391 protein-coding genes, 5 tRNA genes and 2 riboswitches (2 of these 398 only partly in view) are annotated in these 461,373 nt (G+C 45.7%); of the genes, 174 read left to right on the forward strand and 222 right to left on the reverse strand.

Annotated features, from left to right (window positions below; translation table 11 throughout):
* On the forward strand, positions 1-1,773 hold the 3' portion of the coding sequence (gene ppk1 / locus DP923_RS02920; RefSeq protein ID WP_112304179.1) for a polyphosphate kinase 1. It extends 324 nt beyond the left edge of the window; 1,773 of the gene's 2,097 nt are visible here — the last part of the coding sequence; its start codon lies off the left edge, out of view; its stop codon occupies positions 1,771-1,773.
* A 92-nt stretch (positions 1,774-1,865) separates the two neighbouring features.
* Here the strand turns inward: ppk1 and DP923_RS02925 are convergent, their stop codons facing one another.
* Together DP923_RS02925 and DP923_RS02930 are read right to left on the reverse strand one after the other, a co-directional pair.
* The gene (locus tag DP923_RS02925; RefSeq protein ID WP_112304181.1) at positions 1,866-2,921 is read right to left on the reverse strand and encodes a DUF6268 family outer membrane beta-barrel protein; all 1,056 of its coding nucleotides are present in this window, start codon (positions 2,919-2,921) and stop codon (positions 1,866-1,868) included.
* A gap of 59 nt (positions 2,922-2,980) precedes the next feature.
* Positions 2,981-6,802 carry a BamA/TamA family outer membrane protein gene (locus DP923_RS02930; protein WP_112304182.1) on the reverse strand — a complete coding sequence of 1,274 codons (3,822 nt, stop codon included), beginning with the start codon at positions 6,800-6,802 and terminating at the stop codon, positions 2,981-2,983.
* Positions 6,803-7,111: 309 nt separating this feature from the next.
* Here DP923_RS02930 and DP923_RS02935 point away from each other — a divergent pair, with 309 nt between their 5' ends.
* The 5 genes from DP923_RS02935 (at position 7,112) to DP923_RS02955 (ending at position 10,474) form a co-directional block, all read left to right on the forward strand.
* Complete coding sequence (locus tag DP923_RS02935; protein ID WP_112304184.1) at positions 7,112-8,305, forward strand: Pycsar system effector family protein; 1,194 nt, start codon at positions 7,112-7,114, stop codon at positions 8,303-8,305.
* 186 nt (positions 8,306-8,491) lie between these two features.
* The gene (locus tag DP923_RS02940; protein WP_112304186.1) at positions 8,492-9,106 is read left to right on the forward strand and encodes a hypothetical protein; all 615 of its coding nucleotides are present in this window, start codon (positions 8,492-8,494) and stop codon (positions 9,104-9,106) included.
* A gap of 161 nt (positions 9,107-9,267) precedes the next feature.
* A tRNA-Arg gene (locus tag DP923_RS02945) sits at positions 9,268-9,339 on the forward strand.
* Positions 9,340-9,688: 349 nt separating this feature from the next.
* Positions 9,689-10,078, forward strand: a complete 390-nt coding sequence (locus DP923_RS02950) for a response regulator (protein WP_112304187.1) — start codon at positions 9,689-9,691, stop codon at positions 10,076-10,078.
* A 66-nt stretch (positions 10,079-10,144) separates the two neighbouring features.
* On the forward strand, positions 10,145-10,474 hold the full coding sequence (locus tag DP923_RS02955) for a hypothetical protein (protein ID WP_112304189.1): 330 nt from the start codon (positions 10,145-10,147) through the stop codon (positions 10,472-10,474).
* A gap of 73 nt (positions 10,475-10,547) precedes the next feature.
* On the opposite strand, the gene DP923_RS02960 is transcribed toward DP923_RS02955, so the two are convergent.
* The gene (locus DP923_RS02960; RefSeq protein WP_112304191.1) at positions 10,548-10,928 is read right to left on the reverse strand and encodes a T9SS type A sorting domain-containing protein; all 381 of its coding nucleotides are present in this window, start codon (positions 10,926-10,928) and stop codon (positions 10,548-10,550) included.
* Positions 10,929-11,097: 169 nt separating this feature from the next.
* On the opposite strand from DP923_RS02960, the gene DP923_RS02965 reads away from it, so the two are divergent.
* From DP923_RS02965 to DP923_RS02975, 3 genes are all read left to right on the forward strand, one after another.
* Positions 11,098-12,210, forward strand: a complete 1,113-nt coding sequence (locus DP923_RS02965; RefSeq protein ID WP_112304785.1) for an NAD(P)/FAD-dependent oxidoreductase — start codon at positions 11,098-11,100, stop codon at positions 12,208-12,210.
* A 203-nt stretch (positions 12,211-12,413) separates the two neighbouring features.
* The gene (locus DP923_RS02970; protein ID WP_112304193.1) at positions 12,414-13,541 is read left to right on the forward strand and encodes a type III polyketide synthase; all 1,128 of its coding nucleotides are present in this window, start codon (positions 12,414-12,416) and stop codon (positions 13,539-13,541) included.
* Positions 13,516-14,217 carry a methyltransferase domain-containing protein gene (locus DP923_RS02975; RefSeq protein ID WP_239020915.1) on the forward strand — a complete coding sequence of 234 codons (702 nt, stop codon included), beginning with the start codon at positions 13,516-13,518 and terminating at the stop codon, positions 14,215-14,217. The genes DP923_RS02970 and DP923_RS02975 overlap by 26 nt, the downstream gene beginning before the upstream one ends.
* Before the next feature lie 13 nt (positions 14,218-14,230).
* On the opposite strand, the gene DP923_RS02980 is transcribed toward DP923_RS02975, so the two are convergent.
* Positions 14,231-15,133: a histone deacetylase family protein gene (locus DP923_RS02980; protein ID WP_112304197.1), complete on the reverse strand. Its 903-nt coding sequence runs from the start codon at positions 15,131-15,133 to the stop codon at positions 14,231-14,233.
* A 485-nt stretch (positions 15,134-15,618) separates the two neighbouring features.
* On the opposite strand from DP923_RS02980, the gene DP923_RS02985 reads away from it, so the two are divergent.
* Both DP923_RS02985 and DP923_RS02990 read left to right on the forward strand, forming a co-directional pair.
* Positions 15,619-16,248 (forward strand): porin family protein, encoded by a 630-nt coding sequence (locus DP923_RS02985; protein WP_112304199.1) that lies wholly within the window; start codon positions 15,619-15,621, stop codon positions 16,246-16,248.
* A 190-nt stretch (positions 16,249-16,438) separates the two neighbouring features.
* Positions 16,439-16,987, forward strand: coding sequence for a DUF6992 family protein (locus DP923_RS02990; RefSeq protein ID WP_239020916.1), 549 nt, complete (start codon positions 16,439-16,441; stop codon positions 16,985-16,987).
* A gap of 66 nt (positions 16,988-17,053) precedes the next feature.
* Here DP923_RS02990 and DP923_RS02995 read toward each other — a convergent pair whose 3' ends face one another.
* A complete protein-coding gene (locus tag DP923_RS02995; RefSeq protein ID WP_112304201.1) occupies positions 17,054-17,611 on the reverse strand; it encodes a type 1 glutamine amidotransferase domain-containing protein in 558 nt (185 codons plus the stop codon).
* Positions 17,612-17,889: 278 nt separating this feature from the next.
* Between DP923_RS02995 and DP923_RS03000 the strand changes: the two genes are divergently transcribed.
* The 6 genes from DP923_RS03000 (at position 17,890) to DP923_RS03025 (ending at position 23,950) form a co-directional block, all read left to right on the forward strand.
* Complete coding sequence (locus DP923_RS03000; RefSeq protein ID WP_112304203.1) at positions 17,890-20,307, forward strand: TonB-dependent receptor; 2,418 nt, start codon at positions 17,890-17,892, stop codon at positions 20,305-20,307.
* Between the two features lie 114 nt (positions 20,308-20,421).
* On the forward strand, positions 20,422-21,717 hold the full coding sequence (locus DP923_RS03005) for a PepSY-associated TM helix domain-containing protein (RefSeq protein WP_112304205.1): 1,296 nt from the start codon (positions 20,422-20,424) through the stop codon (positions 21,715-21,717).
* A gap of 57 nt (positions 21,718-21,774) precedes the next feature.
* A complete protein-coding gene (locus DP923_RS03010; RefSeq protein WP_239020917.1) occupies positions 21,775-22,275 on the forward strand; it encodes a TlpA disulfide reductase family protein in 501 nt (166 codons plus the stop codon).
* A 10-nt stretch (positions 22,276-22,285) separates the two neighbouring features.
* A complete protein-coding gene (locus DP923_RS03015) occupies positions 22,286-22,918 on the forward strand; it encodes a thioredoxin family protein (protein WP_112304207.1) in 633 nt (210 codons plus the stop codon).
* 184 nt (positions 22,919-23,102) lie between these two features.
* Complete coding sequence (locus DP923_RS03020; RefSeq protein WP_112304209.1) at positions 23,103-23,528, forward strand: 2-dehydro-3-deoxyphosphooctonate aldolase; 426 nt, start codon at positions 23,103-23,105, stop codon at positions 23,526-23,528.
* Positions 23,529-23,608: 80 nt separating this feature from the next.
* A complete protein-coding gene (locus DP923_RS03025) occupies positions 23,609-23,950 on the forward strand; it encodes a zinc ribbon domain-containing protein YjdM (RefSeq protein ID WP_112304211.1) in 342 nt (113 codons plus the stop codon).
* Positions 23,951-24,204: 254 nt separating this feature from the next.
* Here the strand turns inward: DP923_RS03025 and DP923_RS03030 are convergent, their stop codons facing one another.
* Entirely contained in the window at positions 24,205-24,582 is a 378-nt protein-coding gene (locus DP923_RS03030) for a hypothetical protein (RefSeq protein WP_112304214.1), read from the reverse strand.
* 289 nt (positions 24,583-24,871) lie between these two features.
* On the opposite strand from DP923_RS03030, the gene DP923_RS03035 reads away from it, so the two are divergent.
* The 4 genes from DP923_RS03035 to DP923_RS03050 all read left to right on the forward strand — a co-directional run bounded on the left by DP923_RS03035 (position 24,872) and on the right by DP923_RS03050 (position 27,463).
* Positions 24,872-25,510 carry a C40 family peptidase gene (locus DP923_RS03035; protein WP_112304216.1) on the forward strand — a complete coding sequence of 213 codons (639 nt, stop codon included), beginning with the start codon at positions 24,872-24,874 and terminating at the stop codon, positions 25,508-25,510.
* 183 nt (positions 25,511-25,693) lie between these two features.
* Positions 25,694-26,245: a YkvA family protein gene (locus tag DP923_RS03040; protein ID WP_112304788.1), complete on the forward strand. Its 552-nt coding sequence runs from the start codon at positions 25,694-25,696 to the stop codon at positions 26,243-26,245.
* Between the two features lie 17 nt (positions 26,246-26,262).
* A complete protein-coding gene (locus tag DP923_RS16770) occupies positions 26,263-26,484 on the forward strand; it encodes a hypothetical protein (protein ID WP_207801927.1) in 222 nt (73 codons plus the stop codon).
* Between the two features lie 238 nt (positions 26,485-26,722).
* Positions 26,723-27,463: a M48 family metallopeptidase gene (locus DP923_RS03050; protein WP_112304218.1), complete on the forward strand. Its 741-nt coding sequence runs from the start codon at positions 26,723-26,725 to the stop codon at positions 27,461-27,463.
* Between the two features lie 177 nt (positions 27,464-27,640).
* On the opposite strand, the gene DP923_RS03055 is transcribed toward DP923_RS03050, so the two are convergent.
* The 8 genes from DP923_RS03055 to DP923_RS03090 form a co-directional block, all read right to left on the reverse strand.
* The gene (locus DP923_RS03055; RefSeq protein ID WP_112304220.1) at positions 27,641-27,895 is read right to left on the reverse strand and encodes an acyl carrier protein; all 255 of its coding nucleotides are present in this window, start codon (positions 27,893-27,895) and stop codon (positions 27,641-27,643) included.
* A 4-nt stretch (positions 27,896-27,899) separates the two neighbouring features.
* Positions 27,900-31,313 carry an efflux RND transporter permease subunit gene (locus DP923_RS03060; RefSeq protein ID WP_112304221.1) on the reverse strand — a complete coding sequence of 1,138 codons (3,414 nt, stop codon included), beginning with the start codon at positions 31,311-31,313 and terminating at the stop codon, positions 27,900-27,902.
* 18 nt (positions 31,314-31,331) lie between these two features.
* Positions 31,332-32,483 (reverse strand): efflux RND transporter periplasmic adaptor subunit, encoded by a 1,152-nt coding sequence (locus tag DP923_RS03065; RefSeq protein WP_112304224.1) that lies wholly within the window; start codon positions 32,481-32,483, stop codon positions 31,332-31,334.
* A gap of 21 nt (positions 32,484-32,504) precedes the next feature.
* Positions 32,505-33,974 (reverse strand): TolC family protein, encoded by a 1,470-nt coding sequence (locus tag DP923_RS03070; RefSeq protein WP_112304226.1) that lies wholly within the window; start codon positions 33,972-33,974, stop codon positions 32,505-32,507.
* 29 nt (positions 33,975-34,003) lie between these two features.
* Complete coding sequence (locus DP923_RS03075; protein WP_112304228.1) at positions 34,004-34,636, reverse strand: TetR/AcrR family transcriptional regulator; 633 nt, start codon at positions 34,634-34,636, stop codon at positions 34,004-34,006.
* 237 nt (positions 34,637-34,873) lie between these two features.
* Positions 34,874-35,617, reverse strand: a complete 744-nt coding sequence (locus DP923_RS03080) for a LytR/AlgR family response regulator transcription factor (RefSeq protein WP_112304231.1) — start codon at positions 35,615-35,617, stop codon at positions 34,874-34,876.
* A complete protein-coding gene (locus tag DP923_RS03085; protein WP_112304233.1) occupies positions 35,592-36,635 on the reverse strand; it encodes a sensor histidine kinase in 1,044 nt (347 codons plus the stop codon). The genes DP923_RS03080 and DP923_RS03085 overlap by 26 nt, the downstream gene beginning before the upstream one ends.
* A 14-nt stretch (positions 36,636-36,649) precedes the next feature.
* Positions 36,650-37,459 carry a LiaF transmembrane domain-containing protein gene (locus DP923_RS03090; RefSeq protein WP_112304235.1) on the reverse strand — a complete coding sequence of 270 codons (810 nt, stop codon included), beginning with the start codon at positions 37,457-37,459 and terminating at the stop codon, positions 36,650-36,652.
* A gap of 360 nt (positions 37,460-37,819) precedes the next feature.
* Between DP923_RS03090 and pheS the strand changes: the two genes are divergently transcribed.
* The 4 genes from pheS (at position 37,820) to DP923_RS03110 (ending at position 40,422) form a co-directional block, all read left to right on the forward strand.
* Entirely contained in the window at positions 37,820-38,848 is a 1,029-nt protein-coding gene (pheS, locus tag DP923_RS03095) for a phenylalanine--tRNA ligase subunit alpha (RefSeq protein ID WP_112304789.1), read from the forward strand.
* Between the two features lie 99 nt (positions 38,849-38,947).
* On the forward strand, positions 38,948-39,808 hold the full coding sequence (locus DP923_RS03100; protein ID WP_112304237.1) for a 3-hydroxyacyl-CoA dehydrogenase NAD-binding domain-containing protein: 861 nt from the start codon (positions 38,948-38,950) through the stop codon (positions 39,806-39,808).
* Positions 39,801-40,220: a Rieske (2Fe-2S) protein gene (locus tag DP923_RS03105; RefSeq protein ID WP_239020918.1), complete on the forward strand. Its 420-nt coding sequence runs from the start codon at positions 39,801-39,803 to the stop codon at positions 40,218-40,220. Before DP923_RS03100 ends, DP923_RS03105 begins: the two co-directional genes overlap by 8 nt.
* A 128-nt stretch (positions 40,221-40,348) precedes the next feature.
* Positions 40,349-40,422: transfer RNA gene (locus DP923_RS03110), tRNA-Asn, on the forward strand.
* A gap of 689 nt (positions 40,423-41,111) precedes the next feature.
* Here DP923_RS03110 and DP923_RS03115 read toward each other — a convergent pair.
* The 3 genes from DP923_RS03115 to DP923_RS03125 form a co-directional block, all read right to left on the reverse strand.
* A complete protein-coding gene (locus DP923_RS03115; RefSeq protein ID WP_112304239.1) occupies positions 41,112-42,131 on the reverse strand; it encodes a DUF4365 domain-containing protein in 1,020 nt (339 codons plus the stop codon).
* A 97-nt stretch (positions 42,132-42,228) separates the two neighbouring features.
* A complete protein-coding gene (locus tag DP923_RS03120) occupies positions 42,229-43,344 on the reverse strand; it encodes an SIR2 family protein (protein ID WP_112304242.1) in 1,116 nt (371 codons plus the stop codon).
* A 70-nt stretch (positions 43,345-43,414) separates the two neighbouring features.
* The gene (locus tag DP923_RS03125; protein WP_112304244.1) at positions 43,415-43,909 is read right to left on the reverse strand and encodes a hypothetical protein; all 495 of its coding nucleotides are present in this window, start codon (positions 43,907-43,909) and stop codon (positions 43,415-43,417) included.
* A gap of 521 nt (positions 43,910-44,430) precedes the next feature.
* Between DP923_RS03125 and DP923_RS03130 the strand changes: the two genes are divergently transcribed.
* Genes DP923_RS03130 through DP923_RS03140 form a run of 3 tightly spaced genes read left to right on the forward strand, consistent with a single transcriptional unit; the run spans position 44,431 to position 48,599 of the window.
* Entirely contained in the window at positions 44,431-45,255 is an 825-nt protein-coding gene (locus tag DP923_RS03130; RefSeq protein WP_112304246.1) for a DNA adenine methylase, read from the forward strand.
* 3 nt (positions 45,256-45,258) lie between these two features.
* The gene (locus DP923_RS03135) at positions 45,259-47,253 is read left to right on the forward strand and encodes an ATP-binding protein (RefSeq protein ID WP_207801928.1); all 1,995 of its coding nucleotides are present in this window, start codon (positions 45,259-45,261) and stop codon (positions 47,251-47,253) included.
* A 2-nt stretch (positions 47,254-47,255) separates the two neighbouring features.
* Positions 47,256-48,599: a hypothetical protein gene (locus DP923_RS03140; protein WP_112304248.1), complete on the forward strand. Its 1,344-nt coding sequence runs from the start codon at positions 47,256-47,258 to the stop codon at positions 48,597-48,599.
* 384 nt (positions 48,600-48,983) lie between these two features.
* On the opposite strand, the gene DP923_RS03145 is transcribed toward DP923_RS03140, so the two are convergent.
* Entirely contained in the window at positions 48,984-50,291 is a 1,308-nt protein-coding gene (locus DP923_RS03145; protein ID WP_125047625.1) for a hypothetical protein, read from the reverse strand.
* Positions 50,292-50,437: 146 nt separating this feature from the next.
* Here DP923_RS03145 and DP923_RS03150 point away from each other — a divergent pair, with 146 nt between their 5' ends.
* From DP923_RS03150 to DP923_RS03160, 3 genes are all read left to right on the forward strand, one after another.
* Positions 50,438-51,850, forward strand: a complete 1,413-nt coding sequence (locus DP923_RS03150) for a phospholipase D-like domain-containing protein (RefSeq protein ID WP_112304252.1) — start codon at positions 50,438-50,440, stop codon at positions 51,848-51,850.
* Between the two features lie 821 nt (positions 51,851-52,671).
* Positions 52,672-53,100: a hypothetical protein gene (locus DP923_RS03155; RefSeq protein WP_112304254.1), complete on the forward strand. Its 429-nt coding sequence runs from the start codon at positions 52,672-52,674 to the stop codon at positions 53,098-53,100.
* Positions 53,101-53,153: 53 nt separating this feature from the next.
* On the forward strand, positions 53,154-53,483 hold the full coding sequence (locus DP923_RS03160) for a helix-turn-helix domain-containing protein (protein WP_112304256.1): 330 nt from the start codon (positions 53,154-53,156) through the stop codon (positions 53,481-53,483).
* A gap of 49 nt (positions 53,484-53,532) precedes the next feature.
* Here the strand turns inward: DP923_RS03160 and DP923_RS03165 are convergent, their stop codons facing one another.
* Positions 53,533-54,786 carry a tyrosine-type recombinase/integrase gene (locus DP923_RS03165; RefSeq protein WP_112304792.1) on the reverse strand — a complete coding sequence of 418 codons (1,254 nt, stop codon included), beginning with the start codon at positions 54,784-54,786 and terminating at the stop codon, positions 53,533-53,535.
* 437 nt (positions 54,787-55,223) lie between these two features.
* Here DP923_RS03165 and DP923_RS03170 point away from each other — a divergent pair, with 437 nt between their 5' ends.
* Complete coding sequence (locus tag DP923_RS03170; RefSeq protein ID WP_125047627.1) at positions 55,224-55,637, forward strand: hypothetical protein; 414 nt, start codon at positions 55,224-55,226, stop codon at positions 55,635-55,637.
* Positions 55,638-55,871: 234 nt separating this feature from the next.
* On the opposite strand, the gene DP923_RS03175 is transcribed toward DP923_RS03170, so the two are convergent.
* The 3 genes from DP923_RS03175 to DP923_RS03185 form a co-directional block, all read right to left on the reverse strand.
* Positions 55,872-57,098 (reverse strand): PepSY-associated TM helix domain-containing protein, encoded by a 1,227-nt coding sequence (locus DP923_RS03175; protein ID WP_112304260.1) that lies wholly within the window; start codon positions 57,096-57,098, stop codon positions 55,872-55,874.
* Positions 57,099-57,184: 86 nt separating this feature from the next.
* A complete protein-coding gene (locus DP923_RS03180) occupies positions 57,185-58,405 on the reverse strand; it encodes a DUF4374 domain-containing protein (protein ID WP_112304793.1) in 1,221 nt (406 codons plus the stop codon).
* Positions 58,406-58,435: 30 nt separating this feature from the next.
* Positions 58,436-60,832 carry a TonB-dependent receptor gene (locus DP923_RS03185; protein ID WP_239020919.1) on the reverse strand — a complete coding sequence of 799 codons (2,397 nt, stop codon included), beginning with the start codon at positions 60,830-60,832 and terminating at the stop codon, positions 58,436-58,438.
* Positions 60,833-61,146: 314 nt separating this feature from the next.
* Between DP923_RS03185 and DP923_RS03190 the strand changes: the two genes are divergently transcribed.
* The 3 genes from DP923_RS03190 to DP923_RS03200 all read left to right on the forward strand — a co-directional run bounded on the left by DP923_RS03190 (position 61,147) and on the right by DP923_RS03200 (position 65,518).
* A complete protein-coding gene (locus tag DP923_RS03190) occupies positions 61,147-61,707 on the forward strand; it encodes a PepSY domain-containing protein (RefSeq protein ID WP_239020920.1) in 561 nt (186 codons plus the stop codon).
* 100 nt (positions 61,708-61,807) lie between these two features.
* Complete coding sequence (locus DP923_RS03195; protein WP_112304262.1) at positions 61,808-64,216, forward strand: TonB-dependent receptor; 2,409 nt, start codon at positions 61,808-61,810, stop codon at positions 64,214-64,216.
* 390 nt (positions 64,217-64,606) lie between these two features.
* Positions 64,607-65,518 carry an AraC family transcriptional regulator gene (locus tag DP923_RS03200; protein WP_112304264.1) on the forward strand — a complete coding sequence of 304 codons (912 nt, stop codon included), beginning with the start codon at positions 64,607-64,609 and terminating at the stop codon, positions 65,516-65,518.
* 151 nt (positions 65,519-65,669) lie between these two features.
* On the opposite strand, the gene DP923_RS03205 is transcribed toward DP923_RS03200, so the two are convergent.
* The 4 genes from DP923_RS03205 to DP923_RS03220 all read right to left on the reverse strand — a co-directional run bounded on the left by DP923_RS03205 (position 65,670) and on the right by DP923_RS03220 (position 73,709).
* Positions 65,670-67,268: an amidohydrolase family protein gene (locus tag DP923_RS03205; RefSeq protein WP_112304266.1), complete on the reverse strand. Its 1,599-nt coding sequence runs from the start codon at positions 67,266-67,268 to the stop codon at positions 65,670-65,672.
* 102 nt (positions 67,269-67,370) lie between these two features.
* The gene (locus DP923_RS03210; protein WP_112304268.1) at positions 67,371-68,909 is read right to left on the reverse strand and encodes a S10 family peptidase; all 1,539 of its coding nucleotides are present in this window, start codon (positions 68,907-68,909) and stop codon (positions 67,371-67,373) included.
* A 136-nt stretch (positions 68,910-69,045) separates the two neighbouring features.
* A complete protein-coding gene (locus DP923_RS03215) occupies positions 69,046-70,569 on the reverse strand; it encodes a SusD/RagB family nutrient-binding outer membrane lipoprotein (protein WP_112304270.1) in 1,524 nt (507 codons plus the stop codon).
* A gap of 32 nt (positions 70,570-70,601) precedes the next feature.
* Positions 70,602-73,709 carry a SusC/RagA family TonB-linked outer membrane protein gene (locus tag DP923_RS03220; RefSeq protein ID WP_112304272.1) on the reverse strand — a complete coding sequence of 1,036 codons (3,108 nt, stop codon included), beginning with the start codon at positions 73,707-73,709 and terminating at the stop codon, positions 70,602-70,604.
* 410 nt (positions 73,710-74,119) lie between these two features.
* Here DP923_RS03220 and DP923_RS03225 point away from each other — a divergent pair, with 410 nt between their 5' ends.
* Both DP923_RS03225 and DP923_RS16625 read left to right on the forward strand, forming a co-directional pair.
* Positions 74,120-77,041: a WD40/YVTN/BNR-like repeat-containing protein gene (locus tag DP923_RS03225; RefSeq protein ID WP_112304274.1), complete on the forward strand. Its 2,922-nt coding sequence runs from the start codon at positions 74,120-74,122 to the stop codon at positions 77,039-77,041.
* A gap of 236 nt (positions 77,042-77,277) precedes the next feature.
* Positions 77,278-77,448, forward strand: coding sequence for a hypothetical protein (locus tag DP923_RS16625; protein WP_165838135.1), 171 nt, complete (start codon positions 77,278-77,280; stop codon positions 77,446-77,448).
* 35 nt (positions 77,449-77,483) lie between these two features.
* Here DP923_RS16625 and DP923_RS03230 read toward each other — a convergent pair whose 3' ends face one another.
* From DP923_RS03230 to DP923_RS03250, 5 genes are all read right to left on the reverse strand, one after another.
* On the reverse strand, positions 77,484-78,089 hold the full coding sequence (locus DP923_RS03230) for a sterol desaturase family protein (RefSeq protein WP_112304276.1): 606 nt from the start codon (positions 78,087-78,089) through the stop codon (positions 77,484-77,486).
* Positions 78,090-78,195: 106 nt separating this feature from the next.
* Positions 78,196-78,705, reverse strand: a complete 510-nt coding sequence (locus tag DP923_RS03235) for a shikimate kinase (RefSeq protein ID WP_112304278.1) — start codon at positions 78,703-78,705, stop codon at positions 78,196-78,198.
* A gap of 101 nt (positions 78,706-78,806) precedes the next feature.
* Positions 78,807-79,868 (reverse strand): ABC transporter permease, encoded by a 1,062-nt coding sequence (locus DP923_RS03240; protein WP_112304280.1) that lies wholly within the window; start codon positions 79,866-79,868, stop codon positions 78,807-78,809.
* A gap of 79 nt (positions 79,869-79,947) precedes the next feature.
* Positions 79,948-81,045 carry a BT_3928 family protein gene (locus tag DP923_RS03245; RefSeq protein WP_112304282.1) on the reverse strand — a complete coding sequence of 366 codons (1,098 nt, stop codon included), beginning with the start codon at positions 81,043-81,045 and terminating at the stop codon, positions 79,948-79,950.
* A 186-nt stretch (positions 81,046-81,231) separates the two neighbouring features.
* Positions 81,232-81,774 carry a DUF1599 domain-containing protein gene (locus DP923_RS03250; protein ID WP_112304284.1) on the reverse strand — a complete coding sequence of 181 codons (543 nt, stop codon included), beginning with the start codon at positions 81,772-81,774 and terminating at the stop codon, positions 81,232-81,234.
* A gap of 44 nt (positions 81,775-81,818) precedes the next feature.
* Between DP923_RS03250 and folP the strand changes: the two genes are divergently transcribed.
* Complete coding sequence (gene folP / locus DP923_RS03255) at positions 81,819-82,676, forward strand: dihydropteroate synthase (RefSeq protein ID WP_112304796.1); 858 nt, start codon at positions 81,819-81,821, stop codon at positions 82,674-82,676.
* Positions 82,673-83,512, forward strand: coding sequence for a diadenylate cyclase CdaA (gene cdaA, locus DP923_RS03260; protein WP_112304286.1), 840 nt, complete (start codon positions 82,673-82,675; stop codon positions 83,510-83,512). The genes folP and cdaA overlap by 4 nt, the downstream gene beginning before the upstream one ends.
* Positions 83,513-83,788: 276 nt before the next feature.
* Here the strand turns inward: cdaA and kbl are convergent, their stop codons facing one another.
* Positions 83,789-84,979, reverse strand: a complete 1,191-nt coding sequence (kbl, locus tag DP923_RS03265) for a glycine C-acetyltransferase (RefSeq protein ID WP_112304288.1) — start codon at positions 84,977-84,979, stop codon at positions 83,789-83,791.
* 36 nt (positions 84,980-85,015) lie between these two features.
* The gene (locus DP923_RS03270) at positions 85,016-86,005 is read right to left on the reverse strand and encodes a hypothetical protein (RefSeq protein WP_112304290.1); all 990 of its coding nucleotides are present in this window, start codon (positions 86,003-86,005) and stop codon (positions 85,016-85,018) included.
* A 317-nt stretch (positions 86,006-86,322) separates the two neighbouring features.
* On the opposite strand from DP923_RS03270, the gene DP923_RS03275 reads away from it, so the two are divergent.
* From DP923_RS03275 to DP923_RS03290, 4 genes are all read left to right on the forward strand, one after another.
* Positions 86,323-87,291, forward strand: a complete 969-nt coding sequence (locus DP923_RS03275; RefSeq protein WP_112304292.1) for an NAD-dependent epimerase/dehydratase family protein — start codon at positions 86,323-86,325, stop codon at positions 87,289-87,291.
* Positions 87,292-87,535: 244 nt separating this feature from the next.
* The gene (locus DP923_RS03280; RefSeq protein WP_112304293.1) at positions 87,536-88,180 is read left to right on the forward strand and encodes an outer membrane beta-barrel protein; all 645 of its coding nucleotides are present in this window, start codon (positions 87,536-87,538) and stop codon (positions 88,178-88,180) included.
* Between the two features lie 133 nt (positions 88,181-88,313).
* Positions 88,314-88,631: a thioredoxin family protein gene (locus DP923_RS03285; RefSeq protein WP_112304295.1), complete on the forward strand. Its 318-nt coding sequence runs from the start codon at positions 88,314-88,316 to the stop codon at positions 88,629-88,631.
* A 92-nt stretch (positions 88,632-88,723) separates the two neighbouring features.
* Entirely contained in the window at positions 88,724-90,178 is a 1,455-nt protein-coding gene (locus tag DP923_RS03290; RefSeq protein ID WP_112304298.1) for a DUF4403 family protein, read from the forward strand.
* Between the two features lie 2 nt (positions 90,179-90,180).
* Here DP923_RS03290 and DP923_RS03295 read toward each other — a convergent pair whose 3' ends face one another.
* The gene (locus DP923_RS03295) at positions 90,181-90,933 is read right to left on the reverse strand and encodes a hypothetical protein (protein WP_112304300.1); all 753 of its coding nucleotides are present in this window, start codon (positions 90,931-90,933) and stop codon (positions 90,181-90,183) included.
* Positions 90,934-91,091: 158 nt separating this feature from the next.
* Here DP923_RS03295 and DP923_RS03300 point away from each other — a divergent pair, with 158 nt between their 5' ends.
* Complete coding sequence (locus DP923_RS03300) at positions 91,092-92,060, forward strand: YihY/virulence factor BrkB family protein (RefSeq protein ID WP_112304302.1); 969 nt, start codon at positions 91,092-91,094, stop codon at positions 92,058-92,060.
* Between the two features lie 134 nt (positions 92,061-92,194).
* Here the strand turns inward: DP923_RS03300 and rlmN are convergent, their stop codons facing one another.
* Both rlmN and DP923_RS03310 read right to left on the reverse strand, forming a co-directional pair.
* A complete protein-coding gene (rlmN, locus tag DP923_RS03305; RefSeq protein ID WP_112304304.1) occupies positions 92,195-93,268 on the reverse strand; it encodes a 23S rRNA (adenine(2503)-C(2))-methyltransferase RlmN in 1,074 nt (357 codons plus the stop codon).
* A 21-nt stretch (positions 93,269-93,289) separates the two neighbouring features.
* Entirely contained in the window at positions 93,290-93,718 is a 429-nt protein-coding gene (locus tag DP923_RS03310; protein WP_112304306.1) for an acyl-CoA thioesterase, read from the reverse strand.
* A 159-nt stretch (positions 93,719-93,877) separates the two neighbouring features.
* Here DP923_RS03310 and mnmD point away from each other — a divergent pair, with 159 nt between their 5' ends.
* The 3 genes from mnmD to DP923_RS03325 all read left to right on the forward strand — a co-directional run bounded on the left by mnmD (position 93,878) and on the right by DP923_RS03325 (position 95,968).
* Positions 93,878-94,561 (forward strand): tRNA (5-methylaminomethyl-2-thiouridine)(34)-methyltransferase MnmD, encoded by a 684-nt coding sequence (mnmD, locus tag DP923_RS03315; RefSeq protein WP_112304308.1) that lies wholly within the window; start codon positions 93,878-93,880, stop codon positions 94,559-94,561.
* A 124-nt stretch (positions 94,562-94,685) separates the two neighbouring features.
* Positions 94,686-95,180 (forward strand): glutathione peroxidase, encoded by a 495-nt coding sequence (locus DP923_RS03320; protein WP_112304310.1) that lies wholly within the window; start codon positions 94,686-94,688, stop codon positions 95,178-95,180.
* A 488-nt stretch (positions 95,181-95,668) separates the two neighbouring features.
* Positions 95,669-95,968, forward strand: coding sequence for a hypothetical protein (locus tag DP923_RS03325; protein ID WP_112304312.1), 300 nt, complete (start codon positions 95,669-95,671; stop codon positions 95,966-95,968).
* Positions 95,969-96,031: 63 nt separating this feature from the next.
* Here DP923_RS03325 and DP923_RS03330 read toward each other — a convergent pair whose 3' ends face one another.
* Together DP923_RS03330 and bshC are read right to left on the reverse strand one after the other, a co-directional pair.
* Positions 96,032-96,613, reverse strand: coding sequence for a 5-formyltetrahydrofolate cyclo-ligase (locus tag DP923_RS03330; protein WP_112304314.1), 582 nt, complete (start codon positions 96,611-96,613; stop codon positions 96,032-96,034).
* Positions 96,613-98,175, reverse strand: coding sequence for a bacillithiol biosynthesis cysteine-adding enzyme BshC (gene bshC / locus DP923_RS03335; protein WP_239020921.1), 1,563 nt, complete (start codon positions 98,173-98,175; stop codon positions 96,613-96,615). The genes DP923_RS03330 and bshC overlap by 1 nt, the downstream gene beginning before the upstream one ends.
* Before the next feature lie 193 nt (positions 98,176-98,368).
* Here bshC and DP923_RS03340 point away from each other — a divergent pair, with 193 nt between their 5' ends.
* Positions 98,369-98,749 carry a PH domain-containing protein gene (locus tag DP923_RS03340; protein WP_239020922.1) on the forward strand — a complete coding sequence of 127 codons (381 nt, stop codon included), beginning with the start codon at positions 98,369-98,371 and terminating at the stop codon, positions 98,747-98,749.
* A gap of 3 nt (positions 98,750-98,752) precedes the next feature.
* Here DP923_RS03340 and DP923_RS03345 read toward each other — a convergent pair whose 3' ends face one another.
* The 10 genes from DP923_RS03345 to DP923_RS16630 form a co-directional block, all read right to left on the reverse strand.
* Positions 98,753-99,148, reverse strand: a complete 396-nt coding sequence (locus tag DP923_RS03345; protein WP_112304320.1) for a hypothetical protein — start codon at positions 99,146-99,148, stop codon at positions 98,753-98,755.
* 165 nt (positions 99,149-99,313) lie between these two features.
* Positions 99,314-100,627 carry a 30S ribosomal protein S12 methylthiotransferase RimO gene (gene rimO / locus DP923_RS03350; protein ID WP_112304322.1) on the reverse strand — a complete coding sequence of 438 codons (1,314 nt, stop codon included), beginning with the start codon at positions 100,625-100,627 and terminating at the stop codon, positions 99,314-99,316.
* Between the two features lie 151 nt (positions 100,628-100,778).
* Positions 100,779-105,869 carry an SBBP repeat-containing protein gene (locus DP923_RS03355; protein ID WP_112304324.1) on the reverse strand — a complete coding sequence of 1,697 codons (5,091 nt, stop codon included), beginning with the start codon at positions 105,867-105,869 and terminating at the stop codon, positions 100,779-100,781.
* A 333-nt stretch (positions 105,870-106,202) separates the two neighbouring features.
* A complete protein-coding gene (locus DP923_RS03360; RefSeq protein ID WP_112304326.1) occupies positions 106,203-106,625 on the reverse strand; it encodes a hypothetical protein in 423 nt (140 codons plus the stop codon).
* A gap of 166 nt (positions 106,626-106,791) precedes the next feature.
* Positions 106,792-107,349, reverse strand: a complete 558-nt coding sequence (locus tag DP923_RS03365) for a collagen binding domain-containing protein (RefSeq protein WP_112304328.1) — start codon at positions 107,347-107,349, stop codon at positions 106,792-106,794.
* 14 nt (positions 107,350-107,363) lie between these two features.
* Entirely contained in the window at positions 107,364-108,323 is a 960-nt protein-coding gene (gene ftsY, locus DP923_RS03370; protein WP_112304330.1) for a signal recognition particle-docking protein FtsY, read from the reverse strand.
* 112 nt (positions 108,324-108,435) lie between these two features.
* Entirely contained in the window at positions 108,436-108,588 is a 153-nt protein-coding gene (locus DP923_RS03375; protein WP_112304332.1) for a DUF4295 domain-containing protein, read from the reverse strand.
* A 2-nt stretch (positions 108,589-108,590) separates the two neighbouring features.
* Complete coding sequence (rpmG, locus tag DP923_RS03380) at positions 108,591-108,779, reverse strand: 50S ribosomal protein L33 (RefSeq protein ID WP_112304334.1); 189 nt, start codon at positions 108,777-108,779, stop codon at positions 108,591-108,593.
* 335 nt (positions 108,780-109,114) lie between these two features.
* On the reverse strand, positions 109,115-109,354 hold the full coding sequence (gene rpmB / locus DP923_RS03385) for a 50S ribosomal protein L28 (protein ID WP_112304336.1): 240 nt from the start codon (positions 109,352-109,354) through the stop codon (positions 109,115-109,117).
* 135 nt (positions 109,355-109,489) lie between these two features.
* Positions 109,490-109,666 carry a DUF5522 domain-containing protein gene (locus tag DP923_RS16630; protein WP_165838136.1) on the reverse strand — a complete coding sequence of 59 codons (177 nt, stop codon included), beginning with the start codon at positions 109,664-109,666 and terminating at the stop codon, positions 109,490-109,492.
* 161 nt (positions 109,667-109,827) lie between these two features.
* Here DP923_RS16630 and DP923_RS03390 point away from each other — a divergent pair, with 161 nt between their 5' ends.
* From DP923_RS03390 to DP923_RS03420, 7 genes are all read left to right on the forward strand, one after another.
* Positions 109,828-110,136, forward strand: a complete 309-nt coding sequence (locus DP923_RS03390; RefSeq protein ID WP_112304339.1) for a hypothetical protein — start codon at positions 109,828-109,830, stop codon at positions 110,134-110,136.
* Positions 110,137-110,261: 125 nt separating this feature from the next.
* Complete coding sequence (rocD, locus tag DP923_RS03395) at positions 110,262-111,503, forward strand: ornithine--oxo-acid transaminase (RefSeq protein WP_112304797.1); 1,242 nt, start codon at positions 110,262-110,264, stop codon at positions 111,501-111,503.
* Between the two features lie 168 nt (positions 111,504-111,671).
* Entirely contained in the window at positions 111,672-114,095 is a 2,424-nt protein-coding gene (locus DP923_RS03400) for an outer membrane beta-barrel protein (RefSeq protein ID WP_112304341.1), read from the forward strand.
* A 136-nt stretch (positions 114,096-114,231) separates the two neighbouring features.
* Positions 114,232-115,344 (forward strand): sensor histidine kinase, encoded by a 1,113-nt coding sequence (locus tag DP923_RS03405; protein ID WP_112304343.1) that lies wholly within the window; start codon positions 114,232-114,234, stop codon positions 115,342-115,344.
* A 1-nt stretch (position 115,345) separates the two neighbouring features.
* On the forward strand, positions 115,346-116,086 hold the full coding sequence (locus DP923_RS03410; RefSeq protein WP_112304345.1) for a LytR/AlgR family response regulator transcription factor: 741 nt from the start codon (positions 115,346-115,348) through the stop codon (positions 116,084-116,086).
* Positions 116,087-116,216: 130 nt separating this feature from the next.
* Positions 116,217-117,188: a porphobilinogen synthase gene (hemB, locus tag DP923_RS03415; protein ID WP_207801930.1), complete on the forward strand. Its 972-nt coding sequence runs from the start codon at positions 116,217-116,219 to the stop codon at positions 117,186-117,188.
* A 216-nt stretch (positions 117,189-117,404) separates the two neighbouring features.
* Positions 117,405-121,163: a S8 family serine peptidase gene (locus DP923_RS03420; protein ID WP_112304349.1), complete on the forward strand. Its 3,759-nt coding sequence runs from the start codon at positions 117,405-117,407 to the stop codon at positions 121,161-121,163.
* A gap of 78 nt (positions 121,164-121,241) precedes the next feature.
* Here DP923_RS03420 and DP923_RS03425 read toward each other — a convergent pair whose 3' ends face one another.
* The 3 genes from DP923_RS03425 to DP923_RS03435 form a co-directional block, all read right to left on the reverse strand.
* The gene (locus DP923_RS03425) at positions 121,242-123,749 is read right to left on the reverse strand and encodes a DUF5916 domain-containing protein (protein WP_112304351.1); all 2,508 of its coding nucleotides are present in this window, start codon (positions 123,747-123,749) and stop codon (positions 121,242-121,244) included.
* 305 nt (positions 123,750-124,054) lie between these two features.
* A complete protein-coding gene (locus tag DP923_RS03430; protein WP_112304353.1) occupies positions 124,055-125,254 on the reverse strand; it encodes a homogentisate 1,2-dioxygenase in 1,200 nt (399 codons plus the stop codon).
* 70 nt (positions 125,255-125,324) lie between these two features.
* On the reverse strand, positions 125,325-126,986 hold the full coding sequence (locus tag DP923_RS03435; RefSeq protein WP_239020923.1) for a S41 family peptidase: 1,662 nt from the start codon (positions 126,984-126,986) through the stop codon (positions 125,325-125,327).
* A 326-nt stretch (positions 126,987-127,312) separates the two neighbouring features.
* On the opposite strand from DP923_RS03435, the gene ruvX reads away from it, so the two are divergent.
* Positions 127,313-127,729 (forward strand): Holliday junction resolvase RuvX, encoded by a 417-nt coding sequence (gene ruvX, locus DP923_RS03440; RefSeq protein ID WP_112304356.1) that lies wholly within the window; start codon positions 127,313-127,315, stop codon positions 127,727-127,729.
* Positions 127,726-128,295 carry a peptide deformylase gene (gene def, locus DP923_RS03445; RefSeq protein ID WP_112304358.1) on the forward strand — a complete coding sequence of 190 codons (570 nt, stop codon included), beginning with the start codon at positions 127,726-127,728 and terminating at the stop codon, positions 128,293-128,295. The genes ruvX and def overlap by 4 nt, the downstream gene beginning before the upstream one ends.
* Positions 128,296-128,482: 187 nt before the next feature.
* Here the strand turns inward: def and DP923_RS16635 are convergent, their stop codons facing one another.
* Entirely contained in the window at positions 128,483-128,629 is a 147-nt protein-coding gene (locus DP923_RS16635; protein WP_165838137.1) for a hypothetical protein, read from the reverse strand.
* Between the two features lie 207 nt (positions 128,630-128,836).
* Here DP923_RS16635 and DP923_RS03450 point away from each other — a divergent pair, with 207 nt between their 5' ends.
* Both DP923_RS03450 and DP923_RS03455 read left to right on the forward strand, forming a co-directional pair.
* Positions 128,837-129,808 carry a zinc dependent phospholipase C family protein gene (locus DP923_RS03450; protein WP_112304360.1) on the forward strand — a complete coding sequence of 324 codons (972 nt, stop codon included), beginning with the start codon at positions 128,837-128,839 and terminating at the stop codon, positions 129,806-129,808.
* A 205-nt stretch (positions 129,809-130,013) separates the two neighbouring features.
* Positions 130,014-131,588, forward strand: coding sequence for a serine hydrolase (locus DP923_RS03455; RefSeq protein ID WP_112304362.1), 1,575 nt, complete (start codon positions 130,014-130,016; stop codon positions 131,586-131,588).
* 352 nt (positions 131,589-131,940) lie between these two features.
* Here DP923_RS03455 and ettA read toward each other — a convergent pair whose 3' ends face one another.
* Positions 131,941-133,611 carry an energy-dependent translational throttle protein EttA gene (ettA, locus tag DP923_RS03460; RefSeq protein WP_112304364.1) on the reverse strand — a complete coding sequence of 557 codons (1,671 nt, stop codon included), beginning with the start codon at positions 133,609-133,611 and terminating at the stop codon, positions 131,941-131,943.
* Between the two features lie 246 nt (positions 133,612-133,857).
* Between ettA and DP923_RS03465 the strand changes: the two genes are divergently transcribed.
* From DP923_RS03465 to DP923_RS03475, 3 genes are all read left to right on the forward strand, one after another.
* Positions 133,858-135,168 carry a DUF349 domain-containing protein gene (locus tag DP923_RS03465; protein ID WP_112304366.1) on the forward strand — a complete coding sequence of 437 codons (1,311 nt, stop codon included), beginning with the start codon at positions 133,858-133,860 and terminating at the stop codon, positions 135,166-135,168.
* Between the two features lie 266 nt (positions 135,169-135,434).
* Positions 135,435-135,656, forward strand: a complete 222-nt coding sequence (locus tag DP923_RS03470; RefSeq protein ID WP_025608825.1) for a DUF2795 domain-containing protein — start codon at positions 135,435-135,437, stop codon at positions 135,654-135,656.
* Positions 135,657-135,751: 95 nt separating this feature from the next.
* Positions 135,752-136,477 (forward strand): ABC transporter ATP-binding protein, encoded by a 726-nt coding sequence (locus tag DP923_RS03475; protein WP_112304368.1) that lies wholly within the window; start codon positions 135,752-135,754, stop codon positions 136,475-136,477.
* Position 136,478: 1 nt separating this feature from the next.
* Here the strand turns inward: DP923_RS03475 and DP923_RS03480 are convergent, their stop codons facing one another.
* Entirely contained in the window at positions 136,479-137,159 is a 681-nt protein-coding gene (locus tag DP923_RS03480) for a 2-C-methyl-D-erythritol 4-phosphate cytidylyltransferase (protein ID WP_112304370.1), read from the reverse strand.
* Between the two features lie 319 nt (positions 137,160-137,478).
* Positions 137,479-138,525: a tRNA preQ1(34) S-adenosylmethionine ribosyltransferase-isomerase QueA gene (gene queA, locus DP923_RS03485; protein WP_112304372.1), complete on the reverse strand. Its 1,047-nt coding sequence runs from the start codon at positions 138,523-138,525 to the stop codon at positions 137,479-137,481.
* Positions 138,526-138,723: 198 nt separating this feature from the next.
* Here queA and DP923_RS03490 point away from each other — a divergent pair, with 198 nt between their 5' ends.
* From DP923_RS03490 to uvrA, 3 genes are all read left to right on the forward strand, one after another.
* Complete coding sequence (locus DP923_RS03490) at positions 138,724-139,968, forward strand: ABC transporter permease (protein ID WP_112304799.1); 1,245 nt, start codon at positions 138,724-138,726, stop codon at positions 139,966-139,968.
* 128 nt (positions 139,969-140,096) lie between these two features.
* Complete coding sequence (locus tag DP923_RS03495) at positions 140,097-140,975, forward strand: LOG family protein (protein ID WP_239020924.1); 879 nt, start codon at positions 140,097-140,099, stop codon at positions 140,973-140,975.
* Between the two features lie 259 nt (positions 140,976-141,234).
* Positions 141,235-144,114, forward strand: coding sequence for an excinuclease ABC subunit UvrA (uvrA, locus tag DP923_RS03500; protein WP_112304374.1), 2,880 nt, complete (start codon positions 141,235-141,237; stop codon positions 144,112-144,114).
* Positions 144,115-144,456: 342 nt separating this feature from the next.
* Here uvrA and DP923_RS03505 read toward each other — a convergent pair whose 3' ends face one another.
* A complete protein-coding gene (locus DP923_RS03505; RefSeq protein WP_239020925.1) occupies positions 144,457-145,098 on the reverse strand; it encodes a DUF4142 domain-containing protein in 642 nt (213 codons plus the stop codon).
* A gap of 15 nt (positions 145,099-145,113) precedes the next feature.
* The gene (locus DP923_RS03510; RefSeq protein ID WP_112304376.1) at positions 145,114-145,719 is read right to left on the reverse strand and encodes a DUF4142 domain-containing protein; all 606 of its coding nucleotides are present in this window, start codon (positions 145,717-145,719) and stop codon (positions 145,114-145,116) included.
* A gap of 237 nt (positions 145,720-145,956) precedes the next feature.
* Here DP923_RS03510 and DP923_RS03515 point away from each other — a divergent pair, with 237 nt between their 5' ends.
* A complete protein-coding gene (locus DP923_RS03515) occupies positions 145,957-146,661 on the forward strand; it encodes an ABC transporter ATP-binding protein (RefSeq protein WP_125047630.1) in 705 nt (234 codons plus the stop codon).
* Positions 146,662-146,724: 63 nt separating this feature from the next.
* Here the strand turns inward: DP923_RS03515 and DP923_RS03520 are convergent, their stop codons facing one another.
* The 3 genes from DP923_RS03520 to rpoN form a co-directional block, all read right to left on the reverse strand.
* Positions 146,725-147,507, reverse strand: a complete 783-nt coding sequence (locus DP923_RS03520; protein WP_112304380.1) for an enoyl-CoA hydratase-related protein — start codon at positions 147,505-147,507, stop codon at positions 146,725-146,727.
* Positions 147,508-147,580: 73 nt separating this feature from the next.
* The gene (locus DP923_RS03525) at positions 147,581-148,153 is read right to left on the reverse strand and encodes a hypothetical protein (protein WP_112304383.1); all 573 of its coding nucleotides are present in this window, start codon (positions 148,151-148,153) and stop codon (positions 147,581-147,583) included.
* Between the two features lie 189 nt (positions 148,154-148,342).
* Entirely contained in the window at positions 148,343-149,794 is a 1,452-nt protein-coding gene (gene rpoN, locus DP923_RS03530; RefSeq protein WP_112304385.1) for an RNA polymerase factor sigma-54, read from the reverse strand.
* 256 nt (positions 149,795-150,050) lie between these two features.
* On the opposite strand from rpoN, the gene asnS reads away from it, so the two are divergent.
* Both asnS and DP923_RS03540 read left to right on the forward strand, forming a co-directional pair.
* The gene (asnS, locus tag DP923_RS03535) at positions 150,051-151,490 is read left to right on the forward strand and encodes an asparagine--tRNA ligase (protein ID WP_112304387.1); all 1,440 of its coding nucleotides are present in this window, start codon (positions 150,051-150,053) and stop codon (positions 151,488-151,490) included.
* Between the two features lie 389 nt (positions 151,491-151,879).
* Positions 151,880-153,442, forward strand: coding sequence for a hypothetical protein (locus tag DP923_RS03540; RefSeq protein ID WP_112304389.1), 1,563 nt, complete (start codon positions 151,880-151,882; stop codon positions 153,440-153,442).
* A 118-nt stretch (positions 153,443-153,560) separates the two neighbouring features.
* Here DP923_RS03540 and DP923_RS03545 read toward each other — a convergent pair whose 3' ends face one another.
* The 7 genes from DP923_RS03545 to DP923_RS03575 form a co-directional block, all read right to left on the reverse strand.
* Positions 153,561-154,949 (reverse strand): FAD-dependent oxidoreductase, encoded by a 1,389-nt coding sequence (locus tag DP923_RS03545; protein ID WP_112304391.1) that lies wholly within the window; start codon positions 154,947-154,949, stop codon positions 153,561-153,563.
* Positions 154,950-155,038: 89 nt separating this feature from the next.
* Complete coding sequence (locus DP923_RS03550) at positions 155,039-155,644, reverse strand: alpha-ketoglutarate-dependent dioxygenase AlkB family protein (RefSeq protein ID WP_112304393.1); 606 nt, start codon at positions 155,642-155,644, stop codon at positions 155,039-155,041.
* Between the two features lie 27 nt (positions 155,645-155,671).
* Complete coding sequence (locus DP923_RS03555; RefSeq protein WP_112304395.1) at positions 155,672-156,949, reverse strand: cation:proton antiporter; 1,278 nt, start codon at positions 156,947-156,949, stop codon at positions 155,672-155,674.
* 186 nt (positions 156,950-157,135) lie between these two features.
* A complete protein-coding gene (locus DP923_RS03560) occupies positions 157,136-158,605 on the reverse strand; it encodes a potassium/proton antiporter (RefSeq protein ID WP_112304397.1) in 1,470 nt (489 codons plus the stop codon).
* Positions 158,606-158,818: 213 nt separating this feature from the next.
* Complete coding sequence (kynU, locus tag DP923_RS03565) at positions 158,819-160,090, reverse strand: kynureninase (protein ID WP_112304399.1); 1,272 nt, start codon at positions 160,088-160,090, stop codon at positions 158,819-158,821.
* A 389-nt stretch (positions 160,091-160,479) separates the two neighbouring features.
* Positions 160,480-161,541 (reverse strand): amidohydrolase family protein, encoded by a 1,062-nt coding sequence (locus DP923_RS03570; protein ID WP_207801931.1) that lies wholly within the window; start codon positions 161,539-161,541, stop codon positions 160,480-160,482.
* A 550-nt stretch (positions 161,542-162,091) separates the two neighbouring features.
* The gene (locus DP923_RS03575; RefSeq protein WP_112304401.1) at positions 162,092-162,613 is read right to left on the reverse strand and encodes a 3-hydroxyanthranilate 3,4-dioxygenase; all 522 of its coding nucleotides are present in this window, start codon (positions 162,611-162,613) and stop codon (positions 162,092-162,094) included.
* Positions 162,614-162,733: 120 nt separating this feature from the next.
* On the opposite strand from DP923_RS03575, the gene DP923_RS03580 reads away from it, so the two are divergent.
* The 3 genes from DP923_RS03580 (at position 162,734) to DP923_RS03590 (ending at position 165,564) form a co-directional block, all read left to right on the forward strand.
* Positions 162,734-163,522 (forward strand): SDR family oxidoreductase, encoded by a 789-nt coding sequence (locus tag DP923_RS03580; RefSeq protein WP_112304403.1) that lies wholly within the window; start codon positions 162,734-162,736, stop codon positions 163,520-163,522.
* Positions 163,523-163,599: 77 nt separating this feature from the next.
* Complete coding sequence (locus DP923_RS03585) at positions 163,600-164,100, forward strand: hypothetical protein (protein WP_125047632.1); 501 nt, start codon at positions 163,600-163,602, stop codon at positions 164,098-164,100.
* A gap of 18 nt (positions 164,101-164,118) precedes the next feature.
* On the forward strand, positions 164,119-165,564 hold the full coding sequence (locus tag DP923_RS03590) for an aldehyde dehydrogenase (protein ID WP_112304407.1): 1,446 nt from the start codon (positions 164,119-164,121) through the stop codon (positions 165,562-165,564).
* Between the two features lie 39 nt (positions 165,565-165,603).
* Here the strand turns inward: DP923_RS03590 and DP923_RS16865 are convergent, their stop codons facing one another.
* The 4 genes from DP923_RS16865 to DP923_RS03605 form a co-directional block, all read right to left on the reverse strand.
* Complete coding sequence (locus DP923_RS16865) at positions 165,604-165,735, reverse strand: hypothetical protein (RefSeq protein WP_262510379.1); 132 nt, start codon at positions 165,733-165,735, stop codon at positions 165,604-165,606.
* A 120-nt stretch (positions 165,736-165,855) separates the two neighbouring features.
* Positions 165,856-168,093 carry a S9 family peptidase gene (locus DP923_RS03595; protein ID WP_112304409.1) on the reverse strand — a complete coding sequence of 746 codons (2,238 nt, stop codon included), beginning with the start codon at positions 168,091-168,093 and terminating at the stop codon, positions 165,856-165,858.
* Between the two features lie 170 nt (positions 168,094-168,263).
* Positions 168,264-169,838, reverse strand: coding sequence for an OmpP1/FadL family transporter (locus tag DP923_RS03600; RefSeq protein ID WP_112304411.1), 1,575 nt, complete (start codon positions 169,836-169,838; stop codon positions 168,264-168,266).
* A gap of 21 nt (positions 169,839-169,859) precedes the next feature.
* Positions 169,860-171,023, reverse strand: a complete 1,164-nt coding sequence (locus DP923_RS03605; protein ID WP_112304413.1) for a hypothetical protein — start codon at positions 171,021-171,023, stop codon at positions 169,860-169,862.
* 193 nt (positions 171,024-171,216) lie between these two features.
* On the opposite strand from DP923_RS03605, the gene proS reads away from it, so the two are divergent.
* From proS to DP923_RS03625, 4 genes are all read left to right on the forward strand, one after another.
* A complete protein-coding gene (gene proS / locus DP923_RS03610; protein WP_112304415.1) occupies positions 171,217-172,695 on the forward strand; it encodes a proline--tRNA ligase in 1,479 nt (492 codons plus the stop codon).
* Positions 172,696-172,870: 175 nt separating this feature from the next.
* On the forward strand, positions 172,871-173,344 hold the full coding sequence (locus DP923_RS03615; protein ID WP_112304417.1) for an NfeD family protein: 474 nt from the start codon (positions 172,871-172,873) through the stop codon (positions 173,342-173,344).
* 10 nt (positions 173,345-173,354) lie between these two features.
* Positions 173,355-174,344, forward strand: coding sequence for a flotillin-like protein FloA (gene floA, locus DP923_RS03620; RefSeq protein ID WP_112304419.1), 990 nt, complete (start codon positions 173,355-173,357; stop codon positions 174,342-174,344).
* A gap of 151 nt (positions 174,345-174,495) precedes the next feature.
* Entirely contained in the window at positions 174,496-174,894 is a 399-nt protein-coding gene (locus DP923_RS03625; protein WP_112304421.1) for a hypothetical protein, read from the forward strand.
* 78 nt (positions 174,895-174,972) lie between these two features.
* Here DP923_RS03625 and DP923_RS03630 read toward each other — a convergent pair whose 3' ends face one another.
* Positions 174,973-175,815: a hypothetical protein gene (locus DP923_RS03630; RefSeq protein WP_239020926.1), complete on the reverse strand. Its 843-nt coding sequence runs from the start codon at positions 175,813-175,815 to the stop codon at positions 174,973-174,975.
* Positions 175,816-175,916: 101 nt separating this feature from the next.
* Between DP923_RS03630 and DP923_RS03635 the strand changes: the two genes are divergently transcribed.
* Positions 175,917-176,891 carry an isopenicillin N synthase family dioxygenase gene (locus tag DP923_RS03635; RefSeq protein ID WP_112304423.1) on the forward strand — a complete coding sequence of 325 codons (975 nt, stop codon included), beginning with the start codon at positions 175,917-175,919 and terminating at the stop codon, positions 176,889-176,891.
* Positions 176,892-176,959: 68 nt separating this feature from the next.
* Positions 176,960-178,129: a chromate efflux transporter gene (gene chrA / locus DP923_RS03640; protein WP_112304425.1), complete on the forward strand. Its 1,170-nt coding sequence runs from the start codon at positions 176,960-176,962 to the stop codon at positions 178,127-178,129.
* 83 nt (positions 178,130-178,212) lie between these two features.
* Here chrA and rfbA read toward each other — a convergent pair whose 3' ends face one another.
* From rfbA to prmC, 4 genes are all read right to left on the reverse strand, one after another.
* A complete protein-coding gene (gene rfbA, locus DP923_RS03645; protein WP_112304427.1) occupies positions 178,213-179,073 on the reverse strand; it encodes a glucose-1-phosphate thymidylyltransferase RfbA in 861 nt (286 codons plus the stop codon).
* 52 nt (positions 179,074-179,125) lie between these two features.
* The gene (rfbB, locus tag DP923_RS03650; RefSeq protein WP_112304429.1) at positions 179,126-180,175 is read right to left on the reverse strand and encodes a dTDP-glucose 4,6-dehydratase; all 1,050 of its coding nucleotides are present in this window, start codon (positions 180,173-180,175) and stop codon (positions 179,126-179,128) included.
* Between the two features lie 17 nt (positions 180,176-180,192).
* Positions 180,193-181,215, reverse strand: coding sequence for a UDP-glucose 4-epimerase GalE (gene galE / locus DP923_RS03655; RefSeq protein ID WP_112304431.1), 1,023 nt, complete (start codon positions 181,213-181,215; stop codon positions 180,193-180,195).
* 143 nt (positions 181,216-181,358) lie between these two features.
* On the reverse strand, positions 181,359-182,213 hold the full coding sequence (gene prmC, locus DP923_RS03660; RefSeq protein WP_112304433.1) for a peptide chain release factor N(5)-glutamine methyltransferase: 855 nt from the start codon (positions 182,211-182,213) through the stop codon (positions 181,359-181,361).
* Between the two features lie 129 nt (positions 182,214-182,342).
* Here prmC and ribD point away from each other — a divergent pair, with 129 nt between their 5' ends.
* Both ribD and DP923_RS03670 read left to right on the forward strand, forming a co-directional pair.
* Entirely contained in the window at positions 182,343-183,377 is a 1,035-nt protein-coding gene (ribD, locus tag DP923_RS03665; protein ID WP_112304434.1) for a bifunctional diaminohydroxyphosphoribosylaminopyrimidine deaminase/5-amino-6-(5-phosphoribosylamino)uracil reductase RibD, read from the forward strand.
* Between the two features lie 51 nt (positions 183,378-183,428).
* On the forward strand, positions 183,429-183,911 hold the full coding sequence (locus DP923_RS03670) for a GAF domain-containing protein (protein WP_112304435.1): 483 nt from the start codon (positions 183,429-183,431) through the stop codon (positions 183,909-183,911).
* Between the two features lie 182 nt (positions 183,912-184,093).
* On the opposite strand, the gene DP923_RS03675 is transcribed toward DP923_RS03670, so the two are convergent.
* From DP923_RS03675 to DP923_RS03690, 4 genes are all read right to left on the reverse strand, one after another.
* Positions 184,094-184,777, reverse strand: a complete 684-nt coding sequence (locus DP923_RS03675; RefSeq protein WP_112304436.1) for a phosphatidylserine decarboxylase family protein — start codon at positions 184,775-184,777, stop codon at positions 184,094-184,096.
* A gap of 121 nt (positions 184,778-184,898) precedes the next feature.
* Positions 184,899-186,176, reverse strand: coding sequence for a Glu/Leu/Phe/Val family dehydrogenase (locus DP923_RS03680; protein WP_112304437.1), 1,278 nt, complete (start codon positions 186,174-186,176; stop codon positions 184,899-184,901).
* Between the two features lie 113 nt (positions 186,177-186,289).
* Entirely contained in the window at positions 186,290-187,117 is an 828-nt protein-coding gene (locus DP923_RS03685) for a phosphatidate cytidylyltransferase (RefSeq protein ID WP_165838139.1), read from the reverse strand.
* Between the two features lie 58 nt (positions 187,118-187,175).
* Positions 187,176-188,138 carry a CPBP family intramembrane glutamic endopeptidase gene (locus DP923_RS03690; RefSeq protein WP_112304438.1) on the reverse strand — a complete coding sequence of 321 codons (963 nt, stop codon included), beginning with the start codon at positions 188,136-188,138 and terminating at the stop codon, positions 187,176-187,178.
* 53 nt (positions 188,139-188,191) lie between these two features.
* On the opposite strand from DP923_RS03690, the gene dusB reads away from it, so the two are divergent.
* Positions 188,192-189,208, forward strand: coding sequence for a tRNA dihydrouridine synthase DusB (gene dusB / locus DP923_RS03695; RefSeq protein WP_112304439.1), 1,017 nt, complete (start codon positions 188,192-188,194; stop codon positions 189,206-189,208).
* Positions 189,209-189,712: 504 nt separating this feature from the next.
* Here the strand turns inward: dusB and DP923_RS03700 are convergent.
* Genes DP923_RS03700 through DP923_RS03715 form a run of 4 tightly spaced genes read right to left on the reverse strand, consistent with a single transcriptional unit; the run spans position 189,713 to position 195,351 of the window.
* The gene (locus DP923_RS03700; RefSeq protein WP_112304440.1) at positions 189,713-191,038 is read right to left on the reverse strand and encodes a DUF5074 domain-containing protein; all 1,326 of its coding nucleotides are present in this window, start codon (positions 191,036-191,038) and stop codon (positions 189,713-189,715) included.
* 32 nt (positions 191,039-191,070) lie between these two features.
* A complete protein-coding gene (locus DP923_RS03705; RefSeq protein ID WP_112304441.1) occupies positions 191,071-192,153 on the reverse strand; it encodes a PKD-like domain-containing protein in 1,083 nt (360 codons plus the stop codon).
* A 39-nt stretch (positions 192,154-192,192) separates the two neighbouring features.
* Positions 192,193-193,320 carry a YncE family protein gene (locus DP923_RS03710; protein ID WP_112304442.1) on the reverse strand — a complete coding sequence of 376 codons (1,128 nt, stop codon included), beginning with the start codon at positions 193,318-193,320 and terminating at the stop codon, positions 192,193-192,195.
* A gap of 3 nt (positions 193,321-193,323) precedes the next feature.
* Positions 193,324-195,351, reverse strand: coding sequence for a TonB-dependent receptor (locus DP923_RS03715; protein ID WP_112304443.1), 2,028 nt, complete (start codon positions 195,349-195,351; stop codon positions 193,324-193,326).
* A 104-nt stretch (positions 195,352-195,455) separates the two neighbouring features.
* Positions 195,456-195,643: riboswitch (cobalamin riboswitch) on the reverse strand.
* A 395-nt stretch (positions 195,644-196,038) separates the two neighbouring features.
* On the opposite strand from DP923_RS03715, the gene DP923_RS03720 reads away from it, so the two are divergent.
* A complete protein-coding gene (locus tag DP923_RS03720; protein ID WP_239020927.1) occupies positions 196,039-196,950 on the forward strand; it encodes a DMT family transporter in 912 nt (303 codons plus the stop codon).
* A gap of 190 nt (positions 196,951-197,140) precedes the next feature.
* Here DP923_RS03720 and DP923_RS03725 read toward each other — a convergent pair whose 3' ends face one another.
* From DP923_RS03725 to DP923_RS03735, 3 genes are all read right to left on the reverse strand, one after another.
* Positions 197,141-204,448, reverse strand: coding sequence for a T9SS type A sorting domain-containing protein (locus tag DP923_RS03725; RefSeq protein WP_112304444.1), 7,308 nt, complete (start codon positions 204,446-204,448; stop codon positions 197,141-197,143).
* Positions 204,449-205,075: 627 nt separating this feature from the next.
* Positions 205,076-206,014, reverse strand: coding sequence for a GNAT family N-acetyltransferase (locus tag DP923_RS03730; RefSeq protein ID WP_112304445.1), 939 nt, complete (start codon positions 206,012-206,014; stop codon positions 205,076-205,078).
* Positions 206,015-206,050: 36 nt separating this feature from the next.
* Positions 206,051-207,226, reverse strand: a complete 1,176-nt coding sequence (locus DP923_RS03735) for a sensor histidine kinase (protein ID WP_112304446.1) — start codon at positions 207,224-207,226, stop codon at positions 206,051-206,053.
* A 277-nt stretch (positions 207,227-207,503) separates the two neighbouring features.
* On the opposite strand from DP923_RS03735, the gene hemA reads away from it, so the two are divergent.
* On the forward strand, positions 207,504-208,775 hold the full coding sequence (gene hemA, locus DP923_RS03740; protein ID WP_112304447.1) for a glutamyl-tRNA reductase: 1,272 nt from the start codon (positions 207,504-207,506) through the stop codon (positions 208,773-208,775).
* Positions 208,776-209,133: 358 nt separating this feature from the next.
* Here hemA and DP923_RS03745 read toward each other — a convergent pair whose 3' ends face one another.
* Positions 209,134-209,442: an ArsR/SmtB family transcription factor gene (locus DP923_RS03745; RefSeq protein WP_112304448.1), complete on the reverse strand. Its 309-nt coding sequence runs from the start codon at positions 209,440-209,442 to the stop codon at positions 209,134-209,136.
* Positions 209,443-210,118: 676 nt separating this feature from the next.
* On the opposite strand from DP923_RS03745, the gene DP923_RS03750 reads away from it, so the two are divergent.
* A complete protein-coding gene (locus tag DP923_RS03750; RefSeq protein ID WP_112304449.1) occupies positions 210,119-211,348 on the forward strand; it encodes a Glu/Leu/Phe/Val dehydrogenase dimerization domain-containing protein in 1,230 nt (409 codons plus the stop codon).
* 12 nt (positions 211,349-211,360) lie between these two features.
* Positions 211,361-212,530 carry a mechanosensitive ion channel family protein gene (locus DP923_RS03755; protein WP_112304450.1) on the forward strand — a complete coding sequence of 390 codons (1,170 nt, stop codon included), beginning with the start codon at positions 211,361-211,363 and terminating at the stop codon, positions 212,528-212,530.
* Positions 212,531-212,916: 386 nt separating this feature from the next.
* Here the strand turns inward: DP923_RS03755 and DP923_RS03760 are convergent, their stop codons facing one another.
* Positions 212,917-215,424 carry an AsmA-like C-terminal region-containing protein gene (locus DP923_RS03760; RefSeq protein ID WP_112304806.1) on the reverse strand — a complete coding sequence of 836 codons (2,508 nt, stop codon included), beginning with the start codon at positions 215,422-215,424 and terminating at the stop codon, positions 212,917-212,919.
* Between the two features lie 203 nt (positions 215,425-215,627).
* Between DP923_RS03760 and DP923_RS03765 the strand changes: the two genes are divergently transcribed.
* A tRNA-Val gene (locus tag DP923_RS03765) sits at positions 215,628-215,702 on the forward strand.
* 166 nt (positions 215,703-215,868) lie between these two features.
* Here the strand turns inward: DP923_RS03765 and coaE are convergent.
* The 7 genes from coaE to nusB form a co-directional block, all read right to left on the reverse strand.
* Positions 215,869-216,462: a dephospho-CoA kinase gene (gene coaE, locus DP923_RS03770; RefSeq protein WP_112304451.1), complete on the reverse strand. Its 594-nt coding sequence runs from the start codon at positions 216,460-216,462 to the stop codon at positions 215,869-215,871.
* Between the two features lie 7 nt (positions 216,463-216,469).
* Complete coding sequence (locus DP923_RS03775; RefSeq protein ID WP_112304452.1) at positions 216,470-217,444, reverse strand: YbbR-like domain-containing protein; 975 nt, start codon at positions 217,442-217,444, stop codon at positions 216,470-216,472.
* Positions 217,445-217,456: 12 nt separating this feature from the next.
* Positions 217,457-217,759, reverse strand: coding sequence for a preprotein translocase subunit YajC (gene yajC, locus DP923_RS03780; protein WP_112304453.1), 303 nt, complete (start codon positions 217,757-217,759; stop codon positions 217,457-217,459).
* 39 nt (positions 217,760-217,798) lie between these two features.
* Positions 217,799-218,350: a DUF1573 domain-containing protein gene (locus DP923_RS03785; protein ID WP_112304454.1), complete on the reverse strand. Its 552-nt coding sequence runs from the start codon at positions 218,348-218,350 to the stop codon at positions 217,799-217,801.
* Positions 218,351-218,372: 22 nt separating this feature from the next.
* Positions 218,373-219,371: an isocitrate/isopropylmalate dehydrogenase family protein gene (locus tag DP923_RS03790; RefSeq protein ID WP_112304455.1), complete on the reverse strand. Its 999-nt coding sequence runs from the start codon at positions 219,369-219,371 to the stop codon at positions 218,373-218,375.
* Between the two features lie 2 nt (positions 219,372-219,373).
* Positions 219,374-219,679: a YtxH domain-containing protein gene (locus tag DP923_RS03795; protein WP_112304456.1), complete on the reverse strand. Its 306-nt coding sequence runs from the start codon at positions 219,677-219,679 to the stop codon at positions 219,374-219,376.
* A gap of 81 nt (positions 219,680-219,760) precedes the next feature.
* On the reverse strand, positions 219,761-220,900 hold the full coding sequence (nusB, locus tag DP923_RS03800) for a transcription antitermination factor NusB (protein ID WP_239020928.1): 1,140 nt from the start codon (positions 220,898-220,900) through the stop codon (positions 219,761-219,763).
* A 57-nt stretch (positions 220,901-220,957) separates the two neighbouring features.
* Between nusB and DP923_RS03805 the strand changes: the two genes are divergently transcribed.
* Positions 220,958-221,140, forward strand: a complete 183-nt coding sequence (locus DP923_RS03805; protein ID WP_112304458.1) for a hypothetical protein — start codon at positions 220,958-220,960, stop codon at positions 221,138-221,140.
* Between the two features lie 12 nt (positions 221,141-221,152).
* Here DP923_RS03805 and DP923_RS03810 read toward each other — a convergent pair whose 3' ends face one another.
* Positions 221,153-222,253 (reverse strand): Glu/Leu/Phe/Val family dehydrogenase, encoded by a 1,101-nt coding sequence (locus DP923_RS03810; protein WP_112304459.1) that lies wholly within the window; start codon positions 222,251-222,253, stop codon positions 221,153-221,155.
* A 150-nt stretch (positions 222,254-222,403) separates the two neighbouring features.
* Here DP923_RS03810 and DP923_RS03815 point away from each other — a divergent pair, with 150 nt between their 5' ends.
* Entirely contained in the window at positions 222,404-224,188 is a 1,785-nt protein-coding gene (locus DP923_RS03815) for an ABC transporter ATP-binding protein (RefSeq protein WP_112304460.1), read from the forward strand.
* 133 nt (positions 224,189-224,321) lie between these two features.
* A complete protein-coding gene (locus DP923_RS03820; protein ID WP_112304461.1) occupies positions 224,322-224,735 on the forward strand; it encodes a hypothetical protein in 414 nt (137 codons plus the stop codon).
* On the opposite strand, the gene DP923_RS03825 is transcribed toward DP923_RS03820, so the two are convergent.
* The 6 genes from DP923_RS03825 to DP923_RS03850 form a co-directional block, all read right to left on the reverse strand.
* Positions 224,732-225,352 (reverse strand): TetR/AcrR family transcriptional regulator, encoded by a 621-nt coding sequence (locus DP923_RS03825; RefSeq protein ID WP_112304462.1) that lies wholly within the window; start codon positions 225,350-225,352, stop codon positions 224,732-224,734. The two genes, DP923_RS03820 and DP923_RS03825, sit on opposite strands and share 4 nt — an antisense overlap.
* A 78-nt stretch (positions 225,353-225,430) precedes the next feature.
* Positions 225,431-225,949, reverse strand: coding sequence for a GyrI-like domain-containing protein (locus DP923_RS03830; protein WP_112304463.1), 519 nt, complete (start codon positions 225,947-225,949; stop codon positions 225,431-225,433).
* Complete coding sequence (locus DP923_RS03835; protein WP_112304464.1) at positions 225,946-227,715, reverse strand: ABC transporter ATP-binding protein; 1,770 nt, start codon at positions 227,713-227,715, stop codon at positions 225,946-225,948. Before DP923_RS03835 ends, DP923_RS03830 begins: the two co-directional genes overlap by 4 nt.
* Before the next feature lie 194 nt (positions 227,716-227,909).
* Positions 227,910-229,193: a cystathionine gamma-synthase family protein gene (locus tag DP923_RS03840; RefSeq protein ID WP_112304465.1), complete on the reverse strand. Its 1,284-nt coding sequence runs from the start codon at positions 229,191-229,193 to the stop codon at positions 227,910-227,912.
* Positions 229,194-229,217: 24 nt separating this feature from the next.
* Positions 229,218-229,967, reverse strand: a complete 750-nt coding sequence (truA, locus tag DP923_RS03845) for a tRNA pseudouridine(38-40) synthase TruA (protein WP_112304466.1) — start codon at positions 229,965-229,967, stop codon at positions 229,218-229,220.
* 187 nt (positions 229,968-230,154) lie between these two features.
* Positions 230,155-231,354 carry a thiolase family protein gene (locus DP923_RS03850; protein WP_112304467.1) on the reverse strand — a complete coding sequence of 400 codons (1,200 nt, stop codon included), beginning with the start codon at positions 231,352-231,354 and terminating at the stop codon, positions 230,155-230,157.
* Between the two features lie 64 nt (positions 231,355-231,418).
* Between DP923_RS03850 and DP923_RS03855 the strand changes: the two genes are divergently transcribed.
* On the forward strand, positions 231,419-231,919 hold the full coding sequence (locus DP923_RS03855) for a DUF4293 domain-containing protein (protein WP_112304468.1): 501 nt from the start codon (positions 231,419-231,421) through the stop codon (positions 231,917-231,919).
* Positions 231,920-232,102: 183 nt separating this feature from the next.
* Here the strand turns inward: DP923_RS03855 and DP923_RS03860 are convergent, their stop codons facing one another.
* The 3 genes from DP923_RS03860 to DP923_RS03870 form a co-directional block, all read right to left on the reverse strand.
* Complete coding sequence (locus DP923_RS03860; RefSeq protein ID WP_112304469.1) at positions 232,103-232,864, reverse strand: DUF4476 domain-containing protein; 762 nt, start codon at positions 232,862-232,864, stop codon at positions 232,103-232,105.
* A gap of 91 nt (positions 232,865-232,955) precedes the next feature.
* The gene (locus DP923_RS03865) at positions 232,956-233,651 is read right to left on the reverse strand and encodes a hypothetical protein (protein ID WP_125047634.1); all 696 of its coding nucleotides are present in this window, start codon (positions 233,649-233,651) and stop codon (positions 232,956-232,958) included.
* A 164-nt stretch (positions 233,652-233,815) separates the two neighbouring features.
* Positions 233,816-234,985 carry an AIR synthase related protein gene (locus DP923_RS03870; protein ID WP_112304471.1) on the reverse strand — a complete coding sequence of 390 codons (1,170 nt, stop codon included), beginning with the start codon at positions 234,983-234,985 and terminating at the stop codon, positions 233,816-233,818.
* 145 nt (positions 234,986-235,130) lie between these two features.
* On the opposite strand from DP923_RS03870, the gene DP923_RS03875 reads away from it, so the two are divergent.
* Entirely contained in the window at positions 235,131-235,685 is a 555-nt protein-coding gene (locus DP923_RS03875; protein ID WP_112304472.1) for a porin family protein, read from the forward strand.
* An 86-nt stretch (positions 235,686-235,771) separates the two neighbouring features.
* Here DP923_RS03875 and DP923_RS03880 read toward each other — a convergent pair whose 3' ends face one another.
* The 4 genes from DP923_RS03880 to DP923_RS03895 form a co-directional block, all read right to left on the reverse strand.
* On the reverse strand, positions 235,772-237,721 hold the full coding sequence (locus DP923_RS03880) for an OmpA family protein (RefSeq protein WP_112304473.1): 1,950 nt from the start codon (positions 237,719-237,721) through the stop codon (positions 235,772-235,774).
* Positions 237,722-237,752: 31 nt separating this feature from the next.
* Complete coding sequence (locus DP923_RS03885) at positions 237,753-238,235, reverse strand: hypothetical protein (RefSeq protein WP_112304474.1); 483 nt, start codon at positions 238,233-238,235, stop codon at positions 237,753-237,755.
* A gap of 78 nt (positions 238,236-238,313) precedes the next feature.
* Positions 238,314-239,132, reverse strand: coding sequence for a (Fe-S)-binding protein (locus tag DP923_RS03890; protein WP_239020929.1), 819 nt, complete (start codon positions 239,130-239,132; stop codon positions 238,314-238,316).
* A gap of 105 nt (positions 239,133-239,237) precedes the next feature.
* Complete coding sequence (locus DP923_RS03895; RefSeq protein WP_112304475.1) at positions 239,238-240,614, reverse strand: 4Fe-4S dicluster domain-containing protein; 1,377 nt, start codon at positions 240,612-240,614, stop codon at positions 239,238-239,240.
* A 172-nt stretch (positions 240,615-240,786) separates the two neighbouring features.
* Here DP923_RS03895 and DP923_RS03900 point away from each other — a divergent pair.
* Positions 240,787-240,859, forward strand: a tRNA-Phe gene (locus DP923_RS03900).
* A gap of 282 nt (positions 240,860-241,141) precedes the next feature.
* Positions 241,142-241,657 (forward strand): TlpA family protein disulfide reductase, encoded by a 516-nt coding sequence (locus tag DP923_RS03905; RefSeq protein WP_165838140.1) that lies wholly within the window; start codon positions 241,142-241,144, stop codon positions 241,655-241,657.
* Here DP923_RS03905 and DP923_RS03910 read toward each other — a convergent pair whose 3' ends face one another.
* Positions 241,658-242,752 carry a tetratricopeptide repeat protein gene (locus DP923_RS03910; protein WP_112304477.1) on the reverse strand — a complete coding sequence of 365 codons (1,095 nt, stop codon included), beginning with the start codon at positions 242,750-242,752 and terminating at the stop codon, positions 241,658-241,660.
* Positions 242,753-242,906: 154 nt separating this feature from the next.
* Here DP923_RS03910 and DP923_RS03915 point away from each other — a divergent pair, with 154 nt between their 5' ends.
* The 3 genes from DP923_RS03915 to DP923_RS03925 are packed head-to-tail and all read left to right on the forward strand — an operon-like array spanning position 242,907 to position 244,601.
* Positions 242,907-243,287, forward strand: a complete 381-nt coding sequence (locus DP923_RS03915) for a phage holin family protein (protein ID WP_112304478.1) — start codon at positions 242,907-242,909, stop codon at positions 243,285-243,287.
* Entirely contained in the window at positions 243,284-243,850 is a 567-nt protein-coding gene (locus DP923_RS03920; protein WP_112304479.1) for a hypothetical protein, read from the forward strand. The genes DP923_RS03915 and DP923_RS03920 overlap by 4 nt, the downstream gene beginning before the upstream one ends.
* Positions 243,840-244,601: a geranylgeranylglyceryl/heptaprenylglyceryl phosphate synthase gene (locus DP923_RS03925; protein WP_112304480.1), complete on the forward strand. Its 762-nt coding sequence runs from the start codon at positions 243,840-243,842 to the stop codon at positions 244,599-244,601. Before DP923_RS03920 ends, DP923_RS03925 begins: the two co-directional genes overlap by 11 nt.
* Here the strand turns inward: DP923_RS03925 and DP923_RS03930 are convergent.
* The 7 genes from DP923_RS03930 to panC form a co-directional block, all read right to left on the reverse strand.
* Positions 244,584-245,510: an AraC family transcriptional regulator gene (locus DP923_RS03930; protein WP_112304481.1), complete on the reverse strand. Its 927-nt coding sequence runs from the start codon at positions 245,508-245,510 to the stop codon at positions 244,584-244,586. The two genes, DP923_RS03925 and DP923_RS03930, sit on opposite strands and share 18 nt — an antisense overlap.
* Positions 245,511-245,669: 159 nt before the next feature.
* On the reverse strand, positions 245,670-246,809 hold the full coding sequence (locus DP923_RS03935) for an acyl-CoA dehydrogenase (protein WP_112304482.1): 1,140 nt from the start codon (positions 246,807-246,809) through the stop codon (positions 245,670-245,672).
* A 217-nt stretch (positions 246,810-247,026) separates the two neighbouring features.
* The gene (locus tag DP923_RS03940) at positions 247,027-247,707 is read right to left on the reverse strand and encodes a zinc metallopeptidase (RefSeq protein WP_112304483.1); all 681 of its coding nucleotides are present in this window, start codon (positions 247,705-247,707) and stop codon (positions 247,027-247,029) included.
* Positions 247,708-247,722: 15 nt separating this feature from the next.
* Positions 247,723-248,214: a D-glycero-beta-D-manno-heptose 1-phosphate adenylyltransferase gene (gene rfaE2, locus DP923_RS03945; RefSeq protein WP_112304484.1), complete on the reverse strand. Its 492-nt coding sequence runs from the start codon at positions 248,212-248,214 to the stop codon at positions 247,723-247,725.
* Positions 248,198-249,244: a lysylphosphatidylglycerol synthase transmembrane domain-containing protein gene (locus DP923_RS03950; protein WP_112304485.1), complete on the reverse strand. Its 1,047-nt coding sequence runs from the start codon at positions 249,242-249,244 to the stop codon at positions 248,198-248,200. Before DP923_RS03950 ends, rfaE2 begins: the two co-directional genes overlap by 17 nt.
* 7 nt (positions 249,245-249,251) lie before the next feature.
* Complete coding sequence (gene panD / locus DP923_RS03955; protein ID WP_112304486.1) at positions 249,252-249,599, reverse strand: aspartate 1-decarboxylase; 348 nt, start codon at positions 249,597-249,599, stop codon at positions 249,252-249,254.
* A gap of 102 nt (positions 249,600-249,701) precedes the next feature.
* On the reverse strand, positions 249,702-250,547 hold the full coding sequence (gene panC / locus DP923_RS03960) for a pantoate--beta-alanine ligase (RefSeq protein ID WP_112304487.1): 846 nt from the start codon (positions 250,545-250,547) through the stop codon (positions 249,702-249,704).
* Positions 250,548-250,682: 135 nt separating this feature from the next.
* On the opposite strand from panC, the gene DP923_RS03965 reads away from it, so the two are divergent.
* The 3 genes from DP923_RS03965 to glmS all read left to right on the forward strand — a co-directional run bounded on the left by DP923_RS03965 (position 250,683) and on the right by glmS (position 254,773).
* Positions 250,683-251,495, forward strand: a complete 813-nt coding sequence (locus DP923_RS03965) for a glycogen/starch synthase (protein WP_112304488.1) — start codon at positions 250,683-250,685, stop codon at positions 251,493-251,495.
* A complete protein-coding gene (locus tag DP923_RS03970; protein WP_112304489.1) occupies positions 251,479-252,855 on the forward strand; it encodes a DUF4270 family protein in 1,377 nt (458 codons plus the stop codon). Before DP923_RS03965 ends, DP923_RS03970 begins: the two co-directional genes overlap by 17 nt.
* A gap of 82 nt (positions 252,856-252,937) precedes the next feature.
* On the forward strand, positions 252,938-254,773 hold the full coding sequence (gene glmS / locus DP923_RS03975; protein ID WP_112304490.1) for a glutamine--fructose-6-phosphate transaminase (isomerizing): 1,836 nt from the start codon (positions 252,938-252,940) through the stop codon (positions 254,771-254,773).
* Positions 254,774-255,036: 263 nt separating this feature from the next.
* Here glmS and DP923_RS03980 read toward each other — a convergent pair whose 3' ends face one another.
* Positions 255,037-255,708, reverse strand: coding sequence for a 3-hydroxyacyl-CoA dehydrogenase family protein (locus DP923_RS03980; protein WP_112304491.1), 672 nt, complete (start codon positions 255,706-255,708; stop codon positions 255,037-255,039).
* Between the two features lie 48 nt (positions 255,709-255,756).
* On the opposite strand from DP923_RS03980, the gene DP923_RS03985 reads away from it, so the two are divergent.
* Positions 255,757-256,137, forward strand: coding sequence for a RidA family protein (locus DP923_RS03985; protein ID WP_112304492.1), 381 nt, complete (start codon positions 255,757-255,759; stop codon positions 256,135-256,137).
* Between the two features lie 105 nt (positions 256,138-256,242).
* Here the strand turns inward: DP923_RS03985 and DP923_RS03990 are convergent, their stop codons facing one another.
* Positions 256,243-257,259: a YihY/virulence factor BrkB family protein gene (locus DP923_RS03990; RefSeq protein WP_112304493.1), complete on the reverse strand. Its 1,017-nt coding sequence runs from the start codon at positions 257,257-257,259 to the stop codon at positions 256,243-256,245.
* Positions 257,260-257,402: 143 nt separating this feature from the next.
* On the opposite strand from DP923_RS03990, the gene gltX reads away from it, so the two are divergent.
* From gltX to DP923_RS04015, 4 genes are all read left to right on the forward strand, one after another.
* Positions 257,403-258,944, forward strand: a complete 1,542-nt coding sequence (gltX, locus tag DP923_RS03995) for a glutamate--tRNA ligase (protein WP_112304494.1) — start codon at positions 257,403-257,405, stop codon at positions 258,942-258,944.
* 294 nt (positions 258,945-259,238) lie between these two features.
* A complete protein-coding gene (locus DP923_RS04005; protein WP_112304496.1) occupies positions 259,239-259,595 on the forward strand; it encodes a hypothetical protein in 357 nt (118 codons plus the stop codon).
* A gap of 40 nt (positions 259,596-259,635) precedes the next feature.
* On the forward strand, positions 259,636-260,403 hold the full coding sequence (locus tag DP923_RS04010; protein ID WP_112304497.1) for a TIGR00266 family protein: 768 nt from the start codon (positions 259,636-259,638) through the stop codon (positions 260,401-260,403).
* Positions 260,404-260,516: 113 nt separating this feature from the next.
* Positions 260,517-260,717, forward strand: a complete 201-nt coding sequence (locus DP923_RS04015) for a hypothetical protein (RefSeq protein WP_112304498.1) — start codon at positions 260,517-260,519, stop codon at positions 260,715-260,717.
* Between the two features lie 99 nt (positions 260,718-260,816).
* Here DP923_RS04015 and DP923_RS04020 read toward each other — a convergent pair whose 3' ends face one another.
* The 3 genes from DP923_RS04020 to lptB all read right to left on the reverse strand — a co-directional run bounded on the left by DP923_RS04020 (position 260,817) and on the right by lptB (position 263,855).
* Positions 260,817-262,337 (reverse strand): GH3 auxin-responsive promoter family protein, encoded by a 1,521-nt coding sequence (locus DP923_RS04020; protein ID WP_165838141.1) that lies wholly within the window; start codon positions 262,335-262,337, stop codon positions 260,817-260,819.
* A gap of 138 nt (positions 262,338-262,475) precedes the next feature.
* A complete protein-coding gene (locus tag DP923_RS04025) occupies positions 262,476-263,036 on the reverse strand; it encodes a hypothetical protein (protein ID WP_112304499.1) in 561 nt (186 codons plus the stop codon).
* Positions 263,037-263,123: 87 nt separating this feature from the next.
* Positions 263,124-263,855 (reverse strand): LPS export ABC transporter ATP-binding protein, encoded by a 732-nt coding sequence (gene lptB / locus DP923_RS04030; RefSeq protein ID WP_112304500.1) that lies wholly within the window; start codon positions 263,853-263,855, stop codon positions 263,124-263,126.
* A 188-nt stretch (positions 263,856-264,043) separates the two neighbouring features.
* On the opposite strand from lptB, the gene DP923_RS04035 reads away from it, so the two are divergent.
* Positions 264,044-264,856: a glycoside hydrolase family 25 protein gene (locus DP923_RS04035; RefSeq protein WP_112304501.1), complete on the forward strand. Its 813-nt coding sequence runs from the start codon at positions 264,044-264,046 to the stop codon at positions 264,854-264,856.
* A 48-nt stretch (positions 264,857-264,904) separates the two neighbouring features.
* On the opposite strand, the gene recJ is transcribed toward DP923_RS04035, so the two are convergent.
* From recJ to pdhA, 13 genes are all read right to left on the reverse strand, one after another.
* Positions 264,905-266,611 (reverse strand): single-stranded-DNA-specific exonuclease RecJ, encoded by a 1,707-nt coding sequence (recJ, locus tag DP923_RS04040; protein WP_112304809.1) that lies wholly within the window; start codon positions 266,609-266,611, stop codon positions 264,905-264,907.
* Positions 266,612-266,876: 265 nt separating this feature from the next.
* On the reverse strand, positions 266,877-268,694 hold the full coding sequence (locus tag DP923_RS04045; protein ID WP_239020930.1) for a tetratricopeptide repeat protein: 1,818 nt from the start codon (positions 268,692-268,694) through the stop codon (positions 266,877-266,879).
* A gap of 177 nt (positions 268,695-268,871) precedes the next feature.
* A complete protein-coding gene (locus tag DP923_RS04050; protein WP_112304503.1) occupies positions 268,872-270,983 on the reverse strand; it encodes a peptidylprolyl isomerase in 2,112 nt (703 codons plus the stop codon).
* 63 nt (positions 270,984-271,046) lie between these two features.
* Positions 271,047-272,354, reverse strand: coding sequence for a hemolysin family protein (locus tag DP923_RS04055; RefSeq protein WP_112304504.1), 1,308 nt, complete (start codon positions 272,352-272,354; stop codon positions 271,047-271,049).
* Between the two features lie 18 nt (positions 272,355-272,372).
* The gene (locus DP923_RS16640; RefSeq protein WP_165838142.1) at positions 272,373-272,543 is read right to left on the reverse strand and encodes a hypothetical protein; all 171 of its coding nucleotides are present in this window, start codon (positions 272,541-272,543) and stop codon (positions 272,373-272,375) included.
* Complete coding sequence (gene lptC / locus DP923_RS04060; RefSeq protein ID WP_239020931.1) at positions 272,543-273,079, reverse strand: LPS export ABC transporter periplasmic protein LptC; 537 nt, start codon at positions 273,077-273,079, stop codon at positions 272,543-272,545. Before lptC ends, DP923_RS16640 begins: the two co-directional genes overlap by 1 nt.
* 142 nt (positions 273,080-273,221) lie before the next feature.
* Positions 273,222-274,520 carry an OmpP1/FadL family transporter gene (locus tag DP923_RS04065; RefSeq protein WP_112304506.1) on the reverse strand — a complete coding sequence of 433 codons (1,299 nt, stop codon included), beginning with the start codon at positions 274,518-274,520 and terminating at the stop codon, positions 273,222-273,224.
* Positions 274,521-274,838: 318 nt separating this feature from the next.
* Positions 274,839-276,653, reverse strand: coding sequence for a pseudouridine synthase (locus DP923_RS04075; RefSeq protein ID WP_112304508.1), 1,815 nt, complete (start codon positions 276,651-276,653; stop codon positions 274,839-274,841).
* 86 nt (positions 276,654-276,739) lie between these two features.
* Positions 276,740-277,300: an SMC-Scp complex subunit ScpB gene (gene scpB / locus DP923_RS04080; RefSeq protein ID WP_112304509.1), complete on the reverse strand. Its 561-nt coding sequence runs from the start codon at positions 277,298-277,300 to the stop codon at positions 276,740-276,742.
* Positions 277,301-277,313: 13 nt separating this feature from the next.
* Positions 277,314-277,703, reverse strand: coding sequence for a TraR/DksA family transcriptional regulator (locus DP923_RS04085; RefSeq protein ID WP_112304510.1), 390 nt, complete (start codon positions 277,701-277,703; stop codon positions 277,314-277,316).
* Positions 277,704-277,980: 277 nt separating this feature from the next.
* Positions 277,981-278,457 (reverse strand): 6,7-dimethyl-8-ribityllumazine synthase, encoded by a 477-nt coding sequence (ribH, locus tag DP923_RS04090; RefSeq protein ID WP_112304511.1) that lies wholly within the window; start codon positions 278,455-278,457, stop codon positions 277,981-277,983.
* 150 nt (positions 278,458-278,607) lie between these two features.
* Positions 278,608-279,321 (reverse strand): tetratricopeptide repeat protein, encoded by a 714-nt coding sequence (locus DP923_RS04095; protein ID WP_112304512.1) that lies wholly within the window; start codon positions 279,319-279,321, stop codon positions 278,608-278,610.
* Between the two features lie 117 nt (positions 279,322-279,438).
* Positions 279,439-280,485, reverse strand: coding sequence for a pyruvate dehydrogenase (acetyl-transferring) E1 component subunit alpha (gene pdhA, locus DP923_RS04100; RefSeq protein WP_112304513.1), 1,047 nt, complete (start codon positions 280,483-280,485; stop codon positions 279,439-279,441).
* 127 nt (positions 280,486-280,612) lie between these two features.
* Between pdhA and recF the strand changes: the two genes are divergently transcribed.
* The 7 genes from recF (at position 280,613) to bla (ending at position 285,823) form a co-directional block, all read left to right on the forward strand.
* Positions 280,613-281,719, forward strand: a complete 1,107-nt coding sequence (recF, locus tag DP923_RS04105; RefSeq protein WP_112304514.1) for a DNA replication/repair protein RecF — start codon at positions 280,613-280,615, stop codon at positions 281,717-281,719.
* A gap of 44 nt (positions 281,720-281,763) precedes the next feature.
* Positions 281,764-282,135: an RNA-binding domain-containing protein gene (locus DP923_RS04110; RefSeq protein ID WP_112304515.1), complete on the forward strand. Its 372-nt coding sequence runs from the start codon at positions 281,764-281,766 to the stop codon at positions 282,133-282,135.
* Positions 282,136-282,137: 2 nt separating this feature from the next.
* Positions 282,138-282,539, forward strand: a complete 402-nt coding sequence (locus DP923_RS04115) for a hypothetical protein (RefSeq protein WP_112304516.1) — start codon at positions 282,138-282,140, stop codon at positions 282,537-282,539.
* 71 nt (positions 282,540-282,610) lie between these two features.
* Positions 282,611-282,934 carry a DUF721 domain-containing protein gene (locus tag DP923_RS04120; RefSeq protein WP_112304517.1) on the forward strand — a complete coding sequence of 108 codons (324 nt, stop codon included), beginning with the start codon at positions 282,611-282,613 and terminating at the stop codon, positions 282,932-282,934.
* Positions 282,935-283,044: 110 nt separating this feature from the next.
* Positions 283,045-283,599, forward strand: a complete 555-nt coding sequence (locus DP923_RS04125) for an acyl-CoA thioesterase (protein ID WP_112304518.1) — start codon at positions 283,045-283,047, stop codon at positions 283,597-283,599.
* Positions 283,600-283,700: 101 nt separating this feature from the next.
* On the forward strand, positions 283,701-285,083 hold the full coding sequence (locus DP923_RS04130; RefSeq protein WP_112304519.1) for a M20/M25/M40 family metallo-hydrolase: 1,383 nt from the start codon (positions 283,701-283,703) through the stop codon (positions 285,081-285,083).
* Between the two features lie 14 nt (positions 285,084-285,097).
* Positions 285,098-285,823: a subclass B1 metallo-beta-lactamase gene (bla, locus tag DP923_RS04135; RefSeq protein WP_112304520.1), complete on the forward strand. Its 726-nt coding sequence runs from the start codon at positions 285,098-285,100 to the stop codon at positions 285,821-285,823.
* Between the two features lie 68 nt (positions 285,824-285,891).
* Here bla and DP923_RS04140 read toward each other — a convergent pair whose 3' ends face one another.
* From DP923_RS04140 to DP923_RS04150, 3 genes are all read right to left on the reverse strand, one after another.
* On the reverse strand, positions 285,892-286,617 hold the full coding sequence (locus DP923_RS04140) for a head GIN domain-containing protein (RefSeq protein ID WP_112304521.1): 726 nt from the start codon (positions 286,615-286,617) through the stop codon (positions 285,892-285,894).
* 942 nt (positions 286,618-287,559) lie between these two features.
* Positions 287,560-288,072 carry a hypothetical protein gene (locus tag DP923_RS04145; protein WP_112304522.1) on the reverse strand — a complete coding sequence of 171 codons (513 nt, stop codon included), beginning with the start codon at positions 288,070-288,072 and terminating at the stop codon, positions 287,560-287,562.
* A 14-nt stretch (positions 288,073-288,086) separates the two neighbouring features.
* Complete coding sequence (locus tag DP923_RS04150; RefSeq protein ID WP_112304523.1) at positions 288,087-288,932, reverse strand: energy transducer TonB; 846 nt, start codon at positions 288,930-288,932, stop codon at positions 288,087-288,089.
* 145 nt (positions 288,933-289,077) lie between these two features.
* Between DP923_RS04150 and DP923_RS04155 the strand changes: the two genes are divergently transcribed.
* On the forward strand, positions 289,078-290,931 hold the full coding sequence (locus DP923_RS04155) for an ABC transporter ATP-binding protein (RefSeq protein ID WP_112304524.1): 1,854 nt from the start codon (positions 289,078-289,080) through the stop codon (positions 290,929-290,931).
* 22 nt (positions 290,932-290,953) lie between these two features.
* On the opposite strand, the gene DP923_RS04160 is transcribed toward DP923_RS04155, so the two are convergent.
* The 10 genes from DP923_RS04160 to DP923_RS04200 all read right to left on the reverse strand — a co-directional run bounded on the left by DP923_RS04160 (position 290,954) and on the right by DP923_RS04200 (position 305,347).
* Positions 290,954-291,412, reverse strand: a complete 459-nt coding sequence (locus tag DP923_RS04160) for a fasciclin domain-containing protein (RefSeq protein ID WP_112304525.1) — start codon at positions 291,410-291,412, stop codon at positions 290,954-290,956.
* An 85-nt stretch (positions 291,413-291,497) separates the two neighbouring features.
* Positions 291,498-292,124: a rhomboid family intramembrane serine protease gene (locus tag DP923_RS04165; RefSeq protein WP_112304526.1), complete on the reverse strand. Its 627-nt coding sequence runs from the start codon at positions 292,122-292,124 to the stop codon at positions 291,498-291,500.
* Between the two features lie 491 nt (positions 292,125-292,615).
* On the reverse strand, positions 292,616-293,590 hold the full coding sequence (locus tag DP923_RS04170) for a polyprenyl synthetase family protein (protein ID WP_112304527.1): 975 nt from the start codon (positions 293,588-293,590) through the stop codon (positions 292,616-292,618).
* Between the two features lie 5 nt (positions 293,591-293,595).
* A complete protein-coding gene (gene rnr / locus DP923_RS04175) occupies positions 293,596-295,992 on the reverse strand; it encodes a ribonuclease R (protein WP_112304528.1) in 2,397 nt (798 codons plus the stop codon).
* A gap of 280 nt (positions 295,993-296,272) precedes the next feature.
* A complete protein-coding gene (locus DP923_RS04180) occupies positions 296,273-298,075 on the reverse strand; it encodes an ABC transporter ATP-binding protein (RefSeq protein WP_394341168.1) in 1,803 nt (600 codons plus the stop codon).
* A 51-nt stretch (positions 298,076-298,126) separates the two neighbouring features.
* Positions 298,127-298,891 (reverse strand): hypothetical protein, encoded by a 765-nt coding sequence (locus DP923_RS04185; protein WP_112304530.1) that lies wholly within the window; start codon positions 298,889-298,891, stop codon positions 298,127-298,129.
* Between the two features lie 171 nt (positions 298,892-299,062).
* Entirely contained in the window at positions 299,063-299,692 is a 630-nt protein-coding gene (locus tag DP923_RS04190; protein WP_112304531.1) for a lipoprotein signal peptidase, read from the reverse strand.
* Between the two features lie 101 nt (positions 299,693-299,793).
* A complete protein-coding gene (gene ileS, locus DP923_RS04195; protein ID WP_112304532.1) occupies positions 299,794-303,150 on the reverse strand; it encodes an isoleucine--tRNA ligase in 3,357 nt (1,118 codons plus the stop codon).
* A gap of 228 nt (positions 303,151-303,378) precedes the next feature.
* On the reverse strand, positions 303,379-303,534 hold the full coding sequence (locus DP923_RS16645; protein ID WP_165838143.1) for a hypothetical protein: 156 nt from the start codon (positions 303,532-303,534) through the stop codon (positions 303,379-303,381).
* Between the two features lie 313 nt (positions 303,535-303,847).
* Positions 303,848-305,347: a glycine--tRNA ligase gene (locus DP923_RS04200; protein ID WP_112304533.1), complete on the reverse strand. Its 1,500-nt coding sequence runs from the start codon at positions 305,345-305,347 to the stop codon at positions 303,848-303,850.
* A gap of 207 nt (positions 305,348-305,554) precedes the next feature.
* Between DP923_RS04200 and DP923_RS04205 the strand changes: the two genes are divergently transcribed.
* A complete protein-coding gene (locus DP923_RS04205) occupies positions 305,555-306,694 on the forward strand; it encodes a hypothetical protein (protein ID WP_112304534.1) in 1,140 nt (379 codons plus the stop codon).
* A 93-nt stretch (positions 306,695-306,787) separates the two neighbouring features.
* Here DP923_RS04205 and DP923_RS04210 read toward each other — a convergent pair whose 3' ends face one another.
* The 12 genes from DP923_RS04210 to DP923_RS04265 all read right to left on the reverse strand — a co-directional run bounded on the left by DP923_RS04210 (position 306,788) and on the right by DP923_RS04265 (position 321,319).
* Entirely contained in the window at positions 306,788-307,249 is a 462-nt protein-coding gene (locus DP923_RS04210) for a hypothetical protein (RefSeq protein ID WP_112304535.1), read from the reverse strand.
* A 79-nt stretch (positions 307,250-307,328) separates the two neighbouring features.
* Entirely contained in the window at positions 307,329-307,844 is a 516-nt protein-coding gene (locus DP923_RS04215; protein ID WP_112304536.1) for a DUF4385 domain-containing protein, read from the reverse strand.
* Positions 307,816-309,891: a cation:proton antiporter gene (locus tag DP923_RS04220; protein WP_239020932.1), complete on the reverse strand. Its 2,076-nt coding sequence runs from the start codon at positions 309,889-309,891 to the stop codon at positions 307,816-307,818. The genes DP923_RS04215 and DP923_RS04220 overlap by 29 nt, the downstream gene beginning before the upstream one ends.
* 913 nt (positions 309,892-310,804) lie before the next feature.
* On the reverse strand, positions 310,805-312,421 hold the full coding sequence (locus DP923_RS04225; RefSeq protein WP_112304538.1) for an Ig-like domain-containing domain: 1,617 nt from the start codon (positions 312,419-312,421) through the stop codon (positions 310,805-310,807).
* 71 nt (positions 312,422-312,492) lie between these two features.
* The gene (locus DP923_RS04230) at positions 312,493-313,380 is read right to left on the reverse strand and encodes a class I SAM-dependent methyltransferase (protein ID WP_112304539.1); all 888 of its coding nucleotides are present in this window, start codon (positions 313,378-313,380) and stop codon (positions 312,493-312,495) included.
* Positions 313,381-315,243 (reverse strand): tRNA uridine-5-carboxymethylaminomethyl(34) synthesis enzyme MnmG, encoded by a 1,863-nt coding sequence (gene mnmG, locus DP923_RS04235; RefSeq protein ID WP_112304810.1) that lies wholly within the window; start codon positions 315,241-315,243, stop codon positions 313,381-313,383.
* A 64-nt stretch (positions 315,244-315,307) separates the two neighbouring features.
* The gene (ybeY, locus tag DP923_RS04240; protein ID WP_112304540.1) at positions 315,308-315,736 is read right to left on the reverse strand and encodes an rRNA maturation RNase YbeY; all 429 of its coding nucleotides are present in this window, start codon (positions 315,734-315,736) and stop codon (positions 315,308-315,310) included.
* Positions 315,720-316,145: an ATP-binding protein gene (locus DP923_RS04245; RefSeq protein ID WP_112304541.1), complete on the reverse strand. Its 426-nt coding sequence runs from the start codon at positions 316,143-316,145 to the stop codon at positions 315,720-315,722. The genes ybeY and DP923_RS04245 overlap by 17 nt, the downstream gene beginning before the upstream one ends.
* A gap of 33 nt (positions 316,146-316,178) precedes the next feature.
* Positions 316,179-319,493, reverse strand: a complete 3,315-nt coding sequence (locus DP923_RS04250) for a DUF4175 family protein (protein WP_112304542.1) — start codon at positions 319,491-319,493, stop codon at positions 316,179-316,181.
* Positions 319,494-319,640: 147 nt separating this feature from the next.
* Complete coding sequence (locus tag DP923_RS04255) at positions 319,641-320,402, reverse strand: exodeoxyribonuclease III (protein ID WP_112304543.1); 762 nt, start codon at positions 320,400-320,402, stop codon at positions 319,641-319,643.
* Positions 320,403-320,535: 133 nt separating this feature from the next.
* Positions 320,536-320,880 carry a hypothetical protein gene (locus tag DP923_RS04260; RefSeq protein WP_112304544.1) on the reverse strand — a complete coding sequence of 115 codons (345 nt, stop codon included), beginning with the start codon at positions 320,878-320,880 and terminating at the stop codon, positions 320,536-320,538.
* A gap of 85 nt (positions 320,881-320,965) precedes the next feature.
* Positions 320,966-321,319, reverse strand: a complete 354-nt coding sequence (locus DP923_RS04265) for a carboxymuconolactone decarboxylase family protein (RefSeq protein WP_112304545.1) — start codon at positions 321,317-321,319, stop codon at positions 320,966-320,968.
* 94 nt (positions 321,320-321,413) lie between these two features.
* Between DP923_RS04265 and DP923_RS04270 the strand changes: the two genes are divergently transcribed.
* Positions 321,414-322,100, forward strand: a complete 687-nt coding sequence (locus DP923_RS04270; RefSeq protein ID WP_165838151.1) for a ComF family protein — start codon at positions 321,414-321,416, stop codon at positions 322,098-322,100.
* Positions 322,101-322,142: 42 nt separating this feature from the next.
* On the opposite strand, the gene DP923_RS16775 is transcribed toward DP923_RS04270, so the two are convergent.
* The 4 genes from DP923_RS16775 to DP923_RS04285 all read right to left on the reverse strand — a co-directional run bounded on the left by DP923_RS16775 (position 322,143) and on the right by DP923_RS04285 (position 325,127).
* Entirely contained in the window at positions 322,143-322,445 is a 303-nt protein-coding gene (locus DP923_RS16775; protein ID WP_207801932.1) for a GNAT family N-acetyltransferase, read from the reverse strand.
* A gap of 13 nt (positions 322,446-322,458) precedes the next feature.
* Entirely contained in the window at positions 322,459-322,665 is a 207-nt protein-coding gene (locus DP923_RS16780) for a hypothetical protein (protein WP_207801933.1), read from the reverse strand.
* Positions 322,666-322,807: 142 nt separating this feature from the next.
* Positions 322,808-324,049 carry a gliding motility lipoprotein GldJ gene (gene gldJ / locus DP923_RS04280; RefSeq protein ID WP_112304546.1) on the reverse strand — a complete coding sequence of 414 codons (1,242 nt, stop codon included), beginning with the start codon at positions 324,047-324,049 and terminating at the stop codon, positions 322,808-322,810.
* A 64-nt stretch (positions 324,050-324,113) separates the two neighbouring features.
* The gene (locus DP923_RS04285) at positions 324,114-325,127 is read right to left on the reverse strand and encodes a PorP/SprF family type IX secretion system membrane protein (protein ID WP_112304812.1); all 1,014 of its coding nucleotides are present in this window, start codon (positions 325,125-325,127) and stop codon (positions 324,114-324,116) included.
* Positions 325,128-325,364: 237 nt separating this feature from the next.
* On the opposite strand from DP923_RS04285, the gene DP923_RS04290 reads away from it, so the two are divergent.
* Positions 325,365-328,388, forward strand: a complete 3,024-nt coding sequence (locus DP923_RS04290; protein WP_112304547.1) for an AsmA family protein — start codon at positions 325,365-325,367, stop codon at positions 328,386-328,388.
* Between the two features lie 189 nt (positions 328,389-328,577).
* Here DP923_RS04290 and DP923_RS04295 read toward each other — a convergent pair whose 3' ends face one another.
* The 12 genes from DP923_RS04295 to DP923_RS04350 all read right to left on the reverse strand — a co-directional run bounded on the left by DP923_RS04295 (position 328,578) and on the right by DP923_RS04350 (position 338,943).
* Positions 328,578-329,054, reverse strand: a complete 477-nt coding sequence (locus tag DP923_RS04295; RefSeq protein ID WP_112304548.1) for a DinB family protein — start codon at positions 329,052-329,054, stop codon at positions 328,578-328,580.
* Between the two features lie 129 nt (positions 329,055-329,183).
* Positions 329,184-329,564 carry a diacylglycerol kinase family protein gene (locus DP923_RS04300; protein WP_112304549.1) on the reverse strand — a complete coding sequence of 127 codons (381 nt, stop codon included), beginning with the start codon at positions 329,562-329,564 and terminating at the stop codon, positions 329,184-329,186.
* A 30-nt stretch (positions 329,565-329,594) separates the two neighbouring features.
* Positions 329,595-330,137 carry a peptide-methionine (S)-S-oxide reductase MsrA gene (msrA, locus tag DP923_RS04305; protein ID WP_112304550.1) on the reverse strand — a complete coding sequence of 181 codons (543 nt, stop codon included), beginning with the start codon at positions 330,135-330,137 and terminating at the stop codon, positions 329,595-329,597.
* Between the two features lie 9 nt (positions 330,138-330,146).
* The gene (locus DP923_RS04310; RefSeq protein ID WP_112304551.1) at positions 330,147-330,464 is read right to left on the reverse strand and encodes a peptide-methionine (R)-S-oxide reductase; all 318 of its coding nucleotides are present in this window, start codon (positions 330,462-330,464) and stop codon (positions 330,147-330,149) included.
* An 18-nt stretch (positions 330,465-330,482) separates the two neighbouring features.
* A complete protein-coding gene (locus tag DP923_RS04315) occupies positions 330,483-330,878 on the reverse strand; it encodes a methionine-R-sulfoxide reductase (protein ID WP_112304552.1) in 396 nt (131 codons plus the stop codon).
* A 69-nt stretch (positions 330,879-330,947) separates the two neighbouring features.
* Positions 330,948-331,724, reverse strand: coding sequence for an SDR family NAD(P)-dependent oxidoreductase (locus DP923_RS04320; RefSeq protein ID WP_112304553.1), 777 nt, complete (start codon positions 331,722-331,724; stop codon positions 330,948-330,950).
* Positions 331,725-331,871: 147 nt separating this feature from the next.
* The gene (gene rlmF / locus DP923_RS04325) at positions 331,872-332,837 is read right to left on the reverse strand and encodes a 23S rRNA (adenine(1618)-N(6))-methyltransferase RlmF (RefSeq protein WP_112304554.1); all 966 of its coding nucleotides are present in this window, start codon (positions 332,835-332,837) and stop codon (positions 331,872-331,874) included.
* A 228-nt stretch (positions 332,838-333,065) separates the two neighbouring features.
* Positions 333,066-334,751 carry an ATP-binding protein gene (locus tag DP923_RS04330; protein WP_112304555.1) on the reverse strand — a complete coding sequence of 562 codons (1,686 nt, stop codon included), beginning with the start codon at positions 334,749-334,751 and terminating at the stop codon, positions 333,066-333,068.
* A 153-nt stretch (positions 334,752-334,904) separates the two neighbouring features.
* Entirely contained in the window at positions 334,905-336,299 is a 1,395-nt protein-coding gene (gene fumC / locus DP923_RS04335) for a class II fumarate hydratase (protein WP_112304556.1), read from the reverse strand.
* Between the two features lie 250 nt (positions 336,300-336,549).
* Positions 336,550-337,611 (reverse strand): hypothetical protein, encoded by a 1,062-nt coding sequence (locus tag DP923_RS04340; protein WP_112304557.1) that lies wholly within the window; start codon positions 337,609-337,611, stop codon positions 336,550-336,552.
* Between the two features lie 108 nt (positions 337,612-337,719).
* Complete coding sequence (locus DP923_RS04345; protein WP_112304558.1) at positions 337,720-338,436, reverse strand: hypothetical protein; 717 nt, start codon at positions 338,434-338,436, stop codon at positions 337,720-337,722.
* Between the two features lie 24 nt (positions 338,437-338,460).
* Positions 338,461-338,943, reverse strand: a complete 483-nt coding sequence (locus tag DP923_RS04350) for an Mpo1 family 2-hydroxy fatty acid dioxygenase (protein WP_112304559.1) — start codon at positions 338,941-338,943, stop codon at positions 338,461-338,463.
* A gap of 253 nt (positions 338,944-339,196) precedes the next feature.
* Here DP923_RS04350 and DP923_RS04355 point away from each other — a divergent pair, with 253 nt between their 5' ends.
* From DP923_RS04355 to DP923_RS04375, 5 genes are all read left to right on the forward strand, one after another.
* Positions 339,197-342,124, forward strand: coding sequence for a CHASE domain-containing protein (locus DP923_RS04355; protein ID WP_112304813.1), 2,928 nt, complete (start codon positions 339,197-339,199; stop codon positions 342,122-342,124).
* 83 nt (positions 342,125-342,207) lie between these two features.
* The gene (radA, locus tag DP923_RS04360; protein ID WP_112304560.1) at positions 342,208-343,587 is read left to right on the forward strand and encodes a DNA repair protein RadA; all 1,380 of its coding nucleotides are present in this window, start codon (positions 342,208-342,210) and stop codon (positions 343,585-343,587) included.
* A 319-nt stretch (positions 343,588-343,906) separates the two neighbouring features.
* A complete protein-coding gene (locus DP923_RS04365) occupies positions 343,907-345,094 on the forward strand; it encodes a baeRF3 domain-containing protein (RefSeq protein ID WP_112304561.1) in 1,188 nt (395 codons plus the stop codon).
* Positions 345,095-345,216: 122 nt separating this feature from the next.
* Positions 345,217-346,239, forward strand: a complete 1,023-nt coding sequence (locus tag DP923_RS04370; RefSeq protein WP_112304562.1) for an SPASM domain-containing protein — start codon at positions 345,217-345,219, stop codon at positions 346,237-346,239.
* 17 nt (positions 346,240-346,256) lie between these two features.
* Positions 346,257-347,186, forward strand: coding sequence for a mechanosensitive ion channel family protein (locus DP923_RS04375; RefSeq protein WP_112304563.1), 930 nt, complete (start codon positions 346,257-346,259; stop codon positions 347,184-347,186).
* A gap of 43 nt (positions 347,187-347,229) precedes the next feature.
* Here the strand turns inward: DP923_RS04375 and DP923_RS04380 are convergent, their stop codons facing one another.
* From DP923_RS04380 to DP923_RS04405, 6 genes are all read right to left on the reverse strand, one after another.
* Positions 347,230-347,568, reverse strand: a complete 339-nt coding sequence (locus tag DP923_RS04380; protein ID WP_112304564.1) for a hypothetical protein — start codon at positions 347,566-347,568, stop codon at positions 347,230-347,232.
* Between the two features lie 115 nt (positions 347,569-347,683).
* A complete protein-coding gene (locus DP923_RS04385) occupies positions 347,684-347,863 on the reverse strand; it encodes a FeoB-associated Cys-rich membrane protein (RefSeq protein ID WP_112304565.1) in 180 nt (59 codons plus the stop codon).
* Positions 347,864-347,894: 31 nt separating this feature from the next.
* Positions 347,895-348,698, reverse strand: a complete 804-nt coding sequence (locus tag DP923_RS04390) for an inositol monophosphatase family protein (RefSeq protein ID WP_112304566.1) — start codon at positions 348,696-348,698, stop codon at positions 347,895-347,897.
* On the reverse strand, positions 348,695-349,927 hold the full coding sequence (locus DP923_RS04395) for an Lnb N-terminal periplasmic domain-containing protein (protein WP_112304567.1): 1,233 nt from the start codon (positions 349,925-349,927) through the stop codon (positions 348,695-348,697). The genes DP923_RS04390 and DP923_RS04395 overlap by 4 nt, the downstream gene beginning before the upstream one ends.
* Before the next feature lie 15 nt (positions 349,928-349,942).
* On the reverse strand, positions 349,943-350,650 hold the full coding sequence (gene rsmI / locus DP923_RS04400; protein WP_112304568.1) for a 16S rRNA (cytidine(1402)-2'-O)-methyltransferase: 708 nt from the start codon (positions 350,648-350,650) through the stop codon (positions 349,943-349,945).
* A 229-nt stretch (positions 350,651-350,879) separates the two neighbouring features.
* Positions 350,880-351,128 (reverse strand): 4a-hydroxytetrahydrobiopterin dehydratase, encoded by a 249-nt coding sequence (locus DP923_RS04405; RefSeq protein ID WP_112304814.1) that lies wholly within the window; start codon positions 351,126-351,128, stop codon positions 350,880-350,882.
* Positions 351,129-351,245: 117 nt separating this feature from the next.
* Between DP923_RS04405 and DP923_RS04410 the strand changes: the two genes are divergently transcribed.
* From DP923_RS04410 to rpiB, 8 genes are all read left to right on the forward strand, one after another.
* Entirely contained in the window at positions 351,246-352,106 is an 861-nt protein-coding gene (locus DP923_RS04410) for an SDR family oxidoreductase (protein ID WP_112304569.1), read from the forward strand.
* Between the two features lie 87 nt (positions 352,107-352,193).
* The gene (locus tag DP923_RS04415; RefSeq protein WP_112304570.1) at positions 352,194-352,502 is read left to right on the forward strand and encodes a hypothetical protein; all 309 of its coding nucleotides are present in this window, start codon (positions 352,194-352,196) and stop codon (positions 352,500-352,502) included.
* A gap of 85 nt (positions 352,503-352,587) precedes the next feature.
* Positions 352,588-352,824 carry a hypothetical protein gene (locus DP923_RS04420; protein WP_112304571.1) on the forward strand — a complete coding sequence of 79 codons (237 nt, stop codon included), beginning with the start codon at positions 352,588-352,590 and terminating at the stop codon, positions 352,822-352,824.
* A gap of 90 nt (positions 352,825-352,914) precedes the next feature.
* A complete protein-coding gene (locus DP923_RS04425; protein ID WP_112304572.1) occupies positions 352,915-353,610 on the forward strand; it encodes a metallophosphoesterase family protein in 696 nt (231 codons plus the stop codon).
* Positions 353,611-354,023: 413 nt separating this feature from the next.
* Positions 354,024-356,273 (forward strand): IPT/TIG domain-containing protein, encoded by a 2,250-nt coding sequence (locus tag DP923_RS04430; RefSeq protein ID WP_112304573.1) that lies wholly within the window; start codon positions 354,024-354,026, stop codon positions 356,271-356,273.
* Between the two features lie 184 nt (positions 356,274-356,457).
* The gene (gene glyA / locus DP923_RS04435; protein WP_112304574.1) at positions 356,458-357,732 is read left to right on the forward strand and encodes a serine hydroxymethyltransferase; all 1,275 of its coding nucleotides are present in this window, start codon (positions 356,458-356,460) and stop codon (positions 357,730-357,732) included.
* 99 nt (positions 357,733-357,831) lie between these two features.
* Entirely contained in the window at positions 357,832-358,677 is an 846-nt protein-coding gene (gene tatC, locus DP923_RS04440) for a twin-arginine translocase subunit TatC (RefSeq protein ID WP_112304575.1), read from the forward strand.
* Complete coding sequence (gene rpiB / locus DP923_RS04445) at positions 358,677-359,114, forward strand: ribose 5-phosphate isomerase B (protein ID WP_112304576.1); 438 nt, start codon at positions 358,677-358,679, stop codon at positions 359,112-359,114. Before tatC ends, rpiB begins: the two co-directional genes overlap by 1 nt.
* A 12-nt stretch (positions 359,115-359,126) precedes the next feature.
* On the opposite strand, the gene DP923_RS04450 is transcribed toward rpiB, so the two are convergent.
* Positions 359,127-360,527, reverse strand: coding sequence for a hypothetical protein (locus DP923_RS04450; RefSeq protein ID WP_112304577.1), 1,401 nt, complete (start codon positions 360,525-360,527; stop codon positions 359,127-359,129).
* A gap of 101 nt (positions 360,528-360,628) precedes the next feature.
* Between DP923_RS04450 and rbfA the strand changes: the two genes are divergently transcribed.
* The 8 genes from rbfA to DP923_RS04490 all read left to right on the forward strand — a co-directional run bounded on the left by rbfA (position 360,629) and on the right by DP923_RS04490 (position 370,049).
* Positions 360,629-361,027 (forward strand): 30S ribosome-binding factor RbfA, encoded by a 399-nt coding sequence (gene rbfA, locus DP923_RS04455; protein WP_112304578.1) that lies wholly within the window; start codon positions 360,629-360,631, stop codon positions 361,025-361,027.
* A gap of 21 nt (positions 361,028-361,048) precedes the next feature.
* Positions 361,049-361,858, forward strand: coding sequence for a class I SAM-dependent methyltransferase (locus DP923_RS04460; RefSeq protein WP_112304579.1), 810 nt, complete (start codon positions 361,049-361,051; stop codon positions 361,856-361,858).
* 82 nt (positions 361,859-361,940) lie between these two features.
* Complete coding sequence (locus tag DP923_RS04465) at positions 361,941-363,164, forward strand: ABC transporter permease (protein WP_112304580.1); 1,224 nt, start codon at positions 361,941-361,943, stop codon at positions 363,162-363,164.
* Positions 363,165-363,399: 235 nt separating this feature from the next.
* Positions 363,400-366,327 carry a DEAD/DEAH box helicase gene (locus DP923_RS04470; protein ID WP_112304581.1) on the forward strand — a complete coding sequence of 976 codons (2,928 nt, stop codon included), beginning with the start codon at positions 363,400-363,402 and terminating at the stop codon, positions 366,325-366,327.
* A gap of 316 nt (positions 366,328-366,643) precedes the next feature.
* On the forward strand, positions 366,644-367,084 hold the full coding sequence (locus DP923_RS04475) for an SRPBCC family protein (protein ID WP_112304582.1): 441 nt from the start codon (positions 366,644-366,646) through the stop codon (positions 367,082-367,084).
* A 71-nt stretch (positions 367,085-367,155) separates the two neighbouring features.
* On the forward strand, positions 367,156-368,637 hold the full coding sequence (crtD, locus tag DP923_RS04480) for a 1-hydroxycarotenoid 3,4-desaturase CrtD (protein WP_112304583.1): 1,482 nt from the start codon (positions 367,156-367,158) through the stop codon (positions 368,635-368,637).
* Between the two features lie 8 nt (positions 368,638-368,645).
* Positions 368,646-369,320, forward strand: a complete 675-nt coding sequence (locus DP923_RS04485) for a carotenoid biosynthesis protein (RefSeq protein ID WP_112304584.1) — start codon at positions 368,646-368,648, stop codon at positions 369,318-369,320.
* A gap of 117 nt (positions 369,321-369,437) precedes the next feature.
* Entirely contained in the window at positions 369,438-370,049 is a 612-nt protein-coding gene (locus DP923_RS04490; RefSeq protein ID WP_112304585.1) for a TetR/AcrR family transcriptional regulator, read from the forward strand.
* A gap of 68 nt (positions 370,050-370,117) precedes the next feature.
* Here the strand turns inward: DP923_RS04490 and DP923_RS04495 are convergent, their stop codons facing one another.
* The gene (locus tag DP923_RS04495) at positions 370,118-370,360 is read right to left on the reverse strand and encodes a DUF6952 family protein (protein WP_112304586.1); all 243 of its coding nucleotides are present in this window, start codon (positions 370,358-370,360) and stop codon (positions 370,118-370,120) included.
* 4 nt (positions 370,361-370,364) lie between these two features.
* Positions 370,365-370,685, reverse strand: a complete 321-nt coding sequence (locus DP923_RS04500; RefSeq protein WP_112304587.1) for a thioredoxin family protein — start codon at positions 370,683-370,685, stop codon at positions 370,365-370,367.
* A gap of 290 nt (positions 370,686-370,975) precedes the next feature.
* Here DP923_RS04500 and prfA point away from each other — a divergent pair, with 290 nt between their 5' ends.
* The 3 genes from prfA (at position 370,976) to DP923_RS04515 (ending at position 374,271) form a co-directional block, all read left to right on the forward strand.
* Positions 370,976-372,049 carry a peptide chain release factor 1 gene (prfA, locus tag DP923_RS04505; protein ID WP_112304588.1) on the forward strand — a complete coding sequence of 358 codons (1,074 nt, stop codon included), beginning with the start codon at positions 370,976-370,978 and terminating at the stop codon, positions 372,047-372,049.
* A 406-nt stretch (positions 372,050-372,455) separates the two neighbouring features.
* The gene (locus DP923_RS04510; protein ID WP_112304589.1) at positions 372,456-373,826 is read left to right on the forward strand and encodes a right-handed parallel beta-helix repeat-containing protein; all 1,371 of its coding nucleotides are present in this window, start codon (positions 372,456-372,458) and stop codon (positions 373,824-373,826) included.
* A gap of 22 nt (positions 373,827-373,848) precedes the next feature.
* Positions 373,849-374,271, forward strand: coding sequence for a secondary thiamine-phosphate synthase enzyme YjbQ (locus DP923_RS04515; RefSeq protein ID WP_394341169.1), 423 nt, complete (start codon positions 373,849-373,851; stop codon positions 374,269-374,271).
* A 5-nt stretch (positions 374,272-374,276) separates the two neighbouring features.
* On the opposite strand, the gene DP923_RS04520 is transcribed toward DP923_RS04515, so the two are convergent.
* A complete protein-coding gene (locus DP923_RS04520) occupies positions 374,277-374,858 on the reverse strand; it encodes a hypothetical protein (protein WP_112304590.1) in 582 nt (193 codons plus the stop codon).
* Positions 374,859-374,860: 2 nt separating this feature from the next.
* The gene (gene gpmI, locus DP923_RS04525; RefSeq protein WP_112304816.1) at positions 374,861-376,387 is read right to left on the reverse strand and encodes a 2,3-bisphosphoglycerate-independent phosphoglycerate mutase; all 1,527 of its coding nucleotides are present in this window, start codon (positions 376,385-376,387) and stop codon (positions 374,861-374,863) included.
* A 259-nt stretch (positions 376,388-376,646) separates the two neighbouring features.
* Between gpmI and DP923_RS04530 the strand changes: the two genes are divergently transcribed.
* The 6 genes from DP923_RS04530 to DP923_RS04555 all read left to right on the forward strand — a co-directional run bounded on the left by DP923_RS04530 (position 376,647) and on the right by DP923_RS04555 (position 380,745).
* On the forward strand, positions 376,647-377,060 hold the full coding sequence (locus DP923_RS04530) for a DUF4783 domain-containing protein (protein ID WP_112304817.1): 414 nt from the start codon (positions 376,647-376,649) through the stop codon (positions 377,058-377,060).
* 65 nt (positions 377,061-377,125) lie between these two features.
* Positions 377,126-377,983 (forward strand): carboxylating nicotinate-nucleotide diphosphorylase, encoded by an 858-nt coding sequence (nadC, locus tag DP923_RS04535; RefSeq protein ID WP_112304591.1) that lies wholly within the window; start codon positions 377,126-377,128, stop codon positions 377,981-377,983.
* A 104-nt stretch (positions 377,984-378,087) separates the two neighbouring features.
* On the forward strand, positions 378,088-378,675 hold the full coding sequence (locus DP923_RS04540) for a hypothetical protein (protein ID WP_239020933.1): 588 nt from the start codon (positions 378,088-378,090) through the stop codon (positions 378,673-378,675).
* Positions 378,676-378,773: 98 nt separating this feature from the next.
* Positions 378,774-379,088, forward strand: coding sequence for a hypothetical protein (locus DP923_RS04545; RefSeq protein WP_112304593.1), 315 nt, complete (start codon positions 378,774-378,776; stop codon positions 379,086-379,088).
* Positions 379,089-379,251: 163 nt separating this feature from the next.
* The gene (locus DP923_RS04550; RefSeq protein ID WP_112304594.1) at positions 379,252-379,986 is read left to right on the forward strand and encodes an SAM-dependent methyltransferase; all 735 of its coding nucleotides are present in this window, start codon (positions 379,252-379,254) and stop codon (positions 379,984-379,986) included.
* Positions 379,987-379,995: 9 nt separating this feature from the next.
* Positions 379,996-380,745, forward strand: a complete 750-nt coding sequence (locus tag DP923_RS04555; protein ID WP_112304595.1) for a ZIP family metal transporter — start codon at positions 379,996-379,998, stop codon at positions 380,743-380,745.
* A 292-nt stretch (positions 380,746-381,037) separates the two neighbouring features.
* On the opposite strand, the gene DP923_RS04560 is transcribed toward DP923_RS04555, so the two are convergent.
* From DP923_RS04560 to DP923_RS04585, 6 genes are all read right to left on the reverse strand, one after another.
* Positions 381,038-381,406, reverse strand: coding sequence for a hypothetical protein (locus DP923_RS04560; RefSeq protein WP_112304596.1), 369 nt, complete (start codon positions 381,404-381,406; stop codon positions 381,038-381,040).
* A gap of 167 nt (positions 381,407-381,573) precedes the next feature.
* Entirely contained in the window at positions 381,574-381,990 is a 417-nt protein-coding gene (locus DP923_RS04565; RefSeq protein WP_112304597.1) for a septal ring lytic transglycosylase RlpA family protein, read from the reverse strand.
* Between the two features lie 37 nt (positions 381,991-382,027).
* The gene (locus DP923_RS04570; RefSeq protein ID WP_112304598.1) at positions 382,028-382,723 is read right to left on the reverse strand and encodes an alpha/beta fold hydrolase; all 696 of its coding nucleotides are present in this window, start codon (positions 382,721-382,723) and stop codon (positions 382,028-382,030) included.
* 32 nt (positions 382,724-382,755) lie between these two features.
* The gene (locus DP923_RS04575) at positions 382,756-383,478 is read right to left on the reverse strand and encodes a hypothetical protein (RefSeq protein WP_112304599.1); all 723 of its coding nucleotides are present in this window, start codon (positions 383,476-383,478) and stop codon (positions 382,756-382,758) included.
* 44 nt (positions 383,479-383,522) lie between these two features.
* Entirely contained in the window at positions 383,523-383,828 is a 306-nt protein-coding gene (locus DP923_RS04580; protein WP_112304600.1) for a hypothetical protein, read from the reverse strand.
* 3 nt (positions 383,829-383,831) lie between these two features.
* Entirely contained in the window at positions 383,832-384,266 is a 435-nt protein-coding gene (locus DP923_RS04585; protein WP_112304601.1) for a GNAT family N-acetyltransferase, read from the reverse strand.
* A gap of 361 nt (positions 384,267-384,627) precedes the next feature.
* Between DP923_RS04585 and DP923_RS04590 the strand changes: the two genes are divergently transcribed.
* Positions 384,628-384,804, forward strand: coding sequence for a hypothetical protein (locus DP923_RS04590; RefSeq protein WP_239020934.1), 177 nt, complete (start codon positions 384,628-384,630; stop codon positions 384,802-384,804).
* 161 nt (positions 384,805-384,965) lie between these two features.
* A complete protein-coding gene (locus DP923_RS04595; protein ID WP_112304603.1) occupies positions 384,966-385,223 on the forward strand; it encodes a hypothetical protein in 258 nt (85 codons plus the stop codon).
* A 36-nt stretch (positions 385,224-385,259) separates the two neighbouring features.
* On the opposite strand, the gene DP923_RS04600 is transcribed toward DP923_RS04595, so the two are convergent.
* Entirely contained in the window at positions 385,260-385,646 is a 387-nt protein-coding gene (locus tag DP923_RS04600) for an Hsp20/alpha crystallin family protein (RefSeq protein ID WP_112304604.1), read from the reverse strand.
* Between the two features lie 284 nt (positions 385,647-385,930).
* On the opposite strand from DP923_RS04600, the gene DP923_RS04605 reads away from it, so the two are divergent.
* Positions 385,931-386,578, forward strand: coding sequence for an OmpA family protein (locus tag DP923_RS04605; protein ID WP_239020935.1), 648 nt, complete (start codon positions 385,931-385,933; stop codon positions 386,576-386,578).
* Positions 386,579-386,817: 239 nt separating this feature from the next.
* Here DP923_RS04605 and DP923_RS04610 read toward each other — a convergent pair whose 3' ends face one another.
* From DP923_RS04610 to DP923_RS04625, 4 genes are all read right to left on the reverse strand, one after another.
* Complete coding sequence (locus tag DP923_RS04610; protein WP_112304605.1) at positions 386,818-387,336, reverse strand: transposase; 519 nt, start codon at positions 387,334-387,336, stop codon at positions 386,818-386,820.
* Positions 387,337-387,701: 365 nt separating this feature from the next.
* Positions 387,702-388,496: an abortive infection family protein gene (locus DP923_RS04615; protein WP_165838144.1), complete on the reverse strand. Its 795-nt coding sequence runs from the start codon at positions 388,494-388,496 to the stop codon at positions 387,702-387,704.
* A 160-nt stretch (positions 388,497-388,656) separates the two neighbouring features.
* Entirely contained in the window at positions 388,657-391,038 is a 2,382-nt protein-coding gene (locus DP923_RS04620) for a ribonucleoside-diphosphate reductase subunit alpha (protein ID WP_112304607.1), read from the reverse strand.
* Between the two features lie 279 nt (positions 391,039-391,317).
* A complete protein-coding gene (locus DP923_RS04625) occupies positions 391,318-392,277 on the reverse strand; it encodes a ribonucleoside-diphosphate reductase small subunit (RefSeq protein ID WP_112304608.1) in 960 nt (319 codons plus the stop codon).
* 634 nt (positions 392,278-392,911) lie between these two features.
* Here DP923_RS04625 and rplU point away from each other — a divergent pair.
* From rplU to metF, 4 genes are all read left to right on the forward strand, one after another.
* Positions 392,912-393,223 carry a 50S ribosomal protein L21 gene (rplU, locus tag DP923_RS04630; protein ID WP_112304609.1) on the forward strand — a complete coding sequence of 104 codons (312 nt, stop codon included), beginning with the start codon at positions 392,912-392,914 and terminating at the stop codon, positions 393,221-393,223.
* 67 nt (positions 393,224-393,290) lie between these two features.
* Positions 393,291-393,560: a 50S ribosomal protein L27 gene (gene rpmA, locus DP923_RS04635; protein ID WP_112304610.1), complete on the forward strand. Its 270-nt coding sequence runs from the start codon at positions 393,291-393,293 to the stop codon at positions 393,558-393,560.
* Positions 393,561-393,871: 311 nt separating this feature from the next.
* Positions 393,872-393,977, forward strand: a riboswitch (SAM riboswitch).
* A gap of 76 nt (positions 393,978-394,053) precedes the next feature.
* On the forward strand, positions 394,054-397,767 hold the full coding sequence (metH, locus tag DP923_RS04640) for a methionine synthase (RefSeq protein WP_112304819.1): 3,714 nt from the start codon (positions 394,054-394,056) through the stop codon (positions 397,765-397,767).
* Positions 397,768-398,055: 288 nt separating this feature from the next.
* Positions 398,056-399,009, forward strand: a complete 954-nt coding sequence (gene metF / locus DP923_RS04645) for a methylenetetrahydrofolate reductase [NAD(P)H] (RefSeq protein ID WP_112304611.1) — start codon at positions 398,056-398,058, stop codon at positions 399,007-399,009.
* A gap of 112 nt (positions 399,010-399,121) precedes the next feature.
* On the opposite strand, the gene DP923_RS04650 is transcribed toward metF, so the two are convergent.
* The 3 genes from DP923_RS04650 to hemW form a co-directional block, all read right to left on the reverse strand.
* On the reverse strand, positions 399,122-399,898 hold the full coding sequence (locus DP923_RS04650) for a cyclase family protein (RefSeq protein ID WP_112304612.1): 777 nt from the start codon (positions 399,896-399,898) through the stop codon (positions 399,122-399,124).
* A gap of 25 nt (positions 399,899-399,923) precedes the next feature.
* Positions 399,924-400,343 (reverse strand): hypothetical protein, encoded by a 420-nt coding sequence (locus tag DP923_RS04655; protein WP_112304613.1) that lies wholly within the window; start codon positions 400,341-400,343, stop codon positions 399,924-399,926.
* A gap of 121 nt (positions 400,344-400,464) precedes the next feature.
* Positions 400,465-401,592, reverse strand: a complete 1,128-nt coding sequence (hemW, locus tag DP923_RS04660) for a radical SAM family heme chaperone HemW (protein WP_112304614.1) — start codon at positions 401,590-401,592, stop codon at positions 400,465-400,467.
* A 194-nt stretch (positions 401,593-401,786) separates the two neighbouring features.
* On the opposite strand from hemW, the gene DP923_RS04665 reads away from it, so the two are divergent.
* The 3 genes from DP923_RS04665 to DP923_RS04680 all read left to right on the forward strand — a co-directional run bounded on the left by DP923_RS04665 (position 401,787) and on the right by DP923_RS04680 (position 404,444).
* Positions 401,787-403,556 (forward strand): POTRA domain-containing protein, encoded by a 1,770-nt coding sequence (locus DP923_RS04665; RefSeq protein ID WP_239020936.1) that lies wholly within the window; start codon positions 401,787-401,789, stop codon positions 403,554-403,556.
* Between the two features lie 81 nt (positions 403,557-403,637).
* Positions 403,638-403,710, forward strand: a tRNA-Met gene (locus tag DP923_RS04670).
* A 323-nt stretch (positions 403,711-404,033) separates the two neighbouring features.
* Entirely contained in the window at positions 404,034-404,444 is a 411-nt protein-coding gene (locus tag DP923_RS04680) for a hypothetical protein (RefSeq protein WP_112304616.1), read from the forward strand.
* A 240-nt stretch (positions 404,445-404,684) separates the two neighbouring features.
* Here DP923_RS04680 and DP923_RS04685 read toward each other — a convergent pair whose 3' ends face one another.
* Positions 404,685-405,035, reverse strand: a complete 351-nt coding sequence (locus DP923_RS04685) for a hypothetical protein (protein ID WP_112304617.1) — start codon at positions 405,033-405,035, stop codon at positions 404,685-404,687.
* 484 nt (positions 405,036-405,519) lie between these two features.
* Between DP923_RS04685 and DP923_RS04690 the strand changes: the two genes are divergently transcribed.
* Positions 405,520-406,293 (forward strand): CPBP family intramembrane glutamic endopeptidase, encoded by a 774-nt coding sequence (locus DP923_RS04690; protein WP_112304618.1) that lies wholly within the window; start codon positions 405,520-405,522, stop codon positions 406,291-406,293.
* Between the two features lie 229 nt (positions 406,294-406,522).
* Here the strand turns inward: DP923_RS04690 and DP923_RS04695 are convergent, their stop codons facing one another.
* Together DP923_RS04695 and DP923_RS04700 are read right to left on the reverse strand one after the other, a co-directional pair.
* Complete coding sequence (locus tag DP923_RS04695) at positions 406,523-407,323, reverse strand: hypothetical protein (protein ID WP_112304619.1); 801 nt, start codon at positions 407,321-407,323, stop codon at positions 406,523-406,525.
* 58 nt (positions 407,324-407,381) lie between these two features.
* Complete coding sequence (locus DP923_RS04700) at positions 407,382-409,811, reverse strand: TonB-dependent receptor (protein ID WP_112304620.1); 2,430 nt, start codon at positions 409,809-409,811, stop codon at positions 407,382-407,384.
* Between the two features lie 251 nt (positions 409,812-410,062).
* On the opposite strand from DP923_RS04700, the gene DP923_RS04705 reads away from it, so the two are divergent.
* Positions 410,063-410,458 carry a hypothetical protein gene (locus DP923_RS04705; protein WP_112304621.1) on the forward strand — a complete coding sequence of 132 codons (396 nt, stop codon included), beginning with the start codon at positions 410,063-410,065 and terminating at the stop codon, positions 410,456-410,458.
* A 38-nt stretch (positions 410,459-410,496) separates the two neighbouring features.
* On the opposite strand, the gene DP923_RS04710 is transcribed toward DP923_RS04705, so the two are convergent.
* Positions 410,497-412,752: a cation:proton antiporter gene (locus DP923_RS04710; RefSeq protein WP_112304622.1), complete on the reverse strand. Its 2,256-nt coding sequence runs from the start codon at positions 412,750-412,752 to the stop codon at positions 410,497-410,499.
* Positions 412,753-412,772: 20 nt separating this feature from the next.
* On the reverse strand, positions 412,773-412,985 hold the full coding sequence (locus DP923_RS16570; protein WP_125047637.1) for a hypothetical protein: 213 nt from the start codon (positions 412,983-412,985) through the stop codon (positions 412,773-412,775).
* A 320-nt stretch (positions 412,986-413,305) separates the two neighbouring features.
* Between DP923_RS16570 and DP923_RS04715 the strand changes: the two genes are divergently transcribed.
* The 5 genes from DP923_RS04715 to DP923_RS04735 all read left to right on the forward strand — a co-directional run bounded on the left by DP923_RS04715 (position 413,306) and on the right by DP923_RS04735 (position 427,040).
* On the forward strand, positions 413,306-416,941 hold the full coding sequence (locus DP923_RS04715; RefSeq protein WP_112304623.1) for an Ig-like domain-containing protein: 3,636 nt from the start codon (positions 413,306-413,308) through the stop codon (positions 416,939-416,941).
* Between the two features lie 5 nt (positions 416,942-416,946).
* Positions 416,947-417,906 (forward strand): PorP/SprF family type IX secretion system membrane protein, encoded by a 960-nt coding sequence (locus DP923_RS04720; protein ID WP_112304624.1) that lies wholly within the window; start codon positions 416,947-416,949, stop codon positions 417,904-417,906.
* A 479-nt stretch (positions 417,907-418,385) separates the two neighbouring features.
* On the forward strand, positions 418,386-424,079 hold the full coding sequence (locus tag DP923_RS04725; protein ID WP_112304625.1) for an ice-binding family protein: 5,694 nt from the start codon (positions 418,386-418,388) through the stop codon (positions 424,077-424,079).
* 7 nt (positions 424,080-424,086) lie between these two features.
* Positions 424,087-425,058 (forward strand): PorP/SprF family type IX secretion system membrane protein, encoded by a 972-nt coding sequence (locus tag DP923_RS04730; RefSeq protein ID WP_112304626.1) that lies wholly within the window; start codon positions 424,087-424,089, stop codon positions 425,056-425,058.
* 5 nt (positions 425,059-425,063) lie between these two features.
* Entirely contained in the window at positions 425,064-427,040 is a 1,977-nt protein-coding gene (locus DP923_RS04735) for an OmpA family protein (protein ID WP_239020937.1), read from the forward strand.
* A gap of 180 nt (positions 427,041-427,220) precedes the next feature.
* On the opposite strand, the gene DP923_RS04740 is transcribed toward DP923_RS04735, so the two are convergent.
* The 12 genes from DP923_RS04740 to DP923_RS04795 form a co-directional block, all read right to left on the reverse strand.
* On the reverse strand, positions 427,221-429,026 hold the full coding sequence (locus tag DP923_RS04740) for a hypothetical protein (protein ID WP_112304628.1): 1,806 nt from the start codon (positions 429,024-429,026) through the stop codon (positions 427,221-427,223).
* Positions 429,027-429,053: 27 nt separating this feature from the next.
* The gene (locus tag DP923_RS04745) at positions 429,054-431,234 is read right to left on the reverse strand and encodes a DUF4175 family protein (protein WP_112304629.1); all 2,181 of its coding nucleotides are present in this window, start codon (positions 431,232-431,234) and stop codon (positions 429,054-429,056) included.
* A gap of 5 nt (positions 431,235-431,239) precedes the next feature.
* Positions 431,240-432,715: a BatA domain-containing protein gene (locus tag DP923_RS04750; RefSeq protein WP_165838145.1), complete on the reverse strand. Its 1,476-nt coding sequence runs from the start codon at positions 432,713-432,715 to the stop codon at positions 431,240-431,242.
* Between the two features lie 36 nt (positions 432,716-432,751).
* Positions 432,752-433,486, reverse strand: a complete 735-nt coding sequence (locus DP923_RS04755) for a class I SAM-dependent methyltransferase (protein ID WP_112304631.1) — start codon at positions 433,484-433,486, stop codon at positions 432,752-432,754.
* A 12-nt stretch (positions 433,487-433,498) separates the two neighbouring features.
* A complete protein-coding gene (locus DP923_RS04760; protein WP_112304632.1) occupies positions 433,499-434,392 on the reverse strand; it encodes a DUF58 domain-containing protein in 894 nt (297 codons plus the stop codon).
* 76 nt (positions 434,393-434,468) lie between these two features.
* Positions 434,469-435,134 carry a hypothetical protein gene (locus DP923_RS04765; protein ID WP_112304633.1) on the reverse strand — a complete coding sequence of 222 codons (666 nt, stop codon included), beginning with the start codon at positions 435,132-435,134 and terminating at the stop codon, positions 434,469-434,471.
* Positions 435,135-435,173: 39 nt separating this feature from the next.
* Complete coding sequence (locus DP923_RS04770; protein ID WP_112304634.1) at positions 435,174-435,713, reverse strand: hypothetical protein; 540 nt, start codon at positions 435,711-435,713, stop codon at positions 435,174-435,176.
* A 54-nt stretch (positions 435,714-435,767) separates the two neighbouring features.
* Complete coding sequence (locus tag DP923_RS04775) at positions 435,768-436,763, reverse strand: AAA family ATPase (RefSeq protein WP_112304635.1); 996 nt, start codon at positions 436,761-436,763, stop codon at positions 435,768-435,770.
* Between the two features lie 305 nt (positions 436,764-437,068).
* A complete protein-coding gene (locus DP923_RS04780; protein ID WP_112304636.1) occupies positions 437,069-437,686 on the reverse strand; it encodes a DUF4159 domain-containing protein in 618 nt (205 codons plus the stop codon).
* 110 nt (positions 437,687-437,796) lie between these two features.
* Positions 437,797-439,113 carry a TldD/PmbA family protein gene (locus tag DP923_RS04785; RefSeq protein WP_112304637.1) on the reverse strand — a complete coding sequence of 439 codons (1,317 nt, stop codon included), beginning with the start codon at positions 439,111-439,113 and terminating at the stop codon, positions 437,797-437,799.
* 28 nt (positions 439,114-439,141) lie between these two features.
* On the reverse strand, positions 439,142-440,788 hold the full coding sequence (locus tag DP923_RS04790) for a TldD/PmbA family protein (RefSeq protein ID WP_112304638.1): 1,647 nt from the start codon (positions 440,786-440,788) through the stop codon (positions 439,142-439,144).
* A gap of 307 nt (positions 440,789-441,095) precedes the next feature.
* Positions 441,096-441,734, reverse strand: coding sequence for a septal ring lytic transglycosylase RlpA family protein (locus tag DP923_RS04795; RefSeq protein ID WP_112304639.1), 639 nt, complete (start codon positions 441,732-441,734; stop codon positions 441,096-441,098).
* 335 nt (positions 441,735-442,069) lie between these two features.
* Between DP923_RS04795 and DP923_RS04800 the strand changes: the two genes are divergently transcribed.
* The 8 genes from DP923_RS04800 (at position 442,070) to DP923_RS04835 (ending at position 454,612) form a co-directional block, all read left to right on the forward strand.
* Positions 442,070-442,978, forward strand: a complete 909-nt coding sequence (locus DP923_RS04800) for a DUF72 domain-containing protein (RefSeq protein ID WP_112304640.1) — start codon at positions 442,070-442,072, stop codon at positions 442,976-442,978.
* 544 nt (positions 442,979-443,522) lie between these two features.
* A complete protein-coding gene (locus DP923_RS04805) occupies positions 443,523-443,912 on the forward strand; it encodes a BlaI/MecI/CopY family transcriptional regulator (RefSeq protein WP_112304641.1) in 390 nt (129 codons plus the stop codon).
* The gene (locus DP923_RS04810; protein WP_112304642.1) at positions 443,909-445,927 is read left to right on the forward strand and encodes a M56 family metallopeptidase; all 2,019 of its coding nucleotides are present in this window, start codon (positions 443,909-443,911) and stop codon (positions 445,925-445,927) included. Before DP923_RS04805 ends, DP923_RS04810 begins: the two co-directional genes overlap by 4 nt.
* A gap of 186 nt (positions 445,928-446,113) precedes the next feature.
* Complete coding sequence (locus DP923_RS04815; protein WP_112304643.1) at positions 446,114-448,288, forward strand: T9SS type A sorting domain-containing protein; 2,175 nt, start codon at positions 446,114-446,116, stop codon at positions 448,286-448,288.
* Between the two features lie 165 nt (positions 448,289-448,453).
* Positions 448,454-449,389, forward strand: coding sequence for a DUF3667 domain-containing protein (locus DP923_RS04820; protein ID WP_239020938.1), 936 nt, complete (start codon positions 448,454-448,456; stop codon positions 449,387-449,389).
* 29 nt (positions 449,390-449,418) lie between these two features.
* The gene (dgt, locus tag DP923_RS04825; RefSeq protein WP_112304644.1) at positions 449,419-450,792 is read left to right on the forward strand and encodes a dGTP triphosphohydrolase; all 1,374 of its coding nucleotides are present in this window, start codon (positions 449,419-449,421) and stop codon (positions 450,790-450,792) included.
* Positions 450,793-451,077: 285 nt separating this feature from the next.
* The gene (locus tag DP923_RS04830; RefSeq protein WP_112304645.1) at positions 451,078-452,412 is read left to right on the forward strand and encodes a M16 family metallopeptidase; all 1,335 of its coding nucleotides are present in this window, start codon (positions 451,078-451,080) and stop codon (positions 452,410-452,412) included.
* A 115-nt stretch (positions 452,413-452,527) separates the two neighbouring features.
* On the forward strand, positions 452,528-454,612 hold the full coding sequence (locus tag DP923_RS04835) for a M16 family metallopeptidase (protein WP_112304646.1): 2,085 nt from the start codon (positions 452,528-452,530) through the stop codon (positions 454,610-454,612).
* A 76-nt stretch (positions 454,613-454,688) separates the two neighbouring features.
* On the opposite strand, the gene DP923_RS04840 is transcribed toward DP923_RS04835, so the two are convergent.
* A complete protein-coding gene (locus DP923_RS04840; protein WP_112304647.1) occupies positions 454,689-455,663 on the reverse strand; it encodes a TIGR03885 family FMN-dependent LLM class oxidoreductase in 975 nt (324 codons plus the stop codon).
* Between the two features lie 342 nt (positions 455,664-456,005).
* Between DP923_RS04840 and arfB the strand changes: the two genes are divergently transcribed.
* Entirely contained in the window at positions 456,006-456,422 is a 417-nt protein-coding gene (gene arfB / locus DP923_RS04845; RefSeq protein ID WP_112304648.1) for an alternative ribosome rescue aminoacyl-tRNA hydrolase ArfB, read from the forward strand.
* A 135-nt stretch (positions 456,423-456,557) separates the two neighbouring features.
* Positions 456,558-457,127, forward strand: coding sequence for a hypothetical protein (locus DP923_RS04850; RefSeq protein WP_112304649.1), 570 nt, complete (start codon positions 456,558-456,560; stop codon positions 457,125-457,127).
* A 210-nt stretch (positions 457,128-457,337) separates the two neighbouring features.
* Here DP923_RS04850 and DP923_RS04855 read toward each other — a convergent pair whose 3' ends face one another.
* Positions 457,338-457,517, reverse strand: coding sequence for a hypothetical protein (locus tag DP923_RS04855; protein ID WP_112304650.1), 180 nt, complete (start codon positions 457,515-457,517; stop codon positions 457,338-457,340).
* Between the two features lie 389 nt (positions 457,518-457,906).
* On the opposite strand from DP923_RS04855, the gene DP923_RS04865 reads away from it, so the two are divergent.
* On the forward strand, positions 457,907-458,719 hold the full coding sequence (locus DP923_RS04865) for a cyanophycinase (protein WP_112304652.1): 813 nt from the start codon (positions 457,907-457,909) through the stop codon (positions 458,717-458,719).
* 97 nt (positions 458,720-458,816) lie between these two features.
* On the opposite strand, the gene DP923_RS04870 is transcribed toward DP923_RS04865, so the two are convergent.
* Positions 458,817-459,710, reverse strand: coding sequence for an NAD(P)/FAD-dependent oxidoreductase (locus tag DP923_RS04870; RefSeq protein ID WP_112304653.1), 894 nt, complete (start codon positions 459,708-459,710; stop codon positions 458,817-458,819).
* Between the two features lie 438 nt (positions 459,711-460,148).
* On the opposite strand from DP923_RS04870, the gene DP923_RS04875 reads away from it, so the two are divergent.
* A protein-coding gene (locus tag DP923_RS04875; RefSeq protein ID WP_112304654.1) for an OmpP1/FadL family transporter crosses the window boundary here: on the forward strand, positions 460,149-461,373 show its 5' portion. 5 nt of this gene lie beyond the right edge of the window; 1,225 of the gene's 1,230 nt are visible here — the first part of the coding sequence; it begins with the start codon at positions 460,149-460,151; the stop codon falls past the right edge of the window.

Genomic DNA, 461,373 nt, shown 5'->3' on the forward strand with positions numbered 1-461,373 from the left:
CGCGAAAGTATACTTGCCGACCTGCGCAAAGAGCACATCTATATGCTGACCGAAAACGACCTGAGCCCCGCGCAGCAGGAATGGGTAAAAGCATACTTTGCCGAAACGGTGCAGCCATTGCTCCAGACCATTGTGTTAGATGATACCGAAACCGCGCTCTTCCTGAAGGACCAGACCGTGTACTTAGGCGTGCAACTGCTGGAGCCGGTTACAGACGAATGTAAACCGGTTGGCTATAGTATGATCGAGATCCCGACTAAAAAGCATGGCGGCCGCTTTGTGAAACTGCCCACCGAAGGCGAAGAGCGCTACGTGATGTTTGTGGATGATGTGATCCGGTTTTGCCTGCCGGCCTTGTTTCCGAAGTATAAAAAGTTTGATGCACACGCCGTAAAAGTATCCCGTGATGCCGAACTCGACATTGAAGAAGATGTATCGGATAACTTGATGGCCAAGATTAAAAAAAGCCTGAAGAAACGCGAAAGTGGCTACCCGGCCCGCCTCCTCTACGACCCTGAAACGCCACAGGATTTACTGGATGCGATGATGGCACACACCGGCATTTCGGAAGACGAGCTGGTGGAAGGCAGCAAATACCACAACTTCCGCGATTTTTTCGGATTTCCGGATTTTAACTTGCCCGGCCTGAAGTATGAACCGCAGCCAACCTTAACACACCCGTGGCTGGAGCAGGAACCAAGTATAATTGAGGCCATTAAAACCCGCGATGCGCTGGTGCATTACCCTTACCAGTCATTCGGGTATGTGCTGCGCCTGTTCCGCGAAGCCGCCGAAGACCCTAAAGTACGCGCCATTAGTGTAACCTTGTACCGTGTCGCCGAAGACTCAGCCATTGCCAAAGCCCTTATAAAAGCAGCTAAAAACGGCAAACTGGTTACCGTAATTGTAGAGCTGAAAGCGCGCTTCGACGAAGAATCCAACATTTACTGGGCTGGCAAACTGCAGAAGGCCGGTGCTAACGTCATACTCGGTGCGCCCGACCTGAAAGTACACTCTAAACTTGGGTTGATCACCCGCAGCGATGAAGGCAAACTGGTAAATTATGCCTACTTAAGTACAGGCAATTACAACGAAGACACCTCTGCCATTTACGCCGACCACGCTTTGTTTACAGCCGATCCGCGCCTTACCAAAGATGTGGAACAGGTGTTTAATTTCTTTATTGATCATCAGACCGATAAAAAATTCAAGCACCTGCTGATGGCACCTATTAACATGCGCAAAGGGTTTGAAAGCCTGATAGACCAGGAAATAGAAAATGCGAAGCAAGGACTGCCAGCCAGTATGATCGTGAAGCTGAACGCACTACAGGACGAACGCATGATCCGGAAACTGTACAGCGCCAGCCAGGCCGGTGTTAAAATACAATTACTGGTACGTGGTATCTGTTGCCTGCAACCGGGCGTGGAAGGCATCAGCGAAAACATAACTGTGCGCAGCATTGTAGACCGTTACCTGGAACATGCCCGCGTCTATATTTTCCATAACAACGGCGACGAGCGCTACTACATTGCCTCCGCCGATTGGATGACGCGCAACCTGAACCGCCGCGTGGAAGTAGCTTTCCCGATCTATCAGCCTGAACTTATAAAAGAGCTCCGCCACATCATAGATCTGCAGCTGAGCGATACCACCAAAGCCCGCCACGTTGATAACACCTACGCTACGGATGGCACTGAAAAAGTAAGATCGCAGTACGATACCTATGCTTACCTGAAAGCCATGCTGCCAGCAGACCAGAAGGAAGTATAATCAAAGTATAACGCACAAAAAAGGAGCCTGCTGCAATGTATAGCAGGCTCCTTTTTGCTTTGGGTATAGTATAAACCGGAGTTTATACTATGTTATCTTCTTTTTCGGCTTTTATCCAGCATGGCACGCGGCGGCACAATAAACAGTTCTACGCTCACGTAGCCGGCCCCGGCTATATCATTGATGATCAGCTCGTCCCGGGATCCTATTTCATCGAACACGCGATTGCGGTAGTTCTGCCGGAAGCCGCCTTCCACGCCAAACCACAAAAAGTCATAAATTTCCTGCTCCAGGCGCAGTTGTGCTTTAACATCGGTGCGGCGCAATTCTATATTCCCGAACTGCGAGAGCGGCTCATCCTGCACCGACAGGTTATAGCTGGCACCTTCCAGGCGGTAGCCGGCATATAGCAGCGTTTTATCTGATACATTGTAGCGCACCTTTACGTTTGCCGGGAAGATCGCCTCTACCCCCCATTTATCGTTGTAGGTTCTGTTGTAGATAATGGCCGGGTATATACTGCGTCTGCCAAAGTTATACCCGATCTGGAAGCCAACGCCCCAGGCAAAGTAGGGGCTTTTTTTCCAGCCATACCCTACATCAATGGTCGTTCTGAGGTAGTCTGTTGTGTTGATATTATCGCGGGTATAGTCACCGTTAAGCTCACCTTTCAGGCGCACCAGGTAAAAGTTCTTCTCGTTTAAGGACCGCAGGAACACAACCTGTGCCCCTATACTTTTGAGGTTCTTGTCTTCCAGGTTTTCGTAGAGGCTGTAAGAACCGGAGTTTACGTTTTCAAAGTTATATTCTTCAAACTCGTAATCAAACCCAACTACTACCTTAGTACGAGGCTTGTTTACAACGGGCGCATTCACCTTCAGGAAAAACTGGTTGAAACGCCGCACACGGCTGTTGCCATTTCCTACGGCCGGGTTATCCGATTCGGAATCTATATCAAACTGAGGCAAGCGCTCATACCCGATCACGAGGCCTTTGCCACGGCCGGTGCCTAATACCGACGGGCTGGCATATTCAATTTCGCCTTCATCTATAACCGTTTCTGTAGCTTCTGTTTCAGTTTGCTGCGCACTGGCAACATAGGGAGCCAGTAAACAAAACGCTCCGAGTAAATATATTTTTAGATTCATGTGATGTAGTAAACAATTGATTTTAAAAGTATAAAGTATGATTTTATACTTGCCTGATGTTAAAATAAAAATCCGAATTCCAGCATCCAGAGTTTATCATACTGCCCCACCGCGTAGGTAGCCGATATTACGTTTCGGTTCAGCAGATCAACCCAAACGCCGCCGCCATAGGCTGTATGCAAACTCCGGAAGAAGCTGCCGCTCGGGTCGCTGTCCGTGTATACGCGTCCGGCATCAAATAATCCGAGTATGCCGATTTTGCCCGGCGACAAGTATAAATTATAATCAAAAAGCTGGATGCGCGCCTCCGCGTTGGCGTAGATGGCCGATGTGCCGGCAAAGCGCGTACGGCGGTAACCACGCAGGTTATCCATGCCGCCCAGGGTATTGGCCTGGTAAAAACGATAATCCCCGAAGTTATGCGAAGCGCCTACCCTGCCTGCCCATGTTAGCTGTATCGGGAAGTTAGGACTAAGGTAAAAACTGAAATCAGAAGTGATGTTGGTAAAGCTCAGTCTTTCGGCATCTACCTGCTGGTTGTAGCTGATGCGGTTGTTCATGCGCAGCCCGATGCGTGGGTTGGCCCTGGTGCCGCCGCCAATTACATCGAGGTTGGCGTACGCCACGGCTCCAATGTAATGCTGCGAGTTGAATTCGCCTTTCTCAAAGTTATAGGTGCCAGGTTCTATTCTGCCTTCGCGCGCCTCATTCCGCAGGAACGTTTCTTCATCATCGTTCAGTACTTTAAAGCGGTCGTAAGTCGGCCCGATACCCATTTTCAGGAAATGCGTGACATCCTTGTATATGGTCGCGCTGGCTCCGATGCGCTCGTACCGAACCCGGTAAAAGCTGTCATCGATATCCGCGCCTTGCTCGCTGGTATTGCCCAGGCCATAATAATTCCGTTGGAACTGAGGCCCCTGCACTAACCCATTTAAGGCTAGGTTCCAGTCGTTTATAACGTGTTTCAGATCGCCGGTGTAGCGCACGTTAAAAGAGCTCGACAGGAAAGCATAGTTCGCCTCCAGTAAGTGTTCCGATGCGTACGGCTTCTTCCTGAACTTCTGGGTGCGCAACAGTACGCCTGCTCCTAAAAATACGCCATCATCCACGTTATACTCTAGCGATAACCTCGGCCCTACATAAGGCAGCAGGTAATTATCGCGGTCGTATACGTTCACATCCGGGTAAGGCGATAATTTGAGTTTCGTTTCGGAGCCGGCATGCAGCTCGTTTCCTTCTTCGGTATCATAGAGGATGGTATACTTTTTAAGGCCTTTCACGCTGGAGCTGTCGGTGATCAGGTCTTCGTCGTTGCCACCGATAATGCGCACGATAATCCCTTTGCTCACATCCCCTGAAAGTATAAATTCGTCTTCGCCGCCCAGCCCGTACAGGCGCAGCTCTTTGGTTTCGCTTGTCAGGAAAGTGCGGTCGTATAACAGTTCGCGCACTTCACTTTCTTTCGTGATCTTGTATACCTGTAATTGTGTTTGTTCATCGTTAAGGCGCTGCACTACAAAGCGTTCGTGCTTGTCGCTTCCTGCCACATCTACCATGCGGCTCAGGTGCTCGTAAAACTCCTCGGCGGCGGCAGGCAGCTTATCTCTCCTGGATTTCAGCTTCGCCTTAATTTCCTGCCCGGACATTTCGCGCACGCTTGCCGGGAGTTCGTTTATGGCATCTTCTATCACGGCATCTGTCATGTTGGTCTTGATATCCTGGGCAATCCGTATCCAGTCCTGGCGGGTTACGCTGGAGGCAAAGGTGCGGTCAAGCGTTAAAGCACTTAAGTTCAGGCCAACAATGTCATCAAAATCATACCCAAAGTTTTGGATGTTCCGGACGCCCCATTTGCGGGTAGCCAGCCAGGGCATAATGCCGTCAGCCTTAAAGAAAGCCTGGTCACGGTCTTCGGGCACAGGGATGTAGCGTTTGCTTTTGCCATCTTCCAGGCGTTGCTCAGCCCAGCGCCATTGCCCTTCATGGCGGTCCCAGTCTCCTATCAGCATATCCAGCAGGCGGGCGCGCGCAAATTCCTGTTCATCTACGCGATGGTCGTTATCCTGATGAAGCTCTTCGAGCACTTTATCGGTGCCTACCAGGTTTTTTGCGTTTCCGAGACTGGCTGTTTCTTCGTGGTTTTCGTCGGCATCTTCTTCTAAAAACGCCATGGTGTTGCCAAACTCATCTATGTACTGGCGCAGGTACGGCGTGTTGGGTATGTATACCAGTTTGGGGTTGGCATGGTATACACCGGCGGCATCGGCCAGTTTCGGAATCACCAAAGCGCCATAGGGGTGTTGTGCCGAAATCTGATCCTGTAACAGGGCACGCGCTGCTGTTTCGCGCAGGTAATCGGGTAAGGCCAGGGTCGGGTCTTTGTCTATACTTCGGAGTTTATACTCGGTGGCATCGGGGTTCCGTACTTTAAGCGAAGCCGTTTGTTTACCGCCGCCTTTCTGGTACGGCACCAAGCCGCCAAACTCGTTTTTCATGTCGAGGACAGGTATGGTAACCGGCGTTGCCCACTCCTGGCGGTAATGTTCCCCCAGCAGCAATTTGCGCATACCGGAGGCCGTGTAGTTTTTACTGGCCGCAAGGGTAATGGTACTATCTTCGTAGTTGATATTATCCTGTACCAGCGGTTCTTCGCGGCGCGGCTTTTTGGCGTAGACAGGTGTTTTAAACGTGATCTTTCCGGTAGATCCATCTCCTTCGGGCACCCAGAATTCCGTCCATACTTCGCCGTTCTCATAGTATAACATCTTGGCAAAACCTTTGATGCGCTGCGCGTAAGCCGTTGCTTCGCCACCCGGGTTAATGTACTGGTCTTTGCAGCCGGAGCCACTAACAATGTGCGGCAGGTTGTTTATCTTGAAATACTGCAGGGCGTGCTCGTGGCCGGCAGCGTATACAATGTTATCATACTTGTTAAAGATATTCTGAAGGCCTTTTATATACGCCTGGTAACGTGGGTGTGGTATATCCTGCAGAATGCCGCCATACTTGCGCGCAAAGGGGTAAATAGAACCCACAATTGGCAACGGCAGGTACATCCAGTCGCGCAGCATGGTAAGCGGGAAAAAGTGATCTTTCAGCGTGAAAAAGCCACCATGTGCGCCGCGGCTCATCATCGGGTGGTGGCCTACTACCAGAATATCGCTGCCGCTGTTTTTTTCAATGATATCTTCCAGCTGAATAAGGAAATCGATCTCTGAAACGGCTCCGCAGTTACTGTTTTCGCCGTACGGCCTGTCGAAGGGGTGCAGCCACCATTCCGAGTCTATGGCGATCAGTACCAGGTCGTCGCTTATTTTGACCTCATAGGGGCCGGGACAGCCATTACCGGGTACAAAAAAATCGCCGCCAACTACTATGTTTTCTTCTGTGAGGTAGGAGTTTACGTAATTCTGTTCGCGCAGAATAGCTTCCAGACCACCGCGGCCGCTGTGGTTCCAGTCGTGGTTACCAGGGATCATGTATTTTTCGCCGGCATACCCTTTCAGAATATCGAGCTGGGCGTTGAGTCGTTTTTCGGATATTTCGCGGTCATACTTGCCTGGTTCCGGCAAGCCGTTGTGGTACACGTTATCACCCAGAAAGATGGTTGCACTTTTCTCGCCGGCCTCCTCCATCTGCTTTCGCATTAGGCGCAGCGATGGCTCGCCGGTTTCGAGGTTAGGCGCTCCTACATCTCCTATCAGGAAAACAGTATAAAGCAATTTATTATCCGGTGATACTTCGTTACGCTCCCAGGTAGAGGCCTCCCGGCTATAGTATGGCTCGTACGAGGCGCAGGCTGTTATAACAAAACAAAGGGCTACTTGCCAGAGGGTGCGGGTAAATAACCGCGGCAGGTAAAGTATAATTTTCTTCATAGTAACGGGAACAGTTCAGGCTTGCCGCCACAGCGCTTCATACAATGCGGGTAGATAAAAGATACTACCAATTACGATGTCTTTTATACGCGATAAAAAGGTGCTGCAGGCATGGCAAGGCTGGAATTGATAACGAGATGCGCCAATTTTTAGTTGTTGCCACTACAGCGCATATTTTGAAGCTTATCGGGGCAGGTACACTAACAATAAACTACCTTTTACCGTAACGGCAGATTAACGGGCAAAGCATCCTAAAACCCGCCTGCCATACTTGCTGCCCCGGAGACCGGCCGCAGAAGAAATATCCTTATGAAAGATTCAGAACTAATAACAAAAGCCAGCGCATACGTTTACCAGCTTTTTAAAGAAAGGCTTTCCAGAAAACTGGTATACCACAATTACCGCCATACCCTTGATACCGTAACAGAAGCGCAGAGCCTGGGCCACCTGAGCCAGCTGCCTCCGGACGAAATGGAAGACCTGCTGCTGGCTGCCTGGTTTCATGATACGGGTTATATTAATGCCTACACCGGCCACGAAGAGGAAAGTATACGCTTTGCAGAAGAGTGGCTGAGCCAGCAAAACTTTGACCCGGAGCGCATCAAACGTATTAGCGGGTGCATTGCAGCCACCAGGCATAAAACAGTGCCGCAGGGTTTGTTACAGGAAATTCTGGTAGATGCGGATATCTCCAATATTGGCAAGCCTACTTTTGTTGCAACAGCAGAACTGCTGCGTGTAGAGTGGGAAATTTACCTGGATAAGTTTTTTACTGACCAGGAATGGGCGCAGTTTCAGATCGACTTCCTGCTTTCCACGAGCTTCCATACAACGGCGGCACAGCACAAATTTGCGTCGCAGCTGGGCCTGAACATACAGCACCAGCGCGGCCAGCTGCACCAGGAAGTAAAACAGAAAAAGAAACAGCAGAAAAAAAGCAGGGAGACTTTAGCACAGCCCAAACGCGGCATCGAAACGATGTTCAGGAACACGTACCGTACGCACCTGAACCTGAGCGCCATCGCTGATAATAAAGCCAATATGATGATCAGCTTAAACGCCATCATACTTTCTGTTATTATTACCTACCTGAGCACCAAAACCTCTATAACCGGCGCCGAATTTGCACAGCACCGGTCGTTGCTTATTCCGGTGGGTACTTTGCTGCTGACTACTCTGGTTTCTGTAATTTTTGCCATCATCTCAGCGCAGCCCGAGGTCACTAGCTTATCTTTCAAAAAGAACAAAGCAATCAATACACGCAAAGTAAACCTGTTGTTCTTCGGTAACTTCACCAACCTGCCGCTCGAAGATTTCCAGAGCGGTATGCACGAGATCATGCGCGACAAAAAATCGCTGTACAATAACATGATCACGGATATTTATTATTTAGGCCATGTACTTGACCGTAAGTATAAAATCCTGCGGATTTCCTACACAGTCTTTATGGTAGGGCTGGTCTTAACAGTTATTGCTTTTGGTGTTTCGGTGGCGCTCTATTAATACACAATCTTTTTATAATTATATTTTTCTCAGGGTTAAATATTTCTCTCTACAGAATACAAAAACAGCATTTGGGCTTTTAAAGCAGGTTTCTTTGCATGTAATTGCAGTTTAAGTATATAAAGTTCGCAATTTTACGTAGCAGGATAATGCATTTCCGGTAAGTTTCTATTAAATTAGTGACTTATGGCAACTTTTGAAGAAACTAAAAACCTGCTCGAGGACTCCACTTTTTACTATATCATAGCTACAAATATGGAGGGCAAGTATACCTATATTAATACTTGCTATCGCAAAACTTTTGAGCCTATACATGGCCCTATCGTGGGCGAACCCTACGATATTACGATTCACCCAGACGATACACAGATATGCGAGGAAGTATCGGAGAAATGTTTTACACATCCTGAAAAAACTTTTCCGGCCACTATTCGGAAGCACGATGGCCAGGGAGGCTATGTCATAACCCAATGGGAATATAAAGCGCTATGGGACGAGCATAACCAACCGGCTGGTATCTTTTGCCTTGGCTATGATATAACAGATTACATGGCCTACCACGATGAACTGAAAAATACGCAATCGTTGCTGAGCCAGAAGGAAATTGTGTTGCAGGATATGCTGTTCCAGCAGTCGCATGTTATCCGGAGGCCGCTTGCCAACATTATGGGGCTGGCTAAAATACTGGAGCGGATGGATATAGATAAGAATCTGTACAACATCTGCAAAATGCTGGTTGATAGTTGCAACCAACTGGATGCCGTGATCAAAGAATCGGCAGCAAAAGCAAATAATCAGTAACTTTTTAGCACCTGATGCCCGGCTTTTTTCCAACAACCCAAGCCAGGATTATTACGGTTCTTATATTTTCTGTAGCTTTGCCAGTATAATACGCTATGCTTAAAAGTATAAGCTGATTCGGTTTATTTACTTTCAGCGGCGTTTTACTTGTCTTAAAGTATGGCCTTGTAGTTCAACGGATAGAATAGGAGTTTCCTAAACTTTAGATAGCAGTTCGATTCTGCTCAAGGCCACAAAAAATTAAAAGCAAAATTTTTTATTAAACAAGTACTAAATTTTGCTTTTAATTATACTGTGTATCAACACCTTATATACTCCTGTCTTAAAGTGATCCATTAAATTGATTTTTCGCTTTGCAGTAAAAATCAGAATTCAGCTGAAAGCATTTTGTTAACCGCATATTAGCCATTACCTTTGTGGTACTTTACAGGAAAATAATATAAAGCCTAGCCGCTTTAGTAAATATTTTTAGGTAAAGAATCGCTTCCTCTATTTCCTTTACAAGCTTAATAAAGTATTACTGCGCCGTAACAAGCAGCCAGTTTTTGCCTGCATACACCTTTATTATTTGTTTTACTGAATATGCTTAAGAAGATTTTTGTAGTAGACGATGATGAGATAAGCTTATTTGTAACAGAAATGCTTCTCCAGACTCAGTTAATGCAGGCCAACATTTCTACCTACTTCCAGGCAGAGCAGGCGCTGCAGGAACTGACGAGTTCTATTGAACGCAATACCATTCCCGAGCTTATTTTCCTTGACCTGAACATGCCTTATATGAGCGGGTGGGATTTTCTGGATCTGCTTACGCCGGTGCAGCAGAAACTCGAAAAATTGTGCCGCATTTACATTCTTACTTCAGCGGTAAACGACATCGAAGTAAACAAATCTAAAACGTATGGCCTGGTAGCCGGCTTCCTGAACAAGCCACTAAACGAAGACGTACTCGCAGACATTCTCCTGACACACTAACATATCTATCCGGCAACTTTATTTAACAGGCTGCATATAGCAAAGTATACCTGCGCAACCTGTTACATGAGAAAACAGCTATACCTTATACTTCTGAATGCCCTGCTTGTAGCTACTGGCTGCCAGGATAAAAATCATACTTCAGATACAGCACAAAGTATAAACAGCGAAAAGCTTCCGGATGATGTTATTGCTGCTGTTAAACCTCTTATTCACGGTAACCTGTATGGTACCCCGGATTTTGAGGCCAGCATTATAGCCAGTTATGATACCTTGCAAACGCTGTATATACTGGATGCCTCAGACCCCTTATTTGTAAAAGCCCGCATTAAACAAGATAGCCTCCTGACAGGCTATATACCCAAGGTAATTTTACCGGATTACACCAGGCGCTAACTTTATACTTTTTTTAAAATGAGAAAGGCTGCACTTTAACAAATGCAGCCTTTCTCATTTTAGTTTATTGCAGTTACTTTATCACAACACGCCGGACCACACTGAAGCTATCTGTTTCCAGTTTTACGTAATACAAGCCTTTGGCCTGGCTGTTCAGGTCTACTGTTTTGCTGAACGTATTATCGGTTCTGGTGAGCGTTTCGCGGTAAATCTCGTTCCCGATCACGTTCATGATGCTGAAACGAGCCTGGCGGTCGGTCAGGTTAGCAACCGAAATCGTAAAAACACCGTTGCTTGGGTTGGGGTATATTGTTATCTGCTGTTCGTTGCGGTCGGTGTATAAAGCTTTTTCTTTCTCCTCCTGTTGCAGGCTTCCGGCAGCGGGCTTGCGCTCCTGGCCCTGTACCTGCAGTACAGATAAAGAAATAAAGACAAAGAGTATAATTTTTTTCATAGAATCCGGTTGATTTAACTTCTTAATTTCCGAACAAAAGTCGTTCCATTAATAAAACGGTTTGCCCTATAATTTGTTCTTGTATTTTACACTAAATAAAATGCACTGATTATCAGGCAGTAAAAGTAATGATTGGACAAATTTGATACCTACTTCTAACCCAAAAATTTTGCAGGAAATCGTCATTATCGGAGGAGGGCTAGCCGGCCTGGTAAGTGCCCTGGAGCTAAGCAAAGCTGGCAGGCAGGTTATACTTATCGAGAAAAAAGGATATCCTTTTCATAAGGTTTGCGGCGAGTATGTATCAAACGAAGTGCTGCCTTATTTACACCGTTTAGGCCTGAACCCTTCCGATCTGGGAGCCGCTACTATTCATCAATTCCTGTTATCATCCCCAAAAGGAAATACTCTTACCGCTAACTTAGCAACCGGCGGATTTGGCCTGAGCCGCTATACCTTGGATAACCATTTATATGAAATGGCAAAGGCGGCAGGTGTTAGCTTTAAGCTCCATACTTCGGTTAACCATGTTACATTTGCTGACGATACTTTTACGGTGCAGTTATCGGATGGCGGGCAACTGGAAGCAAAGGTGGTTTTAGGGGCTTATGGCAAGCGCACCAACTTAGACCGCCAGCTGAACCGCCGCTTTTTCCGGATGCGCTCCCCGTATATTGGTGTTAAATACCACATCCGTTACCCCGCCCCTGCCAACCAGATTGCGCTGCACAATTTTAAGGATGGCTATGCCGGTATTTCGGCAGTGGAAGGCGGTACGTACTGTTTGTGTTACCTCACCACGCGCCAGAACTTAAAACAGCATGGTACCATTGCCGCCATGGAACAAGCCATACTATACCAGAACCCACACCTGAAGCATATTTTCGAGACCGCCGAGTTTCTGTTCGAGCAGCCCGAAGTGATAAACGAGATTACCTTTGCCACCAAAACCTGCATCGAAAATCACATACTGATGTGCGGCGACGCAGCCGGTATGATTACGCCTTTATGCGGCAACGGCATGGCCATCGCCATCCATACCGGTAAGCTAGCGGCAGAGCATGTGCAGCATTACTTTAGCAACGGCCATAACCGCCAGCAACTCGAGCAAAACTATGCCCGCTCCTGGAAAAATCAGTTTGAGAACCGCCTGCGTGTAGGCCGTACGGTACAGCGCCTTTTTGGCGCCGAAATCTTATCCGAAGTGGCAGTGGGCACTTTAAAATATATGCCAGCTGCAGTAAAGCTTCTGATCGCGCAAACTCACGGCAAACCTTTTTAAGGGGATTGCGCGCCTGGCTACATCTATTATACTTTTGCTTGCGTAGTGTAGAAATGTGTTTCAGGTGCCGGGCTTTTAGTTTTAAGCTGATCGGACGGTTTCTCTTTCTTCCTTTACAAGAACTATTGGGCCGGTTTCCGGTTTAGCAATTGTTTACTTATCCATGAAGCACAGCATAAAACAAACTACCCAAAACCTACTGCATGAAGAGCTACCTATGCGCCATCGGCACGGCTAACCCGCCGCATAAAATACCCCAGATGCAGATTGCTGACTTTATGGCGACGGCCTTACAATTTGATGAAACGGAAACGCGTAAACTCAAAGCCTTGTACCGGGTTTCCGGTATTGCGCACCGCTACAGCGTACTGCAGGATTACGAACGGCAGAACGGCGATTTTACATTTTACCCTAACCACGTAACCCTCGACCCTTTTCCGACCGTGCAGCAGCGCATGGATGTGTATAAAGAACATGCCGTAAACCTCTCGGAAGAAGCTGTGCGGAATTGCCTGCAGCAAGTGCCCGCCGTTACCTTGGAAGAACTCACCCACCTGATAACAGTAAGCTGTACCGGTATGTATGCGCCCGGCCTGGATATTGAGCTGGTGGAGCGGCTTAATTTAGCACGGAGCGTACAGCGCACTGCCGTAAACTTTATGGGTTGCTATGCTGCTTTCAACGCCTTAAAACTAGCCGATTCTATTTGCCGGGCCAACCCGGAAGCGAAAGTGATGCTGGTGTGTACCGAGCTTTGCACCATCCATTTTCAGAAGTATACACAACCAGACCATCTGGTATCGAATGCGCTTTTCGGGGATGGCGCCGCAGCTGTGCTGATGCAGGGCAAACCATGCCAGGAACTCAGCCTGGAGCTGCAGTCTTTTCATTGTGATCTAGAGCCAGCCGGCAAACGCGAAATGGCCTGGCACATCGGCGATACCGGTTTCGAAATGACGCTTTCCTCTTACGTACCCGACCTCATCAAAAACGGCATCAAACAACTGACCGAACGACTGCTGCAAGGCTTAAAAACAACTGTAGAAGAAATAAAACATTTTGCCATACACCCCGGCGGCAAACGCATACTGGAAGTAATAGAACAGGAACTCAGCCTTACCCGCCACGACAACCGCTATGCCTACCAGGTACTCCGTGATTTTGGAAATATGTCGTCGGCTACGGTATTGTTTGTTCTGAAAGCGATGATGCAGGACCTGACCCTGAAAGATGCGAACGAACCGGTCCTCAGTTTCGCGTTTGGCCCCGGCCTGACCCTGGAATCTATGCTGCTAAAAGTACACTATGCCCCGGCTGACGCATCGCTCTAACGAACCCGAGTTGATGGACGACCTTACCCTTTCGGGGGAGGAACTGCGCCGCAACCTGGACGAGCTGGAAGTAATTAACCACTGGCTGGGCGGGCATAAAGTAGTGCTGGATGCGCTGAACAAACTTCCGCTCAAAAAAGGCCAAACCCTTCGGATGGCAGATATAGGTTGCGGCGGCGGCGATACCCTGAAAAGTATAGCCAAATGGGCGCGGCACAAAAGTATAAAAGTGGAATTGACAGGGATAGATGCGAACGCGTTTATGGTGAATTACGCCCGCCAGAGATGCACCGAATTTCTGGAAATTGCCGTGCAACAGTACGATGTTTTTTCGGAAGATTTTGCCGCACAAAAGTATGATGTGATTGTTTGCAGCCTGTTTTGCCATCATTTTACAGACGAACAATTAACAACTATGTTCCGGCAGTTTTATAGCCAGGCAAGTACAGCTGTTATCATCAACGATTTGCACCGCCACTGGCTGGCGTATTACAGCATCCACTATATCACAGCACTTTTCTCGAAATCATACTTAGTAAAAAACGATGCGCCATTATCAGTTTGGCGGGCCTTCCGAAGAAATGAGTTAAATCAACTGGCAGCGCAGGCCGGCATTACGAAGTATAAACTACGCTGGATGTGGGCTTTCAGGTGGCAGCTTGTCTTTCTGAAGTAATTTATACTTTGCGCTAAAAGAAAATGTGCTGCGCCAGCCTGAACGTATTGGCGTGTGCCTCCACAATATGCGCGATCTGCTGCGAGTAGCCACCTCCCATACTTACCGTTACCGGTATTTTGTTTTTGTGGCAGATTTCCAGTACCAGTTGGTCGCGGGTTTTGCAGCCTGCTATACTCATACCCAGTTTGCCCAGCTTATCGGTTGCTAGCACATCCACCCCCGACTGAAAAAATACGAATTCTGGTTGCTGCTCTTCCAGTAACCGCGGCAACGTACTCTCTAAAATCGTTAAGTACGTCTTGTCATCGGTGCCGTCTGCCAGCTCAATATCCAAATCTGATTTCTCTTTATGGAACGGGTAGTTTTTGCCGCCGTGCATGCTAAATGTAAACACGCGTGGCTCGTTTCGGAAGATCTGCGCCGTACCGTTGCCCTGGTGCACATCCAAATCCACGACCAACACTTTTTTTATACTTTTATACTTTAGCAGGTAGTTGGCCGCAATGGCAATATCATTCAGCAAACAAAAACCTTCCCCCCTATCCGTGAACGCGTGATGCGTGCCGCCGGCTATGTTCATCCCAATACCAGCTTCCAACGCGAAAAGGCTGGCTTGTAACGTACCGTTCATGATGATGACTTCACGGTCGATGAGCTGCCCGGATAAGGGGAACCCCGTTTTGCGAATCTCGGAAGGCGTTAGCTGCAGGTTACGGAGCCGGTGCCAGTACGTTGCATCGTGGGTATCGAGAATATACTTTTCGGCAAGTGGTTCGGGTGCGAACAGGTTTTGAGGTGTGATGGTGCCTTCGTACAAAAGCTGTTCGGGCAGTAATTCATACTTCGCCATCGGGAAGCGGTGCGCTGCGGGCAGGCTATGCGCAAAAACATCAGACCAGGCAATTTTTAACATCATGCAAAGCTAACATAAATACAGATACTGATGTTTTGCAACCGTTCCAAAATAGCTTTTCAGGAGTGCTTGCTTTACAGAAACAGTGCAAAAACTAATGGATTTAGCAGCAATTTAAGCAAAGTGGATAAGTTACCCAAGTATGGAGAAATGAAGCCGTTTAAACCTTTCCGGATGTGGATAAATGTGGACAACTCTGTTTATTAACACTAGTTATCCACTTTTATGTGTTAAGCAACCGTTAATAAACACAAATTTGTGTCAAAAATGGGTAAGAACTCCTGTAATTATCAAATTTTTAGCATGGCATGCTAACAACTTTACTAAACGAAATAAGCTAATGCAGCACATTTAAACATCCAATTTTTAAAAGTGCTTTTCCGTAGCGTGGATGCAGAAATTCGTAAAGTATACTTCCTGTATTTTAACCCGTATAAAAAGATTGCCTCCCTTAAAGGCCGCATCATTTATATAAGCATTAACCTATGAAGAACATTCTACTTATACATTCATTTCTCGCTTTAAACTTAACCGCAGCCGCCCAGATAACCGGACCAACCATGCAGCAACAAGACCATAATGTGTCTAGTTATGCGTTTGCTCCTAATGCCGGCATCGGTATAAAAGGCGGCGTTAACTTTTCGAATATCCGAGGCAGCGACACAGGTAATTTAGGCAACACAAGTGGTCATACTAATTTCCATGCCGGTGTTTTTGCGCAGTTCCCGATCGGCGACCATTTTTCGGTGCAGCCCGAAGTACTTTATTCGCGCAAAGGTTATGAGCTGAACGATGCCATTTTCCGTTTCGATTACCTGGAGCTTCCGGTGCTGGCCGCTTATAATATCACAAACCATATTAGTGTGCACGCAGGCCCGCAGGTGGGCATTATGTTATCGGCGAAAGAGGAAGGTAAAGAAGTAGACCTGGAACCTTACAACACGTTTGATTATGGCGTTGCCGCCGGGATAGAAGGGCACTTCAGCCGTTACAGAATTGGCGCACGCTATAACCTGCATTTCGCAGACCTCCGAAGCCAGGACCTGAATGGCAACAACATTAACGAGGACATCAAACACCGCGTGGCACATATTTACGTGGGTGTCAGCTTCTGAAAGCGTTGTTTATACTTCCGGATTTATACTTTACAAACGCCTGTTTTTATACTTATTTGGCCGCATCGGCAATCATCGCCCTACACTCACATTAACATGGATTTGTTGTTTGCTGATTTATACTTTCAGAAGTAAAGTATGCGAAAAGCGGCCTTGTTACGTTTCAACACCGACACCAAAACAATAGCTTATGAAAAAATTGTTTTGCCTGATGCCTGTTTTATTGATGGGTTTCGCGGCTCATGCGCAAAACGAACCACTGGTATCTTTTAACGCCAGCCAGGCCGAAATTATACGGATCGGGATGCTGGTGCTGGGCGGCTGGGCTATTCTGAATATTGTGATCGGTGGGTTTAAACTAACCAAGGCCAGCAGAAGCAAAAAATTCTTTTTCCAGATGAGCCTGTACTGGAACATCGTTAACCTGTGCATTGCAGGTGCCTCGCTTTATACGTTGCTTTCCGAAGATGTGGCCGTGCGCACGCTGGCAGAAAGTTTACAACAACACGAGTTCTACAAAAAGATCTTATACTTGAATATCGGGTTGGATGTGGCGTACTTTTTCCTGGGCAAATACCTGCAGCAACGCGCCAGCCTGTCGGCTAAAACGGAGCAACTGCAGGGCTGGGGAAGCGCTATTGTATTACAGGGTTTGTTCCTGTTTATACTTGACCTTGTGCTGGTTGTGTTACTCGAGGGACTTGCGCCGCAGCTTTTCAGGTTAGTGGCAGCAAGCTAAATAAGCGTAAAAATAAAAGCCCGTAAGTATAACCTACGGGCTTTTATTTTAAAGTATAAATGGTGCTTAGCTATTATGCTTTCCTTCTGCAAATTCCTCGATCATCTTTTTATTGAATGCCGGGATATCGTCTGGTTTGCGGCTTGTAACTAATCCATTGTCTACTACCACTTCTTCATCTACCCACTCAGCGCCGGCGTTTTTAAGGTCGGTTTGCAAAGTATGGTAGCTGGTCATGCGGCGGCCGTTCAGTTTCCCGGTTTCGATCAGCGTCCAGGGGGCGTGGCAGATGGCGGCTACAGGTTTGCCCGCTTCCATAAAGCTGTTCACAAAAGCTACGGCTTCTTTGTTCACGCGCAGTTTGTCTGGGTTCATAACGCCGCCAGGCAATAATAAACCATCGTAAGTTTCCGGCTGTACCTCGCTTAATTTCTTATCTATTTTAAAGCTGTCACCCCAGTCGGTATGCTGCCAGGCTTTTATTTCGCTGTTCTTGTTAGGTGAGATGATGTGCGCTTCGGCTCCGGCTTCTTTTAGCGCCTCCATCGGCTTGGTAAGCTCTTCCTGCTCAAATCCTTCTTCTACTAATACTGCTATTTTTTTGCCTGCTAGTGTTGCTGCCATGTTAAGTTTGTTTAGGTTAAATGTGTGTATCTACATGAATAAACGAACACAGGTACTTTTAGTTTTGAGGAGGTATCAAAGTATGGCTTCCGGGTAAAGTATGATTTCTGGTAAAATATATTTTTTGAATATTCTTTGGTGTGAACGGAATTAATGCATTAAGTTTGCACTGTTTAGAATAAGTCTAAATAAATTCAGAAGACTAAAAGAGATAACAGCTCCCAGCCATTATCCCTTAAAGCCAGCTACTTATATTATACTAATCACCTGTTTACATCATGATCCGGAAAAGTATACTTCTCTGTTCGCTTACCTTGTCTGTACAATTTGCCTGGGCCCAAACCATCAAAGGCTATGTATTTCAGAAAAACGGCGCGCCCTTAACCTCTGCCAGCGTAGTAATCGAACAGACACCTTACAGCACCATTACCAACGACGAAGGCGCTTTCGAACTGCCTAAATTACCGAAAGGCACCTACAAGGTTAGAGCCATGCTGATGGGGTATGAGAATGTTAGTCAGCAGATCACATTCAACAGCCTACAGGATACGACCCTTACGTTTAAACTTTCCCCGAAAGAGCAGCAGATCAGAGAAGTAGAAGTTTTCGGGGAACGCGATAAGCAACCGGAAAAGCTGGATGCCATTACGCGCCTTCCGCTAAAGCCAAGCGAGCAGATACAAAGCATTTCGGTTATTTCAGAAAAACTGATCGAGCAGCAGGGCGCCCTTACCGTAATTGAAGGCGTACGAAATGTGCCGGGCGTTTATACGTATTCAACCTATGGCGGCGTGCGCGAAAGTATCTCATCCAGAGGTTTCCGGGGCATACCAACGCTTAAGAACGGTGTGCGCGTGCTAACCGATTTCCGTGGCATGGGTTTTTCTACGGATATGCAGGGCGTGGAAAGTATACAGGTTCTGAAAGGTGCTTCGTCTATCACGATGGGTGCGGCTACTGACCTGGGCGGACCAGGCGGTATTGTGAATATCGTAACCAAAACGCCAAAGTTCGAAAACTCGGGTGCAATTTCGTTTCGTGCCGGCAGCTGGGGCCTGATCCGTCCTACGTTTGATGTGCAGCGCGTGCTGGATAAAGACAGTAAAATTGCGGTTCGCTTAAACGGTGCCTACGAAAATGGCGGCAAGTTCCGGGATAACATGGACAACGAATCGTTTTACATCAACCCGTCTGTGGAGTGGCGACCAGATGCCCGCAACACCCTTACCCTGGAGATGGATTACTACAAGGAAGAACAGGCAATTGATGCCGGAACTGTAAACTTATCTGTTGGCAACAAGGAAAATAAGATCTACGACCTGCCGACAAACCGTTTCCTGGGTTTCGAAACAGACAAGACCGACATTAACCATACTACCCTCACGGCTCGTTACAAATATGATATCAACAACAGTTTGTACTTGCGCGCCGCCGTTTTCTATTCTGATTACGATGCAGATGGCATCCGTACCGGTTTGGCAGCAGCCAGAGGAGCAGGCATTAACACCACACAGGTAAACATCTACAACCGCTCTATCGCGCACAACCAGGCCCGCAAAGACCAGAGCACTGTAGCGCAACTAGACTTTGTTGGTAAAAAAGTAAAGACAGGCAGCTTCCTGCATACGTTCCAGTTAGGAGCTGATTACCGCTATATCGACCTGAGCCAACCAGTTTACAATACCATCGCCATCGACCAGATCGATGTACTAAACCCAAATACGGTAACAAACAAACTGCCTGAAAACGTACCGGCTTTCCAGCAGACAGGCGGCACACAATCTTATGACTACCGTTTCGGGGCTACGTTCCAGGATGTGATCCAGCTTACAAAATGGGCGCGTGTGTATGGCGGCGTACGGTACAGCACAAACAAAACCAAAGACAATGGCCAATCAAGTGTTACGTCTGAGTTCTGGAACCCACTGGCGGGCGTTATGTTCTCGCTAAGAGAAGGCCTCAGCGTTTTCGGATCGTACACCAACAGCTCTAACCCACGCTCCGCTTCTGTGGTAGATGCAAACGGCAACCCGCTTGGCTCTGAGCGCATCGACCAGCTGGAAGCAGGTATAAAATCTGAGTGGTTTGCGGACCGCCTTCGCTTTAACCTGACGCTTTTCAAGATTAACAACAAAGACATGAACCTGCAGGCGTTTGAAGTGGATGCCAACGGCATTGTGCAGCCAACCGGTTACTATGTAAAAGGAGGCAACGACGAGCGCAAAGGTATTGAAGTAGAACTGACAGGCCGCATTCTGGATAACCTGGAGGTAATTACGGGCTACTCTTACATTGATGCACAGTTTAAAGACCATACCACTTTTGTACCTGGTTCGGCTCCGAACAATACACCGAAACATACTTTTAACGCCTGGGCTAATTATACCATTGCTACCGGTTTATTTAAAGGCCTGAATGCTGGTTTGGGAGCTTACTACTTAGGCGAGCGCCCTTATAACGACTGGACGCAGGAAGGTGTACAATACCACGCCATCGACCCGAACACAGCGCCCTGGTATAACAAAGCTTACACCATTGTAAATGCACAGCTGGGGTACGAGTTTCAGAAGCAATGGAGCGCGCGTTTACTGCTGAACAATATCTTTGATAAAACAGGCTACGATGCGTACAGAACCAGCTTTATCGATAGAATTCAGCCACGAAATGTATCAGGTGTAGTTACCTATAAATTTTAATTAGAATAATTCTAAATAATTAAAAAAAGCTGCCGATATTTGTTACGGCAGCTTTTTTATTTTCTAAACTTTAGCATCAACCTGTTCAGACCCAAACGTTTAAGATCATCTAACATGAAAAAGAAATTTACTTTCAGAAAACTATTCAACGATATCCACTTGTGGCTGGGTATTGCCAGTGGCCTTGTATTGTTTATTGTTTGCCTGAGCGGTACGGTGTACACGTTCCATACCGAAATAGACGAAGCCCTGAACGCACCCAAGTATACTGTAGCGGCCGCTGCCAACATGCAGCCTTTGTCGCCGGATGTACTGAAAGCGCAACTTGAAAAAGAACTGAAAGGAAAAGTAACTTCTATTGAAATACCTGCTGCCAAAGACAAGCCCTACCGTTTTGGTGTAGCGAAAGCAGAAGGTGGCAAAGGCGAAGACAAACGTGCCCAAGCTGCAGCCGGGCCGGGCAAGGAATCAAAAGGCAAAGAAGGTGGCAAACCGAAAGAAGGCAAAGGAGGCGGCGGACGTGGCACCACGTACCTCGTAAACCCTTACACGGGCCAGGTACAGGGCACAACCGAGAGTGCTACTTCCGAGTTTTTCTCCACCGTTATGAAACTGCACCGCTTCCTGCTGGTAGAAACCGAAAACCCAGAGGAGGTGAACATTGGCAAGATTATCGTGGGCGGCTCTACTATCATCTTTATTTTCCTGATCATTTCGGGCCTGGTAATCTGGGTACCGGCTAAAGCGAAAAACTGGCGACAAGGCCTTAAAATAAAGACCAGCGGCAACTGGAAACGCACAAACCACGACCTGCACAACTCACTTGGCTTCTACTCCTCTATCCTGCTTTTGATTATGGCAATTACCGGCCTTTGCTGGTCTTTTGAGTGGTACCGCGACGGCTTAAGCGCTGTGCTGGGCGAAGAAGTTTTTAAAGGACGCAAAGAAAAGCCGCTTCCGTCTAACTTGCCGGCCAACGGCGATTACGCCACACTCCCGGTAACTGATTTCGTGCAGCGCGCCACAACTATTTTACCTTACGAGGGCAACACCCGCATCTCGCTTCCCGCCGATTCGGCTGCTTCTGTAGTGATCACAAAGTATAAATCAGGCTTCTTTACGCTAACCGCTTCCGATAAAGTACAGCTAGACCAGTACACCGGCGAGCCACTTAAAATAGATATCTTCTCTGAAAAACCATTGAACGTACAGCTCGCGGCTTCTATCAAGCCTTTGCACTTAGGCGATATTTACGGCACGTTCTCCAAGATCATTTATTTTATTGCCTGCTTAATTGCTACCAGCTTACCAATAACCGGTACTATTATCTGGATAAACAAGCTGCGCAAGAAACCGAAGAAACGTAAGTCTCAGAAAGCCGAAAGAGCCGTTAGCGTACAAGGCGTGTAACATTTTTTGTGCAGGCTGGTTTTATACTTCCGAAACGAACTATACGTTATACTTTTTATGATGAAATTACTCGTTAAAAGCATGTTAGGCGCAGCTATGCTGCTGGCAAGTATGGCTGCACCTGCATCGGCACAAAGTATAAAAGCGATTAAATTTGACGGGTTGCAACAGCTCCGCAACCAGCCCCACGATACGCTGTATGTGGTAAACTTCTGGGCGACGTGGTGCAAGCCCTGCATTAAAGAGCTACCTTACTTCGAGGCCGTTACCGAAAAGTATAAAAACCAGCCGGTAAAAGTGATTCTGGTAAGTATGGATGCCGTAGAAGACCTGGATACCCGTGTGAAGAATTTCGTGCAGAAGCGTAACCTGAAATCGAAAGTGGTGTTGCTGGATGAGGTGGATGCCAATGCGTGGATCGATAAACTGGAGCCTAAATGGTCGGGGGCGATACCGGCTACGATGGTTTTTAATAACAAACGGAAGCAGTACGAGTTTGTAGAAAGCGAACTGAGTGCTGAACAGTTAAATGCGCTCATTTTAAAGTATAAACCTTAACTAAAACTGTATGAAAAACGCTAAAATCCCGATGATCTACACGCTGTGCCTGCTGTTTGTGGGCCTGCTGCTGGCAGCTGTGCCACGCTCCGAATCCGGTTATGCGGTAGGCGATACGGCTCGCGATTTCAAGTTGAAAAATGTGGATGGCAAAATGGTTTCGATGGCCGACCAGAAAAATGCGAAAGGCTTTATCGTAACGTTTACCTGCAACACCTGCCCTTATGCTGTGGCTTACGAAGACCGCATCATTGCCCTGCACAACAAGTATGCGCCCAAAGGTTACCCGGTTATCGCCATCAACCCCAACGATGTAAAAGCATCGCCAAAGGACTCTTACAGCGATATGCAGCAACGCGCCAAAGACAAGAAATTCCCGTTTGCTTACGTGTATGACCAAACCCAGGAAATTACAAAAGCCTACGGCGCTACCCGTACGCCACACTTATACATCGTAGAAAAGCAAAAAGACGGCACCTTTAAGGTAGCTTACATTGGCGCGATAGACGACAACTACAAAGACGCCAGCAAGGTAGAAAAGAAGTACGCCGAAGCTGCCCTTGATGAACTGATCACCGGCAAACAGATCGCCCAACCAACCACCAAAGCCATCGGTTGCACCATCAAATGGAAACAATCCTAGCCGTTTAGCTAAAGTATAGAAGCAGTTGTTCGAAGTTCGGGCAGCTGCTTTTTTTTGTTTGAGTGGGTAAGGAATAAAAATCAATGTTCTACATATAAAATGCTAAATATAGATATAGTTGCATTTAAGATTAATACCTATATGTTTGTGTTTTAAACAGATAAAAACTCATCTGAACATATACATGAAAAAAATAATCTATCTGAGTATTTCACTATTACTTTTCTCGTGTTCAACTACAGAAAAGATAGTAAAAACAGAACTTAAAGATAACCGAACCTTCTTATTAACAGAAATTGCAACAGATCCAACGTATGGCTTGTCTAATAAAAATCCAGTTGAAGTTGGTGGGGTAGATAAAGAGATAGGTCCATTAAATGAAAGAAGATTTTTGAATAGCTTAGCTGGACCCAATGGAGAAGCTGTTAGTTATTACAGAGCAGGAAGCTGCTGTCCGGTAAACAGTAAAAATGGGTATATGGGCAAGGCCATGCTGGATAATTACAGAGTAACTTGGGAAGGCTCTAAAGACACAATATCAATCTTTATAAACATGTATGATTATGGCGAATTGAAAGCTCCAGTTGGGTTTACAATAAAGAGGTATTAGTTGATATAATCATGCGAAGCGATAGCAGTTTAATCTAACTGTAAAGTCAATCTTCTCATCTTAAAATATTAAATTGCGCCATGTCTGAAGAAATGAAACAATGCCCGAACTGTAGCTCGCCGTATGGCTACGCTTCAGGAGAAGATACCTACACTTGCCCGGATTGCGGAACCGAGTGGAACCCGGCAGAAGCGACTGAAGAAACCGGCCTGCAAGTGCTGGATGCGAACGGAAACGTATTGCAGAACGGAGATTCGGTAGTGGTCGTAAAAGACCTGCCTGTGAAAGGCGCTCCGAAACCTGTAAAGGCCGGTACCAAAGTAAAAAACATCCGCTTAACAGACGGCGACCACAACATTGATTGCAAAATTGACGGGTTCGGTTCGATGGCCCTGAAATCTGAATTCGTCAGAAAAGCCTGATCAACCTCAAAAGTATAACAAGGCTGGCACGCACGAGTTTCTCTTACAAAACGCTGTTGTATGCCAGCCTTTCCTTTTTATAACCTTCCAGGTTTATACTTCGGATTTATACTTTAAAGCTGTTTAGCGTTTTAGCTTGTCATGGCAAAACCCGCCGTTGTTGGTGTTTTCACCGACAACAATACGTTAGGCCCATAGAGCTTGCTGGTGAAAACACGCAGCAAGGGCAGCGAGAATAATTTCAGTATAAAAAGCTAAACAGCTTCTTTCTCATCTGTGGGCAAAGGCAAACTGCCCGGTTTTATTTCTGGGGAGGTGTCAGCCATGTACCGGAGCTGGTGCAGATGCTTTGTTCCGGCTATCCGGGCTTCCACTTCATACTTGTTATGGTAATAGCCTACGCGCATACTTTCGAGCAGGTACAGCCACAAAAACCTGAAAAAGCCGTGCTCTTTAAACTGCCGGATGTGGCAGAGTTCGTGCGCCACCCAGCCTTCGTCCCGCAAAAAAGTATGGCGGTCTACGCCGCTTAAATGGATGCTTTTGCCCAATACCATCGCCACATTTTTACTTTTTAATACCATCCGGGCAATACGGGCAAATAAAGAACGTTCTACAATTTTATACTCCATTTTTTGCACTCCCTAATTGTACTTTAAATTATCGTTTAAATAGCGTCAGCCTGCTTTTATGCTTTAATACGGCACCACCAGCAAGCAGATCAACACGATACAGGTTAGCCTTAAGTTTGATGGCAAACTTGCTTTTAAAATAATTGCACTTATCTTTGCAACCAGTTAAAGCAAAGCGAATTGCAAAAACGGGCTTCCAGCTTAAATAGTACCATTTCGCTTATCATTCACTAAGTATAAGGTGACCACTGTTTACCCTTTTTACATGGGTAGGAAACACGCTAAACCGATGACAAAAAACATTATCCTGAGCGCGCTTGCATTATTTTCGCTCATTCTTTCTTATTTCTACGATGCTACGCCGGCCCAGTCGGCAACACCCTCAGAAACTGTAGCCGCCACCTTTATTTCTCCTTACGCTATTAACTCGCCCGAGGACATGGTGCTGGCGCTTTCGTTGCCTGCCCCAACCCTGCCGGATGAAGAAACAAAACCTAAAAAAGAAGCTGCCGAAGAGCGTTTCTACTCTAAAAGGTTAGGCCTGTGGTTCGAGACAAGTCAAAACAAATCGCTGGTTAAAACAGCTGCCAAATGGATTGGCACCCCGTACCGCTACGGCAGCAGCTCGAAACGCGGCACTGATTGCTCCGGGTTCGTAACCAGCATTTACCGCGAAGTATACGGCATCGACCTTAGCCGCAGCTCACGTTCCATGTTTGATGATGTGGAGCGCATTAAAAAAGACAGCATGCGCACCGGCGACCTGGTATTTTTTAAGCGCAGCCCCAAGCAACCCATTTTCCATGTGGGCATCTACCTCAAAGAAAATAAATTTATACATTCTGCCACCAATGGCGGCGTCATGGTAAGCTCTTTACGAGAGCCATATTACCGTAAAAACTTTTATGCGGCTGGTCGTGTAAATTAACTTTTAGCCAAACCAGAGAAAGAAGCCCTGCAGCCCATACTGCAGGGCTTTTTGTTTGTACCGGCAACAACAAATTTACAGCTTGTAAGTATAGCAGGTTACCAATTGTTTAAGCAACTTGCACCAGTTTTAAGCGCAGGCAATTCCCGCTTACAAATCCACGACCTATACGTATATAAACACATGAACACACAACGACCAGAAGGAAAGAACATAGCCGACAGCCCGTTTTTTAAACGCATACTCGAGAAGGCAGAAACCTACCTGAAACACCCCAGCAAAGTAGCACAACTGCTGAATGATGCTTTTAAAAAGGCAACTGCTAAAAAAAGCGTAGGCGCCATAGCTGGCGAAGTATGGGAAAACCTGCAGATTCTTTCCAGGATGATAAAGGCCGCCATGGCCGGGGAGTACAAAGGTATTCCTACCTCTACTATAGTGGGCGGCATTGCCGTTATACTTTATTTCCTGATGCCGATAGACCTGATTCCGGATTTTATTCCGGTGCTTGGTTTCCTGGATGATGCCACGTTGATTGCCTGGTTTATGACAAGTATAAAATCAGAGCTCGACAGGTTTACCGATTGGGAAGCAACACAACAGTCGGCACCACAGGCCCCGGAAACCCATCCAACTTCTACTGATATCGTACACAATGCGGACAACTCCTTTGGCACGCCTAAGTACAGCGACCGCGGCCAGGGAACTATTACTGAAACGAACAGCGAATTTTAAACCTAACCAACTACGCTATGGATCAAAATAAAGGAGAATGGAAAATTATTGCACAGGATTCCACGGCAAAGCAAAAAGAGCAGCACACCGCTAACACAACTGGCTCTGCGGACAACACAAGCGCACAGGATCATGCTGCCAAAAGCAAAGAGCCTATTGCGCGCGCCGTTACCACAGACAGTAGCCGTGTACCTAAAAACCCCAACGATGATGTACCTGCCGGCGGCAATATCCGGTAGGCATTTTTAAAGTATAAAAAGGCCCGGATCTTATGGATCCGGGCCTTTTTAGTATATAGCAGTTTTAGCATTTTTCTAATCAAACAGGCATTCCAGGTAAATTAAAGTAGCAAAATATAGTACAATATAAATATCAATTTTTAATAAAAATCTTTCAAAACGGCTTGATACACTAGCTTTTAAATGAAATTATTTTCTATCTTTGATTCGATCATTTTGTACTTTAACATTTAGCCAAGTGTCATCATCTTTCTTAAGACTTAGTTCATTAAATCTCCACATTGATGGCATCGGGAAGGTGCTGATCGAGCGCAGCGACAAGGCCAAACGCCTTAGCATAAGTGTGAGGCCTCTAAAGGGCATACGGGTAGCCGTACCCCCGCATATCAGTTTCGAAAAAGCTGAGCAACTCATTTATACCAAGTCTGACTGGATCCGCGAAAACCAGGAGCGCATGCAGCAGCAGGAAGAGAAGCTTACCATTTACGACGACTCCAAAGAATTTAAGACCAAGTTCCATACGTTGCGCCTGCTAACGCACGCCAAGTATACCATGAGCTGTGTGATCGAGAACGGGTATATCAATGTGTTTTACCCGGCATTTAAGGATGCTTCGGATAGCGAAGTACAAAAGTTTATCCGTAAATCGGTGGAAGAAGCGTACCGCATCGAGGCAAAAGAATACCTGCCGGCGCGTGTGGCCTACTTTGCCAATAAATTTGGTTTCAGTTACCAGAACGTGTTCATCAAAAATGCCAAGGCCAGATGGGGAAGTTGCTCTTATACCAACAACATTAACCTGAACCTGCACCTGATGCGCCTGCCTGATGCACTTTGCGATTACGTGATTCTGCACGAACTGGCCCATACTGTTGAGAAAAACCACGGCCCCGGCTTCTGGACGCTATTGGATAAGATCTGCGGTGATTCTAAAGTCCTCGACAAAAAACTGAAAGCATTCCGGATTTCCATTTACTAAACAGCACGCTATCGCAAAACTCTACTTCTATTTTACTTTTATACTTCAGATAAGCTTATACTTCGTTTTACGAAGGCAGAAAGCCATATACAAAGTATAAACCGACACATATTTTTAACCTGAAAACAGAAAAAGCGAAGAGGTACCTCTTCGCTTTTTCTGTTTTCTACTTTGGTGTTAGCTGGCCTTCCGGATGGTATGGGTGGCTACAAAATCAACAAAGTCCCCTACGGTGTCAATAGGCACTTCATCCGGAATGGTGATATGGAAACTCTTTTCCAGCGCCAGGATGATATCGACCAGGTCGACGGTATCAAAGCCAAAATCACGGTCTAAGCGCTTATCGATCTGCAATCTGTCAGGCTTTATTTCTTTGGCTTTGCTAATGATGCGGATAACCTCCTTTTCAATAGCGGTATTGGTTGTAAGCATGGTTTTAAATCGTGTATTCTCTTACTTTTCCGTTTTTGTGCGGTTCGCTTACTTGTAGTTTCTGCGCCGCACGCTTCTTTTTTCCTATTATGCTGTCTTTCACTTTCTCATTTAGCAGGTACATCACCGGCACGATCAGAAGCGTTACTATGGTTGCAAAACTTAACCCGAAAATAATGGTCCAGGCTAAAGGGCCCCAGAAGGCGGCACTGCTGCCACCCATAAAAAAGTGGGGCTCAAAGGCTGTAAATAAAGTATAAAAGTTAAGGTTTATTCCCAAAGCGAGGGGCACCAATCCCAGAATGGTAGCTGTAGCGGTTAACAGAACAGGGTTCAATCTTGTTTTGCCCGCCTCTACAATAGCATCCTTTAGTTCTTTGCCTTCCGCTAAAAGTACGTCAGTAAACTCCACAATTAATATACCATTTTTAACGACTATGCCGGCCAGCGCAATAATTCCTACGCCTGTCATCACAATGGATACATCCATTCCGAAAATCGCAAACCCGATCAGTACACCTATAATGCTGAACAACACCTCCGAAAGTATAATAAAGGGCTTCGAAACGGAGTTGAACTGTGTTACCAGGATCAGAAAAATAAGCAGGAAGGCTGCCAAAAATGCGACAGTCAAAAACTCAAACGACTCCTGTTGTTCTTCCTGCTGCCCGCCCATTTTTACCTGGTAGCCTTCCGGCGTCTGGAAATTCTGTAACGACTGCTCTATCTGCCCCACAATTTCGTTGGCGTTATACCCTGCCAGCACATTAGACTCCAGGGTAACGACACGCTTCAGGTCTTTGCGTTTAATGCCGCCATAGGTGTTGCCATACGTTATACTTGCCACTGATGAGAGCGGTATCTGGCGAACCAGCCCGGTGTTCATATCGCGGTAAGTAATGCGCATATCCAGCAGGGCATCAATGTTCTCTCTGTACGGCTCGGCGTAGCGCACCTGGATCGGGTACTCGTCTTCTGCTTCTTTAAACTTAGAGGCCTCGGCTCCAAAAATAGCAGTGCGTATTTCCATTCCAATCTGCCCCGTAGATAGCCCTTCGCGGTTTGCCCGTTCCCTGTCAATATTTATCAGGATCTCAGGTTTGCTGTCTTCCAGGTCAGACTTCAGTCCTTCTATACCAGGTATGCCCTGCTGCGCAATGTACTGTTCCACGCTTTTAGATAAACTGATCAGTTCTGTAAAGTCTTCGCCTGCTATTTCGATACTGATCGGCTTGCCCACCGGCGGCCCACTCTGCTCCTGGTCTACGGTAACTTCGGTGCCTGGAATTCCTTTTACCGCTTCCCGAATTTCCGTTAAAACCTGGGCGGAAGATTTCTCTCCGGTCCGGTCCATAAACTCAACAAAGGCAACGGTCACTTTTGCTTTGTGCGATTGCGCCGTTGTGCTGCGGTCGTTCATATCGCCTGCGCCAATGGCCACATTCGAAATAACCGATTCTACATCCGTGTTATCTGTACCTATCACCTTATAAATGCGTTTTTCGATCAGTTTGGTCACCGAGTCAGTTACGGCCTGGTCGGTACCAACTGGTAACTGGATGTAGGTATACACAAAATTCGGGTCGCTTTCCGGGAAAAAAACCACTTTAGGCGACCGTATACCTATTAACATAACGGATACAAAAAGCAGCATAAAAATGCCGATGAAAATGCCAACTGGTTTCCGGCCGGCCAATGCCCAGCGCAACAAGCGCTCGTAACTGTTCATAAAGCGCGGCAGCAAATCATGCTGGAACCTTCGGATCAGGCCGGTCAGGACATACTTGTTCAGCAAGATCAGCAACACAAGTAGCATGATAATGTTTGCAGTACCCCACCAACCCGCTATGTAACAGATAATTGCTATTAGTGTAGCAGCACCTGCTATACTTAAAAACCGCTTGCTGGCTTTGGGCGCCTGTTGGTTTTCAGCATCTTTCTCCATAAAGGAAACCGCAAAAACCGGGTTCATAATAAAGGCTACCAGCAACGAAGCAAACAGGGTAATAATTAAGGTAATGGGCAGGTAAAACATAAACTCGCCTACAATGCCGGGCCAGAAAGCCAGCGGCAGGAAGGGTGCTACCGTGGTAAGCGTGCCTGCCAGAACTGGCAGAAAAACTTCACCGGCCGCTACTTTTGCCGCTTTTGCCACCGGTAAATCAGACTGGTGAAAAATGCGGTGCGTGTTCTCGATTACTACAATGGCGTCATCTACCACTATCCCTAGCGCCAGCAAGAAGGAGAACAGCACGATCATGTTCAGTGAAAACCCAAGCACGGGCAATACAATAAACGCCAGAAACATGGAGATAGGAACCGACAAACCAACGAAAATGGCGTTGGTAGTGCCCATAAAGAACATCAGGATCAGCGTTACCAGCACAAACCCGATGATGATGGTGTTGATCAGATCATTTAAGGTATGGCGCGTATCGGTGGCCTGCTCGCCTGTAACCGTAATTTTCAGGTCCCGGGGAAGCGTGGAGGCCTGCATTTCTGCCAGCAGGTCGTCTATTTTATCGGAAGCTTCGATCAGGTTTTCGCCGCTCCGCTTGATCACGTTCAGGGTAATAACCGGGGCATTATCTAAGCGGGCATAGCTTTCCTGTTCTTCAAAACCTTCTTTTACTTCGGCTATCTCTTTTAACTGGATGTTGGCGCCTGCCGCTGATTGGATCACAATATCGCCGATGCGGTTGGGGTCTGCGTACTGGCCTGCTACGCGCACAGAGCGCTTCATTTCGCCTACGGTTACGTTACCTCCCGATATGGTAATGTTTTCGCGGGCAATGGCTGTCTGGATATCGTTAAACGTAACCTGCGCGGCCTGCATCTTATACATATCCACGTTTACCTGTACTTCCTTATTCAGCGCTCCAATCAGATCCACGCGGGTTATTTCGGGCAGGCTTTCGATGCGGTCCTGTACATCTTCGGCATACTTTTTCAGTTGGTCCAGGCTATACTTTCCAGATACGTTCACGGACATGATCGGAAACTCAGAGAAGTTCATTTCCTGCACGTTCGGGTCCTGGTCCAGGTCGGTGGGCAGGTCGGTGCGGGCTTTATCGACGGCGTCTTTTACCAGTTGCTTGGCTTCCACTACATCCACATCAGTGTTAAATTCGACCGTGATCATCGAGAAATCCTGCATCGAATTGGAGGTGACATCCTTTACACCAGACAGCGCTTTCAACTGCTTTTCGATGGGGCGCGTGATCAGGTTCTCCATATCCGTAGGCGACGTGCCGGGGTGTATCGTACCCACAAAGATCATCGGCACCACAATATCCGGGAAGCTCTCTTTCTGTATCTTGATGTAAGAGAAAATGCCGGCTATGGCTACGATCAGCGTGATGATGTAGATACTGGTCTTGTTATCGATGGACCAGCTGGTCGGTTTAAATTCTTTCATGGCTTTGCGGCTTGGGGTTTACTTGCTCGCTGTACCTAACTGACTTACTACCAATGGCTGGCCTTCGTTCAGGTTCTGATAACCGGCTGTTATCACCTGTTCGTTTACGGCAAGCCCTTTCAGTACTTCTACCTGACCTTTATAGGTCATACCGGTTTCGATCTCTTTCTTGCTGGCTATATAACCGTTACCAGTTTTAGTAGCCACGTACACATACTCCGATTCTTCATCTTTCTGTACCAGGTTAACAGGAAGTATAAGTGTATTCTCCTTTTTGTAATCCTGAATGCGCACCACTGCTACCAGGTTAGGCCGCAACTGAATATCCTTTTGGTTTTTTAAGCTAAGTTCTACCGTAAAGGTGCGGCTGCCGGGGTCTATAAACTGGCTGACTTCCCGTACCGTCGTTTCAATTTCTTTATTCAGATCAGGAAAGAACACCATAGCCGGATCGCCTTTCTTAATTTTGGACAGATAAGCTTCCGATACCTCCGCCACAATTTTGCCACCCTGCGTATTCACCACCCGGATAATACCCACGCCCGGCGCTACGGCCTCTCCTGCATTCGGCATCACATCATCTACCACCCCACTGATCGGGGATTTTACATTGTACTGGTCGCGTTGCTGCTGCAGCGTTGCCAGGCTGCGCTCGAGAGCTTCTTTGTTATTTTTGGCTGTGAGGTATTGCATTTCGGTGCCGATCTTCTGGTTCCAGAGGTTCTGCTGTTTTTCGAACGCGATGCGGGCCAGATCGAGGCGGGTTCTGAGTTCGGCTAAACTTTGCTCCAGCACCTGCGCATCTATAGTAGCCATGGTTTGTCCTTTGCTTACCTTATCGCCACGCGTTACTTTTATACTGGTGAGCACGCCCGGCACTTTAGAACTCACGAGCACGTTCTGGTCAAAATCTGCTCGCCCCTGCATTTCGAGGTAATGCCGGAACGTGTCTGTCTCCATTGTTTCCACCGATACCGGAACCGTTTTCCTTTCTGCTACGGTAGCATTGCCGTCTGCTTTCAGTTCTTTTTCGAGCGCCGCAATCTGGCTTTCAATTTCAGCCTGCTGTTTTTTCAGGGATGTGAGTTGTGTCGCTTTATCGTTACTTTCGCCGCAGGAAGCCACCCCAAAAACCAGGGCAGCTGCTACCATCAGAATTATATTTTTCATGTGTTGCTGCTTTTCTTCGTTTTATTTTGTGAGGAGTTTGCCGGTAGCTTTGTCGAGGTTTACCTTCGCAATTAAGGCATCATACATGGCGGCGTAATAGTTGGTCTGGGCCTGGCGGAGTTCTGTTTCGGCGGTTACTACTTCCAGGTTAGCGCCTACGCCTTCCTGAAACTTGATTTTGGTCACGCGCGCAATTTCCTGGGCAAGGGCGAGGTTTTCCTGCTGCGAATCGAGCACATCCAGGGCGTTGGTGAGTTCGGTGGTTGCTTGCACCAGTTCGAGGTCTATACTTTGCCGGATGGTTTCGAAGCCATACTTTGCATTTTCTACGGCCAGCCTGGCTTGCTGTATCTGGTAATGCTTGCGTAAGCCATCAAAAACAGGCACTTGCAACTGCACGCCCACAAACCCGAAATCGAACCAGTTGCGGTCTATGTTATTATTGGCCCCGGCGCGCACATTCAGCACATCCGACAACGAACTACCCACACCGTTATAGCCATAGCGGGCTGTTAAGTATAATTTGGGCAGGTAACCGGATCGTTTGTTGCGCATATCCAGGTCTGCCAGGTCGCGCTGCGTTTCCAGAATAGAATACTCGATGCGGCTGTTGTAATTAAAATCGTTTGTATTGATTGTGGCAATATCTACCTGTACTTCTGCCAGCTTATCGGTTAGCAAAATGGGCTGGCGTTGCGGCAAGCCCATCTGGAATTTAAGCAGGCTTTCGCTTAAGGCTGCCAGTCGTTCTGCTTTCTGCTTTTCAACTTTCAGGTTATTTAACGATACCTGCAGGCGGTCTACATCCAGTTTTTCGGCTACACCATTCTCAAACATCACTTTTGTCTGGTACAGCAAAGTATCCAGCCGCACCAGGTTTTGGTCGAGCAGCGCCATACGCGCTCCGCTTACCAGCACGCTGTAATAAGCTTTACTTACCTGCTCTGCAATGTCTATTTCGGTTTGGGCGGTTGTTTTGCGGGATAACTCGGTATAGGTTTTGGCGGCTTTCAACCCGATCAGGTACGAGCCATCGAACAACAACTGGCTCCCGTTGATGCCTATACTTCCGGTATAAGGCTGCGTGAAGGTGATAACCTGGAGCGGCGTATTTTCCGGGAGTTCGCGGTCTGAGTAAGCAGGCGTTAAAACGATGGGCTGCTGCCCGTTCAGTTGCTCCGGTGTAATCACAAACGGATCGAGCTCCGGGCCGGCAAAACCGCTGGGGTCGAGCAGGGTTTTCTGTTGTATAAAGTTGTTGCTTACATCGGCTGCAATATCGATCTGCGGCAAGCCCATCGCCCGGATCTCGCCCACACGGGCTTTGGCAATTTTTTCCTCGTTCTGGTTGGCTTTCAGATTTGGCCGGTTTTGGAGGGCGTAGCTTATACTTTGCTGCAGGCTAAACGCTTGCGGTGCCTGCTGCCCGCTTGCCCGGAAGGCTCCTGACAAAGCAAAGCATATGGCCAGCAGGTTTATACTTTTTTTCATGGTTTTATTTTGTGTAGGTAGTGGTCGGGTTATTCGTCTTCGGTGATGTGCTTGTAGTCGTTTATCAGCTTATGGCCTTTTAGCGTGGCCATTCCCATCATGTAGAGTTCTAAAATAGATAGCTGCACCTGGGTTACTTCAAAATCCTGGGGCGGAAAAAGCAGCGGGTTAAAGGGCAGTTCGATCATGATCAGGCGCATACGGGCCAGTACTTCCACGTCCAGGTCTTTTCTGTAAAGCCCTTCGTTTATGCCTCTCTGTATGTTCTGCCGTATCTTTTCGAGTATAAACTGCTCTTTGTGCTGCACCCAAAGCTCCCAACTGGTGCGATGGTACTTCTGCAGATCAAAAAAAATGGACGCGTGCAGGGTAGAAAAAACACGCTTCGTCATGCCGATAACTTGAAGTAGTTCTTCTATGGCGTTGGCTGAGTTCGTGATAAAATCCTCGCATTCCTGCTCTGCTGCCTGCAGGTAGCTGCTGGTGGAGGCGTAAACGATCTGGTCTTTATTGGTGAACCATTTGTAAATCGTTTTTTTGGACATGCCCAGATGCTGCGCAATATCGTCCATGGTTATACTTTTGATGCCTTTCTGGCAAAAGAGGCCAAAAGCCGCAGTTGCTATTTTGTGTTGATGAGTGGTTGGTTCGGTTGTTAGCATGGCTGTAAATTCGCCATAAAACTATGGAAACATTTTTCATACCCAAAGTTTCCTGCGTCATTATTTTGTAAAATCCTTTGAAATTGAATTCTTAAATATTATTGATTTACAGGACCTTACAAAGTACAAAAACGCAGATGGCACAGATTATTTAGTAGATCAACCTAAACATAAGGCAGAGCAGAAGCGCGTTAGAGGCTACCCTCACCATCTGAAAGTATAAACTTTTGCGCCGACTTATAACCCTAACACGGCACGTAGTTTTGTGTAGCCGGCTTTGCTGAGCGGTACACGAACGCCATTTTTAAGCAAAGCGACATGGCTGTCTTTCTCGAAGGGTTCGATGCGGGTAAGTTGCGCCACCGGCATCATAAAAGAACGATGCACCCGAACAAACTGTGCCGGATCCAGGGTTTGCTCGTAATAGCCCATTGTTTTCTTTTTCAGGAACAGGCCGTCTTTGGTATGAATCTTTACATAATCATCGTAGGCTTCAAAGTATAAAACATCCTGCACCGCGATAATACGGATATCGTTTCCGGCTTTCACCACGATGCGGGCACGTTCTTCAGGCTGTTTAGCGGGCGCCTCGTTTAAGGCTGCGGCCTGCTTTTCTATACTTTCCATACTTCGTTTTTCCTGCCACTTTTTAAGTGCGGCATCAAAACGCTCCTGGCTGAAAGGCTTCAGCAGGTAATCGATTGCATTGGTTTCGAACGCTTTCAGGGCATAATTATCGAATGCAGTTGTAAAGATAACGCCCGGCTTCTGGTCCAGCAGTTCCAGCATCTCAAACCCGTTTATTTTCGGCATCTGTATATCCAGGAAAATGAGGTCGGGCTCGTGCTGCTTTATCGCTTTTATACCTTCAAATCCATCGCCGCATTCCTGCAGAATTGTCAGGCTGGGGTGTTGCATCAGATACTCGGCTACGATGCTGCGGGCAAGCGGCTCATCATCTATTATCAGGCATTTTATCATAGTTCTGCGGGATTTTGATTGTGGTTGTAAACTGATTTTCCACTTGCTGGGTGTGTAGCAGATCGTGGCGCGCAAACAGCAAGTATAACCTGCGTTTTACCGAGCTCAGGCCAAAGCCCGTGCCTTCGTTGGTGCGCACCGAATCCGCATCGAACGGGTTCCGGATAAGTATGACCAGGTAATTTTCTTCGGCCTGCGCCTGCACCGTAATGGTGGTATCGCCGGTAGTGCCGTACAAACCGAATTTAATGGCATTCTCAACGAGCGGTTGCAGCAATAAAGCAGGCAGCTGCATGTTTTCAGTGCCCTCACCTACTTCTACAGCTGTTTGCAGCCGATGCCCGAAACGCACTTTTTCTATCTCGAGGTAGAGTTGCAGTTGTACCAATTCATCGGCTAGTGGTACCTGTTGCTGGTTTTCTTTGTGGAGCGTCCCTCTTAAAAAATCTGACAGCTGCTGCACCATCAGGCGGGCTTGTTTGGGCTGCGTCACTACCAGAGCACTGATCGAGTTCAGGCTGTTGAACAGAAAGTGCGGCTGCAATTGCTGCCGTAAGGTATAAAGTTCTGCTTCGCGGGCCAGTTTTTCGGTTGCCGTTTTGCGTTCTTCCAACAGGCGCTGCTCTTTAATGTAGTACCAGAACCAGTTTATCAAAAGCAACACCAGCAGTAGCAGCCAGCCAAAAACCACCCGCATCGGCAACGTATTATCTATAAATGCCAGGTACGCCTGTTCTTTGATGAATTTGCCTACCAGGTAACTGTACACCAGCGTACAAAGACCGGACAACCCCATGCTCCAGCCCAGCAGAAAAGCGCCCTGCCGCAAGTTAGGTTGGTAATAACGCAGACCTGAACCTGCCGCATAACCCGCTATGGTAAGCAATGTATTGTAAAGCAACGCATCTTTTATGGTAAGGTGCAGGTTGTAATGCGCCGGCAAAAGTACCAGCACCAACACCCCCGACCAGAAAGCCGCCCATGCCAGGTATAGCCAGATTACACGCTGTGGAGCCATCAGCAAAGTATAAATTAGTAGCTTTTGATATCGAGGCCGCCAAACAGTGCGGTGCCTTTAATGATAAGCACTTTGCTTGGGTCGTAGCCGCCGGGTAGCATCGTTCGCTTATCTGATACACCACCCATGATAGCCACCACTTCCGATCTTACTTCCCAGTGCGGGGGTACAACCAGCGTGGTGCCGCCAAAAACCTGTGTCGTTTCCAGCACAACCGGGTGCTGCATATCAGCCTGCGATAAATTAAGGTCGTTGCCCCCAAATACACTCACCACTTCGCCACCCTTAAAATTCTTGGAAAATACAGTTCGTTTTACACCACTGAAAATGGCAGTACAGATTAAATAATCGTCGCCTGAGGCAACATTATCACCATAATAGGCACTTTCGGTATAGTCATCGTTTGGGTAGGCGCCTGCGGGCGGCATGGTTGGGGAGCCTTTATAGCTTGGGCTGTGGCTGTGCTTCGGTTTTAGTATCACCCAAAGCCCGATCGCGATAATGACAATCGGCCAGATGTAGTTGCGCAACGAAATGCCCGGCACGAAATCATCAATCAGGAAAATCACACCCAACATCACCGGTAAGATCCAGGCCGGATTCCGGAACGAATGCTTGAAGCCAATATACAGACCAGCCAGTATCGGGATCATCTGCCACGAGAAAACCCAGCGCGGTAAAAAGAAAACATCCATTTTGTGGGCTAGCAGCGCTACACCTATCAGCACGAGCATCATCCCGCCCATAACTCTTCCGTTTCGGTTGTCAGCAGGTCTTTTCCATTTTGCCTGATCTTCGCGGGTACTTAATTCCTGATTTTTCATGGTAGTTACGTTTAAGTTTCTGATCAAATGTACTTCAATCAGCAAGCGGCAGCCATAGCAAATAGGCTGCCCGGGGCAAAAAGTCGGTGAGCCGGGGTATTGTGTCGGTAAACAAAAACAGGTTTATACTTACCGCTGCATCGCAACATAGTAAAGGTGATATATTATAACTAATTCTGAAAATTATACTTTACAATTTTTATTGTGATCAGAATGAGGTTGACAAAAAGTATAAATACCCGGCAGGTTGGTGCTATACTTCTTCTATAACTGGAACTACAACTATGGCTTAGGCCCTTCCCCTGTTTTTAGGGGAAGGTTGGGGTGGGGTAATCCCTCAAATTATTATCTTTGCATATGATGGTTGAGAAGATACAAACTGTAGCACAAGAGATAGAAGCGGCATCGCTGACGAATGCTGCCGAATTGGAGCAATTCCGGATAGCGTACATGGGCCGCAAAGGCCGCATCGCCGATTTGTTTGATAATCTGAAAGAGGTGGCACCGGAGCAGCGCCGCGAGGTGGGCCAGCAACTGAACCAGCTTAAAAACAAAGCACAGGAGCGGTTCGACCAGGCGCAGGAGCAACTTACCCAAAACGCCGGCGCTTCTGCTTCCGAAAATACATTTGATTTCAGTTTGCCGCCGGTGCCTAACACGCTGGGTACGCGCCATCCGCTTTCGTTGGTGCGCAGCGAGATCGTGCGTATTTTTGAGCGTATCGGTTTTAACGTATCCGAAGGCCCGGAAATGGAAGACGACTGGCACAACTTCTCTGCCCTGAACTTCCCTGAAAACCACCCGGCCCGCGAAATGCAGGACACGTTCTTCCTGAGCGAAGACCGCGATAAACTGCTGCGCACTCATACTTCTACAGTGCAGGTGCGCCTCATGGAGAACCAGAAACCACCGCTGCGCAGTATTATGCCCGGCCGTGTGTACCGCAACGAAGCTATTTCGGCACGTGCGCACATGGTATTTCATCAGGTTGAAGGCTTGTACATCGACAAAAACGTAAGCTTCGCGGACCTGAAACAAACCATTTATTACTTTGCCAAAGAGATGTTCGGGCAGGATACTAAAATTCGTTTCCGTCCGTCGTTTTTCCCGTTTACTGAGCCCAGCGCTGAGATTGATATTTCGTGCCTGATCTGTAAAGGAAGTGGCTGTAACATCTGTAAGCAAAGCGGTTGGGTAGAGATTGGCGGTTCCGGTATGGTAGACCCTGCCGTTCTGGAAAGCAGCGGCATCGACCCGGAAGAATACACTGGCTTTGCCTTCGGGATGGGCATTGAGCGTATCACCATGCTCCGTTACCAGATAAAGGATCTGCGCCTGTTTACGGAGAATGATGTGCGCTTTTTAAGACAGTTTGAAGGGGTTTTATAATCACCAGATCAAGTATAAACAAGAGAATGCTTTCCGTGTTTTAAGTAATTAAAGTATGGTAAAGCATTCTTTTTTCGTTTCAGAACAAATACAGAAACAATGAACTTCGAGAACATAAAAACAATAGGCGTTGTAGGTGCCGGTACCATGGGCCAGGGCATAGCCCAGATCTGTGCGCAGGCGGGCTACACCACCATCCTTTTTGATATAAATGCCCAGGTGCTGGAAAAGGCCGAAGCCTTGATCATCAAAAATCTGGATAAAGGCATTGAACGAGGCAAGGGCACCGAAGCCGATAAGCAGGCTACGCTCCGCAACCTTTCTTTTACCGGCGACACCCTGAAACTGCACTGCGACCTGATCATCGAAGCCATTGTAGAGCGCCTCGAGATAAAGCAAACGCTGTTTAAAGAACTTGCCAGCATTAACAACCCTGCTACCATACTTGCTTCCAATACCTCTTCTATTCCGATCACGCAGATTGCGGCGGCCATCCCAAACCCGGAGCGCGTTGTAGGCATGCACTTTTTTAACCCGGCCCACATCATGAAGCTGGTAGAAGTTATTTCCGGCGCGGCCACTATCCCTGAAGTTGCCGAAACCATCCGCCAGCTGGCTCTGAAACTGGACAAGAAACCTGTAATGGCCCAGGATTCGCCGGGCTTTATTGTGAACCGTGTAGCGCGTCATTTTTACGTAGAAAGCCTGAAAATACTGGAAGAAGGCATAGCCGATGTGCAGGGCATTGACAAACTAATGCAGGCAAGCGGTTTTAAAATGGGTCCTTTCGAGCTGATGGATTTGATCGGGGTAGACACCAACTTTTCTGTGACCAGCGCCATGTACGAATCTTTCCACTATGATGCGAAGTTCAGACCGAGCCGTATACAACAACAGAAGGTAGATGCCGGCCATCACGGCCGTAAATCGGGCAAAGGCTTTTATACTTACCATGATTAAACTGTTTTTATACTTCCTGCCACTTGTATGTATACTTGCCGGTTGCAATAACAGCACTGTAAGCCCCAGTATACCCAACGTGGTAGTAAGCGAGCAAATACCGGTAAACAGTCTGCAATACCCGGAACTGCGCCAGGATGGCGGTTATGTATACTTAAACAGTGGGTATAAAGGCATCATCGTTGTGCGCGAAAACGCTAATACGTACCTGGCCTTCGAGCGCGCCTGCCCTTACGACCCAACTGCCAGTTGCGCACTTGTAAAAGTAGACCAGTCCCGGCTCTTTCTGATTGATGAATGCTGCAAGTCTCAGTTCAATTTTCAGGGCAATGTAACGGCTGGGCCTGCTGTTTATGGGCTTAAACGGTACCAGACGGCGCTATCCGGCAACCTGCTTTATATTTCAAACTAAATTTTTGAGTTGATTTACAGGATTTTATACTTTAGTTGAAAATATTTTCACGCCCATACTTGCGCTATATCAAAAACTACAGTAAGTTTGCATTGTAATTCAACGGTAACACTACCACAGAATGACACTCTTCCTTAGCTCAGTCGGTTAGAGCATCTGACTGTTAATCAGAGGGTCCCTGGTTCGAGCCCAGGAGGGAGAGCTTGAAAATCAGCCACTTACAGGTAAAACTGCTAAGTGGCTTTTTTTATGTGCATACAATTTGCATACATCTCCCTGTTATTTCTCTACTTTCGACTCTACAGCCAAGACGATTCAAGTGAATTCTTATGCAACAAGTAAAAATTTAAATTATTGTTGCCTGCCTCTAAAATATGGCTTTATTGAACAATTACGAAGATCCTGCTACTGCTCTAGAGGTTAATAGCAGTTTGCGAGTAGGGTATCACAGGACAAGGAAAAAAAGAGCAGGTGTTGTTGCTCGCTTATCTACGCACTTTAATTTTATTTCCGAGTCAGCACCACAGTGACCCATCTCCATCTGGTTCTAATATCTACAGTGGGTCTTATGTTTTACAGGCTCTAACACAGGAGATGTACATGATAGTATATCTTGAGGCACCTACTTCATAGCTTATAAGTTGCAGAAGGCGTTTATAAAGGCTTAGATGGCATTAGGTTTATTAAATCCAGTATACCATCAAAGGACTACCCAGTCAAGCCAAAGGCGTTTAAAACCGCTTAAACTACCCCACCATTATGTAACTAGGAGCAAGCAGATATGGAATAGATTTTAGGTGATTTGAATGTTATATATATGATACTTTCTTTGCTAATGTGTTCGTGTAAGTAGTAGCAGAGGATGTCGTTTACACAATGTTAGCTGAAGCCTTATACATTTAAATCATCAATTAAATCCCAATCGTCAAAATCTGTAAAATCTTCAAAATATTTGCTTTCGATATTAGTAGTGTCGTTTTCATATTCGTCATAGTAATACCTTGCATACCAATCAGATTCAATAAATGCAAGTGGGCGAAGTTTCAAATGCAAGTGTAAATAAGGGAGCTTTTGGGAGTAATAAGATGAATGATATTTAAGAACTAATAAATTAACTTGTCTAATTGCCTCCCTATAATCACTTATGAAGTAATCAATTATTTCTTTTATTAGTGAAAAATTGAAAGTCGCACTCCTTAATCCACTTACACCATTTTGCATTACCAAATGTTTATCGTACCATTCAGAGAGTTGGACTGATTTCTTTCCAAGAATATATCTAGTTAATAAATTATAGTATCCATAATGCTGAATCAGCATATATTGTATAGTACTCGAACAATATTCTTCATCTTGTTTTCTTTTGCACATTAAAATAAATGGCCCTAAAGAAGTAAAGAGCATTAGAGAATTTTCAATTGCATTTTCCACGGCAGGCCAATACTTCTCCCTATAGTAATTTGATTGGAATTTGATAATGCTATCTAGGTTACGGTCCTGGCTTAAGGACGTATAATATGTATTTGAGGTGCCAATAATTAATTTGTTAGATCTATGGGCTTCTCTAATATTGCACCAGTAAGATTTCTTAGTTTCTAAACAAACTACTACAAAGAATACAGGAACTGGAAGGTTAAGCCAATAATTAATAGTTGAGCGCTTTATAGAATAAAATGTAAATGTTTTATCAGGCTTGAGATCAATTTTTTCTTTTCCTTTAACCTGAAGAGCAATTAAATCACCAGTGACTCTCTTGTCTTTCTTTACAATTTCAATGTACAAGTCAATACCATAATCCCTTTCAGTCATTTCCCGAATAATCCATTCTCTTGGTAGTTGTTTGTTTAGTATATCAATTGCATCGCGCTCTATAATATGTGTTAAATCCCTTATGGGAAAATTATCTTCCATGTTTTCAATTTTGTTTTATTAAGTTTCAGCTAACCTATTGTACAGCCAAGCTTCAAACAAAACAAGGTTAAAACTGCACCCTTTCTAACTGATGTATTTATTTTGAACGTAATCTAACACTTTGCATGATTTCAGGAATCTCTTTCCAATCATTTATCCAAATTGTCTTTACCCCAAAAGATGTTGTATCTGACTCTTCAAACCTTTCAATAATTTCGATTAAAAATCTTACTGTTTCATTAAAATTTAATGCAGCCAGTGACTTATCATTTAATAATTCTTTATTTTCCGTTAGAAGAGTACGAAGACGAACTTGAACATCTTCTTCTTTATGTCTCATCTTAAATATAAAATGGTTCTCTTGAGTCTCGCCACTTTGTTTTTTTGCAATATCAAGTAGCCTTCGAATATTAGGATCTGTAAGAGAAGAACCAATAAATAGACAGTTTGAATCTCTAAATTTGTTGATTTGGACAATATTATTCCAACTATAGATATCAATATATTGCTTATGGTATATGGATTCGCCAAAGGTTATTTGGTTTTGTTCAGTTAATTCTCCCTTTTGTTGCAAATATCCATGAACATGAAAAATAGGTAATTGACCATCTGGATTCATCCCAATACCATAAATAGGCTTATGAGGAACTTGAACACCAACCTTTGAAAGTCTTTGTTCTAATATGTCATCAAAATTGTATGTAATAATACTATCTAAATTAGGGCTCTTGCCTGGTGCCACGCAAAAGTTGATAATTTCATCCATCAATTCTGAAGGTTTATCTATATCAATTTCCTCATAAAGAACCTTGCGTACAGCTTCTTCGAAAGATAGCTTTTTGTCATCATAAAACTTCTGAAGATATCTTCCTGCGATTAATGGGGACGGAGAAAAAACACTAGTAAAAAGTCTTGATAATACTGTTGAAACATTCTGCTCTTTCTCAATAGTGGTTATCATTAATTTTTGCAGTAAAGTATCCCAATTTGGTAGACCAAAACCCATTGAAACACCTGCCCCAAGTACCAATACTAGACTCTCCTTTTCATAACAGCTTATTAATTCACTTATGATTTGTTTTTTTGGTAAAGACTTTGATTTAGGCAGATTATTAATAAACTCAGACTTTGTTCTATTGTTTTTCAAAATCTGTAATGCCTTTTTTATAGTCTCACTAGTTAATTCAGTAAGGACTTCTGATTCTGTATTCATTTATGTTCTTTTAAATTGTAGGTAACAGCCTCGTGCATGAGGCGTGTAACGCTGTCGGCCGAAGCATGACTTACGCACTATGTTGGGCGTTATTATTTCTTGATTTTAATTCCTTAGCTTTTAATCTGCCAGCTAAAACACCAAAGTTCTTTACTTCAATACGTTTCCCAATATTCCACTTACCACCAAGATATGGTCTAACAAAATTTACATTCCTTAACACTCTTAAATCTTTATGATACTCAGAATCTCTTTCGAAGCTTTGAGACAAAATCACTTCTTCCTCATGAACATAAATGTTATTGTAAATCTCTAAAAACAGCTCTTTTTGTCTATCATTTAATATACTAACTGCGTCATCCAACTCATTAAGAACCGGTTTGATGAGAACCTCAATTGTTTGCTTAGTAGCTGTAAATTCATAATCACCTACCTTAAATTTTATTTCTGAAGCATTTAAGATTATCTTTCTAATTAATGGGAATAGCATAATAGCAATAACCATTACTATTATTGGCCATAAAATATTTGCAATAGCTTCTATCAATTTAGGATCAGCTTCCATATAATTTTAATAGTATCCAACTACTGGATTTAAGACAATATACTCTCATTTGCCCAATCTACTTAATTGCTGCAGTCTGCTTTTGAGCTTGCTAGTGGAATGGACTAATGTTATCAGGCACATGATCATATGTGTTTTAGCTAATGTAATAGTTTACTAGAGATTATACAAAGGACTTCTAATCTTATCTGTAACTAGTTACCTACATGTACCGCACACGAAAATGAACTCATATTGCTTCTGTCATGACTATGGTTACTTGCTACTACCAGCTAAAAAAGTGCTGATCATTAATTGGTAACCCTACATGTAAGAGTGAAGCTAAAGGACTAGTCTGCAACTGTATTGCATAAAGCTATAATTTATCTGATTAATAAAATTACAACATTGTATATATCACTAAATGCAAGTTTAGTAATGAGGATAATCCAACTTAGTCCCAAAATTAAGTAACTTAAGATGGAGTCTTCAATGAGGTATTGTTGTATATTAGCACATCGCTGATACACAACAATACCTAATTGAAGACTGATAATACTTTAATACCATTTCTAAAATGGCCAGGGGGTAAACGATGGTTTGTTAAAAAATACTCGAACCTGTTACCTAATACTTATAACCGGTACATTGAACCATTTTTGGGTGGAGGTTCTGTTTTTTTCTACTTACAACCTAAAAAGGCATTGCTTGGCGACATTAACCCTGATGTTATAGCGGCATACCAAGGTTTAAAACAAAATTGGGAGTATATAGATTTAGCTCTTAGATTACATCAACATCAACACTCCTCTAATCACTATTACAAAATACGAGAGAATGAATATGCAAATTTACTAGAGCAAGCTTCTCGTATGATTTATTTGAATCGAACGTGTTTCAATGGTATTTACAGGGTAAATCTTAACGGTAGATTTAATGTTCCATTAGGTACTAAAACAAAAGTTACCCTTGATACAGATGACTTCAGCGCTATTTCTAAACTTCTAAAAAAAGCAAAAATTCATCTATGTGATTTTGAAGTTCTGATCAATAAAGCACAAAGAGATGATCTTCTCTTTGTAGATCCGCCATATACTGTACGCCATAACTTAAATGGCTTTGTTAAATATAATGAAACACTCTTCTCATGGGAAGATCAAGAAAGACTTGCTAGATCCTTGATACGAGCAAGAAATAGAGGAGCTAAAATAGTAGCAACAAACGCAAACCATGAATCAATCCGGGAGCTTTATCAAAATCATGGCTTCTACTTGCAAACTGTCTCTAGATATTCATCCATAGCAGCAGCAGCAGCAAACCGAAAACAATTTGAAGAACTTGTAATCCTTTCACACTTAACTAACTAAACTATGGCTATGCCAAATCTTTCAAGCATAATAAATAATTCTGCTACACAAGGTAATCCTATTGAAGCTCTAAGGATATTCCTTGAAAGAGAGGAAAGAATGGAGACTGCAAAGCAAATAGATAAAATGCGATTTGTAGGCTACGTTCTTGAGTTAGGTTATGATACAGCTAAGATTATTACAAGTGACCCTTACAAACTAGCTGTAGGAGGTATACCTAGAGGATCTTTTCTAATAATGTCCCCAGTAAATACTGCAGCTAAAGCACCTCCACATTTTACCCTTCTTAGGGTAACTGGTGTTTCACCAACTCCGTTAAGTAATCAAGTTCAGCAAACATATTTTGAGTTACACAAAAAGTCTATGCCAGAATTAGATGTGTGGACACAAAGTGAATTACAATGGGGTGCATTAAATTGTGATGTATTAGGTATGTTCTATGCCGATCCAAAAAACATGCAGATACTTGCTTATTCTGGAGATGTTAATAACGTAGTTAGTGCCCACAGATATAAAGTTTTTGCGCCAGATGAACCACTTTTAAAGCTCATAGTTAATGGAATGGTAAATGAGGAATTTAGTTATTCTCTCGGAGAGCTGCGAACAATGGAATGCAGGCTTTTTAGTGATGACTCACCTAATACTGTTCCTGTTAATATATCGATGCGTGACTTCAAAGGAACGCGAACTGCAATGTTCGGTAAAACTAGGTTAGGAAAATCGAACGTGGTTAAGCTTATAGCTCAAGGTATAATAGAAACTACTAAAAACACGAATAAGGTAGGTCAGATTATATTTGATATTAATGGTGAATATGCGAATGATAATCCTCAAAATCTTTCATTAAAATCTGCTTACCCAAATAGATGCCAAGTTTATGCTTTAACACAAAGAGCAGGTACAATATCAAATCCGCTTCGTCTAAATTTTTATGAGCAACCTGATACAATCTTAGATGTACTTGCTTCTTTACTGGACTCAGATAATAGAAAATCTATATACATTACGAGTTTTACTAATGCAAAACTACCTTCAATCGAATCGATAGCTTCTCAACCTGAAAATGAAAAGTGCAGGTCGATCCGGAAAATACAGATATTTTGGGCCATTTTGAAGAAAGCTGGGTTTACATCTGACGAAACAAGATTACGGGCTAAGGGGTTGATCAGTAATAATGCCAGACATTTTGATCCACATTTTGCTGCTGGTTTGAGAACCGCTGCTTATCAAGCAAAAAATTTAAATCTTCCTAATCCACCTAATAGCTTACAAGAATTAGTAAATGAGTTAGAGGTTATCTCTGAATTTAGAAGGGATAATGCAAACAACAGGTTATTTTTAACAGGCAGTGGTAATGCATTATTTGATGCTGATGATATTGCTATGTTAAATTTCTTAAATCCATCTAGCGGATCTGGGCCTACAGTGCTTAGAGCATATTCAAGTTACCACTCATCTGATGCAAGTGACTTTATCAACGATATTGTTAATTTAGTTGATAAAGGGATAACAGTAATATTAGATTTAGGAAATGCAACTGATCAAATTCGTCGCTATTTTGCAGATATGATTTCAAGAGCGGTATTTTCTCATCAAGAGGTGAAATTTGTAAATAATAATTTAGGTGAAAACTTTGTTCAGCTATACTTTGAGGAAGCTCATAACCTTTTTCCTCCGGATAATAAGGACTTGACAGGTATATATGCAAGGTTCGCTAAAGAAGGTGCTAAGTTCCATATAGGCATGGTTTATTCAACTCAGTCACCATCAACTATAAATAAAGAGTTATTAGCTCAGACTGAAAATTTTTTTGTAGGTCACTTATCAAGCCAAGACGAAACCAAATCACTTTCTCGGGTGCAAATTGCTTTTCAAGGTATTGAAGATGATATTATGCGCTCCAAAACACCTGGATTTATGAGAATGCTAACAATGTCGCATCGTTTTGTAATACCAGTACAATCAAGGCTATTTGAAGCAACAACTAATCAAATCTAATCATGCCATACTCACCGGGATCTAGATTACCAGGAGAGACAGCTTCTAAGCTAGGTCATCTTGCAGTTGTTGAAAGCGAATGGGTAAAGTCTCTAATAAAGGATTTTGAAGATTATCAATCAGACTCATCAAATGTTAATGAGGAAATGTGGCAAATATTTGACCCAACCGGTCATGTGCCATTGCGAAATATTTGGGCAGTAGATGGATCTTTCGTTGCTATAAAGACAGATAGCCACCCTCCTAAAGAAGTTTCTTTTGTAAAAACAGCATTATTATCTGTTGATAAGGGTAGGTTAGATTTGATAGACAAAGAGCACCCTCATCCTTTACTTCTACAGGATATTTTAAAAGATAGTGCTGTTTTTCATGCTACCGTATTTCCTTTAAAGAATGTCAAAACTTCATTAGGCAATAACTATGAAGCTATAAGACATATAGTACGAGATTCGATGAAAGTTGACGAAGGAGGCATATTTTACGAAACTTTAAAATGGCTTGCATATCGCAAGTGGGAAACCAATTCCAAATTTTCAAGCCCATCTTTTGAATGCCCTCATTGTCATGAAATACAAACTATAGGTTTAACTTATGATGCTAATGAAGGGAAATGCGAAAAATGTAAAAATGAAGTTTTCTTAACTGATATGATCGGATTCCATCTAGATATGGATGAAGATAGTGCTCCTGACTCTATAGCTTCTGCATACATGTTGATTATGGAAACCTTAATGTTGTTTACTGCTGTAAGGCTTTTATGGATACATAGCGATAAGAGTTTAGTTACCGACACGCTCTTCATCAAAGACGGTCCTTTATCATTAAGAAGCCAATATTCTAAACTTGTTCCCAATATTCGCTCATTTTTAGAATTTGCAAAAATAAAAAATCGCCCGATACATATAATTGGGCAAGAAAAAAGCGGTGCATTCTTTGATCATTTATCTTCAATTTCTAGGCATGTACCACCTCATGAAAGAGGTGCTGGTTTACATTTTGCAGCATTATCTCATCACTATGTTCGCCAAGAGGTATATCGTTCTCCTGATTTAACTAATCCTTATGGTAAGCGGACAAATTGGGGTGAAAAATTATATGTCAAAGTTGATCCAGGTACATTTATGGTTTTGAATTTAACAACCGGAGAATATATAGATGATCCAGAATACCCTACAGCAGATACCCTTATAGGTTTATCACGCATTTTGACTACTATTCCAAGTCTCGTTAGTAGTAGGTTTGAAGGTGCTCTATTTCCTATTGAGTTAGCTAACGGCATAGCTTCAATGTCCAGTTACCCCTCAGCTAGTATCCTACAGAAATTTGTTGAACACCAATCTAAATAATCAAGTTTAACGTAAAAATTAAAAAGGAGAAGCTTAACTAAGCAAGTTAAGCTTCTCCTTTTTTTGTTCTTAAAACTGCAAAAAATTATAAAAAAAATTTACGTGTACCCATGTGTATTTTAAAATGAGCGGGGGGAGGATGGGGAGTAACTCGATACGGGCCCCTGGCCCCGGTAGAATTAACTAGTTTAGATTGTTTTGCACACTTATTCTATCACTTAAGTACCTATAACCTACCATTATAGTACAGTAAATAATAGTTAAGGTAGATATAAATTTAAGTGCATATTTTTAGCTTTAGCACTCAAATTTATATCTCTTTCTTTTCTCCTAAACATCTATACTAATGCTCTTGCTTATCTTAAAAAAAGGTAAGCAAGAGCATTAGTTAAAAAATACATCATAAATTACTTTACTCTTCCGTTTCTTAATTTCCTCACTTGAACTATTAAACTTGAAAGATTTGATATAACCCTGAGTAAGTTTTAAATATTCCTGCTTACTAATTTTGTTACCATCTATTAAACTATCTCTATTAGAGATATTAGATAGTAACCTATGTTTTTCATCGCTTATATAACTTTTTATAAGCTCTAAAGCATGGTGGCTTCCGCTACTGATATAGATATAAAGTAAACCCTTAAAATTTCTTTTAATTTCGTACTTCCTCAAAGTAAGTATAGCATCAGTTTTCTTTAGTTTGTTAAGCGAATTTCCTCTAAAACTACTGTAATCAATAAGCGACCATTGCTTACCTCCTAGAGCTACTGGTATTTCTGAATAATGATCATAAAATGAAAGGCATCCTCTAGTAAAGCTTTTATATATCTCCTCCAAACCACATTGTGAACTTAGCTTTTCAATATTAATATCATATTTGCATAGATAATTATTATTCATGCGTAGCTCTACCCGGTCTATAATCTTACTAACATCTAACCCATTTATTTTATGGTATTGCCTGATATATACTTTATTACTTTTTATTATTTCTTCCGATTTATTATAAATAACTATAGATTTTCCGGTAGCTTTTAGGGCTCCTATTTGAAACATTGCATTGTTGTTGAAAGTCCCAATTTTAGACTTACCAGCATGCTTAAATCGTTCTTTCCCGCAGCTTATAGAGTTAAAGTATAGTTCTTTAAACATCTCATACTTACCATAGCTATCAAATGCTATTTCTACATAAGCTATCTTATAAAATTTTAAATTTAGACATTTTAAAATGTTTAAATAATGCGCATACCAATCTTCTTTATAGAAAACATAGTTTAAAAACTCTAGCTGAATAACTCCTTTTAGATTGTTGCGCTTGTCTTCCAGGTAAAGGTGGCCTATGATTTCATTATTTGAATATATATCTAATACATACCTATAGCCGTTCTTCTTAGGTTTGTATCTATTCCTATAATCATCATCTAGCTTAAATATTAATGTCCCCTCTCTATAAATTATTTTGTTATCCTCTAGAAAGTCTCTTTGTTCAATAAGTAATTTTAAATTTCTACTCTCATCAATAGTTACAAGGTCAATAGATAACCTATCAATATTCAAAGTAAATTTAGGATTGATAAAAAGAAAACTAAGCTTGTTAGATAGCGCTTTGTATTCTTGAACCGGTTTGTTTTGAAACACTTTATTCTCATTTATAATGGGTAGCCATAAGCTACCGGTTATGTCAGGTGCCACTCAAAAACGGTGGCGGTTTCAACAAACTTGTGTGTTTTGAATGAGAAGTGTATGGAATAAAGTAATTTATTTTATTAAAGCTTTAAAAACTCTCTAAGTTGGCTCAACACTATAACTTATATTTGAAAAAGCTACTTTTAAGTATTATGAAGCCAGAAGTCCATTTTGTAAATATCCGTGAAGTTATAATCAGAGAAATAAAGCGATCTGAAGAATCTATCAAAATTGCTATGGCTTGGTTTACTGATAAAGAGCTTTTTGATGCTTTACTTGAAAGATCGAAAAAGAAGAGTATCAAAATAGAGTTAATTCTCAACAATGACGCTATAAATATAAACTCTGAAATCCAGTTTGAACATTTATTTGTTTATGGAGGGAATGTATACTTTCCGACTAATGAAGAGAAATTAATGCATAATAAGTTCTGCATTATTGATAGTAAAAAAGTGCTTAATGGTTCATTTAACTGGACAAATAAAGCAAACTATAATAACGAAAATCTTACAATCTATGATGACGTTGATTTTGCTGCCAAATTTATAAATGAGTTTGAATCTTTAAAGCGAGCGTCCTACAGTATTGAGAAATTGTTAGATATTGAAGAATTACAGCGTTTCAAAGAAGAAGAAATTCTAACTATTAACGAACTTAAGAAAAGAGCTTTTAATAGAAGGGATATAAAAAATCATACTGCTGCCCTAAGAGATTGCATAAGAATTTATGAAGCAGAAGTAAGCTGGGTTAATTACTTAGAAATAGCTCAATGTTATATTGATTTAAAGAAATTGTACGCTGCTATTCAGATATATTCTGAATATCTGGAAGGGCATCAAACTGATGCGAAAATATTTAATTTAAGAGGGTCTATATATTTAGAAACTGACCAGTTAGAATTAGCTATATTCGATTTCACTCAAGCAATTAGCATCAATAACCAAGAACCAGAATATTATGAAAATAGAGCAAAAGCTTATGTAAAACCATTTGACTTTTTTTCTACTAACGATACTTTAAACAGAATGTACCCTGATTATTATCATAATGGTTTTAAGGGTGTTCAAAACTTGTATTCCTACTTCTATAATCTAACATATGATAATAAGATAAAGCCTCTTGAAGAGAAAAAATTGCCATGGATATTAAATTACCCTAGCTGGGATACTTTTGAATCTGCATTAGCAGGTTTTGAAGGGCTCGGAGAACAGGCTCTTAATGATTACCATGCGGCTATTCAATTAAAAAGTATAAATACAGCGACTTTGTATGAAAAGATTGCTCGCTTGCAGGGGATTTTAAGTTATAGTGCGGAACAACAAGTTATAGCTTACTCTAATTGCATTAAATACAACCCTGATAATTTGCACCATTATTTTTGGAGAGGCATATGTTACAAAATTATTAAGAAATATCCTGAAGCACTTCTTGATTTTGAAACAGTACTTAGCGTAAACCCAAATCACTCTTCCTGTACCTCTTTCTATAAGCAAGTTAAAGACCTAATGGAAAAGGAGAAAGAGATTAAAGTCGAAAAAAGTTTTTGGAAAAGCTTCTTCAAATAGAAGTTGTTTAGTGTTTTGAGGTATACAGCTAATAACTGCCCGAGCTGTGTGTTTTCACTAGCAATTACCTCTTGTTTAAAATAAAGTAGTCGATGAAAACACCAATAACGGCAGGTTGAGATATTATAATCTTAAACTCTAAACAGCTTCAGAGCTAAGAAAGCAATATGGATACAAAAGAAAAGGCTAACTTTTAATTGAGTTAGCCTTTTTACTTTATGTTTATTTAAGCTTCTAATGTTCTTTAGAGGTATTGTAAGGCTCGACCTCTTCAATCCTGATGTCTGTGATATCTCTGTTCTCAAGCTTCTTATGCAATTCTAGTGTTTTATCCTGCAAGAACTCATAACGCTCGATAGTAGTTTTGTCTTTGCTTACCTCAATATTAATAATTGTAGTTCTTTAATAGAGCCTCAAGACCATGAATTAACATTAATTGTTCTGCTCTATTAATGTTGCAAATCTTTCTCATATCTCCCATTGGCCATAGGCCAATGTACATTTTAAATTTTTCTTTTTGTACTAAGGCCAAAGACCACAGGTTAAAATAATTTAAAAATTTTACAGAAAACTTGTAACAATTTTCTTCAAAAGATTCCCCTCTTAGTCAGTAACAAATTGCCTAGAACCTAGTATAATAGGTTATATCGATATAAGGGTTGCGCAACCTTCAAAAAATCCAAAATATTTTTTTCACTTAAAACCAATTTTAGCTAATAAATCATCTATTAGCACTAAATCATTATGCATTATCAACAATAAAAAAATTATCATAATCATTATTTAATACAATATTTATAAAAAAATCAACTAATTTAAAAATGAGAAAATTCAATTCTATTACAGATTTATATGTTAAAAATACTGCAAACCATGTTGATATAGTCAGCTTATTAGGTTTCGTCGATATCCTAGAAATAATGGATTTAATAACCACCAAAGGACAGTTTACCGGCTTACACATTCCTTATAAAGGTCTATCAAGCAAGTTTATTAACCTGATTGATGCAGGTTGTTTAGCCAATCCCAAAAAGGTAACCGGAGAAGGTGATATAGACTATGTTTTGTATCACGATATATACTTCAAAGCTCAAGATGAGTCTTACACTAAAGTTCCTATGTCGCTGAAGTCAACTTTTGAAAAAGTATTGATAAATGATCAACCAGATACTGTTTGGATGAAGTCAGAAATGATAATCATTAATCGTGTTACTAGAGCAGCTATTGACGAAGCAATAAAGGCACTATAATTATATTGGGTGGCGCAAACTAGCGCCACCTAAATCTTAAATTAGATCTAAACATGAGTAATCCCTTTGAAGAACTTAGCGAAAGGTTATTAAATATTGAGAAGATATTATTTGAGTTGAATTTTAGAGATAATCTTCAATTTAAATCGTCTAATAGCTCTCACCCCTTAACCGTAAAAGAAGCAGCAGAATTTTTAAATTTAGCTGTTCCTACAATTTATAGTTTGGTCAGCAAAAGAAAACTTCCGGTAAATAAAAGAGGAAACAAGCTCTATTTCTATGAACAAGAGCTATCAGAGTGGGTTAAAACCGGTAGAAAGAAAACTTTACATGAAATAGATAATACTGCATTTTTAACAAAAGGCAAAAGCCAGGTTAGCTAATAACCTAGCTTTTGCCTTTATTATAGTAAAACTTAAAAAGAACAAATTTTTAGCTAAAGTCCATTAACTTATCAGCGATTTCCTGCTTCACACTTTCTTCAAATCCGCCCCAGTAACTAAGAGTAGTCTTAAGATCATTATGCCCCAAGCTCTCTTGAATAAACTCAAGACTAGCTCCATTGCGAACAGCGTTTGTAGCAAATGAGTGTCTAGCCCAATAGGTTGAGATATCCTCAGTTAATTTTACTGATTTAGCCAGATTTTTTATGTGTTGATTAATAAAGCGGGTAAAGTTTTTTATGGCTCTATCCTGCTCATTATGATCCATGTAATTAGTAAGGATTGGGAAAACAAAATTACTTAAACCCTTATCAGCGTTACCGTACTTTTCAATTACTGAAAGTGGAAAAGAAGTTAATGCCACCATTATAGATTTATGATTGGATTTTGAAGTATCAACAGTTTTTGCTCTACTAAATATTAATCTATCTTCTTTGATATCCCTGAATTTGAGATTAGCAATATCTTTTATGTTCATGCCATTACAGGCATAGCTAAAAAACCAAAAATCGCGTGCCTTCTCTTGCTCAGGTATTAGTGCTTGAGCTTTAAAAAGTATTCCTAACTGCTCTTTACTTAAAGCTTTTTTAATGTTTTTCCCAGCCGGTATCTGATACTTTCGCTTACCGAACGGATAAGTATCTTTATGTATATCCCCTGTTTCTATAGCATTATTAAATATGGCTCTTAAAGGTCTCAGATAAATACCTACCGTTGTACGGCTCCTACCCTGCTCCTGCATCCAACGCTCATATCGACTAAGGAAGTCTACTGTGATATTATCAAAATACAAGCTATCAGATGAGATCCGGTTCTTGCTGTTTGCATACGCTAACAAGCTCTTTAAGCTTAAGTGATAGCTGGAAGCAGTAGTAACCTTTCCTCGCTCCTGTAGCCCCTTTATATACTCTTTATAGTGATATGATACATCATTTGCAGCTAGCTTATCCCGAAACAATTCTCTTTCAAATTTTTCTAGAATGAATACTTTTAAACTATCTGCTACGTCAATAGCTCTTTGTTCCAAACCAATGAGTTTCAACTTTAAGTCTTTATGATCTCCTCTAGGTTTTGTGGCCTTATATGATCTTTCGAAATCATCCACTGATAAATCAATACCAAGTGGGTAAAGCTTTTGAGTACGCTGTTTACCCTTACTTAAATATACTCTTAGCTTTACCGGAAACAGGTTATTTGTTTTTGCTTTTCTGGTATCTAAGTAAATACTAATGCTTGGCCTCACCATCGTTGATCAATCTTGATATCTATTTTGAAATTGCATACTATTTGCATACGAATATACGAAATAGATATAAATGAATCTTAATCATCAACACTTAAATATGGATCTAAACGTAAATAAACTAACTTTTATAAAATAACATATACCGAATATTATAACTTCGTTCTGACTGTTAATCAGAGGGTCCCTGGTTCGAGCCCAGGAGGGAGAGCAAAAGCCACTTAGAAATAAGTGGCTTTTTTGTTTTTATATAGTTCGCATACGCTGTTTATCTTCTGGTTCGGAGCTGGCAAAACAGAGGGTGCAACTGGCAATCTCTCCGCTAAAGCAGCGGGCTTATCTACTTTAAGTATAGAAATTCAGCAAGTATAAAGAATACGCATTAAATGCTATATTTAGCATTCAATGCCCTTGATGCCTCATACCGCCTGATAACTATGTTAAAACTTGAGACCATTTTCCATAAAGAAGCGCTTTTAGTACAAGTAGATCCGGATCATAATTTTTTAAAGGCCGTTTGGCTAAAGCAACCTACCAGCAGCGAATTCAGAAAGTATATTTTACTGGTTACAGAATATGCCCTGGCAAGGAACATCAAAATTGCGCTTTTCGATATACGTCGGCGCTCTTACATGGAATACTGCGATCAGAACTGGACCCTGAAGGAAATTTTCCCGTTGTTTGAAGGTAATTTCGTAAAGTTCGCCTACCTGACTAAAATTGAAGGCCTGGACCTGATGGATACACTCCGTTTGCAGGAGGCCCAGGACAATTCTACGCTTCAAAAGACAACTTTCAAGATAGAACACTTCCTGGACGAAGAACAAGCACTGACCTGGTTATTCGAATAGCAAACCAGCCGTACGGTTGTTTAAGGACTGTATTGCTTTGATATTTTCCCCTTAAAAGAAGTATCCCGAACAGCAGCTATCGAAACAAGTTATACTTTCAAAGGCTTCTTAAAATAGGTTAAAACATATTCCTTTCTAAAAGCAAAAACACCGTATCAAGCGACCCTTAACACAGTGCTTTTTGCTATACTTTAATAAAATCTTATCCCGGTTTGGTTAGCCCAATTACCAAGACTAGCTGCTATGCAATGTTTTTGTTGTATAACTTCTGTAAGCCCCTTCCATTGATTTGGTTTTCTTTGTCTTCTTTTTCTTATTCCACCATACCAGAAAACCTGTTATAGGTAAGCTGGCACAAATCAGACTAATAAAGAAAGCAAGCAGTTTACCTGGCAAGCCCCCCACTACTCCGATATGGAGATCATAATTCAGCATCACCAACTGATCTGCCAGACTAGCCTCTGCATATCTATCGCCTTTTACGCGGTAGTGTTCCAACGTATATTGGTCATAATAGTACTCGTTGCGGTTATACCACGAACCATGGTTCTGGTAGGCTGTAATTTCAATGGCGTCTTCCTTGTCATGCAGTTCCGGCGTCATGTAAAAACCTTGCGCATTTGGCTCCTGTGTGAGGGTCTTATACCAGGCCTTGTCCAGCACAGATACTGTATCGTTGGCAAGTAAATGGGCTTTAGAAGTATCGGAATGAGGATGATGATGTTCAGGTCTTTCTTCTCCGCCGGAAGTAACATAATAGAGAGAATCAGCGAACCACTCAAAGCTCCAGACCAGGCCTGTTACTGCCAGCACAAACGCTAAAACCAAACTATAGAAACCTACTACATTGTGCAGGTCATAATTAACGCGTTTAAAGCTACCCTTCCATTTTATCTTAAAGCTCTTATCTCTGTTAGATTTGTTCCATTTTTTTGGCCACCACATCACAAGCCCTGTTAGCAGCAGAATCACAAAAATAAGTGTGGCTACGCCTACAATCGGCCTGCCGATATTATAAGGCAACCATAACGCGCGGTGCCCATCAATAATGAACCGGAAGAAATCGAACTGCCCCTCCCCGATGCTTTCCTGTTTTTGCAAAAACTCGCCGGTATACGGGTTCATGAAGATAGCCGTAAAGGTGCGCTTACCATTCTGTTCGCCTTCAAACCCTACCGCCGCCGCTCCTTCTTTGTTACTGTAGGTTAACCCGGTGGGTTCTGCACCGGGCATGTATACATTGGCAGTATCCAGTAACTGGCTGGGTGGCACAAAGGCTTTATCCTGTACTTCTACAAAACGCCAGGGCTCCAGCGCATCTTTTATTTCCTGCTCAAACGCATAAAAGCACCCCGTAATACTCACAATGAATACCACAAGCCCGGAAGCAAGGCCCAGCCAGAGATGCAGCCAGTCATTTACTTTTCGGAAAACACTATTGTTGCTTTTTTTGCTTTTCATATGCAGCGGAAATAAAATAACGGAACGAAATAATACCAGTCTCACCTGAAATGGGTGAGGCTGGTACCTGAACTCTCTTTACTGATTTATAACTTTGAAAAACCGGCTACAAAGGTTGCCTGCACTTCTGCGCCCTTGGTTGCAGTGTAATTCTGCGTATTTATTTTATAAACAAAAATCGCCTTGTTTTCTGGTATAGTCATGTACACGTTGTTGCCATCCTGCAACGCTGCCAACCTGCGCCCCTGGCCGGCGTGCTCTGGCAATCCTTGGATGTAGTTAATGGTTTTGCTGTTCAGATCAATTACAGCCGACTTTAAAGGGCCATCAGTCCAGCTGGCTTGTTGTGCACGATCTGCTGTGTTAATTTCAACAAATACTTTCCCGTTGCCCAGGTACATCATGTGTGAGATTGTTTTGCCACCGGTAACTGCTGCCACATCAAACAGGTAAGACGGATCAATTACCGTCTGGCCGCTTTTAATGCGCACGATACCGGCTGGTTTTGTTGATTGGCTGAAACCATTGGCCTTGTTAGAATGTGACATGGCATATACATCGCCCTGCTCTGTTTTAATTAAAGCCGTTTTTGTGTTAAATCCACCAATCGGACCTATGCGGGTATCTTCGATAACTTTCTGAAACTCGAGGCCGGGATAGGTAAAAACTGCTATTTGCGCTTTATCAGTGTTTGGTGTAGCAAACGTTTTCGGATCAGCAACATAGTAACCTAAGTATAAATAGCCGTTGCTGATGCTCATTCCGGCATAGAAAGGCGCTTTCAGGTTGGTGATAGCTGAAACCGGGTGCTGTTTAGTAGATTTTACAGTAAGGGTATTGGTGTTGAACGTATGGAACTTGATCACATCTGAGTTGGGAGCCATTTCTACGGCAACCAGTGTGTTTTCATCGGCTTTTACAATGTCAGCAAGGCTGTTGGCAAACGATACATCCCCGATCTGCTTCAGTGCTCCTTTTTCATCTCTGGAAATGCCTACCACGTTCACATCATCCAACCCACCAATACTGTAAATAGTTTTGTCGATCTGTGTGAAGTCATAATAACCTGGTTGTTCTATCCCCTGCCCAACGGCCGAAAGCTTGCCTGTCATTACATCATTAAACGGTACCGTGTAGTAAGTAAAAGTAGCATCGTTGGCTTGCAGGGCAATCGAAACTACAAATTGTTCTTCTCCAGTAGTTGGGGTAGGCTCAGCGCTATCATCGCTGCAGGATGTGATAAAGGCTGCTGCACAAAGGCCAAGCACCGACAGCGTCAGTTTTTTTGTAAGGTTGGTTAAGGTCATAGTGTTCTGTGTTTTAGTAAAATTCATAGTTTAAAGGACGTACCGCAGTTTCAGATAAAAAGCACGCCCGGGCTTCTGCAATAAAAATCTATCGAAGAGCAGCTCATCTGTCAGGTTGCGGCACTCTGCCGAAATATTATACTTCCCGTTAGCCAGGCTCAGCAAAACTTCCAGGTTGTGAGATAATTGCCTGGGGATAACTGCTTTGCCTTCTCTGGTACCGTTTTGGGCCCAGGTATAAAAGTATCTTTCCGCGAAGTTGTAGTAGTAGTTCAGGCCGATAGTTGAATTGGGAGCAACCAGATTTTTAAAGGTGAGCCCGGCATTGGCATTGGCAAACAGGTAAGGCTTATTGGGTTGCCGGAAACCTTTGTTAAAATTTCTGCTCCAGCCGCTGTAATCGTCGTAAAGCGAATCAGCCTGGTCTGTTATATCCTGAAATGTGATATTACCGCCAAGGTTCAGTAGCTCGCGCCAGTTATACCTTATACTTCCTTCTACTCCCAGTGTGCGCACTTCACTCAGGTTGCCGTAAGAGGTATATGGGCTGCTAATTTTAACGTTCTGAAAAATAAGGTCTTTTGATTCGCGGTAGATAAAGCTGCTTTCCAGGTTAATCTCGTGGTCCGGAGCAAGCTTGAAACCATAGGCAGCGCCAAGATTAAAATTATCACTTTGCTCGGGTCCTAAATCCGGATTTGCAAGTATAAACAGGCCATCCCCAAAAACTTCGGAAGGTTCAGGCAAGCGGTAGGTATGCTCGTAAGATGCCTTTAACTGCAACGCAGGAAGCAGAAAATAAGAACTTGCAAAGCCATAACCCACTTTGTTGTTGTTCACCTTCACACCCTCTACCCGGCGTGTTTCCGAACCAAAGCCAACTTCTTTACTTGTTTCGGTTGTAAACAAGTATACTTTACCAAACAGCGTGGTCGTCCATTTTTCAGATAGATCCGCTTTGTAGGCTAGCCCTGCTACCTGCTTGTTCAGGCTTTTCGGGAATCGGTTTTCGGGTTTGTCCGGGTCCTCTTTATCAAATGCCTCTCTTCTGAAATAAGAAAAGGCGTAGTTTAAGGCCAAAGAGTGTTTCGGGTTTATAGTATAGCCTATATTTAACTGGCTGTTAAAATCAGTATCATCTAACGTATTAAATGTTCGCAATACTTCCCCGTTTCTGGAGCCACGCGTATAGGTTGTATCGCCAAACCAGTTATATCTCACGCCGCTTAGCGTATCTATTTTTTCGCTTTTCGTATAGTTAAAGGCCGTATTCAGGCTTACGTTCAGCCCTTTGGTAAATAAATCGTCTTTGCTATACTTGAGGGTAGGCACCACCGACTGGCTGTTGCTTAGAATACCGCCGTACACCGATGACATGGTAGCGCCGGTCTGTACCTGCTGGTCGTTGCCGGATGCGATTAACCCGAACAGCAGGTTATCTGCAAACTTGCGGTTTATCCAGCCAGTTTCCAGCATAAGCGTAGCCGAACGGTACCGGTCGTGGAAGCGCTCGACATCTGCATACGTTTCTACGTTGCCGTTTCGTACAATCGGCACCCGTACTTTATAGTTGTTATCGGAGTAGTTGTAGTTGCCGCTTCCCCTGAAAGTAAAACCACTTGCGGGGTTAGTATAAGCGCCATTCAGCGAGGTGCGGTGCGTATTAAAAGACCCAACCGAGTAGGATGCATCCAGGTAATTGGCTTTTTTGCTGGTGATGATATTAACGGCTCCACCCAAAGCATCCGTGCCCAGCCAGACCGGAACCACGCCTTTGTATACTTCGATCCGCTCAATGGTATTAACCGGTATATCGCTGAGGCGGAGCGAAGATGAGAAGTTATTCATCGGCAGGCCATTCAGGAAGAACTTTACCTGGTCGCCGGAAAATCCGTTCAGGCTAAAACTTGCGTTAGAGCCCAGGCCACCCTCCTCCAGTACCCGTACTCCTGCTACCCGGTTTAATACTTCTTTTGCATCTGATGTGCTGTTCTGCAGCGCTTTTGTCGATATGGCTGTAACGGCATAAGCCTGTTGGTTTACCTGCGTCGTAGCAGATTTACCTACCACTTCAGCACTGTTTATTTCAAAAGCTTTCTCTTGAAGCGTAATAGCAACGGTTAGCTGCTCAGAAGCTTTTACCTGTATTGCTTTTTCCTGCGTTTCGAATCCGATATAACTGAAGCTTAACGTATAGGCGCCAGGTGCAACAGCTGCTAGCGTAAACCGGCCATTTGCATCTGTGCTGGCTCCCAAGCCTGCTTCTTTTAGTACCACCGTAACACCGGTCAGGGGTCCGCCGGAGGCAGCGCTAACTTTCCCGGAAACAACTGCCTGATCTATACTTTGGCCCTGTACTATCGTGCACAAACTGAGCAGAGCCAGCGCAAGGGCAAGTAGCTTCGTGTAGGTAATAGACTGTTGCAACGTTTCTACTATTTAGAATGAATTTAAACTATTGCAAATGTAGAACGAAAATCACCCCAGACAAAACTATTTAGACTATTTCTAAATAGTTTTTAGCATTGGTTATTATTTGTCACGATGCTTCTATTCAAATCACCGGAACCGCTATTAGCTATACTTATCATTTCCTATAATAAATTTATCAATTGAAGTTTAAAATAGGCTTTTAACAGGCTTAACTATTGTAACAGCTGGTATCAGTTGTGCATATCTTGTTTAATTTTTATAGATTGGTTTTGCTGTTGCGCTTGGCAATAACTATTTAACTTAACCCTGTGAGTACATCCCAAACGGCTAAGCAGAAGAAAGATCAACTCGTTGGCAGTCTCCGTAACTACCGCGTGTACCATAAATACCTGGGCCTGGGGTTACTGGTTATGCTCATCATCAGCAGCGCAACCGGCTTATTATTAGGCTGGAAAAAGAATGTGGACTTGCTGCAACCTGCCACACAGGATGGCAGCACCCAAAACCTGGCAGCATGGGTAACGCTGGCAAGTATGGCTACCACCGCCACAGCTGCCCTGGATTCTGCCGCAGGTATAAAAAACAGCCCGATAGACCGCCTCGAAGCCCGCCCGGATAAAGGAATAGTAAAAGTCCTATTTAAAGAGGGTTACTGGGAAGTACAACTGGATGGCGGAACTGGCAAAGTATTATCGGTTGCACGCCGCCACTCTGACTGGATAGAACAGATACATGATGGCTCTATTATAAGTGATCTTTTTAAACTGATCACGATGAATGTGCTGGGGCTCGGCTTGCTGATCTTAACAATTACAGGGTTTACACTTTGGTTTTATCCTAAAAAAATAAGACAGTTAAAAGATAAATAAGAATACATTAAAACGAGATTAAACCTTCTCTGATAACTTTCATCTAAACTCATTATCAGAAAACTATAGTCAGGGCATGCATTATTAACACGGTTACCATATGAGAAAAGGTTTACTCACAGGTTTATTCTTTATAACTACCCTTACAGCTTTTGCACAAAAAATGACGGTGCAGGAGCAGGTAACGCACCAGCCTCTCTCATCGGTAACACTACGCAGCAATACGTCTTCCACAACTATACTGACTGATACCAAAGGCCAGGCCGATATTTCCGCTTTTCAGGAAGCTGATAGTATAACGGTTCGCTTTGTAGGGTACAAAACGGAAGTGCTAAGTTACCAGCAGTTAAAGCAAAAAGGCTTTAAGGTTTTTCTGGCTGAAGACAATATTTCTTTAGATGCTGTGGTGGTATCGTCTACGCGCTGGCAACAGGCTAAAAAGGAAGTACCCGGCCGTATTATCACGATCTCCCCTAAAGAAGTTATACTGCAAAACCCACAAACGGCCGCCGATCTTTTGGCCCAGTCCGGGGAAGTATACATTCAGAAAAGCCAGTTGGGCGGTGGCAGCCCCATGATACGCGGGTTTGCAACAAACAGGGTATTACTAACCGTGGATGGCATCAGAATGAATACCGCCATCTTCAGGAGCGGCAACCTGCAAAATGTGATCTCGCTCGACCCCTTTGCAACTGAAAGAACTGAAATACTTTTTGGGCCGGGCTCTGTAACATATGGTAGCGATGCCATAGCCGGTGTTATGAGCTTTTATACTTTGTCTCCGCAGTTAGCAACCGACGGAAAGCTCACTGTAAAAGGAAATGCTGTTACCCGCTGGTCGTCTGCAAACGCTGAGAAAACCGGCCATTTTGATCTGCACGCAGGTTTTGGCAAATGGGCGTTTGTTACAAGCGCCACCTACACGGATTACGATAACCTGAAGATGGGCTCGAATGGGCCAACCGATTATTTAAGGCCGGAGTATGTCGAAACTACCAACGGTCTAGACAAGACAGTTACTAACGCAGACCCGAAAATCCAGGTAAATACAGGTTATAACCAGGTTAACCTGATGCAGAAAGTACGGTTCGCACCCGGCAAAAACTGGGACCTGAACTATGGCTTCCATTACTCTACCACTTCGGATTACGCCCGCTACGACCGCCTGACACGTTATAAAAATAAAGTACTGCAGGCAGCCGAATGGTATTATGGCCCACAGGAATGGATGATGAACAACCTGATCATTAACCAGACTGCTACTACCCCCGTTTACGATAAACTAAGTATAAAACTGGCGCATCAGTTTTTCAGAGAAAGCCGGCACAACCGCGACTACAACAAGCCTATCCGCTACGACCGGCAGGAAAAGGTAAATGCCTACTCCTTTAATGTTGACTTTGAAAAAACGTTAAGCGAAAAGCACCTGCTCTCGTATGGCGCGGAAGCTATCTACAATAAAGTTAACTCTACCGGCGAAGACGTAAACATCCTGACTGCCGTTACTGTGCCCGGCCCTCCCCGCTACCCCGACGACTCAGACTGGAAATCGTATGCCGCTTTTGTAACGCACCGTTATAAGGCAACCGAAAAGTTAAGTATACAATCCGGCATCCGCTACAACCACTTTATGCTGAATGCTGCATTCGATAATACTTTTTACCCGTTCCCTTTTTCAGAAGCGAATATTAACGCCGGTGCTCTGACAGGCAGTACAGGCATAGTTTACAGCCCAACCTCATCCTGGCAGGTAAGCGCCAATCTTTCCACGGGTTTCCGGACACCGAATATAGACGACATCGGTAAGATTTTCGATTCAGCGCCAGGCATGGTTGTTATTCCTAATCCAGACCTGAAAGCGGAGTACATTTATAACGCGGATTTCGGTATTGCTAAAACCTTCGGCAATTTCCTGAAGTTGGATGCTACCGCTTTTTATTCTTACCTGGATAATGCATTGGTACGGCGCAACTTCTCTTTTAACGACCAGGACAGCATTGTATATGCCGGCGAGTTAAGCCAGGTACAGGCCATTCAGAATGCGGCAAGCGCCCGTGTGTGGGGTATACAGGCAGGCGCTGAACTAAAGCTTCTGTACGGCTTTAATCTTTCGTCGCACTTCAGCTATCAGAAAGGCGAAGAAGAACTGGAAGATGGCAGCATTGCACCACTCCGGCATGCGGCACCCTACTTTGGCAGCACGCACCTTACCTATACCATCAACCGTTTCAGGGCTGATTTATACGGTACTTATAACGGTGAGCTCAGCAACGCAAAACTAGCCCCCGAAGAACAGGATAAAGCCTATTTATATGCTTTAGATGAAAACGGGAAGCCCTACTCGCCGGGGTGGGCTACCTTAAACTTAAAAGCACTTTATAAGATAAATGATTACTTACTGGTAAGCGCCGGGCTCGAGAACATTACTGATAAGCGTTATAAGCCTTATTCATCTGGCATCGCCGCACCTGGCCGTAATTTTATTTTTTCGCTCAGGGCTTCATTTTAGTAGCATATATCTGGAATTCTGTACTTTAGAATAAATTTTTATTTTTTTTAAAGACAGATTATACAAACAAATAGTACTAGTTTTTACCAAAGCAGTCAGCAGGACTCTTCCACATCTCAATATTCTTACCCAGCCCATATTGTTAAGTATAAACCTGACTTTTCTGAAGTATTGACACTGTGCAATGCTTCAGAAAAGCCGCTATTTTTAGTTTTATAACTAACACTATAATAGCGCTTTAAAAGTATATTGGGTAATATTGGGAAAGATTGAGAAATATAAATAAATTCATAAGAATTTGTTAGAGATGTCTTGCCACTCGCTAGTGCCCGTTCCCGTTCAGAAATTTAGTAGCAGAGTTTAATATCAGTAACTATAATTTTTTTAGCTATGAAAGTTATTCCATTCAAAGTTCCAGTAACGCAGGCAGAGTCTGTCACTGTAAATGAGGATATTCTCCCTTTCTTTTATGGCCATGTGCACCGGCACAAAGAAATGCAGCTTACCCTGATCCTGAAAGGAGAAGGCACTCTTATCGTCGGGAATTATACACAGGCCTTTAAGCCGGGCGATATGTATATCATCGGTGCCAACCAACCTCACATTTTCAGGTCTGATGACAGCTATTACCGGGAAGTGGCCGTTGATAATGTACATGCTATCCATATTTTTATTGAGCATGAGAACACGCTGCAGTTCCTGAGCAACTTGCCCGAGATGGAATTCATTAAAAAGCTAATGGATAATACGCTCCCTGGTCTGCAGGTTCCGGACGAATATCTGGCACATGCTTCCCGAATGTTCTTAAAGGTGAACCGGGTATCAGGTTTTAAAAGACTGATCACTTTTATAAAGCTAGTCAGATACCTGACCGAAGAGGTAAAGCATTACAAGTCGCTATCTACGGGCCACGACAATATGCCTTTTAGCGGCCCCGAAGATAACCGCATGAACCAGATCTATGAGTATACCATACAGCATTATTCTGAAAACATTACACTCGAAAGAATTGCTGCAGTGGTACATATTACGCCTCATGCTTTCTGTAAATATTTTAAAAAGCACACCCGCAAAACGTATAAGCACTTCCTGAACGAAGTAAGAATAAATGAAGCCTGCAAAAAAATCATTAACGGCGATTTCGATTGTATCTCTTCTATAGCCTACGCTACCGGTTTTAACAGCCCCATCAACTTTAATAAAGTGTTTAAAAAGATGACGGATAAATCTCCGAGTGAGTACATAAAAGAGTACAAGCACAACTGGGATAACGCCGTCAGGATGCTGAAAGAGCCCGCTTAATTATACTTGATTTATACTTTAAAAAGCCGCCGCATTGATCAGAATTATACTTTAAAATATCACCTCTAAAACTATAAAGACATAAACAAGAAAGGCAAGCTATACGGCTTGCCTTTCTTGTTTATGTAACCTTACAACTTCTTGGTTCTACTTAGTGCTGATGCGGGTCTACGCCGGGTTGTGTTATCTTAAATCCTTTCTTTTCCTTATCGGCAGCTACCATCTTTTTAACCTGAGCCAGCAGCTCTTTTGCATCGTAAATAATTCCGTCTTTGATGGTATACTTTACACCACCTACGCGGGTAACTTTGTTGTTTTCCACGAGCCGGATAGCGCCTGTGCCGTAAAGCACTTTAAAATCTTTCAGCGGGTTTTCTTCTACAATCACAAAGTCGGCCAGCTTCCCAATTTCAACGCTGCCTATTTCCTTTTCCATGCCTAAAAGCTCTGCTCCGTTTAAGGTAGCAGCCTGTATTACTTCCAGTGGGTGAAAACCAGCCTCGCGCAACAACTCCATTTCGCGCGGATAAGCAAAGCCGAACAGCTCGTAAATAAACCCGGAATCAGTGCCAACGGTTACCCTGCCGCCACGGTTCTTAAACTCGTTTACAAAAGCCATCCATAACCTGAAATTTTCGCGCCATTGTACTTCCTGCTCTGTTCCCCAGGCGTGCCAGTATGAGCCGTGTGCATTCCAGCTGGGTTCGTAAAATTTCCAGAGTTCGGGCATGGTATAGTCTTCGTGCCATTCGGCGCGGCGGGCACGCATCAGGTCGCGGTTTGCCTCGTAAATATTAAAAGTAGGGCTCAGGGTAAAATCCAGTGTGATGAGCTCATCCATTACCTTGTTCCATTTCTCTGAGTTGGGCGCAGCTGCCTGCTTCCATAAAGTACCGGCATCACCGAAACGATCCTGTTCGTTTGTGTAGTTATAATCCAGGGAGTAATGCTGAATGGTACGGTCTGTAAACATGGCTTCAGGCAAACCATACCAGTGTTCCAGCGAACTTATTCCTGCCTTTGCGCTGCTTAGCGCGTTCCAGCGTGCTACATCGGTTTGGGCATGGTGTATGGCCGAGCGCAACCCCAGTTTCTTGTTTTGTTCGGCGGCTGCCTGCATAATTTCCGGCGCAGCGCCAAAAAACTTAATGCCATCAGCTCCCGCTTTTGCATTTTGTTTTACCCAGTCACGTGCCTGCTTGGCTGTTGAAATAGGCGTTTTACTTCCCATCCCAAACCGGGTATAGGCTTTGATGCGTGGTGCTGTGATGGTGTTTTTTTCGCTTTTCTTTTTCTGATCCAGGGTCCATTGCAGGCCGTTGCCAGCCGATGGCTCCCGGATGGTGGTAACACCGTGCGCCATCCAAAGTTTGTAAACATAGCTGGCATCTGCTCCGTTGTTTCCGCCGATGTGGGCGTGGGTATCTACAAAGCCAGGCATCAGGTACATGCCGGCCGCATCCAGTTCTTTGCCTCCTGGTTTCAGTTGTGGCCGACGGGAGGCTTCTATGGGCAAGCCTGTGGTACCAACTACCCGGATATCGGTGATGCGGTTATTTTCTACTACAATATCTACCGGCCCAAGCGGAGGTGAACCGGTGCTGTTTACAAGTATAACGCCCCTGATGATCAGTTGCGGCCAGGGGCCTTCGCCTTCCTGCCTGCCCGGCACTTCCGGAATTTGCGCTATACTCCAAAACTGCGTTAGAAAACAGACGAGCAGTAAAATACCGGTTTTATACTTTGTCATAGAAGGATGCATGAAGTGATGTATACTTTAAGGTAAGTATAAAAGCAAAGGCCTTTAAACCTGACAGATCATCAGCATTTAAAGGCCTTCGCTTATTTATACTTATTTCGTTAACTGGCTGGTAGTTGTGCTTCTGTCGCCTGCTCTGCCGCGAATGTACTGGGCCGGCTGGCCTGGCTTCGGAAGCGACTTTTGAATAAACACGCGGATATCTTCGTTTGAAGTAGCCAGGTCTTCGCTGCGCAGGTACATCATGTGCCCGCTGCGGTAAGCTCTAAAACTCATACGGTCTTTCAGTTTTCCGCCTGGGTCCATTTGCCACATGTTATACTTGGCATTAAAGTAATCGCAGGCGCCATCGTAGTAACCGGCCTGTACCATCAAATGTAAATTAGGATTCTGAGCCATGGCCTGACGCAGGTTCTCGCCGGTGTTGTCATCGCTGTTATCCCAGGGGCGAACAGGGCCAAACATGTTATACTTTATATCAGTTTTATACTTGAGGTGCTCCTTAATATACATGTTGATGGCGGGCGTAAATGAGTGCAGCCATGAGGTAAGTTCAGGAGAATAATCCGGGCGTAAGCCAACTTCCTGCTTATCGATACCCAGGTAGCGGGAATCCAATCGGCCAATGGTGTAGCCTTCTTTACGAAGTAGCTCTTTCCAATAGAAAGCAGGTGGCACGTTCAGGTTTTGTTGTAAGATGATATCTTCGGATAAGCCTGAGAAACGGGCCATTTTAGCGGCAATCTCTTTTTTCTTCTGGTCCCCTAAATTCCATCCTCTTGCAATGGCCGGCAGCAGTTCGTTTAAAGTAAATTCTTCTACTTCAGGCAGCATATCGGTGAGGTCTTTTTGCTGCAGGTCCGGGCTTAGCGCTTTGTGGTGCCAGGCAGTTGCGGCATAATATGGCAGCATGTTAGCCATTTCTACAGGTCCTTCGCGTTTAATGCCCAGGTCTGTTGGCGATACCAGTATAACGCCGTTCAGGTACATCCAGTGCGAGTTCTGCAACTCTAAAGCAAGGCCCGATACGCGGGTTGTTCCGTAGCTTTCGCCGATCAGGTACTTAGGAGATGCCCAACGGTTTTTACGGCTTACAAAGGTATTGATCCAGCCGGCCAGGTACTTGATATCGGCATTGATGCCAAAAAACTTCTTCTGGGTGTCTTCTTTAGATAATGTGCTTACTGCTCTCGAAAGGCCTGTGTTTACAGGGTTTATATACACAATATCAGCTACATCAAGTATAGAGTGCGGATTCTCTTTTATGCCATAAGGCTGTAGTGGATAACCTTCATCATCGATATTTAAAAGCCGCGGGCCGGTGTAAGCGATGTGCATCCAAACCGAAGCGGAACCAGGTCCTCCGTTAAAAGAAATGATCAGCGGGCGGTTGGCTTTGTCTTTCACATCTGTGCGCTCATAGTAGGTATAGAACAGGCCTGCTATAGGTTTCCCGTCTTCATCCCAAACCGGCTGCGTACCCGCTGTAGCGGTATAGGAAATGCGCTTGCCTTTAACGGTTACCTGGTGTTTTGTTGTAACCGTTGAGTCGGTTTTAAGGGTAATGCTTTGTGCTGAAAGAGGCAGGCTAAAAACAGCCAATACCAGTAGTAAGGTAAAGAATTGCTTCATGTTAGTTTATCATTTTATCAGACTTAAAAACTACACTGCTCGGGGCAAACTGCAAGGTCCGCTATTACAGTAAGTTATACTTTGCGTTTGAAGTATAAAAGCATTCCCCTGTGCGGGGAATGCTTTTATAAAATAATTATTGACGGGTATCCCAGAAAACTCTCTCCAGCATGGTTTGCTTCTGTTTTGCGTTCGGGTTACTGGTTATTTCCGAAACAGGATAGAACAGCGATCGTGGCAACTCATCGTAAATGGCAACCGGTGTTTTTAACGAAGTAATAGCAGGATACCCTGTTCTTCTCCAGTCGTTCCATGGCTCCATCATCACACCAAAATTAGCGATGTACTTCTCCATAATGATTTGCTCGAGTTGCTGTTGCTGCGAGCCAGCTAACGTACCATTGGCGGTAATATAAGCTTCTGTTTCAGCAGAACTAATACCGGCATCACGCATCGAAGCTCTTATTCCTTCCTGAAAGAAGGTTTGCACAACGCCTGGCGAACCAAAGCGTAACGCAGCTTCGGCTCTTATAAAGTTATACTCTGCAAAGGTCAACAACCGGATCGGGGCATCTCCACCATACAAAATCGCATCGTCTCTTAAGCTGCCATCTGCATTAACCTTTGCTGGGTCCACGGCTGTTGGTGTTCCTTTCAGGAAGCGGTGCAACCTAGACACAGAGGTAGTCGGAGGGCTATCTATACTTTGCCCTTTATAAGTAGGGTTAATTGCATTGTAAGGATATGATACAAAGTATGAAGCGCGTCTTGGGTCAGCCTTTGCGTTCATCATATCTACAATGGTGCGGTTCGGAAACAGTTGGTTCTTAAACTGGCCGCCTTCAATGCTGGTAAGCGGGTTCTGCCGTTGTGGCTGGTTCAGGAACATCATCTCGAAGTTATCGGCTGGTGAGGTCATGAACTCGGCTCCGCTATTTATCAGCGCGTTTATACCCTGTGCTGCAAACGCAGGATCTTTCTCGCTGTAATGCAGGTACATGCGCAGTTTTAAAGTATTAGCAAAACGGGTCCATTTTACTGCTCCTGTTGCCCAGTCCGAAGTCGGGTAGATAGTTGTGTAGCTATTTGGCTCCAGCACAGAAGCTGTTGCATTCAGATCTGCTATTCCTTCATCTATTATCTTAAAAAGAGCCGGGTAAATAGCGGCATCATCATCAAACTTCGGATAAAAATTAGCCTGAAATTTGGATGCTTCTGAAAACGGCACATCACCCCATGCATCCACTGTTACCTGGTAGGTAAAAGCTTTCAGTATTTTGGCAACTCCTGCATAGTGGGGGCTACCCTCCGCACTGGATTTATTAATTACCTGCTCCAGGTCGGCGAGGATAACAGAAAATATCCTGTTCCAGAGGTTATTTACGTCCGAGTTATTAATGTTGTAGCGCTCATACTCCTTAGTGGTACTTGGGTTAGCAGGCCCCTGACCAGAAAACTGCTGCATAATCAGGGCGCTGTAGCGGAGCATATCACTGCCTCCTATAAACCCAATGTTAACTGTAGCGGCAGGCAATACCTCAGAAACACGCGCTTCCCTGATGTTATTTGGATCATCGTTTACATCAAAGAAACTTTCGCAGGAAGTAAACATCAGTCCAACTGATGCTAGTGCTATATATAGTAATTTGTTACGTTTCATGGCGGATAAGTTAAATTAGCTGAATACTTTAATTAAAACGTAGCTCTTAGGCTTGCTCCTACTGTTCTGGCAACCGGCTGTATACCAAATTCCAGACCGCGAGAGTTACTTACACCCAGCAGGTTTTGCTCCGGATCAAGGTCCGGATAGTTAGGTGCATAAGTAATCAGGTTACGTCCGTATATTGATAGCTGCAGCGATTTTACGAAACCTGTTTTGGACAGTAAAGCCTGTGGCAGGTTATAGCTGAGTGTGGCCTCTCTCAGCCTTGCAAACGATGCATCACGCACATAACCTTCCCAGGCAACATACTTGCCTCTGGTGCCCCAATACTGTTGCGCCGTTACCTGGATATCATTTGGTCTGCCATCTTCCAGCACGCCTTCGAATAAATATGGTGTAGTTGGTGTACCGTCTGCATTAAAGCGTGGGTATTCTGCTGTTTCTTCGGCTACGCCATTAATTCTAAGATCGCCTACTGTTCTGGATAAGATGTCTCCTTTATACTTCACATCAACCAGGAAAGACAGGTTAAAGGCTTTGTAAGAGAAATTATTGGTAAGGCCTGCTGTAAATTTAGGGTTAGGGTTACCAATTATGCCAACGCCTCTCGGGTCTACGCGCGGCAAGCCATCCGGACCAATTACCATCTGGCCCTGGTCGTTACGCTGATAGCGGGTAGAGTAAATCAAGCCATACTGCTGGCCAACTACGGCACGTGTATCCGGTGAAGTAAAACCTCCCAGTACAATAGCTGTAACGCCTTCCGTCAGTTCATCAACTTCTGTTCTGAAAGTGGTAAAGTTCAGAGTTGTTTCCCAGCTAAAGTTCTGGCCTTTGATAGGTGTACCGGATAATAATACTTCGAGACCTTTAGTAGATAGTTTACCGGCATTTGTGATAGCACTTGTAAAACCGGATGAACCAGGAACAGGAACAGCAAAGATCAGATCACGGGAATCTCTTCTATAAACAGAAGCATCCAGGAACAAACGATCTCCGAAAAAGCTTAGTTCTGTGCCTAACTCGATCTCACGTGTAAACTCCGGCTTCAGATCGTACTTTCCTGCCGAGTTATCATACGTGTACCCTGCCAGTCCATTAAAAGGGAAGTTTACTAATGTGGAGTTGAAACCATCAGTAGCACTTGCCTGGCCATAGTATGTATAAGTCTGGTAAGGTTGTGCACCCTTGCCTACTTCACCTACGTTAGCTCTGATTTTGGCTGACGTAAGTATATCGCTCTTAAGGCTTGGGAATGCTTCCGTAGGAACAAAGCTCACTGCTACCGCCGGATAAAGGATAGACCGGAATTCTGGTGATAAGGTAGAGGAGTAATCGTTACGGGCTTTCAGGTTTAGTGTCAGGAAGTTTTTGTAATCAATTACAAAATCCCCGAAGTATCCCATCAAACGGCGTCTGGTTATACCTGCCGAAGGGTTGTAAGACAGAAAGTTTTTCAGGTTATCGAAGCCCGGCACTACTATGCCCAGGCCAATAGCCTGCAACGTGTTATCGTAGTTTGTAACAATCTCGTTACCCAGTGTTACGCCTACTTTAAAGTTATCGCCTATATTGCGGTTACCCGTTAAAGTAAAATACGTGTTAATGTCCCGCGACAGTACTTCTCTGTCTCTTATACCACCTTTACCAGCAGAGCTTGTATTACCATTGCCTCTGATGCCTCTGTTATCAAAACCTTTGCTTTTGGTAGAGTATACATCGCCACCCAGTTTCAGGTCCGCACGCAGCCAGTCGGTAAAATCGTAGGCCAGGTTAATGTTACCATAGAATCGGTTTGTTTCTTCATTGTATAACACGTTGTTAATCGCCCAGTATGGGTGATCCTCGGCGGCAAACCATAACTGGTTACCAGACTCGTCCTCATAAGGTAAGCCGGATAAGTTATAACTACGTGGGGTATAAATTCCTCTCCAAAGCGGGTTTGAGCCCTGGTTACCAGCCTGTGATCTTTCTGACTGGTTATTGATATAAGAAAGCGATGTATTGATGGTAAACTTATCGGTAATGCTGGTTCCGGCGTTTACACTGAATGTATTCTTCTTCAGTTCGTTTCCGGGTACCAGTCCGGTCTCGTAGATATTACCATAGGATACTCTGTAGTTGAACTTATCGGTAGCGCCCGAAAAGCTGATCGTATTCTGGGCATACTTGGAGCTCTGCAGAATGTCTCGTACGTTATCCGGATAGGCTTGCAGGGTTTCGTCCTGGCCTAAGAAGTTCTTTACTGTTTGGCCATTAATGCGTGGGCCCCACGAACCGGCATAGTTACTTAAGTAATTACCGGCGTTACCCTGTGCATATTCGTTCTGGAATTCAGGGAAACGGTTAACCGTGCCTACACCATAGTTAGAAGAGAAGGTAATCTGGCTTTTCGTTCCGAATTTTCCTTTTTTTGTCGTGATCAGGATTGCGCCGGAAGCCGCTCTGGACCCATAAAGCACAGTAGCCGCAGCACCTTTCAGTACACTTATACTTTCAATATCATCCGGGTTGATATCGGATGCCCTGTTAGAAGTGGATACACCCGTATTTACCGAGTTATCGCCACCGGCATTATCAATCGGTACACCATCTATTACAAATAGTGGCTGGTTACTACCTGTTATACTTGTAAAACCACGGATGGTAATGTTTGAGCTGGAAAGCCCGCCACCTGTTCCAGATATCTGCACACCTGCCACTTTACCGGCCAGTGCGTTTGTAACATCTGCTACCGGCGATTTGGTTATGGCCTCAGCGCCTACCTGTGTTACACCGTATCCCAATGATTTTTTATCACGCTCAATACCAAACGAGGTTACCACCACTTCCTGGAGTTGCCTGGTGTCCTGGCTGATGGCAATGTTGTACACGTTCTGGGCAGTCACTTTTACCTTCTGCGTTGCAAAGCCGATAAAAGACACAGATAGTGTCGCGCCTTCCGGGGCCTGCAATGTAAAATTGCCTTCCACATCGGTTTGGGTACCCCTTGCGAGGCCCTCTACTACAACTGTTACACCCGGCATCGGGGAGTTATCTTCCTTTGAGGTAACTTTACCTTTGATTTCCTTATCCTGTGCATAAGATATACTATAGATACTTAAGAACAGGAGAAATAAGAGTAGCTTTTTCTTCATAACATTCAGTTTTATTTCCTAATGAAATATACCTATTAAAGTGGTAGGTTGTGAGTGTGTTATCCCGAAAATGGCCCTTATATTAACTTTAGTTTAGTAACAGACAATTTTTATTAACCTGAATACTCTAACTTGAATCCAGATTAGTAATCAACCTATTATCATCGGCCAGAATACCTAATTAGGCGAAACAGGCTGATAAAAAGGAGGTGCCTTTATCTGATGATATTATAGTTATACAGGTGTAATGCAGCAGGAAATGAAGGGTGTTGAAGCAGGTTTATACTTCACTTTTAAAGTATAAAATCAAAAATTAAGCCACTGTAAAACACCCGAACTACTCCTTATATTATATACCGGATTTTTAAACGAATTTTACTTACCACTTATCAAACTAACCTAATCAACATATGCAAAAGCGTATACTATCCGTAGCACTTCTGATGACCCTTGGAGGCACGGCAGCAGTTGCTCAGAAAAAAGTGAAAGAACCAAAAGCAACAGCAGCATCCGAACGGTTACAAGCTTTTGAGAAGCGAAAGCAACTGGAGCAGAAATCTTTGGTGAAGAACCTGAATTTCCGGAATGCCGGCCCTACCATTATGAGCGGCCGTATAACTGATATAGAAGGCTCACCTAAAGACGCAACTACGTTTTATGCCGCTTACGCCTCCGGTGGCCTCTGGAAAACAACAAATAATGGTATCACCTTCGAGCCTATTTTTGATGAGCAGGCCGTAATGACCATCGGCGACATTGCCATCGACTGGAACAACAACGAAACGATCTGGGTCGGAACAGGCGAAAGCAACTCCAGCCGTTCTTCCTATTCGGGTGTGGGAGTTTACAAAAGCACGGATGGCGGTAAAACCTGGCAGCACATGGGCCTGGATGATACGCACCACATCGGCAAGATCATCATCCACCCAACAGACCCGAACACCGTTTGGGTAGCAGCCTTGGGCCATCTTTACTCTCCTAATAAAGACCGCGGCGTTTTTAAAACTACAGACGGTGGCAAAACCTGGAAGAAAACACTTTATATAGATGATAACACCGGCGCCATCGATCTACAGATTGATCCTAAAAACCCGAACAACGTTTATGCAGCCATGTGGCACCGTTCGCGTCGCGCCTGGAATTTTGTAGAGAGCGGGAAAACATCCGGCATTTTCAAATCGACAGATGGCGGCAACAACTGGTCAGATATCAGCACCGCAGCGCACGGCTTCCCGGATACGGAAGGCATTGGCCGTATAGGATTAAGTATTTACCCTGCCAACCCTTCTATCATGTATGCGCTGGTAGATAATTTCGGAGCACGCCCTGCAGCTAACAGCAACCAGCCGAAAAGCTCGCTTACCAAAGAGACATTTGCCGGCATGCAGACTGATAATTTCATGAGCCTGAAAGATGAGGACCTGAACAAGTTCTTTGATGAGAACCGTTTCCCGAGAGAGTACACGGCTGCAAGCGTAAAAGCAATGGTAAAAAGCGGAAAAATAAAGCCCGCTGCCATTAATGAGTACCTCGTCGACCCCACAAACGAACCACTGCCTGATGTAATCAGCTCTGAAATTTACCGTACCGACGATGCCGGCAAAACATGGAAGAAAACCCACGAAGGCTACTTCGACGAACTGTATAATACCATCGGGTATTACCTGGGCGTTATTCGCGTTGCACCCGATAACCCGGATAAAATCTATATGCTGGGCGTGCCCCTTTATACTTCTGATAACGGCGGCAAAACTTTTAAAGAAATTGGTGCCCCTAACGTACACTCCGACCACCAGGCACTCTGGATTAACCCTAACAAACCAGAGCACCTAATCGAAGGAAACGATGGCGGGATTAACATCTCTTATGATGCCGGCGAAAACTGGTCTAAAGTAAATATCCCGTCTGTTGCGCAATTTTATGCTGTAGAAGTGGATATGGCAAAACCATACAATGTATATGGCGGCCTGCAGGATAACGGTACCTGGTTTGGCCCGAGTAACTACAAGTATAGCAACGCCTGGCAGGGCACAGGCTTATACCCGTACCAGCGTTTGGGCGGAGGCGATGGTATGATGGTGCAGGTAGACTGGCGCGACAACAACACGGTTTACCTTGGTTCACAGTACGGTAATTACTCCAGGGTTAACAAACAGACCGGCGAGCGTACTTCTATTAAACCAAGTCATAAATTAGGCGAGCGGCCATTGCGCTTTAACTGGGAATCCCCGATCCACTTGAGCCGCCACAACCAGGATATTATATACCTCGGATCAAACAAACTTCACCGCTCGCTTAAGAAAGGCGATGACATGGAAGCATTATCCGGCGACTTGACAAACGGCGGCCGCAAAGGCGATGTAAGCTACGGGACCCTTACAAGTATAGAAGAGTCTCCGATACGTTTCGGGCTGTTGTACACCGGCTCCGATGATGGCGCTATAAACGTATCAAAAGATGGCGGGTATAACTGGGAACGTATTTCGGATAAGCTGCCGCAAAACCTATGGGTATCCACTTTAGTGGCCTCAGATCATAAAGAAGGACGGGTTTATACATCGCTTAACGGCTACCGTTATGATGATTTCACGCCTTACCTGTATGTATCGGAAAACAATGGCAAGAACTGGGAGCGCTTAGGGAACGGCCTGCCGCAGGAAGCCATCAATGTTGTAAAAGAAGATCCTAAAAACCCGGACCTACTGTATGTTGGTACCGACCATAGCTTGTATATTTCTCTGGACAGAGGAAAGAACTTCATGCGCATGGCCAGCCAGATGCCAGCCGTTGCCGTGCACGACCTGATCGTACACCCACGCGAAAACGACCTGGTAGTAGCCACACACGGCCGTGGTATCTACATCACTAACGTAGAGCACCTGCAGCAGTTAACGCCGGATGTGATCGCTAAGAAACTGCATGTGTTTGCAACGCAGCCAGTGCAGCACAGCCCATCATGGGGCCAGCAGCGTGAGTCCTGGAGACAGGATGCCGCACCGGAAGCCATGATTCCATTCTATACTTCGGCAGCCGGCAACAGCACCATCCGCATTAAAACAGCTAATGGCAAAGTAGTAAAAGAGCTGACCGATAAAAGCGAGCAGGGCCTGAACTACGTAGCCTATGACCTGACCGTAGATGCAGCCAATGCCAAAGCGTACGAAGAAGAACTAAACAGTGCTAACAAGCAGGGTGTAAAAGTAGCGCCAGCCGATAACAAACTAATTTACCTGCAGCCAGGCAAGTATACCATCGAGGTACAGACTGCCAATGGCGCCACGCAAACGCAGGAGCTAGTTGTTAAAGCAGCACAAAGCAGAGCCAGAAGCTAAGTTATACTTTAGTCCATCAGTTAAAGGCGGTAACCGTGTAGGGTTGCCGCCTTTTTATTTTATGTGCATCTAATTGGTTTAGCTTTACTGATTTGTACTAATTCTATACTTGCAGGATTAACCTTTTAAGTATAAATCCAGTATCTAGTTTTATATATGGTAATATTATCATATCCCTGAAGGTAGCTGGCCGGAAATTCCGGAGTGGCAGCCTTCTCACCTTAAACTATAAAACTATGAAAAACATAAGACCATACCTGATGTTTGTATTTGTACTATTAGCTACAACACTAAGTAGTTGTGAGCTGGTAGGAGATATTTTTGAAGCCGGCATGTGGACGGCAGTCATCATCATTGTACTGATTGTGCTGCTGATCGGCTGGTTATTCCGGAAGTTAAGAAGATAGTAAAACAAAAAAGGAGCTCCTCAGAGCTCCTTTTTTTATGACCTTTTCGGCATCGTACCCAGCAAATAATCCCAGAGCGGCGATGATACGCCATAGGCTACATGCGGGTCTTTGTAATGGTGAATGCTGTGGTGTATCCATAACTGCTTCAGGAAGTTTTTAGGAGGCGCATACGCGTGTACCGCATAATGCACACCCAAGTATAAAGCGTAACCAAACAGCAGCCCGGCTACCACGCCAAACACAAACTGCCCGAAAATCAGTTTAAAAACAAAAAAGAACAGCGACGAAATAAGCAAGCTTACTATCGGAGGCATAGCCAGGCGCTCTTTGTCTTTTGGGTAATCGTGGTGGTTGCCATGGAACGTATACTGTATCCGCTCTTTTATCGGCGTATCGGTTTCCATATGGAAAATGAAACGGTGCGCGCAATATTCTATCAGCGAAAAAATAAGCCAGCCAAGCAGGAAATACCCGATCGCTTCCAGCACATTAATAAAGCTATAGGTAAGGCCATAGTATAACAGTCCGATAGCAATCAGGATAAAGATGGAGATGGGCAACGCAATATGCGTTCTCGTTAATCTTTCCAATACAGGATTCTCAAAAATCTGAGCACGGCCTTTATGGTTAGGTTTCATAGTGGTGTATGTGTGTAAATTTCTAAATGGCGGCAATCTACTCTAAAATCGTTTGTTGTCATAACAACAATTTCAAAATATTGTTCTTAAGTTATAACGGATAGCACTAGTTATAGTTGAGTAGTTTTAACAAAGCCTGTACTGTAAAATCAGGGCCATTTAAGGTATAAACTGCCTGTTCGTAGCAGGGTTTTCGGGCGGCTAATGTATTGGTTAAAAACAACCTACGCTCCTCTTCCGTTTTGTTCGCCAACAGTGGCCGCAATGCCAGATTGGAGCCCGATAATCGGGTAAAAATTTCTGAAAGAGGGACATTTAAAAAAATAGATTTCCCCTGCCCATTTATGAAATCCATGTTATTGAAAAAGCAGGGAGTACCGCCGCCCGTCGATATAACGGCCTTGGTGTTTTCTGTTACCACTGCTTCGAGCGCCGCGCGTTCCAGTTCCCGGAAACACTCCTGCCCTTCCTGCTCAAAAATCTGCGCTATACTTTTCCCTTCGCGCTTCTCAATAAAATCATCCAGATCCACGAACGAATAACCCAGCTTGTTTGCCAGTTGCCAGCCCAGCGTGGTTTTGCCAGCGCCCATCATACCTATCAGGAAAATCAGCATCTTTTTAATTACGAATTATAAATTAAGAATTACGAATTGGTGTGATGATGTACAGAAGTATAAAATTAATTCACAATTCGTAATTCTTAATTCGCGCGGTGTTAGTCCAGTTTAACGCGTGGATCGAGGGCAACGTATAGCAGATCGACAAAAATATTGATCAGTACAAAAAGGAAAGCCACAAACAGCGTGGCGCCCATCACCAACGGGAAATCCAGGTTCTGCACACCTTGTATGGTAACAGCTCCCAGGCCTTTCCAGTTAAAAATGTACTCGATAAAAAAGGCGCCTGCCATAAGCGAAGCCATCCAGCCCGAAGCAGCCGTTACAACCGGGTTAAGTGCATTTTTAAGGGCATGGTCTGCAATAACATGGTAGCGGCTCAGGCCTTTGGCGCGCGCCGTCCGGATATAATCCTGCGACATGACATCAAGCATCGAGCTACGCGTAAGCTGCACAATAACCGCCAGCGGCCGTATGCCAAGTGCCACTGCCGGTAACAGCAGGTTGCGCAGCATCAGTTGTTTACCAGTAAATGGATCGATTTCATAAAGTTGCCCGGTCAGGCTAAGCCCGGTCCAGCTGCTCCAGTAAAACCCAAACGTAATCGCAATAAGTATGGCCGCTACAAAAGACGGAACAGAAATACCCAATACAGAACCTGTAACCAAGGTATGATCGAGCCAGCTATGCGGCCTAAGCGAAGCCAGCACCCCGAAAAGTATACCAAATACGGTTGCAATCAGCATAGCAGCCAGCGCCAGCCAGAGCGTACCCGTAAAATGATCGAGCAGGATATCGGTTACGCTTTTGTTGCTTTGGAAGGAGCGCCGCAGATAGGGTGTTTTCCAGACCAGCACGTCTCCGCCAAAATCTGCTATGGTGCTATATTCATACTTCAGTTGGTTGGCTTCCGTATTCTCGTGCACCGATACCGGCGATACATCGTTTACATAGTATAAAAGCTGCGCTGGCAAAGGCTTATCCAGGCCAAGTTCTTTTGTGATGGCATCACGCGTAGATAAGTCGGAGCGCTGGCCGGCCAGTAAGGCCACCGGATCGCCGGGCAGCACATTAAACAGGAAAAACACCGCCACCAGCACTCCCAGCAGTATCAGCAGGCCATGCCCCAGGCGGCTAAGTATAAATCCTAAGAACTTCATGTATTGGTTGTAAAATGATGATCTGAACTATAAAATTGGCGCTGTTTACACTTTAGAAAATATAAAGTATAGATTTTTATTACTTAACCAGCAACTGGTTTACTTCCGCAATTTCCGGAGTGTCGTTGTGGTGCCACATGCCTTTTACAGTGCCGTCCTGCATCAGAATAGTGCCCGGGTTTGAGCGCATCATGGTTTTAAGCAGCGTGCCATCACCAAAAAAGTAAGGCGCAGCTAAGTTTACTTCGTGCCGGAAAGCCTCAAATTCCTGGCTGCTCGCAGAGGTAAGGACAATCGGTTTAATACCTTGTTTTTCGGCGTCGGCTACCAGTTTGTTGATTTCCGCAAAATTGTCGCGGTTGGCTTTGGGTACGTTCTGCACAATGATCAACAGTTTCTTGCCTGTAAGCACTTCCTGTGTAAAGTCGCCTTCATCGTTCCAGACATTAAATTCGGTGATCTTCGGGCCGTCCTCGGGGTTAATGGCGATCATTTCCTTGAACTTGTAGGTAGTGTCGGTTGGGTATTCTTCAAACTCCTGCTCGTTGCCATCTTTCACCATTACATACTTGTAGCGCAACGGCGCCGATGCCTTCATGAGCGTTGGAATATGGTTGCCGATCTTATAAGCCCTGAAATCGATGTAAGGCAAATGCTCGTAGGCATACCAGCCTACCACTACGGCAAGTATGGCGGTTAGCGCTGTAATGGCTGCTCCGGTTTTCTGGGCTATAAACGGTTGTAAATGTCGTCTGGTTAACAGCAGAATCACGATCATCACCAGCAGCACAATGTCTTTAGTAAACGACTCCCAGGGCGTTAGTTTAATTGCATCGCCGAAGCAACCGCAATCCGTTACCTTGTTGAAGTATGCCGAATAAAACGTCAGGAACGTGAAGAAAACCGTCATGGCGAGCAGGGCGGTCAGTACACTTTTCAGTTTCCAGCGCAGCAGCAAGGCCACACCCAACACAATCTCCAACGCACTCAGAAAAATGGAAAGGAAAAGCGCCAGCGGCTTAAACATCAGAAAGAATGGCGCAATATCCGATGAGAAAACCTCAAAATATTCTTCCAGTTTAATCGCCGTACCCACCGGATCGTTTATCTTGATCAGACCCGAGAAGATGAACAACACACCTACAAAAAGCCAGCAAAATTTACTTATATATTTCATCTCAGTTAGAGAGTTAGAATGTTAAAAAGTTGGTTATCTAACTGCCCCCTCCTAAAAACAGGAGGGGGTGTTTTAGAGAGGTTAAATGATATTAAATTTCTTTTCCACTCAACGCAATGTTAGGCACGAAGTGGATATAAATATTCTCTTTACCCCCTCCTGTTTTTAGGAGGGGGCCGGGGGAGGTTATTCTGCCCCCAGCTTTATCAGCGCAAAAACGGCGTAGTTGATCATGTCGCGGTAGTTGGCTTCTACGCCTTCCGAGATCAGGGTCTGGCCTTCGTTATCTTCTATCTGCTTGGTGCGGTAAAGTTTCATCAGAATAATATCCGTGATAGAACTTACCCGCATATCGCGCCAGGCCTCGCCGTAATCGTGGTTTTTGGCGTTCAGCAATTTGATGTTTTCCTCTATCTGTAAAGTATAAAGGCGCTCTACTTCTTCGGCGGGCAGCGTCAGTTCGGTGCTTTCCTGCAGGTCGAGTTGCATCAGCGCAATCACGCAGTAATTGATAATGCCCACAAACTCGTCGCGGATATCATCTTCAACCAGCTGCACGCCTTTTTCCTGGACAGAGCGGATGCGCTGCGCTTTGATGAAGATCTGATCGGTGATGGAAGGCAGCCGCAGAATACGCCATGCGGTGCCGTAATCTATCGTCTTCTTTACAAAGGTTTCCTTGCAGCGGTTTACTACCTGATTATATTCCTGAAGCGTTTGACTAATCAACTTTTTAGCTTTAATTTTAAAATCTACTGACCTGTATGGCTATATTGAAATCGAAAGATAAGCTTTTTCAAAAAAAAAGCACGCTTAACTGCCGCGGAAAAATCCTCTCTTTGGATATGCCCCTCGTGATGGGCATCCTGAACGTAACGCCCGATTCTTTTTATGCCGATAGCCGGCTTGCCTCTTTACAGGAAGTAGTAAAACAGGCAGGCACCATGCTGACTGATGGCGCTGATATACTGGATATTGGAGGTTATTCGTCCAGGCCCGGCGCTGCCGATGTAACCGAAGCCGAAGAACTGGCGCGTGTTGTGCCTGCCATCGAAGCCATACTTGCCGCCTACCCCGATGCTATACTTTCGGTAGATACGTTCCGGGCGGAGGTAGCTGTGCAGGCCGTAAAAGCCGGAGCTGCTATTATAAATGATATTTCGGGCGGCGAACTGGATGCGGCCATGTTCGAAACAGTAGCTAAACTGCAGGTGCCGTACATACTCATGCACATGCGCGGCACACCGCAAACCATGTCCACGCTGACCAATTACGATGATGTGGCGCTGGAAGTATTGGATGAACTGCAGCAAAAAGTAGCAAAACTGAAACAACTTGGCGTACACGATATCATACTTGACCCCGGCTTTGGCTTTGCAAAAACCATCGATCAGAACTTCGAATTGCTGAACCGTTTAAATGAATTGTGTATATTGGAGCTTCCCATACTTGCCGGCATGTCGCGCAAATCGATGGTGTACAAAGCGCTCGGCATACACCAGGCCGATGCCCTGACCGGTACAATAGTCGTTAATACACTGGCGTTGATGAAGGGTGCGGACATTTTGCGGGTGCATGACGTAAAAGAAACTAAACAGACCATAGAACTTTACAAGAAAACCATACTTTGATTCCATTATTTACCATAGGTTTCTTAGATATCGACCTGATCGATATTGTTGACATAGTGCTTGTTACGGTGCTTTTGTATCAGTTGTACAAACTCCTGACAGGTAGTGTGGCACTGAAGATTTTCCTGGGGTTGCTTTCTGTTTATTTGCTTTACCTGGTGGTGCGCGCCGCCGGCATGGAGCTGTTAACGATTATACTTGGCCAGTTTATGGGCGTAGGTGTGTTGGCAGCCATTATTGTTTTCCAGCCCGAAATAAGGCGTTTTTTGCTGATGATCGGAAAAACGACAGCGCTGAACCACGACCGCTTCTGGGGCTTTTCGTGGCGCCGCGACCAAACCGAAAAGCTCAGCCTCACGCCTTTTATCGAAGCAGCCAAATCGCTGGCAGGTAAAAACACAGGGGCTCTTATTGTATTTGCCCGAAGCTCCGAACTAAAGTATTATGCCGAATCCGGGGATCTGATCGATGCCGTTATATCGAAGCGATTACTCATGTCGATCTTCAACAAAACCAGCCCTCTGCACGATGGGGCTGTTATTATTTCGAATAACCGCATCAAAGCTGCCCGCTGCATTCTGCCTGTAACCGAAAACAACGATATTCCGGCCTCGATGGGTTTGCGCCACCGTGCCGCCATCGGCTTAACTGAAGTAACTGATAGTATCGTGTTGGTTGTATCCGAAGAAACCGGCCAGATTGCCCTGGTACGCAACGGCGAAGTATACCGCAACCTTTCTTCCGCAGACCTGCGCGCGCGCCTCAATCAGTTCCTGTTCGATACCGACCAGAAAGCAAGTATAAGCCCCGTAGAAAAGACGATAAATGTGGGGTAACTCCTGCTTTATACTTTAGCACAACATAACTTAAATACCTGCCGCTGGTGCGAGCTTGCAGCTCGTACCTTTCTGCTTTAATTCCGGCTAACTAACTTTCTACCCCTGCTCATACTTTTACAACTCTATACTTAACGCGCATATGAAAGTACGAGCTGCAAGCTCGCACTAGCGGAAGTAACTCCAGATTTGTACTTCAGCAGAACATATTAAAACAGCATAAAAAAGGCCACTCCGGAAATTCCAGGGTGGCCGTTTTTTAAAGTATAGATTTGCTTACTGGATCACGTTCAGCTCTTTGCCAACTTCAATAAATGCATTGATACACTTATCCAGGTGTACGCGGTCATGCACCGCTGATAACTGCACGCGGATACGGGCCTGGCCTTTTGGCACTACCGGGTAATAGAAACCGATCACATAAATGCCTTTATCCAGCATACGCGATGCGAACTCCTGCGCAAGCGGTGCATCGTACAGCATCACCGGTACAATCGGGTGGTCGCCGGGCTTGATGTCAAAACCTGCTGCCTTTATCTGCTCACGGAAATATTTGGTGTTCTGCTCCAGTTTATCGCGCAGCTCTGTAGTAGAACTTAACAGATCAAGCACCGCAATAGAAGCGCCTACAATAGACGGAGCCAGCGAGTTAGAGAACAGGTACGGGCGCGAGCGCTGGCGCAGCATATCAATAATTTCCTTACGGCCGGATGTAAAGCCACCCATAGCACCGCCTAATGCTTTGCCCAACGTGCCGGTAATGATATCGATCTTACCCATTACGTTGTGGTATTCGTGGGTTCCGCGGCCGGTTTTGCCCATAAAGCCCGAGCTATGGCACTCATCGATCATGATCAACGCCTTGTACTTATCAGCCAGCTCCACAATCTTATCCAGCTGCGCTACGGTGCCATCCATCGAGAAAGCACCATCGGTTACAATAATGCGGTGCTTGGCACCCTGGGATTCCTGCAGTTTAGCCTCCAGGTCTTCCATGTTATTGTGCTCGTACCGGAAACGCTGGGCTTTGCACAAACGCACGCCATCAATAATAGAAGCATGGTTCAGGGCATCCGAAATAATAGCTGAATCAGCATCAAAGAGCGGCTCAAATACTCCACCATTCGCATCGAAAGCGGCTGCGTAAAGGATGGTATCTTCTGTTCCTAAAAACTCTGATATTTTACGCTCCAGCTCTTTGTGGATATCCTGTGTGCCGCAGATAAAACGTACCGAGCTCATGCCATACCCGTGCGTATCAATGGCAGCTTTGGCCGCCTCAATTACTTTAGGATGTGCCGAAAGGCCCAGGTAGTTGTTGGCGCAGAAGTTAAGTACATGCGCCTGTTGTGTGGTATCGATATTGGCACCCTGCGGTGTTGTGATGATGCGCTCATTCTTAAACAAGCCGGCTTCCTGTATTTCGGCCAGTTGCTGTTCGAGGTCTGGTTTTAAGGTTTCGTACATAGTTGTTTCTGTATAGTATGATTCGTTTTCTCTGATTTAATTTTCTTCTGTTGCTCCTGCTTCATCCGGCTTGGGCGTTGGCCGCCGCATAACCGGGCGTGGTCTGGGTGGCTTAGGCTTCTCTTGTGCGGGTTCGGTAGCAGGTTGGGTTTCTTCCGAAGCAGCTTTTACTTCAGCTTCGTCAGGTTTTGCGAGTACTACCGGCCTTTTGATAACAGGCCGTTGCCTTGGAGGTTTAGGAGCTTCACTAACCGGTACTTCAGGCGCGACTGCTTCAGGTAGCTTCTCTATACTTTCTTCCGCTGGCTTTTGTAACGCTACCGGCCGTTTGATAACAGGGCGCGGCCTGGCTGGCTTTGGTGCTTCTGGCGCTGTTGTTACTGGTGGCGTTGTTTCTGCTGTGTTTATACTTTGCGTTTCGTCCTGAGTTGGCTTTTGCAGTGCTGCCGGGCGTTTGATAACCGGTCTTGGCCTTGCTGCGGGCTTTGCCGCTTCTTCAGAAACAGTTTTATCCGGATTTATACTTTGATCTTCTGATGTGCTTTCCGCAACTGGCTTTTGTATAACCGGCCTTCTGATTACCGGACGTGGTTTAGCGGATACAGCTTCATCCGGATTTTTCTCAGGTATAGCTTCTTCTGTTGTCGGTTTTGGCAACGCAGCTGGCCTGTTAATAACCGGCCGCGACCTGACTGGCGCAGCAGGTTTTTCAACTGCAACCTCAGGTGTAACCGGTGTTTCCGTTGGCACTTCAGTTGCAGAACCAACCGGCGCAACAGCAACGGGAGCTGCTTTTCTGGCTGCCGGGCGCGGTGCCGCAGCGGGCGCTGCCACTTTAGGTACCTTATCTTCTGCCAAATGATATTTTAGCCGCACCGGGTTAATCACCATTTTAAGCGCTACATAAAAGCTGTTTGGGTGCATCTGGGCATACAGCTGCTCCCAGGCTTTATAGCGAGCCGTATCATCTGCTGCAAATGCAGCTGCATCTATGCGTTTTTTTATCAGGTACTCTTCAAACGTCATGCTTCAGGGCTCACGGCTTTTTCTGTAGGGCAAATTTACGGCTTCCGGTTCAAAATGCGTCATCTTTACCTAAAACCGTTCCGCGTTATCACAAATATAAAAATTACTGCTTTAGCACGCCTATACTTACGCAACACAGTTATACTTGCCGGATTACTATCAGGCTGAAATTTGCAGTTTATACTTTGCAGGTAGTGTATACTTCCGGCAGCTGATTACGTTCTACTCTGACGCTGCGCTTAGGCGGCGTTATTTAATTTATACTTTCAGAATTGCACCGGAATAAGTTACTTTGTGCAAACGATTTTTAGTGAACTATGGCAAATTCAAGTGATACGGTATTGGTGATTGGTGCCTGCGGGCAACTGGGTTCTGAGCTTACAATGGAGCTCCGGAATATGTACGGCGGATCGAATGTGGTGGCAGCAGATATTGCAGCCCCAAAGCAAACCGACCTGCTGGAGTCGGGGCCGTTTGAGACAGTGGATGTACTGGATAAAAATATACTGGCTGAACTTGCCGCAAAGTATAAATTCAAGCAGATCTATCACCTGGCTGCTGTTTTATCGGCTACCGGCGAAAAAAACCCGAAATTTGCCTGGCGCCTGAACATGGACGGCCTTTTTAACGTGCTGGACATGGCCCTGGAATATAAAACCGAGAAAGTATACTGGCCAAGCTCTATTGCTGTGTTCGGACCGGGCACGCCCCGCGAAAATACCCCGCAGCATACCGTCATGGACCCGAACACCGTGTATGGTATCAGTAAACAGGCTGGCGAGCGTTGGTGCGAGTATTACTTCGAAAAGTATGGCCTGGATGTGCGCAGCCTGCGTTACCCTGGCCTGATCGGGTACAAAGCCTTACCGGGCGGCGGCACCACCGATTATGCCGTGGATATTTACCACCAGGCCCTGGAGGCGCAGAAGTATGAGTGTTTCCTGAGCGAGAATACTTACCTGCCGATGATGTACATGCCGGATGCCCTGAAAGCAACATTGGATCTGATGCACGCGCCGGCCGAGCAGGTAAAAGTACGCAGCTCGTATAACCTGAGCGCCATGAGCTTTTCCCCGAAAGAAATTGCAGCCTCCATTCAAAAGCATATTCCTGAGTTTGAAATTTCTTATAAGCCGGATGCCCGCCAGCAGATAGCCGACTCGTGGCCGAAAAGTATAGATGACAGTGCCGCCCAGCAGGACTGGAACTGGAAGCCAGCTTATACCCTGGATACCATGACAGAAGATATGCTCCTGAACCTGAATAAGATGCGAACGACCGTTTAAGCTAACCAGGCACATTAAAGTATAAAAGGCGATGCAACGGTATCGCCTTTTATACTTTAAAACCTTTCCCTAAAAGAACAAAAGTTCAGGATTTGCCCAACTTTTCGCTGTTCTTTCAGTATTACATCGGGATATTAGAACGTAGCAATTACTACATATTGGTTGTATAGCTGATTGGCACTAACCTCATCCTTTTAAAAAATTATATAGTTACCCTTCTCCTAAAACTCAAACTCAAGAAATTATGAAGCGTATTTTTATTGCATTTGCACTTCTGCTGGCAACTGTGTTCTCGGTGCAGGCACAGGATAGCGACAATACTTATTACAAGCCAAACACGGGCGCTTTAACTACCGAAGTGCTCTTTACTGATTTTGCCAGAATCAGCCTGAACAATGGCCTGGTTCGTGGCCGCTACTTTCTAACTGAGCAATCTGCTTTACGCCTCGGCCTGGGCATTGATTACAACTATAACCAGATAAACGACGAAGCACATTCTACATCGGTTGGCATTACGCTGGCACCCGGCATAGAGAAGCACTTTAATGGCACCAACCGCTTATCGCCTTACGTTGGCCTGGAGCTGCCTTTAAGTATAAGAGCATCCAGCTACGATGATGAAGACCTCTCAATTACGGGCGCTACAGATTTTAACGGTGATGGCAGAGGCTATATTGGCGCAGGCTTAAACGCAGTGGCCGGTGTTGATTTCTACTTTGTAAAAAACTTTTATGTTGGCCTTGAGATTGGTGCAGGCATCAACTACAGAAAATTCTCTGACATGGAAATCAGCAGCGACGTAGCCGGCAACTCCAGAAGACAAGGCTTCAGCAACCTCGATTTTTCTCAGTTCGCGAACGGCGGCCTGCGCATAGGTTTCGCTTTCTAACTCCGTAAAACTCAATCATTGAAAGCCTCCGCTACATGGTTTTGTAGCGGAGGCTTTCGGTTTATTTGGCCCTGTGTTTTAAACTGCCATGCCACTTTCCCGTACCATCAGGTAAGTTTTAAACCGGGCCGTGATGACGATAATAGAATCCAACGATACAGAATTAAGGAAACTGATCTTCGAAAAAGATAAGGTAATAGTTAAGTTTACTGCTGAAGATTGCCCTGTCTGCAAAGAGATTTCCCCTGTATTCTTAGCGCTTTCAGCGGAGTTTTCACCTAAAGGAATTACCTTTTTACGAATGAGCGCACATGAGAACCCAGTGTCGCGGAGTGAAGTAAAATTAACGGGTACCCCCTTTTTTGCTACTTACAAGAACGGGACAATTTTGGATTGCGGCATTATAAACTCAGAGCAAGGCCTCCGCAAAATACTGAACCGTTTGCTGTAAAAGTGCCCACCTGGTTAAACTTGTGCCATCTGGCTATAGCTGATATCGAAAAGCCGTTGTAACTTGCGCCGCTTTTAATTACCAGCTTAGCCGTGAGAAAGTTACCCTCCCTGTACTTTGCCCTTTTCCTTTTTGCGCTTACCAGCCTATTTATACTTGCCGGCTGCACCAGCACCGAAAAACTGACGACTGCCGCACCTGCCAGCAAAGCTGCTGCCATACCTGCCTACCAGCCAAAGCTCTCTTCGGTTACGGTGCCGGTTTCGGTTTCGCTGGCCACGATAGAAAACAAGCTTAACCAGGAACTGACCGGTATACTTTACAAAGATGATAACCTGGAAGGCGATGATGTAGCCGTAACAGTGACCAAAAACGGCAGAATGACCATCCGGGCTGAGAAAGACAAAGTATACTTTAGCGTGCCGCTGCACATCTACGCCAAAGGCCGCTGGAAATGGGACCCCTGCAAATACTGCCCGGCCATCGATAAAGCCGAAGACACCAGCTTCGATATGGTTATCAAAACAGAAAGCAAAGTAAACCTGACCGATAACTATACGATAAACACCATTACGAGCGGCGATTTTGAGTGGGGCGCTACCAAACCAGTGCTGGAACTGGGCCCTTTGAAGATTGGATTGGCGCGTTTTGTAGAGCCGGCCATGCGCAAGCAAATGGCTACGCTTACCGCCCAGCTGGATAAAGAACTGCAGAACTACCTGAACGTGCGCAAGTATGCAGCCCAGGCCTGGCAACTGGTGCAGGAACCCGTAAAGCTGAACGACGACATGAACGCCTGGCTTACCATTGTGCCCAAAGATGTACGCATGGCGCCGTTGCAAACAAAAGATGGCATTTTAAGCACCCGCATCGGCATTACTTCTTACCTGGCAGTAACTACCGACGGCAAGCCACAAGTGCAATTCAACAAAAACCTGCCTAAACTTATCATCGACAGCCGCCTGCAGGATGCTATACAGGTCGGGTTAACAGCTACCATTCCGTACGCACATGCCAGCCAGTTGCTGCAGGCGCAGGTTAAAAACCAGACGTATACTTTTGATGAAGGCAAAAGTGAGATTACCGTAAACGATGCCGCCATTACCCCAAGCGGCGAGCAACTGATACTGATGCTGGATATCAACGGCAAATCTAAAACAGGCATGTTCACGAAAAAGATTGTGGGCAAAGTATACCTGCGCGGTACTCCCTACTACGACCCGGAAACAACCTCCATCAAAGTGCGCGACATTGATTACACCCTCGATACCAAAGATAAACTGCTCAGTACGGCCAGCTGGCTCGCCAAAAACAAGTTTAAGGATATGATTCAGCAGCAGGCCAGCATTCCGGTGAAAGCCCAGTTGAACGATACTAAAAAGATGCTGCAGCAAACCCTCGACGCTTCAGGCCGGGTACATGAATCAGTGCTGTTGCGCGGCACGATACAGGATATCGCACCCGAGAACATTTACCTGACACCGGAAGGTATAAAAGCGGTAGTGAACGCAAAAGGCAAGCTCACGCTGCTGGTTGATAAACTGTAGAATTACTTTATACTTGCTTTACTTACCGGGTTGGGGCTGTTAAATACCTTATCCGGAACATTGGCCGGAGCGGCCAGATCAGTCAATTTGAAATCGCTTAGCGGGTTGCTGCGGTCGGAGGCCAGTTTTATGTTTCCGTAGGTTTTGTAATCTGACCAGCGGCGGGTAAAGGTTGGCTCAGCATCAGTGCTGTTGCGGTAAAAAGCCCATTGTGTAATAAGGCCTGTATCTTTTGCTACCCATAGTTTATACTTATTCTGTGGTGTGAGGCCCACGCTTTCAAAGCTCATTCCCAGGATGTCAGCCTTTTCGTTCGCGAGTGTTTCGCCTTCGCCGGCATACTTCAGTTGTACGCCCGGGTCCTGCAATTTAAACGGCATCACAAGCCAGTACGCATTGTTTATCCAGAGCGCGTAGGTGCGTTCGAGCAGTTTCTGCTTTTCTTCTGATTCAGGCATTTCCTGACCGGCTACGTATACTTTCCCGGCTTTCGTTTGTGTATCGATGATCGAAACCAGGCTATCGCGTTCCCACCTGAATTTGTTCTGATGCTTATCCCAGATTTGGTATTGGTTGTTAAAGGTCCAGGCCAGGAAGCGGGTATTGTTCCAGTTCTGCTCCCCGCCCATGCTGTCCATCACTTTTCTGGCCAGCGCAGCCGCTTTTGCATCAGGATTTATACTTTGAGCGATGGCCTTATGGCCTTGCAACGCTACCAGAAACAGCAGCAGGATCAGCAATTTGTTTAGTTTCATACTTATCAGGTTATCAGGTAAATACTATACGGGTTTTCGTTATTCGTGATGCCAGCCACATCAGGAACCAAGAAAGCTAATTTCGATAACTTCTAACCAAAGAATGTTGCTCCCGTATCAGAAAATATCATTTTAACGATAAAAACTACCTGCATTATATGGCTAAATTTACTGTAAAAGAAGTCTGGCCGCTTCTAAAATCTACCTTTACGGGCTTTAATGACAACAATTCGCTTTTACTGGCTGCGGCATTGGCCTTTAATGCTATTTTCTCTATTCCGCCGCTCATGGTTATTATTATCCGGGCTGCCGGGTTTTTCTTTGGCGAAGAAGCTATTTCCGGCGAGCTTTCGAACCAGATATCCGGTGCTATCGGCCCCAATGCTGCTATCGAGATACAGAACATTGTAAAAAACGCTTACAAAGACGAATCGGCCAGCACGTTTGCATTCTGGATCGGGCTAGGCACCCTGATCTTTGCTTCTACCACCTTCTTTGCCACCCTGCAGGAGTCGCTTAACCGCGTCTGGAATCTCAAACCCAAACCAACCAACGGCATCATGAAAATGGTAAAAGTCCGTTTGTTTTCCTTTGGGATTGTGCTGAGCATTGCGCTGCTAATGCTGGTTTCGCTGTTGCTGAGTACCGTTATTGCTATTCTAAGCGATTACCTGACAGAACTCATACCTGATATCGGCGTTTTCTTTATAACCTTAATGGATTTTATACTTTCCATTGGTATTATTTCGGTGCTGTTCTCGCTTATTTTCCGGTTTCTGCCAGACGGCCTCATCCGCTGGAAAGATGTTTGGATCGGTGGTTTGATCACGGCTATCCTTTTCGCCATCGGTAAGATTCTGATCAGTTGGTTTATCGGCACCAGCGATCCGGGCTCGGCTTATGGAGCAGCAGGGTCTATGATTGTTATACTTGTATGGATCTATTATTCGTCGCTGATCGTGTTGTTTGGGGCTGAGTTTACACAGCAGTTTGCCTGTGCCTTCGGTCAGGAGATCAGGCCTAAAGAGCACGCCGTATTTTACCGCGAACAGGAAATACACGACCATCCACACGATAAAAACAGTGGCCGCCCGCCTGCAGAAGGCCGCTTCGACAAGAAAAGCTAACAGCTGGACAAAGGTTGATTTGACAAAAAAACTCTCAGAAACAAAAAGCGCGAGTTCCAGAAACGGAGCTCGCGCTTTTTGTTGATCTTAAATAAATCCTTTATCCTTCTTTGGCTAAGAGTTAAGCAGTTTTTTTAAGCTTCTTTTTGCTCTTTTACGGCTAGCTGGCCACAGGCTGCATCAATGTCTTTACCACGGCTGCGGCGCACGTTTACCTGCACACCACGGTCTGCGAGGTAATACAGGAATTTCTGCCAGCGGTCATCGTTCGTGTTCACGAAATCGGCATTGGCAATGGGGTTATACTCAATTAGGTTTACTTTGCACGGGATGATCTTCGAGAAACGATAAAGTTCTTCGGCATCCTCCAGCGTATCGTTAAAGTTCTCGAACACAATATACTCGTAGGTTACCTTGCGGCCTGTTACTTCGTGGTAATGCGTCAGGGCATCTTTCAGGGCTTCCAGCGAGTTGGTTTCGTTGATCGGCATGATCTCGTTGCGCTTCACATCATTGGCAGCGTGCAACGACAGCGCCAGGTTGGCTTTCACCCCATCATCGGCCATCTTCTTGATCATCTTGGCAATACCAGCTGTACTTACCGTAATGCGGCGAGCAGCCATACCTAAGCCATCGTGGGCGGTAATGCGCTCTATACTTTTCATGACGTTGGCATAGTTCAGCATTGGTTCGCCCATCCCCATGTACACAATGTTGGTAAGCGGAGTGCCGTACTGCCGCAAGCTTTGCTCGTTAATGCGAACTACCTGGTCGTAGATTTCGGCAGCATCAAGGTTGCGGAGACGATCCATGTAGCCGGTCGCGCAGAATTTGCAGGTAAGCGAACAACCTACCTGGCTACTCACGCAGGCTGTTTTGCGCTCGTCGTGCGGTATCAGTACACCTTCTACTATGTTGTTATCGTAAAGTTTGAAAGCAGATTTGATAGTGCCGTCGTTGCTGAGTTGCTCGGTAGCAACCTGCACGGCGTTAATGGCAAAATGCTGCTCCAGTTTTTCGCGCAGGGCCAGGCTCACGTTGTTCATATCCGCGAACGAGTTAGCCGAGTGCTTCCAAAGCCATTCGTATACTTGTTTTGCACGGAACGGCTTCTCGCCCTGCTCCACGAGCCAGGCTTTCAGATCGTCCAGTGAAAACTTACGAATATCCTTTTTATTGATAATGTTGATGTCTGCAATCAAAGTCATACTGCAAAATTACAAAAATACTCAGGCTTTAGTTTCAAAACGTGCCTTAACTTCAGCCGGAAGCGACATTAATTTGCGCTCGGTATAATTAAAGCACAGCATTCCGGTTTTTGCCCTTGCTACTTCTTTGCCGTTTTGGTTCAGTACATGGTAGGTAATATCGAAACCATACTTGCTGAGGTCGTTAATGGCCAGTTTCAGGGTTAGTACATCGCCGTAAAAACCTTCCCCTTTGTAAGCAATTGCTACATCGGCCATAATAAGGCTGGCTCCGCCCAACTCGAGTTCGCTGTAGCCAAAGTGGGCCAGCAGCTGCACACGCGCTTCATGCAGAATAGAAAGCAGGGCATCGTTGCCCAGGTGTGCACCATAGTTCAGGTCTGTGATGCGGATCGGGATCTGGGTTTCGAAATGCGTATGTGCCGGAATTTCTACTTCTATGCGGGCCATATTTTATTGTTGGTTGTTAGTTGTTGGTTGCTGAGACTATATACTTTGCTGACTGGCGCGAAGCTATGCTTTACTGTTATATTAAACGTAAGAATTAGCGTAGCTTCTGTTGCAGGCGGGCCGCTGCTTTGCTTATATTTGCAAAGTAACACAATAAACATGCACCTCGAAATACGACAGACAAAAGACGGCTCCAATACCTTATACTTACCCGACCTGAACGAGCATTACCATTCGGTGCACGGTGCTTTGCAGGAGTCGCAGCATGTGTTTATCAAGCATGGCCTGGAGCATGTGCTGTCCTCTAAAAAAGACATCAAGATTCTGGAAGTTGGCTTCGGTACCGGCTTGAACGCGATCCTGACGTTTCCGTGTGCGCTTGCCCGCCAGTCGTTTATACAGTACGATACGCTCGAGAAGTTTCCGTTGCCAATGGATGTGATCGCGCAGCTGTCGTACGAAAAACTGATTCTGAACCCGGAACTGCTGGATGCTTTTAACCAGATGCACCTGGCCCCCTGGAACGAACCAGTCGAGCTGATCCCATACTTTACGCTGCAGAAAATAAACGAAACGCTGGAAGAATTCTGTCCGCCGGATTCGTATTACGACATTGTATACTTTGATGCCTTTGCGCCGGACAAACAACCCGAACTCTGGACCGATGACATTTTTGCCAAGCTTTACAAAGCTATCCGGCCGGGCGGTTTGCTGGTTACGTATTGCGCCAAAGGCTCTTTTAAGCGCAGCCTGAAAGCGGCTGGTTTTGAAGTAGAAGCCTTACCGGGCCCTCCGGGCAAGCGCGAAATGACCCGTGGCAACAAGCCGCTCGCAGATTTTTAGCACAACTTATACTTTGGGTACGTATTTATAGCACCCTCATTTGGTGTAGTAAACATTTGCGCCAACAGCAGGTTAATAGCTTCTGACTATTACATCAGATCATCTAAAAAATTACGCTGAACATATGGCTGAAAATAAGAAATTTTACGAGCAGGCTGCTACTACGCTGCAAGGCAAGGAAGTAACCATGGACCAGCTCAAAGGCAAGGTAGTAATGGTAGTGAACACAGCCAGCCAATGCGGGTTAACGCCACAATACGAAGGCCTGGAAGAACTTTACCAAAAGTATAAAGACAAAGGTTTGGTTATACTTGGTTTTCCGTGCAACCAGTTTGGCAACCAGGAACCCGGTGATGCGAAGGATATACAGGAAGGCTGCCTGATCAATTATGGCGTGAGTTTCCCGGTTTTTGAGAAGATAGAAGTAAACGGCCCGAACACACACCCGATCTTTAAATACCTGAAATCCGAGCTGGGTGGTTTTCTGGGGAGCCGCATTAAATGGAACTTCACCAAATTTTTGATTGATGCGGACGGCAAACCTTACAAACGCTTCGCTCCTATCACCAAGCCGCAAAGCATCGCCCCCGATATCGAAAAGCTACTGCCAGTTAAGTAGTTTATACTTTCTGTTGCTGCTTTCCAGCATACTTTATAAGTATACAAAACCCGTTCTTGCTGTTGATTTCCTACAGTAAGAACGGGTTTTTGCTTGCTGGTGAAAACACACAGCAAGGGCAGCGATATTTTACTTCGAGCATTGCCAGTGCTTTATAGTTAATTAACTTCCTTTTCTTCTTTATTCAAATCCATCCCCTCCCAAAATTATTTTCCGGATGCGCTGTTATTCAGGAACTTCCTGCTACATGTGTTGGTTCTCAGCGCGAAGCTTCTGATCTTATAATTTTAGAAGATTGGCTTTATTTATACTTTTAACCGCTTCACAAAATATTACTATTCCAAAGTATATTGTAATAGAATAAACAATTTGCGCTTTTAAAGCAAAATAAGCTGAAATTGATCGCTAAAAAGGGATTTAGAGTATGGAAGCTTGAAAATAAACTATTAATTTGTAGAACTTAAATCGCCCTTAACAGAGAATAATATATGAAACGACTGCTACGTAAAATTGACTTTAAAAAAGTTATCAAGCCTTTCCTGCCAAAGTATGAAGTGGTTTGCACCAATTATAACCTGATTCCAGGCTTGCCGGTAAACAAAAACTCTTCGAAACATACGTTCGAGCGTGGCGAAGGACTGGCAGCTAAAGAGTTTTATGCGAAAGTGATTTCTTCTGACGTAACCAGAACAATGGCACCTGTAGAAGTACAACTGCGTAAAATTTACCTGCGTACCACCACCATCGATCAGGCTGAATTTGGCCCGGTAAGCAGCTTTAAAAAATAAGTAACCGCAATTTTAAAGTATAAAAAAGCCCTGCCAACATAATTGGCAGGGCTTTTTTATACTTTAAAGGTTTATTCTCCGCCAAATACCATCCGGCATTACCACTGCATCCAGCGGCACATCAAATGGGTTGGTATCTGCGATAGCCTCTACAGGCGGCACCAGCGACAAACCTACTTTCAGCACATTCGGACGGCAGTCGGCCAGAAAGCGGTCATAGAAGCCTTTGCCGTAGCCCACGCGGTGCCCTGCTTCATCAAACGCCAATAACGGAATCAGTACCATATCCACTTCGGGCGCAAGTATGATCTGTGCATTTTGCGGCTCCGGAATCCCCCATAGGTTATCTACCAGTACAGCCTCATCGGTCAGGTGATGGTGGGTAAGTATGTTTTGCGCCACATCGGTTACGGGTACAGCCACGCGCACTCCCGGGTGTTGCAGCCGCAGCTCATCAATAATAAGCCAGGTGTTAACTTCATTATTTTTGATAATCGGCAGAAAGATATGTACTGTCTGGCCTACCTTTAGCTCAAAATTCCGGAAAAACTGCGTTGCAAGCTGCTGGCTGCGCAGCTGTACTTCCTCTTTCGGAAGTGCCCGGCGCTGTTGCAGCATCAGTTTACGTAGCTCCGCTTTCTGCATTATTCTTCTTCCAGGATGGTAAATTTAAACGCAAACGGATCGAACGCCTCCACCAAAGCTGGTATAAAATCAGGGTTGTTGGTTTGGTACGAAAGCAGGTTATCCTGGCGCTCCTGCAGGCTGTTATTTGGGAACAGTTTATCTCTCAGCGTTTCGAGCTGCTTGAAAGTCTGGTCGTGTTTGGCGTCGCGGGCTTTGGATATCTTCTTTTCCAGCATCTGCAGCGCGTTTACGGCTTTCTGGGTTTCGGCGGCAACGGCTTTTACTAGAGTCGGATCTATACTTTCGGCCAGCTTTTCTACTTCGCTGAACACGGCAGTTATACTTCGGCGCTGTGCTTCCAGGTTTATTTCTTCGTCGTGCAGCCTGGCAGAATAGCTTTTCTTCAATTCCTGGTAATCAGCAAAGAGCTCTTCCGGCTTTAGGCCCAGTTTGTGCATTTTGCCAGCGTTGCTACGGTTTATGTAAAGTGCCGAATTACGCAGCATCAGTACCGGATAGGTAACGTTACAGGCTTCGAACACCTTCTTTAACTGGAACCAGTATACTACCTCCGCGCCACCGCCAATATAAGCCAGGTTCGGAAGTATAAGCTCTTCGTACAACGGCCGAAGTATAACGTTGGGACTAAACTGCTCCGGATGCTTTTCTGCCAGCTCTAGTATTTCTTCTTTGCTGAAGCTGGTATCGGTGTTCAGTACGTTGTAGGTTTCGCCATGCTGCACGATGCGCTCACGCAGGCCGTTATTCAGGTAAAACAAGTTTATTTCTCTGGAGAAAACCTGCGGTTTATATCCTAAGCTTTCCAGTTGTGCATTAGCTTCCGTTACCAGTTTATGTGATAAGTTTTCGGTGAGTTCTTTTTTAACAACGGGCGTTAAGGCTTTTTTTAATTCCGGATGGTCGCCATCTATACTTACCAAGCCATAGGCCCCAAACAGGCTGTGCGTAATGGCCCGGGTGGCATCAGCTAAGGTTTTGCTGTGGCGGTAGGCTTCTTCAAAAACAGGGTACGCTTCCGGTAATTCTGCCAGTACTTGTTCTAACCCTTCGTTGGTAAAGCGGCCTACTGCGCCACTTTGCTCTGTTTCCCAAGTATACTTTTTCCCGAACAGGTTAAAGTGGTTTATCTCTGCAAAATCGTGGTCTTCGGTGGCCATCCAGTAAACGGGCACAAAGTTATAATCCGGGTACTTCTCCTGCAGCTGCTTACACGTATTTATAGCCGTTACAATCTTATAAACAAAGTATAAAGGGCCGGTAAAAATGTTAAGCTGATGCCCTGTGGTGATAGTAAACGTATTGGGTTGTTTCAGCAGTTCGAGGTTTTGCTGTACACTTGGGTTGATATCCGGAACGGAAGTATACTGTTGTTGTAAGGCATTGTAAAGTACCTGGCGTTGCTTCTCGCTGAAGCTTTTTTCCTTTAATTGTGCCTCAAAAGCTGCCACCGTCGGGAAGCGGCTATAGAACGGCTTTAGCTTTTCGTTTTGCGACAGGTAATCGGTTATTGTCTGGGAGAAGGCGCCTGTCGCGGCGTATTCTATCGTTGCTTGTTTCATAGTGGATACTTCCATCAACGTATGCGCTTTTTTGTTTAGCCTCTTTAACAGCTGAATCAGGTTTGGGTTTCGGTTAATTTATACTTTACCGGCCACGCTGCAAAGTACGCTTTTATTTTTTTGTCTGAACCAGGAGAAGCAAGTATAAAGTATAACAAGTATCTTACTTACATAAACCACTAAAAATAAAACTATGGGATTATTAAGCGGACTAATGGGGCATGCCTCCGAAGTATCCATCGAAAAACTAACGACCGAATTCCAACCGATCCTGCTGGACAACGAACACATCGAAAAGGCTTACAAGCTGATCCGGGATATGCTGGTATTTACCAACAAACGCCTCATATTGGTAAACAAGCAGGGCATCACCGCTTCCAAAACCGATTATCAAAGTATACCTTACAGCAGCATCAAAATGTTTTCGAAAGAAACGGCCGGCATGATGGATTTAGATGCTGAACTGAAGATCTGGCTGACAGGCGAATCTACGCCTACCATTAAACAGGATTTCAGGAAAGGTGATAATATAAACGAAGCTTACAAAGTGTTGAGCAAGTATGTACTGAAGTAAAATCTAAAATGATTTAAGCCAGTTTTCGGCATCTTCAAACGTATCGAAGCCTTTCACGATGCCTTTCTGTACAAGTTTGATTGCCTGATCGGTAGATAGCCTGCTGAAGTGGCTTTGCGAATAAATAACAGAATGGTAAACCAGACCGGCTGCTTCGGCACGCGGATACCAGTTATAAGCGCACCACTCTGCCAATTCTGCCCAAAGCCCCTGTACTTCATAATGGTTATCCAGCAGTTTATGGCAATACTCTTTTTTAAGAAAGAACAGGATATCTTCGTAGCCCTGCATAATGGCTTCGTTTGTTAGAGCGCCCTGCCAGTTTGCTAAAATATAATCATCTACTGCATTGTATTCCAGTTTCAGAAAATCAGTGGACAGAAGTTTAATATGTTTCATAAAAAGAGGACGTAAGTGGGCAACGTAGCCTTTTTGCCTAAATGTTACGGTAGTCTTCCGTATGAAATCAATCTTACGCAAAACTTCTGATATGTATAAATATAAACAAAAACTCCTTACCAGTTTTAGCTGATAAGGAGTTTTTAGTTTGATCTGCTTTAATATTTACAGCACTATCTCGCCATACAAATCGAAATCGGTGGAATCTGTGATCTTTACGTTGGCAAAATCGCCTAAACGCACATAGGTATTATCGGCTGGCACCAGCACTTCGTTGTCTACCTCCGGCGAGTCGTATTGCGTACGGCCCACAAAATAGCCACTTTCCTTACGGTCGAAGAGTACTTTATACGTATTGCCTATTTTTGCTTCGTTCAGTTCTACGGATATACTTTGCTGCAGCTCCATAATGGCATCGGCACGCTCCTGTTTTACTTCGTCCGGCACATCATCCACCAACGTATGAGAATGTGTATTTTCCTCGTGTGAGTACGTGAAAATGCCCAGGCGGTCAAATCTTGTTTCAGCAACCCAATCATACAGCTCCTGGAAATCTTTGTCTGTTTCGCCAGGGTGGCCTGCAATTAAGGTTGTTCTTAAAGCGATATCCGGTACGCGTTGGCGGATCTGGTCTACCAGCTCAATGGTACGGCGCTTGCTGATGCCACGGCGCATTGTCTTGAGCATGTTATCTGAAATGTGCTGCAACGGCATATCCAGGTACTTACAGATGTTGTCGCGCTCGTTCATCACATCAAACGCTTCCATCGGGAACTGCGACGGGTACGCATATTGCATTCGTATCCACTCAATACCTGGCACATCAGACAGGTTACGCAGCAGGTCAGCCAGCTTGCGCTCGCCGTAGTGCTGCAATCCGTAATAAGTCAGATCCTGAGCAATAAGTATAAGTTCTTTTGTACCCATACTGGCCAGGTGCTTGGCTTCTTTTACCAGCGATTCTATCGGGCGGTCTACGTGCTTGCCACGCATTAACGGTATCGCACAGAAAGAGCAAGGGCGGTTACAGCCTTCGGCAATTTTAAAGTAGGCGAAGTGCGAAGGCGTCGTGATCAGGCGCTCGCCGATAAGCTCGTGTTTGTAATCGGCCTCCAGCTTTTTAAGCAACTGCGGTAACTCCAAGGTACCAAAGTAAGCATCCACCTGCGGAATTTCAGCCTCAAGGGAGTCTTTGTAGCGCTGCGATAAACAGCCGGTTACATATAATTTATCTATCTGGCCAGCTTCTTTGGCATCAGCGTAGCGCAGAATAGTATCAATGGATTCTTGTTTTGCGTTATCGATAAAGCCACAGGTATTTACAATGATAATGTTGGAATCATCTTTGTCAGACTCGTGCGCCACTTCAATGGCATTGGCCTGCAGCTGCCCCATCAGTACTTCCGAATCCACCAGGTTTTTAGAACAGCCCAGTGTAATTACGTTTACTTTATCCTTCTTTTGGCTTCTTACTTTCACTTTACTATTTCTTATTGTGTTGATCTTGTGTTAATGAGAACTGCTACTGGTAGGCATTAGTTCGTTTTAGGAATGTAGCTGCAAAAGTACGATTAGTTTGTGTAATAAAAGAACAGCCTGCTAGTTGGCAGGCTGTTCTTTTAACTTTATCTTAATTAATCAGTACTTGCTTTGTAATTACTTCTTTATCCATTGTAAACTGAAGTAAATAAACACCTTGGGGCTTATCTTTTACGTTGATGGTTTGCCTAATCTCCCCTGCTACCTCCCCGAATACCTGACTATAAACGGTCTGCCCTTTCGCATTAATTAGTCTTATAGCTAAATTCGTTTTACCTGACAGAGGCAACACAATGTGCAGCGCTTCACTTGTAGGGTTCGGAAATATGGATATTTTCTTAGGGGTTTCGATTTCCTTTATACCTGTACAGGTGGAGACGATTACGTCTTTTGTAGACACTGCTACACAGCCATTCTCGTCTATAAAAGTATAAGTAAGCTTATGTATTCCAACTCCAGCAGTATTTGGATGAAATATGCCTTTGGCAGTAACTGCAGTGCCCGTCCAAGTGCCGCTATCCGGACTAAAGCCAGTTAAGGTATAGGTAGGTATAGTTGAGCAGACTGTTTCATTGATGCCAGCCGTAGCTACAGCCGCCGGTTTTATTATTGCTGTTACGGCAATTCTTGCACTCTCACAACCTTCAGCTGAAACTACAGTTGCATAGTATAGAGTTGATTGTGTAAGCAAAGGAGTTGTAAACACCTGCCCCAAGGCAAGTGGCTCTATGGCGCTTGTTGAAGCATACCACTTGTAAGTGCCGCCTTCAGGCGCACCGGTTGCATAAAAGTTTACACTACTGGTGCCGCACTTAAGACCTGAGAGAACAGTTGGCCCTACTGGAACTCCTGTCTCAATTGATAAAGATTGCCTTTCGCTATATCCACAATGATTATAGGCTGTTACTGTAATTACCCCTGCTTCTGCTCCTGCTTTAACTCTTATCCTGGGAGAATCCTGTCCCTCAAGAATTACCCATCCAAAAGGCACGTTCCACTCATACCCGGCCGCATTACTTACAGCAGGCACTTCATAAATAACTTGAGCGCCGGCGCATGGCTTTGCAACTGAAGCAGAAATACCATTTGGCATATCAGGCTTAGAATTTACGTTTAAAGTTAACTTAATTCGTTCTCCTTCGCAGCCATTGCTAAACCGTATGGAAACATAAAAATTTGTTGTAATACTAACCACTGGTGTATAAAATCTGGACTCCGATTCCGAAGACCGATCTTCCCAAATTGGGTCAGGAGATGTTGCGGATGCATACCAACGGTAAGTTGCACCATATGGCGCCCCACTTGCAACAAAGACTGTATTGCCCGTTCCGCAGGTTTTTTTAGAGAGGTCCCGCACGGTTGGCGCAAAAACATTAGCAGGAGCAACAGCCAGGCTTCTTTTAATTTCCTGCCCACATGCTCCAGGTATTGTAACAGTAACCTCTCCGGCCGATGCCCCTACTCTTACTTTGACTTTATTTGTTCCCTGGCCATCAGTAATTATCCATCCTTCAGGTACTACCCAAGTATAGGAAGTGGCCTGGTAGGCTGATTGAGCTGTATAGGTTACACCTGTTGTACCCGGGCAGGGGTTGGATACACTTGCAATAATTGAAGGAGCAGGCTCAACGGATAAACTGATGTTGGTGCCATTATCAGTACCTGTAATAGCAGGGGCTGAGCTGATAATTTTAATCCGGTAACCATTGCCGCCGTATATATTTGCCGGAATAGTAGCAACGATTTTATTATCTTCACCTGTACCGGTGCCAATAATTTTAGACTCTACAAATGAGCCTTTTTCATCTGAAAGCAGTGCCGTATATGAAGTGCATCCACTATTATTGCCTGTAATAGAAAAGGGTATCTCGATAGTTGAGCCAGGGCATATAGCCGCCCCGGAAACATTACCTGTAACAATTACAGGCAGTTCACCACTCAAAGCGCTCAGTTTAGCAACATAATATTGCTCTGATGCTGAAACACTATTCTTGATTGTATGGCATCCGAAGTTTACGGTTTGATGCGTACCTGTTCTGTTGAACGAACCAACTAAATAGATATTCTGTCTGCTATCAACGCTTATTCCTCTGCTTACTATATCATATAAAGGAGAGGTCGTTGCTTTTTCTGCCCAGACAGCGTTGCCGTTTACATCATATCTGGTTACATAAATGCCATAATCAGTATTCCCGTATTTTGCATTACCAATTACCAACTGCCTGGACCCGAAAATAGCTGTGTAACTAAAAACGCCGGTAATATAAATATTGTCTTTCGGATCGATCGTAAGTCCAGTTGCAAAGGCAAAGATTCCCCCGGTTTCTGTTACCCATTTAAAATTCCCTTCAGTATCATATTTTGCAAAGAAGCCATTCGTACCGGCAATAGACGCTGTAAGTTCAGGACCAGCTTCAAATCTTGTATAATTATTAAACCGGCCTACCAGGTAAACATTTTTGTTCTTATCCACAGCTATCAGGCTGCTTCTGGTTTCGCTATAATCTTCCTGGTTTTGATTAATGAGTTTTGCCCAGTGCAACTGCCCGTTTGGCTGATATTTTGAAACAAAAGTATTGGGGCCTCCTTTACTATTTGTTAATAGCAGGGAGCTAAACTCCAGAGTTCCCACAGAAATTGAACTAGTGATATAAACAGCTCCTTCCACATCTGTAGTCATGCCAATCTCATAGTTTTTACCACTAGATCCTTTGATCGTATTTCCCCATTGCACTTTACCATGCACATCATATTTCACAACAAAAAATGCGTTGTTAGTGCCACTCGAAAGTGTAACATCGCTAAAAGAGGTACTACCGCTGAAGGTACCTGTTATGTATAACTCCCCGGCAGGAGAAGCAGCAATAGCAGCAACGTTATAATGGGATCCATTTGTTTGAGTAGCCCAGATTACATTTCCTGATTCACTATACTTTACCGCAAAGTAATTAGACCCGGTACTCGCAGTCAGTTTATAATCTCCCAGCGTCATCGTGCCGAGAAAAGAACCCATCAAATACAGATTATCTTGCGCATCTACTGCCATATCGACGACATACCCCGGCAACTGCTTCGCCCACAGCACCTGCCCTTCTGCATTATACTTAGCTAAAAAAATTTGCTTGCTGCCATCATTGATCGTGAGTGTAACCGAACCAAGCTTTAAACTTTCTGAAAATTGCCCGGTTGCATAGACATTACCCTTACTGTCAATTACACTAATATCAGCCGAAGAATATCCTGTATTTGTTTCATTTTTAACCCAAGACCACTCGAAAGCACTGCCTGCAACTGGTACTGGTTCTACTCTTACTGTAACAGTAGAAGTACTGCTGCACCCATTTTTTATACCTGTTACCGTATATGTGGTGGTTGCCTGGGGCGATGCAACAGGATCAGCAATATTCGGGTCACTCAAACCTTTAGCCGGGGACCATATATAAACATCTGCGCCCGAAGCATAAAGATTTGTTGAAGAACCCTCTTGTATGGCTCTGGCCGCTGCTGAAGCTATTACTACTGGCGGTTTATTCATGGTGAGGCTTTTCTCATTACTTGTCCCGTTAACTTTAGGGGAAGAGGCTACCACTCTGATTTTATAGCCAGGGCCTGTAGCAAGCCAGGCAGGTATGGTTGCAGCAATTGGGCTTGTGGCACCGCTGCCGATCACTGTAGGATCAGAAAAGGTCCCATAAGAATTTGAGAGTTGTACAGAGAAAATATTATCTGTTCCGAAATCACCATTTGTTGAAAAGGGAACTTCCATAGCTACCCCCGCACATAAGACAGCCGTTTTAAGATCTCCTGTGGTTATGGATGGAACAGGCTTTGGCATAGTCATAGAACTTAGCTTCCCTACCACAATACCTTGCTCCAGTGTACTTGAACCAAATACAGCGGGGCCACTGAAATCACCTGTAAAGTAGATAGTGCCATTCCCGCTTATACTTAGCTTCTTTACAAGGTCCAGTCCAGCGCCCCCGGCTTGTGTGGCGCCCAGTACATCAGCCGTCGGGCTGTACTTTATAAAGAACATGTCGTAAGCACCAGTCGAAACTAAAGCAGTATTATCAAAAGAGACAGATCCTTCAAAATGGCCTGCTATGTATAGATTCCCGTCAATATCTCTGCCTATACTGGCGCTTCTTGCATCTCCGGAGCTTTCCTGCTTTTTTATCCATTGTAAAATACCTGCCGCACTATACTTTGCCAGAAATATATTACCTGTTGCATTGCCTGAAACAGCAGCAGAGCCAAAAGTTGCCCTGTTTTGAAAAAATCCTGATATGTAGCTATTTCCTGTTTCATCTACGACAATACCTGTTCCCACATCGCTGCCCTCTGGGCCTCCGGCCTGTTTTGCCCATAATGCATTTCCATTTGTATCATACCTTGCCACGAAGATATCAGCTGGCCTGGTTACATCGCTGTGGTTAGTTAAGGTGGTGGTACCAAACGCAGCGGTCATCCAAAACTGGCCTGTCAGGTATAAGCTCCCACTCTGATCGGTTGTTATATCATGTGTAAAGCAGCTCCCTAAGCCTCCTGCCATTTTCACCCAGCTTATATCACCCTCACTGGTATACTTTGAAATAAAAAGCTGCTCATTTTTTGTTGCCGTGATAATGACCTCTCCAAACGTAGCTGTTTTAAAGAAATTGCCGGTTACATAAGCGCTACCATTTACATCAACTGCTATGTTAGTACCCCTTACATCTCCATCCGCACTGCCAGCTTTCTTAGCCCATACAACTTTTCCGCTCTGATCGAACTTTGTAACAAAGGCACTTCTATCTTCGGAGCTCGTGAGCGTAAATTTGCCCAGCGTAACAGTTCCTTTAAAATTACCTGTTATGTAAGGATTACCACTGGCATCGACAGCTATATCTGCGCTTTCAACAACCGAAGTGCCTGTAATTGCATTAGCCCATATCATATTTCCATTGCTATCATACTTGGCAATAAATGTATTACCATCCGGGCCGCCTGTAAGGGTTGTGGGGCCAAAAGAAATAGAATTGGCAAAGCCGCCGATAACATAGCTATTCCCATTTACATCTGTTACCATACTTTTGCTCTCATGAGCATGAGTACTTCCAGCTTCTTTTATCCACTGCCAGTCTTGGCTTGCTGCAGGTAACGAGAGAACAATAAAGAACAAAAGAAGTAACTGTTTGAGCATAAGCTTACAGGTATGGGGAAGGATTATCAATAAGTTTTAAAGTTTTTTGATAACAGCGTTTTATTAAGAAGAAGTAATAGCCTGACGTCAAGAAATAATAGTTCTTTTACCCGATAGTAGCTAATACCTAAATTAGCTACTATTATAATTCTTCAAGTATATAAATATACTTATATACTTGAAGAATTAAGTTTTTTAATAAGTTAAGTTGCAGATTGAGCTACATCATTGCAATGCGGGCCTCTGAAATAGCAGGAGGAAATAAGGCATGCGCCTGTGTTAATGCTGGTACACGGCTGTAAAAAACGACGTTGATAGTTTTACCCTTCTGCTTTATCTTATTGCTTCCAGTTTATCCTTACACGAAAACCACTTTTTCGCAGCGGAACGGCTTTCTAGCATACTGATCTCAATTGGTAAGCTGTAACTGGTAATGAGTAGCGAAATAACCTGAAACAGATTATCGTCCCAGAGATAGTCCGGTGATTCCAGTAAAGCGATTTTTCGCAGAGGTGTATGAGGAATATTCTGAATAAAGCAATGAATAACTTCCTCGGTTAGTATACCGCCCGCAGGCATGCCAGAGTCTATAATCAGGTTAGCAACTTCTTTTTCCTGAATGGTGCGGAATAGAAAAGCAACAGTTTGCAAAAACCGGGAAGATTCTACACTTAGCTCATCAGACCATGAAACATTTAACACGTTGCCGGTCTCCTCATATACCAACTCCATTAAGTCATACTTAATTACACTCATTGCAGGCGTAAATTAGGCTTAAAACTATAAAAAATTAAGGTAGTTTGATTTCAGGAGCTATTATACAGCTATGCTGCAGCTGTTAGTTTATGTAGTATGTAAGAAATAAACTGTTTATGCAGGCAACACAGTTTAAAATACAGCCATACTGTTGCTAACGCTTAAATTAGTAAGTGGCGTTGTAATTTATCAAAAACTCGATTCTGGTAACCTGATTCTGCTGCACTTCAACCGGATAAATATTTCCTTCTCCATCCATCAGATTGGCAAAAAGTCCTTCTTCCTCTTTCGTGAAAAGGCTGTACTTGCCAGGCTCCAGCGAAACAGTAAAATTGCCGTTAGCATCTGTAATAACCTGTGTTACCAGTTTAGTTTGAATGTTGGAATAAAAAACACCAGTAGCTTTCGCTTTGGATGTGTTTGTGAGGGTATAAATGTACACGGTGCGCTGTACACCATTTTTGGAGGATCTTCGTGGCGCATCCGGCGAAGGCATTTGGTTCCCTTGCTGCCAGAACACTTGCCCGGCGATGCCCTGTTTTATACTTGGCTGCTGGCTTTCTTTGGTTTGATCTGCACCTACTGAGATAGCTTCTACCGGGGATTGATTCGGCAATTCAGCTATAGGTTCGGTTTCAGAAGCTGGGCTGTCAGGAGCGGCAGGCTTTGAGTTCCGGCAACTGAGCAACAGCAAAACCAGCGGCAATAGCAGCAGCTTTTTCATAGAAAGGCTTCAGGTTACTTACGCGAAAAGAATGACTCTACGAATGCGTTCTTATCGAACAGCTGCAGGTCCTCTATTTTCTCGCCTACTCCAATATACTTCACCGGAATCTTAAACTCATCTGAAATACCGATTACAACACCGCCTTTGGCTGTACCGTCCAGTTTTGTAATGGCCAGGGCCGTTACATCAGTAGCTTTGGTAAATTCGCGTGCCTGCATAATAGCATTCTGACCGGTGCTGCCATCCAGTACCAATAGTACTTCGTGCGGTGCTACCGGAATCACCTTTTCCATTACGCGCTTAATCTTGGAGAGCTCATTCATCAGGCCCACTTTGTTATGCAGTCGGCCAGCCGTATCGATGATCACCACATCAGCACCTAACTCTACTCCTTTTTTAACGGCATCGTAGGCCACAGAAGCCGGGTCAGTATTCATGCCATGCGAGATAACCGGTACACCTACGCGCTCACCCCAGATAATCAGCTGATCAACGGCAGCAGCCCGGAACGTATCCGCAGCGCCTAATACCACTTTTTTACCGGCTTTCTGAAATTGCGAGGCCAGCTTACCAATAGTGGTTGTTTTGCCTACACCGTTCACGCCTACTACCATAATCACGTAAGGTTTGGTATCGGCTGGCAGATCGAAATTAGCACCGTCGCCGGCTCTGTTCTCTTCGAGTAAGGCAGCAATTTCTTCGCGCAGAATGCGGTCCAGTTCGGAGGTGTTCACATACTTATCACGGGCCACACGTTTCTCGATGCGGTCAATGATCTTCACTGTTGTTCCTACTCCTACATCGGCATGTACCAGAATTTCTTCCAGCTCATCCAGCACTTCCACATCAACAGTGGATTTGCCAATAACGGCCTTGCTTAACTGTCCGAAAAAGCTTGACTTGGTTTTTTCAAGGCCCTTGTCCAGCGATTCTTTTTTCTTCTCTTTGCTGAAAAAGTCAAAAATGCCCATACCGGTGTTTTATGTAAGGATGAAAAGGGGTGCAGTGAACTGGTAATATACTAAAAAAGTCCCAATAGTGGGACTTCTTCATGTAATGTATCTATAAGCAGAGTAGGCTTAATTACTTTGCAAGAACGTCCTGTACTTTATCAACAGGCACCATTTCTTCTCTAAAGCTGTAAGCACCAGTCTTAGGCGACTTTACGGCTCTGATTACTTTTGCCCAGTCTTTACCTGTGGCGGTTTTTAGGGTTGCAACTACCTTCTTAGCCATGGTTATTTAATTTCTTTATGAACAGTTACTTTTTTCAATACAGAGTTATACTTCTTAAGCTCTAAACGCTCAGTTGTATTCTTTCTATTCTTGGTAGTGATGTACCTCGAAGTACCAGGCATGCCAGACGCTTTGTGCTCTGTACACTCCATAATCACCTGGATTCTATTACCTTTTGCTTTTTTAGCCATCTCAACAGTAATTTTTTATTTAGGATTGCAAATATAATCGCTTAGATCCTTAACTACAAACAAAGTATAAATTTTATTGTAAACTCCGCAGAACTTTTCCCGGATCTTACACCAATCTGTCACTCACTTATTTACCCTTTACTCAATTTTGCAAAATCGCCTGTTGCTGTTAAGGCTGCACAGATGGTTTTAGTGGCTAAGCAGGGCAAAAACTTAAGCCAAAGTCAAAAAACAGCAACGGAGCGAGCAGGTCTCGCCTGGCTCCCTCCGTTGCTGGTATAATTTTATCTAAAATATCAGATGGCTTACGGCGCTACGCTACCGGATGGCTGTTTTTAGAAAACGATATAGCCCTGCTCTACTGATTTTTTCAATACAGCTGAGATACCGTTTTTGTTGATTGTTCTCAGTGCTGAAGTAGAAACTTTAAGCGTTACCCAAGCATCCTCTTCCGGGATGAAAAAACGCTTTTTCTGAAGGTTAGGGTAAAATCTACGCTTCGTTTTGTTGTTAGCGTGAGATACTTTGTTACCTACCTGTACTCTTTTTCCTGTTAAATCGCAAACTCGTGCCATCTTGTATGTTCTTCTAAATTATTCCAATAGGGGTGCAAATATCTAAATTATAATACACAAAGTCAAAGGATGCGCTAAAGTTTTTCCTTTTTGTGTGTATAAAGCAGGTCAAACGGCCGGTTTTGGGTACAAAATTTATACTTGCCCGCCGGTGTTCCCTGTTTGTTTTCGCTTCTTATTAAACCCATAAGGGCAGTGTTTGCAGCCGTTTTCGCAGCAATAGCCGCGCTTTAAATGATACTTGGCCGTAAACACCAGTAGCCCCTGCTCGTTCAGGTAATAATCTTCTTTTTCTTTTAATGGCTGTCCCAAAACAGTGTTGTTCTAATTTTTCTTCAGGCAAATATACTTGCTTCCACTAAAAGTATTCCTTTCTGCATACCTCCGCCTATGTTTATACGTTTTAGTTCTTTAACAGCCTGCACTGTAGTGTGTACGTTGCGCGTTACCGCTTACCCTAAACCAGAAAGCCTATGCCAAGTTACAGCACTTTACAAGAAGCCATCGCAGCGCTACGCGAACAGGGTTTTACGCATACGTTCATTATTCAGAACAAGCAGATCTTTTGCCCCGACCGTGAGCAGACTATCAACCCTGAACAACTGACCCTACTGGAACGCCATCCTATTGCTGACCCGCAATTGGGCCAACGCGAGTTATATGGTTTCAGAACACACGATGGCGCCCTCGCTCTGATGACAAATACGTATGCTGAGTATGAGCCGGAAGTATTTGAGAATATTTTCAGCAGATGCGTGCATCATACAACACGGCGCGCGTAGGAGTTTATACTTGCATATGTTTTAAAATAGCACCGCTTTCCCTATTTTTACACAACCTGCCCATTTTATACGTTAAGTACAAAGCAAGCTTGCAGCTAACCACATACCAAAAAACACACAAAACTATGAATACCTCAACCATCACGACAAGCCAGGAGGCTATCGATATAGAAGATAAATACGGCGCACACAACTATCATCCGCTGCCGGTTGTACTCACGCGTGGCGAAGGCGTACACCTGTGGGATGTAGAAGGCAAGCAGTATTACGATTTCCTGTCAGCATACAGCGCTGTAAACCAGGGCCACTGCCACCCGCATATCATCAACGCACTTGTAGAGCAGGCGCAGCAGCTTACACTTACGTCGCGTGCTTTTTATAACGATAAGTTGGGCATTGCTGAAAAGTATATCTGCGAGTATTTTAAGTATGACAAAGCCTTATTAATGAACTCAGGTGCCGAAGCGGTAGAAACTGCTTTAAAAATGGCCCGCAAGTGGGGCTACATGAAAAAAGGCATCGCGGCAAACAAAGCGGAGATACTGGTAGTAGAGCATAATTTCCACGGTCGTACAACGGGTATCATCTCATTTTCAACCGACCCGGATTCTACAAAAGGCTTTGGCCCGTACATGCCCGGCTACAAAGTAATTCCTTACAACGATATAGCTGCCCTGGAACTGGCCTTAAAGGAAATGCCAAACCTGTGCGCGTTTATGGTGGAGCCGATACAAGGCGAAGCAGGCGTAATGGTTCCGGACGAAGGCTACCTGGCTAAGGCACACGCGCTTTGCAAAGAGTATGATGTGCTCTTTATTGCAGATGAAATCCAGACAGGTATTGGCCGTACCGGTAAGTTACTGGCCAGCTATTATGATAACGTAAAAGCCGATATACTTATACTTGGCAAAGCATTGTCGGGTGGCGTGTTGCCTATTTCAGTGGCGCTCGCTAACGATGACATCATGCTGTGCATCAAACCAGGCGAGCACGGCTCTACGTTTGGAGGAAACCCGCTGGCCGCTGTAGTAGCCATTGCTGCTTTGGAAGTGATCGAAAACGAAAACCTGACCGAGAATGCTTACAAATTAGGCGATATTTTCCGGGAGCGCATGAACAGTATCAAAGCCAAGCGCCCAGACCTGGTAACACTGGTACGCGGCAAAGGCTTGCTGAATGCCGTTATTATTAAACCAACCGCTGATGGCCGTACTGCCTGGGATGTATGCGTAGCGCTGAAAGACAACGGCCTTTTAGCAAAACCAACGCATGGCGACATCATCCGTTTTGCGCCGCCGCTGGTTATCACAGAAGAGCAGTTGCACGAATGCTGCGATATTATCGAAAAAGTGATCCTGGCTTTCTAAAACCCGGACCTACACAAAGTATAAAAGGCGATGCTGCTACCTGCAGTGTCGCCTTTTTTGTTGCTGCTATCCTTTATTCGTCTATACTTCGAAAAGCGGCACATATACGTCGAAAAAATTTCTGGAAGCGAAAGTGTACTGGTTACTTCGGATTAAAACTGAAGCACCATGAAGCACTTATACATTTTCGGACTTTTCCTTTTCGGGATTTTAAAGGCAAGCCCCATACTTGCACAAACAAAACTTACCGGGCAGGTAACAGATGAGAAAAGTATAAACATAGAATATGCCTCCATATTCCTGTTGCACGCCCGCGATTCGAGCCAGGCAGGCGGTACGGTAACAGATGCAGAAGGCAGGTTTCTATTGGCAGCGGTACAACCCGGCAAGTACCTGCTCCGCTCGTCGTTTATCGGCTATCAGCCTAATTTTCAATCTTTCGAGGTAACAGAATCAAAAGCAGACATTCCGCTCAGGGTTATACTTCAGCCGGCCTTTGCCAGCCTGAAAGAAGCTGTAGTTATTGCCAGTCGCCCCACCATTATACAAAAGCCAGACCGGATGGTGATGAACCTCACCAATACTGTGCTGGCTACAGGGTATAATGCCATCGAAGTACTTGAAAAAGCGCCTGGTATTTACATCGACCCTAAAAGTGAAACTATTTCGCTGAACGGAAAGGGTGCGCTGGTAATTATAGACGGAAAGAAAACCTACCTGGCTGCCGCAGACCTTGCTACTTTTCTCAAAAGTATACAAAGCAGCGATATCCAGGAAGTGGAACTGATCGCGAGCCCGGGCGCAAAGTATGATGCAGAAGGCGTGGGAGGCATCATCAACATCATCACCAAAAAAGGTACACAGGAAGGCACCAAAGGAACGGCAACTATAGGTGGCGGATTTTCCGGGAACAGCAGGCAGAATGCCGGTTTAACTTTAAACCACCAACGCGGAAATGTGGCCCTGACCGGAAGTTATAATTTATCGAACCGCCATATTATTACCAGCAACGAATCCAGAACAGATTACCTGGACGAGGCCGGAACCGTAACCAATACGCACCAGATGGATAACTTTTCCGGGGCAGATGCCACCACGCACAATTACAGGCTGGCAGCAGACTGGAACCTGAATAAAAAGACCAGTTTTAATGCCGTGCTGCGCGGATTTAATTACCACAGAACCGGAATAGCTACCGCCACTACCAAGCTGCTCAGCCAGCATAACCAACCGGATTCTTCCTTGTTCAGCCAGACAAACAAGCGCAACCGAAGCCAGCAGTATGCAGGCACAATCGGATTTAAGCAACGCATCAGCCCTACTAAAACCCTAACCGCCGACCTAGATTTTGCCACTTATACTTCCGAAGAAAGAAATGACATTCTGAATGAATATGGTGGCAACACCGATGAGCAGCAAAATCTTTACCTCCGCAATTTGCTGCCGACTGATATCCGCATACTGGCCGGGCAGGCAGATTATGAGCAAACGCTGGGCAAGGGCAAACTGGAAGCTGGCGCAAAGTATAGCATCGTAGAAACCGGCAATAACGCGAAGTATGAAATCCAGGACGGCGATAATACGTGGGTAAACGATGCAGCCCGCACAAACGATTTTGTCTACAGCGAGCAGATTGCCGCCGCATATATAACTTATAGCAGCAAACTGGCCGGTTTTGATTACCGGCTTGGCCTCCGCACAGAATATACCGATGGCAAAGGCAAGCTCCTGACCACCAACCAGCCCTCCAATCGCTCTTACTTCAATCTTTTTCCGTCGGTGCTTATCAGCCGCAGTTTTGGTAACGACCATTTTGTAAACGCAGCCTTCAGCCGCCGCATCAGCAGGCCAAGCTACCAGAGCCTGAACCCATTTATTTACTTCCAGGATGTGTATACTTACACACAGGGCAACCCGTTCCTGAAGCCTGAATTCACGAGCAGTATAGATGTAACTTATACTTTGAAAAACACTTATACGGCCGTTTTAGGTTATGCTGAAACAACCAATACTACATCGTATGTTACCGAGCGCATCTCCGAACAATCAGTGGTAACCAGAACCCGCGCTGAAAACCTGGATAGCCAGACGCAGTATTACCTCAGCCTTTCAGTGCCTGTGGAGGTAGCGCGCTGGTGGAGTATTCACAACAGCCTCTACGGTTCTTACCTGCGCAACTCGCTGCTATCGGTGGCCAGTGCGCCGCAGCAGCTGCAGGGCTTTTCGGGTGTGTACAGTGTAACCAATACTTTTAAAGTGAAAGGCGACTGGACCCCGAGTTTGTCAGCTTATTTCCAGTCGGGGGCACCGTATGGCGCCGTTAGTTTGAAGCCGCAATACATTGTTAATATCGGTCTTCAGAAGAAATTTATGGATGGCAAATTTACTTTCCGCGGCAGCTACAACGATATCTTAAAAACGTCACGCGCCAAATCTGAAACAAACTTCAGCAACCTGCGCAGCACCGGCATTTACCGCTGGGATTCTCACTTCTTTAACCTATCGCTCAGCTATAATTTCGGAAACCAGAAAGTAAAAACGGCCGCTAAAGACAGACGCGCCGCTTCAGACGAAGAAAACCGAATCAACTAACCAACTTATACTTCTGATTTTGCAGTTGCCGGATTATTCGCGATACTTAATAGCTGAACAGGGCAAAGTTTATACTTCAGATCAGAAGACTTAGCCATACTTTTGAACCTGATTTCAGCGCATTTTACAAAGTTGCATGAACGACATCACCAGTAAACTTTCCGCTATTTTATCCGGTACCAGCCACAACAGTAAAGCGCGCGTCTGGCTGCATGTTATCTTTTGGGCACTGATGTACATCTGGTTCGATCAGCAGGCGCGCTGGTTGGTTGGCAATGTGTTTCCAGCGCTTACACTAGCGGTTGCATCCACCAAAATGAGCCTGGCCATACTTTTGTTTTACCTGGTTTCGGGGATAATTGGCAGCAAACTAAATATTATCTGGAAGTGCCTGGGAATTTGCCTGTTGCTTGTAAGTACGTTTCTGACCTACGGGCTGTTCATTTACCAGGTTTATACTTATTTCAGTATCACAAGCCCCACTACCCCCGAATATATAAGAAATTTAGCAGCCAGCATGTCGGCGCAAGGCCCCTGGACTTTTCTGTATAGTACAGATATCCTGTACTTTCATGTGCAGCAATTGTTAATGGGCATCTTGTTGCCACTTATTATTAAAGGGCTACGGTTAGTTTTTAAGTCGAGGTATAAAAGTATGCTATTAGAGAAAGACAACCTGAAACTGGAGCTCGATTTCCTGCGCTCGCAGATAAACCCGCATTTTTTGTTTAATACGCTTAACAGTGTTTATGCGCTCGTAGAAGATAAAGACCAGACGGCAGCTTCGATCGTTTACTCGCTTTCCAATATCATGCGTTTTGCCTTATATGATTCGAACACAACCGAAGTGGAAGTAGAAAAAGAGCTCGATACCATCCGCCATTACCTTGATATCCAGACGGTACGCCACAGCAAACGCCTGACCATAGACTGGGAAATTTCGGAGCAACTGGGCCAGCAACACATTCCACCACTACTGCTGCTTACTTTTGTGGAGAATGCCATCAAGCACGGCGTAGATAAGTACATCAACCAATCCTGCATCGCCATAAAAGCCTACCGCGATGTAGCCGGCGTTTTTTGCTTTGAGGTAACCAACTCTCTTCCGCCACGCAAACAGGTACTGGCAACCAATGGCATCGGGATCAGCAACACGCGCAGGCGGCTACAATTGTTATATCCTGATAGCCATACGTTGCAGATAAATCAAACTGAAAACATGCACCACGTACTGTTAAAAATCTGGTAAAATGGAAGCTAAAATTACCTGTGTTATATTGGATGATGAGCCGCTGGGCCAGGAACTGCTGAAAAAGTATGTAAGTCGGCTCGATTTTCTGGAGCTGGCAGCGGTGTACGAAAACGCAATTGAAGCGCTTGGTAAAATAAGTGCACTGCGGCCCGATGTTATTTTTCTGGATGTGAACATGCCTGAAATGAACGGCATCGAGTTTATGAACACGTTCAGCAGCAACTACAAACCCTACGTGATCATGACAACGGCTTACTCCGAATATGCGGTGCAGGGCTTTGAGTATGATGTGGCCGATTTCCTCTTAAAGCCTGTTACCTTCGATCGTTTTGTGAAAGCCATCCACAAAGTGCAGGAAAAGATGCGCTACAAAAACCCGGTTTCCGCAAGTATAAATCCGGCTGTTACAACTGACCCAAATAAGCAGTTCCTGCTGGTGAAGGAGAACAAAAAATTCATGAACATTGCCCTGGAAGCTATTATCTGCGTGGAAGGCATGAAAGATTACCTCAAAATCCATACTTTGGGCAAGAGCGTGGTTACCCACATGACCATGACCAAGATCGAAGAACTGCTGACCCGGGATTTTCTGCGCGTTAACCGCTCTTACATCGTCCGGAAATCGGCCATCAAAGCCATACACGGCAACACCATCGAGCTAAGCAACAACACCGAAATACCGGTAGGCACACGCTACCGCGACAGCATCCGGGAAATAATGGAAAGCGGTACCTTATAAGTCTTCCAAAAAAGTATACGAAAGCTGCCATTTATACTTCCGGAACTGTGTTCTGTCTAAAAAGCGTTTCAATTCGTTTGCTTTAGCCGTAACTTTGCAGTAATTAATTTTCTGCCAGAAATTTATACTTATGAACAGAAGACCAAGACGTAACCGCCAGACCGAAGTTATCCGCAATATGGTGCAGGAAACCAGCCTGAGCCTGAACGATTTTATTTACCCGCTTTTTATAATTGAAGGCCAGAACCAGCGCATCGAAGTAAAATCGATGCCGGGCATCAACCGCTTTTCCATCGATACGCTGCTCGAAGAAATTCATACGTGCGTAGAGTTGGGCGTAAAAGCCTTTGCTCCATTCCCAGGCATTGCCGAACAATACAAAGATAAAACGGCCACCGAAAGCTGGAACCCGGACGGCCTCTTCCCGAGAGCCATCCGCGAGATCAAAAAGAATTTCCCGCAGGTAGCGCTTTTCACCGACATCGCCATGGATCCCTACAGCTCGGATGGCCACGACGGCATTGTTGAGAACGGCGAAATTCTGAACGACGAGACACTGGAAGTTTTAGGCAAGATGGCGTTGGTACAGGCGCAGGCCGGTGCCGATGTGGTAGCCCCTTCCGATATGATGGACGGCCGTATCGGGCATATCCGCCGCGTACTCGACGAAAACGGTTTCCATAAAGTGGGCATTATGGCGTACACGGCCAAGTATGCGAGTGCATTCTACGGCCCGTTCCGGGATGCGCTTGATTCTGCACCGAAAGCCGGTGACAAAAAAACGTACCAGATGAACTACGCCAACAGCCGTGAAGCCTTGGTAGAAGCCGAACTCGATACAGCCGAAGGGGCGGATTACCTGATGGTGAAACCTGCCTTATCTTACCTGGATGTGATAAAGTTGCTGCGCGATAACTCGAATTTACCCATAGCAGCTTATAACGTAAGCGGGGAGTATGCCATGGTAAAAGCTGCCGACCAAAAAGGCTGGGTAGACGGTGAAAAGATTATGGTTGAAACCCTGACAAGTATAAAACGCGCCGGTGCCGATATCATACTTTCATACTTTGCAAAAGAGTACGCCCAGTACCTGAAAAAGTAAAAGCCATTTTATACTTGCTGTAAAAGGATTTGCAGGATCTATACTTTTAGATTTCAGCAAATCCTTTTTCGTTTTGCAGGCACTTCTTTGTAAAATCTATGGTCGGCTGAAACGCTGTATATCCTGCTCAAAAAAACTTAGCCTCCATTTGAACATCTTTGCCTATCTTATCCTTTCATAGTATCTCACAGGTTATACACGCTGATTGTTGTTTTTATGAAAAGACGGGGTCTCTGGCTCGTTGCCCTTGCCATTATATTCGCTACCCAAAGTAGGGCGCAGCAGGGCTCTACACCTGTGCGTACCAATGCTACGGCGTTAAGTAAAATTGCCGTTTCCGCTGAAAAAGATTATAAGTTAAATCGTGGCAAAGCACTGGAAATGGCCAGACAAAACGGCTGGGTAGTACAGAAAACGTATGCCGATGGCACGCACATTTCGTTGCAGGGCATTGATACGCGCGGTTTACCAATCTATTACATTACTTATAACAATACGCGCGCTGCCGCCACAACCCGCACAGATCAGCTCTGGGCTGGCGGCGCTTTAGGCCTTAGTTTGAGCGGTAGCAGCTCATCTGTAGCCGAAAAACTGGCCATCTGGGATGGCGGCGCCATACGCGCCACCCACCAGGAACTCCGAAACCGCATCATCCAGAAAGATAACGCAACCGAAATAAACGACCACGCCACACACGTAGCCGGAACAATGGCTGCCAAAGGTGTAAATGCATCGGCTAAGGGCATGGCGCACGGCATTACCAAACTGCAGGCGTATGATTTTGATAACGACGTAAGCGAAATAGCTGCTGCCGCCAAAGACTTGCTTGTATCCAATCACTCCTATGGCTCCATTACCGGCTGGCATTTTAACGATGACCGCAAAGGCACCAAAGAAGACCCCAACTGGGAATGGTGGGGCGATACCGGCATCAGCACAAAAGAAGATTACAAGTTTGGCTATTATGACCAGACAGCCGCCAAATGGGACCAGATCGCTTACAATGCACCTTACCTGCTGATGGTAAAATCGGCGGGCAACAACCGCAGCGAAAATGGCCCCAAGGAAGGCGAACCATACTTTCAGCGGAACGGCTCCGGTAAATTTGAGTTGGTAGCCAGCCGTGGCAAAGACATCAGCAGCAACAACGGGTACGATATAATTTCTACTTACGGTACTGCTAAAAATATCCTGACGGTTGGCGCTGTTGCTTCCATCACGAACGGTTATGCGCAGGCCAGTGATGTGGTAGCTGCAGGATTCAGTAGTTTTGGCCCCACGGATGATGGCCGTATAAAACCAGATCTGGTTGGCAATGGCACGTCTATACTATCTGCGTCTTCGGAAGGGGATAAAATGTACAAGATCACCAGCGGCACTTCTATGTCGGCTCCTAACGTATCGGGTACGCTGCTGCTGTTGCAGGAACATTACGCTAACCTGAACAAAGGAAGTATAATGCGTGCTGCTACGCTGAAAGGCTTGGCTATCCACACCGCCGATGAGGCCGGCCCCGCCCCTGGCCCGGATTACCAGTTTGGCTGGGGACTATTAAATGCGGCGAAAGCAGCTACTTTACTTTCGAACACAAACAAAACGCACCTGCTTCAGGAGAACACGCTGCAACAAGGGCAGGTTTATACGTTAAAAGTGACGGCATCGGGCGCAGGTCCTTTGGTAGCCACCATTTCCTGGACCGATCCGGAAAGTACTGTGCTGGAGGCAAACGCAAGTGTACTGAACAACCGCAGTGCACGCCTTGTAAACGACCTCGACATCAGCATACAAAGAGAAAGCACCACTTACCTGCCCTGGATTTTAGACCCCACCAAACCCGACGCTGCCGCCAAACCTGGCAATAACATACTGGATAATGTGGAGCAGATTTTAGTGTCTGATGCCGTTCCGGGCGAAACCTATACTATAACCATAAAACACAAAGGCACTTTAACCAAAGGGCCGCAAAACTATTCGCTGCTGGTGAGCGGCGTGGGCGGTGCCGCTTATTGCAGCAGCGCGCCAGCTTCAGAAATCGGTGCCAGCATAAAGAAATTAACCCTTGGCGTAAGTATGATTTCGTTTCCGGATGCCTGCGCTACGTACCAAAACTTAACAGCCACTACACTAACCTTAACGCGTGGCCAGGCCAATGCTATGGCGTTGGAACTGGGAAGTTGTGGCGCGGCTGCTTCTAAAATTGCAAAAGTATACGTAGACTGGAACAACGACGGCGATTTTACGGATGCAAATGAAGAAGCCGCTGTATCGGGAGTTATACTTGGCGATGGCACTTTTAACGCAAGTATAACGCCGCCTGCCTCGGTAGCTGTAGGAGACAAAACCCGCATGCGCGTGGTGGTACAGGAAAGTATAAATGCTGCCGATGTTACTTCTTGTGGCACTTACACACGCGGCGAAACCCAGGATTATGTAGTGCAGTTTGCCAAGCCGGCGGTTGATATTGCAGTTAGTACGGTGTCTGCTAACGGTACATCATTATGTGCGAACCCGGCTCAAAAAGTAAAAGTTATACTTCGGAACGAGGGTACGGCTGCCCAGCAAAATATCCCGGTGCAGGTCAGTATCCGCAGAAATGGCCAGGAATTACAAAAGTTGACCGGCACCTTTACCGGAAGCCTTGCTCCCAACGCTCAAACCGAGTTTGTGCTGGATGGCTCGTTTGCGACAACTGCTGGCGAAAAGTATGATCTGGTTGCCACCTCCGGCTTAGTAAACGATGGCTTTACTGCGAATAACCAACAGCAAGCTACCTTTACAGTAAGCGCAAACCTCGCTGCTCCCACTGACGCAACGGCTGTGCGTTGCGGCTCGGCTACAAATTATACTTTAACAGGTGCTGGTGCAGGCACACTTTTCTGGTATACTTCTTTAACCGATACTATGCCCGTGGCGGCAGGAAACCAGGCACAGGTAGCGCTCAGCCAAACAACCGGAAAATTGTATGCTGCTTACAACGATTTCAGGGGAACGATTGGGCCGAAACAAAAGAGCTTTGCAACTGGCGGAGGCTATAACCAATTCACGCCTGCGGTTAAACTTTCGGCGAAGGCACCTATGCTGCTGGAGTCCGCGAGGCTGTATATCGGCAACAGTGGCAACATTAGGTTTACAGTGTATAATGCAGAAGGCGCGCCGGTTTCGGAACGTACCCTGGCTGTAACGGCTACGCGCACCACTGCAGGCCCCGGCGTGCAGCCCAACGACCCGAACGATGCAGGCGCTGTCTATTATTTAGGCCTGGAAATACCGGAAGCCGGCGAATACCAGATTGCCATTGCGTACGAGAATGGCGCTACTATTTTCAGGAACAACGAAGGCGTAAAAGGCTACCCGTTCGGGATACCCAATGTGGTTTCCATTACAGGCAATACTGCCACCGAAACGCCCCTTAACTTTTATTACTATTTCTATGATTTGCAGGTAACGGCACTCGGCTGCAAAAGCGACCGCACCGAAGCGATTATGAAAAGCGGTACGCCGGTGGCAAAACCAGTTATCGCCCACCAGGGCACAACGCTTGTGTCCAGCGCGGCAGAAGGCAATCTGTGGTTCCTGAATAATAAACTGATCGCGAACGCAACCGGCAAAGTATATACACCCACAGAATCCGGTGTTTATACGGTGCTGGTGCAACTGGACGGTTGTATCTCTGACGTGTCGCAGGCATTTAACTTTAACCTGGAATCTTCGGAACGAAACCTGGGCCCGGAACTCATCGCATCGCCTAACCCAAGCACCGGACGCTTCGATCTGCGCCTGGAAACTTCCAGCACAGAAGACATTACCTTTGAAGTATACGATTTGCTGGGGAAAGCCATTTATACCGGCAGCGTAGAGCATAACGGCCAGTACCAGGGCACCATCGACCTCAGTAAAAGAGCCTCTGGCGTATACATGCTGCGTGCAAAACATGGCAGCAAAACTTATAGCCGCAAGCTGGTAGTGCAGCATTAGAAACTGATTTTAAAGTATAAACAAGTATGGCTCCTCTCCGGAGCCATACTTGTTTATACTTTATACTTACTGCTGAACTTATGCTTTTGGTTTGCTCAGTTTATTTTTGATCGTGTTGTAATCAATGTAATAAAGCACTTTAACGGATAACGAGTTTGTTTGCGGCGAAGAGAAGGTGCGGCTGAAATTATCGAAGTAACTCGGGATGGCTTTATCTACATCATCCGAGATCAGGTTTTTCCAGACAATGCTAATTTCGCTACCCGGCGCAAACCACCACGAATACACCATATCCACATTAAAGATATTAAAGTTACGGTCGTGGTTTTCGTTATGCCCATCGGCCAGCAGCTTACCTTCCGGCGTTAAGCTAAAGTATTTTTTATTCACCACTTTCGATAAGTAATGACGCGCCCGCAGCGATAACGACATTTTATTGTTGAAAATATAATTGCCGGTAAGCGTATTTTCTACGGTGTTCACATTCCGTAAGCCGAAAATAATGCGTTCTCCTATTACTTTTTCTGCCTCGTCCTTTATCTCATCTTTATCAGAAAATCCCATGTCATCATAGCGCTCGTTCATGCTGTAGCGATACACAAAATTGAGTTTGTTACTAACACGGTAGCGTGGCGACAGAAAGAAAGAAGTAGTGTGGCGATCGTTCTCGTTAAACTTGCGATACGCTATTTCCACATCGAGTGCAAACTTTTTGCGGTAATCCGAAGACAAGTATATACCCGTGTTGTAGTTAGTCGGGAAAGTATAATACCAGCCCGGCGTGCGGGGCTCAAAGAAATCGTAAGTTACAACAGGCTCCAGGTTACTGAAAAGCACCACTGTCAGGAAGTTTTTAAAGGTCCCTTCTGCCCTGGCATAGATCACGAAATTCTGGAATGTATCAGGCTTATAACGGCGCGAGTAAGTGGCACCCAGGTTAGTACGTGCATTCAGAAACTTCCAGAAAGGCTGGTAAACATTATAACTCAGATCCAGTGTTTCGTCTACTGAGTTGTTGTTGAAAAGTATACCCATATCGTTCGGGTTATAGGTATCCGAGATTACGTTGTGCTCCAGGCTGTACAAAAAGTTGCCACTTACTTTGCCCACGTTTACATTATACGTATAACCCAATGCGGTGCTATCAGAAAAATACTGCTGGCTGAGTGCCGCCTTTCCGTTGATGGCATACTTGTTTTCCTTGTTCGCAAACCTGAAAAGGCCGCCCGTTAAGTTGGCATCGTAGGTGCTGCCCTGGCGCATGACACTGGTGTTTACCAGCGTTACATACGAGTTATTTTTAAGCGATTGATCAAGTACTAAAATGTTATAGTTGGTGAGCGGCTGCGTTTCCTTCCCATACTGCCTGCCTTCGCTGTCTTCGATCGTGGCATACTGGCGGCCTACTACCGCGTTAAATATACCTACACCCAAGCCCGACTGTGTTCTGCCGGAAACTTTGGTACCATTTATCATCTTAGTTTCAAGCGGGTTCTCAATTATTTTATGGTCTTCCGGTACATCAAACTCCTCATTTACAGGTGATCCTCCGATACGCCGCGAGTAAAAGAAACCTCCTTTGTTAAACAGCTCCGTTCCTTCCATAAAGAAGGGCCGGTTCTCGTTATACTGGACTTCGAAAGGCCCCAGGTTCAGTACCTGGTTATCTGATTGTACCTGGCTGAAATCCGGGATCAGCGTCATATCCAATGTAAAGGCATCGTTAATACCATACTTCACATCTAAACCGCCACTAAAGTTGAAGTCTGTTTTGGTGCTTATATCTTCGCTGCCTTCTTTTTTATAAGGAAATGAAGCGGCTGATGCTGCCACATATGGCGAAAGCGAAAGGCGCAACGGGGCTTTGATATCTCTGATGCCTGTTAGTTTGCCCCATTGGTTTGTAAAGCCGTCTTTGGCCGGATCGACGTGGTTCCAGAAGTAGCCTTTTCGCGTAATCTGGCGGTTGCGCATAAAATTAAGGCCCCATAACTGCTCTGGCTTGCTACTGAAACGGATAGCAGAGTATGGAATTTTGAACTCGGCTACCCAATTGGTGCCCTGCATACTTACGTTGCTTTCCCAAACGGCATTCCAGCTCCAGTCTTCGCCGCTGGTAGAGTAGCGTGCATCCTGCTGTACACCGGCTGGCGTTGTAAAAAATCCAAAGCCGTTCAGTTGGTCGTTATAGGTATCGAAAAAAACACCAAAAAAGTCTGTATTGCCCAAGTCGTCGCGGCGGCCCAGTTCACGCAGAATACTGTCCTGCGATACATCGTGCATAATAGCCCCTACATAAATGGCTTCGTCATCATACAGAATGCGTACTTCGGTGGGGTGAGTTTCCAACGGGCCGGGGGTAGGCCTGTTCTGCACAAAGTTAGTAGCAATTTCGGCTTGCTGCCAGATCGCTTCGTTCAGGTCGCCGTCAATTTTAATGGGCTCAGTTATACGTAAAGCTTTTAGTTGTTTCTGGGCAAATGCCGGGTTCTGAGCCTGTGCGGGTAACATTGTACTTGCCAGCAGCAACAGGCAAAAACAGACGCATAAAACAACGGGCTTGCGTGTGTAAAAAATATATTTCATAGAAGTATGGTTACAGCGTGCGTGGCTTCACCCCAGAAAGCTGGAATTGTATCTGTAAAAGATGCGACTGGCTGGCTCAAGGTTGCTTGAAGGTACTTATATTTTCAGAGGGAACTAAAACCACTGGATGAACAGCCCGAAAATGTAGATAAAACCCAAAAAACTATATACAAAGCATTTCACCAGAAAAAAACTACTTCAGGATATGGCAAAGCAAAACGAGCCGGAAAGTATACTTCCCGGCTCGTTCGTGTTGTAAAATAAATCTATGTTTATACTTCAGTTTTATACTTGATAATCTCTAGTTAATCCATCATATCAGCCGGACGTGGGCCGTCGGTTCCGTGGTCTTTCCAGCTCATCGGGTAATTCTGGTCCATCATTTCTACAGCTTCTACTGTTAGGTGCAGCGGCCGGAAAGTATCGATCATCACGGCATACTCATGTGTTTCTTTTTTGCCAATGCTGGCCTCTACCGTACCCGGGTGCGGGCCATGCGGAATACCGCCCGGATGCACGGTAAACGAAGCACGGTCTACGCCTTTGCGGCTCATAAAATCGCCATCCACATAGTATAAAACCTCATCCGAATCCACGTTGGAATGGTTGTAAGGCGCAGGTATAGCCAGAGGGTGATAGTCAAATAAACGCGGTACAAACGAGCAGATTACAAAATTCTGCGCCTCGAAGGTCTGGTGTACGGGAGGTGGCTGGTGCACGCGGCCGGTTATCGGTTCGAAATCATAAATAGAGAACGCATACGGGTAAAAATAGCCATCCCAGCCTACGGCATCAAACGGACTGAACTCATAATAATACTGGTGCAGTTCGCCTTCTTTTTTTATCTGAACGAGGTATTCTCCTTTTCCGGTTTCGAGGTTCAGGTCTACAGGCGGGCGCATGTCGCGCTCACAAAACGGTGCATGCTCCAGCAACTGGCCAAAATGGTTACGGTAACGGCGCGGCGTTTCTATCGGGCTGAACGATTCGGTGATCAGCAAACGTACCTGCCCTTCATCGAACCGGAATTTATGAATGATCGTGCGTGGGATAACCAGGTAATCGCCGGGCTTAAAAGGTACGCGACCCATCTGCGTCAGCAAATCGCCGGTGCCTTCGTGTACAAATACTACTTCGTCGGCCTGGCCGTTTTTGTAGTAATAGCTCATTTCGCGCTCGGTCGGGTTGCAGATACTAATGGCAACATCGGCGTTAAACAACACGGTTTTGCGGGCACTCAGGTAATCAGAGCCGGTTGCAGTAATGCCCAGCGTGCGCAGGTGGTGCGGCGCCAGTTTTATACCTGCTGCTTTTTGCGGTGCAAACGGCACAGGCTCGCCAATGCGGCTAATTTTGGTAGGCGGATTGATGTGATACAAAAGTGATGATACACCACTAAAACCTAAGGTACCCACCAGCTGCTCTGCGTACAAACTGCCATCCGGCTGCCGGAACTGCGTGTGTCTTTTATGAGGAATCTCTCCCAGTTTATAATAGAAAGCCATTTTTTGCTGCTATGGTTATAGTTTGTTAAAATGCCTGTGCTACGCAAATATACACAAGCATCGTTATATTTTAAGCACCGCCTTTTGCCAGCCGCTGTGCTCTGCTAAATTGCCGGAGTGCCTGCTGAAACTCTTCATCAGACTCGTGCAGCACCGGGAAAAAACCTTTGTTACCATATACGCTTCGGGCTACAAATGCTTTCAGGTTATTGCGGAGCAGGTTTTTAGAACGGTTAAATTCGGTGGCGTTATACTTTACTTCTGCGCTTGTTGCCATCTTTACAACATCCTGTAGCATGGCATCGGTTACGTTAAACGACTTGTTAAACTTCTCAAACGTCATTTTCTCGAGTTCTTTGCGGTTGTTTCTGTAATAATCCAACGCATACTCCCGGATAACATTTTTGCTGTACAGCTGGCTCAGGTATTCTGATAATTCGGTGGTATCGCGGGGCACGAACACATCGGGCATAATACCGCCGCCGCCATACACAAAGCGACCACGTGCTGTTTTATACTTCAGCGAATCTACAAACAAGGTACTGTCCGGATGGAAATACTCTCCGTTCTCGAAGCGCTTCATCATGTCTTGCTGGTAATTTTCGGAGCCACCGGTATAAGGTTTCTGGATAGAGCGGCCGCTTGGCGTATAGTACCTGGAAATAGTCAGGCGCAGTTCAGAACCGTCGTTTAATGGAATCGGCATCTGCACCAGGCCCTTGCCAAACGAACGCCGGCCCACAATTAAAGCGCGGTCGTTATCCTGCAGGGCGCCTGCCACAATCTCGGAGGCCGATGCGCTTCCTTCATCCAGCAATACGATGATAGGGCCATTCTCGAAATCGCCTTTGGTGCGCGCATAGGTCTTTGAATCATACTTGTCGCCTTTGCCATCGGTGTACACAATCATCTTATCACCGGATATAAACTCATCGGCCATGCGGGTGGCGTGGTCCATGTAGCCGCCGGGGTTGCCGCGCAGGTCAAGTATAAGCTGCTGCAGCCCTTTTTTCTTCAGGCCTTTGAGAGCGTCGGCAAACTCATCATAAGTTTTGGCCGAGAATCGGCTCACTTTTATATAACCGGTCTTGTCATCTACCATGTAACTAACATCTACTGACGAAGTTGGTATCTTATTGCGGTTTAACGTATAGGTAAGCAGTTTTGGAGCGCCCGGCCGTTTAATGCCCAAGCTTACTTTGGTGCCTTTCGGGCCGCGCAAGCGCTTGAAAACACCTTCGTTGGTAATGCCTACACCCGCAATATTTTCGCCATTTACTTTGATGAGTTTATCGCCGGGTTGTATGCCTGCCGCTTCGGAAGGCCCTCCGCTCAGGGGCGTGATTACGTAGATGGTATCTTTAAAAATATTGAATTCGATGCCAATGCCTTCAAAATCGCCTTCTAGGTATGAGCGTGCCATGGCCATTTCTTCTGCTGGAATATAAGAAGTATGCGGATCCAGTTTTTCCAGCATTTTGGTGATCGCAAAGTCGGATAGTTTCTCGATGTCTACTGTGTCCACGTAATCGCGGTCGATGTAGCTGAGAATATCTCGGAACTTCAGGTAACTACGGGCAGTGCCCTGCGGGTTGGTGCTGGACGGGGAAAACATGTTAGCCCCGATCAGCAGCCCTACTACCAGCGCAGCAGCCATAAAGAGCGGCATTTTTATCTGAAACGGCGTATTCCGGAAACCTTTTCTTTCTTCGCCTTGCTCAAAATTTTCCATGATCTTAAAAAAATAAACACGATTGCACCTGGCATTGGGGCAGCCAGCTTACAAGATAATTAAATATACGACACAGGTATCAGAACTAATAAAGCTACAGCAGATTAAAATGCAGGCTTGTTGTATAGTTACTTTCTTAACAGCAAGAACCTTTAAATAATTTAAAAATTACTTATTTAAAGTATAAAACCAGCATTTGGTAGCAAAATTCCCCTCTACTCGTTTTATCATCGGCCACCAAAGTATAAAGATCGGCCATATTCGGGGAGGGCGGGTATATAAAAGCAATAACTAAAATCTGTACCTTTGCACTTTGTAAGACACACATGGGCAGAATTCTGGCAATTGATTACGGTACAAAGCGGGTAGGTTTAGCAGTTACCGACCCACTCCAGATAATCGCGAACCCACTGGAAACCGTACATGCCAAAGATGTGTTAGCTTATTTAAAGGCCTATGTGCAACGCGAACCGGTAGATGCTATTATTATCGGAATGCCTACCCGGCTTTCGGGCGAGGCAACCGACGCCACGCAGCATGTGGTTGGGTTTGTACGTATCCTGAAAAAAGAATTTCCGGCGCTGCCTGTGCATACCGTAGACGAGCGTTTTACTTCTAAAATGGCGCAGCAGGCCATGCTGGCAGGCGGCCTGAAGAAGAAAGCACGTCAGGACAAAGGCACCGTAGACCGCGTAAGTGCGGCCATTATTTTACAATCGTATTTAGAAAGCAGAACCATATGATTTACCCGATTACCGCTTACGGCGATCCTGTATTAAAAGAGCTTGCCACCGATATTCCGAAAGATTATCCGGGGCTGAATGAGCTGATCGAAGACATGTATACAACCATGTACCACGCGCGCGGCGTAGGTTTGGCCGCTCCCCAGATCAGCAAAAGTATACGTTTGTTTGTGATCGATTCGGAGCCGATGATGGACGATGAAGACGAAGGCAAAGGCGTTAAAAAAGCATTTATCAACCCGGAAATTATTGAAGAAGATGGCGAAGAATGGGGCTTTGAAGAAGGCTGCCTGAGCATACCCGGCGTGCGCGAAATGGTGTACCGCCCCGAGCGCATCGTTATCCGCTACTTCGACCAGGATTGGAACGAGCACACTGATACTTATGATGGCATGACAGCCCGCGTTATCCAGCACGAGTACGATCACATTGAAGGTATCCTGTTTACAGACCACCTGAACGGCCTGAAGAAACGCTTGATCAAAAACAAGCTCACCAAAATATCTAAGGGTGATGTAGATGCAGATTATAAAATGAAATTCCCGGCTCTGTCGAAGAAACGCTAAGGATTTTATACTTTGAAAAAGGCCAGCTATACTTTATAGCTGGCCTTTTTTGGTTTTGGGATAAGTATAGAGTAGAGTGCTTGTATAACCACCTTCGAAAGCTGTTGGCAAAGCCAAGATTTACAGTCGGTACGATCTATTTTTCTGTCTATAAATATAAAAGCAAAGTTAATCCTACTTCTTGCAGTTATTTAGATTCTCCGGGCCTATGTTTGTGGGGTTTCAAATTTGGATGCTTTGGTTGAGTTTCTGGAGTAACACGTCTTCTTTCATCAGGTGTTCCGTCTTGTTTTTTTGGCTTTGGTCCTGGCTTGATTGCTTCAATTGCTTGCATATTTTTATAGGATTTAGGGTGAATATATGTATTTCAGCTTTTGTAATTAGTTAGTATAGCATACAACCAGTGATTAACTGGTTGTATGCTTAGCTTATCAATACAAGATAATAAATCAACAGAATAACCAGAAACCAAACACCTCTATTTTAATATATATTCATCACCTTTAACCACTTATACCGCAAATTCCCGTAAACCGCAAGTATGGCTAACCCTCTAAAAGTCATACTTCTTGTGCTGTTACTGTTCCTGCCTTCGCAGGGCAACAGTTGGGGCTTTTACGCGCATCAACGCATAAACCGCCTGGCCGTATTTGCGCTGCCTCCCGAAATGGTGGGTTTCTACAAAAAGCATATCCGTTACATTACCGAAAATGCTGTTAACCCGGACAAACGCCGCTATGCAGTAGAAGGCGAAGCACCCCGCCACTACATCGACCTGGATGTGTATGGCGACAGTGCCCTGTATAAAATGCCGCGTTACTGGCAACAGGCCGTGGAAAAGTATAGCGAGGATACGCTGCAAACCTATGGCATTGTGCCCTGGCATATTAACCTGATGAAGTACCAGCTCACGCAGGCTTTTAAGGAGCGAAACCTGGAACGTATACTTCGGCTCTCAACGGAAATAGGACACTACATTGCCGATGCCTGTGTACCGCTGCATACAACCCAGAATTATAACGGGCAGCTTACCGGGCAGCGTGGCATACATGGTTTCTGGGAGTCGCGGTTACCGGAAATGTATGCAGGTAACTATGATTTTTTTGTAGGGCAGGCCTTATACCTGGAGCAACCGCAACTCAAAGCCTGGGGCATTGTAAGCAGCGCGCATCTGGCTTTAGATTCGGTTTTATACTTTGAAAAGCAGCTGACGCAGGAGTTTGAAGAGGAAAAAAAGTATAGCTTCGAAGTACGCAACAACCTGACTACCCGTGTTTACTCACGGCCTTTCTCGCTGGCCTACCACAACCAATTGCGCGGGCAGGTAGAGCGCCAGATGCGCCTTGCCATCCATACGATTGCCAGCTTCTGGTACACTGCCTGGGTTGATGCCGGTCAGCCGAGTCTGGGAACCTTAGCCAACACCCTCACACCCGAGCAACTCCATCAGTTAGAATTAGAGAAGAAAGCCTACGAAACCGGAAACCACACGCCACGCGAAGAAGGTAACTGATTTATACTTTGAAGAATTCCCCTCCTTGGAGGGGTTAGGGGTGGGTTTACAATAGCAGGAAAAACACTCTAACTAATCTCAACCTAGAGCAACCAAGGCCAATTCAGGCTAATTTCGCACTAACCCGTCATACTTTGCTGTACCGACACAAGTTTTCGGAAGGTGTTAAAATTAAGTATATTGCGCGACACAAATGCCTTATCCAATGAGCAAACGCTATACTTTACGCGCCTCCTTTTCGTGGTTGTGCTTTATACTTTTCATACTTGCCAAGCCGGTTTCAGCGCAGCAAACCAACACAGCCGCTACCCTTGCTAAACTTGATGCCTATTACCAGAAAGCCCTGAAAGACTGGAATGTACCCGGCATGGCCATCGCGATTGTAAAAAACGACTCCATTATTTTTGCTAAAGGCTACGGCGTACTTAACAACAAAACAGGCGGACAAGTAGATGCCAACACACTTTTCGGGATTGCTTCCAACTCAAAAGCCTATACCGCTGCTGCGCTTGGCATATTGGTTGATGAAGGAAAGATCAAATGGAACGACCCGGTTAAAAAATACATCCCGACGCTGCAGCTTTATAACCCATACGTAACCGAGAACATCACCATTGAAGATTTGCTGAGCCACCGCGCTGGTTTCGGCACATTCAGCGGCGACTTGCTTTGGTATAACACCACTCACAGCCGCCCAGAGATCATCAGCAGAATGCAGCACCTGAAACCTGCTTATGGTTTCAGGAACGGCTATGGTTATTCGAACCTCATGTTTATCACGGCAGGCGAAGTGATCGAGAAAGTATCCGGCACTACGTGGGAAAAATTTATTCAGGAAAGGTTCTTTAAGCCGCTTGGCATGACGCGCTCTTATACGTCGGTAAACGATCTGAAGGGCGTTGCCAACGTAGCGTCGCCACACGGAAATGGCGCAGACGGAAAGCCTTTTGCCACGACGCTAAACCCCTGGGATAACTGGAACCCGGCAGCCGGTATTTTCACCAGCGTAAACCAGGCCGCCAACTGGATGCGTCTGCAACTAAACCACGGTACCTACAACGGCAAAAAGATTTTCAGTGAGGCCGCCAGCCGCAACATGTGGACTGCTCACAATCCTTTTCCGGTATCTAAACAAGCCGAAGAGCAAATTCCATCCACGCACTTTGTGGCAGCAGGTTTAGGTTGGTTTGTAAGCGATTACGAAGGCCGGAAACTGGTATACCACGGCGGCGGCCACGAAGGCATGAACAGCCGCACCGTACTCGCCCCTGAAGAAAAGCTGGGTGTTATCATCCTTACCAACAGCATGAGTAGCATCATGACGCCGGTTACAACGTATACGTTAGACCAGTTTTTTGCCGTAAAAAAACCACGCGACTGGAGCCAGCTAGCGCTCGATAACATCGCCAAAGCAAAACAAGCAGAAGCCGCTGCAAAAGCCAAAACATCCTCCGAAAAGAAAAAGCGCAACAGCAAACCAACCATGCCACTTGCTGCTTATGCCGGCACGTACCACAGCATATTGTATGGCGATGCAACGGTAAAAGTACAGGATGGCAAACTGGTATTTCAGTTGGTACCGGCTCCGCTCCTTGGCGGCACGCTCACCCACTCGCAACACGATATTTTTAATTTGAACTGGCGCACGAAGTATGCGCTGCTAACACCTACCAATGTGCGTTTCCTGGTGGGCGAAGATGGTAAAATAGCAGAGATGCGCCTGGATGCCGATAACCCGGATTTCCATTTTGATGAGCTGGAGTTTAAGAAAGTGAAGTAGCCGAGTACAAATTAACCGGGCCAAACCACCCCCAACCCCTCCTTAGGCAAGGCGGGGAGTTTTACCCCACCCCAACCCTCCCCTAATAACAGGGGAGGAAGCTATACTTTTACATTATACTTAAAGTATAAATCAAAAATGGATTGAATTAGCCATGAAACTTATACTTGAGCTAAAGCAACAACAGACTCCCTGCCTTGGATAAGGAGGGGTTGGGGATGGTCTGAACTGGAATCCATACTTATTTGTACTTTACTCAACGAAAAAGGCCGCTGCAATTACTTGCAGTGGCCTTTTTTATACTTCAGAATTAAAATAATTTGTAATTCTTAACTCGTAATTCGTAATTATATTAAACAAGCTTCTTATAACGGATACGCTTCGGCTCTATATTGCCCATACGTTTCTTCTTGTTCTCTTCGTAATCTGAGTAGTTACCCTCAAACCAATACACCTGCGACTCGCCTTCGAAAGCCAAAATGTGTGTACAGATACGGTCCAGGAACCAGCGGTCGTGCGAAATGATCACGGCGCAACCGGCAAAATTTTCGAGGCCATCTTCCAGCGCACGGATCGCGTTCACGTCTAGGTCGTTGGTCGGCTCATCCAGTAAAAGCAAGTTACCGCCTTCTTTCAGCGTCATGGCCAGGTGCACGCGGTTGCGCTCACCACCCGACAGCTTGTCTACTTTTTTCTCCTGATCGCCACCCGAGAAGTTAAACTTGCTTACATAGGCTCTGGAAACTACCTGGCGTCCGGCCATGATCATGTGCTCTGTTCCGCCGGATATCACTTCAAACACCGATTTAGTTGGGTCGAGGTTAGCGTGTTCCTGGTCTACGTAAGAGATCTGTACCGTAGAACCCACTGCAAACTCACCTGCATCGGGTTTCTCCTGGCCGGTTATCATCTTAAACAGCGTTGTTTTACCAGCACCGTTCGGCCCGATAATACCAACTATACCACCTTGCGGCAAAGCAAAATCCAGGTTTTCGAACAGCAGTTTATCACCATAAGCCTTGCTGATGCCATGCGCCTCAATTACCTGCGCACCTAAACGTGGGCCATCCGGAATGAACAGCTCCAGTTTATCTTCTTTCTGCTTGGCATCTTCGCCGGCCAGTTTATCATACTGGCTGATACGCGCTTTGGATTTGGCATGACGTGCTTTCGGAGCCATCTTCACCCATTCCAACTCGCGCTGTAATGTTTTCTGGCGCTTGCTTTCGGTTTTCTCTTCCTGGGCCAGTCGGTTAGATTTCTGTTCCAGCCAGCTGCTGTAGTTGCCTTTCCACGGAATACCTTCGCCACGATCCAGTTCCAGAATCCAGCCAGCAACGTTATCCAGGAAGTATCTATCGTGGGTAACAGCTATTACGGTTCCTTTGTACTGCTTTAAGTGTTGCTCCAGCCAGTCTACTGATTCAGCATCTAAGTGGTTGGTAGGCTCATCCAGTAACAGTACATCCGGCTCCTGCAACAGCAAACGGCAAAGGGCTACGCGGCGCTTCTCACCACCCGACAGGTTGCCGATAATGGCATCTTCCGGAGGCGTACGCAACGCATCCATGGCACGCTCGAGGCGGTTATCGAGTTCCCAGGCGTTGTGATGGTCCAGTTTTTCCTGCACGTTGCCCTGGCGCTCGATGAGTTTGTTCATCTCATCGTCGGTCATCTCTTCACCGAACTTCATGTTGATCTCGTCGAACTCTTTCAGCAAAGCCACTACTTCGGCCACGCCTTCTTCCACAACTTCGCGCACGGTTTTGGTTGGGTCGAGTTGCGGTTCCTGCTCCAGGTAACCAACCGAGTAGCCCGGGCTCCAGACTACTTCGCCTTGTATCTGCTTATCTACGCCTGCAATAATTTTCAGCAAACTGGATTTACCGGAACCGTTAAGGCCCAGTACGCCAATTTTAGCACCGTAGAAAAAAGACAGGTAAATATTTTTGAGTACTTGTTTCTGAGGCGGGTAAATCTTGCTTACCCCGGCCATCGAGAATATAATGGTTTCGTTGCTCATGTTATTTTCTTATAGTTAACGGCTCACTTACAAGTATAAATACACCAAAACCGGGCTCCGGGCATGGCATATTATTCAAATTCCTTAAAAGAATTACAAATATCGTAAAAATTCATGCATTTGCGCCTTACAAAATTGCGCTGAAATACTTAAACTTGTAAAAACTGTATAGGTAAAGCAGGCTTAAACCAAATTTGCACCAGCCCGCCCTGCCTTTGTACTGACGCATAACCCGATCCAAACTAAATGGAAAACAACGACCTATTGGATAAAGCAAAGCAATACGGCTTTATCCAGGACCAGCAGGTGTGGCTGAAACCTTTCATGAATTACCCTGCCCGGCAGGTAGGAGATGTAAAGGAATCTGAAGACGACTCGCTGGTATACTTTGCCAAGCGTTACGATATGTTCCAGGGTAAGGTGAACAACCTGCTCGAGCGTATTGCAACCTCCGATAACAAAGGCTCTTTTATGATGAAGGTGCTACACATGAAAGAGCAGGTAGGCAATTACGATGCTTTAGGAGATTTTGAGCAGATCTACCACACCCTCACCAAAGCCGAAGAAGAAATAAACGGAACCATTCTGCAGAACCGTGGCAAAAACCTAAGTATAAAAGTTGGGTTGGTGCAGGAAGCCGAAGCCCTGCAAAACAGCATTGAGTGGAAAGAAACCACCGATAAGCTAAAAGAACTGCGCGCCACCTGGATCAAGACCGGTCCGGTAGAAAAAGAGGTGGCCGAAGAATTGGAAGAACGTTTCCGGAATGCGATTGAAGGCTTTTTTGAGCGCAAGCGTGAGTTCTTCGAGGATAAAAAGCAAATGCAGAACCGTACTTACGAAAAGTACAAAGACCTTATATCCAAATCGATTGCGCTGCAGAATTCTGAAGACTGGGAAGGTACCACAGCCAAACTAAAGCAACTCCAGAACCAGTGGAAAGAAGTAGGCGGCAATTTACCGCGCAAGGTAACCAGCCAGCTCTGGACCAACTTCCGGAAAGCCCACAACCACTTTTTTGAGCGCCTGAAGCAGAAAATCACCAACGAGAAAACTGACTCGCGCGAGAAATTCTACGAGGTAAACTACGCCCGCAAACAGGAACTTGCCGGCGAAGCCGAAAATTTACTGCAAAACCACGGCCTGAACGATGCCGTGAAACGCGCCAAAGAACTACAGGCCGAATGGAAAAAAGCCGGTCCTGTGCATCCGTCCGTATCAGACCAGGTATGGGAGCGCTTTATAAAAGCCTGCGATAAGGTGTTTGAAATGAGCAGCCTGGAACATTACATCCGCAAGCGCCAGCAGGCATCCGCAGAAAAAATATCGGAAACCGAGAACCTGCACGCACGCATTAACGCCCTGAAAGAGTTTATAAAATCAGATAAAGCGGAGCTGGAAGTGCTGGAAGACAACCTGGATAAACTGAGCGGTGCCCCGGCCAACGATGCTTTCAAAAGTATGCTGCAAGGCAAGATTCGTAACTTTAACCGCAAGATCAACACCAAACAGGAACTGATCGAAGGGTTTAAAAACCAACTGAGCGTAAACAGCTAACTGATTTATACGTTTATACTTCCCAAAAGAGGTGTTTGCAGCAAAACGGCAGGCACCTCTTTGTTTTAGCGCCAGATGCAAGTATAACTGCCTAAAAATCTTCTGATATTATTGACTTCAGCGCAAACATTTGTAATTTATTTGCGTTGTGTTGGTAAAAACAGACAAAAAAACAATTAATTTTTACTAAAAATTTTTGTTTTTAGTTTTATTCATACTTTTGCAAACCATTTCAAAAAGCACATAAGTTTAAGGAGAAACATACTATGTATTGGACATTAGAATTAGCATCATACCTGGAGGACGCACCCTGGCCGGCAACTAAAGACGAATTAATTGACTTCTCTATCCGCTCGGGCGCGCCAATGGAGGTTGTAGAAAACCTGCAGGCACTGGAAGATGACGGACAGCCTTACGAGAACATCGAAGAGATCTGGCCTGATTATCCTACAAAAGAGGATTTCATGTTCAACGAAGACGAGTACTAAAGGAATTACGAGTTAAGAATTACGAATTAAGAATGGTTGTACTTACCTCTTTATAATTCGTAATTGATAATTCGTAATTCGTAATTATCCAAGGCTTGATTGTTGAAGCAAAGCATGTGGTTGCGGGTTATGGACAGCGTGTCCTGATTCGCAACCTTTCTTTTTCTATACCTGCGCCTGCATTTGTAGCTGTTATCGGGCACAATGGCGCCGGCAAAACCACTTTTTTCAAGGCTTTTCAGCAGCAGGTTGCTTACCAGGGGCAGTTACTTTTACAAGGCCACGACCTTAAAAGTATAGCCAACCCGGCTTCAGAAGGTATTCTCTCCTATCTGCCGCAAAAAAATACGGTTACCTTTCCTATTAAAGTTTCGGATCTGGTGGTGATGGGGCTGTTCCGGAAAAAAACTTTTTTCGAGAACTACACAGCTTCGGATCATCAGCTGGCAGCGGCTGTGCTGGAAGACCTGCAATTAAGCCACCTCGCCGACCATGACTTTACCACACTTTCAGGGGGTGAGCAGCAACTTGTTTGGCTGGCGCAACTTATACTTCAGGATGCCAGCATTTGCCTGCTGGATGAGCCTACCCAGCAGCTGGATGTATACTATAAAAGCAAGGTGTTCAGGCTGCTGCAGGATTGGGTACTTACAAAAAGCAAAACCATACTTTGCATTACCCACGATCTGCAAAACCTGCTTCCATTAAAAGGCTACCTGCTTAATTTATCTAAACCAGCACCTACTTTGGAAGTAATTTCGCCGGAAACAGTGCAGGAGAATCTGCTGTTCCTGGAGTCGGGGCGGCAACCGGTACGCTAGTTTATACTTGCTGCGAGGCAAACGCTTCGGCCAGAATCAGGTCTTCGGGGGTTGTAATTTTGATATTGCGGTAACTGCCTTCCACTAAAACAATCTTTTCGCCCAGCGCTTCTACTACCGAGGCATCATCGGTAAAAAAATCCTGTTCGGGTTGCTCGTACGCATTGCGCAGTATACCTGCCTGAAAACACTGCGGTGTTTGTACCAGTTTATACTTGGTGCGCGGCACAGCCATACTTCCCTCCTCCGTCACTTCCCGGATCGAGTCTTTGGGTGCTACGGCCACCACACCGTTTCCATACTTGGCGGCGGCTTCGTAAGCAGCTTTTATAATAGTGGTTTCTATAAAAGGCCTCACGCCATCATGCACGGCTACCAGGGCCTCTCCTGTAATAACATCGAGTCCGTTTTTAACAGAGCCAAACCGGGTAGCGCCACCTGCCACCACCATATGAAACACCTTGAACGCATGTTCTCGACAAAGCTCCCGCCAGGTGTCCAATTGGCTTTCTGGCAATACCACTACCAGTCTTATCGCAGGGTTATAAGTATAAAACTTGTCTATGGTATGCATCAAAATTGGTTTGCCAGCCACTTCTATAAACTGCTTGGGCAGACTTTGCTGCATCCGGCTGCCCGAGCCGCCGGCTACTATAATTGCATATTCTGGGAGTTGCGCCATGCTGTAAAGTTAGTTTTTTGAGTGCTGAGTTCCGAGTTATGAGTTACGAGTCCAGTATATTATACTTTAATGATGCTTGTATGCTTCGTTATTTTAACAAAAAGCCCGATGCTGGTGCGAGCTTGCAGCTCGTACCCCAATATAATCTGGCAAAAGTGTACCTCTCAGCAAGAAACTACGAGCTGCAAGCTCGCACCAGCATCAGTTTGATTTAGCACTAAAATAAATTATCCCGAAAACACAGTGCTACTTGCTTATAAAGTATAAAAAAGGCCCCGGTTCTTACGAACCGGGGCCTTTTTTATACTTTATAAACTTATCAGATAATCAGCATTACATCGCCGTAGCTAAAGAAACGGTAATTCTCTTTTACAGCTTCTTCGTACGCTTTCATCACCAGGTCATAACCACCAAAAGCGGCTGTCATCATCAGTAACGTAGATTCCGGCATATGGAAGTTAGTTACCAGTGCGTTTGCGATCTTGAAATCATACGGAGGGAAAATGAAACGATCTGTCCAGCCTTCGTTTGATTTTAAGCGGCTGTTAGCCGATACCGATGATTCTAAAGCACGCATGGTAGTAGTACCGATGGCGCAAACACGTTTTTTGCTGTCCAGCGCTTTGTTTACTCTTTCGGCTGTTTCGCCGGGTACCGAGAAGTTCTCAGAATCCATTTTGTGCTTGGTCAGGTCTTCCACATCTACCGGACGGAACGTGCCCAGGCCAACGTGCAAGGTTAACGGCGCAATATCAACTCCTTTAATTTCGAGGCGCTTCAGTACTTCTTTTGTAAAGTGCAGGCCGGCAGTTGGTGCAGCAACAGCACCGATATTTTTGGCATAAACCGTTTGGTAACGCTCTCTGTCTTCAGGCTCAGCTTCGCGCTTGATGTACTTTGGCAGTGGCGTTTCGCCCAGGTCGTTTATGGTTTTGTAGAATTCTTCGTCCGGGCCATCAAATAAAAACTTAATGGTACGGCCACGCGATGTGGTATTGTCGATTACTTCAGCTACTAAATCGCTTTCGCCAAAGTATAACTTGTTGCCAACACGTATTTTACGGGCCGGATCAACGAGCACATCCCACAGGTGAATATCTTTGTTGAGTTCGCGCAGCAGGAAAACTTCAATTTTAGCGCCGGTTTTCTCTTTATTGCCATACAAACGGGCCGGGAATACCTTGGTATCGTTCACCACCATTACATCGCCATCGTCGAAATACTCCAGGATGTCTTTAAAGATGCGGTGTTCAATCTTACCACTATCGCGGTGCAGCACCATCATACGGGCTTCGTCGCGGTTCTCGGCAGGGTGTGTGGCAAGCAGGTTTTCCGGAAGTTCGAATCTAAATTCGGATAATTTCATAAATTTAATATTACGGTATTAAACGCAGTAGCAAGGTGTTAATGACACTTTCAGGCTAAAAACTGAGCTGCAGGCACCTATTAACAAATTGCTGAGTAAAATCAAAAAATCAAAACGCAAATTTACTTAGTTTGGCTGAATTATTATTACTTTTAACAAAATTAGTTGTGCACCACTTCAGCTTACCCTTCCAGCAAGATGATCTACCTGCGTTTAGTAATAGAAAGTTTCCGGTTTGCCTGGCAGGCCCTGCAGTCTAATGTGCTGCGCACTACGCTTTCCTTATTAGGTGTTACGATCGGAATTTTTGCCATTATCTCTGTTTTTACCCTCGTAGACTCGCTGGAGCGTAATGTGCGCGATAGTATGAGCTTTATTGGAGACAAAGTATTGTATGTGGAGAAATGGCCCTGGTCTTTTGGGGGCAGCTATCCGTGGTGGAAATATTTCCAGCGGCCGGAGCCAACCGAATACGAATACAGGCAACTTGCCCGTAATCTGACCAACGATGCCGGTGTTACCATCACATCAACAAAAGGCAGTGCCACTTTAAAGTATAAAAACAACAGTATCTCGGATGCTTCTATCTCCGGGGTAACCTTTGATTATAACAAAGTAATAGAAGTGCCCGTGGAAACCGGCCGTTACTTTGTGCAGCAGGAAACAGACGCTGCCCGCAACGTAGCCATTATTGGTTCTGAGATAGCGACCTCCCTTTTTCCGCAGCAATCCCCGATCGGACAGCAATTTAAAGTAGCCGGTCAGAAATTTACGGTTATCGGGGTGCTAAAAAAACAGGGAGAGAACATGTTTGGCATTACGCTGGATAACCAGGCGCTGGTGCCTTTCGGGGCTTTCTCTAAAATGTATGACACCGGCCCGCAAGGAATTGGAAATCAGATTGCTATAAAAGGCATTGAATCTGACATTGGCCTGCAGGAACTGGAATATGAAGTGCGCGGCACCATGCGTAACATACGTGGTACCCGCCCCCGCGACGACGACAGCTTCGCGATTAACCGCCCGGAAATGGCCACGCAGGCTATCTCGGGTTTCTTTAGCGTGGTGGGCCTGGCCGGCTGGGTAATTGGTGGTTTTGCTATTTTGGTAGGTGGTTTTGGTATTGCCAACATCATGTTCGTGTCGGTAAAAGAGCGTACCAACATCATCGGTATTCAGAAATCGCTGGGCGCTAAAAACTATTTTATCCTTTTCCAGTTCTTGTTCGAGTCTGTTTTCCTGAGTGTGCTGGGCGGCGGCTTCGGCATCCTGCTGGTGTTCCTGCTCACCCTGATTCCGCAGGATGCGATGGAGATAACACTATCGGCAGGTAACATTATACTTGGTCTTGGCGTATCGGCGGTGATAGGTATGCTTTCGGGTATTATACCAGCCGTAATGGCTTCCAATTTAGACCCAGTTGTCGCCATCCGATCCAAATAAACTGCATTTATACGTTACCCTTTTAGTTATAACTTTTGCCTGCTCTTTTAGTATAGCAGGCAGCATTTAAATTTTTACGATGATGTGTGCCTTTACATGAAAGGCACAAAGGAGCTTTACTCCTGCTGATGAAGATGAATATTATGAAGAAATTAAGAAAAACCAGCAAAACCAAACTCAACGACGAGTCTCAGAACACGGGCAGCGGCCAGACCATTATACAGCCTGATATCAACGACAACAAAGCCAAATCTATCACAGATCTGCGCGAAAGCGGCCAGGTAACAGCCCCTCCTGCCTCAGAAGAAGATATTAAGATCAGACAGGCTTTTGTAGACAAAGACTGGAACGAGATCAAGATTGCCGACTCATGGCAGATCTTTAAGGTGATGGCCGAGTTTGTGGATGGCTTCGAGAAGCTAGGTAAAATTGGCCCGTGCGTTTCTATTTTCGGTTCTGCCCGCACCAAAGCAGACAACAATTACTACATCATGGCCGAAGAAATTGCCGCTAAACTGGTACGCCACGGCTATGGCGTTATCACAGGTGGTGGCCCGGGCATTATGGAAGCCGGTAACAAAGGAGCGCACTCCGAAGGCGGTAAATCGGTAGGCCTGAACATACAGTTACCATTCGAGCAGTTCAACAACATTTACATCGATGCCGATAAGCTAATCAACTTCGATTACTTTTTCGTGCGCAAAGTAATGTTTGTGAAGTATGCGCAGGGCTTTATCGTAATGCCAGGTGGTTTCGGTACGCTTGATGAGCTGTTCGAAGCGATCACGCTGATCCAGACACGCAAAATTGGCGCGTTCCCGATTGTGCTGGTAGGCCGCTCGTACTGGGAAGGCTTGTTCAAGTGGATCGAAGACGTGATGCTGAACGTGGAAAACAACATCCACAAAGAAGACTTAGACCTGGTACACATCGTAGACGATGCCACCGAAGCTGTTAAGATCATCGACGACTTTTATGGTAAATACCTGCTGTCTCCAAACTTTTAAGGTATTTATACTTTATACTTCAAAGCAGGCTCTCTATGCAGAGGGCCTGCTTTTTTTGTGTTTATACTTCTTCATCCAGCCTAAAGCCCATATAGCTTTCTTCTTGTTATGCATCTGGCAGTAAGCAGACTTATACTTCAAACAAACTGTATTTACCTAAACCTATTGCTCGAAAAAGCTGTTAAGAAGGGTTGGCACATTACCATCGTAAAGCGCCGGCATTTTTGTACATTTGCTATTTAAAATCAACGCACCCCGGATGGCTTTTAACCAGGCACAAGAGAACAACACAGGCACTGCTATCGCTTCTATGAACGGAGACGTACAACAGATCGAAGTATACGGTGCCCGAGAACATAACTTAAAAAACGTATCACTCACTTTGCCACGCTATAAGCTGGTTGTCTTTACTGGCATCAGTGGGTCGGGCAAATCGTCGCTGGCTTTCGATACCATTTATGCCGAAGGGCAGCGACGCTACATGGAAACTTTCTCGGCTTACGCCCGCTCGTTTATGGGTGGCCTCGAACGGCCCGATGTAGATAAGATCGAAGGACTGTCGCCGGTCATTTCTATCGAGCAGAAAACCACCAGCCGTAACCCGCGTTCTACCGTGGGCACCATCACCGAAATTTATGACTTTATGCGTTTGCTGTGGGCACGTACCGCCGAAGCGTTCAGTTATGAGACCGGCGAAAAAATGGTACGCCAGAGCGACGAGCAGATCGTAAATTTTGTACTGGATAATTTCAACGAAAAGCGCCTGGTTATACTTGCGCCCGTAGTAAAAGGCCGTAAAGGACACTACCGCGAGCTCTTCCAGCAGATACTTAAAATGGGTTTCCTGCGGGCTCGTATAGATGGCGAACTGGTAGAGATAACGCCTAAAATGCAGGTAGACCGCTACAAGATTCACGACATCGAAATTGTGATCGATAAAATTGTAGTGAAAGAAGAAGACCGCTACCGTTTATCAAGCTCTATCCAGAATGCACTGACGCACGGCAAAGGCACTACCCTGATACTGGATGTAGATGCCGACAAAACGCATTTCTTCTCGCGCCACCTCATGGACCCCGCTACCGGTATTGCCTACGATGATCCGGCTCCGAATTCATTTTCTTTTAACTCACCGTATGGTGCCTGCCCGGTTTGTAATGGTTTAGGTGAGATACAGGAAATAAGCGAGGAAAGCATCATCCCGGACAAGAATCTAAGTATACGCCGTGGTGGCATTGCGCCGCTGGGCGAGTACCGCGATATCTGGATTTTCAAGCAGATCGAAGCGTTGTTCAAGCATTTTAAAGTATCGGTTGCGACGCCGCTGAAAGATTTGCCTGCCGAGGTAATGAAGGTGTTACTCTATGGTCTGGAAGAAGACCTGGAAGTGAACACTAAAAAAGGCAACTATATTATCGAATTCGAAGGCATTGTCAACTTCCTGAAAGGCCAGATGGAATCTGATTCGGAAGGCATACGCGCCTGGATAGAAGATTATACCCAAACGACTACCTGCCCCGAGTGCAACGGCTACCGCCTCAAAAAGGAATCGCTTCACTTTAAAATAGACGGCAAAAACATAGGCGAAATTTCGGTACTCGATATTAAAAAACTGGCTACCTGGTTTAACAACCTCGAAGACAGAATAAGCGAACGCCAGAACGTAATCGCCAAAGAACTGCTGAAAGAAATTCGCAAGCGCATTGGTTTCCTGCTGGATGTTGGTTTGGATTACCTGAGTTTGCACCGCCCTGTACGTACGCTTTCGGGTGGCGAAAGCCAGCGCATACGTTTGGCCACGCAGATAGGAACGCAGCTGGTGGGTGTGCTTTACATCATGGATGAACCAAGTATAGGCCTGCACCAGCGCGACAACGAACGTCTCATAAATGCGCTAAAAGAACTCCGCGATCTGGGTAACTCCATTATTGTTGTAGAGCACGACAAGGATATGATCCTACAATCGGATTATGTGGTTGATATTGGCCCGGGTGCAGGTATACACGGTGGAAATGTGGTAACAGCCGGCACACCGGAAGAGATGATGAATGCCGGCACCACCACCGCCGATTTCCTGAGTAACCGACGCGGCATTCAGGTTCCACGTGTAAAGCGCACGGGCACAGGCGAAATACTCCGCTTATCAGGAGCTACAGGCAATAACCTGAAAAATGTGACGCTGGAGATTCCGTTGGGCAAGATGGTGTGTGTAACCGGCGTTTCAGGCAGTGGCAAATCTTCACTCATACACGATACGCTGTATCCTATCCTGAACACCTACTTTTTCCGGGCCAAGCGCGAACCGCTTCCTTACAAAAAAATAGAAGGCCTCGAGAAAATTGATAAAGTGATTGAAGTAGATCAGTCGCCGATTGGCCGCACGCCACGCTCAAACCCAGCCACGTATACCGGCGTTTTCACGGACATTCGTACATTGTTTGCGCAGCTGCCGGAAGCCAAGATCAGGGGGTATACGCCGGGCCGCTTCTCGTTTAACGTGAAAGGTGGCCGCTGCGAAGCGTGCCAGGGAGCCGGTATGCGCACCATCGAAATGAATTTCCTGCCGGATGTTTACGTGCCCTGCGAAGTATGCAAAGGCAAACGCTACAACCGCGAAACGCTGGAAGTACGCTTTAAAGGCAAAAGTATAACCGACGTGTTGGACATGACGGTGGAGCAGGCCGTAGACTTTTTCGAGAGCCAGCCACGTATTCTGCGACGCATCCAGACGTTATTTGAAGTTGGTCTGGGCTATGTAACGCTCGGGCAACAGGCCACTACCTTGTCGGGTGGCGAGGCGCAGCGTGTAAAACTGGCAACCGAGTTATCGAAAAAAGATACTGGTCAGACCTTATACATTCTGGATGAGCCCACAACCGGACTCCATTTCCAGGACATCGAACACCTGACCGAAGTATTGCACAAGCTCACCAATAAAGGTAATACCGTGCTGATCATCGAACACAACCTCGATTTGATCAAAATTGCAGACCATATCATTGATATTGGCCCGGAAGGTGGCGATGCCGGTGGTACAATTGTAGCGCAGGGCACGCCCGAGGAAGTGGCTGCAACAGGCTTAGGTTATACTTCCCGCTTCCTTAAAGAAGAACTGAGTACCAGCCACTACATAGAGTAAGTACTGCATTCTTTATACTTTGAAAAAAGCCGCAACCATACTTTATGGCTGCGGCTTTTTTTTGATTTTGGTGTGCTTTGGATTTGTAATCAGAAAGTATAAACTGTGAAGCTGTTTAGAGTTTTTAAACAAAAAAATTACTGCGGCCCTTGCTGTGTGTTTTCACCAGCAAGCTCCTGTTGGTTAAAGTATAGTTGTCGGTGAAAACACCAACAGCGGCGGATTGAGGCGCTATAATTGAAAACTCTAAACAGCTTCTGTTTTATACTTCATTAAGCTGCAATCAGAAGCGTCAATATTATTTCAAACATAAACCGCTAAAGTATAAAGAATGGCTTTTCTCTAAATGTTGTCGATTGATTCGGCCAGGCGCTCGGAGCTGGCTAAGTGTTGCTCTATAAGCGGAACCTGCCTGGAGGCATACTGTTTTACTTCCATTACCTTGCCGTTAGCCGCCATATCTTTGTACCTGGCCAATAGTTTTTCGTGTTGCTCTACCATCTCTTTGATATAAGCCAGATCAAAGGCAATGCCTGTTTTATCGTTTATATCCTGGTAACTATTCTGCTGGGCGTTGCCAAGGGTGGAAGGCAGCACAAAATCAGCAGTTGAGGCTAATTGCCGCAGTTCTTCCAGCATTTGCAGGTGGGCCTGCTGCATTTGCTGCGACAAGCCTTTTACTTCGGGACTAACCGCTTTTTCAGAAGCTGCCTGTGCCAGTTGTTCCTGCAGCATCAGCACACTGGCTGTTTCAGCTACAAATAAAGCATCGTTTTCCATGCCCTTCACACCGGCCTGCTCAAATTGTTGTACGCTCTGGTCTGCTGCCTCTTGTATGCTGTCGTTAGAACTACAGCCTGCGCTGCCGAGCATTATCCCTAAAAAGAAAGTATAAAGTATAGCTTTTGCCATCATAGATGAGTTTATAAAATTAAAAAAAGCACCTGCAAGTTTATACTTACAGATGCTTTCTATAGTTATCAAAACCTTTTAACAGGCTTAGTTACGTGGTGTGCTGGCGTTATCATTTCCTTTGTTCATCGATTCGTCCAGCTTTTTGGCATGGTCCAAGTGCTGGCGTAAAACTGGCAATGTAGTAGTTGCAAACGTTTTTACTTCAGCATCTTCCTGGTTATTAGAAGCATCCTCGAACAAACTAACCGCTTCTTCGTGCGAACTTACCATCAGGTCTGCATACGATTCGTCGAACTCCGCACCGGTTTTTTCACGAAGATCATTTAATTTCTCCATGTGCTCGTTGCTCATGCTATCCGGCAGTACTACGCTTTTTTTAGCGGCAAGGGCTTTCATATCAGTGCTGGCTTTGGTATGGTCGGCTACCATTTTCTTTCCATAATCCTTCACCTGCTGGCTCATGCCCTTTTCCTGTGCAAGCTTGCCTGCTTCTATTTCGAGCATGCTGCTGCTGGCGGCTCTGGTCATAAAATCCGATTGGTCTATCTTTACATCTTCCATCGGAGTATCTTCGGCCATTTGTTCGTTTGTTTCCTGAGCGTCTTCTACAGCACCCTGATCCTGGTTACAGGCAACGGTTCCAAATAAAAACGCACTAGCTATTATTCCTGTAAATGCAATTCTTTTCATAGTTTTAGTTCTTTGTACTTTTCGACTTTACTTAAATCATACAGATATACGCCTAACTGCACCCGATGTTTTATTTAGTCGCTTATTTATAGTTATTAGCATTCTTTTTAGCGCAGTCATGCAGCAACCAGAAAGTAAAAATGTTTTATTTCATATAAGATGGATTTTTATCTTCAGATTGTTGTTCTGACAAAAATCCTACTTACATTATCGCATATTTTTACACAATCAGTTTTTATGAAAAAAGAGAAATGGATCTTCTGCCTTTTGCTGCTGGTTTTGCCCTGCACGATGGTTCTGGCTCAGGACCAGGATGATGAAGAAGAGACTAGTTATGGCAAGGAGATTTACATCGAAAGAGACCACGACCGCCACCTGAAACTTTACCCTTTACATGCCGGCGAAATACACCTTGGCTATGAAAAAATGCGCGCAGCCCGCGTATCAAACGAGGTGGATGTGGCTTATGTATACCGTAGCTACCTGAAAAGCGATGATTTCTTTCTGCCCGAAGAGAAAAAGGTGAAAGGTATGAGCGTACGGTTAAGCCAGCGTCATTTTACTTCTAAAAAAAGAAGAGGCACTCCCTTCGGGTTTTTCCATGGGCCTATGTTTGGTTACCGCTACCTGGCTTTTGAAGATAATGCATTTGAATTGCCTGAGCTTTCGCCTTCAGACCCCGACTACCGGTATGTGGGCCAGCTTACACAGCACTCCATCGACCTGAGTTACCAGCTGGGATGGCAATTTAAACTGAGCCGCCATTTCACAACAGAGTTATCGCTGGCTATGGGCGCGCGCGCTAAGTATGCAAAAGCGGTTGGCGCCGCCGAGTTGCTTGGAGAGAATATTATCGGCCATGTTTTTAAGGAAGATGATAACTCTGCGATGCTGATCACGCCAGTGCCGCAACTTAAATTTGCTGTAGGATATTCGTTCTGATGCTTTCAAAGTATAAAAAAAGCCGGCATATTAGCCGGCTTTTTTTATATGTACAGTATCTGTTTACTCGCCTTTAAACTGCGGTTTCCTTTTTTCGTTGAAAGCAGTAACTCCTTCTTTATAATCTGCAGAACTTCCGGCTATTTTCTGGCAGTGCGCTTCATAATCCAGCATTTCATCTAAAGTAGAGTTAAACGATTTATTCAGCATCTTCTTCATCAGGCCGATGGCTTTTGTCGGGCTGGCAGCATAGCGGGCAGCTAACTCTGCTACAGCGTTATCCAGTTCTTCGGGGGCTACTACTTTGTTTACTATCCCTAACTCCAGTGCTTCCTGCGCCGATACTTTAGAACCCAGCGTACTCAGCTCAAACGCTTTAAGCGAACCTACTACACGCGGTAAAAAGAACGACGAACCCGAATCCAGCACAAGCCCTACGTTTACAAACACTTCGATCATACTTGCCGCCGAAGAAGCCACGATCAGATCGCAGGCCAGTGCCAACGAACAACCTGCACCGGCCGCTACGCCATTTAGTTTACAGATGATCGGTTTTGGCAGATTACGCATCGCCCGGATGATGGGATTGTAGCGCTTTTCCAATGATTCAGACAGATCGCGTTTCTCAGCGCTCGCAATGGCTTTCAGATCCTGACCGGAACTGAATGCTTTGCCGGCACCGGTAAGTACAACTACACGCACATTGGCATCACGCGCTACCTGTTTCAGGGCATCCTGCAGGTCGTAGCTCTGCTGGTCGTTGAAAGCATTAAATACATCCGGTCTGTTAAGCGTAATGGTGGCCACACCATTCTCTACTGTATATAGTAAGCACTCGTACGTCATGTTTTTCAGGTTTAGTTTGTAATCAAAAGTACTAAATCATGTTTTATCTGCAAGTATGAAACGGCTTCCCGTGCTAAAGTAAACTTACCAATGACGCTGTAACCGAAAGTATAAACCCGCTGAAAAAACCGGTATATACCTGGGCTGGCGTGTGTACATGCAAGGCCAGCCGTGCCGAAAGCACTGCTCCCGATAACAGCATGGTAACCGCAATTGGCAAGATTAGAAAAGCATCCGGAGCAAGGTGGCCTAAAACCAGCAATAAACCTAAACTACCGCCCAACCCAATACCGTGAGCACTCACTTTCCAGAAAAAAGAGATGATATAAGTCAGGAAAACGGAAGCTGCCATAATGCCCATCACAAAGTAAAATATAGCATCGAACCCAGCCTGGCTCCGGAGCAGGTATGCTGTTGTACCGTAACAAAGGCCCGTAAAAAGCAAGGGAGAACTGCGTTGCTCGCGCTTTTCCATCTCCATGGAGTCGAGCTGACCGGCACGCACCATAGCATACGCGCCAATACCTGGTATCAGAAAAGTTGTAAAAAAGATCAGGCCAAGCACCAGCCAGCGGCTTTGCTGCGGCAGCGAGAGCATTGAAGCAGGTAAGTAATAAAGTATAAGCGCAAAAATGTAAGTCGGCATTAGCAACGGGTGAAAAACTACCGACAACAACTGCGCTAGAGAACGATTCACTTTTGAATAATTACGAATTAATAATTACGAATTAATAATTGACTAGAACGAATCTTAAATGGAGTCACAATTGAGTTGCAGGAGTTGAGAAATTTATACTTTAGATTTGTAATTCTTAACTCGTAATTCGTAACTAACTTAAAGTTCTTTCCTTAACCTGGCTACCGGAATATTAAGTTGTTCCCTGTACTTGGCTACGGTGCGGCGGGCAATGTTATAGCCTTTCTCGTTCAGGATCTGCTCTATCTTTTCGTCGGACAACGGTTTGCGCTTGCTTTCGCCTTCTATAATTTCTTTCAGGATATGTTTTACTTCGCGGCTGCTGGCATCTTCGCCGGAGTCGGTGGCAATCCCTTCGGAGAAGAAATACTTGAGCGGGTAAATACCAAACTCGGTTTGTACGGCTTTGCTGTTGGCTACACGGCTTACGGTACTGATGTCCATGCCAATTTCTTCGGCAATGTCTTTCAGGATCATCGGACGTAATTCGCTTTCATCACCTTCCAGGAAAAACGCATGCTGGTACTTTACAATAGCTTCCATGGTGCGCAGCAGTGTGTTCTGCCGTTGGCGAATGGCATCTATAAACCACTTGGCCGCATCCAGTTTCTGCTTTACAAACGTTACCGTTTCCTTCAGCTTCTTATCTTTTTTGTCTGATTTATCATAGGCATCAAACATATCGGCATACGAGCGGCTAATGCGCAGGTCCGGGGCGTTGCGGCCATTCAGAGAGAGTTCTAGCTGGCCGTTATTATTGGTAAGCATAAAATCCGGAATGATGTACTGGATGCGCGTCATGCCGGCGCCGGCGCCACCCGGTTTCGGGTTCAGCTTCACAATCACGTCCACTGCCTTCTTCAGCTCTTCTTCCGTAATATTGAACTTGCTCTGTATTTTTTGGTAATGCTTTTTGGTAAACTCATCGAACGTTTCGGAAATGATGCGCTCGGCTAATATAGTAGTATCATCCTGCTCGCGGCGGTGCAGTTGCAACAACAGGCATTCCGGCAAGTCGCGGGCACCAATACCAGCCGGATCAAAAGTCTGGATCATGTGCAGGATGTCTTCTATCTCCTCTTCCGTGGTTTCTACATTCTGAGAAAAAGCCAGGTCGTTTACAATAGAACTCAGGTCGCGGCGTATGTAGCCATCGCTGTCTATACTTCCGATCAGCTGCATACCAATCGTATACTGCTTATCGTCGAGGCTCAAGAAACCGAGTTGGTCCAGCAACGAATCGGTCAGCGAGGTGGTCATAGCGATTGGCATTTCGCGGTCGTCTTCATCTTCGCCGCCGCGGTCGCCCTGCATTTTGTACCCGCTTATTTCGTCATCGTTCAGGTAATCGTTTATGTCAACATCGTCGTTGCTGCTGCGGTCGTCTTCGCTGTCATAATCGTCCTGGGTGTTGTCTGATGTATCGTCTGAAGTGTTGTCCACGCCTTCTTCCAGCACCGGGTTTATTTCCATTTCCTCTTTTATGCGCATCTCTAATTCGGCGGTCGGGATCTGCAACAGCTTGATGAATTGTATCTGCTGCGGCGACAGCTTCTGGGACAAAAGTTGTTTAAAATCGAGGCGCTGCATAGTAGTTAAATGGTAATAAGTGCTTGTGTGTGCGTATTCAAATTTAGGTTAATTTTACTGGCATTTACAAAAAAGGTTAAAATATCGTTACTTTGGAAGATTCCGGAAACGGGGCAACTACCGCTTTTCAGTTTACACCACGTATAACGCTGCTTGCCATAATTTACATGCACATTACTAGTGTATAGTTTTTTATTTATACTTTTAACTATTAACCAAAGTCTGCTCGGCAGATAAGCGACTATAATTTTTTTACATGCAACGCACAAAGATAAAAGACCTGCTAACGGGTGCCGAAGCAGGCAACCAAGTACTGCTGAAAGGCTGGGTGCGCACCAAGCGCGGCAACAAATTCGTGAACTTTATTGCCGTAAACGATGGCTCTACCATACATAACCTGCAGGTTGTAGCCGAAGCGGATAAGTTCAGCGAAGAAACCCTGAAAGATGTGACCACCGGTGCAGCAGTTGTTGTAACCGGCGAGCTGGTGGCATCGCAAGGCAAAGGGCAGGCATTCGAGATACAGGCAGCAAATATAGAAGTGGTAGGCAAAGCCGATCCGGAAACCTATCCGCTTCAAAAGAAAGCACACTCATTGGAGTACCTCCGCGAAATTGCTCACCTGCGTTTCCGGACGAACACGTTCGGGGCGGTTTTCAGGGTACGTAACACGTTGGCATTTGCGGTGCACAAGTTTTTTAATGAGCGCGGCTTTGTGTACATGCACACGCCTATCATCACAGCTTCTGATGCGGAAGGTGCCGGCGAAACGTTTCAGGTTACCAACTTCGACCTGGATAATATGCCCCGCACCGAGGATGGCAAAATCAATTTCGCTGAAGACTTCTTTGGCAAAGCAACCAACCTGACCGTTTCCGGACAGCTGGAAGGCGAGCTGGCTGCCATGGCCTTCAGTGATATTTATACTTTCGGGCCAACGTTCAGGGCTGAAAACTCGAACACGGCGCGCCACCTGGCCGAGTTCTGGATGATCGAGCCTGAAATGGCGTTCCATGACCTGAAAATGAACGCCGACCTGGCCGAGGCTTTCATCAAGTATATTATCCGCTACGCTTTAGAAAACAACCGCGACGATATCGAGTTCTTAGGCCAGCGTTTAGTAGAAGAAGACAAAGCCAAACCGCAGAACGAGCGCCAGGAAATGACCCTGATCGAAAAGCTGGAGCTTGTAGTGAACAACGACTTTGAGCGCGTAACCTATACTGAGGCCATTGAAATTCTGCTGAACTCTTCGCATTACAAAAAGAAGAAATTCCAGTACGATGTAAGTTGGGGCATTGATTTGCAGAGCGAGCACGAGCGTTACCTGGTAGAAAAGCATTTCAAGAAGCCGGTGATTGTTACTGATTACCCGAAAGATATCAAAGCGTTTTACATGCGTCTGAACGACGATGGCAAAACTGTAGCGGCCATGGATATTCTGGCACCAGGCATCGGCGAGATTGTAGGTGGCTCACAACGCGAAGAACGCTTGGATTTGTTGGTTGAGCGCATGAAAGCCGTTGGCATACACGAAGAAGACTTGTGGTGGTACCTGGATACGCGCCGTTTTGGTGGCTGTCCGCACGCTGGCTTTGGGTTGGGCTTCGAGCGTATGGTCCAGTTTGTAACAGGTATGGGCAACATCCGCGATGTTATTCCTTTCCCGAGAACACCAAAGAACGCAGAGTTTTAATCTCCGGTTTTATACTTTAGAAAAGGCCCGGCTATACTTTAGCCGGGCCTTTTTTATTGGTATGGCTTAAGCATTAAGCTATACTTTACATACATCAATTTTATATTCTGCGGATGCCGCCCTTGCTGCGTGCTTTCACCAGCAAGTATTTCCAGGTTGGGCAAGTATAAATTCATAAATGCAGGTGAAAATACTAACAACGGTGAAAGTATAAATCACTCTAAAATTGTAACCCAACGTGTAGTCCACATTAAACTTAAAAACATATTCCCGGTTCTGGTAAGTAGCTGTTACTTATTTCCAAAATCATACTTTATAGAGGCAATTATGCTATTATTTGGCTGAATTTTTGCTCTTTACAAGTACAAATCATTTAAGAATCTATCTATATGCGTAAGATAATTTTAGCACTATTTTTTCTGGGTTTGTTTGCCACCACAGCCAGTGCCCAGAAAGAATTTGCAAGTATAGAATTGCAGATGCGGAATGCTGAAGATCTGGTTACGGTGGCAGACGATGAAGGCTATGTGTGCGTTTACTTTTTCCAGGGCGGTAACCTTAATTTCAGGCTGCTCTCACCTACTGGTAAACAGATAGCTCAGCATGAAGTACCCTATCGTTTCAGCCAGGACCCACAGATACTGGGCACCCGCGTAACTGATGAGGAGTTTATTTTTTACAGCCGCCACGTTAACGGCCGCCGCGAGTATGTGCGCCCGTTTGCCATTAACCGCCAGACAGGCGCTTTCAGAAGTATACAGGACCAGCTGCTGAAAACAGAACGCAACTTTACCTTTATTGGTGGCTTCGGCGATAAAGAACATTTTTACATGCTCTACACCGACCGTAAGTATAACCTGCACCTCTTCCGGGATTCGGATGCGGAAGTGGCGCAACTGGAGCGCAGAACCTTTGAAGATAAAATGCCTCGTGCCCGCGACCGCGACAGCCGTTTAGCAGACCTGATCTATGTGTACCCGGATATGGAACAATCTGTATTTACGGGCCACCACCGCAGCAAAATCTACGCGCGCGGCGATAAGATTTACATGATCTTTGACGGCTACCAACTGAAAGGCGAAAAAAACAAAGCTACCACCGAGATCCTGACACTGGACTGGAACACAAACCAAACCGACTACCGCACATTACCTTTTATTGAGCAGAAGAATGAGCCGGTTTTCAACTCGTTCCTGTTTGAGAATACGCTTTTCCGGGTGCAGCTGGAAAAAGAGGAGATGAAGTTAATGGCTTTTGATTTTACGACGCTTCAGCCTAAAAAAGAATACAACTACCAGGGCGAAGAAGAGATCACGATTAAAGCCACGCCTGTGCTGCAGCGCGGAGCCAAATCTTTGTTCTCATCAGATAAAACCATTATCGAGAAAACATCCAAGGTAATGAAAAAGCTGGCCAGCGGTGTACCTGCCATTACAGTAGATAATTTCACGGATAACTCGATACAGTTAACAATTGGCTCTTATGAAGCGCCACAACGCAGCAACATGTACAACGATGCAACCCGTATGGTGCAAACACCAACGCGCTATATGCAAACTTCGCGTGGCCTGATGCTGATACCGGGGCGTTGGGTGCCCGCTTACAGTATCCCGAATTATTACCTGAACTCGCCTTACTACAGCCGCTATTTTTATGACCCGTACAGGCGCAACAATACCATGCAGCCTGTTGGCCCGGGAACCAGCACATATTTCAGGGCGGTACTGGATGGTGATAATTTAGAGAAGGTAAGTATAGACAAAGACATGGTGCCGCTGCCCGAACGCATTATGGCTTTTGAAGAAGAACTAAAACCCGAGCCGGACTTTAAGACCATGTACCGTTACGGCGATAAACTGCACTACGCTTACTACGACCGTAAAAACAGAACATTCAGGATTATGGAGTTTGCCTTAGGCGATAAACCGCAGGAGCAGAACCAACAGCAGTAATTTTTATAATGCATTATAAAACGGCCTCACTGGTAAAAACCGGTGAGGCTGTTTTGGTTTTATACTTGATGAAAGTTTATACTTTGCAAAACTTATACAAGTATGATTTTAGAGTTCTTTACACTTCCTGCGCTTTATAGCTTTTCAGTTTTTCCTTTTCTACCAGTTGCTTTTGGAGGAGTTTCTGTACTTCGGGCTTTTCGTAATCTTCTATACTTCGGATGTGCTTCATCACCTTTTTCATGATTTTATCCTGCTGCCGGCCGGCATCGAGTGCATAAGAATAAGGAAGATCAGAGAAAGTAACCATGGAGTAAAGCGGGATCCATTTCTCGGGGTATTGGGCTGAGATTTTAGTTTCGATTTTTTTGCGGAGCAGGAACCGCGGGTCGGCCACTTTATCGCGCATCTCGAAAAAGTTGAGCACTGCCAGGTCGGCAATAGCGTCGGCATCGGGTTTTCGGCGGCGCTCGAATGCTTTAAAAAGTGCTTCCCAGTTCGCATCACCCATACTATCCAGCATCTTGTCGAGCACGGTAATATCCTCGAAACCGGCATTCATGCCCTGTCCGTAAAAAGGCACTACCGCATGGCTGGCATCCCCTATCAGCAACGACTTACCTTCGAAACTCCACGGGAAACATTTAACCGTAACTAATGCACCCACCGGGTTACCAAAATATTCTTCGGCCAGGTCCGGCATCAGCGCCAGTGCATCCGGAAAAGCCTCCTGAAAAAAAGTATGAAGGTCTGTTTCTGATTTGATAGCTGCAAAAGAACGCTCGCCCTCGTAAGGAAAAAACAAAGTACAGGTGAAACTTCCATCCAGGTTAGGCAGCGCAATCATCATGTAGTTTCCTCGCGGCCAAATATGCAGCGCATTTTTTTCGAGTGCCCAGCCACCGTCTTCCGTTGCCGGAATGGTAAGCTCTTTATAGCCATACTCCAGGTAATCCTGCTGGTAATTGTAGCGCTCTGTTTTCTGCATGGCGCCACGCACCGCCGAAAAAGCACCATCGGCCCCAAAAAGCAGATCCGGGATTATACGTTCGAGTTCGCCGGTTTCGGTGTTGCGCAGTTGTATTTTGTTTTCCCGTATATCAACATCAATGGCTTGCCTATTGAAGTGGTAATCTATGTCAGGGTTTGGTTCTGAAATATTCATCAGGGCCTTGTTAAGCCCACCTCTGGATACCGAGTAAATAGACTGCCCCTCTTTGCCATAAGGCAGAAAAGAAAGATTGCCCTGCTCGTCGTGCATCATGCGGCCATGCATGGGGATGGCTACTTCGCGCACCTGTTCTTCGATACCAATACCGCGCAGGGCACGCCAGCCTCTGTCGCTAAGTGCCAGGTTTATGGACCGGCCGCCATCTATTACGGTGGTGCGCATATCGGGCCTGCGCTCGTACAAGTCTACTTTATAGCCGCGTTTAGCCAGGTATAAAGATAGCAGCGAACCTACCAGGCCAGCTCCCATAATGGCGATATTCTTTTTTCCGGTCATAGAATGTGATACTAGCGTGACGCCTCAAATCTGTGTAAAATAACATTATACTTTCGGCTTTCCCAATGGTTTTATCAGGTATCGCTGCATCAGGTTTTTATGTACCGGAAAGTGAGGTTGATGCGTTCGCTAATGGGTTTTGTTGTTTTAGGTAAACTGTGCAGCCAGTTGCGTTGCGTAGCGCCCTGCATTAAAAGTAAACTGCCATTTGTTAAGTTTATACTTAACGGTTTTAGATCTTTGTTGATGCGGTGCCTGAAGCTAAATCTTCGTTCGGCCCCGAAACTGATGCTGGCTATGCCTGGTTGCAACCCCAGTTCCTGTTCATTATCGGAGTGCCAGCCCATGCTATCCTGCCCGGAGCGGTAGCGGTTTAGCAGCACGCTATTATAGTGCTGCCCGGTAATCTTTTCAATTTTTGATTTTAATTGCAGCAATACCGGTGCCCAGGGTTGCGGTTCGTTTTTTAACCCGGAATACGTATAACTTTTATCGCCGTACCAGGCGGTAAGGCGGGGCATGGGCAGATCACGGCCAAACAATTTTATACTTTCCTGTTTCCAGTTTATACTTTGTGAAAGTTCTGCAAAGTATAAATCGCTCTCTTCCGGCGTAAAAAAATCCGGTATAAAGTATACTTCCGCATCGGGCAGTTTGAGTTTATACTTCGTTAAGTCCAGGGATTTCTCAGGCATGGCAACAGGCGGTAAAGCATTTTAAACTCATAACTCTTCTGGTGTCTGGTCGGTCTCCAGTACGGGGCGCCCCTCCTGCTTCCGTTCTTTATCCAGGCCACGGATAGCCCACGATGCTGTTATGCCATGCAAAATGATCGATACCATCACCACAAACCCGACAATAGACCATAACTGGCCGGCTTCTGCAAATTCGGCTTCATCCAGGGCAAAAGAAAGGTAAAAAAATGACCCAATGCCGCGAATACCGAAAAAGCTGATAGCCAGTTTTTCTTTTAAAGTAGAATAAGTACCTAAAAGGCTTGGAAAGGTAGTAAGAGGCCTGATAATAAAAAGGAAAGCCAACCCAACCAAAGCGCCCTGCCAGGTCAGGTACTCGAGTATACCTGTTACAATGCTGCCGCCAAATAACACCAGCAAAATCACCATCAGGATACGCTCGACCTGGTTAATGAAGTCGTGCATCTTGGTATGGTACTCGTGCTCTTCCTCCTGGCTGCTCATGGTAAGAGCCGCTACAAATACAGCGATAAAGCCATAGCCATGCGCCAGTTCAGTTATACCATACGTAACCAGTGTAGCTGATAGTGCCAGAAAGGCATCTGTTGCTTCCGGGAACTTGGTTTTTTTGGGCAGCTTAAAGATCAGGTATGCCAGGATGCGCCCGATCAGATAACCAATCACAACGCCGGCAATTACTTTGTATAACAGGTCATATAAGAACCAATCCTGAAACCAACCTGTACTGCTACCACCGGCCGCAACAGCCAGCACTATAGCAAGCCAGGTAAACGGAAAAGCAGAACCATCGTTCAGGCCAGCTTCTGCTGTAAGCGAAAAACGCACAACGTCTTCTTCTGCATCATCTGGCGGGCCTACCTGCACCTCTTCGGCCAATACAGGGTCTGTTGGGGCAAGTACAGCACCAAGCAAAACAGCAGCAGCCAACGAAAACCCCAATATGCTCCATCCCAGAAAAGCCAGCACTGCTATACACAACAGCATGGTTATACTTACCAGCCGCAACGGAATTCGCCAGTTCTTTAAACTGAACTTGCGCCTTATTTTTAAGCCTGTACCCATCAGGGAAACGATCACGCTCATTTCCGTAAGCCGGACTACGTAACTTTCGCGCCAAAGCGGGTCCGGAGAAGGCAGGTCTACCCTGAACAGGTACAGCAGCATACCCAGCAACAAGTAGACTACGGGATAAGAGATGTATGTTTTTTCCATGATCTTGGGCACCCAGGCCATGGAAAGGGCAGCTATACCTAATACTGTAATTGCAACTATATAATCATCCATTTTATGCTTCCTTTATCAGTATTAAGGCAGTTGCTTTATAGTAAGAACCGATACCTGATAAAAAGCATACTTTTCTACAGCCCCCTTTGTTACACATCTTCCGGATTCATACTTTGTAAAATACAAAAAGCTGGTACCAAGAGGGCCGGCCTTTGTGGTTAGTATAACAAGGGTTACGACAGTTGTTCAGCTCATTTCGTAGCCAAGCACCTGGTTAATGGTATGAAGTTCTTCGTCATTGTCCGTCATTACAAACAGCACATCCCCTGCTTCTAATACGGTAGCTCCGTTTGGCGTCAGAAATTTTTTGTTGCGGTTGATAAGTACGATCAGCGTGCCTTTCGGAAAGTGCAGATCAACCAACGATTTTCCTACAGCTGTACTGTCTGGGTTTACGCGTATCTCTGTCAACTCATTTTTAATGTCGTACTCCATTTCCAGCTCAAACTGGTGCTTCTTCAGTTTCTTATCCTGCTCACTCAGGTTAAGCCATTTGGCTACCAGGGTTAAGGTTGTCCCCTGCAGCATAACAGAAGTAAGTACAATAAAGAACACTACATTAAAGATGGTTCCGGATTTCTCTACACCGGCAATAAGCGGGTAGGTTGCAAACACAATGGGCACAGCACCCCGCAACCCAACCCACGAAATGTATAGTTTATCCTGTAGCGTGTTTCTGAAGAAAGCCATACTTATAAAAACACTTACAGGCCGCGCTATAAAAATCAGGAAAGTAGAGATAAGTACTCCTACACCTATTACAGGCACAATCTCAGACGGGAACACCAGCAGCCCCAATGTAAGGAACATCAGGATCTGCATAAGCCAGGCCAGCGCATCGTAAAAGCGGGTAAGGCTGCGCTTGTGTATAAAGTTGCGGTTACCCAGCATTACGCCTGCAATGTAAATAGCCAGAAAGCCGTTGCCATTTACAAGGGTGGTGAATGCATAAGTAAAAATAACCATCGCCAGCGTAAGTGCCGGATAGAGCCCCTCCTGCTCCAGTTTAATGCGATTGATGGTAAAGGTCATAAGGCGGCCCATTACAATACCGGATAACGCCCCGATACTCATCTGCAAAAAGAACATCGGCACCAGGCTCCACAAACTGGCATCAGCGTTTATAACTAGGTACGTAAAGCTAACGGTCAGGAAATAAGCCATGGGGTCGTTACTCCCGGATTCGAACTCGAGGGTAGGCCGCAGGTTATTTTTAAGACTGATGTTTTTGGAACGAAGTATGGAAAACACAGCTGCCGCATCCGTAGAAGATACAATGGAGCCCAGCAACAGACTTTCCAGCAAAGTTAGGTCTGTGATGTAATACACAAAACTGCCCAGCAGCATCGCCGTGATCAGTACGCCTAACGTGGCAAGTGTAACGCCCCGCCAAAGAATGGGTTTTGTACTTTCCCAGCGGGTATCGAGGCCACCGGAAAAAAGTATAATGATCAGGGCAATGGTACCCAGCGATTGTGCTGACTTGGCATCATCAAAATGGATATTGCCGATACCCTCGGAGCCAGCCAGCATGCCAACGCCCAGAAATAAGAGGAGCGCCGGCACACCAAAACGACCCAGGCTTTTGCTTATAAAAATACTGGCAAAAAGCAGAATCGAAACTCCGAGCAGTATATTATCAAAGGATATATTCATTTGCTTGTCTTATACCTGTAATTTTCCGGCACAACGATAGCAGCCAAGCTAGCCTTGTGCCGGAAGTATACTTACAGCAGACACTTCAGTATAAATCTCCTGTCAGTTTTGTATGCCTGTGTTTACTAGGTAACAGCTTAAACTGTTCAGCTTTACCTTTGGATGATTGAATCGCCAACCGAATGAAAGTATACTTCCAGATTGGAGAACAGCTTACTTCTGCAGGCACTCGTGCAATATCTCGGAGAAGCGGTATACTTCCTCAAAACTATTGTACAAAGGTGTAGGCGCAACGCGTATTACGTTCGGTTCACGGTAATCCACGATAATTCCTGCTTCCATTAATTTGTTAAAAAGCAGTTTGGCATCTTTTTTTACAAGTATGGAAATCTGGGCCCCACGGGCTTTGGGGTCGCGCGGCGTAATCATCTCCATCACCTCGTTGCCTGCATGCACATCATCGATGAGGTACTCCAAATAACCGGTCAGTTTTTCGCTTTTCAGGCGCATATTCTCTATTCCGGCTTCATCAAAAATCTCCAGCGACGCACGGTGTACGGCCATCGGCAAAATCTGTCCGTTGCTTACCTGCCAGCCTTCGGCGCCTGGCATCGGCATAAAGCCTTTGCGCATTTTAAAACGCTCTTTTGCGTCATGTCCCCACCAGCCGGCAAAGCGCGGCAAATCCGGGTTGTTGGCGTGGCGCTCGTGCACAAACACACCCGACGTGCCGCCCGGACCCGAGTTCAAGTATTTATACGTACACCAAACCGCAAAATCCACATCCCAATCGTGCAGCTTTACAGGTATATTTCCGGCAGCATGTGCTAAGTCGAACCCAACTACAGCACCAGCCTCATGCCCGGCTTTGGTAATGGCTTCCATGTCGAATACCTGACCGGTGTAGTAGTTAATACCGCCCATCATGACCAGCGCCAGCTCCTCGGCATTGTCTTTTATACTTTGCAGGATATCTTCGGTGCGCAGCGTGTGTTCGCCTTCTCTGGGGGCAAGTTCAATTACAGCTTCATCCGGGTTGTACCCATGGAAACGGGTTTGTGTCTCGAGGGCATATTGATCGGATGGGAAAGCGCCTGCTTCGGTAATAATCTTATAACGCTTGCCTTCGGGCCTGTAAAAAGACACCAGCATCAGGTGCAGGTTTACGGTCAGTTGGTTCATGATCACTACTTCTTCCGGCTTTGCTCCTACTACGCGCGCCGCACCGCCAGCCAGCAACTCATGGTAGTTAAACCACGGCTCGTTGCCTTTAAAGTGCCCTTCTACTGCCAGGTTTGCCCATTTATACATTTCGTTATCGATGTACATCTGTGCTGACTTTGGCTGCAGCCCAAGCGAGTTTCCACAGAAATAAATAGCGTCCTGTTTGTTTACCTGAGGTGCGTAAAAGCGTTCTTTAAAATAACGTAGCGGGTCCTGCTGATCCTGTTCCTGTGCAAAGGCAAGTGTGTTCTGGTAGTTCATGGTGGTGTTGAGGTTATACTTCAGGCTGCCGGGGCAGCTTAGGTTTAGTTTGTTTTGTGCTGCGAAGTTAAGGTTTTACGGCCCGGATTTTCCGAACCAACAGCTGTAAAAGGCAAAAGTTTATGCTTGTGTTCGTATTGTCGTTTCTTTCTTCCTTAATATTACTACTACTGTTTTATAGTTTACCTTCCCGCTCCAAGCCCGCGAGGGCTCGTCCTTGGGTTGCGTGCTGTGTATTGAAGCTGCCGGGGGTAGGGGCCCTCTTTCGGCTGCGCCTGTAGGCTGCCCTTACGGGCACCGCATCAATACAAGGCACTTAACCCAAGGACTGGGATCAATTTCAATAGTACAAGCTTTTATTATTTTAAAGGAAGTATAATTTACTAATGCTACGCTTTCACGAACTGTTCTTTTTTCAGGTTGAGCCATTCTAAAGCCGTGCCGCTTAACAGGCGTTCTTTTGTAGCCAGGTCGTAAGGCATGGATTCGATAAGTTTGCCGGGTTCGAGTTCGCCAAGCGGAAAAGGATAATCGGTGCCGAGGGCAATGCTGTTGGCGCCAACAAGGTTAACTAAATAATCGAGCGCCTGCGGGTCGTGTACCAGCGAATCAAAATAAAATTTACCTAAATACTCGCGCGGGTTTACGTTATTATCCACAGCACAAAGATCCGGGCGAACTTCAAAACCATGCGCTATGCGGCCAATGGTAGCCGGAAACGAACCGCCTCCATGCGCAAAAGCAACGCGCAGTTTAGGCAAGCGCTCCAGCACACCGCCAAAAATCATGGAGCAAATGGCAACTGTCGTTTCGGCAGGCATGCCCACAAGCCACGGCATCCAGAATTTGTTTGTCCGATCTTTGCCCAGCATATCCCAGGGGTGTATAAAAACGGCAGCGCCTAGTTCCTGGGCAGCTTCAAAAATAGGGAAAAGTCTAGCTTCATCGAGGTTGCAACCGTTAATGTTGGTTCCGATCTGAATGCCGGCCATACCCAGTTCTTTTATGCAACGCTCCAGTTCTTTTATAGCAAGGTCAGTATCCTGCATGGGCAGCGTGCCGAGGCCGATAAAACGATCCGGATAATCAGCTACAATGCCGGCAATGTGGTCGTTCAGTAACTTGGAAAGGTCATAGGTATGTTCGGGTTTGGCCCAGTAGTTAAACATAACCGGCACCGTAGAAAGAACCTGTACACCAACTTTATGCTGCCCGCATTCGTGCATGCGTACTTTCGGGTCCCAGCAGTTGTCCTGTATCTCGCGGAAGAACTTGTCGTCCATCATCATACGGGCGCAGCAGGGTTTGTGATGCTCCAGCCGTACAAAGCCACCGTAGCCATACCGTTCGCGCAGGTTGGGCCAGGTGGCCGGCAAAATGTGCGTGTGTATATCGATCTTCAGCAGGTTGCTGTCAGTAAGTACAGGTGTGGTTGTTGTAAGCTTTTGCATGTAAAGTAAGGGGCCAAACAGGCACCCGAATTGTGTACGACCGGAAAAAGCAATCCAACAATATACACATTTATACTTTCAGTACATACAAGGTTAGTTTGATTGTTGATTTCTGGATTGTTGGATTACTGGATTGTTGAAGTATAAAAACAATTTCTACCGCGAGTTTGAGCGAAGCGGTAACTTGTGGTTGTGCATGATGCAAGCTTTCAACTTGCTTTCTGCGACAGCAGGAAAAGTACTCTTGCAGAAACAGTTATTGAGTTTTGTCATCCTGTTAAGGATCCTGGTAATGAGTTGCAGGTAATTCACAAGATCCTTCCAGGATGACAGGAAGAAAAGCAGTTCTTATACTTTCCACTACCAAGTATATGCTATTGCAGCCATTGCTTCTGCGAAGCAATGAAGTCTCAGACTTCTATTTATATTCTACCACAAGTTACCGCTGCGCTCAAACTTGCGGTAGGTTATCATACTCATCACAGAAATTATAGTTCAGACAAAAAATCCTGAAAATTATTTTTAATCCTGAAAATCCTGATTCAGACAATTATTTCGCAGGTGGCTGCAGCACATCGCCACATTTGTTGCAGGTACGTTTCTGCTCATCTTCCCAGAAGTTGTTCATGATAACCGGGAGTTGCGTTACGATATTGGTTATTTCGGTAAAATCTTCGTGCAGCTTATTTCCGCAATTTTCGCAGAACCACATAAAACCGTCTTTCTCCCCTTCGCGGCGGTAGCGTTCCATTACCAGACCTACCGTATTAGCTGGCCGTTGAGGCGAATGCGGCACGCGGGGCGGCAGCAGGAAAATTTCGCCTTCTTTTATCGGAATATCAACCGGTTTGCCATCCTCAATTATTTTCAGAACGATGTCGCCTTCCAGCTGGTAAAAGAATTCCTCGCCTTCGTCGTAATGGTAATCTTTACGGGCGTTCGGGCCGCCTACGATCATTACAATAAAATCGTCGTTGTCTTTAAACACCTGCTGGTTGCCTACAGGCGGTTTCAGTAAGTGGCGGTGTTCGTCTATCCACTGCTTAAAGTTGAAAGGTCGTTGTATGGCCATTGTTCTGCTGTTTTAAGTTGGTAGCCTGAAAGTACGTAAAAGTGACTAAAGTTGATAGCTCGATTATATACTTCCGGCTTTTTGCGCGTTAAGTTTGTATCGTTTTATGTACTTTTACTTATGGATCTTAACCTGAAAAATAAACGCGCCATGGTGTGCGGAAGCACGCAGGGCATTGGCAAAGCCATCGCTGTTGAACTGGCCCAACTGGGTGCCAGCATTACACTTGTTGCCCGCAACGAAGCTAAACTGAAAGAAACTGCAGAAGAACTGGATACACAAGCCGGACAGCAGCACGAATATATTGTAGCCGATTTCTCGGAACCATACGAGCTTAACATACGCGTACAGGCCTACCTGAAGCAACGCCCTGAAGTACATATTCTGGTAAATAACACCGGCGGCCCTGCTGGCGGACCAATAACAGAAGCCATTTCTGATGAGTTTATCAATGCTTTTAACCAGCACCTGATCGCGAACCACCTGCTGGCAAAAGCAGTAGTGCCTGCCATGAAAGAGGCAAAGTATGGCCGCATCATCAACATCATCAGCACTTCCGTTAAACAACCGTTAAATGGGTTAGGCGTATCGAACACCATTCGCGGAGCAGTGGCCAGCTGGGCTAAAACAATGGCAAATGAGCTGGGTGCGTTTGGCATTACAGTTAATAATGTGTTGCCGGGCTCCACAAAAACAAGCCGTATTTATTCTATTATTGATAGCAAAGCTGCCAAATCCGGCCAGAGCGCAGAAGATGTGCAACAGCAAATGGAAGCCGAAGTACCAGCCCGCCGTTTTGCAGAACCGGAAGAAGTTGCCGCCGCTGCCGCTTTCCTGGCCTCACCTGCTGCTGCTTATATCAATGGTATAAATTTACCGGTTGATGGTGGTAGAACGGGTTCTTTGTAAGTGAGCATATGTTCAATAATATTAAGCGCAACTTTATATTTTTTAAGCACAGAGTTCAATATTTGATATACACTTTTTTGCTTTTAACCCTCTGTACTGCTTGTGATGTCAGAAATGAAGTAAAAAAATCTATATCGGTAGAATATTCTACTTTAGATTCTACTATTGCTGTCATACCCTATGATACAGCATACTATTGGATTTTTAAAGATGCAGAAGCTGCTCATTTAACGAAAGATGATTTTGAGAATATAGAACTTGTTCTTAACGGTTGCATTAAGAAATACAATAGTAAGTATGATAGTGTTGCTAATAGACTAAAGATTGACTACCCATGGTATAAGCTTAAAAAAGAAAAATACTTTATCGAACTTAAAAACTACAAGAGGCAGTATGTAGCTGTCACAAATAGCAATGGACAAAAAGTAGTCTGGGCTAACTTCTTTTGTCACTCATTTCATGATAATTGGCGAGAAAGTATTGTAATGTTTAGCGATGGAGGCAACTGTTACTTTAAGCTCAAAATCAATCTTGCTACAAAAGAATGTTATGAATTGAGAGTAAATGGAGAAGCCTAAAAAAACTTATTAATTGTAATGGAATATATACATAATTATATAAACGGCCAGTTAATAGCTCCTGCAGCAGGGCAGTACATTCATAACTACAACCCGGCTACTGGCGAAGTATATTCCCTGATACCGGATTCGGGTGAGCAGGATGTGGAACTGGCGGTACAAGCTGCACAGGCGGCTTTTCCGGCGTGGGCTAAAACGCCTGCCGAAAAACGCGGGCGTATTCTGATGAAGATAGCCGATCTGATCGAAGAAAACCTCGACCGCCTGGCTGAAGCTGAATCTTTGGACAACGGTAAACCACTAAAACTGGCCCAGACTGTAGATATACCACGTGCCAGCAGCAACATGCGTTTTTACGGTACGGCTATCCAGCATTTCGCTTCGGAAGCGCATTACATGGAAGGTACCGATGCCATTAATTATACCGTGCGCCATCCGCATGGTGTGGTAGGCTGCATCTCGCCCTGGAACCTGCCTTTATACTTGTTTACCTGGAAAATTGCGCCTGCTCTGGCTGCCGGAAATTGCGTGGTCGCCAAGCCATCCGAAGTTACTCCCATGACCGCTTTTCTTCTTTCTGAAATTTGCATGGAAGCTGGTTTGCCTGCCGGTGTACTCAACATCGTGCATGGCTACGGACATAAAGTAGGCGCAGCACTTACAGCACACCCAAAGGTTCCGGTTATTTCGTTTACAGGTGGCACGGCCACGGGCAAAGCCATTGCTGCAACGGCTGCTCCGATGTTCAAGAAGTTATCGCTGGAGCTGGGCGGCAAGAACCCGAACATTATTTTTGCTGACTGCGATTTCAACAACGCACTTTATACTTCCATCCATTCGTCGTTTGCCAACCAGGGACAGATCTGTTTGTGTGGTTCGCGCATTTTTATCGAGCGCCCGCTGTACGAGAAGTTCCGGGATGCATTTGTAGCGAAAGTACAGGCCTTGACTGTTGGCGATCCGTTGGATGAGAACACGAAAATCGGCGCGCTGGTATCGGAACAACACATGCAGAAAGTGCTTTCTTACATTGAGCTGGCCAAACAGGAAGGCGGCACCATACTTACCGGCGGTGAGCAGATTAAAGTTGAAGGCCGTTGCGAGAACGGTTGGTTTGTAGCGCCCACCATCATCGAAGGCTTAACTTACAACTGCCGCACCAACACCGAAGAAATATTCGGCCCGGTAGTTACGCTTATGCCTTTTGATACCGAAGAAGAGGTTATTCTGTACGCTAACTGCACCGATTACGGCCTTTCTGCTACTGTCTGGACACAAAACTTACAGCGCGCGCACCGTGTTTCGCATCAGCTGCATGTAGGCGTGGTTTGGGTTAACACCTGGCTTCTCCGCGATCTGCGTACGCCTTTCGGGGGCATGAAAAATTCGGGTGTTGGCCGCGAAGGTGGTTTTGAGACGCTGCGTTTCTTCACTGAGCCTCAGAATGTTTGCGTGAAGTTGTAAGTATACTATCTGAGTTTATACTTCAGAACTGCTTGGCATTTAAAGGAAACGGTTGTGGTTGCCCTTGCTGCGTGTTTTCACCAGCAAGCACGAACAGGCTAACGTATGATTGTCGGTAAAAACACCAACAAGGGAAGTATACTTTACATATTTATCATGCGACATATTCATCTTATAAAGTATAGCACTCAATTCTATACTTTGCAGTTATAACAAAATCATACTTCCCAAACCAAAAAAGGCCTCCTGTATCTAATCAGGAGGCCTTTTTATAATTTTATACTTTGATTATTACTGGTTCTTTTTAGTTGCCGGAGCATTTATCAGCTTGCGCTCTAAGAAGTCCGTCATCATATTAAAGCGGTGCAGGCTGGTAATGCCGCCGCCCACGCCGTGGTTACGGTTCGGGTAGTAGAAGCTTTCGAATTGCTTGTTGGCACTGATCAGCGCATCCTGCATCGCAACTGCGTTCTGGAAATGCACATTGTCATCGCCGGTGCCGTGGATCAGCAATAATTCGCCCTGCAATTTATCAGCAAAGAAAAGCGGGGAGTTCTCATCATAACCTTTGGCATTATCCTGTGGTTTTTTCAGGAAGCGCTCGGTGTAGATGCTATCATAGTAACGCCAGTTGGTAACCGGCGCAACAGATATACCGGCAGCAAACACGCCTTCACCTTTGGTTAAGCCTAGCAATGCCATGTAACCGCCGAAACTGTGACCCCAAATGCCGATGCGGTTCTTATCTACGTAATTTTGGGTGCCCAGCCATTTTGCAGCTTCTACCTGGTCTTCAATTTCATACTTGCCCAGGTCAGCGTATGTTACTTTTTTGAAGGCCGCGCCGCGTGCGCCGGTACCCCGGTTATCTACGCTCACCACAATCATACCTTTATCGGCCAGCACCTGGTACCATAAATAGTTAGCACCGCCCCAGCTATTAGTTACTGTCTGCGAACCCGGACCACCATAAACAAACATCAGCACCGGGTATTTTTTGTTCGGATCAAAGTCTGTTGGCTTTATCATCCAGCCGTTCAATTGCGTGCCGTCGGCGGTTTTCATGTTAAAGAATTCCTGCTTGGCTATGTTATACTGCGCCAGTGTGCTTTTCAGTTTGGCGTTATCTTCCAGCACTTTTATCAGCTTACCATCTTTGGCCGTGTGTAAACTAACCGTTGCCGGCGTGTTGGCTGCAGAGTGGTAATCTAAGTAGTACTTAAAGTCGTTGCTCATGTTAATATTGTGCGTACCGGCTTTCTCAGTCAGTCGCTTTTTGTTTTTGCCTTTGCTGCTGATGCTGTACAGGTGGCGGTCGAGTGGCGATACTTCGGTCGAGATAAAGTATAAACGGTCGTTTTTCTCATCAAAACCAGTGTAGCTGCTTACTTCCCAGTTGCCTTTTGTGATCTGGCGCACCAGTTTACCATTCAGTTGGTACAGGTAAATATGGTTGAAACCGTCTTTCTCCGAAGTATGAATAAAGTGCTTGCCATCTTTCAGGTAAGTCAGGTCGTCGGTTACATCGATGTAGGCTTTGTCGGTTTCTTTCAGTACTACATTTGCTTTGCCTGTGGTGGCGTTAGCATGCAGAATCTCGAGGGTATTTTGCAGGCGGTTCATTTTCTGGATCGAAAGCAGGTTGCTGTCGTTTGTCCATTTGATGCGCGGAATGTAGATGTCGGTTTCGTTGCCGGTATCCATTTTCACGGTTTTGCCATCGCCCAAAGTATAAACTGATACGGTTACAACCGAATTTGCTTCGCCTGCTTTCGGGTATTTGAACTTGTAATCCTGCGGATAAAGCTCACCCCACATCTGCATGTTGAACTCTGGTACTTTGGTCTCATCAAAGGTATAAAACGCTATTTTAGAACCATCCGGCGCCCAATGGAAGCCCTGCGCAAAGCTGAATTCTTCTTCGTAAACCCAGTCAGAATAACCGTTGATGATGGAGTTGAATTTGCCTGTGTTAGTGATCTGCGTTTCTTTCATCGAGGCCAGATCCACAAAGAACATGTTGCCTTCGCGGGCGAAAGCTACGCGCTTGGCATCCGGCGAAAAAGTAGCGTACAGTTGCTTGCCGCCGTTGCTCAGTTTGGTGAGTTTCTTGGAAGCGATGTCGTAGATGTAAAATTCTGCTTTGGAAGAACGGCGGTAGATCTGCTCAGTTTCTGTAGAGAACAACACCTTTTTTTCGTCTGAAGAGAAGGTATAGCCATCAAATTTAATGACTTTATCGCTGCCTTCGGGCTTCAGGTTCTCGCCTTCGATGATGGTGCTTACCGGCTGGCCGGTGGTTACATTATACTTTACAATATCGGTTACTTTGTTTTTTTCGTCGGGTACCTGCGAGCTGTAAAACTGGCCGTCGTTCATCCAGTTTACGCCATACACCGACTGTGCCCTGAAGGTACCCTTCTGGTAAATATCTTCGAGGGTTATGGCTTTTTTCTGCTGCGCCTGCGCCACAAACGCGAAGCATAAAAGTACGGCAGCTAAAAGCTTTGTCTTGAATTTGAAATACATATAGTTTTGATAGATTAGTTAGCTTCCTTAAAGTTATCAGAATAATATTGTTTCGCCATAGATTATGGTTAAAACCATACTTTTGAACAGCTGCCGTTATACTTTGTAAAGCAAAAGAGCGGCAGCTTCTTCTGAAACTGCCGCTCTTTCTGAAGTATAAAAACCTGGTTCTAGAAATTAAAACCAAATGTTACCGCTACTTTATTCTGCTTCTGATCCAGGCCGATTACGGGCTCGCCGCCACCGCCGCTGAACGTGTAAGGGGAGTATAAACTCTCGCCTTTGCTGCTTACAAATGCTGCATCCAGGTAATAATTCTGTAAACGGATACCAGCTCCTAAACTGTAGCTGGTTACTTTTCCATCAAAATTAGCGTTGCGGTACGGGTCTCCGTTAACCGCATAACCAGCCCTGAAACGGAATACATCGTAACGGCCTTCCGCACCTAAACTATAGTTGATGGCTGATTTGGAAGTGCTGGAAACGGCATTGTTTACATCATCAAAATAGTCGCTTTCAGAAACAAACTCATCGTCCTGCTCCCTGAATTTGGCTTTGCTGTAATTTACATACCCGATATCTGCCGTGATAAAACCATACTTGCTTACGAACACAGCCACACCCCCATTTGCCCTGAACGGAGTAGTTAAGTTGTAAGTAAACTGGCCTGGTAACATCACTTCTGTAATGGTTTCCGGTGAGTTGGTAGCCGGGTTTAACGTTGTAGCAGTTAGTGAAGTCTGGTAATCGTCGGTGAAAGTATAAGCTGTTGGCGTTTGTATACTTACCCCGATCCGTAACGCATCTATCGGCCTTGCGATAACACCCACTCTCAGGTTTATACCTGTACCCCGCGATGTAAACTCATCGCGTAAGCTCAGATTATACTGGCCTTGCAACCCCGGATTGCCATTTGCATCAAACGTAGCTACGTAATTTCCGCTTTCTGAAAACAGATTTTCCTGCTTAAAATAGCTGGTTACAACGCCTACCGATGCGCCCAAGTATAACCTGTCTTTATAACTGGTCCCAACACCAAAATCATACTGGTTCTGTGAGCCTCTGCGCTTTATTTGTTCCTGTTGTTCGCTGATACCAGTAGTATACAATGGTTCTGCATACTGGCCTTGTGCATCTTCAAAAACATCGATCAGGTAAGTGCCATAGGCCAGGCCTTCGTAAGTGGTAAAGCCGCTGTCAAATTCATCGTCCAGGCTTCGGCCCAGTGTTTCGTTTGCTCCTAAAAGTCGTCTGTTGTTAGCCCGGTCGGCAAAATAATCAACTATCGTATTGGGTGCCTGGGATCTGTTCTGATAACTGACCTGCTGATTAAAATTATTGATCTGGCTCAGACTGACACCGAACGTAACACCGCGCCAATCACTTGGATCATCATCGCCTTTACGGTTACTCAATACAAAACCGGCACTCGGAATAGCCAGTGTATTACGATCAGTAGAAAATTTACCTGCTCCGGTGCTGGCATCTGTTGTACCAAACTGTATGGCTGGTGTAAAGCTTGCTTCTGATCTGCGGAACATGCCTAAACCGGCTGGGTTTGCATTCATAGCTGAGATATCGGCGCCTAATGCTGTTTGCGTGCCTCCCATCCCAAGTATACGTGCCGAACCTGTAATACCTAACCGGGAATAACGCAGGGCATCAACTTCGGATTGGGCAAAAGCTGTTCCGCTCCAGCCTAGCAATAGCGCCAGGCTGGCCGAAAGTATCTTCTTATTTATCATGTGGATTTTGCGGATTTACTGTTAATTTCCTCTGCGTGGTCTGCCGCCGCCACTGCTACCAGAGTTGCTGTTGTTACTTGGAGAGTAACTCGGGCTGCTGTCCGAACGGCTAGGTCTGCTTTCGTAGCTTCTGCTTGGCTGGCTTTCCTGTGTTCTGATCTGGCGTTGCGGCTGCTCATAGCGTGGCTGGCTTGGCACACTGCTCTCTTGGCGGCGGGTTCTTCTGGTTTCGCGTGCAGGTGCAGGTGTAGTGCTGCGTTGCTCCTGTGGCTGTACACTTGGCTGCTGCTCATTTACCGAACGCCCCTGGCGGCTACGCGAATCATAGGTTCCGTTTCTGCTTGGCCTTGCCGGCAGCGATTCTTTTCCAACATTTTCGGATGGCGTTACAATTTGTTGCGTCCGGCTTCTGCCGCCACGTTCCGGTCTGCCTCTATCGCCTGCCTGTATGGCTTCGGTACGTTCAGTGCGGGTGCGGTTTGTATTTCTGTCAGATGCTACTGTTCCACCTCGTGTATCGCGTGGGCCATACTGTACACGGCGTTGCTGGCCATACACAATCGGGGCATCGTAATAAAAGTTGTTTCTTCTGTAGTACGGGTTGCCACTGTAAAATCCATCATAGAAACCTCTGTAATACCCGTTGTAAAAATTGTTATGCGGATACCAGGAACTGTAATATGGATTTCGGCCCCAACCCATGTTGTACCCTATGTTAATAGATAAACCGCTTCCCCAATAGCCTCTGCGGCCATATGGATTATAAAAGAATGAATCGCCATAAAAAGGATCGTAGAACGGATCGTTGTAGAAATAGCTGTAACGGCTGCTGTAGCTTGGCACATAATTTCTGCCCCAACTTGGGTCTACGTACGAGTAATTTGGCTGATACCAGTTATCGCGGGCATCATAGGTTCTGCCATCGTAATATTCATCGCCGCTGTAGTTTTGCGTTATAACCTGGCTGTCGTCATATTCTGGATTGGCGTATTGTGTTTCCTGATTTTGCTCAGCCTGGTATTGCTGCTCATCTGCCTGCACTTCAGGCTGGATAAAGACAGTTTTATCAGCTTTGCTGTAATACATATCATCGTACTCCGTGGATTGCATAGCCGTTGGAGTGGCGCATCCTGCTGCCAGTAAAGCCAGCATAGGAGCTATGGTATAGGTTAATATATTTTTCATGGGCTTCCTGGTAAAGATTGGTAAAATGCTCCTCTATCAAAGATAAAAACACAATAGCGCAAAACCTTATTAATAGTATAATATATTAACGTAATTTTGAGGCGGATTGATGTGTCTTCTTATTATTTTGAAGTTGCAAATATTATTCCAAAAACAAGGGTAAGTAGCATTATACAATAACAAATATTTAAACATGAGCAAAGGGTTGCCAAAACGAAGCGAAGATTACTCTTCGTGGTACAACGAGCTGGTAAAAAAAGCAGGCTTAGCCGAAAATTCAGCGGTGCGCGGCTGTATGGTTATCAAGCCATACGGTTATGCCATCTGGGAAAAAATGCAGCGTGTGCTGGATGATATGTTCAAGGCCACCGGCCACTCCAATGCCTATTTCCCGCTGTTTGTGCCCAAGAGCTTATTTGAAGCCGAAGAGCAGAACGCCGAAGGTTTTGCAAAGGAATGTGCCGTTGTAACCCATTACCGTTTACAATCCGACCCGGACAAGCCAGGGAAACTGCGCGTTGACCCAAATGCTAAACTAGAAGAAGAGCTAATTGTTCGGCCAACTTCGGAAGCCATTATCTGGAGCACCTACAAAGGCTGGATCCAAAGCTACCGCGACCTACCTATACTGGTAAACCAGTGGGCTAACGTAGTACGCTGGGAAATGCGCACGCGCCTGTTTTTAAGAACTGCTGAGTTTTTATGGCAGGAAGGCCACACGGCCCACGCAACTTCCGAAGAGGCTATCGCTGAAACAAAACAGATGCTGGAAGTATATGCTACGTTTGCAGAGCAATACATTGCCCTGCCGGTTATACGCGGTGTAAAAACGCAAAACGAACGCTTTGCCGGTGCCCTGGACACCTACTGTATCGAAGGCCTGATGCAGGACGGAAAAGCGTTGCAAGCGGGTACTTCGCACTTTTTAGGGCAGAACTTTGCCAAAGCATTTGATGTAAAATTCGCGACGAAAGACGGCGGACTGGAACACGTTTGGGGCACCTCGTGGGGCGTGAGCACGCGTTTAATGGGTGCGCTAGTAATGGCACATTCAGACGACGAAGGCTTGGTACTTCCTCCGAAGCTCGCACCGATTCAAGTTGTAATCGTGCCGATATACAAGGGCGAAGAGCAACTGGCCCAGATCAGCGAAAAAGTACTGCAACTCAAAAAAGAGCTCGAAGCCAAAGGCATCAGCGTGAAGTTTGATGACCGTGATAGCGAACGCCCGGGCTTTAAATTTGCTGAATGGGAGCTGAAAGGCGTACCAGTACGCATCGCCATCGGTGGCCGCGACCTTGAAAACGGTACCGCCGAAGTAGCCCGTCGTGATACAAAAGAGAAAAGCACGCAGCAGTTTGCCGAGCTTGGCACTTACCTGCCAGCGCTGTTAGACGAGATCCAGGAAAATATTTACAGCAGAGCGCTTAACTACCGTGCCGAGCATACCACCAAAGTAGACAGCTACGAAGAGTTCAAAAACGTACTTGAAAACAAAGGTGGTTTTGTACTGGCGCACTGGGATGGCACTCCAGAAACCGAGGAGCGCATTAAGGAAGAAACAAAAGCGACCATCCGTTGCATTGCCCTGGATACACCTGCAGAAGATGGCGTAGATATGCTGACCGGCAAGCCAAGCAAGCAACGCGTATACTTTGCCAAGGCTTATTAAGACAGTTATTCCCTGCTGATCAATAAGCAGTAATTTATACTGTGGAGCGTCACTTTCTATTCAGAAAGTGGCGCTTTTTTTATACTTCACTTTTGCTTCTCCGGATATAAAACGTGCTTTCAGGCTTATACTTCACATAAAAAATACTATATTTACCTATAACGCCTTGTAACCTATGCTACTCGACTGGATAACTGTTATGCTACTGATCGCTATCGGGCTTGTGCTGATTGTGGTAGAATTAATTTTTGTACCAGGCACTACCTTTGTCGGCATCATCGGGTTTATACTTACTGCAGTTGGTATCTGGCTAGGTTATTCCTCTTTGGGCAATACGGTGGGGCATGTTATACTTGGTTCGTCGGTGCTGGTAGGCGTGGTGTCTGTTTTTTATAGTTTCCGGAGCAATGCTTGGTCCAGGTTCGCGCTGAAAGACCAGATAAACAGCCGCGTGAACGACGAATACAAACACGAGCTTTTCGAAGGCGAAACAGGCCTAACCATTTCAGCACTCCGCCCAGCGGGCACGGCCGTTTTCAGGGAGCGCCAGCACGAAGTACACACCAGCGGTGAGTTTGTAGACGCCAACACACAAGTACGCATCATCAAAATAGAACAAAATAGAATTATTGTAGAAGAAATAAGTTAAACCCCCACAAATGGCTGATTACTCCTTATTGTTTCTGATTGCGGGCGGCATCGTCCTGCTGATCATCTTTTTTTACTTCGTACCGGTTAGTCTCTGGATTACGGCGCAGTTCTCTAATGTGAAGGTGGGCTTGCTCGAGTTGGTGTTCATGCGCATCCGTAAAGTGCCACCCAGCCTTATCGTTAATTCGCTTATCACCTCCACCAAAGCAGGCATCGAGCTTACTACCAGCGACCTGGAAACACACTATTTAGCCGGCGGTAATGTACCGAAGGTGATCAGGGCACTTATCTCGGCTGATAAAGCCAACATCCCGCTTTCGTTTAAGCAAGCCACCGCCATCGACCTGGCCGGCCGCGATGTATTTGAAGCGGTAACCACATCGGTAAACCCGAAAGTGATTAACACGCCAAGCGTAGCAGCGGTAGCGCAGGATGGTATACAGCTAGTTGCCAGAGCACGTGTAACGGTTCGCGCCAATATCATGCGCCTGGTAGGTGGCTCCGGCGAAGAAACCATCCTTGCCCGCGTAGGCGAAGGCATTGTTACTTCTATTGGTTCGTCTGAATCGCATAAAGCCGTATTGCAGAACCCGGACATGATCTCAAAACTGGTGCTGCAGAAAGGGCTTGATGCCGGTACTGCTTTTGAGATTCTCTCTATTGATATTGCTGACATTGATGTTGGCGAGAACATTGGGGCCAAACTACAGATTGACCAGGCGAATGCCGACTTAAAAGTAGCCGAAGCTAAAGCCGAAGAACGCCGCGCCATGGCCATTGCTGTAGAGCAGGAAATGAAAGCCAAAGCCCAGGAAGCACGCGCATATGTAATACAGGCCGAAGTAGAAATTCCGCAGGCCATTGCAGCAGCGTTCCGGAGCGGCAACCTGGGTATTATGGATTACTACAAAATGCAGAACATCCAGTCTGATACCGACATGCGAAACTCTATTGCAACCCCGGATCAGCAAGACCCCGGCAATAAACCACGCGACTAAATATAACCTATACTTTTATCAGAACGGCCATACTTGCAGCAAGTATGGCCGTTCTGGTTTTAGGGTGATCTAAAGTATAAAGTAGAAGCTACTTGATGAATCAGGAACATTTTATACTTTAGAAAGTATAATCCGTTAAGCAGTTACGTGTATGAAGAAACTCTTTTATACTTTACTCGCCTTACTGTTTCTGTTTAAAATTGAAGCCAAGGCTCAGGCTGATAGCTTGCTTGTATTTGTGCATAAGTTTGAGCGTTTTAAAACATCTACGACAGCAAAACAGCACTGGACCGCCTCACCTGATAACCCTAAAAGCATAACGTATAAGATGCCAAACCCGGTAGACGTAACCAAAACATTTATTGTTGACCCAGATTCCGGCTTAAGATATTACCCACATAGCGAGAAAGTAATTGATCCGCAGACAGGATACTCGATTAATTACGATGCCCACCGGTACTTTTTATACCATGTTGATACCAAAGCTGCTAAGATTTACAAAGGCAAAACAGAAGTAAAGATTAAGAAACTGCAACCTATCAAAGAGTAAAATAATCTTTAGCTATAAAGTATAAAAGCCCGCTCTCTTTGCAGAAAGCGGGCTTTTATACTTTATAACCATTTATACTTAAGCAGCTGGCTTCAGGGTAAATGTGCGGGTTACGCTATTAAACGGACCAGGAATCAGATTGCCATTATTATCTACCAGATCAAGCTTAATAGTATTTTCGCCCATTGGCAGGCCTTCGATCATATGCGGCATCCATTTCTCCAGCATAAACTCAGTACCATTAATAGTAGCGCGTACTTTGTTACCACGTGTGCTCAACTCAGTATTTACGAGGTAAAAATCAAGCATGATGCGCTCTGTATCCGGGCCTACATACTCGCCTTTCGGACGGCTGTAGAACATGTGCGGCGCCTTTGTATCAAACTCCATACGCTCTGCAGGGCGGCCAGCCGTTACTACACGCAGGTCGTAAGCGCCCTGGTGCTTTAAGCTCTCGTGGTACGATCTTGATAAGAAAGAAAGCACCACATGGTCGCCTTCTTTCAGGTCTTTCGTGAAAGAGGTTTCGTAATGCGCAGTGTAAGGCTCGTTATCTACAATATTATGAATGTGCTGCCCCTGCTGCGAGTTTGCCATATGGTCGGCATTGGAATGCGGGGTCATGCGGGTAAGCTGGAAATTAGAAACTGAATAATTAAATTCTACAGGTCCTGGCTCTACTACACTGCCAGCTGGCGGTGTATTCAGGCGCAGCTGCGATTCAGGATATTTCTGAGAATCGTCGAACGCAAACACACGCAATCCGTTTTTACTCATAACTGCTCCATCTGGCGTTGGCCCGGTAGCCAATGCTTCAGTAGGGGTTTGGTTTTCAGCCTCCTGCGTCTGGCGAGTGGTATCGCAGGCTGTAAAGCTCAGCGCCAGTGCCGAGGCAAGAAACATGTACGTTTTTTTCATCATTTTATATTTTTGTTATCCAGTGTGGCTAATTTAGCGATTTTATTTTTGCGTATATTGCGCCCCACGATATTAACCTGAAAAAGTATTACAATTATACCTATATGAGCGAGATTTTGTTTGATGAGGTTCCGTCTTTGGACTTGGCGGACTTTACCTCCGGGGATCCTGAAAAAAGAACTCAATTTGTTAAAAAACTCGGCGATGCATACCAGAACATCGGCTTTATTGCCCTGCGTAACCACGGCCTGAGCGATGACCTGACCACCAGGCTATATGCCGCTACCAAAAAGTTTTTTGCCTTGCCCGATGATGTAAAACAAAAGTATGAAATACCTGGCCTGGCCGGACAGCGCGGCTATGTTGGCAAAGGAAAAGAGCACGCCAAAGGCCGCAACACCGGCGACCTGAAAGAGTTTTACCACGTTGGCCAGCACGTAACCGACAACGACCCGATCAAAGAAGAATATCCGGACAATGTGTTCCCGACGGAAATTGAAGAGTTTGAGGAAGTAACCCTGGAAGCGTACCAGAAACTGGAAGCAGCCGGCAAGCAGGTCTTAAAAGCCATTGCCTTGCACCTGGGCCTCAACGAAAATTACTTTGATGATAAAGTACACCATGGCAACAGCATCCTGCGCCCTATCCATTACTTCCCGATCGAAAATTCGGATAGCGTGCCTGCCGATGCTGTACGAGCTGCAGAGCATGGCGATATCAACCTGATCACGTTGCTGATGGGCGCCAGTGCCGATGGCTTACAGGTATTACGCCGCGATGGCAAATGGATTCCGATTACGGCGCTGCCGGAGCAGGTTGTGGTAAATGTAGGCGATATGCTGGCGCGCTTAACAAACAACAAACTCAAGTCTACTATTCACCGCGTAGTTAACCCGCCACGCGAGCTGATGAATACGTCGCGTTACTCGATACCGTTCTTTATGCATCCACGCTCCGAAATGGATTTAACCTGCCTCGAAAGCTGCATAGATGCGCAGAATCCCAAATCTTTCCCGGATGCTACAGCAGGCGAATACCTGAACGAACGCCTGATCGAACTGGGACTTAAAAAAGCATAAATCTGAGTTTACAAAAACTAAATTAAGAGAGATGGCCCACAGGTCATCTCTCTTTTTTATATTTAGGCATGAGTTTGCGCGCCTACATCTTCCTGAAAGACGTATTGCTACTGGCCCTCACTGCATTTGGAGGCCCGCAGGCGCATATTGCCATGATGTTACGGCTACTGGTAAACAAACGGCGCTACCTTACCGAACAGGAACTGATCGAGCTGAATGCGCTTTGCCAGATCCTGCCCGGCCCCAACTCTACCCAGACCATTACAGCGATCGGTTACAAAATAGGCGGACCCAACCTGGCCTACATTACCTTGCTGGTCTGGTTGCTGCCTGCCACCATCATCATGACGGCCGCTGCCATGGGCATCTCATATTTGCAGGAGCAGCATATTTCACTTTCCTTCCTGAAATTTATACTTCCGATGGCAGTTGGGTTTGTAGCCTATGCAGCCTATAGCATCGGTTTAAAAGTTATTCATACCAAAACGGCGGCTACTATTATGGTTGTTTCTGCCGTAATCGCCTACTTCTTTAACTCGCCCTGGGTTTTACCAATATTGTTAATTGCGGGCGGTGCCATTACAGCGCGCCGGTACAGGCAACACCCCATTGAGGAAGGCAAAAAACTGCAGATACAATGGGCCAACTTTATACTTTTTGTACTGGTATTAGTGGTTGCAGCTGTGGTGGGCGGCGCTACACGTAGCTTACCGGTAAGGTTGTTCGAGAACTTTTACCGGAACGGCAGCCTTATTTTTGGCGGGGGCCAGGTGCTGATTCCGCTTATGTATACTGAGTTTGTCGATTTTAAACACTACCTCACCAGCGAAGAGTTTTTATCCGGGTACGCAATTATGCAGGCCTTACCGGGCCCGGTTTTTTCTTTCTGCTCTTACATCGGTACGCTATCCATGCGTAATTTTGGCTTTTGGGGGCAGGTGTTAGGTTCGTTTATGGCGACGGCCGGTATTTTTCTGCCTGGCACGTTTCTTATTTTCTTCGTGATCCGGTTCTGGGATAACCTCAAAAAGTATAGAATCATGAAAGCCTCGCTGGAAGGTATCAGCGCTGTAAGCTCGGGGATGGTAGCAGCTGCCGCCATTCAATTGTATCACCCAATCGATAACACACCGCTTAATTTCGGGATTGTAATAGCCACTTTTTGCCTGCTTTTGTTTACGCGCATTCCGGCACCGCTGCTTATACTTACAGGCTTGGGGCTTGGATTTATACTTTAGAAGTACAGCTTGAAGTATAAAAAGTAAAGCCCGGACAGATGCACTGCCGGGCTTTACTTTTTATACTTTATACTTGATAGGTATTACTTCAGAATATGCAATAAGTAATCACCGTAACCGCTTTTGCGCAGCGGCTCTGCGATACGCTGTAATTGCGCTGCATCAATAAAGCCCATACGGTAGGCTACTTCTTCAATAGAACCGATCTTTAGGCCCTGGCGCTCTTCTATTACCTGTACAAAGGTAGCAGCCTGCATCAGCGATTGGATGGTACCGGTATCGAGCCAGGCAGTACCACGGTCTAGGATGCCAACTTTAAGCTTGCCTTTCTCCAGGTAGTATTTGTTTACGTCCGTAATCTCATACTCACCGCGTGCGCTTGGCTGCAGGTTCTTTGCAATTTCTACCACATCGTTATCATAGAAGTATAAACCCGGCACTGCGTAGTTTGATTTTGGCTGAACGGGTTTTTCCTCAATAGAAATGGCCTTATTCGTATCATCAAACTCTACCACGCCGTAACGCTCCGGATCATTTACGTGGTATGCAAACACCACACCGCCATCCGGATCGTTGTTAGCCTGCAGCAGCTTGCTCATCCCTGATCCGTAGAAAATATTATCGCCTAATACCAGCGCTGCCTTATCGTTGCCGATAAACTGCTCGCCCAGCACAAAGGCCTGCGCTAAACCGTTTGGTACTTCCTGCACAGCATAACTAAAGTTACACCCGATCTGACTGCCATCACCGAGCAGGCGCTCGAACATCGGCAGGTCATGCGGTGTGGAAATGATCAGGATATCCCGGATGCCTGCCAGCATTAAAGTAGACAAAGGGTAATAGATCATGGGCTTATCGTACACCGGCATTAGTTGCTTGCTAACAGCTAAAGTGAGCGGGTGTAAACGTGTTCCGGAACCTCCGGCTAATATGATTCCTTTCATGGAGTTCGTGTTTCGTTTATACTTCTACAGAAGTTTATTTTGAAGTTATACCTTAACGCTGCTCGTATTGCTGTTCGTAGTAGCTCTGGTAGTTGCCTGATGTTACATTATCCAGCCATTCGGTGTTTTGCAGGTACCAGTCTACCGTTTTGCTCAGGCCTTCTTCAAAGGTTACAGATGGGTTCCAGCCCAGTTCGTTTACCAGTTTGGAGGCATCAATGGCATAGCGCATGTCGTGTCCGGCGCGGTCTTTTACAAACGTAATCAGCTTACGCGATTCACCTGCTTCTCTGCCCAGTTTCTCATCCATCACATCGCACAGCATCTTGATCAGGTCCAGGTTTTTCCACTCGTTTATGCCACCAATGTTATAGGTTTCGCCTAGTTTGCCTTCATGGAAAATAGTATCAATGGCACGGGCATGGTCCAGTACATACAGCCAGTCGCGGATGTTATCGCCTTTGCCGTAGACAGGTACCGGGCGGTTATTTTTGATATTGTAGATGGCCAGCGGAATAAGCTTTTCCGGGAAGTGGTTCGGGCCGTAGTTATTGGAGCAGTTCGATAGTTTAACCGGCAAGCCATACGTATGAAAGTAGGCTCGCACAAAATGATCAGAACTTGCTTTAGAAGCGGAATAAGGCGAACGCGGATCATAGGCGGTTTCTTCTGTAAACAAGCCTTCTTCACCTAAAGAGCCATATACTTCATCCGTAGAAATATGGTAGAACAGATGCTCTTTCATGTTATCAGCCCAGTGCTGGCGCGCCGTGTTCAGCAGGTTTACCGTGCCGATCACGTTGGTGTAAACAAAAGCCAGCGGGTCTGTAATCGAGCGGTCTACATGCGACTCGGCGGCCAGGTGTATAACTGCATCAAATTTATACTCTGAAAAAATCCCGTTTATATAAGCTGCATCTGTAATGTCGCCTTTCAGGAAAGTATAGTTTTCGCTGTTTTCGATGTCCGTCAGGTTAGCCAGGTTACCGGCATACGTCAGTTTATCGAGGTTAAAGATCTGGTAGTTCGGGTACTTGGTTACAAACAAACGTACCACATGCGAACCTATAAAGCCGGCCCCGCCTGTAATTAATATCTTCATGATCTATACTTTATACTTTACTTCTGTAGTTGTAATTGCCAGTTCCAGGCGCTCAGCATGGCTTCTTCTAAGGTAGAAGTTGTCCGGAAGCCCAATACTTCGGTTGCCTTGGTTACATCGGCATATATCTTAGGCACATCGCCGGCGCGGCGCGGGCCTACTTTATAATTCAGTTGAATGCCTGAGGCACTTTCGAATGCTTTTATCGCTTCCAGCACGGTGTTGCCGGTGCCGGTGCCGATATTGTAAAACTCGATCGGTTCTGCTTTGCCTTGTAATAACCTATCAATAGCGACTACGTGCGCTTTGGCCAAATCTACTACATGTACATAATCGCGGATGCAGGTGCCGTCCGGCGTGTCATAATCTTCCCCAAAAATGGTGAGCTGCTCGCGTATGCCTGCTGCTGTCTGGGTGATAAACGGAACCAGGTTATTGGGTACGCCAAGCGGCAATTCGCCAATTTTAGCAGACGGATGTGCGCCAACCGGATTAAAATAACGCAAGGCTATACTTCTCACTTCGCTTCCGCTAACAGCCAGGTCCGTTAAAATATCTTCGCATACTTTTTTGGTGTTGCCGTACGGCGAGTTCGCTTTCTGTACAGGCGTTTCTTCGGTTACCGGTAATTGCTCCGGTATACCATACACGGTGCACGACGACGAGAATACCAGGTTTGTTACATTTGTTTCCTGCATTACCTGCAGCAGCGCTACCAGGGAGCCCACGTTGTTGTGGTAATACTTCATCGGCTCTGCCACCGACTCTCCTACTGCCTTAAATGCTGCAAAATGAATAACACCTGCAATGTTTTGTTCCTGCTGAAACACAGTTCGCATGGCCGAGACATCAGTACAATCAATGCGATGGCAGGTAACGCTGCGGCCTAGAATAGATGCAATGCCTTCCAGCGAACGCTCTTCTGTATTCGAGAAATTATCGATAATGATGGGCTCGTATCCCGCCTCAACCAGCTCCACAACGGTATGGGAACCAATATAGCCTGCGCCACCTGTTACTACTATTTTACCTTTTGACACTTCTTATTAAGTTTGATGTTAGCTACTCACTGCGTTTTGCGTCTGATTGGAAAGTATAAAATCAATCGCTCCGCAAAAGTACAATTTTAAAGTATAAATAAATCCAAATCCGGAAAGAGAATACAGTTATAAAGTATAAATAACTACTTCACAGCCCGCACAATACGTTCTTTATCAAACATATCCTGGATGATAACCGCTTCTGCAAACCCTGCCTGCAACAGTGCTGTCCGTACAGCGTCGCCGTAACGCTCGTTAATCTCAAAGTATAATTTCCCGCCTGCGCGCAGTAACCCGAAACCTGCTTTGGCAATTCTGGTGTAATATTTTAGCGGTTCGGTATCGGGCACAAATAGAGCGAGATGCGGCTCAAAATCCAGTACATTTTCGCGCATCAGCTGTTTTTCTTCTTCGAGCACATAAGGCGGGTTGCTGGTGATGATATCTAAAGAGCCCGGATTTATACTTTCAATCGGCTCAAAAACATCCTGCTGCAGCCACGTTACCGGTAATTTATACTTAGCAGCGTTAATTTTGGCTACTTCCAGCGCACCTTCCGATATCTCCAGACCATATACTTCCGAAGTATGCAGGTTAGCCGCCAACGCCAACGGAATACAACCGCTTCCGGTGCAAATATCAAGTATGCGCAGGTTTTGTGCGTGCTTATGTTCTTTGATAACCAGGTGTACCAACTCTTCCGTTTCCGGCCTTGGGATTAGTACGCGTTCGTCTACATACAGCTCGAGGTCATAGAAATGAGCCAGGCCTAAAACATATTGTACCGGTTCGTGTTTCTGCAAACGGCTGATGGCTTTCAGCACCTGTTGTTCCTGCGCGGCTGTTACATCTTTATTTGTATTCAGCGTTAGGTCTATGCGGTTTTGCTGCAGTACTGCTTCCAGTACCAGTTGCGCGATGCTGCCAGCCTCCGGTTCGGGGTAGGCGGTATTTATACTTTGCCGGATGCGTTCCCGCATCTCCTGAACTGTAGCCACGTGTATAGTTGTTTTAGGTATCTTTGCAAAAATAACTCATTTTGAGTTATGAGTTCAGAATTACGAGTTCTGAGTTAAGTATAGTTTAACTTAGCCCTATAGGTTCACTCAAATTAATCTGGAACTGAATTGATAAACGAAATCTACATGCAGCGCGCCTTGGAGCTGGCCATACTTGGTAACGGCTATGCGAACCCGAACCCGATGGTTGGCTGCGTAGTGGTGCACAACGGGCAGATTATTGGCGAAGGTTGGCACAGGCAACACGGCGGTCCGCACGCTGAAGTGAATGCCATTGCCGCCGTTCAGGATAAAAGTTTGTTGCCGGAAAGCAAAGTATATGTTACGCTGGAGCCTTGCTCGCATTTCGGTAAAACACCGCCTTGCGCCGATCTGCTGATAAAGTATGGTGTAAAGGATGTGATCATCTGCAACACAGACCCTAACCCGTTGGTAGCCGGCCGAGGCATTAAAAAACTACAAGACGCTGGCGCAATCGTAAAAACCGGCGTATTGGAGCAGCAAGGCCTGGAGTTAAACAAGCGCTTCTTTTTATTTCATACCCAAAAGCGCCCGTTTATACTTTTGAAATGGGCCGAAACAACCGATGGTTTTGTAGCTGGCCCTGCTTGCGAGCAGGTACAGATCAGCGGGCCTCTGGCGCAACGGCTGGTGCATAAGTGGCGCACCGAAGAACAAGCGATTATGGTGGGTACCCGAACGGCTCAGTTTGATAACCCCAGGTTAACCACGCGGCACTGGAGCGGCAAAAACCCGTTACGCATTGTGATTGACAGGCAACTACAGTTACTGACTAACCTCCACCTGTTCGATAAAAGCCAGCCAACGGTAGTATACAATTACAAAAAGCAGGAAGAGCAGGAAAATTTATACTTTGTAAGACTACAGGAAAACGAACCGCTTTTACCACAGATTTTACAGGACCTCTATCAGCGTAATGTTTTGTCGGTACTCGTGGAGGGCGGGCCTTTTTTGCTGAACAGCTTTATAGAAGCCGGCCTATGGGACGAAGCAATGGTTTTCAAAAGTATAACTAACGCATTAGGGCAAGGCATCGAAGCACCAGTAATGAAAGGCGGAACATTAACACAAACGCAACAACTGGGCAGCGATGTATTATTTCATTATCAAAATAAATCCTAACGCAGCACATATAGACATTTCCTAATTTTCAACTCTTCAAATCATATAATCGTGGCAGAATCACTTATTGTAGACCAAAGCCTCAGCAAAGAGGAAAAGTATAAAACGTTGCTTCCGCAGATTGAAGCACTTGTAACTGGCGAAACAGATTTAATAGCCAACATCTCCAACCTGGTGGCAGCGCTTAAACAAGGCTTCGGTTTTTTTTGGGTGGGCATATACTTTAACAAAGAAGGCCAGTTGGTACTTGGTCCGTTTCAGGGGCCGATTGCCTGTACCCGTATACCGTACCATAAAGGCGTTTGCGGCGCTGCTTATACCCGAAAAGAAACTATTCTGGTGCCGGATGTAGAGCAATTCCCGGGGCACATTGCCTGCGCCAGCGAATCAAAATCAGAAATTGTAGTGCCGGTTATAAAGGACGGCGAAGTAAAACTGGTACTGGATGTAGACAGCGATCAATTAAACGACTTCGACGAGACAGACCAAAAATACCTGGAGCAGTTGATGACGCTGGTTGCCAGCTGGTATTAATTTTTGCGTAGCACGATATGCGTATCACGTAGCATGACTTTTGCGCAATATCTGCAGTTCTTGCTTAAGCTGGTTAATCCGCATTTCATATAATAAAACAGGCTGCTGCAAGTATAAATTGCAGCAGCCTGTTTATTATGAATCTTGATACGTGTGTCGTGATACGAGATACGTCAAAAAAATTACCCAAACAAAGTTGGTGTTGGTGTTTTGAGTTGGGCTATTACCGTAATACCTCCTTTTGTTTTCTGGCCGAGTTCTACTTTGATTTCTGTATCAAGCGGTACAAAAATATCCACACGCGAACCAAACTTGATAAAGCCGAACTCTTCGCCCTGGCTTACTTCATCGCCTTCTTTTACATACCACACAATGCGGCGCGCCATAGCTCCTGCAATCTGTCTGAAAAGTATTTCAGGGCCGGCCGTAGATTCTACTACCACTGTGGTGCGCTCGTTTTGCGTGCTTGATTTCGGGTGCCAGGCTACAAAATAATTGCCCGGGTGGTATTTAAAATATTTAACGATGCCGGCAATCGGGTTACGGGTTACGTGCACGTTAATCGGCGACATGAAAATAGAGATCTGCTTGCGCTTGTCGTTAAAATACTCGGGCTCCTCTACTTCTTCTATCACTACTACTTTGCCATCGGCCGGCGCTACAAGTAAGTCTTCGTGCAGCAGCAGGTTGCGGTACGGGCTTCGGAAAAACTGAAGGATCAACAGGAAAAGAACGACCGAAACGCCTGAGAAGATGCGGTTAAAGGTATTGTTAGCAGCATTAAACTGGTAAAGCACCAGGTTAAGCACTACCAATATCAACAAGGTAAAAAATAATATTCGTCTTCCTTCTTTATGAATCTTCATCCGCTTTCTGGCTTGGCAACAGGTACTTTTAATTTATAATAGCCCATCCAGCTTAATGGATGGGCTATTATCCTGTTTCAAAATTATGGAAACTTTTGATTATTCGTACAAAAATCTTCTGTTAGAAGCCTCCACGATACTTATACGTCATGGCTACTTTATCAATGGCTACAATGTAAGCAGCAATTCGCATTGGTACGTTATACTTCTGCGAGGCAGCATACACACGCTCAAATGCCTCGTTCATGATGCGCTCGGCACGCTCGTTTACGCGCTCCAGCGTCCACTTAAAGCCCATACGGTTTTGTACCCACTCAAAGTATGATACGGTAACACCGCCCGAGTTGGCCAAAATATCCGGCACAACCATAATACCTTTTTCGTTGATGATCTTATCGGCTTTGTAAGAAGTAGGGCCGTTTGCACCTTCTACGATCAGTTTAGCCTGAATTTTATCTACGTTATGGATCGTAATCACGTCTTCCACAGCAGCTGGTATCAACACATCTACTTTAGAGGTCAGCAGGTCGCCTGCATCATCCATCAGTTCTGCGCCTTTGTAACCTTCCAATCGGCCGTTGTGTGCGTTCTTATATTCGATTGCTTCGTCTATATCAATACCTTTTTCGTTCCAATACGCTCCGCTTACATCACTGATGCCCAGAATCTTAACACCGCGCTCAGCCATTAACTTAGCAGCCCAGGCTCCTACGTTACCGAAGCCCTGAATAGCAGCAGTCGTGTTATTTGGGTCCATGCCCAGTTTATCCATGGCAGCCATCGCAGAAACCATCACGCCACGGCCGGTTGCTTCTACGCGGCCCAAAGAACCACCCAGTACAAGCGGCTTGCCTGTAACAACAGCGTGCTCCGTAGAACCTTTCATTTTAGAATACTCGTCCATCAGCCAGGCCATTTCGCGTGGGCCGGTGCCCATATCCGGAGCCGGAATATCACGATCCGGACCAAAGATATCCATCAGCGACTGGGTATAAGCTCTTGTTAAACGCTCAATTTCGCCGGCTGACATGGTAAACGGATCGCAGATGATGCCACCTTTTGCACCGCCATACGGGATATCCACTACAGCACATTTCCAGGTCATCCAGGCTGCAAGTGCTTTTACCTCATCAAGGAACACATCCGGCGCATAACGAATACCGCCTTTAGAGGGGCCAAGGATAGTAGAATGCACTACACGGTAACCCTCAAACACACGCACTTTACCATCATCCATGGTTACAGGTATGTTCACGATAACCTGGCGTGTCGGCGACTTCAGTACATTGTACGTTTCCTCGTCCAGGCCTAATACTTCAGCAGCAATGTTGAAGCGCGACATCATCGACTCGAACGGATTTTCGCGGTCTTTTATGGGTGCAGGCTCTTTATATAACATCATTTACTCTTAAAAATTTAGCGTTTGATTTAAACTAATAGTATTTAATGCGTATCGGCAGCAAAGGTGTGAATTATACCTGCAACCTCCTACGCCCTGAAACAAAAAAGTTTTTAGAAGATTTTAAGGAAAGCCACGATAAACGGGATCGCCATTAAAAGGCTGTCGAAACGGTCTAAAATACCACCGTGGCCGGGCAGTAACGTACCCGAATCTTTCACGCCCAGGTCGCGCTTCAGCAACGACTCTACCAGGTCGCCAAGCACCCCGAAAACTGAAATAATAACGGCCATTCCCAGCCATTGGTATAAGTATAAATCTTTAAAATAATAAGAGAGCCCATACCCTACTGCCAGGGTAAGTATAACACCACCGGCCCAGCCTTCCCAGGTTTTGCCCGGCGAGATGCGCTGAAACAGTTTGTGCTTCCCAAAATTCTTGCCTGCTATGTACGCCCCCGTATCTGATGCCCAAAGCAGCAACATCAAACCAAGTATAGGTTGCCAGCTATATTCTCCTTTCAGGAAACCAAGCAAATGCAACAGCGCAAACGGCACAGCCACATACATAACACCCAGCATAGTAAAAGCAATGTTAGTGAAAGGATGCTCTTTTTTGCGGTACATCTCCAGTATAAACGCCAGAAAAAGTACAGGCACGGCTAAAAGCAATAGCTCAACTGCCAGCATATCTTTTTGCACTAGGAACACAGCCGTATAAAGCAGGAAACCAAGCGCCAGGCCAAGTACAGTATTTGGTTTGATGTTCTGAGCCCCGAGCAGCCGGTAAAATTCTGCTATCCCTAACAGGTTAAGCCCCAGAAAAATAAGAAAATAGGTCCATTCGTTAAACCAGATGGCGCCTATAAAAACTGCGGCACCCAGCACGCCTACTATGATCCGTTGATTAAGATTACTAAGGGAAGATATATTTTGACTCATAAGTAAGAATGCCGCTTTAGAGCAGTAGCAGTTTGTTCGGGTTAAATATAGAAAATTTTTAGAGTTGAGGATTTTGTCCCTGCTCCGCTATACTTACCGTGCGTACAGGTTGCAGCTTAAATTGCCTGTATAAAAAGTATAAAACCGCAGCACTCAGCACCGCCGAAAGCAGCACCGTTGCCCAGGGCATTGCCTCGGTACTTTCCACATCAAAGTCGATGGTTTTGGTTTGCTGCAAGTATAAAAGCAGTACCGTAAAGCCGTTGTTTACAAAGTGAGCGATCATCGGCACAATAATCCGGCCCGACCAGAAGTATAAATACCCGAACAAAGCTCCTAATAAAACGCGCGGCACAAAGCCAAAAAACTGCACGTGTATCGCTGAAAAAAGTATGGCTGCCACCCAAATAGCCAGGTGTGGGTTGCCCCACCAGCGGCGCAGTTGGCGCTGCACAATGCCACGAAAAACGAGTTCTTCTCCGATGCCCGGTATCACGGCTATAACTACCAAACCAACCAGCAATTGCGGCAAGGTGCCAAAGCGGGCCAGTAATTTGGTTAACTCGGCAGCCTGGCTTTCCTGTTCGCGCGCCCATTTCTCGAAACCCTCTAAGGCAGCCGGAAAATCAATGCCTGCATTCCAGTTAATGATAACGGAGTTTAATGGCATAATCAAAACAACCAGTAATCCGCTTAACAGCACCAGCCAAAGTATGGTGTTTTCCTTTCGGTTCAGGTAAGTATCCCAGTCGTAGCCCATCGCTTTTATCAGGGCCAGCGGCGCTACTATAAACATAAAAAACGAAGTCAGGCCCTGGAAAAGCATCAGCGCATTAGCCTGTTCAGGGTGCGCGGAAGGGTTTTGCAGCAGCGTGGATAGCTGTAAAAAGCTCACGCCGGTTATGCCTTCGCCAAGTATCGCATAAAAGAAATAAGCCACAAAAACACCGCCCAGCATAAAAGCCAGCAACAGCATAAACACAACCAGCGGGTGCAAATCTTTGGAGATGAAACCTTTCATAGAGAATTTTAGGTTTAATTGACGTAAATTTACGTGAAAAAACAGATTTAGCTTTGGTAAAGATAGCAAACATAGAGCTTGGCGAGTTTCCGCTGCTGCTGGCCCCCATGGAAGACGTAAGCGATCCGCCTTTCCGGAAGGTATGCAAAGCCAACGGCGCCGACTTAATGTATACGGAGTTTATATCCTCTGAAGGGTTGATACGTGATGCAGCCAAAAGTATACAGAAGCTCGACATTTTTGATTACGAACGCCCCATCGGTATCCAGATCTTTGGTTCCGAAATAGACTCGATGCGCGAAGCCGCCATTGTATCGTCGCAGGCCGGCCCCGACCTGATCGACATCAATTACGGTTGCCCTGTAAAGAACGTAGCCTGCAAAGGTGCCGGTGCCGCTTTGCTCCGCGATATTCCGAAGATGGTGCAGATGACCTCCGAAATTGTAAAAGCCACGCACCTGCCGGTAACTGTTAAAACCCGCCTCGGCTGGGACGAAGACACCAAGAACATTGTGGAAACGGCCGAACGCTTACAGGACATCGGCATTCAGGCCTTAAGTATACACGGCCGCACGCGCGTACAGATGTACAAAGGCGAAGCCAACTGGGAACTGATTGCGGCAGTAAAAAACAACCCGCGCATGAAAATTCCGATCTTTGGCAACGGCGATATCGATACGCCCCAAAAAGCGCTGGAGTATAAAAACAGGTATGGCGTGGATGGCATTATGATCGGCAGGGCAAGTATAGGCCACCCGTGGATCTTTAACGAGGTGAAACATTACATGGCCACCGGCGAAATATTAGCACCGCCTACCCTGGAAGAACGCGTGGAAGTATGCCGCCAGCATTTTACGCACTCTTTGGAGTGGAAAGGCGAAAAACTAGGCATGTTTGAGATGCGCCGCCACTACACCAATTATTTCCGTGGGTTGCCGCACTTTAAGCCGCTGCGTATGCGCCTGGTGCAAACCGAAGATGTGAACGAGATTTACGATATACTTTCTGAGATTTCCCAGACCATGAGCTACGAAGGCGTACTCGGAAGCCCGGAAGAAGTCGAAAATTAATCAAGTATAAAAGTTATTGAAAAAGCCTGCTACCCGTTTTACACCGGCGGCAGGCTTTTCTTTTTCATAGGTTTATGCTGTACTAACGCGCAATTATTGATTAATGTAAGTATGCCGCAAGTTTGAGCGCAGCGGTAACTTGTGGCTGTGTATGATGTATGATGTATGAGTAGAAGTCTGTGACTTCTTTGCTTTGCAAAAGCATGTATAGCAACGGCTTATATTTTGGTAATGACTTTTGAAGCATAAGCTGTTGCCTTTCTTTCTGTCATCCTGTTAAGTCGCAAATCCCGAACTTGATTCCGGGGGATCTTGTGCATTACCTGCAACTCACTCCCAAAATCTTTAACAGGATGACAAAGCTCAATAACCGTTTCTGCAAGCGTAGTTTTTCTGCTCGCGCAGAAAGTAAGTTACAAACTTACATCATGCTTAACCACAAGTTACGCTATCGCTAAACTCGCGGCAGCTATACTTTTCAACTTTCTAACTCCGAGAAGCCGCTTACTGGAAAACAGGCATCGCCGGAAAATAGAACCCTTCGTACGACACAGACTCTTTTAGCGCGCCTGTTGTCGCGTTGTAAAAGTATAGATCATTATACTTTGAGTTTTCGCCATAACCAGGTTTCATGGTTGTTATAACCAGATTATCTGTGCTCTTATCATAGCGAATGGCAGCGCCATAAAACTCCTTGCCTTCCGGAATCGTGATGAACGGAGCCTGCAGCGAACTGTTGTTGCCTGCTACATACTTGTATACTTTACGGGCATCGCCATAATCAGTGCGCGCAATAAATACGGCGTTTTCTTTGGTAGAGGCGGTTAAAGCACCCGCATTCCAGGAAGACCATTCCCAGGATACACCCGCTGTAAAAGGCAAAGCAATTGCCTCGGTAGCGAGCGTGTTTGTGTTGATCTTTAAAAGCGTGTTGCCGCCTGCTGCCCACAATGCGCCATCCGGTGTGCGGGCAAATCCTTCTGATACGCCTGCTACTGTTTTCACGATGCTGTAATCACTGGCTTTTAATACCAGTAGTTCGTCATTAGCTGTTAACGCAAAAATATGAGCGCCTTCTTTGTGCAGAGAGCCTACTTCCACGTTAATACCCGCTACTTTAGTACCAAGTGCCAATGGCTGCAGGTTTACTTCATAAATGCCGTTTGTTGTGCTCAGCAATCCTTTGTTTGCATCCAGCCCTAAAAAGGCGCGGCCACCCGCAGGTAAGTTGGCAATACGGCCTGTTTCTTTTAAGCTATAAGCATCGGTTACTACCAACGGTCCTTCTTTCGATACAAAGTATACCTTGCCGTTGTGTACCGCACCATACTGTGTGGTGATACCCAGCGCTTTGCCTGTGTTTTCTTTGGCAAATACATTCGCTTCCACGGCTTTGGCATCGTACCTGAAAAAGTTAACACTGCCGCCTGCATCGGAACCGAAAAGGCCTTCGTTCAAGATAAAAAAGCCGTTTTCATACTTGCCCCATACTTGTATAGCATACTTGGCAGACGATTCGCCGGCAGGGTTAGATACTTTGTAGGAAACCTCAAAATTACCGCGTTCAGTTGCCGTAAACGTAAAAATCGAATCGGTACTAACCGGCTGTCCGTTCACGAGCCACTGGTAACGGGCCATTACACGGTTGGTCAGTTTTGGGCGTAGTTCCAGGGTTTGGCCGATGTTTATACTTGCCTTGCCATCCTGTAAACCAGTTGAGGTAACAGCAGGTACCGGAATCGAGATCTGGTCTTCATCGTCGGCACACGAAGTAATGCTTGTAACAAGTAAAAGCGACAGAAAGAAGTGTAAAAATTTACTGATTTTCATGTTTATAGAGTAGTTAAAGTAGGATGATCATATTAGTTAAGCAGGCTTAGGTCGGCCACGCCGGCTACTTCAGTAGAGAGTTCGCCCACGGCACCAAGGTCGGCCTGGATGCCGGTTTGTATTCTGATAAAATCAATGCCTGTTAAGGTTACCTTGTTTCCGTTTTCGTCGATGGCGTTGGCAATATCCAGTTCGTCGCCTCCGGGCGTGTTATCGGCGTAACCAAACGCAAACGGTGTACTTGTTCGGGTACCTGTTCCGCTGGAAATGTTGCTGGCTGGCAAAAGCGAACCGGTCAGGGTATAGGTATTGTCCTTGATCCACTCCGGGTAATAGGACTGCGTGTGGTACTCATTTTTCCGGATGATGCCGGTGTTGCCCAGGTTATCGGCCCAGGTTACATTATCTGCCGCGGTTGCGGGCCGCGTGTAAGTAATACTATACTTGCGTTTGTAGCCGGTTTTGCCGTATTCGCTGCCAGCCAGTTCGTACCAGGTATCGTCGGGCTGGCCGTTTTTGTTGGCATCCTGCATCACCCACACCACACCCGGCTCCGCAAAATTGCTCATCGCATTACCATACACGATGATGTCGGGTTTGCCTTCCTGGTTTTTCACCTGGTGGTCGAAGCCAAGTTCTATGTAACCGCCCCAGGCACCCAGGTTCACGAAGCCTTTCTGGCCAAGTATACTTTTGGGGCTTTCCGGGTTGCCCGACGACTGGTTTATATTCTGGCCTGGTGCAGGCACATAAGATATTAGCCTGCTAACATAGGCTGTTGGCACGGCGGCAACAGTTACGATTAGCTGCTGCTCATACTTACCAGATGCGTTGGTGGCAGTATAAAGTATGGTATAGCTGCCTGCTTTATCGGGCGTAAATGTAAAATCTGGTGTTGTGCTGTGTGCTACGCCGTTAATACTCCAGGCATGTTGCACAGCCACGTTATTTTTTACTTCTGCTTTCAGGCTAATGGTCTCCCCCACTGTTGCCTGCATCGTAGCTTCTTTCACAGACAGTTCCACAACAGGTTTTGGATCGGCTTCCTCGTCTTTCTGGCAGGCAGCAAACGAAATGGCCAGCGCAAAAAGCCAGCAGGTAGTCAGTTTTTTCATAGGGATATCAAGTATAAAATTCTTCAGGTAAAGCACAGGTTATTTAATGAAAGCGATGTGTGCGGGTATATCACCGGTGGTAACAGACCATACTTTTTTGCCTTCCTTATTGAAGCAGTACAGTGTGCCGGGCGTTACGTAATCTTTGGCATCGGTCAGGTAAACCGCTTTGGTAACCGGGTCCACGGCAATACCATATGGTTTGCTGATCTCCTTCGCTGCTGCATCTTCTATAAAGCTTTGCGGGAGCAGCTTCTCTTCTTTTATATCAATCAGGCTGTAGCGTATAGTTCGGTTACCTGTTGTTTTATCTTGTACTGTACTTATTATATACCCCAAATCCTCATCTATCCAGAAATTGCCGGCTACATCAAAAGTATGTTTCACTGAAGCCGTTTGTGTGCCGATCACAAAGAGTTTGGCGGTTTCGCCTTTGGAATTGCCGCGGGAAGTTACATACAGGTCGCCATACTTATCGGCTTTGAGGCGGTGCAGGTTATCGGCAACTTCAATGCGATTTGTCTCTTTAAGCGTGTTCAGGTCCACTACAGAAATGGTGCGCTCGAGTTGCTCGGGGTTATAGCCACCTGAGTTTGCCACGTACAATTTCTCGCCAACTATTGCCACGCCTTCGGGCTGCCGGCCTACGGTTACAGTCCGTTCGATGGCAAGTGTGGCTGTATCGATCTGGGCTACAAAGCCGTTAGCTGTACCCGTGCTACCTATATTTGCGTTATAAGAACTCACATAAGCTTTCCCTTGATGGAACGTGATGTAACGGCAATTTTTTATTGAAATCTGCTTTAGCCGCTTGCCTGTGCGCACATCCAGCACCTCCACTTTGCCCGATACATCTACTACCACATACAGCTTGCCGCCATACACCTGCGCATCGTTGCCTACATCGCCCAGCCCAAGCGTTACTTCAGGGTTCGCTTCTTCGTAGATGTTGCGTTTATACTTGCCGGCTTTCGCATCATAAAAATCCAGCGACGCCTTGTTCATGTTCATGTTGCCTTCATTGAGCAAATAAAAGCTGCTGCCCTGCCCCGGCACCTCTTCTACTTCGGCCGGAATCGGTTCTTCGTTTTCGCGGCAAGAGGCAAGTATAAGTATCAGCGCAAAGGCCGACAGGATGGTTTTAAAAGTATGGCGTTGAGATTTCATAACTTAAAAATTTATACTTAACGACACGCGGTACGAACGGCCGGGCATCGGGAAATTCAGGATCACATCGTAGTATTGGTTGAACAGGTTGTTTACTTCTGCGCCTAGTTTATAAGTTAACTTTTGTTGATTTAAAGTATAGGAAGCGGAGAGATCGTGGGTATACCAGGGCTGCACGTAGTTTACCGGGATGTTGGCTTTCTGGCTGTAGCGTTCGCCTGTGTAAATAAAACTGTAGTTAAGGTTCAGGTTTTTCCAGGTGGCGCCGCTCGTAAAAGAGCCGCTGTGCAAGGGCGTGTAGGGTATCTGGTCGCGGTAATTAAAGCTGCCGGGCGTTACATCCAGCGCCTGTTGGAAAGTATAATTCAGGCCGATGTTTAAAAGTATACGCTGCGCCAGTTGCCACTCCGATTGCACCGCCGTTTCCAAACCCCGGATTTCTACTTCATCCAGGTTCAGCATCGTCCAGCGGAACAGGTTAGCCGAGGGCACCGCTACAATTTTATCTTTGATGTAATTCTGGTACGCATCTGTTTGCACCGAAAAGTATCGCAGCGCGCCGTACATGCTTTTAGCGTACGTTACACCGATGTTAAACTGGCGGGTAAATTCGGGGCGCAGGTTACTGGTACCGATGGAAGTATAATAGCGCTCGTTAAACGTAGGCATCCGGAAAATATCCTTGTAAAAAGCGCGCAGCCGCAGATCGTGCTGTTCCGATGGTTGCCACAAAACCGAGAAAGCAGGTGTTATTTTGTGCTGTTGGTCTGAGTTTGGTGCTGCTGTTTCGGAATTTATACTTTCCACCTCATCCGAAATAAAATTACTCAGCAAACTTGCCTGTACTTCCAGTTGGTTGAAATGTAGCTGGGTGGCCAGCGCAACAAGTGCTGTTGTGCGGGTTGGGTTGGCGAAGTTGTAGCTGTTGGCATCGAGGGTATTGTACTGCACATCTCCGGACAAACCCACATCCCAAAAAGAAGTGATTTTATACTTGCCAGCCGCCGAAAAGTATACCTCGCGCTGGGTATAGCGGCTATCCAGTGCACCGGCAATATTGTTGTATTCCGGGTCGAGGTAGCGGGTGTAGTCGTTGGTAAATTTACCGTTCAGCAGCAGCTGGTAACGCTCCCCGAACGTTTTGTTGTAAGACGATTGCACGAAAAAAGTACGGTCCCAGAGGCGCTGGCTGTTTCGGAAACGGTTGGCAACAATAGCGCCCGGCAATCCTCTTTCGGAAGTATAACTATACAATTTTAGTGCCCAGTTACTGCTATCGGGTAGTATACCCTGCAAGCCGGCTTCTACCCTGAATGCATTTATATCGGCGTTGTGGCGGGTGGCAGTGGTATCGTAAACGCCGTTGGTGTACCGGAATTTATACTTGCCGTGCGCCTGCGTCCATTCTGCACTCAGGGTACTGTAAATATGATCGGTGATTTTTTGCTGCCATAAAACGGAAGGGTTGATCAAACCAAACGAGCCTGTCCGGATGCTGGCTTTTCCATGCGTTTTCTCGCCCTCGGCAAAGTGTGGCATCCTGGCTTGCAGGTACAACGCATTGGCCGCCGAAAAGCTTTTGGCCGGTTGCAGCAGGCTGTTCTTATGCCCATTGTAAAGCGAGATTTGTTCCAGGTTATCCAGCGAAAATTTACCCAGATCTACCTGCCCGTTTTGCGCATTGCCTACCTGTACGCCATCCAGAAAAACAGCGGTTTGCTGGCTGCCCATGCTGCGTACGTTCACAGTTTTGAGGCCACCAATTCCGCCGTAATCTTTTAACTGGATGCCGGTAAAATAACGTAATGCATCAGCCACCGAGAGGCTGTTTAATTGCTCGAGTTGTGCGCCCTGCAGGGTTTGTACCGGGTGCGGAGAAGTGTTTTGTTCGGAGAGTCGGTGCGTCCGGATCTCTACTTCGTGCAGACCACCGCCCTGAATTGTATCGGTTTGCTGCGCCCATACCTGCCCCATACCAGTTAAAACCAGTAAGGTGAAAAGTATAAAAGTATAGCGCGCCGTTAATTCCATACATGTAGCAAGTTAACTACACAGCAGGCGGGAGCAGGAAAATTAAAAATGCAAATACACAACGAAGGGTATCTTCATTCTTAGCTTCAATCCCCGAAAGCTATGAATCTTGAGTACTCTGGCAGGTCTTCTGACTTACTCTCCTCGGTTCCGTCTTCCCACTCCGTTTTAGAGCAGTGACAAAAGGGTATGAACCTCGGTTATAGAGCTTACAGCTGCGGGACAGTTCCGGACTTACACCGGATTCCCTTTTAATCGTGCTCGCACACGAACCTAAAGCACTGCAAAGGTAGGAGAAATAAACTACAAAGTATAAAGCGTCCTTTTAATCTTTGATTTGATGAAACGGTAAAGTACCGCAGCTTACGTGTTCATTATAAAGTGTCAACCCACCCCTAACCCCTCCGTTTTTCGAGGGCCCCTTCCCCCGGAGGGGAATTTTAATTCTACCTTTTGTCATCCTGAAAGGATCTTAGTTGAAGGGAGGTTAAACCTATACTACCCGCAACCAGGATTCTTAACAGAATGACAGAAATTAATTTGAATTAAAAGAATAAAACAGTTCTCCTCTTGGGAGGGATTGGGTAAACCGAATTTATACTTCGCGCCTGGAACGGGATTATACTTTGGATTTCTCTGCTTAATTTTGATGTGGCAAACATCACTGCTTCTATCTCCTTTTATACTTTGAAAACAACTACGCCTCCTGCCCCGCTTCCTCAGAAAAACGAAATCCCGGCCATTGCCTGGTTCCTGGTTATTGTACTGGCGCTTATCTGGGGCACCTCGTTTATACTTATCAAAAAGGGACTGGCCGTTTATTCTTCGGATGAGTTGGGTGCGTTGCGCATCACCATTGCCTGCGTTACGCTGTTGCCTTTTGCCCTCAAACACCTCCGGCAGGCATCGCCTACACAATGGAAATTTTTGCTGGGCAGCGGCTTGTTGGGTAACCTGTTTCCGGCGTTCCTGTTTGCTTATGCCGAAACGCGCCTTGCTTCTGGTTTGGCCGGCGTGCTTAACTCGCTTACGGCTTTGTTTACCTTGCTGGTAGGCGCTGTGCTGTTTAACCAATCTATTACCTGGATGCGGATGCTGGGCATTGTGGTGGGTTTGGCGGGTACGGTGGTGCTTATTTTTTCGGGAGACAGCGCGTCTAACTTTCAGAATACGTCTTACGGTTTATACATTGTAATTGCCTGTATCTGCTACGGTGGCAGTGTGAACATTATCAAACATCGCCTGCAAGGCATGAAACCGCTCGTTATGTCGAGTCTGGCGTTGCTTACTGTTGGGCCGGTAGCGTTTATGTACCTGCTTACCACAGATGCGCTTTACAAACTGCAACACGTACCTGGCGCCTGGGAAGCACTTTTATACATTGCCCTGCTTGCCGTTTTCAGTACGGCTATCGGCTTGGTGCTTTTTAACAAACTCATTCATATTTCTACCACGCTTTTTGCCAGCTCTTCTACGTACCTGGTGCCGATTGTAGCCCTGATGTGGGGTGTGCTTGATGGCGAGGCAATCCAGTTGTGGCATATCATCGGAATGGTGATCATACTTGCCGGCGTCTTTATTGTAAACAGGGCCAAATAACAGCATTTCAGCTGCCGCAGCTAGTTAAAACAGAGTTGCTTTTTCGCGGCAGACAGGTAATTCTCTGTAATAGTACAGCGTTTTATACTTTACCTGTGTGGTAGCGTTCGTAAAAAATACTTTCCATAAACAAAAAAGAGCGCCTCTTTGGAAAGCGCTCTTTTTTTATACTTTGTCATACTAACTCTTCTTATCTCCGCATCAGCTTGATTCGGTTTACTTTGCCGTTCAGTTCTACCGTCAGGAAGTAAATGCCTGCCTGTTTAACTGTCTGCATATTCAGAAGAATCGTGCCTGTAGAAGTTACGTTCTCTTTTCTTGTGAAAACCAACTTGCCGACAGCATCGTGCAGGCTAACTGTAGCTGTACCTGTATTTGCATCACTCAGCACTACGAACAGTTCTTCGTCGAATGGGTTAGGGTAAGCCTGGGTTGCAACAGTGGCCTGCGTTTCAAAATCAACTGATTTAGGTCCGTAGTAAGCCTCTGCTCCATCGTTGTCTAGCTGGCGTAACCTGTAGTAACGGGTACCATACTTGTTAGCTTCTTTGTCTGTGAAGCTGTATTGTTGCTTCTGGCTTGAGTTGGCACCTCTACTGTCTACAAACCCAATCGCTCTGAAGCTGATACCGTCTGTTGAAACCTGCACTTCCACTCCTTTGCTGTCAGATTCCATGGCAGTTGCCCATTTCAGTATAGCGTTGTTGCCAGATCTTGTAGCTGTGAAGTAGATCAGCTCAATTGGCAGCGGTGCCATTCTGCCGCCCAGCGTTACCGAACTGAATTTCTGAAATCCTGTAATGGTTACTTCGTTCTGGCTGGTGGCACTTGTCACGTTCCCCGGTGCTAGCAACCAGTTGTCAACGCCATTCTCAGATCTATAGAAAACCAAATCATCTTTGGAGCGCCCATTTAGCTCGTGGTCAAAATAAGTCATACTAACTGTGGCGTTCAGTTGCCCGTTGTTGTCGGCAGGCGTTACGGCAAACTGACGTAACACACTTTTATTTACGATGCCAACATCCTTACCTGTCGTGCGGGTTACAAGCGTGCTTCCGGCTCCGGCTGGCGCTGTGATCTTCAGCCCAAGCCCACCGAAGGCTTGCTCCATATTGGCTGCTACGAAACGGGTTGTTTCTACCAGGCCGGTAACGTAATTATCTTTGTTCTCTACTAAATCTGCAGCAGCACCAAGTATAAACCTGTTATCGCCTGTGTTTATCATTCCATTTGTAAGCCTCAGTTCCTTGGCTACGCTGGCATTGCCTGTCAGTAGTTTGTTCCCACCTCCTGACAATACTATTTTACTGTAGTTTAAACCAGGCATACGCTGCGTTCCGGTTCCGTTAAAATCAACTGTCGTTTCAGTACTTGTAAGGTCAGTTGTGGCCCCGGTTGCAATAAAATCTGCTGCAATACTTGTGGTAGCTGCGAAACGCTTCAAACCAGCATTGCTTAATTTCAGGTGGTAGTAGTTAGTTGGCAACACATCCTGCGCCACGGTGCCGTTATAATCTACAGTTACGCCCGCTGTAGCAGCATTTATACTTGCTCCGACTGTAAGCGTCAAGGCTTCTGCAACGCCAACTGTACCGGCTGCAAGTGTTTTAGTGCCTCCTGTAGTTAAAGCCAGGTTTTTGTAAGGGATAGCCGCCACCTGCTGGTTTCCTGTTCCGTTGTATTCGATAATGGCAGGGGTTACAACCGTTGCGTCCGAAACAGTAAAGTTGCCGGCAATTTTGGCGATGCCTTCTCCAAATGTTTTGATGCCTGCATTCCTGGTTATCAGGTGGCCGTACTGGGTGCTTTCCACTGGTTGGCTCGCACCGTAATATTCAACTGTACTTGCAGGAGCCAACGCATATACATCTAGTTGCGGGATGTTGTTTGTTCCGCCTACTTTCAGGAAGGCGCCATCAGCTACTGTTAAGGTAGTGATTGACTCTTCTTCATCTTCCAGCGTAATTGTTTTTGTTATGGTCATTGTACCCACATCCAGTGTACCAGTTTCCACATGGAGTATCCTTACATCTTCAATGTTGGCTTGTAACGTTACTGATGTTGCAGGGGCGCTTTTAGAAACCCGGAGATTTTCTATACTTACCGTATTAAGAGCGTTAGATGCATTAATGACTGATGCGCCTGTGCCTGTAAAGTTTAGTTCTGATCCATTGGCATCCAGTTCTGCTCCGTTATGGGTCAGATTACCAAGTATGCTTATATTCTTGTTAATACTTATACCGGCATTCGTGCCTATTGTAAGATTCCCAAATGTGGTGTTTCCTGAGCCTTCAATCGTTGCCATTGAAGCAATGTCGTTTGCCCGCCCTGCAGCGTTTGTAAGTATAAAACTACCTCCGGCTCCGTTCAGCACCCCGTTATCTACAATGTTACCACCAATGTTGTAAGTAGTGCCCGGACCAGTTTTAAAGGTGGCCCCAGTATTTACTTTTAAATTACCGCTCAGATTCCAGTTGGTACCCTGGAGCGGTAATGCAGGCGACAGCGACAGTGTTGCTACCCCATTCGGGTGCGTGTTGGCTATTTCGAGGTTATTTAATGACGTCGGCACAACGCCCGCTAATGCTATTGGTAAGTTTCCGCCTATGTAAAGTGTACCCGTACTTTGAAAGGCAGTAGGCAGCAGCCCAAATTTAAGCGGGAAAACCTGTAACCCCTGGCCTAATTGTTCCGGGCTGAAATTTAAGGTTCCGGAGCTAATAATGGTACCACTGTTATCAATAGCCGTCGAGAAGTTATGCGTATAAGGGCCACCATCAAACTTTGCTCCGTTTAACACATAGAAACCTAATTTAACCGTCCAGCCTACGCTTGTACGTATCCCAAGAGGATCTTTATTATCTATAATTACCGTACCAAACGTTGGCTCAGAGCTAGAATTAAAAATTGGTGCTACAGAACCCCTGAACTCTATTGTAACAGGTAGTGGCTCAACCGAAGCCCTTAATGACTCCTGAAGCTGAATCTTTTGCAGGCGGGTGCCGGCAAATGTTGCAATGCCACTGCTTTTTAAGGTAGCTCCCGGTACATTTAAAAAATTACCTTCTATTACTACCTTATGTGTGCCACGGTCTATCTTTCCATTATTGGTTAAATTGCCCCTGATTACCAAGCCAGGCGTTGTTATTACATTGTCCACTTTAATATCAGCGTTTTGTAACAGGTAATCAGCCCCGGTTTCTACCAACAGGTTATTTATAGTTAACGGGTTTCCTGAAAATGTTTTAACAGTTCCTCCGCTATTTGCCAGCACCAGGGTACCCAAAGTATAATCTGTATAGGCCTGGTATATGCCATTGTTGATGAAATTACCGCTCAGGGTTAACACCTGCCCCTCGCCACTTAGCGTAGCGCCGGTTTCTGTTGTGAGGTCTCCTTTTACAGAGGTTGCTCCCTGTAATTTTTTTGCATTCCCTGCCCCATTCCGGAGTATCAGATGACTATAAACAACAGGAGCCACAGCTTGTATACCTGCGCCATTATACACCACTGTACTGTTTGCTTCCAGTGTATTGGTATTAAAATTTGCCGGAAAGTTTGAGGCACCTAGTAGTAGCTTAGCTCCATTACCTACAGTAAATATACCACCTGCGGCGCTACGGTTCATGGTAAAAGTCCCCAGGTTCAGCTCACCGCTTCGTAAGGTTAAACCAGCATTTACAATTACATTACCTGAGGCAGTAAGTGTTGTTCCTGCAGTTTTGGTAATACTCAGGTGGTTAAAAGTGGATGCGCTTATTGTCTGCGGGTTGCTTCCTATAAAATTTACCGTACTTGTGCCCGGAATAAAGCTCCCGCCGCCCGATACATTCCAGTTGCCTTTCACGCTTACAATAGCCCCTCCCGCTTCCAGTGTTCCACCGGTTACATTCACGTTACCATCTACGTTAAGTGTGGCCAGCGCAAACATTTTGGTACCCGCGCCCATCATTGTTAAGTTGCCTGTTACGGATAAGGCTGCGCCGGTAAGTGTTGCCACACCAGATGTTTTATTTGAAGTCAGGTGATGGTATGGCAGCACTGCTACTGCCTGTGCGCCAGTGCCGTTATAAATTACTGTACCTGTACCAGCTGTAAAAGTACCTGTACTTATACCAGGCTTACTATAATTGCCTCCAACTTCAAGTGTACCGTTGGTGCCTAAGTTTACAGCGCTTGTTCCGTTTTGCTCTACATGCCCGGCTACTGCAACTTTTCCAGTCGTCAGGTTTAAGTTGATGCTGTTACCGATACTTCCGTCATTCAGAATCAAGGACCCACCAACCGTAAGGGTTCTGTCATTTACATTTATCTGATGATTGGTAGCAGAACCTGCACCGGTGGTCGATAAATTTCCTCTTACATCAAGTGAGCCTGTATCAAAAATAAGTGTATAAGGTGTACTTCCTTTAAACTGAACAGCCTTTATAGCTCTTGCATCAGTTAACCACGGGTCTCTTGTAAAGGGGCCATTAAATTCCACAATATCCAGTGAACCGGGCACCTGGGAGGCAGGAGAAGTGGTATTGTCTGAATTTACAACAAGCCAGTTTTCTTTTGTTCCCCAAAGATTGCTGACAATACCGTTCCAACGATAAAGACCTGCTGCCTCGGATAGGGTCCAGCTCCCGGATACATCGCCCAGAGCATTCTTACTTACAAAATTATTGGTACTGTTACGCGTTGTAAAGCCGCTCACTGCCCATGGGCCCGCACTTGTGTTAGCTCTGTATAGTTGCAGCCCACCTTCTGAGTTCCCATTCAGATCGGCATCGTTATACTGCAGTTGCATCGTGCCTCCGTATGTGGAGCCCGCCGGTATTGCTTCTATACTTACATCATATCTCCTGTTTATGGCGCCGCTATTTGCGAAAGAGCTTACAATACCGGATGTATTTGTTACAGTTATAGCAGTTATGCCGGTTACGATGGGTAAATTAATTGTATTATACTTTCCTGCAAAAGTATAGTCAGTTGCAGCATTAAAGCTATGCTTGCGCTCGATGGTACCATATACCCAGCCATCACCCGACCTATCGTTGGTAATGGTTATTTTATTGGTTCCTGTTATAAGCGAAGCGGCTGTTGTGAAATCAAGATTAGCGGCTTCTACATTATGGCGTAACGTTACGTTGTTGGCAGCAGCTTTACTTATAACCAGGTTATTGAAAATAGTAGCACCCTCTATGGTTGCATCAGAAGTGCCTGCAAATGTAATATTTCCAGTGCCTGTTCCCTTTGCAAATGTGCCATTGTTTATCCAGTTACCATTTATAGTATGTATCAGATTGTTACCCGCATTGAAGTTAGCCCCATTGTTTATAGTTAGATCGCCATTAACAGTTAAGGCTCCTCCAGCTGTTTTTGGGCCTGCATTGGCGAAAATCAGGTTGTTGTATACACGCCCTAATACCGTCTGAGCAGCAGAAGTATGATTGTAAATTACTGTATTGGGCACATTGGCCGTTACATTCATAGTGCCCGGCGTAGCAAGTGCACCGGCTATACCCATGTTAGCGTTCGCTGCCATGGTCAGGCTTTTTGTAGAAGCAACTGTAACATTAAATAAATCGTGATTACCGGCAAAAGTAGAGGTACCCCCAAATGTAATCGTGCCGTTTGAGGCTGTTAACTTTCCTAAGCCACTAAAATCAGAGTTGATGTTAAAGGAACTGGATGTATTAGTAGGAGCTGCTATATTTAAACCAAACAGCGTTAAAGAGCCGTCAGCATAAATGTTTTTGCCAGCACCTGCCATTGTAACCGTACCTGCTGTAGCAGTAAAGGTTCTACCGCTGTTCGTTGTAAAATCTCCGTTTACAGTAAATACCGCAGTAGAATTGGTTTGGCCGTCAGCAACAAAATTAGAGAGGGTGATATTTAAACCACTCATATCTCTACCTGATCCCGACATTGTTAGCGTACCAGTGCTCTGAGCAAGCGCGCCGTTGCCGGATGTAACCAGGTTACCGCCAATTGTTATGTTCGCCGCTGTTGTTATCGTACCCCCTGTTATGCTCAGGTTATTAAAAGTGGCAGCGCCGGTAGTTCTGTTAATTTGTTTTGCTGCACCGTTAAGTACAACTGTGCTGGCGTTACCTGTAAATGTGGCATTGTCTGTCCAGTTTCCGCCAACGGTATGTGTCCATCCCATCCCTCCGTTAAAATTGGCAGTATTGCTTAATGTAACATCTCCACTTACTGCAATATTTGCCATTGCTGTAAACGATGCTGCACCACTGCCCGTAAAGTTCCCGGCTACGGTCATGGCTGCAGAAGGCATTACTTTGCTCCCGGAACCACTTAAAACCAGGTTACCGTAGAGCGGATTGGCAACAGCTTGGTTTGTACCATAATATTCTACTGTGCTAGTTAGCCCTAAGTTGTTGGAAGCAAAGCCTCCCGGAAAAGTACCTGAGCCGCCAATACGCAGTACAGCTCCATTAGCTACGGTTATTGTACCGCCACCTGCATTTGTACCACCTGTTCTGTCTAATGAGTAAGTTTTAAGATCCAATACCCCTTTCTCGACTATCAACTGCGTTAGTGTTGAACTATTCGCAATAGTAGTAGTGCCAGTTCCGGATAATTCTTTTATGCCTCCTCCGCTGATCTTAAGGATGCCATATACCCTTGGAAGAATTGTTTGTGTAACGCCATCTCCGGCAGCATAATCTATGGTGCTGTTTACGTATAAGGTAGAGGGTTGCCTGGAGTAATTCCCTACGTAGGTGGTAGCTTTTACTTTTATGGTAGCATTGGGATCTACAACAAACCCGCCTAAACCAGCATAGGCATCGCTTTCAGTACTAGGCACACCTGCTGAAGTAGGATCTATCGTAACAAGATGTGTAGCTGGGTCTAAAGTACCTTTAACAAAAAGACCTGAATAGGCATTCGGATCCAGTAGCTTAATTGTTATGGGCGCCAATAAATTGATACTACCGCTTATTACAGCGTAATTAAATGTATTCGTGCCGCTTATTGTTTTGCCCGTTCCGGAAAAATCTATTGTAGGGTAATAATACGTTCTTTTAGACCCGTTACCATTCCCGTTAGTTGTCAGATAAATTTCCTCTCTCAGTATACCATTATTTGTCCAGTTACCGCCAACACGAATATCACCCCCTCTGTTTCTTAGCGTACCATTACTGGTTATGGAAACATCGTTTGCAATTTCAAAAGTATAGGTATCTATAAATAACGAAGCTGTTTTGCTTTCTCCTATTACTAAAGAGTAGCATCCCACATAGCTGGTAGTTTGATTAACCGTAGGCTGGAAACTACCTCTAAAATCAACATCCCCTATAACAACTGCCGTTCCTGCATCAGGTATTCTGCCATCAGACCAATTCGAAGCAGTAGTCCAGTTTGTGCTGGTGCCCCCTCGCCAATAAGCAGTTCTTGTTTGCGCTGTTACCTGCACAGACTGCAGCAAAAGAAACAAGAGCAGGAGCTTAACTGTAAGTGAATTCCTGGTAAGCGTAAAAATTTCCATAAAGGAGTTAGTATAAAATTGACTTATGCATTTCTTATATTATTAAAGCTTTCTGTTAAAAAAACTTTATCACTTTTCTGATTTTACAAATCTTCGGTAATTAACCAAAAATTGCATTTAAGCAATACTACTTATTCAAACCCTTGAATTAGACTTTAGCCAACGCTAATAATTAGTTGCATTATGAAGCATATTTCAATGGTTTTATGATTATTAATATAATTTATACAACCTTTCTAGAGAAAACAAGTAAACTATATTATATAATAAAAATAGTCTAGTATATAATATAAAAAGTTATAAAATTGGGATGATTTTTATAATTAAGGCTTTTTATTATAATTTTATAATCCTAAAATACCTTTCTATAAACGCTTTTATATTAAGAAACCCGAATTGTAACAATAGTAGATTTATAGCAATTAGTATTCTATAAATCAATTAATTACGGAAACCCAGGCATACTTTAGGGTTTCCATTTAATGTTTACACGATGTTGTAATGCTAAGGGATTTTACTGGATGTGTGGGAAAGTAGTATCATGCGTAACCTGATTACAGGAAAAGTTACAAAACGCACAAGGCGCTACCTAAAATTGCACTAAAGATTAGATTAAAGAAAGGAGAATCAAGAAAGGCTCAACGTATAAAAATCATGCACTACCGAGCGGGCACCATAGCTTTCTTTATTCGCAACCAGATTCTCGTTAAGTACCTGCCCCTGCTGTTCCGTTGAAATCCCAAAACTCAAATACTCTTTATGGCAGTATACTGCTGTTAGCAGGTAATGGATCAACATATCCAGGCCTCCGATATCGCGGCCGCGCTGGCTGGTACCAATATACTGGCAATGAGCTACTGCAGGGGTTTCATAAAGCAGAACGCCTGCAAGTATATCCCCTGTTTCAGTAGCCATGTAAAGCTTGATGTTATCAGGAAATGAGGCCGCAAGATTACTGATCTCTGCTGCTGTGTGCACCGGGCTTACCCTATACTTTTGTTGCAGCAATTCCTGCTCCAGTGCCATAAAGGATGCAAAATCTGTGCTCTGGCCAAGGCTGATGTGGTAGCGCTCTGCAGCTTTCAGTTTGCGTTTACGGAGGGTGTTGTAGGCGAGAGGCTGGTTTAAGGCAACTACAGAAGCCAGGTCGCGGCGGCAAAGTATGGCATCGTTCCTGAACAAGGCGTATAGGTCCTCCTCGGCAGGTGCCTGGTGGTAAATAGAAGGTATAGCTTTATAGTGGAGCTTCAGAAAGCCCAGCTTCTGAAAGTATAAACGCAACTGCCCGATTATCTCCAGCATGATGGCAGCTCTCATCTGCCTATCACTTACGATGCCGCCATACGTTAAGCCGCCATGCGACTCGATATGGTTGCCGGCTTCGTTGGCGGGCAGCAGCGCTATCAGTTTGCCTTTGCGGTAAAATAGCAGCGAGTGGTCTGTAAACCGGTCTGCGTGGTAGGCCATGTAATCCCTGAAAAATAAAAAAGTACCGTTCTTAGAGGCGGCCACAAAGGCATCCCATACTTCTTTATGCTCCGGTTTATACTTTACAATTTCTACCACGCGCTCAAATCAACTATCAGCAATCAAACAATTAGGTTACCTGTTCAGTACAATTCTGAAGGTAGTGCCTTTGCCCACTTCAGACCATTTCACGTTTAGCTTGCCATCATGATAATTATCAATAATGCGTTTAGCTAGTGCGAGCCCCAGGCCCCAGCCACGCTTTTTGGTAGTAAAACCCGGCAGAAAAACAGAATCCAGTTTACTTTTCGGAATACCTTTTCCGGTATCTGTTATATCTACGCCAATGTGGCTTTTGCCCAACAGCATAATTTTGATGTTTATACTTCCGCGGCCTTCCATGGCATCAACAGCATTTTTGCAGATGTTCTCTATCACCCAATCGTAAAGCGGCACATTAACTTTGGCCGTAATTTCTGCCGGAAAATCTGAGGTAACCGAAAAAACAACTTTGCTCGAGATGCGGTTTTGCAGATAGTTGATCGCATTTTGCGTAACCTGCAGTATGTTTTCGTCGCGGAGCAGCGGTACAGATCCGATGTTGGAAAAGCGTTCTGTAATGATCTCGAGCCGCCGGATGTCTTTGCCCAGTTCTTCTACAATAGATTCGTTTTCAAATTTCGGGCTTGCTTTCATGTACTCCTGCCACGCCATCAGCGATGATAGCGGTGTACCCAGTTGGTGGGCTGTTTCTTTGGCCAGGCCTACCCATACCCTGTTCTGTTCGGCGCGGCGCGAGTAGCTAAAGGCAAAATAGGCCATCAGGGCAAAACAGGCAATTACTATAAGCTGTATGTAGGGGTAAAAGCGTAGCTGCGAGAGCAAAGCCGAATCTTTATAAAACACGTAATTGACCGAACCTTCGGCCCAGGGCACCTCAATGGGTTGGTGCTGCGCTTTCATCTTTTCTATTTCGCGGCGCAGCAGTTTATTTACACGCTCCTCTGAAATGTTTTCAGGCAGATCAATGTTCTTAGAATCGAGGATATTTTCGTTTTCGTCGGTAAGTATAACCGGCACCGTATGGTTGGAAGACAGGATCTCTTCCTCGATAAATACGATGTTATCATCGCTGGAAGCGTTTATCATGTACCGGAGGCCTTTAGCGTACAATTGTACCAGTTCCTGCTCCCGCTCCGATAACCTGCTGACCAGCACATTAGTATAGGTGATAGTAGCTGCCCCAATAATTAAGGCTATTACAACAACCAGTAGTTTTATCCTGTTCTTTTGGGCGTAGATGGCTATCATGCAGTGTACACGAAATTAATTTAGAATTAGTATGAGAGCCTGTGTAAACTTTATACTTTGATTTACAAAAATGTGTCTTTTAAGCCAGTCAGCAGCCATTTATGTAACAAAAATACTGTTGTTACCCTTAAAATGAGCTTTGAAGGTAGCTCAAATCACGACTTTTTGTATGCAAAAACAAAATTTTTACACACGCTAAAGTAAACATTAACGCCAAGTAAGTTTCTTTTTACAGATATGCGCTTTAAATTTGCGCTTTAGTATTCCATATAATATTATGCTTCAGAATTTTAAAGCAATCAGCCTGTCGTACAAGAAAGCGCCGCTGGATATCAGGGAACTGATTGCCTTAGATGAAACCTCTTGCAGGCAGTTCTTACAGACACTCAAAGGCTTTATACAAGCTTCTGATATTCTTGTTCTGTCGACCTGTAACCGCACAGAAGTATACTATAATGCTGACACCGACCATAGCGGCGCCATCATCAAGTTACTGGGTATCACCAAAGGCATCGATAACATAACACAGTATTTTGATTTTTTCACTATCCTGAACGAGCATAACGATGCTGTAAAGCATTTGTTTGAGGTTTCGATGGGGCTGGAGTCTCAGGTGGTGGGCGATATGCAGATATCAAACCAGGTAAAAGTTGCCTACCAGTGGGCTGCCGATAACGATACGGCCGGTCCGTTTCTGCACCGCCTGATGCACACGATCTTTTACACCAATAAGCGTGTAGTACAGGAAACTTCTTTCAGAGATGGCGCGGCTTCTACTTCTTATGCTGCCATCGAACTGATCAACGAATTAACAGCTGATATAGCAGAACCTAAAATACTGGTGGTTGGCCTTGGCGAAATTGGTGCCGATGTTTGCCGTAACCTGAAAGACAAAGGCTTTAAGAACGTAAAAATCACCAACCGTACCTTAGCCAAAGCAAAAAGTATAGCCGATGAGTGTGAGCTGGAAATGCTCCCTTTCGAGGAAATTGTGCAAGGTCTGAAAGAAGCCGATGTAATTATATCTTCTGTTGCCCGCGAAACACCTTTCTTTACAAAAGAAATGGTAACCCGCCTGAACGTACTGACCTACAAATTCTTTATCGACCTTTCGGTGCCACGCAGTGTGGAGGCAGAAGTAGAGAACATACCGGGTGTATTGGTTTACAACATCGATACGATCCAGAACAAAGCCTCAGAAGCGCTTCAGCGCCGCATAAATGCCATCCCAAAAGTAAAGCAGATCATTGTAGAATCCACGGAGCAGTTTAACGACTGGTCGAAGGAAATGATCGTTTCGCCAACTATTAACCGTTTAAAGAACGCGCTGGAAACTATCCGGCAGGAAGAGCTGGCGCGCTACGTTAAGAAACTGGATACCAAAGAAGCACAACTGGTAGATAATATTACCAAGTCGATGATGCAGAAAGTGATCAAGCTACCGGTGTTGCAACTTAAAGCCGCCTGCAAACGCGGCGAAGCCGAAACGCTGATCGATGTATTAAACGACCTGTTCGACCTCGAAAATCAACCGGTAGACTCGCATTAAGCCACAGTCATACTTTATCAAAATAAAAAAGAGCCGACATTATGCCGGCTCTTTTTATTTTATACTTGCGCAAGTATAAACAGAAGCTGTTTATGCTTTCAGATTTTTTGCCTAAGTCAACAGTTATTAGTGTTCGCACCAACCATTATACTTTCACCTCTGTGTGCTTCCCGGAGGGTAAGAACAGCTAAAACGAGTCAATTAGAAACGCTGAACAGTTACATCGTGCTTGTTTATACTTTAAGCTGCTAAATACCTGATATATTTTAACAGCTACAGCAAAGCCTAAGACTCTCCGGATCATTTAAATCAAAAGGGTCTTAGGCTTAACTATACTAAAATGCGCGAAACCTGTTTCTTAGATATCCAGGCAACACTCTTCCAGGCAATCGATCACATCGATCAGCTTCGGAATAGCCAGCGAGTAATAAATCTTGGTTCCTACTTTAAAGGAAGACAAAACGCCTTTATCTTTTAGGGTAATAAGATGCTGGGAAGCAATTGCCTGCGGAAGGTCCAGGTATTTATAGATCTCGGTAACCGTCATTTTATCTTCTTTCCCAAGCAAGTCCACTATTGCCAGCCTTTTTGGGTGAGCCAGCACTTTAAGCATTGCAGCCGCCTTATCTATCTTTTTCGATTCAATTCTCGATAATAAACTTTTCATAATTTTAAGTAATAATACCTGCTAGGTTTTACATTTCATTTAACATCCCTATTCACAATCATATATATACGGCATCTGCAGTATTTGGCTGACGTTGTATAGAATTATTTTATTTCTTTTTGTATTCTGGTAATAGCTGTTAAAAAACAATGATTGTTGTCATACTCCCCTTAAAATATAACACAAGCTTAACGTACGCAAAAACCGGAAATTGGATATATAATATACTAAATACTCTTTCTATTATATAACTGTAATCTATGGGATGTTCCTTATTTTTACCTTAAGATGCTGTTGAATCACTTTAAAATGGCCTTTTTACTGCTTCAAAAGTTAATTTATACTTTACAGGTACCAATTAATTACAATTAGGCTACTGCCCTGATCAAATTCATCTATACATAATTATATGGCACTTTTGCTATTTTTGTAAATCTTCTTAAAAAACTTCCTAAAACATTTCAACCGATGCCTGTTTGGTTGCTTAACTCCTTATTTTCTGCGTTTCATTTACTCATCTTTTCTCATTTCCGGAAGGCGTGGATTTTATACTTGCTGAGGCAGCCTGAATAAAAGTATGATTACATAGTAGTTATGCAACAGAAATTACGCAGTGGTTCTATGCTACAAGCTAATTGTATACCTTTGCAGTATTAGCTTAACCAACATTACAAACATGAAAGAGTTACTTGAGAAATTTGAGAATAAACGCCCTGAGATAGTTTTTGAGTGGAAAGATGCCGAAACTGAAGCTGAAGGATGGGTTGTTATAAATTCGTTGCGAGGCGGTGCTGCCGGCGGTGGAACACGTATGCGCAAAGGCCTGGATAAACGTGAAGTAGAATCGCTTGCCAAAACCATGGAAGTGAAATTTACTGTGTCTGGCCCAGCCATTGGCGGCGCAAAATCCGGTATCAACTTCGACCCGGCCGACCCAAGAAAACGTGGCGTACTGGAGCGCTGGTACAAAGCGGTTATTCCGTTGCTTAAAAACTACTATGGCACCGGCGGCGACCTGAACGTGGATGAGATTCATGAAGTAATTCCGATCACAGAAGAGTACGGCTTGTGGCACCCGCAGGAAGGTGTGGTGAAAGGCCATTTTAACGCATCTGAGCCCCAGAAAATAAACAAGATCGGGCAGTTGCGCCAGGGTGTTGTTAAAGTAATAGAAGATGCGCATTTCACGCCATCTACCAGCCGCAAGTATACTATTGCAGATATGATAACCGGTTACGGTGTGGCACAGGCTGTTGTGCATTATTATCAACTCTGGAGTAATACTAACCTGGAAGGCAAACGTGCTGTTATACAGGGCTGGGGAAATGTTGGCGCAGCTGCTGCGTATTACCTGTCTTCCAAAGGCGTTAAAATAGTTGGGATCATTGATCGTGCCGGCGGCTTGTTAAACCCGGAAGGTTATACTTTTGAAGAGATCACAGGCTTGTTCCTGAACCGCCAGGGCAACGCGCTAAACCCACAAGGGCTACTTTCTTTTGAGGAAGTGAACAACCGGATCTGGTCTATGGGCGCTGAGATTTTTATTCCGGCGGCTTCCTCCCGTTTGGTAACGCGCGGGCAACTGGAGCAAATGATCGGCAGCGGCCTGGAGGTAATTTCATGCGGCGCAAACGTTCCTTTCCAGGATCCTGAGATTTTCTTTGGCCCTACCGGCGAGTTTGCCGATCAGAACATTGCCATTATCCCTGATTTTATTGCGAACTGTGGCATGGCCCGTGTTTTTGCTTACCTGATGGAGAGCGAAGTAGAGATTACCGACGAAGCCATCTTTACCGATATTTCCAACACCATCCATGCTGCGCTGGAGAAAGCCTATAACAAGAGCTCCCAGAAAACAGAGATCGCTAAAACCAGCTTTGAGATTGCGCTTAGCCAGCTACTTTAACATCAACTGCTTATGCTTTGGAAAGACTTTTTAGCGTATGAGTACCTGGGCAACAGCATCAGCAACTACCTTTGGTTTGCAGGCATTCTGTTGTTTGGCTTTCTTTTTAAAACGATACTCTCCAAACTGCTTTCAGGCATATTATTCAGGGTAGTAAAACACTTTTCGCAGGAAGATAACCTGCCAGCTTTCCGGCGGCTACTGATACAGCCGCTGGAAATGCTGCTTTTCCTGGTGTTTTTATACTTTGCTTTTGAAGTGCTCGAACCGCCTCTTAATCTAACAGAAGCTGCTTCGGCAAAAGAGCCATTCCTGAAACGCCTTGCTTACCGCACCTACCAGATATTTGTGCTGGTAGCTGCCACCTGGGTTATCACGCGCTTCGTTGATTTTTTCGGGTTGATCTTTACGCACCGCGCAAGCAAAACGGCTTCTAAGCTCGATGATCAGCTCATCCCGTTCTTCAAGGATTTCACGAAGGCACTTATCTGGATATTTGCCTTTATGATCATACTTGGTTCTGTGTTTGGTGTAAACGTAGCCGGACTTGTGGCAGGTCTGGGAGTGGGTGGTTTAGCCATTGCTTTCGCCGCCAAAGAGAGCCTTGAAAACCTGCTAGCCTCCTTCACCATTTTCCTGGACCATCCCTTTGTAATAGGCGATTTGGTAGAAGTAAATGGTATAACCGGCGTTATCGAAAAGATTGGCTTTAGAAGTACACGTATCCGGACCCTCGAGAAAACGTTTGTTACCGTACCTAACAAGAACATGATCGATAAGCCGCTCAACAACCTTTCGTTGCGCACGTTCCGGCGGGTAAATTTCGATCTTGACCTGACTTACGATACGACATCAGAACAAATCCGGGCGGTTACCCGCGATGTACAGGCCTTGTTAGATAGCCACCCACGCACAAATCAAGACGGGCGTGTTCGCTTCCATCATCTGGGGCCGCATTCTAAAGTGGTGATGGTGCTATACTTTATAGATACGATGGACTGGAATGAGTACATCGATATCCGTGAGGAGATCACTTACAAATTAGTAGATATTGTAGAGCGGCATGGTGCTTCGTTTGCTTATCCAACCCAATCGCTTGTGCTGCAGCAACCCGGGCAACAGCATACTAATCTCCAAAAGCAACCTATGCCTGCCCCACTGGATAACACAGACCTGAAATAAGTATAAATAAAAAAGCCGGAGAAACTCCGGCTTTTTTTCACCCTTATATTTTTGAAATTTTCTAAAACGTCTTCAGGATCTTGATAAACTACTGTCGTAATATAACCTTATCCGGAATATCATGCTAGAACAAATCTTAATTCCATTAAACTATGCCTTCAATAATTTGTAGTTTTGATTTCTTTAACGCGATAATACAATATCAGTTACATAATAAGTACAAATATTATGATTAAAGTTAAATTTTTTAACGTAAAAGCGTAGTAGGCATCCGTTAACTTTATATATAACTTTGCCGATACAAGATTTATACTTAAAGCTAGGTATGGTCAGAAACCGGAATAGATTCTATTCAATTAAAAGCGCCCAGGTAATGCGTGCACACGTTAATTGCCATCGCCGAAATCAAAATACTCATCTTCTTCCAGCTGAATCTGCTTTTCTTTTGCTTCCGGCTTTTTACCTCTGAAAATATCCCGTATTTCGCGGCCTTCTTTTTTAAGGTCCGTTTTGATTTTCTGGGTTACGCGCTCTTTATCGTAAGCAATTTTAAAGTTATTCTCTTTGCCTTTCAGCGTCAGGAACAGTGAACTGTTTCCGGCGTTCTGATCTTCGGCCACCACGCCGAAAACAGCATCTCTGTCTGGTCGTTTCGAGCTGAACAATGGTAGCTTGATCCTGTAATCCATTGTCTGATCGAATGTATGCGTACCAGATATGGAAACCACAGGCGCCGCCGACAGGTTGGTGCGGATATCCATCTCCGGTATAAAAATGGTGCCTTCCTGTATCCAGAAACTATTGTGCAGCTCTGCAAAGCGCATATTGGCCAGTTCAGAACGCTTCACGAACCGCGACATCTTTTGCATTGGCTCGAAATTGATCAGTTGCCCGTTCCGGATGGTGGCTACTATTTCGGCCTGCAGCAAGTCAGTTTTCGGGTTAAGCTGGCTATCAAAGTATACATCCGAAACAATATTTGCCGTGAGCTGCCCTTTCAGGTGCTTATCCGAAATAAACTGTTGCTGGAAATTTTCGAAAACATAAAACAGGCCGTCTACACTCATGTTATTGAGTTTTGTGGTTGTGCTTACCACCACATGGTTGCGGTTGCGGGCATTGAGGGTACCTTTCACAGCAAAATTACCGCCTATGGCGTTAAAAGAGATGTTAGGACTAGATACCACCTGGTTGCGAAGCGATACTTCTCCTTTTATGTTTTCGCCGGTAAAACGCCTGAATTTTACTTTGCTGATAGAAGCGCTTAACTGAAACGCAATGTTGGGTGCCACAATGAACCTGTAATCCGAATCAGCGCCTTTGCGATCCGCTTCCGGGGTATTTTGCTGCTGGCTCAGAAGCTGATCAAAATTGAGGTAATTGCTTTTAAAATCGGCTTCTACCACCAGGCTCTGCTTACTAAGCAGCAACCAGGATACCACATTCCGAAACATCCCGTTCACCACAAAATCAGATTCTCCCAGCCTGCCTTTAAAATCAGAAACGGCCACATCGTTGCGCTTAAACATGAAGTTACCATTCAGGTTTGTAAACGGCATGGGTACTTCTTTAAAAGCCATGGTTACGTTGTGCAGCGTTACATCTCCGGAGGTTTGCAGGGTACTATTGCCTGGTTTGGCGGTAAACTCTTTTACATTGCCCGCAAAAGCGACCTTCACATCGGCCAGGCCACTGCCGCTTTTTATTTGTTCCAGTTTAGCCAGGCCCAGTACGTACCCGACATCCAGCATACCGCTCACATCAAACGCAATGTAAGGGTTATTAAAATTACGGTACAACAGGTTTCCTTTAAACGCCCGCCCGCTAAGTATACCCGATAAGTTTTTAAGCTCCAGTACCGATGAGTTCGCATTTCGGTTCGCTCCGTTTGTAAAGCTCCCGGCCAGGCTGAGTTTGGTTATTTTCTGTTTTACATCCGGATGATAGAAAGACGCATTACGGCAGCCAAAGCTAACTTGCACAGCAGGGTTCTTTGCCGAAGACATTTCGCCTTTTATAGTGCCGTTAAAGTATATATCGCCTTCGCTACGGTACTCCTTCACTTTCTCTACCATTTCCTGGGGCAACAGCGAGAGCATCGATTGTAATGTGGTATTCTTACCTGTCAGGGTAAGATCTAAGTTTGTAGGGCCGTTATACGCTATTGTTCCGGCCACATCATAGGCGGCCTGCTGTACCTGCACCACTGATGGCTGTAACTGTATCAGGCGCGTATCCCGATTTATACTTAGCGCCGTGCTTAACGTGATGGCTTTGTTCTTGAAATACTCGGCCTCCCCTATTTTCAAAGTATGAATAGTGACTTCTCCGGTAGTCTGGACATCTATTACCGGGCCGTTAATGGCCAAGGCTGCCTTTAACTGGTGGGCAGTGGTCTGATAGGTCTGGTTCAGTTGCTCGTCGGTATACTGGATGGCTACCTGCTTCAGGTTAATTTTCTGGAGGTCGAATGCAAAGTCCTCGTTGCTGGCGGTGGTATCTTCTGCAATGATGTGGTAGTTTACATCGCCGCTTGGCAACACTCTGATGTATACTTCCCCGTTTTCCAGGTGTACCTCTTTTAAAGTATACTTACCACGGATTACATCCAGCAGGTTAAAAGTAAAGTATAGTTTCTGGGTGCGGGCCAGTGATGCTTTGCTGTCCGGAATAGCTTCCAACACATTCACATCCTGCAAGGCAACGGCCACCTGCGGAAATTTATCGAAAAGCGAAAGTGAGATAGTGCCTACTTCTACCTTCGTTTTGATGTGTTTATTAGCTTCTGTTACAAAAAGCTCAATTATTTTATCCTGGTACAAATACACTGCGCCCGCAGCAAGGCTAATAACAGCTACCACCCCGGCTACCAAATAAAATAGTATTTTTTTCACAAGACCTTTCTTCACGGGGCGAAACTTCACATTTATAGTTACTTATAAAAACCTAAAGGTACTGTAGTATTCACATGCACACAATAGACAGCACATCCCGAAAAAAAATATCTAATTTTTTTTTCAAAAGTTTTGCAGTTACAAAAAAACCGCCCATATTTGCATCATCAAACAGGGACAAAAGGTCTCCAAAAGATAAAAAAGGGATGTTAGCTCAGCTGGTTCAGAGCACCTGCCTTACAAGCAGGGGGTCACTGGTTCGAATCCAGTACGTCCCACAAAAGGACAACGTAAAAGTTGTCCTTTTTTTATGTCCATACCTTTTTAAAAAGGTATTTTCCTCTCCTTTTAAATCCCTGATTCTGTTTCATTTATACTTATAAAGCGGGCTGTTTATACTTTACAAGGTGCCATAAAGTATACATTTCAGTAAACTTAGAAGCTTTATACTTTTGAAATGAAATAGGTATGAAGTTCTAAAACCTGCGGTATAAGCAAGGTCTGCTCGTCGTTGTAAATAATATGCTGGGCGCGTTTCATCTTTTCGTCTTCGCTCAGCTGCTTTTCTATAATTGCTTTTATTTCTTCTTCGGAGCGGTGCGCATCGCGTTGCTGCAGCCTTTTCATCCGGACCTCCATTGGCGCGAATACAGTGATGATTTCATCCATCTGTTTCCAGGCGTCAGATTCATACATCAGGGCTGCTTCTTTCAGTATATACGGCTTATTGGTGTGCAACGCTGTCCATACTTCAAAATCGGCACGCACACGCGGGTGCACGATCGCGTTTAACGCTGCCAGGCGTTCGGGGTTATTAAAGACAATGCTGGCCAGGTAGGGCCGGTTTAAATCGCCTTGTGCGGTAAAAGCATCGGGTCCATAAGCTGCTATCAGTTCCTGCCGAAGTATAGCATCGTGATGCATTACCCATTTGGCACGCGCATCAGAGTCATAAACGGGCACACCAAGCAAAGCGAAGATACGGGTAACAATTGTTTTGCCTGTGCCGATTCCGCCGGTAATTCCTATCTTAAGCATACTTGCTTTATTTTAGAATGACCTTTACACGCCCAGGCATCACCGTTACTTTGCGTACACCAGCTGGTTTCCGGATTATGTCTGGTATGATGGTAGAATCTGCAGGATTATACTTGGCGTAATCTAAACCGATATTAAAACTATCACGGTGTAGTGAGGCTGCAGAGTCTTCCAGAAACTGGTAGCGAAGCAATACTGTAGACGGCTGAATGGTTACTTCTTTATCTTCAGGCATATTTACCAGCACAGGTTGTGCCTGGCGTTCTTCCTGTAACAGTCCTTCAATGTTAATAGCCACGATCACTTTCGGCTCATTCACCTGGATCAGCTCTTTAAACTCATATTCGAGAGGTACTTCGATGTTTGCTGAAGCTGTCAGGTTCTGGGTTGGAAGCTTCAGCAGCAGTGGATCAGGAATCTTATTTACCATGGTAGCAGGCCCTACAAAAGTTACGGTGTCCGGCAAAAGGCGAACAGGCGCTACCAGTGCATGCTTTGGGGCTACAAAATTCTGATTTGGCTCTAGTGCTAAAGCAACCGTTCTCCTGACCTTCGTATCGAAATCAAAATGCAGCGTATCGGTTACTACAAACCTGAGTTCCAGGCCATCCATCGCATTTACCAAAGCAGGGCGCAGCGAAGAACCTAACAGATATTTATTCGAAGGCAGGCTGCGGATATAAATTTCGGCAGGTTTTACATCTACGCGCAGGGCTTTGCGGAGTAATTTCCAACCTCTGCCTACAACGTTAATGGATACTTCCTCGGGGAGAGGTTTGGTGGGAATAAGTTGATTTTCGTTGTAAACGAACTTGATCGGGTACGTTGTCTGGGTAGTATAGCTTTTATTGAGCGCATTTAGCAGCCAGAATGTAGAAGCCGCCACGAAACACAGCAATACTACTCTCCAGTATTGCTGTGTTTGCGGCCTTAATGGCTTTACAAACCATGAAATTATATTTTTTACGTTCTCAAATGGCAATGTTTCTTATTTTTACTGCACTTTAGATGTTGCTTCTACTGAGATAGCACTTTTATCAAAGGTGAGCCGGATACCTTTATCTACTTCTATGGTAACTGTGGCATCTTCTATTGCAACAAGTTTGCCATGCAAACCGCCGATTGTTACCACATTCATTCCTTTTGTTAACTCATCTCTGAATTTTTTCTGGTCGCTCGCTTTTTTCTGCTGCGGCCGGATCATAAAGAAGTAAAATACAAGTATGATGGCACCGAACATGAGTACCTGCGGCAGAATGCCACCGTCTCCGGTTGCCTGTAAAAATATAGTTTGCATATAAATAAAAATCTCTGGTAAAGCAGTAGCAACTGCTTATTAGTTAGTACGTAAAGGTCCGTTAGCGTTTGCAGGCACACCGCTTGGCTCTACAGTACCTTTCATCTGAACCTGCATAATATTAGGCTCAGTATTGGCACGTACGGTAATAATTGGCGCCTGCTGGCCTACTTTGCCAGTAGTGTTGAACTGTACCTTAATCTCGCCGGTTTCGCCTGGTGCAATTGGTCCTTCAGGTTTCTGCGGAACTGTACAGCCGCATGTAGCCGATGCACTTTCGATGATAAGTGGTGATTTACCGGTGTTGGTAAACTTGAATGTATGGTCAATTACTTTGCCTTGCGTTACAGAACCAAAATCATACTCTGTTTCTGCAAAAGTGATAACAGGCGCGTTTGGGTTTGCCGGCGTAGTAGCCGATGCATCACCAGATGTTTGTACCACATTCGGGTTTTCCACTACCGGTTGTGTTTGATCTGATGATATTACAGTAGCGTCCGCAGTAGCTTCGCTTTCTGTTGTTTTAGAGTCGCAGCTGGCTGTAAAAACAGCAACCGCCATACTTGCTATGAGGATCAGATTCTTCTTCATTTCTAAATATATTAAATTATAACTATAATTTGGCGATTATATTTTGTGCAAACTCCATTGTGCTTGCTTTTCCGCCTAAATCACCGGTACACTCTGCACTATTGGCAAGTGTAGCTTCCAGCGCTTTTTCTATTCTGTTTGCTTCATCTTTCAGATCGATGTGGTGCAACATCATGATCGCCGAACGCAATAAAGCTGTTGGGTTAGCAATTCCTTTGCCGGCAATATCCGGAGCGGAACCGTGTACGGCTTCAAAAATGGCCATGTTATCGCCAATATTTGCGCCTGCTACTACGCCAAGGCCACCTACTAAACCTGCACAAAGGTCAGAAAGTATATCCCCGAACAGGTTAGTTGTAACCACTACATCAAATTGCTCCGGTTTCATCACCAACTGCATACACATGTTGTCGATGATCTTATCTTCCATCTGGATCTCCGGATAGTCTTTTGCTATCTCGCCGGCTACTTTTAAGAACAGCGCACCTGCACTTTTTAGTATGTTTGCTTTGTGCGCAACCGTTACTTTTTTGCAACCATGCTTTTTAGCGTACTCAAAAGCGGCACGAATAATTTTCTCGCTTCCGGTACGGGTAATGCGTGCAATAGAGTCTGAAATCTGTAAACGCTCATCCCACATTTCCAAGCCTGCATATAAGCCTTCGGTGTTTTCGCGGAACAGCACCAGGTTTACGTTCTCGTAGCGCGAGTTTACGCCTTTGGTGGTTTTGGCAGGGCGCACATTCGAGTACAGATCAAACATCTGGCGCAGCTGCACATTTATACTTTTAAAGCCTTTGCCAACCGGTGTTGTGATCGGGCCTTTTAAAGCTACTTTATTTTTTTCGAGTGAGGCAATAAGTGTGGCAGGAATCAACTCTCCGATAGAATCGAAGGTTGTTTGTCCGGCGTTTTCTTCTTCCCAGGTTACAGGTACGTTAGCGGCGGCAAAAATAGCTTTTACTGCTTCTGTAATTTCCGGCCCAATGCCGTCGCCGGGGATAAGGGTAACTTGTGTCATGCTTATAGTTCTCTTCTGCTGTTTATCTCGTTAATAAGTAAGTCTACATCGCCAAGCAGTTTGTCGGCTTTGTCTTTCGCATCCTGAATAACACGCTGGCCTTCTGATTTTGCAGTAGAGGGCATATTGTCGCGGCTTGCCACTAATTGCTCTGCTAAATCTGATAGGGTATCTCTATACTTTTCTAAGCGGTAGCTTAACCAGCTACGTGTTTCTCTTCCTTTTTCGGGTGCGAATAGCAGACCAGCTACAGCACCAACGGCCGCGCCGGAAACAAAAGCCAGTAAGGTTGTTGTTTTCTTACTCATGGGTTTCTATTTGAAGTTTGTCAGGTACATTTTCCCCCTTTTACGGGTAATTAAGATTCGCGGCCGCTTTATCCAAAAGGCCTATTTGTTATCTATTAAACCTCTGCCCGATTTACGGATCTCGCCTTTATCGGCCAGGTCCTGCGCCATCTTATCCAGCACCCCGTTTATAAACTGTTTACTTTTAGGAGTACTGTATAATTTCGAAATTTCGATGTACTCGTTGATGGTAACTTTAACCGGAATGCTACGGAAGATGTGCATCTCGCAAAGCGCCATCTTCAATATGATCTTATCAAGCAGGGCCACACGTTCTACATCCCAGTTCTTTACACTACCGGATATAAGCGCTTCATACTTCTCGTCTTCCTTGATCGTTTCGCGGTAAAGCTCTTCAAAGAACGCTTTATCATCTTCCCAGTTGGCAGACAGATCCAGCAAAATAGGTTCTTCTTCGGTTTCTTCGCCAAAGATCTTTACCGTCTTGTTTACTAAGCTCCGAACGATGGATTTGTTTTCTACCCAGTTCAGATCCTGCTCTTCAAACAAAGATTGTAAGTTTTTTTCTTTAAAGATAATGTTTTTAAAAATATGTTTCACCACTTCCAGGTCCTCTTCCAGGGTTGGTTCAGCCACATCAAGGTAAGCTAAAAAGGCCTCGTCCTGCTTCAGAATAGCTCTGTACACATTGCGTATCTCACTGATGTCGGAACCCCAGCTGATGTTGCGGCGAATAATGTTATCCTGATAAGATTTACTGTTGAGCAGGCGTTGCACGACACGGTTGCGCAGGAAAAGCTTTACGTTCGGGCCTGTAGACGCGGTAAATCTTTTTTCCTTTTTCTCTTCCTCCTCCTCTATCAGGCTCATGATAACCTGCAGAATTTGAAGGGTGCCCAAATAATGATCGTAGATGCGTTCTACGGCGGCCATCATCTGGTTGTAGTAGTGGTTGTAGTCTTTTTTGAGGGTATTCTGATAGTAGAGAGCTGCTCTGTTTACCGCATCCAGTATCTCTTTATCTGTTTCTTCGGTTTCGAACTGGCGTGTTTCGAACCATTCTTTGAAGAGTAACTGGGAAATCTGCTTTTTGCCTTCCAGCATCTTTTTATCCTGTACTTCCATCGAGTTCAGGTTGGGGGCAAAATCATCGCTGATCTGGTCTAACGCCAGCAGATAATCTGAACCTTCGGCCTGCATATAGGCATAGATTGCTTGCATTGCCTTGATCCGTAGTGTTCTGCGGTTGAGCATATTCTTATTTTAAAGAGCGTGTTGTTGGTAAATCTGAAAACGGCGCTTGGCCAAAGTATAAACAAACGGGTTGCCTGTACGGCAGGGCCGGTTTACTGTTCTTTAAATGCAGGGCAGCTAAAGTATAGTTCCGGTAAGTATAAAATCTGTAAGAACACAAACGCTGCTGTGTTTGGCAGCGCCTGTGTTTTAACAGTAAAGTATTAATTAAGCAAATGCTTAGAAAGTAGATTTTACTTTTCCGATGCTCTGGATACGCTGCTCTGCCATTTTAGTAGCAGCCAGCTGGGTATAAATACCTTCTTTCTCAGCAAGCTCGAAAATATCCAGTGTATAACCGTAGATACGCTCTGTCTGGGCGTAAGCGCTTTCGCGGTTGTAGCCTTGCAGCTCAGAGTATACGTTTATCAAACCACCTGCATTAATCAGGAAATCCGGTGCGTATACAATGCCACGCTCAATTAAAGCTGGTCCGTGTACTGTTTCATCGCGCAACTGGTTGTTAGCACAGCCTGCAATTACCTGGCACTTTAAACGGTTAATGGTGTCGTTGTTGATGGTACCACCCAGCGCGCACGGAGAATAGATATCTACATCTAGGTCGTAGATTTCATCCATGGTTACTGTTTTGGCGCCATACTTTGTAGAGATCTCACGCAGACGGTCTTCGTAAATATCGGTGATAAAGATCTCTGCATTTTCTTTTGCAAGAAGCTCTACCAGGTAACCACCTACGTGGCCAACACCCTGTACCGAAATCTTTTTACCTTCAAGAGAATCAGAGCCATATGCTTTTTTAGCAGCCGCTTTCATACCCATATACGTACCATAAGCTGTTACCGGAGAAGGGTCTCCGCTACCGCCCATAGACTCAGGCAGACCAGACACGTGCTCCGTTTCCATGCGGATATACTCCATGTCTTTTGTAGTCATCCCAACGTCTTCCGCTGTGATGTAAGCACCGTTCAGGTTTTTAACGAAACGACCGAAACGACGCAGCAAGGCTTCATTCTTGTCTTTTTTAGCATCTCCGATAATAACTGCTTTACCACCACCCAGGTTAAGGCCCGAGATAGCAGCTTTATAGGTCATTCCTCTCGAAAGACGCAGCACATCTTCCAACGCCTCGGCGTCTGAAGCGTAAGACCACATACGCGTACCACCCAAAGCTGGGCCAAGTACCGTATTGTGTATACCGATGATGGCCTTTAAGCCTGTTTCCTGGTCGTGACAGAAAACCACTTTCTCATGATTGTATTCTGAAATCTGACCAAAAATCGACTTGTCTTTCTTCAGTTCTACTTCTTTAATTTCGACCATTGATGAAATTGATTAAGGGTTATCCTATATTTGTGAAGGTGAGGCATATTAATCCTCTCCGTTCGAGGCACAAAATTAATTCTTTTTTCGAGTAATTCAATTTGTACTTTGTAAGTCTACGTAAAAGTCTCTTAGCTTTCCGATTCAGCTGTGAAATCATTAAAATATCTTAATAAATATCTGCTCAAGTATAAGTACAGGCTCTTGCTGGGCATTGTATTTACAATCATATCCAACTTCTTCCAGATTTTGCCGGCGCAGGTCGTGCGCCACTCTTTTAATTTAATTAAGGAGGGCATCAGCCTGCACAACCTCTACGAAGGAATGGACCAGCAAAGCCTGGTTTATGATATTTTCGCGAATAGCATCCTGGTGTATGGCGTTGTTATACTTGTAATGGCGCTGCTGCGTGGCGTTTTCCTGTTTTTTGTGCGCCAGACGCTTATCGTGATGAGCCGCCTGATCGAGAACGATCTGAAGAACGAAATCTATACCCATTACCAGAGCCTGCCGCTTAGCTTTTACCGCAAAAACAACACCGGCGACCTCATGTCGCGCATTTCGGAAGACGTGAGCCGCGTGCGTATGTACATTGGCCCGGCTATTATGTATGGCTTAAACCTGGTGGTGCTCTTCCTGATGGTGATCCCCTACATGCTGTCGGTAAACGTGAAACTGACGCTTTATACGTTGATTCCGTTGCCTATACTTGCCATCAGCATTTATTATGTGAACAACATCATCGAGCGCAAATCAGACGAAATACAGCGCAGCCTGTCCGGTATTACCACATTTGTGCAGGAAGCTTTTTCAGGCATACGCGTACTAAAATCTTTTGTGCGCGAAGACGACTCGCACAATAATTTTACTACGGCCAGTAATAACTATAAAGACAAATCGCTGGATCTCAACTTTGTAAATTCGCTGTTCTTCCCGCTGGTTTTATTTCTGGTGGGTCTCAGCACTATTATTACGGTATACATTGGCGGCCAGGAAGTTATCAACGGAAGTATAACTACCGGTAACATTGCCGAGTTTATTATCTACGTGAACATGCTGACCTGGCCGGTTATGTCATTGGGCTGGACGGCAAGTTTAGTACAGCGGGCAGCAGCTTCGCAGGCACGCATCAACGAATTTCTGCACACCAAAAACGATATTATTTCGCAGAAAGACATCCGCAAGCCGATTGAAGGCGACATTACCTTCGAGAACGTGGATTTCGTTTATCCTGACACTAATATTCATGCGTTGCGCAACGTCTCTTTCACGATTAAACACGGCGAAACGCTGGCAGTAATTGGCAATACAGGCTCCGGCAAAAGTACGATCGCTACCCTGCTTCCGCGCATGTATGATGTAAGCAGCGGCCGTATTCTGATTGATGGCATCGATATAAAAGATTATAACATCGAGAGTTTGCGCAGCCAGATCGGTTACGTGCCACAGGATGTATTTTTGTTCTCTGACACGATCCGCAACAACATCGGCTTTGGCTTGCCAAGTATAACCGAGGAACAAATGATCCAATCGGCGAAGGATGCAGATGTGTACGAAAATATCATGCGTTTCCCGGAGCAGTTTGATACTAAATTGGGCGAGCGCGGCATTACACTTTCGGGTGGGCAAAAGCAGCGCGTTTCGATTGCAAGGGCGTTGGTGCGCGAACCAAGTATACTGATCATGGATGATTCGCTGTCGGCGGTGGATACCAAAACCGAAAATGCCATCCTGAACAGTTTGCGCCGCATCATGGCCAACCGTACTTCTATTATTATTTCGCACAGGGTATCGTCTGTAAAACTGGCCGACCGTATTCTGGTGCTGGATGATGGCCTTATTGTGCAGCATGGCAGCCACAGCGAGCTTATCCAGGTAGATGGTTTGTACAAAACTTTGTATGAGCGCCAACTACAAACCGAGGATCAGAATTAAGCACAGGTGTCAAGTATAAATACAATTTAAACTTAGTACTGTTATTAATTTTATAGCTTCTGGAATCTTTTAGGATAGATTGTGTTATAGCACGTATAAGCACTCTAATTATTCACCTTAAAAAATTCTGTATATGGCTATTGACTTACAACAAATCGGCAAAAGATTCAGATTCTATACACACCTGAAAGAAATAGAAATGGACGAGTTGGTATCCCTTACAGGCAGCGACGAACAAACCCTTTCTAATATAATTTCTGGTCAGAATTACTTACTGGATGATTTGGTAGGTATTGTAAAGCACTTTACAGACCTGAACTCGCAATGGCTTATATACGGGGAAGGCAGTATGTTTAAACCGATGGATGAAGATGGCAACTGCCATGATAACCCTAATAAGAACTGCCTGAAAAAAGACCGCTCGGCTTACCTGAAACAAATGCAGAACATGTTGGTAGAACTGGACGCTGCCGAGGTAGCCAAAGGCCACTCGCCTGATGTGGATGCACTGAAAGCTAAATTAGAAGAATACAAAGCGACACTTTAGTCGCTTTTTTCTTTTCGGGCAATGCCGTTCAGGATCAGGTTAACGGTGTAAAGCACGTCTTCCTCTATTTTTTCGAAGTTGATGGAAGGCAGATTATAGAACTGCGCCCGCTCAAACTCCTCGAACTGGATCAGGTCTTTTACCACCATCACAGAGTAACCAACGCGCTCGGCCTCGCAAGGTATAAATACGCCTTTCTCAATGCCTTCTTTTATAACAGCCGCATAATAGTTGGTTTCTTTGGCCCGCGACTCCTTAAACAATTCCTGGAAAAGTATGCGCGTTTCGATCAGTACCTTAATAGAGATGGTGTGTTGCGTTACAATTTCCTGGTAGTACTTTAAAGACGACCGGATATAACGCTGCAAACGCTCGTGTGGGTTGCGCTCTTCTTCGGCAATGCGCTTGATATGCGAGAGGCTTTGCTTCCACTCCTGCGAGAAGGCTTCGATAAAAAGCACTTCTTTGCTTTTGTAGTAATAATACAGCGATGGCTTTTTAAGGCCGATAGCCTGGGCAATATCATCCAGTGTGGCTTTGCTGTAACCCAGCTTGCCAAACACCGATTTCGCTGCAGCCAGAATCAGTTCTTTTTTAGCCTCTGCTTTCTTGCCCAAAAGTATGTGGATGTGGTGTTGGAAGTATAAATATTATCTACCCAAATATAGCTGTTAATTCTATACTTGCAAGGGTGATTACTTCTTAACAGGTACTTCTACAATGCCACGGTTATCAGCAGGAAACCACTCTACATAAAAGTCATCCAGCTTCAGCTTATTCTCCTTGGCGTAATCAAAAACAGCGGTATAGAGTTTTTTGGGAAGTATGGTAATGTTGGCTTCGGTTTCGGCGCGTACTACCTGTCTCCCTCCAGGCACAGTGCGCAATTCATAACCTTCCGGAAGCGTTATACTTGAATCCGGCACTATCACGCCTATAAATGCCCGCAGGCTATCGCCGCTGGTTTCGGGGTTATTGTAATAAATATTGCCCAGCGTGCCTTCCAGTTTTTTGCTTTTCACCAGTTCACCAGCCTTCTGAAAAGCTTCGCCCAGTTGTTTATCCTGCATGGCGCCTTCAAATGGCACACCGGCCACATACATTGTTTTTGAAGTAGTAACCTGCACATCAGAAGCAGAAAAGCCACCGATAAACGTATATGTTACCAGGAAAATAGTCGCCAGCGCAGCCAGCACATACAAGAACTTTCTCATAAATCGATCATATTTTTATACTGCATCTGGTACAGTTGGGCATAATACCCGTTGTGGCGAAGCAGTTCTTCGTGGTTGCCCACTTCTTTTATTTCGCCGCGGTCCATTACAATTATTTTATCAGCTTTCTGGATAGTAGACAAGCGGTGCGCAATCACAATAGACGTACGGCCGTGCATCAACTGGTCAATCGCGTATTGTATCAGTTCTTCCGTTTCGGAATCTACACTGGAAGTGGCCTCATCCAGAATAATAATTTCGGGACTATAAACCATGGCGCGCACAAAAGATATAAGCTGGCGTTGCCCTACTGAAAGTGTTGCGCCCCGCTCCATTACCTGGTAATGCAGGCCACCCGGCAAACGCTCTATAAACTTACGGGCGCCTACCAGGTCGGCGGCGTGCCACATTTGCTCTTCGGTAATGGCTTTATTTCCTAAACTGATGTTGTCGGCTATACTTCCGGAAAACAGGAAAACATCCTGCAAAACCACGCCAATGTGGTGGCGCAGCACACTCAGGTCATACTCTTTCAGGTCGTGGCCGTCGATCAGAATTTGTCCTTTGTTGATTTCGTAGAAGCGGTTGAGCAGGTTAATAACAGATGTTTTTCCGGCGCCGGTGGCTCCTACAAAGGCTATGGTTTCGCCGGCTTTTACCTCGAACGATACATCGCGCAGCACCCATTCTTCGTCGTTGTAAGCAAACCAAACATTCCTGAAGCTCACATCGCCTTTAATTTTTTCCGGCGCATGCGTGCCGTTATCCGGGATCATGTCTTTGCTATCGAGCAGGCGCATTAATCTTTCGGTACTTACCACGCCCAGTTGCAGGGTATTAAAACGATCCGCGATCATGCGTATCGGCCGGAAAAACATCTGGATGTAAAGTATAAACGCCATCAGTGTGCCCAGTGAAGTATCATCATCAATTACACCGTGTGCGCCATACCACACCAGCAAACCTAAACCTGCTGCACCAATAATCTCCGCTACCGGAAAGTATACCGAATAGTAAAGCACCGATTTTACATTAGCCCTAGTATGTTCTTTGTTGATCTCCTTGAATTTTTCCAGTTCGCGTTCTTCGTTGTTGAAGATCTGCACGATGCTCATGCCGGTGATATGCTCCTGCACAAACGAGTTTAATCTTGAGACAGCTGTTCGTACTTCCTGGAAGGTGGCTTTTATCTTTTCCTTGAAAATATAGGTACTCACCAGCATGATCGGGAACGTGGACAAACTGATCAGGGTAAGCTCCCAGTCGATGTAGAACATGAAGCCCACAATAAACACCAGTTGCAGAATATCGCCGATCATGGCAGCCAGTCCTTCGCTGAACACATCCGATAGCGTTTCCACATCCGATACGTTACGGGTTACGAGCGTGCCGATAGGCGTGCGGTCGAAGAACTTAAGGCGCAAATTCAGGATATGGCGGTAGAGCTGAATGCGGATATCACGCACGACGTTCTGGCCGAGCCAACCCGCAAAATACGTATGCAGGTATTGCACCACGGCATGCACGATCAGCAACACGCCCAGTATAACGAACATTTTATTCAGCCCGTCCCAGTCGTTTTTCAGGATCTCGTTATCAACGGTATACTGTATCAGGAAAGGGCGCACCGCAGCCAGTATGGCCGAGGCAAAAGTAAGGAATACGATAAAGTAAAAGATGCGCACATACGGTTTCACAAACGTGAAAAGCCGTTTAAGTACATCTGAGTCAAATACTTTACCTGTTGATTTTGGTTTGTCTTCCAAGGGGTTGCTGCTGCTTCGTAATCGTAAAAAGTATAAACGCAATTTTACCTGTACGCGGTTTTATACTTAACTATCTGTAAAGTTAATAGTTTCGGATTAAGATTTTCAGGTTTTACAGCATGATCTGAAAGTATAAATGAAGTATAAACTCTTGTGTAAAGTGCCTATACTTCATCTAACTTTATACTTCGGAATTATACGTGCGCAAACGCCTGCTCTATATCCGAGATGATATCATCGGGATGCTCTACACCTACCGAAATACGCACCATACCTTCGCCAATGCCCATTACGGCACGGTCGGTTGGGTTGATATCGGAGTGCGTCATCGAAGCCGGATGCTCTGCCAGCGATTCGGTACCGCCCAAGCTAACAGCCAGTTTTATCAGTTTCAGGTTGTTCAGGAACAGGAACGCTTCTTTCTCGCCGCCTTTTATATCAAAGGCAATCATCGATCCTGCTGCGCTGCATTGTTTTTTATAGATCGCTTCCTGCTGCGGATTATCAGAAAGGTCGCCGAGGTAGTACAGTTTTTCTACTTTCGAGTGATTTTTGAGGTAAGCAGCTACCGTTTCGGCTCCACGGGCCTGACACTCCATTCTGATTTTGAGTGTTTCGAGGCTTCGCATCAGCATCCAGCCAGTCCACGGGCTCGCCATCGAACCCATAAACGTACGCATGCCTTTTACTGCTTTGATGATCTCGGCAGAACCGGCACACGCACCAGCAATCAAATCAGAGTGGCCACCGATATACTTGGTAGCAGAATAAATCACCAAATCAGCACCATGCTTTAACGGATGCGAGAATACCGGACCCAGGAAGGTGTTATCAACGGCAACAACTACTTTTTTAGCCTCTGTAGAATGCTTTTTAGCAAGGGTGGCACAAGCTTCGATATCTACGAGGTGGTTGGTTGGGTTGGCTGGCGTTTCGATGAAGATCATAGCCAGTTTCTCGCCGATGCCTTCTTTGTTCACCAGTTCTTCTACTTCTTCGGCGGTAGCGTTTGCCCGGAAGCCCATGCTGCGTATCCCGAATTTCGGAAGTATGTTTTTAATGTAGTAATCAGAACCACCGTAAATAGGCTCGCTGTGCAGGATCACATCGCCGGGCTTTAGCAGCGCTAATAACGAGGTGCTGGTTGCGGCCATACCGCTTGCAAAAACGGCTGCTTCGTCGGCGCCATCCCAGATACGTAAGCGGTTTTCCAGAATTTCGAGGTCCGGGTTGTTCAGGCGGCTGTAGATCAGGCCAAGTTCTTCTTTTTCTTCTTTCTGACGCAGGCCGTAAGCCAGTTCAAAAAAAGCTTTCCCTTCTTCGGCGTTCTTAAAAACAAAGGTAGATGTTTGGTAAATAGGTGCTTTTACAGCCATCTCCGACCACTCGGGATTATAGCCATAACTCATCATTAAACTTTCCGGCCGCAGGTGTTTCCCGTTAAGGTGCGGCCCCAGATGGTCTTCTTCCAGTTGCATAGTGTAGTGTATTAGTTAGTTGTATTAGGTGTTAAGGAACAGGTGCTCCGGATATTCTACCTTGGCTAAGTATAAACCTTCGGATGGTGCTGCGCCGCTGGCTTTGCTCCTGTCCTGGCTGGCAATTATACTTTCGAACTGGATTATACTTAGCTTGCCCCGGCCTACATCCAGCAGCGTTCCTACTATCAGGCGCACCATCCCGCGCAGAAAGCGGTTTGCCCGGATCGTAAAAATCAATTCTTGGCCGTTTTGCTGCCAGCTGGCTTCGTGAATGGTGCAGCGGTAATGTTTGGTATCGCCTTTTACTTTGCTGAAGGTAGTAAAATCTTCGTACTTCAGTAGTATAGCGGCCGCTTCGTTCATCAATTCTACATCCAGCGGTTTGCTTATGTAGGCAGCGTAATGGCGGTTAAAAGGGTTTTTCCGAAGGCTGATATGGTAATGGTAGGTGCGGGCAAAGGCATCAAAGCGGGCATGCGCCTCCTCCGAAACCAGGTATAAATTGTTGGCCGCAATATCGGCGGGCAGCAGGCGGTTAAATTTATAAACAGCCTGCGCGGTATCCAGCTGCTGCGCTACATCGAAATGCACAAACTGCTGGCTGGCATGTACGCCGGTATCGGTGCGTCCGCTACCGGTTGTGGCAATCGGTTGGCGTAGCACTTTGCTCAGGCAATCTTCCAGCACCTCCTGCACACTTAGCGCGTTGGGTTGCACCTGCCACCCATGAAACCGGGTACCGTCGTAGGCTATTTCTAAAAAATACCGCATCCGGCAAAGATAAAAAAATTTACCACCCCCTGCCCCCTCCTAAAAACAAGAGGGGGTGTTATTCAAAATAATACATAAAGAAATAGCCCCAGCAGGTTTCAAAAAGCTAGGGCTTTACTTCATACTTTCAAATAAATCATACATTCTTTACCCCCTCCTGTTTTTAGGAGGGGGCAGGGGGAGGTACTTACATTTTCTCGTAGATGATCGCAACGCCCTGCCCTACACCCACGCACATGGTGGCCAGGCCATACTTTACATCGTTGCGGCGTTTCATTTCGTGGAGCAGTGTAGCCGTGATACGCGCACCACTGGCACCAAGCGGATGACCAATAGCAATGGAACCACCGTTTACGTTTACGATATCCGGGTTAATGCCCAACTGGTGCATACACGGCAATGCCTGCGCAGCAAACGCTTCGTTTATTTCAGCCAGGCCGATGTCATTTATACTTAGGCCGGCACGCTTCAAAGCTTTGAGGGTTGCCGGTACAGGGCCCATGCCCATGTGTGCCGGATCTACACCAGCCACGCCCACTGCAGCTACTCGTGCCAACGGAGTCAGGTTATAGCGTTTCAGAATTTCTTCGCTTACCATTAAAGATGCTGCAGCGCCATCATTAATACCGGAAGCGTTACCAGCCGTTACACTGCCGCCTTTTTTGAAAGCCGGGGCGAGTTGCGCTAATTTCTCTACTGATGATAAACGCGGATGCTCGTCTGTATCAAAAATAATTGGTTCGGCTTTGCGCTGTGGTATACTTACCGGTACGATCTCGTCTTTAAACTTACCGGCTTCGGCGGCTGCTTTATACTTTACCTGCGACTGGTGCGCAAACTCGTCCTGGGCTTCACGTGAAACACCTTCGCGCTCGGCTACATTTTCGGCGGTTTCGCCCATTGTAAACGGGTAGTACAGTTTGGATAAAGTATCGTTGGTAAAGCGCCAGCCAATGGTTGTGTCGTAAATTTCGGGCGTACGGCTGAAGGCAGTTTCTGCTTTGGCCATTACAAAAGGGGCGCGGGTCATACTTTCTACGCCACCGGCAATGTATACATCGCCATCGCCGCAGGTAATTGCACGCGATGCATCCATGATAGCCTGAAGGCCTGATGCACAAAGCCGGTTAACAGTTACGCCACCTATTTCCTCGGGAAGGCCAGCCAGTAACACGGCCATACGCGCTACATTACGGTTGTCTTCGCCGGCCTGGTTGGCCGCACCCAGCACTACATCTTCTATCAAACCCGGATCTAACATTGGGTTTCGGCCCATTAACTCCTTCAGTACATGAGCCGCCAGGTCATCGGGGCGAACAGAACTAAGCGCTCCGGCAAACTTGGCAATCGGCGTTCTAACAATATCAACTATATAGGCAGTATTCATTTATTTTTGTTTTACAGGTCTTTGTCTAATTTTGCATTGCTTTGCAAGTTAAACCAACCACTTTATGATACAAAGAATTCAATCCGTATTTCTATTCCTGTTAGCTGCCGCCATGGTTGCGATGTTGTTCCTGCCGCTTTGGTCTAAGGCAAACCCTGCTACCGGCGAAACACTTGTTTTATCGGCGTGGAACCTAAAAACCGTTATTCTGAGTGCTGAAGGGGACGTGACCGGTGCCGGTTCTATGGCACAACGCGGCACAATCGCGATTGGCCTGCTGGCTATTTTTACCGCTGTAATTGCCGTGTATGAGATATTCCAGTTTAAGAACCGCCTCACCCAAATGAAATTAGGCTTACTGAACACGCTTGTGCTGGCTGCTTTGGCTGGTACTACTGTTTATTACGCTTTATATGTAGGCTCGGCGATGGTGCCGGTAAACAACAACGGCGAATACCAGGCTGGTTTTTACATGCCGCTGCTTGCCCTTTTTGTAAATGCGCTGGCCAACCGCTTCATCCGTAAAGACGAAAACCTGGTGCGCTCTGTAGACAGACTAAGGTAATGTGCTGATTAGTTAATGTTTTAATGTGGTAATTCGTTTTTCAATTAAATAATTAGAACAGCCAAGTATAAACAAAAACTGCCCCGGACCAAGTATGGCCGGGGCAGTTTTGGTATATACTTTAAATAATTTAACAGATTAAGTCGCTTTCATGTAGTATTAGCACATTAAAAAATTAGCATATTACCTTCTGTTTGCGCTGTAACGTTCTAGTTCCTGCACACTGCTATCGTACCGGAACACATCGTAAATATAGTAGAAATGCTCACGGTCGCAGAGGTAATCGTAGGCAAACTTAGCGAACTCTACCTGGGTACTTTCATAGTCGAATTCCTTTATAAGGCGCTTCAGGTCTTCGGCCATGATGCTGCCGTTGCGCACGGCTTCGCGGGCTATACTTAGTTTGGTGCTTTCGAAGTCGCGGGCATCCATGGCTTGCAGTACACGGTCTATTTCGCGGGGAGTTAGCAGGTTGCGGCAGTTATCGTTGTAGCGTGGCTGGTCGCGGTCGTATCGGTCATTATTATATCTCTCATTCTCATACATATCGTCGTTATAGTTGTCGCGTGGGTAATCCGGGTAACGTGGCGTTGGTATAATTACGGGCGGCGCTAACGGTGCTTCACTCATCAACCTTAGGAACGCTTTGCCACTCCGGCCTGCCGTACGCACTATGTAGTTGGCTTCGGTGCCACGGCGCACTTCTACTTTCTGGCCTATGGTATAAACGCCTTGCCTGCTCCTGATCTTAAACTCCACGAAATGCCTGCCCGGCTTCAGGTTAGCGACGCGTACAAAGTTGGAAGCGGCATGGTTTATAGTGCGGCCATCGAGTTTTACCTGAAACAACTCGCCGCGCTCAGCAGTGAAAGTAAGTACAGAAGCTTGCGCCAGTACCGGCAATACCAGCAGCGCAAACAGGAACGGAAGTAGAAGCTTTCTCATCGAAGTATAGGTTTTTGCTTATACTTGCGAGAAACCAATTTTTATGCCAGAAGTTAGAGCTAGATATAAAAGGCGTTTCCTGCTGCTATCTTTAAAGTTTGTAGTTTATCCCAACACCAAGCGATTTATAAAATCGCCGCCCTCTGGAGGCGTACTGTTCCCAGTCATAGTCGAATGAGTTTTTTCCTGTTAAGTTCTGTTTGAAAGCCAGCCACTCTACATAGCCATAAAGCTGCTTACTTACTTTATAGTTAAACCCTATACCTGCTGTTGCAAACAGGTTAATGCCATGCTCCTTTTCATGTTGGGAAGTAGTTACGCCATGCAGCGTTTCACTTAGCTCAGCTTTCGTAGTACCTAAAGCAGTAAGGGCGGTGCCTGTCACATATACCGGGAAACGGTTAAATGCTTTGAGCACGATGACCTGAACGGTCAGGGGAACAGCTACCACATGCGTTTTAGTGGAAATGCTGTATTTTATAGTATCTGTATCCTTATAATTAGGCGACCACTCCAGCTTGTCTTTGCCGCTGCCATAGCCTATACCTGTAAATAATCGAACTCTACTCGTTGCTTCATAACCTAAATTTAAAAACACAGGAGTAAAGTAACCAGACTTCACATCTTTTGGCAACCTGGAATCAGTATAGTAAATATGATAGGTTACAGTTGTAAGCCCAAGTCCAATATATAACCTATCATTTCTACTAAAAGCCGAATCTGCATTTTGCGCCATTACAGTTGATGACAAGCAGAACACCAGCGCGAACAGATAAAAGATTTTCATGGCTCACTTTCTTTTGTTGATTAAGTATCTTGCTTAGCATTATACTTTTAACATAACTAGTATAACCATTTTATTATAAATAATAGCCAACGCGATAACACAATTACAACAAAAAAGCCACAGGCGCTTAACCTGTGGCTCTGAAGTATAAAGTATAATTGTGTTTATCCCTGGTAATAGAACTCGCCATACTTGCTGCGGATGGTGAGTTCGTTTGTTTTGCTGGCTTCCACGCGGCCAATGATCTGGGCATTTACATTAAAGGATTTCGAAATGTCGATCAGACTTTGCGCGTAAGCCTCTGGTACATACATTTCGAGGCGGTGGCCCATATTGAAGACCTTGTACATTTCCTTCCAGTCGGTGTGGCTTTGCTCCTGAATAATACGGAACAACGGCGGCACCGGGAACAGGTTATCTTTGATGATGTGTACGTTCTCAGTGAAGTGCAGTACTTTGGTTTGCGCGCCTCCGCTGCAATGTACCATGCCGTGCAGGTGCTGGCGGTGTTGTTCTAAAATAGCCTTTACAATAGGCGCGTAGGTGCGTGTCGGTGATAAAACCAATTTCCCTATTTCCAGGCCGGTTTCCTCGTTTACGTCTGTTAGCTTGTAATTTCCGGTGTATACCAGATCAGCGGGCAGTTCAGGGTCGTAGCTTTCGGGGTAAGAAGCCGATAAATACTTATGGAACACATCGTGGCGCGCAGAAGTAAGGCCGTTGCTGCCCATGCCGCCGTTATACTCTGTCTCGTACGTTGCCTGCCCCGAAGACTCGAAGCCAACAATTACATCGCCTGCCTGTATGGTGTGGTTTGATATGACCTGGTCGCGGCGCATGCGGGCTGTAACGGTGCTGTCTACAATAATGGTGCGTACCAGATCGCCTACATCAGCAGTTTCGCCGCCGGTGCTGTAAATACCGATGCCGTTATCGCGGAGCATCTGCAGCACTTCTTCGGTGCCGTTGATGATGGCGGCAATCACTTCGCCGGGTATATGGTTTTTGTTACGGCCAATGGTAGAAGAAAGCAGGATATTATCAGTTGCGCCTACGCACAGCAGATCATCCGTATTCATGATCACGGCATCCTGCGCTATGCCTTTCCAAACGCTCAGGTCGCCGGTTTCTTTCCAGTACATGTAGGCCAGCGATGATTTGGTACCTGCCCCATCGGCGTGCATAATAGCACAGTATTCCGGATCGCCGGTTAATATATCAGGAATTATTTTGCAGAAAGCTTTCGGGAAGAGGCCCTTGTCAATGTTTTTGATGGCGTTGTGCACATCTTCTTTTGAGGCTGAAACGCCACGACGCAAATATCTGTTTTCCATAGCCGGGTGATTTGCCTACAAATTTAACAAAGCCCACGGGTTTTGTGCAGAAATAACCTTAATTAAAAATATATTTTACACGACGCCAATGCAACCCTTCTACCTGAAGAGGGCTCCTAAAGTATAGAAACCCATCTGTAACATTATGAAAATCATCACGAAAAAATCCGCCATTTTGGTGCCGGCACTGCTATGCCTTATTCTAAACAGTTACGCCCAGGATGCTCCCACTTCCGAACCCGGAGCCACTGCCCCTTACAAAACAGCCATCGGTTTCCGGACAACCTTTGGCGGTCCTTCCGGACTAACGTCCAATCTTAGCATAAAACACTTTTTCTGGAAAGAAGCTGCGCTTGAGCTACAGGCAGGGCAGACAGGCAACAGAAATACTTACCATACTACGTTATCTTTTATTTGGCAACCACAATTGATCAGTGTCAGCCGTTTGCGTCCTTTTGCCGGTGCCGGAATAGGAGTTGCAGGCACTAACCGTGATGCTTTTGGTGAAAGGCAGAATTTTGAAGTAAGGCCAGTCTTAACAGGAGTTGTAGGCATAGAGTATACTTTCCCGAAGGCTCCAATTTCGATTTCTGCCGATTATCGGTTTCACATACTTGGGGTGAACACCCATAATTACGGAGCTTTCCAGGGTGGCCGGGCCAATGATTTTGGAATAAGCCTTAAATATACTTTTAGATGAGGCTAGTATGATTCCGAAGTTTAAATTCACAAAAAAAGCCTTCGAAAGTATAAATATCGAAGGCTTTTTTATGCACAAGTAAATAATTACTCCTGAATACGGACCACTTTAAACTCGGTGCGGCGGTTGCGCTGGTGCTGTGCTTCGGTTTTGGCATTACGCACCACAGGCCGTGTTTCGCCGTAGCCTTTTGCCGTAATGCGGGCCTTGTCTATACCTTTCGAAATAATATACTTTACAGCCGATTCGGCGCGGCGCTGCGACAGGTCGAGGTTGTAAATATCCTTTCCACGGGCATCGGTATGTGAGCTCAGTTCAATCGAAATGCGTGGATTATCTTTTAAGATCTCTACCAGTTTATCCAGTTCTACAGCGGCATCCGGACGAATAGCAGCCTTATCGAAATCGTAGAATATATTCTCCAGCACAATTGCCTTCTCTTTTACGATCTGGTTCAGAACAAGTGTAGCCGTCAGTCGTATTTCGTTTTGCTGTTGCGGTAACTGGTCTTGCGTTGGGGTTTTGCCAACCGTAGTTATACTTTGGCGCGCCGTAAAGAAGCCGCTTTTCTCTGCTAAAAGCGCGTAAGCAGATGCTGTATCGAGGGCAAATGTAAACTTACCGCTTGCGTCTGTGGCAGTATCACTTAAAATTTCGCCGGTTTGGCTGCGCAGTTCTACACGGTGGTTGGGTACCAGGGTGCGCTGCTTCTCTCCTTCGCGCTGCTGATACAAGGTACCATCCACAAAAAAATTAACCTGCTTGCGCATCGATTTCACAAAGCCATAGAGGTCGTCGCCTCCTTTACCGCCTTCGCGGTTAGAAGCAAAAAAGCCGGTTGTTTCGTCTTTAAAGTATAAACCAAAATCATCGCCGGGCGAGTTTACGGGCGGCCCCATGTTTACAGGCTTCCCATCTTCTATTCTGAACAAATCCAGGTTACCTAAACCCGGCAAGCCATCCGAAGCAACATACAGTGTACCATCCGGCCCAACTGTCACAAAACTTTCGTTGCCAGGCGTGTTGATCTCCATACCTAGCGGCTCCGGAGCAGATAAGCGTCCGTTATCATCTACTGTGGATTTGTAAATATCATTGCCGCCCATACCGCCTCTGCGGTTAGAAGAAAAGTATAACGTCTTGCCATCCGGCGAAAAAGCGGGAGAAGAATCCCAGGCGCGCGGGTCGTTGATGTTGGGAATTAATTTTGGCTCGGTCCAGGCACCGGAGCGGAAATATGAAATGTACAGATCTACGTTCTGGCGGCCTTTGCGTGTGCCTTCGTTGCCGCGGGCAAACACCATGGTATTGCCATTATCGGTAAAGGTAGCCAGCGCCTCGTGCAGGTTTTCGGTGTTTATACCTTCCAGTTTGCGTACAGCGCCGCCCATTTCGGCGTTAGCATCCATCAAAGTAGTCGCAAAAATATTCAGGAAGCCTTCGCCATTGCCCATGTACTCTTTGCCTGGCCCACGTGTAGAGGAGAAAATCAGTTCGTTTTCGCGCACAGAAGGTGCAAACTCGGATGCTTCGGTGTTCAGGGCTTCCAGGTTCTGTATTTTGAAAGGCGCTGTTTTGCGAAGTATGGTGCTGAGGGTGCTGAGGTTTTGTACCTCACTGGCAGCCTGCGTTTTTAGTTGTGGGTTTGTGGCTACCTGCTCAAACTTTTGCAGTTGGTTTAATGCCTCTTCATACTTGCCGTTCGCTTTAAGCGCCAGTCCATAGTTAAAATAGGCATCCTCTCTCCGGAAACCGCCATCCAAAGCTGCTTTAAAGTATAGCTCGGCTTGCGCAATGCGGTTAGACCGGCGGTAGGCTTCTGCAATCTTATAATTTACCTCGGCGGGTTTGGCTGCTTTTGGCAACGCCTGCTTGTAATATTCGATAGCCCGCTCATACTGTTCCTGCTCAAACCGTTTATCGCCTTTGCTCAAGAACTTGCCTGAGCCACATGCCCCAAGTACAAGCATCAGCAGCAAAAGTATACCTGCAATATTAATTTTAGAGGCGGTTGGCTTTTGTAGCGTTAGGTGCATGTACAAGTATAGTTTGAGGTTTGTAGCTCTTTTAGAAATACCGGGACAGCCAGCTGCTTTTGGCCTCGCGTGGCCAGTTTGCCTGCAGGTCTCCGTAATTATTCACTAACGTATCAAAGTATAAGGTGTTTTCGCTTATCTCGCCGCCTGCCACTTTATTTTTCAGTTCCTGCATCGGCACCAGTTCTACTTTGTCGTTTTTCAGAAAAGCGAGTTGAGTACGGTCGAAAAACGAAACGCCAAAGCGGCTTTCCAGCTCACGCACAAAGTTTACTGATTTATCGATTGAACAGCCACTTGCCGAGGACGCGCTCTCGTTATTGGCCAGCACCAGAAACTGATCGTGCAGCAATACTGCTGATGCGTGCAGATCGCGGCCGTGGCTGCTCCAGTCGGCGGCGAAAGCTTTTAACAAAGGTGCCAGTTCTGCCTGCTCGCCTTCTGTTAAAGGCCTGTTTGCCTGGTAAATCCAAAGGCGGGCATGGGGCGGCAATTCATCAAATGCGATATACATAATCTGGTTTTATTTGAGAACGGGTAAGCTGATCTGTAAAGTATACTTGTGTATTCCTCCAGATCAGCCATACAACAATTACTTTGTAAGTCCTTCGGCCTGCGCGATCAGCTCGGCGATATCGAAAATCTTAACGTTTTCTTCCTGGTCTTTATTTTTCACGCCATCGTTCATCATCACCATGCAAAACGGGCAAGCAGTTGCAATAATTCCGTTTCCTGCGCCCAGCGTAGCTAAGGCTTCTTCGGTTCTTTCGATATTCACATCTTTAGTACCTGGCTCTGGCTCTTTAAACATTTGGGCACCACCGGCACCGCAGCAAAGGCCATTGGCGCGGCTACGCTTCATTTCAACTAAGTCGGCATCCAGTGCAGCCAATACCTCGCGCGGCGCTTCGTAAATATCGTTAGCGCGGCCTAAGTAGCAGGAATCGTGGAACGTGATGCGCTTGCCCTTGAACTCGCCGCCCCCCTGAATTTTTACGCGGCCTTCGTTAATAAGCTGCTGTAAAAAAGTAGAATGGTGAATTACTTCGTAGTTACCGCCCAGATTCGGGTATTCGTTTTTGATGGTGTTGAAGCAATGCGGGCAAGCGGTAACAATCTTCTTTACATTGTAAGCATTCAGTACTTCGATGTTGGTAATAGCCTGCATCTGGAAAAGGAACTCGTTGCCGGCACGTTTGGCCGGATCGCCGGTACAGCTTTCTTCTGTACCTAAAACGGCATACTTCACGCCAACATGCTCCAGAATCTGAACAAAGGCGCGGGTTACTCTTTTATAACGGTCGTCGAAAGAACCGGCACAGCCTACCCAAAACAGAATCTCAGGTTCTTCTCCATTGGCCATCATATCTGCCATCGTCGGCACTTTCACTAATCTTTTATTTTCTTCCATCTTGGTATTTGTAAACGACGAAGGACTATTTGACAAATGACAAAGGAATCAAAAATAGCCTTCCCTGTATTTTATCTTTTGTCCTAAGTCTAAAAATTCTTTTATCTAATTTTTACTTGGTACATACAGATCTTCGGCCCAGTTAAAGCGATCTGAAGGCGAGAATGCCCACGGCGCACCATTGTTCTCGATGTTGGTGAACATGGCATTCAGCGAAGCCGGTGCTGCTGATTCTTCCAGTACCAGGAATCGGCGCAGGTCCATGATCGTAGATACCTGGTCGATGTTTACCGGGCAGGCTTCTACGCAGGCGTTGCAGGTGGTACAGGCCCAAAGCTCTTCCGGCGTAATGTAGCCACGCAATAACGTAAGTTCCTCTTCGGCTACTTTTACACGCTCGGTACCGGCATCTTTGCCATACTTGGCCGGGTCGAAAATAGCAGGATGTTCGCCTTTTTCCTCCATGCGGTCGCGGGTATCCATTACTATCTTACGCGGAGAAAGCAGCTTGCCTGTAATGTTGGCCGGACAAACTGAAGTACAACGGCCGCACTCGGTACAAGTATAAGCATCCATCAACTGTTTCCAGCTCAGGTCTTCCACGTCTTTTGCACCAAAACGCTGCACAACCGGGTTTCCTTCAGCATCCATTTCAGGGGCGGGCACTTCGTAAGCCGGGTCCAGCATCGCTTTTATCTCGTGCGTAATAGCCGGGTTGGTGGCAAACTTTCCTTTCGGCTCCAGCTTAGAGTAGTACACGTTCGGGAACGCCATGATAATATGGAAGTGCTTGGAACTAGGCAGGTAGTTCATAAAAGCAAGTATACCAATGATGTGAATCCACCAGCCTACGCGCTCTATGGTATGTAAAGTAGCTTCGTTGCTTCCGAACAGATCCATAAACGCACTACTTACCGGGAAACTACCAGCTACTTCGCGGCCTTGCAACTCGGCCAGCTTCAGGTCGGCGATATTGAAGGCAAACAGCGCAAACATCAACACGATCTCTATAACCAGGATAATGTTGGCATCCATCTTAGGCCAGGCACGCATTTCTACACCAGCAGCCAGGCGTGGCACCTTTGTTACATTACGTCTCCACAGGAACATGGCGCAGGCCACAATTACCAGTGCGGCCAGTATTTCGTTTACAAACATCAGGACATTATACAAAGGCCCCATAAAGCCCAGCACGCGGTGGGTCCCGAAAATACCATCGATCAGGATTTCCAGTACTTCGATATTGATGACTAAAAAGCCGATATAAACAAATAAATGCAGCACGGCCGGTAATGGGCGCTTAAACATTTTCTGCTGTCCGAAGGCCACCAGTAACATCTTATTTACACGCTCCGAAGGGTTATTTGCCAGCTCCAGATCGCGGCCCATGTTTATATTTTTACTGATTTTGCGTATCTGCCACACAAACAGCCCAATGCCAAGGGCAGCTACCAGCAGGAAGATAATATTCTCTAATCCCATCTCAGCAATTTATTCGTTATACATACTAATTTTAATGGAAAGATAGCAGATTAATGGCAATAAATGTACGTGTGCGTATTTTTTAAAACTTTTTTTGCCAGAAAGTTTGCTACTTAAAAGTTACTTGCTACTTTTGCATACCCTTACGGAAAAGGGAGACACAACAAGAGCTGGTGATGTAGCTCAGTTGGTAGAGCAAAGGACTGAAAATCCTTGTGTCGTTGGTTCGATTCCAATCATCACCACAATAAAACCCTCTCCTGCACAGGCGAGGGTTTTTTGTTTTACAGCCTTCCTCTACTACTTTATTCTGGTTGAAAGGTTGTTTTTGAATGGAAGCTCAGGTAACTTAAGTTGCAGATAGGAACAAAATTTTATACTTTACCTAACGCTTTAACTAACCTTAGCAGCCTGACCCCTATGAAAAAGCTGGAATGGAGTGCTGTTTTTGCCGGCATGTCGGCTGGTATCGGAACAGTGTTGCTACTCACTGTTTTATACTTTTATTTCTTTCAGAAAATTCAGTTTTGAGACGCGCAAACAGAAAAAGAACTTTTTGGCTATCGTACCTGGCCGGCTTTCTGGTGGCAAGTATAATTGCTGTATTCTCGGTAAGTATGCTCAACAAGATTGCACCGCAAAAGGTAAACTGGCAAGCCCTACAACTAACCGACCTCAACGGCACACCCATAGTTTTAAGTGATTACAAAGGGAAAATCGTTTTGCTGAATATCTGGGCTACCTGGTCCAAAGCCAGCCTGCAGGAAATGCCCTCGTTACAAAGGCTCCAGCAGCTGCACCCTGATAAAGTTGTTATATTTGCTATTTCTGATGAAGCGACTAATAAAGTAGAGAAATTTATTCAGGCTAACTCCTTTAACCTCCACTTTGTAAAAGCGAACACACCGCTGGCTAGTCAGCATTTAACTATGTACCCGGCTACCTATCTGCTTGCACCCAACGGCGAGCTGGAAAGCATTTACCTGGGCGCCCAAACCTGGGACAGCGAAAAGATGCAAGCCTACCTGCTTAGCATAGATTAACTACCTGCAATTATCCCTAATCTGAAGTATAGCCGCTGAATACCCGAGGTTATAGGCTTTGTAAAGGTGCTGGCAGGCTGAGTCGGGCATTTGTTGCGCCATTTCTGCCCGGCCCAGTAAATAATAGAGCCGGCCGTTTTCTTTCTCCAATGCCAGGCCCATGCGGTAATCGTTTTCCGCAGAAGTATAATTTTGCTGCTTGTAATGCCCGAACCCACGGTAGGTTAAAGCCTCTACTGTAGCTTTTGTACTCTGGGGCCGCTTCAGGAAAGTTGTAAAATCTGCGGTGGCGGCTTTGTATTGCTGCTTATAAAACAGCCGGACTTCCCCTCGCCTTAAATATGCCTCATTCTGGAGACTGTCTAATTCTATAGCCCTGTTCAGATCAGTCTCTGCTGCATCATACTTACCCAACTGTTTGTAACTGTAACCCCGCATAAAGTATAACTTGGCGATCGGCTCTTTAGTTGTTAAGGAAATGGCTTGGTTCAGATCGCTTATAGCGGCATCATAATCTTCGTAAAAATCCAGTTCTATGCTTGCGCGTTGCTGGTAGGCAGCTGCATGGTCAGGTATAAAATGTATAGTTTCCGAAAACATACTATGGGCACTGGTATACTTGCCATGCTTCAGGTAAGTAAGTGCCGTTTTATAGTTATCTTCTCCGGCAATATGATCCATTACATATTTAAAGGCCAAGCTAAATAAAATAACGCCGGCAATAAAGGCAAGCGTTATCAGCCAGTCGCGCACCGAAAATTTTTGATTTTCTCGCTGAATGTTGCGGTAATAGCGCTCAGATACCGGCGCGGGTTCGCGGGTTTGCTGATAGCGCGGGTTGTAGTAAGTCGGCTGGCTTGCCAAACGGCGCTGGGCCAGTTCGTACTGCAGCTGCATATCGTAACGGGCGCGTTTGCCAGGGTTTGATAATACCTGGTAGGCTGCGTTTATTTGCTTGAACTGTTCTTCGGCCCACACGTTGCCAGGGTTGCGGTCGGGGTGGTATTTTAAGGCAAGCTGCTTGTATGCTGTCTTCACCTCCTGCGCGGTTGCAGTAGGGCTTATACTTAGAATAGTGTAATATGTCTGGCTCAAGCAGGAAAACGGTGAAAAAGATTCGTTATAAATTTAACTAAATTCGGCCGGTTTTAGTGCATTCTCCGTACTACAGCTTTAACCGGTTATACTTTGCTATCTTTTTATCAATACTTCGTATACTGGTAAAGCACCAAAAAAGCTTACTAAAACTATGGCATTACAAGACAACGGCTCTAAAGAAAAAAGCACCAATCTAATCGAAAACTTAATGGGGTACATAGATACCCGCATTGATATTATCAGGCTCGAAATTCAGGAAAAGCTGAAGAGCTCTTTTGTAAGCTTGCTACACGCCGTTTTACTTGGGTTTGCAGCCTTTATGTCTCTTATTTTTCTGAGCATCTTCTTAGGCCTGCTTCTTAACCATTTACTCGATAGTTCGTTCTGGGGCTTTGGCATAATAGCCCTCGTTTACATTATCCTGTTAGTTGTATTGCTGGTTGGTTTAGATAAAAAAGTATTTAACAATGTAGCTGATAAGGCTTTCGATAACACACTTTATAAAACAGATAAACGAGAAAAATCAATATGAGCGAGTTAAGCAACCCTTTATTCGATAACCAGCGGGAGTTTTTAGAGCGCCAGAAAGAAGAGTATAAAAATGCCTTGATGGGAGATGTGGAACAGATAAAATCCCAGGGGCAGGAAGTAGGCAAAAAAGTAGCCGTAGCCGGTGGCATCCTGTTAGCTGGTTACCTGATACGCCGCATGTTCGGTGGCAAAAAAAAAGGTAAGGCCGTAAAGGAAAATACTTCCCATACAACTTATGATGCGCCAGTTACTGCAGATGTTAACGCTTACGACTCTTTTGTGCACGAGCAGGAAGACGAATATACTTTAGCATCCGAACGCCAACATCCGATCAAAAAAAAGAAAAAAAGTGCAAAGCAATCTAAAGGCTTTCTGAAATCTGATGCAGCCAAATTCATCAAACAACAAGCTGTGTCTATTCTGTTGGTGTATCTTGCAAAAAAGGCGGAAGAATTGATCAACAGTAACTCCGAAAATAACGATATTGCGGCTTCTCCTGCGCCTGTAGTGGTTACAGAACCAGAGACAACCACGCTTATCGTTCCGGACCCGAATGCCCTTTAAAGATTTCTATAAACAGCAACACGTTTCAGGCAGGAAGTATTTTGCCTTGCTCCTCGACCCGGATAACCTGACAGAGGAGTCCTGCCTGAACCTGCTTACCCTGAGCAAAGCACATCCTATCGATTTCTTTTTTGTTGGCGGCAGCCTCATCACCACCGATAACCAACAGCACATTATCCGGCTTCTGAAAGCAAACGCTGACACCCCGGTCATACTTTTCCCGAGCAACAGCCTGCACATCGATAAGCAAGCTGACGGCATACTTTTACTTTCGCTTATTTCCGGGCGTAACCCCGAGTTCCTGATTGGCCAGCATATACTGGCAGCGCCCATACTTAAAGCAAGCCAACTGGCCGTTTACCCCACCGGCTACATGCTGGTAGATTGCGGCAACCAGACCACTGCCTCTTACATGAGCGGCACCACCCCGTTACCTTACAATAAACCTGAAATTGCTGCCTGTACAGCCATGGCCGGTGAGTTGCTGGGGCTGCGGTATATATATCTGGATGGCGGTAGCGGAGCAGACAAGCCCGTTAGCCCCGAGATGGTTGCAGCTGTGCGTAAATCTGTTGAAGTACCTGTTATTGTGGGCGGCGGAATAAATACAGTAGGCAAGGCCAGAACTATACTTGATGCCGGCGCCGATGTGCTGGTAATAGGGAACCACATAGAAAAAAACCCCGGCTTTCTGGCCGAGGTTTCTGATCTTATAGCTTCGTATAATGTAAGCTTAGGAGTTAACCGCTGATTCGCGACGACGCATTTTGCCGGCTGGTATACCGAACATCATCTTAAAGCGACGGCAGAAGTATGCTGTATCTTTGTAGCCTACATCTTTACCTATCTCACGGATACTCTTCTTAGTAGTACGCAGCAGGAATACGGCACGCTCCATACGCTGGTATTCGATATAATCCTGTGGGTTTATACCTGTCAGCATTTTGAAATACTGGCCTACGTAATCTTCTGATACGTTTGCTACATTCGAAAGCACCTTGTTTGACAGATCGCCACCCAGGTGTTCTTTAATATAGTTGAACAGATCAATGAGGCGTGGATCTTTAAAGTAAGTACTGTTTGTAGCCAACTGCTCCACAAACATTCTGTTACGAAGTATGTGGCGAACAATTTCTACTACAATGTTCTCCGTATAGATATTGATCAGGCGCTCTTTGCCTGGCAGGTCCTGCATGCTTTCCTCTACTACCTTAATTACAAGGTTAGCCAACTTGTTGTTGTTCGAGATCAGGAATGCCGGAAGATCAAGTGATGCAAAGAAGTTAACTGAATCGAAAACTTTTGCTTCAAAGCTCACATAACTGTGGCTCTGCTCGTCATCACCTATCAGGTCAAGATCGTTGTTACTCTTAAAGAACTTATCTCTGTTTGTGATTAAGTCATCATTTGTAATGGTTCTGCCTTCTCCGGCAGGGCCATACGTTATGATTGTGCTACGGCCACCGGGTACGAAAAGCAACTCCCCTTCTTCAACTTCGTGCTCTTCTTCTCCAAAGAAAATGCTGCCTTTGTGCAGCAAAATCAAATTATTGCCTACATCATAGTAATTACGAACCTTAAAAGGCTGCTGCAATACCAGGTTTTTAGACTTGATAAAGCGCACCCCAAGCGATTCAATAATTTTATTGTAATCTTCCATGTGTGATACCAACTAACTTTTATACTATTAACCCTTCAATTTTGGTTTAAAGCTAAGATTAATCTTTGTAAAATTCAAATTATTTTAAAAAATTAATTTTAATTCAAGAAAGACTATTCTTAGCCCAAACCACACAGGAACAAGGTTTTAAGCGGTTTTTTACTTAAGCAATTCTCTCGAAATTACTATTTTTTGTATCTCTGAAGTACCTTCATAGATTTGTGTAATTTTGGCATCGCGCATTAAACGCTCCACATGGTATTCTTTCACGAAACCGTAACCGCCATGTACCTGCACTGCCTCTACCGTTGTTTCCATTGCTACTTTAGATGCAAATAACTTTGCCATTGCCCCTGACTTACCGTAATCCTGGTGCGTATCCTTGTCGTGGGCAGCCTGCAAACAAAGCAGACGTGCCGCCTCGATGTTAGTCGCCATATCAGCCAGTTTAAACTGGATAGCCTGGTGCTTTGCAATCTCCACTCCGAAAGCTTTACGCTCTTTGGCATACTTCACAGCCAGCTCGTAAGCACCTGATGCAATACCTAATGCCTGGGAGGCAATACCAATACGGCCACCTGCCAGCGTAGACATCGCAAACTTAAACCCGAAGCCATCTTCACCAATACGGTTCTCTTTAGGTACTTTTACGTCAGTAAACATTAAAGAGTGCGTATCAGAGCCTCTAATTCCCAGTTTGTTCTCTTTCGGGCCTATTACAAAGCCTTCAGCGCCACGCTCTACAATAAGTGCGTTTATACCTCTGTGGCCTTTTGCAACGTCTGTCTGTGCGATTACAATGTATACAGATGCGGTGCTACCATTCGTGATCCAGTTTTTGGTGCCGTTCAGTAAATAGTAGTCGCCTTTGTCTTCGGCAGTGGTGCGCTGCGAAGTTGCATCAGAACCTGCTTCCGGCTCTGATAAGCAGAATGCACCGATGATTTCGCCGGTAGCCAATCTGGTCAGGTATTTTTGTTTTTGCTCTTCTGTGCCGTACTGCTCAATTCCCCAGCAAACAAGCGAGTTGTTTACAGACATTACTACAGAAGCAGAAGCATCTACTTTAGAGATTTCTTCCATGGCCAGTACATAGGAAACAGCATCCATGCCGCCACCATTATACTTTGGATCTACCATCATGCCCATAAATCCAAGCTCTCCCATCTTCTTGATTTGCTCGGCCGGGAATTTCTGGTGCTCGTCGCGCTCTATTACGCCTGGCAGGAGTTCGTTTTGTGCAAACTCACGGGCGGCAGCCTGTACGGCCAAATGCTCCTCTGTTAATTGAAAGTTCATACTTTTTTTGGTATAGGTATGGTTGATCGATATATTTCCAGTGCAAAATTATAAAATTCACTTGCATTTATTCAACACGGCTTTCTAATAATTATTATGTGTGCCGAATATTTTAATTATTACTAAGGTATACTTTGTTAAAACAAAAGCGCCACCTGCTTTTGCAAACAAGTGGCGCCACATAATGTTACTTATTATCAGAATAAAATACCATTACTTAATCGCGGCGGCCCATTAGGAGCGACACATAGTAAAGTAAGGTTGCCAGAGAACCAAGTGCTGCTACCACATATGTTAAAGCAGCCCATTTAAGTGCATCTTTCGACATGGTAAGTTCCTGAGAAGTTACAATACCACGTGAACTGATCCAGGCCAAGGCGCGCTTACTGGCGTCAAACTCTACAGGCAGTGTTACAAAACTGAATATGGTAGTGAGTGCAAATAATACAACCCCTATTGTTAAGGGCAGCGGTGTGGTCTGCAGCATCAAAATACCAATAATAAGAATCCACTGCATGTAACGTGAGGCTATACTTAGCGCAGGCACCATTGCCGACCTGAACTTGAGGAAGCTATAAGCTCTGGCATGCTGCACCGCGTGGCCACATTCGTGGGCCGCTACGGCCGCTGCTGCTGCGCTGCGTGCTTCGTATACATACTCGCTCAGGTTAACCGTTTTATCAGCCGGGTTGTAATGGTCGGTTAGCTTACCGGCTACAGAGATAACACGTACGTCTGTAATACCATTATCAGCCAGCATCATTTCTGCAATCTCTTTGCCACTTAAGCCAGAGCTTAACGGAACCTGCGAATACTGCTTAAACTTACTTTTTAAACGCCAGCTCACGAGCCAGCTAATCAACATAAATAAAATACCTATTATATATATACCAGCCATGGTTATCTTTAATCTTTAAGTTAACTTAATGTTATTCTCTATCTTTTTTACAATGTTGGTAGTAGAATACCCTTTTACAAGTGGCACCGTTTTAACTTCGCCACCTTTAGCAGTAACAATATCCTGCCCTACAATGTTCTCTACGGAATAATCATCTCCTTTTACTAAAATATCGGGTTGAACAGCCTTTATTAACTCTAACGGTGTGTCTTCGTTAAATAGTACTATGGCATCCACAAACAAAAGCGATGCCATAACCCGGGCCCGTGACATTTCGTCCTGAAGCGGGCGGCTTGGCCCTTTTATACGACTAATAGACGCATCTGTATTAAGTCCAAGTATAAGTTTATCGCCAAGTTGTCGGGCTTTCTCCAGATAATCTACATGCCCGAGGTGCAGGATATCGAAGCAGCCATTGGTAAACACAATTTTACAACCTTGCCCGCGCCATACGTTAAGTTGTTGCTCCAAGGCAGGAAGTGCAAATATTTTATCGTTTGAGTTCATGTGCAGATGCGTGGTTTTGGTAATTTAAGGCAGCGCTATTTTTCTTTTGCTGCAACATACTGATCATAAAGCTAAATACGCCCATTATTACAACGAGCAATGTTTGCGAAGTATGAGCCAGCAAAGCATATGCCATTGCTTCCTCTTTAGGTACGCCATATAAAAGCAACGTAGCCTGTACTACCAAATGGTATACGCCAATACCACCCTGCACGGGCGCCGCCATACCCAGGCTACCTGCCACCAACACCGATAAACCGGCTCCCAAAGGCAAACTCTGTGTAGCAGGCAAGGCGTAAAACACCACCTGGCTCATGCCGTAGTACATTGCCCACACAAATACGGTATGTGCCCAGAAACTAAACTTATTTTCTATTTTGGAGATACTGAAGATGCCTTGCAACATACCCTGCACAAAGCCGACTACCTTTTTGTAGAACCTGTTACTGCGCAGCCTGTTCAGGAATACAACAATAAGTATAACGCCAACAATCAGGAGTGCAAACAGAACAGCGCCAAGGTAATAGAAGGAGTTCAGGCTTTGGGAAATGCTGCTGTACTTATCAGAAAAGAGTCCGAAAAAGAAGTCGCGGATGCGGTTGAACTCTACCAGGAAGGTAAGGCCCGTGATCAGCAACAGCATCACCATATCAATAAACCGCTCAGCTATCACAGTTCCGAAACCTGTATTTACCGGCAGGTTATCGGTTTTTTTGAGTATGCTGCACCTTACCACTTCGCCCATACGCGGCAACACCAGATTGGCTACATAACCTACCATCATGGCATTATATGTATTAAGCAGCGATGGTGTGATGCCGGTTGGCTTTATCTGCATCTGCCAGCGATAAGCCCGGCTTACATAGGCCGCAATACCCAAAACCAGGGATAAAATAACCCAGCCATACTTTGCGCTTTGCAGCTCTGCCCACAATTTCTCGAAATCCAGCTCTTTTAAGGCGTACCACATCAAAAAGGCAGATGCGCCCAGCAACAAGCTATACTTCAGAACCGTGAGCAGGTTTTTCATGCACAGGTTAGATCAGGCGGTTGTGTTGATCCGGGAAGATAACAGTAGGAACGTGTGCTTTTGCGTCTTCGAACTTAATGCTGCAGTAAGAAATCACAATAACGATATCGCCTACCTGCACTTTGCGGGCAGCCGGCCCATTTAAGCAGATAGTGCCGGTACCGCGTTCGCCTTTAATAATATAAGTCTCGAAACGCTCGCCGTTGTTGATATTTACAATGGTTACTTTTTCGTTTTCCACCATATTAGCGGCATCCATCAGATCTTCGTCTATCGTGATGCTGCCTACATAATGTAGTTCGGCCTGTGTTACTTTACAACGGTGAATTTTAGATTTTAAAACCTCAATATACATGGTGCGGGGCTGTAATAAAGCGCAAAGTTAGAAAATAGGAAGGTAAATAACTATCAGAAGCTATGCCTGCCTTTGTTACTGAGCGAAAACAAATTACAGGCTTTATAGATTCACAAGCAAGTTATCGATCAGGCGCACCTCCCCTACAAAAGCTGCTACACAAATAGCTACTTCCTGCTGCGGATTTATACTTTGCAGCGGTTGCAGGGTAAGCACATCTACTATTTCGAAATACTCCACTTCTATTTCATTTATAGCATTTAGGTAAGCTATTGCTTCTTGCTTTATACTTTCTACTGAAGTATGGCTTAGCTGCGAGGCGGCCTGTTGCAAGGCTTTGTATAGATGTATTGCCTGTTGCCGCTGCTCAGGCGTGAGTCGTTTGTTTCTCGATGACATAGCCAACCCGTCTGGTTCGCGTACCGTCGGGAAACAAACCAGTTCCAGGTCAAAACTCAGGCCCTGCACCAACTGCCGCAAGATGGCTACCTGCTGCAGATCTTTCTGGCCAAAATAAGCACGATGCGGCTGCACCAGATGGAAAAGCTTGCTCACTACAGTAGCTACGCCATTAAAATGCCCTGGCCGCTTCTCTCCTTCCATCACGCCCTCTAAGGCGCCAAAACCAAATTGCAACAGCGATGGCTGCGGATACATCTCCGCTGCCGTTGGTGCAAAAAGATAGGTACAGTTTATACTTTCCAGCAAGTCGCTGTCCTGCTCCAGGGTACGCGGGTAAAGGGTATAATCGTCTGGGTTATTAAACTGTGTGGGGTTTACAAAAATACTGCAAACGGTTACATCGTTCTCCCGGCCGGATGCACGCAGAAGCTGCAGATGCCCTTCGTGCAACGCGCCCATGGTGGGCACAAACCCGATCGTTTTGCCGCTACAGCGCAGTTCCTGTACTTTTCGGAGCATTTCCCGGGCCTGCGTAATTACTTCCATACTTTCATTGTTTTGATTTACTCTTAATAAAGGCGTGCGAATGCAAGTTATAACGCATAAAATTGAAAATTAGAATAAAAAATGCTAATTTTGCACGTCCCATTACTGTTGCTTATACATTTTTAATTCCTTATCATGTCTAAATTGCGAATTCTGTACGCTGCCACCGAGATAAATCCTTTCTTACAAACCACTAAAGTAGCTGAGTTTCTGAACACGTTACCACAGGGTATGCAGGAGCGTGGAATGGAAATCCGAATTTTTGTTCCGCGATTTGGTATTATTAATGAGCGTAAAAACCGTTTGCATGAAGTAGTTCGCCTTTCTGGTATTAACATTGCCGTTGGCGAAGACGAAAAACCACTGGTCATTAAGGTAGCTTCTATCCCAAATGCCAAGCTCCAGGTATATTTTATCGATAACGAAGACTATTTCCACAGAAAATCCGTTTTCGTTGACAAGAATAATAAATTTCACGCGGATAACGATGAACGTGCTATCTTTTTCTGCAAAGGCGTGCTGGAAACAGTTAAAAAATTAGGCTGGGCTCCGGACATTGTGCATTGCAACGACTGGATGACAGGCCTGATCCCGATGTATCTGAAAACGACATACAAGAAGGATCCGATCTTTAAAGATGCCAAGTCGATGTTCACGGTTTATAATAACAACTATAAGCATAAATTTGATGGCGACCTGGCTGAGAAAGTAAAGATGCTGGATATTGATGATAGTATGCTGGCGCCTTTACAGTCTGCGGATACCGATGCCTTTATAAAGATTGGTATGGAGTACGCTGACTCGGTGATCAAGACGAATGAAGATTTCAGTGAAAATATCAATGCGCTTTTCAGTGAGTTTATGCAGAAAAAGAACATCAATACTGTAACTCCTGACGATACCCTTTTAGATTCATACTATAACTTATATAATGAGCTCAGCAACTAGAAGACTTCTTCCTTTCTTCTTATCTATCTTCGCACTTGCCTCCTGCGAAGACCCAACTGAAATTGGTATCGAACTGCAGGATGAAAACCTGATAGGCACCACCTATACGGAGTATGAAGTTAAAACGGGAACGGTTCTTTTATCAGATTCAATTCCTGCCTTAAGATCAGTACCGGCACTTTTAGGTAAATTTAACGATCCTGTTTTAGGAAGCAGCGCCGCTACTACCTTTACAGAAGTTGGCCTGAATGCAGCAACTGCCCTTAAATTTGGCGATAACCCGGTTGCTACTTCTTTGGAGCTCACACTGGATTACAGCAACATTTACGGGGACAAGAGTAAGCCGCTTACGATCAATTTATACCAGTTGAAAGAAGGCTTCGATGAAAAAACATCCTACTTTAAAAACAGCAGCCTTCCTTATGAAAAACTGTTGGGTAGCGCAACTATCATCCCTGAGCTTGTAAAGAAAAAAGGTACTGTTAATGACTCTACCATCGCCAAAACTTTTGTAAAGATCCAGCTGAGCCAGGAGTTTACGCAGTCCCTGATCAGCAAATCCGGAACCGGCGACCTTGCCTCGCAACAGGCGTTTAACACATTCCTGAAAGGGTTAGCGATTGTACCTGCAAATGATGCAGCCAGTATGCTGGCACTTAAGCTAACTGCCGACAGCACGAAAATGGTATTGCGCTACATGGATGGCACAACGCCCAAGAAACATACTTTCCTGTTAGGCTCGCAGCGTTATTTTTCTAACATAACCACAAACCGCACAGGTACGGCTGTAGCAGCATTAACTAATAACCGTGATTTTGTTTCTTCTGAAAGCACCGGCGATTTAAGTTATGTGCAAACCAACACCCAGCTATTATCCAAACTGAACTTTCCGGAGCTGGAAAAGCTTAAGGAGAAATTAGGCGATATTATTATTAACAGAGCTGAACTTATACTTCCGGTTCAGAACGGTTCTGATGCTACGTTTACGCCGGTACCGCAATTTGTACTGTATCAGACCAACAATACTAACAGAATTATCAGAAATGCTGCCGGAACAGCTCTTACTGTACAACAAGATGTTGCATATGCATTAAATGGTACAACTTCGCCTGCCACTTTACAGTATAACAGCGAGAAAAAGCAGTATTCCTTAAACATGACCTCGTATATACAGGCTATCTTATTGGGTACCAAACCGAATATGGGCTTGTTATTAGCACCGGCCCGTGTGCAGCAAGAGCAAGGCGGCGGCCTCTCTATCAGCCCAGAACCGTTGCCCTACAGAACTATTCTGAGTAACCCTGCAACCGGCACTACGAAAGCAAAACTGCTGATCTATTATTCGAAAATCGAGAAATAAGAAATTCTAATTAACTATAAATTATTACACGATAGGTGCCTTAACGGGTGCCTATTCTGTTTTACCTGCTAAAACAAACATTATGTGTGGAATTGTTGCATACGTTGGGCATAGAGAGGCTTGCCCGGTTATTCTGAAAGGCCTGAAGCGCCTGGAGTACAGAGGTTATGATAGTGCCGGTATCGCTTTAATGAATAGCGACCTGACTGTATACAAAAAAAAGGGAAAAGTTGCTGATCTGGAAGCGCATTTAGCCGGCCAGGATATAAGCGGAAACATTGGGATGGGCCATACCCGTTGGGCTACCCACGGCGAACCAAACGATGTGAACGCGCACCCCCATTTCTCTACTTCCCGTAACATTGCCATTATTCATAATGGTATTATCGAGAACTATGCAGCCCTTAAAACGCTTCTGGAAGAGAAAGGCCATACTTTCCAGTCCGAGACAGACTCTGAAGTTTTCATTAACCTGATCGAAGATATCCGCATCAATAACAAGTGCTCGCTGGAAGAAGCGGTACGCCTTGCCCTGCACGAAGTAGTAGGAGCTTATGCGATCGTGGTTCTATCGAAAGATGCGCCAAATCAGCTTGTCGCTGCCCGTAAAGGTAGCCCGTTGGTAGTAGGTATCGGCGAAGGAGAGTTTTTCCTGGCGTCTGATGCAACGCCTATCATCGAGTACACAAAAGATGTTGTTTACCTGAACGATTACGAACTGGCAGTTATCAAAGATGGCCAGCTGGATATCCGCACGAAGGAAGACATTAAGCAAACGCCTTATGTGCAGCATCTTGAGATGGAACTTGAGTCTATCGAAAAAGGTGGTTTTGAGCACTTCATGTTAAAAGAAATATACGAGCAGCCACGCTCTATTTTAGATAACATGCGCGGACGTATGGTAGCCGAGAAAGACCATTTAATGATGGGCGGTATCCGTGAGTTCGAAAACAAATTCGTAAATGCAGACCGTATTATCATTGTTGCCTGCGGTACATCATGGCACGCCGGCCTGGTAGCCGAATACCTGATCGAGGACCTGGCCCGTATCCCGGTTGAAGTAGAATATGCATCTGAGTTCCGTTACAGAAACCCGATCGTAAACGAGCGTGATATTGTGATCGCGATCTCTCAATCAGGTGAAACCGCTGATACACTGGCTGCACTGGAACTGGCAAAATCGAAAGGTGCTACTATTTTTGGTATCTGTAACGTGGTAGGTTCATCTATCGCGCGTGCCACCGATGCTGGCGCTTATACCCACGCTGGCCCTGAAATTGGTGTAGCCAGTACAAAAGCGTTTACAGCTCAGGTTACAGTGCTTACCCTTATTGCCATGATCATTGGTAGCAAGCGCGGTACGCTGGAGAACAGCAAGCTTCGCCAGTTAATGGTGGAAATGGAGAACATTCCTGCTAAAGTAGAAGAATGCCTGAAGCTGGATGCCCAGATTCAGCAAATTGCAGCAGTGTTTAAAGATGTAACTAACTTCCTGTACTTAGGCCGTGGTTATAATTTCCCGGTTGCATTGGAAGGTGCACTTAAACTGAAAGAGATCTCTTATATACACGCAGAAGGTTACCCGGCGGCAGAAATGAAGCACGGCCCTATTGCCCTGATTGATGCGCAGATGCCAGTTGTGGTAATTGCCACAAAAGACAGCTCTTACGAGAAAGTAGTTTCTAACATACAGGAAGTGCGCGCCCGTAAAGGACAGGTTATTGCCATTGTTACGCAAGGCGACCAGGTTATCCCATCTATGGCAGATTACGTGATCGAAATTCCGGAGACAAGCGAGCAACTGGTTCCTTTGTTATCGGTTATTCCGTTGCAGTTACTGTCTTACCACATTGCGGTATTGCGCGGTTGCAATGTAGACCAGCCACGTAACCTTGCAAAATCAGTAACAGTAGAGTAAGTACTATACTTTATAAACTAAAAAGAGGAAGCTTAACGGCTTCCTCTTTTTAGTTTATAAAGTATAGTATACCTGGAGGCTGTTTAGCGTTTTAAACAACTAAATTACAGGGGCTTTTGCTGCGTATTTTTACTAGTAAGCTGCTGTCGGTGAAAGTGTAGTTGTCGGTGAAAACACCAACAACGGCAGGTTCAGGTACTATAATTGAAAACGCTAAACGGCTTCTTGGTTTATACGTTGAATTTATACTTCAGAAGCAGAATTTATACTTCAAATGTTTCGCCTTTTAAGTACTTGGTTTTGAGCAACGGGCAGATCTTATAGCGCTCCTCACGGGTATCTTTGTAAACGGCATTCAGCAGTTTATAAACATTTTGTATTCCGATCTGGTTTGCCCACTCAAACGGCCCTTTCGGGTAGTTGGTGCCGAGTTTCATTCCTAAGTCGATGTCGGCTATACTGGCGGTGCCTTCCTGCAACGTGTAACAGGCTTCGTTAATGATCATGCAGATAACGCGTGGCGTCACCATTCCTACACGGTCTTCGACTACCTGGTAATCCGTATTCAAGGCTTTGCATACTTCGGCCATCTTATCCGCATCCTGTGCATCATACATACTTACCTCAAGTATAGTCCTGTTGAAGAACGTAGGCAGCCCATTAAACCCAAACAAAGTACAGGCAGGTTTCTGATTTAAAGTATAAACCAGACTTGCCAGTTGTACAAACGGTGCATTGCAAAACACTACATGGTCAGCTTTGTAAGTTAAAAGGCGTTCGGGTTGCTGATGCAGTAAAAAGTCAAATATAACATCGGCTGTAGCAGCAATTTCCTCATCCGGAACGGACGTATAGGTGATACGATGAATGCCCTCGGAAATTTTCTGACCGAATTCTTCTGCCATTTCCGTACCCGACAAAACAAGTATGTTCATATAATTATGTAATTTGGCCTTAAAGATACAAATTTAAAAGAACCAACTATGGCACATACCATTATCAACTCTCAAAATGCGCCGGCTCCTATCGGGCCTTACAGCCAGGCAACCATGGCAAACGGTACCCTGTATGTTTCGGGCCAGATTCCGTTGCACCCACAAACCGGTGAACTGGTAAGCAGCAGCATCGAAGACGAAACACACCAGGTCATGAAAAACCTGGAAGCTATACTTACCGAAGCGGGCATGGATTTCAGCAACGTATTGAAGTGCAGCATTTTTGTAAAGGATATGAACAACTTCGGCCGCATCAACGAAATTTATGGCAGCTATTTTACCAGCAACCCGCCTGCCCGCGAAACCGTGGAAGTTAGCCGTTTGCCAAAAGATGTGAACGTAGAGATTTCCTGCATCGCTTTTAAATAGGCTTTCCTGAAGGATTCTTGATAAAAGGGCAAAAGAGGAAGGAGTTATACTTTATCTTTTGCCCTTTTATACTTTATTGAGCTTCTGGAGTACCCTTCTCCAGACTCAGATATTTGCTGCATTTGTTTGATCCGGAGCCTGGCCCTTTACTCCATACTCATCACTTCCATAAACCTCTGCTGCATGTTTGCCGGGCTCAGCGTTTACCGCTGATCTGCCCACTTCTACTTCGGTATGCACCACGCGCACCGCGTACTCGGCCGGGTAAATGTTAAAGCCATACTTGCGCGAGTACACAAACGTAAACACCGCCCCGAAAAAGATGATCTGGGAGGTAAAGAAAACCCACGTCAGGATTAACACCACCGAGCCGGCTGCGCCGTAAATAGATGCCATATTGCTGGTGCCCAAGTATAAACCGATAATGCCACGCCCAACAGAAAACAGCAAAGCCGTAACCAGCGCACCTACCCACACATCCCGCCACCTTATTTTGGCATCCGGTAAAAATTTGTAGATACTGGCAAACAGAAACGACATCAACAGCAAACCCGACGCAAAATTGACCAGGTGCAGTACATACACGATCCAGCCTGTGAACTTGGCCGTCAGAAAATCACCGATGTAAACAAGTATGGTATTGGCGAGCAGCGAGATGAGCAGAATAATAGCCAGCACCAGGATCATCCCGAAGGAAAGCAGGCGGTCTAAAAACAGTTTTAAGTACCCATGTTTCGGAACCGGTTTTACGCACCAGATCTCGTTCATAGAATCCTGTAAGGAAATAAATACGCCGGTTGCTGCTATAAAAAGTGTAACTACGCCAAGTATAGTAGCGATGCTGAGGCCGGCAAAGTTATTTATACTTTCTACCATGTCCTGCACTGCCAATGCGCCCTCCGCCCCGATCATATCCCGGATACGAAAGTAGATCTCCCCGGAAATGGCTTTCTGGCCAAAGAAATAACCCGCTGCACTAATAATAATGATCAGCATGGGAGGCAATGCAAATATGGTATAATACGCCAGTGCGGCCCCCTTCTGGAAAGAATTGTTATCGTAAAATTCCAGCCAGGTTTCCTGTAACAGGCACCACGCATCCTTTAACCGCTTACGCACCATGTGCCAACCTTAAATAGAACATACTTAGCAGATACGCATTTCAGGAGTTATGTTTCCTTTCCAGTGTATAAGAGCTGCTATTTCGGTTTACAAAACCATACTTTATTTTGTACCTTTGCCCCACAGATAACCCTAAATCCTACATGGAAAGAGAAGTTAGAGTACGCTTTGCTCCAAGCCCGACCGGGCCTCTTCATATTGGCGGTGTTCGTACGGCCTTATATAATTACCTGCTTGCCCGCAAACTGGGTGGCACCATGATTTTACGTATCGAAGATACCGACCAGAACCGTTTTGTGCCGGGTGCCGAAGACTATATCCGCGAATCGTTGGAGTGGGCTGGCATTGAGCTGGACGAAAGCCCCTGGAAAGGTGGCCCATATGCGCCTTACCGACAGTCGGAGCGCAAGCCGATGTACATGCAGTATGCGCTGCAACTAGTAGAGAGCGGCCACGCCTATTATGCCTTTGATACGGCTGAAGAGCTGGAAGAAATGCGTGAGCGCCTGAAAGCTGCCAAGGTAGCTACACCACAGTATAACGCCATCACGCGTGCCACCATGAAAAACTCGCTGACGCTTCCGGAAGACGAAGTGAAGAAGCGCCTGGCATCCGGAGAAGCGTACGTGATCCGTTTAAAAGTACCGCGCAAAGAAGAGATCCGCCTGAAAGATATGATCCGGGGTTGGGTAATGGTACACTCTTCTTCTATTGATGATAAAGTACTGATGAAATCTGATGGCATGCCGACTTACCACCTGGCAAACATTGTGGATGATCATCTGATGAAAATAACGCACGTAATACGTGGTGAGGAATGGTTGCCATCTGCACCGCTGCACGTGTTGCTGTACCGCTTCCTGGGTTGGGAAGATACCATGCCGGAGTTTGCCCACTTGCCACTGCTGTTAAAGCCAGACGGCAACGGTAAACTAAGCAAGCGCGATGGCGATAAGTTTGGTTTCCCGGTTTTCCCGCTGGAGTGGACCGACCCTATTACAGGCGATAAATCGATGGGTTACCGCGAAAAAGGCTTTATGCCGGAAGCTTTTGTTAACTTCCTGGCATTTTTAGGCTGGAACCCAGGCACGCAGCAAGAATTATTTACGATGCAGGAGCTGATCGAAGCGTTTACAGTAGAGCGCATTGGTAAGTCAGGCACCAAATTCGACTGGCAGAAAGCCCGCTGGTTTAACGAACAATACCTGCGCGCCAAACCAGACGAAGAGCTGGCGCAATACCTTTTAAAAGCCCTGGAAGAACGCAATATTTCCTGCTCGCTGGAGAAAGCAACTAAGATAAGCGGCCTGATGAAGGAGCGTGTAACCTTGCCAAGTGATTTCTGGAACGAGGCGGTATACTTCTTCGAAGCTCCAACAACCTACAGCGAAAAGGTAGCTTCTAAAAAATGGAACAGCCAGGCAGTTGCGGTTTTCACGGCTTTTAAGGATGAGCTTGGCGGCTTAACTGAGTATAACGCTGAAAGTATAAAAGAGCTCCTGAACACGATTCTGGAGCGTAACGCCATGAAGATCGGACAGGTAATGCAGGCGCTTCGCTTAGCTGTTACTGGCCTGGAAGCTGGCCCCGACCTGATGCAGATCATCGAGATAATTGGTGCCGCTGAAACGAAAACGCGCATCGAGCACGCCATCGAAAAGCTTGCGCCTTACGCTGCTGCTTAATCATCATACTTACTAAAGTATAAAAGGCTAACCCGCAACGGTTAGCCTTTTTGTTTGCCCTAAAAGTATGGTTATGTAACCATTTATACTTCTTCCGCTTATACAACATTAAGAGCATGTTTAAAATTTATATTTTACGCTGCAAACTGATCATAAAAGAACCTGACTTCACGTTTTCCTCGCCCCATAGCGCTGCTATGAATCTCAGAAACCGTTTCGCCAGAACCTTTTCTGCCCAATTTTCGCTTGTAAAAATAAAATTTAAATATGCTCTAAGTATAAACCCACACAGCTATGGCAAAGGATAAGAAAGAAAGCGATAAAAGTAAAAAGAAATCGAAGGTGCATAAAGACCTGGAAGGCTTCGAAATAAAAGTAAACCAGCACGGCGAAATCGTTTCCAACTACAGCATCGACCGCATAAACGAGTTTCTGGATGATAACGTGGAAGACAAGAAGCTGGTAAAACGTGACGCTGCCGAGAAAGCCAAACGCGAAGAAGAAGAATTCCATATAGAGGAAGGCGAAGAAGCAGAAGAGACCGACGAGGATTTTGTACGCAACACAAATGCTGTTACCGATAAAGAAGACGACCTGCCGGTAAAACTCCCCGCTAAAAAGGGCAAGCGAAATAAGGATGAAGAAGAGTAAAATCTTATCTTGCTTTTATTAGCAACCTTATCAAAACACTATGAGAAACTCGCATGAAATAGATTACAGGATTTTTGGTAACGACATACAGGTACTCGAAATTGAGCTTGATCCGCAGGAAACCGTTATCGCTGAAGCCGGCGCTATGGTATACATGGAAGAAGGCATCGATTTTGAAACCAAAATGGGCGATGGCTCTAATCCGAACCAGGGCTTTTTTGGGAAGCTGGTATCGGTTGGTTCGCGTATGATAACCGGCGAATCATTGTTTATGACGCATTTTACGCACCGTGGTTATGGCAAAAGTCGTGTTGCTTTTTCGGCGCCTTACCCCGGCACTATTCTTCCGATCGACCTCACAACTATTCGTAACAATAGCATTATAGCGCAGAAAGATGCTTTCCTGGCGGCGGCGCTAGGCACAAAACTCAGCATTCATTTTAACCAGCGTTTAGGGGCCGGTTTTTTTGGCGGCGAAGGTTTTATACTGCAGCGAATACAAGGCGATGGCATGGCGTTTATACATGCAGGCGGCACTGTAGTAGAGAAGCAGTTAAACAACCAGGTATTGCGCGTGGATACGGGTTGCGTTGTGGCGTTTGAAGAGGGAATTGATTTTAGCGTGGAACGTGCCGGTGGCCTTAAATCGATGATTTTTGGTGGCGAAGGAATTTTTCTGGCAACGTTGCGCGGTACTGGCCGGGTGTGGTTACAGTCTATGCCGGTTAAGAAACTGATCGAGGCCTTGATGCCGCATGGACAGAACGCGAGAAAAGAAGGCGGTATGTTCAGCGGCATGCTGGAATAAGGGTCGCTGCGCTCCAAATTAAGAATTACGAATGGGTTATACTTAAAAGTATAAGTATCTCATTTTGAAAGTATAAACAGAACACGTATTTTTAAGTATAAACAACCTGACCAATGACGTTAAAAATTGCGCATATCTGGCACGCTATCAATAAGATCCTGACTCTTATTAATGTGATATTGTTTGGCATCGTAACCGGCAATGTACTTGGGGTTAAAGCTACCCAGGAGAAAAACATTCCTGTTATAGCCAATGTGCTCTTACTGCTAGTTCTGGGGTTAGGCTTGTTTGCTGCAATTTATTCTTTCAGGTAAGGCTTTCTTAGATAGACCAAATAATAAAAAAGCCCCGGCAGTTTATACTTGCCGGGGCTTTTTTACTTTAACTCGTCACTCAGAACGCTTAACTCAGAACTAACTCAGTCCGTTTACCTGCATAATTTCTTCGAGGTACTCTCTGGAGTTGCTTAACCTTGGCACTTTGTTCTGCCCGCCCAGCTTGCCTTTGTGGCGCAGCCAGTTTGTAAACGTGCCTGGCTGTGTGGCGTGCACGATCGGCTCCTGCAGGGCAATATCCTGCTGGCGTTTGGCATCATAATCTGAGTTAATCTCCCGTAAGGTTTCATCTAATACCTGTGTGAAACGGGCCAGGTTATCTGGTGCTTTTTCAAACTCGATCAGCCACTCGTGGCCACCGCGTTTGCCGCTTTCCATAAAAACGGGTGCCGCCGTAAAATTAGTGATGATAGCGCCGGTTTGCTGCGAAGCTCTGGTAATAGCCTCTTCGGCATTCTCAACAATTACTTCTTCGCCAAACGCGTTGATGAAGTGTTTTGTACGTCCGGAAATTTTAATTCTGTAAGGATCTATACTTGTAAACCGGATGGTATCGCCGATTTTGTAGCGCCACAGGCCCGCATTAGTCGAAATAACCAGTGCATAGTTCTTGCCTACTTCTACCTGGTCCAGTGTCAGGGTTGTGGGTTGCTCGGCTTCAAACTGGTCCATGGGGATAAACTCGTAATAAACGCCATAATCCAGCATCAGCAACATTTCATCTTCTGTATCGCGCTGGTCCTGTATCCCGAAAAAGCCTTCGGAAGCATTGTATACTTCCATATAATGCATTTTATCGGTCGGGATAATTTCTTTGAACAGTTGGCGGTACGGGCCAAAAGCTACAGCGCCGTGCGTGAACAACTCCAGGTTAGGCCATACTTCGGTAATGTCTTTTTTGCCTGTAACTTCCAGAATGCGCTTAAACAAAAGGTAGGTCCAGGTGGGTACGCCGCTCATGCTGGTTACATTCTCGTTCACGGTTAGCTCCACCATCTTCTCTATCTTCTCATCCCATTTATCCATGAGCGCCACTTTTAGCGGAGGCGTACGCATGGCTTCGGCCCAGATAGGCAGGTTCTGCATAATTACTGCCGATACATCGCCACAGGACACTTTTGCATTATACTCGCTGGGGCGATGGCTGCCGCCAATAGAAAGGCCTTTGCCCGTAAATAGTTTGGTATCCGGGTAATTATTAACGTAGATCGACAGCATATCTTTGCCGCCTTTGTAATGGCAGTCTTCCAAGGACTCGGGGCTTACCGGAATATACTTGCTGCGCGCATTAGTGGTACCTGATGATTTGGCATACCAGTCTATCTTCGTAGGCCAAAGTATGTTTTGCTCCCCTTTCAGGCCGCGTTCTATGTATGGAAAAAGGTCTTCGTACGTAGAAATGGGCACCCGTTCCTGAAATTCGCGCACAGAAAGGGTATCGCCGTAGCCATACTTTTTACCCCACTCTGTTCCCTTTGCTGTATGCAGCAGGTTCTGAAAAAGCTCCTGCTGTACATCATGCGGGTATTTGCGAAACAGGTCGATGTCGTGGATCCGCTTTTTGATGACCCACGTTACGATTGAGTTTATTATTTCCAATTTGATTGTTGGTTGCTAATTGTTGATTGTTTGAGATTAACTCTTCTGGTTATCGTTCATCAGTTTGATCAGGCTTTTAACCATTTTTAGCAATTTTGTAGTATACAGAGCACTATTAAAAGGAATTATGCATAATTTCTATTCCTCTATCAAGTTGTGAGATTCTATTGTAACAATACCTGCATCTTTGCTTTCTAATTCTTTTATCAAATCCATAAAACATTCAACAGGAGCTGTGCCAAAATCAACAGTAAATTTTAGTATGTTTTTCGACTGCTCAGGAATTGATACACTATGAATTGCTCCCGTTAATCCTTCATTATTCATTTTAAAGGTATCCTCTTCGTCAATCCATCTCTTTGCCCAATCTTCTATATAACTGTAATCTCCTAATTCGTCTTCTATTGTAAATTGGCAACCATGCCAGAATAATGGATAAAGCTCTACTGTAAGTTTACCATTCTCAAACACAACAGGTTCATGATTTATATAAGAATCAGGTGATAGTTCTTCAATCTTCCACTCATCATTTACCCTAATTAAGTAGTCCATTCGTGAGAGGTTAAACAGAAGCCCACTTTCTTCAGTATCAAGTTTTAAAAGAGCCTCCTTAATGCCTTCATCTCTTCCTTCGTAAAATTCTCGTAGTTGTTTAATATATACCTCTCTATGCTTCTCTACTATCTCGTTCAATTCCATTGGTCTTTATTCATTGGTATGAAAGTGTTTTTCCTCATCCGTAAAATCCACCTACGAGAAAAAACAATCAACAACCAGCAATTAGAATCATACTTTGCGTTTGAGCTCAAAATGCTTTCCTAAGTATACGCGGCGTACTTGTTCGTCGGCGGCCAGTTCTTCAGCAGTACCGGATTTCAGAATTTTACCTTCAAAAAGCAGGTAAGCGCGGTCTGTAATCGAAAGCGTTTCGTTTACGTTGTGGTCTGTTATCAGGATGCCGATATTTTTGCTTTTGAGCTTTGCGACGATGCTTTGGATCTCTTCCACGGCAATCGGGTCTACGCCGGCAAAAGGCTCATCCAGAAGTACAAATTTAGGGTCTACGGCCAGTGCGCGGGCTATTTCGGTACGGCGGCGCTCACCTCCCGATAATACAATTCCCTTGTTTTTACGCACATGCGTTAAAGAGAATTCTTCGAGCAATTCTTCTACTTTTTCGTGCTGCGCTTTTTTAGGTAACTTGGTCATTTCGAGCACCGAAAGTATGTTTTCCTCTACGGTAAGCTGTCTGAAAACCGATGCTTCCTGGGCCAGATACCCTACGCCACGCTTGGCACGCTGGTACATTGGCAGCGCCGTAATATCTTCCGTATCCAGGAAAATTTTACCGCTATTTGGTTTTACAAGCCCAACAATCATGTAAAAAGAAGTTGTTTTACCGGCACCATTCGGGCCCAGCAACCCCACTATCTCTCCCTGATTTACTTCCACGCTCACATCGTTTACCACGGAACGCGCTTTATACTTCTTAAATAAATGTTCTGCTCTTAATATCATCGGGGCTAATTTACATATTTAACCTGCATCCTGCAATCACTCGTTTGTGTAGCATTTGTTATGCCAATCAAGTACAATTTTTATATTCTGATAGCATACTTCTACGATTCTGCATAAATGTTGGTAAAAGGCTTGCCTTGAAAAAATTTAATAACTATTTTGTAACTCATTCAATATAAGTTACGTATATGGCGCAATTTCTATCTTCTTTTTCACGCGCTTTGGTTTTATGTAGTGCCGTGTTCACGCTGAGCATAGCAAGTACATCTGTGGTTTCGGCCGGAGGTGCAGGTAATACTCCAAACAATTCTACTGATCTTAAAACAAACACCACAACTACCATCAAGGGCATCGATGTATCCAGGTGGCAAAAAGAAGTGGATTGGGCCTTGGTAAAAGAGGCCGAGATCTCGTTTGCTTTTGTAAAAGCTACCCAAGCCGATTTCAGGCTGGACCCATACTTTGCGCGCAACTGGGAAGAAACAAAACGCCACGGCATTAAACGTGGTGCCTACCATTTTTACAAACCGGAAGCTCCCATACAAGGCCAGATCGACCTTTTCATCAATACGGTATCATTAGAGCCCGGCGATCTACCTCCTGTACTGGATATCGAAGTATTTGATAAAAACATAAGCTCCGAGAAAATGCGCCAGGATATTAAGCTTTGGCTTGAAGCCATTACGGCGCATTATGGCGTTAAACCCATCATTTATACGTATCAGAATTATTACCGCCGCTATTTACAGGGCCACTTCCCGGAGTATCATTTCTGGATAGCGCGTTATAGCCCGGCGCAACCTGAAGTACACCATACTGATAAATGGATGTTCTGGCAATACACTGACAGAGGAACCATAGCAGGCATTAACTCGGCTGTGGATATTAACTTTTTTGCCGGAGATTTGGATAGCCTAGGCCAGCTTTGCCTGCCGGAGTTTACTGCTTCTGATGCATTAAGCCCTTTAAAGCAATTAAAGCACATGCATCCTTTGCAATAGAAAGTATACATCCATAAAAAAAGAGGCTCCCGGTAAAGGGGCCTCTTTTTAGTTTATGCGAATATCTTTTATCCGTAACTGGAGCGTTATGTTGCCCCGGTACACGTTTTCTTCAATGGTATAGCACACATCGAACGGGATGCCTTTAGAGATCGGTTTATAATAATCACTTAGCCCGAAACCAATCGCATCGATGCTGGAAAAGCCATCCTGTGTCAGCCTGAGTTTAAGATGCGAATCTCCTACTACGCGCAACGAGCCTGTATCATACACACACTCCGACACAAATACCGGGCGCATGTTGCCTGGGCCGAAAGGCTCCATCTGCCTTACAATGTTATAAAAATTACGTGTTATCTGGTTTAGTTCGAGATTGCTGTCGATCTCGATCTGGGGTATTTTTTGTTCTTCCGTAATGGTATTGGTTACGTAACTTTCGAAGCGCTCCCTGAACAACGGTACATTCTCTATGGGCAGTGTAAGGCCTGCCGCATACATGTGCCCGCCAAATTGCTCCAGCAGGTCAGAGCAACTCTCGATAGCATTGTGTACGTTAAAGCCATGCACCGAACGGGCAGAGCCCGAGGCTTTCCCATTGGAATGCGTAAGTATAATAGTAGGCCGGTAATACTTTTCGATGCAGCGCGATGCCACAATCCCGATAACGCCTTTGTGCCAGGTTTCTTTGTATAGTACCGTTGAGTTGGCGTTCCGCAGAAAATCATCTGCCTCGATCATCTGCAGCGCTTCCTTGGTAATATCAGAGTCTTTGGTGCGGCGCTCTTTATTTGATTCGTTGATGATATCGGCCATCCGGAAGGCTTCTTCCTTAGTATCGGCCAGCAGCATCCCTACCGAGTTTTTCGCATCGCCCATACGCCCTGCAGCGTTAATGCGCGGCGCAAAACCAAACACGATGCTCGAAATATCCATATCTGTGGTGATGGCTGCCAGTTCGCGTAAGGCCTCCAAACCGGGGCGCATGGGCTGCGGGCTGTTGAGTAAACGCAGGCCATAGTACGCCAGAATGCGGTTTTCGCCGGTTATCGGTACAATATCAGCTGCTATACTTACCACCACTAAATCGAGCAGTTTGTATACCTCCTCCATATTCAGATCATTCTGAATAGAGAACGCCTGCGCCAGTTTAAATCCAACACCGCAACCCGACAGCTCTTTAAACGGATACGGACAATCTATTTGTTTCGGATCCAATACAGCTACTGCTTTCGGAATATCTTCGTCTGGTAAGTGGTGGTCGCAGATAATGAAGTCAATGCCTTTGGTGCTGGCGTATGCAATTTTATCCGCTGATTTAATACCACAATCCAGCGCTACAATCAAACTAAAGCCATGCTCTGCTGCCCAGTCTATCCCTTGTGTGGAAATACCGTAGCCTTCCTTATACCTGTCCGGAATGTAGTATTCGATGCGCTCGGTATGTTGCCGCAGAAAGCTATACATTAATGCTACAGAGGTAGTACCGTCTACATCATAATCACCATACACCAATATCTTTTCAGAAGTATGCAGGGCTTCGTTCAGGCGGTTTACAGCGAGTGCCATGTCCTTCATCAGGAACGGGTCGTGCAGGGCAGTAAGGTCGGGGCGGAAAAAAGCTTTGGCTTCTTCAAAATCACAAACGGAGCGCTGGCAAAGGATGCTGGCTAAGGTAGGGCTAATCTTCAGGCTTGTTGCCAACTGCTCTACCACCTCTGCGGGCGGCGGTTCATTAATTACCCACCTCTTCTCCATATTGCTGTTTTGTTGTGTTATTACCTGCAAAGGTAGCCATTTTAAGAGGACTTTAAATCAAAGCCATACTTGGTGCAGGTTATCCTCGGGGTATTTTTGTAATTTTGTAGGGCTACAACACAACTGAGTATGAAACGATTCAGAGAGATTTTTGAAAAGTATAAAAATTATTCTTTAGACCTGATTATGTACGGGTTCTTCCTCGTATTTATACTTATCCTGTTTATTTTCTTCAGCTGATTTAAAAGTATACTTTATACTTGCTTTAATTGGCTCCATCGCCACGTAGCTTCCGGAAACGCTTGCGGGCTTCGGCTGCAAAAATGCTGCCCTGGTGTTTTACCAGCAATTGGTTATAAAGCTCTTTGGCCTTATCGGGGTTGTTCAGGTTTTCTTCGTAAATAAAAGCTGCTTTGTACAAGGCATCGTCGCTTAAAATATCCTGTTGGGCCTGGATCACTTTCTCAAGCATCGCTACAGCCTGCGTAAAATCGCCGGTACGTTCATAGACGGTTGCTTTCTGAAAGTATATTTCGTCGGTCAGGCTATGGCTAGGGTATTTCTTCAACATCGCATCAAGGGCTTGCAACGCTTTTGGCAAATCATTCTGAAAGATCAACAATTCAATGGCAGCATAATCCTCCATAGCCATTGTAGAGGTATCCAGGCCAGTGTTATCGGTTATCAGTAGGCTCAGGTCCATGGCGTCGTTTGCAATTTCGCGACTGGTAGCCAGTTTCAGTATATCGAGGTGCGCCTGGGCCAGTTCGAAATCTCCTTTAAAATAGCTAAGGCGTGCATTCCGTAGCTTTGCTTCATACCCAATAGGAGTGTCTTTGTTTGTTTTCTCGACCTGCGCATATAGCAGCGTACTTTCCCAGGGTTCTTCTTTCAGCAAATAAATATCACCTAAGGTTAATTTACTTTCTGCTACCAGATCAGGGTTGGCGCGTGGCATAGCAATGGCTTCCTGCAACAGCGTAACAGCCTTTTCTTTATCATTCAGGTAAAAAGCATATAGGTTTGCCATGTGCTGCAGCACTTCCGCCGTTTGCGCCGATCGCCCTACTTCGTTCAGTAAAGCATCATAATCGGCAATCAGCGTCCTTATTTTGGCTACATCCACCGGAAAAGTATGCTGTACCTGTTCTTCGCGGGCGTTTATCAGGCGTTGGCGGGCAATCAGGTAGTATGGCCCTTCGGGATATTCTTTGATGATGTAGTCAAACGCTTCGATAGCGCCCTGGTAATCTTTGTTCTGTGCGCTGATGGTGCCCAGTTCCATGACGCGCGTGCCGCCGCTTCGGGTACGTTTATCTACAGCACGGGCCTGCAGCAAGGCACTGTAAAAATCAAGCTGCTGCACATATAGCCAGATCAGAAGTTCGTTATAGGAAAGTTTATCGGGGTTTTGCTGCACACGAAGTATAAGTTCTTTCTCCAGCGCTTTAAAACCGGTCTCGTCGCGCAGGCTGTTCTGCAGCATATTTTGTACATAGGCCAGTTCCTGTTCATCCTGCTGCAACAGGTTTAAAGCTTCCGGAATAAGGCTGCTGTTTTTCTGGCGATAGGTATAAAGTGCGATTAAGGGGCGGTTATACTCGAGTGGGTTTTTGGTTAGTTCGCGGCTGCGTAAGTATGTTTTTTCAGCATAATCATAGAGCTGGTGCTGCATAAAAACGCTAGCCAGGACAATTGTTTGCTCCGGCTTTAGTTGTACTATCAGTTTATCGAAATGCTTTGCAGCAGCAGCTTCATTGCCGGCAGCCTGGTACACCAAACCCAGATCAACTTCATAGGCTACATTACCGGGGTAGCGCTTTATAGTTTTCTTGACTAATTTTTCGGCTTCTTTGTAATTGCGTTGCGCCAGCAGGGTTTTTAAATACTCGGGGTAAACAGTATCAAACAGCGGTTGCTTCTGTATCAGTTTACCGTAAATATCCTCTGCTTTGCTAAAATCGCCTTTGTTAAAATATTCTCTGGCCAGCTCCAGGTCCTGGGCCTGGGCCACAGCAACAGGTGCCGCCAAAAGTAGCAGAAGCAGCCAGCATACAGTATAAAAGCGTTTTAACGGCATCATAATTCTTTAACGAAAGTATACTTGATTTTGCTATGAAGGATTGGGCAAATGAGCTAAAGAAAGTTAAGTTATACTTTATACTTGCCCAAGCCATACTTTACAAAGGTGCCTTTATAAACCAGAAGCGCCACTCTGGTTAGGGAGTGGCGCTTCTGGTTTATACGTGGTGAGTTTTACTTAAAAGAACTTCACACGGTTATCTTTGATATCAGCTTTTGCTTTGATGGCTTCGAAAGCGTTGTTCTCCGTTTTGGAAGCGCGTGTAGTCAGCATCTGCTCTTTTATACTTTTCAGGTCGCTGGTTACAGGTGCTTTGTTCAGACTCGTAAGCTCTACAACCGTAACACCGCTCTGTCCTTCGAAAGGTGCCGTGCGTGCTCCTGGCTTTAAACCAAACGCTTTACCTACTGCAACCGGCTCCATGCCTACACCCGGAATTACGCCTGATGCTAACGTTACGTTATCAGCTGTTCTGATGATCGCATCCGGGCCATACTTGGCAGCCATCTGCTCTAATGAGCCTGATGCGCCTTTCAGCTTCTGGATGATTTGCTCCGCTTTGATTTCGTTGCGAACAGCAGCTGTCAGTTCTTCTTTGTTATCCTCTATTGTAGCATAGCCTTTTTCGCGCTTGCCGGTAAGTACCGCAACTACAAACTGATTATCGATCTCGAACACAGGAGATACACTTCCTACGTCGGTATCTTTTGCATAAGCCCAGCGCACCAGTTCACGGGCGTTGTTCAGGTTATTTACCAGGATGTTGTTTTTGCCAATGTTTTTTGCTTCTTCTTTTGCAAGTGATTTGTTTTTAGCAACTGCCGCTTTAAACTCTTCCAGGTTACCGCTTGTACCAGAAAGCTCATCTGCTACGCTGTAAGCAGCATCACGCGTTGATTCGCTGGCTTCTACGGCACGTTGCACAGCAGCAATCTTATAGCTTTTCTTGGTCTTAGGCGCTGTAATTTTTACGATATGGAAACCATACTCTGTCTCTACTAAATTTGGCAATAAACCCGTAGAAGCTGCACCAAAAATTGCTTTATCAAAGGAAGCTACCATCTGGCCTTCTTTGAACCAGCCCAGGTCGCCACCTACAGAGGCTGTTCCGTCTGAGCCGTGCTGTGTTGCCAGCTGGGCGAAATCTGCACCGCCTTTAATTTGCGCTAAAATACCTTCTGCTTTCGCTTTGGCAGTGGCTTTTGCTTCCGGCGTGTCGTTTTCAGGCTTGATCAGGATGTGGCTGGCACGTGCTGCGCTGGCACCATCTTCTTTCACATCAATTACTTTGTATAAAGCAACTGCGCCGTTTTCGGTATACGGGCCGTATACTTTGCCTTCTTCTAACGGCATCATACCACGAAGCCTCTCCGGCACCTCGCCCGGTGTGCTGTAAGAACCGTTATAAGGAGCATCAGAGTTGGCGTTTACAAAAGCAGAATCGTTGGTTGCGCTGGCAAATTGCTTGGCAAGCGTAGCCGTTTCCTGCTGGTAATAGGTGCTGTCTTCTTTAGAAGCACTTACCGGAATGGTAACATACTCTATTGAGCGGCCTTCTTCTACTTTGTATAGCTCCTTGTTTTTCTCAAGGTAATCTTTCAGTTGTGCATCCGTTACTTTTATCGCCGAATCAGCAAGAGTAAAGTATGGCACGTATAAAACTTTCATGCTGGCTGTTGCATTTTGCGCATCGTAAAAGCTCTTTGCCTCAGCAGTAGTTACATAAGTTGATTTGTTGAGCAGGTTCGCATACTTGGATTGTACACGTGCCGTCAGGATGCCTTGCTCAAAGTTAGTCCACATCGGACGCGCTTCCGGGCCCATCTGGTCTAAGTTCTGCAGGTACTGCAATACCTGGTTACGATCGAACTGGCCAGTTTGCGGGTTAGTGAAAGCCTGCTGCACGGCCGGGTGGATGTTGTTACCCTGTACCATGTCTGCCAATTCTTCGTCTGTTACTTTTATACCTAAACGGTCATACTCCTTTTGTAAGGCGATCTGGATGATCAGCTGGTTCCAGGCCTGCTCCCGGATCATAGCCATTTCGCTTTCGTTGGCGGCACGGCCGATCTGGTTTTCATAATTAGATTTTGCCTGCTGAAATACAGCATCAAACTCCTGGTAATCTACCTCTTCGCCGGCTATTTCGCCTACTATGTTTGCATCGTTGCCCAGAAGTTTGGAGTTAGGCCCAATCAAGTCACCGCCTACGATAAATACGCCAAGGCCTATAGCAATAACGCCTACTGCCCAACCAGACTTCTCTCTAATCTTATTAATTAATGCCATTCTTCGTTAAACTTATAAAAGGATTGTGCAAAATACGGTTAATCGCGCAAAAATTCAAAATTTTTATATTTCTGTTTTAAGACTGTCATCTACCTGAGAATCTGCCTTTTTAAGTAATTTTACTGCATCGATGCGGTTTTCATCCATTATGATCACCTCAATAATGTAAGGCGGTACTTCCACCTGGTCGCCGGGAAGCGGAATTTCGCCGAAAGCCGACAGAAAAAGGCCACCCAAGGTTTCATAATCGCCTTCAGGCAAACCCAGGCCATACTTTGCGTTCAGGTAATCTATTTCGTGGCGGGCACTAAATAAATAAATGCCTTGCTCAGGAATTACTTTTTCGAGCAACGCCTCGTCCAGATCATACTCATCTTCTATCTCCCCGAAAATTTCTTCTACCACATCTTCTACCGTTACAATGCCGGATGTGCCGCCAAACTCATCTACCACCACAGCCACGCTCCGGTGCTCCGATACAAATTTCACGAACAGCTCACTGGCCAGCATACTTTCGGGCACCAGGCTCACCGGCGATAAGATCTCGTTTATACTTTGCGGCTGCTTAAACATAGCCAACTGGTGGCAGTAGCCAATGATGTTATCAATCGAATCCTGATAAACAAGTATTTTAGAGTGGCCTGTTTCGGTGAATGCCGCACGCAGCGAGTCAATGGATTCATGTACTTCCACGGCTTCTACCTCCATGCGGGGCACCATGCAGTCGCGTACTTTTACAGTCCGGAACTCAAGTACTTTGTTAAATATCAGTTCGTCTACTTCGGGGGTTGCTTCCTGCTCGGGGTGGTAAAGGCGGTTGTTGAGGCTGGTATCCAGGTCGGCGGCAAGTATGGTTTGGTCGGCAAAATCGAGGCGAAAAACCTTTTGCCCCAGCCATCGGCTGCACTTCTCTATTAACCACACTACCGGGAAAAGCAGGTAATAAAAAATCAGTATCGGGATGGCAAGCAAGGCCAGCACGCGGTTGGGGTTAATGGCAAAAAAGCTGCGAGGCAAAAAATCGGCGGTAAAAAGTACGATCAGCCCCGCTATTACCATCTGAATGATTAGGGAAAGCGCATGCGATTGCAGGTATGCGGGCAAGTATAAACCCAGCAACGTATGAAGCAGGGCGGCTATCCCGAAAACGTATAACACCAAAGCCAAGGTGCGGCCAACAAGTGTGGTACTGAACAGGTGTGCCGGCCGTTCCAATAAATGACCGATGATCCGGCCTGACAGGATGCCATTTTTCTCGCTCAGCTCTATCTGAATTTTGTTTGCTGCCATAAAGGCCATCTCAATGCCGGCAAAAAAAACGGACAGCATAAGCCCTGCAAAAAGCAGCAGAAAATGACTGGGGTCTATCATTATAAGTAATTGGCCTGTTTAAGCATCTTTCTTCTTGCGGTATTTATAAAGCGCGTATAAAATAACAGCGATCATAAAAATCCAGTAATTACCGGCAATGTCCTGTTCTTCTATACTTCGGTGAATCCCGATGACGATTGTAACAAATGCCAGTGATAATAGAATGGTATTGAGAAGCTTATGGTTCATTATTCTTTGATGCTGAAGTTACCGGTTACCCTTTTCAAGCTGTATTCCGAAAAATCCTGTTTGGCGCGCAGCCCTTCGCCGGTTATTACTTCTTCGGGCGTCACTACAGTTACAAACTTATCGGTATAGATCTGTGCTTTGCTTTTATCCCAGAAAAGCTCTTCGGTTTTAAGGGTTTCTTTTTTCTGGATGTTGCTTACAATCACGTTGCCGCGCACCATATACACATCCTTGTTTCTATCTTGCTTGCCGTAGTTGGCTTTAATGGTAGTGGTCAGTTGGCCGGGTTCGCCGTAAAACTCCAGGTATAAGCCATCCGGAAAAACACCGTCTCCATTTTCAAATTCCTGCTGCACGGGGGCCGTCAGCTTTATCTGTAACCTGGCCGAATCGCTGAACAAGGTAAGCGCATCTTTATTTTCGATGATTGGCCCTGTGTAGGCTTCTTCCTTAGCTGGGTCTTTCAGGTTATCGTTACAGCCAAGAACCATACTTGCACTACTTATTATAAGTCCGAAAAGCCAGAATTTACGCATGAGCTACTATAACTGTGTAAAGTGAAGATACGAATTTATACTTTAATACGGGCAGGCAAGTATACCTGCTGTATGGCGCAATAAAAGAGGCCGCTCCAGGAACGGCCTCTTTGTAAAGGTTATTTATACTTTGCAGCTAAGCTTAGTCGATTCTGCGTTTCACGAACCAACGGCTGTTTATAGTAAAGCCTATATTAAACTTAAAATAATCTTCTGCAATCAGGCCGTTATCTGTTGTGCCACGGTGCCCATAACCGATCGAAGCGTTTAACTGGTACAGATCATAAATAGTAGAACGGCCTATCGGGAAGCTGAAGCCTGCCGTAACGCCTTTATCTTTTATCTGCTCACCGTTTAATTTATAAGGTGTATTGCCCAGGTAAACACCGCCGCGGTACGTTACGCGCTTGAAATAGCTATTTACTGAGTTTGCATCCGGCGTCCATTCCGCTCCTACCGATACTTTGTAACTATCAGCCAGCTCGGTTTCGTTGCCTCTGTTAAAGTTCTCGAACTTAGACCACTGTTGCATGGCCACATCAGCAGCCACCGTTAAGTTAGAGCCGTTATCCAGACTGATACCTGCCTGCCAGCTTGCCGGTAGCGTTACGTTTCCTTTCAGCGTATCCGGCATAATGTTCTCATCCTTGATATCGTCGTAAATAGTGCGGCGCTCATAAGAAGAAGTGCGTTTGCCGTTAAGCTCTGTTCCGAACGTATAAACACCGCCGGCGCTCATGTTCAGTTTTTCTTTCAGCTCTTTTCTATAGTTGATACCAGCCTTAAAAAGCAGATCGCTGTAACGGGTACGCTCGCTGTAAACAACACGCTCCAGGTTAAGGCCCGAAAGATCTGTATCCTGTACCAGCGATGAAGATTCTTTTGTAATGGTACCAAACAGGTAAGAAGCGCTTGCCCCTACTGTTAAGCCTGGTGTTATCCTGATACCATGTGCGAAATTAAGCTCTGATATGCCGCCTTCACCCTCATATTGCTTTTGCACGATTACACTGGGGCGGCCCCCAATAGCGCCATTATCAGTTATCTGGTAATCTACGGCACTGAAAGGGCGCAGCGTAAGACCAGAGCTCCAGCGTTTAGAAACAGGAACTACCAGCGTAACATTTGCCAGGTTTGCATCGCCATCGCGTTGCGACTGGTTTGCATTCTTGATCGTTTTTACCTGCCCCCTGATACCAATATCGAAAAGCGTGATGCTGTTATAGTATAAAAGAGCCGGGTTAGCTGTATTTGCCTGGTAGCTGTTACCTGCACTAATGCCTGCTCCTGCCATTCCTGCATTGCGTATACTTCCGGTGTTGTCATTTATCTCTCCTAAACCATAACGTGAGTAAGGGGAGTTACCAATATTTTGTGCTGCAGCCTCGTGGGTCAGGCACAGCAGGGCAAAGCCAATCAGTGCTCGGAATGTTTTATGCATTATAAAGTATATTCTATGAAGCCTGATGAAGTATAATTCAGGAAGTACAAAGATGCGTCCTTTTAAGTTACTTTCAAAAAATACAGCCTTTTCTCGGCAAAGTATACGCCGCAGCCTGTTAAATTTTACACCAAAGTATAAATCACAAACTCTTCAGGCTGATTTTGCACTACTAACGTGCTGTTTTCCTCTAAAGTATAAAGCTTTCAAAATCTTATACCCGGGGTTTTATACTTTAATAAAAGGCAAAACCGGTTGCCGCTGCGTTACACAGAAACAACCGGTTTTTAAAGTATAAACTCAGGCATTAACCTACGCTTACATAAAGTATTTCAGACGGATAACTTCTTTCTCTGTCAGGTAGCGCCAGTTGCTGCGTGGCAGATCTTTTTTGGTAAGCGTTGCATACTGTACTCTGTCCAGGCTCACCACATCGTAACCCAGGTGCTCGAAAATACGACGCACAATACGGTTACGCCCGATGTGGATCTCAATTCCTACAAACTTGTTGGATTCGCCTAAAAGCGCCACGTCATCTACATCCGCTTTGCCATCTTCCAGCTCAAGGCCTTCGGCAATCTGGCGGAAATGGTCTTTTGTGAGCGGCTTATCCAACTCTACCTGGTATATTTTTTTTACGTTGTTTGATGGGTGCGTCAGCTTCTGGGCCATTTCGCCATCATTTGTAAATAATAATAAGCCTGTTGTGTTACGGTCTAAGCGGCCAACCGGGAAAATTCGTTCAGTAGAAGCATTTTCTACCAAACTCATTACCGTTTTTCTGCCTTCCGGATCATCTGTTGTCGTGATAAAGTCTTTCGGCTTGTTCAGCAACACATAAACCATTTTCTCGCGGCTTAGTACCTGCTTGCCATACATTACCGTATCGCCTGGGTTTACTTTGTAACCCATTTCAGTTACTACTTCGCCATTCACTTTTATTTCTCCCGATTCGATCAGCACATCGGCTTCACGGCGCGAGCAAACACCTGCATTGGCAATGTAACGGTTCAAACGAAGAGTGCCATCATCTTCTTGTTTGATGTTTGTTTTTTTGATGCGCGGGTTATCGTTGTAACGGCTCAGGTTATAGTTTGGCGTCTCTGGCTTGTCTGCTCCATCTTTAGAACGACGGTCCGAGTTGCTGAACTTGTTTTCTCTGCGCTCTGGACGGAATGTTTTTTTATCGCCAAACTCACGCTTCTCGCCAAAAGATCTGCGCTCGCCACCTTCGCGGTTTTCGCGGTTATACGGGCGGTCGTTGCTTCTTCTGTCGTCTCTGCGATCTGCGTTAAACGAATTCCGTTCGCCGCTTTCTCTGCGATCTCCGCCAAAAGAGCGTTTTTCGCCTCCTTCGCGTCTATCGGAGTTGTACGGGCGTTTTCCGCCGCCTTCATTTCTGTCTGAGTTGAAAGAACGGCGTTCACTACCTTCTCTGTTGCGGTCTGAGTTGAAAGAACGGCGTTCGCCGGTTTCTTCGCGTCGGTCTCCGCCAAATGAGCGGCGCTCACCTGAGTCGCGACGATCCGAATTAAAAGGCTTTCTTTCGCCGTCTTCGCGTCTTGGAGTAAAGCTGCGTTTTTCGCCACCTTCTCTGCGGTCGCCGTCAAAAGAACGTCTTTCGCCTCCTTCGCGGCGGTCATTTCCGAACGAGCGCTTTTCGCCACCCTCTCTTCTATCACCACCAAACGATCTGCGCTCACCACCTTCTCTTCTATCGTTTCCGAAAGAGCGTCTTTCACCACCTTCCGTACGGCTTCCGAATGAGCTGCGGTCGTCGCCTTCTCTGCGATCTCCACCAAATGGCTTGCGGTCGTTGTTAAAGCTGCGTCTTTCTCCGCCTTCGCGTCTGTCTCCACCGAAAGAACGCTTCTCGCTTCCTTCTCTTCTATCTGAATTATATGGGCGGCGCTCGCCACCTTCTCTGCGGTCTCCGCCAAAGCTGCGTCTTTCGTTGCTGCCTTCACGTCGGTCACCTCCAAATGAGCGGCGCTCACCTGAATCACCTTTATCTCTTCTGTTAAACACTTTTTTACCGTCGCGGTCTGTGTTTGGTCTGCCAGTATTTCTGTCAGAATCTCTTCTGCCTTCGCCCGCGTTGCCGCGTGCAGGTCTTTCGTTTTCTATTGCCATTGTCATTAATTTAACGATGCAGTATCGCTACTGTACCTAACGTGCACTATAAGTGATTTTTATACTTTGAAACCGGCTTGCGCAGGTTAATCGGCTATTTCGCCTATCGAATTTTCTTCGGTGGCAAAATCTTTTAGCTGTGGGAGGTCTTTGATGTGGTTGATGCCGAAATAATCCATAAACTTTTGAGACGTGCCGTACAGTACGGGTCTGCCTATGGTTTCAGCTTTACCTTTTATTTCGATCAGTTCTTTTTCTAAAAGTTTGTGGATGGCGTAATCGCAGCCAACCCCGCGTATCTGCTCTACAGCCGATCGGGTGATCGGCTGTTTGTAAGCAATAATGGCCAGCGTCTCTAGGGCAGACGCTGATAGTTTTTTCTTTGATTTCTGTTTGAGGTAGGTGCTCACTGTACCCTGGTATTCAGGTTTGGTCAGGAACTGGTACCCGCCCCCAATGGCGTATATCTGAAACGAAAAACCCGTTTCGCTTAGCTGGCTGTTTATACTTTCTATACTTTCCAGCACATCACTAACGAGTACTTCCAGCCCAAGTGCCTCTTGCAGGCACCGCTGTATTTCCTCTATGCTGACAGGCGACTGCGCACAAAATACGAGCGCCTGGATATGGGTATGCAGAATATTCAAGGAGTAATAAGTACTAGTCTTTGCGCTGCAGTTTTGCTTCGATGGTATGTTGTGTGTGCGGCACGGCGCGTAATCTTTCTTTCGGGATTAGCTTACCGGTTACAATACAAACACCATAGGTACCGTTTTTAATGCGGATCAGGGCATTTTCCAGCTGCTGGATAAACTTCATCTGGCGTGAGGCCAACTGGTTCAGGCTTTCTTTTTCAGCAGTATCTGCGCCATCTTCCAATACTTTAGAAGGAGATGCCGTGTTATCGGTACCTGAATCGTTGCGGCGGCTCAGTGTTTCCTTAATAAACGTTACTTCTTTGCGTGCATTGGTTAGCTTTTCAAGAATGATGTTCTCAAACTCAGCTAATTCTTCCTGTGAGTAACGCTGTCTTTCTTCGTTTGTGCTCATTTTATAGTTTTAGAACTGTAATAACGCCTGTTTAGGATATTTACCAATGGCTTACCATTCCGTTCTGATGCAGTAACAGTACCAATTGATATTAAGTTTATTTAGCGCATTTTTCCTTTAGCTCGGCTCTTGCCTAATAGATTAGGTAGCCTGATTCTGAAGAAAATTTGTGCAAAAATAATAGTAAAATTTATACTTTACTATTATGGTTGTTAATTAAAGATTAATTTATACTTGTTCTAACAAGCTTAACTGCCTGATGTTTACTTTGCAACCGTTAAAAGCTAAGCATGTGGATGGCAGCGGCAGCAGCTTCCACACCTTTATTGCCGTGCTTCCCGCCTGCTCTGTCCAGGGCTTGCTGCATATCATTGGTGGTTACAAGCCCAAAAGAGACAGGCTTGTTATACTTTAACGATACCGTTGTTAAGCCTTGCGCTACGGCATGGTTTATATAATCATCGTGTTTTGTATCGCCTTTTATAACCACGCCAATACAGATCACGGCATCTATCTCTTCCTGCTGTGCCAGAAACTGTGCGCCTAAGGTTAGTTCGTAGCTGCCAGGTACGGTGTTGCGGTAAATGTTTTCTTTTTTAGCGCCATGCTGCAGCAGGGTATCAATAGCGCCCTGGCAAAGCACATCCGTTATTTCGTGGTGCCAGTCGGCTACGATGATGCCAAAATGCTTTTCAGAGATATCTCCGAAAGTGTCTTTTTTATACTCGTTCAGGTTTTTTAATGCGGTGGCCATAGGGTAATGGGCTAATTTTTAAGGTGATCATGTACTGCTTAGCAAGCAAACTAGGTATTTAGTGCCTGCAAAGTTCTATCAAACTAAAAAAGAAGCGCTTTTACCGGGAAGGCAAAAGCGCTTTATACGTAACTTTTGTTAGGTAACTTCTTAGTTAGCTGTACCGGCAAGTGATTCGGCACGGGCTTTATACTTCTTGGCATCATTTACTTCGGCAGCGGCAGCGTAATTTTCTACAATCCTATTGTATACTTCGGCTGCTGCTTTGTAATCGTTGCTGGCTTCGTAGGCAATACCCGCTTTTAACAGGTACTGTGGCGAGAAGAATTCGTTGGCGTTATGGTCGGCTGCTTTTACATATTGAGCCGCAGCTTCATTGTTTTTGCCTTGCTCAGATAAAGCATCTCCTACCAGGCTGTAAGCACGCGCCTGTAACAGGTAATCATCCGAATCAAATTTCTCGAGACGCGCCTGGGCTTCTGCAAATTTTCCTTCTTTCAGGAGCGCAACGCCAGCGTAGAAGTTAGCCAGATTACCTGCTTCTGTTCCCGAGTATTCATCTGCAATCTTCAGCATACCATCATACTGGCCATCGCCGTTAAGAGCTTTGCTCATAGAGTCGGCTTCGAAATGGTAAACAGCCTGAAACATAGCTTCCTGAGCTTCCTGATTTTGCGTGCTGCGGTAATTATAATATAGGAAAGCACCTACTACCACAGCAGCAATTGCTACAAAAATACCGATCAGTGTCGTTTTGTTTTTCTTAACAAAGTCTTCTGACCCTGCAAAACGGTCTGCAAGTGCATCCGGGTTTTCAACAAGCTCTTCAAACTCACTGTGTTTCTTAACTGTCTCTTTTGCCATTAGTTTAATGCGAAGTATAATTTCAAAATTAAAAATTAAAAATGATTCGAGCTAATACTAGCAACCTGTAAACAATCAATTTCTAATATTTAATTCCAGATTTCTGATTTTTATGTATTAATCCATTATGTAAGGATAATCTTTCTCTACATAAATATCAGTGTAGAGCTCAGATGCATCCGGATAAGGGGATTCTTCGGCAAAAGTTACAGATTCGGCTACCTGCTGTTTTATTTTCTCGTCGATTTGCTCCAGTTCTTCTTCTGTAGCCCAGCCTTGCTTTAAGATCGTAGCTTTTACTGCTTCTATAGAGTCACGGCCTTTGTAATCTTCCAGTTCTTCTTTTGTTCTGTACTTAGCCGGGTCCGACATGGAGTGGCCTTTGTAACGGTATGTTCTGAACTCAAGCAAGGTTGGCCCTTCGCCGGCGCGGGCACGCTCAGCGGCTTCTGCCACGGCGTTGTGTACGTTCTCTACGCTCATTGCCTCTACCGGGAAAGAGGGCATGCTGAAGGCAGCACCCAGCTGGTATAGCTCTGTTACATTAGACGTACGCGTTACTGAAGTACCCATCGCATAACCATTGTTCTCGATCACGAAGATAACCGGTAGTTTCCAGGTCATGGCCATGTTCAAGGCCTCATGGAAAGCACCCTGGCGCACAGCACCGTCGCCCATGTAGCAAATGCACAGGTTACCTGTTTTATTATACTTTTCAGCGAAGGCAATACCAGCACCCATCGGCACTTGTGCTCCTACAATGCCGTGGCCGCCCATAAAGTTTACTTCTTTATCGAACATGTGCATCGAGCCGCCTTTGCCTTTAGAGCAACCGGTAATCTTTGCAAACATTTCGGCCATGATAGCATTCGGGCTGGTGCCCAGTGCCAGCGGATGTGCGTGGTCGCGGTAAGCCGTTATCCATTTATCATCTTTGGTAAGCGCAGAAGCAGCTCCGGCCACACAGGCTTCCTGGCCAATATACAGGTGGCAGAAACCTTTTATTTTTTGCTGTCCGTATAACTGACCTGCTTTCTCCTCAAATCGGCGCATCAGTTTCATCGACTCATACCATTGCATGTAGGTTTCCTTTGGAAACGATGGATCAGCCTGTACCTTTGCTTTTGCCGGCTTCGCTTTTGCCTTATCTTTCGTATCAGCCATGAGTAGTTAAGTATTCGTTGTTTTATCTGTTATTCGTTCCGGAGAAAATTACCGGCCCGCACGACAGTTCTGGCGCTAACAGATTTAGCTTGCGAAATTAAGCAAAAAGATAACAAAGTAGAAAAGAATGCTCCTCGAAAATCTAAGTTTACTGTTTTTCAAGAACTACGAAGAAGCTTCGCTCTCTTTTTCGGAGCATATTAATTGCTTTATCGGCGATAACGGAAGTGGTAAAACAAACCTGCTGGATGCCATCCATTACCTTTCACTGACTAAAAGTGCGTTTCCCGGCACCGACCTGCAAAGTATAAAACAGGAGGCCGATTTTTTTATGGTGAAAGGCCGTTTCAGCATCGAAACGGAAAAACATACAGTGCAGGTAAGCTTAAAACAAGGCCAGAAAAAAACGGTAACGCACAACAAAGCGCTTTATGATAAAATGAGCGACCACATCGGGCGTTTCCCGGTGGTGCTGATCTCACCTTACGATACCGACCTGATCCGGGAAGGAAGCGAGGAACGCCGCAAATACTTTGATAGCCTGATCTCGCAGCTTAACCATACTTACCTAGAGCAGCTTATTCAGTATAATTATATCCTGAAGCAACGCAACTCGCTGCTAAAGCAATTTGCCGAGCGCCATACATTTGACCGCGACTACCTGCACATCCTGAACGAGCAACTGGTACCACTTGGCGAGCAGCTGGCGCAGGAACGGCAGGCTTTTCTGGCGGAGTTCGTGCCTGTTTTCCAGAAGCACTACCACCACATTTCCGATAGCTCCGAAACTGTAAGCCTGACCTATAAAGGGCAGCTGGCAGAAGCCGATTTTGCAAAGCAATTGTTGCAAGCCGAACGAAAAGACCTGGCTTTGCAGCGCACGACGGTAGGGCCGCATAAAGATGATTTTATTTTCCTGATGGATGGCAACCCCGTGAAAAACTTCGGCTCGCAGGGGCAACAGAAAAGCTTTGTAATTGCCCTGAAACTGGCGCACTTCGAAGTGATGGTAGACCGCCAGCACCACAAACCGCTTTTGCTTTTAGATGATATCTTCGACCGACTGGATGAGAAACGCATTACCAAACTCATGCAAATGGTAGCCGCTCATACTTTCGGACAGATATTTTTAACTGATACTCATTTGGATAGAACCGATAAAATTCTGGAAGGCCTTTCGGAAAGCATCCATAGGTTTGAAGTAAAAGAAGGGAATGTGAAAGTGATTGTTTAAGGTCCAACTACGTTAATATTTTCTCACAGTCAGCAGTGATAACTATGAAAATCACATTCAAAGAAGAATTTGCAAAATTCCTCACAGAGCCTACAAGAGATAAATTCAAAAACGTTTTGAATGAAAATTTTGGAGAACAAAATAACTTTGACTTTAAGCAGGATTGGATTGAAGACTCTAAACTGAGTAAACATATACTCGCTATAGCTAATTCAGGTGGAGGGGCCATTATAATAGGGATTACTGAATCAAACGATGGTCTGCTTCCTACTGGCATATCTGAAATTTTAGATAAAGCTATTATTCACAAAAGGCTTCACAAGTATTTACCAGATGAATTAGAGTATGAAATAATTGATTTTCAATATAAAGGAAATGAATTTGGCATAATCGACAGAAAAAAATTCAAGTTATAATTGTGAATCAACAGGATAATTTTTTACCGTTCATCTCTAAAAAAGAAGGAAGTTCATTAAGGAAAAACGCAATATATTGCCGTCAAGGGACAAATAGTGAAGAAGCGTCTTACTATGAGTTACAGAAAATTATCAATAGAAGAATTAAAACCGAGTTTAACAATACTTCTGCTATTGAGTTATCAGAACACATTAGTCAACTAAAAGCTTTGTATGGTCAGCTATCGGAGCATCATTTTATAAACAGTCCTTTTGCAGGCTTAGCAGCAAGCTCAGGCATTGCAACTAATTTGATGGGCACAAAAGTACCTAACCCAAATTACCCTAAAGAGGGCTTTGAACCATTCATTTTAAAAATGATTGAAGAGAAGAAAACTATTATTGAAAGAGAATTAAAGAAATGACATTGCCATTTATGTGAAGCTATTCTACTGAAATTGATTCATAATTTACCATCATTTACAACAACCCACTCGTGCGCTATTACAAAAAGAAAGAGGAGATTGATAAACGCAAGGCGGCGATGCAGCCGATCGGGGATAGTATAAAAGCGCTGATCAAAGCGTACCGGCTCGAGGGCAAGTTAAGCGAAGTACACATCACCGAAAGCTGGGCCAAGATCATGGGCAAACCCATCGCCATGAAAACACAGGAATTATACTTTCGCGACCATAAACTGTTTGTACGCCTCACCTCTGCTCCGCTTAAACACGAACTAAACATGTCGAAAAGTAAAGTAATAGAGCTGCTTAACCGCGAAGTAGGCAACGAAGCCGTGCTGGATGTAGTGTTTTTGTAACGTATAAACCTGCTTTTATACGTTAACATTCAGCATTCTAAATAATTTTCTCAAAAATAAGAAGCCGGCTATTTAGCTTGTGTTGCGTATACTTGCCAAAACTATATTGTATGGCAACTATTAACTTCCGACCTGTCTCTTATTCCCGCGTTACCCTCACCGAGCTGATGATCCCGAGTTATGCCAACTTTGGCGGTAAGATACACGGTGGCATTCTACTTTCTTTGATGGATAAAGTGGCGTATGCCTGCGCCTCGAAGCATGCCGGCAATTACTGCGTTACGGTAACAGTGGATGGCGTACATTTTCTGCAACCCGTGGAGGTAGGCGATCTGGTTTCGCTACTGGCTTCTGTAAATTATGTGGGCAATACATCGCTGCTGGTGGGCATAAAAGTAATTGCCGAAAACGTAAAAACCGGCACCGTAAAGCATACCAACACGTCCTACTTTACCATGGTAGCCAAAGGAGACGACGAAAAACCCACCCAGGTACCCGGCCTCACGTTAGAAACCCGCGAAGATGCCCGCCGTTTCCTGGAAGCAATCCGGCGGCGCGACTTATCCAGACGTTACCAAGCCGAAATGGAAAACTCGAAAACCATACTTCAGGTAGAAGACGAATTATACTTACTGCAAAACGAACGCTGCCAGCTGGCTTTTTAACAGCACCGGCAAGTATAAATTTCTATCTCTGAGATGGAGCATAATGATTTTTAAGCGCTAGTGCTTATCTTACTCTCTCAACGCTATTCACCCTAACAAACATGACGCTAAATTTCCGCTTTCCCCGTTTCTTTAAACTGCTGTTCGTAGCCGGGGCTTTCTTAAGTATAAACACGCCAAGTATAGCCCAGGAAGCCATTCCGCAGAATGATGAGATCAGCAAAATGGTAAAGGAAGTATCCGCTAAAAACCTGGAAAGCCTGGTTAAAAAGATGGAAACCTTCGGCACGCGCCACTCGCTAAGCACCACTACCAGCAAAAAAGAAGGCATAGGCGCCGCCCGCGAATGGGTAAAGGCTGAATTTGAACAATATGCCAAAGCCTCCGGTGGCCGCATGACCGTAGAGATGGACCGCTACATTGTAAAAGCAGATGGCCGCCGCATACCGCAGGATACCGAAATGGCAAACCCGATGGCCATTCTGAAAGGCTCTGACCCCACCGACGACCGCGTTATTATTGTGGCAGGCCACCTCGACTCGCGCGTTACCGATGTAATGGATTTTAAAAGCAAAGCGCCGGGGGCGAACGATGATGCCTCCGGTGTTGCTATTGTCATGGAAATGGCCCGTATCATGGCCTCGCGGCAGTTTCCGGCTACCTTGGTGTTTGTCGCTTTCCAGGGCGAGGAACAAGGTTTGAAAGGCTCTACGCACTTAGCCGAGCGCGCCAAAAAGGAAAACTGGAACATTGTAGCTGTACTTAACAACGATATAATCGGCAATTCTTATTCTGCCGAAACCGGCCTGCACGACAATACCCGCGTTCGTGTTTTCAGCGAAGCCACACCATCCAACGAAACCGAAGCAGAAGCACGCCTGCGCCGCACTTTAGGCTCAGAAAACGATGGCCCCAGCCGCAACCTGGCCCGCTACCTGAAAATGGCCGGCGAAAAGTATGTAGACCAGATACAAGTGATGCTGGAGTACCGCCCTGACCGTTTCCTTCGTGGCGGCGACCACACACCGTTTAACCAGCAAGGCTACGCGGCTGTGCGCATGAGCGAGATGAACGAAGATTTTGACCACCAGCACCAGGACCTCCGCAAAGAAAACGGCAAACAGTATGGCGACCTGAGCGAGTTCATGGATTTTGAATACCTGCGCAAAAACACAGCCGTTAACCTGGCAACCATGGCAAGTCTGGGCCTGGCTCCGGCTGCCCCGCAAAAAGTAGCGGTACTTACCTCCGACCTTACCAACAAAACAGACCTGCAATGGGAAGCGCCTGCAAAAGGTAAAAAACCGGCTGGTTATCTTGTACTGATGCGCGAAACCAGCAGCCCGGTCTGGGAAAAGAAATTCTACGTAACAGATACAAAGGCTACACTTAACTACTCCAAAGACAATTACTTTTTTGCAGTGCAAAGTGTAGATGCCGGCGGGCACGCGAGCTTGCCTGTATTGCCAGTTCCTAAACGCTAATTTATACTTTGATTATGCCGTTCCGCCTGCTTTTTATACTTGGTCTGATATTCGGGTTTGCACAGCTTGTGCAGGCGCAGGAAGCGCGTATACAAGTAACCAAGGTAAAGCCCGACCTCTACGTTTATACTTCGTACGGCACATTTAACGGCGAAAAGGTACCAGCCAACGGCCTGATCATCAGCACAACCGATAGCGTGGTGCTGATAGATACACCCTGGGACGATCCGCAGACAGAACAGGTACTGACCTGGGTTGCAAAAAACCTGAAAAAGCCTGTTACACACTGCATTGTTACGCACGCGCACCAGGACAGAATGGGTGGCATTGCAGCTTTGCAAAAACAAAAAGTAAAAGTATGGAGTACTGCGCTAACTTCTAAAAAAGCATTTGAGCAAGGTCTGGGCAACCCAAGCCCTGTTTTACCTCCTACTGATACAACTTTTACGATTGGCAGAACCGAAATAGAAGTATACTTTCCGGGAGCAGGCCATGTACCGGATAACCTGGTGGTATGGCTGCCCGAAACAAAGTTGCTTGCAGGGGGTTGCCTGGTAAAAGCAGAAGATGCCAAAAACCTGGGAAATGTAGCAGAAGCCAACCTTACGGCCTGGCCAGAAGCGATCAGGCATGTGCTATTCAGGTACCCTGATGCCGCCGTTGTGGTACCCGGCCACGGACCGTTAAGCGATAACAAAGCCCTGCATCATACTTTAAAATTACTCTTGCAGCGGAAGTAACTTAACTGCCTAAGCACAAAAAAAGCACAGCCTTCAGGAGCTGTGCTTTTTTGTGGAATAAGTTTGTACTAGTTCATTTTAGAAATTTTAGCAGCCGCTGATGTTTCGGCATCTATTTTCGGGCTGCCTTTGTACGCTACATTCGATGCGCCGGAAGCATTAATATCCAGGTTTTCTTTTGCAAACACTTTTATCTTGCTGCCGCCGCTTGCTTCTATCTTTACATTTTTGGCTTCCAGTTCGGAGGCTTCTACTTTGCTGGCACCGCTCATATCCACTGTTACCTCATTTGCACGACCCGTTAAGGTTACATTGCTGCCTCCGCTCAGGTCGGCTTTCAGAGTTTGTACTTGCAGGGCAAGTATAACTTTAGAACCGCCACTCATATCCAGATCAAATGTTCCGGTTTTAAAAGTGGATTTACCGGTTACTTTCACGCCGCCGCTAATGTCGATATTATTCAGTTCTTTAACGGTCACAAACGCTTTCATGGGCTTGCTCGAGTTCAGGCTCTTATCGTTGTAAATGTGCAGCACGCCGTTTCTAACGTCTGTTTTAATATTGCTGAGCAGGTTTTCTTCCGCCTCCAGCACAACGCCCTCCTTGTTGCCCAATATAACTTCTACTGCAAATCCGCCACTTACATCAATACCTTTAAAGTTGCTCACCGTTCTGCTCTCGGTTTTTACATTCCCGTTACCTCTTAAAGTTTGGCTAAAGGCCGGGATGTGTGCAAAGAAAAAAGCCATGGTAGCTAGCATAATCAGCGATGCGGCGTGTGTTGAGATCTTCATAGTTTTATTTTGTTTTATAGTGTTTACTTAGAGAATGAATCCTGAAAACCGGAATTTAACTAACAGATGCAGTAGCGAACAGAAAGGTTGCTTCTGAAGTATAATATTTTTTCGAAAAGTTATCACACTGGTTATTTTAACCTTTAGCAAGAAATTTACCTTAAGGCCTAAACTTCAACAAGCGCATCCGCCAAAGTATAAACCTTCCCGTTCAGGGGCATTCTACATTTCAGTTCAGCGGTCAGGCAGGAATTTACGGCTGGTGCACCTGGCAATAACGAACACGCGAGAAGCAAACCGCGGCTAGTTTTGGTCTGTTAAGTTTAAGAGTTGGAGTATGCTTCTTTGTGAGGAAGCGTTTCAAGACTGTTTACCCTAGCGCAGACGTTAGTTGGAAGTGCAAGGTAGTTTCAGCAACATATGAACCAGGTAGAAAACAAGAGACGCACTTTATACTTACTGCCCTGGTTTTTAAAAATTTTGCCGAAATTTCAGTTTTATACTTTTAAGATCAGTTTCAGAGGCAGTTTATTTCAGATTTAAGCGCACGTATATAAAGTATAAACGTCTGAATATCAGCAGATCACAAATCAAAAAATAAGCTTAAAAAAAATGTGCAAAAATTTAAAAAAAACATTGCTGTTTTCTTTGGGATTAGAAAACTAAAAATGTAATTTTGCACCCGCAATAAGGGAGGGAATAGTTGGAAATGCTAAAATAGAAAACGCATAATTCATATGCAAATTTCTGTATTATTTTTTTCAGCAAAAAATTAGTCCGCTCTATTTCAGATTGCTTATTGCCCGTATAAAAAAGAGACGACTTGCCTGTTAAGGCATTAATATAAAGTTAGTTAGAAATTAGATTAGTTTAGTTTGTTTTAAGGTGAGAGAAGGCCCAGCTATTTTAGCCGGGCTTTTCTCATTTATAGCCTTTATACTTTTATTTCAGGTATTTCTTCGGAATCGGATTCTTGGGTGTTTCCGGTGTAAAGACAAGGCTTGCTACCCACCAGCGCCCTTTATCAAATACCAGTTGGTAAATATTAACGCCACGGTCCTGTACTTTTCCAGCAGAGCTGCCCAACCGGGTTTCGTAGGTTTGGAAAGCCGTGGCAATGTTGCCGAACTGCTCTACACGCAGTGCCAGTTGATTTTCGTAGAAGCCCATTTCTGCGTAGGCTGGCCCGTTACGGTCAGCAAATTGCTCTACCGTGGTTAAGCGCACAAAGCTGCTGTCGTTTTTAAAGAACACGCCTCCCATTTGGGCATTTGGCAGGAACAGCGCTTTAAACTTCTCCATGTCGCGCGGCTGCCCTTTTGGCCCGGAAATTATACTTAGTGCCGTTTTAGCAAGTGCTTCTACGGTAGCTACTTCCTGTGGCGGCATAGTGGCCTGCGCAAACAGAGTATGGCTAAGCGCAAAAGTGAAACAGATGAGTAACAGCTTTTTCATAAGTGAAGGTTAAGTTAGCGTAACGTGAATTTGAACGGCATGTGGTATAAAACAGCAACTTTTTCGCCTTCCATTTCGCCGGGCTTCCATTTTGGCATTTTATGGGCAACCCGGAGCGCCTCGTTATCCAGGCCTTTGCTTATACTTTGTGAAACATTAAATTTATCGATACTGCCATCCGCCTTCACTATAAAACTAACGATTACAGTGCCGCTCTCTTTCTGGTGCTGGCTTTTAGCCAAGTAGCGCACGTTCTGCGCAATAAAAGCTCCTATTGCCTGCTCGCCTCCCGGAAACTGGGGAAGTACCCGGAACGGAACAAACGCTATTTCTTTACCATCTTCTGCATAACATTTACCGGATACTTGTTTCCCTGCCGCATACATTTCTTCGCGCTTTAGGGCACCACTTGGGTAATAAGATTTTAATTCTCCGTCTGGCTTACCGTTTGTATACGCTATACTATGTTTCAACTTCTTGTTCTCATACCATTCCATATCGAGTAGCAGCTGCCCATTGTCGTATGATTTAATTGTACGCTTGTTACCTTGCCGGAAGTAGGAGACCAATTGCCCATGTGCTTTGCGCGGATGAAAAACAGAAGTATAAGTGCCTTCTTTCAGCAGAATAAAATCACCGGAATCCGGAGGCATCTCATAATAACGAATTGTACCTGCCTGCGCTTCGTCGGTCTGGCGTTCTATTATCTCTATAAATTTTGCTGCGCGCTTATCATCCGTTTCAATTTCATGGGCATCGAAATATTGTACATGCTTTATCTGCGCTTCGGCGGTGTGGCAAAAGCAGGCAGTTAAGTTTAGTGTAAGAAGAACCAAAGCACTTTTAAGAATTGATTTCATTCTGTTATGTGTTTATACTTTAAGGAGATGGAATAAATCAAATATAAGGCAGCAGCTATATCATTTACAACATAGGCACTGAATTAGAAAGACCCGTGGCTATACTTTAAAACATAATCCTGAGCCGGCTGTATACTTCTCTATCATGAAAGAAGCTAAAAAAGGAACACGCTCCGCAATACAGAACCCCAACGATAAAAAAAGCTTTAAAGAGCAAGTAGGCGCACTCAAAAACCTGCCTAAATTTTTCAGGCTGATCTGGCATACCAGCAAAAGCATGACCATCGGCAACATGCTGTTGCGCCTCGTAAAATCGGCTATTCCGCTGGCGATGTTGTATGTGGGCAAGCTGATTATTGATGAAGTGATCCGGCAATACGGGCTGAACGGCGAACGCGAACTAACTTATTTATGGGAACTCGTAGCGCTGGAACTTGGACTGGCAGTACTTTCCGACCTCATTAACCGCGGCATTACGCTGCTCGATAGCCTGCTCGGCGATCTGTTCTCCAACAAAACCTCTGTCACCTTAATAGAACATGCCGCTACGCTGGACCTAGCCCAGTTCGAAGATGCTACTTTTTACGATAAACTGGAGCGGGCACGTAGGCAAACGGTAACGCGAGTGGTGCTGATGTCGCAGGTACTCTCGCAGGTGCAGGATATGGTTACGATTGCTTTCCTGGCCGTTGGCCTTATCGCTTTTAACCCGTGGCTGATCGTTATACTTTTGATTGCGGTAATTCCGTCTTTCCTCGGCGAATCGCATTTTAACGAACGCACCTACTCCTTATCCCGCTCCTGGACGCCCGAACGCCGCGAACTCGATTACCTGCGCTACATTGGTGCCTCCGACGAAACAGCCAAAGAGATCAAAACCTTTAACCTTTCCGGTTTCCTGGCAGATCGTTTCCGGGCACTTTCGGATAGGTATTATAACCTGAACAAGAACCTGATTGTGCGGCGCGCTGTGTGGGGAAGTATACTTTCGGGTATTGGTACGCTGGCGTATTATGGGGCTTACGTGTTTATACTTTTCAGGGCGGTTTCAGGTGCTATTTCTATTGGTGATCTCACGTTTCTGGCGGGTTCCTTTAACAACATGCGCGGGCTGCTGCAGGGCATCATGACACGTTTTTCGCAAATCGCTGAGAGCGCTTTATACTTGCAGGACCTGTTCGATTTCCTGGAATTGAAACCAAACATTACACCTCCGGTTAACCCGCATCTTATTCCGAGGCCGATACAGAAAGGCTTTACCTTTGAGAACGTCGGGTTTAAATACCATAACAGCGAGCGCTGGGCCGTGCGGCACCTCTCTTTCCATCTGCAGGCCGGCGAAAAACTGGCGTTGGTTGGTGAGAACGGCGCTGGCAAAACTACCTTGGTTAAGCTCTTAGCACGCCTTTACGAACCCACAGAAGGCCGCATACTTTTAGATGGAAAAGACCTGCGGGATTATGATCTGAACGATCTGCGGCACCAGGTGGGCATTATTTTCCAGGATTTTGTGCGGTTCCAGATGTCGGCTTCCGATAACATTGCCATTGGCCAGATCAGCAATATTTTAGATAAAGACCGCATCCAAACATCCGCCCATAAAAGTTTAGCCGATCAGGTTATTCAGAAACTACCAGACAAGTATGAGCAGGTGTTAGGCAAGCGCTTTAACAAAGGTGTGGAGCTATCGGGTGGCGAGTGGCAGAAAGTAGCGCTGGCCCGTGCTTACATGCGCGATGCACAGTTGCTTATTTTAGATGAGCCAACCTCAGCTTTGGATGCGCGCGCCGAACACGAGGTTTTCCTTCGTTTCTCTGAACTGATTGCCGGTAAAACTGCCGTGCTTATCTCCCACCGCTTTTCTACGGTACGCATGGCCGATCGGATCTTGTTTCTGGAGAATGGCCAGTTGAAAGAGCTAGGTTCGCATGAAGAGCTTCTGGCGCAAAACGGGAAGTATGCCGAGTTGTTTACACTTCAGGCTAAAGGTTACTTATAGAGATGTTCCACGTGTGGCAAACCTAAATGGCCAGTACATTATCAAGCCCATGAATAACGCCGTTTTTCGCTTTGCTATCGGCTTGTAAGATGCGCACACCATTTACCAGTGTCTGGTCTTTTTTACGGAAGATACTTAGTTTACTGCCAGCTAAGGTGGGTATAGAACTGCCTTCTTTCAGGTCGCTTTGCAAGTAATTTCCTTTCAGGATGTGGGCGGCCAATGTAGCGCGCACCTCTCCTGCTGATGCAGCCTGCAAGGCACGTAAAGCACTTTCCGGTGGAGCAAGGATGGTATAGGTGTTATCGCAGGAAAGCAGTGGCGCATACCCGGCCTTCGTTAAAAGTTCTGCTAGGATGGGCCTTTCCCGCATTACCTGTTCCAGTAAACAAACAGGTTGCTGCCTGGCCGAAGCATTAAATGAGAGAGCCAGTAAAAGTATAAATAGAGAATATTTCAGGATGATTGGGCTGGTGCGCATGGTGTAGGAGCTTATGTAACTCCTTATACGTAGCCTGCTTACAAACAGCCGGTTAGCCTTATGCTGCTTCTGAGTTTATACTTCTTTAAAAAGGCAGACGCCAGTTGCTGATCTGCTGGAAGAAGTTTGGCAGTGCTTGTGGTACAAAAGCAATGCTCAGTACAAACCCGTAAACAGCGCCGTAAAAGTGAGCGTCGTGGTTAATGTTATCACCCATGCGCTTGCCCTGGTAATAAGAGTAGATTAGATACAGCACACCAAGTATAAAACCCGGAATGCAAAGTATAGCATACAGGCAAATATCCTGTGTAGGATAAAAAAGTATACTTGAGAACACAACAGCGGCCACACCACCTGATGCGCCCAATGCGCGGTAACCCGGATCGTTGCGGTGTTTCAGGTAAGTCGGAATATCTGCTACAATAACGCCGCCCAAATAAATCAGCAAATAAATCAGGATGCCGGTTGTACCTCCGAAAAAGGCACCAAACGTCTGCTCCACGGCATTGCCAAAGAAGAACAGCGTAAACATGTTAAAAAGCAGGTGCGTGAAATCGGCGTGCAGAAACCCGGAGGTCAAAAAGCGGTGCCACGAATTATCGCGCTGAATACGGTATGGTTCAAAGATCCAACCAGCCATTAAGCTGTGGTTCTTCCAAGCGTACCACGAAATCCCAACGGTAAGTATAATTAATATAAGAGTAATGCTCATTTTAGGTAACGTGCTGATGTATTAAATTTCTTAATGTGGTAATGTTAATGGCTAAATTGTTGCTTGTTAAGTTGCATGAAAATTTTACTGCCGCGAGTTTGAGCGAAGCGGTAACTTGTGGTAAAGTATGGATAGAAGTTTTCAACTTCTTTGCTTTGCAAAAGCAAGGACTGCAATGGGTTATACTTTGGTAAAGGCTTTAGAAGTATGAGATCGGCCTTTCCCGTTCTGTCGTCCTGTTAAGGGTCTTATGAATTACTTGCGACTCATTACCAGGATTCTTTACAGGATGACAAATAAGCTAACTGTTTCTGTAAGTGTAATTTTTCTGCTGTCGCAGAAAGTAAGTTACAAACTTACATCATGCAAAACCACAAGTTACGCTGCGCTAAACTTGCGGTAGAAGCTATTTTATACTTCAACCATTCAACAATCAAAATCCTGCAATTCCGTTGGCATCCCGAAAATCCTGATTCAGACAATAACGCAACCTAAGCCTCTCGCTCCATTAGTTGCAGGGCAAGGTTGCGTAAGTCGGTTTTCTGATTTTCTGCCACCTCCACAGCGTCTAAATGCTGCATGGCTTTCTGGAAGTATACTTCTATCTGCTGCTCGGTTTGCTGTTTTATCTGGAGTTGGTCATACACTTCTGTTACAGCTTTTACTTTTTCAGCAGTTATACTTTCGTCGGTTTTGTGGCGCCAGGCTTTTATACTTTGGAGTTGCGATTCGTCAGCTTGTTCGAGCGCGGTCAGCATCAAAAACGTTTTCTTATCCGATAGTATATCGCCGCCTACCTGCTTGCCAAATTTCGCTTTATCGCCATACACATCCAACAAATCATCGCGCAGCTGGAAAGCAATACCAATGTTAATACCGAATGCCTGCAGATGTGCCGAATCCGCTTCGGGTGCGCCCTGCAATAGAGCGCCCATCTCTAAACTGAAACCAAGCAGCACTGCTGTCTTCAGGGTGATCATGTGGATGTACTCGGGTATGCTTACCTGCTGGCGTTGCTCAAAATTCATGTCGAGTTGCTGGCCTTCGCATACTTCAGCAGCGGCTTTACTAAACAATTGCAACACCTTTGGAAGTATGGCCGGCTCAATACCCAGTAACAGTTCGTACGCACGCACCAGCATCACATCCCCGGAAAGTATGGCCGTGTTGGCGTTCCACTTTTCGTGTACGGTTTGCTGCCCACGGCGTAGTGGTGCCTTGTCCATGATGTCGTCGTGGAGGAGGGTAAAGTTGTGGAAAACCTCTACTGCCGCAGCTGGCAAAAGTAGGTTTTCCACATCGTCTTTATACATATTTGCGGCCAGCAGCGCCAATAAAGGCCTTATCCGTTTTCCGCCCAACGCCATAATATACCGGATAGGCTCGTAAAGTTCCGGTGGGTTTTCGCCATAGCGAAGGCTGCTTAATGTGTTATTCAGTTTTTCGGAAAGGGTGCTGCTATCCACAGTTTTTAATGTTGTTTCAGGGTCTCTACTAATTCCAGATCGATGGTGCGTTCGGCCAAGTTGGCGCCGGTTACTTCGACCATCACCTCATCGCCAAACGAAATAATACGCTTGTTCTGGCGGCCTATTACACGGTAGTTATCGGCATCCAGTTCGTAATAATCGTCGTTGAGGCTGGAGAGGCGAACCATGCCTTCGCATTTGTTTTCTTCGATCTCCACAAAGATACCCCATTCTGTTACACCAGACACAATCCCTTTGTACTGGTTGCCGATGGTATCTTTCATGAACTCCACCTGCTTGTACTTGATAGAGGCACGCTCGGCATCTGCAGCGCGTTTCTCCATGTCAGAAGAATGCTGGCAACGCTTTTCGAATTCTTCTTTGTCTTCGTTTTTGCCACCATCTAAATAGAACTGCAACAGGCGATGCGCCATCATATCGGGGTAACGACGGATGGGCGATGTAAAGTGAGAATAGTGTGCGAATGCCAGACCAAAGTGGCCTTCGGGCTCGGTGCTATACTTGGCTTTTGCCATCGTGCGTATCGCCAGGTTCTGCAGTACGTTCTGCTCCGGTTTGCCTTCGGTATCTTCTGCCAGCCTGTTTAGCTCATTCGAAATATTTCCTTCCGGATCTACTTTATAGCCAAATTTACGCGCGAAAATAGAGAAGGTGCTCAGTCTGTCCGGGTCCGGGGCGCCGTGGGTACGGTACACCATGGTCGGGCGTTTTTTATCTTTGCCCAGGTTATACACATATTCGGCTACTTTGCGGTTAGCCAGCAACATGAATTCCTCGATCAGTTTATGGGCATCTTTCCGCTCTTTTACATAAATGTATAGCGGCTTGCCGTTCTCATCGAGCTTAAATTTAACTTCGGTTGTTTCGAAACTGATAGCGCCGTTCTTAAAGCGTTTGTCTTTCAGCTTTTTGGCAATCTCGTTTAGCGTGTTGATTTCCTCGGCAAAGTCACCTTCGCCGGTTTCGATGCGCTCCTGTGCTTCTTCGTAGGCAAACCTGCGGTCAGAATAAATAACGGTGCGGCCATACCAGGTATCGTATAACCTGCCGGTATCGTCCAGCTCAAATACAACCGAGAAGGTTAGCTTTTCTTCTTCAGGGCGCAGCGAGCAAAGGCCATTCGAGAGGCGCTCAGGCAACATTGGAATTGTTCTGTCTACTAAGTATACCGACGTAGCTCTGTGGAAGGCTTCTTTCTCGAGGGTGGTGCGCGGCGTTACATAATGCGTTACATCGGCAATATGCACTCCTATTTCCCAGTGGCCGTTCTCTAATTTCTGAATCGAAAGGGCATCGTCAAAATCTTTTGCGTCGGCAGGGTCAATGGTAAAAGTGGTTACGTTGCGGAAGTCGCGGCGCTTGGCAATTTCTTCTTTTGTGATTTCCTCTGATATCGTTTCTGCTTCTTCTTCCACAGACTCCGGAAACTCGAACGGCAACCCGAACTCCGCCATAATAGAATGGATCTCGGCTTCGTGCTCGCCTGCCGGGCCAAACACACGGATTACTTCGCCAATCGGGTTTTTATCTGGTTTGGTGGGCCACTCTACTATTTTAACCAATACCTTATCGCGTGCCTGTGCGCCGTTAAGCCCACGTTCGCCTACAAAAATATCGAAGTATAACTTTTTAGAATCCGGCACTACAAACCCAAAATTTTTGGAAAGCTCCATGATACCTACCAGTTCGGTACGCTTGCGCTCCACCACCTCTACTACAATGCCTTCGGCGCGGCCACCGCTGCGGGTTGGCAGTACTTCTACTTTTACGATGTCGCCATCCATGGCATACTTCAGGTGTTCGCGGTATACCCGTACATCGTCTTCCAATTCTTCTGATACGATGTAGGCATACTTGTTATTAGCCAGATCTACGCGGCCTGTAATAATATCAACACGCAGGTTTAACGTATATTTGCCTTCTGATAGTAGCAGTTTTTTATCCTCTACCAGTAAGTTCAGCATTTCCGAAACCATTTCGCGGCCTTTCTTATCAGTTACACCCATGCGGCGGAACACCTGCTGAATGGTAAAAGGAGTATCGGGGCTATTAGAGAACGACTCCAGCACAATGCTTTTGGCGGCTCTTCGCTCACCATTGCGGCGGTTATCCTGCTTTCTTAAGTATGAATCTTTTCCGGATGGCTGGCCTTTATCAGAAAAACCTCTGCTGGAAGATGACCTGCCTTTGGAGTTACTGTTTCTGCCTGAGGAGGAAGATTTGCCTCTTGCACTTCCAGCTGCTCCTCTTTCTGAAGATGACTTACTTCTTGCACTTGCACCATCTCTTGCGGCTGAAGAACCGTCTTCGGAGCGTGATTTTCTTTTATCGGGGCGGCCGGTATTATCTCTGCCGCCTTTGTCTTGTTTGCTTCTCATGTATCAATAATATCTTTCAATGGGCTATCCAATCGATAGCTGTCAGAGCCATTCGTTAGCTCTACATAATTTTATGCTATACGCCATAGCAGCCGCTTTGGCTGTTATGTAATCTTAATTTCAGGTGAATTTATAGAGAATGTTCTATATAGAGGCTATCCTGACCGGAATAATAAAGTATAAACTCTGTTAGCAGCACAAAGTTCAGGTATATGAATCTTTCGAAATGAACAAAAGTATGGCATCTACTTTAGCTTGAAGCCGACTTTATACTTTGTTTCTAGACTGAACCTGCTTTCATAAGGTCACGTTTCTGTTGGGCTTTTATAATATCTTCGGGTTCGCCCTTCGGGATGGCGTTGATCAGGACGCGGGTATAGTCCTGCTGCGGGTTTAAGTATAACTGGTCGGGGGTGCCGCTTTCTATGATCTGGCCTTTGCTCATTACCAGAATCCGGTCCGACATATACTTGGCAACTGACAGATCGTGGGTAATGAAAATGTAGGTAATCCCGAACTCCTGCTTTAGTTTGTTGAGTAAATTAAGTACCTGCGCCTGCACCGACACATCCAGCGCTGAAACAGATTCATCACAAATTATACATTTTGGTTGTAATGCTAAAGCCCGTGCTATACAGATCCGTTGCCGCTGCCCACCCGAAAACTCATGTGGATAACGCTGGAAATGCTCTCTGGTAAGTCCTACTTTTTCAAGTAGTTGCATGGTGACTTCTTTTCTTTCCTGGTTGCTGTTGTAAAGTTTATGCACATGCATCGGCTCCATAATGGCTTCGCCTACGGTGTGCATCGGGTTAAGCGAAGCATAAGGGTCCTGGAAAATCATCTGAAAATCCCGGCGGCTTTTACGGAGTTCTTCTGCGCTCAGCTTTGCAATATCTACACCATCAAAAAGTATGCTGCCATCTGTTGGCTCTACCAGCCTGAGCAAGGAACGGCCCAGCGTTGTTTTGCCGCAACCAGATTCGCCTACAAGGCCAATGGTTTCGCCGGGCTGTACCGTGAAGCTGACATTATCTACTGCCTTTACATAATCTGTGGTCCGCGCGAAAAAGCCTTTCTTGATCGGGAAGTATACTTTCAGGTTCCTGACTTCGAGTAACGGCTCTGTAGTTTCCTTTAGCTTTATACTTGCTGGCGCAGGCTGTTCCAGTTCTTCAAGTATACTTGACTTCTTTCTCTCGGTGATGTTGCCCTGCGCATCTTCCACCATAAAATCAGACACAGTCGGAAGTATGGATTGGGCTTTGGCCGTTAATTTAGGGCGACAGGCCAGCAACCCTTTTGTGTAGGGGTGTTGCGGGTTGGTGAAAATATCCAACACGCGGCCTTGCTCTACCAGTTTGCCTTTATACATTACCAGAATGCGGTCGGCAATTTCGGCAACAACTCCCAGGTCGTGGGTAATAAACAGAACGGCCGTATTTTCTTTTACTCTGAGTTCATCAATCAACTCCAGCATACGAGCCTGCACCGTTACATCCAAAGCAGTTGTTGGTTCGTCGGCAATCAGTATACTTGGTTCGCAGGCCATAGCCATTGCAATCATGACGCGTTGCTTTTGTCCGCCTGAAATCTCATGTGGATAAGCGTCATAAATTTTCTCTGGTCGAGGTAGTTTTGCTTTCTCAAAAAGGGAAATCGTGCGGTTTCTGGCTTCTTCTTTCGATAAATTAGTATGCAGCAGCAGTACTTCAGCAACTTGTTTTCCACAGGTATAAACCGGGTTCAAAGACGACATCGGCTCCTGGAAAATCATACTTATCTCGTTGCCCCGTACCTGCTGCATCTGCTTTTCAGGTAAGGTAAACAGGTCTACTTCGCCAAACCGCTCCGACTGAAAAATAGCAGTTCCGCCAGCTATTCGGCCCGGCGGCGTATTGATCAGGCGCATCACAGAAAGCGACGTTACCGACTTCCCTGAACCCGACTCTCCTACTATGGCCACTGTCTCGCCTGGGTATACTTCAAACGATACCTTGTCCACGGCTTTGGTAGTGCCGCGGTGCGTCGAGAAAACGGTTTCCAGATCGGTTACTTTAAGGATGGGTTTGGTTGCAGGCAAGGTAATTTGGGTTTAGGCTTCAGGTAAAAATAAGAGTTTTTGCTGTAATCGCTACTCAACTGTTATAGATAAGTTCTTCCCTCTAAAAGTATAGGCATGTATAATTCCTACTCCTTCGCTAATATAAATCCCCTGTACAAAGTCAATCGGGTATTTTTCTGACCTGGGTTCATGCGCTTCCAGGTAAGGTTGTTTGAGGTACAGATGGTATACATTTTTGTGCGTTACACCACCAACAGTTACCTCTGGCAAAAATTCCTGCTTATAGGTTATTCCATCTAACGTGGTAGTTGCTGCATCCGAAAGTATAAAGGTGCGCCTGCTTGTAAAGTTTGTAATTGTGGTTGTTCCGTAAGGCACCGGTTCAGGATAGATATTGGCGTAACCAACTTCAAATTCTACTACATCGTTTACTTCTTCTTTATCATGGATGGCGTTATAACGATCCGGGTCAGCGTCTTTCCTATACTTTGTTTTGATGCTGAAATGCTTTTCACCTGTTATTTGGCTGGTAAACACCTTTTCTTCTGATGTATAATAATTTTTACAGGAATTAGGGTCGAATTTGCCTGTGTAATTGTTCTTTCCGGCCGGTATCACAAGTGTGGCATTTTTAGCTGGCATCTCATACTTCAGTTGCAGCTTGCCACTTTCTGTTGTGGCGTAATAGCTTGCTACGGATGTGGGCTGGGCAGGCAGAAAAGAAACAAGCTCATTTGTAAATTCCAGTTTCCCCAGGTTTACATCTTCGCACTTTTCACAGGCACTTAAGCCAGCAGCTAAAACAAGAACGGCTAATAGTTTAGGTAATTTCATGTGCTAATAAAAGCTTATAATATAGTTACAGGTAAAAGGCACAAAATATAACCCTATGATTTCTGATTACCATCCTGCTTACAGGCTTATATTTTTGAAAACTGATACCCCTAAACAAAAGCGGCTGTTCCTTAATGGAACAGCCGCTTTTGTTATACTTTATACATTAGCTTATAAGCTCTGCTGCAAACCTACCGATTCGGGGTTGTTGCTTTTCTCTTCTTCGTGCTCCCCGAAAAAACGCTTCTGGTTAAACAGAATCAGCAATACGCCAATAAAAATCGCAGAATCGGCTACGTTAAAGATCGGCCACAGCGACATTGGTTTTCCGCCTAACAAGGGCACCCAGTTTGGTACAATACCTTCCCAGATATCCAAATAAAACATATCGATTACCTGCCCATGAAACCACGGCGTTGACGAACCATACGGAGCATTATCAAACCAAACACCATAAAAGGTGCTATCAATTAAGTTACCGATAGCACCGCCCAGTATAAGCGCAATGCACCATATTAACCCAGTAGGGGCATGATGCTTCACTAAGTAATACAGATAGTAACTGATACCAAACATGGCTACCAACCGGAACAGCGTTAAAATAAGCTTACCATATTCGGAGCCCAACTCCACGCCAAAAGCCATACCCGGGTTTAGCGTATAGTGCAGCTTAGCCCAATCGCCGATCAGGTGAATTTCGCCGGGCATGCCCATTTCCATGTTGTAATGCACGATCAGCTTCACAGCCTGGTCTATCAGGATAATAATAAAGGCCGCCAGGTAATATTTCCAGTATTTCATGTTTGCAGTTTAAGCAGTTGCCAGTCAGTAATGGATGGCTGCTGCACGTATAGAAAGTATAAAAGCACCGGCCGCTTATACAGCAACCGGTGCTTTTTGGTTTAAATAGTTGTAACTACTTCGGTTTGGATGCTGATGTACACCTGGAACTCATCCATCTCCAGCAAGGTACCGCCAGCCAGGTTCTCCACCACCGTAAGCGATAACGCCTGCGTTTCGGTGCAGATGGCTTCGCGGAAATTCTCGACAGCTGCGTTTACTTCCGGCGCGGCCTGTTGCATGGTAATATGGATCTTGTCCTGTACTTCGAGGTTAGAATCCTTGCGCAGGTTTTGGATGCGGTTTACCAGGTCACGGGCGATGCCTTCCTGCTTCAGTTCTTCGGTGATGGTTACATCGAGCGCAACCGTCAGTTTGCCTTCGTTCGCTACGAGCCAGCCTGGGATATCTTCCGAAGAAATTTCCACATCATCCGGCGTAAGCACTGCACTTTCATCATCGGCTATCACTACTTCAAAAGCACCTTCACGCTCCAGGGTAGCAATGTTATCCTGGTTCATTTGCTGCACTGCGGCAGCTACCAGTTTCATCTTTGGCCCGAATACCTGACCAAGCTTTTTAAAGTTAGGCTTGATCTTTTTCACCAGGATACCAGATGTATCATCAATGTACTCGATGTGCTTGATGTTTACTTCCGACATGATCAGGTCTTCTACGGCCTGTATCTGCTGGCGTGTATGCGCGTTCAGTACCGGAATAAGGATGCGCTGCAACGGCTGTCGTACTTTGATAAAGTGCTTTTTGCGGAGTGAGTGTACCAGCGACGAAATAGTCTGAGCCAGTTCCATGCGCTCTTCCAGTTCCTTATCCACGGCTGCAGTTACTAATTCCGGGTAATTAGCCAGGTGCACCGATTCTACCTGGTTTCTGCCGCTTACGTTATTCAGGTCACGGAACAGTTGTTCGGTGTAGAATGGCGCAATCGGAGAAGCAAGCTTAGCAATAGTTTCCAAACAAGTATAAAGTGTCTGGTAAGCGGCAATCTTGTCTTCGTTGTACTCCCCTTTCCAGAAACGTTTGCGGTTCAGGCGCACATACCAGTTACTCATGTCATCCACCACAAAATCCTGAATAGCACGGGCAGCTTTGGTTGGATCGTAATCAGCCAGATAACCATCCACATCCTGCACCAGCGTATTCAGCTTCGAGATAATCCAACGGTCGCTTTCTGTTCTGCGCTCCAACGGTACATCGGCTTCAGCATACGTGAAGTTATCCAGGTTGGTATACAGCGCGAAGAAAGAATACGTGTTCTGCAGCGTTCCGAAGAAACGGCGCTGGGTTTCTACAACACCATCGGCGTTGAATTTCAGGTTATCCCAAGGCGGTGCATTTGCGATCATATACCAACGCACGGCATCCGGACCATACTGGCCAATCATTTCGAACGGGTCGATAGCGTTGCCGAGGCGCTTGCTCATCTTGTTTCCGTTCTTATCCAGCACCAGGCCGTTCGCAATTACGTTCTTATAAGCCACGCTATCTTCCAGCATTACAGCCAGCGCATGCAGTGTAAAGAACCAACCACGCGTTTGGTCTACCCCTTCGGCAATATAATCTGCCGGGAAGTTCTGCTCGAATATTTCTTTGTTCTCCAACGGGTAATGCCACTGTGCATAAGGCATCGCACCAGAATCAAACCAAACATCGATAAGGTCTGGCTCTCTGTACATTGGCTTACCAGATGGGCTTGCCAAAATGATGTTATCCACGTAAGGGCGGTGCAGGTCGTGTATCTCAACTGCTGCATCCATGAAGCCTTTTTCCACAGCCACATCTATCTGCTCGCTCAGTTCGGCAATAGAACCGATGCAACGTTCTTCTTCACCATCTTCGGTTCGCCAGATAGGTAATGGCGTTCCCCAGTAGCGCGAGCGCGACAGGTTCCAGTCCACTAAATTCTCGAGCCAGTTACCAAAACGACCAGAGCCCGTAGATTCCGGTTTCCAGTTAATGGTTTTGTTCAGCTCGATCATTCTGTCTTTTACCGCAGTCGTTCTGATGAACCAGCTATCCAATGGGTAGTATAAAACAGGCTTATCGGTTCGCCAGCAATGCGGGTAGGTGTGCTCATACTTTTCAACCTTAAACGCCTTGCCTTCTTCTTTCAGTTTGATGGCAATAAGTACGTCGGTTGGTTTGTAGTCTGCAGCAGATTCGTCCTGGCCATCGTAGTTTTTCACGTACATGCCGGCAAAGTCTGTAATCTCTTTTACAAAGCGGCCCTGCTTATCTACGATCGGCATTGGTTTGCCATTTTCGTCGGTTACCAGCAAGGCAGGTATATCGTTCTGAGCAGCTACTCTAAAGTCGTCGGCACCAAATGTTGGCGAAATATGCACGATACCGGTACCATCTTCTGTTGTCACGAAATCACCGATCACCACTCTGAAAGCTGGCTTGTCCGGCTGCACATATGGCATCAACTGGTGATACTCTACACCATTCAGGTCTGCACCATTAAATTCTTCTACTATTTTAAACGGCACTAGTTTATCGCCTGGGTTATATGCTTCCAGGGCAATGTCCTTGGCTTTCTCGTTAAAGTAGCGGCTCACCAGATCTTTGGCAAGTATAACTGAGATCGGCGCGTAAGTGTAAGGGTTGTACGTTTTAACTTTTACATACTTGATGCCTTTACCCACTGCCAGACCCGTATTGGCCGGAAGCGTCCAGGGCGTTGTAGTCCAGGCCAGGAAGTATACTTGCTCCGCTTCGCTCTCGAACAGGAACATGTTGCGGGTAATCTTCTTGATCTCGAACTGGGCTGCAATGGTGGTATCTTTCACCATTTTGTAGCAACCTGGCTGGTTCAGTTCGTGCGAGCTAAGGCCTGTTCCGGCACCCGGCGAGTAAGGCTGTATGCTGTAGCCTTTGTACAGATAGCCTTTATCATACAACCTGCGCAGCAAGGCCCAGCAAGATTCTATGTAGTCGTTCTCGAATGTGATGTATGGGTTATCCAGGTCTACCCAGTAGCCCATTTTCTCGGTCAGGTCGTCCCATTGGCTTTTGAAACGCATAACTGTTTCGCGGCAACGCTGGTTATACTCTTCTACCGTTATCTTTTTGCCGATGTCTTCTTTGGTAATGCCCAGTTCTTTTTCTACCTGCAATTCTACCGGAAGCCCGTGTGTATCCCAGCCGCCTTTGCGGTTTACCTGGAAGCCTTTAAGCGTTTTGTAACGGCAGAAAATATCTTTTACCGCACGCGCCATTACGTGGTGAATACCGGGCACACCGTTCGCAGACGGCGGGCCTTCGTAAAACACGAACTGCTTGTTTCCTTCTCTTGTCGCTACTGATTTCCCGAAGATGTTATTTGCCTTCCAGAACGCCAGTACGTCTTCGCCAACCTTGGCGTAATTCAGATTTTTGTACTCGTTATACTTTGCCATTACCGGGTTTATACTTTTACTTCCACTGAAACAAGGCTGCAACAGTAGTGCGCTTGTTTTACAGTTTATAGTTAATTTCTTAGTTCTGCAATAATCTGGCAAAGTTAGGCATTTTGCGTCTTCTAATAAAGTGTAAGCTGCTGCATTAAGCGCTTCATTTTACAAAGTATAAGGTTCTTATAAAAAAAGCCCCGTTTAGTGGGGCTTTTTAATGTTGGGTTTCAGGGTTCAGCTTTTCTTTTTTGAGCCTGCTTTATCAGAAGATTTTGCTTCCGGTACACAATTCGGTACCTGTTTTCCATCTTTATCCTTCATGCCTATCTGCTCATATCCTTTCCAGCAAGGGTCTTTTTCTGATGCTTTTCCTTTTGATGATGTTGCCATAGCTTTCATAGTTTAGTGTACTTATCTATACGCTGCAACATTTTATACTTTGGGAGGAATGAGTGATTATTACTGGCGTTTTTTTATACTTTGAAGTATAGATATTGTTGAAAACCTTACGAAAAATGCGTTTATACTTAATTCAAGCTGATTTTTAATTCAGAATTTCCACAGATGCGTGTAGGATTTTTCTTCAGAATTTTATTTACGAACTTAACATAAGTATTACACTTCAATACCTACAAGTACTTTATAAAAGCAAAAAGCCGAAGGTTTATATCCTTCGGCTTTTTACGTTAATTATACTTTATACTTAGGCCAGCTTTTCTAAAATGCTTCTGAAGTTAACGGCTTTATCAATGTAAGTTCTGAGTTCTGAAATCGGCATGCGTACCTGCTCACGGCTGTCGCGGTCTCTTACAGTTACGGTATTATCTTCCAGTGTTTGGTGGTCTACGGCGATACAGAACGGCGTTCCGATCAGGTCCTGGCGGGTGTAACGCTTGCCAATGCTGTCGCGCTCTTCGTAGATCATATTGAAATCAAACTTCAGATCGTTGAAGATCTCAGTTGCTTTTTCCGGCAGGCCATCTTTTTTGGTAAGCGGAAGTATGGCAGCTTTAACCGGGGCAAGTGCCGGATGGAATTTCAGGAACGTACGCGTTTTTACAGCATCGCCTTCTGTAATTTCCTCTTCCTGGTAGGCATTGCAAAGCGTCATCAAAAACAAGCGATCCGCGCCGGCAGATGTTTCGATTACATAAGGAATGTAGTTTCCGTATGGTTTGCCTTCTTCGTTCAGGTCGTTATCAAAGTACTGCTGTTTCTTTTTGCTGAGTTCCTGGTGCTGGGTTAAGTCGAAATCCGTGCGCGAATGGATGCCTTCAATTTCCTTGAAACCAAATGGGAACTGGTACTCGATATCTACAGCGGCGTTGGCGTAATGGGCCAGCTTTTCGTGGTCGTGGTAACGTAGTTTAGCAGCCGGAATGCCAATGGCTTCGTGCCATACTTTGCGGGTTTCTTTCCATTTGTTATACCACTCCATTTCGGTGCCAGGGCGTACAAAGAACTGCATCTCCATTTGCTCAAACTCACGCATCCTGAAAATAAACTGGCGCGCCACAATCTCGTTACGGAACGCTTTACCAATCTGTGCAATACCGAAAGGCACTTTCATGCGGCCGGTTTTCTGCACGTTCAGGAAGTTCACGAATATACCCTGCGCCGTTTCCGGGCGTAAATAAATAGTGCTTGTATCTTCTGCCACAGAACCAACCTGCGTCGAGAACATCAAATTAAACTGGCGTACTTCGGTCCAGTTAGTTGTACCTGAAACCGGGCATTTAATATCTTCACGGATTATCAGCTCACGTACGCCATCCAGGTCTTCAGCTTCCAGCAGGCGGCCCATTTCAGCCAGCAGCGCATCGCAGGCTTCTTTATTTCCTTCGTTTTCGAGTCTGGCAGCTTTTTCTTCGATCAGTACATCGGCACGGTAACGCTTCTTCGAGTCTTTGTTATCGATCATCGGATCGTTAAAGCTATCGATGTGGCCCGATGCTTTCCAGGTAAGCGGGTGCATAAAGATGGCAGCATCCAGGCCAACTACGTTCTGGTTCAGCTGGGTCATGCATTTCCACCAAAGCTGCTTGATGTTGTTTTTCAGTTCTACGCCCATCTGGCCGTAGTCGTAAACGGCCTGCATGCCGTCATAAATTTCGCTCGACGGAAATACGAAGCCATACTCCTTCGCATGCGAAACGATATCTTTCAGTTGTGTATTTTCGAGGGTTTTATCTTGTGTCGCCATAAAGCAAAGATAGCTTTTTAGAGTTTTAGTATGTTAAATCTGCATTACAGTTTTTAGAACTGTGTTATTTTAAATCTTTTTAGAGGATTTTTTAAAGGATTTCCGGAAATTAAAATCGCTTAACCACTGAATTTCTTAACATAGCGTACCTACTACTTTCTATTTTGCGCTAACTTGCAGCGTTTTTAATTTTCATGACCAGCTAAAATGGCCAAAAACAAAAAGAAGAAAGCACATCATGTAGTGCCCGTTCAGCCGCACAAGTTCACAAAAAGAACTAACCTGATTGATAGTGTCTTTCAGAAAGAAAAGAAGTTTTTATACTTCATCGCGATCTCCCTTATACTTGCCGGCGCTTTATATCCTTATCCGGCTATTGCCATGTGGGTAGGTTTTGCGTTTGCTGGTTACTCGGCCATCGCAAACGACAGTATCCAGACCATCGGTACTTTTATCGGCTCCAACGAAGATAAGAAATGGTACTGGCAATGGCTCTTCATGGGCCTGATCTTCGTTTTTACAGTAAGTTACAGCTGGGTTGTTTTTGATGGCGATGTATCTTATCAAAGGTTGGCAACGCCTGGTTTAGATAAAACACCAACCAGCTTTGTATACCTGCAACTGGCCTCCCCGATCATACTTTTGCTGCTTACCAGGTTCCGGATACCGGTTTCTACTACGTTTATGCTCCTGAGCGTTTTTACAGCTACCTCGGGCACTATTCTAAGTATGATCAATAAGAGCTTAACTGGTTATGTAGTGGCGTTTATATCTGCTCTGATTATTTACCTGCTCTTAACCAAGGTAATCAAGCGCTTTATTAAAGGCGAAGCCCATATCCTCTGGACAGTTGCACAATGGGTGATCAGCGGCTTTTTGTGGTACATCTGGCTGGCTCAGGATCTGGCAAATATTGCCGTTTACCTGCCACGCCAACTTAATGTGGTAGAATTTACCGTCTTCACACTCTTTATTTTCTTAGGGTTGGGCGTCCTGTTTTACATGAAAGGTGATAAAATCCAGAACATCATCAATGAGAAATCTGATGTGCGCGATGTAAGAAGTGCCACCATCATTGACCTGGTTTACGCACTCATACTTTATTACTTCAAAGAGTTGAACAACGTACCAATGAGTACGACCTGGGTTTTTGTAGGTTTGCTGGCAGGCCGCGAACTGGGTATGCGTATTCGTGCGCAGGATAGCAGCGATAAATTTGCGAAAACCTTGCGCCTGATCGGTAAAGATGTGCTGTCTGTTGCGCTTGGCCTTATCATATCTGTTATACTTGCTATTGCTATTAACCCGGTTATACAGGAAGAATTGAAGAACTTCTTATTTAAATAAGCTGCCGTTTATACGTTAGATTTACGGAAGTATAAAAACAAAAAATCCCCGCTAACTGCAGAGCTAGCGGGGATTTTTTTGTGGAAGGTGTTTCTACTTTTTATCTGGCCAAACTACTTCTAGGTTATCGTTAATAAAAACGCCGAAGTTTACAGCAATCAGTTGGTCTTCATCAAAGTATAAATCGATCATGTGCTTTTCGTAAGAGATGCGGGTTTCGCCTTCTTCCATCTCTTCCTCCTCCATACCGGTAATGTCGTTATCAGCGAAAAGCTGTTTTACCTGCGCCTGGCTCATTTCAAAAATGCGCTCGCCCCACAGCTGTACTTCGCGGTTGGCAGTTTCGATGCAGCTCAGGCGGTAGTCGTCTTCCTTATCAAAGTATAACGAGTAGCCTTCTTCCCAGTAATTCCAGGCCTGGTGCTCAAACTCATCGTCTTCATCAGACTCTTCTACTTCTTCGGGCTCGCCAATTAGTTTTTCAACTTCGTCTCTTGTCAGGCCAAACTGAATTTTACCCAGTCCGCGGCCCAGTTTTATGTCTTTGTTAATCATATGCAAATTGATTTTCTTTCTACAAATATATAAGATTTAACTAATCTGTAAAGACCGTATAGTTTTCTTATTTAATTTTTTAATCTACTGAGGTCCCGTAGGTTTCCTTGAAGGCGGCCATCTGCTTTACGTATGTTTCGTTCTCTTTTGCCAGGTACCATTTCTCTTTAAAAATAGCGGCAGCTTCAGCTTTTACCGGGTCCATTTCGCGGGGCAATTGCGCTCTGCCATGTGCGCCGCTTTGCCCTTTTTTATCGTCTGGCACAGGCCCGTCATACTTTTTCCCGGACTTGTGGTTAGCATAACGCCTGGCACGTGTATAGCCCATCTGCAAAAATTTGCGCGCCATATCTGCCCCTACAAAATCGTTTGCTGCTACATACTCCAGAAACAACTCATATATTTTCTTTGATGATTCTTTTGCTATCTCGAGCGTGCGGAAGCGCCAGTGCGGTAGTATTTCTGACTTATAGGGCTCTACCAGCAAAACACCCTGCTCGCCTTTGCCCACGCGGTAAAGCTCCGGATTTTTACGGAAGTCGGTTTTGCTAAAGTCTAGGTCGTAGTTAAAACTCTTCCCCTTTTTCTTCGTCATAGGCTTTCGCTACAGGTTTAATGGGCACAGTCTGGTACTGCGGATATTGCTCCGGATAAATAATAATAAAGCTATTATTGCCATAATTTTTAGACAGTTCGCGGGGTATCAGGTCCATGTTATGGTTATAAGATAAAGTACCTTTTCTGGCTGATATTACGACAACCATGTCATCCGGATTCAGATCAGACTGCATGCCACCAAAATCCTGAATCTTATCAAAAGGCACATAGACCGCATCAATTGCTGGTTTTGAATTGTTAACAACAGGTTTCAGTTTATTTAGCGTACGCTGGCGGCCCCTGAAAACCACTTTTGCACCCAGTTGCTGCGCCAATAGTTTCACTGACCTGATCCAGCGTAAATAGCCACGTTCCAGTTCGGCATTCAGAGGTACTGCTACTACAATTCTGGCTGTAGTATTTAACGGCTGTATGATTTTACATACTAGAATCATCTGTTCTGTATTATCAAGCAGGTTATCGAGTACGGTTCCGAAAATACGATCGCGGGTGGTTATTTTTGCGTTCCAGCCCAGCACCACTTCCGTGATCATCAACTCTTTTATACCTCGTAGTATACCACTGGCCACGTTTACATCTATCTTCGAAACCAGCTGTACGTCATTGTCGGTTGCCGAAGCGTGCTTGATGGCTTCCTGTAGCATTTTATGTTTCTTGTAGATTTCTTCCTCGGCATGTTCGTTATCGATTACAACCGCCAACGGGTAAATAGGCTGGTGGTGCTCCGGATTCTGCAACATGATCGAGAGGTCGAGCAGGCTTTCTATTGTTTTCGGGTTTCCGATCGGTACAAGTATGCGGTCTGGTTTATCGCTTAGATTTGGCTTGCGGCGGCTTTCTATAATGGCCATCTTCTTTCCAATTTTTTCGGTAGTGAAAGAGCTTATGATACTCGAAACAAGGATCAGGGCCACAGCACCGTTCAGTTCGCTCTCTCCAAGCAAACCTATTTCATAGCCTGCCAATACCACAGCCAGCGTAGCTGCTGCGTGTGCACTACTTAAACCAAACATTAAATAGCGTTGCGCAATAGTAAATTTAAACAGCTTTTGGCTAATGAAGGCTGCTATATACTTTGTTGCCGGCGATAGTATTACAATACCAATGGCTACCAGTATGGCTGTCTGGTCTGTAAACAAAACTGTCAAATCTACCAGCATACCTGTACTGATCAGGAAGAAAGGGATAAAGATGTTATTTCCTACAAAATCTATCCGGTTCATGAGCGGCGATGCATGCGGAATGAGCGGGTTAAGGGCCAAACCTGCCAGGAATGCTCCTATTATCGCCTCCATGCCTGCCAGCTCCGATAAAAATGCCGCTGCGAAAACAACTGTTAACACAAATATATACTGCGCACCTTTCTCACTTTCCAGCTGCTTGAACATCCATTTCGCCATTTTCGGGAACAGCCAGATCACAACAATTACAAACAGTATCATTTCGATTACCATTTGTATCCAGAACCCGACGCTTGTTTCGCCCTGCGTTGAATTAATAATAATCGCCAGTACAAACAATACAGCTGTGTCAGTTACAAGTGTGCCGCCTATCGTTACTGTTACTGCTTCGTTTTTTGTAAGACCCAACCTGCTGATGATCGGATAAGCTAACAAGGTATGAGGTGCAAACATGCTGGCCAGCAATATGGCAGGCTTCACATCATACCCATATAAATAATAAAAAACGGTTGTACCAATTATACTTGGTATCAGAAAGGTAAGGGCTCCAAATATCAGGCTTCGGGTTTTATACTTCTTGAAATCGATCATATCGATCTCCAGGCCTGCCAGGAACATGATATATAACAAGCCCACTGTGCCGAATAATATTATACTTGCATCGCGCTGTAGTATATTCAATCCATTTGGCCCCACAATCACACCTGCTACAATCAGACCCACTATACCGGGTATCTTAAATCTCCCTAAAATTACCGGGGCGGCAAGTATAATCAGGAGTACGAATGTAAAAATCAAAACCGGATCCTCGAACGGCAGCGCCAGCGACATTAATAATTTCATAGATTTCTTCTGGTATTTTTTATGCGATATGCCCTAAGATACTTATTTTATTTTTTTCTATTCCTGCTTATTCCCTTTGGCTTTTTACTCAATTCTGTTCCTTTATCCACTTTCCCACATTCTTTAATATTTAATTATTTTTTTTAAAGAATTTCTTAAATCAATTTATCTCCCATTATTAAGCCTGTTCATAAGTTGATAAGTCTACGCTTATATGTGTACTGTTTACAAAATGGTTACACATTGCTGTTTATCACCACGTATTCCACAGTTATACTTTTTATATGAATCTGAAATGTAAATAGTTAACCACATTTTCCACTTTTTACATTTGAGTGTGTATTTCTTTCATCTTAGTTACACACAATGTGGGAAAGCCATATTCCCGGATCAATTTATACACCGCTATCCACTTTTTACACTTTTTGTGTAGTGTAAAGCCAGTGTGTAAATGGTGGTGTGTAATAGTTATCCTTATTTACCCACGCTTGTCCACAGTTATACCCATTGCTTTGTTAATTAATGCCAAAGGATTTAATTACGTAGCTTAAGGTAAGTTTAGCTGGATGATTGTTGTATAAACTGGTTTAACCTTTACCAATTTTTGGGAGAATCGGATGGAAATGGGTTTCTGGGAAGGCAGTTTGATTTTGTAAACGACCGCTAAGTTTTATACTTGGTTGTGTATTCTGAAGTGTAGAGTCTCAGATATTCAACGAAGCTATATGTATAACCAAGGCTAACGAATACACAACCGAACTTTATCGCTTAATAACAAGCGTTGCGGTTTTGTTAGGCGACAGGTAACGCTTTGGATTTATACTGCCTACTTGTTTTTATACTTTGGATTATAAAATTTTGTGCATAAAAAAAGGGAAGCCGAAGCTTCCCTTTCTATACTAGAGATTATAATCTAGAATTCTAATTTGTTATCCTGGATTTCCCAGTTGGCTCTTACATCTAATACTTTCTCGAAAATGTAAACACGCTCTGCTAGCCTTTCCAGTTTCGGGTCCGGGCCATCCCAGATGCCATTGTTATTTTCATCTACTAATACCCTGATCTTATACTGGCCAGGCGCCACATTTCTGAAGTTAAATCGTTTCAGATTTTTTTCAGAACGTACGGGTACATTCTTATCATTTAGCAGCTGAATTATATAAGAAGATGAATTTGTAGTTACGATACCACTCACTGATCCTGTTCCTCCGTTTGTGGCCAGCTTAAAGGGTAGCTCCCTAAACTGCAGGTTTTTTCCTTCCAGCGGAAGTATGGCTGTACTGTCAAGTATAAATCCGAACTCCTGCGCTTTGCTATTTAGCTTTGGCAATGTAAAGCTGATCTCGGTGGCTGTTGTATCAAGTTTTATATCTTCCGGAAATCTCAGTTCTGCTTCGGTTATACTATCTGCCATAATCTTAACCGGATTTGCTTTTGAAATCCTGACCGGCGTTTCAAGCTCCAGCGTTATATTCTGGCCTGTGTAAAACGTATTATCATCTTGCTTACCTGTGTTGGTAACTTTTACCTGAGCGCCCTGTACACGTTGCCCGCGCTGGCCTGAAAAGGCTATCTGAATAGTATCTATGGCACTATTACCTGCAGAATCAACTGCTGTAAATATTGTTTTTCCACCGCTGAATCTAGAAGTTTTAAACAACTCTCCTGTTTTGCCATCCGCTAATAATTTAATTGGCAATGTATCTTTTTTAGCCTCGATAGAAGTAACTGTCAGCTTCGAAATGCCCTCGCTGTAGTTTGCCGTAAACCTATCAGAATTAGTTGTCCTGCGTGATAAGATTGGTCGCTTTGTATCAATCCTTACAGTTTGCAATAAGACTGAATCCGTCTGATATGTTACCTGTATCGGGTTAGCGAGGTAGCCTATTTTTTCTTCTTCAGTATCGTAGATAGCGTTCTTGTTCTTATCTAATAAAGCAAAGATGCGGTAGCTGCCTTCTTTGATGTTCTCTAATGTAAAGTTGCCGCTGCCATCTGCCTGTGTTTGGTAATAAGGTCTGTTCTTGCGGATCGTTAATGTATCGTTCGCCTCATATAAAGCAACTATCACATCTTTTTCAGGGCTTTTTGTAAGCAAATCAATTACGCTTCCTGATACCCTACTCGAATCTATAAAAGAACCGGTACTAAACGAAAGCTTTAGATTTTCGGCTTTATTCGGCTTGGTTATATCTTCTATGCCTCCTCTAAAGTTTAACGTATAGGTTGTATTCTTTTCCAGTTCCTTTTCAAACTCAAGCGTAAGACTATTCTTTTTGGTTTGTACTTTATATTTGTTGTTAGTATTGGGCGTGATCAACAATTCTGTTGTCAGGTTCTTTGGCTGGATCTCTTCATCGAATGTTAACGTGATATTTTTAGTTGTAACATTTAAGGCCTGGTCGGCTGGCGTACTGCTGATGAGTTTAGGTGGTGTCAGATCTTCGGGGCCACCTTCTGGGTTATTAACAGTTGCACAACCGTAAATACCTGCAAGTATGACCGTGAAAACGAGGTGTCGCAATTTCATGTTTAGGTTAGTTTATAAAGTAAAATAGGCAAACTTTCGCTTGCCTTTTACCATTTCAAGTATCTATTTATCTACTTCCGCTTTGCCACAAATATCAGGCTGGAGTAATCGTTGCCATGTTTGGCTGCATAGCTGTTAGACTTGTATCCATTCAGTACACTCGTTAACATATTGCCTTTGCCATCTTTTTGTTTTTCGCTTAACAGACTCACATAATAAGCATCAAACTTCATTGGTAACGCTTCTTCTAGTTTCATCTTGTGTTTCTTCAGAAACCGTTTCATGGTTGCCTGCGTGAAATGATACAGATGACGCGGTACATCGTAAGCAGCCCAGTTCTCTTTGTACTGTTGCGCGTCATGCGAATCAGCGTTTGGCACCGCTATAATCAACGTGCCATCTTCCTGCAGTAAAGAAATTAACTCTTCGATCGTCTCATTCAACGTATGGATATGTTCCAGTACATGCCAGAGCGTTATCACTTCAAATTTTTCGCCTTGTATATCTTGCAGGTCTGTAGCTATAATTTCTCCCGTTTCAGAAGAGGCAATGGCTTTCGCTTTTGCGTTTGGCTCCACACCTCTTATTTCCCAGCCATCTTTTTTACAAGCCGCTAAGAATTTTCCGGTACCACATCCATAATCTAGTATACTTCCTTTCGCAAGCGAATACCTGTTGATAAGTTCGACTTTCTGCTTTGTCGTGATAGACCGAACAACATGGTATGCTTTGTTGATAATCCCGTTTGTTGTATTGCTATGCGAAACGTAATCAGCAGACTCGTAGTAGTTTCCTATACTTGCTGAATCGGGTCGCGGGTTTGTGAATTTGAACGTACAGTTCTCACATTCCACAATTACAAAGCTCTCTTTCGATACTGTATTATCTGTTACTACAAGAAAATTCCTGAACTCAGTTTTGTTGCAAACCGGGCAATTTTCTAATCTTTCGTAGCTCATTTATTTTCCGAGGTATACCATTAAAACTGAAATATCAGCTGGCGTTACACCACTGATGCGCGATGCCTGGCCTATTGTTTCCGGATTAACTTTTAAAAGTTTTTCCTTCGCTTCAGCTGACAATGCAGGGATATTCTTGTAATCGATTCGCTCCTTGATAATATAATTCTCCAGTTCGCTCATACGAGTAGCCATATTATTTTCTTTCTCAATATAGCTTTCATACTTGATAGCGATCTCTGCCTGCTCTACACTATCCGGCATAAACTTGCTTAAGTATTCTTTTACGGAAGGAACAGCCGCTGCAATATGCTTAATCTCGATATTCGGCCTCCTGACAAGTTGTGCAGCACGTTGCTTTTCACCAATAGGAGCTGATCCCAGTTCTTCTAATTTACTGTTGATATCTCCTGCCTCAATAGGTTTATTAGTTAAATAAGCGATGATTTCAGCTGATTCAGTGATCTTCTTTTCCACAGCCTTCAAACGGCTTTCATCAGCTAACCCTAGGTCATATCCTTTTCTTGTTAACCTGATATCGGCGTTATCCTGGCGTAAAAGGATGCGGTGCTCTGCACGCGATGTAAACATACGGTATGGCTCTTCTGTACCTTTGTTTACAAGGTCATCAATTAAAACACCAATGTATGCTTCTGATCTTTTAAGTATAAATGGCTCTTTGTTGTTAATCTTGTTGTGCGCATTTATACCAGCCATTAATCCCTGGCAAGCGGCTTCTTCGTAACCGGTTGTACCGTTAATCTGGCCAGCAAAGTATAAATTCTGAACAGGTTTTGTTTCCAGCGTCAGGTTTAGCTGTGTTGGTGGGAAGAAGTCATACTCGATGGCATATCCTGGTCTGAACATTTTCGCGTTCTCAAAGCCTACTATTTTACGAAGTGCCTTTAACTGCACATCTTCTGGCAATGAGCTTGAGAAACCATTTACATATACTTCTACTGTATCCCATCCTTCCGGCTCTACAAAAATCTGATGACGGTCTTTATCAGCAAAGCGGTTTATTTTATCTTCTATACTTGGGCAGTAACGTGGACCTAATCCCTGTATCCGTCCCTGGAACATAGGAGACTTCTCGAAACCGGTTTTAAGAATTTCGTGAACTTCCGGATTAGTATAAGTTATAAAGCAGTTGCGTTGTTTGGCTAACGGTTTGGTATCTGTGTAAGAAAACTTAGATGGATTCTCATCACCAAACTGTTCTTCCATTACTTCATAGTTCAGGCTGCGGCCATCTACACGTGGCGGTGTTCCGGTCTTCATGCGTCCGGCTTCGAAACCCAATTCTACGAGTTGCTCAGTTAATCCTTTTGCTGATTTTTCAGCAGCCCGACCGCCCCCTAACTGGCGTTCGCCGATGTGGATAATACCATTCAAAAACGTACCATTAGTAAGTATAACGGCCTTTGCACGTATAGTTATCCCCAGGCTTGTTACTACTCCAACTGCTTTTCCGTTCTCTACTTCGATGCCCGACACCATCTCTTGCCAGAAATCAATGTTAGCGGTTTGCTCTAAAGTTAAGCGCCAGGCTTCCGCGAAACGCATGCGATCGCTTTGTGCTCGTGGGCTCCACATAGCAGGACCTTTTGATTTGTTCAGCATCCGGAACTGAATCATGGTCTGGTCTGTAATTATCCCGCTCATGCCGCCCAGTGCATCTACTTCCCGTACGATCTGCCCTTTTGCTACGCCACCCATTGCAGGGTTGCACGACATTTGTGCAATCGTGTTCATGTTCATGGTTGCAAGCAACACTTTTGAACCCATCTTCGCGGCAGCGGCAGCAGCCTCACAGCCTGCGTGCCCTGCACCTACTACTATTATATCGTATTCTGGAAACATGTACTTTGAGAATTTCGGATGTTTCACGTGAAACATCTAAGAAGGGTTGGTAATTCCTTTTGCGTTAAAATTTACGCAAAGATAAACAAGATTCTTCTTGTTTTCGCATAGCAGCCTCTTGTTCAGGAGATTTATCCTTGAAGCCTAGTAAATGCAAAACACCATGTATCAGTACACGGTGTAGTTCGTCATCAAAAGAAGTGTTATGATCAATAGCATTATCACGGACGCGATCGATGCTAATAAAAATATCACCTTCTATAACGCCTTCTTCATCGGCATTATCAAAGGTGATAATATCTGTTAGGGTATCGTGGTCTAGGTATTCTATATTTATTTGATGCAGGTATTCATCAGAGCAGAAAACATAAGTGAGAGCGCTAAGCTCCCACTTATGTTGTTCGATAATATCAGCGATCCACGCGGCTACTTTTTCAGAACTTTTTAACTCAAATTCGATGTCTTCTGCAAAGAACTCAATTGGATGTTCCATTCTGTAAATTAATCACCGTAAAAATCATCTGAACTTTCTTTCCTTCATTTAGGAAATTAACTTCATCACAGAGGTTGCGCATTAAAAAGATGCCACGGCCTCCAGGGTTTTCAAGATTTTCTGGAGCGGTCGGGTCTGGCAGGTTGCCATAGTCAAAGCCCGGGCCCTCGTCTTCTACTTCGAAAAGTAGTTTGTTGTCTTCAACCTGAAGAGTAAGGTAAACATTCTTGTCTTTGTCGAACTTGTTGCCATGTCGGATCGCATTGTTCACCGACTCGGTAACGGCAACCATGATGTTGCCATAGATATCGTCTTCAAACTCGAATTCTTCCTTCGAGTTATCTATAAAGCTTTCAATTACCCTGATGTTTTCGATTAAGGAAGGAATCTGAATTTTAACCTGATTCATACTTAGTTTAATATATGTAGCTTAGGTGCCTGATTAGTTATTATTGCTGCTATTCTGAAAATACGCATTCACTTTTTGTTTGTAATATGGTGTAAGTGAAGGAGGTACGGTTTTCAAAATATCAGTTTGCTTTTGTTTTGCTTTAATATACTTATCGAATGCGGGAGGTACTTTACGCGCAATATCCTGAGCTGTTTTTGCCTCGCGCTTATTATCCAGTTCACGCTCCTTCATTGATCTCTCTGCTTCCAGTAACCTGGTCAGGATTTCGCGTTGCCGCATAATAGTTTGTTCAGTCAAACGCTTATTAACGAGATCAGTTTCGGTTTGTTCCATCATCCTGCTAATATTTCCCAGCTGTCCATTACCCCCTGTTTCACCGGGTTTCTGGCCTAGCTGTTTGCTCATTTCTTTCAGCGCGTTCCGGAGAGCCTCCTGCTCAGCAGCCAATTTAGCTAATTCCTGAGAAAGTGCCTTACCTGACTTGCCTCCTTTTTGCAATTCTTCGATTTTTTTATTCAAAGCGTCCTGCATTTGCCCCATATTTCCGGGTTTAGGCTTATTTCCCTTCTGTTTTCCGGCCATACTTCCCTGCTGCATTTTTTGCATGGCTTCCTGCATCTGTTTTAAAACGTCGTTCAGCATCAACGCCAGGTTATTCATACTTGTCATGGCGAGTTGTTGCTGGCCGGTTGCTTTGCGCGTCTGGCGATCGCGTATCGCTTGCATGCTGTTATCCATACGCTGGTTCATTTCGGCTACTTCGCGGGTAACAAATGCCTGTATTTGGAATACCTTTGTAGACAACGCAACTAAGCTGTCTTCAATAACTTTGGCGTTATCGCGCAGGTTTAACTGCTGTTGCGAAAGGGAAATAAACCGTGGGTCGCTTTGGTTTACGCTCCTGAAATCCTTCATCAGTTTTTCCTGGTCAAACGAAAGCTTGATCAGGTTTTCCAGAATGTCACGCAGGTTATCCAGGTTCAGCTGCATACTTTCCATGCCCATGCTGCTTTGCATTTCCTCCATCTTTTTAGCGAGTTGCTTCATTTGCTGGCTGGCTTTCTGCTGGCTTTCGCTGGCTTTCTGGTTCTGCTCTTTCTGCAGCTGTTCCATACTTTGCTGCATCTGCTGTTCTATACTTTTCTGGTCTTGTTGCTGCTCATCCAACTGGTTTGGGTTTTCCAGTTTATCATTCAACTCTTTTAACTGGTCCATTTCCTCTTTCAGGGCATCAAAGTCTTTGTTAAGCTGCTTTTGTTCTTCTGTAAGCGCCGCATTGTTTTCCTGTTTCTGAGCGGTTTTATCTGCCAGTTGCTGTTGTTCTTTGGCAGTTTCTTCGAGTTGGTTGGCAATGTTATCCAGCTTTTGCTCGAACTGTAGTTGCTTAAATAACTCCAGGGCACGCTCCAGTTCACGTTCCATGTTGCGCTCTTTGTTATCGAGCTTGCTTAAAAGCTGTTGCAATTCGGGGTCGTTCTGCTGTTTTTCCTGGAGCAGCTTTTCGAGTTCTTCATACAGCTTTTTCGTTTCCGGGTCCAGGATATCGTTCATCAGCTTCTGCAGTTGCTGTGCTTTTTCGGCCAGTTGCTTGTCTTGCTCGCTCAGCATGTTTTGCTTTTTGTTGAGCTCGTTATACATTTCCTTCATAGCTTCGATGTCCTGCTCCAGCTGCTTTTTCTTCTGCACCATCTCTTCGAACTGCTTTTTATCCTGCCAGGTAAGGTCACGCTTCGTCTTCATCTTGTCTTCAGACTTAGTCAGTTCTTCGTTCAGCTTCGATGATTTCTGGATGGATTTGCTTAGCTGGCTGGCAATAGACTGGACGTTGCTATTGAGTTCTTTCTGCAGATCCTGTTTATCGGGTACCTTTAGCTCAAACGTAGAAGTGCGGGCGCTCTTTGGTCCTCTGATGCCATCGTTGTCCCATACCTGTATAAAATACTCCAGCTTATCGCCGGGCTGCAAATTATAAGCGGCCGTATTCCATTGGTGATAATACGTCTGGCTGGCCTGTTGCCTGGTAACTGGGAAATTAATAGCCTTAAAAGCTGCTGCAGGCTTTTTATCGTTGCTGATGCGGTAATGGAGCGCTAACCTGGATAAGCCGTAATCATCGGAAACATTGCCGCCTAACACCATAAAGCTGTACAAGGCCGTATCCTGAAACTGCTCCAATGTTATCTGAGGCGCGCGGTCCGGGATGGTGGTAAGCTGGTAATTGATCTGGTCTTTGTTAGCGCTATACTTGTTCTGGAGCTGGATGCTGTAGTTTTGGCTCTGGCTTATCTTTTTACTTACGCTGAAATCGTTTTCATCTTTTGTAGCAAGTATAGTCTGGGCCGGCTCATCAAAAGCTAATTTTATACTTTCGGTTTCGGATGTAATGAATTGCCAGGTAACCGTGCTGCCTTCCGGAATGGTGGCGCTGCCGGTGTTCTGAATGGTTTCTGATTTGCGGTTTAGGTAAGCCGGGAACTGTACCTGCATTTCGAAATCCTTTAGGTTAGGCCGAGAGAGCAATTCCAAAGTATAAGCATCCGAAAAAAAGCCCGAACCCTCCAACTGAAAATCAACAGATTCCTGGGGTTGCTTGAAAGTATAGGTATAGCCGTTGCCTTGTTTGGTTAGCTTTTGCCTGCGGCCGTTGTAGTTTATGTATACTTCGTTGGGTATCGCTTTGCCTTCCAGATTCACTTTCAACGTATAATCTTCGCCTTTAAAAGTTTGCAACTTATCATCCGGAAGTATAAACGCGAAAGGCGGCGTAGGCGCATAGTAAGTTTTGTAATTGATGATGCGCTCGGTGCCCTGCACAAATATAGTTGGGTAAACCAAAGCTATCAGTAACGCCACTACAGCCGGAAAAGCAAAGTATTTAAGTAGCGGTTTGTTTTCGCGGTACGCAACGGCATCGCTGAAACGGAAATGCAACAGTTGCCCCGAACGCTGTTCTATACTTGCCGCAATCAGGTCGTTGGTGCGGTCGAAGTTTTTAAGTTGGATGGCGTTAAGCAGTTTGTCCCGAATCTCGGGGTAATGCCCTCCTACCCTTGCAGCGGCCTGCTCATCAGATAAAGCCTGACTCAGATTAGTAAGCGCCCTCACCGGAAGTATGATCCAGCGGGTAAAAGCATACAGCACAAACGCCACAAACGAAAAAAGCAGGAATGCTCGTACGTAATTAGGGAAGTAGAAAACGTACTCGAGCAGGATGTAAATAATGTAAACAGAAAGCAGCAGCCCTGCGGTAAATATACTGCCACGCAACAACAGGTTCAGGTAGAATTTCTTCTTGAACGCTTGTAGTTGCAGCAGCAGTTTATCAAGGGCAGAGTGCTGGTTCATGCTTCTGTTTTAACATTTATACTTGTATGCGGAGAGTGATCATAAGCTTTATACTTATAATCCTGATGTATAGTATACTTAACGAGCAGAATTAAATCGAGGTATAAACGCGCACCAGCTTCATATGTACAGCAACGCGGGAATCACTTAATCAATCTCCAGCAAAACCGGGCAATGGTCTGAGTGTTTAGCTTCGGTAAGTATGGCAGAGCGTTTTAAGCGGCTTTGTAAGTTTTGTGTAGCCATGTTATAATCAATACGCCAGCCTAGGTTTTTAGCCCGGGCACCGGCACGGTAGCTCCACCAGGTATAGTTATGTGGCTCTGTGTTAAAATGCCGGAATGTATCTACAAAACCGCTTTCGATAAACTTGCCCATCCAGGTGCGCTCTTCCGGCAAAAAGCCTGAACTTTTGGCGTTCGACTTTGGATTATGAATGTCGATGGGCTGATGGCAGATGTTATAGTCGCCGCTGATAACCAAACCGGGTAAGGTTTGTTTCAGATCGCCGATGTAGCCTTCGAAATCATCCATCCACTTAAACTTAAAGCCCTGCCGCTCTTCGCCGCTCGAGCCCGATGGCATATACACGCTCATCACCGAAAAATCGTTGTAATCAGCCCGTATCACGCGGCCTTCGTTGTCGTAGCACGAAATACCGCAGCCAACTTCTACGTGGTTTGGTTTATCTTTGGTAAGTATGGCTACGCCGCTGTACCCTTTCTTTACGGCTGGGTGCAGGTATACGTGGTAGCCCATATCTTCAAAAATGGCACGGTCAAATTTGACTTCGCAAGCTTTTATTTCCTGTAGGCACAGCACATCAGGGTTAGCCGCTTTCAACCAATCCTGAAATCCTTTGGAAATAGCAGCACGAATGCCGTTTACATTATAGGTGATGATCTTCATTTCTTCTTATCGTATCACGTATCTCGTATCAGGTAGCACGACTTTTAAATGTTATCATACAAAACAGCTTACTTTAGCTGTATTCATAAGGCAATCGTGATACTTGATACGTGCTACGTGTGTCGCTTTAAAATTAATCCAGTTGGTTGAAATACTCCAGAATGTGCCAGCGCAGCATTTTTTCCTGTTCTTTCAGGTTAGTGAAGGGCAAGGGCTTTACTGACTGGTAATGTGGCCAGCCTTCTTCATCTACATGCATGAGCTCGTAATACCCGGATAAACTGAAAACCTTGCAGGTGGCAATATGCATCAGGTCCTGCTTTTCTTCTTTTGTAAACTCCGTTATGCCTTTGCCTAGTTCCTGAATTCCGATTAAAAAAAGTATGGCGTTCAGGTCGGGCTTCTTTCCGAACTGCTTCATCAGGAAAGCCCGGAGCTGGGTCCAGCGGTGTTCGAAGTTATCTGATTCTTCTATCATCTTACTTGCTGATTGTTTGTTGCTAATTGTTAATTGTGCTTCTATTTCCTTTTTCAGAAAACAATCATCAACCAACAATTAACAACTATTTGGCGCTTCCGCGTTCTTTCAGTTCTTCCCAATACTCCACTGCTCTCCTGAAATGCGGGATTACAATAGAACCACCTACCAGGTTGGCAATAGAGAATACTTCCATTATTTCTTCATCAGTTAAGCCCTCGTCGTAGCATTTGCCTACGTGGTACTTAATGCAATCGTCGCAACGCAACACCATACTGGCTACCAGGCCCAGCATTTCCTTGGTTTTTACATCGAGTGCGCCGGCTGCATATGTATTGGTATCGAGGTTAAAAAAGCGCTTTATTACTTTATTGTCGTAGGTCATGATGCGCTCGTTCATGCGCAGACGATAGTCGTTGAATTCTTCTACTAAGCTCATTGTTGTGTTGTTTTGCTATCGGTTTAGCTTTAAAATTTATACTATAAAGTTAAGAGAAATTAACTACAATTCCTTAAACCAACGGTACTTGCCAATGTTCGAAGACCTGCTTGCTTTATTGTTCCCGGAAACTTGTTATGGCTGCGACAAAGCGCTGGGCAAAGGCGAAAAATGTATCTGTACCGATTGTAGTATAAAGCTGCCTTACACCAATTTCCATCAAAACGACTTGCACGAACTTAACCCGCTGGAGCGCAGGTTCTGGGGGAAAGTGCCCGTAAAGTATGCGTTCTCTTATCTGCATTTTGAATCGAAGGGGCGTGTGCAGCGCTTGTTGCACCGGCTAAAGTATAAAGGTGCGCAGGATCTGGGAGAGCACATCGGCAAACAGTATGGCTACCAGTTAGCCGAACACAAGTATAATTTGCAGTTTGATCTGATCGTGCCGGTACCGCTACACAAAATTAAGTTACGCAAACGCGGTTATAACCAATCCGATTGTTTCGCTACGGGCCTTGCCGAGGCTATGCAACTCCCCTGGAATGCTAAAGCGCTAGCCCGCACAACTTATACCAGCACGCAAACTAGCAAAACCCGCTTCGACCGCTGGCAAAACGTGGAACAGGTGTTCATGGTAAACCTGCCGGATGAGGTAAAAGACAAGCGTGTACTTTTGGTGGATGATGTGCTAACGACCGGTGCTACACTAGAAGCTTGCGCTGTTGCTTTGCTGGATGCAGGTGCGGCAGAGGTAAGTATAGCTACGATTGCAGCGGCTTAACCAGAATCTCATATGACTGGTTTAAAAGTATAAACCAATAATCTAAGAAGTATAAACGGATTTAGTAATTCTCCAATAGATCATTTTCTTATCTCTTGAGATTTCGTTTAAGCCAAGTTTTCTCAGGATTTTGGCAGACGCTATATTATCTATAAGGCATTTCGCTGTTACATCATGTACGCTTTCCTGAGCCATAGCCCAGTTTAGCAGACCCTTCGCTGCTTCAAAACCATAGCCCTTTCCTTGCTTCTTTTCGATTATCGCATACCCAATATCAATAGTATTTCCTGTAGGTTTGCCTTTAAAACCTGCATCTCCGATCACGTACATGCTTTCCCGTTGCACAACCATCCAAGATTCAAATCCTGTTGGCCTGCCTGCCTACTTCTAAATTTAGTATGATTTTTGGCAAGGTTTCCAGTGCCTCTGTATCAGGCCAATCCTCAGAAAGATTCAGGTTAAAGCTTTTGAGGATATCCAAGTTTCCTTTTAAAAGTGAAGTAGCAAGCTCAAGTGTAAAAGGAATGAGAAGGAGCCTATCCGTGATAATATTATCTACAGCCATTATTGGTTTGAAGTATTAAGGTTAAGCTTATACTTTGTGGTATTATCTATTTATAATGTAAGCCAAGTATAAATCACAATCAGCCTAAAACAAAAAAGCCCGGAATCTCTTCCGGGCTTTTTTATACTTCAAAAAGTAATGTCTATTTGTTAGATCCGGCGTTGATCATAGCGCAACGGAAACCGATTGTAGCAGTAGAAGAATCCTGTGCCATGAAACGGCGTGTACCAGGAGATAACCAGTAAGCTACATCTTTCCAGGAGCCACCTTTAAATACGCGAACTTCGTCGTTAATTAAAGAGTGGTAACCTTCGCTTGAGTCGTAGTTAGCAGAATCATCTAAGAAACCATCTCTACGGAAAGGGTTTAAGTCTTCCACATCTTCGTAAGAAAGCGGACGGTAAAGATCCTGTACCCATTCGTTTACGTTACCAGCCATGTTATACAAACCAAAGTCGTTTGGAGGGTAGCTGTAGATATAATCCGTGATCATGGCACCATCGTTTAATGAACCGGCAATACCGGCATAGTCACCACGGCCACGCTTGAAGTTAGCCATAAACTTACCCATTTCACGACCGTACGGGTTACGTACCTGGTGGCCATCCCAAGGGTAAAGTCTTCTGTTGTTCTGGTTTTCGTCGTCAGAATATTGTGTACCGATCATTGCCTGAGCAGCATACTCCCATTCTGCTTCTGTTGGGAGACGATAGTTTGGTAATACGTAACCAGATTCGATCGTTGGCTTGCTTGCTTCAGCAGTAGGTTCGCTGCCACCTTTTCTGCGGCCAAATAAACCTCTTCTTCCACCGCCGTTTCCGTCTCCGGCTTCTAAAGCAAGGTTTTCGTTTACCTTAGCTGTACGCCAAACGCAGAAATCGTTTGCCTGTAACCAGCTTACACCCACCACCGGGAAAAAGCGGAAACCAGGGTAACGCAGGTAATAAGAAATATATGGGTCGTTGAATGATAACTGGCGGGACCAAACAGTTGTATCCGGTAAAGCGGCTGTGTATACTTCCGGAAGAGAATCTTTCTTTAGGTAATGCAGGTACTCCAGCCAGGTAATATTCGATACTTCGGTTTCATCCATGTAGAAAGAAGCCACTGTAACGGTACGCTCAATATTGTCACGGGTCATGGCAACATCTTCTTCCATAGAACCCAGCACTGTACGGCCACCTTCAATAAACACTAAACCCGGGCCTTGCGGAAACTCAGCGTAATCATTTACCTGAAATGATCCTTCTTCTTCGTTGTAAGCTATGCCTGTAGCCGCACTTACATCGCCTGGGTTTGTGCTGGTTGGCTGGCCTCCCCTGTTACAGGAAGTCATCAGGAATCCGCCTACAACTGCAACCGATAAATACTTAATTAATCTCATAAAAGTAGCACCCAATTTTGATAAGGTTCTTGTAACGTAATTTAATGTGCAATTATAACTAAAATTAGAACGCCGGACAAAAAATGTTCCGTTTAATTTTGTGTCCTAAGTTGTTTTCGAAAAATTTTGTCAGAGACAGTTGTTCAAAAACCAGTGAAATTTCTGTTGCGCCACCCACCTGCTTGCTAAACCCCTTTAAACCAACGTCGTGGCTAAAACCGATCCTGAACTGAGAAAGTTGCACACCGGCCATTAAAGCAAGCGTTTGGTCCTGGTTAGCATCGCCGGTAACCGGAACGCCTTTATATATTATGCCTAACGAAACAGGTGTGTAATTAGTGCTAAATCCTACATCAAATCTGTTAAAATTTTGTTGGTGGTGGTACGTAAGTGTTGGCGTAAAGCTAACTTCAAACAATTTGCCCCGCCGCTCATAGGCTTTCGCGTAAAATTTATACCCCGCAATAGCCGTATAATGGATAGAGAGCCTTGATTCTTGTTCAAATCCAGTGGATGGCATATTAAGATGCGCGGCGCTTAAACCTGCCCAGAAACGGTTGGTATAAAGAAGTGTACCAACTTTAAAAGTAAGGTAATTGCTTGGTGTAAAGTTATTTACTTCGGCTGATGTGAGTGAGTGTTGCCCGTTGTCGGCCAGCTGATCTCCGAAAACCAGGTTATCATAATTTACGCGCAACGAGTTGATGCCCGCCTGTAAGCCTGCAGACATCGCCCATTTATCAGTAAGAGGAGTGCTATAACCATACATTACAGCGGCTTCGAGTTTTTGTAATCCTCCTATACCGGCCTTATCTTGCTGCACTATCGCCCCGATTGCACTTTTCTCACCTGGCAACCTGAAATCTGCACTAACCTGTTTGGTTACAAAGGCACCGTTAAGCGAAGGCCACTGGTTGCGGTAAGCGGTAGCCACACTCCAGTCGTGGTTCAAGCCGGTAAAAGCAGGGTTCAGGCTTAACCTGTTAGCGTATTGCTGCGTGAAATAAGTATCCTGGGCTGAAGCGTAGGTACAACCGAACAGGCAAAGTATAATCAGGTATATTTTTTTTATATTCATGCCTGTAAGGAGGTAGTTAAGCGGTTGGTACGAGATAAATGGCACATTATTGGGTATGGCTACTGGCGTAGAAAACAAATATAGGTGTATCTTCTTGGTGTGCTATCAGTTTAACCTAAAGCAGGTCGTTATACAAACAGGGTATTAACTATACTTTGTTAACGCATAGTTTGTACTTAAAAACACATAGTTTAGTTTCTATATTCAACAGAAAAGAATTTATAATTCACCCTTGATATGAAAAAAGTAGCTATAGGCTTTTTTATTTTTCTGGCCCTGCTTTTTGCAGCAGCAGCCCTTGTACCCCTTCTTTTCAAAGATAAAATAAAACTGGCCCTCGATCAGCAGATCGCTAAAAGTATAAATGCAAAAGTACTCTATAATACCGATGATGTGAGTGTGTCGCTTTTCAGGAACTTTCCCAACATCTCGCTTGGCGTAGATAACCTGATGATTATTGGTCAGGATTCTTTCCAGACGGATACGCTTGCTCAAATCCCGGCCTTTGATCTGGGCCTCGACCTGATGAGTGTGATCCGGGGCGATCAGCTTAAAATAAACTCGGTTACATTAGATGAGCCGGTGCTAAGGTTAGTAGTTCTGAAAAGTGGCAAGGCAAACTGGGATATTTTTATTCCGGACTCTGTCGCCGCACCAACCGATACCACCGCTTCTGATTTTAGCATGGCGATAAAAGAATGGAACGTTACCAATGCCACTTTATACTATGATGACCTGAGCATTCCGTTTGGTTTGGCTGGTTATAATGTAAACCACAGCGGCAGCGGCGATTTCGAGAAAGATGTGTTCGATATGGTATCGCAGACTACTGCCGACCGCTTTACCATGACCTATGATGGTATAAACTACATCGAAAATGCGAAACTGAATGCAGGCGTAACGCTGGCCATGGATCTGGCAAAATCACTTTATACTTTTAAAGACAATAACATCAGGGTAAACGATTTTCCGTTTCAGTTTGCCGGAAGTATACTGATGCCCGCCGATGACATTGACCTCGACCTCACATTTAACGCCACCGAAACCGAATTCAAGAATGTGCTGTCGGTAGTGCCGGGCATGTTTACAGAGCAGTTCAACGATATCAAAACAGAAGGCAAACTGAGCTTTGACGGCTATGTAAAAGGCCGCTTCAATGAAACATCCATGCCTGGCTTCGGAACAAACCTGAAAGTAACCGAAGGCATGTTTAAATATCCGGACCTGCCACAGGCTGCCCGCAACATTAACGTGGATATGAGCATCGATAACAAAGATGGTATCGTTAACAACACCAACATAGATGTGCGCAAGTTTCACCTGGACTTGGGCAAGAACCCGGTAGATGCAAAAATGCTGGTGCAAGGCCTCGACCCAATGAAGCTGGATGGTAACGTGAAAGCAAGTATAGATTTAACCGAAATCACAAAAGTTTTTCCGGTAGATGGTATGACGCTGCGTGGCCTGCTGAAAGTAGATGCTGACGCCAAAGGTGTGTATAGCAAAACAAGTATGCCGGTTGTAGATGCCGACATGCGCCTGACAAACGGGTATGTAAAGTCAAAGGATTTTCCGGCGCCTATCCAGAACCTGAATGTGATAGCAAACATCCTGAATAAAACCGGCAACACCGATGATACACGCATCAACATCGAAAACTTTAACATGAACCTGGATGGAGAACCCCTTTCCGGCCGTGCTTTGGTGCAAGGTATAGATAAGCCTGCGTTCGATGTAACCATTAAAGGTATACTTGACCTGACAAAACTGACCAAGATTTTCCCGCAGGAAGGCATGACAGTGGCTGGCCGCATTAACGCCAATGTTTCAGCGAAAGGCAAAATGGTCGATATCGAAGCTGAAAAGTACGATAACATTGTTGCCAGCGGTACGATGGGCATCAGCAACCTGAACTTTGTGAGCACCGATTTGCCGCAAGGCATGAAGATTACCAACGCCAACGCCACCTTTAATAACGAGCGCATCCAGTTGCAGAACATGAACGGCTATCTGGGCAAAAGCGACTTTAAAGCAGATGGCTACATTGCAAATTACATGGGCTACGCGTTTTCAGAAAATCAGTCTTTAAAAGGGAACATTAACCTGAGCACCAACAGCTTTAATGTGAACGAATGGATGGTAGATGAAAATACCGGCCAGACGGTGCCGGCTACAGCTTCGGTGGCAGAACAGGCACAAGGCGTAGTAGAAGTACCAGCTAACCTGGACATTACCCTGAACGTGAACGCCAGGCAGGTAAAGTATGATAACCTGAACCTGAACAATGTAAATGGTAGTGTGAAACTGAAAGACCAGATTGCACGCCTGGATGGTGTAAAGTTTAATACGCTGGGTGGCAGTTTTGTAACCAACGGCAGCTACAATACACAAAATATACAGCAGCCTTTATTTGATTTCGATCTGGATATAAAGAACCTGAAGTTTAAAGAGGCTTTCGATGCATTTAATACCATAAAAGTAATAGCTCCGATTGCCGGCTTGCTCGAAGGCACTTTCTCTACTAAGTTTGATTTTGCCGGTGAGATTGGCCAGGATATGCTGCCCGTGTTCAAGACCCTGACGGGCAACGGAATTATTGATGTGGTGCGTGCCGCCGTACGGGATGTAAAAGTGGTAGAAAGAATCAGTGCGCTGACTCGTTTTGATGAGCTCCGTAACTTTGTAGTAGAAAACCGACGCCTGGATGCGCAGATCGTAAATGGCAGTCTGGTGATCAAACCATTCGATCTGAAAGTTGGCGACATCGAAATGAAAGTGGGTGGTAGCAATAATATTAACGGCCAGATAGATTATGTAACCGCCCTGAACGTGCCGACCGGCAAAGTAGGCCAGGAACTGAACTCACGCCTGGCTGGCTTTATGGGCGGTCAGTTAAAAACAGCTGAGCGCGTTACGCTTAACCTGAACATTGGCGGTACGCTGAGCGAACCGAAAGTGGCTCTGGCAGGCGGCACTGTTAAAGAACAGGCAAAAGACCTGGTAAAAACTGCCGTAGATAATAAACTGAACGAAGCCAAAGCTAACCTGAACCAACGCAAACAACTGGCCGAAGATAGTATCCGGAACGAACTGAACAGACGCAAACTGGAAGCAGAGCAGAAAGCTCGCGCCGAAATTGAAAAGAAACGCCTGGAAGCAGAGCAGCAGATCAAGAAAAAAGCAACCGATAAAGTAGGTGGTTTCCTGAAAGGGCTCCAGAAGCCAGCCGCAAAACCAGACACAGCCACAACCGGGAATTAAAATTCTTGACTAAGGACTATTTGACAAAGGATAAAAGAACTCCAGAACGAAGTATAAAGACAAGTCTTAGACTCATATTATATAAAGTACAGTTGCAGTAATAACAGCGATTAAAAAAGGGAGACTCAGCTGAGTCTCCCTTTTTTTCATTTATCAATAAGTCCTTTGTCTAAAAGTCTTATGTCAAACTTAAAACACCTGGCCCATCAGTTCACGCACATAGGTTACATAATCCGTGTTTGGCGGCGTATGGCCGTTATTGCGCAGGTCGGTTGCCGTTTGCGCACGGTGGTATGTAGCATGGTTAAAAGCGTGCGTCAGGATATCGAGTACGCGGGTGCTGTACTGCTGGCCAAGGCTGTTTGTGTAATCTATCAAACGGTTAAACTCAGTCTCATCGGCGTTGGCTACCAATTCTGCAATCTTGTAAGAAGCAGACTGGTGCAAGGCTTTCAGTTCTTCCAGGTTATGCTCCTGCCATACTTTAACCGGGCTTTGCGTGCCAGTGATACGGGCAATCCAGATGGCTTGTGCGTTAAGTGCATGGCTGAAAAGGCGCGCTGCATTATTCGGTACACTCGGCAAGCTGCTGAAAACATCCAGCATGGTTTGGTTTGCCCAAATATTATATTCTGATAAGTTCTTTAGTACGTCGTTTCCGGTCATGATGGTATGCTAAGCTGATTAATCGTTACGCTCTGTTAAAGTATACTTCCCGGGCCATTCGTTTTGTAAACCCGGGAATCGCCGCAAAGGTAAGTATAATTTGTATTTCCGGAACGGGTTACGGTATACTTATAAGTATGAATCAAGAAACTGCAGCACATAAGGTACAAAAACAACCGCCCCGACAAGGGCAGCCGTGAAAGCCGCAACCAGTACAGCACCAGCTGCCAGGTCTTTTGTTTTGCCGGCCAGTTCGTTCCATTCCGGCGAAACCAGGTTTGTCAGCGTCTCGATGGCGGTATTGATGATCTCTGATACGATAACCAGGCCCATACTTAAAATCAGCAGGCACCACTCCCATCGTGTAATATCAAATAAAAAACCAGCTACCGTTACACCCAATGCCGCTAAAAAATGCAGCCGCATGTGTGGCTCCGACCGGATGGCAGCAGCTATACCCCGGAAAGCAAACCGGAAACTGTTGTAGCGTTTCTTAAAGTATGATTCCAAAGGGAAGTATAAGTAAGTTGATTTATACTTTTAGTTGCTGAATTCCGGCTTCAGTTTATCCTGAAACACTTTCCGGAACTTCTCTACTTTTGGCCGCACCACAAATGCACAATATGCCTGGCTGCCGTTATTTAAGAAATAATTATGATGGTCCTGCTCTGCGGTAGTATAATTGCTGAGTGGTTCTATCAACGTTACAATCGGGTCGTCGAAAGCACCGGAGGTATCTAATGCCAGTTTATACTTTTCGGCCAGCTGCTTTTGTTCATCGTTATGATAAAAAACGACAGAGCGATACTGCGGACCAACATCGTTGCCCTGTCGGTTTAACGTAGTTGGGTCGTGGGTTTCCCAGAATACGCGTAATAGTTCTTCATAAGTAATCTGTTGCGGGTCGTAGGTTATTTGCAGTACTTCGGCGTGGCCGGTTGTGCCGCTGCAAACCTGTTTATAAGTGGGGTTATCTACGTGGCCGCCAGCATAGCCCGGCTCTACTTTATCCACACCTTTTAGTTGTTGAAAAACGGCTTCTGTACACCAGAAGCACCCGTTTCCAAATGTTGCTATTTCCATTCTATCTTATTACAACGTAATGTTTTGATTAAACTCTAGCGCATCTGCATTAATGCAATAACGCAGGTTAGTAGGTGTACGGGCATCCTCAAATAAATGCCCTAAATGTTGGTTGCAACGGCTGCACAAAAGTTGGATGCGGTGCCGGCCGTAAGTAGCCAGTGGGTGCTGTTTTACATGATCCTTTACATGTTGCCAGAAACTCGGGAAACCCGAACCAACACTGAATTTATACTTTGCCGCAAATAAAACCTGGCTGCAGTTGGCGCAAGTATAAACACCCGGCAAATCCTGCGGCAACGGTTTTATTTTTTGATTACGCGGCATAAAGTATAAAAGCGGCTCTTATTTACCCAGCTCGTCTGCCGCTACAAAGTTCATCGAAAGCGAGTTTACACAATGGCGCAGGTTTTTTGGCGTCAGGTATTCGCCTTTAAAAACGTGGCCCAGGTGCGCCTTGCAGTTATTACATACAATTTCGGTGCGGCGGCCATCGGCATCCGGCACCTGTTCTACCGCGCCGGTAATCTCATCATCAAAACTTGGCCAGCCGCAGTTCGACTCAAACTTGTATTCCGAAGTATAAAGTGGCGCGTTGCAGCGTTTGCAGACGTAAACACCCTCGGCTTTGTAGTTGTTATACTTGCCAGTGCCCGGGTATTCGGTGCCTTTGTTTTCGATGATGCGGGACTCTTCTAGGGTAAGGGTATTATATTCGGAAGGATCTTTCGCTATTTTCATAAAGTATAAGCTGTTTAAATTATGCTGTAAATCTACTTACTTGTAGTAACAAATAATACCGGCAAAGTGTTACGCGCCCTGCCCTACATGCTGCGATAATCCGCCATCCATAAAATAACTCGAGCCTGTTACATAATCCGAATCGGAGGAGGCCAGGAAAACAGCTACTTTGGCAATTTCTTCGGGCTTACCGGCGCGTTTCATCGGAATGTTTTTTTCGCTTTTCTGGCGGGCTTCTTTATCATCTACCGCTTCCTGGTTCATCGGCGTCAGGATCATGCCGGGGGCAATGTTGTTTACATTGATGCCATCTTCTGCCAGTTCGAGCGCCATGGTGCGGGCCAGGTTTCGTACGCCAGCCTTAGAAGCGCAATAGTCCGCAGTGCCGGCAGAAACGATCTCTTCGTGCACAGAAGATACATTAATGATCTTGCCTTTGCCGCCTTTTTGCTTGCGGTGCCTGATAAAAGTACGGGAGCAGAAGAAAGTGCCATATAAGTTGGTGCGGATGGTTTTATCGAAAACTTCGGTGCTCATATCGGCCACATGTATGCCAGAACCATTTACAGCGGCGTTGTTTACAAGTATATCCAGGGTGCCGAACTTCTCGAATGCCTGCTCAAATAACTGCGCTACATTTTGTTCATCGCTTATATCCACCTGCAGCACAATGCCTTTCCTGTTCAGCTTTTCAACTTCTTTTAGCGTTTCTTCGGCGCCTTCTTTATCAGAATGGTAGCAAATAACCACATCGGCCCCTTCTTTTGCAAACTCAATTGCGGTTGCCTGCCCAATTCCTGAATCGGAGCCTGTTATTAGGGCCACTTTTCCTTTTAGTTTTTCCATAGCTGTTGTTTGGGTGTTTTAGTAGTAAAGCTTTTCTGATGAACAGAGAAGCCTGCCTAAACATACTGCCATGTAGTGGGAATGGTTATTAGGAGCAGCTTCGGAAGCCGGTTACAGAAGTATAAGAAGTTTGTATGGAGGTGGGCGTTACTTCCATTTCAAGGCAGCCCATTTCTGCTGTTGCTCTTTTGTCAGGAACGTCCAGGCTACGATGCGGCTTATTTTGTTGCCCTGCCCCATAGGGATGGTTTCTACTGCTGTAGCGCCGGCCTGTTTCAAAGTATAAAGTATAGGTTTAAGGTTGGCTTCTTTAGAGACCAGCGTTGTAAACCAGAAACACGACGTAGAAAACTGTCGGCTTTCTGAGATCATGTTTTCTATAAACTTCCGTTCGCCGCCTTCGCACCACAGTTCCGCTTTTTGTCCGCCAAAGTTCAGGGTTGGCTTTGTAGTAGGCTTCTGTTGCAGGTTCTTCAGTTTCCGTATGGTGCCAGCCTGCGCCTCAGCCAGCGAAGTATGAAACGGCGGGTTGCAAAGCGTCAGGTCAAAAAACTCATCTTTCTGGATGATGCCCTGGAATATATTTTTCTGATTTGGCTGTAAGCGCAGTTCTACATTCCCTTTCAGGGAGGGGTTTGCTGTTGCTATTTGGTTGGAAGATGCAACAGAAACCGGGTCAATATCAGCTCCAACAAAAGACCAGCCATACACTTTGTTGCCGATGATCGGGTAAATGCAGCTGGCGCCAACACCTACATCCAGGCATTTTACTTTGTTGCTAACCGGTATTTTCCCGTTGTTGGAGGCTGCTAAAAGATCAGCGGCATAATGTACATAATCGGCCCTGCCCGGTATAGGCGGCGTTAAATAACCCTGTGGAATATCCCAATGCTTGATGTCGTAAAAATGGGTCAGCAACGCTTTATTCAATGTTTTTACCACTCTCGGGTCAAAGAAATCCACAGTCGTATCGTCGTACTCATTCAGCTTTACAAAAGGCTTCAGCTCCGGGCAACTTGCTATCAGTGTGTTAAAATCATACCGCTCCCGGTGGCTGCTGCGTGGGTGCAACGTGGTTTTTTCTTTCGGGTGGGTTTTCTTTTTTTGAGGCATGAAGTTTACTATTTATCCCGCAAGTTTGAGCGCAGCGGAAACTTGTGGGAAGTATGGCAGCAAGTTTTCAACTTGCGAAAGTATAACTATAAATTGTGCTATGGCTAAACTTGCGGAATAGTAGATAAAAGGTTTTGACGTGTTGCTCTTATTATGAGCAAGAGTAAGTTTAGCCATAGTGCAGCAATTGCTAAAGCTAGGCTAATAAAAATGTTTATTAGAATATCTCTAATTGTTTAAAATTTTCTTCATATCAACAACATATATTGGTTTTATATATCCTGAAAGTAAGAGCTTGTGAGTAGAATTAGGGAAGTTTTCATCTTCATCCCAAGCATGTGTTGATATTTCTTCTAATTCAATACCACGTCTATTAAATTCGGTTTGATCTTCCTCGCTTACATTCCAGCATACAACACAATTCATTTCGTCAAACATCTTCCTTTCGTCATTGAAATCCTTCAATATGTTTCTTAAGCGAGATTTGAATTCTATAATAACTTTTTTATGACCCCATTTAGCATACAAATCGTACTTATTTCGATAGCCAGAAGTCAATGGTATAATTTCAGATATTTTGCCATTACCGATACATTCAAAGAATAATGCCGCAACACTTGCTTCTTGATCCTTTGGGTTCTTTTGTAATTTTATTCCTTCAGCATTTAAATCTAACATTGTATCAATTTCTGCAAAAACTTGATCTCTATCCCACTGGGTATCAACTCTTACCTCTCCTGATACGTACTTCGTTATATACTTAAGAAATTGATTGAAGATATCTCTTGAATATTCCTTATAAATACGGGCTTGCATGCCATGAATTGATTTTCTGCCAATATCAAATTTTAGAGCTTTGTCCTCGAAAAGAATGAAAATGTTTGACCAATATCCAGCATATCCTGTAGTTGGGTGATCTATTTTAATCCCTGTTGGCATACCTTTTACTGAAGTATAAATTCCTTCGTTGAGTAAAGCGTAACTAAAGTTATCAAGCCACTTTTCATCCTTTAAATTTTCTTCAGTACATAAATTGAATTGTATAGATAAATCATTCCAAAGTTTTCTTTTAGGAATGAAGAAAGCAGTATATTTTATCTCTCGATTATCAGAGTGTTGGTATTTGCCAATTTTATAGATAATCTTATTCTTCAGTTTGTTTCTTTTTTCAATATCAGTACGATCAGCAGACTTTGCATACTCTACAAAATCATCTAAATCAATTGAATAACTTTTTTCTAACTCTTTTGGAAGATAGAAATATTTAAATGGTACTTCCTCGATATGTTCATTACCATTTTGATCAATAAACTGCACAGTGACTTTGATTTTAGAATCACCAAACCATAAATAATCAGTATTACCAATTGCAGTCCGGCTTCTTAAAATATATTTTATTTGATCAAAGGATAAGTTGAATATAGGAGTATTCCTCACATCTTTTATGAGTACAGTTGTTCCTTGGATATGAGGCTCTATTTCTGTAACTTCTAAATCTATTAGTTCCTCATTTGTACTGTTTTTCCAATTAAATGCGTCTTTAAGGATTCCTTTTGATGAACCATTATTGTTACTAGTAGTTATTTCAAAATAATTAGATGAAAACATGACAAAGGTTAGTCCAACACCTTTCTCTCCAATAGTTATAGAATCATTTCTTTTATTAGTACTGAAAGGCCTAAGAAGAACAGGGAGATCGTTTGGAGAAATTCCTACTCCATTATCTTTGATCTTAATTGATTTGTTGATAGAATCTATTAAAATTTGAATTTCACCACCTGTAATAGACTTCTTAATTGCATCAACTGCATTTTGTGTTAACTCGGCAATTATATCCCAAGCATTATTATAACTGTCATCAATATCAATTATACTTTGTCTAATCTGATTTACTTCAGGTGATAGAAAGCTCATGATCTATAGTTTTTATATTCCTTTAAAGATAAGAAAAGCTTACTTGTTATTTCTAAAGATAAACATAAAAAAGCAGCCCCTTTCAGAGCTGCTTTTATCTATAACACAAGTATAAAATCTTGTGTCTAACGTCTAATATCTAGCGTCTCAAGCTTACTTCAAGCTGCCGATCATATCTTCCGGTTTCACCCACTCGTCGTATTGCTCGTTGGTTAGCAGTTCTAAAGCGATGGCTGCCTGGCGAAGTGTTGTACCTTCTTTGTGGGCTTTCTTCGCGATTTTGGCGGCATTGTCGTAACCGATGTGCGGGTTAAGAGCCGTTACCAGCATCAGCGAGTTCTCCAGGTTTTCTTTGATGCGGGCTGTGTTTGGCTCGATACCTACCGCGCAATGCTTGTCGAACGAGTCGCAGGCGTCTCCGATCAGCTGGGCGCTCATCAGCAGGTTAAAGATCATCACCGGCTTAAACACGTTCAGTTCGAAATGGCCGTTCATGCCACCCACCGAAATCGCTACGTCGTTACCAATTACCTGCGCGCAAACCATGGTCATGGCTTCGGCTTGTGTTGGGTTAACTTTGCCCGGCATGATAGAAGAACCCGGCTCGTTTTCCGGGATCAGGATCTCAGCAATACCGGAACGCGGACCAGAAGCCAGCAAACGGATATCGTTGGCGATCTTCATCAACGAAACAGCCAGTTGCTTTAAGGCGCCAGACGTTTCTACCATCGCATCGTGTGCGGCAAGGGCTTCGAATTTATTAGGAGCCGTACGGAATTCGTGGCCGGCATACTGCGATATTTTCTCAGCAACCAACTCAGCATAACCGGCAGGCGTGTTCAGGCCGGTACCAACCGCAGATCCGCCAAGGGCTAAATCTTTCAGGTGGTCCAGTGTATTACCTAACGCTTTCATGCCATATTCCAGCTGCTTCACGTAACCCGAAAGCTCCTGGCCTAGTGTAAGCGGCGTGGCATCCATCAGGTGCGTACGGCCAATTTTCACTACATCCATGTAGGCTTCAGATTTGCTGTGCAGCGTGTCGCGCAGTTTCTTTACCATTGGCAAGGTATGCTCTACTACTTTTTTGTAAGCAGCAATGTGCATCGCCGTCGGGAAGGTATCGTTCGAAGATTGTGATTTGTTTACATCATCGTTCGGGTGAATCTTCTTTTTCTCGTCCATCAGGTCGCCGCCTAACACCACGTGTGCGCGGTTAGCCACCACTTCGTTCACGTTCATGTTCGATTGCGTACCCGAGCCTGTCTGCCATACAACCAACGGAAACTGATCGGCCAGTTTGCCTTCCAGAATCTCGTCGCATACAGTCGAAATGATGTCTGCTTTATCCTGTGCCAGTACGCCAAGTTGCGCATTTGCCTGTGCAGCAGCTTTCTTAAGTATAGCGAACGCCTCAATCACTTCTTTCGGCATTAGTTGGCCACCGATGGTAAAGTTATCTTTTGAGCGCTGTGTCTGGGCACCCCAGTATTTGTCTGCGGGCACCTCTACAGGTCCCATTGTGTCTTTTTCTACGCGAAACTGCATGTTGATTATCGTTAGTTTAAAGAATCAATTAACTGCGGTAAAACTAATAAAAAGAGTTCAGAGTCTTGAGTGCTGAGTTACGAGTTATACTTTATTTGTTAGTTCCTGCGCTTATGTGAGTATTTTGTTTTGTCATTTCGAACTACGTGAGAAATCTAAACCGGCTTTTATCTGAGCCAGATCTCTCGCCACACTCGGGATGACAAGTATAGTATATCAACTCGCGACTTAGAATTCGGCACTCATAACCTCAGTTTTCTCCGAAAACTGGCATCTGCTTTTGCACAACTTTAACCGGTTTGTGCACCTGTCTATTCTCATACTTCTTTTCCTGCTCGAAGGCTACAACTTTCAGCGTAATATCAAGGCCGGTAACGGTATTGCTGTTCCGGAAAGTGGCGTAAAGGGTTCCGTCCGGTGTTTTAGGCGTTTCGGTAGGCAGCACTTTTTTATAGTCTGAGATAATGCCGGTGCCTTGCGCGAACGGATAATATTTCCAGCCTTCCTCGTCTTTTACATACTTTTCGGCGGAGGTGCGGTTCATGAAATAATAATCTATACTTCCGGAGGCGTTCACTTGCGGTAACGTTGGGATCAGGCCCAGGCCGAAGCCAACCACCGGGCTAACAGTAGCCGATGCAAGTGCAGCCGCACCTTTAGCCGCTATGCCTGTCATGTTCTTCAGCTGCTCCACCGACTCCTGCCCTACGCCTATCCAATACACCCAATGCACCGTATTGGCCGGCAGCTTAAATGGCACCGATACACGGCTGGGGCTTAAATTTGCCATCGAAGCAACCCTGAATGTTTTATCAACTAATACAGCAGGCACCAGCTCGCCTTTCACCAGTACTTTTTCCGTAACAGTGGTCCAGGTGGTATCGGGGCGGTTTTGCCAGGTAACGTTGGCGTTGAAATAGCGGTTTTCTTCTTTGGCGGGTTGGCGCTTCAATAGCAACCTGGCCGTAATAGCCTGCCCCGAAGCCGAGGAAAGTATAAACTGGTAAATGGTTTTCTTCGGAACGGTCAGTTTCAGGTCTTTTACTCTTTTTAAGTTGCTGGCTGCGTACACCACTGCCCCGGAGGCATACTCCTTTATTTCGAGCTGAAAGGTTTGTCCGGTTTTTTCAGGTTCGATGTTCAGCAAAACAACATCACCCATCTGGAAACCATAGTACAGGCCCTCCTGCGGTTGCTGTACCTGTATGGCGGCCGGCACAGTTATACTTCGGTCTGTAACGGTAATGGTATTTTTCTGGGCGATGGCTGTTACGTGGCAGAGTAAGAGCAACAGCAGTAATTTATACTTCATTTTATACTTCTCAAAAATCAGCACAAAGATAAGTAATTGCAGAATACCGGAGATAACTCACTGATCAGTAAGTATAAATTAAGCAATACTTTCAGAAATAAAGGAAGCCTAACGCATTACCCGCTTTCCGGATTGCTGCGCCAGCAGGGCAATAGTTTCGAACTGCACCGGTTTCAGGTATGAAGTGTTCAGGATGGTGCCGTCTGTAAACGTGATGATGTACTCGCCTTCTTTGCCCAGAAACTGGATGCTGCTGATATTGCTATGCTGAAGTGTTTTTTGCTTGAGCGTATAATCCGTGATGGTCATTTGCTGCTTATTGATAGTGATGTGCCAGCGGGTGGCGTACCAAGTAATGGCGCCGGCTATAACCAGCAAAAACAGTAGTATAAACGTATAAGTGCGCTTAGATCGCAGGCCTTCCTGCTGCTGCAGGTATGCCTGGTAAAGCTCTGCATCTTCGCCCAACACGGTATTGCGCGTCCACCAGAGCGGCAGTATGGCGAGTATAAGCCCGATGAGTAAGCCAGGCATAAACATCGCCCTGAAATTGGGGGTAAGCAAGTATAAATGGTCCTGGGAGTTATGCAACCCACTGGCCAGCAACGATAATACGCCCGCACTGAAAACGGCGATCGCGCTGGTAAAGAAAAAGTATAACAGCATCAGTTTCCATTCCTGGCGTTGCATATACTTTACTTCGCTTTCCGTTATGGATTCGTTAGAAACACCGGACGTTACTTTCCGGGTCACAAACCGCACAACAGGCAGCAACACTGCAATTACAAAAAAACTTAACAGCAGGCTTTTTAAGATCTCGAGCATAGGGTCAGGTATAAAACCGTAAAGTTAATACGGTATACCCAATTTTCGGTAAATAAATCCAAGTAACCAGGCCGGTCCGATCATCAGGAACTGCAGGTCCTTAAAAAACGATGGTTTTGCGCCTTCTACTTTATGCCCGTAAAACTGCCCGATCCAGGCAAGTATAAAAATAACCAGGCTGATAAGCCAGACCGGAGTTTCTGTAGCATTGTCCAGCGCATGGATCAGCCACAGCACAAGGCCGCAAACAACCGCCATGCCCGCAAACATAGCAACCGAAATCCGGAGGTAAAAAAGAAGGCCAAGCAGCACCAGTATTGTACCAAAATGGATATAAGGCTGCAGTTGCGCCGGGAAAGGCGCTTTTAAAACACCGGCAGGTATACTTGCCAGCAGCCCGATTACGCTGAAGAAGATAAGCGGAACACAGATCCAGTGGATCAGCTTGTTTGTTTCGTTCTGGTGGCTTTGTCCATATTCATCAAACCATTGCTGCATTGATCTCATATTTACAGGCTATATGTAACGTTGATTTTTATACTTTATAAATGTTGCATGCTTTAAAATCCGTGTTGCCAGGTGAAGTAGCAGGTGTACTAATGCGCAGCAATCGAATTTTTTTTATACTTTTTTTGTAAAGGAACAAAGTGCTTTTTTTAGTACATTTGGGGTAAAAGTGCTTAAGGGGCATTTCCTGTCGCCAGGTATAGCAGCAGCCTCAGCCAACTTGGCTGCCAGCTTCTTCGTTAGTTTTCAACACATGAAATTTAATTATTTAACTTCATTTATACGGGATTACCTTATCGCAATTCTTTCTTTTCTGCTGATTTTTCTGCTGACCATTTTCGTGTACCAGGAAACAAGCAAGAAGGCGGAAGAACGAAGTGCGAAATTATTTGACGTCCGGGCTAACCAGGCCACGGAAGCGATCAAATCCAGAATGTATGATTATATACAAATACTGGTAGGCGCAAAAGCGCTGTTTGTTGCCTCCGATACAGTAGAGCGCAAAGCATGGCGGGAGTATTACAAAAACCTGAACCTGGATGAGAACTACCCGGGCATACAAGGCATTGGCTACACACAAAGTATCAGGCCCGGAGAACTAAGAAAAGTAAAGCAAAACTTAATAGCAGAAGGCTTTCCGGATTTCGTAATAACGCCCCGTGGCAAGCGCCCCGAATATACAGCCATTATTTACCTGGAGCCTTTTAATGCGCGCAACAGGCGTGCTTTTGGGTACGATATGTTTTCGGATCCGGTACGCCAGTCGGCGATGCGTATGGCCCGCGATACCAAACAGGCAACCATGAGTGCAAAGGTACGGCTGGTGCAGGAAACCGGTAAAAACGAGCAGACCGGCTTCCTTATTTACCTGCCTGTTTACCGCAAGAATCTGGACCCGCAATCGATAACTGACCGCCAGAAGTTAATTAAAGGGTACATATACAGCCCGTTCAGGGCAGGCGACCTGATGCGCGCTATTTTAGGGGATGATTTTAATGACCTGGACGTGGAAGTGTATGATGGCGCCAATATCACCAAAAAAGGATTGATCTACAGCACTACGCCTAACCTGCTTTATGGCACCAAGAGCAGAGAATATACTAGGCTTAATACCTTAACAATCGGTAACCATACCTGGCGGCTTTACATAACCGGCAAGCCACGCTTCGATCAGTCAGCAGATTCGGAGTTGCCTTTCTTTATTCTGGTAGGTGGCAGTATCATTAGCCTGCTGATGTTCTTTATTATCTGGTCGCTTTCTAATGTGCGCCGCTCCAACCGCCTGAAACAAACCATTACCGATAATGCCACTGCAGCGCTTTTTATCATTAACTCGAAAGGCTACTGTACCTTTATGAACCCGGCCGCTGAGAAAATGACAGGCTTTACGTTCGAGGAAATGGCAGAAGATACCTTGCACAATAAACTGCATTACAAGTATCCGGACGGGAGGCCGATGCCTGCATCTGATTGCCCGATGTACACAGCACTTACCGTTAGCGGACCTTTGCATAACTACGAAACAGTCTTTTTCCGGAAAGATGGCTCAGCCTTGAATGTATCCTGTGAAGTACAACCGATACTGGAAAGTGGCCGCGAAGCATACGCCATTATCGAAGCGCGGGATATAACGAACGAGAAACGCGCCCAGGAAGCGATTGTAGAAAGCGAAAAGCGTTTCAGGATGATGGCTGATAATGCCCCCGTTATGATCCGGATTACAGATGACCGGAAACAGGTCATGTACGGCAACAAACAATGGATCGATTTTACTGGGCTAACCCTCCACGAAACAAAAACTCAGGGCTGGCAACAGCTTATTCATCCAAAAGACCTTGCAGGGTTTAATGAGATATTCTCGAAGGCAGTGGTAGATAAATCCGCTTTCCGGGTAGAGTACCGCATGCGCCGTCGCGATGGAAAGTATAGATGGGTTGTGGGTACCAACACGCCACGCCTGGGCGCAAATAACGAGTTTCTGGGCCACATCAGTTCGATCATCGATATCACAGAAATAAAGAAGGCCGAACAAAAGATAAAACAGAACGCAGAGTTACTCCAGAAACTCTTCCTGGAGGTACCTGCAGTGGTAGGGCTGGTGCGCGTACCGGATTTCCAGTATGTATTGGCAAACCCGCTTTACAGGCAGCTTTACGGCAACAGGCAACTGGTAGGCAAAACCATACAGGAAGCACACAGCAGAACAGAAATAGGCAAACTAAAGCAACGCCTGGAAAAAGTATACGCCACAGGCGAAGTATTTGTGGGCAACGAAATGCCTGTTACGGTAGAGGATGAAGCTGGCAATGAAGTAATGAGCGGCTTCTTTAACCTGGTGTACCAGCCGCTGCTGGATGTAAAGGGGGGCGTGGAAGCAATTCTTATTTTTGCAGTTGATGTAACCGAGCTTGTTAAGACACGCAAAAACATTGCAATTGCAAATGATGAGCTGAGCGAGAAAAATATAGAACTGCTCCGCATCAACAACGACCTGGACAGCTTTGTGTATACGGCATCGCACGACCTGAAATCGCCGATTGCCAACATGGAAGGCCTGGTTACCCTGCTGCGCGATATACTGCAGGGCAAACTCGAAGAACAGGACGGGCAGGTACTGGATATGGTCGCGAGCTCTATTAACAAATTAAAACGCACCATTGCCGACCTTGCCGAAATAACCAAAGTGCAGAAAGATCTGCAATCGGAAGTGGAACCGCTTAAATTCTCTGCCAAGTTACAGGACGTGCTCACCGATATTGAGCCGCTCGTGCAGGAATCCGGTGCTACCATTGAAACCGATTTTAAAGTAGACCAGATTCTGTATGCCCCTAAAAACCTGCGCAGCATTATTTACAACCTGGTATCCAATGGTATAAAGTATAGATCGTCGGGACGCGTGCCGGTTGTGAAAGTATGTACGTACCAGGAGGATAACTTTATTGTGATGGAGGTGTCTGACAACGGCCTCGGCATTAAAGAAGACCAGCAGCACAAACTGTTCAGCATGTTCAGGCGTTTGCACACGCACGTAGAGGGCACCGGCATTGGCTTGTACATCATCAAGCGCATTATCGAAAACAACGGCGGCCGCATCGAGGTAATCAGTGAGCTGGACAAAGGCACAACTTTTAAAGTATACTTCAAGCAAGAAACCCAGAAACTTAAGCCTGTTGCAAGTTAAGAAGCAAGTATAAAACAGGTTCGTCTTAGCCTCTGAATCATACTTTGCATATTATCCCATTCAAGAATTAGCACACTACCTATATGGCTAAAATAAAAACATCGTACTTCTGCCAGAACTGCGGCGCCCAATCAGCAAAATGGATTGGTAAATGCCCGGCCTGCGGCGAATGGAATACTTATGTAGAAGAGGTAGTGCAGCGCGAAGAAGTAACGCCTACCAGTGCCTGGAAAGTGGGTAGCAGCTCCGCACAGGTATCCAGCAAGCCAAAGCCGATAGCCGACATCAGTTACCAGGAGCAGCAACGCATCATTACCCAGGACCAGGAACTGAACCGCGTACTAGGTGGTGGCATTGTGCCGGGTTCGATGGTACTGATCGGGGGCGAGCCGGGCATCGGCAAATCTACGCTGATGTTACAAATAGCCTTAACCTTGAGCAGTTTACGGGTATTGTATGTGAGCGGCGAGGAAAGCGAGCAGCAGATAAAAATGCGCGCCGAACGCCTTGTAGCCCAAACCTCAGACTGCTTTATACTGACCGAAACCGGCACACAGAATATTTTTAAACAGATAGAACTGCTGCGCCCACAAGTATTGATCATCGACTCGATCCAGACGCTGCATTCTACGTTTATTGAGGCAGGTGCCGGCAGCGTAAGCCAGGTGCGCGAGTGTACCGCCGAATTGCTGAAGTTTGCAAAAGAAAGCGGCACACCTGTTTTCCTGATCGGCCACATTACAAAAGAAGGCAACCTGGCCGGGCCTAAAATTCTGGAACACATGGTAGATACGGTGCTGCAGTTCGAAGGCGACCGCCACATGACCTACCGCATACTTCGTACTACCAAAAACCGCTTCGGCTCTACTTCTGAACTGGGCATTTACGAAATGATGGGCTCCGGCCTGCGCGAAGTAAGCAACCCTTCCGAGATACTGATTACCCAACGCGAAGACGCTTTCAGTGGCATATCCATCGGCGGAACGCTGGAAGGAAACCGGCCTTTACTGATAGAAGTACAAAGTCTGGTTAGCCCTGCTACGTATGGCACACCACAACGCACCAGCACCGGTTTTGATGGCAAACGCCTGAACATGCTGCTGGCCGTACTCGAGAAAAGAGGCGGTTACAAACTGGGCGCACAGGACGTGTTCCTGAACATTGCCGGCGGCTTGAAAGTAGAAGACCCGGCACTGGACCTGGCTGTATGTGTGTCCATACTCTCGTCTTTCGAGGATATAGCCATACCCAGCACCACCTGTTTTGCCGCAGAAGTTGGGTTGGGTGGCGAAGTGCGTGCCGTTAACCGCGTAGAAAACCGCATCACGGAAGCAGAAAAACTGGGCTTTACCGATATCTATATTTCAAAGTATAACAAGAAAGGCGTAGACCTGAGCAAATTCACGATCAGAATCCACGCGTTTGGCAGGCTCGAAGAAGTTTTCGGAAGCTTATTCGGGTAAGTATAAAGTATAAATTAAAGTATAAGAGAAAGCCTCTCATCAGAAACAGAGAAAATCATACTTTAAAAGTATAACTTACTGATACCCATACTTCCGGAAATAGAAAGCGTTAATCAAAGTATAAATCTAAACAGAAAGCCGCCCGGTGCCATAGGCAACAGGCGGCTTTCTGTTTGTTTACCGTTCCGTACGGCATACTACACTATAAAAAACTGTTCTTCGACTAATCCGTACTTTAAATTTACCTATCTACTTCAATTACAGATAGTTTTATAGGATTATTTTAATTGTTAGATATTTAACTAAATCCAGTTTACATATGGCTTTGATAAACAAAACAGACATTGAGAAATTGCTCAATGTACAGACAAGTACGCCGAATGCATTATGTATTTCCATCTACATACCCACGCACCGCGCAGGCCACGAAACACTGAATGGCCAGGATGCTACACTTTTTAAAAACAAGATAAGGGAAGCCAGAACCTTGCTGGAGCGCCACGATGTACCTGAAAACGAAATAGAGACCTACCTGAAACCTGCTGAAGAATTGCTGGACGATACAAATTTCTGGCGCCACCAGGCCGAAGGTTTAGCTGTATTTATTACCAAAGGATTTTCGACGCACTATACTGTGCCCGTAACCATGCCGGATGTAGTGTATGTGCTGGATCAGTTCTATTTTACCCCGCTTTTACCAATTCTGAGCCAGAACGGCCGCTTCTTTATACTTAACCTGTTCCGCGAAAAAGTTAGTTTCTACGAAGCTACAGTAGAGCGTATCCGGGCAATTGATATTGCTGGCTTTGTACCTGATAGTATGAACAAAGCCCTTAAGTTTGATATCAAGGGCAACGACCAGGATTTCCATAACTCAACCACCACTACCAACGGAACAAATATTGTACATGGTGCCGGTAGCACGAAAGGCGATGAAGAGCACGAACGCGTGCGCGAGTTTATGCTGGAAATAGACAACAGCCTGCAGCAAATCTTGCATAACGCAACTGAACCGCTGGTGCTGGCTGGCGTAGATCATTATTGCGCTATTTACCGCAACTTCAGCAAGTATAAACATATTGTACCGGGCAACATCAATGTAAATGAAAGCACAGCAGGCCTTAGCCCGAATGCGCTGCACGAAAAAGCGCTGGAGCTTGTGAAACCAATGATGCACCAGAACCATTCTGACTCGCTTAGCCGCTACGAAAACGTGGCTGGCACCGGCGTAACCTCCGAGGATCTGGCAACTGTAGCTGCAGAAGCCGTGCATGGCCGCGTAGATACCTTATTTATTTCACCAAGCGAGCCAGTTTGGGGCTTATATGATGAGAAAAATGCGACTGCCGTTATTCATGAGGAGTACCAGCGCGGCGACCACGACCTGATTAACCTGGCTGCCATTAAAACCATACAGCAAGGCGGGAAAGTGTTTGTAAGCAGCTACGATGGCATGGCCGAAGTAAGCAACGGCAATGGCAACGTAAAAGCTTTGTTCCGTTACTAAGCCTGGCCTGTTGGCACTTTTAACCAGAACCTGTACTTTAGTGGGGCAGCCGCCATGGCTGCCCCTTTTGCTTTGCAGCAAAAATGCTTTTAGAGCCTTTTTAGTTTTACCTTTGCTGCCCTATGCTACCAAACCTGACAGATGGGTTTAATTTTTTATCCAAACTAACACCGCTACGCGCCTTTAATGCCGTGCAGGTAGTTAGCAGCTATATTGTGTCTAAAGTATCCGGTAAAGCGGTGCACTGGGGCTTGCCTTTAAGTATATCCTTAGAGCCAACTACCTCTTGTAATCTGCGCTGTCCCGAGTGCCCGAGTGGGCTTCGCTCCTTTACGCGCCCTACCGGTATGTTACAGCCTGAGCTGTTCAGACAAACCATAGATGAGCTGCACCGCCGGCTTTTATACCTGGTATTCTATTTTCAGGGAGAGCCTTACTTGCACAAAAACTTTTTGCAGATGGTAAAGTATGCATCGGGCAAAGGCATTTACACAGCTACCTCCACTAACGCACATTACCTCGATGACGAAACAGCACGCCAAACAGTAGAATCCGGGTTAGACAGGCTGATCGTTTCGATTGATGGCACAACCCAGAACACGTATGCCGCTTACCGCGTGGGGGGCAAATTAGATAAGGTATTACAGGGAACCAGAAACGTAGTAAAATGGAAAAAAGAGCTCGGTTCTAAAACGCCGCATATTATGTTTCAGTTTTTGGTAGTAAAACCTAACGAGCACCAGCTGGAAGACGTAAAAAACCTGGCGCAGGAACTGGGCGTGGATGAAGTGGTTTTCAAAACAGCTCAGATCTACGATTACGCGCAGGGTTCTCCCCTGATACCTACCATTGATTATTACAGCCGCTACACTAACAACGGAGATGGCAGTTATAGTATAAAAAATAAACTCCTGAACCACTGCTGGCGTATGTGGCATTCGTGCGTCATTACCTGGGATGGCCTGGTGGTGCCTTGTTGTTTTGATAAGGATGCTGAATACAGGCTGGGCGATCTGAAAGGAACCAGTTTCAGGGATTTGTGGCGCGGCAACAAGTATAAGCAGTTCAGGCAATCAGTTTTGCGTTCCAGAGCCGAAATTGAGATGTGCCGCAACTGTACCGAAGGTACCAAAGTATGGGCCTGATCTTAAAAAAACGTTAGATGAAAGCGATAAACAATGCTTTAGACTTACTGCTGCAAAAGCTGAATAACTGGGGCGAACACCTGGTACTAATGTTACCCAACATCTTTATTGCGCTTGTACTCCTGATCGCGACCTTTTATATCGCGCGTCTCCTCCGCAAATGGATCGAACGGTTTATAAATCGTTTCTCGCACAGCGCTGCCCTTAATAACCTGATTACTACCCTGATCTACATTGCTATATTGCTGGTGGGGTTTTTCTTTGTGCTGAGTGTGCTGCAACTCGATGGAGTAGTTATCTCGTTACTGGCCGGTGTTGGTATCATCGGTTTAGCGTTGGGTTTTGCCTTTCAGGATATTGCTGCCAACTTTATATCAGGCGTTATCATAGCTGTGCAAAAGCCGTTTAGTGTAGGCGATATGATCGAAACAAACGGTTATTTAGGTATGATCGAACGCATTACGCTTCGTACCGTGGATGTCCGGAAAACAACCGGTGAGCTGGTGCGTTTGCCTAACAAGATGGTGTTCGAGAATCCGGTTACCAACTTTTCTTACCAGCATGTGCGCCGCGTAGACCTGGATATGGGTGTATCGTTTGCCGAAGACCTGGAGAAAGTACAGCAGGTAATTATTACTACGTTGCAGGATGTTAAGAACCGCGTAAAAACACGTGATATTGAAGTGATGTACGATGAGTTTGGTGATAGCTCCATCAATCTTGTTGTCCGGTTCTGGGTAACGTATAAAAGGCAGTTTGACTATGTAAGCGCTAAAAGTGATGCTATTATCCGCATAAAAAAGGCGTTCGACAGAGAGGGTATTACGATTCCGTTCCCGATCCGGACAATGGATTTTGCTATGAAAGGCGGAGAAACGCTTAGTGAAGAATTACAGAAAGTTACGAACGGGCAGGCGCAAAACGATAAGCCGCAAGACGGGGAATAAACAGATAACAAAAAAGGCCGGTAAAACTTACCGGCCTTTTTTGTTACTTATCTCTTTTATCGAGGTTCTTACCTAAGTCTTCCACCTGCTTCAGGAAGTTATCTACTTTCTCATCGGCATAAGGGCCATACGAGTTTGAGATAGTGCCTTTCAGGCCGTTATCAGTTTCGATGGCATACAATATAGACATATCATCCGGGTTGCTTTCGCCTTCAAAACGATAAAAATCTACTATGCGCACCTGGCCAACTGAAAACACACTTTTATCATCCATCGTGCAAAGTGTGCCATCTGCATTTACTTTAAAATCATTCTTATAACCGTCTTTACGCAAGCGGTTCAGTACGTTTACAAGTGATCTTTCTTCAACTTTATCTTCCATATCGTTACGTTTTTGATGTTCTGTATTCGAGTATAGAACTATACGCAAAAAAGGATTTAGGATACAGTTAAGGCTTCAAAAAAGTATAAATGCTTACGCAGGAAGTATAAAATGCTTAAAGTGAAGCCGCTTTTTTCTGGTCCAGCTCTTTCTGAATCTTTTTGAAATCGATGGTAGAGCAGCTGCCGCAGCCTTTTGCGCAACCGTCTTTTACATTAAAAGCCCTATAGATAACGCGCCCAACGTAAAACGCCGCTACTAAGAAAACAACGAGAATAAGAAGCTCCTGTATCATAGCTTTAAAACCCTGACTAAGTATAAAAAGTTTACGGTAACTGCTGTTTCCAGTGTTCGGCAATAGTTTCGAGCATTTCCGAATGGATTTTGCCGTTGCTGGCCACAATTTCGCGTCCGAAAATATAGTCGCCGCCTTCGGTAAACTTGGTTACTTTGCCACCGGCTTCCTGCACAATAATGGCGCCTCCGGCCACATCCCAGGGGTTCAGGTTATACTCAAAAAAGCCCTCGAAGCGGCCAATGGCTACATAAACCAGATCCAGCGCGGCAGAGCCCAAGCGGCGCACCCCATGCGACTTACCCATAAAACTGCCCAATACCTGTAAATATTGCTGCGTCAGGCCAAAATCATAATATGGAAAGCCGGTCGCGATCAGGGCATTGCCAAGTTTGGGTGCTTCGGATACTTTAATGGGGGCATCATTGCAAAAGGCGCCGCCGCCTTTGTGCGCCGAAAAGCATTCGTCGCGGTTCGGGTCGTATACTACGCCCACTACCACGTCGTCGCCATCAGTCAGGCCAACGCTTACACAATAATTTGGCAGGCCGTGCGTAAAGTTTGTGGTACCATCCAGCGGGTCGATTATCCAGTTATAGCGTTCGCCTTTGGTATTATCGGTTTCCTCTTCGGTTATAAAACCTGCTTCTGGCAAGAGCTCGCGCAGAGCTTCTACGAGTTGCTTCTCGGCCTCTTTATCCACGTAAGAAACAAGGTTATTAAAGCCCTTCATCTCTACTTTTGCCACGTCGAAGCTTTCGCCTTCGGTTTTAATGAAGTTGCCTACGCGGCGTGCAATTATATTCAGGTTTTGTGAGATCTGCTCTAAGTTCATAGCGTTGTTTGTGTATGGAGTGGTGCTTTTTCTTTGGATGTCTTTTTTGATATCCAGCTAGTATACTCCGCTCGCATCATTAAGGATAGGGCAATTGGGAAAATTGCCGGATGCAGGTTCTGTGGCCCTGCTACAAAGAAGACAAAAAGTATAAGTACCAGTATGGCGGTAAGGTGCAGGTACTTTATAAACCATGCAGGCAAACTGGTTCTTCCCAGTAAAAACGCAGCTACAAGGTGCGTTGGCAACGCCCAGAGCAGGTTAAGGTTATTGGCTGCCGCCTGATGGTCGGTGGCAAACCAAAGCAGGAACAACACCACGCCTAGTAAACCAACCGTTGCGAAAAGTATAACATCCAGTTTGCGGCTGCGCGTTTTGTTTTTTATATCCGAAATGGTGAAAGCAAGTATAACTACAAAGAGCAGCCAGCAGGCAACAACCGGCGTAAAGAAACCATTGCTTGCTGCAACCGGCTCCTGCTCGAACAAGGTAGTGCGCGGTGCTACAAGTGGCGTTACTTTTCCGTTTTGGCTAAGTGTGGCGTTCGCAAACCCTTCCGATAAATAATCCGGCAAAAACATGTACTCGTACGGGGAAGCTTCTCTATCAATAGGCACGCCTAAGGCCAGGTCGATCCCGAAATCAGACCAGGGCTGCGGCACTAAGTATAAATCGATCAGGTTTCGGAAGCTGTAATCCTTATCAAACTTCGCAATGTTAAACGTTACCTGGTTCGGGAAAGAAGCCTCTACCCCATCGCGGATGCGGGTGGCACAGTTATCAAAAAAGAAATCGTACAGGTAAAAGCGATTTTCGGGCAGGTAATTGTTTGTCAGGAAGTTCCAGTATTGTAGTTTTTGCTCCGGCGTAAAGTTAAGCACCTGCTCGTATACCGACCGGTTATCGCGGGAGTAGCTGTACAGGAAATCCTGGAAATGAGCCGCCGATAATTTGTAGTTAAGCTTACCCCGGATAAATTTCAGGTAAAAGCCTGGCTCGTTAAAATCAAACGTACCGTAGTTAAAGATAACATCCATGCCGGTGGCCGGGTCCTGTACGCGTACGGCACTGTGTCCGAAAATAGCATACAGATCAGAGCCGCTGGAGCAGGTAATCAGACTGATTCTGGCATCCGGCGACAGCTGCATCCCCTCGAACTGCGCCCAGCCTCGGAACGAACACAAACAAAGTATAAATACCAGTATGGCTTTTAAAAAGTGATTTTTCATGAGAAGTATTAAACGCTACTCTTTAGATTCTTTTGATGACTTGGCACCCGAAACAACCAGTACAAATTCGCCTTTGATCGCTTTTGTCGTAAATAGTTCGACCAGTTCGGTTAAAGTGCCGTTAATTGTTTCTTCGAACATCTTGGAAATTTCACGTGAAACAGATGCTTGGCGGTCTTCTCCGAAAAATTCTTTGAACTGGGTAAGCGTTTTGAGCAGGCGGTGCGGCGATTCGTAAAAGATCATGGTGCGTTCTTCCTGGGCCAGGCTTTGCAAACGCGTCTGGCGGCCTTTTTTTATCGGCAGAAATCCCTCAAACGTAAAGCGATCGGTACCGAAACCGGACTTGACCAATGCCGGAACAAAAGCCGTGGCACCGGGTAAACATTCTAGCTTCAGGTTGTTTTTAAGGCATTCGCGCACCAGGTAAAAGCCAGGGTCCGAAATGCCGGGTGTGCCTGCATCCGAAATCAGCGCCATCACTTCTCCTGCTTTCATTCTGTCCACTAAATGACTAGTCGCTTTGTGCTCGTTATGCAAATGGTGGCTGTGCATGCGTTTATCAATTCCGTAATGCTGCAGCAACTTGCCACTGGTACGGGTATCTTCTGCCAAAATCACGTCTACTTCTTTCAGAATGCGGATGGCGCGGAGCGTTATATCTTCAAGGTTACCGATAGGCGTCGGTACCAAGTATAAATTTGTTTTTTCCTGTTCCTGCATACCCCAAAGATAACACAAAATGAATTGTTGATGGTTAAATTGCCGGAAGGTTGGTTCTTGATTATTTGTTGTAGGGACAGGTCGCGACCTGTCCAATCGTTCCCGAATAATCATTTCCGGAAATACTGTCTAATTAAATTCTGAACGGTTAGGTTCATGCAGCACAATCAGGACAGGTCGCGACCTGTCCCTACACAACACACAGCAAGCTCCATCCTAACATTCAACGCTATTCGCTCTTCATGCTGTCATAGATCACATCTATCTGGCGGGCCAGTTTGTGGTCACGGTCGGTAATGGTATTACCGGCATCGTGCGTAGTCAGCTCGATTGTGATCTTATTATAAACATTGCTCCACCACGGGTGATGGTCCATTTCTTCGGCTATATCGGCTACGGTGTTCATAAAAGCCATCGCTTGCTTAAAATCTTTAAACGTGAGGTTACGCTTCAGCTTGTTTTCTTCTTCAATCCACATAAAGTATAATTTAAAATTAACTGCCAAGTATAAGCTGCCCATCAGAACAAGGGCATGTGCAAGGCGTATAGGTATAATTCCTGAAACAGGTTAAATCTAAGCTAAACTAACAAAACTATGAAGAACAAACCAGAATCTTTACCAGCCCAGGAGCAGGACCAGCAACCAGGCGATGAGTATAAAATGAACCCAGAGCCGGAAGTGATCAGGGAATCCTATAAAGGAAGCGACAAACTGAAAGATAAAGTAGCGCTTATAACCGGCGGCGACAGTGGTATCGGGCGTGCCGTGGCCGTACATTTTGCTCGCGAAGGTGCTGATGTGGCCATTTTATACTTGAATGAGGACAAAGATGCCAAGGATACCAAAAAGATGGTAGAGAAAGAAGGCCGCAAGTGCCTGATTATAGCCGGTGATATTGGTGATGAAGCCTTCTGCCAGAAAGCCGTAAAAAAAGCGGTGAAGGAGCTCGGCAAACTAAACATACTGGTAAACAACGCAGCAGAGCAGCACGAGCAAACCGACCTGAAAGATATTACCGCTGAGCAACTGCAACGCACCTTCCAGACCAATATTTTCGGCATGTTTTATACGACAAAAGCTGCACTGGAGCACTTGCAGGAAGGAAGCAGCATCATCAACACCACTTCTGTCACCTCGTACCGAGGAAGCGAACACCTGATGGATTATGCCTCTACCAAAGGTGCCATTACGTCGTTTACAAGATCGCTTTCGGGTAACCTTGCCGAGAAAAAAATACGCGTGAATGGCGTAGCACCAGGCCCAATCTGGACACCGCTTATCCCGGCTTCGTTTGATGCGGACAAGGTAAAGGAATTCGGGAAAGATGTACCGTTAAAACGCCCCGGCCAGCCTTCAGAAGTAGCGCCGGCTTATGTTTTCCTGGCTTCCGACGATGCCTCTTACATAACCGGACAGATCATACACATTAACGGCGGTGAGCAGGTGGGCGCTTAACCGGAGCTAAACCAAATCCGGCAAAAAGAAGTAAAACCAACTAATCGGCACAACACACAAGTGCTATACTTCCTAAACATCTAAACTATGACTGAAGATACAAACGATAAACCAAAAGCCTCTTTAAAAGGCGTACCCGGTTCGGAGCGGCCCATCCGCATCGAGCCTAATAATACAGACGAGCAGGAGATGCGCGCCGGCCATATTATACCAGATGCCGACCCCCCGAAAAATGAGCACCAGCGTGGCGGTTTCGGGAACCGCGATGGCAAAGAAGGCTATGGCAGCGACACAGCTGGAAACGGACCATCTGCTATTGGTGTAAATGATTATTCTGATGACGGAACTCCCCCACCAGATAACATGCGCACCGAAGACGAAGGTCGCGGAAGTTGATAAAGTATAAAGTATAAATTCGGGCTGATGTAGCGTAATACAAGCGCATCGCCTATAGTTTTAATTTAAAAAAAAGGAGGAAATCATGCCTTATAAGCACACACAACAAAACGGCGGCGAAAACAAAGGAAATCCATCTGGGCAAGGTCAGGACAAAGCTGCTGGCGGCAAGCCGGTAAACCCGGGCCAGAGCGATGCCGAACACGAAGAGCTTAAAAACAAGTATACCGAAGGAGCCGACGAGGCAGCACAAAATGTGCAGACAAACAACCCGAACCGCAACCTCGATAAACCAGACTTAGATAATAACAAGTATAATTAAACCTGATATACTGAAACAAAAAAAGCACCTGCACTGTACAGGTGCTTTTTTTATATACTTACTCCATCAGGCAGAACACAAAGTATACATATGGCCCGCTACGCAATTACAGACATACACGGCTGTCTCCGGACATTTAAAGCATTGGTTACAGCGCAGCTGCAGTTAAAGAAAAGCGATGAATTATACTTGCTGGGCGATTATGTAAACAAAGGCCCGGATAGCAAAGGGGTAATAGATTTTATACTTCATTTACAGAAGCAAGGCTACCAGGTTATCTGCCTGCGCGGCAACCACGACCAGATGTTATTAAGTGCTGTCGAAAAAGGAGATAAAGTACTTAAACTAACGCCTGCAGAAAAAAAAATGACACTGGCCAGTTTTGGAATCAATACGTTTTCGCACTTATCCGATAAGTATACTTCCTTTTTAGATGGTTTGCTTTATTACCTGGAGTTGCCAGATTGCTTTCTGGTGCACGCCGGCTTCGATTTTAACCAATCTGATATTTTTAAGGATAAAGATGCCATGCTGAACATACGCCAGTACAAAACAGATTGGGCTAGATTAAATAACAAGCGCCTTATCCATGGACACACACCTGTTGCTTTACATAGTATAAAACTGGCAGCAACCACAAAAGTAAAGCAAGTTAACCTGGATGCTGGCTGCGTTTATTACCGCAATGCTTCTTACGGCAACCTCGTCGCGCTTGACCTGGACAGCTACCAGATTTACGTGCAACCCAACCTCGATAAGCCTTATAAAGTGGGAGTTAAGAAATAAATATTTTGTTAAAATGTAATAATTCTTATAAAATATTGTTTGTTAAAACAAGAAGAGGGTTAAGTTTCATATTAAAGCTTGCCCTTATAGGTTGATAGGGTAGCAGAAATTTTTGCACAGATTCAGCGTAGTTTTATTCTAAAATTATTTTATTTTTATCCTTTCTGAATGCTAAAAATGGCATTTAACACTGGTTTTGCTAAATAACTGATATATAAAGTATAGCATGTGCATCATATGTTAATTATCCTATAAATTTTCAGAATTATTTAGTAGGTTAAATAAACTCATGCCCCTACGAAAATAAGTTTAGAAAGTTATCACACTCTGAAGAATATTGACTTATTTTGTGGTTATAATTAACACAACAACAAAGTTATTCAACGCATATCTATTACGTTCAACCGAAAGCCATGATGCAACTCTACACTTTTAACCGTAAGCGGTTATTATCTACTCTGCTTCTGCAGTTTATTTTCCTGTTAGGCTTTGCTGGCCAGAGCTTTGGACAGACTCAGATTTTCAGAGAGACGATGGGAACAGAGGTCTCAGATGACATTACAATACACGAAAATCAAAATCGTTTTGATAATGATAACTTTACAATGTCAGGGAATGCTATTGTTGGATTTGCTTCTCAAGATAATGCTTCTTACCCTAATGCTTCGAAGGGTAATATTATTAGTTTATATCCGGAAGAGTTCTTTCAGATTGATGGAATAAATACAACGAATCTAACGGGGCTAAGCCTCTCTGTAGCTATGTGGAGAGATTCAAATGTTGAAACTGGCTCAGGATTAAGTATACAATTTAGTACAGATGGAAGCAATTGGCAAAACTTTTCATTTGCTAACTTAACCACAGGTTCAACACCTTGGGAGGAACGGGTATTAACTCCTGGCTCTGGCGGATCGATCCCGGCAGTTGCTAATCTAAGACTTCGCTTTAGCAACAATAGTAACGATTTTGTAGCTTATGAAATTGATGACATTAGATTAGTGAATGTTTCTAATGAACCAACAATAACAAGTTTTTCTCCCATTTCCGGGCCAATCAATACAATAATTACTATTCTTGGATCGAATCTGCAAAATGTTAACAGAGCAAGTTTAGGAACTACTCAACTAACAGTTATCTCAAGTAGTGCTACAGAAGTAAAGGTTCAAGTTACCGCAGCACCTTCGCGGGCTTCTCAACCAATTCGATTATTAAACGGGAGTACTCTGCTTGTAACATCATCAGCTAATTTTAATTTTATTAGACCGACTATAACATCTATGTCTCCTATGGGAGCATTGGTAGGAACTGAAATTGTTTTTATAGGAACAGAATTAGGCACCACGTCAGCAGTTCATTTTGCAGCAGGGGCAGATGCGGAAATAACTTTCACAAGCCCTACGGAAATTAGAGCTAAAGTTCCAGCAAATGCTATAAGTGGTCAGGTGCAGATTATTACTGCTATTGGTACGGCAGGCAGTCCTCAAAACTTTACAGTATACCGGCCTATCATTAATTCTATCTCTTCTACAAGTGGCAGAGAAGGCGAGACTGTCATAATTAGAGGTACACGTTTGCTCATAGGAGGAACGCCAACCATCAGATTTGGTGGAAACACTTCGGCTACAATAGTAGGAACACCTTCTTCAACTGATGGTATTGACCAAATTACAGTTACAGTACCGGTTGGAGCCCAGACAGGAGCTATCACGCTAACAACAACTGAAGGAAGCGTTCAGTCAGGAAATTTTACAGTTATCCGACCTGCACTAACATTCACAGGAACGCCTTTAGCAAAGTTTGAAGCATTTTTAAATAATTCTTCAGCAGTACAGCAATATCAAGTCACAGGTTCTAATATGAATAGTGGTTTGTCTATAACTGCGCCTCAGCATTTTGAAATAGCTACAACTAATTCAGAGGTCTCATTTGCTGGTACTGCTTTTATCCCAATGCAGGCTGACAATACAATTGCACTTACAACTATTTTTGTAAGATATAAGCCAACAATTACTGATACACATACTGGAAATATTTCGCATATATCCTCAGGTTTAGTAACAAGCAATGTAATTGTACAAGGAGTAACAATAGCTAAACTCCCAGTAGAACTGATCTCTTTCACAGCAGAGCAGCAGCGTAACAGCACCTTACTGAAATGGGCGACTGCATCAGAAAAAGACAATGCTTACTTTGATGTAGAAATGTCTGACAACGCGGCGGAAGGCTTTACGAAAATTGATAAAGTAGAAAGTAAAGTAGTAAACAGCAACACGCTTACAAAGTATACTTACAAGCACCTGTATGCAGGCAAAGGTGGCACCAGGTATTACCGCTTAAAGCAAAACGACCTGAATGGCATGTTCAAGTACAGCAATGTAGTATCTGTAGAAACTCAGAACGAAGTATCGGGAAACTCGGTAAGAGTAGCACCTAACCCGCTTAACTATAGCTCTAAAGTATACTTTACAGCGGCGGCTTCAGGTAAGGCAACGCTGCGCTTAACGGCTATTGCAGGCAAGCAGGTATACCAGAAAGAAGTTGACGTACAGGCCGGGGAAAACGGAATACAATTGCCGGTATATGATACACTGAAAAACGGTATCTATGTACTAACCATCGAAGTAGAGGGCAAGCGCCAGCAGGTAAAGGTGGTAAAACAATAAGTATAAATACTCTTACAAAAGCCCGGTACAATTCCTGTACCGGGCTTTTGTTTTTTACCGGAGTTAAATTTTATACTTCACCTAAATCTATACCAACCCCTGCTTCCGTAGATTAACCCCCAAAGCATTGGTTTATTGGCACACATGCCTTAATTTTGATTGCTTAAATAAACTAAAATCAGCCATGCAGAAAGATACAGCCATATTTGACCTAATAGCACAAGAAAAGCACCGCCAGTTACACGGCCTCGAACTGATCGCTTCTGAAAACTTTGTTTCGGAACAGGTAATGGAGGCCATGGGCAGCGTAATGACAAACAAGTATGCCGAAGGCCTGCCTGGTAAACGTTATTATGGTGGCTGCGAAATCGTGGATCTGTCAGAGCAACTGGCTATCGACCGTGCAAAAGAGCTTTTTGGTGTGGAGTGGGTTAACGTGCAACCGCATTCTGGTGCGCAGGCCAACGCAGCCGTTATGCTGGCTGTATTACAGCCAGGCGATAAAATTTTAGGTTTCGATCTGTCGCATGGCGGGCATTTAACACATGGTTCTCCTGTAAACTTCTCAGGTAAACTATACCAACCGTCTTTTTATGGTGTAGAGCAGGAAACCGGCCTCATCGATTTTGATAAAGTAATAGAAACAGCCCGCCAAGAGCGCCCGAAACTAATCATTTGTGGTGCTTCGGCTTATAGCCGCGACTGGGATTATAAAAAAATGCGCGCAGCAGCGGATGAAGTAGGAGCTTTGTTGCTAGCCGATATTTCACACCCATCCGGCCTGATAGCACGCGGTTTACTGAACAACCCGTTTGAGCACTGCCATATTGTAACTACCACAACCCACAAAACATTGCGTGGCCCACGTGGCGGTATGATTATGATGGGCAAAGATTTTGAGAACCCGTTTGGCCTGAAAACGCCTAAAGGCGAATCGCGCATGATGTCCTCGTTGCTGGATAGCGGCGTATTTCCGGGTACACAGGGCGGGCCTTTAGAGCATGTGATCGCGGCAAAAGCGGTTGCCTACTTCGAAGCACTTTCGGATGATTACCTGGCCTATGTAAAGCAAGTACAGCAAAATGCACAGGCTATGGCCAAAGCGTTTGTTGCGCTTAACTATAACATCATCTCTGGTGGCACTGATAACCACATGATGCTGATCGACCTTCGCTCGAAAGGGATAACTGGCAAACTGGCCGAAAACACACTGGTAAAAGCCGATATCACCATTAATAAAAACATGGTGCCTTTCGATGATAAATCGCCGTTTGTAACGTCTGGTATGCGCATAGGTACGGCAGCTTTAACAACACGCGGCCTGAAAGAAAACGACATGCAGCGCATTGTAGAGCTGATTGACAACGTACTTACTAACCACGACAACGAGAGCAGCATAGCGGCAGCCCGAAAAGATATCAATACCTGGATGCAGGCGTATCCATTGTTTGCCTACTAAGCTTAACTTAAGTTTTATACTTCGAGGAGTAAGAAATTTAGTTGAGCATAAGTATAAAATGAAACAAGCATAACACCCTATTAGACCCTGAGCCCTGTGATGGACCAACAATTTTTAGAGCAAGAGCCGAAGCATGAAATGAGCTTCGTAGACCATCTGGAGGAGCTACGATGGCATATCATCCGGGCTCTGGGTTCTATTTTAGTTTTTGCAATAGTGGCCTTTGTATCGAAAGAGTTCGTCTTTCATGATATCATACTTGCCCCGTCGCGTACGGATTTTTTCAGCTACAGGGTTATGTGCGACCTTGGGGCGAAAATAGGCTCATCGGCTTTATGTATCGATAGTTTGGGATTCACGATACAGAGCAGGCAGATGAGCGGACAGTTTACCATGCACTTAATGGTATCGGCTATACTTGGTTTGGCCTGTGCGTTTCCGTATGCTTTCTGGGAGATCTGGCGCTTCGTAAAACCAGGTTTATATCCGAACGAGCAAAAGAATTCGCAGGGTGCTGTGTTCTGGGTTTCGATCCTGTTTCTGATGGGTTTAATGTTTGGATATTATGTGGCCTCCCCGATCTCGATCAACTTTCTGGCAGGCTACCAGGTCGATCCGTCTATTGCCAATGAGTTCGACTTATCCTCTTACATTTCTACGCTGGCAACCATGAGCCTTTCATGCGCTTTTATGTTTGAGATGCCGGTTATCGTATACTTCTTAACCAAAGCAGGTTTAATGACGCCGGAAATTATGAAGCTATACCGCAGGCATGCCATTGTTGTTATACTGGTTGTTGCAGCTATTATTACACCACCGGATGTCGTAAGCCAGATGCTGATTGGCCTGCCATTGCTTTTACTTTATGAAGCAAGTATAAGTGTTTCAAAATCTATCCGTAAAAGGGATTTAAAGAAATTAAACGAAAATCACACACACGAATAATGGCTTATAAAATTGCAATCGGAGGCGACCACGCCGGTTATACTTACAAAAGCTTACTGGTAACTTTACTGCAGGAACTGGGGCAACAGGTACAGGATTTCGGTCCGGATTCGGAAGCGTCTGTGGATTACCCGGACCACGTACATCCGCTGGCAAAAGCTGTCGTAAAAAAAGAAGCTGATTTTGGTATTCTGATCTGCGGAAGCGGAAACGGCGTAGCCATGACAGCAAACAAATACCCGGAAATAAGAGCTGCACTTTGCTGGCTACCGGAGCTTGCCAAACTTGCCCGCGAGCATAACAACGCAAATGTGCTGTGCATACCTGCTCGTTTTGTAACTGAAGAAGCCGCTGCCGAAATGGTAAAGCTGTTTCTGAGTACCGCATTTGAAGGCGGCCGCCACCAGAACAGGGTAGATAAAATTACAAACTGCTAAAAAGTATAAACGCTACCTGAGCCTGTACACCGATGGTGTCTGGGTAAGCTCGTAAAGGTTAAAAATAGCTGGCAGTTTATACTTTAACGCTGGCATCAAACCCGCCTTATCAATGATATAGGCGGGTTTCTCTTTTCTGAAGTTCTCCTCTATTTCAAAAACCGGCTGGTATTGGTGCAGCTTGCCAAAATGCAGCTGTGCAAAGCGCCAGTTCAGATATGGCGTAACGGGCTTGTTCTGCATATAATAACTGAAATCATCGCCCAGCACCAATATGGTTTTATCTTTTATAGAGGTACCGGGGTTAACGGGCAGGTATAAAGCTGTATCCTTGATCTGGAGCAGGCGGTTGATGCCAAACCATTGGCGGTAGCGCGAAAGTATGACACTGGCCAATAGCAGGAAAAAGAACAGGTTAAGCAGCCATACTTTGCGGGGAGCTGTAAAAAAATATTCGCTGAAGTACGCAATAGGTGGTAACAGCAGTACAAAGCTTTGCCCGGAAATTTCGCCGCGCGTAAAAATGATAACCACGGCGGTTAGCAGCCAAACCCACATCACCTGCTCAAACTTAACCTGAAAAACCAAACGCTGCGGCAACGAAAGCAGGCTGATAACAGAAAGCACCAGAATGAAGGCAGGCCAAGCTAAAAGCTTTATCATATCTACAGGCGCAACTATAAAAACCAGTCTGAACTTCCAGGGCTGGAAAAGATGCAGCGCAAAAAAATCGGATAGAGTGCCGGTATACAAATAATAGGTAAGCAGCACAGCGTACGGAAACGCAAACCCGCATAACATCAGCAGCGCGCTCCGGACGGTGCTGGACGCAAAAAAGATCACTGCAAAAATACTGAGCAACAGAAACAGCGCCAGCGGCAAATAACAAAGTGCAGCCAGCCCGATCATGAAACCACCCACAAAAAGCCGGCTGTTATCAAACCCCTCCCTGGAAACCGTGATGATATAAGGCAGCGAAAAAATGATAAACGTATTCCCGATCAGGAGCGGCGAAAGCAGATTAAAGTGAAACGTTATGCTTCCCAGAATCAGGTAAGTCAGCGCTGGCAGGTAATTTTTTGAATTGTAAACCTGGTGCCGGTTTAAAATATGGTTAAACAGTAAGGCCTGAAGCAACAACAACACCATGGCAGTAAGCCGGTAAGTAAGGTACGAGCGGCCGGCCAGCAGATCAAGGCACCAGTAAAGCAAGGCCGAAAGCGGTGCAGTGTTGTCATAGATTTCACGGTACATCACAAAGCCATCCGCCATCCGCTCGCCTACCAGCATTTGCAGCAGTTCGGGTACGGTACCGGTATCGCTAAATAAGATGAGTGGTAACTGTATGCCCAGGAAAAGGATAACAAGTAAAAACAGTCGGGAGGGCAGTATGCTTCGGAAGTAACTTATCAACGACAGAAAGAGTTAGAAGAGACTATATACGGCCGTTATCAGAAATGAATGGACGGTTCTGGGGTAAAAATGCGAAATTAATATGATATTTGCATCTTGATATGGAAAGTAAAAGACAACAGAAGTTTTCGAGACTTATACAGAAAGAATTAGCCGATATCTTTCAGCGCGAAGTGCCACACCTTTTTGGCAGCGCCTTTATTTCGGTAAGTATGGTACGCGTATCCCCGGATCTGGGGCTTGCCAGAGTATACGTAAGTGTGATGATGGCCCCGGACAGCAAAGCCTTATTGGGCGAAGTACGGGAAAATACAAAAACGATTCGCCATTTGCTGGCCCAGCGCATTAAGAGCCAGGTACGTATTGTGCCGGAGTTGGTGTTTTTCCTGGATGATGGCGCCGAGTACGCTGCTTCAATGGACAAACTGTTTTCCGGACTGGAGATTCCTCCTGCTCCCGAAAACGATGACGAATTCGACGAGATCTACCCTAACAAATAAGCTACTGCACTTCACCCTTTTATGCAATACGATCCGATAAAGCGGGTTTTGGGCGATGTTTTTAACAAAACCCCATTCCTTCGCCGTGTATTTTATAACCTGCTCGATCTGCTTTTGCTCCGCACCTGGCATGTGCACAAAGAGCTGCGCACATGGGCAACAGGCCGCCGCGACAAAGAGCAGCGCATATTAGATGCCGGTTCCGGGTTTGGGCAGTATACCTATTTTATGACCGGCATGAGCCGCAAATGGAATGTGCTGGCAGTAGATGTAAAAGAAGAACAGGTATCGGATTGCAACCAGTTTTTCAGAGCAATAGGCCGTAACAACGTACTTTTCAAAATTGCAGACCTGGTGCAGTTCCGCCAGCCCGAAAGTTATGATCTTATACTTTCGGTGGATGTGATGGAGCACATTCTGGAAGATGTGGACGTGTTCCGTAATTTTCAGGCTTCGTTGCGGCCGGGCGGTATGCTGCTCATCTCTACCCCATCAGACCAGGGCGGCTCCGATGTGCACGAAGACAGTGAAACCTCTTTTATAGAAGAGCACGTACGCGATGGCTACAATATCCGGGAGATTGAAGATAAACTGAAACTGGCAGGTTTTAGTAAAGTGGAAGCACGCTACTCGTATGGCAAACCGGGGCAAGTTTCGTGGAGACTATCTATGAAGTACCCGATGCTGATGCTGAACGTGTCTAAAATTTTCTTTATCCTGCTTCCGTTCTATTACCTGCTAACCTTCCCGATCAGCCTGGTTTTAAACTGGCGCGATGTAAACGGAAAGCATCCATCCGGCACCGGCCTGATCGTGAAAGCCTGGAAGTAGTTTTTTAATTACGAATGACGAGTTAAGAATTACGAGTTGTAGATTCCAAAATGATTTAAAGATAAACAATTAGCAATCTAAGATGAATGTACCTTTTCTGATAGCGAAGCGATATTTTTTCTCCAGAAAGAAGAGGAACATCATCAGCATTATTTCCAATATTGCCATGATCGGGGTGGCCGTTGGCTCTATGGCGCTGATCGTGGTATTATCGGTTTTTAACGGGTTAGAAGACCTGATCCGGGAGATTTATTCCAGCTTTGATCCGAACCTGAAGATCACGGCCATGGAAGGCAAATCTTTCGAAACGGACACCGAGTTTATGAACCGCATCCGCAAAATGCCGGGCGTAGCTGTGGTATCCGAGGTAATTGAAGATAACGCCCTGCTGCGCTACAACGACCGCCAGATGGTGGTAAAAATGAAAGGCGTAAGCGAGAACTTCTTCCGCCAGAACGATATTGATTCTTCTGTAGTGGAAGGCCACAGCCAGCTCATCCTGAATGATAAATATTATGCGCTGGTGGGCCGTGGCGTGCAATACCAGTTATCCATCCGGCCGGGCAACCAGTTTGTGCCGATGCAATTCCTGTATCCGCGCAACGTAAAGTATAACCCGCTAAACCCCGAAGGTGCTTTTAACAACCTGAGCATAGCCCCCGGCGGTATTTTTGCCATCGAGCGGCAGTACGACGATGCCTACGTTTTTGTACCCCTTAACTTTGCCGAAGAACTGCTGGAGTATGGCCGCCGCCGCACCTCCCTCGAAGTAAAAGTAGAACCAAATTACGAGATTGCACAGGTACAGAAAGACCTGAAAAAGCTGCTTGGCGCCGGCTTTAAAGTACAGAATAGCGACGAGCAACACACCAGTTTACTGCGGGCTGTTAAAGTAGAGAAGCTGTTTGTTTTCATTACGTTCGCTTTTATCCTTTTCATCGCGTCTTTAAATATCTTTTTCTCCCTGTCGATGCTCGTTATTGATAAGAAAAAGGACATTGCCATACTTGCCTCTATGGGCGCCACAGCCACTACGATCCGTAATATTTTTTTGCTGGAAGGTGCGCTGGTTGCTTTTATCGGGGCGGCTTACGGGCTGTCGTTTGGGATGCTGCTGTGCAACCTGCAGCAATCGCTTGGCCTGGTAAGTATGGGCATTGCCAGCTCTGTGGTAGACCCGTATCCGGTTAAAATGGAAGTAGATGATTTTGTGCTGACCGGCGTGGCCATTATTGTGGTAACACTGCTGGTTTCTATCAGGCCAGCCCTGAAAGCTGCGTCCATGTCTGTAACGGATCAGTTATAAAAAATCAAAGTATAAATTTCCTGTTTTATACGTTGCTGTAGTAAGCTATACTTCCGGTATATTCTGAAGCTGAATAAGCTACGTATTTTCCACCTTCCTTCAAAACAAAAGGCACTGTTTGGTGTTGAATACGCGAGCCGGAAGTATCGCTTTTTTCGGGACTCAATAATATCATAATTCATAGGAAATCCGCCAGTTTAGGACTACATTTGGAGTCCTACTATTTGTCTTTGGCATGAAAGTATACACCACGCAGCCTTTTCAGGCGATTTATTCGTTGTTTGAACACGAATACCTGGGCTACTTGTTTGAGTCTTTTGTAGTGCAGGTAAATTCGAAGGGCCAGCTCACGTTGCAGCACCAGAATATATCGGCTAAAAACGCTGACGAGTTCTCTTCCCGGCTTGATGCCAATGACTTTAAGTTAATTGCCCTGGTAGACCAGATTCAGCAGGAAGCAGTGGTGAAAAAATTCTCTGTCAAGAAAATGTCGGCCGTAGATTTTTTTCTGAAAGTATACGACCCCGAAAAGGGCGATAAACTGCTTCAGGAGAAAATAACCCAGCATATACAGGTACGCATGGGCAAGATACTGGAGCTGCTCCGCGATAAGAAAACCTTTATCATGGGCAAAGACGGCGAACCTACCTGGAAACAGGTAAACATCGCACCGGAGCGGGCAACTGTACTTTTCAATTTCCGGCGCAATTCCGATAATACACACTACTTCCCTAGCATACGTTATGCCGGCGAAAAGCTGCACTTCCAATACCGGAATGCTTCGCTTATTTGCTATGAGCCTGCCTGGCTAATGCTGGATGATGTGATCTATAGTTTCGAGAAAGCGGTGGATGGCAAAAAACTGCAGCCCTTCCTGAACAAGAAGTTTATTGTTATTCCGCGTTCAGTAGAAGAAAATTACTACCGCAAGTTTGTAGCGCCGCTTGTAGAGTCGTTTGATGTGGATGCCAAGGGCTTTACCATACGCTCCGAAAGGTATGAGCCCAGCCCGTTTCTTACTTTTTCTGAGATCAAAGCAACCTCGCTGCCTGCCATCCTGTCCAACGGAACTTCAGAAAACAAACCCGAAAAAGGAGACAACAGCCGTATACTTTTTAACCTCTCGTTTAAGTATGGCGATTACGAGGTAGAAACCCAGGAAACCAAACGTGTTAGCGTGAACATGGAAATGAAAGACGATTCCTACGTTTTCCATAGGCTGATACGAAACGTACACCATGAGAAAAACTTTGCCGGAGAGCTGCAGAAACGCGAGCTGGAAGTAAAAGACGGCAAAGCCATACTTGACCGGGGCGATGCGTTTGCCTGGCTCAGCAGCAACTTAAAAGACCTGGAAGAACTTGGCTTTACGGTTCGGCAATCAGAACACAGCGCTAAAAACTACTTTATCGGCGAAGTATCGCTTAACATCGGCATCACCGAAAATAACGATTGGTTTGATGTGTACGGCATCGTGCATTTCGGAGAATTCGAGATTCCGTTCATCAAGCTAAAGAACCACATCCTTACCAAGAACAACGAATTTAAACTCCCGAACGGACAGATAGCTATTATACCTGAAGAGTGGTTTGCGCAATACATCGAGCTTTTCGCGTTTGCGGAAGGCAACGAAACCCTGACCTTGCGCAAGCACCATATGGCCCTCGTAAACGATTTGCAGAATGGCAACCTGGCTACCATAACCATGAGCCGGAAACTGGAAAAACTGCGCGAGTTTGAGACCATAGAAGATTACCCGATGCCGGCCGGCTTTATAGGCGAGCTCCGGCCGTACCAGAAAGCCGGCTATAACTGGCTGCAGTTTGTACAGAACTACAAGTTTGGCGGTTGCCTGGCCGATGACATGGGCCTTGGTAAAACCGTGCAAACGCTGGCCATGCTGCAGCACCGCAAAGAGAACGGCGCAGGCGCAGCCTCGTTGCTGGTAATGCCAACCTCGCTGGTGTATAACTGGATGAACGAAGCGCAGAAGTTTACGCCGCAACTGCGTGTACTCAACTATACCGGCACGTACCGCGACAAATCTGTTGCCCAGTTCGAACACTATGATGTGATCCTGACCTCGTATGGCATTGCCCGTTTGGATGTGGAGCTGTTCAAGACCTATTATTTCGATTACATTATACTGGATGAGTCGCAGGCCATTAAGAACCCCGATTCGAACACTTCCAAAGCGGTACGCGAACTGAAATCGAAGCACCGGCTTATACTGACGGGTACGCCCGTAGAGAACAGCACCATGGATTTATGGGCGCAGATGTCGTTTATTAACCCGGGTTTGCTGGGCAACCAGCACTTTTTCCGGAACGAGTTTCTGAAGCCGATCGAACGCGAAAAAGACGAACAGAAAACACGCCGTTTGCACGCACTTATCAAACCATTTATACTTAGAAGGCACAAATCGCAGGTGGCCACCGAGCTGCCCGAAAAAATAGAGCATACCTCCTACTGCCGCATGACCGAAGAGCAGGAACATGCCTACGAAGAAACGAAATCGTTTTACCGTAACAAGATTCTGACGAACCTGGAGGAAAACGGGCCGGGTAATACACAGTTTATGTTATTGCAGGGCTTAACCAAACTGCGCCAGATAGCTAACCACCCGCTCATGACCGATCCCGGCTACGAAGGCGAATCGGGTAAGCTGAAAGAGGTGTTGCGCATGACCAAAAATGTGGTAGGCAAAGGGCACAAATTGCTTATATTCAGCCAGTTTGTGAAGCACCTGAGTATTATCAGGCAAGAACTGGATGAGCGCGGCATTACCTACGCTTACCTGGATGGCAACACCAAAAACAGGCAGGAGCAGGTAGAGTTGTTCCAGACAGATAAAAGTATACAGGTGTTCCTGATCTCGCTGAAAGCAGGTGGCGTGGGCCTTAACCTGACAGCGGCCGATTATGTATTTATACTGGACCCGTGGTGGAACCCGGCCGTAGAAGCCCAGGCCGTAGACAGAGCGCACCGCATCGGGCAGCAGAACAAAGTGTTTACTTACAAGTTTATCACTAAAGACTCCGTAGAAGAAAAGATACTGGCCCTGCAGAACCGCAAAATAAAGCTGGTAACCGACCTCATCAGCACCGACGAAACAATCATCAAGAGCTTATCAAAAGAAGATATCGATAATCTGCTGAGTTAGGGTTTGATAGTTGAATTGTGGATTGTTGAAGTATAAAAACTAATGTCTACCGCAAGTTTAAGCGCAGCGGTAACTTGTGGTGGTGCATGACGCAAGTATTCTACTTGCTTTCTGCGACAGCAGAAAAAGTACTCGTGCAGAAACGGTTATTGAGTTTTGTCATCCTGAAAGGATCTTGGTAATGAGTTGCAGGTAACGCACAAGATCCTTTCATGATACAGAATGGGAAAGGCAGTTCTTATACTTTACAGGTCATTACCAAAGTATAAGCCATTGCTAGAACCACAGTTCAACAACCTAACAATAAGAAACCAACATGCAGCTTCATCTTAAAACACACGTCAGGCAAAATTACGTAACTGTTTTTGAGGCTTTCGATGAAGTGTTGTTCCGGAAGCTGGCGCCGCCTTACCCGCGCTTAAATTTGCTTCGGTTTGATGGCAGCAAGCCCGGCGATGTAGTAGCCATTGAGATGCTGACAGGCCTGAGCCGCCACCGCTGGACCAGTTTAATAACCGAAGAAAGTATAACTGCCACCGAAGCTTATTTTATAGACGAAGGCCAGGAGCTACCTTTCCCGTTGCGGCGCTGGCGGCACAAACATTTAGTTACCAAAGAAGGCAGCGGCGCTATCATACATGACCTGATTGAGTTTAGTACAGGTATTAAGATGCTGGATATCGTACTATACCCGTTACTGCTGGCGCAATTCAGTTTGCGGAAACCGATTTACCGGAAAGTGTTCGGGAAAGTATAAAACAGCTCAAAACTTTTACCAGCGCTTATCAGTTTAGAGCGAAAGAAACCGGAACGGCTTATAGTAGACCTATGAAAAAAGCAGCCATTGTAGGCGCAGGAATTGGGGGCATTGCAGCAAGTATACGGCTGGCCGTGAAAGGCTATGATGTAACCGTTTTTGAAGCGAGCGCTACATTTGGTGGCAAGATGAAGCAATTCTGGCTCGGCAAGTATAGGTTTGATGCAGGCCCGTCGTTGTTTACGCTGCCGCACCTGGTAGATGAGCTTTTTACACTGGCAGGCCGCACTCCTTCAGATTATTTTATCTATACCCGCCTCAACCCGATCACGCACTATTTCTGGCCGGATGGCAGCCAGCTGAAAGCATACGCCGAACCCGCAAAATTTGCCCACGAAGTAGAAATGCAACTGGGCATACCTGCACAGGACGTACAAAAAGCATTGGCTAAAAGCGAGCGACTGTACAATGGCACAGCTCCTACTTTCCTGCATAAATCGTTGCACAAAGCGCAAACATACTTCAGCACTGATGTACTGAAATCGCTGGGTTGTCTCTCTGATCTGGGCCTGACCACAACCATGCACGAGGCAAATGCCGGCCAGTTTAAAGATCCGCGTTTTGTGCAGCTACTGGATCGCTTCGCGACTTACAACGGCTCCGACCCCTACCAGGCACCCGGCACACTTAACATAATTCCGCACTTAGAGCATAGCATTGGCGCTTTTTACCCGGAAGGCGGTATTTATGCCATTGCAGCAAGTCTGGTTAAGCTAGCCGAAGAACTGGGCGTAACGTTCCGGTATAACGAAGCGGTAAATCAGATTTTAACAACAGGAAACAACGTAACCGGCCTGCAAACAGCAAAAGGCAAGTATAAAGCAGATGTGGTGGTGAGCAACATGGATGTGGTGCCCACCTACCGCAGATTACTACCACAGTTGCCTGCCCCTGAAGCAACATTAAAGCAGCCGCGTTCCAGTTCAGCACTTATTTTTTACTGGGGCATCAAGCGGCAGTTTCCGGAGCTGCATGTGCATAATATCTTGTTCAGCGAAGACTATAAAACTGAATTTGAGCATATTTTTAAGTACAAAACAGTAGCCGCAGACCCGACCGTATACATTAATATTACGTCTAAAGCAGATGCTACCGATGCACCTGAAGGCGGTGAGAACTGGTTTGTAATGGTAAACGTGCCGCACAACCAGGGCCAGGATTGGGAAGCCTTAACCACAACTACCCGCCAGGCTGTACTTCAGAAAATAAGTAACATGCTGGGCGTTGCTATAGAGCCGCTGATAGAAGAGGAACAGGTATTGGACCCACTCCTGATCGAGAGCCAGACCTCGTCGTTTGCGGGTGCTTTGTATGGCAGCAGTTCCAATAACCGCATGGCAGCTTTTCTGCGTCATCCCAATTTTACATCCAAAGCAGCTGGTTTATACTTTTGTGGCGGCAGCGTGCATCCGGGTGGCGGCATTCCGTTGTGTTTGTTATCAGCTAGAATTGTGGGAGACCTGGTACCCGCTGCGCATCAACATCAAAGATAAAAATAAACATGCCCGAAACAGCCCAGAACATATTAACAGCTAACCACAAGTATAGTAAGTATAAATTACCGGCTGCGCTGGCAGTGCTGGTTATTTTCCATTGTGTAGGTTTGTGGGGTATGTTGTTTAGCAGCGATGTGGCTTCGTTTCAGAAACTGACGCCGCTAAACCTTATTCTTACCAATGTGCTGCTTTTCGCTTTCCACCGTAACTGGAATTTTACTTTTATACTTTTTGCGGTAGTGGTGGCTGTTGTCGGTTTTATGGCTGAAGTGGTGGGCGTGCACACGGGGCTGCTGTTTGGTAATTATGCCTATGGCGCCTCGCTTGGGACAAAAGTATGGGAAGTGCCGCTTTTGATCGGATTAAACTGGCTGATGCTGGTGTACACGACCGGCCACATTGCCAACCAGCTGAAGGTGCCAAAACTGATAAAAGCGTTGATTGGCGCGGCCTTGATGGTACTGCTTGACTTTTTGATTGAGCCCGTTGCCATGAAGTATGATTTCTGGGACTGGAAAGATGCGGTGATTCCGGCGTCTAATTTCGCTGGCTGGCTGGTGTTGGCATTTCTGTTGCATATATACTTTCAGACAACTGCTATTTTTAAGAAGAACGTGCTGGCGCCGGCCGTTTATGTTATTCAACTTCTGTTTTTCCTGACCTTATACCTAAATATCTAGCTATCAAAACCCGGATTTGCTTCAGTATCGGTTAAATTATTTTAAATTGCCTCTCTTATTTCTGTCACAAATCAGTATACATTATATGGTTATCATATAAGGGGAGGATTCTAATAAATGACATTTCTGGAAACTATACTTGGCGAGATTTTACGCATATTCAAGCAATACGGCATTGAGGCAAATTCAGAAGATGAAATTGCACGGATGCTTGATATCCGGCAGTCTACGTTTCGGGAGTTGTTTGCCAACAAAGCCGATATGGTGAAACAGGTAGTGGAGTTTGATATTGAGCAGCAGAAAAAAGAACAGGCCGATATACACGAAAAAGCTGCCAACCCGGTAGAAGAAATGATGCTGCTGCTGACCAATGGCATTAAAAGAATGCACGAAATAAACCCGGTCATGATTCAGGAGATGAACCAATCTTATCCTCAAGCATGGGCAATAAGCATGGACTACCTGAGCAACCACTCACAGCACCTGAATGCTGAAGTACTGAACCGGGGCATCTTAAGTGGCTATTTCAGAAAAGATATTAATATACAGCTGGTTACCAAGATTCTGCTGGAACAGTTTCATATGCTGATAAATCCTGCAGTCTTTCCGCCGGAGCGTTATAACCTGGCAGAGGTGTTCAGGAGCGTTTATTTATACTATGTGCGCGGTATCTGCACTGAAACGGGTGGCAAACTGGCAGAAGAATATTTTAGTAAAAACAACCTGTAAGCAGGGTATAAAACAGGAACGGCTCCAAAGCATTATACTTCGGAGCCGTTCCTGTTTAAAAATATTTTCTAGTTGATGGATACACGTACTTTTTTAGTGTATTCGCGCAACGAGGTTTTAAAATCAGCGCTGTTGTCCTGCATGTGGTTCAGGATCCAGATAGCAGCTAAAACGTGCGTTAATTGTTCGCCTTCGTCGTCGCCTTCTACTTCAATTGGCAATGCCTGTTCGTCTACGATAGCTGCTTCTGCGGCCATCAGCTCATCCATACTATTGCTTTCTACTAACTTTTTTATGGCAGGTATCTTCATCGGGCTATGCGTTTAGTTTCTGGATCAGGTTTACAACTGCGTCTTCTTTGCTCGCAGCAATGGTGTCTACCAACTGTCCGCCATTAAAAATAGCGAAGAAAGGCAGGTTAGTTACGCTTGCCAGTTTACGTGCTTCCGGGCTTTGCTCTGCGTTTACGTCCACAAACGTGATACCATCGAACTGGGCATCATCAGACATACGCTTAAACTTAGGTGAAAATAAGCGGCAGCTGCCACACCAGTCAGCATAATACTTTACAACTACTTTCTGGTTGGCGTTTAACACATTCGTAAAATCACTATCAGTTGCTACTATAACAGCCATATCGTTTTTTAATTTGAGTTCAGTAAGATAAGTATGTTACCATCATACTTGGTACAAAGGTAAAAGTTTCAAAGCGGAATAACATTATAACGTATATGGATTTAATTTATAAACTGATAAATTAATTCTATAATGTAGCTTTATACTTTCATCAGTATAAAGCTAATGCATAAGTTATCAAAAAGTATGATCAGTTATACTTCCGGTTTGAACAAGTTTTTACCCAAAATTGTATAAATAAAACTACAAGGCAATTTTGTATCTTTGTAGCGTAAAATCAGAAAACAACAATGTTAGATAAATTAAAAGCCATAAGCGACCGTTTTGAGGAAGTAGGTCAGTTGCTGATTCAGCCTGATGTGGCCAGCGACATGAAGAAGTATAAAGCGCTGAACAAAGAATACAAAGACCTTGATAAGATTGTAGTTGAATATAAAAAGTACCTGAACCTGCTCAGCAACATTGATAGCGCCAAGCAGGTTATCTCTACCGAAAAAGACGAGGACTTCCGCCAGATGGCTAAAGAAGAACTTGATATGCTTCTGCCACAGCGCGACGAAATGGAAGATGCGCTGAAAGAGTTGCTAATCCCGAAAGATCCGAACGATAGCAAAGACATCATCATGGAGATCCGTGCTGGTGCTGGTGGCGATGAGGCTTCTATTTTTGCCGGCGACCTGTACCGTATGTACACGCGTTTTGCCGAGAAAATGGGCTGGCGCACTGAACTGATCGATGCGACAGAAGGTACATCGGGCGGCTACAAAGAGATTATTGTGGGCATGCAGGGCGAAGACGTGTACGGTAAGCTTAAATTCGAATCGGGTGTGCACCGCGTACAGCGCGTACCAGCCACCGAAACGCAGGGCCGTATCCATACTTCGGTAGCCTCTGTGGTGGTACTTCCGGAGGTGGAGGAATTTGACATTGACCTGGATATGAATGATATCCGCAAAGACTTGTTCTGTTCGTCTGGTCCGGGTGGTCAGTCCGTAAACACGACCTATTCTGCTGTTCGTTTAACCCACTTACCAACTGGTTTGGTTGCCCAGTGCCAGGATCAGAAATCGCAGCTGAAGAACTTTGATAAAGCCTTAGCTGTACTACGCTCGCGTATTTATGAGCAGGAACTGGCTAAAAAGCTGGAAGCCGAAGGTGCACAGCGTAAATCGATGGTAGGCGGCGGCGACCGTTCTGATAAGATCCGTACCTATAATTACCCGCAGGGCCGCGTAACCGATCACCGCATTGGTTACACCGTTTATAACCTGCCTAACGTAATGGATGGCGGCATTGATGACTTCGTAGAAGAGCTGCGCATCGCTGAAAACGCGGAACGCCTGAAAGAAGGCGCCACTGCTTAAGCACGCAAAAGTATAAAACAGAAAAGGATGCCATGAAGCAAGTATAGCTGCCGGCATCCTTTTCTGTTTTAATTGCTAAATTGCTCTATTGTCTGATAGCGTATACATGCCGCAAGTTTGAGTGACAGCGTAACTTGCAGTTAAATATGGTGCAAGTTTTCAACTTTGCCGAGAGCCTTTGAGATCTGCATCATTTCTGAGAGAGCAGAAAAGTATACTTTCAGAAATGTTTATCCTATTTGTCATCCTGTTAAGGATCTTAGTAATGAGTTGCAGGTAACACACAGGATCCTTTCAGGATGACAGAGCGTGAAAGGCAGTCCTTATACTTTATAAGTCATTATCAAAGTATAAGTTATGGCAGGTTACTTTTAATTTAATAACCCACAACACAACAATCAGAATCTTGAAATACCTGCTTGCCATAATTCCCCTGCTCTTGTTGCTGTCGGTTTTCTCATGCGAACCGAAGGATGAGCACATTACTTCGGACGGAAATGCCAGGCTTACTTTTTCAGGAGATACGATTCTGTTTGATACCGTCTTTGTAACCCAAGGAAGTATAACCAAGCGCCTGAAAGTATATAACCCCAACGCAAAAGCAGTTGAGATTGAGGAAATAGGATTGGCAGGTGCCGAAACATCGGCATATGAGTTGATCATAAATGGTGTGCAAAGCCTGTTTGTGCGTAAGCTGGAGCTGCGTGGTAAAGACAGTTTATTGATTCTGGTAAAGGTCAACATCAACCCAAAAGCAACTGCACTTCCTTTCCTGGTAGCAGACTCCATACTTTTCAGGGTGAACGGCAATAGGCAGAATGTAAAGTTGGTAGCTTACGGGCAAGATGCGTATTTTTATCAAAAGGCAAGTATAGGCAACACTGTTTGGGATAACAGCAAACCGCACGTGCTGCTCGATACCATTCAGGTGCAGGAAGGCGCAACACTTACCATCGAGAAAGGAACCCGCATCTACGCCCGCAACAAAGCAGCTTTACTTATCAATGGCAAGTTAGTAACAGAAGGCACGCCAACCGAGCGGATTGTTTTCAGTGGTTATCGCCGCGAGCCCGAGTATGTGATAGCGGCAGGTCAATGGGCAGGAATCCGGATTTTGGCTAAAAGCAGCGGCAACACCTTAAAGTACACCGACCTTAAAAACGCGACCACCGGTTTATACATTGCCAACCCCGGTATGGGCGAAACGCTGGTTGATGGCTGCACCGTACAGTATGCGCTACAAGATGGCATTGCGGCTTATAATGCTGAGGTGAAAGTGGTCAATTCCCTGCTCTATAATTGCGGACAGTATAGTTTCGGTTGTTTTGGAGGCGGTACCTATCAGGTGCTTTATTCTACTATTGTAAGCTATGGTAACCGATCGTTCAGAGATACGCCGCTGTTTGCCGTACAAGACAATGTCCCGGGTGCAGCAAGCAAGCCCCAACCGGTTTCGTTGCGGTTAGTTAACTCGATTATTTATTCGGACAGAGGCACGGGCCGCGACGAGCTGCAACTGGAAGGCATCACCAACCAGGAAATAAAGTATAACCTACTACTCACTGAAAAGTATAAAACCGAACTGGCAGGCAACGGCAACAAGCTGAACGAAAACCCGAAGTTTAAAAGTATAGCCAAAGCCATTTTTGAGTTGGATACGCTGTCGCCGGCTAGCGGTGCCGCTATTTTTCTCCCTGAAACTTTAACAGATATGAAAGGCAAGACCCGGGGCAGCACCAAACCGGACCTCGGCGCATATGAGCGAAGTATAGATTAGGTTGCTAAAGCAAGTATAAACGATGATGTGGTTCCAGAAAGAAGTAAGATTACCGGCTGTTACGCGGGGTTTCCATTTAATTACCGACCTGCTGACGGCGCAGCTGCCTGAACTGGAAGAGATTGAAGTTGGGCTGGCGCATATTTTCATCAAGCATACTTCTGCCAGCCTCACCATTAATGAAGATGCGGACCCCTCCGTACGTCAGGATTTCGAGAGCCATTTTAACCACATGGTGCCCGAAAAACAACCGTATTACCGCCATACTTCCGAAGGGCCCGATGATATGCCTGCTCATTTAAAAGCGGCTATGCTGGGCAGCTCTATAAGTATACCCATCACGAAAGGCCGGTTTAATTTAGGAACCTGGCAGGGTATTTACCTGTGCGAGCATCGCAACCAGGCAGGCAAGCGCACTGTGGTGGTAACCTTACAAGGCAACTAAACTGTTTATAAGTGGGCAACTATCCGGTAGTGCAGCGAGTCCCCGAAAAATAGCTTTTGTACGCCATCAACTTCGTAGCTTTCCACGTTGCCGGTAGTTGGGTTTGCTTCCAGTTTGAGGTTGCGGCTAGTATAAAAAAGTATGTTCTTATCCTGAATAACGCCTTCCAGTTTCCGTAGTTTTCGGTCTTCAGATAAGTGCAGTTGCATGTAATGTACCAGCGCAGCTGCATCCGGCAGGCGCGTGTACGTCAACAAAGTGCCGCCATCGTCCAGCGCGGTTTCTTTTAAAGTATAATACTCCAGTAAAGTAGGGCGGTTCAGGTCCAATTCTTCAAAAATAGCCAGTTCGTCTACCCAATCCAGACTATCCGTTTCGATGGTTTCTACGGGTTTATCTTCTGTCTGAACAGATTTAAGCACTGTTGGCTTCTGCGCTTGCAGCATTTGTTGCTGCTCTTGCAGATAGGCCGTCAGGTTATAAGCAGCCTCGCCATTTGTAGCTACAGGCGTTGCGGGCCGCTCACAGCCCGTTAAGGTTAGCAGCAACACACTCAAAACAGATAACAAATAGCTGGCTGGCTTCATACTTAGTGGTTTATCAAAGAAATTCCGGTCATGTCTTCAGGCTGCGGCACACCTAATAGTTCAAGTATAGTCGGAGCCAGATCGCCTAATTTGCCCGGGTGCAGACTTCCTGTAAAATCAGTGCTTACCAAAGCGCAAGGCACTAAACTGGTGGTGTGGGCGGTGTTTGGTGTTCCATCCGGGTTGATCATGCAATCAGCGTTGCCGTGGTCTGCAATCACAATCACATCGTAGTTATGCTGGAGGGCAGTTGTAATTACTTTTTCAGCGCACATATCCACGGTTTCGCAGGCTTTAACGGCCGCTTCGAATACCCCGGTGTGGCCTACCATGTCCGGGTTAGCAAAGTTAAGGCAGATAAAATCAGCAGAGCGCTGCTCCAGTTCCGGTATAATCGCATCCCGAATCTCAAACGCACTCATTTCCGGCTTCATATCGTAGGTTGCTACTTTTGGTGAGGGGCATAATAAACGGCGCTCGCCATCAAAAACCGTTTCACGGCCTCCCGAGAAAAAAAACGTTACGTGCGGGTATTTCTCGGTTTCAGCAATCCGGATCTGCGTTCTGCCAGCTTTCGCCAGCACTTCGCCCAAGGTATTATTCAGGTTATCTTTATCAAAAACAGCGGTTACACCTTCAAATGTATCGTCGTAATTGGTGAGTGTAATGTAATGCAGGTTGAGTTTGTGCATGTCCTGCTCCGGGAAATCGCGCTGCGTCAGGGCCTGGGTTATTTCGCGTCCACGGTCGGTGCGGTAGTTAAAGCAGATCACCACATCGCCTTCCTGTATGGTAGCCACCGGAAAACCGTTTTGGTCTACGTTGATGATCGGAAGTATAAACTCGTCGGTAACGCCAGCCTCGTAAGAAGCCAACACTGAGTCTATCAGGTTTTGGGATGGCGTGCCCACTCCTTTTACTAAGAGGTCGTAAGCCAACCGTATGCGTTCCCAGCGGTTATCGCGGTCCATGGCATAATAGCGGCCAACAATAGAAGCTACCGTTCCGCCGGTTTGCGCCAGGTGGCTTTGCAGCTCATTCAGGTACATGGCGCCGCCTTTCGGGTCGGTGTCGCGGCCATCGGTAAAAGCATGCATAAACAGGTTTTGCACGCCCTGCTCGGATGCTGCCGTACAAAGTGCCTTTAAATGATTAATATGCGCATGCACGCCGCCATCAGATAGCAGCCCGATAAAATGCACTGGCCTGTTATTGACTTTCGCGTACGCAAACGCATTGGCAAGCGCAGGCATAGAAGCTAATCTGTGCTCGGCAATAGTTTTGTTGATGAGCACCAGGTCCTGATACACGACACGGCCGGCGCCAATGTTCATGTGCCCTACTTCGGAATTGCCCATCTGGCCTTCAGGCAAGCCAACGGCTACCCCGGATGCTTCCAGTGTTGTTGTTGGATAGTTCTGAAGTATCGCATCTATAAAAGGGGTATTGGCTTTATCTATCGCTGATACGTCGGGGTTGGTAGCAATGCCCCAACCATCTAAAATCATTAAGAGTACCTTTTTATCCATAGCACAAATATAAGTATTATCTTTCAAAGCAGGGGTTGCGCAGGTCGCCCGAAAGTATAGTTTTGCAGCCTACCCATCTTAAATTGTTTCTTTCCGGGTAAAGTAAATTTCAGGGAAAAAAAACCAGGTATAAAGTAACGAAGTATAACGGCCAGCTATACGTTATTAACCGGAAAGATATTAATTTTAAAGTATGAACGCTGTTGCCTGTGGCTGGCATAGTTTTAGCTAACGGTCAGGCATGATTACAAATACTTTTATGAAAAACTTTAAACACATTGTAGTTACACTTTCGTTGTTATTGGTTGCAGCGTTTTTTACAACCGAAAACGCCGTAGCGCAGGGCGATGTAATGGGCAGCGTGAAGTCTGCGATGAAAAGCGGATCGGCTAAAGACCTCTCCCGTAACTTCAGCAGCATGGTAGAAATTACCCTTGCCGGCGGCGACCCGACCAGCTACAGCAACACGCAGGCTGAGTTTGTGATGAAAAATTTTTTCAGTAAGAATGCCCCGGTTGATTTCTCTGTAAACCACGATGGTACCTCTGAAAAAGGCCAGATATATGCCATTGGCACGTATGCTTCCAAAGGCGGATCGTACACGGTACTTATCCGGATGAAGGCAGCAGGTGGCAAATACCTCATCCATTCGATGAATTTTATTAAAGATTAAGCAGATACTGATGATATTTATGGGAAGGCCCGGTATTTATACCGGGCTTTTTTTATTTTTGTAACGTGAAACCGACTTACCTTACCCAACAAGCTATAAGTGATTTTATAGCACAGGCACTCGCAGAGGATATCGGCGATGGTGACCATTCTTCGCTGGCCTCGATTCCGGCTGATGCACAGAACCAGGCCAGGTTGCTGGTAAAAGGCGACGGCATACTGGCTGGCATCGAAATGGCCGGTTATATTTTTAATGCCGTAGATCCGGAGCTGAAAGTAGAAGTTTTGCTAACGGATGGCACACCTGTAAAGTATGGGGATGTAGCACTTACCGTAAAAGGCAAAGCGCAATCCATACTTACAGCCGAGCGACTGGTGCTGAACTGCATGCAGCGCATGAGCGGTATTGCAACTTATACGCATTACCTCAGCAGCCTGATCGAAGGAACCGGTGCGAAACTACTGGACACCCGCAAAACAACGCCTAACTTCAGGATAATGGAGAAATGGGCCGTGTTGATTGGCGGCGGCGTAAACCACCGGTATGGCCTGTTCGACATGATCATCCTGAAAGATAACCACGTAGATTATGCAGGTGGCATCCGTCAGGCAATTGAGGCAACGCAAAACTACCTGAAAGAAAAAGGCAAAGACCTGAAGATAGAAGTGGAAACCCGTACTTTGGATGAAGTGCGCCAGGCCGTAGAAACAGGCGGTATCCACCGCATTATGCTCGATAACATGAGCCCCGACATGATGCGCGAAGCCGTTGCTATCATCGGTGGCAAGTATGAAACCGAAGCATCAGGCGGCATCACGGAAACGACTATACGTGCCGTAGCCGAGTGTGGCGTGGATTATATATCGGTTGGTGCACTTACACATTCCATCAAAAGTATAGACCTGAGCCTGAAAGCATTTTAATTTAGAGTACATTTGCAGTATCTCCGAAGGTTTGCAGCTTATTAACCGGCAGAAGGGACAGGAGAGCATTAAAAGCGTAAAAGATTATCGATAGTTTTTAGATTATGCATCAACCACACCAACGGGGCCAGCGGATGCCCCAGGGCGCTAACCCGCTTGCTATCCGTACAAAAAAGTACCAGCTCGATAAGAAAGTATACAGCAGCATGGCCCTTACCCAAGTTTGGAAAAAAGACTGGTGGCATGCTGTTATTCCGCTTGCTTTATTTCTGATACCGGCCATCTTCAGTTTTTCGTGGTGGTGGGTAGCATTTGCCGTTATCTTTACCATTCTGTTTGTACTGTTGCGCTCGGCACAGGTGATGGGCGTTACGCAGGTAGAGCAGGGCAACCCTTTGTTCGAGAAACTGATGTATGAAATTGACCAGCGCCAGATACTGATGAAACGCAACGAACGCGAAGGCATGGCCCTGACCTGGGATATGATCGAGCGCTCGCGTAAAGACAATGATGGCTTTATGCTGTGGCTGAAGCCTGCTGCCGGCACCGAAATGCCAACCGGCTGGAAAGGCTGGATAGCCCGTACGTTTACAGTACCGGTATTTTTGCTGTTGCCAATGCGCATTTTTAACAGCCCGAACGATATTAAACTGATGGAAAGCCTGCTGCGCCGCAAAAGCCTGTTAGCTTAAGCCCTTAGTTAAATCAAACGAAAATACATTTTTAAAGTATAGCTGTACTTTAATACCGTAAAATACAGCAACTCGCTAAAGTATAAATTAAGTATAACATGAATAAGAACGTATTATCAGTTTTAGCCGCCGCTACATGCGCGTTAAGTTTGGTTTCCTGCGATATACCAAAAGACCTGAGACCAGAAGAGAAAGTATCTGTGGATTTTGTAGAGCCGGGCACACGCTCGACCTACAACGTAAGTGATGCCGGCGATAACAAAGGCGAAGCAGCAGGTACAGACAGCCACTCAGAGCACAAAGAAGATGGTGCTATGCTGAACCACGACCCGGGCGCTAACACCATACAGAAAGGCGACAGCATTCCGGAAGCAGCAAAAGCAAACGCTGCCGAAGGTGTAGATAACCGCTAAGCTATAAACACATATAAACTGCCGCCGGATGTAACGCTATATCCGGCGGCAGTTTTTTTATTACTTTCAGCAAAAGAGCCGTACTTCCGTAATCCGGCGCCGTATACGGAGGGTTTACCGAATTACGCTATATTTGCAACTTATTTGCTATTAACCTCCCGATATGGCCCAACAGGCAGAGTGGTTTAGTTCCTGGTTCGATTCGCCATACTACCACATCCTCTATCAAAATCGTGATGAGCAGGAAGCGCAGCTTTTTATGAGCAACTTGCTTACCTACCTTCATCCCAAAACAACGCATAAAATACTGGATCTGGCTTGCGGTAAAGGTCGCCATGCTGTTTACATAAATCAGCAGGGGTATGATGTAACCGGTATTGATCTTTCGCAGCAAAGTATAACGCACGCCAGGCAATTCGAAAACGACCGCCTCCATTTCGAGCGGCACGACATGCGGGAAGTATACCAACCCGAAACTTTTGACTTTATCCTGAACCTGTTTACCAGCTTTGGCTATTTCGATAACGAAACCGAGAATGTAGTAGCCCTGGTTGCCACGGCTAAATCGCTGAAACACGGAGGCAAACTGGTGATCGATTTTATGAACACCGACCTGACCATTGAGCGGCTGGTAGCAAACGAAGAGAAAACGCTGGGCGGTATCCACTTTAAAATACACCGCGGCGTAGAGAACGGCTTTATTGTTAAAACAATCCGGTTTACAGACAAAGGCGAAGACCATTGCTACCAGGAACGCGTGCGGGCGTTGCGCAAAGAAGACTTTTTAGAATATTTTGCCATGTCCCAGCTACGGTTGGTCGAAATATTCGGAGATTATAACCTGAACCCATATCAAAGCGAGACCAGCGAACGCATGATATTTGTGTTAAAAAAATAACAGTTCCAGATGCTCTTTGCTATAGTCGTTCTCTTTCTGACAGTTGTTCTTTCCGGGTTTCTGGTAAAGGTTTTTCCGCCTGCCAACAGCAAATGGCTGAAACTGGCACTGGCGTTTAGTGGCGCATACCTGTTCACGATAACCATTATACATTTGCTGCCGGATGTGCTGCTCAGCAACAGCGACCCGCACGCGGTAGGTTATTGGGTACTGGCCGGCTTTTTTCTACAGTTGGTGCTGGAGTTGTTTTCGCATGGCGTAGAACACGGGCACATCCATACGCACCAGCACGAAAACGATAATACGGTTCCTTTCTTATTGCTGGGCTCCTTGTTTGTACACTCTTTTCTGGAGGGAAGTATATTAGTAGACCACGGCACCGCACATGGCCACCACGACGATGGCGATAATAATTTTTATACGGTATTACTTGGCGTAGCACTTCACCATGTGCCGGCTGCTTTTGCGTTAATGTCGGTGTTGCTGTCGCGTATCGGTGATTTCAGGAAAGCGTTTCTGTGGCTGTTAATCTTTGCTGTAGGCGCACCACTGGGGATTATAGTAAGCAATTATATGCTGGCAGAAGCACCAAACGGAGCGCTTTACACGGCGCTTACGGGTCTGGTTGCCGGTAACTTCCTGCATATATCCACTACTATCCTTTTCGAGACCAGCCCCGACCACCATTTTAACCGCAACAAACTCGTAGCCACCCTATTGGGCCTGGGCCTTGCGCTTATGAGCAACATCGCGCATTAAGTATACCATACTCTCAGAAGTGTAAACTTTAGCTGCAGCAAACGGCTTTATCTATACTTTGAAGTATACTTCGATAGCATCTTTGGTACGAATGCGCACTTTGTAATCAGGCTAAAGATGCTGTTGAGATGTAGGAGTATAATATCAAGCCCGACATGGCTGGTGTTCCCTCCGGCAATTCTACCTGATCCACGGGCGATTGCTCCTGAAAATACATAGCAAGGAGAGGCAGTATAGCTGTAAAAGTATAAATTTCAGGGAAAAGAGAGGGCCTTCAGAAAAGAAGGGTTACTTACATAATAGTAGAGAGGGCAGCTGCCACCAGTAGTTTAACGGCTTGTGTAACCGTTCCGCTTGTTCCGGAAGGTAAGCCGGAAGTACTGTCATCATCAGAAGAAAAAGCTTTTCTTAAGTAATTGATGGGGCTGTTATCAGACTGAGAATCTAGCATGGATTTCTCGCGGGGCTTGGTAACCGTTTTTGGTTTCGCCTTGGTCTGTTGTGTTGGTTGCTGTTGCTGATCTACAGTAGCAGCGCCTTCCGGGGCATTAGTCGGAGCGGCCGGTGCTACGGTGGTGTTGCTGTTATTATGATTATTATTCGGGTCGGCAAAGGCCATAGAAGGAGCTACAATGCCTAAAAGCATTACAGTTACCAACATAAGTAGATAGCGAACCGGTAGCAACAGATTTTTCACACCCAAAAATATTGTAATATACCGAATAAAGCAAGAAAGCTCTTATATCTTTTATAGACTATACTTGTTCTTGAGTGTAGGTAAGAGAATAGCAGGTAAACGTACTAAAGTTATAAGTTTTGTGAATAAAGTTATCTCTTTCGGCTCGGCTTCAGCACCTTAATCTTAACCGGAACTACCCCCTCCTCTATAGAACCAACGCGCCTGGCAGCAGCCTCCGATAAGTCTACGATCCGGCCTTTTGTATAGGGGCCGCGGTCTGTTACAAGTACTTTTACAGAGCGGTTAGTTTGTAAGTTGGTTACTTTTATCCTGGTCCCGAAAGGTAGTTTTTTATGCGCGGCTGTCAGTTTACCGCGTCGGTAAAGGTCTCCGTTGGCCATTTTGCGGCCCTGCAATTTACGACTGTAGTAAGATGCTTTGCCCTCTTCGGTATAGCCCCGTTTCCCGAACTCCGCCGAACTGGAAGCACATGAAACCATACTGACAAGTATAAAAACAAAGCTGAGTAGTTTTAAAAGCGGTAAGCGTAAAGAGGGGAATCGCATAAAAAGAGCTGAAGGCAAGATAAAAGTATAAAATTAGCTAAACGGTTTGGGGGCCGAGGAATTGTGTTACTTCGTAAGCCAGCCGTTGCTTTGGGATAGTTTCGAGGGGGTGTTTGGTGGCTGGCAGAACCTGCAGGTTAGCCTGTGGTAAATGCGTAAAGGCCCACCTCGTTTCTTCCACGCTTACCATCGTATCCTGGTCTCCTACGCTAACCTGCACCGGTATTGTTATGCTAGCCAGGTTTTCAGGGGTTAATGGTGGTTGCTGGCCAAGCTGCATCATCATACGGGCGGTGCGGTGCATAATGTCTTTCCAGTTTTGGGGTGCGTGGCGTTGCGCAAGCGTAGCAGCAAATTTTGGTACCTTCTCTTCTATTTTCTCCGGATTAAGGAGTTTGGTCTCTTTTTCGGCAGTTGCCGGGCTCCAGGCAAATTTGGTGGCTAAGGTATATATGCGCTTTACACGAGTCGGGTGCTGCAGGGCAAAGTATAAAGCAGCATATCCGCCCATGCTGTACCCGAAAATCGAAACCTGGTCTATCTTTTTTTCATCGAGCAGGCGCTTGATGTCTGCTGCAAACACATCCATCGTAAAGCTTGCCGATAACTCCAGGCCGCCATGGCCTGAAAAGTTAAGCGTGTGTACCTGGTAATTGGCCTGCAATGCTTGTTTTAGAGGCTCCAGCATAGGGGCTGCGCCTAAAGCACCGTGCAGCAGCAGAAGGTGTTGCATCTGGATTTAAGTTACTGAAATTGCTTTGATACTTACTGCTGGATCTGGTAATTGTATACTTCCATGGCCTGCGTCAGCTTGTCTTTCTGAAACAGGTTGATGACCATCTGAACTCCCAGAATACCGGCTCCGGCATACATAAGCGGCGATATGTTAGTACCACTGCCCTGGCTGCTGAACGAGGTAATAGCGCCGGCAGCCAGCAAGCCTGCTCCTACTATCGATACGCCGGTGTTTATGTACTTGTCTTTTCTATACTTGCCCAGCAGGTCCATGCTGGCGGCATTATCGGCAAGGGCTTCCTGCAGGTTTTCGTAATTGAGCACATAAAGCGGGCCGTCATCTTTCGAGAAGAAATAGATACGACGGCGGCTTGTGCGTGGCCCTCCATACCCATAAGGCCCGTAGCCATACCCCGAATAATCATAGGTAGCCCTGGACGTATAGAACCGGTCAATGCGGGGACCATCCAGCAGGCGCTTGGCAAAGGATTCGTAACTGTTGCCGGCTTCAACGCGGGCAAAATAACCTTCATCATCCTGGAAAGCAACCACGGCACCGGGGTTATACTTCAGCGAATCGTTTAGCAGAAAGTGGTTCGATCTGAAAACCGGCGATTTGTATTGCAGCTTATCCGCATAAATAACCTGGCCGTTGTGCAACTGGATATAGTACCTGCCGGTTTGCTGGCTCTGGGCGAAGGAAGTATAGCTTAGCAGCAGGCAGCAAAGTATAAAATACAGGGTCTTTTTCATAAACTTTGAAAGTATAGGTTTTAGTAGCGTACAGGGCTTCTTCATTAAAACAGGAAAAACAACATTACCACCATCCCAGCCAGCGCCAGATAAACCCAGGGCATTAACTGGCTACGGTATTTGCTGGGCACGCGGCTGCTTACCAGCATTACAACGAGTAATAACGAAATCAGGTATAGGATAATGAACACAATGGCTTTAACCCAGTTGGGCACAATGGTATTTTCGGCCTGAAACTGGTTGGAGATGCCCATATCCTGCAACAGGTAGCTAAGGCCGGTATACATCACTACCTCAAAAACAATGAAGTAAAATAAGCCCAGCAGCCAGTTGTACTTTGGTTGGCCCATGGCTTACACGCTCTTTAAAAAGTGGTAGCCTTTTATAATGAAGCCTTCCCGGAAGTAGAAACGGTGGGCGGCACTGTTGGTGGCGTAAGCATCCAGCATCAGCGTCTGGCAGTTGTGGCGCTTTGCTTCCTGGTGCAGCCAGTCCGATAAAATTTTACCAATGCCTTTGGCCCTGTAGGTTTCATCCACTACAAAATTATCGATTTCGAGGTACTTGCCGCTGTAGAGTTTCGTGCTTACCCAGTAACCCGACAAGCCAACACAGGTTTCGCCGGCAAAAGCACCTACCATCCGGTAATTATGAGGCAGCATTTGTTCGAGCAGCTCCTGGTAGCGGGCAAAAGTCATATCCGGGTTAAGTTGCTGTATAAGGTGGTGCTGCGCCAGCATTTGCGGGAGCGCTGTTATCTCTTGTATCGTTATGGCTGATGTGGTCATGTGTGGATGGTGCGGTTGTACCTGCAGGGTTTTTGGGTACAGGGCTTAGTTAGTAGCTCAGTGTAAGCAATCCCAATCTGATAGCTGGTTTGAAGCGCTTAAAACAACGTGCCCGCCGCCTGATCTGGTTTACAGTTTATACTTGTGTGTTCACTAATTTCTGTACAATTTCTAAACAAAACGCCTGTTTGTAAATTATTCTGGCTTAAAGGTATAAATATGTGAAGAACTTACTTGTACACATTTTAGATTTTGAAACAATACCGGGCCATACCTCCGTTAGAAGTGAAAGGAAGACGAAGGATGGGATATGAAATTAATAAAGAATACAAAATTAACGAACTATAACGTACTTAATAAAATGGATAAACGAAAGATCTTTAGTATTGGCTACGAAGATCTGACGACTCTTATCTTCTACCACGATAAAAAAAATAAATTTATTCTGGTTATTGCCAAAGAAGACGACCCCCCGTTAATTATAGAGAAAAAGATATCAAGAGCAGAAGCATTCAGATTAATGAACACCCGGAGATAAAGCACCGGGTGTTTTTGTTTTATAGCAAGTATAAAATCTACAACAGGGCTGCCGGTAGCAGCAAACCAAAGTATAAACCAGGCAGTTAATTTTTTTTCTGGTGATGGCACTTTTGTGGTAGTTGTTTTGCTGTGTCTTTAAGCGTATAAAACAAGCATACCATGTCGGAGCAAAACATAATGGCAGATGTAAACCAGGTGCAGCACATGTTCCTGCGGGTAGAGAATAGTGAAGTAACCTGCCTTATGAATATTGCAGGCCACCCTTACCGCCTGCGCGAGCTGATCTTTATGATGGTAGAGAATGGCTGCCGCGTACGGAAGTCCACAGCCGATGAGTTTAATATCTTCCTGTTTGATAAAGAAACCGTAGAGGTACACGATTACCTGACCTCTATTATAAAAGCCAGATTTGCTTAAAACAAAGAAGGCACTGCTGCTGCAGTGCCTTCTTTATTAGAGTTTCTGTATCTCAATTTCGCGGGATTCGGAGTCTGTTTCCTGGTACGGCAGTTTTATCTGCAACCTGTTTTCCGAGTAAATCGCTTCTATCCTGTTTCTGTCTACTTGCGGCGGTAAGCTAAATACCTTGCTGAACAGCGGAGCAGCCATATTTTCGTTTTCCTCACTAAAAAGAAGCGAGCTTACAATCAGTTTATTCTCATGTAAAACTACTTTAAAAGCATCAGCAGATACGCCTGCCGCCTGTACTTCCACTACTGTTCCTTTTTTATATTTAGTTACGTCAATCTGCGTTTCGCTAACCCCACCACCTACTGTATTTAACAAGTCGATCTGATGGGCGATATTGCGAAGCAGCTCTTTATCTTTTATCAGTTTCATCTGTTTTTCCTTTGGTTTTATACTGGATGCTATGCAAAGCAAGTGCCAGTGTTTGCAAAGTAGCCATTACATGTACCTACAGTATTACTGCGCCAAGATGACTTGTTACGGCAACTTACCACCTCCAAATAAAGCCAAGCTGTCAGGTAGTTAAAGTATAAAAAAAGAGAAAAAGTTGTTTGTTGAAGTATAGGCTAGCTATGGTAACAGGCTTGCCTGGCGCCTTGTTTTACAACTGATGCAAAATCTTTCCGTAATAATAGCAGAACTAAAAACTCCTACCTATGAAAAAAATGAAAACAACCGTAGCTATATTACTTGTACTGGGCTCTTTTTCAGCCTGTAACCAAACAGCAGAAAGAGATGTGGATTCCAAAGAAGAAGTAGATGCCATTGCCTCTGCTGATACGGCCGTAATGTATGGCAACGACGGGAATATGAGAGATGCCGAAGACGTAGAAATAAAAGAGATGGGCGATGCCTTCTGGAATGATATAGACTTTAACATGCCTGTTGTAAAAGATGCCGGCATTACCGATGCTGATATTGAAACCCGCCGGGGCGACAACGCGACTATTTATTCGTTAGGCGAAAACTTATTGTTTGATACAGATAAGGCTACGCTAAGAGCAGGCGCAGATACTAAGCTGAAGCAGATTGCCGAGTCTATTAAGCAATACGATCCGCAAAGCCAGATCCGTGTTTATGGTTATACCGATGCACGTGCCAGCAAAACATATAATAAAGAACTGGCCGAAGACCGCGCTGAAGCAGTAGAAGATTGGTTGGAGAAAAACGGTAATATAGACGATAACCGTATATCGGTACATGCCGTTGGCGAAGCCCGCCCGGTTGCTTCTAACGAAACAGCTTCCGGCCGCCAGCAAAACCGCCGTGTAGAGATTGTAGCTGCTAAATCAGTTAAAGAATAAGCTTATCTAAAGTATAAAGCAGAAAGGCCATTGCAGCATTTGCAGTGGCCTTTCGCTTTTACCCGGCTATGCCTCGGATGCTAAAAAAGTATAAACTGAAGCAGCGTAGCAATGGCTGAAAGAACCTGTTGCTTTATAAGAACTAAGGATGAAGCAGATTTATACTTTACAGTTTCAAGCTCAGATACCGGTCTGGGCTTTTTTTTTATACTTTCAAGTGAAGTTATACTTGGCAGGGTCTAATCCAGGTAATGCGTCAGGAACCTAAAGGTATCTTGGTTTTGGTGATAGAAGCTGGCCGACGAAAAGCTATAGTTTTCCGGAAGGTCTGTTAGCTTCCATTTTTCCTGCAACGGATTGTTGTGGATGTATTGTAGCTTTTGCTCAGTAACAGCAACGGAGTAAAGGTACACTGAAAGCGGGTTTCGTTCCCAAAGCTGGTGCTGCCTGTCTTTTGCATTTACTCTGAACTTTTTCAACACAGCCGGATGGTTCTGCGCAAGATCATACCTGATGTGCTGGGAAGTATACTTCAGAAAATCGCGCTGCACGTTTGCCCTGATATGCGGCTCCTCCATTTTCCAGAGCAGGTGCAGGTGGTTGGGCATAATCACAAAGCCATATACTTTTACGCGCTTCTGCTCCACCAGGTAGGTCAGGCTATCTACGATAATCTGTTTATACTTGTCTGGCTTCAGCAGGTGTTTCCATTCCAGTATGGTAGCTGTAAAAAATGCCATGTGCCGGTGCTCCTCCATACAGTAGCGTACTTATACTTTGAGGCTTAGGTTCTGGAGTCGCTATCTCACTGTTTTACGCTGTTTATCGTTACCTGATTTGCTGATGCCGCTTTCTGCTTTTCCTGCTGTTGTCAATGTTCTCTTTGCTGACCTTAGGTGTCCTGCTGTTAGTTGCTGTGCCGTAGGTATACTTTCCGCAGCCATATGACTCCCGACGTTTTACGCTGATGTATTGCCACTCGTTTGCCATTGCTGCTACCGTTGTTTGCTGACTTTGTGCCTCTCGCGATAGTTTCTGCCGTTGTTGGTGTTTTCACCAACAACCACGTTAGACCTTCGATTACTCTAGTTAGTATGCTGATTAGTATAACTCGTGTTGGGAGTTAAGTGCGCTGCTTCGTAGCTACGGCTTTGTTGTCGGTGAAAACACCAACAACGGCGGGTACTTCTAGGTGAGTTTGGATAAGGAAGGAAGATGTTGAACCAGCTATGTTAATTGCGAATTCTGCATGCCTTTTATTCACTTTATATCCTCCTTTGGGTTTACCATGAGCGTCACTAATTTTATTCCGTAATGATGCAAATCCGTGTATAGTGTTTTGAATACCGCTAAGAATCTGTTTTATAATACTCTCAATATGACGTTCGGGCGCAAGATTGAGACTACGTGTAGTAGTTTTGAAAAGCTTTGGAAGATCAATACTATCATCATAAGAAATATTTCTTTCAACAAGTATTTGCTTGCAAACTGACTCAAGTAGTGATCTTGCAGCAGTTATTGCACCATCTGGATCCGCCTCTCTTCTATCAAGGGCTTTATTCCACATATAAATAACCGTATCACAGTCGAACTTTCCAATTGAGTCGCTTATAATACTGTCATGCATGAATAATTTATCCCCCTCTAGATATGCAAGTATAGGTTCAAACTCTTCCCGGATAAATTCTCTTCTATCAGCATAAGTGCTAAATCGTCTTTTAATATAAGGCCAGAAATCATTTAGTAATCTACAAGTAATTACAAAATCCGGAAGTAGAGCTTTAGTGAAAGTATTACTTACAAATACTTCCCTAAGGAATTTATATTTTTCTCCATCCTCTTTAGTATCTTCTCCAGTTGCAATCCTAGTTAAAATCATACGCAACTCCATCGCTTGATTAAATTGGTCATTTTGCATAAGCATTTCCTGACTTTTGTAGTAAGAATTTTAATTAAGTTGATCAAAGTATAAGCAATACTATTCCACCCGCTGATTGGGAGTCAGCAGTAACGGGAATCAGATTCATACTAGGTAGGAAAATAAAAAGGAGGGTAATTAGCCCTCCTTCTTTAGTTATTTACGATCCGCAAGCTTCGCAAGCGTCGGGGTTATCCAGGCTACAGGCCATGTCGCTGCGGTTCTGGTCCTGGTCCACGTACACCGGCGAAAGGGTTTCAGCGGCTTGTTTATCTACAGTAAACTTAATGGCATCAACTGCTGCTTTGGTACGCAGGTAATACATACCTGTTTTCAGGCCTTTCTTCCAGCTATGGAAGTGCATCGACGTCAGTTTACCGAAGTTTACGTTTGGCACGTGCAGGTTCAGCGACTGGCTCTGGCAGATGTAAGCACCACGCTCGGCACTCATATCAATTACCGTACGCTGGCTGATTTCCCAAACCGTTTTATACAGGTCTTTTATGTTTTGCGGGATGTTCTTGATCTCTTGTACCGATCCGTTGGCAGCAATGATCTCCTGTTTCATCTGCTCGTTCCAGATGCCCAGCGCAATCAGGTCTTTCAGCAAATGCTTGTTCACCACCATAAACTCACCGGAAAGTACGCGGCGCAGGTAAATGTTAGAAGTATAAGGCTCAAACGATTCGTTGTTACCCAATATCTGCGCTGTAGATGCGGTTGGCATAGGCGCTACCAGTAACGAGTTACGTACACCGTGCTCCATTACTTCCTGGCGCAGGCTATCCCAATCCCAGCGGCCGCTGCTTGGCGTTACATCCCACAGATCGAACTGGAACTTACCTTCCGATAAAGGCGAACCTTTAAACGTCTGATACGGGCCATCTTTCTTAGCGAGGTCTTTGGAAGCCGTCATGGCAGCAAAGTAGATCGTCTCGAAGATATCCTTGTTCAGGCCGCGTGCTTCGTCGCTTTCGAAAGGCATACGTAGCAAAATAAACGTATCAGCCAAACCTTGTATACCCAAGCCAATAGGGCGGTGGCGCAGGTTAGAGTTACGTGCCTCTTCAATCGGGTAATAATTGATATCGATTACCTTGTTCAGGTTCTTGGTAACGTGGTAGGTTACATCAAACAGCTTCTGATGGTCGAAGGTCTTTTTGCCGTTCTCTTCTTTAATATAGCGTGGCAAAGCAAGCGAAGCCAGGTTACAAACCGCTACCTCGTCTTTGCTGGTGTACTCCATAATTTCGGTGCACAGGTTCGAGCTCTTAATGGTGCCCAGGTTCTGCTGGTTGCTCTTGCGGTTTGCCGCATCTTTAAACAGCATGTACGGCGTACCGGTTTCGATCTGAGACTCAAGTACGGCGAACCATAATTCCTGTGCTTTTACCGTTTTACGGGCTCTGCCTTCGCGCTCATACTTTTCGTACAGGCGTTCAAAGTCTTTGCCCCAGCAATCAGCCAGGCCAGGTGCTTCGTTCGGGCAGAACAGGCTCCAATCGCCGTTCTCTTCTACGCGCTTCATAAACAAGTCTGGCGTCCAGAGGGCGTAAAACAGGTCGCGGGCGCGGTTTTCTTCTTTGCCGTGGTTCTTTTTCAGATCCAGGAACTCAAACACATCTGCATGCCATGGCTCCAGGTAAATAGCGAAAGCACCTTTGCGCTTGCCACCACCCTGGTCTACGTAACGGGCCGTATCGTTAAAAACCTTCAACATTGGTATGATACCGTTGGATGTACCGTTTGTGCCTTTGATATAAGAACCTGTTGCACGCACGTTATGGATGCTCAGGCCAATACCACCGGCGCTCTGCGATATCTGGGCGCATTGCTTTAGGGTATCGTAAATGCCATAGATGCTATCGTCCTGCATAGTTAACAGGAAGCACGAAGATAATTGCGGCTTAGGCGTACCAGCGTTAAATAACGTTGGCGTAGCGTGTGTAAACCACTTCTCCGACATCAGGTTGTATGTCTCGATCGCAGACTCGATATCTTCTTTGTGGATACCAACGGCCACCCGCATCAGCATGTGTTGCGGGCGCTCTATAATGCGGCCATCCAGGCGCAGCAGGTACGAGCGCTCCAGTGTTTTGTAACCGAAGTAATCGTAGTTGTAATCGCGGTCGTAGATGATCGAAGAATCCAGAAGTGCGGCGTGCTTGCGGATGATCTCGTACACATCTTTCGATAAAAGGGAAGCGTTCTCACCGGTTTTAGGGTCGGTGTAGGTATAGAGACGCTTCATGGTGTTGGAGAACGATTTGCTGGTAACCTTGTGCAGGTTAGAAATAGCGATCCGGGCAGCCAGCGTAGCATAATCCGGGTGCTTGGTGGTAAGCGAAGCCGCAGTTTCAGCAGCCAGGTTGTCGAGTTCTACAGTTGTTACACCATTGTAAATACCGTCGATCACCTTTTTAGCTACCTCAATCGGAGACACATAATCCATGTGCAAACCATAGCACAGTTTCTCGATGCGTGCCGTAATTTTATCGAATTTGACAGATTCGTGTCTGCCGTCGCGTTTAACTACTAACATAGCGTATACAGTTTGCGGGTTTAAAAGGCCCGGTTGATATTTGGTTAGGTAATGTCCCGGCCGAAGCACAGGTAATCTGAATTGGTTGGTACTATCCGGCTTTTAATTTGCCCATACGTAGCAGCAAGTATGCGCCGTTTAAGTACAAGTAAAGCCGGGAATTTTATGATTTTATACTTGGGTAACAGCTACTTCGCAAAAACAAATCAGGCAAAGCAGAAAGGGAAGTATAAACCGGGAAGCGTAAGTATGAATCCCCGGTTTATACTTACGTTTTTATTAAAAATCCTCGTCCATCGAGAACACATTCTTATCAGAGCCACCCAGTACGCCGGCTTTTTGGTAATCTGCTACGCGCTTCTCGAAGAAGTTGGTTTTGCCCTGCAGCGAGATCATTTCCATAAAATCGAATGGGTTGGCAGAGTTGTAAATCTTGCTGTAACCAAGTTCTCCTAACAGGCGGTCGGCTACAAACTCAATATACTGGCTCATCAGTTTGGCGTTCATCCCGATCAGGTCTACCGGCAAGGCGTCCGTTACAAATTCTTGCTCAATGGTTACCGCATCACGGATAATTTCGTGCACACGTGCTTCTGATAGCTTGTTCTGCAACATCTTATAAAGCAGGCAGGCAAAATCGCAATGCAGGCCTTCGTCGCGGCTGATCAGCTCATTCGAGAAGGTTAGGCCCGGCATTAAACCACGTTTTTTCAGCCAGAAGATAGAGCAGAACGATCCCGAAAAGAAAATACCTTCAACGGCAGCAAAAGCTACCAGGCGCTCTGCAAAGCTTTCGCTTTCGATCCAGCGCAGGGCCCACTCTCCTTTTTTAGCAACTGCCGGCACTGTTTCCAGGGCGTTAAACAGGTAATCTTTTTCTGATTGCTTCTTAATATAAGTATCGATCAGCAACGAGTATGTTTCGGCGTGGATGTTCTCCATCATGATCTGGAAACCATAGAAGCAACGCGCTTCCGGTATCTGCACTTCGTTCATGAAGTTAACAGCCAAGTTTTCGTTTACAATACCATCCGAAGCCGCAAAGAAGGCCAGCACGTGGCTGATAAAATGACGCTCGCCGTCGTTCAGGTTTTCCCAATCCTTCTGGTCCTGCGAGAGGTCGATCTCTTCTGCCGTCCAGAAACTAGCTTCTGCTTTTTTATACATCTGCCACACCTCGTCGTGCTGTATCGGGAACAGGACGAACCGGTTTTTGTTTTCTTTCAGTATTGGCTCCATAAGTATGTAAACGTTTGGTTTTAAAGAGTTAAAGCTAGGGTAAGCAGGAACTCCTTTTATATGTTAAGAATATCGGCCCGCAAGTATGGCTGCGGTGCTCATGATATCGGGAGTTCAAATATATAGAAAGGAACTCGATTTGGGAGGCGAAAGTTGTTCAATTTCTCCACATGTTGTTAAGCTGTTGTGGCTGTGCAAGTTGCGGGTAAATACACAGGTTTATCCACATTGTTGATAAGCTATATAAGTGCGCCCGTATATTCTGAAAATGGTACAGAGTTGCTTAAAGACAAAGTATAAAAGTGTGTTTAAAATGCTGATTGGTGCACAATTAAGGGTAAAAACGGCGTAAAAATTTAGACAGATATGTGTAGTAAAATTTTAAGTTACACGCCCGCTGCTGCTGTGTGGAAAACAGGAAAGTATAAAATTTTACGTAGACGGCAGGTAGTTAACAGTTTAGAGTAAATTTTGCGAAGTGGTGCAAAAATGAGGGAAGATATAAACATTGTTTTCCACAAATTTGTACACAACCTGAACAATGCATGAAACTATTTAAGAACGAAGGCTTTGTTAATTAAAATATGTACCGTACTTTTGCAGACTAAATTTTCATAAACATACATTGAAGCTGATGTACGCAATTGTAGAAATCGCAGGTCGACAGACCAAAGTAGAGAGCGGTAAGTTCATCTACGCTAACAAGCTTTCCGGCAAAGAAGGTGACGCCGTTGAGTTCGCCAATGTTCTTCTTACTGATGATAACGGCAGTATAACTTTAGGTGCTCCTTTCGTTAGCGGTGTTAAAGTGGTTGGTAAAATCATGACTGAGACTGTGAAAGGTGATAAAGTAATCGTTTTCAAAAAGAAGAGAAGAAAAGGATACAAGAAGAAGAATGGCCACCGCCAGCAATTCACGAAGGTCCTGATCGAGAGCATTGGATAAGCAGTAAGAAGAAATTTATCGTAAAATCTTTTAGGTTAGTTAATAACCTGAACTAAATAGTAAAAAAATGGCACACAAAAAAGGAGCTGGTAGTTCTAATAACGGCCGCGAGTCACACTCTAAACGACTTGGTGTTAAGATTTACGGTGGCCAGGATATTATCGCTGGTAACATCATTGTAAGACAAAGAGGCACTGCCCACCACCCAGGCAAAAACGTAGGTATCGGTAAAGACCATACTTTGTTCGCGTTAGTGGATGGCGTAGTATCTTTCAAAAAAGGTATCAAGAACCGTTCGTTCGTTTCTGTATTACCTAAAGTAACTGCCGAAGCTTAATTGCAACAGGCCTGGCCGCGTAAGCAGCCAAAACAGAAAAGGGATGCATTTTGCATCCCTTTTCTGTTTTAAAATAAAGTATAAAAATTTAGTATACAGTAACTTACCTTAAAAGGCTGCGTATACTAAACTATAAAAGGTTAGAGAGTAAATCAATTAAACCTTTTTAGAAAAGGGATACAATTTGTATCCCTTTTTGCATTTCCGCGAAGTATAAACACCACTTTAGAAATTAGCACATACTCTTTCTGAAAGTATACTTTTTGGCAGCAGAATTTTATTTCCTGCTGCTTCCTGCGTAGCTTTGTAGCTTCTTATCAAGAAAGACTGAGGGACAGGGCCCTGTGATGTCTTAGCAACCATGGTAACGCTTGGTGCTAACTCCCTCCCGGTAACCATGCCCGGGAAAGATAAGACCGATGCTTTTCCTTTAGTTTAAGGTGTCTTTCTTGATAATTTTTTGCGTAGCATTTTATTAAAGAAGACACTGGCCATGATCCACTCACATCCGATTTATACTTTATTACAGGAACGCGTGCTTGTGCTTGATGGTGCGATGGGCACCATGATCCAGCGTTACCAGCTCCAGGAAGCCGACTTTCGTGGCGAGCGTTTCAAGGCTCATCCCTCCGACCTGAAAGGCAACAACGACCTACTTTCCATTACCCGCCCGGATATCATCAAAACCATACATACCGAGTACCTGCAAGCTGGCGCCGATATCATTGAGACCAATACGTTTAGCGGTACCAGCATCGCCATGGCAGATTATGGTCTGGAGCACATCGTGTATGAGCTGAACTATGCATCTGCCAAAATTGCGCGTGAGGCTGCAGATGATATGGAGGCCGAAGCCCCTTCGCATAAACGCTTTGTAGCTGGTGCCATTGGCCCAACGAACCGCACCGCTTCGCTGTCTCCGGATGTGAACAACCCCGGCTACCGCGCTATTACTTTTGACCAATTGGTTGAAGCCTACTATGAGCAGGTGCGCGGTTTGGTAGAAGGCGGCTCTGACTTGCTGCTGGTTGAAACAGTATTTGATACGCTTAACTGTAAGGCTGCCCTTTTCGCGATACAGCAATTTGTGAACGATGGTGGCAAAGAACTGCCGGTCATGATCTCCGGAACTATAACCGATGCCAGCGGCCGTACCTTATCGGGACAAACGGTAGAAGCATTCTATAACTCCATCTCGCATGCGCCTTTACTAAGTATAGGTTTTAACTGTGCTTTGGGCGCCCGTCAACTGAAAACGCATATCCAGGAGCTATCCCGTATTTCAGACTGTTACATTAGCGCTTACCCGAACGCTGGTTTGCCAAACGCATTTGGTGGCTACGATGAAACAGCCGAGCAAATGGGAGCTATAGTGGAAGAATACTTGAAAGAAGGGTTGGTAAATATATTGGGGGGTTGTTGTGGTACTACGCCCGTACACACCAAAGTAATTGCAGACTTAGTGCGAAAGTATAAACCACACGTTCCTACCCCGGTTGCTCCACTCCCACGCTACAGCGGCCTCGAGCCTCTCACCATTACCCCCGAAAGCTTGTTTGTAAATGTCGGCGAACGCACCAATGTGACCGGCTCTAAAATGTTTTCCCGCCTTATTGTAAACGGTCAGTTTGAAGAGGCCCTTGCTGTTGCCCGCCAACAGGTAGAAGGAGGCGCGCAGATCATCGACGTGAACATGGACGAAGGTATGCTTGACTCAGAACAGGCCATGACTAATTTCCTGAACCTGATCGCGTCTGAACCCGATATTTCTAAACTGCCGATCATGATCGACTCTTCGAAGTGGAGCGTGATCGAAGCTGGTTTGAAATGTGTGCAAGGCAAATCTATAGTTAACTCTATTTCACTTAAAGAAGGCGAAGAAGCTTTTAAAAAGCTTGCCCGCAAAGTGCGCCAGTATGGTGCCGCCGTGGTGGTGATGGCATTTGATGAGCAGGGACAGGCCGATACGTTGGAGCGTCGAAAAGAAATCTGTGAAAGATCTTACCGCATATTAGTGGATGAAGTGGGCTTTCCGCCGCAGGACATCATTTTTGACCCGAACATACTGGCCATTGCCACAGGTATAGAAGAGCATAACAATTATGCCGTAGACTTTATCGAGGTAGTAAAATGGATAAAAGCCAACCTGCCGCATGCCTTGGTAAGTGGTGGCGTAAGTAACCTGTCGTTCTCGTTCAGGGGCAATGATATAGTGCGCGAAGCGATGCATACCGTGTTTTTATACTATGCCGTGCAGGCAGGCATGGACATGGGTATTGTAAATGCCGGCATGCTGGGCGTGTACAGCGAAATACAACCCGGGCTGCGCGACCTGATCGAAGATGTTATCTTTAACCGCTACCCCGACGCTACCGAAAAACTGGTAACCTACGCTGAAACTGTAAAGGGCAAAGGCAAAACCGCAACGACAGCTGATACAGCCTGGCGCGAGGCACCCGTAAAAGAACGCTTGGAGCATGCACTAGTGCGCGGTATAGTGGACTATATTGAAGAAGACACAGAAGAGGCGCGCCAGAAAGCAACTAAAACACTGGATGTAATAGAAGGGCCGCTGATGGCGGGTATGTCAGTAGTAGGTGATTTGTTTGGTGCCGGGAAGATGTTTCTGCCGCAAGTAGTGAAAAGCGCCCGCGTCATGAAAAAGTCGGTAGCGTACCTGTTGCCGTTCATGGAAGCAGAAAAGCTGGCAGGCGATACATCTAAATCTACAGCCGGAACGATACTGATGGCGACCGTGAAAGGCGACGTGCACGATATCGGGAAAAATATTGTGGGCGTGGTGCTGGCCTGCAACAACTACGAGGTGATAGATCTGGGCGTGATGGTGCAGCTGGATAAAATCTTGTCCGAAGCTGAAGCGCACAAAGTAGACATTATTGGCCTGAGTGGTCTGATAACGCCGTCGCTGGATGAAATGGTATACGTAGCACAGGAAATGGAACGCCGTGGCATGAAGATTCCATTGCTGATTGGCGGTGCTACCACTTCCAGAGTGCATACAGCTGTTAAAATTGCGCCTCAATATAGCGGCCCGGTTGTGCACGTGCATGATGCCTCGAGGAGTGTAACCGTAGTCAGCAGCCTGTTAAGTAGCGAGCGTGAAAGCTATATTGCCGAGATTAAAGCGGAGTATCAGAAACTGCGCGAAGACCACCTGAGCCGTAGCAAAGAGCGTGCGTTTGCAACAATAGCAGAAGCCCGCGCTAACAAGTATAAAATCGACTGGAACTCCACGCATCCAACCAAGCCAGGCTTTTTGGGCAACAAAGTATACACAAGCTATCCGCTGTCAGAGATCGTGCCTTATATCGACTGGACGCCTTTCTTCCATGCATGGGAGCTAAAACGGCAGTACCCGAAAATATTAAGCGATCCGGAATTAGGCACGGAGGCAACCAAGCTTTTTAACGATGCCCAGCAAATGCTGCAGGAGATCGTGGATCAGCAACTGCTCGAAGCGCGCGCTGTAGTGGGTTTCTACCCGGCTAATGTGAAAGCCGACGATACGATTGAAATATATACCGATGATGCACGTGAAAACGTGCTGACCGAATTTCATACCCTAAGGCAGCAAGGCAAGAAAGGCGGAAACGTGCCTAACATGGCTTTCTCAGATTTTGTGGCTCCAAAACAAACCGGTGTGCCCGATTATATTGGTGGCTTTGTGGTATCCGCTGGTTTTGGTATTGAAAAGCTTATTGAAAAGTATGAAGCCGAGCACGACGACTATAAAGCCATTATGGTGAAAGCGCTGGCCGACCGTTTAGCCGAAGCCTTTGCCGAACTGATGCATGCCAAAGTCAGAAAAGAATTATGGGGCTATGCGCCGGAAGAAAATCTGACCAACGAAGACCTGATCAAAGAAAACTATAAAGGCATTCGCCCGGCACCAGGCTACCCGGGCTGCCCCGACCATACCGAAAAAATAACGCTGTTTAATCTGCTGGATGCGGAAAGAACATCAGGTGTTATACTAACAGAAAACCTGGCCATGTACCCGACCGCAGCTGTGAGCGGTTTATACTTCTCGCACCCGGAATCTAGGTACTTTGGATTAGGTAAGATTGGAGAAGATCAGGTAACAGATATCGCACAGCGCAAAGGCATGACCAAAGAAGAACTGGAGCGTTGGTTATCGCCGAACCTGAACTATGAGCCGAAGCCGGTGGCGCAGCAGGCAGTGTAATTTACCTCACCCCAACCCTCTCCTAAGAACAAGAGAGGGAACTAATATTTTTTCTCTCTTGCTGGTGCGAGCTTGCAGCTCGTATCTTTTACACTCTAAATAACTTGGTACGAGCTACAAGCTCGCACCAGCAAGGGATACTTATATACAGCAAAGCTAGCATTCCCCGCCTTAGACTACCGAGAACGCGAGTTCGAAGGTAGCGAGCGTAGCTCTGAGGGGTTGGGGGTGGTTAGATCCGGTAGCATAACCATTTAGAAAGTAAACCACTTAACACTTTATCATACTTTGAAAATAACTGAACACATACAAAACGCGACCAGTACCCTGTTTTCTTTTGAGATTCTGCCTCCGCTGAAAGGTGAAAACATGAAAGCCTTGTTCAGCAACATCGACCCGTTAATGGAGTTTAAGCCGCCGTTTATCGATGTAACGTACCACCGCGAAGAGTATGTATACAAAACGCATGAAAACGGATTGCTCGAGAAACGTACCACCAGAAAGCGTCCGGGCACCGTCGGGATTTGTGCAGCCATCCAGAACCATTATAAAGTGGACACCGTGCCTCACCTGATCTGCGGTGGTTTTACAAAAGAGGAGACCGAAAACGCACTCATCGACCTGCATTTCCTGGGGATCGATAATGTGCTGGCCTTGCGTGGCGATTGCGTGAAAAGTGAGCAACGGTTTATACCGGAAGCAGATGGCCACCATTATGCTTCCGAACTGATTGGGCAGATCGTGGAAATGAACAACGGCAGCTACCTCGATAAAGAGCAGGTCTATAACAGCGGTACTGATTTTTGCATTGGTGTGGCTGGTTACCCTGAAAAGCATTTTGAGGCGCCCAACCTGAAATCTGATTTGCGCTGGCTGAAAAAGAAAATAGAGATGGGCGCGGATTACATTGTAACGCAGATGTTTTTTGATAACCGGAAATACTTCGATTTTGTAAACCTGTGCCGATCCGAAGGTATAAATGTACCCATCATTCCGGGCCTGAAACCTTTTACCACTAAAACCCAGCTCAACGTACTGCCAAGCCTGTTCCATATCGAAATTCCGTATGACCTGGCTGATGCAGTAGAAAATTGCCGGGATAACAAAGCGGCTGCCCAAATTGGCGTAGAATGGGCCATTCAGCAATCAAAAGAACTGATAGCGTTTGGTGTGCCTTGCCTGCACTATTACTCCATGGGCAAATCAGAAACTGTTAGAAAAGTAGCAGAGCAATTATTCTAGTAAACACGCATCTTACAAACAACTAATTTACCGAAGGCCGGGGCTAATGCTTCGGCTTTTATTTTATACCTGCACCTGCTCCTGGCGTGTATTTGTTTCATGATGGCACAGCTTATAGGGCAGGATAAACCGGTGTTAACGGATAAAGGACAGGCTTGCTCGGGCTGGCATCCAGTTGTAAGCTAGTGATCTGTAAATTTAGCAAGTATAAACCATCCCGGATGTGATCGGGCACAAAAATAAGCTCGGTGATGGTAGCGCCGCAGCGGGTGTTTTTAGGATATTGCCAGAACGTGTGGTGGCATAAAAGCTGACCTTCATCCAGTTCGCGGTCCACAGAGGGCAGGTCGAGTAATAAATGCTGTACACCTTTTTCAGCTAAATACTGGCCAATAGCAGGCTCTAAGTAGGGCGGGTTAGTGCCGGAGTAATGGCGTGTCAGTTTATCGGCGGTGTTTGGGGTTGTCCGAAGTATAACAGCTTCCGTTTTTATACTTTGCAGCTGTGCTTTTACGTCTTCCAGCAACACAATTTCATCGCCGTTTTCATACTTCTGAGGTGTTACCGTTATCAGGTGGGCAACAAACAAAAAACGTTTCAGGCAATTGTGGATGGTAGCATTTTCGTCGGCGGAGATGTGGCCGTAGCATTCGGTGTGGGTGCCGTTTCCGTGTGGGGTTAAGTGGATGCGCTTGTAATTGGTGCTACCGCCTTCTGCCACGCTGCCTACAAAATCACCTACCCGGATCACATCAAAAGTCGCAGGCTCGGCCCAGAAACACTCTGGTTGCGCATCGCCATCATGCAAGGGCATCGAAATATCGAGCGGTGAAAGCGGGTTAAACGTATAGGTTTGGTTGTGGTAGGTGATAGTGGCTTCGCTAATCATTTTTACGGCTTTAGGAACCGTTATTTTAGCCTTTTATATTCAGCCAAGCAAGGGCATCTACCTCTTTAGCGAAATTTTTGATGCTGTAAGAAATCCTGCCGATAGACTCAGCGCGTGTAATAACAGACTCCAGAGCAAGCTTGTTGAAGAGGTTTTCAGGCATTACGCGCGCCAGTTGCTGTAAATTTGTGTCGGATAAGGCAGCATAAAAATGTGTGGAAAGCCACTCTTTTGATTCGGCACTCAGGCTTGTGAGCAGTTGTGCATTGCCCAGCACTTTCTCATATTTATTGCCAGCCAGAATATTTTTTAGCAACTGCGTGCCCTCTATTAACTCTTCTGTAGATGCGCCTCGTAACCACTCCGTCCGGACCAACCTGGCAACATGATCAGCTTCAATTTTAAGAAACTCAGTTGAGTGAACAGGTTCTAACTGTAACGCCATCTGCTTATAAGTTATACTTTATAATTAACCTGTTAATACCTCAGCAAAGCTAAAAAAATAAATGTGTATCTATATACTACTATTCAGAAATTTTGAAAGATAAACTATTGACAAATAGGCCTTACTCAGCTAGCAAGTCTAGTGTAATCTGGTCGGCTAAAAGCTTGCCTTTGTCTGTTAAGCGAAGTATACTTCCGGTAAGTATGGCCAGTTCTTTTTGTTGTAAATCCTGTAAATAAGCAGCGTGTTTCAGCCTGATGTCATACTTGTATTCCAGTTCTACTTTAAGCAGGTCGCAGCCCCAGCTGGTGCGCAGGGTGGTCAGCAGATAATCGTTGGCCTGGTCGGCTAGAGTAAGTTCTTCGAGCTCGAAAGGTACCAGGTTTTGCGCCAGGGCATCGGTATACTTTCTGTTGTGCGCCACATTATACTGCCGCGAGTGCCTGTTAAAAGAGTGTGCGCTGGGCCCGACGCCTAAATAATGCACCCCGCGCCAGTAATTGCTGTTATGCCCCGACTCGTAGCCTGGCTGGCAAAAGTTAGAAATCTCGTATTGGGTAAAGTTATGCAGCCGCATTTGCTGGAGCAGCATTTCGAACTGTTCGGCTGTAAAATCATCTTCGGCGGGCTTAAACGTGCCTTTCTTGCTCCAGCGGCCCAGCGCCGTGTCAGGCTCTATGGTAAGGCCGTAACACGAAACATGCTGCACACCCAGCTCAAAAAGTATAGCCATATCCTGTTGCCAGATGCTGTGGTCAGGGGCCGGAATGCCATACATCAGATCAACGGAAATATTATCGAAACCAGCTTCCTGCGCGTTTTTAACGGATTTTATACTTTCGTCGGCGGTATGGGCGCGGTTCATCAGGCGTAGGTGCGGCTCGTGGAAAGATTGCAAACCGATGCTCAGCCTGTTGATGCCTGCAGCCCGCAACTCCCGTAGTTTTTCTTTGGATAGGTCGTCCGGGTTAGCCTCCAGGGTTATTTCGGCATCCTCCGAAACTATAAATAGCTTCCTGATTGTTGCCAGCAGCAGTTGCAACTCCTCCTGCGAAAGCAGCGAGGGTGTGCCTCCGCCGAAATAAATGGTTTGTACTGGCTGGCCCTGCAGGTAGTTTTGCCGGAGTTCCAGTTCATGCGCAATGGCCTGTACAGTCTGGGTTTTGTGACCCATAGAGGTACTGAAATGGAAATCGCAGTAATGGCAGGCTTTTTTGCAGAAAGGTATATGAAGGTAAATTCCGGGCAAGAGTTAGTGTGTTAATTGGTTAATGTGGTAATGTGCTACTGAATGAATGTATAAAACAGGTTAATTGTTCAATGGAAACTTGCAAAGCGCCACTTACTTGTTGATAGCTGTCGTTTTGTACCTAATTTTGATTAAAATTATACCTGTTACTGGTTTCATTAAATAATTAACGCATCAGCACATTACTTTCACAAATGTATAAAATCGCTGCCTTATTCCTGATTTTGTTGTGGAGGCTGCCGCTGGCGCAGGCACAGGACAAAGCACAGGCAGTAGATATAACGCCCACAGCTGTTGCGTTACGGTTTTATACTTCCGAAGAAGATAAAGAAACGCTAAGGCGCTATAATACCAGAACCAGCTTGCCCGGTGCACCCGAAGCAAGGAAAGAAGTACAGGCGCTGGTTTACAGATTGCAACAGGACGCTTACCTGCTTGCCTCCGCCGACAGTTCTTTTTCCAGAAACGATACGCTCCACGTGAAACTGCATATAGGCCAGCCTTTTGCGTGGGCCAAACTACGCAACGGCAACATGAGCGAAGGTGTGTTGGTAGAGTCAGGCTTTCGCGAAAAATTTTACCAGGGCACCGCTTTTAAACCAGCCGAGTATGTAAAGCTGCAACAGCGCATTTTAGCGTATGCAGAGCGCAATGGCTACCCTTTCGCTTCGGTCTGGCTCGATTCGATCACGATTAAAGACAATAAAATTGAAGCGGCCCTGATGGTAGAAAAAGCCTTTGTGGTTACCTATGATTCGGTGCAGGTGATGGGCGGAAGTAAAACAAAGCCTAAGTTTCTGATGCGCTATTTGCAGCTATACCCCGGCCAACTTTACAACCAGGACCAGATCGCGGCTTCGCAGCGAATGCTTTCGGCACTGCCTTATATCAAAGCAACGCGCCCTCCACAAGTTCGGTTTGCCCGTGATAAAGCGCGGGTATACTATTTTCTGGAAGACAGGCAGGCGAACCAACTGGATGGCGTGGTTGGTTTTCTGCCAGACCCAACCCGACCGGATAAAAAACTGCTTATTACCGGCGAGGCCAACCTCAATATCCGCAACATAAAAGGGACCGGTAAAAGTATAGGCCTGCAATGGCGGCGCGTAAACCGTGGGTCTGTTATCCTGAACGGGGAATACCTGCACCCCAACCTGTTTGGCACGCCCTTCGAATTGGGTGCGCGGTTTAATCTATTAAAGCAGGATTCCTCTTTTATTACTGTGCAGCCGCGCCTGCAGCTAAGTTATTATACATTAAAGTATGGCAAAGTAAGCGTATACAGCGAGTGGCGTAACTCCAGGGTATTGTCGGCGGCCAACCTGCAGCAGTTAAAAAACCTGAGCCTGGCCGATGCCCGCACCAACACCTATGGCCTTACTTACCTTTGGAACAACCTCGATGATTTTTACTACCCGCGCAAAGGCAGGTTAGTAGAACTGCAACTGGCTGCCGGTACCAAAAAACTATTGCGCAGTGCCGAGCTGGAGCGCAGCTTTTATGATACTTTAGATCTGACTACAACACAACTAAGCCTGAGCCTCCGGCTGGAGAATTTTATGCGTCTCGGCAAAAACAGCGCCTTGCTAACCCGTGTCCGTGGCGAAGCTTTGTTTAATGACCAGATTCTGCTGAACGATATGTACCGGATTGGTGGGCTTACCTCTTTGCGCGGTTTTGACGATTACTTCTTTTATGCCTCCAGCTTTGCAGTAGGTACGTTAGAATATCGCCTCTTTACAGCCGAAGATTCTTATGTGTTGCTTTTTTATGACCAGGGGTATTACCGCAGCGATCTGGAAGAAGTTAATACACAGGATTTTCCTTTGGGCTTGGGCGGTGGTATCAGCTTTAGTACAGGCGCCGGTATTTTCCAGTTGATCTATTCGGTGGGCAGGTCGGAGCAACAACCATTATCGCTTAAGTACTCTAAAATACACTTCGGTATCACCAGTAAATTTTAAAGCGCTGAAATTTTTTTCAGTTTTTTTGACTTGGGTATTGCATTGTAAACTAAAACCACTACTTTTGTAACACAATAACAGTGCGGGATGGAGCAGTTGGTAGCTCGTTGGGCTCATAACCCAAAGGTCACAGGTTCGAGTCCTGTTCCCGCTACCTCAGATTAACAAAAGCCTTGTAAGTAGTAACTTGCAAGGCTTTTTTCTTTTTAAGTTGACCAAAATGGTGACCAGATTTTGTTTTCCTATCTGTGGGCAACAGGTTGTTTACTCCAGGCAACTGCAACCAATTACCAATGGGTAAAAGCCGCAGAAGTAAGACTGGCAGCATTCTTCTACCTGACGAATAAACAGAATGAGCAAGATGTAAAACTTAAAGCTACTGTTACTGGTAAAGGTAAACGAATCGCATCATAAGCCTCATAAGAATCAGGAACTTACCTAAATAATCTGCTTTTAAAAAGATTGTTTCCTTCAGCTATGATACACCGTCTTACAAACTCTTTCGGCAAAGTATACATGACAATTTATGTAGACCGGGAAGAGAAGTGGCTGCGCTATATACGTGAAGGCTACCAAAGCGAAAACAATATTAAAACGGGTATGGCCGCGCTAACCGATACGATACGCCAAACAGGCCTGGAATGTGTTTTAGGTGATTTATCGTTGGTGGTGGGGCCGATCAGCTACTCTCAATGGACAGCCATAGAGTGGGCACCGCAGGCCAGCAAGGCAGGCCTTAAGCACATGGCACTGGTTGTAGCACCTGAGGCAATCGCTGGAGTGGGGCTAGAAAATTTTAAAAACTCGCAGACGCACGTCGAAACAAAAGTGTTTTTTGAGCTGGAAGAAGCAAAACGATGGCTGCGTCAGTTCTGTAAAGTGAGGTAATACGCGGTATAGCCTTTTTAAGGAAAGTATTTTAGTAATTAGTAGGACTGAAAACAGGGAAACAACAAACCCGGCTATGTAATGCCTGATGGTAGTGCTTTCCAAAAGGCCTTGCCTGCCAAGCGTAAATTAAATTATACTTTCCTGTTAATCGCATATTCAGATTACACAAAACAGCGGCGCCTGCTTCCTTAACCAGGAAACAGGCGCCGCTGTTGTAAAGTATATTTTGTGCTGAGCTTATTTAGAAGCAATAATCATTCTCTGCGTGAAGCCTTCAATCTGAGAAGGAGTAAGAACTTTACTAAGTTCTATTGTGTAACGGTTTTCAAGTTCTTGCAGACGGGTAGCAAGCGTTTGAGCATCCGAAGCAAATAATACTTTTGTTACTTCCGCTTCTGCTCTGTAATTTTTAGTAAGATCCTTTAACTGGATATAAGCCATCTCATTTAACTTCAACTCCTGAATCGTGTTACGATCAACCTGGTGCGTAAGTAAAGCTACAGCCTTGTTATTGTTGCTACCGGCAAAAGCAGTGTTTACAGTAAAGATAAGGGCAAGTGCAGTTACGAAAGTAAGGATCTTGTTCATTATAGTTTAGTTTTTAGGTCTTGGTTTGTGTCTGTGTTATAAACCTTAATTCCAAACCTGTGCCAGAAAACTAAAACCTGCTTTAAATGCGTTCTGAGGCCTATTTTGCCAAATGCGTGTGCCAAAATTATCCCAATATGGGAAATCATATATAGTACTTTGGGAATTTTACTTTGCAATATGGCATATATAACTTCAGTTTAAAGATAGTTATCTTATATATTTGTGCTTAAAGTTTTTTAAAAGTCTTGTAAATCAGCACAATAAAGAAAAAATAAACTGTATTTAGCTAAAAACAAATTATACTTAAATGATAAATAGAATTAAAAGCTTAAAAAATATCAATCCTTCTGTCTTCCCAAAATAGGAACTTAGCACAAACCTTTCGTATTGGTAAGTAGCTATTGCTGTATATAACCATCATTTTGCTTATATTACTTATACTATTTAGTATAAACGTAATTAAATTTATTCTCCAGAACGCATGGCTACACAACAGCAAAGTATAAAAAGCGATGTGCTAAAACCTGTCTGGCAGAAAGCATTTAAATTTAACTGGCAACTTGGTTGTATCCTTATTTTCCTGATCGGGATACCGCGGTTTATACTTGTGCTGCAGGCAAACGTAACGGGCAACTATAACTTAGTGCCACTGGTTTTTCTGCTGATGGGCTTAACGCCATTCCTGTTTCTGACCAAAGCAGGAAGGCAGCAAATCGGGATGAAAAAGCCTGAAAAGTATAGCTGGCTTGTGTTCTCTTTTCTGATCGGGGCGGCGGTTTGTGCCGTTGCCTTTTTTGTGACAGAATTTTTGTTCAGCGATACGATCAGTAACTCCTTTGTCTACATCTCGAAGTCGTATGCAGTTTCCAGGACCGGCTTTTCGGATGCAGACCGGCTTATTTATTTTATTATTTACGCTGTGATCGGGATGTCATTCAGCCCTATTGGCGAGGAGCTTTTTTACAGAGGCGTGGTGCACGGCAGTTTAGCCGTTAATACAAGCGAGTACAAAGCTTCTGTGCTGGATAGTCTGGCGTTTGCCATCACGCATCTGGCGCACTTTGGCATAATTTATACTTTGGGCAAATGGGAGTTCCTGTTTCTACCGGCTTTGGTATGGGTGTTCTTTATGTTCGTAACGAGCAGGATATTTTTTGTGTGCAAGCAACAAACGGGTTCGGTTTGGGGGGCAGTGGCAAGCCATGCAGGTTTTAACCTGGCCATGATGTACTTTATCTTCTACCGCATCCTGTAAGTTTATACTTTGGATGGAGATATAATGTCTGTTCTGATAAAGTATAGACAAAGTATAAAACCCACCCCTTGCCCTCCCAAAAGGAGAATGTATCTACAGTTCTATACTTTAAAATCTGGCCGAAAATATTATTCTTATAGTAAAGTTCCCCTCCTAGGAGGGATTAGGAGTGGGTAAATTACGAACCACACTACAACCAGCAATTTATCCTTCAACCCAACCTATAAATTTACACCGCTGCGGGAATCTTTGAATTACGATAGAACTGGTAAAGTACGGCCAAAGCTACAAGCACTAATCCTGCCCAGGCTGTTGTTGTTATACTTGGGCTGGCTGCTACGTTTAGTTCCTGGTGCTTTAAAACGATCCCGTAAAAAGCCCACACAGTTACCAAACCTACAAACGGGTTGCGCCTGTTCAGGACAACAAAAGTGGTGATGAGCGTTGCGATCACGATCATGATCATAGCCCAGGTAGCATCTGATAAACCAAAACCGTCCCATTGCAAGCCAACCAGCGCCGCACTAATGTTGGCCACCGTCGCAATACAGATCCACCCAAAATAAATGCTCAACGGAAACTGTGTAAACCACTTAAACGCTCTGGAGCGTCCCGGATCGTACATATTCAGCCTGATCTGGATAGCAATTAAAGTGATCAGTTGTATCAGCATCAGTACCACCGAAAGTACCAAGGCCTCATATACCCAGGCAATGGTCCAGGCGCCGGTAGCCAGGTTATTCACGATAAAAAGATAGCCCAGGCGCAGCAGGTCCTGGTTGGCTTCGTGGGTTTCAGCGGCTTTGTACGCTTTTATGAGGTGGTAAATACAGAAAGCTGTAAGGGCCACGTAGATCAAACCCCAGATAGAAAACGTGATGCCGGCTGGCGTAAAAAGCGTCGGGTAGTTTGCTGATACTTCGCCGATGGTTTTGCCATTGAAAAACCCGAATTGTGTGAGTTGCGAGGGTACCAGGTGAATCAGGAAAAACACTGTGTTCAGAATCGCTAATACTTTTATATTTTTCATAGTGAGGGGTTAGAACTGAAGTATTATATCATCTATAAAGTATAAATACGGGAAGCAGTTAAAATTCAACTATAAAACCTAATGTCGGTACCAGATTACCATCGTCGTTTTTCAGAATAAGCGGAATAGCATTGCTGCCGTCTTCACGTAAGGGGTTGTTATCGGTGGTAGCAAAACCAGTATTGCCGGTGTTTCGCTGGAAAGTATAACGGTCATACCCCGGGGTGTTGCTGCCCAGTACATTGGCGATATCCAGGAACAGGTCGAGGGTGATGCGGTTGAAATTCCATTTTTTATCGATGCGCACATCCAGCTGGCTGAAAGGGCGCAGCCTGTCCGAGTTAAGCCTGCTGTAATCCAGGATGCCAACGCCCAGTGAGCCGTAGTTGCGTTGTGAAGCTTCAAGGTTGAAAGGTGTAGTAGGCGCACCACCGGCAAAACGATACTTGGCGCCAGCTTCCCAGTTACGCGGCAATTTCTTACCGATCAGGCCCGAGATCAGATGCCTGTAATCCCAGGCACTGGAAATAAAACGACCATCGGTGCCGGCAAACTCACTTACGACATACGTATAAGATAACACCGAAAATACCGTACCGGTCAGTTTTTTCTGGAGGTAAAATTCCATCCCATACGCGCGGCCCTCGCCTGTTGTATTAACTGCCTCGTTACCAATAGAACCAAAATCACCACCCTGGTTAGCCAATGAAATGCCATCCCGCACCGAAACCGGGTAATTACTGTAATCCTTGTAAAAACCTTCCAGTGTAAAGCGCAGGTCCGGGCGCGGCAAAAACTCGGTGCCCAGTACGTAATGTATGGATCTGGTATATTCTGCGTCTTTGTTCAGGAACTGCCCGTTTTCGCGGTAGCCTAAAACCGTGTAGATCGGCAGTTTGTAATAAATCCCGGTAGAGGCGTTAAGTGTCCATTTATCAGAAAGCAGGTACGATGCCGACAAGCGCGGCGAAAGTGTTTTAAGCGGGTTATTGCCGGTTTCGGTAAAAGTGTTCAGGTCGGTTCGTACGCCAAGCGATAAGCCCAGTTTGTTAGCAAGTATAGATCTGGAAACCTGCCCGAAGGCGCCGTACCTGAAAAAATCGAGTTCGGTGTTATAATTAACGGTAATGCCGGGCTGCACCAGGTTGTTCTGTTCGTCGCGTACTTCTTTGCGGATGATGTTGAACAGGTCGTTTTTGAACTGCACGTATTGCCCCGAAACGCCATAGGCATACTTAAAGCCGTTTTTATACTTGTTCACATCCAGCCTGAACTTGTTTTCTGTTTCGCGGGAAGTCGACTTAAGTGTACGCAGCGCTGCATTGGTATTTTGGGCATCTTCATACTTTTCGAGGTCGATGTTGAAAGCACTGCGGCTGAGTGCCAGGTTTACATAGCCATCTTCTACCAGCCTTTTTAAAGATACGCCGGTGGTATAATTCCATTGATTGTTGAGCGGAATAGAACGCAGGATGTATTCGTTTTCGGGCGTGCTGTTGCGGGGAACGCCAAACGAGAACTCATCTATCGCTCCTACGCCTATAAAAGAGAGTGATGTTTTAGCATCGATCTTATGGTCTACTTTATACTGGAAATCCCAGTAATTAGGGCGGATAGGTAAGTCGAGTAGCTTAAACAGGAACTGCAGGTAAGAGCGCCTCGCCGAAACCAGGTAGGTTGTTTTAGGCGAAATCGGCCCTTCCAGGGTGGTGGCAAACTCAGAACCACTCAGGCGCACGTTACCCGAAAAGCGGTCGGGGTTGCCGTAGCGTTGCCTGAACTCGAACACCGAAGCCAGCGCATTGCCATAACGCGCATCAAAAGCCGACGAACTTACTTTCAGATCCTCGATAAAAGAAACATTCAGTATACCTGTGGCGCCGCCGGCACTGCCTTGCGTGGTAAAATGGTTGATGAGCGGTATCTCGATGCCATCCAGATAATATACGTTTTCGTTGGGCGCACCTCCTCTTATAATCAGGTCGTTGCGGCTGCCACCACCTGTACCTGCTGTAGCCACGCCCGGCAATACCTGCACCACTTTCGAGATGTCGAAATTACCGCCGGGGTTACTGCGTATTTCTTCGGTGCTCAGGCTTTGCACGGAGAGCGGCGTAACCAAGTCGGCGATGGCAGCGCTTTGCGTGCGGTTGGCTACAATTTCTACTTCTTCCAGTTTATTAGTAGATGGCGACAGGCTGAAGTTGATGATCTGGATATTACCGGACGTTACGTTTACGTTAAATTTACTTACTGCCTGGTAGCCCACATACGAAGCAACAATAGTATAACTGCCCAGCGGAATATCGGTGAGGCGGTACGTGCCCGTCTCGTTACTGACCGTGCCTGCCGAAGTGCCACTAAGCGCCACCGAAACGCCAATAAGCGGCTCCTGCGTGTTCACATCCCGGATGGTGCCCGTAATAATGCCTGTTTGCGCAAATACAGCTAAGGGCAGCAACAAGCAAAGTATAAGTATAAATCTCATGGGGAAGAAGTGATATAACTAAAAACAGTTAAAGGTACTTGTGAATTTTCTGAGAAACTGTACAACAGCAAAGCCCGCTACATGTTTTGTAATCTAAACTTATCTGTTTAACTTATACTTGTATTGCCAGAGTGAGCCTTGCAGGACGCTGGATTTAAAGTATAAATGCGCTACATTAATGGTTTTTACTTGTATGCCGGCAGCGGTTAAGCTACAGTTTAGTGTGTTGCATAACTTTACTAATTTTAGCCATGATATTATTTGAAAGTTATGCTGTAAGGCTCGATTATGATCCTGCCACAGATATCCTGACAGCGGATCTATCTCAGGTGAATGAATTTTACAAGCTTGAGATACAGGAAGCTTTTCAGGCCATAGCCACCACAGTAAGTCATTACGATGTAAAAAGGCTTTTGATGGACTCGCGTAAAAGAATTGTAGCCGTAGATAACGAAACTTACTCCTTCTTACTCAACGATTTCCTCCAGAAGCTAAAGGAAACCCGCCTCCAGCGCATGGCCCGTCTGCACTCCGGGATAGCCGCCAGAGAAACCCTCGCCGATAGGATGCAGGAACAGGTAGCTACCCACTTCGAGATGGTGACGTTTACCGATAAAGACAAAGCCCTTGCGTGGCTGGTAGCCTGATCATACTTTATTCCGGTAATTCTAAAGTATAAGTACACTTAAAGCTGAAATTCTGCTTTTTCCGTTTTCCCGGATTCAAGGAGTTTTATACGCGATGGGCTGCCCACAATCCAGAGAATGTCGCCTTCCTCAAAACGGAGTCCTGAGTCGGGGTTAAGGATACGCTCGCCGTTTTTCTCGATGCCCACGATCAGGCCTTTGGTTTTTTCGCGGATACCCGACTCGCGTACGGTTTTGTTACGCAAGCCCGATTTCGAAGACACGACCAGTTTTTGGAGTGTGATATCTTCCTTGTCCGGATCCTGGTTAGCGTAAGAGGTTTCTGCGGTCTCGATAAAGTTTCGGAACGCTTCGATCTCATCATCCGATCCGAATACATAGATCTTGTCTCCCGGGAAAATCCTTTCGTTGCGGGTTGGGGCTACAATGGTACGGTCGCCGCGCTCAATTACGGCCACATTAAAACCAAACCGCTCCCGTATCTGCAGATCAAATAGGGTGGCGCCTACTGCTGCCGAAGAAGCTGAAATATCAAAACTAACCAGGTGTGCATCCCAAGGAACGATGCTGTGGTGCATTTTGCTGGCTTCGCTTATCTCGCGGGCGTTCAGGTTTGCCATAAACCGGTTCTCGATCCGGATATAGAAATTCTGTATCCGCTTAGAGAAAACAACGAGCAACGCTACAATTACCAAACCAACCGCTACCGATGTGCCGACAGAGAAAAACTGGTTCAGGAGCAGCTCAATAAACAGGATGGCAATACCGATGCGCACAAATACAAGTACAATGATCAGGCTTCTGAAATTACGGTTAGCCCAGATACGGCCCTGTGCCTCTTTTTGCGGATGATGCACCGCCAGCGCCCAAAGGAAAGGGGCCATAAAAATCAACAGGATACCTACCGAAATAATATCGCCCCAAACACCATTGATCAGGTTTTCTGAAATAAACGGCCGCACAAACCGGGCACCCAGCACTGCAATCGAAATCATGATAACAGAATATACCACCAGGTTAATGGCATAAGACCTGAGTACAAGTTTCCAGTCGCTGGTAGTGGTAATGGCCTGTGCCCCGGAACTGTACTCGTTAATAGAGCTTTTCCAGCGGTTAGGCAATATTTTTTCGATGGATTGGTGCAATGGTCCCGAGAACCGGATCATGTAAGGCGTTGTAAATGTGGTGATGGCAGAAACCGCCACCGCTACCGGGTACAGGAAATCGCTGGTTACGTTAAGCGTAAGGCCAAGCGTCGCGATAATAAAAGAAAACTCGCCGATCTGCGAAACGCTCATACCTGCCTGAATAGAAGTTTTCATTCCCTGCCCGGCCATCAGTCCGCCGCCTGTTACACTTACTACTTTGCCCACCAGCGTTACCACTGTAATTAAAGCAATCGGGCCGGCATAAGTAATAATGGTTTCCGGGTTAATCAGCATACCGACAGAGACAAAGAAAATAGCGCCGAACAAGTCTTTAACAGAGGCAACCAGGTGCTCGATTTTTTCGGCTTTTGTAGTTTCGGCAAGTATGGAGCCCATGATAAAAGCACCCAGCGCCGGCGAGAAACCAACCTGTGCCGCCAGTATAACCATCAGCAAACAAAGCGCAATAGAAACGATCAGGAGCGTTTCATCATTCATCAGTTTGGATGCTTTTTTAAGCAAGGTAGGCACGATAAAAATACCCGCCAGAAACCATACAACCAGGAAGAAAGCCAGCTTCAGTACGGCATAGAGCATCTCGGTTCCGGCAAACTGCTGGCTTACGGCCAACGTCGAAAGCAAAACCATCAGCAAAATAGCTACCAGGTCTTCCACGATCAGCACCCCGAATACCAGGCCTGCAAACCGTTGCGTTTTTACACCCAGCTCATCAAAAGCCCGGATAATAATAGTGGTAGATGAAATAGAAAGTATGCCGCCCAGAAAGATACTATCCATCGTAGACCAGCCCAGGAATTTACCTGACATGTACCCCAGCGCCAGCATCACCACTACTTCGGTAAGGGCAATGATAGAGGAAGATCCCCCGACCTTTACCAGCTTCTTAAAACTGAACTCCAGCCCTAAACTGAACAGTAGAAAAATAACGCCTATCTCGGCCCAGATCGTGATGTTTTCGGTTTCAACTATACTTGGAAACAGAGAGAAATGCGGCCCTACCAGCAAACCGGCAATGATATACCCTAGAACCAGGGGCTGTTTCAGTTTTTTAAAGATAAGCGTTGTAAAACCGGCTGCCCCAAGTATAAGGCCTAAATCTAAGATCAGCGGTGGTAGGTGCGTCATGTGTACTTTATAACTTTAAATTAAAAGAAAGCGCAGCGCATGTTCAGGAAGTTTATCCGGAATTTGCTTAAACAGCCTGGCGCAAATGTAAAGTGCGGCTTTATTGGCAGCTTTTTACACGATAATAGTTTGGCAAAATCCGGTACGTTTAAGCTGAAAACAAAACGGCAGTCCGGGTTTGTGAAGTATACGATGTGGCTGGTAAATGCTGCATAAGCTAACAGCCATATCATACAAAAATAACAAAATGGATCAACATTACGGCAGGTAAATGCAAACAACGCAGCCTGAAACCTGTTGGAAGAGAGCATCTTGGGTAATTTATACTTTATAGTAAAAAAATAATTTAAAGATTATGTAACCTTTTTAGCCCGGATTGCATAATGTGGAGGTGAGGTAATAGCTTCCTTTCTATTACCTTTATTTTAAGTAATTGATTATTAATAACATAGGGCAAATACGAAATGCTTTATATGCTACGTTCCTTATTTTTTGATTGAGTTTACCTGAAACAGACCCTTGATACCGCTTTTCACCCTATACTTTTAGCCTGATGCACCCATCATTACGCAAGCTACTTTTCTTATTGCAGTTGGCTTTGCTGCTGCTCTCAGTCCAACAAACATATGCCCAAACCTGCTCCGCTGCTATTTCGGTAGATAAAGTCACGATCTGTAACGGCGAAACCGCTGTTCTGACTGGTTCGGCACAATTTACGATTACCTCCTGGGAGCTGTTTAAAGATGGTGTATCTGAGCGCACCAATAACACCGGGGTTTTCAGTATAACGCAGCCCGGTGAATACTATGCGCAGGCAACCGGCTCAGGCTGTGTGGCTATCCGAACAAATGCGGTTACGGTTACAGTAAATGATCCTCCCCTGCAACCTGTTATCGTTACCAACCCTCCCAACCCTACAGCGGGTGATATATGCGGCGGCGACCAGATTCTGTTCAGCGTCCAAAACCCCGAAGATGGTGTAGAATACAGATGGGATTTTGGCGATGGTACGGTGGCGACCGGTGCAACCGATGTGCCGCATACGTACCAGGCGGTTGGTGTAAGCGGTGGCCAGCCTATCGGGTATACGGTCAGAGTACAGGCAGTGCGTACACAGGGCGGATGCACTAACCAGAACTCCATACAGGTAGCGATCAAACAGACACCGGAGGTATCTTTTACAGAAACAAACAACTTTCAGATTTGTCTGCGCGATGGTTTGGCCGCTAAGGACACGACTGTTTTTGCAGAAATCCAGAACACAACGCAGGCACCTTATTTAACGGATATTGCGACTTATTTTATTGATTGGGGAGATGGCAAGGGCGAAGTACAGTATACCGGCCAGCCGAACCCGTTTCCGTTAAAAAGCCCGGCCCCTTACGATTCGCTTGGCAATTACCCTATCCGGATAAGAGCAGTAAATAATGCAGGTTGCGACGCAGCCACTCCGTTCGAAGCGGTGTTTCAGTACAACAAAAAGCCGGAAGCGAACTTAACATTCAATAAAGAACCCAAAAGCACGCCACAAAGCTGCACGCCTATTATTGTTGCCCTCGGCGATAGTTCCAGCGGCGGCGGCCTGTCATATAAATGGACAGTAAAAGAACCTAACAACGGTGGCTTCTCGGTAGAGCAAGGCGGTTTCGACCAGGATACCTTACGGCTGCTTTTCGAAACGCCTGGAGTATTTAACATCGAGCTGATTGTGTCGAACAGTTGCGGCAGCGATACCACCGAGCAAAGTGTTATTGTTGGATACCCGCAGGCGCAACTGGCGGGCGATATAACAGTGTGCGGCGAGACTACTATAAAGTATGATGCCCAAACGGTATTCTATGATCCCAACTTTGGCAATACGGTAACTTACCAGTGGTTTGTGGATGGGCAGCCGCGTTCAACAGCGCAGTATCCGGAATTTAATTTCCCTGTGAGGGCTACGCCTTATAGAGTGGAGGTAAAAGTAACAAACGAATGCGGTGCCAGTGATGACATCGGCCCTGTGCCACCTCAACTGGTTACTGTTAACCCGCCGGCCGCGGCACCCGTTGTGGAAAATCTGACAGCTTGCACCGGCGATCAGGTAACCATAACGCCATCTGGCCCCGGGCCTGCCTATAACTTTTATGATGCTAACAACCCGGATGCTGTGCCGCTTAATGCTGCACCTGCCCTTAGCTTTACAACACCGGCTTTAACCGTTGGTGCCACTTATTACGTGGAAACCATAACGGCCCAAGGCTGTGCCAGCGATCGGGTGGCAGTGGTGATAACCGTTAACCCTCCTATTGCAGATAATACCATTCAGGAGCCAGCACAGCCAACCGTTTGTATTGGCAACGCACCAACTGCGCCTATTACAGGCAGTACGCCAAGTGGCGGCGATACGTATACTTGGATATTCAGCACCACAGGCCCGGATGCAGGTTTTGTAGCAGCGCCAGGCCCAACAGCCAGCCAGAAAGATTATACGCCTCCTGCTCTTACCAGTACAACCTGGTTCAGGCGCATTGTAAGCGGTGCAGCAGCCTGCAAAGCAGATACAAGTAATGCCGTACAATTGCTTGCCGTGCCACCTATCCAGAATAATAATATCATCAGCGGCAACCAGGAAATCTGCCAGGGCGAACAACCAAACCCGGTTACAGGCACACCTGTATCGCAGGCCGGCGCTATTATAACCTGGGAAATCAGCACGGTTAGCGCTACAGAAGGCTTTGTGTCGGCACCGGCTCCGAATAATGCACAGGATTATACATTCGGTGCACCTCCAACACAGGAAGCCATCTGGGTGCGGCGTGTTGTAAACCTCAATGGTTGTAGTGTGCCGTCAGCACCAATTAAAATCAGCGTTTTCCCGAGGCTGGCTAACAATACGATCGGCGATCCGCAGGATATCTGTATAGGTGAAGCACCTAAGCCTTTAATCGGAACAGGAGATGCCCCAACAGGTGGCAACGGCCGCTACGACTATATCTGGCAAAGCAGCACCTCCGGCCCGAACGATGACGCTTCGTTTGTGCCGGCCACCGGTACCAATAACGCACCGAGCTATACGCCCGGCACGCTCCAGCAAACAACCTGGTTCCGTAGGATACTGTCAGCGAGAGGTGCAAACTGCAGTGTGCTGGTAAGTAATGTAATTGAGATAACGGTAACCGAAGCGATCACAAACAATACGATCATATCGCCACCGCAGGAAGTATGCGAGGGCACAGCACCGGAAACTATACTTGGCTCACAGGCTTCAGGCGGAACGGGCTGGCAATGGGAAATCAGTAATACAAGTGCAACGTCAGGTTTCTTCCCGGCACCAGGCGCAAGCACAAACCCGGATTACAGCCCTGAACCCCTGTTGCAGAATACCTGGTTCCGGCGTATTGTGCTGGCAGGCGGTTGCTCTGATACATCGGCAGCCATACTTGTAACGGTAGTTCCAAAACCGGTAGTGCCAACACTTACAGCCCGCAATGTTACAAGTTGTGTGGGTGGCTCGGTTACGTTGTCGGTTGCAAACCCTGTGGCAGGCATCGTTTACAAATGGTTTACAGAAGAAACAGCCGGTACCCAGGTAGGGGAAGGCCCGCAGCTTACTATCCCTGGCCTTACGCAAACCATTACCTATTACGTGGAAGCACAGCGGGGCAACGATGGGTGTGTTAGTTCGGCGCGCGCACCGGTTACTGTAAATGTAGTGGCATCGCAGGCAAATGCCGGCGAAGATGCTACCATTATACAAGGCAGGCCAATCGAGTTGCGTGCTACCGGCGGCGATACGTTCAGATGGGAGCCAGCCACCGGGCTAAGCGACCCGAATGTGGCAAACCCGGTTGCTACGCCAACGCAAACAACAACTTATACTGTAACAACTACCTCGCAGGGCGGCTGTATTTCTACGGATGAGGTGACAATTACTGTCATCCCGGCTATTGTTGTACGAAACGCGTTCTCGCCTAACCAGGATAACGTAAACGAAGTATGGGAGATCGAAAACATCGGAAAGTACCCGGAAGCCCGCGTGGAAGTATTTAACCGGTGGGGGAATCTGGTATTCAGCTCGGATGGGTATGCCGCTCCATGGGATGGCACCCGGAACGGCAGCGAACTACCAGTAGCCACTTATTATTATATCATTTACCTGAATAAAACGGATAAGCCTATATCCGGTAACGTAACCATACTCAGATAATCACTATGAAGAAGATCCTCCTCGTTCTGTTGTCTGTAATGGTGTTTACCCTACAGGCAGAAGCCCAGCAAAGGCCGCAGCACAGCCAGTACATGCTTAATAATTACCTGCTTAACCCTGCCATTACCGGCATCGAAGATTATGCGGATATACGCCTGAGTACCAGGCGGCAATGGGTTGGTTTAGATGGTGCTCCGGTTACGTATTACGCTACAGTGCATGCCCCGATCAACAAGGGTATCACTAACTCCAAATACCACAGGGCATTGGCGCATCATGGCGTCGGGCTGGCTGTTCACGCCGATAAAACCGGTCCGCTCAGCCGTACTTCGATTACGGGTTCTTATGCCTACCACATGCCCTTAACCAGAAGTATAAAAATATCGGCTGGCGCGGCGGCGGGCCTGATCCGCAATTCGGTTAACGCTACAGAGTTAAGTTTTACCAATCCCAGCGACCCATTGGCTAGTGGCGGCGATATCAATAATAATGTACTGGACCTGAGCCTGGGTTTATGGATTTATTCCCAAAATTTCTCAGTAGGTATTGCCGGCGCGCAGCTTTTGGAAGATGCCAGTACCTTTAGTACACCCGAAGCAAACCGGGCCGCATTAGGCATGCAGCGGCACTACTTTATTTCCGGTAGTTACCGCCTTAAACCCGCCGATCGCATTGATGTTATTCCGTCTGTGATGGTTAAACTGGCCAGCCCGAGCCCGTCCCCGATCGATGCCAGCGTGCGCGTATTATACGACGAGCGTTTTTGGGTAGGAGCCTCTTATCGCCACAAAGATGCGCTGGTTGGCATGCTGGGTGTTTATGTAAGCCCTTTATTGGATGTGTCTTATTCGTATGATGCGACTGTTTCTAACCTGAACAAGGTAAGCGCCGGTACCCATGAGATCGTGGTCGGCTTTAAAGTGCTGAATAACAAACGGATCATGTGCCCGCAGTGGATCTGGTAAGCTAAAAACCAATTACACTTCAAAAGCCCCTGTAGCTACCCAGCTGCGGGGGCTTTTTTATACCGTATACTTTTTATTACTAAGTTAATTCATACTTAAGATGAGTGCGAAAGCATTTAGCAGACTCAATATCAGTGATATAAATAAAGTGCAAAGCTGTGAATTATTTTAAATGAATTGGAGTTTCGAGGTAAATCAAAGGCATATATTCTGGCATTACAGACTTTGTACAGCAATAAATTTAAATCAAGTTGCAATTTTTGGATTTAATTAAAAATAATGCAACTTTTATAAGTGTGCAAAATGGTTGTTAATTGATTTGTAGTGTACTTTAAATATATTTTTTGTTAAAATTTGATATTGTATTAAGTAAAGTATTTACAAATTGAGTAATATTATGGTGTCGTTATTTCAGTGCAAAAACGGCTGCTGTTTTCCCCTCGTTGTCATATGAGAAAAGTTTATACCGGTATCTTTAAATGGAAAGGTTTTTAGGAAAAGTTATACTACTGTTAGTATGCTTTATCACCGTGTGTTTTTCTGTTGCTGCCCAGCAGGTTCCTTCTCTCGGAACGGCTTTCGGGTACAATGCCCTCGCGGATAAAAACATCTCCAGCACAGGCAGAACAGTTATCAATGCAAACGTTGGTGTCGCAAACGGTACCATTACGGGGTTCCCGCCAGGGATAGCTGTGCGCGGTACTCAGGTAAATACACCAGCTGCCCGTACTGCCCTGCAGGATGCCGCTACAGCTTTTAACCAAGCCTTAGCACTCACTCCAACCGAAGTAGTTTTATCGAACGGGAACTTAGCAAACCGTACGTATACGCCGGGTGTGTACAAGTTTGAAGGAGATGCTGTGTTTGCGGGCAACATGATCCTGGATGATAACGGACAGCAAAACCCTGTATTTATTTTTCAGGTTGAGAACGACCTTAAAGTAAACCGCAGCGCAGAGATTGATGCAACCAACAAAGCAACAACAAGCAACATCTTATGGGTTGTAAAAGGCAATATTGACATCAGCAGCAATGCTATTTTAGATGGCAGTTTTATTGCCCAGGGAAGTATAAACCTGGCTACCGGCGTAAACCTGCAAGGCCGGCTTATTTCCCTGCTGAATGATATTTACTTAAATCAGGCGCTTATCAATACACCTTCCGACCTGAGCGTAAGTATAGCCATGAGCCCAAGTACCAGCGGGACTACCTCTTACCAACTAGGCGAAGAAGTTACCATTACCATTACCGCAAAAAACCTGGGCCCTTCAGACGAATCAATTGCGAACGGTACCATCAGCCTGATCGGGGATATACTTAGTTATACTTCCGTAAAACCTGGCAGCTCCTTTAATATAACTACAAAAGAATGGAACATTGGCTCGCTGGCTTTTAATCAAAGTGCAGTGTTGGTCATCAAAGCAAAACTTACACAGTCTGGTTTCGGAACGGTGCAGGCGCGCGTGGAAGGGCGTAGCGGTAACGTGGATGAAGACCTGAATAATAATACGGCGGCACCTTATAATTATTGTGTGCTGCTTTCAGCTTCAGGGCCCATTGCCGGCGAAACGCAGGTTTGTATCGGAAGCACTTTTACATATAGTATAGCGCCGGTAGTGGGTGCAGCGCGTTATAACTGGGCCGTTCCGGATGGCTGGACCTATGAGCGGTTAGGCCCTACCAGTATACTTGTAACACCTGGCAGCACATCAGGGCTTATCACAGTCAGAGCTAGCAGCATCTGTGGTGAAGGTCCTCCACAATCATTACAGGTAACATCACAGGCAGATACACCTCTGAAACCGGGTCCTATTACAGGGCCCTTCGTTGTTTGTGCCAACACTAACGGATGGGAATATAGTATAAGCGCAGTAGCAAATGCGGCAAGCTATAACTGGGTTGTACCCAATGGCTGGTCCATTTCCGGTGGGCAGGGAACTGCAAAAATTACCGTTAATGCCGGCAGTACGCAGGGTGTTATTACGGTAGAAGCTGTAAACGCATGCGGAACAAGCGAAAAGCAGAGTCTTACTGTATCAGCAGTAACAGACTTACCACTTGCGCCGGTTTTCACGCAAAGTACAGCACAGGGTTGTGTAGGCAGTACCGTTGTTTACCAGGTAGAAGCCGTTGCTGGTGTAACAGGCTATAACTGGACAGTGCCAGCAACCTGGGAGATCATATCAGGGCAAAATACAGCAAGATTAACAGTAAAAGTCGGCAGCGATCCCGGCGAACTGAGTGTAAAAGCAACTAATGTATGCGGTACCGGGCCAGCAACCATACTTACGGTAAAGCCAGCGCAGGACCCTCCTGTGCAGCCCGGCCCGATTACAGGTGTAATTGGTGCTTGTGCAACCGAAAAAGGACTGGTGTATACCATACAAGCGGTACCTGATGCAAAAAGCTATACATGGACAGTTCCGGCAGGCTGGGTAATAACAGCCGGGCAGGGCTCTTTAAGTATAACCGTAAATGCCGGCAGCAATAGCGGCGCGATAACAGTAAAAGCAGTAAATGATTGTGGGGTAGGAAGTGCCAGTAGCTTGCAGGTACAGCCTATACCGGGCGCACCTGCAAAACCAGGCAGCATTACCGGCGAGCAGGCACCATGTATCAACTCCACAGCAACCTATGAAATTCCGGTAGTGGCCGGCGCTTCAGGCTATACCTGGGCGGTACCTGCCGGCTGGGAAATTATTTCAGGGCAAGGCACAACCCAGATCGTAGCGCGCTCAGGAAATGCAGGCGGAATTGTTACAGTAGAGAGCTTTAATGCGTGCGGAATAAGCCAGAAGCTGCAGTTACCTGTTGCAGTTACCGCAAATGTACCAACAACTCCCTCTCCGATACAGGGAACATCACAAGGCTGTGTGGGCAGCACGATCAGTTACCAGGTAGCGGCAGTAACCGGCGCAACAGGGTATACCTGGGCAGTGCCGGCAGGATGGGAAATTATTTCGGGGCAGAACTCAACTAAACTAACCGTTAAAGTAGGTAGCACGGCAGGCAACATCACCGTAAGAGCAAGCAATGCGTGTGGAACCGGAATACTAAACTCACTGGCAGTTAAACCAGTTACAACACCTCCTGCCATACCTGGTCCTATTACAGAAGTGCTGACAGTTTGTGCATCCAAAGAAGTAACTTATTCGATCGCAGCTGTTCAGAATGCAACAGGCTATACCTGGTCAGTACCTACAGGATGGGCCATCACGGCTGGCCAGGGAACACTTAAAATAACAGTAACGGCTGGCAGCACCAGTGGCACGATAACAGTAAAAGCGCTGAATGATTGCGGCCCGGGTGGAGCAAGCAGCTTGCAGGTGCAACCTGTATTAGGCCCTCCAAAGATGCCGGCAAGCATTATAGGCAGTGAGTTTACCTGTGCTAATACAACTGCAACTTACCAGATTCCGAACATTACAGGAGCAACCGGTTACAACTGGACAATCCCAACCGGCTGGACACTGGTTTCGGGGCAAAACACCACCACCATTACTGTAACCGCTAACGCTACTGCCGGCAAAGTAACCGTAACAGCAAGTAATGCCTGCGGCAGCAGCGCACCTTTAGAGTTGCTGGTTACGCCATTGGTAACACCTCCGGCAACGCCGGTTATTTCAGGGCCGGCAGAAGTATGCGAGGGCGTAGCAGGCTTTGTGTACGAAGTGGCAACAGTGCCAGGCGTTAGCAGCTATACCTGGGAAGCACCCGCAGACTGGACTATTACAGGGCAGGGCACCAACAAGATCTCAGTTAAAGCAGGTAAGACCCAAGGAAAAGTATCTGTTAAATTAACAAACGAATGTGGCCTGAGCAGTACCGGATCCATCAGCGTAAAAGTAATTCCATCGCCTCCTGATAAGCCTGTAGCTATACTTGGGCTAGGAATTGTGTGCGTGGATCAGAAAACCATCAGATACCGGGTAGAGCCTGTTGCAAACGCAACTTCCTACAGATGGGCTGTTTCAGATGGCTGGGAAATTGTTTCGGGGCAGGGCACAACCGATGTTGTAGTAAATGCCAGCAGCCGGGGAACCAAGATTACAGTACAGGCAGTAAATGCATGTGGTGTTACCAGCTTAACGCAACTTACCGCAATCGTTACAAACGCAGCACCTGCAAAACCGGTCATTACAGGAAATACATTTCCGTGCACCGGTGCAGAGTATACCTATAGCATTGCTCCTTTAGCAAACGCTGACAGCTATACCTGGGATATACCGGAAGGATGGGAAAAGCTTGCAGACAACGGAACATCAGTTACAGTCAGATCAGGAGGCAAAGCCGGAACGATAGCTGTGAGAGCTACAAACGGTTGTGGTATTGGAGAAACAGCTACCCTGGCAGTAAAAGCCGTCGTAAGTGGTCCTGAAAACCTGGTAAGCATTATTGGCAATAGCCTGGCTTGCGTAGGTGCAACAACAACTTTTAAAGTAGAAGGTGTACAGAATGTAAATAACTATACCTGGAAAGTGCCTGCCGGCTGGAGCATCGTTTCTGGCCAGGGAACAGCAGCAGTACAGGTTAAAGTAGGCACAAAGGAAGGCGAAGTAGGCGTAACCGCTAAAAATGGCTGCGGCGAAACGTACCTGGGCAAAACAATCAAAGTTTCAGATCTGTCGCTTATCACACTTGGTAAAATAACCGGTGCCATTGCCATGTGCGAAGGCGCAACGCAAACTTATTCGATAAATGCGGTAGGAACAGCAGCTTCTTATGCCTGGTCTGTACCTGCTGGCTGGACTATTGTTTCGGGGCAGGGCACGGTATCGCTTACAGTTAGAGCAGGCAAAAATTCAGGAAACATCGGGGTAGCGGCAGTGAATAGCTGCGGCTCTCCTGGGCCCGAAACAAAGCTTGCCGTAGCTCCCTCTGCAATTCAACTTATACCTCCGGTTATTACAAAACCAGCCAGCCCGTTCTGTCAGGGAGCTGCTTCGCTTACTTATAGCATCCCGGCTGTAAACGGGGCAACCAGTTACCAGTGGGAAGTGCCGCAGGGATGGCAGCTAACAGAAGGACAAGGCACAACTGTTATTAAAGTTACAGCCGGAACAGAAGCAGGGCTCATTAAAGTTAAAATAGGCAACGGCTGCGGCCAACCTGTAGAAGCAAGTATAAACGCTGTAACACAAACGCTTCCTGCTGCGCCAAAACTAACCAGCGGTGCTCCGGACCCGTGTACCGGCGCAGACACACAATATACCGTTCAAGCTGATGCCAATGTGGTTTCTTATGACTGGATCTTACCACAAGGCTGGACCATCTTGCAGGGCCACGGCACAAATAAAATAACAGTTAAAGCAACCGCAACCTCTGGCCTGGTCAAAGTGAAAGCAATAAATGCCTGTGGCGCCAGCGAAGAAACCGTACTGCCCGTTAATCCGGTAGGTTCGCCGCCGGCAGCTATCGGCGCTATTTCCGGTGAGCAGGTAGTATGCGAAAATGAGACGGTTGTATACGCCGTTGCTAAAGTAGAACTTGCCAGCGGCTATTCCTGGACCATACCACAGGGCTGGACGATTGTTAACGGCCAGGGCACAAACACCTTAACCGTGAAAGCCGGAAACAAGGCAGGTACCGTTAAAGTAGCCGCTACCAACGGCTGTGGCGCAACAGCCGATGCTGCTGTGAAAGTACAACTGCGAAACCTGAACCGTGTTGGAGTAATAACAGACCTTAGTTCAGCATGCGACGGGCTGGTATACGAAATGACTCCACTCGAAGGAGCGCAGTCTTACAAGTGGACCGTTCCGGAAGGATGGACGATTGCCACAGGGCAGGGCACAAACAGAATTACAGTAAATGCAGGTAAAGCAACTGGTAAGATAACGGTAGTAGCCAGCAATGGCCAATGCTTAAGCGAGCAGGCAGAGCTGGTGCCTAATACCAGTTTCCTGGAAGCTGAGGTTATAGTACCAAATGTATTTACGCCGAACGGCGATGGAAACAACGATACCTGGATAATTGAGAACCTGGCTAACTTCCCTGAAAAAGAGCTGACCATCCTGAACCGTTGGGGCAACGAAGTATACCGCAGCCCTTATTACGAAAACAACTGGGATGGCAGCGGCCTGCACGAAGGCACCTACTTCTATGTCCTGAAAGTGAAGCTATGCAGCGGAGATGAGAAAGTGTACAAGGGGTATGTGATGATTGTAAGGTAAGAAAGCGATGGCACGTAAATCAAACTTAATTCAAAAGCTTTTATTCCTGTTTGGTGGTTTACTGTTGGCAAATGCAGTTTCAGCCCAGCAGGCGCCCCAATACTCACAGTACATTTTTAATGAACTCGTGATCAATCCGGCGTACGCAGGAAGTAAAGAAGTACTCAACATCAACCTAACACACCGCAGCCAGTGGGTTGGTTTGGAAGGCGCCCCGACAACACAATCTCTAAGTATAGACGGTGCTACACAAAACACAAATATTGGCTGGGGTGCCCACCTGATAAATGATCGGATCGGGGCACAAAGCCAGACAGGTGCTTATGCTAATATTTCGGCGCGCATTAGCCTTAGCCGCGAAACAAAGCTGGCCCTTGGGTTAGCTGGTGGCGTATCGCAGTATGTGCTGGATGGAAATAAACTGAACACAGGAAATACAATACCTGACCAGGCTTTGCCACCGGGGCGCGAAGTAAGTATATTGCCGGATGCAAAAGTTGGCCTCTTCTTAAATACCGAGCGTTATTATGCCGGGCTTACCGCAGCCAATCTGATTCCTTTTAAAAGCGACAATTTATTGATCACCACGCCAAGGAGACACTACTTTTTATCCATGGGCTATACGTTTGACCTGAACAGGAACCTGCGCCTGAAGCCTAGTCTTCTGATTAAAGAAGACTTTAAGAGCCCTGCGAATTTAGACCTGAATGCCTTTTTATTAATGTATGATCGTTTATGGGTTGGGGCATCGTACCGCACGGCAGTACCGGTTTTCACGGATTACGACATGAAACAACTGGCAAAACGCAATGCGGTTGCTTTGATCGCGCAGGTATATGCCACACCCAGGCTCCGCATAGGTTATGCCTATGACCTGAGTTTATCAAAACTGAATAATTACGCAAGCCATGAGGTGTCTGTCGGTTATATGTTCTATAAAATGAGGTATGGCCGCATCATCACACCCCGAAACCTATAATACAAATGAAAACAACATGCATGCTTTTCTTATTACTGCTGGCGGCCGTTTTTGCTTTGCCATCAGGGGCATTTGCGCAGGATATGAAGCAGGCGGATAAGCATTTCAATAATTTTGAGTTTCCGCTTGCCCTGGAAGCCTACAAAAAAGTGTTGGAAAGCGGAGAACCAAGTTTAACGGTAGTGCAACGCATTGCAGATTCGTACCGCATCATGAACAACAGCAGGGAAGCCGAATTCTGGTATGCGCAGGCTGTTAGTTTTCCGGATTCGGATCTGGCGAATATTTTCCTGTATGCTGAATCGGCGAAGCGTAATGGTAATTACCTGAAAGCAAAACAGCTGTTTGAAGAGTATGGCCGCAAAGTACCTACGCAGGCAAGTATGGCCCTTCGGATGGCCGCCTCCTGCGATACAGCGCTTGCCTGGATGCAAGGCCCGACTCCCATAGCGTTACAAAAGAACAGCACGATCAATTCGGATGGAGCAGATTTCAGCCCGATCAAAATAAAAGAAGGGCTACTTTTTGCCTCCGACAGGTTAACCGGCACCCGCAACGAAGAAGCAAAACGCTACGGCTGGACCGGAAACGGATATGTGCAAATGTACTTTGCCAAAGCCCTCACCGATACGTCGTGGAGTGCGCCTGCACCGTTGCCAAACTCGATCAATACAGCTTACCACAACGGCCCAGCCGCTTTTCTGGAGCAGGACCATGTTTTATACTTTACCAGAACCCACATGGTAAAAAGCCGGGTAGGCAAAGTAAACGCAGACCCTACCAATTGGTTTAAAGGCGCAACAGGCGGCGGACGTATCAACCGGTTAGGCTTGTATACCGCAGAGCGTAAAGGTGAAAAATGGGGCGATGTGAAACCGTTCAAGTACAACAACACAGAAGAATATTCGATCGGTCACCCGGCTGTAACCAAGGATGGCAAGTTTTTATACTTTGCTTCGGATATGCCCGGCGGCCTCGGCGAAACAGATATTTATTACTGCCAGCGCCAGCCGGATGGCTCGTGGGGGCAACCCGTAAATGCAGGTAAAGTAGTAAATACGGCCGGCCGCGAGAGCTTCCCAAGTATAGGCGAAGACGGTGTTTTATACTTTTCTTCGGATGGGCACATGGGGCTGGGTGGTCTGGATATCTTTAAAGCAGTTGGCCCGGTAACTGCCTGGACGAAAGTCGCGAACCTAAAATACCCGATTAATACGTCTCAGGATGATTTCGGTATTCTGATGGATAAGACCGGCAAAAACGGCTTGTTATCTTCGGGGCGCGATAATGAGTTTGACGATATCTTCACGTTCAAGGAAACCAAAATACCATGCACGCTCACGGGGCGCACCGTAGAAAGATTACCGATAGCAGGAACCAGCAGAAGAAAAGAAGTAGCGATAGACCGCGTGCTGCTGCAGTTGTTTGAAGAAGGAAGCGATGTACCGCTGGAAACGCATTCTGACAAGAACGGTAATTTTGCATTTGTAGTGAAGGCAGGAACCAACTACACCATCAGAGGCTCAAAACCGAAATACCTGACCCAGACGGTAAGCATGACCCCGGACTGCCGTTTCAATACGGATTCTGTGAAAGTGGAGATGATCTTTAACCGTGATACCCCTAACAAACCGATCGTGCTGGATAACATTTACTACGACCTCGATAAAGCAGACATAACACCACAGGCAGCCGTAGAACTGGACAAACTGGTGCAAACTCTGAAAGATAACCCGAAGATCAGGATTGAACTGAGTTCGCACACAGATAGCCGCCAGACGAACCGCTACAACGAAATGCTTTCGCAGTTAAGAGCGCAGTCGGCAGTAGATTATATTATTTCCAAGGGCATCGACCGCGACCGGATGGAGGCAAAAGGCTACGGCGAAACGAAGCTGATCAACAAATGTAAAGATGGCGTTTCGTGCTCCGAAGACCAGCACCAGGAAAACCGCCGCACCGAATTTAAGATCCTGAAATAACACTGAAGCATAAACCAAAAACGCCTGCATACTTTTAAAGTAATGCAGGCGTTTCTGGTTTCCAGCCGTTGTTGGTGTTTTCACCAACAACTATATTAGCCAACAGGCGCTTGCTGGTGAAAACACGCAGCAAGGGCATAGTGCTTCGCGTTAAAAACGTAAAGCAGACATCAGCGCTACTTATAACTTTTCTTCCAGCCACAGGTAACCGCTGCTGAGTACAAACAGGATAAAGAACCAGAGGATCGAAACCTGCTCTTCCTGGTAAGCTATACTTGCCTGCGTTGGTTTTATGCCTTGGCTGCTGGCAAAAGCCAGGGTCGCTTCGCGCTTAGCTTCCGAAGTTGCAAAGTGCCAGTCGGAGGTGTCTTGTACAAAAAAGTAATAAAGCGCTTTTTCAGGAGCCTGGATAACGTGCCAGCCGGTTTGCTGCGGCCAGAAAGTGCCGGTAAATTGCTCGGGTTGCAAGGGTACTTGAGCCAGCGATAAGTCTGCTTTCAAAGAATCTTTCAAGCTAAAAACCTGCACCTTTGCAGTGGCATCAGCTAAAGTATAATCGGTGAGTTGGAGCGTTACAGCTTTGTTAACTAATGGGACCTGCGGAGATCGTATTTGCCAGAAGCTTTCGTTGGTTTCCGGTTTGGCTATTTCTGAAATGACATGCGCCCAGTAGCGTGCATAAACGGCTTCCTTGCCTTCCAGTTGCCACGGAAACGTCTGCGGTGCAAAACTGAACCCTACTTTCCCCCAGCCCGCTTTCTTAAAGCCAGCCAGCAAATTGTTTCCCTTTTCCGTTACTAAACTTGTTACTGCCGTTGTCGGAATAAGCGAATACGGCGCGACTGAAATCGAAGCTTCTCCGGTACCTGTCCAGGTAGCGTCTGCCGTACGGGTATCCTGTTGCGAGAGCCGTTGTGCCCGGAAACTAGTGAAAAATGTGGTGTTGCGGTTCGTAGCTGGTTCGGAAGCAATGGTGAGTACGCCCAGCCCATTTTCTGTAACGGCCTGTTGCAACGCCCTTCGTTCGGTGGCATTCATACTTTGCAGCGCCTGCGGTTCGGTAATCACCACATCAAAAGTTTGCAGCAATTTAGGTGTGATGCTGCTGAGATTGGTTTCGGGCAAGTTTACCCACTCGCTTTGGTTAATGCCCTTGCTAACGGTGCTCCGAAGCGCCACTTTATGCTGTAATTGCCCTAAATGGTTTTTCAGGAACTTGAATTCGAACTGCGGAAACGAGGCAAGTATAAGTATACTAATTGGCTTAACAGGCTGCACCTGCACCGGAATCTGGCCTAATGTATCCTGCTTCTCATCTGTTTTTGCCAGTAACTGGTACGTGAAACGGCCTTCCTGTTTGGGTGTGTAGCTCAGCGCAAAAGTATAGGTGCTGTCAGGTTTTACTTGGAGGGAATCGCGTACGCGACCGGCTGCCTGCAAGTATAAACGGGTAGGTTTGGTAGCTTTATACTTTCCGGTTACAACTACACGTTCGCCCAGCTTTACTTTTTCCGGCCAGCTAATAGTTTTTATTCCTTCAGCTTTATTGGCTACATGCGGAATCAGATTTATACTTTCCAATAATTGCAGTTCTTCCTGTTCCAAACCTTCGCCCAGTACGTGCAACGTTTGCAAAGCCGGGTATTGCTGTTTTAAAGTATAAAGATGCGGTATGGCTGTAGCCTCATCAGCTTCGGTTTTATAACTGAAAAGCTGTGGAGCTGCAACCGAAGTATCGAGTAAAGCAGCCAGCGTATCAGCATTAAAATTGGGTGTTAAAAGTATGGCTGTGCTCGGGTTGATCGTTTTCCGGATGGATGGTGGAAATATCAGCAACACCAGGCTTATACCAGCTAGTATACTTGCCAGCACCCGCCAAACGCGTCGGTTGGGGTTGGGTCTGCGCCACGCCAGGGCAACCAGCAGCAGTGTGGCAGCAATGCCTAAAAGCCAGGGGAAGTATGTAGAGTCAGCAAGTATGGTCATCAAAATAAATGGGTCGTATAGCCTGTTTTAATCGGCTCTTTTCTGCAATTCTTTTAAATACTCGTAGCCAAGTTTGCCTCTGGCGGTGTTTGCTTTTTGTGGCGTTTGCGAGGCTGGTGGTAATAATTCGGCCCAGGCGCTCTCAACTTTTACAAGGCAGTTTCGGCACAGCGGTTTGTTTTGGTTGATGTCGGAAATTAAGGTGCGCAGGTCCTGCAACGCCTGTAAGTAGCGGCCCGGTTTTGCAAAAGCCTGTTGCGCCATCTCCTGACCGGCTTTCTCTAGTATGCGGCTATCGGCAGCTACGTAAGTGTTCTTGTGTTTGTAGTTCTCTAGCCAGTTTAAAGCGGCGCGGGTATGGGGCAGGTTGGTTTCGGACTTTATACTTTGCTTTTCCGATGGTGCCGTAATTTTACTCAGGTCGCCGGTCAAGCGTTTTTCGGGTTCTTTAAGAGGCGGCGCGTCGAAACCGGTTTTAGCCACATAAGCACGCGAGCTCTGTTGCACCTGTTTCAGTAAGCGCAGGGCTTTGTACTCGAATGGCAAGGCTTCTTTAGGTTTGTGCGTACGCAGTCGTAGTTCAGCTTCCCACATCTGTGCCAGCGCTCCTTTCAGTTTTGCTTTCACGGCAGGTTCAAAAATAGTGGCTTCGCCTTCCTGGTCGTGTTTGTGCATGTAAGGGTCCAGCAAAGCCTGCGGGTCGTTGCTGTTCTCGAACTCCGGATGGTCGTGGCCATCGCCTGCGGAATGCTCCTCGCCTGCCGGAATACCGCCACCCGGACCAATACCGCTCTCCGATTCCTCGCCTAAAAATTTACCGTAGCGCAAACGCAGCAGTTTCTGGTCGGCGCCGATGTTGTTGGAGCGTTGCTCAAAAGTGGTTCTGCTGATGTTTTTTTGTTCTGCTATCAGTTTTTCGGTGTCGATGATGATCTGGCGCTGGCTCCTGAAATATTCCGGTACCGGGTTTACGCCCATACTCATATCAAAATTGTTATCTACTACAGCCGTATCTTCTATCTGCACAAAGTATGTTTCGGAGCGGGTGTAGCCCCGGTGGTTGTCATGGGCCTGAATGTAAAAGTAGAGTTCGTCGCCGTAGGTCATGCCCAGTTTTTTCAGGTCGAGGGTTTGGTTTGCATGAAAGCTGCGTTTGGTGCCGCTAAAACCCAGGCTGATCTTTTCTTCCCTGAACTTAACTGCCTCGCCGGTTCCTTTGGCTACGGTGGCTACCAGGTTTGCTTCGCGGATGCCGTAATCATCCGAAATAGTGGCCTGTAAATTTACCCGCTGCGGATCGCCAAAAAGAATCTCCGTGTACTGTTCCGGTTTCTGTATAACAATAGTAGGAGCTTCGTCCGGAATGATTTCCAACGTATAAAAAGCAGAGTTTTCTCCGTTCAGGCGCAGGTTGTACAGAGCCGGTTCGGTAAAAGCTTTAGACAAAGTATAAACTTCCTGTTGCCTTTTAAAAGGCGAAATAGTGTTCTCGTTCAGGACAAGCTGGAGTTGTTTGGCAGGTTTGTTTGTGTGGATGCGCCAGGTAATAGTAGCGCCTTGTTCCACGCGCAGGTTAGGCTGGCTGACCGTATAAGCAGCTTTGCCGGTGTAAGAAGGCGGCGTAACGGTAATGTCTATTTTCTCAATTTTCACGATCGTATCCGAAGCCGCAACTGGCGCATTCGGGAAATCGATTTTTACTTCTTCTGATGGTTGGGTAGCAGTCGTAACAGCCGCCGCTGGCAGCAGCACGATAAGCAAGGCCAGCAACGTACCGGCAGCCAGCAAAATACCCGATGTTGCTGGTTTTACATAAAATACCTTTTCCTGCTCTGGATGAAGTTTTTGAAGCGCGGTAGCCACTTTGCGCTGCTGCAGCTTTTCGAGCAGGTTAAGTTCGGTGGCAGGGCGTAAAAGTAAAGCGGAGCTGTCTTCGAGTTGCGGGTAATTGCGGTTGAGGTGGCTGGCTACCTGTTGCAGCGTTGTTTTGTTGCTGTGCTGCCACCGAAATATAAAGTATAAAAAAGCCAAAAGTATAAGGCCGGCAGCCACTCCCACTAGCAGCCAGTTCTCAAATTGAAACCGGTAAAGTATCGCCACACCAACCAGCAAAAGCGCCAGAGCCTGCATAGCGTAAAGCCGCATTTTTGCCTGCACATATTGCCGCCGTACCTGCTCTAAAATAGAAATGCTTTTTTCTGTTTCCATAGCCGTTATGTAGTGCGCCGGATGGCTAAAAATCGTTCAACTAAAAACAACATAAACGCAGCCAGTACAAACCACGGCAGCAGGTTTTGCTGTTTCGCGTCTGAATTTATACTTGCCTGCAGCGGTGTTCTGGCGGTTGGCATAAACTGGTTTTCTGCGGATGCGCGCACATCATACTTTGTAAAATCGGGTTGCGGAAACAGAACCGGCAGCAGCAATTCCGGTAGCTGTGCGCTTTGCCCCAGATCGCTCCATTGCGGCGCAAAACCGCTCCAAAAATAATAGACGTTCTCCTGTTTTGTAAGCAGTGCCTCACCGGTTGCAGTACGCCATTTTATACTTTCGTTTGGTGCAAGTGCAGCCTGACTTACCTGATGGATTTTTACAGGCATGGTATTGAGCGTAACACTGGTTTTAACAGCCGTTGGTTTTGCAACAGCCTGCAACCACACGTTTCTACCTTCTTTTATACGTTCGGGTAAAGCATCGCTTCGCAACCAGAAAATAAAATTGGCTGAAGAATCGGCTGTAGCAGTTTCTGTTAGGCTGATGGGCAAACCTGTGTAGCTGCTGATGGCGTTAAGTGCCGCTTTGATGTATATAACTTCAGGCTGTTGGCTTTTTCCGGAAAGTATGGCTACCTGAAACGGCGCTTTCTGAAGTATAACTTGGCTCGTATCCTGGTCATTAATCAACTGTATATAATCACCTGAAAGGTTAAAATTGAGCTGCTTTCCATTGCTGCTTATACTTTTGTTTGCGAGCGTGGTGCGCTGGCTACTGTATGTGATGTTATCACGGGAGCTGTGGCCGATTAGCAGCAACAAACTATCAGCGTTTAGCTGCGTGGCGGTTTGCAGCCAGGTAGTTTCGGTTTCGGTGGCTACCGGTATCCAGGTAATGTTTTCGGGTAAGCTGGCGGGTTTTGTTCCGGCAAAAAAACGCTGCTGATCAGAAGTAAAAAGGATCACGCTGTCCTGCGGCTGGTTATACTTTTCGGAAAGCAGCGGTAGCAAACGCCAGTAATTCTGCGGTTGGTTTATACTTGAATCAGCAGGATTTATACTTAGTTGTTGCCATTTTTCCGGTGTAATTTCCTGCATTCCCGGCGTATAAGTATGCAGTGTAAATCCCTGTTTCACTAGTGTATCAATAGCAGGTTTTATCCTTTGGAGGGCTGCTGTGTAAAGCAATTCAGGACTTACCACCACTGCTTTTTTGCTCACTTTTTTCGGGTCGAGCTGCATCCAGACCGGCTCGGCCAATGCTGCTGCCAACAGCAAAAGTATAACGCAACGTAGCAACAGTAAGCCAACCTGTGTTAGTTTTATACTGTTCAACCGGCTGCTCGCCGATTCTTCGATCCAGCGCAGGCTACCAATTCTCACGGTTTTGCCCTGGCGTTTATTCCATAAGTGTATCGCAATCGGAATAAGTATAGCCGACGCTGCAAAAAGCCAGTAAGGAGAAAGGAAAGACACTGATAGGTAGAAAGTTATAAAGTTGAAAGTTAAGGTTTATACTTTGCCGATCCGGGTGAGCACTTCGAAACGGATTTCTGTGGTTTGTTCGTCGCCCCAGGTTGCTTTTAGTTCGTCGTGTAGCAGTTCGAGCGGATTCTGACCGTTGGCTTTTTCGTAATGTTTCACCGCCGACCAGGTGTTCAGATACCCAACCAGTTCCTCGAAACGCCAGGTATAAGTCATCTCGAAATGCGGTGCATTCAACTCCTCAAATGGGAACGGAATGGTCTGGTAATTTTCGTCGAGGTAGCGGCGCTCCGGGTCCCAATAACCGGAAAGCAGGCCATCGTATAGCATATGGATTACCTCATCTAGCTTGGGTTGCGTTTTCAGGAGGCCGTAACCAAGTATGGCGATGACGCCACCGGGCTTAAGCACACGCTTTGCTTCTGCATAAAACAAATCAAAATTAAACCAATGAACCGCCTGCGCCACCACTACCAAATCAACTGAATTATCCTCGAAAGAAGCATTTTCGGCCTGTTCGGTTTTATAAAGTATATTGGGGTGCTGCGTGGCATTCTTCAATTGGTTTTCGCTGATATCCGTACCGATTACCTGACCGAAATATTCTGAAAGCATAACGGCAACCTGCCCGTTACCGGTGGCACAATCCCAGGCCAAGTGGTGCGCCGGTGCGATACTTACCAGGTGCGCGATCAGCTCGCGTGGGTACGATGGCCTGAATTTGGCGTAATCAGCGGCGTGTCCGGAGAAGTTGTCTTTCATCGTTTTTCGGGTTTAACTATAGAGCAAACGCTTCTGCAGGAACGTGCGAAGTGCTTTGTCCAACGGCTCGTCGGTTGTGAAAAGGTCATAGTTTATCTGACGGTGGCGCATGTTGCGTTCAGTTTGCTGCAGCCAGTTTTGCAGTTGCTCCAGGTACGTCTGGCGCTGCGACGCCGTGTTCACCTGTAGTGTTCGGTTCGTTTCCAGATCTTCAAAAGTAAGCGTGCTTCCGAAATCAAAGTCCAACTCGTTGCGGCTCATCAGATGGAAAAGCAACAGTTCATGCCGTTGTGCGCCCAGTTTAAACAACAGGTTCGAAATTTCAGCTTCGTCTTCGTACAAATCCGTCAGGAAAACAGTCAGCTCCTTTTGCCTGCGGTTCGCGAATAAGTTGGCAGCCGTGTTTACATCCGGAAATTTGCCTTTAGGTTGCACCGCCGCCAGTTGGTGCCAGAAGCGTTGCAGGTGCATGTTATCGGAGCGCGGCGTCAGGTTGATGAGTTGGTCCTGCTGTAATATATAAAGCCCTGTTTCATCGCCTTGTGTTGTTGCTAAGTACGCCAGGGAAGCCACTAAAAACCGCGCATAGTCCATTTTGCTGATGCCATTCGCATCTTCGTGGGCCATGGAGGCGCTGCCATCCAGTATAAACCGAACAGTAATATTGGTATCAACTTCGGCTTCGCGGATGTAATAGCGGTCGGAGCGGGCAAACATTTTCCAGTCTAATTGGCGCAGATCGTCGCCGGGTTGGTAGCTGCGGTATTGGCTGAACTCCAACCCAGCACCACGCCGCAGACTCTGGTTCTGGCCCGCCAAAAAGCCTTCCACCACTGTTTTAGCCAGCAGCGGCAGGTCTTTTATGGTAGCCAGTACCTTAGGGTCGATAAATTTGTGGGTGCTCAAGGGTTCCTTTATGTTATATAATTTTTTAGTTAAGTATATTTCCTAAAGTTTGAAGTTTAAGATGTACATAGGGTAATTACTTTTTCTTTCTTTTAAAAGCAATAACTAAAGCTAAGAATGCAAAGCCTAGTGCGATGTAAGATATGGCATTACTACTAGAAGGCTGTGATGCTACCGGATTGCTCTCATTTCTTCTGTAAGCTAAAAGCATGGCATATTCACACGTCCAATTTTTTAGGAATACAGGTAGCATTTCCCTTTCTTTTTCCAATATAAACTCATCAAGCTTCTCGTGGTATTCAACCATCGCAGCACTATCTGCTCTAACCTCTGAAGTTGGGGGAGCTGGGTATTCGGGTATATTATTGGATAAAGGATGTGATAAGCTTCTGGAAAGACTGCTCAAATCCTTTAACTGTAATCCTTTGGGAGTATTTTCAAGCTTTGAGTAAACAATCCACATCCCTTCTTTTGGGGCCAAATAACATTTGTGCTTGTATGATCCGAATATAGTATCAGCTTCAACCTTTCCTTTAAAAATGTCTATCACCTTCATGCTATAGTTAAAGCCATCGGAGGCTATGACTTCACTGAGGAAAATTACTTCGCTGTCCTTTATTTCATTTTGAACTGTTGCTATACTCCAATTTGCCCATTTTTGTCCTGGGCAACTTCCTGCATTCGAACTGATGGTAATCAGAATAGCAATAACTATAAGTATAAATCCTTTATAGTATTCCATTTTAGATGCTTATGAATAACAGAAAAATAAAAGAGATTGCTACACTAAGCTCTGTCTCAGTTTCAAATCAACCAACTCTGCTTCTATAGTGGCATCATCCAGTATAACATCCACACCGCCAATTAACTCTTCGCGCACTTTCAGCATATACTTCCGAGTGTCGGTGTAAAGCACAAGGGCTGCGTCGTAGTGTATGGTTTCGCCGGCTTCCTGGCTCAAGTCCTGGTACACTTCTATCAAAAGCACCTGCGATGACAGTACCTTTAATTCAGAATATTGCCCTGATTGCAGCAGCTTTTCTTTGCGGAGCGGCATTCTGCTTTCTTCGATGGCGAATTCGTAATAGGTAATGGATGAACCGGACGAAAGCCTGTAATCGGCGCTGATGTTGATGAAAGTAAGGTCGCCGCGGTTGGTTTTCAGGCCAAGTGCAAATTCCGGAGCCCAATACGAAACATGGTTGCCGGTGGCGTCTACTTTTATACTATCCGTAAAGAAATAACACAGCCTTTCGCCCACAATCTTTCTTAAAAGCTGCGTTCCGGTCTCGGTCAGTTTTGCATGTACGATCTCTTCCATCTGGTTCCGGATTAACTGTAAAAGTATAGCTATAATTTGAGCTTGATGTTATACTTAGGCCAGCACCGCTTTGGTCAGTTTTATACTTTGCAGCAGCTCGTCCACTACCCTGTCCGGGGTGATGCGTTCGGCTTCGGCGTTAAAGTTTACCAGCACACGATGGCGCAAAACGGGGTAAGCCATTTCCCGGATATCTTCCTGCGTTACCGCGAAACGGCCATGCAGCAAAGCCCGCGCTTTGGCGGTAAGTATAAGTGCCTGCCCGGCACGAGGGCCAGCCCCCCAGCGGCAGTAGGTCTTTACAAACTCCACGGAAGTCGTTTCGGGGCGGGTAGCGCGTACCAGGTTATTCACGTAGGCCATTAGCTCGTTGTTTATACTTACTTCGCGTACAAGCTGGCGCAGCAGCATAACTTCTTCGCCGGTTAAGCTCGGTTGTATGTGTGCCTGCCGGGTGCCGGTTGTATTGGTAAGGATTGCCAGTTCTTCCTGCTCGTTGGGGTAGCGTATTTTGATGTATAAGAGAAAGCGGTCGAGTTGCGCTTCGGGTAGCGGGTAGGTGCCAGCCTGCTCGATCGGGTTCTGGGTTGCGAGCAAAAAAAATGGTTTCGGCAGCGAATAGGTTTTACCGGCGTACGTTACCTCGTGCTCCTGCATGGCCTCGAGCAACGCTGCCTGCGTTTTGGGCGGCGTCCGGTTTATTTCGTCGGCCAGCACGATGTTCGAGAAGATCGGCCCTTCGTTAAATTTGAAAAAGCGCTTACCTGTTACATGGTCTTCTTCCAGCACTTCGGTGCCCAGAATGTCGGTTGGCATCAGATCGGGCGTGAACTGAATTCTCCGGAATCCCAGATCCATAGCGCTGGCCAACGTACGTACCAGTAAGGTTTTTGCCAGCCCGGGTACGCCTTCCAGCAAACCGTGGCCACCTGCCAAAAGTATGATCAGTACTTCGTCGAGCACTTCTTCCTGGCCAACAATTACTTTCTGTATTTCCTGTTTCAGCTTTGGTAGTTTGCTGAGCAGGTGTTGTATGTCTTGTTCTGTCATTTTATACTTTATGACTGTCTGTTTAAGCCTTCGTTTATACTTTGCTGGCGTAGGTACTGCCTTTCCAACTCTTAAAGTATAAGTTTCATAGTTGGGTTTTTCGCCTCGCCGGCTAGGCCTTACTTTTCTCCTTGATGAGAAAAGTAAGCAAAAGAATCAAGACGATTTTGAACTCGCTGAACGCTCAAACAAAAAATCGTCATTAGTGCACCTGGCTAAGACTGTCGCTTCGTAGCAAGTATAAATATTATACTTTGTGAGGAAGTCTTTACGGCACTTGGTTATCCTATAATTATAATCCTTTCTCAACTCGTAAGCGCATACATAATAATATTGACGCCGAATTTGGTATTATCCTCTGCCAGCCAGCGTTTGTTCCGGAAATCGTAGTCCCATTCGCAGCCGTAATCTTTGTTGCTGTAGAGCACCGCTATGCGGCCGTTTATTTCGATGGCTTTCAGGTAATCGTGCACCAGGTCATCGCCCCAGCCGTTCAGCTCAAAGCTTGTAGTCGGCGGGCCATCCTCAAACGTGAAAAAGCTTTTGTAGAGTTTGTGGTTGTTGGGGATCTTCTTCAGCGCGTTCTGTCCGAAAATCTGTCGCATCTCTTCCTCAAATGACCGCGCAAAAAGGCCGTCCACATCGTGGTTGCAATCATCCACAAACACAAAGCCGCCGTTACGCACATACATCTCAAAATTGCTGCGCTCTTTTTTGTTGAACTGCACCAGCTTGTGCCCGCTCAGGTAACTGAACGGGTAATTAAACAGCTCGGCACTTTCCAGCGAAACCACTTTTTCCTGCTCCGTAACTTTAACAGTAGTGTACTCTATTAAAGAATGCAGCAGGTTGGTAGGCATACGCGGGTCGGTATCCCAGTTGCCGGAGCGGTATTGTAAACGTACGAAGGTAAAAGGAGGCATTTATTGAGTTATGAATGCTTGCTGCGTTACGGGTTAATTATTTACACGCTTTAAAATGAATGCCGCACACAAAAGCTGCATGCGGCATTCAAACTATAAATTAAGCTAAACTACACGGCATCCGATAAACTGGTGAACGTAAAGTCGCGCACTTTCATTGGCGGAATCAGGTTGCCGCTGATGCGTTGTGGTTTGCCCAGCGCTTCCAAGTTATTCAGCATAATGATCGGACTTTCGTTGAAACGGAAGTTTTTAACCGGGTACATGATTTTGCCATTCTCGATGTAGAAAGTTCCGTCGCGGGTAAGGCCCGTGTAAAGCAGCGTTTGCGGATCCACAGAACGGATATACCACAGGCGCGTCACCAATATGCCTCTTTTAGTGCTCTTGATCATATCTTCGACAGATTGGTTGCCGCCTTCCATGATCATGCCACCACCGCCCGGTACAGATTTAGCGCCGGTTTTCTGAGCCCAGTAAAGCGAGTTCGAAAGGTTTTTCACAACGCCCTTTTCTATCCAGGTTGTTTTTTCGCGTGGGCGGCCATCGCCTGCAAAAGGAGCACCCGGAATTTCTGGGTTGGATGGGTCAGAGTATACAGTTATGCGTTCATCAACCAGTTTTTCGCCTAGTTTGGTTTTGCCGCCGGCTTTGCTCAGGAAGCTACGCCCTTCTTCGGCGCCCCGCTGGTCAAGGCCACGGAACATACCCTGCAAAAGGTCGATGGAAGCAGCAGGCTCCAGGATAACGGTATACTTGCCTGGCTCTAATGCTTTGGCGTTACGCGAGTCAGCGGCTTTTTTAGCAGCAATAGCAGATGCTTTTCCTGTATCAAGCTTGCTTACATCACTAAAGTCCTGGGTTACATAACCAGAGCCTGTTCCATCTTTGGTACGCATCGTTACCGAAAAATCAACTTCCGTAGACGGGTGGTAAGCAACCAGCCCTTTCGAGTTCATCTTCGCCAGAAAGCTGGTGTAATGCTCCAGGAAACCGGCTGCTTCCAAATCTTTGGCAGTAGCGGCAGCTATACTTTTTGCGGCAGCATCGGCACGGTAAGCAGGGTCTATTTTAGCTGTAGAATCGAAAAGCTCTTTGGTTGTGATATACTTTTGGGCGCCCAGCATCGGTACATATTCCGGGCTTTCCGGTGCTAGTTTGGCTATTTCTTCCGAACGGCGGATCACTTTTTCCAGCGATTTATCGTCGAACTCGTTGATGGTGGCTACACCAGAGCGTTTCCCAAATCGTGATTCTACGGAAAGGGCCACATTTTCTTCGGTGCCGCTGGTAGATACTTCGTTGTTTGCGTAGCGGATGTTTCCGCCCACGTTGCCGGTAAGTGTAAGTTCACACTCATCAGCCTTTGAATAAGCCAGTGCCTTTTTCAGGATCGCCTGTGCTTCTTCTTTACTTAATATTGCCATTTTGTTGATGTTCTTTAGAAGTAAAAGACTAGATCTTACGGGCTGTGTTGATCACGTTTACGCCGTTAAAGCGGGTGTGAGCAGAGCCATGCGATACCGCACTTACCTGACTTGGCTGGCCTTTTCCGTCGAAGAAAGAGCCAAACAAACGGTAGTCGCTTTCGTCGCACATATCAGCGCAGGAGTTCCAGAATTCCTGGGTGTTGCTTTGGTATGCCACATCCTCTAACTGGCCTACAATTTTGCCTTTGCTAATCTCGTAGAACACGGTACCGCCAAACTGGAAGTTATAGCGCTGTTGGTCGATGGAGTAAGAGCCACGGCCGGCAATGTAAACACCTTTGTCAACGCCGGCAATCAGCTGGTCTACGTTCTTTTTGGTTTTGCCCGGAGCCAGCGATACGTTTGGCATACGCTGGAACTGCACTGAGCTCCAGTTATCGGCATACGCACAACCATGTGATTCTTTTTCGCCGATGATGTGTGCCTGGTCGCGGATGGCCTGGTAATTTACCAGCGTACCGTCTTTGATCAGATCCCATTGCTTTGTTTTCACGCCTTCATCATCCCAGCCTACCAGGCCAAGCGAACCTTTCTGCGTTTTATCAGCAAAGATGTGCACCTTATCAGAGCCATACTTAAAGTTCTTGGTTTTCCATTTGTCCAGCGTGGCAAAAGAAGTACCGGCATAGTTGGCTTCGTAGCCCAGTACACGGTCGAGTTCCAGCGGGTGGCCCACCGATTCGTGAATAGTTAAGCCCAGGTGGTTCGGATCGAGGATAAGGTCATACTTGCCGGCCGCTACCGATTTTGCTGTCAGTTTTGCTTTGGCCTGCTTGGCAGCCAGTGTCGCATCTTCCAGCATATCGTAGGCATTGCGGTAGCCTACCAGGCCTGTTCCTTCAGGGCCTTTAATTTTTTCAGAAGCTTTCGGGTTCATGTATTCGTACCCCATGCCCATTGGCGAGCTTAATGCTTCGCGGGTTCTGAATTTGCCGGAGGCACTGTCTACAGCCGTTACCGTAAAGTTTGGCCAGATGCGGTGCACATCCTGGTCTATATAAGAGCCATCCGTAGAGGCAAAATATTTCTGTTCGTTTACCTGGAACAAGGCAGAGTTTACGAAGTTAGCGCCGTTCTCCATGGCTTTGGCATTTGCAGCTAACAGCAGGTCTGCTTTTTCGCCCACAGGTACTTCAAAAGCGTTTTTCTCGATCGGCGTTTTCCAGGATACTTCCCCAAACCCTTTTACAGGAGCCAGTTGAACCGGTACTTTCTGCAGTTTTGCGTTGGCCTTGGCAATGGCTACAGCCTGTTCGGTTGCTTTGGCAATGCCTTTATCCGATACATCCGAAGTGGCAGCAAAGCCCCACGTACCATTAGCCAGTACGCGTATACCTACGCCGTAAGACTCAGCGTTTACTACGTTCTGTACTTGTTTCTCGCGGGTGAAAACATACTGCTGCAGGTAGCGGCCAATGCGCACATCAGCATAAGAAGCGCCTCTTGTTTTGGCGGTATTCAGGGCTACGTCAGCAAGGCGTTTTTTAAGGGCCGTGTCTACGGTCTCCAGCAGGCGTTCGGGTGCAATAATATCACCAAACAAGGGGATGCTTGGCAGCATTAACCCACCGATGCCCAGCGCCGATAGTTCAAGAAAATTTCGTCTTTTCAAAGTAGTGTAAAGTTTAGATGTAGTTTAGAGAGTTTAGGTTTCGTTAGCTAAGTATAAAGATTTTGGTTTTTATATCAAAGTTTAACCACAGTAATCTGTCTAAAGCCTATATTCTCTAGATGAAACCCGCAAAGCGTTCTACCAAACCGAATAGTACTTAAAAGCAAAAAAGCGCAGCACCCTCTAGCCGGATGCTGCGCTTTTTGTCTGCTGCACACTCATTATATATAGGTGTACAAGAGGTTGAATTTTCTTTGTTCTAAACCGACCTACAGATAAGCCGAAAACAGGAATGTTGAAGTGGCGCTTATGCCTCTTTTACCAGCCCCTGCAGGCCTTCTTCTTTCAGGAGATCGTTAAAGGCTTGTGCCTGCTGGCGGTTCTCGAAACGGCCGGCGCGAATGCGTAATACTTTTTTGTTTCCTAGTTGCTGCTCCTGCAGTTCTACGGGCAGGTGCTTATCGAATGCTTTTAAACGCTGGCTCAAGGTCTGGGCATGCTCCAGGTCAAAGTATGATCCTGTCTGGATGGTATAGAAACCTGCGTTTGCCGGGTTATAATCGCCGGGTAACTCCAGCACCTCTACTTTTACCTGGCCAATACCTTCTCTGTGGAAATCCAGTTTACGGGCAGCTACTTCCGAAACATCAATAATACGATTGCCTACAAACGGGCCTCTGTCGTTGATGCGTACAATTACTGACTCTTGGTTGTCCAGGTTTGTTACTTTTACTTTTGTACCGAAGGGCAGGGTTTGATGCGCAGCAGTCATGTGGTTTTTATTATAGCGCTCGCCGCTGCTTGTTTTGCGGCCATGGTATTTGCTGCCGTACCAGGAGGCTTGTCCTTTCTGGACATCTGTGGTCTGTGCTAGAACCGGCTCGTGAAAGCCGAGGAATAGAAAAATGATTACTGTAAAAAGGAAAAATTTTCTATCGTTAGTCATATGTTTAAATGTTGATGAAGGCGCAAAGTTACAAAATAATATTTTAAACGAGCCCTTTTGCTGCATTATTGCCCTGAAGGCGTAGGGGGATACTGCTTAAAGCGCATAATTGATTATAGGGCATTATTTGACAAAATCGCTGTTTAAGGGACATATGGCAATATTTTCATAGGTTTTTTCTGTAACACAGCATGGCTGCATCAAAACGAAAAAAAATTTCTGTTTCGTATGATAAAAGGGGCGGAAGATGGTAGATTTCGGGCTGCAACGTAGAACGCTGCTGTGGTTTTTGCCCTGAAACTGCAGACACCGTATAGAGAAGAAAAGCGAAAATTATGGACTTTGGAAAGCTGTCAGATATCAGCCTTGTAGACTTTACCCTACCCCCCGACCACCCCGATACACTGCCCTTTTTGCAGCAGTTTAAGCGTACCGAAAAACCGCAGGTATACATTGGGCTACCGGTGTGGGTAAATAAAAGCTGGGTAGGTTCGTGGTACCCGGCGGGCATGTCAGAGAAAGATGCACTGCACTGGTATGGCAGGCAGTTTAACACCATCGAGCTTAACAGCAGCCACTACCATATTCCTGGCCAGAGTACAATTGAGCGCTGGCAGCAGGTAACGCCGCAGGGGTTTAAGTTCTGTCCTAAGTTTCCGCAACTCATCAGCCACGAAAGCCAGTTGCGCCACACCGCCGACCTGACTGCCGCATTCTGTAGCGCCATAGCTGGCCTGGAAGATAAACTGGGCGATTCGTTTCTGCAGTTGCCTCCCTATTTTGGCCCCAAACAACTACCCGACCTGGAAGCCTTTGTGCAGTTTATTCCGGAAACCATTCCGTTTACCGTAGAGCTGCGCCACCCCGATTGGTATACAGATAATGTTGCCAGCCTGGAGCTGTTTGAGGTGTTGCAAAAGTATAAAGTAGGCACTGTGTTAACGGATGTAGCCGGCAGGCGCGATGTGCTGCACATGCGCCTTACCACGCCATCGGCTATGGTGCGGTTTGTAGGGAACAGCCTGCACCCAACAGATTATACCCGAATTGATGCGTGGGTGCAACGCCTGAAAGTATGGTTTGAGAATGGCTTGCAGCAGCTATACTTTTTTGTGCATGAGCCTGATAACACCCTGGCTCCGGACCTGGCGCTTTACCTTATAAAAGAGTTAAATAAAGTATGCAATTTGGATATAAAGTTGCCGAAGAAGTTTGTACAAGCGGTGCAGGGGGAGTTGTTTTAGTGAATTTATACTTTGCTGGCGTAGCTGGCTGCTTTGGTTAATTTTTTAAACTATTGTTTCATAGTCGGCTTTCGCGCTCGGCGGCCGCGCTGGCCGCGTTTTCGCCTTCAGCGCTGTGTTCATTTCCTGTCTAACGACTGCCACTAACGTGGCACCGGAAACTCACAAGGCGCTTCATGCGAAAACTGGAAAAGTTTTTTTCTTCGATCATCTGATTTATACTTCATAGCAAAGTATACTTCTGTTCAAAGCAAATGTCTTTGGTTAAGCCAACACCCCTCCTTTTCAAGGAGGGGTGCCGCAGGCGGGGTGGTTAATCTCATCAAGGAGAAAAGTAAGACCCAGCGGACTTGCAGCGAAAAAGCCAACTATACAACAAGCACTTCTCTATTAAGCTAGAAAGAAAGTAAGCCAGCAAAGTATAAACCCCCTCCCCCTTTTTACTTCAACATACGAAATAAATCGTAAATAAAATTTCCTTTTACGAAAAGATTCGTATATACTTGCATGATCACTTTTGTGTCGCTTTAACTGATTGTATAATATGGACTTAGAAAAACACCCCAAACCAACCGAAGCCGAACTGGAGATACTGCAGGTACTTTGGCAAAATGGACCTTCCACGGTGCGCTTTGTACACGATAAACTGAGCGAAACCAAAGACGCCGGCTATACCACCACTTTAAAGCTGATGCAGATCATGGCCGAAAAGAAAATGCTGGAAGCGGATAAGGCAAACCGCTCGCATGTGTTTCGGCCGTTGCTGAAAGAGGAAGCCACTCAAAAGCAACTCCTCGACCGTTTCCTGGACAGCACGTTCCGGGGGTCGGCGTCCCGGTTGGTGATGCAGGCGCTCGGTAACCACACCGCTTCGCGCGAAGAACTTGATGAAATAAGAAATCTATTAGATAAACTGGAAGGAGGTAAAAAATGAACCTGTTACCCGAAATTTTCCCGGAGGCGTTGGTAAATGCCTTGGGCTGGACCTTGCTGCACTCGCTTTGGCAGGGGGCTTTGCTGGCCGTTATACTTGGCCTTTTGCTGGTTGTGCTGCACCGGCACAGCGCTAAAATAAGGTATTGGGTGGCAGGTAGCGCGTTGCTCTTTCAGCTTTGTTTTTCAGGGGCTACATTTCTATACTATGGCAGCCAGCCCGAGGCAACTGTTACAGCAAGTATAAATTCGCAACTTATACTTCAGGCTGATGCTGTGGCTCCAAGCATAGAAGCAAGTACTTTCTGGGATGCGCCTTTAGCTGCTACGCAGGTATACTTTAAAGAGCACTTGCCGTTGGTGGTTACGTGCTGGGCGCTTGGTTTGCTGCTGATGTTGCTCCGTTTTATAGGCGGTATTGCATACGCACAGCGCCTGCGGAAGTATAGAACAGCGGCACTGGGGCAAAACTGGCAAAACAAATTACAACTACTCAGCCATCACATCGGTGTAAAGCAAACCGTAAGACTAATGGAGTCTGCGCTGGTAGAGGTGCCCGTTACCATTGGTTTTATCAAGCCTGTTATCCTGATGCCGATTGGCGCGGTAACCGGCTTGTCGCAAAACCAGGTGCAAGCGGTGCTGGCCCATGAGCTGGCGCATATACTTCGGAAAGATTATTTGCTTAACTTAGTACAGTCGGTGGTAGAGTTGCTGTTCTTCTACCATCCTGCTATGTGGTGGATATCGGGTATTGTGCGTGCCGAACGCGAGCATTGCTGCGATGATATTGCTGTGGCAGCATGCGGTGATACCCTGACCTATGCCCGCGCGTTAGCCGAACTGGAAGCTATGCGCCTTCCGGTTTCACCAAGTATGGCCATGGCGGTGTCAGGTGGTAAAGGTTCTTTGCTGAGCAGGATTAAAAGGTTGATCGGGCAACCGGCGCCAGGGCCAACTTTTTCGGAAGGTTTTGTAGCGGCGCTGGTAGTGGTAGTTGGCTGCCTGGTTTTTTCGGTGAGCGCGATGGCGGCGCTAAATCCATGGAGCGATCCGGTAAAGAAAACGGAGAAAGCAGAACAGATTTTATCTCCTGAAACAGAAGTTGCCTTAAAGCCGGAAACAACCGATGAAACTGAGAAAGCTGCTTCTGTTTATACTTTGCAGGATACCGTAGGGCAACAGCAGAATATAGTGATCATCAAAAATAAAAAAGGGAAAATTACGGAGTTGTATGTAAACGGGAAACGCATTCCGGACAAAGACATAGAGCAGTACAGCGAGTTGGTAGCACAGCAGTTGCAGGCAACCAAAAAAGCACCGAAAGCAACCAGGGCAGAAGTTCAGGCCGAAATGAGAGCAGCCAGAGAGGCCGCAGCAAGTGGAAACCGCAGATCAGAAACGCGCAATTATACCTACAGGTATAGCACAGATGGCGATGTGCCGCCTGCGCCGCCGGTACCTGCTGCACCACCTGCGCCAGCCCGTGAAATGCTGCCTCCTGTTCCGCCCGCTCCTCCTAGGCCACCTATGCCTGTAGGCACAGCAGATAAAGACCGCCGCAAAGCAGACCTGAAGCAATACGAAGCAGATATGAAACAGTACCAAGCTGACATGAAGGATTATGAAGCCAGACTGCGTGCATTGCGGGCAAATGGTAGTTTAACCGAGGAACGTTACCAGGCGCAATTGCAACAGCACCAGCAAATGCTTAAACGCCAGGAAACACTGCACCAGGAACGCGCCAAACGCCACGAAGAAATGGCCGTACGCCATGCCGAGCGCGAAAAAGAGCACCAGGCCCGTACGCAGCGAATGGAAGATGTGAAAAGCGAACTGATAAAAGATGGCATTTTAGAAAAGAACGCGGCTAACCTCAGCATCCAGTTAACAGATAGCGATCTGATCGTGAATGGTAAAAAACAACCGCAGGAGCTGCACGAAAAGTATAAAAAGATGATGTCGGAGGGCAAGGGAGCCAATACCAGTATTAATATACAGTACAATAAAAACTAAGTATACCAGTTAAGTTTTTTAAAACCTGGCAGCTTGTACGAGCCTGCCAGGTTTTTTTGCGTATAACCCTCAACTGCAAAGTAGGTATATGCGTAGGGCACTAATCCGATGGCTAAGATTTTCGGTCTGATCTAGTACTTTTGCTTCAAAATTATTAACTTAACTCATTCTATTGTTTTTGCTTGTATGGTTATCAACTCTACCGTTTTTTCTAAAATAACTTCTCCCGGCTTCCGGATGCTGCTGTTATTATTTACAATGCTGCTTGCCCACAGAGTACAGGCATCCGAACCAACCCAAATGATTCCGCTCACCCTGGAGAAACGTGTGCAGGAAGCCGATCTGGTACTGGAAGGGGAAGTTGTGTCGCAGAAATCGTTTTGGGATGCGAACCATGCCAACATTTATACTTCCAACATTATTAGGGTATACAAGCTGTTTAAAGGCGAAACAAAGGCACAGGAAGTTGAAGTGATAACAGAAGGCGGAACAGTAGGCATGAGCAAGCACGTCTTCTCTACGGCATTGCATCTTTCCAAAGGGCAGCAGGGCGTATTTTTCCTGAGGAAAGATCTGCCTGTGCACAGTACACCCGAGAACGGAAAATTGCTTTCGGTGCGTGCCTATGGCAGCCAGCAGGGGTTGGTAACGTATAACCTGGAGCGCGGAACGGCCAAAGATGTGTTCAGCAAGTATAAATCAGTAGACGAAGTTTACCAGCAGATATCCAAAAAAACGGGCAAACAATTCCGGACGGTTTCCAGAAACGAGCGCCTCCTAAAAACAAACAAAGTACAACAGCAGAAAACGCAGGGAGCAGCAGCCCCGGTTATAACCGATTTCTCACCGAAGGTAGCCAGTGCCGGTACCAAAACCATTCTTACCATTACAGGGAGTGGCTTTGGCAACAGCCGCGGCGAAAATGGCGCTGTAGAGTTTAAGAACGCAGATGATGGCGGAGACAGTTTTATAAGGCCTTTGGCAGCAGAGTATATTTCGTGGTCTAACACACAGATCAAAATGTATGTGCCTTCAACATCAGAAGGAGAGAATGGCAGCCCGGCCGGTACCGGTCAGATAAATGTAATTTCAGCCGACGGCAATATTACCACCAGCACCGCCGTCCTTACTATTCCGTTTGCCTACTCTAACATCAGTTATGAAGGCCTGTCTTACCAGCCTGTTTTAGCAGACCGTAATAACCAGGGCGGCTACACGGTGCGTTTCTCTACAAGTATGGCAAACCGCACCGAAGCCAGAGAAGGATTTACAAGAGCCCTGAACAGCTGGGTTTGCAACACAACCGTAAACTGGCAGATCGGGCAGAACACAACCATAGATGCCAGCGCAGAAGATAACCAGAATGTGATCCGCTTTGCACCAAGAACAACGCTGGGCGAAAATGTGCTGGCCCGCACCGTAAGCCGCTATGCCGGTTGCCAGACCAATAGCACACCCCGGCAGGTTGGCTGGCGCGTGCAGGAATTTGATATGGAAATAAGCTCCAACATTAACTGGGAATATGGCCCCGGCGCACCACAAGCCAGGCAATTCGATTTCGAGACCGTTATACTACACGAGTTGGGTCATGCGCACCAATTAGGACACGTTATACTTCCTAATTCAGCTGTAATGCACTTTGCCGTAGAAGACGAAGTACTGTTCAGAACCTTAAGCCCCGACGATATTGCTGGCGGCGCAACCGTTATAGCGAACAGCCTGATCGCTGAAAAAGCAGCGCTGGCAACCGGTTGCCGGTCCGGAGAAGCAGGTGGTGATGCAAAACCGTATCGCGCTAACCCGGAAGGCGGATGCGTACCCGAAGTTAAAAATATGACTGCTGCCTATCAGGGTAGTGATGTGTTGGTAAAATGGGAAATTGAGAACGGTGGCAACATTGATTACTTTACAGTTCAGCGCAGCGCCGAAGGCATAACCTGGAACAATGTAAGCAGTGTAATAGACCGCACCACCAGCAACAGTTATGCTTACACCGACCCAACACCTTTACCAAACAGTAGTTTTTACAGAATAAAAGTTACTTACAACAATGGAAAAGTTGGTTATACTATCAGGAAGCGTGCCGTCGAGCCTTCAGCGCTGAGAGTGCTTAAACCGTTTCCGAACCCTGTAAACCCGCAGAACAATATTGTACAGTTATTATACTTAGTCGAGCAGAATACTTCGCTTTCGCTGCAGCTATACTCTATCACAGGTAAGCTAATGGGTACCTATACCATTGTGGTAACTGCCGATAGCACCCCTGCACAGATCGACATGACAGAGTTTGCAGCAGGCATATACATCTTAAAGTGGCAGGACAAATCGACTAGCGGCGAAACCAGGATCGTGAAGCTCTGATAAAATATCTTTTATACTTCTAATGGCCGGTACCTTGCAGTTTTTGCAATGTGCCGGCCATTTTGCATTTAGATTAGTTAATTCTGATAAAGTATAGCATTATTATAGGCATAAAACTATATTTGATCTTACAATGAGAGCACAACCTTAGCCTGTCAGGCAATTATGGAAAAGAAACGGCGCAAACTTGCCCAATGTCCGAACTGCAGTTATACGTTTGAGGATATAAATAACTTTTGCCCTAACTGCGGCCAGGAAAACCACGACCTGAACGTGCCGGTAAAGCACCTGATAGCGGAGTTCTTTGAAGGCACCCTGCACTACGACACCAAATTCTTAAAAACCCTGAAGTACCTGCTCATCAGGCCCGGTCTGCTCACCGAAAAGTTTAACATAGGCCAGCGCGCTTCGTATGTGCCGCCTTTCCGGTTGTATGTGTTCATCAGTTTCTTGTTCTTTTTCCTGGTTGCCATTAACCATAACATCTTAAATCTAAAGGCAAGTAACAACACCAAGGAAACAGCAGCAGCAGTACGGCAGGCAACTGCCGAAGCCATAAAGCAGGAGCAACTCAATTCGGGAAGTATAGTTCGGTTCGATCCGCAGGATTCTGCCCTTGCTGTGATGGACACCACCAACGGCCGGATCGGGCTGGAGTTCGGGGATACCGGGCGGGCCAATTTCCTGGAAAATAAGTTCAGCCAGTTTCTGAACAACAGCGAGCAAAGCCGGGCAAAACTGCTCAAAAACTTTTCGCTGATGATGTTCGTGCTGATGCCTTTTTTTGCATACCTTTTATACTTGTTCTACATCAAGCAGCGGCGCAATTATGTGGAGCATCTGATGTTCTCCATCCACCTACATTCCTTTATTTTTATAGTGCTCAGTATCGTATTGCTGCTAAACTATGTGCTACCCAGTGTAGATTTATTAGGCTGGGTTTTTCTGGTCATACTTATTTATACTTTTATAGCCTTGCGGCAGGTATACAAACGTTCTTTCTGGCGCACTTTTTTTAAGATGATTCCGATCGCGCTCATCTACAACATCACCCTTTTTGTGTTTTTTATCGGCACTTTATTTATCAGCGCATTGCTGTAGTAAGGCTGTTTTATATTTCGTTTATACTTATGCACCCGAATACAGCTACCTGGAACAAACTTATCTCTAAAAAACGCTTCGAAACAACTGCTAAAAAGTATACTTCCGATGAGTCTGTAAGGGGCGAATTTCAGCGCGATTACGACCGTATCGTGTTTTCGTCTGCGTTCCGGAGGTTACAGAACAAGACGCAGGTAATGCCCATGCCCGAAAGCGATTTTGTACACACCCGCCTTACCCATAGCCTCGAAGCATCAGTGGTTGGCCGGTCGTTGGGGCGCATTGTGGGCAAAAGTATACTCGAGCGCTACCCGGAACTGGCCAAAGAAAAAAACATACAGGAAGCTGATTTTGGTGATGTGGTAGCGGCCGCGTGCCTGGCTCATGATATCGGAAACCCACCGTTCGGGCATTCCGGCGAAGACGCTATTTCAGCATACTTCCTGAGTGATGAAGCGCAGCCTTTTTTAACCAATTTATCCGCTGCCGAGAAAGCCGATTTTCAACGCTACGAAGGCAACGCCGCCGGCTTCCGGACGCTAACTTATACATACCCGGCGCACTGCAATTTGCCCGGCGGCCTCAGTCTTACCTATACTACGCTTGCCACGTTTACCAAATACCCGAAAGAATCATTACCGGTTATAGCAGGCACCAAAAATACCAGCGAGAAAAAGTATGGCTTCTTCCAGACCGAAAAAGTATGGTTTGCCACCATTGCCAACGAGCTGGGCTTGCTGAATAAAAGCCAGGCAGGCGAAGTTATTTTTCAGCGCCACCCGCTTGCTTTCTTAGTGGAGGCCGCCGACGATATCTGTTACCGCATCATTGATTTTGAAGATGGCTTAAAGCTTGGCCTCGTGCCGCAGGAAAAAGGAATGGACTTGCTCCGCCAGATTCTGAACGACGATCCGAACCGGCAATCCACGCTTTCTTTTTACGATTGGAAAGAGGAGATCGGGTATCTGCGCGCCCGCATCATTGGCCGTTTGATAGAAGAAACCGCCGGTATTTTTTTACAGCACGAACAAGAAATCCTGAACGGTACCTACGACAAGCCTTTGATAAACGAACTGGCCTGCAAACCTGTTTTAAACGAGATCAGCGAACTTTCTGTGAAGTTAATTTACCAGAATCGCCCTGTTCTGGAGATTGAAGCGGCCGGTTTTGAGGTATTAGGCGGTTTGCTGGAAGCCTGCATGAAAGCCGTTTTCCGGACCGAGTCGAAGCATTACAAAAAACTGGCAGCCCTCATTCCTGCGCATTATATCCAACTCCCGGAGTCTGCTACGACTTACGAGCGCATCCTCCACATCACGGATTTTGTAGGCAGCCTCACCGACCAGGCCGCACTTGGGCTTTACCGAAAAATAAAAGGCATCGAGCTGCCGCGCATGTATTAAACCCCGGAATCATGCTTTCCGGCACCGGATTTATACTTGGTTATACACGGGCAGCTATACAAATCAGCGCCTGCAAAGTATAAAATTGTCTTGCCTGGGGCCTTTTTTTGTCTAGAAAGCCCATAGGTTCGTCTAGGTTAAGCTTGGGTTGGTCTGTTTTACAACCTGGCAAACCTAACTAATTAGTAACTGCGCCCCATTTGCTTTAATTTTATACTTTCTATAACAAAAGCTGTTCTTAGCAGGGCACCTTGCCTTATTCCCTTTTAACAATTTTTATTCTTTATGAAACGTAAGCTGATTATCTGCCTTTTGTGGTGCGCCACCGGCCTTGCGGCTATGGCTCAATCCAAAAGCAACAAGATTGAGTTTACAGAATACACGCTCCCGAACGGGCTGCACGTAATTCTGCACCAGGACAATTCAACGCCTAACGTAGCGGTATCGGTACTGTACCATGTGGGTTCTAAAAACGAAGAAAAAGGCCGTACAGGTTTTGCACACTTCTTTGAGCACCTGATGTTTGAAGGCACCGAAAACATTGACCGTGGCCAGTACATGAGCATGGTGCAGGCAGCCGGCGGCTCGCTTAATGCCAATACTTCTTTCGACCGTACTTATTATTATGAGTTATTGCCCTCTAACCAGCTTGCACTGGGCATCTGGATGGAAGCAGAGCGTTTGAAAGGCGCCAAAGTAGACCAGACAGGCGTAGAAACGCAGCGAAAAGTAGTACAGGAAGAAAAACGCATGCGCGTAGATAACCAGCCTTACGGAACGCTATTGGAAAACACGTTTGGCTTAGCTTACAAAGAGCACCCGTACAAAATTACCCCGATCGGTACGTTCGAAGACTTGAATAATGCCAAGATCGAGGAGTTCCGTGATTTCTACAAGACGTTTTATGTACCGAACAATGCCACGCTTTCTATCGCCGGCGATATCAACGTAGAAGAAACTAAGAAGCTGATCGAGCAATATTTCGGCAGCATCCCGAAGGGAACAAAAGCCATCCCGAGACCAACTATAAAAGAGCCGAAGCAAACAGAAGAGCGTCGTAAAATTGTATATGACAACATTCAGTTGCCAGCTGTAATTCAGGCGTACCACATTCCGGCGCAGGGTACTCCGGACCACTATGCCCTGTCTATGCTGACGACCTTGTTATCGGGTGGTGAAAGTGCCCGTTTACCGAAGGCATTAGTTGATAAGCAGCAGAAAGCAGTGGCAGCACAGTCCATTCCGTTCCCGACTGAAGACCCGGGCTTGTTCCTGACGTATGCTATTGCCAGCGTAGGCACAGAAGCACAGGTACTGGAAGATGCCATGAATGCTGAAATTGAGCGTGTAAAAACAGAGCCGTTAAGCGATAAGGAGTTCCAGAAACTGCGCAACCAGATCGAGAGCCAGTTTGTGCAGCAGAACAGCACGGTAGCAGGCCGCGCCGAAAACCTGGCTAACTACCATGTATACTACAAAGATGCGAACCTGATTAACACCGAGATCGACCGCTTCATGAAGGTAACCAAGGAAGATATTCAGCGTGTGGCCAAAGAGTATCTGACCAAAAACAACCGGGTGGTATTGCATTACCTGCCAAAGTCAGCAGAAAAGAAATAAAGAATTTTTGACGAGAGACCATTTGACAAAAGACGGACTGAACTAAGGCTATACTTTAAACAGTCATTTGTCTTTCATCAAGTAGTCCTTTGTCAAGTACACATACAGAGAAATCATGGTAAAGAAAATATATAGTACTCTGGTACTGGCGCTGGCATTCGTTTACGTAGCGCCGGCACAAACAAAACAAGCCCCTCCTGCGCCGGGTCCGGCTCCTAAAATTGAATTGGGCAAGTATGAAAGCTTTAAGCTGAAAAACGGCCTGAAAGTATACGTAGTGGAAAACCACAAGCAGCCGGTGGTATCGCTTGCGCTGGTACTGGATCGCGACCCGATTTTGGAAGGCGACAAAGCCGGTTATGTGCAGGCAGCAGGCCAGATGATGCGTACCGGAACCAAAAGCCGCAGCAAAGACCAGTTGGATGAGCAGATAGATTTTATCGGTGCCAACCTGAGCTTTTCGTCTACAGGTTTTTCGGCGTCATCCCTTAAAAAGCATTTGCCAACCCTACTCGACCTGACCACGGATGTGCTGCTAAACCCTAGCTTCACGCAGGAAGAATTGGACAAGGTAAAAAAGCAGATGGTAGCCAACCTGGCGTCGGAAAAAGATAACCCGGACGCGATTGCCGGCAAAATCCGCAGCATGCTGTTGTATGGCAAAAACCACCCGTACGGCGAGCTGATGACCGAAAAAACAGTAGAGAATATTACCCTGCAAGACATCCAGAACTACTATAACAGCTACTACAAACCAAATATCGGTTACCTGGCCGTGGTGGGCGATGTATCTTCGAAAGAAGTGAAAAAGCTGCTGAACAAATCGTTGAAGAACTGGAAAAAAGGCGATGTAAAAGAAGTAAAGTATGATTTGCCGAAGCAGCCTGAAAAAACGCAGGTTGTGATCGTGGATCGCCCGAGCGCGGTGCAAAGCGTACTTTCTTTTGTAAATGCAGCCGACCTGAAGCCAGGCGATGCGGATGCTGTTTCGGCACAGCTGATGAATGCCATACTTGGTGGTGGCAGCTCGGCGCGTTTGTTCATGAACCTGCGCGAAGATAAAGGCTATACCTATGGTGCTTACTCTTCCCTTTCTACAGATGAGATTCTGGGCCGTTTCAGTGCATCCGCCAACGTGCGTAACGCTGTTACCGATAGCGCTGTAACCGAGTTTATGAAAGAACTGACTGCCATTCGCAGCGAGCGCGTAAAAGACGAAGAACTGAAGTATGCCAAGGCGTACATGACTGGTAACTTTGCACGTGGCCTTGAAAACCCTGCTACGGTAGCCGTTTACGCGATCAACACGGCACGTTACAACCTGCCAGCCGATTACTATGCCAACTACCTGAAAAAAGTGGAAGCTGTTACAGCAGAAGACATTCAGAAAGTAGCGCAAAAGTATGTAACGCCGGAGCAGAGCTACATTGTAGCCGTTGGTAACGCCGGTGATATTGCAGAAAAACTACAGAAGTTCGATAAAGATGATAACGCCATTGCCTACTACACTGCTACAGGCGAGAAAACAGAACGTGCCGCAGCGGCAGTGCCGGCAGGCGTAACTGCCACACAAGTACTGGATAACTACCTGAAAGCGATTGGTGGCCAGGCTGCCGTTGAGAAAGTAAAAGACATCGCCATCAACAGCAATGCCTCTGTACAAGGTATGACCTTAGTTTTAAAGCAACAGCAGAAAGGCAATAGCAAGTTTGCCGTGCAGGTAATGATGAACGGAAGCCCGATGCAGCGTGTCGTGATCAACGGGGACAAAGGCAAAATGGAAGCGCCTATGCAGGGCATCAGCAAGGAGATGACCAAAGAGGAATTGGCTGCGCAACAATTGGAAGCTAACCTGTTCCCGACGTTGCAATATGCGAAGCTGGGCATCAAAACCAGCCTGACGGCCATGGATAAAGTAGATGGCAAAGACGCGTATGTAGTAGAAGTAGTGCTTCCGAACGGACAGAAAACACTGCATTACTTTGATAAGAATACCGGCTTAAAACTGAAAGAAGTAACCAACTTACAGACGCCACAAGGTGCTATCACGCAGACCAAAACCTATAGCAACTACAAAGAAGTAAACGGACTTAAGTTTCCGTATACAGTAGAGACAGCTGTTGGCCCGCAAGTGATTAAAGCTGAAGTGCAGACCATTGATATAAACAAAGGCATCAGCGACGATACATTTAAATTATAAGTATAAAATTTATAACTACTGAAAAGGCGGCTGACCAATCTGGTTAGCCGCCTTTTTTTATACTTTAAAGTATGGTTCAGGAAGTTTTATACTTCAGTAGCTCAGGTACAACCTTGTTGCCGAATGCCTCAATAAACTGCTCGTGCTGCAGGTTTACATTATGAAGCAGCAGTTGGGAAAAACCGAGGTCCAGATCTTGTTGCAGCCAGGCCAAGTGCTGGCTCAGATCCGATGAAATACGCACATGATCGCGCAGGTCTTCTTCGCGCACAAACATAGCTGCTTGCTCCAGTTGTTTGGCTGTCCGCAGATCAGACAGCACCGGGCTCGGGAAGATGTTGGAGCGCCATTGCTCGTGTGCTCCCTGCAAAGCCTGTTGCTCGTTTTCAGCGTAAGATAACTGCACTTTCAGGTACATGGGTTTGCCTTCTCCGCCGCCTTCTCTAAAAGCATCAACCATTTTTTTAAGCTCCTGCGGTGGTTTCGAAACCGTAATCATACCATCGGCCCAACTACCAACCCAACGGGCGGTTTCTTCGGTTATGGCAGCGCCGATAATTTTAGGAGCAATGGCAGGGCGCGTAAATAATTTGGCCTGTTCTACTTTTACATGCCCGTGGTGGGTTACGGTTTCGCCGTTCCAGAGTGCCCGGATAATATCCACACATTCTTTCAGGCGCTCGTTGCGGTGTTGTTTTACGGGCCAGTGCTCGCCGGTTATCTGTTCGTTTATGTATTGGCCGCTGCCCATAGCTACCCAAAATCTTTCCGGAAACATCTCAGCTAAAGTAGCGGCTGCCTGCGCAATAATGGCCGGGTGGTAGCGCTGCCCGGGGGCGTTCACAATCCCAAACGAAAAGTCGGTGGCCTGCATGGCCGCTCCCAACCACGACCATGCAAATCCGCTTTCGCCCTGGTCTAAGCTCCAGGGCGCAAAATGGTCTGAAGAAAGTGATGCGTTGAACCCGGCCTGTTCAGCCAGTTGTACATATTTTAATAAAGCGCTCGGCTTAAATTGTTCGTGCGAAGCGTGGTATCCTATTTTCAGCATAAAGACTCTTGTTTATACTTTAACTTAAAGCAGAAGTATAGCATACGGTAGCTGTAAAGTATAGGGTTTGAGCCGTTCCAGATCCGGGTCAACAAAAGGCAACTATATTGGATAACTGCCTTTCTGCTCTGTAAAAGTAAAGTATAACTTTAGACTAGTATAAAGACCTTTAGATACTGGCCTATTTTTTCGGTCTTTTCTGGTAGGGTAAGGCGCGGTTTCCATAGCTTTGTTTCAAGAATATGCTAAAGGATTTAAAAGACGCATCAGGCATAAAATATTTAGCTTGTTGTACTAATAATCCGTAGCGTAACACATACCAAAAAGTAGCACATCAGAAGTATGAACCATATAAAAGCGCGTGGCCTGGAGCAGGAAATGAGTTTTCAGGCATCAAGGAGCGGCGGTGCAGGCGGTCAGAATGTAAATAAAGTAGCCAGCAAAGTAGAACTGAAGTTCCATGTGGAAAGTTCGGCTTTGCTAACCGAAGAAGAGAAATTACTGATCCGGCAGAAACTGGCCAACCGCATAAACAACGAAGGGTATTTGCAGCTTGTAAGCCAGGAGGCCAGAAGCCAGTTTCAGAACAAGGAAATAACTATAAAGCGCTTTTACGACTTGCTGAGCCAGGCTTTTACCAAACAAAAGAAGCGAACCGCCACCAAACCAAGCCGCGGCGCTGTTCGCAAGCGCCTCGAATCAAAGAAAAAGCAAGGCGAAAAGAAAGCAGCACGAAACTACCGCCCGGGGCAGGAGTAAAGTATAAATCCGGCATATGCAGCTTTAAATTAGTTTTGCTTTTAAATAATTACCGGTAGCGAAAGGCGTTGTACTACCACCAACTAAACCTGCTCCGCAAACCCTGCGGCGGCACAAAGTATAAATTACCCCGAAATGAAAAAATATTACCTGATCACTTTGCTCTTACTAAGTATAACCACGGCGGCCTCCGCGCAAAAATACCGCACAGCAGCCGGCGTTCGCCTCGAAAGCGACCGTTTTGGTTTATCGGTACAGCAACTGCTCCACGAGAAGGGCACTATAGAAGGGATTCTGGCTATCAGCTCGCGCGAGTACAGCGGCACGGCTTTGTACGAGTGGCATTTCCCGATCCTGGGCAAGCGTTTTAATTATTACCTGGGAGCTGGCGCACACATCGGTAACCTGAAAGACCACGGCGTTTTTACCGGCGTGGACGGTATTCTGGGCATCGAATACAAAGTAAATGGCCTGCCTTTTCTGCTATCGGCGGATGTGAAACCGGCGGCTCATTTTAACCACGAAGACTGGGTGCAATTATCCTCGGGCGTATCGGTTCGCTATGTTATCGTGAAAGAGAAAAAAGTGAAAAAGAGCTTCTGGCCGTTCGGGAAACAGGACGACGAAGACGATACGAGAAGCAAAAAGCGTAAAAAGAAAGAACAGGAAAAAAGCTCTGTCTTCGATATTTTCAAAAAGAACTAGTTTTAAACCTGCCTGTGCCCCCGGACTATAAAAAAAGTATAATCCGGGGCTTGGCAGTGGGTTGTTTTCAGGCTGGGCATACCTGTGCCGGGCTGCTTCGGCTGCTTAGTAGGTAAATAAGAAGAGCAAGAGAAAGAATTAGAAAGGCTTCAAGAAAGGCTTCATAGTTTCAGGTTGTACTGCGGGCTGCTGCTGAAAAGTGTGCACGGCTTAAATAGAATCGTTCGGGATACGCGGAGCGACCACCTCTACCACTGGCAATAAGTTAGGGTATTGGCTGTACTGGTTCAGTTCGATTTTTGCTTTCAGTGCTTTCATGTCGTCTGAAGACTTTTTAACTGTTGCACCGAAACCAGTAACTAAGGATAAAAGAAGAATAATGAGTTTCATAGTTGTAAGAGTTAATGTGGATTGATTTTTTATGTTTTCCTATCTAATAGATGTTAGCTGCAGCGCAATGGTTGCTTGAGGTGCTATAATTATTTTCACTATTTTTTTGACTGAACTGATTTATAGCCAGATGATTACCAGTACACTGCTGGTTTATACTTTTCGCTTTGCCGTACCCGTATCTAACAGATGTTTGCCAAGTATAAAAAGATGCTTCCGCGTGCAAAATTCTGCAAACTGTTGGGGCTGTTGGTTTGTTAAGTAACTGGTTAGCAACAGCTGCTTTTAGGTGCCTGGAAATCTGAAAACAGGTACCTACACAAAAAATCAACTTAAAGCAGCGCTACAAAGTATAAAGTATCATTTTGAGCCTAGTACAACATCACTATATGAGAGAGATAAAAGGGAAACTGATCGCTTTGGGAGGCGGAGACGATGATGGTCTTTTAAAACTGATCCATTCGGAATTGTGTAGTTTAAATTCTCATATTGAAGTAATTACCACCGCCACCACCGAGCCCGAAGAATCCGGAACGGCCTACAAAGAAGCCTTTGAGGAACTGGGGTGCAGCAGCGTGCGCTTTATGCACATAGACGAAAACCACGAAGCCGACACCGCCGATAACATTGCCCGCATAGAGAAAGCAGACGTGATCTTTTTTACGGGAGGCAACCAGTTGCGCCTCGCCGAGTTTCTGGGAGGTACCCAACTGCTTGGCATTATGCTGAAACGTTACCGGGAAGAAGAGATCATTATATCGGGCACAAGTGCGGGAGCCGCTGTGATGTCTGATTGCATGATCTACGACGGCTACGGCCATTATTCGCTCATCAAAGGCGAAATGAAAACAACTGCTGGTTTTGGCTTTATAAATAACGTTTACATTGATACACATTTTGCAGAACGCGGCCGCTTTGGCAGGCTGGCGCACGCCATCGCCCACGACCCGGGCCACATCGGTATCGGGTTAAGCGAGGAAACAGGCATTATGATAAACGAAGGAAACCAGGTAGAAGTGTTTGGGCCAGGTGTGGTTACGATCATAGACGGAAGCAAAATGAAATTCTCCAATACCCGCCACGTAGATGATAATGAACCTATTGCCGTCGAAAACCTGAGCATGCACCTGCTGGTAAAAGGTTACCGGTATTGCTTAAAAGAGCATTTGTTCCAGCCAGTAGAAACAGAACAGCAAGTATAAAAGTATAAGCCGGACCTTAACCAAGGGCCGGCTTATACTTTTATAGTCATTCAGAAACACTTTATACTTTCAAAGTAGGCTGGTAAAGTATAAAGCCCTACTTTCTGTCTTCTTTCTGCAGTACCATGTTGATGGCCACACCCGCTTTGGCACCTTCGGCGGCAGCCACAATCACCAGTTGCATATCGCGGGCAGCATCGCCGGCCACATACAAACCCGGTATGTTAGACTCCTGCAGCCTGCGCGTTTTTATAACGCCTTTGTTTGTAAACTCGCACCCCAACGATTCGCCCAAAGGAGATTGCTGCATGGAGCCCGTAGAAAAAAACATAGCCTGCTGCGGGCGTTTTTCACCATTTCGGAGCACGATGTACTGCAACTGGCTTCCTTCCCCTTCCAGGCGCGCAATGGCATCGGTGCAAACAGCTACATCATTTCGCTGGAGCAGTTCCATATCGGCCTTGGTAAGGCTGCGTGTGCCGTCGGTATAAAGCGTGATGTGGTCGCTCCAGGTTTTCATGCCCAGCGCCTGGCCAACGCCTTTACGGTCTTTGCCATACACGGCTATTTGTTTGTCCTGGCTTTCCCAGCCATCGCAGTAAGGGCAGTGGTGCACCGATTTTCCGTAGAGCGGCTCAATGCCTTCAAGTTCCGGTACTTTGTCTTTCAGGCCGGTTGCCAGCAATAATTTCCGGGATCGGTATACAGTACCTTCTTCGTCGTTTACTACAAACTCGCCTTTCGAGTGTTTCGCTGAGGTTACAATGGTGGTTTTAAGCTCAATGTTATACTTGTCCATTTCGGAACGGCTCTTTGCTATAAAGTCAGCGGGGCTCATCCCATCACTGCTCAGGAAACCATTCATACTATCAGACCAACGGTTGCGCGGCTCCCCGCTATCCAGCACAATTACTTTTCTGCGGCAACGGCCCAGTAACATAGCGGCACTCAGGCCTGCTGGTCCGCCGCCAATTATAATTACATCATACATAAAGTCTGTTTTAAATCAGGGTATTTAAACGATAAGCCAACCATTAAGGCGAACTACTTCAGCTAAATATTTTTCAGCTGTTATCGCAATAGCTGTACGATCCGTTTTCAGAGTTGCACGCACAGCCATACATAGTTTCTGATGAGTGTAACAGGCCAACGTATAAACAGTTTGCTAAAAGCGGATTACCAAGTTCTGAAAGTATGATTTGAGCGAAAGCGCAAGCTAAATGGCCTTCAGGTAAAGTATAAATCAGGGTGATGTCAGAGCTGGGTAAATGGTTTTATGAGCCTGTATAGAAGTATAAACCTTCGGGTAAATAATTTTTTCGACTCATATGAAATAATATTTGAAAAAAGGCCTCATATTGCTGTAAAAGGAACAGATGTTTCCTATATTTGAAGAGTATATGTGATCCTATTTCAAAACGTAGTTTTTATGAAAAGCAAAATTTTAGCCTTATTACTCGGAGGCACCTTACTTTCGGGATCGGCAATGGCCGGAGGATACCAGGTAAACCTGGCAAGTCAGCGCCAGATAGGCATGGGCCATACCGGAACAGGGATTGTAACAGGTAACGCCAGCATTTTCTTTAACCCGGGTGCTATGAGCCAGGTGCGTGAGAACGGTGTTACAATAGGTGCTACAGGGCTTATCTCTAAAATAGCTTACCGTGCTCCGGAGCCAAGTGGCACCGAGGCAATGTCTGATAACCCATTGGGTACACCTTTCAACTTTTATGGTACTTACAAAGCAGATGACCTGTTAACAGTAGGTTTGGGTGTTTACACACCTTTCGGTAGCAGCGTAAACTGGGGCAGCGACTGGAACGGCCGTTTCGGGCTAAATGAATTAACGCTTCAGGCTATTTTTATTCAGCCTACGGTTAGTTACCAGCTTACAGAAAAACTCGGTTTTGGTGTAGGTTTTGTTTATGCCATAGGTGGTGTTAACCTGCAGCGCTCTATTCCGCTGCAAGGCCAGGAAGAAGGCCGCGTAGAACTGGACGGCGGTGCAAGCGGTATCGGTATTAATGCGGGTATCTTTTTTAAGCCAAGCGAAAAAATATCAGTTGGTCTGAGCTATCGCTCTAAAGTAGATATGAAAGTAGAAGAAGGCGATACAGAATTTAATGCGCCAGCTTCTGTAGCAGGTCGTTTCCCGGCCGGAACTACATTTGATGCGGAGCTTCCGTTGCCATCTACCGTTAGCATTGGTGTTGGTATTATGCCAACCGAAAAGTTAACGATCGCTATTGATGTGAGCCGTGTGGGCTGGAGCGCTTACGAAAAACTACGCTTCGACTATTCAGCAAACGTAAATGGTGCCAGCTTTACAGAAAACGCCCGTAACTACGATGATGCGTACATCTTCAGAATAGGTGGCGAGTATAAATTAACAGAAGCGCTTAACCTGCGCGCGGGTGCTTATTACGATAACACACCTGTAGAGGATGGTTACTTAACTCCAGAAACTCCGGATGCAAACGCTTTAGGCTTATCAGCTGGTATTGGCTATACATTGTCTGAGAAACTGAGCATCGATGCTTCTTTCCTTTATATTAACAAAGAAGAGCGTACAGATCTTTCAAACAAGTCTGGTGGTATTGCAGGTACGTATAAGTCAGTGGCTTACGCACCTGGTATCGGCCTTAACTACAAGT

This window comes from Pontibacter arcticus (genome assembly GCF_003284895.1).
Lineage (GTDB): Bacteria > Bacteroidota > Bacteroidia > Cytophagales > Hymenobacteraceae > Pontibacter > Pontibacter arcticus.

Coding starts and splice junctions, on each gene's coding strand:
- DP923_RS03235 (WP_112304278.1), bottom strand. CDS start 78,705: ATGCTGATTTTCCTGATAGGTATGATGGGCGCTGGCAAAACCACGCTG.
- DP923_RS04685 (WP_112304617.1), bottom strand. CDS start 405,035: ATGAACAAGATCCTTACTTTCGTAACTGCACTTGCCCTTATCTTTACT.
- DP923_RS03790 (WP_112304455.1), bottom strand. CDS start 219,371: ATGACACAAGTTACCCTTATCCCCGGCGACGGCATTGGGCCGGAAATT.
- DP923_RS03275 (WP_112304292.1), top strand. CDS start 86,323: ATGGCAAATTCAAGTGATACGGTATTGGTGATTGGTGCCTGCGGGCAA.
- DP923_RS04725 (WP_112304625.1), top strand. CDS start 418,386: ATGGAAAGGTTTTTAGGAAAAGTTATACTACTGTTAGTATGCTTTATC.
- gldJ (WP_112304546.1), bottom strand. CDS start 324,049: ATGAGATTAATTAAGTATTTATCGGTTGCAGTTGTAGGCGGATTCCTG.
- DP923_RS04160 (WP_112304525.1), bottom strand. CDS start 291,412: ATGCGCACCAGCCCAATCATCCTGAAATATTCTCTATTTATACTTTTA.
- DP923_RS03840 (WP_112304465.1), bottom strand. CDS start 229,193: ATGCAACTGGAAGAAGACCATCTGGGGCCGCACCTTAACGGGAAACAC.
- chrA (WP_112304425.1), top strand. CDS start 176,960: ATGAGTTTGCGCGCCTACATCTTCCTGAAAGACGTATTGCTACTGGCC.
- DP923_RS16635 (WP_165838137.1), bottom strand. CDS start 128,629: ATGCAAGCAATTGAAGCAATCAAGCCAGGACCAAAGCCAAAAAAACAA.
- DP923_RS03175 (WP_112304260.1), bottom strand. CDS start 57,098: ATGAAAAGCAAAAAAAGCAACAATAGTGTTTTCCGAAAAGTAAATGAC.
- DP923_RS04530 (WP_112304817.1), top strand. CDS start 376,647: ATGAAAAACTTTAAACACATTGTAGTTACACTTTCGTTGTTATTGGTT.
- DP923_RS03830 (WP_112304463.1), bottom strand. CDS start 225,949: ATGAGAAAGTTCTTGTATGTGCTGGCTGCGCTGGCGACTATTTTCCTG.
- DP923_RS03495 (WP_239020924.1), top strand. CDS start 140,097: ATGAAGATGAATATTATGAAGAAATTAAGAAAAACCAGCAAAACCAAA.
- DP923_RS04500 (WP_112304587.1), bottom strand. CDS start 370,685: ATGGCTGTTATAGTAGCAACTGATAGTGATTTTACGAATGTGTTAAAC.
- DP923_RS03715 (WP_112304443.1), bottom strand. CDS start 195,351: ATGGAATTAACGGCGCGCTATACTTTTATACTTTTCACCTTACTGGTT.
- DP923_RS04200 (WP_112304533.1), bottom strand. CDS start 305,347: ATGGCGACACAAGATAAAACCCTCGAAAATACACAACTGAAAGATATC.
- DP923_RS03410 (WP_112304345.1), top strand. CDS start 115,346: ATGGAAGCTAAAATTACCTGTGTTATATTGGATGATGAGCCGCTGGGC.
- DP923_RS03755 (WP_112304450.1), top strand. CDS start 211,361: ATGCTTTGGAAAGACTTTTTAGCGTATGAGTACCTGGGCAACAGCATC.
- DP923_RS03325 (WP_112304312.1), top strand. CDS start 95,669: ATGAAACGACTGCTACGTAAAATTGACTTTAAAAAAGTTATCAAGCCT.
- DP923_RS03685 (WP_165838139.1), bottom strand. CDS start 187,117: ATGAGTCAAAATATATCTTCCCTTAGTAATCTTAATCAACGGATCATA.
- DP923_RS04865 (WP_112304652.1), top strand. CDS start 457,907: ATGAGAGAGATAAAAGGGAAACTGATCGCTTTGGGAGGCGGAGACGAT.
- DP923_RS03310 (WP_112304306.1), bottom strand. CDS start 93,718: ATGGCCCGCATAGAAGTAGAAATTCCGGCACATACGCATTTCGAAACC.
- DP923_RS03340 (WP_239020922.1), top strand. CDS start 98,369: ATGGGATTATTAAGCGGACTAATGGGGCATGCCTCCGAAGTATCCATC.
- DP923_RS04870 (WP_112304653.1), bottom strand. CDS start 459,710: ATGTATGATGTAATTATAATTGGCGGCGGACCAGCAGGCCTGAGTGCC.
- DP923_RS04855 (WP_112304650.1), bottom strand. CDS start 457,517: ATGAAACTCATTATTCTTCTTTTATCCTTAGTTACTGGTTTCGGTGCA.
- DP923_RS03690 (WP_112304438.1), bottom strand. CDS start 188,138: ATGAAAGGTTTCATCTCCAAAGATTTGCACCCGCTGGTTGTGTTTATG.
- DP923_RS03090 (WP_112304235.1), bottom strand. CDS start 37,459: ATGAAAAATCAGGAATTAAGTACCCGCGAAGATCAGGCAAAATGGAAA.
- DP923_RS04585 (WP_112304601.1), bottom strand. CDS start 384,266: ATGACCACATCAGCCATAACGATACAAGAGATAACAGCGCTCCCGCAA.
- DP923_RS04150 (WP_112304523.1), bottom strand. CDS start 288,932: ATGAAATCAATTCTTAAAAGTGCTTTGGTTCTTCTTACACTAAACTTA.
- DP923_RS02940 (WP_112304186.1), top strand. CDS start 8,492: ATGGCAACTTTTGAAGAAACTAAAAACCTGCTCGAGGACTCCACTTTT.
- DP923_RS04340 (WP_112304557.1), bottom strand. CDS start 337,611: ATGAAGTATAAATTACTGCTGTTGCTCTTACTCTGCCACGTAACAGCC.
- mnmD (WP_112304308.1), top strand. CDS start 93,878: ATGCACCTCGAAATACGACAGACAAAAGACGGCTCCAATACCTTATAC.
- DP923_RS04515 (WP_394341169.1), top strand. CDS start 373,849: ATGATGTGGTTCCAGAAAGAAGTAAGATTACCGGCTGTTACGCGGGGT.
- rpmG (WP_112304334.1), bottom strand. CDS start 108,779: ATGGCTAAAAAAGCAAAAGGTAATAGAATCCAGGTGATTATGGAGTGT.
- DP923_RS04010 (WP_112304497.1), top strand. CDS start 259,636: ATGAGAAACTCGCATGAAATAGATTACAGGATTTTTGGTAACGACATA.
- DP923_RS03300 (WP_112304302.1), top strand. CDS start 91,092: ATGGCTAAATTTACTGTAAAAGAAGTCTGGCCGCTTCTAAAATCTACC.
- DP923_RS03590 (WP_112304407.1), top strand. CDS start 164,119: ATGGAATATATACATAATTATATAAACGGCCAGTTAATAGCTCCTGCA.
- DP923_RS03810 (WP_112304459.1), bottom strand. CDS start 222,253: ATGGTCGAAATTAAAGAAGTAGAACTGAAGAAAGACAAGTCGATTTTT.
- DP923_RS04735 (WP_239020937.1), top strand. CDS start 425,064: ATGAAAACAACATGCATGCTTTTCTTATTACTGCTGGCGGCCGTTTTT.
- DP923_RS04575 (WP_112304599.1), bottom strand. CDS start 383,478: ATGAAAAAGACCCTGTATTTTATACTTTGCTGCCTGCTGCTAAGCTAT.
- DP923_RS03170 (WP_125047627.1), top strand. CDS start 55,224: ATGTTAAAACTTGAGACCATTTTCCATAAAGAAGCGCTTTTAGTACAA.
- tatC (WP_112304575.1), top strand. CDS start 357,832: ATGGACCAACAATTTTTAGAGCAAGAGCCGAAGCATGAAATGAGCTTC.
- DP923_RS03920 (WP_112304479.1), top strand. CDS start 243,284: ATGAGCGAGTTAAGCAACCCTTTATTCGATAACCAGCGGGAGTTTTTA.
- DP923_RS03515 (WP_125047630.1), top strand. CDS start 145,957: ATGAAAAAAGAGAAATGGATCTTCTGCCTTTTGCTGCTGGTTTTGCCC.
- DP923_RS03160 (WP_112304256.1), top strand. CDS start 53,154: ATGAGTAATCCCTTTGAAGAACTTAGCGAAAGGTTATTAAATATTGAG.
- DP923_RS03980 (WP_112304491.1), bottom strand. CDS start 255,708: ATGAACATACTTGTTTTGTCGGGTACGGAAATGGCAGAAGAATTCGGT.
- DP923_RS03985 (WP_112304492.1), top strand. CDS start 255,757: ATGGCACATACCATTATCAACTCTCAAAATGCGCCGGCTCCTATCGGG.
- DP923_RS03000 (WP_112304203.1), top strand. CDS start 17,890: ATGATCCGGAAAAGTATACTTCTCTGTTCGCTTACCTTGTCTGTACAA.
- DP923_RS04295 (WP_112304548.1), bottom strand. CDS start 329,054: ATGACCGGAAACGACGTACTAAAGAACTTATCAGAATATAATATTTGG.
- DP923_RS03545 (WP_112304391.1), bottom strand. CDS start 154,949: ATGACCGGAAAAAAGAATATCGCCATTATGGGAGCTGGCCTGGTAGGT.
- DP923_RS03860 (WP_112304469.1), bottom strand. CDS start 232,864: ATGAGAAAGCTTCTACTTCCGTTCCTGTTTGCGCTGCTGGTATTGCCG.
- gltX (WP_112304494.1), top strand. CDS start 257,403: ATGGAAAGAGAAGTTAGAGTACGCTTTGCTCCAAGCCCGACCGGGCCT.
- rocD (WP_112304797.1), top strand. CDS start 110,262: ATGAATACCTCAACCATCACGACAAGCCAGGAGGCTATCGATATAGAA.
- DP923_RS03245 (WP_112304282.1), bottom strand. CDS start 81,045: ATGAAATATATAAGTAAATTTTGCTGGCTTTTTGTAGGTGTGTTGTTC.
- DP923_RS04255 (WP_112304543.1), bottom strand. CDS start 320,402: ATGAAGATCATCACCTATAATGTAAACGGCATTCGTGCTGCTATTTCC.
- DP923_RS04540 (WP_239020933.1), top strand. CDS start 378,088: ATGCATCAACCACACCAACGGGGCCAGCGGATGCCCCAGGGCGCTAAC.
- DP923_RS04185 (WP_112304530.1), bottom strand. CDS start 298,891: ATGAAATTACCTAAACTATTAGCCGTTCTTGTTTTAGCTGCTGGCTTA.
- DP923_RS03895 (WP_112304475.1), bottom strand. CDS start 240,614: ATGGGATTAGAGAATATTATCTTCCTGCTGGTAGCTGCCCTTGGCATT.
- DP923_RS04650 (WP_112304612.1), bottom strand. CDS start 399,898: ATGATTAGCGAAGCCACTATCACCTACCACAACCAAACCTATACGTTT.
- DP923_RS03990 (WP_112304493.1), bottom strand. CDS start 257,259: ATGGTGCGTAAGCGGTTAAAGGATGCGTGGTGCCTGTTACAGGAAACC.
- DP923_RS03225 (WP_112304274.1), top strand. CDS start 74,120: ATGCAAAAGCGTATACTATCCGTAGCACTTCTGATGACCCTTGGAGGC.
- DP923_RS04430 (WP_112304573.1), top strand. CDS start 354,024: ATGATGCAACTCTACACTTTTAACCGTAAGCGGTTATTATCTACTCTG.
- DP923_RS03885 (WP_112304474.1), bottom strand. CDS start 238,235: ATGTATATCGCATTTGATGAATTGCCGCCCCATGCCCGCCTTTGGATT.
- DP923_RS04475 (WP_112304582.1), top strand. CDS start 366,644: ATGCAGCTTCATCTTAAAACACACGTCAGGCAAAATTACGTAACTGTT.
- DP923_RS02980 (WP_112304197.1), bottom strand. CDS start 15,133: ATGTTAAAAATTGCCTGGTCTGATGTTTTTGCGCATAGCCTGCCCGCA.
- DP923_RS04125 (WP_112304518.1), top strand. CDS start 283,045: ATGGCAACTATTAACTTCCGACCTGTCTCTTATTCCCGCGTTACCCTC.
- DP923_RS03065 (WP_112304224.1), bottom strand. CDS start 32,483: ATGAAAAATATAATTCTGATGGTAGCAGCTGCCCTGGTTTTTGGGGTG.
- DP923_RS04365 (WP_112304561.1), top strand. CDS start 343,907: ATGGCTTTGATAAACAAAACAGACATTGAGAAATTGCTCAATGTACAG.
- DP923_RS04265 (WP_112304545.1), bottom strand. CDS start 321,319: ATGAGCTTAGTAGAAGAATTCAACGACTATCGTCTGCGCATGAACGAG.
- DP923_RS03735 (WP_112304446.1), bottom strand. CDS start 207,226: ATGATAGCCATCTACGCCCAAAAGAACAGGATAAAACTACTGGTTGTT.
- DP923_RS03750 (WP_112304449.1), top strand. CDS start 210,119: ATGAAAGAGTTACTTGAGAAATTTGAGAATAAACGCCCTGAGATAGTT.
- ybeY (WP_112304540.1), bottom strand. CDS start 315,736: ATGGAACATCCAATTGAGTTCTTTGCAGAAGACATCGAATTTGAGTTA.
- DP923_RS03680 (WP_112304437.1), bottom strand. CDS start 186,176: ATGTTATATAAAGAGCCTGCACCCATAAAAGACCGCGAAAATCCGTTC.
- DP923_RS03295 (WP_112304300.1), bottom strand. CDS start 90,933: ATGAAACTAAACAAATTGCTGATCCTGCTGCTGTTTCTGGTAGCGTTG.
- DP923_RS04595 (WP_112304603.1), top strand. CDS start 384,966: ATGTCGGAGCAAAACATAATGGCAGATGTAAACCAGGTGCAGCACATG.
- DP923_RS04245 (WP_112304541.1), bottom strand. CDS start 316,145: ATGAATCAGGTTAAAATTCAGATTCCTTCCTTAATCGAAAACATCAGG.
- DP923_RS04705 (WP_112304621.1), top strand. CDS start 410,063: ATGATATTATTTGAAAGTTATGCTGTAAGGCTCGATTATGATCCTGCC.
- DP923_RS03875 (WP_112304472.1), top strand. CDS start 235,131: ATGAAAATCATCACGAAAAAATCCGCCATTTTGGTGCCGGCACTGCTA.
- DP923_RS04085 (WP_112304510.1), bottom strand. CDS start 277,703: ATGAGCACAAACGAAGAAAGACAGCGTTACTCACAGGAAGAATTAGCT.
- DP923_RS03040 (WP_112304788.1), top strand. CDS start 25,694: ATGAACACACAACGACCAGAAGGAAAGAACATAGCCGACAGCCCGTTT.
- DP923_RS03710 (WP_112304442.1), bottom strand. CDS start 193,320: ATGAAATCTCAACGCCATACTTTTAAAACCATCCTGTCGGCCTTTGCG.
- recF (WP_112304514.1), top strand. CDS start 280,613: ATGCTCCTCGAAAATCTAAGTTTACTGTTTTTCAAGAACTACGAAGAA.
- DP923_RS04270 (WP_165838151.1), top strand. CDS start 321,414: ATGTTCGAAGACCTGCTTGCTTTATTGTTCCCGGAAACTTGTTATGGC.
- DP923_RS03400 (WP_112304341.1), top strand. CDS start 111,672: ATGAAGCACTTATACATTTTCGGACTTTTCCTTTTCGGGATTTTAAAG.
- DP923_RS03020 (WP_112304209.1), top strand. CDS start 23,103: ATGAAAAAAATAATCTATCTGAGTATTTCACTATTACTTTTCTCGTGT.
- DP923_RS02950 (WP_112304187.1), top strand. CDS start 9,689: ATGCTTAAGAAGATTTTTGTAGTAGACGATGATGAGATAAGCTTATTT.
- DP923_RS04560 (WP_112304596.1), bottom strand. CDS start 381,406: ATGTTGGTAACTGTAATGCTTTTAGGCATTGTAGCTCCTTCTATGGCC.
- DP923_RS04625 (WP_112304608.1), bottom strand. CDS start 392,277: ATGGAGCCAATACTGAAAGAAAACAAAAACCGGTTCGTCCTGTTCCCG.
- DP923_RS03075 (WP_112304228.1), bottom strand. CDS start 34,636: ATGCTAACAACCGAACCAACCACTCATCAACACAAAATAGCAACTGCG.
- DP923_RS03375 (WP_112304332.1), bottom strand. CDS start 108,588: ATGGCTAAGAAGGTAGTTGCAACCCTAAAAACCGCCACAGGTAAAGAC.
- DP923_RS03085 (WP_112304233.1), bottom strand. CDS start 36,635: ATGGCTCCACAGCGTGTAATCTGGCTATACCTGGCATGGGCGGCTTTC.
- hemA (WP_112304447.1), top strand. CDS start 207,504: ATGCTTCAGAATTTTAAAGCAATCAGCCTGTCGTACAAGAAAGCGCCG.
- panD (WP_112304486.1), bottom strand. CDS start 249,599: ATGTATATTGAGGTTTTAAAATCTAAAATTCACCGTTGTAAAGTAACA.
- DP923_RS04065 (WP_112304506.1), bottom strand. CDS start 274,520: ATGCATAAAACATTCCGAGCACTGATTGGCTTTGCCCTGCTGTGCCTG.
- DP923_RS03470 (WP_025608825.1), top strand. CDS start 135,435: ATGTATTGGACATTAGAATTAGCATCATACCTGGAGGACGCACCCTGG.
- DP923_RS03880 (WP_112304473.1), bottom strand. CDS start 237,721: ATGCACCTAACGCTACAAAAGCCAACCGCCTCTAAAATTAATATTGCA.
- ribH (WP_112304511.1), bottom strand. CDS start 278,457: ATGGCCACCGCATTAAAAAACCTGAACGAGTATAAAAAAGACACTTTC.
- DP923_RS04130 (WP_112304519.1), top strand. CDS start 283,701: ATGACGCTAAATTTCCGCTTTCCCCGTTTCTTTAAACTGCTGTTCGTA.
- DP923_RS03795 (WP_112304456.1), bottom strand. CDS start 219,679: ATGAGTAAGAAAACAACAACCTTACTGGCTTTTGTTTCCGGCGCGGCC.
- DP923_RS03150 (WP_112304252.1), top strand. CDS start 50,438: ATGAAGCCAGAAGTCCATTTTGTAAATATCCGTGAAGTTATAATCAGA.
- DP923_RS04690 (WP_112304618.1), top strand. CDS start 405,520: ATGGCTACACAACAGCAAAGTATAAAAAGCGATGTGCTAAAACCTGTC.
- DP923_RS03390 (WP_112304339.1), top strand. CDS start 109,828: ATGCCAAGTTACAGCACTTTACAAGAAGCCATCGCAGCGCTACGCGAA.
- yajC (WP_112304453.1), bottom strand. CDS start 217,759: ATGCAAACTATATTTTTACAGGCAACCGGAGACGGTGGCATTCTGCCG.
- DP923_RS03425 (WP_112304351.1), bottom strand. CDS start 123,749: ATGAAATATATTTTTTACACACGCAAGCCCGTTGTTTTATGCGTCTGT.
- DP923_RS16780 (WP_207801933.1), bottom strand. CDS start 322,665: ATGGCTGTAGATAATATTATCACGGATAGGCTCCTTCTCATTCCTTTT.
- DP923_RS04220 (WP_239020932.1), bottom strand. CDS start 309,891: ATGAAATTATTAATGTCGCTGGCGCTGCCGTTCGAGGATCCGGTTTTG.
- crtD (WP_112304583.1), top strand. CDS start 367,156: ATGAAAAAAGCAGCCATTGTAGGCGCAGGAATTGGGGGCATTGCAGCA.
- DP923_RS03560 (WP_112304397.1), bottom strand. CDS start 158,605: ATGAATATATCCTTTGATAATATACTGCTCGGAGTTTCGATTCTGCTT.
- DP923_RS04050 (WP_112304503.1), bottom strand. CDS start 270,983: ATGGCATTAATTAATAAGATTAGAGAGAAGTCTGGTTGGGCAGTAGGC.
- DP923_RS03345 (WP_112304320.1), bottom strand. CDS start 99,148: ATGAAACATATTAAACTTCTGTCCACTGATTTTCTGAAACTGGAATAC.
- DP923_RS04820 (WP_239020938.1), top strand. CDS start 448,454: ATGGAAAAGAAACGGCGCAAACTTGCCCAATGTCCGAACTGCAGTTAT.
- DP923_RS03200 (WP_112304264.1), top strand. CDS start 64,607: ATGAAAGTTATTCCATTCAAAGTTCCAGTAACGCAGGCAGAGTCTGTC.
- DP923_RS04385 (WP_112304565.1), bottom strand. CDS start 347,863: ATGATACAGGAGCTTCTTATTCTCGTTGTTTTCTTAGTAGCGGCGTTT.
- DP923_RS03555 (WP_112304395.1), bottom strand. CDS start 156,949: ATGGATGATTATATAGTTGCAATTACAGTATTAGGTATAGCTGCCCTT.
- DP923_RS03575 (WP_112304401.1), bottom strand. CDS start 162,613: ATGGCCATACAACGACCTTTCAACTTTAAGCAGTGGATAGACGAACAC.
- DP923_RS04210 (WP_112304535.1), bottom strand. CDS start 307,249: ATGATTAACAAAGACATAAAACTGGGCCGCGGACTGGGTAAAATTCAG.
- DP923_RS03465 (WP_112304366.1), top strand. CDS start 133,858: ATGGAAAACAACGACCTATTGGATAAAGCAAAGCAATACGGCTTTATC.
- DP923_RS03405 (WP_112304343.1), top strand. CDS start 114,232: ATGAACGACATCACCAGTAAACTTTCCGCTATTTTATCCGGTACCAGC.
- DP923_RS02925 (WP_112304181.1), bottom strand. CDS start 2,921: ATGAATCTAAAAATATATTTACTCGGAGCGTTTTGTTTACTGGCTCCC.
- queA (WP_112304372.1), bottom strand. CDS start 138,525: ATGAAATTATCCGAATTTAGATTCGAACTTCCGGAAAACCTGCTTGCC.
- DP923_RS04355 (WP_112304813.1), top strand. CDS start 339,197: ATGAAATTTAATTATTTAACTTCATTTATACGGGATTACCTTATCGCA.
- DP923_RS04350 (WP_112304559.1), bottom strand. CDS start 338,943: ATGAGATCAATGCAGCAATGGTTTGATGAATATGGACAAAGCCACCAG.
- DP923_RS04015 (WP_112304498.1), top strand. CDS start 260,517: ATGACGTTAAAAATTGCGCATATCTGGCACGCTATCAATAAGATCCTG.
- DP923_RS03180 (WP_112304793.1), bottom strand. CDS start 58,405: ATGACCTTAACCAACCTTACAAAAAAACTGACGCTGTCGGTGCTTGGC.
- pheS (WP_112304789.1), top strand. CDS start 37,820: ATGGTTGAGAAGATACAAACTGTAGCACAAGAGATAGAAGCGGCATCG.
- DP923_RS03950 (WP_112304485.1), bottom strand. CDS start 249,244: ATGAAAAACCTGCTCACGGTTCTGAAGTATAGCTTGTTGCTGGGCGCA.
- DP923_RS04835 (WP_112304646.1), top strand. CDS start 452,528: ATGGTAAAGAAAATATATAGTACTCTGGTACTGGCGCTGGCATTCGTT.
- DP923_RS04815 (WP_112304643.1), top strand. CDS start 446,114: ATGGTTATCAACTCTACCGTTTTTTCTAAAATAACTTCTCCCGGCTTC.
- DP923_RS03940 (WP_112304483.1), bottom strand. CDS start 247,707: ATGGCTGGTATATATATAATAGGTATTTTATTTATGTTGATTAGCTGG.
- DP923_RS02995 (WP_112304201.1), bottom strand. CDS start 17,611: ATGGCAGCAACACTAGCAGGCAAAAAAATAGCAGTATTAGTAGAAGAA.
- fumC (WP_112304556.1), bottom strand. CDS start 336,299: ATGCAGTTTCGCGTAGAAAAAGACACAATGGGACCTGTAGAGGTGCCC.
- recJ (WP_112304809.1), bottom strand. CDS start 266,611: ATGGAGAAGAGGTGGGTAATTAATGAACCGCCGCCCGCAGAGGTGGTA.
- rnr (WP_112304528.1), bottom strand. CDS start 295,992: ATGAGAAGCAAACAAGACAAAGGCGGCAGAGATAATACCGGCCGCCCC.
- rpoN (WP_112304385.1), bottom strand. CDS start 149,794: ATGCAGCGCCTCGATTTTAAACAACTTTTGTCCCAGAAGCTGTCGCCG.
- mnmG (WP_112304810.1), bottom strand. CDS start 315,243: ATGTTTCCAGAATACGATATAATAGTAGTAGGTGCAGGGCACGCAGGC.
- DP923_RS03055 (WP_112304220.1), bottom strand. CDS start 27,895: ATGCTTACAACCAATACCGCTATTGAAAAGGAGGTTATCCGCATCATT.
- DP923_RS03965 (WP_112304488.1), top strand. CDS start 250,683: ATGTCTAAATTGCGAATTCTGTACGCTGCCACCGAGATAAATCCTTTC.
- DP923_RS03570 (WP_207801931.1), bottom strand. CDS start 161,541: ATGCAAAAGCTTACAACAACCACACCTGTACTTACTGACAGCAACCTG.
- DP923_RS03120 (WP_112304242.1), bottom strand. CDS start 43,344: ATGAATACAGAATCAGAAGTCCTTACTGAATTAACTAGTGAGACTATA.
- DP923_RS04850 (WP_112304649.1), top strand. CDS start 456,558: ATGAAAAAATATTACCTGATCACTTTGCTCTTACTAAGTATAACCACG.
- DP923_RS04345 (WP_112304558.1), bottom strand. CDS start 338,436: ATGCTCGAGATCTTAAAAAGCCTGCTGTTAAGTTTTTTTGTAATTGCA.
- DP923_RS03510 (WP_112304376.1), bottom strand. CDS start 145,719: ATGAAAAGAATTGCATTTACAGGAATAATAGCTAGTGCGTTTTTATTT.
- DP923_RS04520 (WP_112304590.1), bottom strand. CDS start 374,858: ATGAAGCCAGCCAGCTATTTGTTATCTGTTTTGAGTGTGTTGCTGCTA.
- kynU (WP_112304399.1), bottom strand. CDS start 160,090: ATGAACTACCAGAACACACTTGCCTTTGCACAGGAACAGGATCAGCAG.
- DP923_RS04765 (WP_112304633.1), bottom strand. CDS start 435,134: ATGGAATACTATAAAGGATTTATACTTATAGTTATTGCTATTCTGATT.
- prfA (WP_112304588.1), top strand. CDS start 370,976: ATGTTAGATAAATTAAAAGCCATAAGCGACCGTTTTGAGGAAGTAGGT.
- DP923_RS04710 (WP_112304622.1), bottom strand. CDS start 412,752: ATGACGCACCTACCACCGCTGATCTTAGATTTAGGCCTTATACTTGGG.
- DP923_RS04395 (WP_112304567.1), bottom strand. CDS start 349,927: ATGAAAAATCACTTTTTAAAAGCCATACTGGTATTTATACTTTGTTTG.
- DP923_RS04545 (WP_112304593.1), top strand. CDS start 378,774: ATGAATAAGAACGTATTATCAGTTTTAGCCGCCGCTACATGCGCGTTA.
- DP923_RS03625 (WP_112304421.1), top strand. CDS start 174,496: ATGAAGAAACTCTTTTATACTTTACTCGCCTTACTGTTTCTGTTTAAA.
- DP923_RS03605 (WP_112304413.1), bottom strand. CDS start 171,023: ATGAAAAATATATTAACCTATACCATAGCTCCTATGCTGGCTTTACTG.
- DP923_RS04035 (WP_112304501.1), top strand. CDS start 264,044: ATGGCGCAATTTCTATCTTCTTTTTCACGCGCTTTGGTTTTATGTAGT.
- DP923_RS02985 (WP_112304199.1), top strand. CDS start 15,619: ATGAAGAACATTCTACTTATACATTCATTTCTCGCTTTAAACTTAACC.
- DP923_RS03195 (WP_112304262.1), top strand. CDS start 61,808: ATGAGAAAAGGTTTACTCACAGGTTTATTCTTTATAACTACCCTTACA.
- DP923_RS03420 (WP_112304349.1), top strand. CDS start 117,405: ATGAAAAGACGGGGTCTCTGGCTCGTTGCCCTTGCCATTATATTCGCT.
- DP923_RS04715 (WP_112304623.1), top strand. CDS start 413,306: ATGCACCCATCATTACGCAAGCTACTTTTCTTATTGCAGTTGGCTTTG.
- DP923_RS04590 (WP_239020934.1), top strand. CDS start 384,628: ATGGATAAACGAAAGATCTTTAGTATTGGCTACGAAGATCTGACGACT.
- DP923_RS04730 (WP_112304626.1), top strand. CDS start 424,087: ATGGCACGTAAATCAAACTTAATTCAAAAGCTTTTATTCCTGTTTGGT.
- DP923_RS03365 (WP_112304328.1), bottom strand. CDS start 107,349: ATGAAAAAGCTGCTGCTATTGCCGCTGGTTTTGCTGTTGCTCAGTTGC.
- DP923_RS04620 (WP_112304607.1), bottom strand. CDS start 391,038: ATGTTAGTAGTTAAACGCGACGGCAGACACGAATCTGTCAAATTCGAT.
- DP923_RS16770 (WP_207801927.1), top strand. CDS start 26,263: ATGGATCAAAATAAAGGAGAATGGAAAATTATTGCACAGGATTCCACG.
- DP923_RS04225 (WP_112304538.1), bottom strand. CDS start 312,421: ATGAAATTGCGACACCTCGTTTTCACGGTCATACTTGCAGGTATTTAC.
- arfB (WP_112304648.1), top strand. CDS start 456,006: ATGAACCATATAAAAGCGCGTGGCCTGGAGCAGGAAATGAGTTTTCAG.
- rpmA (WP_112304610.1), top strand. CDS start 393,291: ATGGCACACAAAAAAGGAGCTGGTAGTTCTAATAACGGCCGCGAGTCA.
- DP923_RS04745 (WP_112304629.1), bottom strand. CDS start 431,234: ATGGAAACAGAAAAAAGCATTTCTATTTTAGAGCAGGTACGGCGGCAA.
- DP923_RS04380 (WP_112304564.1), bottom strand. CDS start 347,568: ATGGAAGATAAAGTTGAAGAAAGATCACTTGTAAACGTACTGAACCGC.
- DP923_RS03035 (WP_112304216.1), top strand. CDS start 24,872: ATGACAAAAAACATTATCCTGAGCGCGCTTGCATTATTTTCGCTCATT.
- DP923_RS03855 (WP_112304468.1), top strand. CDS start 231,419: ATGATACAAAGAATTCAATCCGTATTTCTATTCCTGTTAGCTGCCGCC.
- DP923_RS03285 (WP_112304295.1), top strand. CDS start 88,314: ATGACGATAATAGAATCCAACGATACAGAATTAAGGAAACTGATCTTC.
- DP923_RS03015 (WP_112304207.1), top strand. CDS start 22,286: ATGAAAAACGCTAAAATCCCGATGATCTACACGCTGTGCCTGCTGTTT.
- DP923_RS04655 (WP_112304613.1), bottom strand. CDS start 400,343: ATGGCGTTACAGTTAGAACCTGTTCACTCAACTGAGTTTCTTAAAATT.
- DP923_RS03330 (WP_112304314.1), bottom strand. CDS start 96,613: ATGCAGAAAGCGGAGCTACGTAAACTGATGCTGCAACAGCGCCGGGCA.
- metH (WP_112304819.1), top strand. CDS start 394,054: ATGATCCACTCACATCCGATTTATACTTTATTACAGGAACGCGTGCTT.
- DP923_RS03030 (WP_112304214.1), bottom strand. CDS start 24,582: ATGGAGTATAAAATTGTAGAACGTTCTTTATTTGCCCGTATTGCCCGG.
- DP923_RS04780 (WP_112304636.1), bottom strand. CDS start 437,686: ATGCCTCCTTTTACCTTCGTACGTTTACAATACCGCTCCGGCAACTGG.
- DP923_RS03725 (WP_112304444.1), bottom strand. CDS start 204,448: ATGGAAATTTTTACGCTTACCAGGAATTCACTTACAGTTAAGCTCCTG.
- DP923_RS16570 (WP_125047637.1), bottom strand. CDS start 412,985: ATGATATGGCTGTTAGCTTATGCAGCATTTACCAGCCACATCGTATAC.
- DP923_RS03635 (WP_112304423.1), top strand. CDS start 175,917: ATGAGCGAGATTTTGTTTGATGAGGTTCCGTCTTTGGACTTGGCGGAC.
- DP923_RS04785 (WP_112304637.1), bottom strand. CDS start 439,113: ATGGCAATATTAAGTAAAGAAGAAGCACAGGCGATCCTGAAAAAGGCA.
- hemB (WP_207801930.1), top strand. CDS start 116,217: ATGAACAGAAGACCAAGACGTAACCGCCAGACCGAAGTTATCCGCAAT.
- DP923_RS03600 (WP_112304411.1), bottom strand. CDS start 169,838: ATGATAAATAAGAAGATACTTTCGGCCAGCCTGGCGCTATTGCTAGGC.
- DP923_RS03870 (WP_112304471.1), bottom strand. CDS start 234,985: ATGGAAAACAGATATTTGCGTCGTGGCGTTTCAGCCTCAAAAGAAGAT.
- rsmI (WP_112304568.1), bottom strand. CDS start 350,650: ATGCAGGAACAGGAAAAAACAAATTTATACTTGGTACCGACGCCTATC.
- coaE (WP_112304451.1), bottom strand. CDS start 216,462: ATGCTTAAGATAGGAATTACCGGCGGAATCGGCACAGGCAAAACAATT.
- rlmF (WP_112304554.1), bottom strand. CDS start 332,837: ATGCCTCAAAAAAAGAAAACCCACCCGAAAGAAAAAACCACGTTGCAC.
- DP923_RS04720 (WP_112304624.1), top strand. CDS start 416,947: ATGAAGAAGATCCTCCTCGTTCTGTTGTCTGTAATGGTGTTTACCCTA.
- DP923_RS03025 (WP_112304211.1), top strand. CDS start 23,609: ATGTCTGAAGAAATGAAACAATGCCCGAACTGTAGCTCGCCGTATGGC.
- DP923_RS04230 (WP_112304539.1), bottom strand. CDS start 313,380: ATGAGCTACGAAAGATTAGAAAATTGCCCGGTTTGCAACAAAACTGAG.
- DP923_RS03125 (WP_112304244.1), bottom strand. CDS start 43,909: ATGGAAGCTGATCCTAAATTGATAGAAGCTATTGCAAATATTTTATGG.
- DP923_RS02955 (WP_112304189.1), top strand. CDS start 10,145: ATGAGAAAACAGCTATACCTTATACTTCTGAATGCCCTGCTTGTAGCT.
- DP923_RS04795 (WP_112304639.1), bottom strand. CDS start 441,734: ATGACTAACGATAGAAAATTTTTCCTTTTTACAGTAATCATTTTTCTA.
- DP923_RS03700 (WP_112304440.1), bottom strand. CDS start 191,038: ATGAAAATCAGTAAATTTTTACACTTCTTTCTGTCGCTTTTACTTGTT.
- DP923_RS04025 (WP_112304499.1), bottom strand. CDS start 263,036: ATGGAATTGAACGAGATAGTAGAGAAGCATAGAGAGGTATATATTAAA.
- DP923_RS03070 (WP_112304226.1), bottom strand. CDS start 33,974: ATGAAAAAAAGTATAAACCTGCTGGCCATATGCTTTGCTTTGTCAGGA.
- DP923_RS03105 (WP_239020918.1), top strand. CDS start 39,801: ATGATTAAACTGTTTTTATACTTCCTGCCACTTGTATGTATACTTGCC.
- DP923_RS03525 (WP_112304383.1), bottom strand. CDS start 148,153: ATGCCGACTTACATTTTTGCGCTTATACTTTATTACTTACCTGCTTCA.
- DP923_RS04665 (WP_239020936.1), top strand. CDS start 401,787: ATGTATAAAATCGCTGCCTTATTCCTGATTTTGTTGTGGAGGCTGCCG.
- DP923_RS03215 (WP_112304270.1), bottom strand. CDS start 70,569: ATGAAACGTAACAAATTACTATATATAGCACTAGCATCAGTTGGACTG.
- DP923_RS03480 (WP_112304370.1), bottom strand. CDS start 137,159: ATGGCGCAACTCCCAGAATATGCAATTATAGTAGCCGGCGGCTCGGGC.
- DP923_RS03580 (WP_112304403.1), top strand. CDS start 162,734: ATGGATCTTAACCTGAAAAATAAACGCGCCATGGTGTGCGGAAGCACG.
- DP923_RS02960 (WP_112304191.1), bottom strand. CDS start 10,928: ATGAAAAAAATTATACTCTTTGTCTTTATTTCTTTATCTGTACTGCAG.
- DP923_RS02990 (WP_239020916.1), top strand. CDS start 16,439: ATGAAAAAATTGTTTTGCCTGATGCCTGTTTTATTGATGGGTTTCGCG.
- ettA (WP_112304364.1), bottom strand. CDS start 133,611: ATGAGCAACGAAACCATTATATTCTCGATGGCCGGGGTAAGCAAGATT.
- DP923_RS04605 (WP_239020935.1), top strand. CDS start 385,931: ATGAAAAAAATGAAAACAACCGTAGCTATATTACTTGTACTGGGCTCT.
- DP923_RS04420 (WP_112304571.1), top strand. CDS start 352,588: ATGCCTTATAAGCACACACAACAAAACGGCGGCGAAAACAAAGGAAAT.
- DP923_RS03630 (WP_239020926.1), bottom strand. CDS start 175,815: ATGATGAAAAAAACGTACATGTTTCTTGCCTCGGCACTGGCGCTGAGC.
- DP923_RS03930 (WP_112304481.1), bottom strand. CDS start 245,510: ATGGAAGATTACAATAAAATTATTGAATCGCTTGGGGTGCGCTTTATC.
- DP923_RS03100 (WP_112304237.1), top strand. CDS start 38,948: ATGAACTTCGAGAACATAAAAACAATAGGCGTTGTAGGTGCCGGTACC.
- DP923_RS03615 (WP_112304417.1), top strand. CDS start 172,871: ATGCTACTCGACTGGATAACTGTTATGCTACTGATCGCTATCGGGCTT.
- rbfA (WP_112304578.1), top strand. CDS start 360,629: ATGGAAAGTAAAAGACAACAGAAGTTTTCGAGACTTATACAGAAAGAA.
- ruvX (WP_112304356.1), top strand. CDS start 127,313: ATGGGCAGAATTCTGGCAATTGATTACGGTACAAAGCGGGTAGGTTTA.
- lptC (WP_239020931.1), bottom strand. CDS start 273,079: ATGCGTAAATTCTGGCTTTTCGGACTTATAATAAGTAGTGCAAGTATG.
- DP923_RS03205 (WP_112304266.1), bottom strand. CDS start 67,268: ATGACAAAGTATAAAACCGGTATTTTACTGCTCGTCTGTTTTCTAACG.
- DP923_RS04830 (WP_112304645.1), top strand. CDS start 451,078: ATGAAACGTAAGCTGATTATCTGCCTTTTGTGGTGCGCCACCGGCCTT.
- ileS (WP_112304532.1), bottom strand. CDS start 303,150: ATGGCAAAGTATAACGAGTACAAAAATCTGAATTACGCCAAGGTTGGC.
- asnS (WP_112304387.1), top strand. CDS start 150,051: ATGCAACGCACAAAGATAAAAGACCTGCTAACGGGTGCCGAAGCAGGC.
- DP923_RS04565 (WP_112304597.1), bottom strand. CDS start 381,990: ATGCGATTCCCCTCTTTACGCTTACCGCTTTTAAAACTACTCAGCTTT.
- DP923_RS03890 (WP_239020929.1), bottom strand. CDS start 239,132: ATGGAAGAAAATAAAAGATTAGTGAAAGTGCCGACGATGGCAGATATG.
- DP923_RS04415 (WP_112304570.1), top strand. CDS start 352,194: ATGACTGAAGATACAAACGATAAACCAAAAGCCTCTTTAAAAGGCGTA.
- lptB (WP_112304500.1), bottom strand. CDS start 263,855: ATGATATTAAGAGCAGAACATTTATTTAAGAAGTATAAAGCGCGTTCC.
- glmS (WP_112304490.1), top strand. CDS start 252,938: ATGTGTGGAATTGTTGCATACGTTGGGCATAGAGAGGCTTGCCCGGTT.
- bshC (WP_239020921.1), bottom strand. CDS start 98,175: ATGAAACAAGCAACGATAGAATACGCCGCGACAGGCGCCTTCTCCCAG.
- radA (WP_112304560.1), top strand. CDS start 342,208: ATGGCTAAAATAAAAACATCGTACTTCTGCCAGAACTGCGGCGCCCAA.
- DP923_RS04495 (WP_112304586.1), bottom strand. CDS start 370,360: ATGAAGATACCTGCCATAAAAAAGTTAGTAGAAAGCAATAGTATGGAT.
- DP923_RS03115 (WP_112304239.1), bottom strand. CDS start 42,131: ATGGAAGATAATTTTCCCATAAGGGATTTAACACATATTATAGAGCGC.
- DP923_RS03745 (WP_112304448.1), bottom strand. CDS start 209,442: ATGAAAAGTTTATTATCGAGAATTGAATCGAAAAAGATAGATAAGGCG.
- DP923_RS04460 (WP_112304579.1), top strand. CDS start 361,049: ATGCAATACGATCCGATAAAGCGGGTTTTGGGCGATGTTTTTAACAAA.
- DP923_RS04615 (WP_165838144.1), bottom strand. CDS start 388,496: ATGCAAAATGACCAATTTAATCAAGCGATGGAGTTGCGTATGATTTTA.
- bla (WP_112304520.1), top strand. CDS start 285,098: ATGCCGTTCCGCCTGCTTTTTATACTTGGTCTGATATTCGGGTTTGCA.
- DP923_RS03455 (WP_112304362.1), top strand. CDS start 130,014: ATGAGCAAACGCTATACTTTACGCGCCTCCTTTTCGTGGTTGTGCTTT.
- DP923_RS03970 (WP_112304489.1), top strand. CDS start 251,479: ATGAGCTCAGCAACTAGAAGACTTCTTCCTTTCTTCTTATCTATCTTC.
- DP923_RS03435 (WP_239020923.1), bottom strand. CDS start 126,986: ATGGAAAATTTTGAGCAAGGCGAAGAAAGAAAAGGTTTCCGGAATACG.
- DP923_RS16625 (WP_165838135.1), top strand. CDS start 77,278: ATGAAAAACATAAGACCATACCTGATGTTTGTATTTGTACTATTAGCT.
- rfbB (WP_112304429.1), bottom strand. CDS start 180,175: ATGAAGATATTAATTACAGGCGGGGCCGGCTTTATAGGTTCGCATGTG.
- pdhA (WP_112304513.1), bottom strand. CDS start 280,485: ATGGCTGATACGAAAGATAAGGCAAAAGCGAAGCCGGCAAAAGCAAAG.
- DP923_RS04755 (WP_112304631.1), bottom strand. CDS start 433,486: ATGAAAGACAACTTCTCCGGACACGCCGCTGATTACGCCAAATTCAGG.
- DP923_RS04390 (WP_112304566.1), bottom strand. CDS start 348,698: ATGAACTTAGAGCAGATCTCACAAAACCTGAATATAATTGCACGCCGC.
- DP923_RS04190 (WP_112304531.1), bottom strand. CDS start 299,692: ATGAAATACTGGAAATATTACCTGGCGGCCTTTATTATTATCCTGATA.
- DP923_RS04165 (WP_112304526.1), bottom strand. CDS start 292,124: ATGAGCATTACTCTTATATTAATTATACTTACCGTTGGGATTTCGTGG.
- msrA (WP_112304550.1), bottom strand. CDS start 330,137: ATGGAAATAGCAACATTTGGAAACGGGTGCTTCTGGTGTACAGAAGCC.
- DP923_RS03135 (WP_207801928.1), top strand. CDS start 45,259: ATGGCTATGCCAAATCTTTCAAGCATAATAAATAATTCTGCTACACAA.
- DP923_RS03220 (WP_112304272.1), bottom strand. CDS start 73,709: ATGAAGAAAAAGCTACTCTTATTTCTCCTGTTCTTAAGTATCTATAGT.
- DP923_RS04770 (WP_112304634.1), bottom strand. CDS start 435,713: ATGGAAGAGATCGTACATGCAAAACTGACCGAGACCGGAACGCAGCTT.
- DP923_RS04290 (WP_112304547.1), top strand. CDS start 325,365: ATGAAAAAAGTAGCTATAGGCTTTTTTATTTTTCTGGCCCTGCTTTTT.
- DP923_RS04425 (WP_112304572.1), top strand. CDS start 352,915: ATGGCCCGCTACGCAATTACAGACATACACGGCTGTCTCCGGACATTT.
- DP923_RS02935 (WP_112304184.1), top strand. CDS start 7,112: ATGAAAGATTCAGAACTAATAACAAAAGCCAGCGCATACGTTTACCAG.
- DP923_RS03490 (WP_112304799.1), top strand. CDS start 138,724: ATGATCTACCTGCGTTTAGTAATAGAAAGTTTCCGGTTTGCCTGGCAG.
- DP923_RS04095 (WP_112304512.1), bottom strand. CDS start 279,321: ATGGCAAAAGAGACAGTTAAGAAACACAGTGAGTTTGAAGAGCTTGTT.
- DP923_RS04805 (WP_112304641.1), top strand. CDS start 443,523: ATGGACTTAGAAAAACACCCCAAACCAACCGAAGCCGAACTGGAGATA.
- DP923_RS03270 (WP_112304290.1), bottom strand. CDS start 86,005: ATGACGTTTGAAGAGTACCTGATAAAAAAACGCATAGATGCAGCTGCA.
- DP923_RS03850 (WP_112304467.1), bottom strand. CDS start 231,354: ATGAATACTGCCTATATAGTTGATATTGTTAGAACGCCGATTGCCAAG.
- DP923_RS04315 (WP_112304552.1), bottom strand. CDS start 330,878: ATGAAAATAGCGAAAGATCCTTCCGAATATAATACCCTTACCCTAGAA.
- DP923_RS03140 (WP_112304248.1), top strand. CDS start 47,256: ATGCCATACTCACCGGGATCTAGATTACCAGGAGAGACAGCTTCTAAG.
- DP923_RS03005 (WP_112304205.1), top strand. CDS start 20,422: ATGAAAAAGAAATTTACTTTCAGAAAACTATTCAACGATATCCACTTG.
- DP923_RS03595 (WP_112304409.1), bottom strand. CDS start 168,093: ATGTATTTCAAATTCAAGACAAAGCTTTTAGCTGCCGTACTTTTATGC.
- DP923_RS04250 (WP_112304542.1), bottom strand. CDS start 319,493: ATGAACCAGCACTCTGCCCTTGATAAACTGCTGCTGCAACTACAAGCG.
- floA (WP_112304419.1), top strand. CDS start 173,355: ATGGCTGATTACTCCTTATTGTTTCTGATTGCGGGCGGCATCGTCCTG.
- DP923_RS04555 (WP_112304595.1), top strand. CDS start 379,996: ATGCTCTTTGCTATAGTCGTTCTCTTTCTGACAGTTGTTCTTTCCGGG.
- DP923_RS16645 (WP_165838143.1), bottom strand. CDS start 303,534: ATGGCAACATCATCAAAAGGAAAAGCATCAGAAAAAGACCCTTGCTGG.
- DP923_RS04695 (WP_112304619.1), bottom strand. CDS start 407,323: ATGAAAAATATAAAAGTATTAGCGATTCTGAACACAGTGTTTTTCCTG.
- DP923_RS03675 (WP_112304436.1), bottom strand. CDS start 184,777: ATGAAGATTCATAAAGAAGGAAGACGAATATTATTTTTTACCTTGTTG.
- DP923_RS04580 (WP_112304600.1), bottom strand. CDS start 383,828: ATGGGCCAACCAAAGTACAACTGGCTGCTGGGCTTATTTTACTTCATT.
- DP923_RS04285 (WP_112304812.1), bottom strand. CDS start 325,127: ATGAATATAAAAAAAATATACCTGATTATACTTTGCCTGTTCGGTTGT.
- def (WP_112304358.1), top strand. CDS start 127,726: ATGATTTACCCGATTACCGCTTACGGCGATCCTGTATTAAAAGAGCTT.
- DP923_RS03450 (WP_112304360.1), top strand. CDS start 128,837: ATGGCTAACCCTCTAAAAGTCATACTTCTTGTGCTGTTACTGTTCCTG.
- DP923_RS04155 (WP_112304524.1), top strand. CDS start 289,078: ATGAAAGAAGCTAAAAAAGGAACACGCTCCGCAATACAGAACCCCAAC.
- DP923_RS04205 (WP_112304534.1), top strand. CDS start 305,555: ATGGCCAAAAACAAAAAGAAGAAAGCACATCATGTAGTGCCCGTTCAG.
- DP923_RS04110 (WP_112304515.1), top strand. CDS start 281,764: ATGAAAATCACATTCAAAGAAGAATTTGCAAAATTCCTCACAGAGCCT.
- DP923_RS04310 (WP_112304551.1), bottom strand. CDS start 330,464: ATGCCGCGTAATCAAAAAATAAAACCGTTGCCGCAGGATTTGCCGGGT.
- rpmB (WP_112304336.1), bottom strand. CDS start 109,354: ATGGCACGAGTTTGCGATTTAACAGGAAAAAGAGTACAGGTAGGTAAC.
- gpmI (WP_112304816.1), bottom strand. CDS start 376,387: ATGGATAAAAAGGTACTCTTAATGATTTTAGATGGTTGGGGCATTGCT.
- DP923_RS02975 (WP_239020915.1), top strand. CDS start 13,516: ATGCCCCGGCTGACGCATCGCTCTAACGAACCCGAGTTGATGGACGAC.
- rfaE2 (WP_112304484.1), bottom strand. CDS start 248,214: ATGAACTCAAACGATAAAATATTTGCACTTCCTGCCTTGGAGCAACAA.
- DP923_RS04370 (WP_112304562.1), top strand. CDS start 345,217: ATGCTACCAAACCTGACAGATGGGTTTAATTTTTTATCCAAACTAACA.
- DP923_RS04490 (WP_112304585.1), top strand. CDS start 369,438: ATGACATTTCTGGAAACTATACTTGGCGAGATTTTACGCATATTCAAG.
- DP923_RS03540 (WP_112304389.1), top strand. CDS start 151,880: ATGCGTAAGATAATTTTAGCACTATTTTTTCTGGGTTTGTTTGCCACC.
- DP923_RS16640 (WP_165838142.1), bottom strand. CDS start 272,543: ATGAACCATAAGCTTCTCAATACCATTCTATTATCACTGGCATTTGTT.
- DP923_RS03925 (WP_112304480.1), top strand. CDS start 243,840: ATGCCCTTTAAAGATTTCTATAAACAGCAACACGTTTCAGGCAGGAAG.
- DP923_RS04775 (WP_112304635.1), bottom strand. CDS start 436,763: ATGACAGAACAAGACATACAACACCTGCTCAGCAAACTACCAAAGCTG.
- proS (WP_112304415.1), top strand. CDS start 171,217: ATGAGCAAAGGGTTGCCAAAACGAAGCGAAGATTACTCTTCGTGGTAC.
- ftsY (WP_112304330.1), bottom strand. CDS start 108,323: ATGGGCATTTTTGACTTTTTCAGCAAAGAGAAGAAAAAAGAATCGCTG.
- nusB (WP_239020928.1), bottom strand. CDS start 220,900: ATGCAAGCAATCTATGCCTATATGCAGGCCGAAGGTTCAGATTATCTG.
- DP923_RS04465 (WP_112304580.1), top strand. CDS start 361,941: ATGAATGTACCTTTTCTGATAGCGAAGCGATATTTTTTCTCCAGAAAG.
- DP923_RS04045 (WP_239020930.1), bottom strand. CDS start 268,694: ATGATGCCGTTAAAACGCTTTTATACTGTATGCTGGCTGCTTCTGCTA.
- DP923_RS03430 (WP_112304353.1), bottom strand. CDS start 125,254: ATGGCTTTCTATTATAAACTGGGAGAGATTCCTCATAAAAGACACACG.
- truA (WP_112304466.1), bottom strand. CDS start 229,967: ATGCGGTATTTTTTAGAAATAGCCTACGACGGTACCCGGTTTCATGGG.
- dgt (WP_112304644.1), top strand. CDS start 449,419: ATGCACCCGAATACAGCTACCTGGAACAAACTTATCTCTAAAAAACGC.
- DP923_RS03230 (WP_112304276.1), bottom strand. CDS start 78,089: ATGAAACCTAACCATAAAGGCCGTGCTCAGATTTTTGAGAATCCTGTA.
- DP923_RS04320 (WP_112304553.1), bottom strand. CDS start 331,724: ATGGAAAAACTAAAAGGAAAAGTGGCCCTAATAACAGGCTCCGATTCA.
- DP923_RS03820 (WP_112304461.1), top strand. CDS start 224,322: ATGGCTATTGACTTACAACAAATCGGCAAAAGATTCAGATTCTATACA.
- DP923_RS03550 (WP_112304393.1), bottom strand. CDS start 155,644: ATGCCTGAGAAATCCCTGGACTTAACGAAGTATAAACTCAAACTGCCC.
- uvrA (WP_112304374.1), top strand. CDS start 141,235: ATGGCTTTTAACCAGGCACAAGAGAACAACACAGGCACTGCTATCGCT.
- DP923_RS03280 (WP_112304293.1), top strand. CDS start 87,536: ATGAAGCGTATTTTTATTGCATTTGCACTTCTGCTGGCAACTGTGTTC.
- DP923_RS04485 (WP_112304584.1), top strand. CDS start 368,646: ATGCCCGAAACAGCCCAGAACATATTAACAGCTAACCACAAGTATAGT.
- DP923_RS03010 (WP_239020917.1), top strand. CDS start 21,775: ATGATGAAATTACTCGTTAAAAGCATGTTAGGCGCAGCTATGCTGCTG.
- DP923_RS04405 (WP_112304814.1), bottom strand. CDS start 351,128: ATGTGGATTGAAGAAGAAAACAAGCTGAAGCGTAACCTCACGTTTAAA.
- DP923_RS04140 (WP_112304521.1), bottom strand. CDS start 286,617: ATGAAGATCTCAACACACGCCGCATCGCTGATTATGCTAGCTACCATG.
- kbl (WP_112304288.1), bottom strand. CDS start 84,979: ATGTACGAAACCTTAAAACCAGACCTCGAACAGCAACTGGCCGAAATA.
- DP923_RS03155 (WP_112304254.1), top strand. CDS start 52,672: ATGAGAAAATTCAATTCTATTACAGATTTATATGTTAAAAATACTGCA.
- DP923_RS04800 (WP_112304640.1), top strand. CDS start 442,070: ATGGACTTTGGAAAGCTGTCAGATATCAGCCTTGTAGACTTTACCCTA.
- DP923_RS04600 (WP_112304604.1), bottom strand. CDS start 385,646: ATGAAACTGATAAAAGATAAAGAGCTGCTTCGCAATATCGCCCATCAG.
- DP923_RS03935 (WP_112304482.1), bottom strand. CDS start 246,809: ATGAACTTTCAATTAACAGAGGAGCATTTGGCCGTACAGGCTGCCGCC.
- DP923_RS04145 (WP_112304522.1), bottom strand. CDS start 288,072: ATGAAAAAGCTGTTACTCATCTGTTTCACTTTTGCGCTTAGCCATACT.
- DP923_RS04375 (WP_112304563.1), top strand. CDS start 346,257: ATGAAAGCGATAAACAATGCTTTAGACTTACTGCTGCAAAAGCTGAAT.
- DP923_RS04680 (WP_112304616.1), top strand. CDS start 404,034: ATGATACACCGTCTTACAAACTCTTTCGGCAAAGTATACATGACAATT.
- DP923_RS04075 (WP_112304508.1), bottom strand. CDS start 276,653: ATGGCAATAGAAAACGAAAGACCTGCACGCGGCAACGCGGGCGAAGGC.
- DP923_RS03705 (WP_112304441.1), bottom strand. CDS start 192,153: ATGAAAAAACTGACTACCTGCTGGCTTTTTGCGCTGGCCATTTCGTTT.
- DP923_RS04330 (WP_112304555.1), bottom strand. CDS start 334,751: ATGAGCTTTCTATCACCTGAAGTAAATCAGATTAGACAAAGTATAATT.
- rpiB (WP_112304576.1), top strand. CDS start 358,677: ATGGCTTATAAAATTGCAATCGGAGGCGACCACGCCGGTTATACTTAC.
- DP923_RS04550 (WP_112304594.1), top strand. CDS start 379,252: ATGGCCCAACAGGCAGAGTGGTTTAGTTCCTGGTTCGATTCGCCATAC.
- DP923_RS04810 (WP_112304642.1), top strand. CDS start 443,909: ATGAACCTGTTACCCGAAATTTTCCCGGAGGCGTTGGTAAATGCCTTG.
- DP923_RS03355 (WP_112304324.1), bottom strand. CDS start 105,869: ATGCTCAAACAGTTACTTCTTTTGTTCTTTATTGTTCTCTCGTTACCT.
- rlmN (WP_112304304.1), bottom strand. CDS start 93,268: ATGACTTTGATTGCAGACATCAACATTATCAATAAAAAGGATATTCGT.
- rfbA (WP_112304427.1), bottom strand. CDS start 179,073: ATGAAAGGAATCATATTAGCCGGAGGTTCCGGAACACGTTTACACCCG.
- DP923_RS04215 (WP_112304536.1), bottom strand. CDS start 307,844: ATGACGAAGAAAAAGGGGAAGAGTTTTAACTACGACCTAGACTTTAGC.
- DP923_RS04260 (WP_112304544.1), bottom strand. CDS start 320,880: ATGATAGAAGAATCAGATAACTTCGAACACCGCTGGACCCAGCTCCGG.
- glyA (WP_112304574.1), top strand. CDS start 356,458: ATGCAGAAAGATACAGCCATATTTGACCTAATAGCACAAGAAAAGCAC.
- DP923_RS04470 (WP_112304581.1), top strand. CDS start 363,400: ATGAAAGTATACACCACGCAGCCTTTTCAGGCGATTTATTCGTTGTTT.
- DP923_RS03060 (WP_112304221.1), bottom strand. CDS start 31,313: ATGAAAGAATTTAAACCGACCAGCTGGTCCATCGATAACAAGACCAGT.
- DP923_RS03865 (WP_125047634.1), bottom strand. CDS start 233,651: ATGAAAATCTTTTATCTGTTCGCGCTGGTGTTCTGCTTGTCATCAACT.
- DP923_RS03320 (WP_112304310.1), top strand. CDS start 94,686: ATGGCTGAAAATAAGAAATTTTACGAGCAGGCTGCTACTACGCTGCAA.
- DP923_RS16865 (WP_262510379.1), bottom strand. CDS start 165,735: ATGAATATGTCGCATGATAAATATGTAAAGTATACTTCCCTTGTTGGT.
- DP923_RS04840 (WP_112304647.1), bottom strand. CDS start 455,663: ATGCTGAAAATAGGATACCACGCTTCGCACGAACAATTTAAGCCGAGC.
- DP923_RS04570 (WP_112304598.1), bottom strand. CDS start 382,723: ATGCAACACCTTCTGCTGCTGCACGGTGCTTTAGGCGCAGCCCCTATG.
- DP923_RS03080 (WP_112304231.1), bottom strand. CDS start 35,617: ATGATAAAATGCCTGATAATAGATGATGAGCCGCTTGCCCGCAGCATC.
- DP923_RS02930 (WP_112304182.1), bottom strand. CDS start 6,802: ATGAAGAAAATTATACTTTACCTGCCGCGGTTATTTACCCGCACCCTC.
- DP923_RS03360 (WP_112304326.1), bottom strand. CDS start 106,625: ATGAGTGTAATTAAGTATGACTTAATGGAGTTGGTATATGAGGAGACC.
- DP923_RS03210 (WP_112304268.1), bottom strand. CDS start 68,909: ATGAAGCAATTCTTTACCTTACTACTGGTATTGGCTGTTTTTAGCCTG.
- DP923_RS04740 (WP_112304628.1), bottom strand. CDS start 429,026: ATGACCATACTTGCTGACTCTACATACTTCCCCTGGCTTTTAGGCATT.
- DP923_RS02970 (WP_112304193.1), top strand. CDS start 12,414: ATGAAGAGCTACCTATGCGCCATCGGCACGGCTAACCCGCCGCATAAA.
- DP923_RS03240 (WP_112304280.1), bottom strand. CDS start 79,868: ATGAAGTTCTTAGGATTTATACTTAGCCGCCTGGGGCATGGCCTGCTG.
- DP923_RS04055 (WP_112304504.1), bottom strand. CDS start 272,354: ATGATAGACCCCAGTCATTTTCTGCTGCTTTTTGCAGGGCTTATGCTG.
- DP923_RS04005 (WP_112304496.1), top strand. CDS start 259,239: ATGGCAAAGGATAAGAAAGAAAGCGATAAAAGTAAAAAGAAATCGAAG.
- DP923_RS04700 (WP_112304620.1), bottom strand. CDS start 409,811: ATGAGATTTATACTTATACTTTGCTTGTTGCTGCCCTTAGCTGTATTT.
- DP923_RS03915 (WP_112304478.1), top strand. CDS start 242,907: ATGGCATTACAAGACAACGGCTCTAAAGAAAAAAGCACCAATCTAATC.
- panC (WP_112304487.1), bottom strand. CDS start 250,547: ATGGAAGTAATTACGCAGGCCCGGGAAATGCTCCGAAAAGTACAGGAA.
- DP923_RS04410 (WP_112304569.1), top strand. CDS start 351,246: ATGAAGAACAAACCAGAATCTTTACCAGCCCAGGAGCAGGACCAGCAA.
- rplU (WP_112304609.1), top strand. CDS start 392,912: ATGTACGCAATTGTAGAAATCGCAGGTCGACAGACCAAAGTAGAGAGC.
- DP923_RS03520 (WP_112304380.1), bottom strand. CDS start 147,507: ATGACGTACGAGTGCTTACTATATACAGTAGAGAATGGTGTGGCCACC.
- DP923_RS03785 (WP_112304454.1), bottom strand. CDS start 218,350: ATGAAGAAGAATCTGATCCTCATAGCAAGTATGGCGGTTGCTGTTTTT.
- DP923_RS04610 (WP_112304605.1), bottom strand. CDS start 387,336: ATGGAGGAGCACCGGCACATGGCATTTTTTACAGCTACCATACTGGAA.